This window comes from Dorea sp. ICN-14282 (genome assembly GCF_037890115.1).
GTDB lineage: Bacteria > Bacillota > Clostridia > Lachnospirales > Lachnospiraceae > Dorea_B > Dorea_B phocaeensis.
This window is the reverse complement of record NZ_JBBKBH010000001.1, coordinates 345,094-806,466: the sequence shown is the minus strand read 5'-3', so window position 1 is coordinate 806,466 and position 461,373 is coordinate 345,094. Positions and strand designations below refer to the sequence as shown.

At 43.5% G+C, this 461,373-nt stretch carries 431 protein-coding genes, 2 tRNA genes, 1 other RNA gene, 3 pseudogenes and 1 riboswitch (2 of these 438 cut by a window edge); of the genes and pseudogenes, 268 read left to right on the top strand and 169 right to left on the bottom strand.

The window, feature by feature from the left end:
- Both tsaA and WKT00_RS03830 read left to right on the top strand, forming a co-directional pair.
- Window positions 1-175: the 3' portion of a tRNA (N6-threonylcarbamoyladenosine(37)-N6)-methyltransferase TrmO gene (gene tsaA, locus WKT00_RS03835; protein ID WP_340261074.1), read on the top strand. It extends 512 nt beyond the left edge of the window; only the last 175 of its 687 coding nucleotides appear in the window; its start codon lies beyond the left edge, outside the window; it ends in the stop codon at window positions 173-175.
- Window positions 176-181: 6 nt separating this feature from the next.
- A complete protein-coding gene (locus WKT00_RS03830) occupies window positions 182-694 on the top strand; it encodes a GNAT family N-acetyltransferase (protein WP_101694073.1) in 513 nt (170 codons plus the stop codon).
- 54 nt (window positions 695-748) lie between these two features.
- Here the strand turns inward: WKT00_RS03830 and WKT00_RS03825 are convergent, their stop codons facing one another.
- Window positions 749-1,351, bottom strand: a complete 603-nt coding sequence (locus WKT00_RS03825; RefSeq protein ID WP_101694074.1) for a cytidylate kinase-like family protein — start codon at window positions 1,349-1,351, stop codon at window positions 749-751.
- A 184-nt stretch (window positions 1,352-1,535) separates the two neighbouring features.
- Between WKT00_RS03825 and WKT00_RS03820 the strand changes: the two genes are divergently transcribed.
- The 28 genes from WKT00_RS03820 (at window position 1,536) to asnB (ending at window position 30,744) form a co-directional block, all read left to right on the top strand.
- Window positions 1,536-3,446 (top strand): BMP family ABC transporter substrate-binding protein, encoded by a 1,911-nt coding sequence (locus WKT00_RS03820; protein ID WP_340261071.1) that lies wholly within the window; start codon window positions 1,536-1,538, stop codon window positions 3,444-3,446.
- Between the two features lie 9 nt (window positions 3,447-3,455).
- Window positions 3,456-4,076, top strand: a complete 621-nt coding sequence (locus WKT00_RS03815) for a metallophosphoesterase family protein (RefSeq protein WP_340261069.1) — start codon at window positions 3,456-3,458, stop codon at window positions 4,074-4,076.
- 130 nt (window positions 4,077-4,206) lie between these two features.
- Window positions 4,207-5,445 (top strand): [Fe-Fe] hydrogenase large subunit C-terminal domain-containing protein, encoded by a 1,239-nt coding sequence (locus WKT00_RS03810; RefSeq protein WP_340261067.1) that lies wholly within the window; start codon window positions 4,207-4,209, stop codon window positions 5,443-5,445.
- 50 nt (window positions 5,446-5,495) lie between these two features.
- The gene (locus WKT00_RS03805) at window positions 5,496-6,422 is read left to right on the top strand and encodes a tRNA dihydrouridine synthase (protein WP_340261065.1); all 927 of its coding nucleotides are present in this window, start codon (window positions 5,496-5,498) and stop codon (window positions 6,420-6,422) included.
- 103 nt (window positions 6,423-6,525) lie between these two features.
- Window positions 6,526-7,017: a prolyl-tRNA synthetase associated domain-containing protein gene (locus WKT00_RS03800; RefSeq protein ID WP_101694737.1), complete on the top strand. Its 492-nt coding sequence runs from the start codon at window positions 6,526-6,528 to the stop codon at window positions 7,015-7,017.
- Window positions 7,018-7,178: 161 nt separating this feature from the next.
- Window positions 7,179-7,310: a hypothetical protein gene (locus WKT00_RS03795; protein ID WP_274602422.1), complete on the top strand. Its 132-nt coding sequence runs from the start codon at window positions 7,179-7,181 to the stop codon at window positions 7,308-7,310.
- 300 nt (window positions 7,311-7,610) lie between these two features.
- Window positions 7,611-8,540, top strand: coding sequence for a CPBP family intramembrane glutamic endopeptidase (locus WKT00_RS03790; protein ID WP_101694079.1), 930 nt, complete (start codon window positions 7,611-7,613; stop codon window positions 8,538-8,540).
- A 162-nt stretch (window positions 8,541-8,702) separates the two neighbouring features.
- Complete coding sequence (locus tag WKT00_RS03785) at window positions 8,703-9,755, top strand: C40 family peptidase (protein WP_173814364.1); 1,053 nt, start codon at window positions 8,703-8,705, stop codon at window positions 9,753-9,755.
- Between the two features lie 216 nt (window positions 9,756-9,971).
- Window positions 9,972-10,721 (top strand): 30S ribosomal protein S2, encoded by a 750-nt coding sequence (rpsB, locus tag WKT00_RS03780; protein WP_101694080.1) that lies wholly within the window; start codon window positions 9,972-9,974, stop codon window positions 10,719-10,721.
- A gap of 40 nt (window positions 10,722-10,761) precedes the next feature.
- Entirely contained in the window at window positions 10,762-11,682 is a 921-nt protein-coding gene (tsf, locus tag WKT00_RS03775; RefSeq protein WP_101694081.1) for a translation elongation factor Ts, read from the top strand.
- Window positions 11,683-11,830: 148 nt separating this feature from the next.
- A complete protein-coding gene (locus WKT00_RS03770) occupies window positions 11,831-12,562 on the top strand; it encodes a lantibiotic protection ABC transporter ATP-binding protein (RefSeq protein ID WP_101694082.1) in 732 nt (243 codons plus the stop codon).
- Window positions 12,563-12,564: 2 nt separating this feature from the next.
- The gene (locus WKT00_RS03765; RefSeq protein WP_101694083.1) at window positions 12,565-13,335 is read left to right on the top strand and encodes a lantibiotic immunity ABC transporter MutE/EpiE family permease subunit; all 771 of its coding nucleotides are present in this window, start codon (window positions 12,565-12,567) and stop codon (window positions 13,333-13,335) included.
- Window positions 13,332-14,078, top strand: a complete 747-nt coding sequence (locus WKT00_RS03760) for a lantibiotic immunity ABC transporter MutG family permease subunit (protein WP_340261054.1) — start codon at window positions 13,332-13,334, stop codon at window positions 14,076-14,078. The genes WKT00_RS03765 and WKT00_RS03760 overlap by 4 nt, the downstream gene beginning before the upstream one ends.
- Window positions 14,079-14,093: 15 nt before the next feature.
- The gene (locus WKT00_RS03755; protein ID WP_340261052.1) at window positions 14,094-14,774 is read left to right on the top strand and encodes a response regulator transcription factor; all 681 of its coding nucleotides are present in this window, start codon (window positions 14,094-14,096) and stop codon (window positions 14,772-14,774) included.
- Complete coding sequence (locus tag WKT00_RS03750) at window positions 14,759-16,186, top strand: sensor histidine kinase (RefSeq protein WP_340261050.1); 1,428 nt, start codon at window positions 14,759-14,761, stop codon at window positions 16,184-16,186. The genes WKT00_RS03755 and WKT00_RS03750 overlap by 16 nt, the downstream gene beginning before the upstream one ends.
- Complete coding sequence (locus tag WKT00_RS03745; RefSeq protein WP_244094104.1) at window positions 16,183-16,503, top strand: MBL fold metallo-hydrolase; 321 nt, start codon at window positions 16,183-16,185, stop codon at window positions 16,501-16,503. Before WKT00_RS03750 ends, WKT00_RS03745 begins: the two co-directional genes overlap by 4 nt.
- Window positions 16,504-16,545: 42 nt before the next feature.
- Window positions 16,546-16,989: a hypothetical protein gene (locus WKT00_RS03740; protein WP_244094103.1), complete on the top strand. Its 444-nt coding sequence runs from the start codon at window positions 16,546-16,548 to the stop codon at window positions 16,987-16,989.
- 147 nt (window positions 16,990-17,136) lie between these two features.
- Complete coding sequence (locus WKT00_RS03735; protein ID WP_101694088.1) at window positions 17,137-18,537, top strand: Wadjet anti-phage system protein JetA family protein; 1,401 nt, start codon at window positions 17,137-17,139, stop codon at window positions 18,535-18,537.
- A gap of 1 nt (window position 18,538) precedes the next feature.
- Complete coding sequence (locus tag WKT00_RS03730; protein WP_101694089.1) at window positions 18,539-19,171, top strand: DUF4194 domain-containing protein; 633 nt, start codon at window positions 18,539-18,541, stop codon at window positions 19,169-19,171.
- Window positions 19,128-22,496, top strand: coding sequence for an SbcC/MukB-like Walker B domain-containing protein (locus tag WKT00_RS03725; RefSeq protein ID WP_340261045.1), 3,369 nt, complete (start codon window positions 19,128-19,130; stop codon window positions 22,494-22,496). The genes WKT00_RS03730 and WKT00_RS03725 overlap by 44 nt, the downstream gene beginning before the upstream one ends.
- A gap of 187 nt (window positions 22,497-22,683) precedes the next feature.
- The gene (locus WKT00_RS03720; protein ID WP_101694091.1) at window positions 22,684-24,081 is read left to right on the top strand and encodes an alanine/glycine:cation symporter family protein; all 1,398 of its coding nucleotides are present in this window, start codon (window positions 22,684-22,686) and stop codon (window positions 24,079-24,081) included.
- Window positions 24,082-24,116: 35 nt separating this feature from the next.
- Entirely contained in the window at window positions 24,117-24,962 is an 846-nt protein-coding gene (locus tag WKT00_RS03715; protein WP_340261043.1) for a D-amino acid aminotransferase, read from the top strand.
- An 11-nt stretch (window positions 24,963-24,973) separates the two neighbouring features.
- Entirely contained in the window at window positions 24,974-25,717 is a 744-nt protein-coding gene (gene pxpB / locus WKT00_RS03710) for a 5-oxoprolinase subunit PxpB (RefSeq protein ID WP_173814359.1), read from the top strand.
- Window positions 25,718-26,626 (top strand): 5-oxoprolinase subunit C family protein, encoded by a 909-nt coding sequence (locus tag WKT00_RS03705; protein WP_340261040.1) that lies wholly within the window; start codon window positions 25,718-25,720, stop codon window positions 26,624-26,626.
- Between the two features lies 1 nt (window position 26,627).
- A complete protein-coding gene (locus WKT00_RS03700; protein ID WP_101694094.1) occupies window positions 26,628-27,413 on the top strand; it encodes a putative hydro-lyase in 786 nt (261 codons plus the stop codon).
- A gap of 49 nt (window positions 27,414-27,462) precedes the next feature.
- Window positions 27,463-28,233 carry a LamB/YcsF family protein gene (locus tag WKT00_RS03695; protein ID WP_101694095.1) on the top strand — a complete coding sequence of 257 codons (771 nt, stop codon included), beginning with the start codon at window positions 27,463-27,465 and terminating at the stop codon, window positions 28,231-28,233.
- 32 nt (window positions 28,234-28,265) lie between these two features.
- The gene (locus WKT00_RS03690; protein WP_244094102.1) at window positions 28,266-29,117 is read left to right on the top strand and encodes a DUF4392 domain-containing protein; all 852 of its coding nucleotides are present in this window, start codon (window positions 28,266-28,268) and stop codon (window positions 29,115-29,117) included.
- Window positions 29,118-29,160: 43 nt separating this feature from the next.
- Entirely contained in the window at window positions 29,161-30,744 is a 1,584-nt protein-coding gene (asnB, locus tag WKT00_RS03685) for an asparagine synthase B (RefSeq protein WP_173814358.1), read from the top strand.
- Window positions 30,745-30,750: 6 nt separating this feature from the next.
- On the opposite strand, the gene purF is transcribed toward asnB, so the two are convergent.
- Together purF and WKT00_RS03675 are read right to left on the bottom strand one after the other, a co-directional pair.
- Window positions 30,751-32,151 (bottom strand): amidophosphoribosyltransferase, encoded by a 1,401-nt coding sequence (gene purF / locus WKT00_RS03680; protein WP_101694097.1) that lies wholly within the window; start codon window positions 32,149-32,151, stop codon window positions 30,751-30,753.
- 15 nt (window positions 32,152-32,166) lie between these two features.
- Window positions 32,167-34,266 carry a glutamine synthetase III family protein gene (locus WKT00_RS03675; RefSeq protein ID WP_101694098.1) on the bottom strand — a complete coding sequence of 700 codons (2,100 nt, stop codon included), beginning with the start codon at window positions 34,264-34,266 and terminating at the stop codon, window positions 32,167-32,169.
- 382 nt (window positions 34,267-34,648) lie between these two features.
- Here WKT00_RS03675 and pepV point away from each other — a divergent pair, with 382 nt between their 5' ends.
- The gene (gene pepV, locus WKT00_RS03670; protein WP_101694099.1) at window positions 34,649-36,013 is read left to right on the top strand and encodes a dipeptidase PepV; all 1,365 of its coding nucleotides are present in this window, start codon (window positions 34,649-34,651) and stop codon (window positions 36,011-36,013) included.
- 11 nt (window positions 36,014-36,024) lie between these two features.
- Window positions 36,025-36,825 (top strand): MBL fold metallo-hydrolase, encoded by an 801-nt coding sequence (locus WKT00_RS03665; RefSeq protein WP_173814356.1) that lies wholly within the window; start codon window positions 36,025-36,027, stop codon window positions 36,823-36,825.
- Between the two features lie 70 nt (window positions 36,826-36,895).
- Here the strand turns inward: WKT00_RS03665 and WKT00_RS03660 are convergent, their stop codons facing one another.
- Window positions 36,896-38,023, bottom strand: a complete 1,128-nt coding sequence (locus tag WKT00_RS03660; protein ID WP_101694101.1) for a glycerate kinase family protein — start codon at window positions 38,021-38,023, stop codon at window positions 36,896-36,898.
- An 11-nt stretch (window positions 38,024-38,034) separates the two neighbouring features.
- Window positions 38,035-39,327: an aminotransferase class V-fold PLP-dependent enzyme gene (locus WKT00_RS03655; RefSeq protein ID WP_101694102.1), complete on the bottom strand. Its 1,293-nt coding sequence runs from the start codon at window positions 39,325-39,327 to the stop codon at window positions 38,035-38,037.
- 332 nt (window positions 39,328-39,659) lie between these two features.
- Here WKT00_RS03655 and WKT00_RS03650 point away from each other — a divergent pair, with 332 nt between their 5' ends.
- Window positions 39,660-41,054: an alanine/glycine:cation symporter family protein gene (locus tag WKT00_RS03650; protein ID WP_340261030.1), complete on the top strand. Its 1,395-nt coding sequence runs from the start codon at window positions 39,660-39,662 to the stop codon at window positions 41,052-41,054.
- 76 nt (window positions 41,055-41,130) lie between these two features.
- Here the strand turns inward: WKT00_RS03650 and WKT00_RS03645 are convergent, their stop codons facing one another.
- A complete protein-coding gene (locus tag WKT00_RS03645) occupies window positions 41,131-41,994 on the bottom strand; it encodes a MurR/RpiR family transcriptional regulator (RefSeq protein WP_101694104.1) in 864 nt (287 codons plus the stop codon).
- Between the two features lie 197 nt (window positions 41,995-42,191).
- Between WKT00_RS03645 and WKT00_RS03640 the strand changes: the two genes are divergently transcribed.
- The 9 genes from WKT00_RS03640 to WKT00_RS03600 all read left to right on the top strand — a co-directional run bounded on the left by WKT00_RS03640 (window position 42,192) and on the right by WKT00_RS03600 (window position 50,968).
- The gene (locus tag WKT00_RS03640; protein ID WP_101694105.1) at window positions 42,192-43,100 is read left to right on the top strand and encodes a LysR family transcriptional regulator; all 909 of its coding nucleotides are present in this window, start codon (window positions 42,192-42,194) and stop codon (window positions 43,098-43,100) included.
- A 150-nt stretch (window positions 43,101-43,250) separates the two neighbouring features.
- Window positions 43,251-43,979, top strand: a complete 729-nt coding sequence (locus WKT00_RS03635) for a 5-oxoprolinase subunit B family protein (protein ID WP_101694106.1) — start codon at window positions 43,251-43,253, stop codon at window positions 43,977-43,979.
- Window positions 43,979-44,935 carry a 5-oxoprolinase subunit C family protein gene (locus WKT00_RS03630; protein WP_101694107.1) on the top strand — a complete coding sequence of 319 codons (957 nt, stop codon included), beginning with the start codon at window positions 43,979-43,981 and terminating at the stop codon, window positions 44,933-44,935. Before WKT00_RS03635 ends, WKT00_RS03630 begins: the two co-directional genes overlap by 1 nt.
- 14 nt (window positions 44,936-44,949) lie before the next feature.
- On the top strand, window positions 44,950-45,393 hold the full coding sequence (gene accB / locus WKT00_RS03625) for an acetyl-CoA carboxylase biotin carboxyl carrier protein (protein ID WP_101694108.1): 444 nt from the start codon (window positions 44,950-44,952) through the stop codon (window positions 45,391-45,393).
- Window positions 45,394-45,408: 15 nt separating this feature from the next.
- Window positions 45,409-46,752: an acetyl-CoA carboxylase biotin carboxylase subunit gene (accC, locus tag WKT00_RS03620; protein WP_101694109.1), complete on the top strand. Its 1,344-nt coding sequence runs from the start codon at window positions 45,409-45,411 to the stop codon at window positions 46,750-46,752.
- A gap of 32 nt (window positions 46,753-46,784) precedes the next feature.
- Window positions 46,785-47,753, top strand: a complete 969-nt coding sequence (locus WKT00_RS03615) for a D-2-hydroxyacid dehydrogenase (RefSeq protein ID WP_101694110.1) — start codon at window positions 46,785-46,787, stop codon at window positions 47,751-47,753.
- A gap of 23 nt (window positions 47,754-47,776) precedes the next feature.
- Window positions 47,777-48,532 carry a LamB/YcsF family protein gene (locus WKT00_RS03610; RefSeq protein WP_022317958.1) on the top strand — a complete coding sequence of 252 codons (756 nt, stop codon included), beginning with the start codon at window positions 47,777-47,779 and terminating at the stop codon, window positions 48,530-48,532.
- 122 nt (window positions 48,533-48,654) lie between these two features.
- Complete coding sequence (locus tag WKT00_RS03605; protein ID WP_340261017.1) at window positions 48,655-49,992, top strand: dicarboxylate/amino acid:cation symporter; 1,338 nt, start codon at window positions 48,655-48,657, stop codon at window positions 49,990-49,992.
- A 61-nt stretch (window positions 49,993-50,053) separates the two neighbouring features.
- Entirely contained in the window at window positions 50,054-50,968 is a 915-nt protein-coding gene (locus tag WKT00_RS03600; protein WP_340261015.1) for an AEC family transporter, read from the top strand.
- A 162-nt stretch (window positions 50,969-51,130) separates the two neighbouring features.
- Here WKT00_RS03600 and WKT00_RS03595 read toward each other — a convergent pair.
- Window positions 51,131-51,706: pseudogene (locus tag WKT00_RS03595) on the bottom strand (IS1634 family transposase); the annotation flags it as partial.
- A gap of 130 nt (window positions 51,707-51,836) precedes the next feature.
- Here WKT00_RS03595 and WKT00_RS03590 point away from each other — a divergent pair.
- The 7 genes from WKT00_RS03590 (at window position 51,837) to WKT00_RS03560 (ending at window position 62,395) form a co-directional block, all read left to right on the top strand.
- The gene (locus WKT00_RS03590; RefSeq protein WP_101694113.1) at window positions 51,837-52,913 is read left to right on the top strand and encodes a carbamoyl phosphate synthase small subunit; all 1,077 of its coding nucleotides are present in this window, start codon (window positions 51,837-51,839) and stop codon (window positions 52,911-52,913) included.
- On the top strand, window positions 52,906-56,106 hold the full coding sequence (gene carB / locus WKT00_RS03585) for a carbamoyl-phosphate synthase large subunit (RefSeq protein WP_340261011.1): 3,201 nt from the start codon (window positions 52,906-52,908) through the stop codon (window positions 56,104-56,106). Before WKT00_RS03590 ends, carB begins: the two co-directional genes overlap by 8 nt.
- Before the next feature lie 13 nt (window positions 56,107-56,119).
- On the top strand, window positions 56,120-57,730 hold the full coding sequence (locus WKT00_RS03580) for a CTP synthase (RefSeq protein ID WP_340261009.1): 1,611 nt from the start codon (window positions 56,120-56,122) through the stop codon (window positions 57,728-57,730).
- 49 nt (window positions 57,731-57,779) lie between these two features.
- Window positions 57,780-59,075, top strand: coding sequence for a glutamine synthetase family protein (locus WKT00_RS03575; RefSeq protein ID WP_340261007.1), 1,296 nt, complete (start codon window positions 57,780-57,782; stop codon window positions 59,073-59,075).
- Window positions 59,076-59,109: 34 nt separating this feature from the next.
- Complete coding sequence (locus tag WKT00_RS03570; protein ID WP_340261005.1) at window positions 59,110-59,658, top strand: ANTAR domain-containing response regulator; 549 nt, start codon at window positions 59,110-59,112, stop codon at window positions 59,656-59,658.
- Window positions 59,659-59,687: 29 nt separating this feature from the next.
- On the top strand, window positions 59,688-60,887 hold the full coding sequence (locus WKT00_RS03565) for an LL-diaminopimelate aminotransferase (RefSeq protein ID WP_101694117.1): 1,200 nt from the start codon (window positions 59,688-59,690) through the stop codon (window positions 60,885-60,887).
- A gap of 146 nt (window positions 60,888-61,033) precedes the next feature.
- Window positions 61,034-62,395, top strand: a complete 1,362-nt coding sequence (locus WKT00_RS03560) for an MATE family efflux transporter (RefSeq protein ID WP_340261002.1) — start codon at window positions 61,034-61,036, stop codon at window positions 62,393-62,395.
- Window positions 62,396-62,676: 281 nt separating this feature from the next.
- Here WKT00_RS03560 and WKT00_RS03555 read toward each other — a convergent pair whose 3' ends face one another.
- Window positions 62,677-63,975, bottom strand: coding sequence for an IS30 family transposase (locus WKT00_RS03555; protein ID WP_340261000.1), 1,299 nt, complete (start codon window positions 63,973-63,975; stop codon window positions 62,677-62,679).
- Between the two features lie 270 nt (window positions 63,976-64,245).
- On the opposite strand from WKT00_RS03555, the gene pyrH reads away from it, so the two are divergent.
- From pyrH to rseP, 6 genes are all read left to right on the top strand, one after another.
- Window positions 64,246-64,941: a UMP kinase gene (pyrH, locus tag WKT00_RS03550; protein ID WP_101694120.1), complete on the top strand. Its 696-nt coding sequence runs from the start codon at window positions 64,246-64,248 to the stop codon at window positions 64,939-64,941.
- A 20-nt stretch (window positions 64,942-64,961) separates the two neighbouring features.
- Window positions 64,962-65,513, top strand: a complete 552-nt coding sequence (gene frr, locus WKT00_RS03545; protein WP_101694121.1) for a ribosome recycling factor — start codon at window positions 64,962-64,964, stop codon at window positions 65,511-65,513.
- 88 nt (window positions 65,514-65,601) lie between these two features.
- On the top strand, window positions 65,602-66,318 hold the full coding sequence (locus tag WKT00_RS03540) for an isoprenyl transferase (protein ID WP_101694122.1): 717 nt from the start codon (window positions 65,602-65,604) through the stop codon (window positions 66,316-66,318).
- Window positions 66,311-67,117: a phosphatidate cytidylyltransferase gene (locus WKT00_RS03535; protein WP_101694123.1), complete on the top strand. Its 807-nt coding sequence runs from the start codon at window positions 66,311-66,313 to the stop codon at window positions 67,115-67,117. Before WKT00_RS03540 ends, WKT00_RS03535 begins: the two co-directional genes overlap by 8 nt.
- A gap of 65 nt (window positions 67,118-67,182) precedes the next feature.
- A complete protein-coding gene (locus WKT00_RS03530; RefSeq protein ID WP_101694124.1) occupies window positions 67,183-68,325 on the top strand; it encodes a 1-deoxy-D-xylulose-5-phosphate reductoisomerase in 1,143 nt (380 codons plus the stop codon).
- An 8-nt stretch (window positions 68,326-68,333) separates the two neighbouring features.
- Window positions 68,334-69,365, top strand: a complete 1,032-nt coding sequence (rseP, locus tag WKT00_RS03525) for an RIP metalloprotease RseP (protein WP_101694125.1) — start codon at window positions 68,334-68,336, stop codon at window positions 69,363-69,365.
- A gap of 67 nt (window positions 69,366-69,432) precedes the next feature.
- Here rseP and WKT00_RS03520 read toward each other — a convergent pair whose 3' ends face one another.
- Window positions 69,433-70,692 carry a peptidoglycan-binding domain-containing protein gene (locus WKT00_RS03520; protein WP_340260992.1) on the bottom strand — a complete coding sequence of 420 codons (1,260 nt, stop codon included), beginning with the start codon at window positions 70,690-70,692 and terminating at the stop codon, window positions 69,433-69,435.
- Window positions 70,693-70,849: 157 nt separating this feature from the next.
- Here WKT00_RS03520 and WKT00_RS03515 point away from each other — a divergent pair, with 157 nt between their 5' ends.
- The 7 genes from WKT00_RS03515 (at window position 70,850) to WKT00_RS03485 (ending at window position 77,161) form a co-directional block, all read left to right on the top strand.
- Window positions 70,850-71,302 (top strand): prepilin peptidase, encoded by a 453-nt coding sequence (locus tag WKT00_RS03515; protein ID WP_173814346.1) that lies wholly within the window; start codon window positions 70,850-70,852, stop codon window positions 71,300-71,302.
- A gap of 158 nt (window positions 71,303-71,460) precedes the next feature.
- The gene (locus WKT00_RS03510) at window positions 71,461-72,060 is read left to right on the top strand and encodes a cell wall hydrolase (RefSeq protein ID WP_445292927.1); all 600 of its coding nucleotides are present in this window, start codon (window positions 71,461-71,463) and stop codon (window positions 72,058-72,060) included.
- Window positions 72,061-72,173: 113 nt separating this feature from the next.
- On the top strand, window positions 72,174-72,845 hold the full coding sequence (locus WKT00_RS03505) for a response regulator transcription factor (protein WP_101694129.1): 672 nt from the start codon (window positions 72,174-72,176) through the stop codon (window positions 72,843-72,845).
- A 15-nt stretch (window positions 72,846-72,860) separates the two neighbouring features.
- The gene (locus WKT00_RS03500; RefSeq protein WP_306346026.1) at window positions 72,861-73,865 is read left to right on the top strand and encodes a sensor histidine kinase; all 1,005 of its coding nucleotides are present in this window, start codon (window positions 72,861-72,863) and stop codon (window positions 73,863-73,865) included.
- A gap of 141 nt (window positions 73,866-74,006) precedes the next feature.
- Window positions 74,007-74,774, top strand: coding sequence for an ABC transporter ATP-binding protein (locus tag WKT00_RS03495; RefSeq protein ID WP_101694131.1), 768 nt, complete (start codon window positions 74,007-74,009; stop codon window positions 74,772-74,774).
- The gene (locus tag WKT00_RS03490; RefSeq protein WP_101694132.1) at window positions 74,767-76,734 is read left to right on the top strand and encodes an ABC transporter permease; all 1,968 of its coding nucleotides are present in this window, start codon (window positions 74,767-74,769) and stop codon (window positions 76,732-76,734) included. The genes WKT00_RS03495 and WKT00_RS03490 overlap by 8 nt, the downstream gene beginning before the upstream one ends.
- 82 nt (window positions 76,735-76,816) lie before the next feature.
- Window positions 76,817-77,161: a cupin domain-containing protein gene (locus tag WKT00_RS03485; protein ID WP_101694133.1), complete on the top strand. Its 345-nt coding sequence runs from the start codon at window positions 76,817-76,819 to the stop codon at window positions 77,159-77,161.
- Between the two features lie 66 nt (window positions 77,162-77,227).
- On the opposite strand, the gene WKT00_RS03480 is transcribed toward WKT00_RS03485, so the two are convergent.
- A complete protein-coding gene (locus WKT00_RS03480) occupies window positions 77,228-78,322 on the bottom strand; it encodes a pyridoxal phosphate-dependent aminotransferase (protein ID WP_340260985.1) in 1,095 nt (364 codons plus the stop codon).
- Window positions 78,323-78,462: 140 nt separating this feature from the next.
- On the opposite strand from WKT00_RS03480, the gene WKT00_RS03475 reads away from it, so the two are divergent.
- The 21 genes from WKT00_RS03475 to WKT00_RS03375 all read left to right on the top strand — a co-directional run bounded on the left by WKT00_RS03475 (window position 78,463) and on the right by WKT00_RS03375 (window position 103,725).
- The gene (locus WKT00_RS03475) at window positions 78,463-81,756 is read left to right on the top strand and encodes a DUF5717 family protein (protein ID WP_340260983.1); all 3,294 of its coding nucleotides are present in this window, start codon (window positions 78,463-78,465) and stop codon (window positions 81,754-81,756) included.
- Window positions 81,757-81,768: 12 nt separating this feature from the next.
- Window positions 81,769-83,052: a DUF5716 family protein gene (locus WKT00_RS03470; protein ID WP_101694136.1), complete on the top strand. Its 1,284-nt coding sequence runs from the start codon at window positions 81,769-81,771 to the stop codon at window positions 83,050-83,052.
- A complete protein-coding gene (locus WKT00_RS03465; protein WP_101694137.1) occupies window positions 83,027-83,797 on the top strand; it encodes a hypothetical protein in 771 nt (256 codons plus the stop codon). The genes WKT00_RS03470 and WKT00_RS03465 overlap by 26 nt, the downstream gene beginning before the upstream one ends.
- 112 nt (window positions 83,798-83,909) lie before the next feature.
- Window positions 83,910-84,749, top strand: coding sequence for an amino acid ABC transporter substrate-binding protein (locus WKT00_RS03460; protein ID WP_340260978.1), 840 nt, complete (start codon window positions 83,910-83,912; stop codon window positions 84,747-84,749).
- Between the two features lie 61 nt (window positions 84,750-84,810).
- Entirely contained in the window at window positions 84,811-85,461 is a 651-nt protein-coding gene (locus WKT00_RS03455; RefSeq protein ID WP_101694139.1) for an amino acid ABC transporter permease, read from the top strand.
- Between the two features lie 12 nt (window positions 85,462-85,473).
- Window positions 85,474-86,160 carry an amino acid ABC transporter ATP-binding protein gene (locus tag WKT00_RS03450; RefSeq protein WP_101694140.1) on the top strand — a complete coding sequence of 229 codons (687 nt, stop codon included), beginning with the start codon at window positions 85,474-85,476 and terminating at the stop codon, window positions 86,158-86,160.
- Window positions 86,161-86,239: 79 nt separating this feature from the next.
- On the top strand, window positions 86,240-87,673 hold the full coding sequence (gene purB / locus WKT00_RS03445) for an adenylosuccinate lyase (RefSeq protein WP_101694141.1): 1,434 nt from the start codon (window positions 86,240-86,242) through the stop codon (window positions 87,671-87,673).
- Window positions 87,674-87,914: 241 nt separating this feature from the next.
- Window positions 87,915-89,279, top strand: coding sequence for an alanine/glycine:cation symporter family protein (locus WKT00_RS03440; protein WP_101694142.1), 1,365 nt, complete (start codon window positions 87,915-87,917; stop codon window positions 89,277-89,279).
- A gap of 159 nt (window positions 89,280-89,438) precedes the next feature.
- Window positions 89,439-89,551: riboswitch (glycine riboswitch) on the top strand.
- 171 nt (window positions 89,552-89,722) lie between these two features.
- Window positions 89,723-90,118 (top strand): GrdX family protein, encoded by a 396-nt coding sequence (locus WKT00_RS03435; protein WP_173814342.1) that lies wholly within the window; start codon window positions 89,723-89,725, stop codon window positions 90,116-90,118.
- A 74-nt stretch (window positions 90,119-90,192) separates the two neighbouring features.
- The gene (locus WKT00_RS03430; RefSeq protein WP_200816233.1) at window positions 90,193-91,473 is read left to right on the top strand and encodes a glycine/sarcosine/betaine reductase component B subunit; all 1,281 of its coding nucleotides are present in this window, start codon (window positions 90,193-90,195) and stop codon (window positions 91,471-91,473) included.
- Between the two features lie 17 nt (window positions 91,474-91,490).
- Window positions 91,491-92,801, top strand: coding sequence for a glycine reductase complex selenoprotein B (gene grdB / locus WKT00_RS03425; protein ID WP_101694144.1), 1,311 nt, complete (start codon window positions 91,491-91,493; stop codon window positions 92,799-92,801).
- A gap of 69 nt (window positions 92,802-92,870) precedes the next feature.
- The gene (gene trxB, locus WKT00_RS03420) at window positions 92,871-93,815 is read left to right on the top strand and encodes a thioredoxin-disulfide reductase (protein ID WP_101694145.1); all 945 of its coding nucleotides are present in this window, start codon (window positions 92,871-92,873) and stop codon (window positions 93,813-93,815) included.
- Window positions 93,816-93,853: 38 nt separating this feature from the next.
- Entirely contained in the window at window positions 93,854-94,171 is a 318-nt protein-coding gene (gene trxA, locus WKT00_RS03415) for a thioredoxin TrxA (protein WP_173814340.1), read from the top strand.
- Window positions 94,172-94,239: 68 nt separating this feature from the next.
- Window positions 94,240-94,701 (top strand): glycine/sarcosine/betaine reductase complex selenoprotein A, encoded by a 462-nt coding sequence (gene grdA / locus WKT00_RS03410; RefSeq protein ID WP_101694147.1) that lies wholly within the window; start codon window positions 94,240-94,242, stop codon window positions 94,699-94,701.
- 90 nt (window positions 94,702-94,791) lie between these two features.
- Window positions 94,792-96,330, top strand: coding sequence for a glycine/sarcosine/betaine reductase complex component C subunit beta (grdC, locus tag WKT00_RS03405; protein ID WP_340260968.1), 1,539 nt, complete (start codon window positions 94,792-94,794; stop codon window positions 96,328-96,330).
- A gap of 12 nt (window positions 96,331-96,342) precedes the next feature.
- On the top strand, window positions 96,343-97,497 hold the full coding sequence (gene grdD / locus WKT00_RS03400; protein WP_340260966.1) for a glycine/sarcosine/betaine reductase complex component C subunit alpha: 1,155 nt from the start codon (window positions 96,343-96,345) through the stop codon (window positions 97,495-97,497).
- Between the two features lie 99 nt (window positions 97,498-97,596).
- Window positions 97,597-98,538: an InlB B-repeat-containing protein gene (locus WKT00_RS03395; protein ID WP_101694150.1), complete on the top strand. Its 942-nt coding sequence runs from the start codon at window positions 97,597-97,599 to the stop codon at window positions 98,536-98,538.
- A 57-nt stretch (window positions 98,539-98,595) separates the two neighbouring features.
- On the top strand, window positions 98,596-99,822 hold the full coding sequence (locus tag WKT00_RS03390) for a GNAT family N-acetyltransferase (protein WP_340260963.1): 1,227 nt from the start codon (window positions 98,596-98,598) through the stop codon (window positions 99,820-99,822).
- Entirely contained in the window at window positions 99,819-100,319 is a 501-nt protein-coding gene (locus WKT00_RS03385; protein WP_101694152.1) for a threonine/serine exporter family protein, read from the top strand. The genes WKT00_RS03390 and WKT00_RS03385 overlap by 4 nt, the downstream gene beginning before the upstream one ends.
- 61 nt (window positions 100,320-100,380) lie before the next feature.
- Window positions 100,381-101,841, top strand: a complete 1,461-nt coding sequence (gltX, locus tag WKT00_RS03380; protein WP_101694153.1) for a glutamate--tRNA ligase — start codon at window positions 100,381-100,383, stop codon at window positions 101,839-101,841.
- A 39-nt stretch (window positions 101,842-101,880) separates the two neighbouring features.
- Complete coding sequence (locus WKT00_RS03375; RefSeq protein WP_340260960.1) at window positions 101,881-103,725, top strand: ATP-dependent helicase; 1,845 nt, start codon at window positions 101,881-101,883, stop codon at window positions 103,723-103,725.
- On the opposite strand, the gene WKT00_RS03370 is transcribed toward WKT00_RS03375, so the two are convergent.
- A complete protein-coding gene (locus tag WKT00_RS03370; protein ID WP_101694155.1) occupies window positions 103,711-103,998 on the bottom strand; it encodes a DUF1292 domain-containing protein in 288 nt (95 codons plus the stop codon). The genes WKT00_RS03375 and WKT00_RS03370 overlap by 15 nt on opposite strands.
- Before the next feature lie 164 nt (window positions 103,999-104,162).
- Here WKT00_RS03370 and WKT00_RS03365 point away from each other — a divergent pair, with 164 nt between their 5' ends.
- The 10 genes from WKT00_RS03365 (at window position 104,163) to WKT00_RS03320 (ending at window position 114,980) form a co-directional block, all read left to right on the top strand.
- On the top strand, window positions 104,163-105,182 hold the full coding sequence (locus WKT00_RS03365) for a sugar ABC transporter substrate-binding protein (RefSeq protein ID WP_340260957.1): 1,020 nt from the start codon (window positions 104,163-104,165) through the stop codon (window positions 105,180-105,182).
- A gap of 47 nt (window positions 105,183-105,229) precedes the next feature.
- A complete protein-coding gene (locus WKT00_RS03360; protein WP_340260955.1) occupies window positions 105,230-106,978 on the top strand; it encodes an alpha-amylase family glycosyl hydrolase in 1,749 nt (582 codons plus the stop codon).
- 11 nt (window positions 106,979-106,989) lie between these two features.
- Window positions 106,990-107,529 carry a DUF5662 family protein gene (locus WKT00_RS03355; protein ID WP_101694157.1) on the top strand — a complete coding sequence of 180 codons (540 nt, stop codon included), beginning with the start codon at window positions 106,990-106,992 and terminating at the stop codon, window positions 107,527-107,529.
- Between the two features lie 68 nt (window positions 107,530-107,597).
- A tRNA-Leu gene (locus WKT00_RS03350) sits at window positions 107,598-107,682 on the top strand.
- 77 nt (window positions 107,683-107,759) lie between these two features.
- Window positions 107,760-108,764 (top strand): deoxyguanosinetriphosphate triphosphohydrolase, encoded by a 1,005-nt coding sequence (locus WKT00_RS03345; protein ID WP_101694158.1) that lies wholly within the window; start codon window positions 107,760-107,762, stop codon window positions 108,762-108,764.
- A gap of 46 nt (window positions 108,765-108,810) precedes the next feature.
- Complete coding sequence (gene dnaG / locus WKT00_RS03340) at window positions 108,811-110,586, top strand: DNA primase (RefSeq protein WP_101694744.1); 1,776 nt, start codon at window positions 108,811-108,813, stop codon at window positions 110,584-110,586.
- Between the two features lie 39 nt (window positions 110,587-110,625).
- The gene (gene rpoD / locus WKT00_RS03335) at window positions 110,626-111,735 is read left to right on the top strand and encodes an RNA polymerase sigma factor RpoD (protein WP_101694159.1); all 1,110 of its coding nucleotides are present in this window, start codon (window positions 110,626-110,628) and stop codon (window positions 111,733-111,735) included.
- Between the two features lie 13 nt (window positions 111,736-111,748).
- Complete coding sequence (locus tag WKT00_RS03330; protein ID WP_340260950.1) at window positions 111,749-112,474, top strand: tRNA (adenine(22)-N(1))-methyltransferase; 726 nt, start codon at window positions 111,749-111,751, stop codon at window positions 112,472-112,474.
- Window positions 112,452-113,228: a Nif3-like dinuclear metal center hexameric protein gene (locus WKT00_RS03325; protein WP_173814335.1), complete on the top strand. Its 777-nt coding sequence runs from the start codon at window positions 112,452-112,454 to the stop codon at window positions 113,226-113,228. Before WKT00_RS03330 ends, WKT00_RS03325 begins: the two co-directional genes overlap by 23 nt.
- 63 nt (window positions 113,229-113,291) lie before the next feature.
- On the top strand, window positions 113,292-114,980 hold the full coding sequence (locus WKT00_RS03320) for a nucleoside kinase (RefSeq protein ID WP_101694162.1): 1,689 nt from the start codon (window positions 113,292-113,294) through the stop codon (window positions 114,978-114,980).
- A 134-nt stretch (window positions 114,981-115,114) separates the two neighbouring features.
- On the opposite strand, the gene aroC is transcribed toward WKT00_RS03320, so the two are convergent.
- Window positions 115,115-116,212 carry a chorismate synthase gene (gene aroC, locus WKT00_RS03315; protein WP_101694163.1) on the bottom strand — a complete coding sequence of 366 codons (1,098 nt, stop codon included), beginning with the start codon at window positions 116,210-116,212 and terminating at the stop codon, window positions 115,115-115,117.
- A gap of 205 nt (window positions 116,213-116,417) precedes the next feature.
- Here aroC and WKT00_RS03310 point away from each other — a divergent pair, with 205 nt between their 5' ends.
- The 11 genes from WKT00_RS03310 to WKT00_RS03260 all read left to right on the top strand — a co-directional run bounded on the left by WKT00_RS03310 (window position 116,418) and on the right by WKT00_RS03260 (window position 132,077).
- The gene (locus tag WKT00_RS03310) at window positions 116,418-118,064 is read left to right on the top strand and encodes a L,D-transpeptidase family protein (protein ID WP_340260944.1); all 1,647 of its coding nucleotides are present in this window, start codon (window positions 116,418-116,420) and stop codon (window positions 118,062-118,064) included.
- A gap of 20 nt (window positions 118,065-118,084) precedes the next feature.
- Window positions 118,085-119,218, top strand: a complete 1,134-nt coding sequence (gene tgt / locus WKT00_RS03305) for a tRNA guanosine(34) transglycosylase Tgt (RefSeq protein WP_173814332.1) — start codon at window positions 118,085-118,087, stop codon at window positions 119,216-119,218.
- 115 nt (window positions 119,219-119,333) lie between these two features.
- The gene (yajC, locus tag WKT00_RS03300) at window positions 119,334-119,639 is read left to right on the top strand and encodes a preprotein translocase subunit YajC (protein ID WP_340260941.1); all 306 of its coding nucleotides are present in this window, start codon (window positions 119,334-119,336) and stop codon (window positions 119,637-119,639) included.
- Between the two features lie 87 nt (window positions 119,640-119,726).
- A complete protein-coding gene (locus tag WKT00_RS03295; protein ID WP_340260939.1) occupies window positions 119,727-121,991 on the top strand; it encodes a glycogen/starch/alpha-glucan phosphorylase in 2,265 nt (754 codons plus the stop codon).
- Between the two features lie 140 nt (window positions 121,992-122,131).
- Window positions 122,132-124,384, top strand: a complete 2,253-nt coding sequence (gene pflB, locus WKT00_RS03290; protein ID WP_101694168.1) for a formate C-acetyltransferase — start codon at window positions 122,132-122,134, stop codon at window positions 124,382-124,384.
- 35 nt (window positions 124,385-124,419) lie between these two features.
- Complete coding sequence (gene pflA / locus WKT00_RS03285; RefSeq protein ID WP_101694169.1) at window positions 124,420-125,154, top strand: pyruvate formate-lyase-activating protein; 735 nt, start codon at window positions 124,420-124,422, stop codon at window positions 125,152-125,154.
- 147 nt (window positions 125,155-125,301) lie between these two features.
- On the top strand, window positions 125,302-126,387 hold the full coding sequence (gene leuB, locus WKT00_RS03280) for a 3-isopropylmalate dehydrogenase (RefSeq protein WP_340260934.1): 1,086 nt from the start codon (window positions 125,302-125,304) through the stop codon (window positions 126,385-126,387).
- An 18-nt stretch (window positions 126,388-126,405) separates the two neighbouring features.
- Complete coding sequence (gene ilvD / locus WKT00_RS03275) at window positions 126,406-128,082, top strand: dihydroxy-acid dehydratase (protein ID WP_340260932.1); 1,677 nt, start codon at window positions 126,406-126,408, stop codon at window positions 128,080-128,082.
- A 33-nt stretch (window positions 128,083-128,115) separates the two neighbouring features.
- On the top strand, window positions 128,116-129,789 hold the full coding sequence (gene ilvB / locus WKT00_RS03270; protein WP_101694172.1) for a biosynthetic-type acetolactate synthase large subunit: 1,674 nt from the start codon (window positions 128,116-128,118) through the stop codon (window positions 129,787-129,789).
- Window positions 129,790-129,829: 40 nt separating this feature from the next.
- Window positions 129,830-130,921: a 3-phosphoserine/phosphohydroxythreonine transaminase gene (gene serC / locus WKT00_RS03265; protein ID WP_173814327.1), complete on the top strand. Its 1,092-nt coding sequence runs from the start codon at window positions 129,830-129,832 to the stop codon at window positions 130,919-130,921.
- Window positions 130,914-132,077, top strand: a complete 1,164-nt coding sequence (locus WKT00_RS03260; RefSeq protein WP_173814326.1) for a phosphoglycerate dehydrogenase — start codon at window positions 130,914-130,916, stop codon at window positions 132,075-132,077. The genes serC and WKT00_RS03260 overlap by 8 nt, the downstream gene beginning before the upstream one ends.
- 313 nt (window positions 132,078-132,390) lie before the next feature.
- Here WKT00_RS03260 and WKT00_RS03255 read toward each other — a convergent pair whose 3' ends face one another.
- Window positions 132,391-133,569, bottom strand: a complete 1,179-nt coding sequence (locus tag WKT00_RS03255; RefSeq protein WP_101694175.1) for a ribose-phosphate pyrophosphokinase — start codon at window positions 133,567-133,569, stop codon at window positions 132,391-132,393.
- A 182-nt stretch (window positions 133,570-133,751) separates the two neighbouring features.
- On the opposite strand from WKT00_RS03255, the gene WKT00_RS03250 reads away from it, so the two are divergent.
- The 4 genes from WKT00_RS03250 to WKT00_RS03235 are packed head-to-tail and all read left to right on the top strand — an operon-like array spanning window position 133,752 to window position 138,172.
- Window positions 133,752-135,077 (top strand): DUF512 domain-containing protein, encoded by a 1,326-nt coding sequence (locus tag WKT00_RS03250; protein WP_101694176.1) that lies wholly within the window; start codon window positions 133,752-133,754, stop codon window positions 135,075-135,077.
- A gap of 47 nt (window positions 135,078-135,124) precedes the next feature.
- Window positions 135,125-136,453 (top strand): ribosome biogenesis GTPase Der, encoded by a 1,329-nt coding sequence (gene der / locus WKT00_RS03245; RefSeq protein WP_101694177.1) that lies wholly within the window; start codon window positions 135,125-135,127, stop codon window positions 136,451-136,453.
- 2 nt (window positions 136,454-136,455) lie between these two features.
- Window positions 136,456-137,106, top strand: a complete 651-nt coding sequence (plsY, locus tag WKT00_RS03240; RefSeq protein ID WP_173814323.1) for a glycerol-3-phosphate 1-O-acyltransferase PlsY — start codon at window positions 136,456-136,458, stop codon at window positions 137,104-137,106.
- A gap of 52 nt (window positions 137,107-137,158) precedes the next feature.
- The gene (locus WKT00_RS03235; protein ID WP_173814322.1) at window positions 137,159-138,172 is read left to right on the top strand and encodes an NAD(P)H-dependent glycerol-3-phosphate dehydrogenase; all 1,014 of its coding nucleotides are present in this window, start codon (window positions 137,159-137,161) and stop codon (window positions 138,170-138,172) included.
- Window positions 138,173-138,279: 107 nt separating this feature from the next.
- Here WKT00_RS03235 and WKT00_RS03230 read toward each other — a convergent pair whose 3' ends face one another.
- A complete protein-coding gene (locus tag WKT00_RS03230; protein WP_340260924.1) occupies window positions 138,280-139,167 on the bottom strand; it encodes a LysR family transcriptional regulator in 888 nt (295 codons plus the stop codon).
- Window positions 139,168-139,382: 215 nt separating this feature from the next.
- Between WKT00_RS03230 and WKT00_RS03225 the strand changes: the two genes are divergently transcribed.
- The 15 genes from WKT00_RS03225 (at window position 139,383) to rnpB (ending at window position 153,913) form a co-directional block, all read left to right on the top strand.
- Window positions 139,383-140,219 carry a sugar phosphate isomerase/epimerase family protein gene (locus WKT00_RS03225; RefSeq protein WP_101694181.1) on the top strand — a complete coding sequence of 279 codons (837 nt, stop codon included), beginning with the start codon at window positions 139,383-139,385 and terminating at the stop codon, window positions 140,217-140,219.
- Window positions 140,220-140,273: 54 nt separating this feature from the next.
- Complete coding sequence (locus WKT00_RS03220) at window positions 140,274-142,244, top strand: FAD-dependent oxidoreductase (protein WP_340260922.1); 1,971 nt, start codon at window positions 140,274-140,276, stop codon at window positions 142,242-142,244.
- Window positions 142,245-142,320: 76 nt separating this feature from the next.
- Window positions 142,321-143,196 carry a shikimate dehydrogenase gene (gene aroE, locus WKT00_RS03215; protein ID WP_101694183.1) on the top strand — a complete coding sequence of 292 codons (876 nt, stop codon included), beginning with the start codon at window positions 142,321-142,323 and terminating at the stop codon, window positions 143,194-143,196.
- 31 nt (window positions 143,197-143,227) lie between these two features.
- On the top strand, window positions 143,228-144,520 hold the full coding sequence (locus WKT00_RS03210; protein WP_101694184.1) for an MFS transporter: 1,293 nt from the start codon (window positions 143,228-143,230) through the stop codon (window positions 144,518-144,520).
- Between the two features lie 176 nt (window positions 144,521-144,696).
- The gene (locus tag WKT00_RS03205) at window positions 144,697-145,989 is read left to right on the top strand and encodes an MFS transporter (RefSeq protein WP_340260918.1); all 1,293 of its coding nucleotides are present in this window, start codon (window positions 144,697-144,699) and stop codon (window positions 145,987-145,989) included.
- Between the two features lie 203 nt (window positions 145,990-146,192).
- Complete coding sequence (locus tag WKT00_RS03200) at window positions 146,193-146,681, top strand: TRAP transporter small permease (RefSeq protein WP_340260916.1); 489 nt, start codon at window positions 146,193-146,195, stop codon at window positions 146,679-146,681.
- A 1-nt stretch (window position 146,682) separates the two neighbouring features.
- Window positions 146,683-147,972: a TRAP transporter large permease gene (locus WKT00_RS03195; protein ID WP_173815081.1), complete on the top strand. Its 1,290-nt coding sequence runs from the start codon at window positions 146,683-146,685 to the stop codon at window positions 147,970-147,972.
- Window positions 147,973-147,984: 12 nt separating this feature from the next.
- Window positions 147,985-149,010: a TRAP transporter substrate-binding protein gene (locus WKT00_RS03190; protein WP_340260914.1), complete on the top strand. Its 1,026-nt coding sequence runs from the start codon at window positions 147,985-147,987 to the stop codon at window positions 149,008-149,010.
- A 78-nt stretch (window positions 149,011-149,088) separates the two neighbouring features.
- Window positions 149,089-150,561 carry a stage IV sporulation protein A gene (spoIVA, locus tag WKT00_RS03185; RefSeq protein ID WP_340260912.1) on the top strand — a complete coding sequence of 491 codons (1,473 nt, stop codon included), beginning with the start codon at window positions 149,089-149,091 and terminating at the stop codon, window positions 150,559-150,561.
- A 93-nt stretch (window positions 150,562-150,654) separates the two neighbouring features.
- Complete coding sequence (locus tag WKT00_RS03180) at window positions 150,655-151,035, top strand: CidA/LrgA family protein (RefSeq protein ID WP_242962615.1); 381 nt, start codon at window positions 150,655-150,657, stop codon at window positions 151,033-151,035.
- The gene (locus WKT00_RS03175; protein ID WP_101694191.1) at window positions 151,028-151,717 is read left to right on the top strand and encodes an LrgB family protein; all 690 of its coding nucleotides are present in this window, start codon (window positions 151,028-151,030) and stop codon (window positions 151,715-151,717) included. The genes WKT00_RS03180 and WKT00_RS03175 overlap by 8 nt, the downstream gene beginning before the upstream one ends.
- A 53-nt stretch (window positions 151,718-151,770) precedes the next feature.
- A complete protein-coding gene (locus tag WKT00_RS03170) occupies window positions 151,771-152,241 on the top strand; it encodes a MogA/MoaB family molybdenum cofactor biosynthesis protein (RefSeq protein WP_340260908.1) in 471 nt (156 codons plus the stop codon).
- Window positions 152,242-152,243: 2 nt separating this feature from the next.
- Window positions 152,244-152,984 (top strand): MBL fold metallo-hydrolase, encoded by a 741-nt coding sequence (locus WKT00_RS03165; RefSeq protein ID WP_340260906.1) that lies wholly within the window; start codon window positions 152,244-152,246, stop codon window positions 152,982-152,984.
- Entirely contained in the window at window positions 152,975-153,448 is a 474-nt protein-coding gene (gene rnhA / locus WKT00_RS03160) for a ribonuclease HI (protein ID WP_101694193.1), read from the top strand. The genes WKT00_RS03165 and rnhA overlap by 10 nt, the downstream gene beginning before the upstream one ends.
- 40 nt (window positions 153,449-153,488) lie before the next feature.
- An RNA gene (gene rnpB / locus WKT00_RS03155) (RNase P RNA component class A) lies at window positions 153,489-153,913 on the top strand.
- Between the two features lie 84 nt (window positions 153,914-153,997).
- Here rnpB and WKT00_RS03150 read toward each other — a convergent pair.
- Both WKT00_RS03150 and pyrB read right to left on the bottom strand, forming a co-directional pair.
- Window positions 153,998-154,432 carry an aspartate carbamoyltransferase regulatory subunit gene (locus tag WKT00_RS03150; RefSeq protein ID WP_101694194.1) on the bottom strand — a complete coding sequence of 145 codons (435 nt, stop codon included), beginning with the start codon at window positions 154,430-154,432 and terminating at the stop codon, window positions 153,998-154,000.
- Window positions 154,433-154,446: 14 nt separating this feature from the next.
- The gene (pyrB, locus tag WKT00_RS03145; protein WP_101694195.1) at window positions 154,447-155,364 is read right to left on the bottom strand and encodes an aspartate carbamoyltransferase; all 918 of its coding nucleotides are present in this window, start codon (window positions 155,362-155,364) and stop codon (window positions 154,447-154,449) included.
- 242 nt (window positions 155,365-155,606) lie between these two features.
- Between pyrB and pheA the strand changes: the two genes are divergently transcribed.
- From pheA to WKT00_RS02950, 39 genes are all read left to right on the top strand, one after another.
- Window positions 155,607-156,737, top strand: coding sequence for a prephenate dehydratase (pheA, locus tag WKT00_RS03140; RefSeq protein WP_340260899.1), 1,131 nt, complete (start codon window positions 155,607-155,609; stop codon window positions 156,735-156,737).
- A gap of 12 nt (window positions 156,738-156,749) precedes the next feature.
- Window positions 156,750-158,051, top strand: coding sequence for an ATP-binding protein (locus tag WKT00_RS03135; protein ID WP_101694197.1), 1,302 nt, complete (start codon window positions 156,750-156,752; stop codon window positions 158,049-158,051).
- Window positions 158,048-159,373 carry an MATE family efflux transporter gene (locus WKT00_RS03130; RefSeq protein WP_340261559.1) on the top strand — a complete coding sequence of 442 codons (1,326 nt, stop codon included), beginning with the start codon at window positions 158,048-158,050 and terminating at the stop codon, window positions 159,371-159,373. The genes WKT00_RS03135 and WKT00_RS03130 overlap by 4 nt, the downstream gene beginning before the upstream one ends.
- A gap of 104 nt (window positions 159,374-159,477) precedes the next feature.
- The gene (locus WKT00_RS03125) at window positions 159,478-159,693 is read left to right on the top strand and encodes a hypothetical protein (protein WP_101694199.1); all 216 of its coding nucleotides are present in this window, start codon (window positions 159,478-159,480) and stop codon (window positions 159,691-159,693) included.
- Between the two features lie 107 nt (window positions 159,694-159,800).
- Window positions 159,801-161,684 (top strand): polysaccharide biosynthesis protein, encoded by a 1,884-nt coding sequence (locus tag WKT00_RS03120; RefSeq protein ID WP_340260894.1) that lies wholly within the window; start codon window positions 159,801-159,803, stop codon window positions 161,682-161,684.
- 24 nt (window positions 161,685-161,708) lie between these two features.
- Window positions 161,709-162,362, top strand: coding sequence for a sugar transferase (locus WKT00_RS03115; protein ID WP_340260892.1), 654 nt, complete (start codon window positions 161,709-161,711; stop codon window positions 162,360-162,362).
- 5 nt (window positions 162,363-162,367) lie between these two features.
- Complete coding sequence (locus tag WKT00_RS03110; RefSeq protein WP_340260890.1) at window positions 162,368-163,312, top strand: aldo/keto reductase; 945 nt, start codon at window positions 162,368-162,370, stop codon at window positions 163,310-163,312.
- Entirely contained in the window at window positions 163,309-164,307 is a 999-nt protein-coding gene (locus WKT00_RS03105; RefSeq protein WP_340260888.1) for an acyltransferase family protein, read from the top strand. The genes WKT00_RS03110 and WKT00_RS03105 overlap by 4 nt, the downstream gene beginning before the upstream one ends.
- 10 nt (window positions 164,308-164,317) lie before the next feature.
- Window positions 164,318-165,316: a transketolase gene (locus tag WKT00_RS03100; protein ID WP_340260886.1), complete on the top strand. Its 999-nt coding sequence runs from the start codon at window positions 164,318-164,320 to the stop codon at window positions 165,314-165,316.
- An 11-nt stretch (window positions 165,317-165,327) separates the two neighbouring features.
- Window positions 165,328-166,251: a transketolase family protein gene (locus WKT00_RS03095; RefSeq protein ID WP_340260884.1), complete on the top strand. Its 924-nt coding sequence runs from the start codon at window positions 165,328-165,330 to the stop codon at window positions 166,249-166,251.
- Window positions 166,244-167,365 (top strand): glycosyltransferase family 4 protein, encoded by a 1,122-nt coding sequence (locus WKT00_RS03090; RefSeq protein ID WP_340260882.1) that lies wholly within the window; start codon window positions 166,244-166,246, stop codon window positions 167,363-167,365. The genes WKT00_RS03095 and WKT00_RS03090 overlap by 8 nt, the downstream gene beginning before the upstream one ends.
- A 29-nt stretch (window positions 167,366-167,394) precedes the next feature.
- Complete coding sequence (locus tag WKT00_RS03085) at window positions 167,395-168,483, top strand: EpsG family protein (RefSeq protein ID WP_340260880.1); 1,089 nt, start codon at window positions 167,395-167,397, stop codon at window positions 168,481-168,483.
- Between the two features lie 14 nt (window positions 168,484-168,497).
- Entirely contained in the window at window positions 168,498-169,598 is a 1,101-nt protein-coding gene (locus tag WKT00_RS03080; RefSeq protein ID WP_340260878.1) for a glycosyltransferase family 1 protein, read from the top strand.
- Complete coding sequence (locus WKT00_RS03075; RefSeq protein WP_340260876.1) at window positions 169,588-170,649, top strand: acyltransferase family protein; 1,062 nt, start codon at window positions 169,588-169,590, stop codon at window positions 170,647-170,649. Before WKT00_RS03080 ends, WKT00_RS03075 begins: the two co-directional genes overlap by 11 nt.
- A 22-nt stretch (window positions 170,650-170,671) precedes the next feature.
- Window positions 170,672-171,550: a glycosyltransferase family 2 protein gene (locus WKT00_RS03070; protein ID WP_340260874.1), complete on the top strand. Its 879-nt coding sequence runs from the start codon at window positions 170,672-170,674 to the stop codon at window positions 171,548-171,550.
- 9 nt (window positions 171,551-171,559) lie between these two features.
- Window positions 171,560-172,102 carry a serine O-acetyltransferase gene (locus tag WKT00_RS03065; protein ID WP_340260872.1) on the top strand — a complete coding sequence of 181 codons (543 nt, stop codon included), beginning with the start codon at window positions 171,560-171,562 and terminating at the stop codon, window positions 172,100-172,102.
- Between the two features lie 25 nt (window positions 172,103-172,127).
- Window positions 172,128-172,835, top strand: a complete 708-nt coding sequence (locus WKT00_RS03060; RefSeq protein WP_340260870.1) for a glycosyltransferase family 32 protein — start codon at window positions 172,128-172,130, stop codon at window positions 172,833-172,835.
- A gap of 18 nt (window positions 172,836-172,853) precedes the next feature.
- Window positions 172,854-173,729, top strand: coding sequence for a glucosamine inositolphosphorylceramide transferase family protein (locus WKT00_RS03055; RefSeq protein WP_340260868.1), 876 nt, complete (start codon window positions 172,854-172,856; stop codon window positions 173,727-173,729).
- A 6-nt stretch (window positions 173,730-173,735) separates the two neighbouring features.
- Window positions 173,736-174,809 (top strand): glycosyltransferase, encoded by a 1,074-nt coding sequence (locus WKT00_RS03050; RefSeq protein ID WP_340260866.1) that lies wholly within the window; start codon window positions 173,736-173,738, stop codon window positions 174,807-174,809.
- A 4-nt stretch (window positions 174,810-174,813) separates the two neighbouring features.
- Window positions 174,814-175,473 carry a DUF1919 domain-containing protein gene (locus WKT00_RS03045; RefSeq protein ID WP_340260864.1) on the top strand — a complete coding sequence of 220 codons (660 nt, stop codon included), beginning with the start codon at window positions 174,814-174,816 and terminating at the stop codon, window positions 175,471-175,473.
- Between the two features lie 7 nt (window positions 175,474-175,480).
- Window positions 175,481-176,482: an acyltransferase family protein gene (locus tag WKT00_RS03040; RefSeq protein ID WP_340260862.1), complete on the top strand. Its 1,002-nt coding sequence runs from the start codon at window positions 175,481-175,483 to the stop codon at window positions 176,480-176,482.
- Window positions 176,483-176,577: 95 nt separating this feature from the next.
- Entirely contained in the window at window positions 176,578-176,907 is a 330-nt protein-coding gene (locus WKT00_RS03035; RefSeq protein WP_340260860.1) for a hypothetical protein, read from the top strand.
- A complete protein-coding gene (locus WKT00_RS03030; RefSeq protein WP_340260858.1) occupies window positions 176,908-177,855 on the top strand; it encodes a glycosyltransferase in 948 nt (315 codons plus the stop codon).
- 12 nt (window positions 177,856-177,867) lie between these two features.
- Window positions 177,868-178,080: an acyltransferase family protein gene (locus WKT00_RS03025; RefSeq protein WP_340260857.1), complete on the top strand. Its 213-nt coding sequence runs from the start codon at window positions 177,868-177,870 to the stop codon at window positions 178,078-178,080.
- A 41-nt stretch (window positions 178,081-178,121) separates the two neighbouring features.
- Window positions 178,122-178,769 carry a hypothetical protein gene (locus tag WKT00_RS03020; protein WP_340260855.1) on the top strand — a complete coding sequence of 216 codons (648 nt, stop codon included), beginning with the start codon at window positions 178,122-178,124 and terminating at the stop codon, window positions 178,767-178,769.
- A gap of 93 nt (window positions 178,770-178,862) precedes the next feature.
- Complete coding sequence (locus tag WKT00_RS03015) at window positions 178,863-179,663, top strand: LicD family protein (protein WP_340260853.1); 801 nt, start codon at window positions 178,863-178,865, stop codon at window positions 179,661-179,663.
- Between the two features lie 20 nt (window positions 179,664-179,683).
- Window positions 179,684-181,204, top strand: a complete 1,521-nt coding sequence (locus tag WKT00_RS03010; RefSeq protein ID WP_340260851.1) for a lipopolysaccharide biosynthesis protein — start codon at window positions 179,684-179,686, stop codon at window positions 181,202-181,204.
- 320 nt (window positions 181,205-181,524) lie between these two features.
- Window positions 181,525-181,743: a metallophosphoesterase gene (locus WKT00_RS03005; protein WP_340260849.1), complete on the top strand. Its 219-nt coding sequence runs from the start codon at window positions 181,525-181,527 to the stop codon at window positions 181,741-181,743.
- A gap of 199 nt (window positions 181,744-181,942) precedes the next feature.
- Window positions 181,943-183,184 (top strand): IS110 family transposase, encoded by a 1,242-nt coding sequence (locus tag WKT00_RS03000; RefSeq protein ID WP_340260847.1) that lies wholly within the window; start codon window positions 181,943-181,945, stop codon window positions 183,182-183,184.
- 481 nt (window positions 183,185-183,665) lie between these two features.
- Window positions 183,666-184,493 (top strand): Rpn family recombination-promoting nuclease/putative transposase, encoded by an 828-nt coding sequence (locus WKT00_RS02995; RefSeq protein WP_340260845.1) that lies wholly within the window; start codon window positions 183,666-183,668, stop codon window positions 184,491-184,493.
- A gap of 487 nt (window positions 184,494-184,980) precedes the next feature.
- Window positions 184,981-185,709, top strand: coding sequence for an Rpn family recombination-promoting nuclease/putative transposase (locus tag WKT00_RS02990; RefSeq protein ID WP_340260843.1), 729 nt, complete (start codon window positions 184,981-184,983; stop codon window positions 185,707-185,709).
- A gap of 214 nt (window positions 185,710-185,923) precedes the next feature.
- Window positions 185,924-186,754 (top strand): NAD-dependent epimerase/dehydratase family protein, encoded by an 831-nt coding sequence (locus WKT00_RS02985; RefSeq protein WP_173815056.1) that lies wholly within the window; start codon window positions 185,924-185,926, stop codon window positions 186,752-186,754.
- Window positions 186,755-186,901: 147 nt separating this feature from the next.
- Window positions 186,902-188,530: a PglD-related sugar-binding protein gene (locus WKT00_RS02980; RefSeq protein WP_173815055.1), complete on the top strand. Its 1,629-nt coding sequence runs from the start codon at window positions 186,902-186,904 to the stop codon at window positions 188,528-188,530.
- A gap of 4 nt (window positions 188,531-188,534) precedes the next feature.
- The gene (locus WKT00_RS02975; protein WP_101694747.1) at window positions 188,535-189,260 is read left to right on the top strand and encodes a YveK family protein; all 726 of its coding nucleotides are present in this window, start codon (window positions 188,535-188,537) and stop codon (window positions 189,258-189,260) included.
- Window positions 189,260-190,012, top strand: a complete 753-nt coding sequence (gene srtB, locus WKT00_RS02970; RefSeq protein ID WP_101694224.1) for a class B sortase — start codon at window positions 189,260-189,262, stop codon at window positions 190,010-190,012. The genes WKT00_RS02975 and srtB overlap by 1 nt, the downstream gene beginning before the upstream one ends.
- Window positions 190,002-190,976, top strand: a complete 975-nt coding sequence (locus WKT00_RS02965; protein ID WP_101694225.1) for an LCP family protein — start codon at window positions 190,002-190,004, stop codon at window positions 190,974-190,976. The genes srtB and WKT00_RS02965 overlap by 11 nt, the downstream gene beginning before the upstream one ends.
- 83 nt (window positions 190,977-191,059) lie before the next feature.
- A complete protein-coding gene (locus WKT00_RS02960) occupies window positions 191,060-191,692 on the top strand; it encodes a hypothetical protein (RefSeq protein WP_101694226.1) in 633 nt (210 codons plus the stop codon).
- Window positions 191,693-191,774: 82 nt separating this feature from the next.
- Entirely contained in the window at window positions 191,775-192,503 is a 729-nt protein-coding gene (locus tag WKT00_RS02955; protein ID WP_242962618.1) for a CpsB/CapC family capsule biosynthesis tyrosine phosphatase, read from the top strand.
- A gap of 15 nt (window positions 192,504-192,518) precedes the next feature.
- Window positions 192,519-193,289 carry a CpsD/CapB family tyrosine-protein kinase gene (locus WKT00_RS02950; RefSeq protein WP_101694227.1) on the top strand — a complete coding sequence of 257 codons (771 nt, stop codon included), beginning with the start codon at window positions 192,519-192,521 and terminating at the stop codon, window positions 193,287-193,289.
- 40 nt (window positions 193,290-193,329) lie between these two features.
- Here the strand turns inward: WKT00_RS02950 and WKT00_RS02945 are convergent, their stop codons facing one another.
- Window positions 193,330-195,069, bottom strand: a complete 1,740-nt coding sequence (locus tag WKT00_RS02945; RefSeq protein ID WP_340260831.1) for an Rqc2 family fibronectin-binding protein — start codon at window positions 195,067-195,069, stop codon at window positions 193,330-193,332.
- 283 nt (window positions 195,070-195,352) lie between these two features.
- Between WKT00_RS02945 and WKT00_RS02940 the strand changes: the two genes are divergently transcribed.
- The 12 genes from WKT00_RS02940 to WKT00_RS02885 all read left to right on the top strand — a co-directional run bounded on the left by WKT00_RS02940 (window position 195,353) and on the right by WKT00_RS02885 (window position 206,054).
- Window positions 195,353-196,234, top strand: coding sequence for a YicC/YloC family endoribonuclease (locus WKT00_RS02940; RefSeq protein WP_101694229.1), 882 nt, complete (start codon window positions 195,353-195,355; stop codon window positions 196,232-196,234).
- Between the two features lie 13 nt (window positions 196,235-196,247).
- Entirely contained in the window at window positions 196,248-196,868 is a 621-nt protein-coding gene (gmk, locus tag WKT00_RS02935) for a guanylate kinase (RefSeq protein WP_101694230.1), read from the top strand.
- Between the two features lie 4 nt (window positions 196,869-196,872).
- Window positions 196,873-197,109, top strand: a complete 237-nt coding sequence (rpoZ, locus tag WKT00_RS02930; protein ID WP_101694231.1) for a DNA-directed RNA polymerase subunit omega — start codon at window positions 196,873-196,875, stop codon at window positions 197,107-197,109.
- Between the two features lie 95 nt (window positions 197,110-197,204).
- Window positions 197,205-198,530 carry a 30S ribosomal protein S12 methylthiotransferase RimO gene (gene rimO / locus WKT00_RS02925; protein WP_340260827.1) on the top strand — a complete coding sequence of 442 codons (1,326 nt, stop codon included), beginning with the start codon at window positions 197,205-197,207 and terminating at the stop codon, window positions 198,528-198,530.
- Window positions 198,527-199,069: a CDP-diacylglycerol--glycerol-3-phosphate 3-phosphatidyltransferase gene (gene pgsA / locus WKT00_RS02920; protein WP_101694233.1), complete on the top strand. Its 543-nt coding sequence runs from the start codon at window positions 198,527-198,529 to the stop codon at window positions 199,067-199,069. The genes rimO and pgsA overlap by 4 nt, the downstream gene beginning before the upstream one ends.
- A 1-nt stretch (window position 199,070) precedes the next feature.
- The gene (locus WKT00_RS02915; protein WP_340260824.1) at window positions 199,071-200,309 is read left to right on the top strand and encodes a competence/damage-inducible protein A; all 1,239 of its coding nucleotides are present in this window, start codon (window positions 199,071-199,073) and stop codon (window positions 200,307-200,309) included.
- Window positions 200,310-200,336: 27 nt separating this feature from the next.
- Window positions 200,337-201,773, top strand: a complete 1,437-nt coding sequence (locus WKT00_RS02910; RefSeq protein WP_340260822.1) for a GNAT family N-acetyltransferase — start codon at window positions 200,337-200,339, stop codon at window positions 201,771-201,773.
- Window positions 201,774-201,785: 12 nt separating this feature from the next.
- Window positions 201,786-203,219: a GNAT family N-acetyltransferase gene (locus tag WKT00_RS02905; protein WP_340260820.1), complete on the top strand. Its 1,434-nt coding sequence runs from the start codon at window positions 201,786-201,788 to the stop codon at window positions 203,217-203,219.
- A 115-nt stretch (window positions 203,220-203,334) separates the two neighbouring features.
- The gene (locus WKT00_RS02900; RefSeq protein ID WP_101694237.1) at window positions 203,335-204,027 is read left to right on the top strand and encodes an iron-sulfur cluster assembly scaffold protein; all 693 of its coding nucleotides are present in this window, start codon (window positions 203,335-203,337) and stop codon (window positions 204,025-204,027) included.
- A 15-nt stretch (window positions 204,028-204,042) separates the two neighbouring features.
- Window positions 204,043-205,053, top strand: a complete 1,011-nt coding sequence (locus WKT00_RS02895; protein ID WP_101694238.1) for a GGGtGRT protein — start codon at window positions 204,043-204,045, stop codon at window positions 205,051-205,053.
- A gap of 527 nt (window positions 205,054-205,580) precedes the next feature.
- Window positions 205,581-205,823: a type II toxin-antitoxin system Phd/YefM family antitoxin gene (locus tag WKT00_RS02890; RefSeq protein WP_101694239.1), complete on the top strand. Its 243-nt coding sequence runs from the start codon at window positions 205,581-205,583 to the stop codon at window positions 205,821-205,823.
- A gap of 48 nt (window positions 205,824-205,871) precedes the next feature.
- Window positions 205,872-206,054 (top strand): hypothetical protein, encoded by a 183-nt coding sequence (locus WKT00_RS02885; protein ID WP_340260814.1) that lies wholly within the window; start codon window positions 205,872-205,874, stop codon window positions 206,052-206,054.
- Window positions 206,055-206,113: 59 nt separating this feature from the next.
- Here the strand turns inward: WKT00_RS02885 and WKT00_RS02880 are convergent, their stop codons facing one another.
- A complete protein-coding gene (locus WKT00_RS02880) occupies window positions 206,114-210,376 on the bottom strand; it encodes an acyl-CoA dehydratase activase-related protein (protein ID WP_340260813.1) in 4,263 nt (1,420 codons plus the stop codon).
- 228 nt (window positions 210,377-210,604) lie between these two features.
- On the opposite strand from WKT00_RS02880, the gene WKT00_RS02875 reads away from it, so the two are divergent.
- From WKT00_RS02875 to WKT00_RS02815, 13 genes are all read left to right on the top strand, one after another.
- Complete coding sequence (locus WKT00_RS02875; RefSeq protein ID WP_340260811.1) at window positions 210,605-211,462, top strand: rhomboid family intramembrane serine protease; 858 nt, start codon at window positions 210,605-210,607, stop codon at window positions 211,460-211,462.
- A gap of 75 nt (window positions 211,463-211,537) precedes the next feature.
- Window positions 211,538-212,974, top strand: coding sequence for a pyruvate kinase (gene pyk, locus WKT00_RS02870; protein ID WP_173814283.1), 1,437 nt, complete (start codon window positions 211,538-211,540; stop codon window positions 212,972-212,974).
- 165 nt (window positions 212,975-213,139) lie between these two features.
- Entirely contained in the window at window positions 213,140-213,856 is a 717-nt protein-coding gene (locus WKT00_RS02865) for a TrmB family transcriptional regulator (RefSeq protein ID WP_101694244.1), read from the top strand.
- On the top strand, window positions 213,853-215,127 hold the full coding sequence (locus WKT00_RS02860) for a diaminopimelate decarboxylase family protein (RefSeq protein ID WP_101694245.1): 1,275 nt from the start codon (window positions 213,853-213,855) through the stop codon (window positions 215,125-215,127). Before WKT00_RS02865 ends, WKT00_RS02860 begins: the two co-directional genes overlap by 4 nt.
- Window positions 215,128-215,170: 43 nt before the next feature.
- A tRNA-Leu gene (locus WKT00_RS02855) sits at window positions 215,171-215,253 on the top strand.
- 185 nt (window positions 215,254-215,438) lie between these two features.
- Window positions 215,439-218,054, top strand: coding sequence for a DNA polymerase I (gene polA, locus WKT00_RS02850; RefSeq protein WP_340260806.1), 2,616 nt, complete (start codon window positions 215,439-215,441; stop codon window positions 218,052-218,054).
- Between the two features lie 11 nt (window positions 218,055-218,065).
- A complete protein-coding gene (gene coaE, locus WKT00_RS02845) occupies window positions 218,066-218,659 on the top strand; it encodes a dephospho-CoA kinase (protein ID WP_101694246.1) in 594 nt (197 codons plus the stop codon).
- 25 nt (window positions 218,660-218,684) lie between these two features.
- Window positions 218,685-219,482: an MBL fold metallo-hydrolase gene (locus tag WKT00_RS02840; protein ID WP_340260803.1), complete on the top strand. Its 798-nt coding sequence runs from the start codon at window positions 218,685-218,687 to the stop codon at window positions 219,480-219,482.
- Between the two features lie 25 nt (window positions 219,483-219,507).
- Window positions 219,508-220,362 carry a DegV family protein gene (locus tag WKT00_RS02835; protein WP_101694248.1) on the top strand — a complete coding sequence of 285 codons (855 nt, stop codon included), beginning with the start codon at window positions 219,508-219,510 and terminating at the stop codon, window positions 220,360-220,362.
- A gap of 133 nt (window positions 220,363-220,495) precedes the next feature.
- Window positions 220,496-221,788 carry an ABC transporter substrate-binding protein gene (locus WKT00_RS02830; protein ID WP_340260801.1) on the top strand — a complete coding sequence of 431 codons (1,293 nt, stop codon included), beginning with the start codon at window positions 220,496-220,498 and terminating at the stop codon, window positions 221,786-221,788.
- Between the two features lie 51 nt (window positions 221,789-221,839).
- Window positions 221,840-222,724 carry a carbohydrate ABC transporter permease gene (locus WKT00_RS02825; protein ID WP_101694750.1) on the top strand — a complete coding sequence of 295 codons (885 nt, stop codon included), beginning with the start codon at window positions 221,840-221,842 and terminating at the stop codon, window positions 222,722-222,724.
- 11 nt (window positions 222,725-222,735) lie between these two features.
- The gene (locus WKT00_RS02820; protein WP_173814278.1) at window positions 222,736-223,539 is read left to right on the top strand and encodes a carbohydrate ABC transporter permease; all 804 of its coding nucleotides are present in this window, start codon (window positions 222,736-222,738) and stop codon (window positions 223,537-223,539) included.
- Window positions 223,540-223,545: 6 nt separating this feature from the next.
- A complete protein-coding gene (locus WKT00_RS02815; protein WP_173814277.1) occupies window positions 223,546-224,595 on the top strand; it encodes a uroporphyrinogen decarboxylase family protein in 1,050 nt (349 codons plus the stop codon).
- A gap of 4 nt (window positions 224,596-224,599) precedes the next feature.
- Here WKT00_RS02815 and WKT00_RS02810 read toward each other — a convergent pair whose 3' ends face one another.
- Entirely contained in the window at window positions 224,600-225,850 is a 1,251-nt protein-coding gene (locus WKT00_RS02810) for a nucleotidyltransferase (RefSeq protein ID WP_173814276.1), read from the bottom strand.
- Window positions 225,851-226,022: 172 nt separating this feature from the next.
- Here WKT00_RS02810 and mgtE point away from each other — a divergent pair, with 172 nt between their 5' ends.
- The 14 genes from mgtE to WKT00_RS02740 all read left to right on the top strand — a co-directional run bounded on the left by mgtE (window position 226,023) and on the right by WKT00_RS02740 (window position 242,167).
- The gene (mgtE, locus tag WKT00_RS02805; RefSeq protein ID WP_101694752.1) at window positions 226,023-227,378 is read left to right on the top strand and encodes a magnesium transporter; all 1,356 of its coding nucleotides are present in this window, start codon (window positions 226,023-226,025) and stop codon (window positions 227,376-227,378) included.
- Window positions 227,379-227,560: 182 nt separating this feature from the next.
- Entirely contained in the window at window positions 227,561-228,562 is a 1,002-nt protein-coding gene (pta, locus tag WKT00_RS02800) for a phosphate acetyltransferase (RefSeq protein ID WP_101694252.1), read from the top strand.
- 20 nt (window positions 228,563-228,582) lie between these two features.
- Window positions 228,583-229,773, top strand: a complete 1,191-nt coding sequence (locus tag WKT00_RS02795; RefSeq protein WP_101694253.1) for an acetate kinase — start codon at window positions 228,583-228,585, stop codon at window positions 229,771-229,773.
- 123 nt (window positions 229,774-229,896) lie between these two features.
- A complete protein-coding gene (locus WKT00_RS02790) occupies window positions 229,897-230,424 on the top strand; it encodes a YceD family protein (RefSeq protein WP_340260795.1) in 528 nt (175 codons plus the stop codon).
- A gap of 3 nt (window positions 230,425-230,427) precedes the next feature.
- Window positions 230,428-230,607 carry a 50S ribosomal protein L32 gene (rpmF, locus tag WKT00_RS02785; RefSeq protein ID WP_004612498.1) on the top strand — a complete coding sequence of 60 codons (180 nt, stop codon included), beginning with the start codon at window positions 230,428-230,430 and terminating at the stop codon, window positions 230,605-230,607.
- A 194-nt stretch (window positions 230,608-230,801) separates the two neighbouring features.
- Window positions 230,802-231,818, top strand: a complete 1,017-nt coding sequence (gene plsX, locus WKT00_RS02780) for a phosphate acyltransferase PlsX (protein WP_173814274.1) — start codon at window positions 230,802-230,804, stop codon at window positions 231,816-231,818.
- Window positions 231,819-231,820: 2 nt separating this feature from the next.
- Entirely contained in the window at window positions 231,821-232,054 is a 234-nt protein-coding gene (gene acpP / locus WKT00_RS02775; RefSeq protein WP_101694256.1) for an acyl carrier protein, read from the top strand.
- Between the two features lie 91 nt (window positions 232,055-232,145).
- Window positions 232,146-232,841 carry a ribonuclease III gene (gene rnc, locus WKT00_RS02770; RefSeq protein ID WP_101694257.1) on the top strand — a complete coding sequence of 232 codons (696 nt, stop codon included), beginning with the start codon at window positions 232,146-232,148 and terminating at the stop codon, window positions 232,839-232,841.
- A 7-nt stretch (window positions 232,842-232,848) separates the two neighbouring features.
- Window positions 232,849-236,409: a chromosome segregation protein SMC gene (gene smc / locus WKT00_RS02765; protein ID WP_340260787.1), complete on the top strand. Its 3,561-nt coding sequence runs from the start codon at window positions 232,849-232,851 to the stop codon at window positions 236,407-236,409.
- Window positions 236,410-236,437: 28 nt separating this feature from the next.
- Window positions 236,438-237,388 (top strand): signal recognition particle-docking protein FtsY, encoded by a 951-nt coding sequence (ftsY, locus tag WKT00_RS02760; RefSeq protein WP_207653805.1) that lies wholly within the window; start codon window positions 236,438-236,440, stop codon window positions 237,386-237,388.
- A gap of 3 nt (window positions 237,389-237,391) precedes the next feature.
- Window positions 237,392-238,606, top strand: coding sequence for a threonine ammonia-lyase (gene ilvA / locus WKT00_RS02755; protein WP_101694260.1), 1,215 nt, complete (start codon window positions 237,392-237,394; stop codon window positions 238,604-238,606).
- Between the two features lie 207 nt (window positions 238,607-238,813).
- Window positions 238,814-240,205 carry a 2-isopropylmalate synthase gene (locus tag WKT00_RS02750; protein WP_173814270.1) on the top strand — a complete coding sequence of 464 codons (1,392 nt, stop codon included), beginning with the start codon at window positions 238,814-238,816 and terminating at the stop codon, window positions 240,203-240,205.
- A gap of 72 nt (window positions 240,206-240,277) precedes the next feature.
- Window positions 240,278-240,925 carry a GntR family transcriptional regulator gene (locus WKT00_RS02745; RefSeq protein ID WP_101694261.1) on the top strand — a complete coding sequence of 216 codons (648 nt, stop codon included), beginning with the start codon at window positions 240,278-240,280 and terminating at the stop codon, window positions 240,923-240,925.
- Window positions 240,926-240,970: 45 nt separating this feature from the next.
- The gene (locus WKT00_RS02740; RefSeq protein ID WP_101694754.1) at window positions 240,971-242,167 is read left to right on the top strand and encodes an NADP-dependent isocitrate dehydrogenase; all 1,197 of its coding nucleotides are present in this window, start codon (window positions 240,971-240,973) and stop codon (window positions 242,165-242,167) included.
- Between the two features lie 82 nt (window positions 242,168-242,249).
- Here WKT00_RS02740 and WKT00_RS02735 read toward each other — a convergent pair whose 3' ends face one another.
- Entirely contained in the window at window positions 242,250-244,175 is a 1,926-nt protein-coding gene (locus tag WKT00_RS02735; RefSeq protein ID WP_340260779.1) for an ABC-F family ATP-binding cassette domain-containing protein, read from the bottom strand.
- Between the two features lie 118 nt (window positions 244,176-244,293).
- Between WKT00_RS02735 and WKT00_RS02730 the strand changes: the two genes are divergently transcribed.
- The 20 genes from WKT00_RS02730 to WKT00_RS02635 all read left to right on the top strand — a co-directional run bounded on the left by WKT00_RS02730 (window position 244,294) and on the right by WKT00_RS02635 (window position 264,638).
- Window positions 244,294-244,938: a redox-sensing transcriptional repressor Rex gene (locus WKT00_RS02730; RefSeq protein ID WP_101694263.1), complete on the top strand. Its 645-nt coding sequence runs from the start codon at window positions 244,294-244,296 to the stop codon at window positions 244,936-244,938.
- Between the two features lie 104 nt (window positions 244,939-245,042).
- Window positions 245,043-246,539, top strand: coding sequence for an NAD(P)H-hydrate dehydratase (locus WKT00_RS02725; protein WP_173814267.1), 1,497 nt, complete (start codon window positions 245,043-245,045; stop codon window positions 246,537-246,539).
- A 4-nt stretch (window positions 246,540-246,543) separates the two neighbouring features.
- Window positions 246,544-247,710 (top strand): alanine racemase, encoded by a 1,167-nt coding sequence (gene alr, locus WKT00_RS02720; protein ID WP_101694265.1) that lies wholly within the window; start codon window positions 246,544-246,546, stop codon window positions 247,708-247,710.
- Between the two features lie 88 nt (window positions 247,711-247,798).
- The gene (locus tag WKT00_RS02715) at window positions 247,799-248,146 is read left to right on the top strand and encodes a type II toxin-antitoxin system PemK/MazF family toxin (protein ID WP_101694266.1); all 348 of its coding nucleotides are present in this window, start codon (window positions 247,799-247,801) and stop codon (window positions 248,144-248,146) included.
- Between the two features lie 23 nt (window positions 248,147-248,169).
- Window positions 248,170-248,967 (top strand): hemolysin family protein, encoded by a 798-nt coding sequence (locus WKT00_RS02710; protein WP_101694267.1) that lies wholly within the window; start codon window positions 248,170-248,172, stop codon window positions 248,965-248,967.
- Between the two features lie 71 nt (window positions 248,968-249,038).
- Window positions 249,039-249,770: a YebC/PmpR family DNA-binding transcriptional regulator gene (locus WKT00_RS02705; protein WP_101694268.1), complete on the top strand. Its 732-nt coding sequence runs from the start codon at window positions 249,039-249,041 to the stop codon at window positions 249,768-249,770.
- 42 nt (window positions 249,771-249,812) lie between these two features.
- On the top strand, window positions 249,813-250,583 hold the full coding sequence (locus WKT00_RS02700) for a CFI-box-CTERM domain-containing protein (protein WP_202031213.1): 771 nt from the start codon (window positions 249,813-249,815) through the stop codon (window positions 250,581-250,583).
- Window positions 250,584-250,594: 11 nt separating this feature from the next.
- Entirely contained in the window at window positions 250,595-251,875 is a 1,281-nt protein-coding gene (locus WKT00_RS02695) for an O-acetylhomoserine aminocarboxypropyltransferase/cysteine synthase family protein (protein ID WP_101694269.1), read from the top strand.
- Window positions 251,876-251,925: 50 nt separating this feature from the next.
- Window positions 251,926-252,621: a ClpP family protease gene (locus tag WKT00_RS02690; RefSeq protein ID WP_340260766.1), complete on the top strand. Its 696-nt coding sequence runs from the start codon at window positions 251,926-251,928 to the stop codon at window positions 252,619-252,621.
- Window positions 252,622-252,688: 67 nt separating this feature from the next.
- Window positions 252,689-255,115 carry an FtsK/SpoIIIE family DNA translocase gene (locus WKT00_RS02685; protein ID WP_340260764.1) on the top strand — a complete coding sequence of 809 codons (2,427 nt, stop codon included), beginning with the start codon at window positions 252,689-252,691 and terminating at the stop codon, window positions 255,113-255,115.
- 43 nt (window positions 255,116-255,158) lie between these two features.
- On the top strand, window positions 255,159-256,829 hold the full coding sequence (locus WKT00_RS02680; RefSeq protein WP_101694272.1) for a formate--tetrahydrofolate ligase: 1,671 nt from the start codon (window positions 255,159-255,161) through the stop codon (window positions 256,827-256,829).
- A 51-nt stretch (window positions 256,830-256,880) separates the two neighbouring features.
- Window positions 256,881-257,717, top strand: a complete 837-nt coding sequence (gene folD / locus WKT00_RS02675; protein WP_173814265.1) for a bifunctional methylenetetrahydrofolate dehydrogenase/methenyltetrahydrofolate cyclohydrolase FolD — start codon at window positions 256,881-256,883, stop codon at window positions 257,715-257,717.
- Window positions 257,718-257,731: 14 nt separating this feature from the next.
- Window positions 257,732-258,973: a chitobiase/beta-hexosaminidase C-terminal domain-containing protein gene (locus tag WKT00_RS02670; RefSeq protein ID WP_340260760.1), complete on the top strand. Its 1,242-nt coding sequence runs from the start codon at window positions 257,732-257,734 to the stop codon at window positions 258,971-258,973.
- A 69-nt stretch (window positions 258,974-259,042) separates the two neighbouring features.
- Window positions 259,043-259,930: a sulfide/dihydroorotate dehydrogenase-like FAD/NAD-binding protein gene (locus WKT00_RS02665; protein WP_340260758.1), complete on the top strand. Its 888-nt coding sequence runs from the start codon at window positions 259,043-259,045 to the stop codon at window positions 259,928-259,930.
- Window positions 259,930-261,312, top strand: coding sequence for an NADPH-dependent glutamate synthase (gltA, locus tag WKT00_RS02660; RefSeq protein ID WP_340260756.1), 1,383 nt, complete (start codon window positions 259,930-259,932; stop codon window positions 261,310-261,312). The genes WKT00_RS02665 and gltA overlap by 1 nt, the downstream gene beginning before the upstream one ends.
- Before the next feature lie 154 nt (window positions 261,313-261,466).
- On the top strand, window positions 261,467-262,243 hold the full coding sequence (locus WKT00_RS02655) for a ZIP family metal transporter (RefSeq protein WP_340260754.1): 777 nt from the start codon (window positions 261,467-261,469) through the stop codon (window positions 262,241-262,243).
- 53 nt (window positions 262,244-262,296) lie between these two features.
- A complete protein-coding gene (locus WKT00_RS02650; protein WP_340260752.1) occupies window positions 262,297-263,025 on the top strand; it encodes a DNA alkylation repair protein in 729 nt (242 codons plus the stop codon).
- The gene (locus tag WKT00_RS02645) at window positions 262,995-263,504 is read left to right on the top strand and encodes a pyridoxamine 5'-phosphate oxidase family protein (protein ID WP_244094095.1); all 510 of its coding nucleotides are present in this window, start codon (window positions 262,995-262,997) and stop codon (window positions 263,502-263,504) included. The genes WKT00_RS02650 and WKT00_RS02645 overlap by 31 nt, the downstream gene beginning before the upstream one ends.
- 28 nt (window positions 263,505-263,532) lie before the next feature.
- Complete coding sequence (gene rlmH, locus WKT00_RS02640; RefSeq protein WP_101694279.1) at window positions 263,533-264,012, top strand: 23S rRNA (pseudouridine(1915)-N(3))-methyltransferase RlmH; 480 nt, start codon at window positions 263,533-263,535, stop codon at window positions 264,010-264,012.
- Between the two features lie 326 nt (window positions 264,013-264,338).
- Window positions 264,339-264,638 carry a hypothetical protein gene (locus WKT00_RS02635; RefSeq protein ID WP_101694280.1) on the top strand — a complete coding sequence of 100 codons (300 nt, stop codon included), beginning with the start codon at window positions 264,339-264,341 and terminating at the stop codon, window positions 264,636-264,638.
- Between the two features lie 13 nt (window positions 264,639-264,651).
- On the opposite strand, the gene WKT00_RS02630 is transcribed toward WKT00_RS02635, so the two are convergent.
- The 3 genes from WKT00_RS02630 to WKT00_RS02620 form a co-directional block, all read right to left on the bottom strand.
- Window positions 264,652-266,031: an aldehyde dehydrogenase gene (locus WKT00_RS02630; RefSeq protein ID WP_101694281.1), complete on the bottom strand. Its 1,380-nt coding sequence runs from the start codon at window positions 266,029-266,031 to the stop codon at window positions 264,652-264,654.
- A 186-nt stretch (window positions 266,032-266,217) separates the two neighbouring features.
- A complete protein-coding gene (locus WKT00_RS02625; protein ID WP_101694283.1) occupies window positions 266,218-266,448 on the bottom strand; it encodes a hypothetical protein in 231 nt (76 codons plus the stop codon).
- A gap of 42 nt (window positions 266,449-266,490) precedes the next feature.
- Complete coding sequence (locus tag WKT00_RS02620) at window positions 266,491-266,949, bottom strand: MarR family winged helix-turn-helix transcriptional regulator (protein WP_340260745.1); 459 nt, start codon at window positions 266,947-266,949, stop codon at window positions 266,491-266,493.
- A gap of 228 nt (window positions 266,950-267,177) precedes the next feature.
- Here WKT00_RS02620 and WKT00_RS02615 point away from each other — a divergent pair, with 228 nt between their 5' ends.
- From WKT00_RS02615 to WKT00_RS02465, 31 genes and pseudogenes are all read left to right on the top strand, one after another.
- On the top strand, window positions 267,178-267,504 hold the full coding sequence (locus WKT00_RS02615) for a hypothetical protein (RefSeq protein ID WP_340260743.1): 327 nt from the start codon (window positions 267,178-267,180) through the stop codon (window positions 267,502-267,504).
- A 34-nt stretch (window positions 267,505-267,538) separates the two neighbouring features.
- Window positions 267,539-267,856, top strand: a complete 318-nt coding sequence (locus WKT00_RS02610; RefSeq protein ID WP_101694286.1) for a YabP/YqfC family sporulation protein — start codon at window positions 267,539-267,541, stop codon at window positions 267,854-267,856.
- A gap of 40 nt (window positions 267,857-267,896) precedes the next feature.
- Window positions 267,897-269,156, top strand: a complete 1,260-nt coding sequence (locus WKT00_RS02605) for a sporulation protein YqfD (RefSeq protein ID WP_340260741.1) — start codon at window positions 267,897-267,899, stop codon at window positions 269,154-269,156.
- 59 nt (window positions 269,157-269,215) lie between these two features.
- Window positions 269,216-270,205 (top strand): PhoH family protein, encoded by a 990-nt coding sequence (locus WKT00_RS02600; RefSeq protein WP_101694288.1) that lies wholly within the window; start codon window positions 269,216-269,218, stop codon window positions 270,203-270,205.
- Between the two features lie 2 nt (window positions 270,206-270,207).
- Window positions 270,208-270,702, top strand: a complete 495-nt coding sequence (ybeY, locus tag WKT00_RS02595; protein WP_101694289.1) for an rRNA maturation RNase YbeY — start codon at window positions 270,208-270,210, stop codon at window positions 270,700-270,702.
- An 18-nt stretch (window positions 270,703-270,720) separates the two neighbouring features.
- Window positions 270,721-272,391 (top strand): putative polysaccharide biosynthesis protein, encoded by a 1,671-nt coding sequence (locus WKT00_RS02590; RefSeq protein WP_340260738.1) that lies wholly within the window; start codon window positions 270,721-270,723, stop codon window positions 272,389-272,391.
- A 56-nt stretch (window positions 272,392-272,447) separates the two neighbouring features.
- Window positions 272,448-272,867, top strand: a complete 420-nt coding sequence (locus WKT00_RS02585; RefSeq protein WP_340260736.1) for a hypothetical protein — start codon at window positions 272,448-272,450, stop codon at window positions 272,865-272,867.
- A 91-nt stretch (window positions 272,868-272,958) separates the two neighbouring features.
- Window positions 272,959-273,180 carry a DUF896 domain-containing protein gene (locus tag WKT00_RS02580; RefSeq protein WP_242962620.1) on the top strand — a complete coding sequence of 74 codons (222 nt, stop codon included), beginning with the start codon at window positions 272,959-272,961 and terminating at the stop codon, window positions 273,178-273,180.
- Window positions 273,128-273,628 (top strand): annotated as a pseudogene (locus WKT00_RS02575) (5-formyltetrahydrofolate cyclo-ligase); the annotation flags it as partial. The gene WKT00_RS02580 and the pseudogene WKT00_RS02575, both read left to right, overlap by 53 nt.
- A 75-nt stretch (window positions 273,629-273,703) precedes the next feature.
- A complete protein-coding gene (locus WKT00_RS02570) occupies window positions 273,704-273,886 on the top strand; it encodes a DUF4250 domain-containing protein (protein ID WP_334293547.1) in 183 nt (60 codons plus the stop codon).
- A complete protein-coding gene (gene miaB, locus WKT00_RS02565) occupies window positions 273,852-275,297 on the top strand; it encodes a tRNA (N6-isopentenyl adenosine(37)-C2)-methylthiotransferase MiaB (RefSeq protein ID WP_101694292.1) in 1,446 nt (481 codons plus the stop codon). Before WKT00_RS02570 ends, miaB begins: the two co-directional genes overlap by 35 nt.
- A 77-nt stretch (window positions 275,298-275,374) precedes the next feature.
- Window positions 275,375-275,800 carry a putative ABC transporter permease gene (locus WKT00_RS02560; RefSeq protein WP_101694293.1) on the top strand — a complete coding sequence of 142 codons (426 nt, stop codon included), beginning with the start codon at window positions 275,375-275,377 and terminating at the stop codon, window positions 275,798-275,800.
- Between the two features lie 59 nt (window positions 275,801-275,859).
- The gene (gene mutS / locus WKT00_RS02555) at window positions 275,860-278,508 is read left to right on the top strand and encodes a DNA mismatch repair protein MutS (protein WP_445292926.1); all 2,649 of its coding nucleotides are present in this window, start codon (window positions 275,860-275,862) and stop codon (window positions 278,506-278,508) included.
- A 1-nt stretch (window position 278,509) separates the two neighbouring features.
- On the top strand, window positions 278,510-280,528 hold the full coding sequence (gene mutL / locus WKT00_RS02550) for a DNA mismatch repair endonuclease MutL (RefSeq protein ID WP_101694294.1): 2,019 nt from the start codon (window positions 278,510-278,512) through the stop codon (window positions 280,526-280,528).
- Complete coding sequence (gene miaA / locus WKT00_RS02545; RefSeq protein WP_101694295.1) at window positions 280,529-281,476, top strand: tRNA (adenosine(37)-N6)-dimethylallyltransferase MiaA; 948 nt, start codon at window positions 280,529-280,531, stop codon at window positions 281,474-281,476. It abuts the gene before it with no gap.
- Window positions 281,476-281,772 carry a hypothetical protein gene (locus tag WKT00_RS02540; protein WP_173814259.1) on the top strand — a complete coding sequence of 99 codons (297 nt, stop codon included), beginning with the start codon at window positions 281,476-281,478 and terminating at the stop codon, window positions 281,770-281,772. Before miaA ends, WKT00_RS02540 begins: the two co-directional genes overlap by 1 nt.
- Before the next feature lie 67 nt (window positions 281,773-281,839).
- Window positions 281,840-283,126 (top strand): methionine gamma-lyase family protein, encoded by a 1,287-nt coding sequence (locus WKT00_RS02535; protein ID WP_101694297.1) that lies wholly within the window; start codon window positions 281,840-281,842, stop codon window positions 283,124-283,126.
- Window positions 283,127-283,156: 30 nt separating this feature from the next.
- Window positions 283,157-284,422, top strand: coding sequence for a BaiN/RdsA family NAD(P)/FAD-dependent oxidoreductase (locus WKT00_RS02530; protein ID WP_101694298.1), 1,266 nt, complete (start codon window positions 283,157-283,159; stop codon window positions 284,420-284,422).
- A complete protein-coding gene (locus WKT00_RS02525) occupies window positions 284,409-286,094 on the top strand; it encodes an NAD(P)/FAD-dependent oxidoreductase (RefSeq protein WP_101694299.1) in 1,686 nt (561 codons plus the stop codon). Before WKT00_RS02530 ends, WKT00_RS02525 begins: the two co-directional genes overlap by 14 nt.
- 99 nt (window positions 286,095-286,193) lie before the next feature.
- Window positions 286,194-286,454, top strand: coding sequence for a DUF4321 domain-containing protein (locus WKT00_RS02520; protein WP_101694300.1), 261 nt, complete (start codon window positions 286,194-286,196; stop codon window positions 286,452-286,454).
- 40 nt (window positions 286,455-286,494) lie between these two features.
- Window positions 286,495-287,187, top strand: a complete 693-nt coding sequence (gene radC, locus WKT00_RS02515; RefSeq protein ID WP_101694301.1) for a RadC family protein — start codon at window positions 286,495-286,497, stop codon at window positions 287,185-287,187.
- A gap of 15 nt (window positions 287,188-287,202) precedes the next feature.
- On the top strand, window positions 287,203-288,225 hold the full coding sequence (locus tag WKT00_RS02510) for a rod shape-determining protein (protein ID WP_101694302.1): 1,023 nt from the start codon (window positions 287,203-287,205) through the stop codon (window positions 288,223-288,225).
- Window position 288,226: 1 nt separating this feature from the next.
- A complete protein-coding gene (gene mreC, locus WKT00_RS02505; protein ID WP_101694303.1) occupies window positions 288,227-289,111 on the top strand; it encodes a rod shape-determining protein MreC in 885 nt (294 codons plus the stop codon).
- Between the two features lie 3 nt (window positions 289,112-289,114).
- Window positions 289,115-289,633 carry a rod shape-determining protein MreD gene (mreD, locus tag WKT00_RS02500; RefSeq protein WP_101694304.1) on the top strand — a complete coding sequence of 173 codons (519 nt, stop codon included), beginning with the start codon at window positions 289,115-289,117 and terminating at the stop codon, window positions 289,631-289,633.
- On the top strand, window positions 289,626-292,565 hold the full coding sequence (locus WKT00_RS02495) for a penicillin-binding transpeptidase domain-containing protein (protein ID WP_340260723.1): 2,940 nt from the start codon (window positions 289,626-289,628) through the stop codon (window positions 292,563-292,565). The genes mreD and WKT00_RS02495 overlap by 8 nt, the downstream gene beginning before the upstream one ends.
- Window positions 292,566-292,582: 17 nt before the next feature.
- Complete coding sequence (locus WKT00_RS02490; RefSeq protein WP_101694306.1) at window positions 292,583-293,173, top strand: septum site-determining protein MinC; 591 nt, start codon at window positions 292,583-292,585, stop codon at window positions 293,171-293,173.
- Entirely contained in the window at window positions 293,155-293,946 is a 792-nt protein-coding gene (minD, locus tag WKT00_RS02485; RefSeq protein ID WP_101694307.1) for a septum site-determining protein MinD, read from the top strand. The genes WKT00_RS02490 and minD overlap by 19 nt, the downstream gene beginning before the upstream one ends.
- Window positions 293,947-293,958: 12 nt before the next feature.
- On the top strand, window positions 293,959-294,165 hold the full coding sequence (locus WKT00_RS02480) for a cell division topological specificity factor MinE (RefSeq protein ID WP_101694308.1): 207 nt from the start codon (window positions 293,959-293,961) through the stop codon (window positions 294,163-294,165).
- Window positions 294,166-294,167: 2 nt separating this feature from the next.
- The gene (locus tag WKT00_RS02475; RefSeq protein ID WP_101694309.1) at window positions 294,168-295,292 is read left to right on the top strand and encodes an FtsW/RodA/SpoVE family cell cycle protein; all 1,125 of its coding nucleotides are present in this window, start codon (window positions 294,168-294,170) and stop codon (window positions 295,290-295,292) included.
- A 25-nt stretch (window positions 295,293-295,317) separates the two neighbouring features.
- Complete coding sequence (mgsA, locus tag WKT00_RS02470) at window positions 295,318-295,713, top strand: methylglyoxal synthase (protein WP_101694310.1); 396 nt, start codon at window positions 295,318-295,320, stop codon at window positions 295,711-295,713.
- Window positions 295,697-296,668 carry a D-alanyl-D-alanine carboxypeptidase family protein gene (locus WKT00_RS02465; RefSeq protein WP_101694311.1) on the top strand — a complete coding sequence of 324 codons (972 nt, stop codon included), beginning with the start codon at window positions 295,697-295,699 and terminating at the stop codon, window positions 296,666-296,668. The genes mgsA and WKT00_RS02465 overlap by 17 nt, the downstream gene beginning before the upstream one ends.
- 30 nt (window positions 296,669-296,698) lie before the next feature.
- Here the strand turns inward: WKT00_RS02465 and WKT00_RS02460 are convergent, their stop codons facing one another.
- Complete coding sequence (locus WKT00_RS02460; protein ID WP_101694312.1) at window positions 296,699-296,899, bottom strand: DUF378 domain-containing protein; 201 nt, start codon at window positions 296,897-296,899, stop codon at window positions 296,699-296,701.
- A gap of 76 nt (window positions 296,900-296,975) precedes the next feature.
- Between WKT00_RS02460 and WKT00_RS02455 the strand changes: the two genes are divergently transcribed.
- The 8 genes from WKT00_RS02455 to WKT00_RS02420 all read left to right on the top strand — a co-directional run bounded on the left by WKT00_RS02455 (window position 296,976) and on the right by WKT00_RS02420 (window position 303,596).
- Window positions 296,976-297,926 carry a TIGR01212 family radical SAM protein gene (locus WKT00_RS02455; protein ID WP_101694313.1) on the top strand — a complete coding sequence of 317 codons (951 nt, stop codon included), beginning with the start codon at window positions 296,976-296,978 and terminating at the stop codon, window positions 297,924-297,926.
- Between the two features lie 18 nt (window positions 297,927-297,944).
- A complete protein-coding gene (locus WKT00_RS02450) occupies window positions 297,945-299,324 on the top strand; it encodes an HlyD family efflux transporter periplasmic adaptor subunit (RefSeq protein WP_340260714.1) in 1,380 nt (459 codons plus the stop codon).
- Between the two features lie 14 nt (window positions 299,325-299,338).
- The gene (locus tag WKT00_RS02445; protein ID WP_101694315.1) at window positions 299,339-300,034 is read left to right on the top strand and encodes a YggS family pyridoxal phosphate-dependent enzyme; all 696 of its coding nucleotides are present in this window, start codon (window positions 299,339-299,341) and stop codon (window positions 300,032-300,034) included.
- A 25-nt stretch (window positions 300,035-300,059) separates the two neighbouring features.
- Window positions 300,060-300,611, top strand: coding sequence for a cell division protein SepF (locus WKT00_RS02440; protein ID WP_101694316.1), 552 nt, complete (start codon window positions 300,060-300,062; stop codon window positions 300,609-300,611).
- 3 nt (window positions 300,612-300,614) lie between these two features.
- The gene (locus WKT00_RS02435) at window positions 300,615-301,370 is read left to right on the top strand and encodes a YlmH family RNA-binding protein (RefSeq protein WP_101694317.1); all 756 of its coding nucleotides are present in this window, start codon (window positions 300,615-300,617) and stop codon (window positions 301,368-301,370) included.
- A 70-nt stretch (window positions 301,371-301,440) separates the two neighbouring features.
- On the top strand, window positions 301,441-301,962 hold the full coding sequence (gene lspA / locus WKT00_RS02430; RefSeq protein ID WP_242962623.1) for a signal peptidase II: 522 nt from the start codon (window positions 301,441-301,443) through the stop codon (window positions 301,960-301,962).
- Window positions 301,937-302,851: an RluA family pseudouridine synthase gene (locus WKT00_RS02425; protein WP_101694318.1), complete on the top strand. Its 915-nt coding sequence runs from the start codon at window positions 301,937-301,939 to the stop codon at window positions 302,849-302,851. Before lspA ends, WKT00_RS02425 begins: the two co-directional genes overlap by 26 nt.
- A gap of 100 nt (window positions 302,852-302,951) precedes the next feature.
- The gene (locus tag WKT00_RS02420) at window positions 302,952-303,596 is read left to right on the top strand and encodes a cytidylate kinase-like family protein (protein ID WP_101694319.1); all 645 of its coding nucleotides are present in this window, start codon (window positions 302,952-302,954) and stop codon (window positions 303,594-303,596) included.
- Between the two features lie 146 nt (window positions 303,597-303,742).
- Here WKT00_RS02420 and WKT00_RS02415 read toward each other — a convergent pair whose 3' ends face one another.
- Window positions 303,743-304,477, bottom strand: coding sequence for a tRNA 2-thiocytidine biosynthesis TtcA family protein (locus WKT00_RS02415; RefSeq protein ID WP_101694320.1), 735 nt, complete (start codon window positions 304,475-304,477; stop codon window positions 303,743-303,745).
- 136 nt (window positions 304,478-304,613) lie between these two features.
- On the opposite strand from WKT00_RS02415, the pseudogene WKT00_RS02410 reads away from it, so the two are divergent.
- Window positions 304,614-304,733 (top strand): annotated as a pseudogene (locus WKT00_RS02410) (phosphohydrolase); the annotation flags it as partial.
- A gap of 2 nt (window positions 304,734-304,735) precedes the next feature.
- On the opposite strand, the gene WKT00_RS02405 reads toward WKT00_RS02410, so the two are convergent.
- The 13 genes from WKT00_RS02405 to WKT00_RS02345 all read right to left on the bottom strand — a co-directional run bounded on the left by WKT00_RS02405 (window position 304,736) and on the right by WKT00_RS02345 (window position 316,210).
- Window positions 304,736-305,794, bottom strand: coding sequence for a tyrosine-type recombinase/integrase (locus tag WKT00_RS02405; protein ID WP_340260704.1), 1,059 nt, complete (start codon window positions 305,792-305,794; stop codon window positions 304,736-304,738).
- A 217-nt stretch (window positions 305,795-306,011) separates the two neighbouring features.
- Window positions 306,012-306,452, bottom strand: coding sequence for a MarR family winged helix-turn-helix transcriptional regulator (locus WKT00_RS02400; protein WP_101694759.1), 441 nt, complete (start codon window positions 306,450-306,452; stop codon window positions 306,012-306,014).
- Between the two features lie 73 nt (window positions 306,453-306,525).
- The gene (gene accD, locus WKT00_RS02395; RefSeq protein ID WP_101694322.1) at window positions 306,526-308,271 is read right to left on the bottom strand and encodes an acetyl-CoA carboxylase, carboxyltransferase subunit beta; all 1,746 of its coding nucleotides are present in this window, start codon (window positions 308,269-308,271) and stop codon (window positions 306,526-306,528) included.
- Window positions 308,268-309,611: an acetyl-CoA carboxylase biotin carboxylase subunit gene (locus WKT00_RS02390; RefSeq protein ID WP_340260701.1), complete on the bottom strand. Its 1,344-nt coding sequence runs from the start codon at window positions 309,609-309,611 to the stop codon at window positions 308,268-308,270. Before WKT00_RS02390 ends, accD begins: the two co-directional genes overlap by 4 nt.
- 10 nt (window positions 309,612-309,621) lie before the next feature.
- Complete coding sequence (gene fabZ, locus WKT00_RS02385; RefSeq protein WP_101694324.1) at window positions 309,622-310,050, bottom strand: 3-hydroxyacyl-ACP dehydratase FabZ; 429 nt, start codon at window positions 310,048-310,050, stop codon at window positions 309,622-309,624.
- A 15-nt stretch (window positions 310,051-310,065) separates the two neighbouring features.
- Window positions 310,066-310,506 (bottom strand): acetyl-CoA carboxylase biotin carboxyl carrier protein, encoded by a 441-nt coding sequence (gene accB, locus WKT00_RS02380; protein WP_101694325.1) that lies wholly within the window; start codon window positions 310,504-310,506, stop codon window positions 310,066-310,068.
- Between the two features lie 12 nt (window positions 310,507-310,518).
- Window positions 310,519-311,757 (bottom strand): beta-ketoacyl-ACP synthase II, encoded by a 1,239-nt coding sequence (fabF, locus tag WKT00_RS02375; RefSeq protein WP_340260697.1) that lies wholly within the window; start codon window positions 311,755-311,757, stop codon window positions 310,519-310,521.
- 8 nt (window positions 311,758-311,765) lie between these two features.
- Complete coding sequence (gene fabG / locus WKT00_RS02370) at window positions 311,766-312,506, bottom strand: 3-oxoacyl-[acyl-carrier-protein] reductase (protein ID WP_173814252.1); 741 nt, start codon at window positions 312,504-312,506, stop codon at window positions 311,766-311,768.
- Between the two features lie 4 nt (window positions 312,507-312,510).
- Window positions 312,511-313,437 (bottom strand): ACP S-malonyltransferase, encoded by a 927-nt coding sequence (fabD, locus tag WKT00_RS02365; RefSeq protein ID WP_101694328.1) that lies wholly within the window; start codon window positions 313,435-313,437, stop codon window positions 312,511-312,513.
- Complete coding sequence (gene fabK / locus WKT00_RS02360; RefSeq protein WP_445292925.1) at window positions 313,430-314,368, bottom strand: enoyl-[acyl-carrier-protein] reductase FabK; 939 nt, start codon at window positions 314,366-314,368, stop codon at window positions 313,430-313,432. The genes fabD and fabK overlap by 8 nt, the downstream gene beginning before the upstream one ends.
- 49 nt (window positions 314,369-314,417) lie before the next feature.
- On the bottom strand, window positions 314,418-314,636 hold the full coding sequence (gene acpP / locus WKT00_RS02355; protein WP_101694330.1) for an acyl carrier protein: 219 nt from the start codon (window positions 314,634-314,636) through the stop codon (window positions 314,418-314,420).
- A gap of 56 nt (window positions 314,637-314,692) precedes the next feature.
- Entirely contained in the window at window positions 314,693-315,616 is a 924-nt protein-coding gene (locus WKT00_RS02350; RefSeq protein WP_101694331.1) for a beta-ketoacyl-ACP synthase III, read from the bottom strand.
- A gap of 234 nt (window positions 315,617-315,850) precedes the next feature.
- Window positions 315,851-316,210 carry a LysM peptidoglycan-binding domain-containing protein gene (locus tag WKT00_RS02345; RefSeq protein ID WP_101694332.1) on the bottom strand — a complete coding sequence of 120 codons (360 nt, stop codon included), beginning with the start codon at window positions 316,208-316,210 and terminating at the stop codon, window positions 315,851-315,853.
- A 261-nt stretch (window positions 316,211-316,471) separates the two neighbouring features.
- Here WKT00_RS02345 and lexA point away from each other — a divergent pair, with 261 nt between their 5' ends.
- A complete protein-coding gene (gene lexA / locus WKT00_RS02340) occupies window positions 316,472-317,086 on the top strand; it encodes a transcriptional repressor LexA (RefSeq protein WP_101694333.1) in 615 nt (204 codons plus the stop codon).
- Between the two features lie 92 nt (window positions 317,087-317,178).
- Here lexA and rsfS read toward each other — a convergent pair whose 3' ends face one another.
- From rsfS to WKT00_RS02155, 37 genes are all read right to left on the bottom strand, one after another.
- The gene (gene rsfS / locus WKT00_RS02335) at window positions 317,179-317,520 is read right to left on the bottom strand and encodes a ribosome silencing factor (RefSeq protein WP_101694334.1); all 342 of its coding nucleotides are present in this window, start codon (window positions 317,518-317,520) and stop codon (window positions 317,179-317,181) included.
- 3 nt (window positions 317,521-317,523) lie between these two features.
- The gene (gene yqeK, locus WKT00_RS02330) at window positions 317,524-318,108 is read right to left on the bottom strand and encodes a bis(5'-nucleosyl)-tetraphosphatase (symmetrical) YqeK (RefSeq protein ID WP_101694335.1); all 585 of its coding nucleotides are present in this window, start codon (window positions 318,106-318,108) and stop codon (window positions 317,524-317,526) included.
- A complete protein-coding gene (gene nadD / locus WKT00_RS02325) occupies window positions 318,105-318,737 on the bottom strand; it encodes a nicotinate-nucleotide adenylyltransferase (RefSeq protein ID WP_340260686.1) in 633 nt (210 codons plus the stop codon). The genes yqeK and nadD overlap by 4 nt, the downstream gene beginning before the upstream one ends.
- A gap of 18 nt (window positions 318,738-318,755) precedes the next feature.
- Window positions 318,756-319,046, bottom strand: a complete 291-nt coding sequence (gene yhbY / locus WKT00_RS02320; RefSeq protein ID WP_101694337.1) for a ribosome assembly RNA-binding protein YhbY — start codon at window positions 319,044-319,046, stop codon at window positions 318,756-318,758.
- A gap of 18 nt (window positions 319,047-319,064) precedes the next feature.
- Entirely contained in the window at window positions 319,065-320,348 is a 1,284-nt protein-coding gene (gene obgE / locus WKT00_RS02315; RefSeq protein ID WP_101694338.1) for a GTPase ObgE, read from the bottom strand.
- Between the two features lie 84 nt (window positions 320,349-320,432).
- Window positions 320,433-320,714, bottom strand: coding sequence for a 50S ribosomal protein L27 (gene rpmA, locus WKT00_RS02310; protein ID WP_016219110.1), 282 nt, complete (start codon window positions 320,712-320,714; stop codon window positions 320,433-320,435).
- A gap of 5 nt (window positions 320,715-320,719) precedes the next feature.
- A complete protein-coding gene (locus WKT00_RS02305; RefSeq protein WP_101694339.1) occupies window positions 320,720-321,052 on the bottom strand; it encodes a ribosomal-processing cysteine protease Prp in 333 nt (110 codons plus the stop codon).
- A 14-nt stretch (window positions 321,053-321,066) separates the two neighbouring features.
- Window positions 321,067-321,375: a 50S ribosomal protein L21 gene (rplU, locus tag WKT00_RS02300; RefSeq protein WP_101694340.1), complete on the bottom strand. Its 309-nt coding sequence runs from the start codon at window positions 321,373-321,375 to the stop codon at window positions 321,067-321,069.
- Window positions 321,376-321,475: 100 nt separating this feature from the next.
- Window positions 321,476-322,303, bottom strand: a complete 828-nt coding sequence (locus WKT00_RS02295) for an amidohydrolase family protein (RefSeq protein WP_101694341.1) — start codon at window positions 322,301-322,303, stop codon at window positions 321,476-321,478.
- On the bottom strand, window positions 322,304-322,717 hold the full coding sequence (locus WKT00_RS02290; RefSeq protein ID WP_340260676.1) for a CBS domain-containing protein: 414 nt from the start codon (window positions 322,715-322,717) through the stop codon (window positions 322,304-322,306).
- Between the two features lie 11 nt (window positions 322,718-322,728).
- Complete coding sequence (locus WKT00_RS02285) at window positions 322,729-324,078, bottom strand: aspartate kinase (RefSeq protein ID WP_101694343.1); 1,350 nt, start codon at window positions 324,076-324,078, stop codon at window positions 322,729-322,731.
- 83 nt (window positions 324,079-324,161) lie between these two features.
- Window positions 324,162-324,668, bottom strand: a complete 507-nt coding sequence (ybaK, locus tag WKT00_RS02280; protein WP_340260673.1) for a Cys-tRNA(Pro) deacylase — start codon at window positions 324,666-324,668, stop codon at window positions 324,162-324,164.
- Between the two features lie 19 nt (window positions 324,669-324,687).
- Window positions 324,688-325,455 carry a TIGR03936 family radical SAM-associated protein gene (locus WKT00_RS02275; protein ID WP_340260671.1) on the bottom strand — a complete coding sequence of 256 codons (768 nt, stop codon included), beginning with the start codon at window positions 325,453-325,455 and terminating at the stop codon, window positions 324,688-324,690.
- On the bottom strand, window positions 325,439-327,304 hold the full coding sequence (locus WKT00_RS02270; protein WP_101694346.1) for a TIGR03960 family B12-binding radical SAM protein: 1,866 nt from the start codon (window positions 327,302-327,304) through the stop codon (window positions 325,439-325,441). Before WKT00_RS02270 ends, WKT00_RS02275 begins: the two co-directional genes overlap by 17 nt.
- 216 nt (window positions 327,305-327,520) lie before the next feature.
- A complete protein-coding gene (locus WKT00_RS02265) occupies window positions 327,521-328,216 on the bottom strand; it encodes a pilin N-terminal domain-containing protein (protein ID WP_101694347.1) in 696 nt (231 codons plus the stop codon).
- Window positions 328,213-329,094: a class C sortase gene (locus WKT00_RS02260; protein WP_200816235.1), complete on the bottom strand. Its 882-nt coding sequence runs from the start codon at window positions 329,092-329,094 to the stop codon at window positions 328,213-328,215. The genes WKT00_RS02265 and WKT00_RS02260 overlap by 4 nt, the downstream gene beginning before the upstream one ends.
- A gap of 86 nt (window positions 329,095-329,180) precedes the next feature.
- On the bottom strand, window positions 329,181-330,686 hold the full coding sequence (locus WKT00_RS02255) for a SpaH/EbpB family LPXTG-anchored major pilin (protein ID WP_340260666.1): 1,506 nt from the start codon (window positions 330,684-330,686) through the stop codon (window positions 329,181-329,183).
- A 23-nt stretch (window positions 330,687-330,709) separates the two neighbouring features.
- On the bottom strand, window positions 330,710-338,695 hold the full coding sequence (locus WKT00_RS02250; RefSeq protein WP_340260664.1) for a hypothetical protein: 7,986 nt from the start codon (window positions 338,693-338,695) through the stop codon (window positions 330,710-330,712).
- A 19-nt stretch (window positions 338,696-338,714) separates the two neighbouring features.
- Window positions 338,715-338,855, bottom strand: coding sequence for a hypothetical protein (locus WKT00_RS02245; RefSeq protein WP_242962624.1), 141 nt, complete (start codon window positions 338,853-338,855; stop codon window positions 338,715-338,717).
- Window positions 338,856-339,240: 385 nt separating this feature from the next.
- On the bottom strand, window positions 339,241-340,518 hold the full coding sequence (locus WKT00_RS02240; protein ID WP_173814241.1) for a dicarboxylate/amino acid:cation symporter: 1,278 nt from the start codon (window positions 340,516-340,518) through the stop codon (window positions 339,241-339,243).
- Window position 340,519: 1 nt separating this feature from the next.
- Window positions 340,520-341,368 (bottom strand): dTDP-4-dehydrorhamnose reductase, encoded by an 849-nt coding sequence (gene rfbD, locus WKT00_RS02235; RefSeq protein ID WP_101694352.1) that lies wholly within the window; start codon window positions 341,366-341,368, stop codon window positions 340,520-340,522.
- A gap of 103 nt (window positions 341,369-341,471) precedes the next feature.
- Window positions 341,472-341,762 (bottom strand): hypothetical protein, encoded by a 291-nt coding sequence (locus tag WKT00_RS02230; protein WP_244094094.1) that lies wholly within the window; start codon window positions 341,760-341,762, stop codon window positions 341,472-341,474.
- Window positions 341,763-341,840: 78 nt separating this feature from the next.
- Window positions 341,841-343,124, bottom strand: a complete 1,284-nt coding sequence (gene hisIE / locus WKT00_RS02225; protein WP_340260656.1) for a bifunctional phosphoribosyl-AMP cyclohydrolase/phosphoribosyl-ATP diphosphatase HisIE — start codon at window positions 343,122-343,124, stop codon at window positions 341,841-341,843.
- Window positions 343,125-343,140: 16 nt separating this feature from the next.
- On the bottom strand, window positions 343,141-343,728 hold the full coding sequence (gene hisB, locus WKT00_RS02220) for an imidazoleglycerol-phosphate dehydratase HisB (protein ID WP_101694355.1): 588 nt from the start codon (window positions 343,726-343,728) through the stop codon (window positions 343,141-343,143).
- A 16-nt stretch (window positions 343,729-343,744) separates the two neighbouring features.
- Entirely contained in the window at window positions 343,745-345,040 is a 1,296-nt protein-coding gene (hisD, locus tag WKT00_RS02215; protein WP_173814239.1) for a histidinol dehydrogenase, read from the bottom strand.
- A 48-nt stretch (window positions 345,041-345,088) separates the two neighbouring features.
- Window positions 345,089-345,730 carry an ATP phosphoribosyltransferase gene (gene hisG, locus WKT00_RS02210; RefSeq protein WP_101694357.1) on the bottom strand — a complete coding sequence of 214 codons (642 nt, stop codon included), beginning with the start codon at window positions 345,728-345,730 and terminating at the stop codon, window positions 345,089-345,091.
- A gap of 22 nt (window positions 345,731-345,752) precedes the next feature.
- Entirely contained in the window at window positions 345,753-347,015 is a 1,263-nt protein-coding gene (gene hisZ / locus WKT00_RS02205; protein ID WP_173814238.1) for an ATP phosphoribosyltransferase regulatory subunit, read from the bottom strand.
- 82 nt (window positions 347,016-347,097) lie between these two features.
- Window positions 347,098-347,661: a Holliday junction resolvase RecU gene (locus tag WKT00_RS02200; RefSeq protein ID WP_101694359.1), complete on the bottom strand. Its 564-nt coding sequence runs from the start codon at window positions 347,659-347,661 to the stop codon at window positions 347,098-347,100.
- Complete coding sequence (locus tag WKT00_RS02195; RefSeq protein ID WP_340260650.1) at window positions 347,619-348,647, bottom strand: RluA family pseudouridine synthase; 1,029 nt, start codon at window positions 348,645-348,647, stop codon at window positions 347,619-347,621. The genes WKT00_RS02200 and WKT00_RS02195 overlap by 43 nt, the downstream gene beginning before the upstream one ends.
- A 10-nt stretch (window positions 348,648-348,657) precedes the next feature.
- A complete protein-coding gene (locus WKT00_RS02190) occupies window positions 348,658-349,233 on the bottom strand; it encodes a hypothetical protein (protein WP_101694361.1) in 576 nt (191 codons plus the stop codon).
- Window positions 349,234-349,275: 42 nt separating this feature from the next.
- A complete protein-coding gene (locus tag WKT00_RS02185; RefSeq protein WP_101694362.1) occupies window positions 349,276-350,037 on the bottom strand; it encodes an SDR family NAD(P)-dependent oxidoreductase in 762 nt (253 codons plus the stop codon).
- Window positions 350,038-350,067: 30 nt separating this feature from the next.
- Window positions 350,068-352,005, bottom strand: a complete 1,938-nt coding sequence (locus tag WKT00_RS02180; protein ID WP_340260647.1) for a YgiQ family radical SAM protein — start codon at window positions 352,003-352,005, stop codon at window positions 350,068-350,070.
- A complete protein-coding gene (locus WKT00_RS02175; RefSeq protein WP_101694760.1) occupies window positions 352,006-352,674 on the bottom strand; it encodes an HAD-IA family hydrolase in 669 nt (222 codons plus the stop codon).
- Between the two features lie 16 nt (window positions 352,675-352,690).
- Complete coding sequence (locus WKT00_RS02170; protein WP_242962625.1) at window positions 352,691-353,419, bottom strand: pseudouridine synthase; 729 nt, start codon at window positions 353,417-353,419, stop codon at window positions 352,691-352,693.
- Window positions 353,419-354,801, bottom strand: coding sequence for an RsmF rRNA methyltransferase first C-terminal domain-containing protein (locus WKT00_RS02165; RefSeq protein ID WP_340260644.1), 1,383 nt, complete (start codon window positions 354,799-354,801; stop codon window positions 353,419-353,421). The genes WKT00_RS02170 and WKT00_RS02165 overlap by 1 nt, the downstream gene beginning before the upstream one ends.
- A gap of 89 nt (window positions 354,802-354,890) precedes the next feature.
- Window positions 354,891-355,604, bottom strand: coding sequence for a M23 family metallopeptidase (locus WKT00_RS02160; protein WP_101694366.1), 714 nt, complete (start codon window positions 355,602-355,604; stop codon window positions 354,891-354,893).
- Window positions 355,605-355,696: 92 nt separating this feature from the next.
- The gene (locus tag WKT00_RS02155) at window positions 355,697-357,145 is read right to left on the bottom strand and encodes an aminoacyl-histidine dipeptidase (RefSeq protein ID WP_101694367.1); all 1,449 of its coding nucleotides are present in this window, start codon (window positions 357,143-357,145) and stop codon (window positions 355,697-355,699) included.
- A 118-nt stretch (window positions 357,146-357,263) separates the two neighbouring features.
- On the opposite strand from WKT00_RS02155, the gene WKT00_RS02150 reads away from it, so the two are divergent.
- Window positions 357,264-358,208 (top strand): transporter, encoded by a 945-nt coding sequence (locus tag WKT00_RS02150; protein WP_101694368.1) that lies wholly within the window; start codon window positions 357,264-357,266, stop codon window positions 358,206-358,208.
- On the opposite strand, the gene WKT00_RS02145 is transcribed toward WKT00_RS02150, so the two are convergent.
- Genes WKT00_RS02145 through WKT00_RS02120 form a run of 6 tightly spaced genes read right to left on the bottom strand, consistent with a single transcriptional unit; the run spans window position 358,197 to window position 362,943 of the window.
- Entirely contained in the window at window positions 358,197-358,838 is a 642-nt protein-coding gene (locus WKT00_RS02145; protein WP_101694369.1) for an ATPase, read from the bottom strand. The two genes, WKT00_RS02150 and WKT00_RS02145, sit on opposite strands and share 12 nt — an antisense overlap.
- Window positions 358,835-359,332 carry a pantetheine-phosphate adenylyltransferase gene (gene coaD, locus WKT00_RS02140; protein WP_101694370.1) on the bottom strand — a complete coding sequence of 166 codons (498 nt, stop codon included), beginning with the start codon at window positions 359,330-359,332 and terminating at the stop codon, window positions 358,835-358,837. Before coaD ends, WKT00_RS02145 begins: the two co-directional genes overlap by 4 nt.
- On the bottom strand, window positions 359,326-359,895 hold the full coding sequence (gene rsmD, locus WKT00_RS02135; RefSeq protein WP_101694371.1) for a 16S rRNA (guanine(966)-N(2))-methyltransferase RsmD: 570 nt from the start codon (window positions 359,893-359,895) through the stop codon (window positions 359,326-359,328). The genes coaD and rsmD overlap by 7 nt, the downstream gene beginning before the upstream one ends.
- Complete coding sequence (locus WKT00_RS02130; RefSeq protein ID WP_340260640.1) at window positions 359,892-361,619, bottom strand: ABC-ATPase domain-containing protein; 1,728 nt, start codon at window positions 361,617-361,619, stop codon at window positions 359,892-359,894. Before WKT00_RS02130 ends, rsmD begins: the two co-directional genes overlap by 4 nt.
- Window positions 361,620-361,673: 54 nt before the next feature.
- Window positions 361,674-362,375, bottom strand: coding sequence for a pentapeptide repeat-containing protein (locus WKT00_RS02125; RefSeq protein WP_101694373.1), 702 nt, complete (start codon window positions 362,373-362,375; stop codon window positions 361,674-361,676).
- A 25-nt stretch (window positions 362,376-362,400) separates the two neighbouring features.
- Complete coding sequence (locus WKT00_RS02120) at window positions 362,401-362,943, bottom strand: prolyl-tRNA synthetase associated domain-containing protein (RefSeq protein WP_101694374.1); 543 nt, start codon at window positions 362,941-362,943, stop codon at window positions 362,401-362,403.
- A gap of 169 nt (window positions 362,944-363,112) precedes the next feature.
- Between WKT00_RS02120 and WKT00_RS02115 the strand changes: the two genes are divergently transcribed.
- Together WKT00_RS02115 and WKT00_RS02110 are read left to right on the top strand one after the other, a co-directional pair.
- Window positions 363,113-363,736, top strand: a complete 624-nt coding sequence (locus tag WKT00_RS02115) for a Maf family protein (protein ID WP_101694375.1) — start codon at window positions 363,113-363,115, stop codon at window positions 363,734-363,736.
- The gene (locus WKT00_RS02110; protein ID WP_101694376.1) at window positions 363,714-364,646 is read left to right on the top strand and encodes a cation diffusion facilitator family transporter; all 933 of its coding nucleotides are present in this window, start codon (window positions 363,714-363,716) and stop codon (window positions 364,644-364,646) included. The genes WKT00_RS02115 and WKT00_RS02110 overlap by 23 nt, the downstream gene beginning before the upstream one ends.
- Here the strand turns inward: WKT00_RS02110 and WKT00_RS02105 are convergent.
- From WKT00_RS02105 to gpr, 53 genes are all read right to left on the bottom strand, one after another.
- On the bottom strand, window positions 364,633-365,187 hold the full coding sequence (locus WKT00_RS02105) for a putative ABC transporter permease (RefSeq protein ID WP_101694377.1): 555 nt from the start codon (window positions 365,185-365,187) through the stop codon (window positions 364,633-364,635). The genes WKT00_RS02110 and WKT00_RS02105 overlap by 14 nt on opposite strands.
- 72 nt (window positions 365,188-365,259) lie before the next feature.
- Entirely contained in the window at window positions 365,260-365,436 is a 177-nt protein-coding gene (rpsU, locus tag WKT00_RS02100; RefSeq protein ID WP_004054229.1) for a 30S ribosomal protein S21, read from the bottom strand.
- Window positions 365,437-365,561: 125 nt separating this feature from the next.
- Window positions 365,562-368,204 (bottom strand): alanine--tRNA ligase, encoded by a 2,643-nt coding sequence (alaS, locus tag WKT00_RS02095; protein WP_101694378.1) that lies wholly within the window; start codon window positions 368,202-368,204, stop codon window positions 365,562-365,564.
- Window positions 368,205-368,335: 131 nt separating this feature from the next.
- On the bottom strand, window positions 368,336-369,847 hold the full coding sequence (locus tag WKT00_RS02090) for a 4Fe-4S dicluster domain-containing protein (protein WP_101694379.1): 1,512 nt from the start codon (window positions 369,845-369,847) through the stop codon (window positions 368,336-368,338).
- A gap of 118 nt (window positions 369,848-369,965) precedes the next feature.
- Entirely contained in the window at window positions 369,966-370,973 is a 1,008-nt protein-coding gene (gene asnA, locus WKT00_RS02085) for an aspartate--ammonia ligase (RefSeq protein WP_101694380.1), read from the bottom strand.
- A gap of 72 nt (window positions 370,974-371,045) precedes the next feature.
- On the bottom strand, window positions 371,046-373,430 hold the full coding sequence (locus tag WKT00_RS02080; protein ID WP_340260631.1) for a homocysteine S-methyltransferase family protein: 2,385 nt from the start codon (window positions 373,428-373,430) through the stop codon (window positions 371,046-371,048).
- 38 nt (window positions 373,431-373,468) lie between these two features.
- Window positions 373,469-374,110 (bottom strand): vitamin B12 dependent-methionine synthase activation domain-containing protein, encoded by a 642-nt coding sequence (locus tag WKT00_RS02075; protein WP_101694382.1) that lies wholly within the window; start codon window positions 374,108-374,110, stop codon window positions 373,469-373,471.
- A 13-nt stretch (window positions 374,111-374,123) separates the two neighbouring features.
- Window positions 374,124-374,993, bottom strand: a complete 870-nt coding sequence (gene metF / locus WKT00_RS02070; protein WP_101694383.1) for a methylenetetrahydrofolate reductase [NAD(P)H] — start codon at window positions 374,991-374,993, stop codon at window positions 374,124-374,126.
- 103 nt (window positions 374,994-375,096) lie between these two features.
- Window positions 375,097-376,533, bottom strand: a complete 1,437-nt coding sequence (gene glgA / locus WKT00_RS02065) for a glycogen synthase GlgA (protein ID WP_101694384.1) — start codon at window positions 376,531-376,533, stop codon at window positions 375,097-375,099.
- A 67-nt stretch (window positions 376,534-376,600) separates the two neighbouring features.
- Window positions 376,601-377,392: a sporulation transcription factor Spo0A gene (gene spo0A, locus WKT00_RS02060; RefSeq protein ID WP_101694385.1), complete on the bottom strand. Its 792-nt coding sequence runs from the start codon at window positions 377,390-377,392 to the stop codon at window positions 376,601-376,603.
- 117 nt (window positions 377,393-377,509) lie between these two features.
- Window positions 377,510-378,574: a SpoIVB peptidase gene (spoIVB, locus tag WKT00_RS02055; protein ID WP_340260627.1), complete on the bottom strand. Its 1,065-nt coding sequence runs from the start codon at window positions 378,572-378,574 to the stop codon at window positions 377,510-377,512.
- An 86-nt stretch (window positions 378,575-378,660) separates the two neighbouring features.
- Complete coding sequence (gene recN, locus WKT00_RS02050; protein WP_340260625.1) at window positions 378,661-380,334, bottom strand: DNA repair protein RecN; 1,674 nt, start codon at window positions 380,332-380,334, stop codon at window positions 378,661-378,663.
- An 8-nt stretch (window positions 380,335-380,342) separates the two neighbouring features.
- Window positions 380,343-380,792 carry an arginine repressor gene (gene argR, locus WKT00_RS02045; RefSeq protein WP_101694388.1) on the bottom strand — a complete coding sequence of 150 codons (450 nt, stop codon included), beginning with the start codon at window positions 380,790-380,792 and terminating at the stop codon, window positions 380,343-380,345.
- 3 nt (window positions 380,793-380,795) lie between these two features.
- Window positions 380,796-381,629: an NAD(+)/NADH kinase gene (locus WKT00_RS02040; RefSeq protein ID WP_101694389.1), complete on the bottom strand. Its 834-nt coding sequence runs from the start codon at window positions 381,627-381,629 to the stop codon at window positions 380,796-380,798.
- 15 nt (window positions 381,630-381,644) lie between these two features.
- Window positions 381,645-382,454, bottom strand: a complete 810-nt coding sequence (locus tag WKT00_RS02035; RefSeq protein ID WP_173814225.1) for a TlyA family RNA methyltransferase — start codon at window positions 382,452-382,454, stop codon at window positions 381,645-381,647.
- 25 nt (window positions 382,455-382,479) lie between these two features.
- A complete protein-coding gene (gene dxs / locus WKT00_RS02030) occupies window positions 382,480-384,351 on the bottom strand; it encodes a 1-deoxy-D-xylulose-5-phosphate synthase (RefSeq protein WP_101694391.1) in 1,872 nt (623 codons plus the stop codon).
- Window positions 384,352-384,376: 25 nt separating this feature from the next.
- Window positions 384,377-385,279, bottom strand: a complete 903-nt coding sequence (locus WKT00_RS02025) for a polyprenyl synthetase family protein (protein WP_340260620.1) — start codon at window positions 385,277-385,279, stop codon at window positions 384,377-384,379.
- Window positions 385,263-385,496 carry an exodeoxyribonuclease VII small subunit gene (gene xseB / locus WKT00_RS02020; RefSeq protein ID WP_101694393.1) on the bottom strand — a complete coding sequence of 78 codons (234 nt, stop codon included), beginning with the start codon at window positions 385,494-385,496 and terminating at the stop codon, window positions 385,263-385,265. The genes WKT00_RS02025 and xseB overlap by 17 nt, the downstream gene beginning before the upstream one ends.
- Complete coding sequence (gene xseA, locus WKT00_RS02015; protein WP_101694394.1) at window positions 385,489-386,700, bottom strand: exodeoxyribonuclease VII large subunit; 1,212 nt, start codon at window positions 386,698-386,700, stop codon at window positions 385,489-385,491. The genes xseB and xseA overlap by 8 nt, the downstream gene beginning before the upstream one ends.
- Before the next feature lie 16 nt (window positions 386,701-386,716).
- Complete coding sequence (nusB, locus tag WKT00_RS02010) at window positions 386,717-387,115, bottom strand: transcription antitermination factor NusB (protein WP_101694395.1); 399 nt, start codon at window positions 387,113-387,115, stop codon at window positions 386,717-386,719.
- Complete coding sequence (locus tag WKT00_RS02005; RefSeq protein WP_340260612.1) at window positions 387,116-387,499, bottom strand: Asp23/Gls24 family envelope stress response protein; 384 nt, start codon at window positions 387,497-387,499, stop codon at window positions 387,116-387,118. It lies immediately after the preceding gene.
- A 68-nt stretch (window positions 387,500-387,567) separates the two neighbouring features.
- Window positions 387,568-389,169, bottom strand: a complete 1,602-nt coding sequence (locus WKT00_RS02000; protein ID WP_101694397.1) for a peptide chain release factor 3 — start codon at window positions 389,167-389,169, stop codon at window positions 387,568-387,570.
- Between the two features lie 76 nt (window positions 389,170-389,245).
- Window positions 389,246-392,065, bottom strand: coding sequence for an FtsX-like permease family protein (locus WKT00_RS01995; protein ID WP_340260609.1), 2,820 nt, complete (start codon window positions 392,063-392,065; stop codon window positions 389,246-389,248).
- Complete coding sequence (locus tag WKT00_RS01990; protein WP_340260607.1) at window positions 392,062-392,736, bottom strand: ABC transporter ATP-binding protein; 675 nt, start codon at window positions 392,734-392,736, stop codon at window positions 392,062-392,064. Before WKT00_RS01990 ends, WKT00_RS01995 begins: the two co-directional genes overlap by 4 nt.
- A gap of 75 nt (window positions 392,737-392,811) precedes the next feature.
- Complete coding sequence (locus WKT00_RS01985) at window positions 392,812-393,447, bottom strand: SpoIIIAH-like family protein (protein WP_101694400.1); 636 nt, start codon at window positions 393,445-393,447, stop codon at window positions 392,812-392,814.
- 17 nt (window positions 393,448-393,464) lie between these two features.
- Window positions 393,465-394,076 (bottom strand): stage III sporulation protein AG, encoded by a 612-nt coding sequence (locus tag WKT00_RS01980; protein ID WP_340260604.1) that lies wholly within the window; start codon window positions 394,074-394,076, stop codon window positions 393,465-393,467.
- Window positions 394,045-394,404, bottom strand: a complete 360-nt coding sequence (locus tag WKT00_RS01975) for a stage III sporulation protein AF (RefSeq protein ID WP_340260602.1) — start codon at window positions 394,402-394,404, stop codon at window positions 394,045-394,047. The genes WKT00_RS01980 and WKT00_RS01975 overlap by 32 nt, the downstream gene beginning before the upstream one ends.
- 30 nt (window positions 394,405-394,434) lie before the next feature.
- Window positions 394,435-395,583, bottom strand: a complete 1,149-nt coding sequence (locus WKT00_RS01970; protein ID WP_101694403.1) for a stage III sporulation protein AE — start codon at window positions 395,581-395,583, stop codon at window positions 394,435-394,437.
- Entirely contained in the window at window positions 395,580-395,966 is a 387-nt protein-coding gene (locus WKT00_RS01965) for a stage III sporulation AC/AD family protein (protein ID WP_101694404.1), read from the bottom strand. The genes WKT00_RS01970 and WKT00_RS01965 overlap by 4 nt, the downstream gene beginning before the upstream one ends.
- A 39-nt stretch (window positions 395,967-396,005) precedes the next feature.
- Window positions 396,006-396,200, bottom strand: a complete 195-nt coding sequence (gene spoIIIAC / locus WKT00_RS01960; RefSeq protein WP_101694405.1) for a stage III sporulation protein AC — start codon at window positions 396,198-396,200, stop codon at window positions 396,006-396,008.
- Between the two features lie 46 nt (window positions 396,201-396,246).
- Window positions 396,247-396,768: a stage III sporulation protein AB gene (locus WKT00_RS01955; protein WP_101694406.1), complete on the bottom strand. Its 522-nt coding sequence runs from the start codon at window positions 396,766-396,768 to the stop codon at window positions 396,247-396,249.
- 2 nt (window positions 396,769-396,770) lie between these two features.
- Window positions 396,771-397,712 carry a stage III sporulation protein AA gene (gene spoIIIAA / locus WKT00_RS01950; protein ID WP_340260596.1) on the bottom strand — a complete coding sequence of 314 codons (942 nt, stop codon included), beginning with the start codon at window positions 397,710-397,712 and terminating at the stop codon, window positions 396,771-396,773.
- Between the two features lie 119 nt (window positions 397,713-397,831).
- The gene (locus WKT00_RS01945; RefSeq protein ID WP_101694408.1) at window positions 397,832-398,899 is read right to left on the bottom strand and encodes a helix-turn-helix domain-containing protein; all 1,068 of its coding nucleotides are present in this window, start codon (window positions 398,897-398,899) and stop codon (window positions 397,832-397,834) included.
- Between the two features lie 203 nt (window positions 398,900-399,102).
- A complete protein-coding gene (locus tag WKT00_RS01940; protein WP_340260593.1) occupies window positions 399,103-401,190 on the bottom strand; it encodes a polyribonucleotide nucleotidyltransferase in 2,088 nt (695 codons plus the stop codon).
- 304 nt (window positions 401,191-401,494) lie between these two features.
- The gene (rpsO, locus tag WKT00_RS01935; protein WP_101694410.1) at window positions 401,495-401,761 is read right to left on the bottom strand and encodes a 30S ribosomal protein S15; all 267 of its coding nucleotides are present in this window, start codon (window positions 401,759-401,761) and stop codon (window positions 401,495-401,497) included.
- Between the two features lie 130 nt (window positions 401,762-401,891).
- Complete coding sequence (locus WKT00_RS01930; RefSeq protein ID WP_101694411.1) at window positions 401,892-403,541, bottom strand: Na/Pi cotransporter family protein; 1,650 nt, start codon at window positions 403,539-403,541, stop codon at window positions 401,892-401,894.
- A gap of 13 nt (window positions 403,542-403,554) precedes the next feature.
- Complete coding sequence (locus WKT00_RS01925; RefSeq protein WP_101694412.1) at window positions 403,555-404,481, bottom strand: bifunctional riboflavin kinase/FAD synthetase; 927 nt, start codon at window positions 404,479-404,481, stop codon at window positions 403,555-403,557.
- Between the two features lie 11 nt (window positions 404,482-404,492).
- On the bottom strand, window positions 404,493-405,401 hold the full coding sequence (gene truB, locus WKT00_RS01920; protein ID WP_340260589.1) for a tRNA pseudouridine(55) synthase TruB: 909 nt from the start codon (window positions 405,399-405,401) through the stop codon (window positions 404,493-404,495).
- A gap of 3 nt (window positions 405,402-405,404) precedes the next feature.
- Window positions 405,405-406,403 carry a DHH family phosphoesterase gene (locus WKT00_RS01915; protein WP_445292924.1) on the bottom strand — a complete coding sequence of 333 codons (999 nt, stop codon included), beginning with the start codon at window positions 406,401-406,403 and terminating at the stop codon, window positions 405,405-405,407.
- Window positions 406,390-406,752, bottom strand: a complete 363-nt coding sequence (gene rbfA, locus WKT00_RS01910) for a 30S ribosome-binding factor RbfA (RefSeq protein ID WP_101694414.1) — start codon at window positions 406,750-406,752, stop codon at window positions 406,390-406,392. The genes WKT00_RS01915 and rbfA overlap by 14 nt, the downstream gene beginning before the upstream one ends.
- A gap of 39 nt (window positions 406,753-406,791) precedes the next feature.
- The gene (infB, locus tag WKT00_RS01905; protein ID WP_340260587.1) at window positions 406,792-409,518 is read right to left on the bottom strand and encodes a translation initiation factor IF-2; all 2,727 of its coding nucleotides are present in this window, start codon (window positions 409,516-409,518) and stop codon (window positions 406,792-406,794) included.
- Between the two features lie 13 nt (window positions 409,519-409,531).
- Window positions 409,532-409,855 carry a L7Ae/L30e/S12e/Gadd45 family ribosomal protein gene (locus WKT00_RS01900; RefSeq protein ID WP_101694416.1) on the bottom strand — a complete coding sequence of 108 codons (324 nt, stop codon included), beginning with the start codon at window positions 409,853-409,855 and terminating at the stop codon, window positions 409,532-409,534.
- Entirely contained in the window at window positions 409,842-410,102 is a 261-nt protein-coding gene (rnpM, locus tag WKT00_RS01895) for an RNase P modulator RnpM (protein ID WP_274602418.1), read from the bottom strand. Before rnpM ends, WKT00_RS01900 begins: the two co-directional genes overlap by 14 nt.
- Before the next feature lie 26 nt (window positions 410,103-410,128).
- Complete coding sequence (nusA, locus tag WKT00_RS01890; RefSeq protein ID WP_101694418.1) at window positions 410,129-411,295, bottom strand: transcription termination factor NusA; 1,167 nt, start codon at window positions 411,293-411,295, stop codon at window positions 410,129-410,131.
- 20 nt (window positions 411,296-411,315) lie between these two features.
- Window positions 411,316-411,783: a ribosome maturation factor RimP gene (rimP, locus tag WKT00_RS01885; protein ID WP_101694419.1), complete on the bottom strand. Its 468-nt coding sequence runs from the start codon at window positions 411,781-411,783 to the stop codon at window positions 411,316-411,318.
- A 160-nt stretch (window positions 411,784-411,943) separates the two neighbouring features.
- Window positions 411,944-414,586, bottom strand: coding sequence for an ABC transporter permease (locus WKT00_RS01880; RefSeq protein WP_173814217.1), 2,643 nt, complete (start codon window positions 414,584-414,586; stop codon window positions 411,944-411,946).
- Window positions 414,579-415,274, bottom strand: a complete 696-nt coding sequence (locus WKT00_RS01875) for an ABC transporter ATP-binding protein (RefSeq protein ID WP_173814216.1) — start codon at window positions 415,272-415,274, stop codon at window positions 414,579-414,581. The genes WKT00_RS01880 and WKT00_RS01875 overlap by 8 nt, the downstream gene beginning before the upstream one ends.
- A 117-nt stretch (window positions 415,275-415,391) precedes the next feature.
- Window positions 415,392-416,249 (bottom strand): sensor histidine kinase, encoded by an 858-nt coding sequence (locus WKT00_RS01870; protein ID WP_173814215.1) that lies wholly within the window; start codon window positions 416,247-416,249, stop codon window positions 415,392-415,394.
- Complete coding sequence (locus WKT00_RS01865; protein WP_173814214.1) at window positions 416,246-416,953, bottom strand: response regulator transcription factor; 708 nt, start codon at window positions 416,951-416,953, stop codon at window positions 416,246-416,248. Before WKT00_RS01865 ends, WKT00_RS01870 begins: the two co-directional genes overlap by 4 nt.
- A gap of 42 nt (window positions 416,954-416,995) precedes the next feature.
- Window positions 416,996-419,236 (bottom strand): DNA gyrase/topoisomerase IV subunit A, encoded by a 2,241-nt coding sequence (locus WKT00_RS01860; RefSeq protein ID WP_340260577.1) that lies wholly within the window; start codon window positions 419,234-419,236, stop codon window positions 416,996-416,998.
- 48 nt (window positions 419,237-419,284) lie between these two features.
- A complete protein-coding gene (locus WKT00_RS01855; RefSeq protein ID WP_340260575.1) occupies window positions 419,285-421,207 on the bottom strand; it encodes a DNA gyrase/topoisomerase IV subunit B in 1,923 nt (640 codons plus the stop codon).
- A gap of 133 nt (window positions 421,208-421,340) precedes the next feature.
- Window positions 421,341-422,555 carry a stage II sporulation protein P gene (locus WKT00_RS01850; RefSeq protein WP_340260573.1) on the bottom strand — a complete coding sequence of 405 codons (1,215 nt, stop codon included), beginning with the start codon at window positions 422,553-422,555 and terminating at the stop codon, window positions 421,341-421,343.
- A 55-nt stretch (window positions 422,556-422,610) separates the two neighbouring features.
- Complete coding sequence (gpr, locus tag WKT00_RS01845; protein WP_340261541.1) at window positions 422,611-423,600, bottom strand: GPR endopeptidase; 990 nt, start codon at window positions 423,598-423,600, stop codon at window positions 422,611-422,613.
- Between the two features lie 210 nt (window positions 423,601-423,810).
- Between gpr and rpsT the strand changes: the two genes are divergently transcribed.
- Window positions 423,811-424,074 (top strand): 30S ribosomal protein S20, encoded by a 264-nt coding sequence (gene rpsT / locus WKT00_RS01840; protein ID WP_101694424.1) that lies wholly within the window; start codon window positions 423,811-423,813, stop codon window positions 424,072-424,074.
- A 74-nt stretch (window positions 424,075-424,148) separates the two neighbouring features.
- Here rpsT and WKT00_RS01835 read toward each other — a convergent pair whose 3' ends face one another.
- The 5 genes from WKT00_RS01835 to WKT00_RS01815 form a co-directional block, all read right to left on the bottom strand.
- Complete coding sequence (locus WKT00_RS01835; RefSeq protein ID WP_101694763.1) at window positions 424,149-424,793, bottom strand: orotate phosphoribosyltransferase; 645 nt, start codon at window positions 424,791-424,793, stop codon at window positions 424,149-424,151.
- A gap of 232 nt (window positions 424,794-425,025) precedes the next feature.
- Entirely contained in the window at window positions 425,026-426,045 is a 1,020-nt protein-coding gene (gene ilvC, locus WKT00_RS01830; RefSeq protein WP_101694425.1) for a ketol-acid reductoisomerase, read from the bottom strand.
- Between the two features lie 84 nt (window positions 426,046-426,129).
- Entirely contained in the window at window positions 426,130-426,651 is a 522-nt protein-coding gene (ilvN, locus tag WKT00_RS01825) for an acetolactate synthase small subunit (protein ID WP_101694426.1), read from the bottom strand.
- 152 nt (window positions 426,652-426,803) lie between these two features.
- Window positions 426,804-427,457 carry an HAD family hydrolase gene (locus WKT00_RS01820; protein ID WP_173814213.1) on the bottom strand — a complete coding sequence of 218 codons (654 nt, stop codon included), beginning with the start codon at window positions 427,455-427,457 and terminating at the stop codon, window positions 426,804-426,806.
- A 42-nt stretch (window positions 427,458-427,499) separates the two neighbouring features.
- Window positions 427,500-428,840: an esterase/lipase family protein gene (locus WKT00_RS01815; RefSeq protein WP_101694428.1), complete on the bottom strand. Its 1,341-nt coding sequence runs from the start codon at window positions 428,838-428,840 to the stop codon at window positions 427,500-427,502.
- Between the two features lie 152 nt (window positions 428,841-428,992).
- On the opposite strand from WKT00_RS01815, the gene WKT00_RS01810 reads away from it, so the two are divergent.
- On the top strand, window positions 428,993-429,379 hold the full coding sequence (locus tag WKT00_RS01810; RefSeq protein ID WP_340260568.1) for a BlaI/MecI/CopY family transcriptional regulator: 387 nt from the start codon (window positions 428,993-428,995) through the stop codon (window positions 429,377-429,379).
- 76 nt (window positions 429,380-429,455) lie between these two features.
- On the opposite strand, the gene WKT00_RS01805 is transcribed toward WKT00_RS01810, so the two are convergent.
- From WKT00_RS01805 to WKT00_RS01730, 16 genes are all read right to left on the bottom strand, one after another.
- A complete protein-coding gene (locus WKT00_RS01805) occupies window positions 429,456-430,142 on the bottom strand; it encodes a Dph6-related ATP pyrophosphatase (protein ID WP_101694430.1) in 687 nt (228 codons plus the stop codon).
- Between the two features lie 36 nt (window positions 430,143-430,178).
- Complete coding sequence (locus tag WKT00_RS01800) at window positions 430,179-432,266, bottom strand: FtsX-like permease family protein (RefSeq protein WP_340260564.1); 2,088 nt, start codon at window positions 432,264-432,266, stop codon at window positions 430,179-430,181.
- Entirely contained in the window at window positions 432,259-433,023 is a 765-nt protein-coding gene (locus WKT00_RS01795; RefSeq protein WP_101694432.1) for an ABC transporter ATP-binding protein, read from the bottom strand. The genes WKT00_RS01800 and WKT00_RS01795 overlap by 8 nt, the downstream gene beginning before the upstream one ends.
- Before the next feature lie 117 nt (window positions 433,024-433,140).
- Window positions 433,141-434,175 carry a sensor histidine kinase gene (locus WKT00_RS01790; RefSeq protein ID WP_101694433.1) on the bottom strand — a complete coding sequence of 345 codons (1,035 nt, stop codon included), beginning with the start codon at window positions 434,173-434,175 and terminating at the stop codon, window positions 433,141-433,143.
- Window positions 434,172-434,861: a response regulator gene (locus WKT00_RS01785; protein WP_101694764.1), complete on the bottom strand. Its 690-nt coding sequence runs from the start codon at window positions 434,859-434,861 to the stop codon at window positions 434,172-434,174. The genes WKT00_RS01790 and WKT00_RS01785 overlap by 4 nt, the downstream gene beginning before the upstream one ends.
- A gap of 26 nt (window positions 434,862-434,887) precedes the next feature.
- Window positions 434,888-435,943 carry an FUSC family protein gene (locus WKT00_RS01780; RefSeq protein WP_340260561.1) on the bottom strand — a complete coding sequence of 352 codons (1,056 nt, stop codon included), beginning with the start codon at window positions 435,941-435,943 and terminating at the stop codon, window positions 434,888-434,890.
- 94 nt (window positions 435,944-436,037) lie between these two features.
- Window positions 436,038-437,576 (bottom strand): 2,3-bisphosphoglycerate-independent phosphoglycerate mutase, encoded by a 1,539-nt coding sequence (gene gpmI / locus WKT00_RS01775; RefSeq protein WP_173814206.1) that lies wholly within the window; start codon window positions 437,574-437,576, stop codon window positions 436,038-436,040.
- Between the two features lie 32 nt (window positions 437,577-437,608).
- Window positions 437,609-438,454, bottom strand: coding sequence for an alpha/beta hydrolase (locus WKT00_RS01770; protein ID WP_173814205.1), 846 nt, complete (start codon window positions 438,452-438,454; stop codon window positions 437,609-437,611).
- 75 nt (window positions 438,455-438,529) lie between these two features.
- Complete coding sequence (gene tpiA, locus WKT00_RS01765; RefSeq protein WP_101694437.1) at window positions 438,530-439,279, bottom strand: triose-phosphate isomerase; 750 nt, start codon at window positions 439,277-439,279, stop codon at window positions 438,530-438,532.
- Between the two features lie 54 nt (window positions 439,280-439,333).
- Window positions 439,334-440,527, bottom strand: coding sequence for a phosphoglycerate kinase (locus WKT00_RS01760; RefSeq protein WP_173814204.1), 1,194 nt, complete (start codon window positions 440,525-440,527; stop codon window positions 439,334-439,336).
- A gap of 102 nt (window positions 440,528-440,629) precedes the next feature.
- Entirely contained in the window at window positions 440,630-441,643 is a 1,014-nt protein-coding gene (gene gap / locus WKT00_RS01755; protein WP_101694439.1) for a type I glyceraldehyde-3-phosphate dehydrogenase, read from the bottom strand.
- Window positions 441,644-441,785: 142 nt separating this feature from the next.
- Window positions 441,786-442,586, bottom strand: coding sequence for a histidinol-phosphatase HisJ family protein (locus WKT00_RS01750; protein ID WP_340260555.1), 801 nt, complete (start codon window positions 442,584-442,586; stop codon window positions 441,786-441,788).
- Window position 442,587: 1 nt separating this feature from the next.
- Window positions 442,588-443,673 (bottom strand): tRNA 2-thiouridine(34) synthase MnmA, encoded by a 1,086-nt coding sequence (mnmA, locus tag WKT00_RS01745; protein ID WP_340260553.1) that lies wholly within the window; start codon window positions 443,671-443,673, stop codon window positions 442,588-442,590.
- 14 nt (window positions 443,674-443,687) lie between these two features.
- Window positions 443,688-444,128 (bottom strand): Fe-S cluster assembly scaffold protein NifU, encoded by a 441-nt coding sequence (gene nifU, locus WKT00_RS01740; protein ID WP_101694442.1) that lies wholly within the window; start codon window positions 444,126-444,128, stop codon window positions 443,688-443,690.
- Window positions 444,129-444,203: 75 nt separating this feature from the next.
- Window positions 444,204-445,388, bottom strand: coding sequence for a cysteine desulfurase NifS (nifS, locus tag WKT00_RS01735; protein ID WP_340260551.1), 1,185 nt, complete (start codon window positions 445,386-445,388; stop codon window positions 444,204-444,206).
- A 66-nt stretch (window positions 445,389-445,454) separates the two neighbouring features.
- Window positions 445,455-445,913 (bottom strand): RrF2 family transcriptional regulator, encoded by a 459-nt coding sequence (locus WKT00_RS01730; protein WP_101694444.1) that lies wholly within the window; start codon window positions 445,911-445,913, stop codon window positions 445,455-445,457.
- Window positions 445,914-446,055: 142 nt separating this feature from the next.
- On the opposite strand from WKT00_RS01730, the gene WKT00_RS01725 reads away from it, so the two are divergent.
- On the top strand, window positions 446,056-447,381 hold the full coding sequence (locus tag WKT00_RS01725) for a polysaccharide biosynthesis protein (RefSeq protein ID WP_173814201.1): 1,326 nt from the start codon (window positions 446,056-446,058) through the stop codon (window positions 447,379-447,381).
- A 70-nt stretch (window positions 447,382-447,451) separates the two neighbouring features.
- Here the strand turns inward: WKT00_RS01725 and WKT00_RS01720 are convergent, their stop codons facing one another.
- From WKT00_RS01720 to WKT00_RS01655, 14 genes are all read right to left on the bottom strand, one after another.
- Window positions 447,452-447,997 (bottom strand): stage II sporulation protein M, encoded by a 546-nt coding sequence (locus WKT00_RS01720; RefSeq protein WP_340261538.1) that lies wholly within the window; start codon window positions 447,995-447,997, stop codon window positions 447,452-447,454.
- A gap of 131 nt (window positions 447,998-448,128) precedes the next feature.
- Window positions 448,129-448,671: an NUDIX domain-containing protein gene (locus WKT00_RS01715; RefSeq protein ID WP_340260548.1), complete on the bottom strand. Its 543-nt coding sequence runs from the start codon at window positions 448,669-448,671 to the stop codon at window positions 448,129-448,131.
- A 136-nt stretch (window positions 448,672-448,807) separates the two neighbouring features.
- Window positions 448,808-450,361: a ribonuclease Y gene (gene rny, locus WKT00_RS01710; RefSeq protein WP_340260546.1), complete on the bottom strand. Its 1,554-nt coding sequence runs from the start codon at window positions 450,359-450,361 to the stop codon at window positions 448,808-448,810.
- Between the two features lie 124 nt (window positions 450,362-450,485).
- Window positions 450,486-451,094: a regulatory protein RecX gene (locus WKT00_RS01705; RefSeq protein WP_340260544.1), complete on the bottom strand. Its 609-nt coding sequence runs from the start codon at window positions 451,092-451,094 to the stop codon at window positions 450,486-450,488.
- A gap of 2 nt (window positions 451,095-451,096) precedes the next feature.
- On the bottom strand, window positions 451,097-452,128 hold the full coding sequence (gene recA, locus WKT00_RS01700) for a recombinase RecA (RefSeq protein ID WP_101694450.1): 1,032 nt from the start codon (window positions 452,126-452,128) through the stop codon (window positions 451,097-451,099).
- Window positions 452,129-452,435: 307 nt separating this feature from the next.
- Window positions 452,436-453,716, bottom strand: a complete 1,281-nt coding sequence (locus WKT00_RS01695; RefSeq protein ID WP_340260542.1) for an aminotransferase class I/II-fold pyridoxal phosphate-dependent enzyme — start codon at window positions 453,714-453,716, stop codon at window positions 452,436-452,438.
- A gap of 174 nt (window positions 453,717-453,890) precedes the next feature.
- The gene (locus WKT00_RS01690) at window positions 453,891-455,105 is read right to left on the bottom strand and encodes a D-alanyl-D-alanine carboxypeptidase family protein (RefSeq protein WP_340260540.1); all 1,215 of its coding nucleotides are present in this window, start codon (window positions 455,103-455,105) and stop codon (window positions 453,891-453,893) included.
- Between the two features lie 71 nt (window positions 455,106-455,176).
- On the bottom strand, window positions 455,177-455,755 hold the full coding sequence (scpB, locus tag WKT00_RS01685; RefSeq protein WP_173814199.1) for an SMC-Scp complex subunit ScpB: 579 nt from the start codon (window positions 455,753-455,755) through the stop codon (window positions 455,177-455,179).
- A 29-nt stretch (window positions 455,756-455,784) separates the two neighbouring features.
- Complete coding sequence (locus WKT00_RS01680; protein WP_101694453.1) at window positions 455,785-456,534, bottom strand: segregation and condensation protein A; 750 nt, start codon at window positions 456,532-456,534, stop codon at window positions 455,785-455,787.
- Window positions 456,535-456,576: 42 nt separating this feature from the next.
- Window positions 456,577-457,479 carry a metallophosphoesterase gene (locus WKT00_RS01675; RefSeq protein ID WP_242962627.1) on the bottom strand — a complete coding sequence of 301 codons (903 nt, stop codon included), beginning with the start codon at window positions 457,477-457,479 and terminating at the stop codon, window positions 456,577-456,579.
- A gap of 89 nt (window positions 457,480-457,568) precedes the next feature.
- Entirely contained in the window at window positions 457,569-458,801 is a 1,233-nt protein-coding gene (locus tag WKT00_RS01670) for a D-alanyl-D-alanine carboxypeptidase family protein (protein WP_340260535.1), read from the bottom strand.
- A gap of 134 nt (window positions 458,802-458,935) precedes the next feature.
- Entirely contained in the window at window positions 458,936-459,142 is a 207-nt protein-coding gene (locus tag WKT00_RS01665; protein ID WP_101694455.1) for an alpha/beta-type small acid-soluble spore protein, read from the bottom strand.
- 67 nt (window positions 459,143-459,209) lie between these two features.
- Window positions 459,210-461,240, bottom strand: coding sequence for an ATP-dependent DNA helicase RecG (gene recG / locus WKT00_RS01660; RefSeq protein WP_101694456.1), 2,031 nt, complete (start codon window positions 461,238-461,240; stop codon window positions 459,210-459,212).
- A gap of 111 nt (window positions 461,241-461,351) precedes the next feature.
- A protein-coding gene (locus WKT00_RS01655; protein WP_101694457.1) for a DAK2 domain-containing protein crosses the window boundary here: on the bottom strand, window positions 461,352-461,373 show its final stretch. The gene runs 1,652 nt beyond the window's last position; the window shows 22 of its 1,674 coding nt (coding positions 1,653-1,674); its start codon lies beyond the right edge, outside the window; the stop codon is at window positions 461,352-461,354.

Genomic DNA, 461,373 nt, shown 5'->3' with positions numbered 1-461,373 from the left:
TCCTAGAGAAAAACAGTTGGAGTTGGAACAGATTTTATCTCAGGATCCAAGGCCATCATACCAGGAAGATAAAGAAAGAGTTTATGGAATGGAATATTCCGGAATGGAAGTGAAGTTTCGGGTGGAAGAAAAAGATTTAAAGGTGTTGGAGATTAAAAAGATCGGGAGTGAATGATAGAAGATGGAATTTGTAGTGGCAAAAGAAAAAGATCTGGAGCGAATGTGTGAAATTACGAAGATGGCAAAGAATCAGCTGAAAAAGATGGGGCTTGACCAGTGGCAGAAAGGATATCCGTCCAGAGAAGTATGGATTCAGGATATTGAAGACGGGTGCGCTTATTTGGCAGTGGAAGACGGGCAGATCTTAGGTGTATTTGCATTTCAGACAACGCCGGATGTGTCCTATGGAGAAATTAATGGAAAATGGCTGACTGATGGGGCATATGCATCCATGCACCGAGTTTGTGTGGCAGATGAAAGTAAGGGACGCGGTGTGGCTGGGAAGATGTTCGCTCAGGGATTTTTGATGGCAGGAGAACTTGGGTTCCCAGCGGTTAGAATTGATACGCATCCCGGTAATATTCCGATGCAGAGGGCGCTTGAGAAAGCTGGTTTTTTGGCCTGCGGAGAGATTCATCTCAAGGGTGGATGCGAAGACGGAGATCTTCGGATTGGTTTTGAAAAAATTTTATAAGGCATAGAAAAACGGTGCAAATTCACTCTTGAATTTGCACCGTTTTTAGATCAATTACAGACGATTGTAAATGCCGGAAAGAAGATCGAGAAGCTCTTCTTGTGGGAATGCATGGGTGTCTAGGCACAAATCATAGTTTTCAATGTCTTCCCAATACTGATCTGTGTAATAATTATAATAATAGCTTCGATCTTTATCCACTTTACGAATCAGCTTTTCCGCTTTTTTCTCGTCTGTGGAGTAACGCTCCATCACTGTTTGAATTCTTACCTCATAAGGAGCATAGAGGAAGATGTGCTTGCTGGTTGGTACATCCTTTAATACGTAATCAGCACAACGCCCGACGATAATGCAGTCTTCTGTCTCAGAAAGTTTGCGGATGACTTCCGACTGTGCGCTAAATAGTTTCTCGTCAATGTGTTCATAGCGGTAACGGCGGTCCAGGGAGGTATCAAGATCCGTCTGATACGCCCAGGGCTTTTCGCGTTTTTCATCCACTCGTTTTAGCTGATCATAAGGGATATCCATCTGTTCGGCAGCCAGCTGGATGAGGTCTTTGTCATAACAGTGGATGCCAAGTTTGTCTGCCAGTGCAATTCCGATACGATGTCCATTGCTTCCGAATTGCCGTCCAATTGTGATAATTCGTTTGCTCATATCCGTTCCCCCTTCGTAAAAGGTAAGTATTATTTTGTTAATTATAGTGTAGCACTGTCTGCGGGTGGTGTAAAGAAGGAGAAGAGGCGGCAGAACAATTCTATTTGCCGTTCGTTTTAAAAATGTGTATAATTGTTGCTGTATAAAAAGTAGATTGAAGATCCAAAGAAGCAGGAGGAGACCGATGGCGTTAGCAGAGTATGTGAAAGCGTATAAATTAGGGAAAAAAGAGTACCAGGCGCGGATACTTCAAGAGCAGAATCCTACCCTTCCGGTGTTGGATGAGATTCTTCCAACCAGGGGGACATTTTCGGAGGTGCCGCTTGGACTTGTGCAGATTCCTATGGATCAGATTGTAGGAACGAAGACGGAAGGAAGAAGCAACGCATTTGCAGCAAACTTCATGCCGATTTTAAAGGAAAATACGGAGTTTGCCCATAAGTGGGCGGCTCTTTCTACCAGCCATGAAAATGAAGGAATCCGTGAGCCGATTAAAGCCTATGAATATATGAACCGTTTCTATATAGAAGAAGGCAATAAACGAGTCAGCGTTATGAAATACTATGGAGTAGTGTCAGTGCCTGGGAATGTGACAAGAATCATTCCCAAGCGCACGGAAGAAAAAGAGAACAAAATTTATTATGAATTTTTGGATTTTTATGAGCTGACGAAAATCAATGCTATCTGGTTTTCGGAAGAGGGACGCTTTGCCGAACTTCAGGCGGCAGTGGGGAAGAAGCCTGGAGAATACTGGAGCGACGATGAAAAGATGAATTTTAAATCGATCTATACGCGGTTTTCAGCGGAATTTCAGGCGCGTCATGGCGATCGACTGGCGATTACATCCGGGGATGCATTTTTAGCGTTTATCGCGATCTATGGATATGAGCCGGTCTGCGAGATGACGACGAGCGAACTGAAAAGGCTGATTGGGAAGAGCTGGGAAGAGTTTCGGCTTCTGGAGACCGAGAATGATATTGATTTGAAGATGAACCCAGGGCGGGAGAAGAAATCTATTTTGGGAAGGCTTTTTCCGTTTAGCACCACCAGGCAGAAGATTGCATTTATCTATGAAAAGACTCCGGAATCTTCCGCGTGGACGTATGCTCACGAGCTGGGAAGGCTTCATTTGGAGCAGACGTTCCCGGATGAGGTTGAAACCAGATATTATGAGAATGTTACAGTGGAAACGATTGAGAAGACGATCCGAAATGCGATAGAAGAAGGGTGCAATTTGATTTTTACTACGACGCCTGCCTTTGTCCAAGCCAGTGTCAAGGTTGCGATTGAATATCCGGAACTTCGGATCGTCAACTGTTCGCTGCACACGTCGCATCGCTATATCCGTACTTACTATGCAAGAATGCATGAGGCGAAATTTTTGATGGGTGCCATTGCCGGAGCCATGGCAGAAAATGACAGGATTGCTTACATTGCAGATTATCCGATTTACGGCTGCATTGCTAATATCAATGCGTTTGCGCTGGGAGCACAGTTCGTGAATCCGCGAGCGAAGGTGTATCTGGAATGGTCTACAAAAAAGGACTGTGATCTTATGGAAAACATCAGAAAAACGAAGGCAACTTGCATTTCGGGAAAGGACATGGTGATTCCTGCGGAAGCGTCCCGGTATTTTGGGTTGTACCAAATGGAAGACGGACAGCCCAAAAATCTGGCAATGCCGCTGTGGGACTGGGGAAAATTCTATGAGCAGATGACGCGGACGATTATGAATGGAACATGGAAATACGATGATGATCCGGCTGCAAATAAGGCGATTAATTACTGGTGGGGAATGTCGTCAGGAGTGATTGATGTGATTTGTTCTCAGAATCTTCCGGAAGGAACCAAAAGGCTGGTAGACTTTTTGAGAAAAACTATCAGCAGCGGAGAGCTGAACCCGTTTTTGGGAGTTTTGCATTCTCAGGATGGCGTTGTGCAGTCAGATCCGGGCAGGAGCTTAACGCCGGAAGAAATCATAACGATGGACTGGCTGGCACAGAATGTGATTGGTTCGATTCCGGAAGAGGAAGAACTGACCGAACAATCTTGGCCGGTGATTTCCCAGCAGGGAGTGAAGAAAAAGGAAGGATAACAAAGATTTATGAGAATACTTGCTATTGCAGATCAAGAGTCCTCTTATCTATGGGATCATTTTGAAAAAAGTAAGCTGGAAGGGATTGATCTGATCATTTCCTGTGGAGATCTAAATCCTAATTATCTATCTTTCATTGCAACGTTTACATCGGCTCCGGTATTGTACGTGCATGGGAACCATGATGAGAGGTATAACCAGACGCCGCCAGAAGGATGCATTTGCATTGAGGATAAGATTTATGTACATCAGGGAATACGAATCCTGGGGCTTGGCGGCTCCATGCGCTATAAGCCGGGGGAGTGTCAGTATACGGAACGGCAGATGAAGGCACGGGTTAATAAACTGAAGCTTCAGCTGTTGAGGCGGCGCGGATTTGACATTTTGGTCACCCATGCGCCGGCATATCAGCTGAATGACGGGATGGATCTTCCCCACCAGGGATTTCGGGCCTTTCTTACGCTTCTAGATCGATACCGGCAGAAGTTTTTCCTGCACGGCCATGTCCATATGTCTTATGGAAGACGGCATAAGCGCTATGATAAATATCAGGATACGCATGTCATCAATGTATATGAAAGATGCATATTTGATTATGAGGATGAGGAGCCGGGTAAGCATATCCGGTAAGAAATGAAAATATCAGCAGATCAGAATGAAGAGCCCGGAAGGACATTTTAGAATAAAAGTCTGAGGTTTGGCCAATGATAAATAGAGACGGCAGTTTCGCCGATAGAAATGGATGAATCGAGGACGGAATATGAAAACACTGCAAGAATTATATGAGGATATTCTTGAACAGAAAGTGAAGGCAAAAGAGCCGCTTCCGGCGCAGTATGATCCAAGACATCTTGATTGTCTCCTTAATCCAAGACAATATGCTCCGGTGGTTCCTTCTGCGGAATGCGAACAATGCAGTTACGACCGGGCGTGTAGAAGAAGCTGCCTGTTTGATGCGATTGAGGAACAAAGGGATGGAAGACTGTGGATCAATCCAGAGCGGTGCGTTGGCTGTGGGGATTGTATAGAAGCCTGTAAGGAAGGGCATCTTATGATGTCGAAAGACGGGCTTGCTGCGATGCGGGCGGTTCGCCGCTCTCCCGGAAAAGCATATCTGATGGTGGCGCCTGCTTTTGTAGGGCAGTTTGGAGAAGGGGTGACTCCCGGAAAATTGCGAAGCGCATGCAAGGCGCTTGGATTTGCCGGAATGGTAGAAGTTGCACTCTTTGCAGACATTCTGACATTGAAGGAGGCACTGGAGTTTCAAAAACATGTGCGGGAAACTGGGGATTATCAGCTTACTAGCTGCTGCTGTCCCGTATGGATTCGTATGATACGTGGGAAATATCACGAGCTGCTTCCCCATGTTCCTGGGGCAGTGTCCCCTATGGTTGCATGCGGGCGAATGCTCAAGAAGATGAAGAAAGAAGCAGTGACCGTTTTTGTGGGGCCTTGTCTTGCGAAAAAAGCGGAAGCCCGTGAGGCAGATATTGCGGATGCTGTGGATTATGTGCTGACATTTGAAGAGTGGAAAGAGTTGTTGGATGTAGCTGGAATCCGTCCAGAAGATCTGCCGGAAGATGAGAAAAATCATGCATCGTCGGCAGGGCGTTTGTACGCGCGTGCAGGCGGTGTCAGCAAGGCGGTGTCGGAGATGGTTATGCAGCTTGGCGACAGCGCGAAGGAAGAAGCATTGAATATAAAGAGTGAAAAAGCAAGCGGAACGAAAGCGTGTATGGAGCTGATACGCCGGATTCAGGCAGGAGAGACGGATGCTAATTTTTTTGAAGGAATGGGCTGTGAAGGCGGCTGCGTGGGGGGACCCAAACGGTTGGTGCCTGTGGATGACGGAAAGAAGTGGGTTGATCAGTATGCTGCTGATGCGAAGTTTCATACGCCACTTGAAAATCCGTACGTGCTGAGACTGCTGCAAGACTTAGGATTTGATACGGTGGAGCAGCTTTTGGAAGATGAGAGTTTGTTTACTCGCGTATTTTAGGGAGAAACAAACGGATAAAATACAGAAGAAAAGGAAGGACAGATAACGACATGAAGTATTATCTTGCCCCGCTTGAGGGCATTACGACGGATGTATACCGGAGAGCGTATCATGCACATTTCCGGCCGATGGATAAATATTTTACCCCCTTTTTGGTGCCGCACACCAAGAAAGGGCTAAGCGCCAAAGAAATCCGGGAAATTTCTCCGGAGAATAATAAGGGGATGTATCTTGTGCCGCAGATTATGGCGAATGATGCGCAAGGGTTCCTTGATACAGTAGAGAAGCTGAAATATTATGGTTACAAAGAAGTAAATCTGAATCTGGGATGCCCGTCCAAAATCGTAGTGTCAAAAGGGCGGGGATCTGGATTTCTGGCGAAGCCGGAGGAATTGGATCGCTTTTTGGATGCTATTTATCGGGGAACAGATGTGAAAATTTCAATCAAAACAAGAATTGGGAAAAATGAGCCGGAAGAATTTGAGCATCTGCTTGCAATTTATAACCAGTATCCACTGGAAGAATTAATCGTACATCCACGGGTACAGCAGGATTTCTATAAGAATCGTCCCCGAATGGAAATGTTTACAAAGGCAGAACAGGAAAGTCGATGTCCAGTCTGTTATAATGGGGATATTTTTTGCGCGGAGGATGGAAAAAAGTTTGCAGAACAATATCCGGCTGTGAATCGTATGATGCTGGGGAGGGGCATTCTTAAGAATCCGTCTCTGACAGAAGAAATGGAAGGGAAGCAAAGAGCTGATATGGCTAGAATCCGCGCATTCCATGACCAGATCTTTGCAGAATATCAGGAACGCAGTATGGGAGAGAAGAATGTTCTATTTAAGATGAAGGAGATCTGGAGCTATCTTGGAAGCGGTTTTCAGGAAGGAGAAAAACTTTTGAAAAAAATTCGGAAAGCGGAACATTTTGATCGATATGAGGAGGCAGTATCGCAGCTTTTAGACGGCGAATAGAAAAGAAATGGGATTGCAACGGTGAGAGGATTCCGATATAATAAGAAACGATAGAATAACGATGGAGAAATGCCGGTGGGAAAAGCCGGGAAAGGAGATAGGGATGGAAGATCAGAAGAAGCGGGTATACGATGCGTTGGATCGTTTGAAAATTAAATATGAAGTGGTGGAACATGAGCCGGTACATACGATGGAAGACATGGATCGTTTGGGCCTTCCGGAAAAAGGAACCCTTTGTAAGAATCTGTTTCTGAGAGATTCGAAAGGAAAGCGTCACTTTCTCGTGACCTGCGATGAGAAGAAGCAGGTGGATTTAAAAAGTCTGGGAAAACAGCTGGGTGGAGGTAATTTAAGCTTTGCATCCGAAGAAAGACTGGAGAAATATCTTGGACTTAAGCAGGGAAGCGTCTCACCTTTTGGATTGATGAATGACGCAGATCACGCAGTGGAATTCTTTATCGATAAGGACTTAAGCCGCTGTAAAAGCCTTGGAATTCATCCATTAGAGAATACGGCAACCGTATTTTTATCCTTTAAAGATTTGGATAAATTCCTGTGGGATTTGGATGTAGATGTAATTAAGGTGAAATTATAATGCCATAAAAGAATAATGTTTTAAGGATATTTTGACGATAGAAATTGTCAGAATGTCCTTTTTTATTACAGCAAAATAGAAACTTCTTTTGCAGGTATTTCAGAACAGGCTTTGATAAATAAGCGGCAAAAAATTGGAATTAAGGCCATTAAGCCAGAAGTATGCAGGAAACAAATACATTTTTTATTTGTGAAGAATTCGCAAACCCACACGATGAAGCCGGAGATCTGTATGGACAGATTCATTATCTACCGGAGAAGATTTTATTAAACGCAGACGCAAAGGAAGAATAGAAGAAAGCGACTCTTCTTCATGAGTTGATTCATGCTATGGATGAAATCTATAGCATTGGGCTGGAAGAAAAACAAGTTGAAAACCTTGGCAATGTATGGAAGTAATTATGGATTGGTTATAGAAAATTTTAGCAAATAAAATTTTGAAGAAAAAGGCTTCGTTTACAATTAAAATACTCGCAAATCTCGAAAAATCGTTGTGAAATTTTAATAGTTTTTTAATTGCATGTTCTGGGAATGGGAAGTAGAATAGAGAAAGTGATGTCAGAAGGACAAAACGGAAAGTGAGGCACTCAGCATATGGAACAACAGCAGAATAGTCAGGTTCCGCCGATGCAGCAGGAAAGTTACGGGAAACGCCTGTGGAATCTGTGGGGACCAGTTGTAATAAAATGGGCGGTAAGTTTTGGTGTGACGATGGTCGCAATGGGAATTATTAGTTTTATGTATATGTATTCTCATTATGATGTGGCTATGAGCGCACTGTCGGATGAAAGTGTGATGATGGCACTATATGAGAAAATCTTGAAGATTTATGCAAAGTACACCACCTGGGTTGAGGGAGCGGCAGCGCTGGCAACGATTCCTGTGATGCTTCTTTGGTTTCACAAGGATCGAGTGAGGGAGAAAATGATGGGGATTGTTCCGAATAAAAAAGCGCCGCTGTGGAAATATATTCCGCAGCTTCTGATGGCGTTGACATTTTGTGTGGCGGCGAATAATCTGATATTAATTGGAAATCTTTCTTCCGTTAGCGCGGGATATGAAGAGACGATGGATGCTCTTTATACAGCTCCGCTTGGTGTTCAGATTCTGTCTTTGGCTATCTTGATTCCGATTTGTGAAGAACTTGTTTTTCGAGGTCTCCTGTTCAAGCGGCTGCGTATGCAGGGGGGATTTATGCAGGCGGCTATGTATTCGGCAGTAGTGTTCGGATTTTTGCACATGAATCTGGTTCAGATGATTTACGGATTCCTGCTGGGACTGATGTTTGCTTATATTTATGAAAAATATGGTTCTGTGAAAGCGCCAATTCTTGCGCATGTTTCTATGAATCTATTGTCGGTGCTGGCGACGGAGTATCGACTGTACGAATGGCTTGCCGAGGATATGATGCGCCTTGGGGTTGTCACAGTAGTATGTGCAACTGTGGCTGCTGCAATGTTTACATTTGTGCAAAGGATTGAAGAAAAGCCAGAACCAGTTTTAACTGTTCCTGATCAGGAATAAAAGAAACGGGGAGTCTTTGGGGAGAACGAAAATGTTACAAAAATATTAAAAAATATTGCAATTTGCGGTGTAGTAGGCTATAATCGTTTCTAGGTATAGTTTTACTATATCGTTTTTGCGTTAGGAAAAAAGAGGAATAATTGATAAAGGATGGTTGAAAATATGAAGAAATTTGGAGGCAGACTGATTACTGCAGTGGTTGCAAGTTCATTGATCGTGACACCGGTTATTGCAGCTCCTTCTGTGGATGAGCTGGAGCAGAATAAAAAAGAAGCCCAGAGTGAAGTGAATTCTCTTCAGTCAGAATTGACGTCCGTAATGAATGAGCTAAGTCAGATTGAGAGTGATCTGATTAGCGTTGGGGAGGAAATTACGAAAAAAGAAGGGGAACTTGTCGTAGCGGAAGAAGAAGAGCAGCAGCAGTATGAAGATATGAAACTCCGTATCAAATATATGTATGAAGCCGGCGGAACCAGTGCTTTTGAAAGTCTGGTGGCATCAGAAGATTTTTCGGATTTTGTAAATAATGCCGAATATGTTCAGAATGTACACAGTTATGACAGACAGAAGTTGGCGGAGTACGTAGAGACGAAAGAGAAAATCGAAACCCTTAAGAGTGATCTGGAAAAGGATCAGAAAGAGATAGAAAGCAAACAGGCAGAGTATGAAGAAAAAGGAAATAACCTGGATGCAATGATTACATCTAAGTCCGCTGAAGTAGCAGATCTGGATGCGCAGATTCAGCAGGCGGCAGCAGAGGCTGAGGCAGAACGTCAGAGACGGGAGGCGGAAGCAGCAGCTGCGGCAGCACAGAATAATCCGCAGCGGCCGACAACTCCGAATCCTTCTAACCCGAATCCGGGAAATGGAGGTGGCGGTGGAAATACAGCGCCATCTGTTGATCCGGGATCTGTAGTAGGTCGTGCACAGAGTCAGCTTGGCAAACCATATCAGTGGGGGGCGTGCGGACCGAATAGTTTTGACTGCTCTGGTTTTGTAAGTTATTGCCTGACAGGAAGATTTGCGCGTTTGGGAACGACATTGACATTCATGGGATGGCCAAGAGTCAGCAATCCACAGCCGGGAGATGTGTGTACAACAACCACGCATTGCGGAATTTATATTGGAAATGGGCAGATGATTCATGCGCCTCAGACAGGTGATGTGGTAAAAGTTTCTCCGGTACGATCCAACATGATCTATGTTCGTTACTAATTGTCAGTGATGTCCGGTCATTCAAACTGGAGAATGAAAAAGAAAGAAGAAAGTACAGATAAAAAGCCTTGCATATGCAAGGCTTTTGTGCTATCATATTAAAGTCGCAAAAATCACGCATTTGTTTGTCCGAGATGGTGCCAAAGCTTAGAAATAAGCCGGTTTCGCGGACTTACAACATATGCGGAAGTAAAAAACCAAATGGAGGAAAGAAACATGAGCGTTATTTCAATGAAGCAACTTTTAGAAGCAGGTGTTCACTTTGGACATCAGACAAGAAGATGGAACCCTAAGATGGCTCCGTACATCTACACAGAGAGAAATGGTATCTACATCATCGACTTACAGAAATCTGTAGGAAAAGTAGATGAAGCTTATCAGGCAGTATCTGATATTGCAGCAGATGGCGGAACAATCCTGTTCGTAGGAACTAAGAAACAGGCTCAGGATGCTATCAAGACAGAAGCTGAACGTTGTGGAATGTATTTTGTAAATGAGAGATGGCTTGGAGGAATGCTTACAAACTTCAAGACAATCAAGAGCAGAATTGCACGTCTGAAAGATATCGAAAGAATGTCTGAAGATGGAACATTCGATGTACTTCCAAAGAAAGAAGTTATCCAGATCAAAAAAGAGTGGGAGAAGCTTGAGAAGAACCTTGGCGGAATCAAAGATATGAAGAATCTGCCAGATGCAATCTTTGTAGTAGATCCTAAGAAAGAGAAGATCTGTGTACAGGAAGCTCATACATTGGGAATTCCGCTTATCGGTATCGCTGATACAAACTGTGATCCAGAAGAACTGGACTACGTAATCCCAGGTAACGATGATGCAATCCGTGCAGTAAAATTAATCGTTTCCAAGATGGCAGATGCTGTTATCGAAGCAAACCAGGGAATGACTGGAGAAGAGGGATACGAAGAAGCTGCTGAGGAAGCTTACGCAGAGGAAACAGTAGAAGAGTAAGATTAGCATTTCAATTTCACGATGTATGGAGGAAAAGAAGATGGCAGTTACAGCTAGTATGGTAAAAGAGTTAAGAGAGATGACCGGAGCAGGAATGATGGACTGCAAGAAAGCTCTTAATGAGACAAATGGTGATATGGACGCAGCAATCGAGTTCTTAAGAAAGAACGGACAGGCTAAGGCTGAGAAGAAAGCTGGAAGAATTGCAGCAGAGGGTATCGTTATGGCTGGTGTGAAGGAAGATAAGACAGCAGCTATCGTAGAAGTAAACTCTGAGACAGACTTCGTAGCTAAGAATGCTGATTTCCAGGCATATGTTCAGGCAGTTGTAAATCAGGCGCTTGCAACAAATGCAGCAGATATGGATGCATTTATGGCAGAGGCATGGAATGAAGATGCTTCTAAGACTGTAAAAGATGTTCTGACAGAGAAGATCGCAGTGATCGGTGAGAACTTAAATATCAGAAGATTTGAGAAAATCGAAGCTGAGGGATGCGTTGTATCTTACATCCACGGTGGCGGACGTATCGGTGTTCTTGTTGAGGCTGATACAGATGTTGTTAACGATGAGATCAAGACATGCTTAAAGAATGTAGCTATGCAGGTAGCAGCAATGTCTCCGAAGTATGTATCTCGTGATGAAGTAGAGCAGGATTTCTTAGAGCATGAGAAAGAGATTCTTCTTGCACAGGCTAAGAAAGAGAATCCAAACAAGCCAGACAATATCATTGAGAAGATGATCATCGGACGTCTGAACAAAGAGATGAAAGAGATCTGTCTGTTAGACCAGACATACGTACAGGACAGCGACCTTACAGTTGCTAAATACGTAGAGAAAGTTGCAAAAGAGAACGGTGCTAACGTAACAGTTAAGAAATTCGTTCGTTTTGAGACTGGTGAAGGACTTGAGAAGAAGAACGAGGACTTCGCAGCAGAAGTTGCAGCTCAGATGGGTAAATAATCCCTGTTTTGAATAACTTTTAAGAGAATTTGATAGACCCTTGAAAACCTAGTGTTTTCAAGGGTTTTCTCATTTATAGTCCCATCCTTATAATTTCCTTATATTTCTCCTTTATCTTATATAACAGAGCAGGAAAGGAGAAATGACAATGAAAGAAAAAAACAGTGCCGGATATAATGAGAATCTGGTGGAAATGAATCACATAACAAAAGTATTTCACAAGCAAAGGGCGATAGATCAAGTGTCTCTTTGTATCCCAAAGAATTGTGTATACGGTCTTCTCGGACCCAATGGGGCGGGGAAATCGACGTTACTAAAATGTCTGACAGGAATGCTTAGACCTACAAAAGGGGAGATATTGTTTGACGGTTATCTGTGGACAAGGGAAGATTTAAATCATATCGGAGCGTTGGTTGAGACACCGCCTATTTACGAAAATTTAAGTGCGTGGGAGAATCTAAAAGTACGTACGCTTCTTTTGGGACTTCCGGACAGCAGGATTGAGGAAGTGTTGAAAGTGGTTCGCCTCACGAACACAGGGAAGAAAAAGGCAGGTGCATTTTCGCTTGGAATGAAACAGCGTCTTGGAATTGCTATTGCGCTTTTGAACCATCCGAAACTGCTTGTGTTGGATGAACCGGTCAATGGGCTTGATCCGGTTGGTATACAGGAGCTTCGAGAACTCATTTGTCAGTTTCCCGAAGAAGGGATTACAGTACTTGTGTCCAGCCATATATTAAGTGAGATTGAGCAAATAGCAGACAAAATCGCAATCATCGTAGATGGCAGGGTTCACTATGAGGGAAATATTTCTGATGGCGATAATCTGGAAGCCTTGTTTATGGATATCGTAAGAAAAGCAACAAGGGAGGAAATGTAAGGATGATCGGACAATATTTAAAGGCGGAAGCTTTGAAACATAAGCACACATCCATGTTAAAACTTTTGATTTTGATGCCGGTTGTCTGTGCTATGCTGGCGGCAGTTCTTACCCATGTGTTTTTCGCGGTGGATGGTTATAATTGGTGGTATATGGGGATGTATCCGGGATTGATAGCGCTGAGCTGCGGAATGCTTGTCGGGAAAGAGAAGAAGATGAAAAATCGGGCGATCTTAGCGTTACCCTGTGATATGGGAAGGATTTGGGATGCAAAAGTATTGTATGGAATCTTGGTCTCCGGAGCAGCGATGGTTCTTCTTATGATTCTTGTGATTGGAATCGCATTTTTATTGGAACATGTCCTAAATGTTACCTTTATTATTCGACCGTCTCTTTTTTCGCAATTGGAGGCAGGAGTGCTTCTTTGGCTGTCTTTTGGCTGGCAGATTCCGTGGTGCCTGCTATTGGCGCAGAGGTTTGGAAGAACCGTTATGTTGTTGCTTCATGTGATACTATGTAATGTGATGGCAATCTTTTTGTCATTATCACCAATTTATATGTTGTTCCCGGGGGCGATTGGAGCCAGAATGATGTGTCCGGTGCTAAGCATTCTTCCCAATGGACTTCCGGCACAGTCGGGTGAAATGACGTTTGCGCCGAGGCTTATGGATAGCTCCAGTATTCCCATCGGAATGGTGGCGTCTGTGATATGGTTTCTTTTGTTGTGGGGGGTTGGCAGAATCGATTATGAAAGAAGGATGAAAAGGGTATGAGACAGTTTGTAAGGTTATGTATTGGGGAGTGTTATAAGACGAAGCACACCATCATTCCAGCGCTTCATATAGGGATTCCACTGGTGGGCAGCGTGGCACTGCTGCTTTATCACCACTTTTCCAAGGTGGAGACGATGGTACAGTTATCAACCTTTTCGCAGTTGATCGGACTTGCCTTTCCTTTCATTGTCAGTCTTGTCTGCGCCTGTCAAATAGCGCTGGAAGAAGGTAATCACTTCCAGACCTTTTTAGGAGGAAGTGGAGGCTGGCTTCATTCCTTTTGGGCAAAGTGTCTGGTGCTTCAAATCGCAGGGGGAGCATCGGTGGTGATCGGTATGGGTTCCTTTGCGTTGGGAGAAAGCTATCTTCTTGGGAATGTAGATCTTCCCAGTATATTATATATGGAGATAGCGGCAGGACTATGGCTTGGAAGTCTGATACAATATCCGATTCATCTATTTTTGAATCTGCGGTTTTCGCAGTCGGTGTCTATGGGAATTGGCGTGATCCAGTCTGTATTGGCAGCCCTTCTTATCACTGGGCTTGGAGAAGGAATCTGGCAGTTTCTTCCCTGCTCTTGGAGCATTCGGTTCTCAGCGGAGATTCTAAAAAGATTTCTCGGTTTGGGAACAGACTTCGGACGGGGAATCTTTGGATTGATAAGTATCAGTGTTTGTGCCATAATTTCTCTATGGTTTCAATATAGGGGAGAACTGGCAGCAGCTTCCGCACATGCAGAATAGGAGAGAGGATGTGAGATGGTGGAAAATATAAGGATTCATATATTGGTTGTGGATGATGACAGAGGAATCTTGGAATTAGTCCGAAGGAGTCTGGAACATGAAGGATATCAGGTGGACACCATCGAAGATCCTAACGTGGTGCTTAAAATAAATCTTGAGTGGTACCAGTTGATTATTTTAGATGTGATGATGCCTAAGATGGATGGGTTTTCGCTTTGCGCAGAGCTTAGAAATCGAGTGGACTGTCCGATTTTATTTTTGACTGCGAAAAGCGAAGAAGGTGATCTCATAAAGGGACTTGGAGCTGGCGGAGACGATTATATTACGAAACCTTTTGGAATCGGTGAACTTCGGGCGCGGGTTGCGGCACATCTTCGAAGAGAAAAAAGAGAGCGCAAACATTTATTGGAAGCAGGCGGCGTACAGTTTCAAATTCAGGCAAAGAAAATGTCATATCAAGGAAGAGAGATTCCCATGACGAAAAGCGAGTATGCAATTTGTGAATATCTGGCAGTAAACTTAGGGCAGGTCTTTTCAAAAGAGCGCATTTATGAGGCGGTGTACGGGTATGATGGGGAGAGTGATGCTTCTGCTATCACAGAACATGTGAAAAATATCCGTGCAAAATGCAAACAATATGGACTGGAACCGATTGAGACAGTGTGGGGGATTGGATATCGATGGAAGGCAGAGTAAAAGAAAGAACACTGACAGGGATGTTTTTAAAATATATGGTGATCTTTTGTGTTAATACGGTGTTGATCGTCGTCGGCGCGTACATGGTCCTTGTCCTTCTGGCAGCGACAGGACAGGTGCTTCCGGCAAATTATTCTGAGCAATGGCTCAATGACCATACAGAAGATATCCGTATGGCAGAAGATGTGGGAGAGATTCCATTTCCGGCAGGCTGTGAGTATGGTGTATATACAGAAGAAGGTAAATGGTTATACGGAACGCTGGATCAAAAGAGTCGTTCCCAAGTGTGGAAATGTTATCAGAAGAAAGATATGTCCTCTCAAGAAGGATACTACCGATTTATTCTGCGCTCAGAGCAGGAAGTCTGCATTGTGAAGTATCATTTGCGGATGCGATATACAATAGAACCGCTGAATCACATGTTACCGAATATGGAACTTTTGCTTCCGCTTGTCATGCTTTTGGCCTTTGTTCTTCAGTCGGTGCTTCTGGCAAGGAGATTTGCAAGAACGATGAGGGTGCGCTTGGAGCAGTTAAATGAAGTGACTCGGAAGATTTCAGAAAATGATCTGGAATTTGAAGTTGGCGTCTCAGATGTAAAGGAAATGAATAACGTACTCTGTTCGCTTGGGCATATGAAAGAAGCACTTCAAGTGTCTTTAAAGAGACAGTGGGATCTGGAAAGTGAACACAAAAGAAAAATGCAGGCGCTGGTACACGATATTAAGACGCCGCTTACCATTATCAAAGGAAATGCAGAGCTTGCAGAAGAGGATCTGGAAGCATTAAGAGAAGAAGCGTATCATTTGGAGCATGGACAGGTGCTGCAAAGTGTGGGAGAGAGTCAAAGACAGATTGTGGAGTACACAAAAGAGGTGGAAAAGTATCTGGATAAGATGCGTCTTCTTTTGAACGATCAGGAATCTGCGGAACAGGAAATCTGTATCAGCAGTGAGAAGCTTCAAGGACAATTAAAAATACTGGCAGAGCAGATGGCATCAGCAAAACATATGCCTTTGATGGTTTGGTGTTGCAAATCAGATACCGTGATACAGGTGAATTTGGAGCAGCTAAAGAGGGCATGGAGAAATGTGCTTTCGAATGCTTTGGAATATACGGACATAGAGCAGGGAATAGATATCAAAATGACAGAGAGCATGAAAGAGGGCATTCCATATCTCTGTGCGAAAGTGCGTGATTATGGACATGGATTTACAAAAGAAGATTTGGAATTTGCTACGGAAGAATTTTATCGCGGAGATAAAAGCAGACATGACAGGAATCATCAGGGACTGGGGCTTGCGATCGTAAAGCGTTTTATAGAGGCACAGGGAGGATTTCTGGAGCTTGGCAATTCTAAGGAGGGGCAAGGCGCAGAAGTGACTTTGTGGGTGAGAGGAGAGGCAAAATGAAAATCATTACGTTAATGGAAGATACGGTAGGAAAGGAAGGGGCTTTGGCAGAGCACGGACTATGTCTCTATATAGAAACAAAGCACCATAAATTGCTTGTAGATACCGGTCAATCAGAGCTCACGTGGGAAAATGCGAAGAGGCTGGGCGTGGATCTTTCGAAAATAGATACGATTGTTATCAGTCACGGACATTATGATCATACAGGTGGCTTGATAAGTTATGCCAAGAATTTTGGACATGCAGATATTTATATGCAGAAAAAAGGGGCAGGATATTACTATCACGGAGACAGATATATCGGAATTGACCGCTAGATTTTAAATCTTCCGAAGCTTCATTTAATAGAGGGGGACTGTGTGATTGATGAAGAGCTGGAGCTATTTTCGGATATTACGGGGAGAAAATACTGGCCAAAGAGCAATCTGGAGCTTTCAGAAAAGATAGAGGGCAGAGAATTACAGGATCATTTTCAACATGAGCAATGTCTTGTCGTAAAGAATGGAAATGAGAAAATCTTAGTTTCCGGCTGTGCCCACAATGGGATCTTAAATATTCTGGAACGGTTCGAAACGATTTATCATACACATCCGGATAAGGTGGTCAGTGGATTCCATATGATGAAGAAAACAGGGTATACCGAGGAAGAGAAAGAGATCATAAGAAATACAGCCAAGCAGCTTCAAACATATCCAACAGTTTTCTATACCGGACATTGTACGGGGCGGGAGGCATTTGAGATGATGAAAGAGGTTATGGGTGATCAGCTTTTTTGGATTCATTCGGGTGATCGGATTGTATAGGGAGGTGAAGAAAAACTTCATCTCCCTTTTGCCTGCTTGATGGAATAGGAAGCGGTAGAAATATTGGGTGAGATCTTTGATGATTGATGGACGAAATCCTTGTAACGTGATAGTATATGGAAGGAAAAAGAAAGGAGCGGCAGGCAGATGGGGATGAAAGACAGGATCCCGAAAGGATTCTATAAGCTATTTGGAAGTAAATATACAGAATATTATCAGCAGTGTCTTCTTGCTGTCTATGAGGAATCTGGAAGCTCGTACTCTCTTTTAGGGCTTACGGAAGAGGAGTGCCACATGCTGATCCAGGAGACGATGACAAAGCTTTCCATGGATTTTAGCCAGGAACAGATGGACGAGGAAGGAGAGATCCTGACAAGATCGACGATACCGTCCGTGTTTTTACGCCATTTTGAAGAGTGGGGATGGCTGAAAAGAGATTATGATGAAGTGCTCAACTGTTATGTCGTGTCTTTTCCGGATTACAGCCAGCTTTTTTTAGAGCTGTTTTGCCGGCTTTACCGTGAAGAGGAGAGCAAAGAGCGAGAAAGCATTTTGACCGTCTATAGTCATTTGTTTACTTATAGTTCTGATCCGGAGAAGAATAATGAGATTCTAAAGAGTGCGCTTACATCTTCGAGGAGACTTCTGCAAATGCTGTCCAATATGCAGGATGGAATTCGGGGATATTTTGATGAGCTGTCGAAGCAGAAGACGTTTCTGGGAGTTCAGGAGGTTCTGATTCAGGAGATCAATAACAGCGACAGCAGGAAGTACGCCATTCTGACTACGACAGACAGCTTTTATCGGTATAAAGAGGCGGTGAAAGAGCTGATTGATCAAAATATCGAAGAAAATGAACTTAGAAAGCTGAAGTTTGAGGAAGAAAGACGGATGTCAGAAGAAGGAACGCCCAAGTGGATCAAATGGAACAGGGAAGCTTTGAGCTGTGAAGAAGCGATGGAGATTCTAAGGCGGATTGAACGGGAGTTTGACGCCATCGAGAGGCGTTATAATAAATTGATTGAGCAGAAGATGACCTTTGCCAAGCGGGCGGCTGCAAGAATCCGCTATATTCTGATTGAGGGAGACGAGCAGGAAGATCCGGTGAAGGCACTGGTGAAGCTTTTGAATGAAAGTGGAAGGAAAGAGGAGATCCTTGATGAGTGTGCCAAGCGAATCAGTCTGACAGAGCGATTCCAGACGGTGACAGAAAAAGGACTGTATCGTCCGAAAGGGACGGAAAAGAAAGGATTTCATCCGGTCTCTGTGACGCCGGAAGGAAAAGGCGATGAGGCGTTAGAGGAATTCGTGTTAAAACCGCTTTATACCAATGCAGAAATCGACAGCTTTTGGAGGGAAAATGAAAAAGACGGGGCATTTCGGGCAACGACAGATACGGTACGTTCGGTGGAAGATTTGGAAAAGCTGTTTTTCGTGTGGCAGGAAATGACGCAGGTGGCGGAAGAGTCTTTAGACATCCATTTGGATCAAGAGATAGAAAGCGAGGGAGGATTCCGGTATTCGGGATTGTCCATTGAAAGGAAATAGTATGAGATATTTAGAAGAACTGTCTGTAACAGAGGCAGAAAAACTGAAGAAAACAATCTTAAGCCTGCTTCGGCAGACTTGTATTTTGCGGGAAAAATATGATCCTGTGACATTGGCGCCAAGCGGGAACGAGCAGTATGAGACCTGTATCAGGCATCGGGAATTTATCTGCCAGTACCTGGATGTGATTGGCTGTGAGCTTCTTCACGATCCCCAGGAGTGCATTTTTCGTGTAGTTGGAGAAGGATTGGAGACCGAGCGGATTTCCAGAACTACAACGATCATTATGCTGTTGATCAAGATGATTTACCATGACAAGATTATGGGGAATGGTTTGGCGGCGACGGTTACAAATCTGGAAGAAATCAGAGAGTACGGGAGAAATTCAAATCTACTGAATGAAAAGTTGACTACAAGTGAGTGGAGTGAAGCACTGTGGATGATGAAAAAGCATCAGATGATCGAATATCCGGGAGCAGTCAGAGAGCTGGAAGATCATACGCCGATTTATATCTACAGTACGATTCATCTGTATTTTAGTTCGGCGATGGTGAATGAATTGCTGGAAGACTACAAAGAGGAGGAAGAAAATGGCGCAGGCGAAGAAATTATTCCGCAGGATGCTGTTGAGTAACTGGGGAGGAATTGAACATAAAATTTTGGAATTCCATGAATATGTCAATCTCTTCAGCGGCAAGAGCGGATCTGGAAAATCTACGGTGATGGATGCCATGCAGGTGATTTTGTATGGAAGTGTCAGGAACGATTTCCTAAACCGGGCGGCGGACGATACCAAAAATAAAAGAAGTGTACTAAGTTATCTTAGAGGGGAACAAAAAGACGGGACTGCCAATCGAGGAAACGTAGACTTTTGTTCCCAGATTGTGATGGAGATTGAAGATACCGGAGCGCAGGAGCATGTTTGTGTTGGCGTTGTGTTTGAAGTGGGGAAACAGGATCAGGATCTGAAGAATTACTGTTTTTTCAGCCATACCGGAAGAATTCCGGAGCATGAGTATCTGACGGAAGCGGGAGTGCCCTATTCCCGTGCGCAGATTAAGACCGTGGTGGAAGAACGGGGAAAGGAGCAGGTGCTGTTCCTGAAAGGAAATATCAATCGCATGTATCCCTCTCAGGAATCCTATCGCAACACTCTGTGTGAAGTGATTTTTGGCGGGGTAGAACCGGGAAGATTCAAAACAATGGAAAAAAGTGCCATTGCACTTCGAATGTCTGACGGTACCGGCCAGTTTATCAAAGATTATATGTTTCCCAAGAGTAAGGAGGATACGATTGCGGCTATCAGTGAACAGCTGGGAGCATACCGCGAGATCAAGGAACGAGTAGAAGATCTGGAGCAGAAGATGACCCTGTTAGATGCGATTCAGGAACATTCTCGCCGGAAAGTGAACATTCAGGCAGATCAGGTAAGGGTGGAGGCGCTGCTTCGCATACTGGAGGCGGAGACGGAAAAAGCCCATCTTGCTGCGACAAAGGAAGAATTGGAACGAATTGAGGAACAGCAGAAGAAGCAGGAAGAACAGAGTCTGCGTTTAAGAGAGAAAGAAGAGGCGCAGCGGAATACACTGGTGGAAGTACGTGCGGAAATAAGGTCCAGTGACTATGGAAAGAAACAGGAAGAATTAAAGCAGATCGAAGAAATGTGTAAATCCTATGCGCTGGATTTGGAGACCTGGAAAGATCTGGTGTGCCGGCTGCGCAAATGGGAGAATACAGAAGAGATCAGTGATTTTGTCAGCAATCCTACGCTTCAGTTGTTAGAAGAGGTCTGTGAAGGAGAAAGCTCAGAAGAACAGGTAGAGCGCTTAAAGCAAGGGCTTTCGGAAGCGTTTGAATCGATCCAGGAAGAGCATACCCAGCTTTTGGCAGATGTGGCCAAAATGAAGAAGGAAGAAAAAGAGAAGCGGGAGGTTGCAGAAGAATTAAGACAGGACAGAAAGCCTTACGATAAGCGGCTTAGAAGTGTGAGAAAGAAACTTCAGTCTGCCTTAAGTGACCGCTATCAAACACCAGTAACCGTTTCGGTTTTTGCCGATCTATTCGATATTACAGATGAGGACTGGAAGAACGCAGTGGAGGCGCGTCTGGGAAGAATTCGCTTCGGGCTGGTGACAGAGCCAAGATATGCGCTGGAAGCGGCGAAAATTCTTCGGAAGCTTCAAGGACACGAGTATGAGAATATTACCTTAATCAATACTGCGGCGATTAGTCGGGATGAGCCGACAGCGGAAAAAGGGACGTTGTACGAGTCAGTGAAGACAGAATATTCTTATGTAGATCTCTGTCTAAAGCGGTATCTGGGACACATTTACAAATGCAATTCGGTAGAAGAACTACATGAAGTGCGAGATGGAATTACGAAAGATTGTTATGCTTACAGTAACTATATGTTCCGACATTTGCGAAAAGAGGAGTATGCTTATCCTTATATTGGAACCAGAGTTTCCAAGCGACAGTTAAAAGAACTGGAAGAAGAGATTCTTGTGCTGGAAGAACAGCGCATTGCAAAAACGCAGGAGGCGCTTACTCTGAAGCAGGTATGGGAATTGGAGCGGCTTAACAATTACCAGACGAAACAGCTGATTCGTCTTGCAGGTTCCCAGGAACGGCTGGAAGAACTCTCTGGGAGAGCGGATACACTGAATCAGGAGATGAAAACGCTTCGGGACGGTACCCGGATTCAAGAACTGCAGCGTGCAGAACAACAACTCCTTCAGGAGGCGAAAGAGCTTGGTGAAGCCCTTGAACACATACAGGCGGAACAGATCCGCTCGGCGGACAGACATGGGAATTTAAAGAAGACGTTCCAGGAATTAGAGGGACATCTTAGGGAGTTGGAGATAGGATTTGTCCCAGATCCATCTTTTGTAGAAGAGGTGCAAATGGTGTTAGAGCGGCAGGAAGCTGTGAGCTTTAAGAGACAGAAGCAAAAAGAATTATTCCGGCTTAAGGAACAGGAAGAGGAAGAAACAGATCAGTTATTCCTTGCCAGAAATCAGTTTAACCGTGCCTATCCTATGTATGGATTCACATCGAATGAGAAAGAGAACCAGGTGTACGATCAGCTTCTGGCAGAATGTAGAAGAGATTTTCAGCCGGCCTATAAAGAGGCATTTGAAAATCAGTGCGCCATGGTATATCGTAGCCTTCGGGAAAACGTAATTGCATCCATTCATGGAGAAATCAAAGCGGCATTTCGGCATCGTAGAGAGATCAATCGAATGTTGGCAAAGATTAAGTTTTCAGACAGTATTTATCAGATTGATATTCTTCCGGCTGATGATGAAAATGCACAGTTCTATGAGATGCTGATGGCAGAAGAACTGGATATGAAGCTTTTAGGGGAGCAGCAGATCGAAGGCCAGATGACCTTCGGGCAGGATGCATTTTATCAGAAATATGAAAGAGAAATTCTGCGCTTGACTGAAAAATTTATGCCTCCTCGCCACGAAGATCCGAAAGGGAAAAGTGCACATCAAAAAACGATGGAGAAATACGCAGATTACCGAACCTATCTGAAATTCAGCATGTATGAAAAAGTAGTGGATGAAAACGGGAACGTGAAGAAGAACCCGGTGGATGAGATGGCAGGCCGAGATTCCGGAGGAGAAGGACAGAATCCGAAATACGTAGCTCTTCTTGCGGGGTTTGCAATGCTTTATATGCAGCAGAACAACCGGGAGTCCAAGATTCGTCTGGTACTTCTTGACGAGGCATTTTCTAAGATGGATAAGGAGCGAAGTGAAGTGTGTCTGCGCTATGCGCGGGAATTGGATTTGCAGCTGATTGTCTGTGTGCCGGATGAGCGTCTACAGTCGCTTATTCGTAATGTGGACAGTGTGTATGGATTTAGAAGATCGAAAAATCGGATCTCTATGATGCACATCGATAAGGGAAATTATCTGCAGATGGTGAAAGGAGATCATAGATCGGTTTAAAAAATACGAGAGAAGGTATGAAATAATAAAAAAGTTCTTGACAGAGCTTTATGATGAATCTATAATAAGCACATATTAAAAATGAAGTGTGGCAAAGGCGCCGCAGGAGTAATCCTGCTGGCGCCTTTTTTCGTGTTGTTTTATAGAAAATGTCTGCACGGAACAAAAGGAAAGGGAGGAATTGCTTATGATTGAAACAATCAGTAATATGATCTACAAAATTGATGGAATGGTATGGGGCTGGTGGCTCATCATTCTTCTGTTCGGAACCCATATTTATATGACCATCCGTACAGGTTTTATTCAGAGAAAGACGATATCAAAAGGAATTAAGCTGTCCGTACAGAAGGATCCGGACGCAGAAGGTGAAGTTTCAAACTTCGGAGCACTGACCACTGCACTGGCAGCCACAATCGGAACCGGTAATATCGTAGGTGTGGGAACGGCAATTGCGCTTGGAGGACCGGGCGCGGTACTGTGGTGCTGGTTATCCGGTATTTTCGGAATCGCCACCAAATATTCCGAATCACTGATCGCTGTAAAATACCGGGTAAAAACAAAAGACGGACGTATGCAGGGAGGAGCTATGTATGCGCTGTCCAGAGGATTAAAATGGAAGAAACTCGGCAAAGTTCTTGGAATGATCTTCGCAGTATTTGCAGGATTCGCATCTTTTGGAATCGGATGTGCGACACAGGTAAATGCGATTGCCAATGTAGTGGAAGAGAATACGGGAGTACAGGGTTGGATCGTAGGTCTGGTCGTAGCAATACTCACAGCAATCGTTATTTTTGGAGGAATCAAATCTATCGCTACAGTATGTGAGAAGCTTGTTCCATTTATGGCTATCTTTTATGTGATCGGCTGTCTCATTATTCTGGGAATTAATTATGACTATATCCTTCCAGCCATCCAGACAATCTGCAAGCTTGCCTTTGCACCGGGTGCAGCAGCAGGCGGACTGGTAGGCACAGGTATTCGTTTGGCCATGCAGTACGGAATCGCAAGAGGACTTTTTTCTAACGAATCCGGTATGGGTTCCGCGCCAATTGCAGCAGCTGCTGCACAGACAAGAAATCCGGTTCGCCAGGCACTGGTATCTTCAACAGGTACTTTCTGGGATACCGTAGTTGTATGTCTGATGACAGGGCTGGTGCTTGTATCTACCATTATGAAAAACCCAAATATCAATGCTGATCAGATCAGCGATGGCGGAACCCTTACTACATTGGCGTTTGGACAGATTCCTGTATTTGGCCCTATCATCTTAACACTCGGAATCATCTGCTTTGCATATTCTACGATTCTCGGATGGGCTTATTACGGAGAACGTGCGGTAGAATATTTTGCAGGCCATAAAGGACTGATTCCATACCGCATTATTTATGTAGTTGTAGCAGGAATTGCACCGATTGTAGCATTGGATGTTGTGTGGGCGCTGGCAGATATTTTAAATGCACTGATGGCAATCCCGAACTTGATCGCAGTGCTGTTACTCTCTAATGTGATTGTGAAAGAGACAAAGAAATACATCAATGATCTGGATGCATGGAGCGATGAAGAAGTACCGGTTATTGAAGATTAACAGTTTGTTTTTTATAAGAGAAGAGGTAGAGAAAAATGAAAACTTTAGGATATTACAATGGGAAATACGGAGAACTGGAGGAAATGAGCATTCCCATGAACGATCGGGTATGCTGGTTTGGAGATGGTGTTTATGATGCAGGCCCGTCCAGAAATTATAAAATATTTGCGATAGATGAACACATAGATCGATTTTTCAACAGTGCAGGGCTTCTGGATATTGAGATGCCTGTAACGAAGGAGGAGCTAAAAGAGCTCCTTCAGGAAATGGTAAATAAAATGGATACCGGCAATCTCTTTGTCTATTATCAGGTGACAAGGGGAACCGGAGTAAGAGATCATGCTTATACAAAGGGACCGGGCAATCTGTGGATCATGTTAAAACCGGCAGAAATCTCAGATGGCATTGAACCAATCAAACTGATTACGGTTGAAGATACCAGATTCCTTCACTGTAACATTAAGACGTTGAATTTGATCCCTTCTTGTGTGGCAACGGAGAAAGCGAAGAAAGCAGGATGTCAGGAAGCAGTATTTTATCGCGACGGTGGAAGGGTGACCGAATGTGCGCATAGTAATGTCCACATTATCAAAGACGGGAAACTGGTAACAGCGCCTACAGATAATTTGATCCTGCCGGGAATTGCAAGAGCTCATTTAATCCGCATGTGTAAGAAGCTTGGCGTTCCGGTAAGCGAAACACCTTATACATTAAAAGAGCTGTTCGAAGCAGAAGAAGTGTTAGTGACAAGTTCCAGTAACCTCTGCCTGCATGCCTGCGAGATTGACGGGAAACCGGTAGGTGGAAAGAATCCGGAACTGTTGGAAAAAATAAGATCAGCGTTACTTGGAGAATTTTATGAGGCAACGCCGGAAGAATAGGAAGTGAAAAGATGGGTGAGAAGGAAATGTACAGAATCATGCCGGCAGGAGACAGAGGGCTGGTTGTAGAATTCGGAAATGTGATTGACATTCAGACGAATGACCGGGTACAACAGCTGAAGAAATGCCTGAGAGAGGCACAGATACCAGGAGTTTTAGAGTTGCAGCCAACCTTCCGCTCTCTGATGATCTACTATGATCCCCGGAAGATTTCTTATGGTGATCTGGAAAAAAGAGTACGCACATTTGACAGTGCGGCAACATCCGAAGGTCATGCGCGGAAGAGAATTCTGAAGATCCCATGCTGCTATGGGGCGCGCTTTGGTCCGGATCTTGGAGAGATGGAGAAATATACAGGACTGGACAGGGATGAGATCATCGCCATACACAGTTCGGTAGACTATCGCATTTATATGATGGGTTTCCTTCCGGGCTTTGTGTATCTTGGAGGACTAGATCCACGCATTGAGATGCCAAGGCTTTCTTCTCCCCGAATCAAAATACCTGAGGGAGCTGTGGGGATCGGAGGCAATCAGACCGGTGTGTATCCGGTTGCATCTCCCGGTGGCTGGCGGCTGATCGGAGGAACCCCGGTGGAATTCTATGATGCCGGAAGAGAAAAACCAATACTTTGCCAGGCGGGTGAATATATCCGGTTCGTTTCAATTTCTCTGGATGATTATTATGATATCCGGAGAATGATTGTGAAGGGCGAATATACGATAGAAATTTTGGAAGAAGAAGGTGAACAGTAGATGGCAGTGAAAATTGTATTACCGGGCGCCGTGATGACCGTTCAGGACGGAGGCAGATATGGATATCAGGAAGCAGGAGTCCAGGTTTCCGGGGCCATGGACCAGATGTCGTTTAGGAATGCCAATTATCTGGTTGGGAATGAGGAGACAGAAGCAGTTTTAGAAGTCACTCTGTTCGGCGGGACGTTGGAATTTACAGAGGATACGATCATTGCGATTACTGGTGCAGATATGGAACCCGTAGTAGATGGAGACCCGGTGGAGATGAACTGTCCGCTTCTGATCCGGAAGGGACAGACCCTGACGCTGGGCATGACCCGGCAGGGATGCCGGACTTATCTTGCATTTGCCGGCGGTATTGATGTTCCACTCGTCATGGGAAGCAGATCCACCAATCTAAAATGTGCATTTGGCGGGTATGGAGGACGTGCACTGAAGGCGGGAGATGTTCTGGAACTCGGAAAACCGAAGCTGTCGTTTGACCGCGTGAAAAAACGGAGAACAAAGGGGATTGAGACGGAAAAAATCATCGAGGTGCGTGCAGTTCCCGGCCCACAACAAGAATATTTTACAGAAGCAGGAGAGAAGGCATTTTACAGCGGTACTTATACGATAACCGATCAGAGTGACCGGATGGGCTATCGTCTTAAGGGTCCCTTAGTGGAGAGCAAAAACGGAACAGACATTATATCCGATGCGATTCCGCTTGGGGCAGTGCAGATTCCACCCAGCGGTCAGCCGATTGTATTATTAGCAGACAGACAGACTACCGGCGGTTATGCGAAGATTGCGGTAGTGTGTTCTTTTGACATTCCCAAGCTGGTTCAGGGAAGACCGGGCGACAAAGTCCGTTTTTTAAAGACCGATGTAAAAACAGCGCAGAAACTATACAGAAAGCAGGAAAGATAATATGGATGACAGGAAACTTACACCAAAGGAAGTTCGAAAATTAATCAGAGAAGAAAAGATCACCGGTCAGACTTCCGGCTTGTGTCCGGGATATGCACAGGCAAATCTTCTGATCCTTCCCAAAGATCAGGCTTATGATTTCCTTTTATTTACACAGAGAAATCCAAGATCCTGCCCAATATTGGAAGTGACGGATATGGGAAGCCGACAGCTTCATTATCTTGCACAGGATGCAGATGTGGCGAGGGATTTCCCCAAATACCGCGTTTATCGCAAGGGAGAAATGGTCGGCGAGTATACGAGTATTGATAGGTTCTGGCAAGATAACTTTGTAAGCTTTCTGATTGGATGCAGCTTTTCATTTGAAGCCGGACTGTTAGAAGCAGATGTTCCTGTCAGACAGATCGAAGAACATAAAAATGTGCCAATGTATAAGACGAATATTCCGTGTACACCTGCGGGAATCTTTCACGGCAACATGGTAGTCAGCATGCGGCCGATGACCGGAGAACAGGCAGTGAAAGCGGCATGCATTACCGGCGAGATGCCCAAAGTACACGGCGCGCCTGTTCATATCGGTGATCCATCCCAGATTGGAATTCGGGATTTGCAAAAACCGGATTTTGGAGAAGCGGTGACAGTCAAGGAGGGAGAACTTCCGGTATTCTGGCCTTGCGGAGTCACTCCTCAGAATGTAGTCATGGAAGTAAAGCCGGAGCTTGCGATCACGCATGCACCGGGGCATATGTTTATCTCCGATATTAAGAATGCAGCATTAAAATATTAGAACCGTGGATAAAGTGTTAGAAAAGATAAGAGAACAGAGGGTGAGGAAGATGTATACCGTGGACTTAAATTGTGATCTGGGCGAGAGCTTTGGAAACTATAAATGTGGAATGGATGAAAAAATCATTCCCTATATTTCTTCCGCCAATGTGGCATGCGGCTTTCATGCGTCGGATCCGCTTGTAATGGAACATACCGTAGAGCTTGCGAAAAACTACGGGGTTCACATAGGGGCACATCCGGGATATCCGGATCTGACCGGATTTGGAAGACGAAATATGCAGGTGTCAGAAGAAGAACTAAAAGCGATGATACAATATCAGATCGGGGCGTTAAAAGCATTTTGCGATGCTTTTGGTGTGTCACTCTATCATGTGAAACCACATGGGGCCATGTATAATATGGCGGCAACTCATACAGGACTTGCAGAAGCAATCTGTCGTGGAATCCAAGAAGTCGATCAGAACCTGATCCTTCTTGCTCCGGCAGGCAGTGAAATGTTCCGGGCGGCGAAGAAATTCGGGCTGCGCGCCGCAGGAGAAGTCTTTGCTGACCGTGCCTATGAAGAGGATGGAACGCTTGTCTCCAGAAGAAAAAAGGAAGCCGTGATCACAGAGGAAGAAGTGGCAATCGAGCGTGTTGTCGGCATGGTTAAGAAAGGAACAGTTACAGCTGTTACCGGTAAAGAGATTGAGGTACAGGCGGACTCGATCTGCGTGCATGGAGACGGACCGAAAGCATTAGCATTTGTAAAGCGGATCAGAGAGACTCTTGCAGAAGAAGGCGTGAAGATCTGTCCGCTATCAGAAATCGTGCAGTAGTGCAGGGGATAGAAGAAAAAAGGAAAGAAAGGATGGCGCGGATGTTGACGGCAATCAGACAAGAGACGATCGAAGACGTGGTACTTCGCTATTCCAAACGAGGAATGAATATTTTAAAAAATCATATGAGAGAGGATTATTGCCGGGAAGCAGCCGGACAGATTTTAGAACTTGAGAAAGGAACGATTCTCTTAACGACAGGATTCTATGTGGCAGGACATGCAGAGACGGATGGACCTCTCGGAACACTTGTGATGGCAGATGCACTTCAGAAGCTTGGCTATCATCCGGTGATCGTAACAGATGAATTCTGCAGAGGTTTTTTTGAAAACGAAGGCTTGGAAGTGTATTATGCGGGAGTGAATGACGAAGCGCAGGAGTATGACAGGATGCTGGAGACTTATCGTCCGGTGGGACTCATTTCTATTGAAAGATGTGGAAGAAATGTAGAAGACGACTATGCCAATATGCGGGGAATCAGTATTAAAGAATACACTGCAAGTACAGATTGGCTCTTCATCCGGGCAAGAAAAGCAGGGATTCCGACTTTTGGAGTCGGAGACGGTGGAAATGAGATTGGAATGGGCAATCTCAAGGAAGTCATCCATGAGGAATTAGCGCTTGTTCCGTGTAAAGTAAAAGTGGATACGCTTGTCATTGCAACCGTATCGAACTGGGGCGCCTACGCGATCGTAGCATACATGCAGAAAATGACAGGCGTGACGGGACTGTTGAATTTTGAAAAGATCTATGGATATCTGGCGAGAATTGTCCGCATGGGAAGTGTGGACGGTGTGACGAAGAAGCATACGCTCAGTGTGGATGGGTTTTCATTGGAGATAGAAAAAGAGATTCTGGATGGACTGAATCAATTGGCAAGTTAATGGATAAGAAGAAAGACTGGAAGGATCAAGGAGGATATGAAATATGTGTTCGATTATGGGATATTGTGAAGAAGGAGAGGCGTTGAAAACCTTTCGGGAATGCTTTTTAAGGACATCGTCCAGAGGACCGGATGAGTGTCGGATTCTGGACACCGGAAAAGGATATCTGGGATTTCAGCGCCTGGCAATCATGGGATTGACACCGTCCGGCATGCAGCCATTTTCGCTGAACGGAAGTTATGTCGTTTGTAACGGAGAGATCTATGGATTTGAAAAACAAAGAGAAGAGCTGAAAAAGAAGGGGTATACATTTGAAAGTGATTCAGACTGTGAGATCCTGCTTCCGTTATATGAGCAATACGGGACAGAGATGTTCGGTATGCTGGATGCGGAGTTTGCGTGTATTATCTATGACGGAAAGACCGGAAGCTATATTGCGGCGAGAGATCCCATCGGAATTCGTCCACTCTATTACGGATATGACGAAAAAGGAGCTCTTGTTCTTGCTAGTGAAGCTAAAAATCTGGTTGGACTCTGTGAGAAGATCCGGCCGTTTCCACCGGGACATTATTACAAAGACGGAGCATTCATCTGCTATCATGACATTAGCAGAACAGAGGAAGTCTGTGAGGATGATGTAGAGACAATCTGTCAGAAAATTCATGACAAATTGACAGAAGGGGTATGCAAAAGACTTGTCTCGGATGCAAAAGTAGGTTTTCTGTTATCAGGAGGACTGGATTCTTCCCTTGTCTGTGCCATAGCGGCGAAGGAGAGTAAGAAGCCGATTCGCACGTTTGCAATTGGAATGGATCAGGATGCCATTGATTTGAAATACGCAAGGCAGGTGGCAGAATATATTGGAAGTGAGCATACGGAAGTGATTATCACAAGAGAAGATGTGTTAAATGCACTGGAAGACGTAATCCACCTTCTCGGCACTTATGACATTACTACAATCCGTGCCAGTATCGGAATGTATTATGTATGTAAATATATTCATGAGCACACAGACATCCGTGTTCTGCTGACCGGAGAGATCTCGGATGAGTTGTTTGGTTATAAATATACAGATTTTGCACCGTCACCGGAAGAATTTCAAAAGGAATCCCAGAAACGTATACATGAGCTTCACATGTATGACGTGCTGCGGGCAGACCGGTGTATTTCCGTAAACTCACTGGAGGCAAGAGTTCCATTTGGAGATCTTGATTTTGTAAAGTATGTAATGTCTGTCGATCCGGCAAAGAAAATGAATACCTATGGAAAAGGAAAGTATTTGCTACGCCGTGCCTTCGAGAAGGATGCGTGTCTGCCGGAAGAAATTCTCTGGCGTGAAAAAGCAGCATTTTCTGATGCGGTAGGACATTCTATGGTAGATGATCTGAAAGAATATGCGCAGACCTGTTATGAAGGGGATGAATGGAAGGAAAAATGCAGCGCCTATGAGCATGCGGCGCCATTTACGAAGGAGTCACTCCTCTACCGGGAAATCTTCGAAAAATATTATCCGGGACAGTCGGAGATGGTCGCCGGTTTCTGGATGCCGAACAAGGCGTGGGACGGATGCGATGTGGATGATCCGTCCGCACGTGTACTGGCAAACTATGGCGACAGTGGAAAATAGAAGAAGCTAAGAGTTTTGGTTTGGAATATCCATTGGATAATGGTTATCAAAACAGGCTTTACAAAGTGGGAGACCATTTACCGTATCGGGAAGGTCTTCCACTTTCATATATCCAAGAGAGTCAGCGCCTATGATGCGGCAAATATCGTCCACAGAGTGAGAAGATGCCAGAAGCTGCTGATTGGACGGAATGTCTGTTCCGAAATAGCAAGGATACAGGAAGGGAGGCGAGCTGATGCGGACATGAACTTTGAGAGCGCCGGCTTGTTTCAGATGTCGGATCAGACCTGCGATCGTGGTTCCTCTTACGATAGAGTCGTCCACCAGGACGATATTTTTTCCCTTGACGGCATGCTCCAGTACATGAAGTTTGAGCCGTACACTATTTTCCCGTTCTTTTTGAGTCGGCTTTATAAAGGTACGTCCCACATAGCTGTTTTTGTAGAAGGCTAACCCGAAGGGAATGCCGGAAGCTTCCGCATAGCCCTGCGCAGCGGCAAGACCGGAATCAGGCACACCAGTTACAAGATCAGCTTCTGTCGGATAGGCTTTGGCAAGTGCAGCCCCGCCTCTTAAGCGAGCCTCGTAGACGGATACCCCGTCAAGGGTACTGTCTAATCGTGCAAAGTAGATGTATTCAAAGATGCAGTGAGCGTGCTTCTTCTGGCAGAGCTCCAGATTGGAAGAGATCCCCTGACGCGTAATGGTGATGATCTCACCCGGGCGTATATCACGGATAAAGGTCGCTCCGATAGCGGTGAGGGCACAGCTCTCCGAGGAGAGGACATAAGCGCTGCCTCGCTTTCCAAGGCAAAGCGGTTTGAGACCGAGAGGGTCTCTAACGCCGATCAGTTTTCTCGGACTTGCAATGATTAGCCCATAGGCTCCTTTTATTTTTGAGGCGGCCCGTAGAATTGCCTCTTCGACAGAGTGGGTGTGAATCCGCTCCCTGGCAATCAGGTGAGCAATGACTTCCGAGTCTGTTGTAGTCTGGAAGATGGCACCGGTACGTGTAAGTCCAGCTCTTAATTCTTCGGTGTTGACGAGATTTCCATTGTGTGCAAGAGCAAGAGTACCCTTAACATAATTGAGAACGAGAGGCTGTGCGTTCTGCAGAGAAGTTTCTCCGGTTGTAGAATAGCGCACATGCCCAACGCCCAGATTGCCGGTAAGAGAATGAAGGATGTTGTCGTCAAAGACTTCGTGGACAAGTCCCATGCCCCGGTGAACATTAAGATTCCCCTCCGATCCGCAAGTGTCACACACAGCAATACCGCAGGACTCCTGCCCGCGGTGCTGTAAAGAAGAAAGGCCATAATAGATGGAGTTTGCCGCCTGTTCTTCAGATGATGTATAGATACCAAAGACGCCACAGGCTTCTTTGATACGTGAATGATCACAATTCATGACAAAGCTCCTTTCTTATAATGAAAATAGTAATTGGTCGTAAGATGGGTATGGAAGCAGATCTTCAGGAATCAGTGCTTCCGCTTCGCTTGCAGCGGTTCCCAAGTGCTCAAGAGAAGGAATCAGAAGATTCCGGCTCAGGAATGCAGAACGCTTCAAGTCTTCTTCTTTCTCTGTTTTGGTAAGCTGCTCCTTCAGATCCTGTACACCGTCTGCTAAGATTTCATAACAATTACTAAGCTTTCTTACAAGTGCTTCCTCCGCATCTGTTTTCAAATCAGGAAGAAGCGCTTTTTTTGAACTCGTACTGGAAGCAACAGCTCCGGTATAAGAATGGAGAGTAGGAAGAAAGTCACGCGATAGTATATCGACCATTGTGCGTGCTTCAATGGCGATGGTCTTTACATAATTTTCCAGTAAAATATCGTGTCTGGAGCGAATCTCATCTTCCGTATAAATGTGGTGTTTCGTGAAGAGTGTAATGCTTTTTGCTGTCAGAAGACGTTCTAGACAGTCTGGTGTAGATTCCAGATTGTCAAGACCACGTCGGGCGGCTTCTTTCACCCATTCATCGGAGTAGCCGTTCCCGTTAAAAATAACCTTTTTATGTTTCTGGATTGCGCGTTTCAAAAGTGCGTGAACAGCCTCATCCATATCAGCCGGCTCAGTGTCCTTTAATTCTTCATAGAATTGGTCCAGTGATTCCGCAACAGCGGTATTTAATATAATGTTCGGCGTTGCAACGGAGGCAGCAGAACCAAGCATACGGAACTCAAATTTATTTCCGGTAAATGCAAATGGAGATGTCCGGTTCCGGTCTGTATTGTCTTTGAGAAAATGCGGGAGTACCGGGGCGCCGGTGTCAAGCTGGATTTTCTCTTGTTTACCGAAATAAGTATCATTTTCAATTGATTCCAGCACGCGGGTCAGCTCATCGCCAAGGAAAACAGACACGATTGCCGGAGGAGCTTCATTTCCGCCGAGACGGTGGTCATTGCCTGCGCTGGCGGCAGAGATCCGCATCAGATCTGCATAATCATCCACTGCTTTGATGACAGCCATCAAAAAGATGAGAAACTGTGTGTTTTGAGCCGGAGTACGTCCCGGATTCAAGAGATTTACGCCGTCATCGGTTGTCAGAGACCAGTTGTTGTGCTTTCCGCTTCCGTTAATCCTGTCGAACGGTTTCTCGTGAAGGAGGCAGGTAAGACCGTGTTTTTCAGCAACCTTCTTCATCATCTCCATGGTGAGCTGGTTATGGTCAACCGCAATATTCGCTGTGTCGAAGACCGGGGCAAGCTCGTGCTGTGCAGGCGCTACTTCGTTGTGTTTGGTTTTTGCAGGAATGCCGAGCTTCCACAACTCGAGGTCGAGATCGTGCATGTAGGCAGAGACTCTTGGTTTTAAAGCGCCGAAATAGTGGTCTTCCATCTCCTGTCCTTTTGGAGCCGGGGCGCCAAAGAGAGTTCGCCCACAGAAAATCAGATCTTTGCGCTGACGGTACAGATCCTTATCTACAAGAAAATACTCCTGCTCCGGTCCGATGGTGGCAGAGACTCTTTTGACGGTATCATTGCCCAGCAGGTGAAGCATTCTTACTGCCTGTGTGTTCAGTGTATCCATAGAGCGAAGAAGCGGCGTCTTCTTATCTAGAGCTTCTCCGCTGTAAGAACAAAATGCAGTTGGAATATAGAGTGTCTGATCTTTGATAAATGCCGGAGAAGTAGGGTCCCACGCGGTGTATCCGCGAGCTTCAAAAGTAGCGCGAAGGCCGCCGGAAGGGAAGCTTGAGGCATCCGGTTCTCCTTTGACAAGTTCTCTTCCGGAGAAATCCATGATGACTTCACCTTCCCCGGATGGAGAGATAAAACTGTCGTGCTTCTCTGCGGTAAATCCGGTCATTGGCTGGAACCAGTGCGTATAGTGTGTGGCACCGTTTTCTACGGCCCACTCTTTCATGGCTACTGCGACAGAATTGGCGACATCAAGTTCCAGATGGGTGCCGTTTTCAATGGTTTTCCTTAATGCCCTGTACACATCTTTGGGAAGCTTGCTGCGCATGATCCGGTCACTGAAGATCATGCTTCCATATAGTTCGGGAATACGATTATTCATGTCATTCATCTCCTTAGATATTTTTTTTAGTATTTTTGAAATACAAAAAAGGCGCTATGAACATCTTAAGTCCAAAGCGCCTTTGCTTATGTGAAGTAGTATACTCTAAAAATTATGTTTGTCAATGCTGATTTTTAAAATCCTGCGAAAATATTAAAAAATTAAGAGGGAAGCATTAAAAAATCTTAAGTGAAAACGAGTGGTGATTCATCAGGGATGTATATACAAAGAGGACGATATAAGGTATAATATAAAGAAAGGGAAAAACTGAAAATGCAGGAAAAAAGCACTAAACCTGCAAAATTGGCGACAAGGTTATACCCAGACAGAGCGCAGGCTCTGATCGGAGAAATATTATATAAAGTGGGAGAGGGAAAAAGAAATGAGTTACGAGAAACTGAATGAAAAAATTCTTGAGATGAAGGATGAGATGTTCGATACCATCCGAGAGAATGTTGCAATCTGCAGTGTGAAGGGTGAGCCGGAAGAAGACGCTCCCTACGGAAGAGAAGTAAAAAGAGCATTGGATCATCTTCTTTCTGTTGGAGAAAAGATGGGCTTCAAGACCGGAAATGTGGACAATCGCGTAGGCTGGATCGAGTATGGAGAAGGCGAAGAGATGGTTGGAGTGCTCGGACACGTAGATGTAGTTCCTCTTGGGGAAGGATGGAATTATGATCCGCTCGGATGTGAGATCCATGATGGTAAAATGTACGGTCGTGGCGTTCAGGATGATAAAGGACCTACAATCGGAGCTGTGTATGCACTGAAAGCAATCCGTGATCTTGGACTTCCGGTTGACCGCAGAATTCGAGTGTTATTCGGATGTGATGAGGAAAATGGATCTTCCTGTGTAGAACATTATATTAAAGTGGGAGAAGAACTGCCGACTATTGGATTTACACCGGATGCACAGTTCCCTGCAATCTTCTGTGAAAAAGGTCAGACATTCTGGGATGTAACTAAGAAAGTAGAGAATCCGTCCGGCATTAAAGTGCTTTCTATCGAAGGTGGAATGGCGAAAAACGTAGTGACACCAAAATGTACATTGGTTGCAGAAGGTGAATTGAAGGTAGAAGAAAAAGATTATATTACGGTTGAGAAAAAAGACGGTAAGATCATCGTGACATGTGAAGGTATCAGCGCGCATGGAAGTACACCGGAGCAGGGCGCAAATGCTGCAATCCGCTTATTTGATGCTCTGAAGGAAAATGATTTTGGCGGAGACCTTCAGACAATGATCAACTTCCTGATGGAAAAGATCGGTTATGAGACAAATGGAGAGAAGCTTGGAATTGCAAGTACAGATGAAGAGACCGGAAGCACAACAGTTAACCTTGGAATGATCAGCTGTGATGAGGAGAAGCTGTCCTTTACTTTAGACATTCGTTATCCAAACAGTACAACAGAAGAACATGTAGTAAAGAATGTAAAAGAGAATGTAGAGGCTTATGGACTTGTGCCGGAAGTAGAGACTCACAGCCTCTTATATGTACCGACAGAGTCTGAACTTGTACAGAAACTTATGAAAGTATATCAGGAACAGACCGGTGACGTAGAAGCAGAGCCAATCGCTATCGGAGGAGGAACCTATGCGAAATCCTTCGATAATATGGTGGCTTACGGACCGATCTTCCCGGGAGAAGAAGAAGTGATCCATGCGCCGAATGAATTTGCAAATATGGACAATCTTGTACGTTCTATTCAGATTTCAGCGGCTGCGATGTACGAACTTGCACAGAAATAGGAGGCTAATAGATGAGACTTACAATATTAGGAACTGGAAATGCGGCAGTAACAGAATGCTACAATACATGTTTTGTGATTTCAGATGAAAACAGACATTTTCTTGTAGACGCAGGAGGGGGGAATCGCATATTAAAAGTGTTAAAAGATACAGGGATTGAGATTTCCGACATCCATGATATTTTTGTTACGCACGAGCACGTAGATCACATTTTAGGTATTATCTGGCTGATCAGGATTATCGGACAGCGGATGAATCAGGGGAAATATGAAGGTGATCTTACGATTTACTGTCATGAGGAGTTGGCTGAGAAGATTCAGGCAATTGCGAATATGACGATCCAGCAAAAGGTATGTAAGCATATGGGAGAACGTATCCGTTTTGATATTGTATCGACAGGAGACGAGAGAATGATTTTAGGTTGTCCGGTTACGTTTTTTGACATTTTGTCTACAAAAGCGAAGCAATTTGGATTCTCCATGTGTATGAAAGATGGAACGAAGTTTACCTGTGTTGGCGATGAACCTTATAACGAAGCGAATTATGATTTTGTAAAGGACAGTGATTGGCTGCTTCACGAAGCGTTTTGCTTATTTAGTGAGGCGGATAAATTCAAACCGTATGAGAAGCATCACAGCACAGTAAAAGAAGCCTGTCAGCTTGCAGAACAATTGAAAGTTCCTAATTTGCTTCTCTATCATACAGAGGAGACGCATCTTAAGGAGCGTAAGCAGTTGTACACGCAGGAAGGAAAAGAATATTATAGTGGTAATCTCTATGTTCCGGATGATTTGGAAAGTTTTGAGATTTAAATAGGAAAAACACGAAGAGGAAATGGGCTCTTCGTGTTTTTTTGAGGGACGATCTAATAAGGTTTATTTATTATAGCAAACGAAATACTTGTTCTACAGATGCTGTCATATTACTGCGTGCAGTGGAGGGTTCCATCGCTTCTTCCAAAGTTACAATTCTTCTCAAAATCGGGAAAAAAGCATCGATTCCGGCTTGATTACAAGCTGTAGCTTCTTTTGTGACACTGCCGGAAAACGCCAATACTTTAGCACCGTGTGCTTTGGCGAGTTTTGCTACGCCGATAGGAGCTTTTCCCATGGCGGTTTGGCGGTCTAATTGCCCTTCTCCGGTTACTGCGATGTCAGCGCCTTCAAGAGCTTCTGAAAGGTTTACGGCATCTAAGATAAGATCAACGCCAGGAGAAAGGGAGGCGTGAAGAAAGCTTAAAAATGCAAAGCCAAGACCACCGGCTGCGCCGGCGCCGGGATAATTTCGGTAATTGCAATTTAAAGTGGCTTCCGTAACATCTGCGAAGTGTGCCATGCCAAGATCCAGAGGTTTCTTCTGGGATTCGGTTACACCTTTTTGTGGGCCGTAGATATAAGTAGCGCCATTTTCTCCACAAAGGGGATTGGTTACATCACAGGCAATTCGAAAATGGCAGGAGTCAAGCAGAGGATGCAGGTTGTTCGTATCAATAGACGCAACTTTCATAAGCGCCTGTGCTCCTTCTCCGACATCGAGCCCATGCTCGTCGAGAAACGAATAGCCCAATGCTTTGAGCATTCCTATGCCAGCATCGTTTGTAGCACTTCCTCCAATACCGATAATAAAATTACGGCAGCCCTTTTCCAATGCATCAAGAATCATTTCTCCAACGCCGCGTGTGCTGGCGATAAGAGGATTTTTTTGATGAGCAGGAACAAGTGTGATTCCGGAAGCAGCAGCCATTTCAATGATTGCTGTTTTATTCTCTTCCAAATACCCATAGTAACAAGATACAGGAGTGCCCATAGGACCGGTGACGGTAAGGTCAATGCGTTGTCCGCCCAGCCCTTCAATAAGAGCGTCGGTAGTTCCTTCTCCTCCGTCTGCCAGCGGTTTTATAATGACTTCAGCGTCGGGGTGTGCGGCCAGGACACCCGATTTTACAGCCTGTCCTGCCTCCATGGAGGACAGGCTGCCTTTTAACGAATCAATTGCAACAACAACTTTCATATGAATACCTCTTAAGAAACGCTTTCTGCGATTTCTCTTGTGATTTTTAGGAACTTATCAATATCATCTGTTCCGTTGCAGTGTAATGGAGATACGCGGAGAGCGCCTTCTAGACCGAGCGCCTCAACAATTCTCTGAGAATATGGGCTGGATTTGAGACGTTCAAAGATCGTTACACCATGCTCCAAATATTTCTGAGAGCAATCAGCATAATCAATTCCCTTAATACCCATAGCAACGATTAAATCTTTCCATGTCAAGTCTTCCATATCTACATACACTTCTACATTTTTGATGTGTCTTAGTCCAGGCACTTCGTCGGTACCTTCCAGCATGCGGTAAAGAAGTGCACGCTCTTGTAAATGAATTCGATTCATTCCTTCTACATATAAAGTTCGTTTGTCTGTGCTGTCGATAAAATCAGAACCAATTTTACATACATAATCGATGACTGCCATCATTGCGGCAAAGTTGCCTGGTGTTGGTGTTCCGAGAGCCCATACGTTGGCATCCTTGTGTGTCAGTTTGTGGTGTCTCATTTTTGCAACACGGTCAGAGATATAAGCATATCCGCAGCCGCGTACGCCAAAGAATTTGTAAGGTGCGATATTCGCAGCGTCAACACCCCAGTCTTCAACATCGACAACAGCATGAGGAGCATGTTGTACAGTATCGGTAATTACGTAGATTTCCGGATTGATTTCTTTTACTCTACGCACAATTTCTTTAATATCCATAATATTTCCGGAAATATTGGAAGCTGCCATAATACTTACAAGACAGGTGTCTTTATCTACGCATTTTAAAACATCTTCCACATCAATACCGCCGGTTGTCTTATTGGCAGGTACAACTCGAAATTCACGTCCGGTTTTATCACAGTAATATTCTACAGCATCGTGAGCAGATGGATGCTCCAGTGAAGAAGTAACAGCGTTTGTTCCCCATCCACAATTTTCCATAATAGCACCCACAGCTTGATACATTGTCTGAGACGCGGACAACTCAGTGATCAATGCTCCGTGGCCCGGTTTTGCACCAAAGACAACTTCCAGAATTTCTTTTGTTCCGTCAGAAACATAGTGAGATAATTCGTATCCTCTTCCGCGGACGCGTTCCGGACAATCTGGAAATTGCTCTACCGAAGCCTTGGCTTCGACTGCTTTTTTCAGTCTTAAAGAACCGCCTGAATTTTCAAAGAAAAGACGGGAGCCATGTTCTGGATCAGCATCTGCATAACAGAATTGCTCTTTTAAATTTTTTTGATATTCGTCTGAAAATAATACACCATTTTTTTCGTTCATTTTTCTTTCCCCTTTCGCTTATAATCCTGGTGGTTACAGCTTTTTGTTAGTTTCATCATAGCACTGAACGGATGATTTGAGAAATGAATAATTTCGCTGAATAATATTAACAAAATTTATATTTAAAGAAAAAAGAATATTCGTGTAAACATTTTTTGATAAAATAGATATTAATATTTTTTATAATGAAAATAAAAAATAATATTATTTAAAAACATTGCAAAAGGGAAATGAGTATGTTATAAAATGGACAAAGATAATAATGTCCAATTCTTAAAAGAAAAAGACAAAAGTATTCCAAATTATAAAAACGTGAAAGGAAGAGAAGGAAAATGGAAGTGATTATGGAAGTGTTAGAAAAATTTCAGGCATTTATATGGGGACCGCCCACGTTACTGCTTCTCCTTGGAACCGGTATATATTTTACGGTTACACTGAAAGGGATTCAGTTATTTAAGTTTCCAAAAGCACTGAAAGCAATTTTTGAAAAGGAGGAAGGTGTAGGAGATGTGTCTGCATTTGCAACGCTTTGTACAACACTTGCGGCGGATATCGGAACAGGAAGTATTGTTGGTGTTGCAACCGCTCTTAGAATCGGAGGACCGGGAGCCATGTTCTGGATGTGGGTGTCGGCATTTTTCGGAATGACTACAAAATATGCAGAGTCAGTGCTTGCAGTAAAATATCGGACAAAAGATGAAAATGGACAGATGGCAGGAGGTCCGATGTACTACATTCAGAATGGAATGGGAAAGAAATATATCTGGTTAGCGAAGTTATTCGCGATATTTGGTGTTTTTACAGCGCTTTTAGGATGTGGAACTTTTCCACAGGTCAATGCAATTACGGAATCGGTAAATCTGGCATTTCACATTCCGATCGCGCTGGTGGGAGCTATCGTTACAGTGTTGACTGCCATTGTTATTTTAGGCGGTATCCAGTCAATATCAAAAGTAGCACAGTTCGTTGTGCCATTTATGGCAATTTTTTTCATAGGTGGATCTGTTTTGATCTTGGGAATGAATTATCAGGCACTTCCAGATGCATTCCGACAGATTTTTACTTGCGCATTTTCGGCTGAGTCCATGTTGGGCGGTGCAGCGGGAGCAACGGTTGTTTCTCTGATGACAGTAATCCGTACAGGAGTTGCGCGTGGTGTTTATACCAATGAGGCGGGACTTGGAAGCTCTCCGATCGTTGCAGCGGCAGCAAAGACAAATTCTTGCGTGAAGCAGGGGTTGATCTCTATGACGAGCGTATTCTTTACGACGCTTGTAACATGTACAATGACAGGACTTGTAATTATTTCAAGCGGATTAATGGATACAACAGATCTCAGCGGAAGTCCGCTTGTGACACAGGCTTATAATATGCATCTTTCACATAATATCGGAATGTATATTGTAGCAGTTGGGATTATCTTCTTCTCATTCACAACTATTTTGGGGTGGAGCTATTATGGAGAGAGATGTATTGTCTATTTGACAGGAAGCTTAAAGAGCGTCAAAGTATTTAAGGTGCTTTATATTATTGCAATTGCAGCAGCGCCATTTCTTACATTGGAACCGATCTGGCTTCTGGCAGATATTACCAACGCGCTGATGATTCTTCCGAATCTGGTTGCGCTGTTGAGTTTGAGAAAAGTGATTATCAATGAAACAAGAAAATATTTTGACAAACTGGAGAGAGAGACCATTAAACTGCCAAAGAATGCGGTAGTGGAATAATATAGAATCAAAAAACACATTGAAGACAAATCCGGGTCTTCAATGTGTTTTTTTGCGCATGGCTGCGTTCGGAAAATCAATATAACTCCATAGATGAAGTATAACGGTCTATGAGACGGAGTTTTTCTTCGTTTTTATTACCGACCTTTTTGCTGATGTAAGTACACAAAAGTTCTGCAATGAAAAGTGCAGGGATCTGAGAGTTGAAAAAAGTCAGAGAATCAACATTGTTGGTAAATAAGTGTGTAGCGTATTGTGCTAATGGAGCGGTCGGAGTGTCGGTCAAAACGATGACGGCAGCGCCTGCGCGGGAAGCCATTTCAGCAGCCAGCTGCGTCAATTTTGAATAGCGGGGATAGCTGATGGCGATCAGACAATCCCGTTTGCTGATATCAGACAAATAATCAAAGGTATTCAGAGAATCGGAAGGTTCCGGGAAGACCATCGGAAGCGTATCCTTCAAATTGACGGACAAAAAATTAGCGGCAACACTGCAGGCTCGGGACCCGACAATATATTTTGTGTGAGAGTGAATGATCGTATCGCTTGCTTTTTCAAATAATTCTGTTGAGTTTCGCATGACGGCAGAACGGATATTGTTAAATGTAATATCTTGAACCGTTTCGATAATACTGCTTTTCGACAGCTTTTCCAGACTCTGTGTCAGCTTCACAGTCGGAATAGCGGAAGATTGTGAATGGCTTGATATGTAAGTATTGTATTGCTCCCGGATCGTACGCTGAAATTCTGTATATCCGGAAAAACCAAGATCTTTTGTAAAGCGCATGACAGAAGAATGACTGACAGAAAGCGTATTTGCAAGTTCGGTGGATGTCATAAAACATAAGTCACGAAAATTATTGAGAACATAATCCGCAATCAGCCGTTCTTTTTTTGTTAATTTTGCATTCTTAATCATTTCTTGAAAAGCAGCAGTCATATCCAAAATCCTTTCTGAAAAACATTAATATTTATTATCTCAAATTATATCAAAGAACCGAAAAAATAACAAAGTATTTTAGAGATAGTAAAGAGTAAAGAATACTTTGTGAAATGAATAATTATGCGGTATAATATTAACAAAATTTATATTTGAATGGATTAGTGGAATAAAAAGGGTTATAAGGAGGAAAGAAAATGAATCAGGCAGAGATTGAGACTTTTTTGATGATCGTAAAAACGAAGAATATTACAAAAACCGCAGAAAATTTATTTTTGTCCCAGCCGACAGTCAGTCACAGATTGAAACTGCTGGAGGATGAGTTGAATGTAAAGCTTTTGAATCGAAAGAAAGGGTACAAGCAGATTGAACTCACCACCCAGGGAGAAGAATTCATACCGATTGCAGAACGCTGGCTTTCTCTTTGGCAGGAAATGCAGCTGTTGCAGCATGGACAGGAAAAATTATATTTAAGTATCGGGTGTACGGATACGTTGAACACAGCGATTTTTTTCAATCTGTACAGAAAAATTCTGCGGGAAGAAGACCCGGTTTTAAGTTTAAAGATTAAAACTCATTATTCGCAGGAAATCTATGAGCAGGTGGAAAATCATGAGATTGACCTTGGATTTGTATATCATCACCTTCATTTCAAAAATATAACAGCGGAGCCGGTGCTGAGAGAAAAGATGTATATTGTGCAGAGCGGCGAGACATCTCTTCGCAAAGAGATTCTGCATACAGATGAATTGGATCCGGAAGAGGAAGTGTTCTTAAGCTGGGAAGCAAACTATCAAATCTGGCATGACCAGTGGGTAGGAAAGGGGAAACGTCCAAGGATAGAGGTGGATACCTTTGAGCTATTGCTTCATTTGATTTCAGATGATAAGCGGTGGTTTATTGCCCCAATCTCCGTGGTAGAGCGGATTCAGGCACTGCGCCCGGTTTACGTAAGTGAGATTGCGAACCACATTCAGCCGCCGGAACGTGTTACATATAAAATTCAGCATAAGTACCCAAAAGAAGCAACAATGAAAGCAGTCCGCATTTTTGAAGAAAAAATGGAATCGTATTTACAGGATAAAAATTGGGGATTTGTTAAGTAAGAGAGAAATATTAAAAAAGTTAATATATTATAGACAAATAATTTATTTTTTTTAGTAAAGTTGCTGTGCTATACTGAGGGCAGATAAAGAAACGAAGTAAAAATCAACAAATGGATATGGATTTGCCATGCAGATGAAAGGAGAACGAAGATGGAAGTAAAGTTTCTGATAGCAGGTGACTGCGCTGTATCCATTCAAATGGGAAATGTGATCAGTCTGGAGGTAAACAGACAGGTTCGTATGCTGCAGGAGGAACTGGAAAAACATCCAATCCATGGAGTTACAGAGATGGTTCCGACATATGCTTCTTTAATGATTCATTACAGACCGGATAAAATTAGTTTTGAACAGTTAAAAGAAGAAGTTATGAAGAGAACCTGCGGCATGGAACAGGTAGAAGATACAAAAAAGATCATCAAAGAGATCCCGATCTGCTACGAAGGGGAATTGGGAATGGATCTGGAAGAATGTGCAGCGCTTGAAAATCTCTCGACAGAAGATGTGATAAAAATGCATTCCGGCCATGAATATTATGCATATATGCTTGGATTTGCACCGGGGCATGCTTATATGGCAAGATTTGAGGAGCCATTTCATTTTAAGAGAAGACCAACACCAAGAGTACATATATCTGCACGTTCTATCGTAGTGCAGGAGAATCTCTCAAATTTGATTCCGTTTGACCAGCCATGCGGATGGAATATTATCGGAACGACACCGCTTACAATCTGCGATTATACAAAGAAAGATCCTTTTCTGGTACATGCGGGTGAGTGGGTAAAATTTATCCCTGTAAGCAGAAGAGAATATGACAAGATAAGAGAAGCTGATTTAAGAGGCAATTATCATGTGAAAACTTATGAAAAGGCGGTGGAATAATGGGAATTGTTGTTGAGAATCCGGGACTATTGACAACGGTCCAGGATGAGGGAAGATTCGGTTATCAGCAGTTTGGAGTATCTCCGGCAGGGCCTATGGATACGAGATCTTTTTATCTGGCAAATATTCTTGTCGGCAACAAACGGGGAGAAGGATTGCTGGAAATGACATTTTCCGGAGTGACACTGTTGTTTGAAGAAGATAATATTATTGCAGTGACAGGCGGAGACCTTGCCCCGATGGTAAATGGTGAAGCGATTCCCATGTATCAGGCGGTGTTAGTACATGCGGGAGACAGACTGGCATTTGGAATGGCATCGGGAAATGGATGCAGAGCATATCTTGCATTTGCAGGCGGGCTTGACATTCCTCTGATCATGGGAAGTAAATCGACGCTCATGCGAAATCACATGGGAGGATACGAAGGAAGAAAACTGGAGAAAGGTGATCGGATCGGATTTGTTCACCCAAAGACAGAGCTTCCGAATATGGAGAAACGTAAAATCCCGCAGGAAGTATTTCTGACAAAAGAAATTACACTCCGAGTAGTTACAGGTCCTCAGGACTATGAATTTTCAGAAGAAGAACTTCGAAAGTTCTTCTGGTACGGAGCGGAGATTACAAATGAATTTGACCGTATGGGATGCAGACTGAAACGAGAGGAGCCAATACATCATCTCGGTGATGGAAATATTATCAGTGACGGTATTGCGTTTGGATCAATACAAGTTCCTACCAATGGTCAGCCGATCATTATGTTGGCAGACCGGCAAAGTACTGGTGGATATACAAAGATTGGAACGGTAATTTCTGTCGATCTTCCGAAACTGGCGCAGAGTGTGCCGGGATATCGTGTCAGATTTATTCATGTAGGAATTGAACTTGCACAGAAATTATACATTAGGCAATTGCAGAAATTACACAAACTAGAGAAAGAACTGGGGCAGAGAAGCTAAGAACGGAGGCAAATATGGAATATGAAAAAATGATAGAATTGCTCCGTGAAGTAAACGACTCAAATTTGATCGAGTTTGAGCTGGAAGACAGAGACTTCCGGTTGAAACTGAAAAAAGAAAGTAAAAGTAACGAAAATGTTGTGAAAGCAATAGAAAACACTTCTTTGGAAAATCCGGCAGATGAGCCAAAAGAGTCGAAAAAGGAGATAGAAAGATCGAAGGAGCATGTGATTACTTCTCCGATGGTAGGAATCTTTCATGCATATGAAGGAGAGACGGAAACACCTTACGTGCAGGTGGGTAATCAGGTGGAAAAGGGACAGATCATAGGAGCTGTGGAGGCAATGAAGCTGATCAATCCTTTGGAAGCCGATATTTCCGGAAAAATTACAGAGATACTTGTGGATGACGGAATGCTCGTCGAGTATGATCAGCCAATGTTTGTGATGGAAGTGTAAAGGATATGGTGAGAGATGTTTAAAAGGATCTTGATCGCAAATCGCGGGGAGATCGCAGTCAGGATTATACGTGCATGTCGGGAAATGGGCATCCGGACTGTGGCGGTATACTCGCAGGCAGATAGAAACGCCGTGCATGTGGGACTGGCAGATGAAGCGGTCTGTATCGGGAAAGCGGAAGCGTCGGACAGTTATTTAAATATGGAACGCATAATCAGTGCGGCAATAGCTGTGGGGGCGGAAGCGATCCATCCGGGATTTGGATTTTTGTCAGAAAATGCGGAGTTTGTACAAATGTGCGAACAGCATCATATTACATTTATCGGGCCATCTTCAGAATTGATCAGCAGGATGGGAAATAAATCTGAGGCTAAAAAAGCAATGAGGCAGGCAGGCGTGCCGGTTGTCCCGGGGACAGAGGAACCGGTTTACAATCTGGAAGAAGCGAAAAGAGAAGCAGAGCGTATTGGATATCCGGTAATGATCAAAGCATCTTCAGGCGGAGGCGGAAAAGGCATGCGGATTGCAAGGAGCCGGGAGGAATTTGCAGTCAGCTTTCAGGCGGCGCAGCAGGAATCAATACGTGCCTTTGCTGACGATTCCATGTATTTGGAACGCTATGTACAGAATCCCAGACACGTAGAAGTTCAGATTATGGCAGATAAATATGGACAAGTCATTCAGTTGGGAGAAAGAGATTGTTCTATTCAGAGACGACATCAGAAAATGATTGAGGAATCGCCATCTCCGGCTTTGACAGACGAGATAAGAAAGAAGATACGCTCAACCGCGGTACAGGCGGCAAAAGCAGTGAACTACGAAAGTGCCGGTACCATAGAATTTCTGTTAGATGACAGTGGAGAATTCTTTTTCATGGAAATGAACACGAGGATACAGGTAGAGCATCCGGTGAGTGAGTTGATTTCCGGCGTTGATCTTATTCGGGAACAGATTCTGGTGGCAGCAGGAGAGGCGTTAAGCGTGGCGCAGGAGGACATCCTTTTCCGAGGACATGCAATTGAGTGCAGAATTAATGCGGAAGATCCGATACGTGGATTCCTTCCGTGTCCGGGAACGATCACACATCTGCATCTTCCGGGCGGAAACGGAGTGCGTATTGATACAGCAATTTATGAAGGATATCAAATTCCGCCGAATTACGATTCTATGCTAGTGAAAGTAATCACTTATGACAGAGATCGCAAAACCGCGATCCGTAAAATGATAAGAGCGCTGGATGAGATGGAAATCGAAGGAGTCGAAACGAATCTTGAATTTCAATATGATATCCTGCACCAGAAGGATTTTCAAGAAGGTAATTTTACAACGGATTTTATATCTATACACTATGAACTATAATAAAAAATTTTAAAATATGGAGGAGAATGAAAATGAAGATAGTTGTTTTGGACGGTTACACATTAAACCCGGGAGATATTTCATGGGAAGGTTTAGAAGCATTGGGAGAGTGCGTAGTATATGATCGTACTTCTCTGACGGATGTACAGGAGACCATCGACAGAATCGGAGATGCAGAAATCGTATACACTAACAAGACGCCGCTTCCAAGAGAAGTATTTGAAAAATGTACCAACATTAAATTTGTCGGTGTGCTTGCAACCGGATATAACGTAGTTGATATTGCAACTGCAAAGGAAAAAGGAATTCCGGTAGCAAACATTCCAACTTATGGAACAGCAGCGGTAGGTCAGTTTGCAATCGCGTTGTTATTAGAAATCTGTCATCACATTGGACATCACAGCAAAGTGGTTCATGAAGGCGCATGGGAAGCAAATCCAGATTGGTGTTTCTGGGATTATCCGTTGATCGAATTAGATGGAAAGACAATGGGAATTATCGGTTACGGAAGAATCGGTCAGTCTACCGGAAAGATTGCGCAGGCACTTGGTATGAAGGTTCTTGCATATGATTCATACAGAAATCCGGCATTGGAATGTGAAACTTGTCAGTATGCTGACCTGGATGAAGTATTGAGTCAGTCTGATGTTATTGCACTTCACTGCCCTCTGTTCCCGGACACAGAGAAGATCATCAACAAAAATACAATTGCCAAAATGAAAGACGGAGTTATTATTTTAAATAATTCAAGAGGTCCATTGATCGAGGAACAGGATCTGGCAGATGCATTGAATAGCGGAAAAGTAGCTGCGGCAGGCTTAGATGTTGTTTCAACAGAGCCGATCAAGCATGATAATCCGCTGCTCACAGCCAAGAACTGTCTGATTACACCGCATATTTCATGGGCACCAAAGGAGTCTCGTCAGAGATTGATGGATATTGCGGTAGATAATTTAAAAGCTTATGTTGAGGGAAACCCACAGAACATAGTGAATAAATAACGAAAAAAGAAAGGAGGGAAATTATGTATTCGATCGACTTGAATAGTGATATTGGAGAAAGTTTCGGTGCGTATAAGCTGGGAGATGATGAAGCGATTCTTCAACAGATTACAGCAGCTAATGTAGCATGTGGATGGCATGCCGGAGATCCGATGGTAATGGATAAAGTGGTACGGATGGCAAGTGAAAGAGGCGTTGTAGTCGGAGCGCACCCCGGCTATCCGGATTTGATGGGATTTGGAAGAAGAAAGATGGTATTATCCTTTCAAGAAGTAAAGAATTATGTGAAATATCAGATTGGAGCGTTGTCTGCATTTACACAGAGTTATGGAATGAAACTGCATCATGTGGCGCCTCATGGAGCTATGGGGAATCAATGTCAGTATGACGAAGAGATTTCCAGAGCAATTTGTGAAGCGGTATATGAAGTAGATAAAGATTTGATCATCTACTATTGTGCAGGAGCTGTACTTGGCAAAATTGCAGAAGACATGGGGCTTAGAACAGCGGCAGAAATTTTTGCGGATCGCGCGTATATGGATGATTTATCACTGGTTCCAAGAAAGATGGAAGGATCTATGATCACAGATGAAGATGTAGCAATCAGCCGTTGTGTGCGGATGATTAAAGAAGGAAAGGTTACGTCAATTAATGGTAAAGATATTGACATTAAAGGTGATACTCTCTGTGTTCATGGCGATGGACCGAAGGCAATTGCATTTGCAAGAAGGATTCGGGAGACATTTGAAAAAGAAGGAATTGAGATTAAACCTATGTAAGTATAGGAAAGCGCCGGATGAATCATTAATTTGAATACAAAAAAGTAGGGAAACAGTTGGTGATTTGTTTTGGCGCTATTTTTGTACCCTAAAATAGGAGAAAAACAAGGAGTGAAGAGAAAATGGCAAAGCAAAAAGAACAAATGTCAGTAGTAAAAAAGATGATGATTGCTCTGGTTGGTGGTTTGATCGTAGGTATTGCTTTTTTGCTGATCAGAGAAAATGTAGTTTCAGAAAGTACATGGAATGTAATTAATAAAATTTTGTTTCAGGATATTACAGTAGAAGAAGGTGTTGGCGCTGTCGGAATCTTCTATATTGTAGGACAGATCTTTATGAGAGGCCTGCAACTTGCAATCGTACCTCTGGTATTAGTGTCCTTAAGTCTTGCAATGTGCAGCATTTCTAATTCAACAAAACTTGGCCGTATTGCAGGAAAGACGCTGCTTGGATTCTTGGGATTTTATGTATTTGGAGCATTTTTCGGATGTGTGATCGCTTATATTATAAAATCACTGGGATTCTTCAATGTTACACTCCCAAGTGAAGCGGTAAGTGAGGCGGCAACAATCGACGCATTTAATCCACTGGCAACAATTGTCAATGCGGTACCGAGCAACATAACGGAAGCATTCAGTACAAATAACAGCATTTTGGCAGTTGTCGTAGTTGCGATCATTATTGGTCTGTGCATGAACCAGCTTGGAGAAAAAGCAGATCCATTAAAGAAAGTATTGGAAAGCGCAAACGAAGTAATTCAGATGTATTTGACATTCCTGATCAACAAAGTAGGACCGGTTGCAATTTTCTGTTTGATTTCCAGAACCTTTGCAATCTATGGTGTAGAATATCTTGCTCCGGCAGCAGCATATGTCATCTTTGCAATGCTTACATTATTCTTGTTAGTAGTGACTTTATATCCACTTGGAATCTGGATTACAACAAGAGAGAATCCGGTGAAGTTCTTAAAGAAGATAGCGAAGGTAGGAGTGTTCGGATTTTCAACAAACTCATCTGCAGCTTGTCTTCCATTGAATACAAGAACCTGTATTGATGAACTGGGATGTAGCGAAGAAATTACAAGCTTTGTACTTCCGACAGGAATGACGATCAATATGAACGGAACAACGGTTATGCACATGTTTGCAGTGACATTCATTGCAACAGCAGCAGGAATTGATGTAACACCTGCTAACATGATCGTTATGGCATTCTTGTCAATCTGTGCGGCAGCGGGAACACCGGCAATTCCGATTGCAGGAACAACGATGATCTTCACTGTTTTATCTGGAATGGGATGGACCACAGAAGCATGCTTGATCGGTTATGCACTGGTTGTTGCAATCAATCGTCCGGTTGAGATGGCATTGCTTCCTCTGAATGTTATCGGAGACGCAGCAGTAAACGTAATCGTAAACGCAAAAGAAAAAGAATTAGATAAAGAAAAATATAATGGATAATTAATTCGGGACGGGTTTTCAAAAAGCCCGTCCCGAATTGATTTACTTTGGAGGGGGTAACGTGGATAACTTTGCGAAAATGTTTCAGTTACAGATGATGTTATTTCTGTTAATGGCTGTGGGAGTTCTATTTAGAAAAAGAAATATTATTTCAGAGTCCGGCCGGAAGACATTGTCGAACTTGACGGTGAATTTAATCCTGCCGTGTAATATTATAGAGTCTTTCCTCGGTGAATGGAATGTATCTGAAAATCTTCTCCGCCATTGTTTGATTGCGTTGGGGATTTCTTTTGGGATACAGGTGGCGGCGCTATATTTGAGTATGTTATTTTTTGCGCCTGTCTCAAGAGATAAGAAAAATATTTTCAAATACGGTTTGATTGTTTCAAATTCCAGTTTTATTGGAATTCCGGTTGTAGGGGAATTATATGGGAATCTTGGTGTGCTTTATACATCATTTTTTCAAATTCCGATCCGTATTATGATGTGGACTGCCGGGCTTTCTTTATTTACGAATGTGGATAAAAAAGAATCTTTTCAAAAGCTGATAAAACATCCGTGTATTATTGCGATAGTTATAGGAGTTTTTTTGATGATAGCATCTGTTCCGCTGCCATCGTTTCTAGGAAATACAATTGCTGGCTTGAGCAAATGTACGACACCACTGTCCATGATCACTGTGGGAGCAATGTTCGCAAATTCAAAATGGAGCGATTTTCTGGATCCGTCTATTTTGTATTACTGTTTGATTCGCCTGATTGTATTTCCGGCAATTGTCTTTGGTGCAGTCCGTCTTCTTGGTATAGATCTGGTACTGGGAAATGTTGCTGTTTTGTTAAGTGCGATGCCGATGGCAGCAACAACAGCAATTCTTGCAGATAAATATAATTATAATGGAGAAACAGCTTCACGCTCGATTTTTGTATCGACTCTTTTGTCAATCGTGACATTACCGGTAATATGTCTTATGTTATAAATTGGAAGAATTCGTATTCTTCACAGAATATAATTTGCACGATTTTCTATTCTTGTGCTAAAATCCCATCTTTGACAGTTGAAAAATGAAAATGCGGCTACAAGCCCCGTAAATATGGGCGGTGTAGCCGTTTTCTTGTTTGCAACGATATGTGCTATTTTTCTATTTGTTCTGTTTTGTTTCTTTTATAATCGTCCTCATAGTAGATTTGCGTATGAATTCATAATCCGTACGAAACCCAAAGGAATTATGTAGTTTGTCTGTTATCTTTGTACGTTTGTAAGAAGGAATGTAGCCACTGTCTTTGGATAAAAGTGTAACATTCATAGTTCTTAATGTTTCTAAAATCTGACTGCAGGTAAACTCTTCTCCAAGTTTCTTTTCTAATAATCGATAAACTAATAGGCTAATGAAGCAGGTCAGGAAATGAGCTTTGATGCGATCTCCGCGTCTGACAAATACAGGTCTCGCCTCGAATTCTGACTTCATGATTCTGAAGTTTTCTTCGATTTCCCATCGTTGTTTGTTGATATTGATAAGCTCCCTGATATCTCCCTCAAGATTTGTAACCACTGCATAAAAACCATCATACATAGACTCTTCTAGGATTTTAGCTTCATCTAATTGATAAATACTTTTTTGAGCTATTTCACCATCTTCTGTGACAGCTGTTCTTTGAATGAAACGAGCTGGATCATTTGAACCTTTTCCTTTTCTGGTTTTATCTGAAGATTGTATCGGTAAATATTAAAAAAAGATTTGACAAACACTCGGGAAAGTACCATAATAATAATGATTAAATGCTGACAAAGGGGTCAGGAACCGTAGGGTTTCTGACTCCTTTTTTTAGGTTTAGGAGGACTCATTCATGAAAGCATTTCTTATATTAGAGGATGGCACTGTATTTGAAGGAACGCAGATTGGTGCAAAAAAGGAAGCGGTAAGCGAGGTTGTGTTTAATACGTCTATGACGGGATATCTGGAGGTGCTGACAGATCCTTCCTATGCGGGGCAGATGGTGGTGCTGACGTATCCGCTGATCGGAAACTACGGGGTGACACCGGATCGGGAGTCTGCTCATATCTGGGCAGGTGGGCTGATTGTACGAGAAATGGAAGATATGCCAAGTAATTTCCGGTGTGAGGGGAAGCTTGATGATCTGCTTGCAGAAGAAGGAATTACAGGCATTACGGGAATAGATACAAGAGCGCTTACCAGACTTCTCAGAAAAAAAGGAACCATGAACGGGATGATCACTACAGATGTGGATTATTGCATGAGTGATGTGATCATGAAACTTCATACTTACAAGATGGGAAATGTTGTCAGAGAGACTTCCTGCAAAGAGAGCTATGTGTTAAAGGGAGATGGTCCAAGGATTGCACTCCTTGATCTGGGAGCGAAGGCGAATATTGCAGCTTCCCTGAATAGAAGAGGGTGTGAGGTGACGGTATATCCGGCAGATACCTCTGCGGAAACAATCTTGCGAGCCAATCCGGATGGCATCATGTTATCGAACGGTCCCGGCGATCCTTCCACCTGTATGGAGATTATTTCACAGATCCGCAAGTTATATGAGAGGGACATTCCGATTTTTGCTATTTGTCTTGGTCATCAGTTGATGGCGCTTGCCAATGGGGCGAAAACATATAAATTGACTTATGGACATCGAGGTGGAAACCATCCGGTGAAAGATCTGACAGATGGGAAAGTCTATATCTCTTCTCAAAATCACGGTTATGCTGTGGATGCCGGCAGCATGGAACCGGGAATAGCAGAAGAATTGTTTGTCAATGTCAATGATGGAACGAACGAGGGACTTCGCTATAAAAACAAAAAGATTATGACGGTACAGTTTCATCCGGAAGCAAACCCCGGGCCTCAGGATACAGCGTGGCTCTTTGATAAGTTTATAGAAATGGTGAAGGAGGATAGTTATGCCTAGAAATAAAACGATCAGAAAAGTGCTGGTAATCGGTTCCGGTCCGATCGTGATCGGTCAGGCGGCAGAGTTTGATTATGCCGGAACACAGGCATGTCGTTCCCTGAAAGAAGAAGGCGTACAAGTGGTACTTCTGAATTCGAATCCGGCGACGATTATGACAGATAAAGAGATTGCGGATCATGTGTATATTGAGCCTCTGACAGTAGAGACTGCCAAGCGGCTGATCATCAAGGAGCAGCCGGATAGTGTGCTTCCTACACTGGGCGGTCAGGCAGGACTTAATCTTGCCATGGAATTGGAGGAAAGTGGGTTTCTAAAAGAACATCATGTTCGTTTGATCGGTACGACTGCGGAGACGATTAAAAAGGCGGAGGATCGTCTGGAATTTAAGAAGACAATGGAGAAGATCGGCGAACCGTGTGCCCCGTCTCTCGTAGTCGAGTCCGTGGAAGATGGTCTGGCATTTGCAAAAGAGATCGGTTATCCGGTCGTTTTAAGACCGGCATACACGCTGGGCGGAAGTGGCGGAGGAATCGCTCAGGATGAGAAGGAATGTGAGGAAATTCTCGGAAACGGACTTCGCCTATCCAGAACGCATCAGGTGCTGGTTGAGCGCTGTATTGCCGGCTGGAAGGAAATAGAGTATGAAGTGATACGGGACGGGAATGATACCTGTATCACGGTATGCAATATGGAGAATGTAGATCCGGTCGGGGTTCATACCGGAGACAGTATTGTGACAGCGCCTTCTCAGACGTTAAGTGATAAAGAATACCAGATGTTGCGTACATCTGCGATTAAGATTATCCGGGAGCTTCAGATCACTGGAGGGTGTAATGTACAGTTTGCCTTACACCCGGAATCTTATGAATATTGTGTGATCGAGGTCAATCCGAGAGTGAGCAGATCGTCAGCGCTTGCCTCGAAGGCAACGGGATATCCAATTGCAAGAGTAGCGGCAAAAATAGCGCTGGGATATCAATTGGACGAGATTTTTAATGAAGTGACAGGAAAAACCTACGCAAGCTTTGAACCGGTCTTAGATTATTGTGTTGTAAAGATCCCGAGACTTCCATTCGATAAATTCCTTACAGCCAAGCATCGTTTGACAACTCAGATGAAAGCGACCGGAGAGGTGATGAGTATCTGTCAGAACTTTGAAGGCGCATTGATGAAGGCTCTGCGGTCGCTGGAACAGCACGTGGACAGTCTTCTCTCTTATGATTATTCGAAGATCAGCAGGGAAGAGCTGATCGAGAAGATAAAAGAAGTGGATGACAGGAGAATTTACAAGATTGCAGAAGCGTTTCGACGGGGGATAGACATGGAAACCATCCACGAGATTACAAGGATTGATAACTGGTTTTTATCTAGGATCGGGAAGCTTGTGAAGATGGAGGCAAAGCTTGCCAGAGAGCCGTTGACCAGAGAAGTACTGTTGGAAGCTAAGAAAATGGAATTTCCGGACAGTGTCATTGCAAAACTGACAAAGCTTACCGAGGAAAAAGTAAGACAGATGCGATATGCTTATGGAATCCGTCCGGCGTATCAGATTGTTGATACGTGTGCTGCGGAATTTGATGCGGATACACCATATTATTATTCCGTATACGGAAGCGAAAATGAGGCGGAGATTTCGAAAGGACGAAAAAAGGTATTGATTCTTGGCTCCGGACCAATCCGAATCGGACAGGGTATTGAATTTGATTTCTGCAGCGTCCATTCTGCGTGGGCATTTAAAAAGGAAGGATATGAGACAATCATTGTCAACAATAATCCGGAGACGGTAAGCACAGATTTTGATATTGCAGATAAACTGTATTTTGAACCTCTGACTGCCGAGGACGTGCGCGGAATTGTGGAATTGGAACATCCTGATGGCGCGGTGGTACAGTTTGGAGGTCAGACAGCGATTAAACTTGCGAAGGATTTGATGGAGATGGGAGTTCCGATCCTCGGAACTGCGCAGAAGGATGTAGATGCGGCAGAAGACAGGGAACTCTTTGATGAGATTCTAGAGGAGTGTGAAATCCCCAGACCAAAAGGGAAAACCGTATATACTTCGAAGGAAGCCAAGGAGGCAGCGCAGGAACTCGGCTATCCGGTGCTTGTGCGACCGTCCTATGTTCTAGGTGGACAGGGGATGCAGATCGCAGTGAATGATCAGGATATTGAAGAGTTCATGGGAATCATTAATCAGATCGCGCAGGAGCATCCGATTCTGGTGGACAAATATCTTCAAGGGAAAGAGGTAGAAGTGGATGCAGTCTGCGACGGGGAGGAGATTCTCATTCCCGGAATTATGGAGCACATTGAGCGGGCAGGTATTCATTCCGGAGACAGTGTGTCAGTCTATCCGGCAAAAAGCCTTACAACGGATATTCAGGCTGTGATCACCGATTATACAAGAAGACTTGCAAGGGCACTTCATGTGCGGGGACTTATCAATATTCAGTTTATTGTATGTGAAGGACGTGTCTATGTAATTGAAGTCAATCCGCGCTCCAGCAGGACGGTGCCGTATATAAGTAAAGTGACGGGAATCCCGATCATTGAACTTGCGGTAAAGGTGATGAATGGAGCAAAGTTATCAGAGCTTGGATACGGAACAGGGCTTGCACCTGCCGGGAAATATTATGCGGTAAAAATGCCGGTCTTTTCCTTTGAAAAAATCCGGGGAGCTGAAATAAGCCTTGGTCCGGAGATGAAATCGACAGGGGAGTGCCTCGGAATCGCAGGAGATTTTGTAGAGGCGCTCTATAAAGCATTTCTTGGGGCGGGGGTAAGGCTTCCGAAATATAAGAAAATGATTCTCTCTGTACGGGATCAGGACAAAGAAGAGGCGGTGGAGATTGGAAGACGATTCTCAAGGCTTGGCTACCAGATCTATGCTACCAAAGGAACATATCAGGCGCTTGAAGAGGCTGGTGTTATGTCGCAGAAAGTGGGGAAGATGGAGGAGGGATCTCCGAATATCCTTGATTTGATTCTTGACCATGAGATCGATCTGATCATTGACACACCGCAGGAAGGGGCTGAACATGCAAAGGACGGCTTTGTCATTCGAAGAAATGCGATTGAGACCGGGGTGAATGTGCTGACGGCCATTGATACTGCAAGAGCGTTAGCGGACAGTCTCCAGTACAGAGATAAAGACCGGCTCAGTCTGATCGATATCGCAAAAGATGTTTAGAGGAGGAAAAAGGATGGCAGTAAAATATGTATTTGTGACCGGAGGGGTTGTCTCCGGTCTAGGAAAAGGAATTACGGCGGCATCACTTGGCAGACTTCTGAAGGCGAGAGGATATCAGGTGACCATGCAGAAGTTTGATCCGTATATTAATGTGGACCCGGGAACGATGAATCCGGTACAGCATGGAGAAGTGTTTGTTACGGATGATGGTACAGAGACCGATCTTGATCTGGGGCATTACGAGCGTTTTATTGATGAATGCCTGGACAAAAATTCCAATGTGACCACGGGGAAGATCTATTGGTCGGTCTTGCAGAAAGAACGTCGCGGAGACTATGGCGGAGGCACCGTGCAGGTGATTCCGCACATTACGAATGAAATTAAGAGTCGTTTTTTCCATGGTGGAGAAGAAAAGAACCGGATTGTGATCATTGAAATCGGAGGTACAGTGGGAGACATTGAAAGTCAGCCATTTCTGGAGGCAATTCGTCAGTTTCAGCATGAGGCAGGACATGAAAATGCAGTGCTTATCCACGTGACACTGATTCCGTATCTTGGCGCATCAGGAGAACTGAAAAGTAAACCTACGCAGCAGAGTGTCAAGGAGCTTCAGTCAATGGGACTATGGCCGGACGTCTTAGTGTGCAGAAGTGAACATCCGTTGCCGGAAGAATTAAAGAAGAAAATTGCACTGTTCTGTAATGTGCCTGAGAATCATGTGCTTCAGAATCTGGATGTGGAATATCTGTATGAAGCTCCCCTTGCAATGGAGAAAGAACATCTGGCACAGGTAGTCTGTGAATCGCTTCATCTGGAATGCCCGGAACCGGACCTTAAGGAATGGAAAGAGATGGTATATAACCTAAAGCATCCAAAAGGGAAAGTAGAGATTGCGATTGTAGGAAAATATATTCAGCTTCACGATGCTTATTTAAGTGTAGTGGAAGCGTTAAAGCATGGCGGAATTGCAGCAAGAGCAAGTGTTAAGATCCGATGGGTGGATGCAGAAGAAGTGGAAGAAAAAGGTGCGCGCCCGCTACTTGCCGGAGTGGATGGAATCTTAGTTCCGGGCGGATTTGGAACGAGGGGAACCGAAGGAAAGATTGCGGCTATTCAATATGCAAGAGAACAGAAGATTCCGTTCCTTGGAATATGTCTTGGCATGCAGGCAGCCATTATCGAGTATACAAGACATGTGATCGGTTATGAAGACGCGAATAGTGTGGAGCTTGATCCGGATACTGCACATCCGGTTATTGCACTTATGCCGGAGCAGAATCAGGTGACAGATCTGGGAGGGACTTTAAGACTGGGCGCTTATCCTTGTGTACTGGAAGAAGGAAGTCTTGCGCGGAGTCTTTATGGAACGGATGTGATCAGTGAACGTCATCGCCATCGGTATGAAGTAAATAATGAGTACAGAGAAGAATTGACGAGTCATGGAATGAGGCTCTGCGGATGCTCGCCGGATCAGCGGATCGTGGAAATGATGGAACTTCACGGACATCCTTATTTCATAGCAACGCAGGGACATCCGGAATTAAAATCAAGACCCAACAAAGCGCATCCGTTGTTTTATGGGCTGATCAGGGCATCTCTTGACAGACAGCAGGAGCATTGCTAAAATTTAATTATTTATTACTGTAATTTGAAAAAGCAAAGGAGAAGTCTGTATGGAGAGATATAATAAAGCTGAGATTTTAAGAAGAGTAGAAGAAGAAGACGTGGAGTTCATCCGTCTACAATTCACCGATATGTTTGGAATGATTAAAAATATTGCAGTTCCGTCAAGCCGTCTTGTGAAAGTGATGGAAAATCGTTACAGCATTGATCTTGCTTCTTTAGACGAGATTGCGCGGGAAGGAGAAGAAGAACTGTATTTAAAGCCGGATCTTGATACGTTCACCATCCTTCCGTGGAGACCGCAGCATGGAAAAGTGGCAAGATTTTTGTGTGATGTATGCCGAGAAGACGGTTCTGAATATGAGGCGAGTCCAAGGCGTGTCCTGAAGCGTGCAGTGGAACATGCTGCCACAATGGGGTATACATTTCAGGTGAACCCGGAATGTGAATTTTTCTTATTTCATACGGATGAAAACGGAATGCCGACAACATTGACGCATGAAAAAGCGGGATATTTAGATACATCACCGATTGATCTTGGCGAAAATACAAGGCGTGATATTATTCTTACGTTAGAAGAGATGGGGTATGAGATCGATTCTTCCCACCATGAGATCGCTTCTGCGCAGCATGAGATTGATTTTATATTTGAAGATGCGCTTGCAGCAGCCGATAAGGTGACTACATTTAAGATGGTTGTGCGGACGATCGCGAAACGTTATGGGCTTCACGCCACATTTATGCCGAAGCCGCTTCAAGAGATGAATGGTTCGGGAATGCATTTGAATATGCAGCTGTATAAGGATGGCCGAAATGTATTTGAGGGTGAGGATGGCAATCTGAGCCGGGAGGGTGAAGCTTTCCTGGCCGGAATCTGTGAGCACATTGACGGAATCACTGCTATCTTAAATCCATTGGTCAATTCTTACAAACGTCTTGTTCCGGGATTTGCGGCACCATCGAATGTTGACTGGTCAAAGAAACATAAAAATACGCTTCTTCGTGTAGCAAAAAGAAAGTTTCAATCTATGACAATGGAACTTCGAAGTCCGGATGCGGCATCGAATCCTTATCTTGTATTTGCGCTTTGCCTGGAAGCAGGTCTTGACGGAATACAAAGAGAGTTAAAAGCTCCGGAAGAATTTTCTAAAGATATCAGAGGAATCCGAACACTTCCGAGAAATCTCGGAGAAGCGCTGGATAAAATGAAAAAAGAACCGTTGGTAGCAGAGGTATTAGGTGATGTATATGTAGATGCCTATCGAAGAGCCAAGGAAAAAGAGTGGACAAAGTACCAAAGCCAGATTACAAAGTGGGAGATTGAAAACTATCTGTATTTGATCTAAACAAGTGATGCAGGCAGAAGAAGGAGGAACGTGGATGAGTGTCATTATCATTGTATTGCCGAAATTAGATGATGCCAAAAATATCAAAAGAATCTTACTCACCCACGGATTCCAAAGTGCGGTTGCCTGTTCTTCCGGGGCATCAGCGTTACAGATGGCAGGGCAGTATGAGTGCGGGATTGTGCTGAGTGGATATCATTTAAGTGACATGTATTATGTAGAACTGATGGAGAATCTTCCGGAGAGCTATGAGCTAGTGCTGCTTGGTTCACCGGAGAAGGTTGCGGATGCCGGATCGGGGACGCTTGCGCTTACCACACCTTTGAAGGCATACGATTTGTTAAATACGGTGGAGATGGTGCTTGGGCAGATTGAGCATCGTTATCGGAAGAGGAAAGTAATAAAAAAACGAAGCGCAAAAGAGGAAAATTATATCCGCAATGCGAAATACTTGTTGATGGAGAGAAATCATCTTACGGAGCAGGAGGCTTACCGCTATTTACAGAAATCAAGCATGGACAATGGCACGAATATGGTGGAAACGGCGCAGAAGGTTTTGATGTTGATGTTTGACGAAATATAGAAATCCAAAATAGATTGTGAGGAATAAATATGCCAAAATTAAATGAAAATTATCGAAAATTAAAAGACAGCTATCTTTTTGCCGAGATTGCGCACCGCACGGCCGCGTATATGGAGAAGCACTCGGATCAGTCATTGATCCGTCTTGGAATCGGAGATGTTACAAGACCTCTTTGTCACTGTGCTGTACAGGCGCTCCATGAAGGCGCTGATGAGATGGGGAGAGCGGAAACTTTCAAAGGATATGGCCCGGAGCAGGGCTATGAAGAGACGAGAAGGGCAATCGCAGATTATTATAAGAAAAATGGTGTTGAACTAAATCTTGCAGATATTTTTATTTCAGATGGAGCCAAAAGTGATACGGGAAATATTACAGAATTGTTTGGCAAAGGAAATGTCATTCTCATTCCCGATCCGGTGTATCCGGTATATGTGGATTCAAATATCATGTGCGGAAATGAAGTGACGTATATTTCCGGAAATGCAGAAAATGATTTTCTTCCGCTTCCAAACGAGAATCAGCATGCCGATATCATTTATATCTGTTCCCCCAATAATCCGACAGGAGCATGTTACAACCGAGAACAGTTAAAGATCTGGGTGGACTATGCCAGAAGGCATGAGGCAGTTATTTTATTTGACGCGGCATACGAAGCATTTATTTCCGATCCGTCACTTCCGAGAAGTATCTATGAGATTGAGGGGGCAAAGCAGTGTGCCATTGAGTTTTGTTCATTATCTAAGACGGCGGGATTCACCGGAACAAGATGCGGATATACGATTGTGCCGGAGGAACTTGTATTTCCTGATTCGACAGGAGAAGAGATGTCTTTGAATGCCATGTGGAACCGCAGGCAGAGCACAAAATACAACGGAACGTCCTATATTGTGCAGAAGGCTGCGGCAGCAGTATTCAGTGAAGAAGGGCAAAAAGAATGTGAAGAGAATCTTTCCTACTATAAGAAGAATGCAAAAGTGATCGCAGATACCCTTCGTGATCTTCATATCCCGTTTTACGGCGGTATCCATTCCCCATATATATGGTTTGAATGCCCAAGAGGGATGGATTCATGGGAGTGCTTTGACTATCTGTTACAAGAGATTCAGGTAGTGGGAACACCGGGAGCAGGATTCGGCGAAAACGGTCGAAATTATTTTCGGCTTACTTCCTTCGGGACTTATGAAAAGACGGTGGAGGCAATGAACCGGTTCCGAAGTTTATTTGCATAGGTGCAAATATTTCGCAATTTTCTGTTATTTACTTTTGCCTGTTATTAACTTACAATAAAAACTGATGTCATCAAATGGTCAAAATAGGAGAAATTCCTAAAAGGACATCAATAGATGGTTAAAGAATAAGAGAAAAGAGGCGAGCGATGGAACGAGATATGACGAGGGGAAATCCCGGAAAGATTATTTTGAACTTTACCATTCCGATTTTTGTCGGAAATATGTTTCAGCAGATTTATAATATGGCGGATACCATTATTGTCGGAAAGTTTGTCGGAAATTCCGCATTGGCGGCGGTTGGATCCTGCGGTACTCTGATGTTTTTGATTCTTGGATTTTTAATGGGATTGACGGCAGGATTTACGGTGGTAACCGCGCAGCATTATGGTGCCGGAAATGAGAAGGCAATGCGCCAATCGGTGGCATCGGCAGCGGTTTTATCAGCAGTGATGTCGGTGATGATGACGGTCATAAGTATGGCGATGATGCGTCACATCCTTCATTGGATGAATACGCCTTCAGATATGTATGACCAGGCGTATGGATATATTATGGTAATATGCGGAGGAATTGCAGCGCAGGTACTTTATAATCTGCTTGCCAGTATTCTGCGGGCGTTAGGAGACAGTAAACGGCCGCTGTACTTTCTGATACTGGCAGCGCTTTTGAATATTGTGCTGGATCTTGTGTTTATTATTGCCTTCCAGATGGGAGCACCGGGAGCTGCTTACGCAACTGTGATTTCACAGGGAGTATCAGGGCTTTTGTGTCTGGTGTATATTGTAAGGAAGGTTCCAAAGCTTCATCTACATAAGGAAGACTGGAGGGTGAATTGGGATCTGGCCAGGTGGCAGATGAAGATTGGATTTCCTATGGCGTTTCAGTACTCCATTACAGCAATTGGAACGATTGTAGTACAGACATCTCTTAATATTCTGGGATCGGTAGCGGTAGCCGGGTTCTCTGCGGCAAATAAGATTGAGCAGTTGTTCAATCAGGCTTACGTGGCGCTGGGAACAACGATGGCAACCTATTGTGCTCAGAATATGGGAGCGGGAGAATTGGATCGTATTCGCAAGGGATTCCGAAGTGGAAATAGAATCGGAATTATCTACGCAGTGGTGACGGGAGCAGTGGTATTCTTTGCAGGGAAATATATGACTGGATTGTTTGTGTCGGAAAATGTAGGTGTAATTACAAATTATGTGGATATCTATTTGAAGTGTGTCGGAATTTCCTTTATTCCATTGGTGTTTGTTAATGTATACCGAAATGGAATCCAGGGAATGGGATATGGATTTTTACCGATGACAGCAGGAATTGCAGAGCTGATTGGAAGAAGCAGTGCGGCGCTTCTTGCATCCAGGGTCGGAAGCTATGCCGGGATTTGTATGGCAAGTCCGGTGGCCTGGGTGCTGGCAGGAGGACTTTTGATCGTGATGTATCTGTGGATTATGAAGCAGCAGGAGAAACGAAGAAAGCCAAAAGAAGTACAGGGATCAGCCTAGTTTGTAGGTGAATTGAAAAAGTAAATTCCGCTTTGCAAGATTAAAATCCACTTTGAAAAGATAAATTCTACCCAAATACAGAAAAAATGAGATTTTATATATGAAATACCCAGAATCAGAGTTAAAATACAAGTAAAAGCTGTGGTTTTGGGTATTTTATTGCATGCCGAGCGGAAGTCGAATTTACGTGTATTTTTTTGGAAGGGGTAAATTCCACCTCAGGGGATGTTCTGCGATGATGGCTGCATTAAATTCCTGCCCAGCTTTTTATTAGATTTTGTTTACTTTAATAATTCAGGACTAAGGATGATTTCATCAGCAGGAATTTTCCGCAGATGAAATGTATCTAAAATTTTTTTGCCGTATTGAAACTCGAAAACTTCATAAGGACTTTTGTTGCCGAGTTTTTTCCTGGAGTAGGAGTTAATGTGACTCATCATAAGATCAATCTGCTCCTGCAAGTATTGTCCCAGATCGGTTCCTTTTGGAAGGATTCTCCGGATCATTTCGTGGTTGTTTTCACAGCTCCCTTTCTGGTAAGAGGCGCTGGCGTTGCAGTAGAACATAGTTGTTCTACGTTTTCCCTGTGCATCCAGTTCGATTGCGGAAGGATTTGAAAATTCACTGCCATTGTCTGCAAGGAGAATCGGGAAGAGTTCAATGAAAACATCGGTTCTTAATTCAAGATAGAGACGGTTGAAAATGTCAATGACAGATTGGGAATCATTACGTTGGCGGAGAAAGGCAAGCTGCAGCCCCTGCTCAACAAAATGTATGGTGAGAAGGACAGCACCGCCTTTAGTACCTTCTACAGAGTCAAGCTGTCGGACAGCAGCATCCGGATGCTCCGCCAAGAAATTTTCAAAACACCGGAAATCACGACCAATACGACGGGACTTGTCTACTTTGAGTGTTTTGGAAACATTTTTTCTGGGGCGCATGTGTACAGTACGAGGCATATCAATAGCTCTGGCGTGAAAGAGTCCGCTGTTTATATAGGTATATAGAGTTCTTTCAGATTTCATGAGTTCATCAGCATGATGAACAGAGATATGGTGCAGGGACTGCCCATTTTTGAGGAGAGGAACCACATCGTCGAGCTGTTTTAGTTCCGTTTCGGAAAGAGCAAAGCCGGAACGGGATTCACTTCTGACCTGTTCGTATTCTTTCTGTGCATAAGATGCCTTGTAAAGACGTTTTTTCAGAGAGCACCGAGAGCGCTGCTGACAGCCATTGCAGACATAAGGAGGCTTGGAAAGTTTCGGGCAAATATATTTTTCATAAGCGATGCAGGAAGAAGTACACTTGCCACATGTCCAGCAAAGCTTGTTATTCGAGTAGGAGCAACGCAGACAAAGTTTCTGGAGAAAACACTGATGGAGGAAGGCAGCACGGCAGTCGTTGAAAGATCTGCCTAAAGCCCCTGTTTTCTCAAAATAAATATGAGCTTTAACTTCTTTTGAAATTGTAGTGCAGTCTTTGCCGAGTTCTCTGGAAATGGACTTAAAACTATGGTGTTCGTTGAGTAAAGTTTCAATGAGGATTCTTGCTTCCAGGTTTAAATGTTTTTGTTTATTCATAATGGTCTCCTTACCGCTGGGAGGAAGCACCATGTTTGTGTGAAGAATTATAAAGGAAAAATAGGAAGAATTAAATTCCATCTTTGAAGTGTAGATTTTTGCAGGATTAAATTCCACAGAGGGGTGGAATTTAACTTTGCAAGTGAGTTCCTACAAAAGAAGTACAGGGATCAGCCTAGTTTTACTTTTTTTTCATTGCTAGTTGTGTTATAATAACCACACGTATGTGAAAGCATAAAGAGAAGAGAAAATAAGGAGCACGAAGAACTTATGAAAAGAGTATTGTTAAAACTCAGCGGTGAGGCTCTCGCAGGGGATAAAAAGACAGGATTTGATGAAGCTACCTGTATGGGTGTGGCTCAGCAGGTGAAGAAGTTGGTGGACGATGGAATTCAGGTTGCGATCGTAACCGGCGGCGGTAACTTTTGGAGAGGTCGTACCAGTGAGACGATTGACCGTGTAAAGGCAGATCAGATTGGAATGCTGGCAACCGTGATGAACTGTATCTATGTATCCGATATTTTCCGGTATGCGGGAATGAAGACGGAAGTATTTACACCGTTTGTATGTGGTGCATTTACGACACTGTTTTCTAAGGATGCAGCAGTGGAAGCACTGAACGAAGGTAAGGTAATTTTCTTTGCAGGAGGAACAGGACACCCATATTTCTCTACCGATACAGGGGCTGTTTTGAAAGCGATTGAAATTGAGGCGGATGCAATGCTTCTTGCGAAGGCGATTGACGGAATCTATGACAGTGATCCGAAGGTAAATCCGCAGGCAAAGAAGTATGATGAGATTTCTATTCAGGAAATTATCGATAAGAAACTGATGGCAGTTGATCTTACGGCTTCTATTATGTGTCTGGAACATAAGATGCCGATGCTGGTATTTGGACTTAATGAAGAAAACAGCATTGTTGAGACGATGATGGGAACATTTACAGGAACGAAAGTGACTGTGTAATAAAGGGAGGAGATTAGAATATGAACGAGAGAGTACAGGTTTATGAAGAAAAAATGAAGAAAACCATGGTTAACCTGGACGGAGAACTTGGAACCATCCGTGCAGGACGTGCGAATCCACACGTACTGGATAAGATTATGGTAGATTATTACGGTACGCCAACACCGATTCAGCAGGTTGCGAACGTGTCTGTACCGGAGCCTCGTATGATCCAGATTCAGCCATGGGAAAAGAGCATGGTAAAGGTGATTGAAAAAGCAATCATGGTATCTGAGCTTGGTATTAACCCAACCAACGACGGTTCTGCAATTCGCCTGATTTTCCCGGAACTGACAGAGGAAAGAAGAAAAGAACTGGTAAAGGATGTTAAGAAAAAAGGAGAAGCAGCCAAAGTTGCAATCCGTAATATCCGTCGTGATGGAAACGATGCATTTAAGAAATTAAAGGGATCAGAGGTTTCAGAGGACGAAATCAAAGATCTGGAAGAACAGCTGCAGAAGGTGACTGACAAATACATCAAAGAAGTAGACAAAGCTGTGGATACAAAGTCAAAAGAGGTTATGACTGTATAGGAAACTTATACGGCAGAAACGATGGGGACAGACCGAAAGACAAGAGATACCTTGGGTCTGTCCCCATTCATGGAAGGAGAATTACCATATGAATATACCGCAGCATGTTGCAATTATTCTGGATGGAAACGGAAGATGGGCGAAAGCCAAAGGAATGCCGCGTAATTACGGGCATGTGCAGGGAAGTAAGAATGTGGAAAAAATCTGTGAAGAAGCGTGGCGCATGGGAATTAAATACCTGACGGTATATGCGTTTTCAACAGAAAATTGGAGCCGTCCTAAGGAAGAGGTGGATGCTCTGATGAAGCTTCTTCGCAATTATATGAAGACTTGTCTGAAAACAGCAGCCAAGAACGATATGAAAGTGCGTGTGATTGGGGATATATCCAGACTGGATGAGGATATTCGGACCCGAATTCTGGAATTGCAGGAAGCAACGAAGAATAATGGAGGGCTGAATTTCCAGATTGCAATTAATTATGGAAGCCGGGATGAGATTATCAGAGCCATTCGGGCGCTGGCAAGAGACTGCAAAGAGGGAAAGATTGCACCGGAAGAAATAGAAGAAGAGGTATTTGAGGGATATCTGGATACGCATGGGATTCCGGATCCGGATCTTCTGATTCGTACCAGCGGAGAACTTCGGCTTTCCAATTATCTGTTGTGGCAGCTGGCATATACGGAGTTCTATTTTACCGATGTTCCGTGGCCGGATTTTTCAAAGGAAGAACTGCTAAAGGCGATCGAACAGTACAATAGAAGAGACCGCCGGTACGGAAAGGTGAAGGAGGAAGAAGATGTTTAAGACAAGGTTACTAAGTGGGATTGTATTGGTGATTGTGTTAATTGCCACAGTGGGATATGGCGGAAATGTACTCTTTGCTGTGCTTGGAATCATCAGTTTGATCGGCTTGTCAGAGCTGTATAAAGTGGTGGATGTACATAATAAACTGCTTGGAATGACAGGATATCTGGCGACGGTAGTTTATTATGGAATGCTGTTTGCCGGGAAAATGGAAGCGATGACCATGTTAACGATTTTATTTTTGATTCTGGTAATGGCGGTGTATGTATTCTCATTTCCAAAATTTCGATCAGAACAGGTTATGACAGTGTTTTTTGGCTTTTTCTATGTAGCAGTGATGCTTTCTTATGTTTACCAGACCAGAGAACTGGCGGATGGGATGATCGTAGTCTGGCTGATTTTCTTAAGTTCCTGGGGCTGTGATACTTGTGCTTATTGTGTGGGAATGCTGATCGGCAAGCATAAAATGGCGCCGCGTTTAAGCCCGAAGAAGTCAGTGGAAGGCGGAATCGGAGGAATTCTTGGAGCGGCTCTTTTAGGAGCGCTGTTTGCACTTGCCATGAATCAGTGGGCAGGCGCAGAGGCTTCTGTTCTTCACTATGCATTAATCTGCGCTGTAGGAGGCATGATTTCCCAGGTGGGTGATCTGGCTGCGTCTGCAATTAAGCGTAACCATGATATCAAGGACTATGGGAAATTGATTCCGGGGCACGGAGGAATTCTGGATCGTTTTGACAGCGTTATTTTTACGGCGCCGGTGATTTATTATCTGTCGGTATTTTTAGCCGGAAATCTTTAAGAATATTCCGAGACTGATAATGAGAAAGAGGAATTGGTCATATACTATTTGAAGAGAGGAAATCTATGAAAAAAATAGCCATATTAGGATCTACAGGGTCGATAGGTACACAGACTTTGGAGGTTGTAAGAGAAAATGGAGATATTGAAGTTCTTGGACTTGCGGCGGGAAATAATATTGAACTCCTAGAGCAGCAGATTAGAGAATTTCATCCGGTTTTAGCGGCGGTTTGGTCAGAAGAGAAGGCTGCAGAGCTGAGAATAAAAATTGCGGATACAGATACGAAGGTTGTGTCCGGCATGGACGGCTTGATCTTGGTATCCGTTCTTCCGGGCACGGAAATCTTAGTGACGGCGATCGTCGGTATGATTGGGATCCGTCCGACAATAGAAGCGATCAAGGCAGGGAAAGACATTGCGCTGGCCAATAAGGAGACACTGGTAACGGCAGGACATATTATTATGCCTCTGGCGAAAGAAAAGAAGGTGTCTATTCTGCCGGTAGACAGTGAACATAGCGCCATTTTTCAGTCTTTACAGGGAAATGAGCATGGAGCGATTCACAAGATCCTGCTGACGGCTTCCGGCGGGCCATTTCGAGGGAAAAGAGAAGAAGATCTTCTGAATATTCGAGTGGAAGATGCATTGAAACATCCAAATTGGTCTATGGGACAGAAGATTACCATTGATTCCTCCACGATGGTCAACAAAGGCTTGGAAGTCATTGAGGCAAAATGGCTGTTTAATGTGGACGTGGATCAGGTGCAGGTAGTAGTGCAGCCACAGAGTATTATCCATTCTATGGTGGAATACGTGGACGGCGCGATTATGGCAGAACTTGGAACACCAGACATGAAACTGCCGATCCAGTATGCATTGTATTATCCAAAACGCCGGTATCTTCCGGGAGAACGTCTTGATTTTTGGAGTTTGGGACATTTGGATTTTGAAAAGCCGGATATGGATACGTTTTATGGTCTGGCGCTTGCCTATGAGGCAGGACGGGCAGGCGGAAGTCTTCCGACTGTTTTCAATGCAGCCAATGAATTGGCAGTCAGTCAGTTTTTAAAACGGGAGATTAAGTATCTGGAGATTATAGAGATTATAGATGATTGTATGCATGCACATAAGAATATTGCGAATCCGACACTGGAGCAGATTCTAGAGACTGAGGCAGCAACGTATGAAAGGATCAACAGCAGGAGGTAGCTTACAACTTGGGTATTATATTAGCAATTTTATTATTTAGTTTCATCGTTTTTTTCCACGAACTGGGACATTTTGCATTGGCAAAGAAGAACGGTATCGATGTGGAAGAGTTTGCAATCGGAATGGGACCCATCCTGTTTTCTAAGGAGTTTAGGGGGACGGTTTATTGTATTAAGCTGTTTCCGATCGGCGGCTCCTGTATGATGGGGGAAGATGAGGAAGCAACGGATTCTCCGAATAATTTTAATAATAAGTCGGTGTGGGCAAGGATGTCTGTGATTGTGGCTGGTCCGGTGTTTAACTTTATCCTGGCATTTTTATTTGCAGTGATTCTGATGTTGATGGTCGGATATGACAAGCCGACGATTGGAGCTGTAGAAGAAGGATTTCCGGCTGCCGAAGCAGGCATGGAAGTGGGAGATACCATTGTCCGGATGGGAGATAAGAAGATCAATGTTTTTAGAGAAGTGGTCTATTATAATCAGTTCCATCAGGGAGAGACAACAGAGATTACCTACCTGCATGACGGGGAAGAGAAAGTTGTAACCTTAGAACCGAAGATGGATGAAGAACTGGGATATAAAAAGTTCGGAATCGGAAGTTCGGGAAATACAAAGGCAAATCTTCTGACAGCTCTTCAGTATGGTGCTTATGAAGTGAAGTTCTGGATCTGTACGACGATGGAAAGTCTGAAGATGCTGGTGACAGGAGAGATAGGGATGGATCAGCTGTCTGGTCCGGTGGGAATTGTAGATGTGGTAGATGATACTTACCAGCAGAGTAAATCCTATGGCCTGTTTGCCGTGATTGCACAGATGCTGAACCTGGCAATACTGTTATCTGCCAATTTGGGTGTGATGAATTTGTTGCCGCTTCCGGCTTTGGACGGAGGAAGATTGGTATTCCTGGTGATTGAGGCAATTCGAGGAAAGAGAATTCCGCCGGAGAAGGAAGGGTATGTTCATCTCGTTGGAATTGTGCTTCTGATGTTTTTGATGGTATTTGTGCTGTACAATGATATTCGAAGAGTATTTTTTTAATAAGAGAATCAAAGAATAGAAAATCCCGGCAGTCCGCAACCGATAAGGTTTGGACTGCCGGGATTTTCTAGGTTAGTTCCGCGATTCGTGAGACGCCCACGTAGATTTCTGAAATTTTGTACCAGGTTCGGTAGTCGGTAATCCCGGTTGCAGGAAGACCAAATACGGATTGGAATTTTTTGACGGAAGCAGTGGTTGCAGGTCCATAGATCCCGTCGGCTGTGAGTTTGGGAATGGCGGGATAGGCGCCGGCGATTACATTTAACTGTTCCTGTAGCTGCCGGACTTTGTTACCGGTACTTCCGTTTACCAGGTTATAGCCGGGCCAGGAAGAAGGAATTCCGGAAATGGATTCTGCGGTATTGATGTATAAGTCGTCACCGTAATAATAGCGCAGGATCTGAATGGGGGAGTAGCCTTGATCGCCCAGCGACTTGCTGCCCCATTGTGTCATCCAGTTGGGACACTGCACTTGGCGCCCGTCACAATATTGAGTCAGGATTGGCTGGCGCACATTGGGACGGGAAAGAAAGTCGGCAAAGAGTTCGTCTACAATGACGGAGATCGTATTATAGATGTTTCGCTCCGGAATCCATTTGTGATCGAATGCGGTAGAAGAAGTGATGGTAAAGTCATATCCCTTATTCCGGTACCATTCTGTATACACTCTGTTGAGCGTAAATGACATGATGGCGAGAACGTTTGCGCGTATGGTATCTTCAGGCCAGGTAGCATAGATTTCGCTGGAAGCCACGTTTTTGATATAGTCCTTATATTTTACATAATAGTTGCGGGCGGTGGTGTCTCGTGGACTTCCGTCATGGACAACGATGTATTCCGGTACCACCACCCGGCTTAGAACGATTTCGCCCGTTTCACTTACCGGTTTGATCTCTTCTTCCGGGATTTTTGGAGGATAGACGCCGTACAGCGTGTGGGCGGGGATAACAAAGACTTCTTCAGAGGACTGTCCGGAGTCAGAGGGGCGAAGTGATAGGTTCTGAACGGCGGTGACTGTAGGCAGAAGTTCAGCGCCTGCAATGCTGACTGGTTCATAGCCGGGAGCGTCGATCTGAAGGGTGTATTCCGAGTAAGGTTGGCTTTCAATGGCTGGATTAAGGCTGTATTCCAGTGGAGGAGTTTCTAACTCTATGGTTTCTGTCTGTCCGGAGGAATCGGTGCGCAGTTCCTCCAGCTGACTGTCCGGTACTCCAGTATAGGAGATTCGAACTACCGCATCCGAAATAGGCAGTGCCGTGACCTCGGAGGTGACTTGGATTTGGAGACGTCCCTTATCCGGCATATCGGTGGTGTTGTGTTCACTCATAAATGGTTTACCTCATAAGAGTTCTATTACAACTATGATATGCAGGCAGGCTTTTATCGTTTCGTAAATTTTAGAAACAGCGTTTGTATTTTTTTAGAGAGTTTATGTATAATATAGGAAAAGTATCGGCATCGCAGTGGATGGGAGGAGATGGAAAATGCTTTGGAACATGATCTTTCTTTTTGGTCTGTTTCTAGCGGCAGTGTCAGACTGGAACAGGAAGCGGATTCCGGATCAAATGATTCTCTTAATCGTCGTAGCTGGTATCGGGCGCCTGATTACAGGAACGGGGAGAGTTACAGAATCCATATTGGGAGCGATCCTTGGCGGCGGGATTCTGGCGTTGATTCTTTTGGCACGTCCGGGAACGTTTGGCGGCGGAGATGTAAAGCTTTTGATGGCAGGAGGCTTTTTCCTTGGGTGGCGAAGCGTTCTGGTGGCATTTTGCCTGGGAGTTTTGCTGGCAGGAGGAGAATGTGTGATTCGGATTCTTAAGAGAGGGAAGAAGGCTCTTTCTGAGAAATTGGCATTTGGTCCCTGGCTTTGCCTGGGGCTTGGAATGGTATTTTTTTGCGGAGATTGGATCTGGCAATGGTTTTGGAAAAGATAAGAAAAAGGAACCGAAGGTGGTTTTGTGTTTGCGCAAACTGTCTTCGGTTCCTTTTTTTTGAAATTTGTAATACTTCTGTAACAAATGTAATAAAAATGAAATTTTTGAATATACTTTATTAAGAGAATATTCATGTGTTGCAAAATTTCAGGAGGTTGTTGTTGATGACAAAAAGGAATATGCTGGCAGCTTTGCTGGTGGCTGGTGTACTGTCAGTTATGGGAGATTCAAAACATACAAGTTATGCAAAAGAGGAAATGAAGGTAGAACTTCATGCATTGGAGACGTTGCCTAAGAATTTGACAGGTCAAATTTCTAGGGTGTGTCAGAGCCAGTATCAGGCGAAACGTGAGGAAGTACTGGAGCAGATTCGATTTCGGGAAGAAGAGGCAAAGAAGGCAGCGGAGGAAGCTGCCAGACAGGAGAGGATCTCGCTTGAGAAACTAATGGCATCAATCATCTTCTGTGAAGCTGGAAATCAGTCCCATGAAGGGCAGGTTGCGGTAGGTGCCGTGATTATGAATCGGGTCAGGGACGGTGCGTTTCCGGATACCGTGGAGGAAGTAGTTTATCAAAGCGGACAATTCGGTCCGGTGGCGACTGGATGGCTGGATAAAGTAAGAAGTACGGACGGGTATACAGAGGCAGCCATGCAGGCGGCAAGGGATGTCCTCGCCGGAGCAAATCCCATCGGCAATTGTCTCTATTTTGATCAGGGAGGTTATGGAATGCAGATCGGAGCCCATTATTTTCACTAAGAGAAAAAAGTTAGACATTTTTTTGAAAAACGGCTATAATCAATAGCAAATAATGAAATCTGGCTAAAATGGTAGAGAGTAAAAAAGCAGGCTGGATAACTGGAGTGAGAAGGATGTATAAGATACTGATTGTAGAAGATGATATGGTGATTGCAAAAGGGCTTGCGTCTCATTTACAGCAGTGGGGGTATGACGCAGTATATGTGGAAGATTTTAAAAATGTTAAGGACAAGTTTTTGGAGTGTGATCCTCAGCTTGTCCTTTTGGATGTGATACTTCCTTATTTCAATGGGTTTCATTGGTGTCAAGAGATCCGAAAGGTATCCAAAGTACCGATTATCTTCTTGTCTTCAGCCAACGATAATATGAATATTGTAATGGCGATGAATATGGGCGGCGATGAATTTATCGAGAAGCCTTTTGATCTTAATGTGGTGACTGCCAAAGTTCAGGCGATTTTAAGAAGAGCTTATTCCTTTCATGGCACTGTCGGGATTATGGAGCATAAAGGGCTGCTGTTGAATCTGAATGATGCAGTCGTTGCTTATGAGGAAGAAAGGCAGGAACTTAGCAAGAATGAGTTCAAGATCCTGCAGATACTTTTGGAAAATGCAGGAAAGATTATTTCCAGGGATCAGATCATTGCGAGGCTTTGGGAGAGTGATGAATTTATTGATGATAATACCTTGACGGTAAATGTGGGAAGGCTTCGTAAGAAGCTGGAACAGATCGGAGCAGATGGCTTCATTAAGACGAAAAAAGGAATTGGTTATATGCTGGATTAGAAGGTGGGAGACGAAATGATGAGGACAGGGATCAGATATCTAAAAGAACGCATGAAAATCATAGTGTTGTATCTGGTGTTTTCCGGAATTTTTCTGGTGGTGTTTGCACTGTATGATATCCGGCTTGATGCGGTCGGATATGCATTCTTGCTGGCTCTGGTTTTGATGTTGGGCTTTGGTGGGAGTGATTTTTGCCGTTATTATAAGAGGGCGCGTCAGCTGGAAGAAGCAAAAGAGCGGATTTTGGTAAATCCAGCATGTCTTCCAGAGGCAGATGGGCGGATTGAAGAATTGTATCAGCAGATTGTGACAAGGTTAGAAGAAGAGATGACAGAATTGGAATCTTCTATCCGTATTTCCAGACAGGAGATGAAAGACTATTACGGGATGTGGGTACATCAGATTAAAACGCCGATTTCTGCGCTTCACGTACTGTTGCAGTCAGAGCCGGAGACGGCAGAAAGCGGATTAAAGATTCGTGCGATGCGGCAGGAATTGTTTAAGATCGAGCAGTATGTGGAAATGGTATTAACCTATCTTCGGATGGAGGAGATGGGAGCAGATTTGGTGTTTAAACAATATTCGCTGGATGAGATTGTAAAGCAGGCGGTTCGGAAATATTCTCAGATGTTTATCTTAAAGAAAATCCGGCTGGATTATGAGCTGCTGAACACAGAGGTGATTACGGATGAAAAATGGCTTTTGTTTGTGATCGAACAAATCTTATCCAATGCCTTAAAGTATACGAAGAAAGGAAGTATCCATATCTATATGGAAGGAGGAAATCTCGTAATTGAAGATACGGGAATCGGAATTTGGCCGGAGGATTTGCCACGGGTATTTGAGAAAGGATTTACCGGATACAATGGAAGAACAGATAAAAAATCGACTGGAATTGGCCTTTATCTTTGTAAATCGGTACTAACCAAGATGAATCATCAGATCCGACTGGAATCAGAGGTGGATCGAGGTACAAAGGTATATCTGGGCTTGGAGCGAAAAAAGATCCGCATGGAGTAATGTGACAAAACTGTTAGGTTTCAGAGGGAAAATGTAATCCAAATCAATGGCATGACATTTTCTCTTTTTCTATAATAAGATTTGTAAAGAAGAAACCTAACGAGACAACACAAGAACCTAAACAGAAAGGCGGTTAAAAACATGGCATTGTTAGAAGTAAAGAATGTAAAGAAAATATACACCACACGGTTCGGGGGAAATCAGGTTGAGGCACTTCGGAATGTGAATTTTTCAGTAGAACCGAGAGAATATGTGGCAATTATGGGTGAATCCGGTTCTGGAAAGACGACGCTTCTTAATATTTTGGCGGCGCTTGATAAACCGACAGGAGGAAAGGTGTATCTAAAAGGGAGAGACTTAAGTACAGTCAAAGAAAAGGAGATTGCGGCGTTCAGGCGTCAGAACTTGGGATTTGTGTTCCAGGACTTCAATCTTTTGGATACATTTTCTTTGAGGGATAATATTTTCCTTCCGCTGGTATTATCCGGCAGAAAGCATGAGGAAATGGAGCGGCGGCTTGCGCCCATTGCGCAGCGTCTGGGAATTGCAGACCTTTTGAACAAGTATCCTTATGAGGTGTCAGGCGGTCAGAAACAGCGCACGGCGGTGGCAAGGGCATTGATTACCAGACCTCAGCTGATTTTGGCGGACGAACCCACGGGAGCGCTGGATTCCAAAGCCGCGGACGGATTGTTGAATCTCTTCAATGCCATTAACCAGGATGGCCAGACGATTCTGATGGTAACGCATAGCGTAAAGGCGGCAAGCACAGCGAAACGGGTACTGTTTATTAAGGATGGAGAGGTATTCCACCAGCTGTACAGAGGAAATCTGACAAATGAGCAGATGTATCAGAAGATTTCGGATACGTTGACGGTGCTTCAGGCGGGAGGTGAGGAACTTGAATAGTTCTGTTTATTCTAAGCTTGCATGGACGAACCTGAAAAACAATCGGAAAACATATATTCCCTATATTTTGACGGCGATTCTGACGGTGATGATGTTTTATATTATGGATGCTTTATTCCACAGCAAAGATATTGGAAGCGAGAATTTGAAACTGATGCTCCAGTACTCAGTAGGAGTCATTATGATTTTTGCTGTGCTTCTTCTGTTTTATACGAATAGTTTTCTGGTGAAACGAAGGAAGAAGGAAATCGGTGTTTATAACATTTTGGGAATGGGAAAACGCCATATTGCCAGAATGATGATCGTGGAAACTTTGATTACTGCAGTGGTAAGTATTGGAATCGGGCTTTTGGCGGGAATTGTATTTGGAAAGCTGATGTATCTGCTGCTTCTTAAAATTCTTCATTATGACATAGGAATGCATTTTGCAGTGTCAGGAACGGCAGTAGGTCAGACGGCGCTGTTGTTTATGGGGATTTTTCTTTTGACTTTATTCTATAATATGATGCAGATTCGACTTTCCAATCCGATCGAATTACTGCACGGCGGAAATAAAGGGGAGAAGGAACCAAGGACAAAATGGCTGTTGACGGTGATCGGTGTTCTTGCACTTGCGGCGGGATATGGTATTGCACTGACGGTAGAAAAACCGATGGAAGCAATTTTTGACTTCTTTGTGGCGGTTGTCTGTGTCATTATTGGAACCTATGCGCTTTTTATTGCGGGGAGCATTGCAGTGTTGAAGCTCCTGAAGAAAAATAAGCGATATTATTATAAAACCACTCATTTTACTGCGGTATCTGGAATGATTTACCGGATGAAGCAAAATGCAGCGGGACTTGCGAATATCTGTATTTTAAGTACCATGGTGCTGGTAATGGTATCTACTACGATGTCTCTCTACGCCGGAATGGAAGATATTTTGAAATATCGATTCCCAATGGAATTCAGCGCTAAAGTGGCGTCTGATTCCAAGGAGACAGATCAGGCGGCAGAGAGAGCGATTAGAGAAGAGCTAGAAAAAGCAGGTGTAAAGGAGAAATCGTGGATCGGATGCCATGGAGCGTGGCTGGCGGGCATCAAGGTAAAAGATGGATTTATGCTGACGGAAATAGACGATTACTCTGTATCAGATGTCTGCGCTCTGTCGATGATTAAGCTGGAAGATTACAATAAGCTGGAGGGCAAACAAGAGACCCTTGCGCCAGATGAGGCTCTTATCTATGCTCCTTACGGTACTTATGGGAAGGATAGGGTAAAACTGGGAAATCAGAATTATAAGGTGAAAAAAGAGCTTTCTTCCATGAAACTGGAGAAAAAGAATAAGTCCAGTACCGTAGATGGATACTATCTTGTCCTCCCAGATGAAGGGCACGTACAGCAGGCGCTGGAAGAATATAATGCAGGAAGCGCAGCATCTGCAAGTTATGCTTATAAGATTTCCTTTGATATGACGGGAACGGATAAAGAGAAGAAAGAAGCGGCTGAAGCGGTAGAGACAAGGCTGGCGGAGGAATTTTCCTATAGTTACTGTGAGAGCAGGGTGTTAAGTGAAGAAAATTTTTATGAACTGTATGGAAGTCTTCTTTTTATGGGAATTTATTTAGGCGCCATGTTCCTGATGGCAACCGTATTGATTATTTATTACAAGCAGATCTCGGAAGGATATGACGATCGGGAGAGGTATCAGATTATGCAGAAGGTTGGTATGAGCCGGGCGGAAGTGAAGCGTTCGATCAGAAGCCAGGTGCTGATGGTATTTTTCCTCCCTCTTGTGACGGCAGTGATCCATAATGTTGTGGCATTTCGGATAGTGAAAATGCTGCTGCAGACACTGAATCTGGTCAACGTGCCACTGTATCTGGGATGCACGGCTTTGACGATTTGTATCTTTGCCTTATTCTATGCGGTAGTATATGCTGTGACGGCAAGAGAGTACTATAAGATTGTCAATGAATAAAAGGGAATTGACACATTCTTTTTCAGGCTGTATTGTTATTGATAGGTACGTTAGAACGTAACAGGCAAGGAGGAAATGCAGGATGACAAAAGCAGGAGAAAGAGAAGTGGTAACAGTAGAGCGTGTGAACGGCGGCGCCGGATTCATTATGAAGGAAGTGCTGATTGGAGCAGAGGAGTTGGGCGAACACTGCAAGATGTTCAGCAAAGTGACGCTGCCTCCGCATTGTGAACTGGGATACCACGAGCACCACGGTGAGACGGAGACCTATTATATACTAACCGGAACGGGAATGTATGATGACAATGGGAAGGCTGTTTCGGCAGAAGCAGGAGATGTGTTCTTCTGTAAGGATGGCGATGGACATGGTCTTAAGAATACGGGAGAAGAAGATTTGTCCTTTGTAGCATTGATTTTGAAGAAATAATTTAATTGGGGACGGAGGTTTTTTCAAAAAACCTCCGTCCCCAATTAAATTTCACCCTGTCCCTTTTTATTCCAGTACTTTCCACAGGCATTCAAGAAGGCGGTCATTATCTTCTGGTTTCATAATACAGAAGCGGATAAATTCTCCGTTCAGCGACTGGAACGATGAGCAGTCTCGAATCATCAACCCTTCTTTAAGCGCAGCTTCAAATACGTCCAGAGAGCGGACATCTTCTTTTAGAATTTGAATTAAAATAAAGTTTGCATAAGGCGGATATACCTTTATGGAAGGAAGCGAAGTCAATCGTTGATACAGGCGTGTACGTTCACTGTCGATGAGATTCCATGTCTGCTGAATATAATCCTCATCTTTTAGCATCTCTTCACCGACGAATGCGCCGACGCTGTTTAGACTCCAGGGATCCTGATGCGTCAGAAGCTGTTCGCGAAGAGTCTGGTTTCCGGTAATCCCATATCCAAAGCGAAGACCGGGCGCAGCAAAGAATTTAGAGACTCCGCGGATTACCATCAGGTTCTGATACTGTTTGGTGAATGGAATTGCTGTGATCTCTGAAATAGACGGGGCAAATTCAGCATAGGTTTCATCCACCATCACGAAGATGCTATTTTGGCTGCAGTGCGCAAGGATCCGTTCCATATCCGATTTTAGGATTGCAGAAGAGGTCGGATTATTAGGGTTACAGAGAATCAAAAGATCATAGGCATCCGTCAGATGCAAAAGCAGATCGTCTGTATCTAATGCAAAATTATGTTCTTCTTTTAAATGATATTCCGTAAGAGTTCCACCGGTCAGAGAGATCTCCCTCGCATATTCAGAATAGGTAGGACCAAGGACCAGTGCGCGCTTGGCGCAGATTTGGCTGATCAAGAGAGACAGAAGCTCCGTAGAGCCATTTCCTACGATAATATGTTCCGGGGAGGTGTGGCAGTAAGCGCCAATGGTTTCCCGAAGTGTTTGATATTCCCGATCCGGGTAGCGGCTAAGGATATCCAGATGCTGAATCAGTTTATCTTTTGCCTTTTCAGACACACCCAGGGGATTTACATTTGCGCTAAAGCAGACGATTTGCTCCTGCGGAATATGATAATATGCGGCAACTTTTTCTAAGTCACTTCCATGAAATTCCATTTTTTTCTCCATATGTATGCTCCTTGTCTGTTGATTTGTCATGATTTGTAAGATTTTATATATCCGGCATTGCCATTACAGTTCAATCAATGCTATAATCTATTATAGTATGTTTTTATATAAAAATGCAACGAAAGAAGCAGGTGTGAAGCTTGAAAAATAAAATCCAGAAATTTTCTAAAGGGGACTTTCAGTCACTTCGTCCGGACGTAATCTTTGATGAGACCAATCTGGTTCTGATTATTGGAGAAGGGGAAGTATACAGGGGAAGTTTTACCTTAAAGACGAACAGTGATCAGATGATACGGGGGCTGGTGTACCCGTCTTCTTCTCGTGTTCATTTTAAAGATCAGGGATTTGAAGGAAATCCCGCGAAAGTAGAATTTACGTATGATGGGCGGGGGCTTCGTCCAGGACATGTAGAGGAAGGAACGTTCACGGTTGTCTGTAACGGCGGTGAATATGAATTATCATTTACGGCGATTATTGAAAAGCCGTATGTAATGACGAGTTATGGTAAGGTGCAGAGTACCGATGATTTCCGCAAACTGGCGATCAAAGATTACTCGGAGGCTGGAAGGCTCTTCCGGTCCCGGGAATTTTATGAGATTTTAAAGTATGAAAATGAGCGTACCTTTTACTTATATGACAATATGCGCAAATGGTCTCTCGGAGAACAGGCGATGGAAGAGTTCTTAGTGGGAATTAAGCAGAAGGAGTGTATTTTCCTGACCTTACAGGGAGAGGGAATGTTGTTTGAAGACATTACCGAGCCCACCAAAGGAACGCTGGCTATTATGAAGAATACCTGGGGGTATATGCCGATCCGGATTGAGGCAGAAGGCGCATTTATTAAGGTGTCAAGACCGGAGATCAGCACGGATGATTTTGTGGGAAATGTTTATGAGATTGAATATGTTGTGCGACCGGAATATTTGCATGCCGGACGCAATTATGGTGTACTTCGCTTTGTGACGCCATACGAAATCCTTTCTTATGAAATTGAGGTTCTGCAGAACCAGGAGTATGATGAGAATCGCCGGGTGCCGGAACTTTTGATGGCACAGATTATCAAGGAATACGTCGGCTGTATGGCGGGAAGAATTGAATTGAATCGCTGGGTGGACAGTGCCACTGAGAAAATGGCTGCGCTTCGCAAACTGAATCCGCAAAGTGAGATGTATCAGCTTCGCCAGGCGCACATTTACCTGATTGGAAACCGGATTGAAGAGGCGAAATGGATTCTTGAGAATTATAACTACAATCGGTTTGCGATTGGAAAGGATCCCATTACAAACTGTTATTATCTGTTCTTGACGGCTATGATCCGCGGAAAAGGAAGTCATGTGGATCGAGTCCTGGATGAGATTGGGAAAACTTATATGCGCCATCAGGATTCCTGGGAACTTTTGAATATGATTCTGACGCTGGACACTCGCTATAAGAGTCCGTATAAGCGGCTGGAAGTATTGGAACAGCAGTATGAGTACGGTACGCACGAAGTTCTGTTTTATCTGCAGGCGTATCTGTGCTATAAGGAAAAACCGACACTTCTTAAGAAGCTGGGAGATTTTGAACTGCAGATTTTAAATTTTGCGGCAAAATACCGTCTGATGACGAAAGAACTGGCGCTTTATGTGTCCAATTTTGCCAGCCAGCAGAAGAACTACAGTGATGCTCTGTTTCGAATTCTGGAACGGATTTATAAAATGTACAGTGAGCCGATGATTTTAAATACGATCTGCACGCTTCTGATCAAAGGCAATAAGAATCAGAAACGCTACTATCCATGGTATCAGAAGGCGGTAGATGCGGAACTTAAGATTGCGCAGCTTTACGAATATTATATGATTACCTTGGATGAGGAAGGGGCGCATGGACCGCTTCCAAAGTCTATTTTCCTGTATTTTATGCATGGGAACACATTGAATTATAAGAAGGCGGCATTTCTGTACGCGAATCTGGTTACTTATGAGGAACAGGCGGGAGATCTGTATTTGAGTTACCGGGAGCAGATGGTAGCATTTACCTGGGAACAGCTGATGAAACGGCATATTACGGAGTCTCTTCGGATTCTTTACAAACGATTCTGCACGGAAGAAGATATGACACCGGAGCGAATGGAGGCAATGCGTGATGTCTGCTTTGCTTATAAGGTGACAACGAAAGTTCCGAATATGAATTGTGTGCTGGTCATTGAGAAAGATGGTGTCATTCGACAAAGAGTTCCTTATGATGAGGATGGAGGTGCGATCATCTTCCTGTATGACAAGGAGTCGCGAATTGTGTGGGAATCGCTGGAAGGACGCCATTACACCGATTCGATTGTTTATGAGACGAAGCGATTGTTCTATGAGCCGCGGTTTGTGGAAATGTGCAGAAAGTATGCGGTAAGTTCCGGAGTCTGGGAACAAGAAGACGAGCGTGAGAAGCCGACGTTTGACAATTTGAAAGTCAATGGAATCGATGCCTATGATGAGCGGGAAGTATTCCGTCTGTGCAGCCGTCGGATTCGCGAAGATAATTATGAGGAGGATGAATTCTTAAGTTATCTGTGTTTCAAATTGTTCCAAAAAGAACAGTATGATAAGGTAACACTGATGTATCTGGCCAGCTACTACTGCGGGGCAACGCGGGACATGAAGAAGCTGTGGAAGGTACTTCAGGAGTATGAGATTCCTTCTTATAAAATTGGAGAACGGATTATTACGCAGATGCTGTTTTCAGAGAATCTGTTTCAGGAAGAATCTGTTTTCGAAGATTATTATCTGTCGGATAGCGTATATTTCCGGTTGAAACAGGCATATTTGGGATACGTGTCCAGGGAATATGTCGTAGGCGATCGAATGCTAAAGCCGGTTGTGTTCGAGATCATTGCAAGAGAGTGTGCGCAGAAGGAAGACTTGCCGGATATCTGTAAAGCAGCGCTTCTTAAATATTATGCAGGAAAGCAGTATCCGGAAGAATTGGATGAAATTCTACATTGCGTGCTGCGGGAAATGTGTGAAAAGCAGCTGGTATTTCCGTTTTATCTTGCATATCAGGAAGAGTGGTTACGGGAAGCGCAGCTTTATGATAAGACGATGATTTTCTATCATGCAAAACCAGGAAGCCGCGTGAAGCTGTATTATAAGATGCGGCAAGAGAATCGGGAAGAATTGGGATATCGGGAAGAAAGTATGATGCCAATGTATGAAAATCTGTATGTCAAACAGTTTGTGCTGTTTGCGGATGAGATAGTCAGCTACTACTTCCAGGAGAAGAGTGATACAGAGATGACAGTAACAGAGAAAGAGACTATTTCCGGGGATGGAGACACAGCAAAAGCCGGAAGATATGGCAAGTTAAACAGCATGACACAGATGCGCCCGGCGACACGCAGACAGGCAATGATGACGTATGAAGAGGAACAGCGTCTTGCAGATCAGCTGTTTCAGATGTATTAGGAGGCTAGATGAATGAAGCGAGGCAGTATACTAGGGTATGATCTAAGTGAAAAGAACTGCCAGATCAGCTATTATGATGAGACAAAAGAAGAACCAGTGACACTGGAGACGGCGGTGGAGAATTATCAGATTCCACTGATTCTTGGTTATTATAATGAGCATTGGGTATATGGAAAAGAGGCAAAGCGTCTGGCGGAAGTGCAGGAGGAAAATACGATTTCTGATCTGTACGTGCGTGCGGTCCGAAGAGAAAAGGTAGAGTTTGCCGGCAAGACGCGGGATGCGGTCTGGCTTCTGGCAAAATATATTGAACTGACGCTGGAAGGATTTCCGGAGATCGAATACATTACGTTTTCCGTTGCGGATACCAATATCGATATGTCTAAGATGTTAAAAGGAATTGGACGCCATATCGGAGTGCCGAAAGAAAGGGTATCTGTGCAGGATTACAAGGAAAGCTTCTGCCAGTATATGTTCTATCAGCCAAAAGAGCTTTGGCAGTATGAATCTGCTCTGTTTTACTGTGATGCACAGCAGATTCGGGCGTTTATGCTTCGCAAGCTGAATGTGGCGGGGAACAGAGGACCGGGAATGTTCGTAACGGTGGATGAGGTGGCCAATGCCCATATGAAAGAATTGGCGGCGATCTATCCGGTGCTGAATGTGGACAAGGCAAGAGATGCAGATGAGCAGTTCAAAGCCTTTATCCAAAATGTATTTGAGAAAAAAGTGGTATCCTCCGTCTATCTGACAGGCGAAGGGTTTGAAAATAATTGGTATCCGAATTCCCAGAAAGTATTGTGCAACGGAAGAAGAGCATTCCTTGGCAATAATCTCTATAGTAGAGGAGCCTGCTATACTTCCATGCGCCGGTGTCTGGAGTACGATGACGGTCCGGTTTATTTAGATGATACCAAGATGACGGAACAGATTTGCCTGCGAATGCGGGTAAATGGTAAAGAGGGCTGGTATCCGATTGTGGATTGGGGAATGCACTGGTACGAGGCAGACGGTCATTGGGAAGTGATTTTGGAAGATACTTCCGATATTGAAGTGCATATCGAGTCTTTGGCAGGAGACGAACTGCGGGTGGAGACCATTTCCTTAAAAGGACTTCCGTCACGAAGGGATTATTCGTTGCGGCTTCAGATCGAGACGATGTTTCTGGATGAATCGACCTGTGTGTTGACATTTAAGGATATCGGTTTTGGAGAGTTTTATCCGTCAACGGGATTTGTGGCGGAGAAGGTACTACATTTAGGAGGCATCAATGGGCAGTTTAATTCTATGTCATAGGAAAAGAGCAAAACAACCCTATGAGATTACACGGGTTCACAGAAAGATTTACACCATCGAGGAGTTGTGTTATTACATCTGCAACAATCTGTATCTGATTGATTATACGATGATCAACCATCAGATGTGCGATTGGATTGAACGAGAACTGGAGCTTTCCGATTTGGCAGGGCGTCTTAGGGAGGAGCTGAGACAGAATCGTTCTATGGAACAGTTTGTGCTGACTATTTTGCGGGAGTCCAATATCTATTCTACAGCGGATATCAATCGGATTGCCAATATTCTGGAGCATTTGAAGAATCAAAGACCGGTGGAGCGGACGAAGTATAAAGCTGACAGTCTACAGAAAAGCGGAGAGTATGAGTCGGCAATTCTAGTGTATCAGTCAATTATCAATGAAGATTGGGATGAGTCTGTGGAGCGGACTTTTTATGGCCATGTCTATGCCTGCTTAGGAGCGGCTTATGGCCATCAGTTCCTTTATAAAGAGGCGGCGAAGATGTATTACGAGGCATACAGGATCTGTGAAGAGCCGGACATGCTGAAGGCATATCTTTACTGCTGTTACCGGGGAATGCCGGAGGATAAATACATGAAAATGCTTTCAGGCAATCCAATTTTCTTAAGCATGGCATCGGTAATTCGCGAGGATATCAAGAAAGTTCAGCAGGAGATTGATATTGATATTCCGGAAGAGCAATTTGCACAGTGGAAAAAGGAATATCGTAGGATTGACAAGCGTTAGAGAATATGATATCATAACCACATAATTTAGTGTGGTAAAGTAATCAATTGCTAATATGGTAACACAAAGAAGTGATTGAGAGCTGTATAATCTGAACTGGGAGGAATTCATTATGAAAAAACGTTTGGCGATGGTGCTTGCACTTTCTATGGTATCGGTATCTCTGCTGGCTGGATGCGGCAAGCAGGAAAGTGGAGCAGATGAGAAGAAGGATGACAAGAAGACGGAAAGCAAAGCTTATGAAGAAAAGAAGGCAGGAGATACCTTTACGGTAGGCTTTGATCAGGATTTCCCACCGATGGGATTTGTGGGGGATGACGGAGAGTACACAGGTTTTGACCTGGAGCTGGCACAGGAAGTGTGTGAGAGACTGGAACTGGAATTTGTGCCAAAGCCGATTGCATGGGATTCCAAGGATGCGGAGCTTGAATCCGGCGGAATTGATTGTATCTGGAACGGTTTCACTATGAACGGACGGGAAGATAATTATACATGGTCAGATCCTTATTTGAACAACAAGCAGGTGTTTGTTGTGAGAGAGAATTCAGGAATTGATTCCGAGAAGGATCTGGAAGGCAAGGTTGTAGACGTTCAGACCGATTCTTCTGCACAGGCAGCGCTGGAAGATAACCAGGAGTTGACGGCAACGTTTGGAAATCTGCAGGTGATCCCGGATTACAATACCGGATTTATGGAACTGGAATCCGGAGCAGCCGATGCGGTGGCAATGGACATTGTCGTTGCATCTTATCAGATCGAGAAGCGTGATGCGGCATTCAAGATTCTGGATAAAGAGATTGCAGCAGAAGAATATGGAATTGGATTTGCAAAAGGAAATGAAGCTTTAAGGGATCAGGTTCAGAAGGCACTGGAAGAGATGGCAGCTGATGGAACAATGGCTAAGATCTCAGAGAAGTGGTTTGGCGAAGATATTACAACGATCGGAAAATAAAGGATCAGGATAACGGGGCTGTCAGAAACGACGTCCCGTTTTCTGCGAGAAGGAGTAAGTTATGGCAATATCAGTGATGTTGAGTAAACTGGGGGAAGGAATGGCAGTATCACTATTGATCTTTGTAGTGACACTTGTATTTTCTCTGCCTTTGGGAATGTTGGTGGCCTTTGGAAGAATGGCAAAAAATCCGCTGGTACGCGGGATTTTCAAGGTATATATATCGATTATGCGGGGAACTCCGCTGATGCTTCAGTTGATGATGATCTATTTTGGACCGTTTTACCTGTTCGGAATTCAGAATACGCCGACCTGGAAGAATACGGCGGTAGCGGTAGGTTTTGTATTGAATTATGCAGCGTATTTTGCAGAGATTTATCGTGGTGGAATTGAGTCGATTCCGAATGGGCAGTATGAAGCGGCGAAGATTTTAGGTTATAGTAAGGGGCAGACCTTTATGCGGATTATTCTTCCGCAGGTGGTGAAGGTGATTCTGCCGTCTGTGACCAATGAGACAATTACACTGGTCAAAGATACGTCCCTTGCGTTTACCATCGGCATTTTGGAGATGTTTACCGTGGCAAAAGCGTTGGCGTCAGCCCAGGCATCCATGATTCCGTTTATATTTGCAGGAGTGTTCTATTACATTTTCAACTTTGTGGTGGCATTTTTGATGGAACGCCTGGAAAAGAAACTGAACTACTACAAATAAGGAGGAAGAGTCATGAGTTTGCTGGAAATGAAGCATATCAAAAAAAGTTTTAACGGTGTAGAAGTGCTGAAAGACATCTCTCTTACAGTTGACAAAGGGGAAGTGCTTGGAATTATCGGCCCTTCCGGGTCTGGGAAATCGACTCTTCTTCGATGCGCGACGGGGCTGGAGACGCAGGATGAAGGGCTCATTACGTATGAGGGGACATTTGGACTGGTGTTTCAGAACTTTAATTTGTTCCCACATTATTCAGTATTAAAGAATATTACGGATGCACCGATAAAGGTGCAGAAGAGAAAGAAAGAAGAGGTGTACCGGGAAGCGAGAGAGCTTCTTGCGAAAATGGGATTGTCCAACAAGGAAAATGCCTATCCTTATCAGTTGTCGGGAGGACAGCAGCAGCGCGTATCCATTGCGCGGGCGCTGGCTATGAAGCCGGATATCCTGTTTTTTGATGAGCCTACTTCGGCGTTGGATCCGGAGCTTACCGGAGAGATCCTGAAGGTGATCAAGGATCTGGCGGCAGAGCATATGACGATGGTGATCGTGACCCATGAGATGAATTTTGCAAAAAATGTGTCAGATCATATTATTTTTATGGACAATGGTTATATTGCGGTAGAGGGGACACCGGAGGAAGTATTTGGCTCATCCAATGAAAGAATGCGGGAGTTCCTTGGAAAATTTGAGCAGGAGTAACATTGCTTTTCTCTTTTCTCTATATTATACTTATACGTGTTATAATTGTAATCAATATAAAGTGAGGAGTAGGACAGATATGAGTAATGACAGATATCAAAGCCCGCTTTCTGAGCGGTATGCAAGCCGGGAGATGCAGTACATTTTTTCACCGGACAAAAAGTTCCGTACCTGGAGAAGACTTTGGATAGCATTGGCAGAGACGGAGCGTGAGCTTGGACTTCCAATTACGGAAGAGCAGATTGAAGAACTGCGTGCCCATGCAGATGATATTAACTATGAGGTGGCAAGAGAAAGAGAGAAACTGGTTCGCCATGACGTTATGTCCCATGTCTATGCCTACGGTCAGCAGTGCCCGAAGGCAAAAGGAATTATTCATCTGGGTGCAACCTCCTGTTATGTAGGAGATAATACAGATATGATTCTGATGGCGGAGGCGCTGGATATTGTAAAGAAGAAGCTGGTGAATGTAATCGCAGAACTTGCGAAGTTTGCGGATACCTACAAGGATCAGCCGACCCTTGCATTTACTCATTTCCAGCCTGCGCAGCCAACTACCGTTGGAAAGCGCGCGTCTTTGTGGATGCAGGAATTTTTGATGGATCTGGAAGATTTAGAGTATGTAAAGGGAAGCTTAAAGCTTCTTGGATCGAAAGGAACGACAGGAACCCAGGCCAGCTTCCTGGAACTGTTCGATGGAGATCAGGAGACCATTGACAAGATTGACCCGATGATTGCTAAGAAGATGGGATTTGAGGCGTGCTATCCGGTATCTGGACAGACCTATTCCAGAAAAGTAGATACTCGTGTATTGAATGTATTGGCAGGAATTGCGGCGAGTGCGCATAAGTTTTCCAATGATATCCGTTTGCTTCAGCATTTAAAAGAAGTAGAAGAGCCGTTTGAAAAGACTCAGATTGGATCTTCTGCTATGGCATATAAGAGAAATCCGATGCGAAGTGAACGAATTGCATCATTATCCAGATATGTAATGATCGATGCACTGAATCCGGCTATTACATCCGCGACCCAGTGGTTTGAACGAACCTTGGATGACTCTGCAAATAAGCGCTTAAGCGTGCCGGAAGGATTCCTTGCAATTGACGGAATTCTGGATCTGTGTCTGAATGTGGTGGACGGACTGGTGGTATATCCAAAGGTAATTGAGAAGCGGCTGATGTCAGAGCTTCCGTTTATGGCGACAGAGAATATTATGATGGATGCGGTAAAAGCAGGGGGAGACAGACAGGAACTCCATGAGCGGATTCGTGAGCTTTCTATGGAGGCAGGACGCAATGTCAAGGAGAAAGGATTGGATAACAATCTTCTGGAGCTGATTGCTGCAGATCCGGCGTTTGGACTTAGTGAAGAAGAACTCAAGAAGACGATGGATCCGACCAAATATACAGGACGTGCAGCCGTGCAGGTGGAAGCATTCTTAAGAGATGTTGTGGCGCCTGTACTGGAAAGCAATAAGGATTGTCTGGGAATGACTGCGGAGATTAACGTATAAAAGCGAAGAAATGTACAGAATATACAAAAAAGCTGCTGTGAAACTGGTGAAATATGCCGGTTTCACGGTGGCTTTTTGTGCTTTGATAAAGAATTTGTAAAAAAAATAAAAAATATGTGAAAGAAATGACAAGATTTTATGAAATTTGATTGATTCAGAAGCATATACATGGTATTATAGATCCATTGAATTATATCGAAGATATTATTCAAAATATCTATAGGAAAAAGGAGGGCATGTTGTGGAAACATTAAACAACATCGTACTAACAATTCAACACTACCTTGCAGACTACATATTGATTATCGCTCTGCTTGGTGGCGGAATCTGGTTCACATTCAGGCTTGGTTTCATTCAGGTGCGCGGCTTTGGCGAAGGAATGCGAAGAACCTTCGGCGGACTGTTCCATAAGAAGGGGGAAGCCGGTGCGGACGGAATGTCTTCTTTCCAGGCGCTTGCTACAGCTATTGCAGCACAGGTAGGAACGGGTAATATTGCCGGTGCAGCAACAGCGATTGCAGTGGGAGGACCAGGAGCAATCTTTTGGATGTGGATTGCGGCCTTCTTAGGAATGGCAACCATCTATGCAGAGGCATTAATGGCACAGAAGTACAAACAGGTAGGAGCGGACGGAGAAGTGACAGGAGGACCTGTGTATTATATCCGTGCAGCATTCAAAGGTGGATTTGGAAAATTCCTTGCCGCTCTTTTTGCAGTGTTGATTATCTTTGCACTTGGCTTTATGGGAAATGCAGTTCAGTCTAACTCTATTGCAGCATCTTTCCACACTGCATTTGGAATTCCACAGCCGGTTATGGGCGTTGTTGTTGCAGTGATTGCGCTCTTCGTTTTTGTGGGTGGTATGAAACGTATCGCGAAAGTAACGGAGATCATCGTTCCAATTATGGCAGCCCTCTACATTGTGGGTGCATTGATCGTTATTTTCTATAACTGGAGAAATATCCCATATGCGTTCCACGCAATTGTTGTGGGTGCGTTTAATCCGGCGGCGATCTCCGGTGGTGCGGTTGGCGCAACCATAAAGCTGGCTCTTACAAAGGGTGTGGCAAGAGGACTGTTCTCCAATGAAGCCGGTATGGGTTCTACCCCTCATGCACATGCAGTGGCAAAGGTTAATCACCCGGTAGAACAGGGATTTGTGGCAATGACAGGTGTGTTCATTGATACTTTCGTAGTATTGAACCTGACAGCACTGGTTATTATTACAACAAAATCCATCCCGACAGGACTTACAGGAGCAGAACTTAGCCAGTATGCATTCTCTACCCTGTATGGAAAAGGAGGAGACATTTTCATTGCGATTTGTATGTTCTTCTTCGCATTCTCTACCATTGTAGGATGGTATTTCTTTGGTCAGGCAAATATCAAGTATCTGTTTGGACCAAAGGCTGTAAAGATCTATTCCGTACTGGTGTGTGTATGTGTAGTTCTTGGTTCCCTTGCACAGGTTGATCTTGTATGGAATATGGCAGACTGCTTTAATTCTATGATGGTGATTCCGAACTTTATCGGTTTGATCGTCTTAAGCAAAACGATTAAGAAAGTACATGATGATTATTTTCAGAATTATGCCAAGAAAAAATAGATTGTGAAGTTGCATAAAAATCAAAAAGTATATTTATGCAAAATCACTAAAATCATTTTAATTTGTTACGGCAGTTGAAAATAGAAAAATAATCGAGTATTATAGACATAGATGACGAGAATTATTTAGATTGTCTATAAATGAAATCAATAAGTGGAATGATATTTCTTAAGAGAGAGTCGGTGTGATCCGGCCGCCGAAGAGGCAAATCCGAGATGTGAGGTGTCGCGTGGACGGATGAAACTTTCAGGCAAAAGGACTGAGAAATGGACCACATTCTGAATCTTGTGCTGTATGATAACTTTAAGTAAGCTTATTCATTATCAGGGCAAAAGACAGGAAGGACGACTTACTCACAGAAGATGTGTTTAAATCGTCCTTTTTTTAATCTTATATGCAGGATGAAAAAAGAGAGATGACACCGGAAGGAGTAAGCAGGTCAGATGAATGGGTATATGATTATTACGAACAACCCTATGGTCAGGGACAAACTTGGGGAAACGCACAATGTGGTTTATCAGGAAATTTCATATGAAGATATTCTAAAGGACGTCAGAGACAGGATCCATGAGGGGCATACACTTTTGTCGCATCCCTTATCCGGAAGTGTAAAGCCGAATGAAACACCCTATAAATCCATCATGGTATCTGAAAAAAAGGGGGCGGTCGACGCACAAGGGCTTGCGATTATCGAGAATGCCATACAGGCGTGCGGAAAGTTTGCATTTCGGTCAGACAAATACAAACCGGAAGTATATGGCGATTTTCAGTTGATCGATCTTACCCTGATCGAAAGCGGTATTACATCTGCAGATACGCAGATGTGGAGTGAACATTAAGTAAGGTTTTAAAAGCTTGATGCTTAAAACAATAAAACAATAATATCAAAAGATATTGAAGGAGGGAATCACCAGTGAGATTAGAAATGGGACACATTTACATTAAGGATATCCAGTTTGCATCTGAGTCTAAGATCGAAGATGGTATTCTGTATGTATCCGAGGAGGCTGTAAAAGCTGTAGCTCTTGAAGACGAGAAGATTAAGAGCGTATCATTAGACATTGCAAAGCCAGGTGAATCAGTAAGAATTACACCGGTTAAGGATGTAATCGAACCACGTGTGAAAGTAGAAGGAAGAGGAGGAATCTTCCCGGGAGTTATCGCTAAGGTAGACACGGTAGGAGAAGGAAAAACTTACGCATTGAAAGGAATGGCTGTTGTTACAGCTGGTAAGATTGTAGGATTCCAGGAAGGAATTATCGATATGACGGGGCCTGGAGCAGACTACACTCCATTCTCAAAGACACTGAACCTGGTTATGGTATGCGAGCCGGTTGATGGAATTAAACAGCATGATTACGAGGCGGCAGTGAGATTTGCGGGATTCAGAGTAGCTACATACATTGGGGAACTGGCACGTGAACTTACTCCAGACGAGACAAAAGTATATGAGACATGCACAATCAAAGAAGGAATGGAAAAATATCCAGATCTTCCGAGAGTGGCTTATGTACAGATGCTGCAGAGTCAGGGACTTCTGCATGATACTTATGTATACGGTGTGGATGCAAAGAAGATCGTTCCTACTATTTTAAGCCCTACAGAGGTTATGGATGGCGCAATCGTATCCGGTAACTGTGTATCTGCTTGTGACAAGAACCCAACATACGTACACCTGAATAACCCAGTTGTACATGATCTGTTTGAACAGCATGGAAAAACTTTGAACTTTGTATGCCATATTATTACAAATGAAAACGTATATCTGGCTGATAAGATGCGTTCTTCTGACTGGACAGCAAAACTGTGTAAGATGTTGGATTTAGACGGTGTTATCGTATCTCAGGAAGGATTTGGTAACCCGGATACAGACTTGATTATGAACTGTAAGAAGATTGAAGCAGAAGGCGTAAAGACAGTTATCATTACCGATGAGTATGCAGGACGCGATGGTAAATCTCAGTCTCTGGCAGATGCGGATCCAGCTGCAGACGCAGTAGTTACCGGCGGAAATGCAAACCAGGTAATTATCCTGCCGAAACTTGATAAAGTTATTGGAACTTTGGACTATGTAACCAAGATTGCCGGAGCAAGCGAAGAGACGCTGCGCGAAGACGGATCTCTGGAAGTAGAGCTTCAGGTACTGACAGGTGCAACCAATGAGACAGGTTTCAACAAACTGAGCGCAAGATAGGAAGGGAGGATAATAAGATGGCTAAATTAAGAGTTGTTCATTACATCAATCAGTTTTTTGCACAGATTGGTGGAGAAGAAAAAGCAGATTATCCGGCTGAGATTCGTGTGGGCGAAGTCGTTGGACCGGGTATGGCACTGACACAGAATTTTGGAGAGGAAGCAGAGATTGTTGCAACAATCGTTTGTGGTGACTCTTACTTCAATGAGAACCTGGAAAAAGCAAAAGCTGACATTTTGGCAATGGTAAAAGAGCAGAATCCTGATGTATTCGTAGCAGGACCTGCATTTAATGCAGGACGTTACGGAGTTGCCTGCGGAACGATTGCAGCAGCAGTTCAGGAGGAACTTGGAATTCCAGCTGTAACAGGAATGTATGTAGAGAACCCTGGAGCAGATATGTTCAAGTCTCAGGTTTACATTGTATCAACAAAGAACAGCGCAGCAGGTATGAGAGACGCAGTGAAGAAGCTGGCTCCACTTGCTGTTAAAATCGGAAAAGGCGAGCCAATCGGCGCGTCTGCAGAAGAAGGATACATTCCGAACGGTGTTCGTGTGAATTTCTTTGAGAAGGAAAGAGGATCTCAGAGAGCGGTTAAGATGCTCCTTAAGAAACTGGCTGATAAGCCATACGAGACAGAGTATCCAATGCCTGACTTTGATAAGGTTGATCCGAATCCGGCAGTGAAAGATCTAGCTCATGCTAAGATTGCGCTGGTTACATCTGGCGGTATTGTTCCAAAGGGAAATCCGGATCATATCGAAAGTTCAAGTGCATCTCACTATGGAGAGTATGATATTACAGGCGTGATGGATTTGACAGAAGAGACCTATGAAACCGCACATGGCGGATACGATCCAGTATACGCAAACGAAGACTCTGACCGTGTTCTTCCGGTTGATGTGCTTCGTGATATGGAAAAAGAAGGAATTATCGGAGAACTTCATCACCTGTTCTACACAACAACAGGTAACGGTACAGCCGTTGCATCTTCAAAGGCATTTGCAGCTGAGTTTTCTCAGAAGCTGAAAGCTGACGGAGTAGATGCTGTTATCCTTACCTCTACCTGAGGTACCTGTACTCGTTGCGGTGCAACGATGGTTAAAGAGGTAGAAAGAGCAGGAATCCCTGTTGTACATATTTGTACAGTAACACCTATCTCCATGACAGTTGGAGCGAACAGAATTGTTCCGGCTATTGCAATTCCTCATCCACTTGGAAATCCAGCTCTGGATAAGGCTGAGGAGAAAGAACTGCGTCGTCATATTGTTGAAAAAGCTCTGAAAGCTCTTACAACAGAAGTTGACGGACAGACAATTTTTGATTAATACACAAGGCGAAGAATTTCCAGGCCTTGGTAGTGAAGACTACTTAAGTGTTAAAGGAGACATAACAAAATGAGTAAAATTTATGATGTTATTGTCCTGGGTGCTGGTCCTGCTGGTTTAGCAGCAGGACTATACGCAGGAAGAAGCCGTCTTTCCGTTCTGATCATCGAAAAAGGTCAGGATGGCGGACAGATTGCGATTACAGATGAAATTGAAAACTATCCAGGTCAGATTGTAGAAGGTGAATCAGGACCATCTCTGATCGCAAGAATGACTGCACAGGCTGAAAAGTTTGGAGCAGAGCGTGTGGCTGATACCATTACAGAAGTATCTCTTGAGGGAGAGGTAAAGGTCTTAAAGAGTGCAAAGGCTGAGTATCAGGGACGTAATGTGATCATTGCGACAGGTGCACATGCAAGACCAATCGGATGTAAAGGTGAAGCAGAATACATGGGCAAAGGTGTATCCTACTGTGCAACATGTGACGCAAACTTTTTTGAAGACTTTGAGGTATACGTTGTTGGAGGCGGAGACTCTGCTGTTGAAGAAGCAATGTACCTTACCAAGTTCGCAAGAAAAGTTACGATTATCCACAGACGTAATGAACTTCGTGCTGCAAAATCTATTCAGGAGAAAGCATTTAAGAATGAGAAGATCGAATTTATGTGGGATTCTGTAGTAGAGGAAGTAGGCGGAGACGATATTCTTCAGTGGATGAAGGTGAAAAATGTTAAGACGGGTGAAGTTACAACTGTTGAAGCAGATGAAGAAGACGGAATGTTTGGCGTATTCGGATTTATCGGAACGATCCCGAACAGCAAGCCATTTGAAGGTATCATCGACATGGATGAAAGAGGATATATTAAGACGGACGAAGATATGCATACCAATATCCCTGGCGTATACGCAGCAGGTGATGTCCGTGTTAAGAGCTTAAGACAGGTTGTTACTGCAGCTGCTGACGGTGCAATCGCAGCAGTTCAGGTAGAAAGAAGTATGTCTGATTACTTCTAAGAACAGCAAGGATATACAACAAAAAGGAGGAGATACCAATGTTAGATCTTGATAAGACAAATTTTGAAGAGGAAGTATTGAAAGCAGAAGGCTATGTATTTGTAGACTTCTATGGAGATGGATGTGTTCCATGTCAGGCTCTTATGCCAACCGTTCATGGATTCGCTGACAAATATGGCGATAAAATGAAATTTACTTCTCTCAATACAACAAAGGCACGCCGTCTTGCAATTGCACAGAAGGTGCTTGGCCTTCCGGTTATGGCTATTTACAAAGATGGAGAAAAAGTAGAAGAAGTCATAAAAGATGACGCTACACCGGAGAATATTGAAGCGATGATTCAGAAATACATCTAAATTACAGAGTGTTTCTTGATCATATATAAACATGTTTTTTACCACATAAGAAAGGAGAAAGCATAATTATGGCTATTTTAGAAGGGAAAAAAGCAATAATTATCGGAGACCGTGATGGAATCCCGGGACCAGCAATTGCTGAGTGCGTAAAAACTGCTGGCGCTGAGATTGTATTTTCATCAACGGAGTGTTTCGTCTGAACGAGCGCAGGCGCAATGGATCTGGAAAACCAGAAGAGAGTAAAAGAATTCGCTGACGAGTATGGTGCAGAGAACTTAGTAGTAGTTCTTGGAGCAGCAGAAGGTGAAGCTGCAGGTCTTGCAGCAGAAACCGTTACGTTAGGTGATCCTACTTTCGCAGGTCCATTGACAGGGGTCCAGCTTGGACTCACGGTATATCATGTATGTGAACCTGAGATCAAAGAAGAGTTTGACGAAGCAGTTTATGATGAACAGGTTGGTATGATGGAAATGGTTCTTGACGTAGACGATATCGTATCAGAGATGGAAGCTATCAGAGAGCAGGTATAGAAATCATGCTATGAAGACGGGGCAGACCCATGTGTTCCCACATCGGGGACTGCCCCTCTTTTTCAGAACGATGAAAGGTGGAAAACTGCAATGAATAGTGTAATTAAAGGAGCAAGCTATGTGCTTGCGCATACACCACAGATGGTGGTATATAACGGAACAACTCAGACAACAGAAAGAATCGTAAATCCGAAATCTGAGTATTTGAAAGAGTTAGAGAGTCATCTTCGTTCTTACGAGGATTGTGTGAGCTATTGGCCGAATCAGGTATATATTGGTAATGCAACTCCGGATGATCTTGCAGAAGTGGAATTTCCATATTATGACAAGAAAAAAGACGGAGCAGAGAGATATGGAAAATACGGTGAGATCATGCCAGAAGAAGAGTTTATTCTTCTTGTTCAGGCATGCGATCAGTTTGAAGTGGTAATGCTTGATAAAGAGTTTGTAGCAGCGTATAAAGAGGCGTTTGCTGCAGATCCAATTATTACAGAGGATATTGTGGCAAGACTCCATGAGGGTATGGAACTTGCTGAGATTGAAAAAGTTGTTAATGAAGAACATGCAGAAGGTCTTTATGTTGCAGGAAAACTGGTTGGATGTGTTAAGAGAGCGCATGATATCGATGTGAATCTGTCTGCTCATGTTATGCATGAGAACTTAATGAGTAAGGCATCCAGCGTGCTTGCATTATTGTATGGCGTAAAGAATGCAGGAATCAGCAAAGATGACGTAGAGTACGTGATCGACTGTGCAGAGGAAGCATGTGGAGATATGAATCAGAGAGGTGGAGGAAACTTTGCCAAAGCGGCAGCAGAAATTGCAATGCTGAATAATGCAACAGGTTCAGATGCCCGCGGATTCTGTGCCGGACCATCTCACGCATTGATTGAAGCAGCAGCTCTTGTTAAATCCGGAGCTTACAAATGTGTGGCAGTTACAGCAGGCGGATGTACAGCAAAGCTTGGTATGAACGGAAAAGACCATGTAAAGAAAGGTCTTCCGATCTTAGAGGATTGTTTGGCAGGATTCTGTGTAATTGTTGCAGAAAATGACGGTGAAAATCCAGAGATCAATCTTGATATTCTCGGACGGCATACGGTAGGAACAGGAAGTGCTCCGCAGAACGTAATTGGAAGCCTTGTTGCAGATCCTCTTGAAAGAGCAGGACTTAAGATTACGGATATTGACAAGTACTCTCCAGAGATGCAGAATCCGGATATCACAAAGCCGGCAGGAGCAGGAGATGTTCCGATGGCAAACTATAAGATGATCGCAGCTCTTGCAGTAAAACGCGGAGAACTGGATCGGAAAGAACTGGCAAGCTTTACGAAAGAACATGGTTTGACCGGATGGGCTCCAACACAGGGACATATTCCATCAGGTGTTCCATATATTGGATTTGCAAGAGAGGATATCCTTGCAGGAAAGATGAAGAGAGCAATGATCGTTGGAAAAGGAAGTCTGTTCCTTGGACGTATGACCAACTTATTCGACGGTGTATCTTTTGTGATTCAGGCAAATACGAAAGCAGAAGCAGAAGCGGCTGCAGGTGTATCTGAAGAAGAGGTAAAAGGACTGATCGCAAAGGCTATGAAAGATTTTGCTGCTACCCTGATGGCAGAGTAAGGGGTGGTTACGATGGCAAAGAATATTGAAAAAATGATTGCAGACACTTTTATGGAGATGGCACAGGGTCTGGAGACTGGAAGCTTTGGAAAACGACCAAAGATTGCGCTTACCGGTATGGGAAGTGAGCACGGAGAAGAGAATTCTATGGCAGCTGCAGAAGCGGCTGCAAAGGATGGAATTGATGTGTTCTATATCGGAACTCTGGAAGCAGATGGTGTGACGACCATTAAAGTGGCAAATGATGAAGAAGGCCATGACAAGATGGAAGAGCTGCTGGCAAGCAAAGAAGTAGATGCAGCAGTGACGATGCATTTCCCATTTCCAATCGGCGTATCTACCGTTGGACGTTGTGTAACACCGGCGCAGGGAAAAGAAATGTACATCGCGAATACAACGGGAACTTCCAGTACAGACCGCGTGGAAGGCATGATTAAAAATGCAGTATACGGAATCATTGCTGCAAAGGCTTGTGGAAATGCCAATCCAACCGTTGGAATTCTGAATGTAGACGGTGCCCGTCAGACGGAAAAAGCACTGAAACAGTTGAAAGACCAGGGATATGAAATCACATTTGCGGAGTCAGGAAGAGCAGATGGCGGATGCGTTATGAGAGGAAACGATGTCCTTCAGGCATCTCCGGATATTATGGTAACAGACTCTTTAACCGGAAATATCCTGGTGAAAATGCTTTCTTCTGCAAATACAGGCGGAAGCTTTGAAGCAACTGGTTATGGCTACGGCCCGGGAATTGGGGAAGGGTACGAACAGCTGGTAATGATCGTATCAAGAGCCAGTGGTGCACCGGTGATTGCAAATGCAATTCGCTATGCAGCACAGCTGGTAAAAGGAAAAGTATTTGAGGTTGCAAAAGAGGAATTTGCAGCAGTTAAGAAAGCTGGCTTTGATGAGATTTTAGGATCTGTGAAGGCGGCATCTAAACCGGCAGCTGCAGAAGAAGAGGTAAAAGAGCCTCCGAAGGAGATCGTAACAGCACAGATTCCGGGAATTGAAGTTATGGATCTGGAAGATGCAGTTAAAGTGCTGTGGAAGATTGGAGTTTATGCAGAAAGTGGTATGGGATGTACGGGACCGATCATCCGTGTATCAGATGCAAACCTTGCAAAGGCTGAGGAAGAATTAAAGAAAGCCGGATACATTAATTAAAAAGTATGAGTGATCATCTTGGGGAAAGTGGCGCTTGCTGTGGCAAGATGCCACTTTTCTGTTGATCAGAATCAAAAATATGAGGTGAGATGGTAAGAGATGGAAGCGATACTCAGACTGAATGAAGTAGAATATGAGAAAAAGGGTTTGATTCACAGGATATGGATCAGTATCTGTGTTGTGGCAGGACTGGTATTTCTGTACACTTGCGCGGTGACGGGAATGATGGATCGAGAATATAAGCTGGAGGCATCTGCTTCGCTTCACATGCGAAGCAGCGCAGGTACAGATGAACGGATAGATGAGAATATAGAGCTATTAAACATGGCTGAACTTCCCGGGATAGCAGTGACAGAAGGTGCGGAACGGATAACGATATTAAGGGAGGTTGAACAAGCGAATGCGCCAGAAGTCACCAGGAATGTGGCGATAGAGAAGTCTTTTGCAAATCCCGGTAGTGTGGCAGAAGGAAATCAGATGGGCGGACATGGGGATGCTCTTCCTGCGCCCTCAGTCTGTACCGTTCGCCTTCATGGGAATGGAGGTGCGCCGGAATTATCCGTACATCAGGAACAGATATCGGATGTGGGTGCTTCATGGACGAAGCCAAGAAGACTTGGGAAAGAGTTCTCCGGTTGGTATCTGGATGCTGCCTGTACCATTCCTTATGAAGGGGTAGAAGAAGGAATCAGTGAACTAGATTTGTATGCCGGTTGGAAAGATTTTGCCGGCTTCATCTCCGATGCGAGGGGATACTTAATTGGATGTACGTCCGAATTGTTGGTGGCAGACGGAATCTTCTTACTTCCGGTAAGCCCGGATTGTGTCGGAATTGCTTCCGGTGCATTTGACGGCGTGAATGAATCTGTGTTGGAGCTTTATATTACGGCAAATATTACAGAGATTGAAGAAGGTGCACTGGATTCATTAAAACCGCTTTGGTATATTGAGGCAGATCCGGCCAATCCATCTTATTATAGTGAAGATGGCGTGCTGTACCATAGGAATGGAGCAGTAGTAAAAGATCCATTCACGGATTGAATTCTGAAGAAGCAGGTGCTATAATAGGTTGGATTAAATCGGAGGCAGGAAAAGAAGATGGAGATTCAACAGATTACCAAAGATAAGCGGGATTATATGTATCTGCTTCTTGTGGCAGATCCTCAGGAAGACATGGTGGACCGGTATCTGGATGAAGGCGATATGTTTATCCTGAAGGATCAGGGAGAAGTGAAAACCGTCTGCGTGGTAACCCTTCTTAAGAATCATAAATGTGAGTTGAAGAATATTGCGACGCTCACGGAAGATCAGGGAAAGGGCTATGGCAGATATATGATAAATTTTGTGTGTGAATATTACAGCGGCCAGTGCGATACCATGTATGTGGGAACGGGAAACAGCAGAAAGACAATTGGATTTTATGAGAAATGTGGATTTGTAAACTCTCATATCATTGCCAATTTTTTTGTAGACCATTACAAAGAACCCATCTACGAGGAAGGAGTTCGCCTGGTAGATATGATATATTTGAAAAAATCACTAGAGTCAAAGCTGGATGTAAAAAAAGTCGTAGATATGGCGATTGAAGCAGGACGAATCCTGTTGAAAAACGGGGCGGAGATCTTTCGTGTGGAGGAGACCATTACCCGGATCTGTAAACGGTTTCACGTCAATCATGTAGATATCTTTACACTGAGCCATGCGATTTTTGTCAGCGCAGAAAATGGGGAGGAAGAGGCGTATACAAGAGTAAAACACGTTCCGTTATCTGCACCGCATCTTGGAGTTGTGGCGGAAGTTAATGATCTTTCCAGAGAGATTTCAGCAGGTCATGTGACCATTAATGAGGCGGTAGAACGACTGAAAGAGATCGATGAGATACCGCCAAAGAAGGCATATGTACAGATTCTTGCCGGTGGTATCGGAAGCGGATTTTTTGGAGTGATGCTTGGTTCTACACCGTTAGAAAGTGCGGTGGCCTTTGTCATCGGCTGTTTGGTAAATGTCTGGGTATTGATCGGAAAGCGCAACCATATGTCGAAAATTATTGTCAATATCATCGGCGGAGTTTTGATTACCGCATTTACGCTGCTTTTCCAGTATTTGATTTTCTGGAATGCGATGCGGATTGACGGCATTATTATCGGGGCGATTATGCCACTGGTGCCGGGACTTGCATTTGTCAATGCAATCCGTGATATTGCGGATAGTGATTTTCTGTCGGGAACGGTCCGTATGATAGACGCGCTCTTGGTGTTCGTATATATCGCGATCGGAGTGGGATGCGTATTAAGTCTTTATTATAGATTGGGAGGGATGATATGATAGAAGGAATCCTTGTCAATGGCGTGTGTGCATTTATGGGAACCGTTGGATTTGCCATGATGTTTAATGTTCCGAAGCGATATTATTTAAGTTGTGGAATGACCGGTGCGGTCGGATGGCTGGTATACAAAGGCGTACACTTGTATGCATCTTCTGCGGTAGCGTCCTTTCTGGCAGCGCTTATGGTAGTTCTGATTTCACGAATGCTGACCGTGCGGATGAAGTGTCCGATTACCATTTTTCTGGTATCCGGGATTATCCCGCTGGTACCGGGGGCCGGAGTGTATTATACGGCGTACTATTTGGTTATGAATCAGTTGTCTATGGCGGCGCAGAAAGGAATGGAATCCATTAAGATTGCATTTGGCATTGTGTTGGGTATCGCCTTTATTATTTCCATTCCGCGTGAAGCATTCCAGATGGGATATTGGCGTCAAAAGATCAGACTTAGGAAGATCCGGTTTAGGAGAAATCGTAAAAATCGGCTGCAAGGTTGAAGGAACAATGCCGCCTGTGTTACAATAAAAAACAGTAATAAAAGTTAGGAGATTAGAGGACATGAGTAAAGTAAGAACAAGATTTGCACCAAGTCCTACGGGAAGAATGCATGTAGGGAATTTAAGAACAGCGTTGTATGCGTATCTGATTGCAAAGCATGAGGATGGCGACTTTATGTTGAGAATCGAAGATACCGATCAGGAGCGTTTTGTAGAGGGAGCGCTGGAGATCATCTATCATACACTGGAAGAGACAGGGTTGGTGCATGATGAAGGTCCGGACAAGGACGGAGGTGTAGGACCTTATGTGCAGAGTGAGAGAAATGCATCTGGTCTTTATCTGGAGTATGCAAAGAAGCTGATTGAGCAGGGAGATGCTTATTACTGCTTCTGTGACAAAGAGAGACTGGAATCCTTAAGGAGCAGCGTATCTGAGGGCAGTGATACAGAGATTGTTGTGTATGATAAGCACTGTCTTGGATTGAGTAAGGAAGAAGTGGAAGCAAATCTGGCAGCAGGAAAGCCGTACGTGATTCGCTTTAATATGCCGACAGAAGGAACGACTACATTCCACGATGACATTTACGGAGAGATTACCGTTCCGAATAAGGAGATGGAAGATTTGATTCTGATCAAATCCGATGGTTATCCGACGTATAATTTTGCAAATGTAATCGATGATCATCTGATGGGAATCACCCATGTTGTGCGTGGAAATGAATACCTTTCATCTGCGCCGAAGTATAATAAGATTTATGAAGCGTTTGGATGGGACATTCCGGTATATGTACACTGCCCATTGATTACAGATGAAAATCATAAGAAGCTTAGCAAGAGATGTGGACATTCTTCTTATGAAGATTTAATTGATCAGGGATTTGTGACAGAGGCAGTTGTCAATTATGTGGCGCTGCTTGGATGGTGTCCGTCTGACAATCAGGAGATCTTCTCTTTGGAAGAGCTCATTAAGGCTTTTGATTATCGCCATATGAGTAAATCACCTGCCGTATTCGATGTGGTAAAATTAAAATGGATGAACGGTGAATACTTAAAAGCGATGGACTTTGATAAGTTCTACCAGATGGCAGAACCATATATGAAAGAGGTTGTGACAAAGGATTGTGACTTGAAGAAGATTGCGGCTTTAGTAAAGACGAGAATTGAAGTGCTTCCGGATTTGAAAGAGCAGATTGATTTCTTTGAAGAATTGCCGCAGTATGATACAGCAATGTACTGTCATAAGAAAATGAAGACGAATGAAGAAAATTCTTTGGAAGTATTGCAGGAGGTACTGCCGCTTCTTGAGCAGCAGGAAGATTTCAGCAATGATGCGCTGTTTGAGGTGCTGAAAGGTTATGTAGACGAGAAAGGTGTAAAGACTGGATTTGTGATGTGGCCAGTTAGAACGGCGGTATCAGGAAAACAGAACACACCGGGCGGTGCAACAGAGATTATGGAGATTTTGGGAAAAGAAGAATCTCTAAGAAGAATCCGTGCAGGAATCGAATTACTGCAGAAATAGCAGGAAAAAGATAAGTAGAAAACAAGTAAGGGGAGTCTCATGAGTTTAAATCACGCTCAGAAGAGGGCAGTCGCCCATCGGGAAGGACCTTGTATGGTCCTTGCCGGCCCCGGTTCCGGGAAGACACTTACCATTGCAAAAAGAATCGAATATCTGATTACAAAGTATAGGGTAAGACCAGAAGAAATTCTGGTCATTACCTTTACAAAGTATGCCGCAAAAGAGATGAAGGAACGGTTTTGTTCCCTGTATGGCTGCGGAAATACTGCCGTGACTTTTGGTACCTTCCATGGAATTTATTATGGAATTCTGAAATGGGCATATGGTTTAAATCAGAGCAATCTTTTAAGTGATGAAGAAAAATACATATTAATTCGAGAAGCGGCAACGAAGCTTTCTTGGGAAGAATTAAAAGGAGCCGGAGAAGAAAAAGAATATTTGCAGGAATTAGCGGCAGAAATCGGCAACATTAAGAATAACTGCAGGGATATCCGCACGTATGAATCCCAAAAGTATGGAACAGAGAGATTTCGGGAACTGTATCGGAATTATGAACGGATGAAGCAGGAGCTTCGCAAGATTGATTTTGAAGATATGCTGATCAAATGCAGGGCGCTTTTTCTTCACCGGCCGGATATTTTGAAGAAATGGCAGGAGAAGTTTCAGTATATTTTGGTGGATGAATTTCAGGATATTAATCAGGCTCAGTATGATGTGGTGCGGATGCTGGCAGCGCCGCAGAACAATCTGTTCGTGGTAGGGGATGATGATCAATCGGTTTATGGATTCCGCGGGGCGAAGCCGGGGATTATGATGCAGTTTCAAAAGGATTATCCACAGGCCGATCGGATTCTTTTAGATATCAATTACCGATCTTCCGGGCATATTGTAAACGGGGCGCTTCGAGTAATCGGGAACAATAAGATGCGCTTTGATAAAGCGATTTGCTCCAGTCGGGAAGCGGGAGATAGTGTTCATATTCAGGAAGTTCAGGATCCGGCAGAAGAAGCAGAGTATGTGGCAGATCAAATTAAGATTGCAGCACAGAAGGGAATTCCTTACAGCGAGATGGCAGTGTTGTACCGGACCGTTGCGGATGCAAGAGCTGTATCGGAAGCATTGTCCAAGCAGCAGATTCCCTTTACGATGAAGGAGCGTATTCAGAACCTTTATGATCACTTTATTGCGGCGGATCTTCTTAGTTATCTTCATCTAGCTCAGAAAGACTGGAAACGGGCATATTTTTTACAGGTGGCAAATAAGCCCAATCGTTATCTTAGCAGGGACAGCATGGAAGGGGAGCCGGTGACCTATGAGTCTATGAGGAATTTTTATTGTGATAAGGACTGGATGATGGATCGAATTGATCAGTGGGAATGGGATATGAAGATGATTCGTGACAAAACGCCGTATGCGGCAGTTCAGTATATCCGCAAAAATATAGGATATGAAGAATATCTGAAGGAATATGCGGCTTCCAGACAACTTTCTTTCGAAGAGCTTAAGTTGGTTTTAGAGGAAATCCACAGTCAGGCAAAAGCTTATCGAACAGCCCAGGAGTGGTTTGCGCATATCGAAGAATATAGGGAAACTTTGAGAAGACTTCAGATGAGGGAGAATCAAAGAAAACCGGACGGTGTAGCAATGATGACGATGCACGGCGCCAAAGGTCTGGAATTTGAACAGGTATTTCTGATCCATGCAAATGAAGGGTGCACGCCTTATAAGAAGGCAAAGACGGCAGAAGAGATTGAGGAAGAACGCAGACTCTTCTATGTAGCTATGACACGGGCAAAACAGAAGCTGATCATTAGTTATGCAAAAGAAAAAAACGGGAAAGACCTAAGCCCATCCCGTTTTGCAGAAGAATTACTCTTCGTCTAATTCTTCAAATTCCTGCGTATCCATCCACTCGTCAAAAGCATCTGCGGCGATTTCGTATTCGTCATCGTCCTCGATGTTTTGAAGTTCCGGCTCGCCGTCGGCATTCTCAATATAGCGGTACAGATATACATCGCCTTCTTCGGTCTCGCCTTCTTCATTTAATGGAAGCAGTGCAATGTACTGATTCTCTCCGGCTTCAAATAAAGTCAGAATGGCACATTCTACTACCTCATCATTATCAAGAGTCAGTTCCACTGTCATAAATTCATCCATGATTTGCTCTCCTTTGTTTTATAGATATCTTTATTCGATATCTTTACTCTACCAAAGGAATCTCTAAAAAGCAAGGAAAAATGAAAAGAGTAGCCAAAACGGTAAAAATGTTGTAAAATAAGGCTGTCCGTGTGGGAAAAACACAGATTAAGGAGGATGTCATTATGCAGAAGAAAAGAATGTTAAGCGTGTTGGCAGTGATGCTCGTGTGCATTTTCGCATTATCCGGATGCAAAAAGAATGTTGGAACACCGGAAGACAATGCGGTGAAAGAAGAAACGGAAGAAGGAACAGAAGGAGAAGAGGACTCTGGTGAAGGAGAAGGGTATCATTTCGGCTTTTCCGGAATCGATATGGAAAATCCTTATTTTATTACACTGGAGGCATCAATCCGGGAGGAATTGGAAAAAGAAGGCTATACGCTGACGATGAAAGATCCGGCATCAGATCCGAAGCTTCAGGCAAGTCAGTTAAGCGAGATGATAGAAGAAGGCGTAGATGCAGTATTTTTAAGTCCGGTAGACTGGGAAGAGATTACTCCGTCACTGGAGGAATTAAAAGAAGCAGGGGTAAAGATTATCAATGTGGACAGCCAGGTGAAAGAGATGGACTATGTGGATGCCTATGTGGGATCGGATAATCGGGAGGCAGGATATATCTGTGGACAGGATCTGATTGAAAAATGTCCATCAGGCGGAAAGGTAGCAATTTTAGAGAGTCCGGCACAAAATTCCGTTAACGACCGAATTACCGGATTTGAGGAGGCAATTACCAAGGCGGAAAATGGATTTGAAGTGGTAGCCAGAGAGGATACGGGCGGTCAGTTTGAGAAAGCGCTTGAGGTGGCAACAGCAATGATAGAAGAACACCCGGATGTGACAGCGATTATGTGTGGAAATGATCAGCTGGCGGTTGCAGTGATAACTGCGGTTAATTTGGCAGGGCTGGATGAAGTGCTGATTTATGGAGTGGACGGTTCACCGGATATTAAAAAAGAGTTGAAAAAGTTAGACAGCCAGATCGCGGCGACAGCAGCTCAGTCTCCGATTAATATCGGGAAGACGGCAGCGCAGATTGCAGTAAAAGTGCTGGATGGAGAAGAATATGAGAAGGAGACTTTTGAAGAAGTTTTTCTGATTAACAAAGATAATGTGGAAATGTACGGCGTGGATGGCTGGCAATAGACAGAAAGGGTGGACAGGATATGGAAGAGGCATGCAGGAAAAAGAAAATGGAGATAGAGACGGACTGTAGGGAATCGGGATGTGATTGTGTGGAGATTACTGCAGTGACAGGAGATCCCCTTCCGCTTGGCGTCAAGGCAGCAGATGGAAAAGTGAATTTCGCAGTTTCTGTTCCTGCCGGAAGTTCTGCCTGTCTGATTCTTTACCGGAAGGGGGAGACGAAACCCAGGAAGGTTTTCCCGATGAAGAGAGCATCCGGAAGAGTTTGGAGTGTGGCGCTTGAGGGCTTGGATACGTCCTGTTATGAATACAATTATCAAATCGGAGATCAGATTGTGGTCGATCCTTATGCGAAGGCTCTGGAAGGAAAGAGCGTATGGGGAAAGCCGTGTGATGTACAGCAGCATGAAGTGCGCGGAAGCTTGAGTCAAAAAGCGTTCGACTGGGAAGGGGATGCTCCCCTTGAGATTCCGTATCATCAGGTTGTTGCTTACAGTCTTCATGTAAGAGGTTTTACGAAGCATTTCTCTTCTGGCGTGAAAGGGAAAGGAACGTTTCAGGGGTTGATTGAAAAGCTCCCCTATCTTGTAGACCTGGGCGTAAATCAGATTCAATGTATGCCGGTATATGAATTTGAAGAGTGTAAACGTTATACCAATTATTGGGGGTATGGAGAAGCATTCTGTTTTGCGCCTAAAAGCGCCTATGCGGCATCAAAAGATCCGGTGACGGAATGCAAAGAGATGGTGAAGGCATGTCACAGAGCGGGGATAGAAGTTGTATTTGAAATGCCGTTTACCGACAAGATGCCAAAGCAGATGATGGAAGAATGTCTGCGGTATTATGTGCTGGAATATCATGTGGATGGCTTTATCCTGAATCCTTTGGTTGCTCCTATGGAAGGGATTTTGGCAGATCCGATTCTGGGAACATCGAAGATTATGACTCACCAGACGGGATTTCAGACGGTAATGCGTCGGTTCCTGAAGGGGGATGAAGGAATGGTTGGCGATGTGATTTACTGGCTTCGACACAGCAGTGAAGGAGAAGGCATCTTTAATAATATAGCAGGCCATACGGGATTTACGATGTACGATATGGTTTCTTATGATGGGAAGCATAATGAGGCAAATGGCGAGCAGAACCAGGACGGCCCGGATTATAATTACAGCTGGAATTGTGGAGCGGAGGGACCGACAAAGAAAAAAACGGTACTGGAACTTAGAAAGAAGCAGCTCTATAATGCGTGGTTTCTGCTTTTAACGGCACAAGGGACACCCTGTATTTTAGCAGGAGACGAGTTCGCAAATACGCAGAAAGGGAATAACAATGTCTATTGTCAGGATAATAGCACTGCGTGGCTGGACTGGAGAAAATTGGAAAAAGAAGCGGAGCTTCATGCCTTTGTGAAGGCGCTGATCCGAATTCGGAAACAGTATCCGGTATTTGCCCCGGCTAAGGAGATGCAAGGGTTGGATAAAACCAGGTGCGGGGTACCGGATGTATCTTATCACGGTGAGAGCGCATGGAGAACTCCATCAGAAGTATACAGCCGGCAGCTTGGCGTGTATTACAGCGTTGATGACGGAGACGGAGAAAAGAAAGCAGCGTGTTTTGTGGCATATAATATGCATTGGCTGGAGCATGAATTTGCACTGCCTGCTCTTGGGAAGAATCAAAAATGGTATCGGATTGCGTCAACCAGAGAAGGCGTGCTGGAGAAACCGATAAAGCTGGAAAATCAGAAAATGGTGCCGGTAGAGGATCGAACAGTGATGCTTCTGGCAGGGATGTAGGAGAGAAGAATATGAAAGCGTTACAACATCTGCGGACAATTAATCATCATAAATGGCTGGTGATGAAGGGCTGCTTCAAAGTAGGGCTGTATCGGCAGGGGCTGATGCATGACCTGTCGAAATATTCTCCGACGGAATTTTTGGTGGGCTGTAGATATTATCAGGGGACCAGAAGTCCCAATAATGCGGAGCGGGAGAGTACCGGGTACTCGAAGGCGTGGCTTCACCACAAAGGAAGAAACAGACACCACTATGAGTATTGGATTGACTATAGCGTAAACCCGGGAGAAGGGATTGTAGGTCAGAAGATGCCGACTCGCTATGTGATCGAGATGTTCATAGACCGGATTGCAGCGTCCAAGACTTATCAGGGGGAGAATTATAAGGATACGCACCCTTTGGCATATTATGAACAGGGAGCGGCGAAGCTTGGCAGAATGATTCATCCAGACACGGCAAAGCAGCTTCATTTTCTGCTGACGATGTTGGCAGAAAAAGGGGAAGAAGAAACCTTCGCTTATATCCGTCATAAAATTCTTCAAAAAAATTAAAAAATAGTGTTGACATTTCCTTATTCATATAGTAATATAATCTTCGGACGGTCGATAGAGCGTCACTTGCGGAAGTGTCGGAACTGGCAGACGAGCAAGACTAAGGATCTTGTGATCAATGCGATCGTGTGGGTTCAAGTCCCATCTTCCGCAGTTCGTTAAATGGATGAGAAATCTTTGTGGTAAAGGTTTCTCATTTTTTGTATTTGCAAAATGATAGGAGAATGCATATGACGATCAGAGAACAGATGGAACAGTGGGAACTTCAGTATTTAAGTCCTTATGCCTCAAGAAGCAGTCAGTCAAGAGGAAGGCGGCAGCCGGAAGAGGAGTGCGATATTCGTCCGGTTTACCAGAGGGATCGAGATCGGATTCTCCACAGCAAGGCGTTTCGGCGACTTCGCCAGAAGACTCAGGTATTTTTGCTGGCGAAAGGGGATCATTACCGGACGAGGCTTACCCATACGTTAGAGGTATCTCAAAATGCAAGGACGATCGCGAAGGCGCTGCGCTTAAATGAAGATTTAGTGGAGGCGATTGCGCTTGGGCATGATCTTGGACATACCCCTTTTGGACATGCAGGCGAGAGAGCCTTGAATCAGGTGTGTTCGCTGGGATTTCGACATAATGAGCAGAGCGTACGCGTGGTGGAGCGTCTGGAGAAGCAGGGCAGAGGGTTAAATCTGACCTGGGAGGTCAGAGACGGAATTCTAAATCATAAGACAGGGACAACTCCTGCAACGCTGGAAGGACAGATTGTAAGGCTTTCTGACAAAATTGCGTACATTTACCATGACATGGATGATGCAATTCGAGGTGGAATTCTCTCGGAAGAAGAAATCCCAAAAGAATATCGGGAAATTCTGGGTGAAACGCCTCGGATCCGTCTGAATTCCATGATCCATGATGTGATTACCAACAGTATGGATCAGCCGGTTATCCGAATGTCAGAGGAAGTGGAAGGAGCCATGAAAGGACTTCGCTCCTTCTTATTTACACATGTCTATATGAATCCGATAGCAAAAGGGGAAGAGTACAAAGCGGTGAATATGGTGGGGGAACTATATCATTATTATCGAGCCCATTTGGATTTATTGCCTCAATTCTATCAGGATATGCTGGAAGAAGGAGAAAAGGAAGAGCAGGTGGTCTGCGATTATATCGCAGGAATGACCGATAATTATGCGGTGCAGACCTTTGAAAAATATTTTGTTCCGGAATCTTGGAAAAATTAAAGGAAATCCGATTCTTTTGTCGAATATTATATATGAGGGCTTAAAAATGTATTATTCTGATGAAATCGTAGAAGAAGTAAGAGCAAAAAATGATATTGTGGATGTAATATCCGGTTATGTAAAACTGCAGAAAAAGGGAAGTTCCTATTTTGGCCTATGTCCGTTTCACAATGAGAAATCACCGTCTTTTTCCGTAAGCAGGCAGAAACAGATGTACTATTGTTTTGGCTGCGGCGCAGGCGGCAACGTATTTACCTTCCTTATGGAATATGAGAATTATTCCTTTGTGGAAGCGTTAAAATACCTGGCGGATCGGGCAGGCGTAAGTTTGCCGGAGCAGGAATATTCCAAGGAGGCAAAGGCGCGGGCGGATCTAAAAGGAGTGCTTTTAGAGATCAATAAGGCCGCTGCCCAGTATTTTTATGTACAGTTAAAGTCAGAGCATGGCGCTCAGGCATTAGATTACCTGAAAAGGCGTGAACTTGACGATGAGACAATCAAAGGGTTTGGATTGGGATACTCTAATAAATACAGCGATGATCTCTATCGGTATCTGAAATCAAAGGGCTATGCAGACGAGATGATTGCCAAAGCGGGACTGATTACGGTAGATGAGAAAAAGGGTGTTTATGACAAATTCTGGAACCGGGTGATGTTCCCGATTATGGATGCAAATAACCGTGTGATTGGCTTTGGCGGCCGTGTAATGGGAGATGCAAAACCCAAGTATTTGAATTCACCGGAGACGGTGATCTTTGATAAAAGCCGGAATTTGTACGGACTGAACAGAGCAAGAAGCTCCAGACGTCCTTATTTCCTGCTGTGTGAGGGGTACATGGATGTGATTTCCCTTCATCAGGCTGGATTTACCAATGCGGTGGCATCCCTTGGGACGGCTTTGACACCTGGACATGCTTCGCTGATCAAGCGGTATGTGCAGGAGGTATACCTGACTTATGACAGCGACGAGGCGGGAACTAAGGCGGCGCTTCGGGCAGTTCCGATTCTGAAAAATGTGGGAATCAGTGCAAGAGTGATCCGTATGGATCCTTATAAAGATCCGGATGAATTCATTAAGAATCTGGGAGCAGAAGCTTTTGAAGAGAGGATCCAAAAGGCGAGAAATGGTTTCATGTTCAGTTTGGAGATTCTGGAGCGTAGTTATGATATGCATTCCCCGGAAGGCAAGACGGGATTTATGCGGGAGGCAGCGAGACGCCTGACGGAGTTTGAGGAAGAGATCGAACGTAATAATTACATAGAAGCCGTAGCATCGTCCTACCACGTAGGGTATGAGGATCTTCGCAAACTGGTGACCAAGATGGCAATTCAGCAGGGGCTTGCCAAGCCAGTGGAGAGGCCGAAAACTACACAGAACAGAGAAAAGGGAAAGGAAGATGGGATTTTAAAATCTCAAAAAATCTTACTGACCTGGCTGATCGAGGACGAAGCGATTTTCCGACAGATTGAAAGGTACATTACTCCGGAAGATTTCTCGGAAGGGTTGTACCGCAAAGTGGCGGAGCTGGTATATGAGCAGTACCGGGAACATACTGTGAACCCGGCGCAGATTATGAATCATTTTACAGATGAGGAAGAACATAGAGAAGTTGCGGGATTGTTCCATACAAAAATCAAAGAGCTGACGACGGTAAAGGAACAGGAGAAAGCGTTGATGGAGACCGTAGTCCGGGTAAAAAGCCACAGTATTGAGGAAGCTACCAGGCATTTGGATGCGACAGATATCAGCGGACTGCAGCGGCTGATGGATGCGAAGCGTAAGCTGCAGGACCTGCAGAAACTGCATATTTCTATTAATTAAGGATAAAATATAAACAAGCAATGAGAGGATGGGCGCTACATGGAAGAAAACATGGCAAAATTTTTGGAGAAGCTAAGAGAACTGGTTGCACTGGGAAAGAAGAAAAAGAGCGTACTGGAACTGCAGGAAATCAATGATTTCTTTGCAGACATGGAACTGGATTCCGATCAGATGGAGAAGGTATTTGAGTATCTGGAATCCAACAATATCGATGTTCTTCGGATAAGTGATGACGATGATATTGACGATGTAGATATTATGATCTCCGAAGAAGATGATGTGGATATGGAGAAGATCGATCTGTCTGTTCCGGATGGAATCAGTATCGAGGATCCGGTGCGTATGTATCTGAAGGAGATCGGAAAAGTGCCGCTTCTGTCAGCGGAGGAAGAAGTAGAACTTGCAAAGCGCATGGCAGATGGAGACGAGGATGCTAAGAAACGCTTGGCAGAAGCCAACTTACGTCTGGTTGTCAGCATTGCAAAGCGTTATGTGGGACGAGGCATGCTGTTTTTAGACCTGATTCAGGAAGGAAACTTAGGTTTGATTAAGGCAGTGGAGAAATTCGACTACCAGAAGGGCTTTAAGTTTAGTACGTATGCGACCTGGTGGATCCGTCAGGCGATTACAAGAGCGATTGCGGATCAGGCGAGAACGATCCGTATTCCGGTTCATATGGTGGAAACCATCAACAAGCTGATCCGTGTGTCCAGGCAGCTCTTGCAGGAACTGGGAAGAGAACCGGCTCCGGAAGAAATCGCAGAAGAGTTGGACATGCCGGTAGAAAGAGTAAGAGAAATCCTGAAGATTTCACAGGAACCAGTATCTTTGGAGACTCCAATCGGAGAGGAAGAAGACAGCCATCTGGGAGATTTTATTCAGGATGACAATGTACCGGTTCCGGCAGAAGCAGCAGCCCAGACTCTGCTGAAAGAACAGCTGGATGAGGTGTTGGATACACTGACAGAACGGGAGCAGAAGGTATTGAGACTCCGCTTTGGTATGAATGACGGACGGGCGCGCACATTGGAGGAAGTTGGAAAAGAATTCGATGTTACCCGTGAGCGTATCCGCCAGATTGAAGCGAAAGCACTGCGCAAGCTTCGTCACCCAAGCCGTAGCAGAAAATTAAGAGATTATCTGGATTAAGAAAGAGGCGCCTATGGAACTATCAAAGAGACTTTACGCGGTTGCGGGTCTTGTGACAGAGGGCGCCTCTGTTGCAGATATCGGAACCGATCATGGTTATATTCCCATCTATCTGATGGAAAAGAAGATTGCATCCAAGGTGATTGCATTGGACATCAATAAGGGACCGCTGGAGAGGGCGCGGATGCATATCTTAGGACATGGATGGAAAGGGAAGATTGAGACCCGTCTGTCGGATGGGCTTTCGGCGGTAAAGCCGAAGGAAGTAGACACTATGATTGCAGCTGGAATGGGCGGCGGTCTGGTGATCAAGATTCTAAAAGAAGGAAAACAGGTGGCAGATACCATTGAGCATTTTATCCTTCAGCCACAGTCGGAAATATTTAAAGTACGTCAGTTTCTGGCAGAACATCATTTTCGGATTGAAGTAGAAGATATGACGGAAGAGGATGGGAAATTCTACCCGGTTATGCGGGTGGTACATGGGGAATCAGAAAGCTACAGCGCATGTGAATATCAGTACGGAAAGTGTCTTTTGAACGATCGGCATCCGGTATTGTATCGGTATCTGAAGCGGGAGATGGCAATCAAAGAAAGCGTCTTTCGCCAGCTCTTTGGCCATCGGGACAGTGAAAGCGCAAAAGTACGGATGGAAGAAGTGCGCAGGGAGATTCTGCTGGTGCAGGAAGCGCTGACCTATTTTGAGGAGGACGTATATGGAACTGAAACAGATTGTTAAGACCATTGAGAGGCAGTATCCCAAAGAAGAAGCAATGGAATGGGATAATGTAGGGCTTCTGGCAGGAAGAATGCAAAAAGAGGTGAAGCATATCTATGTGGCAGTGGATGCCACCGATGAGGTGATAGAGGACGCCCGGTGCGCAGAGGCGGATTTACTGGTAACACATCATCCGTTGATTTTTGGAGGAATGAAGCGTATCACTGACGAAGATTTTATCGGGCGGCGGCTTGTGAAGCTTTTAAGAGAGGACATTGCCTGCTATGCTATGCATACGAACTACGATGTACTTCGGATGGCACGACTTTGTGCAGATCTTTTCGGGCTGGAGGAACAGAGGGCGTTGGAAGTAACAAGAGAGATTCCGGAAGCAGGGATTGGCAGCATCGGGTTTTTGAAGGAAGCTATGCTTTTAAAAGATTGCTGTGAACGGGTAAAAGAAAGATTTGAACTGGAGTCTGTCAGAGTGTTTGGAGATCTTGATCGGTCGGTAAAGAAGATTGCTATTTGTCCGGGCTCTGGGAAAAGTGTGATTGATGTGGCAATTTCAAAAGGCGCAGATGTGCTTCTGACTGGCGATATCGGTCACCATGAAGGAATTGACGCCGTGGCGAGAGGTCTGGCGGTGATCGATGCCGGGCACTATGGTCTGGAAAGCGCTTTTATAAAAGATATGTCGGCGTGGCTGTCCGAACAGCTACCGGAAGTAACCGTTACAGGGGCAAAGCGTCAATCTCCGTTTTCGGTGATCTGATTTATCCACGAAGGGCATAAGAATAGAAGCAGAAAACAAATTGCAGAAAAGAGGCTTGAGAATATGGAAAAGGCGGAAAAAGCAGACAAAATGCAGTTGTACCAGGTGAAAATTGGAGAAGAGACCAGACCGTATCAGGAAGGGACTTCTTATGGTCAGATCGCAGAAGAATTCCAAAAAGATTATAAAGATGATATTGTACTGGTATTTGTGGATGGGAAGCTTCAGGAATTAACGAAAACAGTGGAAAAAGACTGTACGCTTAAGTTTGAGACGACAGCCTCTGAGGCAGGGCATGATACCTACCGAAGAAGCATGAGCCTGATGCTGGTAAAGTCTATTTATGATGTCATTCCTCATGAGCAGATTGAAAAAGTGCGGATTCACTACTCCATCGGCAATGGATATTACTGCACGGTGGAAGGAAGCGCCAAAGTGACGCAGGAGTTTTTGGACCGTGTTGAGGAACGGATGAAAAGTCTGGTAGAAATGGATATGCCGATTTGGAAACGCTCTGTTAATACCGATGAGGCAATTACATTATTCCATCAGCATGGGATGCTGGATAAAGAGCGTCTGTTCCGGTACCGACGGGTTTCCAAGGTAAATATCTATAGTATGAATGAATTTGAAGATTATTACTATGGATATATGGTGCCAAGCGCAGGCTATTTGAAGTATTTTAAGCTAAAGCTTTATGATGATGGTTTTCTGCTTTTGATGCCGTCTAAGAAAGAGACGCGGCGGGTGGAAACGTTTGTTCCTCAGACAAAGCTCTTCCAGGTGCTGAAAGAATCTACCCAGTGGGGAGATATGCAGGAAATTGAGACGGTAGGCGCATTGAATGATAAGATTACCAAGAGTGATGCCCATGAAGTGGTACTGGTTCAGGAGGCGCTGCAGGAGAAGAAGATTGCAGAGATTGCAGCACAGATTGCCGCCAGGCCGGAGCTGAAATTTATTTTGATTGCGGGACCTTCCTCTTCGGGGAAAACGACGTTTTCACATCGACTGTCCATTCAGCTGCGGGCAAATGGTCTGGTTCCTCATCCCATTGCGGTGGATAACTATTTTGTAGAACGGGAAGACAATCCAAAAGATGAGAATGGAGACTATGATTTTGAATGTCTGGAAGCGGTCGATGTAAAACTCTTTAATCAGCAGCTTAAGGAGCTGCTGGATGGCAGGGAAGTGGTGATTCCAACCTTCAACTTTGTTACCGGTCACAAGGAATATGGATCAAAGACGAAGAAACTGGGTCCTAATGATGTGCTGGTGATTGAAGGAATCCATTGCCTGAATCCAAAGTTGACCTTAAATCTTCCGGATGCCAATAAGTATAAGATCTATATCAGTGCGCTGACGCAGCTTAACATTGATGAGCATAATCGGATCCCGACCACGGATGGCCGACTTCTTCGACGGATTGTCCGGGATGCGAGGACGAGAGGATCTTCTGCACAGAGAACCATCAATATGTGGAATTCTGTGCGGCGTGGAGAGGAACGCAATATTTTCCCGTATCAGGAAGAAGCGGATGTAATGTTTAACTCAGCTTTGATTTATGAGCTGGCGGTACTAAAGCCTTATGTGGAACCGCTGCTTTTCGGAATTGACAGAAGTGCGCCGGAGTATTTGGAGGCGAAGAGACTGTTGAAGTTTTTAGATTATTTTGTTCCAATTGGAAGCGAGAATGTACCGTCTAATTCTCTGCTTCGAGAATTTATCGGCGGAGGATGTTTCCACGTGTAAATCCTGGCGATATATGAAGCAAATTCAAATAATGCAGATAAAAAGAAAGAACCATAGACCTTGCGGGGTGGCAAAGAGCTTCCCGGCAGGGTCTGCGGTTCTTTTCTTTTTCTAAATCGGATTTGGCGAAAGCATTACTTATAAAATTTTTTCAGGTGCTCCATCTGGGATGTCATGTTCGTCATCAAGAGATCGGCGATGGTAATGGCCGCCATAGATTCTACAACGACAACGGCTCGCGGGACGATAACGGGGTCATGTCGCCCAGTGACGATAAGGGTTGTATTCTGGCCGTCGTTTGTGACGGTCTGTTGAGGCTGGGAGATGGAAGGGGTAGGTTTGACAGCTGCCCGAAGCACGAGAGGGCTTCCATCACTTAGTCCTCCTAAGACTCCGCCGGAGTGGTTGGTTCGTTTGCAGACCTCATTTCCTTCTATATAAAAGGCATCATTATTGGAACTGCCAAGAGAAGCAGAAGCGGCAAAACCGTCTCCGATTTCGATGCCTTTGACAGCCCCGATAGACAGAATCGCCTGAGCGAGGCGAGCGTCCAGCTTCTCAAAGACAGGTTCGCCGATTCCCACCGGAAGTCCGGTGATAACGCATTCGATTACGCCGCCGGCAGAATCCTGCTGTTCCATACAGGTTTTCAGATAATCCTCGGCTGCCTGTGCATATTCCAGATTCGGCATGTATAGACTATTTTTATGGATACAGAAATAGTCGTAAGTAGAGGCAGGTACTTGTACCGGACCGATAGAACGGGTGTAAGTGGTCAGGTGAATCCCAAGCTCTTCAAGAAGAAGGGATGCAACAGCGCCTGCGGCGACGCGTCCAATGGTTTCTCTTCCAGATGTCCGACCGCCGCCCCGGTAATCGCGAAAGCCATATTTGGTGTCAAAGGTGTAGTCTGCGTGTCCCGGACGATAGCAATTCTTGATACGGCTGTAATCATGGGATCGCTGATCGGTATTGGGAACTAGGAGGGACAGAGGGGTTCCGGTTGTTTTCCCATTGAAGACGCCGGAGAGGATCCGTACCTGATCCGCTTCCTTTCTAGCTGTGGAGAAACGGCTCTGTCCGGGTTTTCTCCGGTCCAGGAAAACCTGAATTTGCTCGGCGGACAGAGGAATTCCCGCCGGACATCCGTCGATTACGACGCCGATTGCGGGTCCATGAGATTCGCCCCAGGTAGTGACTGTAAATAAGGTTCCATAAGAAGATCCTGCCATGATGAAATGCTCCTTTACTGATAAATATTGTCAGGTCTTATTATAAACAATCAGGGGAAAAGCTGCAATTAAAAATCTTTTCCCCTAATTCTTCATGAAATCTTCATGAAAAAAATTGTCGTTTTTTCTGTACTTTTATAAAGGTGCATATTATAATGTTAGAGTGTATAATTGAAGATGGATTTATTATAGAGGTGTATAAGTAATGTGGAAGCGAAGCAAAAAAGCAAAGGAGACAGCCGGAGAAAGATTTGAGGACGAGCTGTTTTTGGATGATAGAGTCAAAGAGGACACATTCTTTGATGACGAGGACGATGAGGAATTCGGAAGACTTCTTGACGAAGATGTGGAGGAATTCGATGCTCTTTTTGATGAAGAAGAGCCGAAAAAAAGCAAAAAAAACAAGAAAGGCAAGAAGACAAAGAGCGCAAAAGGCAAAAGAAACGAAGGCTCAAAGAAGGGCAAAAAGACAGCAGCCATTGTACTGGGAAGTATTTTGGGAGTTTTTCTGTTAGTGTATGTTGGATTTGCACTGTTCTTTCATAGCCATTTTATGTTCTTTACAAAAATCAACGGAACGGATGTTTCGCTGAAAAGCGTAAGCGCCGTGGAAGCTTATATGGAGAAGCAGGTAGATGATTATGTGCTGACTATGAAGGAATCTGACGGCGGTCAGGAGATGATTGTGGGAACCGACATTTCTTTGGAATATGTTCCGGGAGAAGAATTGAAAAAGCTGGTAAAGAAGCAGGACAACTTTTTATGGATCAAGTCCTTGTGGGAGCATCCGAAGATTCAGGCAAAGGTCGGCGTGAAGTATGATGAGAAAGCGCTGGAGAAGAAGATCGGTAATCTAAACTGTATGAAGGAAGAAAATCAGGTGACATCTGTGGATGCGTATCCGCAGTTCCAGACCGATCAGTTCCAGGTGGTTCCGGAAGTGGTTGGAACCCAGCTTGACAATGAAAAGTTTCATAAGAAGGTGGCAGAGGCAATCAACGGATTTCAGAAAGAGATCGATCTGTTAAAGGCAGATTGTTATATTTTGCCAAAATTTACCAAGGAATCTCCTGAAGTGGCGGCAGCATGTGAAACGATGAACGGGTATTTGGGAGCCAGTGTAACCTATGATTTCAATCCTTATACAGAACTGGTGGATGCATCCGTGATTTCCCAGTGGGTGAAGGTGGATGCAGAGATGAACGTCACCTTTGATGAGGCGGCGGTCAGAGCCTATGTTCAGACACTTGCAGAGAAATACAATACCAAAGGGAAGACGAGAACTTTTACGACGGCAACGGGAAATACAGTGAATGTTGAAGGTGGAAGCTATGGCTGGCAGATTGATCAGGAAGCGGAATACCATACACTGATTGGAAATATTCAGAATGCAGAAGTAATAACGCGTGAGCCTGCCTATGCAAGCCGCGGGGCAAGCCACGAAGGAAATGACGTGGGAGGAACCTATGCAGAAGTAGACCTTACAGCACAGCATATGTACTTTGTACAGAATGGACAAGTTGTAATGGATACTCCGATTGTGACGGGAAATCCAAACAAAAAAGGCTGTGCAACGCCGCAGGGCGTGTACTCTCTGGCTTATAAAGCCTTAGATCAGGTACTTAGAGGCGATAAGAAACCAGATGGCTCTTATGAATATGAGACTCCGGTAAAATACTGGATGCCATTCAATGGAGGAATCGGATTCCATGACGCTAATTGGCAGCCGACCTTTGGTGGATCCCGGTACTTAACTAATGGTTCCCATGGGTGTGTCAATATGCCTCCGGCCAAAGCGGGAGAACTGTATAATCTGATTTCAGCAGGCACTCCGATCGTCTGCCACTATTAATCGGAAAGAGGAAAATAAGAATGTATGAACTGATAAAAAAAGACGGCCTTGCCAAGCGGGGAAGGCTGCACACGGTACATGGGGTCATTGAGACCCCTGTATTTATGAATGTAGGAACAGCTGCTGCGATCAAAGGAGCTGTATCGACAGAGGATCTTCAGGGGATTAAGACACAGGTGGAGTTGTCTAATACCTATCATCTTCATGTTCGTCCGGGAGATGAAGTGATTAAGAAACTGGGCGGACTTCATAAATTTATGGTGTGGGATAAGCCAATCCTGACAGATTCCGGCGGTTTCCAGGTGTTTTCTCTTGCGGGACTTAGGAAGATTAAGGAAGAAGGCGTTTATTTCAACTCTCATATTGACGGCAAGAAAATCTTTATGGGGCCGGAAGAGAGTATGCAGATTCAGTCAAATCTGGGTTCTACGATTGCGATGGCATTTGATGAATGCCCATCCAGCGTGGCAGATCGGGAGTATATGGAAAATTCTGTTGCCCGTACAACTAGATGGCTGGAACGGTGTAAGAAAGAGATGAATCGGCTGAACTCGCTGGAAGATACCATTAACCAGCATCAGTTGTTGTTTGGAATCAACCAGGGAGGTGTCTATGAAGACATCCGAGTCCAGCATGCAAAGGATATCGCGAAGCTTGATTTGGACGGCTATGCAATCGGAGGTCTTGCAGTTGGAGAAACCCATGAAGAGATGTATCGAATTTTAGATGCAGTGGTGCCGCATCTTCCGGAAAATAAGCCGACTTACCTGATGGGTGTTGGAACCCCGGCGAATATTTTGGAGGCGGTTGATCGTGGCGTAGACTTTTTCGACTGTGTTTATCCAAGTCGAAATGGACGCCATGGACATGTATATACCAATCAGGGGAAATTGAATCTTTTTAATGCCAAATATGAACTGGACATGAGTCCGATTGAGGAAGGATGTCAATGTCCGGCGTGTCGGCATTACTCCAGAGCGTACATACGCCACCTGTTAAAGGCAAAAGAGATGCTGGGAATGCGTTTGTGCGTACTTCATAATCTTTATTTTTACAACACGATGATGGAAGAGATTCGTGCGGCGATTGAAGCAGGAAATTATAAGGAATACAAAGAAGCAAAGCTTGCTGGAATGAATGCCGGGAAAAAGTAATCATAAAATAGAGATCATAAATATTTTATTAAATAGAAGGAAAGCACTTGATGAATAGTATAGAATTGTGTATGATAGCAATAGTGCTTATAGAGAATTAGGAGGAATTAAGATTATGTACACACTTGCAGCACAGGCAGGCGGTGCCAACTGGGCATTACTGATCGTAGTATACGTATTGATTTTCGGAGGTTTCTGGTTTATCTTTATCAGACCACAGAAAAAAGAGCAGAAGAGAGTTCAGACAATGATCGCCTCTATGGAAGTTGGCGACAGCGTATTGACAACGAGCGGATTCTACGGGGTTGTTATCGATATTAACGATTCTGATGTAATTGTAGAATTCGGAAGCAATAGAAACTGTCGTATTCCAATGCAGAAAGCAGCAATTGCACAGGTAGAAAAGGCATCTGCTGAATAAAAATGAAGATGGAATGCATTTTATGCAGACAAAAAAGAGAATCCAGATTGAAGGGTTCTCTTTTTGAGATTTAAGAGGAGGGTAAGTATGTTAGAAGAGAGAATCGCAGAATTGGTGAAAAACAGGTATCAGAAACGTGTAGAAGAAGCGTCTGACAAAGAATTGTATGAGGTGCTGCTTTGCTACACCAAGGAAGAACTTTCCAGACTTCCACGGATCGAAGGAGAGAAAAAGCTGTATTATATTTCGGCAGAGTTTTTGATTGGAAAGCTCTTATCAAATAATTTGATTAATCTGGGGATTTATGAGGAAGCAGAAGCGTTTTTAAAATCCTGCGGGCGTTCTCTTTGCGCGATTGAGGAAGCAGAACCGGAACCGTCGCTTGGAAATGGAGGACTTGGAAGACTGGCGGCTTGTTTTCTAGATTCCATCGCAACATTGGGGCTTTGCGGAGATGGAATCGGACTCAATTATCACATGGGTCTTTTTAAGCAGGTGTTTGAAGACCATAAGCAGCAAGAGTATCCGAATCCGTGGATGGAAGAAGAAAGCTGGCTGTTAGATACAGGCGTTTCCTTCCAGGTGCCGTTTCGAGACTTCACTCTGACTTCTAGAATGTATGATTTGGATGTATCCGGCTATAACAATGGAAGAAACCGCCTGCACCTCTTTGATGTGGAGAGCGTGGACGAAAGTATCATCGAAGACGGAATTACTTTTGATAAGACGCAGGTGGCAAAGAATCTGACCTTATTCCTCTATCCTGACGACAGTGATAAGGCGGGAAATCTCCTTCGGATTTATCAACAGTATTTTATGGTAAGCAGCGCAGCACAGTTGATCTTAAAGGAATGTAAAGACCGGGGAGTAAGCCTTAGAAAGCTGCATGAGCATGTGGCAATCCAGATCAATGACACCCATCCATCCATGGTGATTCCGGAATTGATTCGACTTTTGGTTCAGGAACAGATTGATTTTAATGAGGCGGTAGAAATTGTGCAGAAGACCTGCGCTTATACGAACCATACGATTTTGGCAGAAGCATTAGAAAAATGGCCTCTTTCCTATCTGGAACAGGTGGCGCCGCAGATTGTACCAATTATCAAAGAGCTGGATCTTCGCATGAAAGGAAGATATCAGGATCCGAAGGTGGCAATTATTGATGATCAAAATCGGGTTCATATGGCACATATGGATATTCATTACGGTTACAGTGTCAATGGGGTGGCAGCTCTTCATACAGACATTCTGAAACATTCGGAATTAAAGCCATTCTATGATATTTATCCGGAGAAATTCAATAACAAGACCAACGGAATTACATTCCGCAGATGGCTTCTGCACTGTAATCGGGAATTGACGGCATGGATTGAGAAACGAATTGGAAGCGGTTTTAAAGAGAACGCAGAAGAACTGGAAGGATTGATGGCGTTCGCGGGGGATGAAGCGGCGCTTCAAAGTCTGTTGGAGGTGAAACAACAAAAGAAGCAGGAATTGGCAGATTACCTTGAAAAGACACAAGACCTGATCCTGGATCCGAAGTCCATTTACGACATCCAGATTAAACGTCTCCACGAGTACAAACGCCAGCAGATGAATGCACTGTACGTCATTTATAAATACCTAAAGATCAAAGGAGGCGAGAAACCAAAGACTCCGATCACCATGATTTTTGGCGCGAAGGCAGCTCCGGCATATTTGATCGCCAAAGATATTATCCATTTGATCCTGTGTCTGCAGGAATTGATCTCTAATGATCCGGAGGTGTCTCCATATCTGAAAGTCGTAATGGTGGAAAATTATAATGTGACGATGGCAGAGCATCTGATTCCGGCCTGCGATATATCTGAGCAGATTTCCCTGGCGTCCAAGGAGGCGTCCGGCACCGGAAACATGAAGTTTATGCTGAATGGAGCAGTTACCCTGGGAACAGAGGACGGAGCAAATGTAGAAATTCACGAACTGGTAGGCGATGATAACATCTATATTTTCGGCGCTTCCAGTGAACGAGTAATGGCGCATTATGAAAACCACGATTACCGCGCGGCAGATTACTATATTGAAGACGAAGAGATACGGACTCTTTTGAATTTTATCATCAGTCCGGAAATGATGAAGATCGGAGATCCTTATCATCTGCTTCGGATTCACGCAGAGCTGATTCAGAAAGACTGGTTTATGACACTTTTAGATGTAAAAGAATATATTCAGGTGAAAGAGAAGGCTTACGAAGACTATGAAGAGCGCTTGCGTTGGAGTAAAAAGATGCTGGTGAACATTGCGAAAGCAGGATATTTCTCTTCGGACAGAACGATAGCACAGTACAATCAGGATATCTGGAAACTTCGATAAAAAATTATCAAGATTGTACAAAATTGCATACATGGCATAAAATGATAACTATTATCATAATTAGGCTTGCAAATATCAATATCTAATGGTATACTGACCACGTAAACACAAGATAGAGTGAAAGTGAAAGGGGAAAGATCATGGCACAGTTTGAACAGTGGAATGGTTTTAAAGGAAAAGACTGGAAGAATTCTGTAGATGTCAGAAGCTTTATTCAGGACAACTACACCGTATATGAAGGCGATGAGGCGTTTTTGGCAGAGCCTACAGAGGCAACTCATAAATTATGGGGCAAGCTTCAGGAATTACAGAAAGAAGAAAGAGCTAAAGGCGGCGTCCTTGACATGGAGACAGAAGTTGTTTCCGGACTGACTGCATATGGCCCAGGATATATTAGCGAAGAGCTGAAAGACATGGAGAAAGTAGTCGGACTTCAGACCGATAAGCCATTAAAGAGAGCATTTATGCCATATGGTGGTATTAACATGGCAGAGCAGGCTTGTACTACTTACGGATATCAGCCAAGTGAAAAATTGCATGAAATTTTTACAAAATATCATAAGACACACAACCAGGGAGTGTTCGACATCTACACACCAGAGATGAAGAAAGCCCGCCACAATAAGATTATTACAGGACTTCCGGATACTTACGGAAGAGGACGTATTGTCGGCGATTACCGTCGTGTGGCTCTGTACGGAATTGACTTCCTGATTGAGAAGAAGCAGTATGACTTTGAGCGTTACGCAAGACACGGTATGAAGGGAACAGACTTCCGTCTTCGTGAAGAGATTGCAGATCAGATCAGAGCGTTAAAAGAGATGAAGGAGATGGCAGCTGTTTACGGATTCGATATTTCCGAGCCGGCTAAGGATGCCCGCGAAGCAGTACAGTGGCTGTACTTCGGATATCTGGCAGCGATCAAGACACAGAATGGTGCAGCTATGAGTGTGGGACGTATCTCTACATTCCTTGATGTTTATATCGAGAGAGATCTTGAGAACGGAACACTTACAGAGGCTGAGGCACAGGAATTAATCGACCATCTGGTAATGAAGTTCCGTATGGTGAAGTTCGCACGAGTTCCTTCTTACAATGAACTGTTCTCCGGAGACCCGGTATGGGCAACACTGGAAGTGGCAGGTCTTGGACAGGATGGACGTTCTATGGTAACAAAGAACGACTACCGTTTCCTGCATACATTGGAGAACATGGGACCATCACCGGAACCAAACCTTACAGTACTGTATTCTTCCAGACTGCCGGAGAACTTTAAGAAGTACGCAGCATACATTTCCGTACAGACCAGTTCTATTCAGTACGAAAATGATGATGTTATGCGTCCGGTATGGGGAGATGACTATTCTATCTGCTGCTGCGTATCTGCAACACAGACAGGAAAAGAGATCCAGTTCTTCGGAGCACGTGCAAACCTTGCAAAATGTCTGTTGTACGCAATCAACGGCGGTGTGGATGAGAAGAGCAAAGCGCAGGTAGGACCTGCTTACAGACCAATTACTTCTGAATATCTTGATTTTGATGAAGTAATGGAACGTTACGATGATATGATGGAATGGCTGTCTAAGCTTTATGTAGATACCCTGAACATGATTCATTATATGCATGACAAATATTACTATGAAGCTGCTGAGATGGCGCTTATTGATACCGATGTAAGACGTACCTTTGCAACAGGTATTGCAGGATTCTCTCATGTAATTGACTCCTTAAGCGCAATCAAGTATGCAAAAGTAAAACCAATCCGTGATGAAAACGGACTGGCAGTTGACTTCGAGATCGAGGGAGACTTCCCAAGATACGGAAACGACGATGATCGTGCAGACGACATTGCAATCTGGCTGTTAAAGACATTTATGCACAAGTTAAACAAGTGCCACACATACAGAAATTCCGAGCCAACTACTTCTATTCTTACGATTACATCCAACGTTGTATATGGTAAGGCAACAGGATCTCTGCCGGATGGAAGAAAAGCAGGCGAACCGCTGGCACCAGGTGCAAACCCATCTTACGGAGCAGAGAAGAATGGACTGTTAGCTTCCTTAAACTCTGTAGCGAAGCTTCCATACGAACTGGCTCTTGATGGAATCTCTAATACACAGACCATCAGCCCAGACACCATCGGACACGATGATGAAGAGCGTAAGAATAACCTGGTACAGGTAATGGATGGATACTTTGATCAGGGGGCTCACCACCTGAACGTAAACGTATTCGGAACAGATAAGCTGATCGATGCAATGGAGCATCCGGAAAAACCGGAATATGCAAACTTTACGATCCGTGTATCCGGATACGCAGTGAAGTTTATCGACTTAACACGTGAGCAGCAGCTTGACGTAATCGCAAGAACCTGCCACGACAGAATGTAATTATAGATTTTTCATACACCTGGAAAGGAGCTGCTATGGTACAGGGATACGTACATTCCCTGGAAAGTTTCGGCTCAGTAGATGGACCGGGCGTTCGGTATGTGATTTTCCTGGCAGGGTGCGCAATGCGCTGTCAGTTCTGTCACAATCCGGACACCTGGAATATGCAGACAGGAACCCCGTATACAGCGGATGAGCTTCTTGAGAAAGCAATGCGGTATCGCTCTTACTGGGGAGAGAACGGCGGAATTACCGTCAGTGGCGGAGAGCCGCTTCTGCAGATTGATTTCCTGATTGAGTTGTTTCGCAAGGCAAAAGAACAGGGAATCCATACGACGCTGGATACCAGCGGGAATCCATTTACAAGGGAAGAACCTTTCTTTGGAAAATTTCAGGAATTAATGCAGTATACCGATCTGTTCCTTTTGGATATCAAGCAGATTGATGACGAGCAGCACAAGATTCTGACGGGCTGCACTAACCAGAATATTCTGGATTTGGCCGGATATCTGTCGGATGAGAAGAAGCCGGTATGGATTCGTCATGTGCTGGTTCCACAGAGAAGTGATAATGATGAATATCTGGACAGACTTCGGGCGTTTTTAGATACACTTCAGAACGTAGAGCGGGTAGAAGTACTTCCGTATCATACATTGGGCGTGTATAAGTGGAAAGAACTAGGACTTTCCTATCCGTTGGAAGGGATTGACCCACCGACGAAAGAACGGATTGAAAATGCGAAAGAAAAATTAAGGACACGGACGGTTTAGTTCCGTGTCCTTAATTTTTTATCAATTCTGTGTGCAATTCGAAAAGAATTTTAGGAGATTCACAAATTAACTTATTAAAGTATTGAAATATTCGGGAAAATACGCTATGATTAATGCTATAGATTTTTGTCAGGAAGGAAGATGAGTATGAATCTTAAAATAGGAATTATCCGAGGGGATGGAATCGGTCCTGAAGTTGTGACAGAAGCGGTAAAAGTCCTGGATAAAGCTGCAGAAATATACGGTCATACCTGTGATTATACAGAACTTTTGATGGGGGGTGCATCCATTGATGTACATGGAGTGCCGCTGACGGATGAGACAATTGCACAGGCAAAGGAATGCGATGCGGTGCTGATGGGTTCCATCGGTGGAGACGCCAAGACATCCCCGTGGTATCAGTTGGAGCCGTCTAAGCGGCCGGAAGCAGGACTTCTTAAGATTCGCAAAGAGCTGAATCTGTTTGCAAATTTAAGACCGGCGATCCTTTACGATGAATTAAAGGGAGCCTGTCCGTTGAAAGAGGAGATTACAGAAGGCGGATTTGATCTGCTGATTATGCGGGAGCTGACCGGAGGACTCTACTTTGGCGAGAGAAAGACTGTAGAAGAAGACGGTGTGATGACGGCGTATGATTCGTTGACCTATAATGAAAATGAGATCAGGCGGATTGCAAAGCGTGCGTTTGATGTGGCGATGAAGAGAAGAAAACAAGTGATCAGTGTTGATAAGGCAAATGTGCTGGATTCTTCGAGACTTTGGCGAAAAGTGGTAGAAGAAGTGGCAAAAGACTATCCGGAAGTGACATTGACCCATATGTTAGTAGATAACTGTGCGATGCAGCTTGTAAAGGATCCGAAGCAGTTCGATGTCGTACTTACGGAGAATATGTTCGGAGACATCTTATCCGATGAGGCGAGCATGGTAACAGGATCCATAGGAATGCTGGCAAGCGCCAGCTTAAATGAGACAAAGCTTGGTCTTTATGAGCCTAGCGGAGGCTCGGCACCGGATATTGCAGGAAAAGGCATTGCAAACCCGATTGCAACCATTCTTTCTGCGGCTATGATGCTTCGATACAGCTTCGATCTGGATCAGGAGGCGGATGCAATTGAACGGGCAGTGGAGCAGGTATTAAAAGAAGGTTACCGCACCATTGATATTATGTCAGAAGGAAAGACGCAGATCGGAACGAAAGAAATGGGAGATCGGATTGCAGATCTGATTCGATAGATACAAGGAGGAAGAAAGATGCGAAGTGATACAGTAACAAAGGGAAAACAGCAGGCACCACATCGATCCTTAATGAACGCACTGGGGATGACAAAGGAAGAGATGGAGCGTCCGTTGGTTGGAATCGTAAGTTCTTATAACGAGATTGTTCCAGGGCATATGAACTTGGATAAAATAGTAAATGCGGTAAAACAGGGAGTCGCCATGGCAGGAGGAACTCCGATCGTATTTCCGGCAATTGCCGTGTGCGATGGAATCGCTATGGGACATATCGGCATGAAGTATTCACTGGTTACCAGAGATTTGATCGCTGATTCTACAGAAGCGATGGCGCTGGCACATCAGTTTGATGCGTTGGTTATGGTTCCTAATTGTGACAAGAATGTGCCGGGGCTTTTGATGGCGGCAGCTAGAATCAACATTCCTACTATCTTCGTCAGCGGCGGACCGATGCTTGCAGGCCGTGTGGGAGGAGCGAAAAGAAGCTTATCCAGTATTTTTGAAGCTGTGGGTGCCAATGCAGCAGGAACCTTATCCGATGAAGGACTTTTGGAATTTGAAAATAAAGTCTGCCCGACCTGTGGCTCCTGTTCCGGCATGTATACAGCAAACAGTATGAACTGCCTGACAGAGGTTCTGGGAATGGGACTTCGTGGAAATGGAACGATTCCGGCTGTTTATTCCGAGCGTATCCGCCTTGCAAAACATGCGGGTATGAAGGTAATGGAGCTGTGGGAGAAGAATATCTGTCCGCGGGATATTATGACAGAAAAAGCAGTTTTAAATGCCTTGACCGTTGATATGGCATTGGGATGCTCTACAAACAGTATGCTGCATCTTCCGGCTATTGCGCACGAGATCGGAATGGATTTTGAGATTGATTTTGCAAATGGAATCAGCGAGCGTACACCGAATCTTTGCCACCTTGCACCGGCAGGACCGACACATATGGAAGATTTAAACGAGGCTGGCGGCGTCTATGCGGTAATGAATGAGTTAAATAAACTTGGACTTCTGCATACAGATTGTATGACGGTGACTGGAAAAACAGTAGGCGAAAACATCAAAGATGCAGTCAACCTGAATCCGGAAGTGATCAGACCTGTGGAAAATCCATACTCCAAGACAGGAGGACTTGCCGTATTAAAAGGAAATCTGGCACCGGATGGAAGCGTGGTAAAACGTTCAGCAGTCGTTCCGGAAATGCAGGTTCACGAAGGACCGGCACGAGTCTTTGACTGTGAAGAAGATGCAATTGAAGCAATCAAGGGTGGCAAAATTGTAGCAGGAGACGTGGTGGTTATCCGATACGAAGGGCCAAAAGGAGGTCCTGGAATGCGTGAAATGCTGAATCCGACCTCGGCGATTGCAGGAATGGGACTGGGATCCAGTGTGGCGTTGATTACAGACGGACGTTTCAGCGGAGCCTCCAGAGGAGCTTCTATCGGTCATGTATCGCCGGAAGCAGCGGTTGGCGGTCCGATTGCATTAGTAGAAGAAGGAGACATTATCCGGATTAATATCCCGGAATACCGTTTGGAACTGGATGTGTCCGAGAAAGAATTGGCGAGAAGAAAAGAACAGTGGAAGCCGAGAAGTCCAAAGGTAAAAACGGGATATCTTGCACGATATGCAGCTTTGGTAACCTCAGGAAACAGAGGGGCAATTCTTGAAGTACCAGGAACGGGGAAATAAATAGATACATACGATGAGAAAGGAGAGAGAGGGATGCAGTTGACAGGAGCAGAGATTGTAATTGAATGCCTGAAAGAACAGGGCGTTGATACGGTATTTGGTTATCCGGGCGGAGCGATATTGAATGTGTACGATGAGTTGTATAAGCACAGTGATGAGATTACACATATTCTGACATCCCATGAACAGGGAGCAGCCCATGCGGCTGATGGATATGCAAGGGCTACCGGAAAGGTTGGCGTATGTTTTGCTACCAGCGGACCGGGAGCTACGAACCTGGTAACAGGAATTGCCACTGCGTGTATGGATTCCATTCCGATTGTGGCGATTACCTGTAATGTGGGAGTATCACTGCTTGGAAGAGACAGTTTTCAGGAAATAGATATTGCTGGTATTACAATGCCGATCACCAAGCATAATTTTATCGTAAAGGATGTAAAAGATCTGGCAGATACCATCAGAAAGGCATTCGTAATTGCGAGAAAAGGAAGACCGGGACCGGTGCTGATCGATATTCCGAAAGACGTAACCGCCAATAAAACGGAGTATCAGAAAGTACAGATCCAGGAATGGGAACCATCTTTAGAGATCTGTGAGTCAGATATTGACGCAGCTTTGAAGATGATTGCAGAAGCGAAACGTCCATATATTTTCGTGGGCGGCGGCGCAGTGCTTTCAGGCGCCAGCAGTGAGCTTTATGAATTTGTAAAGAAGGTGGATGCGCCGGTTACAGATTCCCTTATGGGAAAAGGTGCATTCCCTGGAACCGATCCACTTTACACAGGAATGCTGGGAATGCATGGAACCAAGACTTCCAACTATGGAGTCAGTGAATGTGATCTTCTGGTGGTAGTTGGCGCAAGATTCAGCGACCGTGTTACAGGAAATGCGAAGAAATTTGCGAAGAATGCAAAGATTCTTCAGATTGATATCGATGCGGCGGAGATGAATAAAAATGTGCTGATTACAGAAGGCGTAGTCGGCGATATAAGAGTGGTACTTCGTGCATTGAATGAACGCCTGGAACAGCAGGATCACCATGAGTGGATTGAAAAGATCATGGAGTATAAAAATCGTTATCCACTGACTTATCACCCAGAGATTCTGACAGGACCTTATATTGTGGAAGAGATTTATCGTCAGACCAAGGGAGATGCCCTGATTGTGACGGAAGTAGGACAGCATCAGATGTGGGCGGCACAATATTATCAGTATACGAAGCCGAGAACATTCTTAACGTCCGGAGGCCTTGGAACTATGGGATACGGTCTTGGAGCTTCTTTGGGGGCAAAGGTTGGATGTCCGCAGAAGACGGTAATTAATATTGCAGGAGACGGATGCTTCCGTATGAATATGAACGAAATTGCAACAGCAGTTCGTCATCAGATTCCGATCATTCAGGTAGTGGTGAACAATCATGTGCTCGGAATGGTGCGCCAGTGGCAGAACCTCTTCTATGAGAAGCGGTATTCGGCAACGGTACTCAATGATGCAGTGGACTTTGTAAAACTTGCAGAAGCCATGGGAGCGGTAGGAATCCGTGTAACAACGAAAGAAGAGTTTGCAGAGCGGTTTGCAGAGGCATTAACCCTTGGAAAGCCTGTTGTACTGGACTGTCAGATTGACTGTGACGATAAAGTGTGGCCGATGGTGGCTCCGGGAGCAGCGATTAGTGAAGCCTTTGACGAAGGCGATATGCAAAAATAGCAGACTAGAATATAGAACATAAAAAAATGGAGGAATGACAATGAACAGAGTGTATAATTTTTCAGCGGGTCCGGCAGTATTGCCGGAAGAGGTATTAAGAGAAGCGGCAGCAGAGATGCTTGATTATGAAGGAACCGGAATGTCCGTTATGGAAATGAGTCACCGATCATCGGCATTCCAGAAGATTATAGATACAGCCGAGCAGGATCTTCGAGATCTGATGGCAATTCCGGACAATTACAAGGTGTTGTTTCTGCAGGGCGGAGCTTCTCAGCAGTTTGCGGCTATTCCAATGAATCTGATGAAAAATAAAGTGGCAGATTATATTGTGACCGGACAATGGGCGAAGAAGGCAAGCCAGGAGGCAATGAAATACGGTAAGGTGAATATTGTGGCATCTTCTGCAGATCAGACGTTTTCCTATATTCCGGATTGTTCGGATCTTCCGATTTCCGAGGATGCAGACTATGTCTATATCTGTGAAAATAATACAATTTATGGAACCAAATTCCATGAACTTCCGAATACCAAAGGCAAGACATTGGTAGCAGATGTTTCATCCTGTTTTTTGTCTGAGCCTGTGGATGTGACAAAGTACGGACTGATTTATGGCGGCGTACAGAAGAATATTGGTCCAGCTGGTGTTGTGATCGTGATTATCAGGGAAGATCTGATTACGGATGATGTACTTGACGGAACACCGACCATGCTGAAGTATAAAACCCACGCAGATGCGGGATCGCTTTATAATACGCCTCCTGCATACGGAATTTATATCTGCGGCAAGGTATTTCAGTGGCTGAAAAAGCAGGGCGGTCTTGCAGCAATGAAAGAACACAATGAGAAGAAGGCGAAGATCCTTTATGATTATCTGGATCAGAGCCGTCTCTTCAAGGGAACGGTAGAGAAGAAAGATCGTTCTTTGATGAATGTTCCATTTGTAACGGGAGATGCTGATTTGGATGCGAAATTTGTCAAGGAGGCAAAGGCAGCAGGACTTGAGAATCTGAAAGGTCACAGAAGTGTGGGTGGAATGCGCGCAAGCATCTACAATGCAATGCCAATAGAAGGGGTAGAAGCATTGGTAGCATTTATGAAGAAGTTTGAAGAGGAGAATGAATTACATGTATAGATATCACTGTTTAAATCCGATCTCAGACATCGGAATGAATGAATTGACGGAAGAATATGTAGCGGCTGGAAAGCCGGAGGAAGCGGATGCCATCTTGGTTCGGAGTGCATCCATGCATGAGATGGAATTTTCAAAAGAATTAAAAGCGATTGCAAGAGCAGGAGCGGGAGTCAATAATATTCCGTTAGAACGCTGCGCCGAAGAAGGAATCGTAGTGTTCAATACGCCAGGCGCCAATGCCAACGGTGTGAAAGAACTGGTAATCGCCGGACTTCTTTTGGCATCCCGTGATATTATCGGCGGAATTAACTGGGTACAGGAAAACGAAGAGGATGGAAATATTGCAAAGGATGCAGAGAAGGCAAAGAAAGCTTTTGCCGGTTGTGAGATTGAAGGAAAGAAGCTTGGGGTAATTGGACTTGGCGCCATCGGTGTGCTGGTAGCGAATGCAGCAGCCAACCTGGGAATGGATGTATATGGATACGATCCCTATGTCTCTGTAGATTCTGCATGGAGATTGTCCCGCAGTATTCATCATGCGAAGACGGTAGATGAACTTTATCAGGAATGTGATTACATTACCATCCATGTTCCGGCTCTTGAAAGCACTAAGGGAATGATCGATTGTGATGCTTTAGGGTTGATGAAGAAGGGTGTTGTGGTACTTAACTTTGCACGGGATGTACTGGTAGATGAAGAGGCAATGATTGATGCGCTGGTATCCGGACAGGTGAAGCACTATGTGACGGATTTCCCGACACCGGTGATTGCAGGAGTAAAGGGCACCATTGTAATTCCTCATTTGGGAGCGTCCACGGCAGAGTCAGAGGATAATTGTGCGAAGATGGCGGCAAAGGAGCTTCGGAATTATCTGGAGAATGGAAATATTAAGAATTCCGTTAATTATCCAGACTCCGATATGGGACTTCGAGGAGATCATACCAGAATTTTGCTTCTTCATCACAATATTCCAAATATGCTGGGGCAGTTTACCAAAATTCTTGCGAAAGATAATATCAATATCGCAGATCTTTCCAATAAGAGCAAAGGCGGTTATGCATATACAATGATCGATATTGATACGCCAATGCCGGACAGCGTAGTGGATGAGTTGAAGGCTGTAGGAGACGTGCTGAGGGTGCGTGTGTTAAGATAAAAAAACGTTAAAAAATACACAAAAAACAGGGGTAAAAACTCCTGTTTTTTTGTTAAAAAAATATCTTTACAGAACAAGAAATAAGTGTTAATTTTATAACGGAATTAAGAGATCGTTATAAAGGAAGTGAAACAAAATGAAGAAGCTTATTTCTGGAATCATGAACTACTTTGCAGAAGAGACAGCTTTGACATATTACATGAATAGATAACTAGTTGACGGTCAGGGAAGTAAAGTAAAGTGAGAGAGAAAAGGAAAGCCGTTCCGGGATGGAACGGCTTTCCTTTTCTCTCTTTTATAAGCAGTCAATATTTTATAACAAGCCGGCTTTGTGCTTTTCCAGCAGACGATGAATCTTCTCTGTTGGATCCAGTACCCGCCCAATCGTAATATCATGGTTAAAGGAATCGATAATCAGTGCCAGGAACTTGCTCATATCCGCAGCGGTAAAATAGGATCTTTCATAGAATTCCGGTGGAAGATAAGTCAGGTTCGTAGTGATGACGCGATCGATATATCCCTTCTCGTAATATTCATCAAAGATTTCAAATCCTTCTGTGAACAGACCAAAGGAAGTGCAGACGAATACCCGGTTTGCACCGCGGTCTTTGATCTGTCTTGCAACATCCAGCATACTTTCACCGGAAGAAATCATATCGTCAACGATGATGATGTCTTTTCCTTTCACATCGTCTCCGAGGAATTCATGAGCCACAATCGGATTCTTTCCGTTTACAACGGTAGAGTAGTCGCGGCGCTTATAGAACATTCCCATGTTAACGCCAAGGACGTTAGAGAAGTATACGGCACGATGCATGGCTCCCTCATCAGGACTTACGATCATCAGGTGATCTTTGTCAACTTTAAGATCCGGTTCCGTGCGAAGCAGCGCTTTCATAAACTGATAAGGCGGATTAAAGTTGTCAAATCCATGGAGCGGAATAGAGTTCTGTACTCTTGGGTCGTGGGCGTCAAAGGTCATAATATTGCTGACTCCCATATCCACCAGCTCCTGGAGCGCCAGTGCACAGTCCAAAGATTCTCTCTTGGTACGCTTGTGCTGGCGGCTTTCATACAAGAATGGCATAATAACATTCACGCGATGTGCTTTTCCGTTTGCAGCGGAAATAATTCGTTTCAGATCCTGGTAGTGGTCATCAGGAGACATGCGGTTTAGATGCCCGTTTACAGTGTAGGTCAGGCTGTAGTTGCAGACGTCTACCATCACGAACAGATCTTTTCCACGGATGGATTCTCCAAGAAGACCTTTGGCTTCCCCGGAGCCAAAGCGTGGACACTGGCATTCAATGAGATAATTATCCTGCTTGTAACTTGCAAATAATGGAGAATCCAGAGATTCTTTCAGGGTATCCTGTCTGAATTTAACAATATACTTGTTAACTTTTTCTCCGAGCTCACGGCAGGAGTCGTGGGCTGCGATTTTCAGCGGCGCTGTTGGAAGCGCGGTTTCCATTAATTTTATGTTTGGCATAGTCCTCTCCTGTGTCTTTGTATTTTTTTATATTGTACTATATCATTTATATCACTTTTCCTATCGGAAGGTCAACCAAAGATTAGATGAATCAGCAAAGATCAGGGATAATATTGGACGAATCGGCAAAGGTAGGTTATAATAATAAAATCGAATAAAATTTTAATTGGAGTAAAAAGAACATGAAACATGAGCATAGGATAAAAGAGGTTCTTCCGGGAAGTATTGCAGAAGAACTGGGAGTGGAGGCAGGAGACCTTCTGCTTGCCATTAACGATGAGGAAATTGAAGATGTCTTTGACTATCATTATTATGTCAATGATGAGGAGTTGACGGTGCTGATTCAGAAACCAGACGGTGAGGAATGGGAGCTGGAGATTGAAAAAGATTACGAAGAAGATCTGGGAATTGAATTTGAGCAGGGACTGATGGATGAATACCGATCCTGCAGGAATAAATGTATGTTCTGCTTTATTGATCAGATGCCGGAAGGAATGCGGGAAACACTGTATTTTAAGGATGACGATTCCAGACTGTCCTTTCTTCAGGGCAACTACATCACGTTAACCAATATGAGTGATCACGATATCGAACGGATCGTACGGTATCATCTAGAGCCGATCAATATCTCGTTTCACACCACGAATCCGGAACTTCGGTGCAAGATGCTCCATAATCGGTTTGCAGGAGATGCGCTGAAAAAAGTAGATACGCTCTACGAGGGTGGGATTCAGATGAATGGACAGATTGTACTTTGTAAAGGAGTAAATGACGGGGAAGAGCTGGAGCGAAGCATCCGGGAACTATCCCGGTATCTGCCATATCTGCAGAGTGTCTCTGTCGTTCCAGTGGGACTTACCAAATATAGGGATGGTCTGTATCCGCTGGAGCCGTTTACCAAAGAGGATGCTAAGGAAGTGCTGCGCGTCATTCACAGCTGGCAGGAGAAACTGTATCAGGAATATGGTCTTCATTTTATTCATGCGGGAGATGAATGGTACATTCTGGCGGAAGAAGAGATGCCGGAAGAGGAGCGCTATGACGGATATCTTCAACTGGAAAATGGCGTTGGCATGCTGCGCCTTCTCCACAATGAATTTGAGGAAGCTTATGAGGATGCGGCTGGGGATGATATAGAAAGAAGTGTGTCGCTGGCTACCGGGTATCTTGCATATCCGTACTTGAAGAAAATGGCGGATCGTTTGAGTCAGAAATATACCAGAACCAAGATTTTGATCTATCCGATTCGGAATGATTTCTTCGGTGAACGGATTACGGTGGCGGGATTGATTACCGGTCAGGATCTGATCCGGCAGCTTACCGGACAGGAACTTGGGACACGCCTTCTGCTTCCATGCAGTATGTTTAGAAGTGAAGAAGAGGTATTTTTGGACGATATTACCCGTTCTGAGTTGGAAGAAGCTTTACAAGTACCGGTAGATATTGTAAAATCAAGCGGACAAGACCTGATTGATGCGATTATTGGCACAGAAACAGGAAGGTACTAATTTTAGAAGACAGACATTTAAGAAAGCAGATATAGGAGAACAGATATATGAGTAAACCAGTAGTAGCAATTGTAGGAAGGCCGAATGTCGGGAAATCCACACTCTTTAACGTACTGGCCGGAGAGATGATATCCATTGTCAAGGATACTCCCGGAGTTACCAGAGACCGGATTTATGCCGATGTCAGCTGGCTGGATAAGGAATTTACATTGATTGATACGGGAGGAATTGAGCCGGAGAGCAGCGATGTGATCCTCTCTCAGATGCGGGAGCAGGCACAGATTGCCATCGATACAGCAGATGTCATTGTATTTATTACAGATGTCCGTCAGGGATTGGTGGATGCCGATTCCAAAGTTGCGGATATGCTTAGAAGATCCCAGAAACCAATCGTTCTGGTGGTAAATAAAGTAGATAATTTTGAGAAATTTATGCCGGATGTCTATGAATTTTATAATCTGGGAATTGGGGATCCGGTTCCGGTTTCTGCGGCATCCAGACTGGGGATTGGCGATATGCTGGATGAAGTGACCAGACATTTCCCGGAACATGCAGGAGAAGAGGAAGAAGACGATCGTCCGAGAGTTGCGATTGTCGGAAAGCCAAACGTTGGGAAATCTTCGATTATCAATAAACTTTTGGGCGAGCAGCGCGTGATCGTCTCCGATGTGGCGGGAACCACGAGAGATGCGATCGATACCGATATTATACACAATGGAAAAGAATATGTATTTATTGATACCGCGGGGCTTCGGAGAAAAAATAAGATCAAAGAAGAGTTGGAGCGTTACAGCATCATTCGTACTGTTACGGCAGTAGAGCGTGCGGATGTGGTTCTGATGGTAATTGACGCATCAGAGGGTATCACCGAGCAGGATGCTAAGATTGCCGGAATTGCGCATGAGCGCGGCAAGGGAATTATTATCGTTGTCAATAAGTGGGATGCCATTGAGAAGAACGATAAGACCATGAAGGAATATGAGAACGAGATTCGCCGGGTGCTGGCATTTATGCCATATGCTGAGATTATGTATGTCTCTGCTAAGACCGGGCAGAGGCTTCCAAAGCTTTATGATATGATTGATATGGTAATTGAGAACCAGACAATGCGTGTGGCGACAGGAGTGCTGAATGAGATTATGACGGAAGCGGTAGCTATGCAGCAGCCGCCGTCAGACAAGGGAAAGCGGTTGAAGCTTTACTATATTACCCAGGTTTCTGTGAAGCCGCCGACTTTTGTAATCTTTGTCAATGACAAGGAATTGATGCATTTTTCTTATACCAGATATTTAGAAAATAAGATCAGAGAAGCATTTGGTTTCCGGGGAACTTCGCTGAAGTTCTTTATCCGGGAAAGAAAGGAAAAGGATCGTTAATCATGGAACGTATCATATGTGTATTGATTGGATATGCATTTGGACTATTGCAGACGGGATATATTTACGGAAAGCTTCATCATATTGATATCCGCAAACTGGGAAGCGGGAATGCGGGTACGACTAATGCACTGCGAACCCTGGGGTGGAAGGCTGGACTTGTAACCTTCCTGGGAGATTGTTTTAAGTGCGTGGCAGCAGTAGTAGTGGCTACCTTACTTTACCGGGAGTCCCATACAGAAATGCTGCCGCTTCTTGCCATGTATGCCGGGGCCGGAGCTGTGCTTGGACACAACTATCCGTTCTACCTTGGATTTAAGGGAGGGAAAGGCATTGCGGCGACAGCAGGTTTGATTATCAGTACCGTCAATATTTGGATGGTGCTGATCTGCCTCCTTGTGTTCATTGGAGTGGTAGCCGTGACTAGATACGTGTCAGTGGGATCCCTTTTAGTGGTGGCTATCTACCTTGCAGAAGTTGTGATTTACGGGCAGATGGGAGGATTTGCGGTGGCACCGGAGTATTTGTGGGAGATGTACGCGATAGCGGCATTTCTGATGGTGTCGGCCTTCATAAAGCACCGGCAGAATATCAAGCGGCTGTTAAATGGCACAGAGAACAAGCTAAGTGTTGGAAAAAGAAATCATAAATAATAGCGAATCGTGATGGTGATTGCGAGGCGCCAGAGAAAGGAACGTGAAAACTATGGCAAATGTAGGTGTGATGGGAGCGGGAAGCTGGGGAACAGCCCTTGCCCTTCTGCTTCACAAGAACGGACATCAGGTGACCGTTTGGTCGATTAATCAGGAAGAGGTTGATATGCTTTCTTCCAAACGGGAACACACCAGTAAGCTTCCGGGGGTTAAGCTTCCGGAGGAAATGATTTTCACCAGCAATATGGAAGAGGCGATTGTGGGCAAGGATTTCCTTGTGTTGGCAGTACCTTCTCCGTTTACCAGAAGCACGGCGCGCAATATGAAGCCGTATGTGAAGGAAGGACAGATCATTGTAGATGTGGCAAAGGGAATTGAGGAAGCTACCCTGATGACACTTTCTCAGCAGATTGAGGAGGAACTTCCTCAGGCAGATGTCGCAGTTTTGTCCGGTCCAAGTCATGCGGAGGAAGTCGGAAGAGGACTTCCGACCATCGTTGTGATTGGTGCGAGAAGAAAGAAGACGGCAGAATATCTTCAGAGCATGTTTATGAACGAGGTGTTCCGTGTTTATACAAGCCCGGATATGCTGGGGATGGAGCTTGGCGGTTCCTTAAAAAATGTCATTGCTTTGGCTGCCGGAATTGCAGACGGCATGGGATATGGAGACAATACGAAGGCGGCTCTGATTACCAGAGGAATTGCAGAGATCGCAAGATTGGGTGTGAAGATGGGAGGAGCCATCGAAAGCTTTACCGGTTTGACGGGAATCGGAGATCTGATTGTAACTTGTGCCAGCGTTCATAGCCGAAATCGTAAGGCAGGATACCTGATGGGTCAGGGAAAATCCATGCAGGAAGCTATGGATGAAGTTCAGATGGTGGTAGAAGGTGTTTATTCCACAAAGGCAGCTGTAAAGCTGGGCGAGAAGTATGGAGTATCCCTTCCGATCATCAATAAAGTAAACGAAGTGCTGTTTGAAGGAAAAGATCCAAAAGAGGCGGTCAACGAACTGATGCTTAGAGACAGTAAGGCAGAGCATACTGCACTTCCATGGAAAGAATAGAATAGTATGGAATATTATAATAATCCCCTATCTGAGAATGTATCAAGGGAGGCATGAAACCTCCTCGTTCTCAGATAGGGGATTGTTGTTTGTGTAAAAAGTACGTTTTATAAATCTGCATGTTCGGCAACATAAGTCTTAAACGCCTGAATGACCGGAGCCTGGTAGACATTCTTTAGAGTTGCCATATAGAAATTTCGTTCCCAGCTTGGCTTGGCAATTTGGATTGGCTTGACGGGCATATAGTCAAGAATCGGCATTCGCGGCACGACTGCAACACCGAATCCGGCGCCAACCAGTCCGGCAACGGCCTCATCTTCTTCCACACTACAGACCACCTCGGGATGCCCACCGCATTTTTCAAAGAGTTTTTTGATAACGCGATGAAGTCCGCTTCGGGTGGAGAATCCAACTTGTGGATATTGCAGGGTTTCTTTCAAATCAATAGAATCTCTGCTCTCTAGAGGATGCCCTTCCGGTACGATAAGAACCAGTTCCTGTTTGGCAATCGGAATGAACTCGATTGTCGGTTCCTGTTCAACGTAGGAACAAAAGGCGACATCGTAGCGGCGGTCTTTTAATCCCTGAATCATATCCATGGTAAGTCCGGTGGAGTTATGAAACCGGAAATCAATATGCTTGTCTGAATGCTCATCAAGAAATCCCCGCACTAGTTTTGGAACAATCAGGCTGCTGACAGCACGAAGCTGCGCAATGTCAATTCGACCTTCGCCAGTTCCTGTCATTTGAAGTTTGTTGATGCTGGAGTCTAAAATATCCAGTGATTTTGTGACATCTTCCAAAAAGGCTTGTCCGCATTTCGTCAGGACAACATTTCTTCCTTCTTTTTCGAAAAGTTTTACTCCCAATTCTTTCTCCAAAGAGGAAATCGCATGGCTTAAGCTTGGCTGCGTGATTGCAAGAAGTTCGGCAGCTTTCGTATAGTGTTCTAGTTTTGCCAGCGTGACAAAATACCTTAGATGATAGAGGTTCATAACCTTTCTCCTTTTCCTGTGTATTTTTTTTCTATCTATTTTTGTGACCATATTTTAACATGAACTATAAATAAAATCTATAGATTGTGTCATAATTAACAATTTGTTTTTAATTTAACGATATATTATAATCGAAGCATAGAAAAAATCACAAGGTTGAACCTGGAAAATACAAAAAACATGTTCAATTTAAACAATGGAAGGAGAAAAGTATTATGTCAACAAAGAATCCAATCACAGTAAGTTCCTGGACACTTGGAGATCAGTGCAAATTCGAAGATCGTGTTATTGCGGCAAAAGAGGCTGGATATGAAGGAATCGGTCTTCGTGCAGAGACTTATGTAGACGCATTGAACGAAGGACTTCATGATGAAGATATTCTTACAATCCTTGACAAGCACGGAATGAAAGTAACAGAGGTAGAATACATCGTACAGTGGTGTGAAGAGCATCGTTCTTACGAGCAGAAGTACAAAGAGCAGATGTGCTTTCATATGTGTGAACTCTTCGGAGTTGGCCATATCAACTGTGGTTTGATGGAGAACTACTCTGTAGAGTATACAGCACAGAAGTTAAAAGAACTGTGCCAGAGAGCCGGAAAATACATTATTGGTGTTGAGCCAATGCCATACAGCGGTATTCCGGATCTGAAAAAGGGATGGGAGGTTGTAAAGGCTTCTGGATGTGAAAATGCAATGTTAATTCTTGATACATGGCATTGGGTAAGAGCGGATCAGCCGTTTGATATCTTAACAGAAGAAATTGCGAAGAAGGTTATCTCCATCCAGATCAACGATGCATACGACAGACCATATGCAAAAACTATTTTAAGAGATGAGTCTATGCATGATCGTCTGGCACCTGGAACAGGAGCGAAAGACACAGCAGGATTTGTAAAGATGATCAAAGATGCCGGTATCGATCCAAAGGTAATCGGTGTAGAAGTTATCTCTGATGAGATCCTTGGAAGAGGAATCAAAGAAGCAGCAGCTTATACATATGAGAATACAGAGAAAGTTCTCAAAGAAGCATGGCCTGAGATGGTAGACTAATCGGAAGTATAAGGAATAGAAGAATCTGATAGAGAGATAAGAGAGGAAGAGAATATGAAATTTAATGCAATGTTTTCACCAATCCAAATCGGACCTATGACTGTAAAGAACCGTTTTGTGGTTCCTCCGATGGGAAACAACTTTGCAAATACAGATGGAACATGGAGTGAACAGTCTGCGGCTTACTATGGAGAACGTGCAAAAGGACAGTTTGGTCTGATTACAATCGAAGCTTCTGTTGTACATCAGGGAGCTAAGGGAGGACCGAGAAAGCCTTGTCTTTATAATGATGACAGTATTGAAAGCTTGAAGAGAATTACAGATGCCTGTCACAAAGAAGGAGCGAAGGTGTCCGTTCAGCTTCAGAATGCAGGACCGGAAGGAAATGCTAAGAATGCGGGAGCACCGATTGAAGCGGCAACTGCAATTCAGAGTTCAGATGGAAGAGATATTCCGGTAGAAGTTCCAACTGAAAAAGTATATGAACTGGTAAAAGGATATGGAGAAGCAGCAGTACGTGCAATGAAGGGCGGCGTTGATGCGGTAGAAATCCATATGGCGCATGGATATTTAGTAAACTCTTTCCTGTCACCAAGAACAAATAAACGTGTGGATGAGTTCGGCGGAAGTTTTGAGAACCGTATGAGATTTTCCCGCCTGATCATCGAAGAAGTAAAAGCTAGAACAGAAGGAAAAATCGCGGTTCTTGCACGTATCAACAGTACTGAAGATATGTTTGGAGGACTGGATAATCACGATATGTGTGCGATTGCTGAATATCTGGAAGAGTGTGGAGTGGACGGATTACATGTATCCCGTGCCGTACATCTGAAAGACGAGTATATGTGGGCACCGACAGGTATCCATGGCGGATTCTCGGCAGAGCTTGTAGAGAATATTAAGAAATGTGTGTCCATTCCGGTTATTACCGTAGGACGTTACACAGAACCACAGTTTGCGGAGATTATGGTAAAGAAAGGAAGAGCTGATTTGGTTGCATTTGGACGTCAGTCTCTGGCAGATCCACATATGCCTTTGAAAGCAATGGAGGAAAGACTGGAAGATATGACACCTTGTATCGCATGTCTTCAGGGATGTGTGGCTAATATGTATGCTGGACAGCCGATCTGTTGTTTGACTAACCCGGTTCTTGGCCGTGAGTCAGAAGGTCTTCCACTGGCAGAAAAGAAGAAAAAAGTATACGTAATCGGTGGTGGTGTTGCGGGTATGTGCGCAGCATTTACGGCAAAGAGACGTGGACATGATGTTACCTTGTTTGAAGCAACCGATCGTCTTGGTGGAAATATGAGATTGGCTGCGTATCCACCAGGAAAAGGTGATATTACCAACATGATCAGAAGCTACATTGTAAAATGCGAAAAAGCCGGTGTAGATATCAAGATGAACACAAAGGTTACAGCTGAAATGCTGAAATCTGATACTCCAGATGCAGTCATCCTTGCAACAGGATCTGAAACCCTCATTCTTCCATTCATCAAAGGAATTCAGAATCCAGATATTGTGCATGGAGTAGATTGCCTGGATGGATCTCGTTCGGTAGGACATAAAGTGCTTGTTGTCGGCGGTGGTATGGTCGGAGCAGAGACTGCAGAATTCCTGGCTGAGCAGGGGCATGACGTATCTGTAATTGAGATGAGACACGAGATTGGACCAGATGTGATCCATGAACATAGAATCTTCCTGATGGAAGGATTGGAGAAATACGGTGTACAGAAGATTACAGACGCAGCAGTTTCTGAGATCTTCTCTGACGGTGTAAGCTACAAGAACGCAGCAGACAAATCCGATGAAACACTTTACGAAGTAAGAGGATTTGATACCGTTGTTCTGTCCATGGGATTCAGCTCACGCTATACACATAGAGAAGGACAGGAAGTTGTATACGATTTTGCAGATGAATTAAGAGCAATTGTACCGGAAGTACACGTAGTAGGAGATGCAGTTAGAGCACGTCGTGCGCTGGATGCAACCAAAGAAGCTTACGATGTAGCATTAAAATTGTAAGAAATATAAGAATAAAAGCTCTGTCTTGAACGAGGACAGAGCTTGGAATAAAATATAACATCAGGAGGAAACCAAGATGGAAAAAAGAATTTCAGGACATACTGGTTTGATGGGATTATTCGGAACACCAGTTGGACATTCCGGATCCCCAGCAATGTATAATTTCAGCTTCCAGCATGATGGACTGGACTATGCCTATCTGGCATTTGACGTAACAGAAGAGCAGATGCCAAAAACTTTTGAAGCAATTAAGTTATTCAATATGCGTGGGGGTAACTTTACCATGCCATGCAAGAACATTGCAGCAAAACTGGTTGATAAACTGTCTCCGGCAGCAGAGATCATCGGAGCATGTAACGTATTCGTTAACGATGACGGAGTGATTACAGGACATATTACAGACGGTATCGGATTTGTGAAAAATCTTGAGATCAATGGAGCGCCGGTAAAAGATAAAAAGACAGTTGTGTTAGGAGCTGGTGGAGCAGCAACTGCAATTCAGGTACAGCTTGCCCTTGACGGAGCAAAAGAAGTGAAGATCTTCAATATTGATGATAAGTTCTATGAGAGAGCTGAGAGCACCAAAGCAAAACTGACAGAGAAATGCCCGGACTGTGTAGTGACGGTAGATCATCTGGAAGATGCAGAAAAGCTTGCACAGGCTGTAAAGGAATGTGATATTCTGATCAATGCGACAACAATGGGAATGAAACCTTATGAAGATGTAACATTGGTTGACAAATCTTTATTCCATAAAGATTTGGTTGTAGCTGACACTGTTTATAATCCAGAAAAAACAAAGATGATTGTAGAAGCAGAAGAAGCAGGATGCAAAGCAATCGGTGGAGTAGGAATGCTTCAGCAGCAGGGAGCTGTAAACTACGAGCTTTTTGTTGGAAAAGAGATGCCTCTTGCTGAATATCAGGAATTCCAGAAACAGCAGGCAAAATAAATTACTACAAAGGTTAAAAGGAGAAGAGAGAATGAAGGCTAAGAAGTATCTATGGTCAATCATCTGTGTGTATATGTGTTATCTGACACACGGAATTCAGGCGCTTATTCTTGGACAGAATAACGTCAACTTTGCAATTCAGTGGGGATTTGATATGTCCAACCCTGAATCAGCAGCTTATGCAGCAGGACTTGCAGCAGTAAGTACTGCAATTGCGTGGACAGGATTTGGTAAATTCATCAGCGTATGGATCGGAGGAGAGATCTCTGACCGTGTAGGACGTAAGAAAATGATGGTTGGTGGAGCTGTACTTTACATCATCTGTTTCTTGGGATTCTTATTTACACAGAATGCATTAATCGCATCTGTATGTGGATTCTTAACAGGTGTTGCAACATCTGGATTCTGGGATGCAGCAGGATACCCGGCGGTACAGGAAGCATGCCCGGCAGCACCAGGATCTGCATTAATTGGAATTAAGTTCTTCGTATCTTTATCCGGTATGGTATATCCATTGATGGTAGTACAGAATGCAAGCAATGGGAACTGGAAGATGAACGTAATTATTCCACTTGTAATGTCCTTCGTATGTCTGGCACTTGCACTGATCGCACCATTTGTATACGATGATCAGAAGAAGGCAGCAAAAGGAGAGGCAAATAAAGATCACAATGCAATTCAGGATGAAATTAACGCAGCGAAAGCAGCGATGCTTCAGAAGCCAAACAAATTAGTTGTATTCTTGATCATGTTCTATGCATTCTTATGTATGGCAATCATGTATGGTGCACAGCAGTACACCAAAGCATTCGGATTATCTGTATGTGGACTTTCCGAGATGCAGGCGGCAGGTATGACATCTATCTACACAGTAGGTTCACTTTGCGCAGTACTGTTCTGGGCATTTATGATGGGAAAATTAAAATGGAACCCATTAAAAGTTATTTTGATTGACTCTATTTGTACAGCAGCAGCACTTGCAGCCGTATTATTCATCCATCAGGTAGCAGTAATCTACATTGCAATTACAATGCTTGGATTTTTTGCAGCAGGTGGAGCGCTTCAGACAGGACTTGCAGTAGTACAGTTATTCAATCCAGGACCAAAAGGAAGAAACACAGGTATCTACTATACCTTCATGGGAGCAGCAAGTTACCTGATTCCGGTTGTAGCAGCACAGCTTACAAAGGCATCTGGAGAGGCAAACGCAGTTTACACATTAATGATTATGTTATTAGTATTTGCAGGACTTGCAATTTTAAGTTCTCTGTATCTGGTAGCTCAGCACAAGAAGATCTTTGGAAAGAGCGCACTTAGCAAATAAAAATCTTTTCCTAATATAATAAGGAGAAAAGGCTTTGCCTTTAGTCTAAAAAGGCAGAGCTTTTTCTTGGCAATGGATTGTTAAAAAAAAGACGATCTATAGAAAGTACCAGAGGATTTTTAATAAAAAGCACAAAAACCATAAAAAAACATCTATGGATAGAAGGAGAAGAAGGAATGAAAGCAAAAAAGTATTTATGGTCAATCATCTGTGTGTATATGTGTTATCTGACACACGGAATTCAGGCGCTTATTCTTGGACAGAATAACGTTAACTTTGCAATTCAGTGGGGATTTGATATGTCCAACCCTGAATCAGCAGCTTATGCAGCAGGACTTGCAGCAGTAAGTACTGCAATTGCGTGGACAGGATTTGGTAAATTCGTCAGCGTATGGATCGGAGGAGAGATCTCTGACCGTGTAGGACGTAAGAAAATGATGGTTGGTGGAGCTGTACTTTACATCATCTGTTTCTTGGGATTCTTATTTACACAGAATGCATTAATCGCATCTGTATGTGGATTCTTAACAGGTGTTGCAACATCTGGATTCTGGGATGCAGCAGGATACCCGGCGGTACAGGAAGCATGCCCGGCAGCACCAGGATCTGCATTAATTGGAATTAAGTTCTTCGTATCTTTATCCGGTATGGTATATCCATTGATGGTAGTACAGAATGCAAGCAATGGGAACTGGAAGATGAACGTAATTATTCCACTTGTAATGTCCTTCGTATGTCTGGCACTTGCACTGATCGCACCATTTGTATACGATGATCAGAAGAAGGCAGCAAAAGGAGAGGCAAATAAAGATCACAATGCAATTCAGGATGAAATTAACGCAGCGAAAGCAGCGATGCTTCAGAAGCCAAACAAATTAGTTGTATTCTTGATCATGTTCTATGCATTCTTATGTATGGCAATCATGTATGGTGCACAGCAGTACACCAAAGCATTCGGATTATCTGTATGTGGACTTTCCGAGATGCAGGCGGCAGGTATGACATCTATCTACACAGTAGGTTCACTTTGCGCAGTACTGTTCTGGGCATTTATGATGGGAAAATTAAAATGGAACCCATTAAAAGTTATTTTGATTGACTCTATTTGTACAGCAGCAGCACTTGCAGCCGTATTATTCATCCATCAGGTAGCAGTAATCTACATTGCAATTACAATGCTTGGATTTTTTGCAGCAGGTGGAGCGCTTCAGACAGGACTTGCAGTAGTACAGTTATTCAATCCAGGACCAAAAGGAAGAAACACAGGTATCTACTATACCTTCATGGGAGCAGCAAGCTACCTGATTCCGGTTGTAGCAGCACAGCTTACAAAGGCATCTGGAGAGGCAAACGCAGTTTATACATTAATGATTATGTTATTAGTATTTGCAGGACTTGCAATTTTAAGTTCTCTGTATCTGGTAGCTCAGCATAAGAAGATTTTTGGAAAGAGCGCACTTAGCAAATAAGACGGTTTACAGATTGGTTGATACAAAGAGAGATTCTGGTTCAGTGGGCAGGATCTCTCTTTCAGCGCGGAGAGTTAGTAATTGATGGATTTTGTGTATGGATCTGTGAAGAAGTATTCATTAGACAGAGTCTCTTTTGCATGTTAAATTATAAACAAACAGTTGTTTGTTAAAAGACAAACAATGTGGAATGGAGGATCATCATGAAAGTACTAAAGTGGTTGGATGACTATCTGGAAGAAGCTTTATTGCTTGTACTGTTGTGTGCGATGACTTGTATTATGGGAGTTCAGATTACAGCAAGATATGTATTTTCTTCTTCGTTATCCTGGTCAGAGGAGATTACAAGATTTATGTTTATCATCTCTGGTTTTTTTAGTGCAAGCTTCTGTATCAAGAAGAGTGCATCTGTGAAGATTGATCAGTTAGTGGGTATGCTTCCTGGGAAGGGTGTTCACTATTTCCGCCTGATCAGCTATACCATACAACTTATATTTTTTGCATACTTAATTCCGTTTGCATGGAATTATATGATAGCACAGGTGGAGAGCGGACAGTTGAGTCCTGCGTGTGGAATTCCGATGTGGATTATCCAATCCTCTGCTGTGATCAGTTTTGCATTATGTGTATTTCGATTGATTCAAAAATGGGTTCAAAGAGTAGAAATGATTCTAGGAAAGGAGGAAGTGTAAGATGTCAGCCGGATTAGTACTGTTTTTGTTTTTTGTATGTTTATTGATTGCAATACCGATTTCGACTTCTCTTGGAATCGTGTCCGTATTACCAGGAGCATTTGATGCTTCCTTTACTGCAAGCGCAACTTATGTCGTGCGTTCGATGTTTGGAGGGCTTGATAGCTTCCCTTTGCTTGCCGTTCCAATGTTTATTCTTTCTGGTATTATTATGGCAAGAGGAGGAATTTCAAAGAGACTGTTTGATCTCTTCTCTTATTTTATAGGAAAGAAGACGGCTGGACTTCCATGTGCGGTTGTAGTTACTTGTCTGTTTTACGGAGCGATCTCAGGCTCAGGTATTGCGACAGTTGCAGCTGTTGGAAGTATGACAATCCCACTTTTGGTAAACTTAGGATATGATAAGAAATTCTGTACGGCGTTAGTTGCTGTTGCAGGAAGTTTAGGTGTTATCATTCCGCCTAGTATTCCATTCATTATGTTCGGTATGGCATCCGGAGTATCTGTAAGTGATATCTTCCTGGCAGGTATCGTACCGGGACTTTTAATTGGCGGAATGTTAATGGTGTATGCTGTTGTATATTGTAAGAAGAATGGTGAAGATAAAAAGAAGATTAATCATGAGATTGATCAGTTAAGAGAGCAGGGATTATGGAAAGTATTCAAGAGTAGTTTCTTTGCAGTACTTTCTCCAATCATTATTCTTGGTTGCATTTATTCAGGAATCGCATCTCCGACAGAAGCGGCAGTTATTTCTGTATTTTATTCTTTGATTGTCAGCTTATTTATTTATAAGTCCTTGAAGTTCAAAGATCTTTATCCGGTATTTGCAGAAGCAGTAAAGACCTATGCTCCGATTCTCTTTATTCTGGCAGCGTCTATTGCATTCTCACGTGTACTTACGTTGATGCAGATTCCACAGACGATCAGCGGCTGGATTCTAGAGAATTTCTCTAGTAAGGTAGTGATCTTAATTGTTGTAAATATCTTCTTATTACTGGTTGGAATGATCATGGATACGACACCTGCGATCTTGATTCTTACGCCGATTTTGATGCCAATTATGACAGGAATCGGTGTGAACCCAATTCACTTTGGTGTTATGATGGTTGTTAACCTGGCAATTGGATTTGTAACTCCTCCGATTGGAGTGAACCTGTTTGTGGCAAGCTCTTTGACAGATATTCCGGTCGTGGATATTGCAAAGCGTGCACTTCCACTGATTGGATATTTCTTAATTGCATTGTTACTGATTACGTTTATTCCACAGATCAGTCTGATCTTGTTATAAGGAGGAGAGAAAATGAAAAGAATATATCGCGCAATTATTGTTGTTGCTCTTCTTGGAATTACCGTAGGCGTCATCGCTTTTGGCGCTACCGGGTCCTCCCGAAAACAGTCGGAAGAAGAGGAGCAGCGGTATGCATGGCCTTTGGCTACCTGTAGTACGGAAGAGACGATTACTCACGTGTTTGCTTCTACATTTGCAGAGGAAGTTGGAAAATTAAGTGATGGAAAGATGAAGATTCAGGTATATCCGCAGAGTACACTAGGTGGAGACCGTGAGCTTCTGGAAAGTTGCAAAGACCAGGATATCCCATTCGTTGTGCAGTCGCCGGCCCCACAGGTAAGCTTTATGCCGGAACTCTGTGTATTTGATATTCCATGTGCATTTGATGATATTGATGATGCTAGAAAGGCAGTTGATGGAGAAGAATTCCAGAAGATTATTCAGGGGATTTATAAGAATGCCGGATATCAGCTGTTAGGAATGGCAGATCAGTGCTACCGTGTCATGACTTCAGCAAAGCCGTTTGATGGATTTGAAAGCTTTAAGGGACAGAAGATTCGTACGATGGAGAACCCATACCACCTTCAGTTTTGGAAGGCTCTAGGGGCGAATCCCACACCAATGACCTTCAGTGAAGTGTATATTGGTCTTCAGCAGGGAACCATCGATGCACAGGAGAATGCTTATGAATTATTGGTAAGCGCAAAGCTTTATGAACAGCAGGAGTATGTCATTGAGACAAATGCAGTACCTGACTATGTAACCTTGATTGTTAGTGATAAGTTCTTGGAAGGTCTTAGTAAAAAGCAGCAAACAATCATTCGCGAGGCAGCTGCAAACGCACAGGAAGCAGCCAGAGAGCAGGCAGATGAGCGCCGTGAGGAAAGAAAAAAGACTCTGGAAAAAGAAGGAATGACAATCATCGAACCAGATGATGAGACATGGAAAGAGATGCAGGATGCCTGCGCACCGGTATATGAAAATATCCGAAAACAGGCAGGAGATAAACTGGTAGATCTCTACATGGGAACAAAATAAAAAGAATATAAGAAGAAATGTTCTAGAAAAGATACCCTCTTGCATATGCTGTTATCAGCAGAACAAGGGGGTATTTGTATGAATCCATTTCAGCTATACAAAGATATACAAGCCAGAACGCACGGAGAGATTTATATTGGAGTGGTAGGACCGGTAAGAACAGGGAAATCTACGTTTATCAAACGGTTTATGGATGTGCTGGTGCTGCCCAATATGGAAGATTACAACGACAGAGAACGGACGAAGGATGAACTGCCGCAGTCCGCGTCAGGACGGACGATTATGACGACGGAACCTAAATTTATTCCCAAAGAGGCGGCCGTGATAAGACTGTCGGATGACGTACAGGTGAAGCTTCGGCTGATCGATTGTGTGGGGTATATGGTAGACGGAGCTTCCGGTCATGTGGAAGGAAGTGCAGAGCGCCAGGTGCGTACACCCTGGTTTGACCATGAGATTCCTTTTACCAAGGCGGCGGCTATTGGAACCCGCAAAGTGATTCACGATCACTCCACGATTGGAATTGTGATTACAACAGATGGAAGTATTACCGATCTTCCAAGGGAGAGTTACAGAGAAGCCGAAGAAAAAGTTATTCAGGAATTAAAAAGTATCGGGAAGCCGTTCGTAGTGCTGGTGAACTCGAAAAAACCGTACTCTGAAGAGGCGAAGGCGACAGCGGAAGAACTGCAAAAGAAGTATCAGATTCCGGCGATGCCGGTCAACTGTGAGCAGTTGAAGGAAGAGGATATCTGTCACATCATGGAGACGGTGCTCTATGCGTTCCCGGTTTGCGAGGTTCGTTTCTTTGTTCCCAAATGGGTGGAGATGCTTCCAAGAGATCATCGGATCAAACAGGATCTGCTAATACATATCAGAGGGATTTTGGATGGATTCGGTGAGATTCGGGATGCGGCATCAGGGATTGCGCCGGTAGAGAGTGACTATCTTGAGGAAATGAAGGTGGATCACATTGCTATGGACAGCGGGTGTGTGGATGTACGTATCCAGGTGGCGGAAAAGTATTATTATGAAATGTTAAGCGAGATGACTGGCACCCCTATCGCAGGCCAGTATGAGCTGATTGCCGCCATGAAAGAGCTTTCTGAGTTGAAGACAGAGTATGAGGGAGTACGGGATGCATTTGCCTCCGTGCGGATGAAAGGTTACGGTGTCGTCAGTCCGGCGAAAGAAGAGATTGCGCTGGATGCGCCGGTTCTGATCAAGCAGGGCAATAAATACGGAGTGAAGATTCGTTCCGAGGCGCCGTCCATTCATCTGATTCGCGCCAATGTAGAGACGGAGATCGCCCCCATCGTCGGAAATGAGCAGCAGGCCCAGGATCTGGTTCGATATATCAAAGAGGCTGGAGAGGAAGAAGGCGGAATCTGGAAGACAAATATCTTCGGAAAGACAGTGGAAGAACTTGTGATGGACGGTATGCAGCAGAAAATTGCGATGATTGGTGATGAGAGTCAGGAGAAGCTGCAGGATACCATGCAGAAAATTGTAAATGACAGTAATGGTGGGATGGTGTGCATTATTATTTAATCCCGGCATAGTCAAATACACTTTTTTTTGCTATAATAATAAAACGTGAAAGTAAAATAAGAGATAGAAAGACGGGGACGAAAGAGAATGAATATGAAGATACTAAAACAGCTCACGCTGATTCTTGCAATCTGTCTGGCTGCGGAGGCTTTGGTAGCATTTCTGCCTTTTGCATTTCCCAGCAGTGTGGCGGCAATTCTGATTCTTGCGATTCTGCTTGGTGCTAAGCTTTTAAAAGAGCAGCAGATTCAGGAGACTGCCGATTTTATGTTGAAGAACATGGCGCTGGTGTTCGTGCCGCTGGCCGTGGGAATGGTGGAAGACCTGGAGCTGTTGAAAGGGCAGGCGGCAGGATTCCTGATTGTGGTAGGAATCTCCTTGATTTTAACATTCCTGGGAACATACGGAACGGTAAGGCTGGTTCAGAAGTGTATGAGTAGGCTTATGAAGAAGGGAGGAAAGAAGCATGAGTAAGGTGTTTTATGACTTGTGTGCCAATCCCTTTTTCGGGCTGTTTCTGACGGTGGGAAGCTTCTATATCGGGGATTTGGTAGCGAAGAAGGTGAAATCTCCGCTGGCGAATTCGCTGTTGATTGCGATGATCATTTGTGTGGCAGTATTGAAGCTGTTTCACATTCCGTATGAGGATTATATGAAAGGGGCGCAGTATGTGACCTTCTTTCTGGTACCGGTAACGGCAATGCTTGGACTTTCCATTTATCGGCAGAGAAAGGTGCTGAAGGAAGAATTTTTCCCAATTGTGATCGGGTGTCTGGGCGGAAGTCTTCTGTCCATGGGAAGTACGGTGATCCTTTGCCGGATGCTGGCGCTGCACAGTGAGATGTTATATTCCCTTTTTCCGAAGTCAGTGACGACAGCTATAGCCATTGACGTGTCTACCCAGTTGGGAGGACTCAAATCAGTGACGATGATGGCGGTGGTGATCTGTGGTACGGCCGGGGCGATTCTGCACCCGATTATTATCCGTATGCTTAGGCTGAAGGATCCGGTGGCAATCGGTGTGGCGTTCGGTACGGCGAGTCATGCCGTTGGTACAGCCAAAGCATTGGAGATAGGAGAAGTGGAAGGCGCCGTCAGCGGTGTGGCAGTGGGAGTTGCAGGAATCTGTACGGTAATGATTGCATTATTTATATAAAAAGGGTAGTATAAAGATACATATTTATAAACGAAAGATCTTGGAGGTACAATATGAGAGTTGCGATTATCACAGCAAACACAGAAATATACAGAGAGACAGAGGCAGATGAGTCTGGCGCTGTTATCAGAGAGATGATGAAAGAGGCAGGATGGGACATCGTGTTCCAAAAGGCGTTGCCGTTAGATAGAAAAGTGCTGGGAACTGTGATGCAGAGAATGGCAGACGGTCATTTGACAGATCTGATCTTAACGACAGGGGGCGCCGGATGTAAGCCTCAGGACTGCACGCCGGAGGCAACGAAGGATATTATTGACCGGGAAGTTCCGGGAATTCCGGAGGCAATGCGGGCACACACGATGAATCTGACGATGCGTTCTATGTTAAATAGGGGTACGGCGGGGATCCGTGGAGATGTGCTGATTATCAATCTTCCTGGAAAGGCAAAGGCTGTGAAGGCAGATCTTCGTTATCTTCTTCCAGAGTTGAACCACGCAGTAGAAGTGGTTAAGGGAGAGGTCTAAACATGCAGGAACCGATGTCGAGACTGACGCAGAAGGTACAGGTGACTTACCTGGCGCACAGCGGATTTGCAGTAGAGATCGGAGAGAAGGTATTGATTTTTGATTACTATGAAGGCGATCTTTCCTTTATCTCTACGAAGAAACAAGTATACTTTTTTGCAAGTCATGCGCATTATGATCATTTTAAGAGAAGAATTTTTCAGTGGGCGGACAAGTGTGAACATGTCCGCTACATTTTGTCAGACGATATTCAGGCAAAAGGACCGAAGGGGCAGACTCTTAAGGTCCAGGCAAGGCAGAAATTAAAGCTTGATGATCTGAAGATTCAAACGCTTCGCTCTACAGATCAGGGAGTGGCATTTCTGGTGGAGACGGAAGGGATACGCCTCTATCATGCGGGAGACTTGAACTGGTGGCACTGGGAAGAAGAGGGGGAAGTTTACAATGAGAGAATGCGCCGTAATTATCAGCATGAGATTCGAAAAGTGCTGGAAGGACGGCGGATTGATATTGCGTTTCTTCCTTTGGATCCTAGGCAGCAGGAGCAGTACAGTCTGGGGCTGGATTACTACATGAGACATACCCAGACCCGTTATGTATTTCCAATGCATATGTGGGAAAAATACGAAACCTGCGAAAGGTTTCTTAAGGATCCGGTATCAGAGGATTATCGAGAAAAAGTGCAGCGGGTGATAGGTCCGCAGCAGAAGTTTGAACTGAAAGGAGAGACTGCATGCAGGTAAAGATCTATACAGACGGAGCAGCCAGAGGCAATCCGGACGGACCGGGAGGTTATGGTACGGTTTTGGAATATGTAGATTCCAAAGGAACACTTCACACCAGAGAACTTTCGCAAGGGTACCGGAAGACCACCAACAACCGTATGGAACTGATGGCGGTAATCGCGGGACTGGAGGCGCTGAACCGCCCATGCGAGGTAGAACTTTATTCCGATTCCAAGTACGTAGTGGATGCATTTAACCAGCACTGGATTGATGGATGGCTTAAGAAAGGCTGGAAGCGCGGCAAGAACGAGCCAGTGAAAAATGTAGATCTGTGGAAACGGCTTTTGGCGGCAAAGGCGCAGCATCAGGTTCGCTTTATCTGGGTGAAAGGACATGATGGACATCCGCAGAATGAACGGTGCGATACACTGGCAACGACGGCAGCAGATGGGATGGATCTGATTGTGGATGAAGGAATTTAGGAATTGTATTTTTGACAGAACTATGATATAGTAACCAAAGCAAGTAAGACAGGTAATCGCAGCTGCGTATGCCGAAAGGCTGCAGGTGAGGAAAGTCCGGGCTTCACAGGGCAGGATGCCGGATAACGTCCGGTGGAGGCGACTCCAAGGCCAGTGCAACAGAGATATACCGCGTTTGCAATGAGCCATGCGCCATACCCATTTGGCGGCGTGTAAAGTTATTTACATACGATGCCAAATGGCGTGTGGCTCATTGCAAACGTAAGGGTGGAAAGGCAGTGTAAGAGACTACCGCCCTGTTGGTAACAACAGGGGCACATGTAAACCCCATCCGAAGCAAGACCGGAAAAAGACAATGTGGCGGCCCGTCACGTCTTAGGTAGGTTGCTGGAACCTGCCGGTAACGGCAGGTCTAGATAGATGATTACCCAACGACATAACCCGGCTTATCGTCTTGCTTGTTTTTTATTACCAAATGAATTTGATATGCAAAAAATCCCTGGCAGGATATATATCCCGCCAGGGATTTTTATAGTTGATGGTTCTATTTTAGCGATATTTTTCTTCGCAGTACTGACAGCGGTAGATCTCGTTCTCTGGATCAGTCAGTACGAATACATGATCTAATTCCTGTTCAATAGAGGTGATACATCTAGGGTTCTTGCAGCGGATCACATTGGTGATCTTCTTTGGAAGATGCAGACACTTCTTATCTACAATCTGAGAATCCTGAATGATATTGACTGTGATGTTGTGGTCAATAAATCCGAGAATATCAAGATCCATGAAGTCGATCGGACATTCAATCTTCATAATGTCTTTCTTTCCCATTTTGCTGCTCTTTGCATTCTTGATGATTGCCACACAGCAGTCCAGCTTGTCAAGATGCAGATATTTGTAGATATCCATACTTTTTCCGGCCTGGATGTGATCCAGCACGAATCCTTCTTCGATTCTTCCGACGTTCAATGTATTCTTTACCATTTGTCTTCCTCCCTCTATACTTCGATTTCCAGCAGTGTCAGAATCAGAGCCATACGGATGTAGACACCGTACTGCATCTGTTTGAAGTAAGCAGCTCTTGGATCGTCATCTACTTCCACGGAGATTTCATTCACTCGTGGGAGTGGATGAAGAACGTACATATCTTCCGGAGCGAGCGCCATTTTCTTGGCGTCCAGAATATAGAAGTCTTTCATACGTACATAGTCCTCTTCATTGAAGAAACGCTCCTTCTGTACACGTGTCATATAGAGGAGATCCAGATTCGGGAGCGCATCTTCCAGACGAACGACTTCCTCATAAGGAACGCCTTTTTGATCCAGCACATCCTCTCGGATATAGCTTGGAAGACGAAGCTCTTCCGGGGAAATGAGAACGAAGCGGATCCCTTCATATCTGACCAACGCATGGATCAGTGAGTGGACGGTACGCCCGAACTTTAAGTCTCCGCACAGACCGATGGTCATGTGATCCAAACGTCCCTTTAAAGAGCGAATGGTCAGAAGATCCGTCAAGGTCTGGGTAGGATGCTGATGTCCGCCATCTCCGGCATTAATTACAGGGATGGAAGAGTGACGGCACGCAACCATAGGAGCGCCCTCTTTTGGATGGCGCATCGCGCAGATATCGGCGTAACAGGAGATGGTGCGGATGGTGTCAGATACACTTTCTCCCTTGGAAGCAGAACTGGAGTCAGCAGAAGAAAATCCCATAATACTTCCGCCCAGATTCAGCATGGCCGCCTCGTGGCTTAATCTCGTTCTGGTACTTGGCTCGTAGAATAAAGTTGCAAGCTTCTTGCCGTCACAGGCATGGGCATACTTGTCCGGATGGGCCTCAATGTCTCCCGCAAGGTCCATCAGTCTGTCCAGCTCTTCTACAGAAAAATCCAGTGGACTCATCAAATGTCTCATAAAAAACCTCCTCTTTCGTTCACAATACGATTCGTTTACTTTACAGGAATTTTCGATCAGGTAAAAAATCCTCGTATCATCATATACCATATAGAAGAGATTTTCAATGTCTGGAAAGAATTTTTTCAAATATCAGACCGGCGAAAAATATCGAGGAGCGTAGATTTTATGCAGAAAATGTATTATAATACAATCTAGTATGCAAAAATGCAGTTGTAAGAAAAAGGAGATAGACAAAACAGATGAGTACACTAGAGGAATTGCGGGAACAGATGGACGAAGTTGATGATCAGATTGTGAAGCTGTATCGGGAACGGATGCACCTATGCGACGAGATCGGCGCCTATAAAGTAAGAAGCGGTGTCAAGGTATTAGATCGCCAGCGGGAACGGGAAAAACTGCAGCATGTGACAGGACAGATGGAAGATGAATTCTGTAAAAAGGGAGTCAGAGAACTCTTTGAGCAGTTAATGAGTATGGGAAGAAAATTGCAGTATCAGCGCCTGGTGGAGGCTGGAGCGCTGGGAAGACTGCCCTTTATCGGAGTAGACAGCCTGGATGCAGAAGGCGCAAGAGTGGTATTTCCGGGAACGGAAGGCGCTTACAGTCAGGCGGCGACGGAACACTACTTTGGAAAAAACTGCAACAGCTTCTACGTGAAGACCTTCCGCGAAGCGATGGAGGCGATTGAAGAGGGATCGGCAGATTTTGCAGTGCTGCCCATTGAGAACTCCACGGCAGGAGCGGTGGATGAGATGTATGACCTTCTGGTTGAATTTGAAAACTATATTGTGGGGGAGACAGTGATACCGATTCAGAATACCCTGTCTGCGCTTCCGGGAACGAAGTTCGATGAGATTGAACGGGTATATTCCAAGGGAGTGGCGCTTATGCAGGCGTCCAAATTCTTAGAGGAGCATGGAGACTGGCAGCAGATCAGTGTGGCTAATACGGCGATTGCGGCCAAGAAGGTAAGAGATGAACAGGACAAAAGCCAAGCGGCAGTGTGCAGCGCTTATGCGGCAGAAGTACACGGTCTGGAAGTGCTGGCAGACAACATCAATGACGAAAGCGGCAATTGTACCCGGTTCATCGTGGTGACCAACCAGAAGATTTTCTTAAAAGATGCATCCAAGATCAGCCTGTGTGTGGAACATTCTCACGAAAGCGGATCTTTGTACCATATGCTGTCTCATTTTATTTATAATGATCTGAATATGACGAAGATCGAGTCCCGCCCCATTGAAGGAAGGAACTGGGAATATCGTTTCTTCATTGATATTGAGGGAAATCTGGCAGACGCAGCAGTGAAAAATGCGATACGCGGACTTCGGGAAGAAGCGAGAAGCTTACGCATTCTTGGAAATTATTAGGAGGTTCCGGCGATGAAGATGAATGAATGTATATTATATCGGTTAAGAGAAGAAGATCAGATTCTGAAAGACATGGATTTCCTGATCGAGAATTATGAGAATTCCTATTATAATAGAGAAGATATGAAAGGGCTTTTCTATACCTGTGTGGGAAAGCTTTTGGATCTTTCGGTCAGTCACGGTTTTACCGGGAATCTCTGGCAGGACTATCTTACTTATTATCTGGTCAGCCATGAGAATGGTTATAGTACGTCCTGTGAGATTGTGGGAGAAGTGGAAGGCAGTATCAATGAGGCTGCACTGCATGATTTTTGTATTTTAAAAAGCCTTTATGACTATGATTTCACAGAGATGGAGACGGCTCTTGGAGTGGAGGGGCTGTCTATGATTCGCGCATATACCGCGCCGGATGGCCATGGAAAGGTCTTCAACCGAAGAATCCGGGATCGGATCGATGAGCTTGCAGTCAGCCTTTCCAAAGCAGATACGGCAGAAGTGTTCAAAGATCGGATGACACAGTTCTATCGTGAATTTGGCGTTGGAAAGCTAGGGCTTCACAAAGCGTTTCGAGTGGCGCATACAGAAGGCGGTGTACAGATCTTACCGATTACCAAGATTGCCCACGTACACCTTGACGATCTGGTGGGATATGAGACGGCGAAGAAGAAGCTGATCGACAACACGGAGGCCTTTGTAGCAGGAAGAAAAGCCAATAACTGTCTGCTCTTTGGAGATGCGGGAACGGGAAAATCTTCGTCTATTAAGGCGATTCTGAATCAATATTATGACCGGGGACTTCGAATGATCGAGGTTTATAAGCATCAGTTCCAGGATTTAAACGAGGTGATTTCACAGATCAAAAACAGAAATTATAAATTCATTATTTATATGGATGATCTGTCATTCGAGGAATTTGAGATTGAATATAAATATTTAAAAGCAGTGATTGAAGGTGGATTGGAGAAAAAGCCGGACAATGTGCTGATCTATGCGACTTCCAACAGGCGCCATCTGATCCGGGAGACCTTCCGGGACAAAGAGGACCGGGATGAGGAACTGCACACCAATGATACGGTACAGGAGAAGCTTTCACTGGTGGCGCGGTTTGGAGTGACCATCTACTTTGGAAAACCGGAAAAGAAAGAATTCCAGGAGATTGTGCGTCGGCTTGCGAAGCGTGCAGGATTAGAGATGCCTGAGGAAGAACTTTTGCTGGAAGCAAATAAATGGGAATTGAGTCACGGAGGATTATCCGGGCGTACGGCGCAGCAGTTTATCGACTATCTGTCCGGAACCGGGGAGAAACTGGCATGAAGAAGGATCTGACAGGCGGCAGCGTACAGAAAACGATGCTTTTGTTCGCGGCGCCCATGATTCTAGGGAATCTTTTGCAGCAGTGCTATAACATTGCAGATACCTTTATTGTAGGACGGTTCCTGGGAGCAGAGGCGTTAGCGGCAGTGGGATCAGCTTATACGTTGATGACGTTCTTGACCTCCATTCTGATTGGGCTTTGCATGGGAAGCGGATCTGTCTATTCCTTCTACTTCGGAAAAAGGGACGAAGAGAAAATGAAAGAATCCATGCTGACGGCATTCTTCCTGATTGGAGGCGTGACGGTTCTAATGAATCTCATTGTGTTTGCAGGGATTGATTTTATTCTGAAAGTTCTGCGGGTGCCGGAAGACTTGTATCTTCTGATGCGAGAGTATGTGTGGGTAATCTTCCTGGGAATCTTTTTTGTATTCCTCTACAATTATTTTTCATTTTTGCTTCGTGCGGTAGGCAATTCCGTGACGCCGCTTTGGTTCCTTGGGATCTCGGCGGCGGTGAATATCGTACTGGATCTGGTATTTGTGGTAGGATTTGACTGGGGTGTCGGCGGAGCGGCAGCGGCGACCGTGATCTCTCAGGTTATTTCCGGTGGCGGTATCGGAATCTATACCTGGAGGAAGGAACCAAGCCTTCGGCCAAGTCTTTCGATGTTTCGAAAGATGCGGGAAAATGTGGAGGAGATTACCCGGTTTTCTCTGGCTGCCAGCATCCAGCAGTCGGTGATGAACTTTGGAATCCTGATGATTCAGGGTCTGGTTAACAGCTTTGGAACAGCGGTTATGGCAGCATTTGCGGCAGCAGTGAAGATTGATTCCTTCGCATATATGCCTGCACAGGAATTTGGAAATGCGTTCTCGATCTTCACTTCTCAGAATTACGGGGCTGGGAAGGAAGAGCGCGTTCGAGAGGGGACCCGGGCGTCGGTGAGGACGACCCTTTTGTTCTGTGCATTCATTTCCGTACTGGTATTTTTACTGGCACCCTATCTGATGATGATTTTTGTGGATCCGGCGAAGGCGCAGATTATTGAGATCGGCGTCCAGTATCTGCGTATTGAGGGAGCATGCTACTGTGGAATCGGACTGCTCTTTCTGTTGTATGGATATTACCGCGGTGTGGGAAGACCGGAGATGTCGGTAGTGTTAACCGTCATTTCTCTGGGAACAAGGGTACTCCTTGCTTACATATTAGCGCCGAAATACGGCGTGACGATGATTTGGTGGGCGATTCCAATCGGATGGGTACTTGCCGATGTGACAGGATTCTGGTATATGAAAAGGTGTAAGACGAAGAAGGCGTAGAAAAGGTGTGAAAAACCAAATAATACTTGAAATAAATGCTCCGGGAGGGTATAATATTTACGAAAATTGTAAAGTTATGTTGAATCACAATGAGGAGTGAAAGTATGAAGTGGTATTGGAAATGCATGTTCGGGGGTGCGTGCATACTGGGAGTATGGAGTGATTCTGTTAAGTGTACTTTCGCGCAGGTGGCGGTCGAAGGTGCGGTCGATAGTAGTACTTTTTCCGCAGTTGATCCAGTGAATGCAGTAATTGCCACAGGAGTTATGCTGGTGATTGGTATTTTTGCATATATGAAACGACATAAGAAAGACAGATAAGGGGAACTGACAATGCGGGCGATATGGGTATTGTCAGTTTTTTCGCGTGCAGAGATAGAAGGAAAATTTTGGAATTGATGGAATGAGATAAAAGGGAGAAATACGATATGGAAGATTTACTAAAACAGAAAAAGAAAGGATTACAGTGGATACATAAAGCGATGCTGTTGGCATTTGCGGATATTATGATAGTAGCGGGATCCTATTATCTGGCACTTTTGTTGCGGTTTGATTTCGTGTACTCCAGTATTCCTGTTGAATACATCCAGGGATATCTGTGGTCGATGCCGTATTGGATCGTATCTACGGTAGTAGTCTTCTATGTCTGCCGATTGTATCACAGTATCTGGAGACTTGCCAGTGTGGCGGAGCTTCGGATGATACTGACCGCGTATGTGGTACTGATTCCGGTGCAGGTGATTGGCGGAATCTTCATGCATCTTAGAATGCCAAGAAGCTATTACTTCATGGGATACGTCTTAAGCTTCTGCCTGACAACGGGAATTCGGTTCTCCTATCGGATTATTCGATTCTATGCCAGCAGAATAGCGGTGGCAGATGAGAAGGATGACCGGATTATGATCATCGGCGCAGGTTCGGCAGGACAGATCTTAATTAAGGAGTTAATCAATTCACAGAAGCTTCATACCAGGGTTTGCTGTGTCATTGATGATAATCCAAATAAAAAAGGCCGTATGCTGGAGGGTGTCCCGATTGTGGGAAATCGCTATGACATTCCGGAAATGGTGCGTAAGTATGAGGTGAATCACATTATCTATGCGATTCCGGCTACCACCGGAAAGAACATGAAGGCGATCTTAAATATCTGTAAGGATACAGGGTGCCGGATGCAGACGGTTCCGGGAGTCTATCAGTTAGTAAATGGAGAGGTAAGTGTCAGTAAGCTTCGAAACGTAGAGATCTCTGACCTCTTGGGACGAGCTCAGGTGAAGGTGAACTTAGAAGAGATCTTAGGATATGTGCAGGGAAAGGTTGTTATGGTTACCGGCGGAGGCGGTTCTATCGGAAGTGAGATCTGCCGTCAGCTGGCAGCTCACGGGGTGAAGCAGCTGATTATCTTCGATATCTATGAGAATAATGCTTATGAGATTCAGCAGGAATTAAAACGCAAATACCCGGAACTTGATCTGGTGACGCTCATTGGTTCTGTCAGAAACACACACAGAATCAACAGCATTATGGAAGAATACCGTCCGGAGGTGGTCTACCATGCGGCAGCGCATAAGCATGTGCCACTTATGGAAGACAGTCCGAATGAGGCGATTAAGAATAATGTGCTTGGTACTTATAAGACCGCTTCGGCAGCAGGAAAGTATCATGTAAAGAAGTTCGTGCTGATCTCTACCGATAAAGCGGTGAATCCGACGAATATTATGGGAGCGTCTAAGAGAATGTGCGAAATGATCGTGCAGACATTGGATCATTATTATCCGACGGAGTTCGTAGCTGTACGATTCGGCAACGTACTTGGAAGTAACGGAAGTGTGATTCCGCTCTTTAAGAAGCAGATTGCAGAAGGCGGTCCGGTAACGGTTACCCACCCTGACATTATTCGGTATTTTATGACGATACCGGAGGCGGTATCTCTGGTACTGCAGGCGGGCGCGTATGCAAAAGGCGGAGAGATCTTTATCTTAGATATGGGAGATCCGGTGAAGATTGCAGATCTTGCGAAGAACCTGATCCGTCTGTCCGGCTTAAGAGTGGGAGAAGATATTGAGATTAAATATACAGGACTTCGTCCGGGAGAGAAGTTGTATGAGGAACTTCTGATGGACGAAGAAGGAATGCAGGATACGGATAATCAGCTGATCCATATCGGAAAACCGATTGAGATGGATGAGCAGAAGTTTATGCAGCAGTTGGAAAGACTTAAGGAAGCGGCCAATGAGGACAGTGATAAGGTGCGGCAGATGGTGAAAGAGATCGTGCCGACGTATCAACCGAAGGAAGTAGATATAGTATATTAAGAAGAAAAAAGAGGGCTTAAAAAGGTGAGAGGATATAATGGATTTTATAATAGATATATTAAACGACTTATAGATATTGTAATCACAGGAACTGCATTATTGATTTTGTGGCCTTTTTATTTGATTTTATCATTAGCAGTAATTATAGAGGATGGATTTCCAGTGTTTTATAGAGCAGATCGGGGTGGATATCAAAATAAGCCATTCAAAATATGTAAATTCCGATCTATGGTGAAAAATGCAGATAAAATCGGAGGAGGAACGACAGCGTTCAATGATCCTAGAATTACAAAAATTGGAAATATTCTTAGAAAGACAAAATTAGATGAAATTCCACAGTTGGGACAGGTATTTCTTGGGAAAATGAGTCTGATTGGTCCGAGACCGGAATTACTTCGTTATACAAATCAATACGAAGGGGAAGAAAAAGATATATTAAAAGTACGTCCGGGTATTACGGACTTTAGTTCTGTGGAATTTATCAATTTAGATGAAATTGTTGGTGGAGAAAATGCCGACGAAATGTATGAAAAGCATGTATTAAAAAAGAAAAATGCATTGCGTGTAAAATATGCACATGAAGTATCATTTAGAACGGATGTTTATATTTTATTTAAAACATTAGGAGCAGTTTTTCATAAAGCATTCGGGTTTTTATTTAAAAACGAGCATAGATAGGAGATATGTTTATGGAATATGTAACACTTAAAAATTCAGACATAAAAGTGTCTAGAATCTGTATGGGCGGATGTCCGATGGGAGGATATGGCTGGGGAGATACTCAAGAAAATGAATTGATCGATGCAGTTCATTCTGCATTGGATTCGGGGGTTAATTTTTTTGATACAGCGGATACTTATGGATTAGGGCAGTCAGAAATGACCCTAGGGAAAGCACTTGGAAATCATCGGAAAGACGTGATTATTGCTTCAAAATTTGGAGTACGTATTGAAAATGGAAAAACATTTTATGATAATAGTTCAAAATGGATAGAGATGGCATTGGAAGGAAGTTTGAAAAGAATTGGGACTGACTATCTCGATGTATATCAGATACATTATAGAGATGGAAAGACACCATTGTCAGAAGTTGTAGAGACATTGGATAGGCTAAAACAAAAAGGATACATACGTAGTTATGGATTGTCAAATATTCATAAGGAAGATGTGGGTGAAATTAATCCACTTGTAGGAAAATTTGTCAGCTTTCAAGATGAATATAGTTTGGCTTGTCGAAAGAATGAAGAGGATATGTTTGACATCGCTGAAAAACTTGAAATGACACCTCTTACATGGGGAAGCTTAGGACAGGGAATTTTGACTGGAAAATATACGAAAGAAAATGTGGATTTCGGAACGAATGATAGAAGAAGCAGAGATATCTATGTGAATTTCCACGGGGAAAAGTTATTGAAAAATCTTGAAATTGTAGAAGTGATGAAAGAAATCGCAATGAAATATGACAAATCAGTTGCGGCAGTAGCAATTCGATATATTTTAGATTTTATTCCTGACTCCGTTGTTCTATGCGGTGCAAAAAGACCAAGTCAAATACTCGATAATGTATCAAGTGTTGGATGGAAATTGGAAAAGGAAGATGTTGAGAAATTGGATGAGGTATCAAGATGAAAACTGTGAAAAGGTATCCCTGGATAGATGTTTTATATACCATAGGAATTACTCTTGTGATTTTTGGACATTCTCATCCAAGTGATTGGTCAGTTTTTAGCGGAACGATTTTTGAAAAACTAATTATTTTTATTTATACTTTTCATATGCCGCTCTTTTTCTTTATTGCAGGATTTTTATTTATGAATTCAAATGCAATAAAAAAGAATGAGGGAGGGTATGTAAAATGGATAGAAAATAAGTGTATTCGTTTATTAATACCGTACATTATTTTGTCATTGATTGCTTTGATTCCTAAATATTATTTGGAACATCATGATTTTATTACAGTAAAAGCATTTGCTGAAGCGATATGTATTCCTAGAATAGGAGTTTGGGGGCACTTTTGGTTCATTCCGGTATTATTATTGTGTTATGTTATATTTGGAATGTGGAGAACTAAAGTGACGGAAAAGAATCTTGGCGTTATGTTAAGTATTATTACCATAGTTTCATTTATCGCATATTGTATTCCTTTTTCTACACAATGGTTTGGTCTTAGTGACTTAAAAAGTGTTTGTATTTATTTTTGTATAGGTATGTGGCTGAAGTTTTTTGAGCAATATAAAATACAAATTTCAAATGTTTTAAGATGGTGTTTTATCATTGGTGGAATTACAGCATCGTGTGTGTTTAATCATTGCATAAAAAATAGTATTTCTACTTTCGGAGTCTCAATATTGATGATAGTTGTGTGTTATGAGTTGGCTAGAATTATTAATGACTCAAAAGTAGCCACATGGATTAGTAGAAACAATTTTACAATTTATATTTATTCATGGCTGTTTCAAGCAGTTATTATGGCTATTTGTGGAAGGTTAAGAGTGGAATGGTATTTTACAAGTGTACTTATGTTTCTTGTCGGTTTTGCAGGACCAATGAGTGTTATCTTTATTTACAAAAAATTAAAATTCATTCATAATAGATTTTTTGAGATTGTATTAGGAATGAAATAAGGAGAAAATAATGAATAGTAAACAGTTAGCATGGAAGATCAGACGTCATGGAATTGAAATGACGCATTTATCTGGTGGGAGTCATATAGGAGCAATTTTGTCTGTGGCAGATATTATTGCAGTTTTATACAGCGGAGTCATGGATATTGATCCAAGAAATCCGAAGAAAGATGATCGAGATCGTTTTATATTGAGCAAAGGGCATGCAGGAGCATCTATATATGCAGCTTTAGCTGAAAATGGTTTTTTTGAAGTTGAAGAGTTGAAAACACATTATCAGAATGGAAGTCGCTTATCAGGACATGTTTCACATCATTTGCCGGGAGTTGATTTTTCTACAGGTTCTCTTGGACATGGTCTTTCAGCAGGAACAGGAATGGCATATGCGGCAAAAAAAGATGGCAAAAATCATAAAGTTTATGTCGTACTAGGTGATGGAGAATGTGATGAGGGGTCCGTATGGGAAGCAGCCTTATTTGCGAATCATTTCCGATTGAACAACTTAGTAGCTATCGTAGACCACAATCATATGCAGAGTTTGGATTTTCAAGAAAATACATTAGAAATTGAAGATTTTGGAGCAAAATGGAAAGCATTTGGCTGGAATGTAATTGAAATCAATGGTAACAATCATGAAGAGTTACATGAAGCTTTTGAAAAAGCTGAAGAGTTTAGTAAGGAAGAGAGTCATAAACCAACGGTAATTATAGCGAATACGATTAAAGGGTGCGGAGTATCTTTCATGCAGAATGATATTTTGTGGCACTATCGTTTCCCACATGGTGGCTGGGAGTATGAACAGGCAGTGACAGAATTGCATGCACAAAAACCGGAAGGTGTAGAAGATCCATATACTCCAAATGGAATTGAAAATCCAGCGCAACCTACAGAACAGGATGATATAGGAAATGATCATACGCTTTCTTATACATGGAATACATCATACCCTGAAAAAATGCGACGTGTAGAAGCGAAACCAGGAAGTGATGAAAGAGAGCATAGAGTGTAAGGAGAAATATAATGAGAGATACATTTGTCAGAACTTTGGTCGAATTGGCAAAAGAAGATAAAAATATTGAATTAATTACAGGAGATCTTGGGTTTGGAGTGTTGAAGCCGTTTTGGGAAACAGTTCCGGATCAGTTTACGAATGCAGGAATTTCAGAACAGAACATGACAACAGTTGCTGCAGGAATGGCATTGGAAGGAAAGACGGTATTTACATATTCTATTGGTAACTTTCCAACATTAAGATGTTTGGAACAGATTCGTAATGACTGTGCATATCATAATGCAAATGTAAAAGTAGTTTGTATTGGAGGGGGATTTGTATATGGATCTCTTGGAATGAGTCATCAAGCCACAGAAGATTTAGCAATTCTTAGAGCACTGCCAGATGTAGTGGTCATGGCGCCAGCGGATTTAGTGGAAGCGGAAGAGTGTACGAAAGCATTAGCTGCATATCCGGGAACTGCATATTTGCGTTTGGGGCGTGGAGGAGAAAAAAGAATTCATGATCATATCGAGAACTTCCAAATAGGAAAAGCAATTAAAGTAAGAGATGGTAGAAGAATTGCAATTTTCTCTACGGGGGCGATTTTTGAAGAAGTTAATGCTGCTTATCAGGTTCTTATTGGAAAAGGATATGACCCGGCAGTTTATACATTTCCAACAGTAAAACCAATCGATAAAGATGTGATTGAAGAATGTGCAAGAGAGTTTGAAGTTATTGTTACATGTGAGGAACACAATATTATTGGTGGTTTTGGTAGTGCTGTAGCAGAAATTATGGCTGAGATGAAAGAAAAGAAGGCATATTTGTTACGAATCGGTTTGAATGATGAGTATTCCATTAAAGTGGGTAATCAGAATTATTTGCGACAACAGTATGGAATGGACAGTAAATCAATAGTTGAGAAAATTGAGGATACAATTCATGGGTAAAAGAATTCTTGTTACATCTACAGATTTGATGATGGTACAATTTTTATTACCACATATTAGAAATCTAGCTGAAAATGGATATATAGTAGAAATCGCCTGTTCAGAGGTAGGTGGGCGTATGAAAGAAATCCACGATAAGATTGGTGATTGTGTAAAAAAAGTTCATACAGTAAATCTCCATAGAAGCCCAGTTAACCCGGGAAACTTTAAAGGGTTCAGAGAAATGAAACATATCATTGAGCAAGGGCGTTATGATATTGTCTGGACGAATGAGCCGGTTATGGGAGTAGTTACAAGACTGGCAGCAAAGAAAGTTAGAAAATGTGGAACGAAAGTATTGTATATGGTTCACGGATTTCATTTCTATGATGGAGCACCTAAATTGAATTGGATGATCTACTATCCAATTGAAAAAATGATGGCGTCAAAAGCAGATGTAATCTGTACTGTGAATCGTGAAGATTATAAAAGAGCAAAAGGTTTTCATATAAAAGAGGTAAAATATATTCACGGTATTGGAATCAATACGGAACGATTAACAGTCGGAGAAAATCGAAAAGGTATACGAGAGGAGTTAGGGGTGACTGAGGATGATTTCCTCGTACTTTCTATAGGAGAATTAAATGAGAATAAAAATCAGAAGGTTATTATACAAGCAATTTCTTTGTTAAAAGATAAGAATATTCATTATATTCTCTGTGGTAAGGGTGATCAGTTGGATAATCTGAAAAAGCTTGTTGAAGAAAAGAAGCTGAAACAAAATGTTCATTTTCTAGGCTATCGGACCGATGTGGTAGACATTTGCAGCCAGGCAGACGTATATGTAATGCCTTCTAAGAGAGAAGGATTGCCAGTTGCATCTTTGGAAGCAATGTATTGTGGGCTTCCGCTTGTAACATCAAATATTCGAGGATTAACAGATGTAATGGAAAATGGAGTTTCTGGTTATATGTGTAGCCCGGAAGATGTGCGAGGTTTTGCAAAGGGAATTAAGAACTTGAAAAATAATCCGGAAATGCGAAAGAAGATGGGAGAACATAATCGAGAAAATGTAAAGCTATATTGTATTGAGGAAACAAAGAAGGAAGTAATGCTACTTATAAATGAGTTATAGAAAGTAGACAAATAGAAGAGGATATTGACATGTTTATATACATTTCTATGCTAGTTATAGTTTTTGTAGGGTATTGTTTGCAAAGAACAGTTGTTGATGTGCGGAGACATGACACGAGAGCAGCAAAATTTTTGGTGTTTTTAACATTTGGATATATTATTTTTTGGACAGGTATTAGAAATAGATTTGTTGATACGGCTGCATATATAAAAATGTTTAATGGAGCTCAATGGGGAAATTTACAATTTTTAGATATTTCTTTTGATAGTGGTTGGGGATTTGACCTTTTAATGATTCTGTTCAAAACATTCGTTTCAGATAATTATCATGCATGGCTCATGTTTTTAGCAATCATCAGTGGTACTTGTTTGGCGGTTGTATTTTGGAAATATTCTTCTAACTATTATTATACATTATTCCTATTCTTATCTATGATTGGTTTTACATGGTTGATGAATGGAATTCGACAATTTTTGGCAGTTGCGATTCTTTTTGCATGTACACCATTGTTGGAGAAAAAACGATGGTTCCCATACTTTGTAGTAGTTCTATTATGTACAACAATACATGCAACGTGCATTATTATGATTCCGGCATATTTTGTTGTTCACGGGAAACCATGGACGAAAAAAACTATGATGTTATTAGTTGGTATAATATTAATTTTATTTTTTACTTCAAAATTCACTAATATAATGGATGCGGTATTAATAGATACGAAATGGGCTGATATAACCACAAATCCTGAATTTGCAAATGATGATGGTGTTAATCCGTTACGAGTGTTAGTTTTTTCGGTACCCACATTTCTGGCGTTTGTAGGAAGAAAACGATTGAATAATGAAAATGTTATTATTCAAATCATGGTGAATATGTCTATTTTAACAACGTGTATATATACGGTTGGAATGGTGACAACGGGACTTTTATTCGGAAGGCTTCCTATTTATGTGGAACTATATAGTTATATGCTATTGCCTTATGTAATTGAGAAATGTTTTACGAAAAATAGTAGAGTATTTTTATATTTAATTAGTATACCGTGTTATTTATTTTATTTTTATTTAATGACACGTGGATTGTATTATTCGAGTGAACTGACAGGAATTATTTTTTAGGAGCAATGTAAATTATGATTAGAGTATTACATGTTGTAACAGATATGCGCCGCGGTGGATTAGAAACTATGCTGATGAATTATTATCGTGCAATAGATCGAAAAAGAGTACAGTTTGATTTTTTGGAGCATAGACCAGAAGAGAGTGATTATGATCAGGAAATTAAAGAACTAGGTGGAAGAATCTATAGAATTCCACGGTTAAATCCGTTTAGTGTTCGTTATAAATCTATTCTTCGAAAATTTTTTAAAAAACATCCGGAGTATCAGATTGTACATGTTCATCAGGACTGTTTAAGTGCGATTGCTTTAAAAGAGGCAAAAAGATGTGGAGTGAAAACTAGAATTGCACATAGTCACAGCAGTAATCAAGATAAAAATTTAAAATTGTTGATAAAATTATACTATAAAAGAAAAATTTCAGATTATGCTACAGATTTATTGGCATGTTCACAAGAGGCTGGGAAATGGATGTTCTGTGGAAGTGACTTTAAGGTATTGAATAATGCAATTGATACAAAAAAGTATGTCTATTCTAGAGAGAATCGAGATGACATAAGAAAACAGTTTCAAATTCCCGAAAAAACATTAGTAATTGGACATGTTGGAAGATTTTGTTATCCTAAAAATCATACGTATTTGTTGGATATATTTAAGAAAATATCTGACCAGGCGGATGCAGTTTTATTACTGATAGGGGATGGAGAGTTACGAAAAGAGATAGAAAATAAAATATTGCAATTGAAGTTAAAAGATAGGGTAATATTAACAGGTATTCGAAGTGATGTATCAGATTTGCTTCAGGCAATGGATGTTTTTGTATTTCCATCGTTGTATGAAGGACTTCCAGTAACGCTTGTCGAAGCGCAGGCTGCAGGACTGCCGTGTTTGATTTCAGACAAAGTTCCAATAGAATGTAAAAAAACAGATTTAGTTCATCAAATACCATTAGAAAAAAATACAATGTATTGGGCAAATGAAGCAATCAAAGTATCAAAAATGGAAAGAGAAAATATGTCAAAAGAAATTCAGATGAGTGGATTTGATATAGGAGAAAACGCTAAAAAATTGGCAGATTATTACATGAATAAAGTGAAGGAGAACTATGGAGAATAAAAGTTCAAAAGTTTATACAGGGATAGATGTTTTTAAATTAATTGCGGCAGTGATGATAGTTTTGTTGCATACCATAGAAACAACAAACTATTATGCATGCCTAATAAAAGAGGTTTTTACAAGATTTGCCGTTCCATTTTTCTTTATTGCATCTGGATTCTTTTTATATAATGGATTAGAGTGTGCATCCAATAAGGGAGAATATTTTCGAAAGTATGAAAAGAATATTTTGATAATTTTTGGTGTATGGGCCATTATCATTTACTCTCCGTTTGTTATATATGAGTATATAACAAATAACTCAGGGGAATCTGTTATAAAAATAATTGCAATTTTAATACGGAGAATTTTAGTGATAGGACCAGGACCATACTGGTATTTGGTTGCTTTGTTTTGGGCGGCAGTTTTTATATATTTTTGTTATACAAGAAATAAAGAAAATATACTATGGGGAGGCATAGTAATTGGATTTTGCATGCAAATAGCTTATGTATGCTTTAGAGGAGTACTCTCAGAAGTAACATTTTTTAATTATTTTTTCAAGGGAATTTATGGGATTTTTTCATGGGAATATAATGTTTTTATGTATGGGATTCCATTCATGGGGATTGGATATCTTTTAAACAAAAAAAGGGCTCAGGTTAAATCTAAAATAGCGTTAATGATTTTGATAATTTGTACCATACTAAGTGCGGTTGAGTATAGTTTGCCAAAGATATTTCCAAGTGTATTCTGGGAGGAAAATAAGATTTTTGTTGCATTTATTGGGCAGGCGATTGCTTATTTTTTGTTGGCACAAAATAAGAATTTTGATATTAGTAAAAAAGAGTCATTAACTATCAGGCAGCTAAGTTCATTTATATATTTTTCGCATGTCATTTTACTTTATAATATTTTAAATCCTATATTGGGCAAATATACGAATTTATCTATATTTGAACCTCGGATGATTTTCCCTAAATTGATTATAGTCATAGTTGCCTGTATAAGTTTGTTTTGGCCTATCAAAAAAATCAATAATAAGTATTTGAATATTTTAATAAATGGATAAAAATGAGCGTAAGGGAATGAAAATGGAAAAGATTACAGTATTTACTCCTGCATATAATCGTGCTCATACGTTAAAGCGTACATATGAGTCTCTATTGAAGCAGGAATGCAAAGATTTTAAGTGGCTTATTATAGATGATGGTTCGTCTGATAATACAAGAGAACTTGTTAAAGAGTGGCAAGGAAAAGAAAATGGATTTGAAATTCAGTATATTTACAAAGAAAATGGGGGTATGCATACAGCACATAATGTTGCGTATGAAAATATCGACACTGAATTGAATGTATGCATTGATTCTGATGATATGCTTGGGGAAAATGCAATAGGTAAAATTTTAGAAAAGTGGGAACAGGTGAAGGATAAAGGATATGCAGGTATCATAGGTCTTGATGCTGATTTTTCAGGACAAATCATTGGAAAAGGTTTTACTTCTGAGTTGGAGGAGACAACATTGGTAGGATATTATGCCAATGGGGGAAGTGGAGATAAAAAATTAGTATATAGAACGGATATTATAAAAAAATACCCACCATATCCGGTATTTGAGGGAGAAAAATACGTTGCTTTAGGATATAAGTACCGTTTGATCGATCAGGAATATAAATTAGCGGTGTTAAATGAAGTGCTGTGCAATGTGGAATATCAGGCAGATGGCTCGTCTAATAGTATGCTGAAACAATATGTTTGTAATCCGAAAGGTTTTGCATTTTGGAGAAAAGTTTGTATGCAATATCCGGAATCTGAAAAAAGAGTATTTAAAGATTGCATACATTATGTATCCAGTAGTTTTCTGAGCAAAAATAGCCATTTTATCAAAGAATCTCCAAGGAAGGTAAAAACAATTTTAGCTATTCCTGGAGGAATTATTCTTACAATATATATTAAGTTGAAGACACGTTAGGTGGGGAAAATGAATACAAGTTTTAAAGAAGATTATTACAGAATGACGGGAACAGTCTATAAAGCTGGAGTAAGAAGTTTGACGCAATGGTTTATTTCTCATCAGATTAGATATGTATATTGGTGGCGTAAGGCAAATAAATCCCCTAACATTCTAAATAGAATGATATTAAAAAGATATTCTAAAAAATATGGTTTAGAGATTTCTATTAGTGCAAAAATTGGAAGAGGATTATATCTTGGACATCCCTATAATATTACAATAGGTGGAGGGGTACAATTAGGAAATAATGTTAATCTCCATAAAGGGTGCACAATTGGAAGAGAAAATAGAGGTAAACGAGAAGGGGTTCCGACAATTGGAGATAACGTTGCAATTGGAATCAATGCGACTGTAATAGGGAACATTTCTATTGGAAGTGATGTTATGATTGCACCCAATAGTTTTGTAAACTTTGATGTTCCGGATCATTCAATCGTAATTGGAAATCCAGGAGTTATACATCGTAAAGAAAATGCGACTGAAGGATATATAGCCTTTTGTGTCAAATAATTATTGAGGATAAGAGGAAAATTAGATGATACCAAAGAAAATACATTATTGTTGGTTTGGTCGTGGTGATAAACCAAAGCTTGCTGAAAAGTGTATTGCAAGTTGGAAACGATATTGTCCCGACTATGAAATTGTTGAATGGAATGAAGATAATTTTGATTTAAATAAAAACGAATATGTAAAATATTGCTATGCAAACAAAAAATGGGCATATTTAAGTGATTATGTTCGTTTGGCTGTGGTTGCTGAATATGGTGGTATTTATTTCGATACAGACGTAGAAGTGGTCAGATCATTTGATGAATTATTGAAATATGAGGCTTTTTACGGTTTTGAAAATGAAGAATATGTAGCATCTGGATTAGGTTTCGGGGCAATAGCGCATCACAAAACTGTCGAATCCATGCTTGAGCAATATCATAATTTGGAATTTAATGAGAATGGGATGTTGGAATTTATTGGTTGTCCAATCTTGAATACAAAAGCATTATTGAAATTAGGACTTAAGCAAAATGGGGAAAGACAAAATGTGTATGGAGCAGAAATATTGCCTATACGCATGTTAAATCCTTATGAAAACTCTACTGGGAAATTAATAACAGAAGAGAATACATATTCTATACATTGGTATGCGAAAAGTGCTTTAGACTGGAAAGCAAAATTGAGATCTAAAATAACGCGTCCATTCCATAGAATTTTTGGAGAAGACTGTTTTAAAAGATTTCGTAAGTAGCAGATGGGAGAAATGTAGATGTTAAAAGAAACTAGTCTCTATGCAGAAAGTTGGAATGTTGCATGGAGAAAAAAAGGTGTAGGAAGTATTTTAGAAGATAAAAAAACAGAATTTAATGTTATTGATAATTCTTTTAGATACTGGGCAGCAGATCCTTTTATTTTTGAATATGCTAGAAAAACATATATATTTGCAGAACTTTATGATTATGTAAAATGTAGAGGATGCTTAGGATATTATGAGTTGAGTAGTTCGTCTCCTAAATGGAAAAAGATTATAGAAGAAGAGTATCATTTGTCATATCCTTACATATTTGAAACAAAAGAAGGAATTTTTATTATGCCAGAATCAGGGGCGAATAAAGATTTAACAGTATATAGAGCAGTGTCATTTCCTGATAAATGGGAAAAAATCTCTGTATTACGAAGTGGGATTCAATATGGAGATACTACACCGTTTGAATGGAATAATCACAAATATGCACTGGCATATGATGTTGAAACAGCAGAATATAAGTTGATTTTACTGGATTTAGAATCTGGAGAAAAATCAGACAGAGAGATTTTGTGTTCCGATATAAATTGTCGAAGACCTGCAGGAGCAGTTTTTCTTTCGGAAGATAAATGGATGAGACCGGCACAGAACTGTGCAGGTGGATATGGAAAAGGATTATGTTTTTATTCATTTAATATGAATGATCGGGGAGAATATTTCGAAAAACTTCAGGAGATGATTTCACCAGAAAAGCTGAATTATTCTAAAAAAATCTATCTGGATGGAATGCATACGTATAATGCATCGAAAGAGTATGAGGTAATAGATATAAAAACAAGGAGATTTAATCTTCTGAACTTTATATTCCGATTAATAGGGAAAATACGAAAGAAAGGGTAGTCCGTTATGAAAAGAATCTTTATGGTAGGATATAGCACTGATAAAGGTGGAGTAGAAGCATATATTATGAATCTCTGCAGTCAGTTACCCAAAGAAGAATATGAAGTGATTTATGATTGGCCGACAATGGAAATAGAGGGTAAAACATGGATTCGCCCTCGAAATCGTCATAATTATATTGCTTATAAGAAGTTTTGGAATAAATTTTTCAGAGAAAATCATTTTGATGTTATGTACTACAATACTTGTGATATTGTTAGCATTGATATGCTGAAATTTGCGAAAAAAGCCAAGATTCCAGTTCGGATTATCCATTCTCACAATACGGGAAACCAAGAGGGAATTAATAAGAAAATGAATAGTGTCCATAAGCTGATGGAAAAATCTAATCGTAAGAATATTCATAAATTTGCGACGCATCTCTTGGCATGTTCTAAATCTGCAGGTGATTGGATGTTTGATAAGTACAGTTATCAAGTTATTCATAATGGAATTGATCTTCCAAAGTATAAGTTTGATGTGAAAAAAAGAAATGATGTTCTCAGTCGGTATGGAATTAGTGGGGGAAAACTAGTTGGATGTGTTGGAAGATTAGATCCTCAAAAAAATCCAGTATTTGCTGAAAAAATAGCTGAAGAAGTTATAAAATTAGATCCAGACACAATGTTTGCATTTGTAGGTGATGGCGAATTGGCAGATCAAGTCAAAAGTGTTGTAAAAGAAAACAACCTAGAAGACAAGATTATTTTTGCAGGGGCGGTTGATAATGTCAGTGAGTGGATGTCAGCATTAGATTGTCTTGTGATGCCATCTTTATTCGAAGGATTACCATTTGTTTTGGTGGAAGCACAGGCTGCGGGATTACCGTGTGTTGTTTCATCTACTGTGTCAAAAGAAGCTGATTTTACGGGACTACTTCAATTTATAGATTTAGATTCCTCGGAAAAGGTTTGGGCAGAAACAATTCTTAAAGCATGTGGAAATGAGAGAAAAGACTATTTGGAAAAATTGGTTGCAGCAGGATATTCGATTAAGAATACAGCGAAAGAAGTATGTGAGATTATAGAAAGCGTGGAATAGTAAATTGGTAAATAGATTAATTAGAAAAGCCAGACTTTTTATATGGAAAAAGAATCGTGCAAAGATTGATGAAAGAGATAGAAAAAGGCTTACAGAAAAAATAAAAACTACGTCAATAATTTCTATGAATTGTACGGGGGGGATAATTTCACATAATTTAGGACTTCAGTTTTTATCTCCAACAGTAAATTTATATATGAACGCTGAAGATTTTATTAAATTTTGTGAGAACCTTTCGTTCTATATAGGAATCGATAAATTTGAAATTTGTACAGATGAAAATGTAATTGGAGATAGAATGTATCCCATTGCATATTTAGGAGATTTGACTTTATATTTGGTTCATTATTCATCGGTAGAAGAAGCGGAAAAGAAGTGGAATGAAAGAAAACAAAGAATCAACTGGGATAATATAGCGATTTTTAATACAGACAGGGAAGGTATGACAGAAGAATTAAGGAATCGATTTGAGAAGTTGCCATACAGAAAAGTCATGTTTGTAAATAAACCGGATGAAAAACATGCAAGTTGTTATTATCTTCAAGGATTCGAAAGTGAGGACTGTGTAGGAATTATTACTGATCCGGTAGGGTGGAAAGGTATGAGACCAATAGATCAGTTTGATTATGTGAATCTTTTAGATGGAAAGGATTGTATTAGGTAGGAAAGGGATGGAAAATATTGAGAGCAGAATAGAGTGGATTGATATTGCAAAAGGATTGGGGATTCTTTTTGTGATGCTGGGACATTGTTATTTGGATACAAAATATACTTTTTGGTTTATTTCATTTCATATGGCATTGTTTTTCTTTTTATCAGGTTATACATTTAGAATAAAGGAAAAATATTTTAGTTTTTTGAATAAAAAGATAAAGTCGCTGTTAGTTCCGTATTTATTTTTTGTTATTGTTACGATGCTTTGCAATGGACTTTTAGCAGTAACTCATGGAAATAATTATGATGTAATTGGAACCGCAAAGTTATACTTAATTCAGAATAGGTACACATTATTATGGTTTCTTATTTGTTTGTTCATAACTGAGCAGTTTATGTTTCTTCTAGAAAGACTATATCTAAGATTAGGAAGCAAAAAAGAATATTGGATAATTGCAAGTAGTGTTGAATTTATCTTGTTTTATTTTTATCGGACTAGAATTGGAATTGATTTACCATGGAATGCCGACTTAGTATTAATTGGATTAGCGTTTATGAATTTTGGAAAATATATTCGTGAAATAGAGTTGATGAAAAAGATACAAAAAAAGACTTTACTACTAGGAAGTATTTTACTTTTTTTATGTATTTGTTTTTCTGGATATAATTATTTTCATTTTGGTAAAGTTGATTGGTATTCTAATCAATATGGTAATGTTTGGCTGTACTTGGTATCAGCATTTTCAGGGGTTTTTGCGACAATCTTTTTGGCGAGCAGAATCAAGTGTAGAAAATTAGCTTTGTTAGGAAGGAATTCATTGGTTTTCTATGGATTGCATAGACTGATTATTGATAATTTAGTATTTGTAGTGTATCCAAGGTTAGGAATTGAAATAAATGCGGAGAGTGCTTTTTCAGTAATCTTTGCAGTTGTAAGCGTCCTAATAGCGGTTAGCATATTAGCATTATTTAATTATTATGTTGTTAAATATATTCCATGGTGTTTAGGAAGAAAATGAGAGGGAAAGGTTGACTAAAGTGTATAATAGGGCAAATAATTTAACAGATAGAGTAGAGAAAAAATTTAGAAATATTAAGGATTAGGGGTATATTATTGATTGTTACAGGACATTCAATAACACATCGAAGTTTTTCCGGAATACCTTTAACTTTTTCCGGAATGACAGCTATTGCTTTTACACAGGAAGCTAGAATAGGAGTTGATATTACTTATGCTTCTTTCAGGTTATTTTTCTGTGATAATCCCAAAATAAGAACTTTTTTGTGGGAAAAGCTACTTAGAAATAAAGAATATATTATAGAAATATCATTTCCGATATACATATTAGTAAGTATTATTTTAGTATTTATAGTTGGAATTATTATTGAATGGATTAGGCAATATATTGAAAAAAATATTAGTTTTTTACTAGGGAGAAAATAGATGATTAGTATTATTGTACCTATTTATAAGGTGGAAAAATTTTTGCCAAAGTGTATTGAGAGTATTTTAAACCAAACATATTCTGACTTTGAATTGATTCTCGTAGATGACGGGTCACCGGACAAGTGTTCGGAAATTTGCGATGAGTATGCAGCAAAAGATCAACATATTGTTGTTATTCATCAAAAGAATAGTGGTGTATCTGCAGCGAGGAATGCTGGATTAAAAAAAGCGCAAGGTCAATACATAGGATTTGTTGATCCAGATGATTTCATTGCACCCAATATGTATGAAAAAATGGTACAGGCTATGGAAACATCAGAAGCAGAATTGGTGGTTTGTGGATATGATTACTATGATGAAGAGTATCATGTTGATGAAAAAAGAAAATACAGAATAGATTCTGATGAAGTGATTGATCAAAAGGAATTGATGAAACGTATGTCGGATATGCCTCCAACCATAAGGCATGGAGTAGTCAATAAAATGTTTAAAGCTAGTTTGTTGTCAGAAATTCAATTTATAGAAGGGTTACATTCTTCAGAAGATGTAATGTTTCTAACGGAGTATATCAAACTAGTAAGTAGTACGGTAATTGTTCATCAGCCTCTTTACAAGAATTTGGTACGCAAAGGCAGTGCCACACATGGCGGACTTAATATTGAAAGCTTAGCAGATTCCTTCACTGCACATGATAAAATGTATCAAGATATTGTATCATGTTATCCAGAGCTAAAGAATCATAGCCAGGCATTTTTGTTAGATGTATGTACTTTGAAATATAATGAAGCAAAACAAAAAATGAGTTTTGCTCCGGAAGAAAAAAAAGAGGAAATTAGAAATCGTTTAAGAGAAATGAGGAAGTTTATTAAACAAAATGCAAGGAAGGCAATTTTTAATAAAAAAATATATTGGAAGACGAGATTATATTATCTTTTAATGAATTAGGAGTTTAGATTTATGGTGGATAAGGAAAGGATTATATGGCTGGACTATACGAAAGGTTTGTTAATTATTTTTGTCGTCTTAGGGCATGTTATGCCAGAAGATGATATTGTGCATAGTTGGTTATATTCATGGCATATGCCTGCATTTTTTATTTTGAATGGAATACTACTTTCCTATACCCAATATGCAAAGAAACCTGTAGGGGGGCAGTACTTCAAGGAATAAAGAAACTAATTATTCCATACTATAGTTACGGATGCCTGTTAATGATTGCAAGATGGTGGAGTAGTGGATTTGATATTGCAAATTTAAAATGGCAGATAGCTGATTTGGGATATTTTTGGGGAATTGGTGCTACTTGGTTTTTACCATGTTTATTTTTTGCACAACTTATTTACTGGGGAATAAAGAAACTTTCTTTTTTAATAACGTTTCAAAATCATAAGATAAATCATTTTTTTATGTTTTTAATTACGTTAGGAATGATGTTGATTCCTTTTAAAATAGAGACGGATAATGTAATTATGTTGGTTATATTCCGTTCGATAATAGGTGCAGCCTTTATAGGATTAGGAGATTTGATATTCCCGATTATTGAGAAGATAAATGGCATTAAAAATTCATTTTTACTTGTTACTAGTGTAGGGGTATTACTATTAAGTTGTGTGATATTTCTTTTGACAGGTAAAGTCTCAGTATCACTTAATGTTTTGAATTTGTCATCGGTTACTGTTTATATTTCAAATGCTTTGATAGGAACAATGTGGATTTTTTTAGTAGCGCTAGTGTTCGAAAAAAACTGTTCAATTATTGCTAAAGTTTTAGAGTTTTATGGAAAATCGTCTTTGATTGTTATGGGAACACACCAAGTAATCATGTTATTATTAGCTATACCAATCAAAAAGGATTATTAGTTAAATTTCGTATATTGTATAATAGTTTTAATGGTTGAAATACCGATAATTCTGATTGTAAATAAGGTGAAATCTCGTAGGAAAGGGAAATAAATGGAGAAAGAAATTCGTGAAATACAATTAAAATGTCTAGAAATATTAAATGTCGTAGATACAATATGTCGAGAAAATCATATTCAATATTCATTATGTGGTGGAAGTGTAGTAGGAGCACATTTATATAAGGGGTGCCTACCTTGGGATGATGATATAGATTTAATGATGACTAGAAGAAATTACAATCGTTTTATAAAAATAATTTCAAAATCTTTGCCAAAGGGATATTCTGTGCATAATTATCAATTGACAAATGATTTTGAATCTACATTTACTAAAATTATGGATGACAGTACAACGGTCGTTCAACAAGATGGAACAATATCTGGAGTTTTTCTAGATATTACAGTCTATGATAAAATTCCGAAGGATTATCACTTCAAGTGGGATGAGTTCCTTTGGAAAATATCACAAGTGGTTATGATTGGCAAGTTAAGTGATAAATCCATTAAAACAAAGATACGAAATTTTGTTTTATCGACAGTTTTAAAAGATAAAAGAAAGTATTTAAGATTTTTTCAGAAACAAGTAGAAAAAATGGGAGATAAAGCAAACGAATATTCATATGCAGAATTGTTTGGAGCTTTTTGTAATACAAAACCATATAGTCCTGAAATTTTTGAAAACTATACGGAAATAGAGTTTGAAGGGAAAAACTACATGGTTGTTCGAGATTATGTTCAATATTTACAAACGCGTTATGAACGAACAGATTTTCGTGAACCCAAAGAAAAGCAGGTTGCGCCTCATTATCAGTATGTGGATTTGAAACTACCATATAAACAATATATAAAGTAGAATATGATAGAAGGAAAGGTTTGTGGATAGTGAATAAAAAGAAAAAAAGCTTAAATATATTTATTACAGGTTTGATTTCGCAAGTAGTTATCCTTTTATTAGGAATTGTTATTCCTAAATTATTAATTGTTAGTTATGGTTCAGAAGTAAATGGATTACTTTCTTCCATCAAACAGATTTTTATATATGTAGCATTATTAGAGGCGGGAATTGGAACAGCAGCTCTCCAGGCAATGTATGAACCGATTGCGAAATCAGATAAAGAAAAAGCATCACAGATTATGGTGGCAACAGATCGATACTTTAAAAAAACTGGATTTTTTTACGGAATCGCCGTTGTTTTGTTGGCATTTCTGTATCCTGTTATTATTAAGGTTGATTTAGAGTATTGGATGGTTGCAGTGATTATCCTTTTACAAGGATCAGCGGGGGTTATTAAATATTTCTTTCAAGGAAAACTGACCATTTTATTACGAGTAGATGGAAGAAGTTATGTTACGACAAACATTGCAACAATTGTAAATGTTCTTACCCATTTAATCCAGATTATATTGATTTTGTCTGGTTTTGATATTATCGCTGTTCAGATTGCATATTTTATTATTAATTTAGCACAGATGCTTTATTTGACATGGTATGTAAGAAAAAATTATAAATGGTTAAATTGGCATGCTGATCCGGATTACAAAGCACTTAGTCAAAGTAAATTTGTAATTATACATCAGATTTCGGGATTGATATTCAATAACACAGATGTGTTGATTTTAACATATTTTTGTGGATTAAAAGTAGTAAGTGTATACTCGCTTTATAGTTTGATATTTAATTGTGTATCAAATGTGATAGATACTTTGTGTAGTAGCGTAGAGTTTATATTAGGACAAGCATTTAATTCTGATAGAAATTATTTTATGAAATTACAGGAAACATATGAAACCTACTATTTAGGGATTTCGTTTGGATTCTTTACGATTACTTTAATTATGTTTCCATCTTTTATTCGATTGTATTCATCTGGAATTACGGATATAAATTACGTAGATCCAATATTACCATATTTATTTGTAGCACTAAATATTTTAATGTATGCAAGGCGAACATCCAGTCAGATTATTAATTTTGCGGGGCATTTTAAACAAACGCAATGGAGGTCTGTGCTGGAAAGTTTCATTAACTTAACTGTTTCACTGATCATGGTATATTATTTGGGAATATATGGCGTTTTGATTGGAACAATAGCGGCACTGTTTTATAGAACTAATGATGTGATTATTTATGCAAACTGGAATATTTTAGGAAGAAAACCATGGAAAACATATCGGAGATGGGCAGTGAATTTAATTACGATGGTTTTGTTAACGGTTGGAATTAATACTATACTTGGTCCGATCACTAATTATTTTCAGTGGGTATTGAATGCTGTCTGGGTTGGTATTGTTTGTATGGGGGGGATTGTTGTCGTAGATTCTATCTTTGATTGGAAGAGTTTTCAAATGATAAAAGGAATGGCAGTTGATACAATAAAAAGAAAAGCACGATAGGAAAATAAAATTAAAGGGGTTACCCCATTAAAATTTTATAAAATTCTGAGTGATAGTAGTTAGATTTTATTTAAAAACTATGAATCCGGCAGATGGGAAATCATCTGCCGGTGCATTGGAAACATGCGCATAAGTATTAATTTGAAATGCCTTACGGTGTGAAGACATTTGAAATTAGTATTTGTGAGTGTATGTGTTTAGTATGAAGAGGAATTAATAGGGTCAGATTCCGTTAAAAAATTTATATTTAAGCAATAGAAAAGCAGTGTGATTAAAAGAAAGCCAAGTCTATTTTAACGAAAGAAGGAATAAAAAAAGAAATGAATGATTTTACAATATTGCATTTATCAGATTTTCATATTAACAAATCCGGAGAAAAACTACCTCTTTTGTTGGACAATCTGTTATTGGATATAGAACAGGAAATGAGGGTGGTAAATAATATTATTATTGTTACAGGAGATTTAGTGCACAAAGGTAATTATCAGAGCAAAGAGAGTGTATTAACATTTTTTAAAAAGCGGAATGAAAAAATATGAGAAAAGGTCAGGGATATTTATATTGTTCCGGGTAACCACGATAAAACCAGGAATAAATTAGATGAAAAAATTTTGAAAACATATAAATTTTCGGAAAGTACAACTGTCATTGCTGACCGGCCAGTTAGCAAATGAACAGAATAAGGAAGGTATCTACAAATGAATTCTACACAAGAGTGAGCAAGTAAAAGAAACAACAATGATTGTCGGCATTGATGTTGGCAGTGAACAGCATTATTTCAGAGCTTTTAACTGGAGAGGTATCGAGCTTACCAGAAAGCCTGTAGCGTTTTCAAACTCTATGGAGGGATTCAACAGTTTTTACAATACGATTATGGAACTGATGCAGAAAAGTGAACTTGAAGAGGCACTGGTAGGAATAGAGCCAACCGGTCATTACTGGTTTGATCTTGGGCAGTTCATGGGCGAAAAGAACATAAAGTTTGTGATGGTAAATCCGCATCATGTGCATAAGACCAAAGAGTTGGATGACAACAGCCCATCTAAAAATGACAGGAAAGATTCCCGTATTATTGCAGGGCTTGTAAGGGATGGAAGGTATTTTTATTCATATATGCCGACAGGTGTATATGCAGAACTGCTGAATGCGTCAAACCGCCGGTTTGTGCTTGTAGAAGAACAGACAAGGGCGAAGAACCGTCTGCAGAAATGGATTGCGGTGTATTTTCCGGAATATAAGGGGATATATACCAAAATAGATGCCAAGGGAGGGCTGCTGGTGTTAAAACAGGCACCGACTCCTGAGGAGATAACAAAGCTTGGAGAAGAAGGTATCATAAAGATATGGAGAGATGCAAAACTCCGAGGGAGCGGGCATAAGAAGGCAATGAAGATCCTGAATGCGGCAATGAGAAGCATAGGGTTAAAAGCAGGTCTTACAGAAGCCCGGATGGAGATACAGGATCTGATAGAGGATTATGAACTCCAGACAAGACGCCTTGAACGGGTCAATGACTTGATCAAAGAACTGTGCCAGCAGGTCAGGTATGCGGATAAGCTGCTTGAAATAAAAGGCATAGGAATAACAACAGTAGCTGGTTTTATAGCAGAAGTCGGTGATATCACGCGCTTCGATAGCACGAAAGAACTTCAGAAACTGGCAGGATTGGAACTGGTGGCAGATAGTTCCGGTAAGCACAATGGAAGGACAAAGATAAGCAAAAGAGGGCGCAAGCGTCTCCGTTATCTTCTTTTCGAGGCTGCGATATCGGTAGTGGGAAAGAATGAAGAATTCAAAGAAATCCACAGGTATTATACCACCAGAGAAAAGAATCCCTTAAAAAAGATGCAGTCACTGATAGCTGTAACGTGTAAGCTGATAAGAGTATTCCATATGATTCTTACCAAGGGAGTCAGCTATGATGCATCAAAGATGTTGAAAGATATCCAGCATCCTGGAGAGCAGTTAAAGGCTGCGTAATAGAGAAATAAAGAACAACCATAATGATTACAGGAAGCGTCCACCGAAAGGTGATGTAATTGGAGTGTTTGTATCAGTAATGAAAGTACAAAGAATGAGCTGGTAGCCGGCAGGGATTTTCTCCAGAGGGCATGACCCTGATGAGTAGCTAAGCTGGCACCCTGGTTATGGACAGGCAGAACGAAGGAAGTGAGGACCCACCGTAAGGAGGATGATCCTGTTGGACATGAGAGGTGAGCTGCCATATAGGGATGGGTACACATCGAGGCCAGTTAGAACGGATAGTGATGACGTTTTATTTGGTGCATCCATTATTACTATATATCTGCCCTGTATGAGGTAAAGATCACTCCATAACCTTAGTTCTATTCAATGACAGGTATCAAAAAGTATTGAATTTTAATATATATTATTGAAAAAAACACTTGATTATATGAAGAGGAATAAACGATTACAAGACTTAACCATTAAGGATAACTTTATGTTCTGTGCAGTGATGAGTGAGGAAGAGAACTGTATCAGATTTCTGGAAATGGTGTTGGGATTTCCAATTTCCAGGATTGATGTGAGTTATGAGAGGAACATGGTATACCACTCGGAGTATAAGGGAATTCGGCTGGATGTGTATGCCAAAGATCAGAATAACAAGCGTTATAACGTGGAGATGCAGGTGAAGAGGGATGTGGCGCTGGTAAAGCGCTCAAGATATTATCACAGTCAGATGGACATGGAGCTTCTTGCGTCGGGAACAAGCTATGAAGAGCTTACGGATACTTTTGTTCTCTTTTTGTGTGATTATGATCCTTTTGGCAGAGGATTGTATTGTTATACATGTGGTACGAAGTGTAAAGAAGATTCTTCTGTGGAATGTGATGACGGCTGTCAGACCATATATCTAAGTACCAAGGGAAAGAATGCAGAAAAGCTTCCGAAAAGTCTTGTGAGATTCTTGAAATTTGTAGCGGCGGATATTGAACAGAGTGAATCAGATTTTGAAGATGAGTTTGTAGGACAATTACAAAAATCTATTCATAATGTGAAGGAAAGCCGTGAGATGGGAGAACGCTATATGATTTTCGAAGAAATGATGAGGGACGAACGAAAGGCTGGACGCGAAGAAGGTGCCTTGCTGGCTAAGAGAGCTTTTATTTTTGAACTTTTAAAAGATGTGGGAAGGATTTCAGAAGAGCTGGAAGTACGGATTCATGAGCTGAGTGATGAAGAGCAACTGAAAGTACTTCATAAGCTGGCGGCTAAGGCGGAGTCCATTGAAGATTTTGAAGAAGAAGCAAAGAAAGTGTTAGCGTAGTGTTCGGCAGCTGTCAGCTGCCGGTGGCAAATCAATCGTCAGATACCGCGGTATTGCGGTATCTGATTCTACAATATCTTTTCAAAAGGTATTTCAATACCGAATCGGTAATTTATCAATTGTGTTTTGAACAGGGGAATTCTATATCAAAATAAAGGGAGATTCTGTTTTGGAAGGAGAGTGTTTGGCAAAATTGTAGTAAAATTGAAGAGCGGGGGTATCCAGTGGCTGAGATTAGTCTAGCCCTTTCAGGAGAAATATGTTATCATAAAGTGGTAGAATTCCTCTGTAGAAATGGAGGAAGCATGTATAACCATAAGACGCTAAAAGACTTAACCATGAAAGACAACTTTATGTTTGGTGCAGTCATGAGCATTGAAGAAAACTGTATTGGTTTCTTGGAAATGGTGCTGGGTTTTAAAATTGAACGTGTCGTCATCAGCCGAGAGAAAAGCTTGGTTTACCATCCGGATATCGGGGGGTGCGGTTGGATATCTATGCAAAGGACGAACACCATACCCACTACAATGTCGAGATGCAGGTGAAGAAGCGGGAGAATCTTGGGAAACGAAGCCGCTACTACCATAGTCAGATTGATATGGAGTGCCTGACTCAGGGAGCTGCTTACGACGAACTTCCCAATACATTTGTGATCTTCGTGTGTGATTTTGATCCGTTTGACCGAGAACTTTACTGTTATACTTTTCGGAGCGAATGCCAGGAAGATCCATCCGTAGAACTACAGGATGGTTGCAGCACAATTTTCTTAAGCACAGCAGGAAAGAATTTTAAAGATGTTCCAACAGAACTGGTTAAGTTCTTGAGGTTTATAGCGTCTGATCTTGAAGGAAGCAAAGCAAATTTTGAAGATCCCTATGTGGAGCAGCTTCAAAACAGCGTGAACAAGATCAAGTCAGATCGCGAGATGGGGGAGCGCTATATGATTTTTGAGGAAATGCTAAGAGAGGAAAGACAGGAAGGACTTGAAGCCGGGCGCAGAGAAGGGCTGGAAGCCGGGCGCAAAGAAGGACAATTGAAAGCCAAACGAGAAGCTGTGATAGAGGTTCTGGGTGAACTGGGAATGATTCCAGAGCGTTTGGTTTTGCAAATGGAATCAGTAGAGGATTTTGAGATCCTGAGGGCATTATTAAAGCTGGCAGCGAAAGCGGATTCTATCGATGCATTTGAAGAAAGTGCGGCAGAGTTTTTCCTGTGAAATAAAGATAACAAAGAAAATTAAGTTTATAAGAATGCAAAAATATCTGAAAATAATCTGAGAAAGATGCTTATAGTATAGAAGCATCTGGTTCTAGAAGTATATTCAAAAGATCCTTAGAGGGATCTTCTTACTAATTCAGTAGTTTATCAATTTGTTACAGCTAACAGAGGAATTCTATTTTTGTAAATAGTTAGGAAAGGAAAATGAGGATATGAATATATTGGTAACAGGCTCCGACGGATTCATTGGAAAGAATCTGGTAGAAGCTTTGAAAAGAGTGCGTGAAAATGGGGATCCTACTAGACCGAATTTGAAAATTGATGAGATTTTTGAGTATGATCGAAAGAATGAAATCGGGGATCTGAACAATTATTGTGCGGATGCGGATTTTGTATTTAACCTTGTTGGAAATAATCGTCCGGTATCGACAGAGGAGTACATGATTGACAACTATGGATTTTCAAGAACGCTTTTGCTGATGCTGGAGAATTATCATAATGAATGCCCGGTTATGCTGGCATCGTCCTATTATGCTATACAGGCTGGAATTTATGCGGATAATACTTATGGAAAAGCAAAAAGGGCAGCGGAATCTCTTTATTTTGGCACGGCGAGAAAAAGAGGAACGAAGGCATTGGTTTACCGCTTCCCGGAAGTGTTCGGAAGGGGAAGTCGTCCGAATGGCGCATCTAGTGTGGCAACATTTTGCTTTAATTATGCCAATGGCCTTCCGGCGCAGACCGGCGTGCCACAGAAAAAACTGGATCTGGTGTATATCGATGATTTAATAGAAGAGCTGCTAGGCGCTCTGGTGGGAGAAGAACATTACTGTCGGTTTATCCGTTGTGAGCTGGAGCCAAATAAAAAAGGACGATACTGTTATGTGCCGACCGAGTATCAGACGACGCTTGGCGAAGTCGTGGAGATACTTTCGGAATTTCTGAAGTATGAAGGGACGCCTAAGCTTAAGCAGATGCTGGAGGATCCATTTATGAATAAATTGTATGCGACCTATCAATCCTATTTGCCGAAGGAAAGATAAAAGAAGGATAGAAAAATGTACAATTTGGCAATAGATTACCATTGACCAAACTTTGGATCTCTAGTAAAATACAAGATGGTTTTATGACGGAAAAATTGAGACTTCAGCTATATAAAATACAAAAAGAGGAAGCGAGACGAAAGGTAAATGAATAATTTATTGATTTTAGGCGCTGGCGGCATGGGGCATATGATTCAGGAAACGGCTCTGCAGATCGGGTATGAGAGTGTTGCATTTTTAGATGACGCCAAAAAAGGAAAAGATATCATTGGAAAATGCTGTGACTATGAGAATTTTCTGCAGTCTTATGATACCGCGGTAGCGGCCTTTGGGGACAACAATATGAGGCTTTGCTGGACGGAACGTCTGATGGAAGCAGGATATCAGGTGCCGGCGATTGTTCATCCATCTGCAGTGGTCAGTCCGAGCGCGGTGATCGGAAGAGGAAGTTTTGTGATGCATCGGGCTGTAGTGAATACCAACACGGTGATTGAGCATGGTGTTCTGGTGAGCAGCGGGGCGGTCATTGATCATGATTCGTATATTGCAAGTGGTGTCAATATTGGTCTTGGGAGTATCGTAAAGGCAAATTGCACCATTGCTACCGGTGTGCGAGTAGAAGCCGGAGATGTGATTTTTTCTACCAGAAGAAAGATCGATGGAGTAGATAATCGGAATCTGGAAGATGCCATCTATGCATTTGGTTTTGGTCCGAAGTGCAGCTATGTGAAACCTTTTGGTGCAGGGCATATTAATGAGACGTACGCGGTCTATATGCCGGGAGAAGAAGGCGATGAGCTTGCCTATGTGCTGCAGCGGGTGAACAGCAATGTGTTTAAGGATCCTGCGGGAGTGATGGAGAATATTTTCGGAGTTACCGAGTATCTGCGTGGTGTGATCCGGGCAGAAGGCGGAGATCCGGATCGGGAGACACTCTCTTATATTAAGACGAAGGATGGATGTAATTATTTTGAGGATGCAGAAGGAGAACCGTGGAGATGTTATAATTTCATCGCGGATTCCATGTGTTATCAGTTAGTAGAAGATCCTGAGCAGTTCTATCAATCTGGAAACAGCTTTGGACATTTCCTCAAGCAGCTTGGAAATTATCCTGCCTCTCGATTGATTGAGACGATTCCGGATTTTCATAATACGGTCAAGAGATATCATGCATTTGAGGTGGCAAGAAAACGGGATCTGAAGAATCGGGCGGCATTCTGTAAGGAAGAGATTGCTTTTGTACAGAAGAGAGAGAAAGACTGTGCGGTTTTAGTCAGACAGCAGGAGGATGGTACGCTGCCGCTTCGCGTGACGCACAATGATACGAAGCTGAACAACATTTTGTTCGATTCTGAGACGAAGAAGGGGCTGTGTATTATTGATCTGGATACAATTATGCCGGGACTTGCGGCAAATGATTTTGGCGATTCGATTCGTTTTGGAGCGGCGACAGCTGAGGAGGATGAGAAAGATCTCAGCAAGATGCATTTCGATATCGGCCTGTATGAATTATTTGCCAGGGGCTATTTGGAAGAGACCAAGGATGTGCTGACAGAAGCGGAGATTCAAAGTCTTCCGTGGGGAGCAAGAGTGATTACTCTGGAATGTGGAATCCGTTTCTTAACGGACTATCTGCAGGGGGATACTTACTTTAAGACGGATTATCCGGAACATAATCTAGTGCGTGCGAGAACGCAGTTTAAGCTGGTAGAAGAGATGGAGCAGCAGTTTGAGAAGATGCAGGAAATCGTGATTCAGTATGGAGGTTGTAAGTAGACGGATGAATGAAAGAATAGAAGCGGCAAAAATGGAAAGAGAAGAGATGGAGATTGACCTTCTGGAGATCGCTCGTCTGTTATGGCATAAGGCGTGGGTGATCTTGCTGTGCCTGATTATAGGAGCGGGTGCGTTCGGCGCATATACAAAGTTCCTGGTGACACCGAAGTATACGGCGTCTTCTATGATCTATATCTTAGGTGAGACAACAAGTATTACGTCTGTAGCAGATATCCAATTGGGAACCCAGTTGACGGGAGACTTTACCACACTGGCCAAGAGTCGTCCGGTTCTAGAAGAGGTTATTGAGAAGGAGAATTTGGACATGTCTTACGGCGAACTTTCAGCAGCTGTAACGATTGAAAATCTTCCGGATACACATATTTTGAAGATTAGTGCGACGGATACGGACGCTGAGCAAGCGAAAAAGATCTCAAATGCGATGGCTGAGGCTACCGCAGAGACGATTGCAAATGTTATGGCAACCGAGCGGCCAAGTATTGCAGAAAAAGCGCTGAAGCCGTCTGCGCCTTCCAGTCCGAATTTTATGAAGAATCTGTTAATGGGAGGTTTGATTGGAGCTGCTTTTGCCATGGCGGTTATTATCATCAGGCATTTGCTGGATGATACGATTAAGACAGAAGAAGATGTAAGAAAATATCTGAAGCTGAATACGCTGGCATCTATTCCAATGGAGAAAAAGTTAAAGCATAAAGGGAAGGCGGCATAATGAAGAAGAACCCTAGAAGAATCCTGGGCGTGATTCTGCTTGTTTTGGCAGTGGCGTGTCTGGGAGGGTTGATCTATTATAAAGTATCGCAGTCGTCAAAAGAAGATGTCTATCAGAAGGTTCAAAAGACGGTGGTGGATAAAGAAAAGAAGCAAGAGGAAGGACCGGAATATGTAAGTCCAATTGACTTTGAAGAACTTCAGAAGCTGAATGCAGATATCTATGCCTGGATTGAAATTCCGGGAACTGCGATCAATTATCCGGTTGTTCAAAGTCCGGATGACGATGGGTATTATCTGAATCATACTATTGAGGGACAGGAAGGATATCCGGGGGCAATCTACACAGAACGCCAGAATGCAAAAGATTTCAGTGATTATAATACGGTGATTTATGGGCACAATATGAAGGACGGAAGTATGTTTATGGGACTTCATGCCTATGAGGATCCACAATATTTGAAAGAATATAATGAGGTGATTATTTATACGCCGAATCATCAGTATACATATCGGATTTTTGCAGCGGTGATTTATAATAACCGTCACATCCTGAATAGTTATGACTTTGGAAATGAGGAGCAAAGGCAACTATATCTGGATTCTATCTATGCGAGCCGAACGATGCAAAGCAGTATTGATGATTCTGCGGAAGTAGATACCCAGAGTAAGTTATTGACACTTAGTACCTGTATCGGCGGGCAGCCGAATCAGAGATTCCTGGTGGAGGCAGTGTTGACGAATGAAAAGTAGTAAGAAAAGAACGTGGATCACGATTCTGCTGATCCTGGCAGTCTGTATAGTGGGTGTAGGGATCTATCTGGCAGAAAGCAGGGGAAAAAGCGAAGAAGCCGTCTCTGATGCGGAGGAGATTGAGACAGATACCGTTGTTTACCAAGGGAAAAAGTATCGCTATAATTCCGATCTGGAGCTGATTCTTTTTATGGGAGTAGATAAGTCGGAATCCATATCTTTACAGAATCATGCGGGAGCGGGAGGGCAGACAGATACCCTCTTGTTAGCGGTATTGGATCGGGAGCAGGAGAAGGTGCAGATGGTGTCGGTCTCCAGAGATACCATGACGGATGTTAAGATCTATGATGAGTCAGGGGAATATCTGGCGACGGAACATGCACAGATCGCGCTGCAGTATGCATATGGAACCAGTGCGAAGCGAAGTATCCAGATGACGAAGGAAGCGGTTTCAAATCTTTTATATGAGGTTCCAATTCGTTCCTATGTGTCTTTGAATGTAGAGGGAATTGCACCGATCGTAGACGCAATGGGAGGGGTTACCCTTACGATTCCAGAAGATTACACTATGATCGATCCAGCGTTTACGCAAGGGAACGTGCTTACATTAAACGGCGCACAGGCAGAAGCGTATGTCCGCTATCGGGATCAGGCGGTGACCGGAAGCAACACGCAGAGAATGGAGCGGCAGAATGAATTCCTGCTGGCATTGTTCCAACAGCTGAATCATGCCGGGTTAAAGAGCCAGGACGGGTTTCAGTGGATTTTTGACAGCGTGGGAGACTATCTGGAGACAGATTTGACGGCGAAGGAGATGCAGCGCTTATCAGAATATGAATTTCAAACGGAGATCATAACGCTTCCGGGTGAAATGCAGGCAGGAACGGAACATGATGAATATGTGATTGATGATGAAAGATTGTACGATTTGGTGTTAAAATTATTTTACAAACCAATCGATTGATGTTATACTATACAAGAATGAATCATAGTAGGATATTCAAAAATGTTTTTGGACAAAGATAAAAGATATATGGAGGAATGAGCATGAAAAAACATGTAAAAAAACTGGTGGCAGCCATTTTGGCAATGACAATGGTATGCGCAATGGGAATGACGGCATTTGCTGCGAAGAGCCCGGCTTCTAGTGGAATTGTGAATAAGGTTGTATCAGCCGTTGATAAGAATGGAAATGCAGTAAATGTAGAGATTCAGGAGATGCCGCAGGAGTATCAGGAAGTGGCAGCTCAGATCAGAGATATCAATACAATAAAGGCGCTTTTGGGAGACCGTTTCGTAGAAGGAATGGAAGTGATTGATGTACGCAACGTAGTCGTTGTTGGAGATGAAAGCCAGGTTAATTGGCCGATCGACATTACATTTGAAGTTCCGAGCGTGCTGACGACAACTAAGGTTGCTGTGCTTCACTATTCTGACGAGAAGCAGGCATGGGAAGTGGTACCAAGTAAGGCAGGAAAGGGTACAATTACAGCAACATTTGACAGTCTTTCGCCGGTTGCATTTATCGTAGATAAGAATACATCTGCAAGTGCAGTTGGAAATGGTAGTACAACATCTCCAAAGACAGGAGAGGGTATGGTAGTTCCATTCCTTGGAACAGCGGCAATTGTATTGGCTTTAGGAGCTGTCATCTGTCTTCGTAAAAGAGAAGTAAAATAGATCATATCTGAAAATTCTCTTTCTGGGATGTTTCTCTCAGAAAGAGTTTTTTGGTCTATAGCCTTTTTTATAGAGGAGGAGTATGGCGAAGATGATTTTGACAGATATCCATTGTCATATGCTGCCGGGAGTAGATGACGGTGCAGCGGATGTAAAAGAGTCGATGGCGATGTTGAAAAAAGCATATCGTGATGGGGTGAGACGGATCATTGTAACACCGCATTATCGCCGGGGAATGTTTGAACCTGACCCCAGGAAGGTGCTTCACCGGTATGAAAAAGTTAAGGAGAAAGCGGCGCAGATCGGGGCGAATGGAATTGAACTGTATTTAGGATGTGAATGTCACAGATACAGTGGAATGGCGCAGGATCTAAGAAAAGGAATTCTTCCAACATTAGCAGAAAGCCGTTATGTATTAGTAGAATTTTCCGGTATTGATCCGTATTCACGAATACGGGCCGTAATCTATGAACTGACAAGTGCGGGATTTGTTCCGATTATTGCACATGTAGAAAGATGTCGGTGTATGGCAGAACATTTGGATAATGTGCAGGATGCGATAGATCTTGGAGCTAAAATCCAGGTGAATGCAGCTTCTATGTTAGGAAAGCATGGTAGGCAGTTGAAACGATACTGTAAGAAATTGATGAAACACAAGATGATTGACTATATCGCATCAGACGCCCATGATTTAAAGGTGCGTCCTCTGCTTTTAAGGGAATGTGCGGATTATGTAGAGAAAAAGTGGGGAAGAGACACGGCGAAAAGAATTTTTGTAGAGAATCCTTCTGAAATCATCGGTAAAAAATAGGAGATTATAAGAGATATGAAGAAGACAACGATCGAATTAGAATCTTTAAATTATGCGGCAAAAGAAGAATTGAAGACGCTTAGAACTAATATTTTGTTTTGCGGAAGTGATAAGCAGGTTATTATGGTAACGAGTGCTGTGATGGGGGAAGGAAAATCACAGATTTCCACACGGCTGGCAGTTTCTCTTGCAGAACTTAAGAAAAAAGTTCTATTAATTGATATGGATCTGCGTAAGTCTGTTATGGTTTCCAGATTGAAGGCACAGGGGATTGATAAGGGATTGACGCATTTTCTGTCTGGGCAGGGCACGATGGCGGACGTCGTTTATTCCACGAATGTTCCGAAGCTTCATATGATTTTTTCGGGTCCATATGCACCGAATCCTACGGAACTTCTCTCAGGAGAACGGTTTCAAAAGATGTTGAATTCTCTGAAAGCGTTGTATGATTATATTATTATTGATGCGCCGCCGCTTGGGATGGTTGTAGACGGTGCGATTATTGCAAAGAGCTGTGATGGCGCTGTGATGGTATTAGAGTCAGGTGCAGTAAAATATCGTTTGGCACAGAGAGTGAAAGCGAAGCTGGAGGATGCCGGATGCCCGATTCTTGGAGTAGTTCTTAATAAGATAGACCGAAGGAAGACCGGAGGTTACTATGGAAAGTATTATGGCAAGCATTACGGCAAGTATTATGGGGCTTCGGATGCAAATGCAGAGAAGCTTCACGAAGATGCAAAACGCCATAATTTGGAGGATGATATTCGTAGGGATCTGCAGAAATAAGATTTTAATGAAAATTAGAGAAAGTAAAAGCGTACGGGAATTAATCCTGTACGCTTTTTATATTGCTGATATCAGAATCGATCATCAGAGAGTAGTTGGTGTAATAAACGACGAATCCGGGTTTTGATCCGTTTGGCTTTTTCACATGTTTTTTTTCAATGTAATCAATTTCAACCTTATCACTGCCACGATTCTTGGAGTAGTAGGCGGCGAGTCTTCCGGCCTCTTCAAATGTGCTGTCGGGCAGTTCGTCTCCGTTTGTTTTTACGATGACATGAGATCCGGGGATCCCTTTCGCGTGAAACCACCAGTCATTTCCGTTGGCGAAAGAGAAAGTGAGTTCTTCATTCTGCAGGTTGTTTTTTCCGACATACATATGATAACCGTTGCTGGAAATATAATGAAGTGGTTTGCTGATGAGTTTTTCTTTCTTCTTCGTAAATTTTCTGCGGACATAACCGGTCTGAATCAATTCCTCTTTGATCTGGGCAAGATCGGCTTCTGTTATTGCAATATCCAATGCATTACTGATGGACTCTAGATAATGGATGTCATCTGAAGTTTCCTGAATGAGTTCCGAAAGAGCCTCGAAGGTTCGTTTCTGCTTGTTGTATTTATGAAAATACTTCTGAGCATTTTCAGCGGGCGTCATAGTCGGATCTAAAGGAATGGTAATTTCTTCATTCGTATAGTAATTAAGCGCTGTCAGTTCCTTGGATCCGGGAGCGAGGTTGTAACCGTAAGTGTGAATCAGTTCTCCGTAGACTTTATAGCGGTCTCGGCCTTTAGTGTCGTTTAATTGACGCGTCTGAAGATCGTATTTTTTCCGGTTTCGTTCCAGTGAAGTCTGCACTACGTGGCGAAGATCTGCGCTCTTTTGCCGGATTCGGGTCTGTGTGCTGCGTGTTTGGTAGTATTCAAACAGCAGTTGAGAAATGGAAGAAAATTCCCGTGCCGTATCAGAAGGATACTGGGGCAGAGGGAGTGCAGAGAATTCTTTCGGTGTATTTCCATTATAATAGATGACCGGTTGGAAGCGTCCGTCGTGGACTTGTTCCATATAGTAATCGAATTGACGGTACAGATGAAGCAGCTGATCGTCGGAAAGGTCACCAGCTGTCCGTTCGGATTCGATACCTGCAAGTGCGCAGATTCCTTCGGCTGCGACCGGACTGATTCCGGTAAAGCTGGTGTAGAGAGCCTTGCCAAGAGAGGATGGTTTCTCTCTTAGAGCAGAAGCGAAGGTTTCTTCATCTGTTTTCAGAGGGTTGTGCTTGGTCATTGTATCTGGGATGAAGTAGGTTCGGCCCGGAAGTACCTCGCGTACGGAGCTCATTTGGGCAGATACGTGTTTGATGCTGTCTAGAATCATTCCTTCTCCATTACAGAAAATAATGTTGCTGTGTTTTCCCATGATTTCCACGATTAGTTGTTTCCTACACAGGTCGCCCAGCTCGTTTAAGTGTTCAATCGTAAACTGAATGATCCGTTCCAGACCGGGCTGGCTGATTCCAACGATTCGGCCATTACCGATATGTTTGCGAAGTAGCATGCAAAAACCCGGTGCGGTCATCGGGCTTGGTTTGTTTTCTTCTGTTAGATAAATCAAAGGGAGGGAAGCGCTGGCTGATATGCAAAGGCGTCTTGCTCCCTGAGGGGTCTTGATTGTAAGCAGCAGTTCATCGGCTTCCGGCTGTGCAATCTTAGCGATTCTGCCGCCTGTAAGCTGGTCGGAAAGCTCGTGAGTGAGCGCTGCAACTGTAATTCCGTCAAATGCCATATTGTTTCCTTTCCAAAGGGTATTCGCCCTATCATCTGCGTAAAAAAGTGTTCGCAGTGCACTAGCTCGCGAGCAAAGCTCTCTCGCTAGAGGACATGCGCCCTATCATCTGCGTAAAACAGACTCTAGTCTGCAAGCAGCCTATTTCTGTTTTTCACAGATGGCACTGCTTAATGTTTATACTATATCACAGTTGACGGAATATGCCAAATGACTTATAATTATTTATGGCAATTGAGGCTGTGATTCATAGATCCATTAATGATAAGAAGAGGTTTCTAGTATGATAAAGAGTATGACTGGCTTTGGACGCTGCGAGATATCTGCAGGAGAACGTAAATTCACCGTTGAGATGAAGAGTGTGAATCATCGTTATCTGGATGCGAATATTCGTATGCCGAAGAAGCTCAATTTTTTTGAAACGGCAATTCGTAATCTGTTGAAGCAGCGGGTGCAGAGAGGTAAGGTGGATATTTTTATCTCTTATGAAGATTTTTCGGAAGGCCAGGTGGCACTGAAATATAACTCTGCGCTTGCAGCGGAATATTTGTCTTATATGAAGCAGATGGAAGACGAATTCGGGCTGGAGAATGATATTCGGGTATCTGCACTTTCTCGCTATCCGGAAGTGCTTACGATGGAAGAGCAGGTGGTTGATGAAGACGAGCTCTGGAATGGGCTGAAGCAGGCTCTGGAAGGAGCAATTGTACAATTTGTGGAGACCAGAAGCCAGGAAGGGGAACGTTTAGAGCAGGATATTACCGAGAAGCTGGACGGACTTTTGGAACTGGTGGGACAGATTGAGGAGCGTTCACCGAGGATTATTGAGGAATATCGTGGTAAGCTGGAAGGTAAAGTGCGGGAACTTTTGGAGGATACGCAGATTGAGGAAAGCAGGATTGCGGCAGAAGTCGTACTTTTTGCAGATAAAATCTGTACAGATGAGGAAGTGGTGCGGCTGAAAAGTCATATCGTGCATATGAAGGAAACACTGAAATCCAATGAAAATGGAATTGGACGCAAGCTTGATTTCATTGCACAGGAAATGAACCGGGAAGCGAATACCATCCTTTCTAAGGCAAATGATTTGGAAGTGTCCAACATCGGTATCAGCTTAAAGACAGAGATCGAGAAGGTCAGAGAGCAGATTCAGAATATTGAGTAAAAGGAGTTAATCCATGGAGAACAAAGGAATTCTGATTGTAGTATCGGGTTTTTCCGGATCCGGAAAAGGTACGATTATGAAGAGACTGTTGGAGAAGTATGATAACTATGCGTTGTCTATTTCTGCCACAACTAGAAGTCCCAGACCGGGAGAGGAAGACGGGCGGGAATATTTTTTCCGAACGGTGGAAGAATTTGAAAAAATGATTGCGAAAGACGAACTGATAGAGTATGCTAAATACGTGGATAATTACTACGGAACACCGCGTGCATACGTAGAAGAGCAGCTTCAGTCAGGCAAAGATGTGATTTTGGAGATTGAAATTCAGGGGGCTTTGAAAGTCAAAGAAAAGTTTCCGGAGACGCTGCTTTTGTTTGTGACACCTCCTTCGGCAAAGGAATTAAAGAACCGGCTGGTAGGCCGGGGAACGGAGTCGATGGACGTGATTGAGTTCCGTATGAACCGTGCAAAAGAGGAAGCAGAAGGGATGGACTGCTATGACTACCTGATCGTCAATGATGAGTTGGAGGTCTGCGTAGAGGAGGTTCACCGTATCATCCAGGGAGAACACCGGAGAAGTTTCCGTAATGCGGCATTTATAGAATATATGAAAGAGGAATTGAAAGGAGAGTAATGTTATGTTACACCCATCTTACACAGATTTGATGAAAGTAGTGAATAAGGACGTTGAGGAAGGCGAGACAAAGGTTGTCAACAGCCGTTACTCTATCGTGATGGCTACGGCGAAGAGAGCGAGAGAGATTATTGATGGCTCAGTACCGCTGGTTCCGGTAAAAGACGGTGAAAAACCGCTGTCTGTAGCAATTGATGAGCTGAACCAGGGTAAGATCAAAGTCGTAGGAGAGGAAGACTAATCCTTCAGATATGTAGTTAAAGCGGGGCAGATGCCGGGAGGTATCTGCCTTTCTTCAAAGTAGTAAATAAGAAGAAAAAGAAAAGGAGACGATGTATGAACATTCTATTTATATCCCTGGGATGTGATAAGAACCTGGTAGACTCGGAAGTGATGCTGGGACTTTTGGATTCCAAAGGGTATCAGATCGTAGATGATGAGACGCTGGCAGACATCATTGTCGTGAATACCTGCTGCTTTATCCACGATGCCAAGGAAGAGAGCATTCAGACGATTCTTGACATGGCGCAGTATAAGACGGAAGGACGTTTAAAAGCGCTGGTAGTGACAGGATGCTTAGCACAGCGTTATCAGCAGGAGATTTTAGAAGAGATCCCAGAAGTAGATGCCGTGCTTGGAACTACGTCTTATGACAAAATTGTGGATGCTGTAGAAGAGGCGCTGGAAGGACAGGGACATGTTAAGATGCAGGATCTGGATGCGCTGCCATTGGTAGAAACTAAGAGACTGGTAACCACGGGAGGACATTTTGCCTACTTAAAGATTGCAGAAGGATGCGATAAACATTGTACATACTGCATTATTCCGAAGATCCGTGGCAATTATCGCAGCGTTCCGATGGAAAGGCTGATCAAAGAGGCGCAGGAACTGGCAGATCAGGGTGTGAAAGAGTTGATTCTGGTTGCCCAGGAGACTACGGTGTATGGAATGGATCTTTACGGAAGAAAGTCTTTGTCGAAGCTTCTTAGAGAACTCTGTAAGATCAGCGGTATTCGGTGGATTCGGATTCTTTACTGTTATCCGGAAGAGATTGACGAGGAATTAATCCAGACGATCAAAGAAGAACCGAAGATCTGCCATTATTTGGATTTACCGATCCAGCATGCAAGCGATGGTGTGTTGAAACGAATGGGAAGAAGAACTTCAAAGGCACAACTGGTGGAGATTATTGGAAGACTGCGTCAGGAGATTCCGGATATTACACTTCGCACCACATTGATTACCGGATTTCCGGGAGAGACGAAGGAGCAGCACGAGGAACTGATGGGATTCGTAGATGAGATGGAATTTGAACGTCTGGGAGTGTTTACGTATTCTCAGGAAGAAGATACACCGGCTGCTGGATTTGAGGATCAGGTGGAAGAAGAGGTGAAAGAAGATCGTCAGGCAGAAATTATGGAGCTTCAGCAAGAGATTGTATTTGAACAGGCCGAATCCATGATTGGAAGAGAGGTGCTGGTGATGATCGAAGGAAAAGTAGCCGATGAAAATGCCTATGTAGGACGGACTTACAGAGATGCACCAAATGTAGATGGATTGATCTTTGTGAATACAGAAGAAGAACTGATGTCCGGGGATTTTGCAAGAGTTAGGGTAACCGGAGCAGCAGAATATGATTTGATAGGAGAGTTGATATCATGAATTTACCAAATAAGTTAACCGTACTTCGAGTGATTATGGTCCCGTTTTTTGTGTTTTTTATGTTGACAGATGTGGGAGGAGCGGCAAATAAGTGGATTGCCTTGGCGCTGTTTTGTATTGCAAGTCTGACGGATCTTTTGGATGGCAAGATTGCAAGAGCGAGAAATCTGGTAACCAATTTTGGAAAATTTATGGATCCGCTGGCGGATAAGCTGTTGGTATGTTCTGCTATGATCTGTATGATTCCATCTGGAAAGCTGGCAGCATGGTTTGTTATTGTGATTATTGCCAGAGAATTTATTATCAGTGGTTTCCGTTTGGTTGCGTCTGATAATGGAATTGTAATAGCGGCAAGCTACTGGGGAAAATTCAAGACCGTTTCTCAGATGGCTATGATTATCGTTTTGATTCTGGATCTTGGTGGCGTATTTGATGTGATTGGAACAGTGTTGATTTGGGTTTCCCTGATTCTGACGGTGGTATCTCTGATTGATTACGTGGCAAAGAATATCCAGGTACTGACACAGGGAGGAATGTAACGTGACGGTAGAACTCATTTCGGTAGGCACAGAGATTTTGCTTGGAAATATTGTGAACACCAACGCAGCTTATCTTGCGGAGCAGTGCGCGGCTTTGGGGCTGTCTTGTTATTATCAGACTGTCGTTGGAGATAACGAGGAACGGATGGAGGCGACAATCCGTCAGGCGGTGTCCCGATCAGATGTAGTGATTCTAACAGGAGGTCTGGGACCGACGAAGGATGATCTGACGAAGGAAGTTACAGCCAAAGTGTTCGGAAGAGAGTTATATGAAGATCCTCATTCCCGTGCCCGGATTGAAGAGTATTTTCGCCGGGGACATGCCGGGAAAGTGACGGATAATAACTGGAAGCAGGCGATGGTGCCGGAGGGAGCGAAAGTAATTGATAATGATAACGGGACGGCTCCTGGGCTGATTCTGGAAGGAGAAGCAATTGCAATTTTGATTCCGGGACCACCCAATGAGATGAAGCCGATGTTTGATAAAAAAATCGCTCCGTATCTCAATGCATTGCAGCCGGAAGGAATTTACTCCAGAATGGTAAAGATTTGCTCTGTCGGGGAGAGTCGGGCGGAGACGATGATTGCGGATCTTATGGATCAGCAGACGAATCCCACGATTGCACCGTATGCGAAGACGGGTGAAGTACACCTTCGGGTTACTGCAAAGGCAAAAAGTGAGGCGGATGCAGAGGCGTTAATGGAGCCGATGCTCCAGGAACTGAAAAGTAGGTTTGGCGATCGGATCTATACGATGGAGGAAGATGTAACGCTGGAAGAGGCGGTTGTTCGCCTGCTGGAAGAGAAGCATTTCAGCGTTACGACAGCAGAATCTTGTACCGGAGGGCTTCTTGCAGGAAGACTGATGAACGTACCGGGAGCTTCTAGTGTCTATAAAGAAGGCTTTATCACCTATTCAAACGAGGCGAAAGAGCGGCTTTTGAATGTGAATCGGGAGACCTTGGTTCAGTATGGAGCAGTCAGTCCACAGACGGCTATTGAGATGGCACAAGGAGTGGCAAAGGTGGCAGGTGCAGATGCGGCTATCAGTGTTACCGGTATTGCAGGACCGGGCGGCGGGACGAAGGAGAAGCCGGTAGGACTTGTTTATATTGGCTGTTATGTCAATGGCCGGGTACATGTAGAAGAATGTTTCTTCCATGGAAACCGGGAGAAAAACAGAGAATCGGCAGTGGCAAGGGCGCTGACCGTCCTTCGTAATGAATTGCTGCATGAATAGAAGAGAAATACAACAGGAGGACGCCAGATGGAGACGAGGTTGCTGGGGGCGGAAGAGGCAGGCGCCGTACTTCCATTAGTGAAAGATAAGATTGAAGATACTTTGTATCAGCAGATTGTTGAAGATTACAGGCAGCAAATACTGGTTATCTTCGGAATCTTTGATGAGCAGAGAGTCTGTGGCGTCTCGGCGCTAAAGAAGGACGGACAGGTGCTTTTGGTTTACGTGATGGAAAATTGCCGTCGCCGGGGTGTTGGAAGTATGCTTCTTTGGAGCATGTACCGATATTGCGCAGCTGTGTTTCGGGTTCCTGTTATAAGTGTATTGTCGCCATCCGAAATGACAGTCTTCTTCCGTAAGCTTGGTATGCAGACGGAAGGTATGCATATGTCGGAATCAGGCCAGGAAGGCAGGGAAGGCAGGGAAGGAGACGTGAAGATCAGGCTGGTGATGCAGGTACAGCCGGAGACTCCAGCCTCTCCTTTAAATTCCAAGACGCCAGTGATTATTGCAGTAGTGGTTGGCGTGATTGCAGTCTGCCTGGTCATCTTTGGCGTGGCCGCAGCAACAAAGCGGATATTTTTGGAGTTACAGGAAAGTGCTTTGGAGCAGCTTCCTTATGGACTGGAAGAAGAGGGCGGATTCTACGGAGAAGGAGAAGATCCGGGCTTGGAAGGATTTCCGGATGCCGGAGGGGATTATGAAAGCGTTGAAGATAGCACAACAGGGATGGCAGCGGTTCCTTCTTATATCGATGAAGATCTCTCTTATGAGATTACAGATCAGTCCTATGACTATACAGATAATGAGAAGGAGACAACTGTTATTACCTTCCAGGTAGGATATCCGGAAGTGACTGGACTTTCCAGCAAGAAGGTGGAAAAGAAGGTGAATGATGCGATTCGTTCCTGCGCAATGGAGACGGTGGATAAGATTTATATAAATCCTTCGGAAGAAATCAAAGAGAGGGTTCTGTCATCTCAGACTCCTATGCTTGCCAATTTGGTAGAGAGTAAAGTGACTTATGCTACGGAAGGTCTGATTTGCGTGATGTTTTCTGATGCAAGTTATCAGGGAGGCCCGGAATATTTTGATGAGACGATGCGGGCATGCACCATTAACCTGGAAAGTGGAGAAGTATACGAACTTTCCGATATTATGGAACTTTCCGATTCTTTTGTGGAAGCATGGATTACGGGAATGCAGAAAGAGACGGGAAAGAATGCATTTTTGACGGAATTAAGTCTAAAGGAACTGCAGAAGCTTCTGAGTGGAAAAGAAGAAAGCGGAATCTACGATGTGGAATTTTTCCTTGATCGGGATGGAATTGAAATTGGTTTGAATTTTAATTATCCACCGGAAGATCCCCATGATCTTGGCTATTCCTGGGTGACGGCCCCATTTTCTTATAAAGAGATTAAACAGTATATTTCCGATAAAGAGTTTTGGAATCTTCTGGGATAAAGGAGGATGTGTATGCAGATAAGAGATTTGACTGGCGAAGAGATAGAGCGTGTATATCAAGAGACTGCCGGCAGTATCTTGGAGGGCTTTCCCTTCGTAAATGATTTCTCTAAGATAAGGGAAAAGGTACAGCGTGGGGAAATCATCTTTGCTGGGGCGTACCAGGAGGGCGATGGCAGTCAGGAATTATTTGGATTGGGAGCGATAACCAGTTCCGGAGAGATCTTCGGGATTTACGTGCGAAAGATGCATCGTCATCATGGCGTAGGAACGGCTTTGTTGGATGCGCTGTGCAGAATGTGTCAGGGGCGTTTTTCCGTAATGCGTATGAACGTAGAAGCGCCGTCTCACCTAATCCCTCTTTTCCAGAGAAGTGGATTTGTCTGCTGTGGTTCGCTGCAAGAGAGAGAAGGAAGATTCTGGGCTTCTATGGAGCGAATTATGCCACTGGTGGCAGAAGAGCCTTCGGCAAAGAAGACGAGCAAAGGAACCATTGGTGTGATCATAGGAATATGCGTGGTGGTCTTGATCCTTTTGATAATCATCGTTCTTTTGGGCGGAAGACTTCTAGGTGAGCTTGGCAAGAATCAAAGGGAACAGGTGCATCAGAATCCTGGTTATCATAAGCAGGAGAAATATGATTGGGAAGAAAAGCATACGCCGTCACTGGATGAGGCAGGGGATTCCAAGCAAACGGATCGGTCGTCTGAAGATGAACTTGCGGACATTGAAGTGTATGAAGCGCCGGTATCTTATGCTGTTCGTACCGAGAAATATGAGAAAAAGTCAGAAGAGACGAAATTGTCGGTTGACTTTGACATTGAGTATCCGCAGGTGGAAGGGCTTCCAAGTGGTAAGGATCAAGAAGTAAACCAGATTTTAAGAGATGCAGCGATGAGCAGTGCAGATCTTTTCTATCTGCAGCCCGCTGAAGAAGTGCAGGAATTCTTCAGCAGTCAGGAGAATCTTTATCTGGCAAGTGAGGTGGACTATAAAGTTACTTATATGGATGAAAATCTGTTGAGTGTGGTGTTCACGGATCATTATTTTTTAGGCTCTATGTATCTGGAGTATTCAGATTTGCGGGCAAGGATTATCAATTTGGAAACGGCAGAGCAGTATGAGATAGAAGATCTGATCGTCTCCTCACCGGAATTGATACGTCGTTGGAGAATGGGAATTCTTGACCAGAATCCGGACAGTTATCCGGGCAAGGAGCTGGAGGACAATGTATATGAGCGAATGCTGACAGGAGAAATCGTGGATGGTCGGTATTTCGCAAATCTATTTTTAGATAAGAATGGCGTATGGATCGGATTTACCTATGCGTTCCAAAGTGACGATGGGCAGCGGATCGAAAGAGGATGGACAACAGTGCCGTTTGCGTGGAAAGAGTTTGCCCCGTACGAATCCGATCATAAAATGTGGGATATTCTGAAAAAATGATGCAAAGTGACAATTGACGAATCTTGTAATATATGAGAAAATAAATACAGTATGGTGTTAAAGTAATAACGACCCTTACGAGAGAAAATCATACATAGTTGAAAGGAGTTTTAAAATGATTTATTCACATGAAGTAGAAATGATGTGTCCGGTAGCTCAGGGTGCAAATCACGGACCAGCTCCGATTCCGGAAGAAGCAAAATGGGTGCAGGCAAAAGAGATTAAAGATATCTCCGGTCTTACTCACGGTGTAGGCTGGTGTGCCCCACAGCAGGGAACATGTAAGCTGACTCTGAACGTAAAAGACGGTATCATCCAGGAGGCTCTGGTTGAGACAATCGGATGTTCAGGAATGACACATTCTGCTGCTATGGCATCTGAGATCCTTCCAGGAAAGACTATTTTAGAGGCATTAAATACAGACCTTGTCTGTGATGCAATCAATACAGCAATGAGAGAGTTATTTTTACAGATCGTATACGGAAGAACACAGAGTGCATTCTCTGAGGATGGACTTCCGATCGGTGCTGGACTTGAGGACCTTGGAAAAGGACTTCGTTCTCAGGTTGGTACCATGTACGGAACATTAGCAAAAGGACCTCGTTACCTGGAGATGGCAGAAGGTTATGTAACAGGTATTGCTCTTGACGATCACGATGAGATTATCGGATACCAGTTCGTAAGTCTTGGAAAATTCACAGACTTTATCAAAGCAGGTGATACACCAAACGATGCTTGGGAGAAAGCAAAAGGACAGTACGGACGTGTTGCAGACGCAGCAAAAATCATTGACCCACGTAAGGAGTAAGGAGGACAAGCGAAAATGGCTTTATTTGAATCATATGAAAGAAGAATTGATAAAATCAATGAAGTATTAGGAAGCTATGGCATTGCTTCTATCGAAGAAGCTGAGAAGATCACAAAGGATGCCGGACTTGATGTATACAATCAGGTAAAAGGAATTCAGCCAATCTGCTTCGAGAATGCATGCTGGGCTTACATTGTAGGTGCAGCAATCGCAATTAAGAAAGGTTGCAAGAGCGCAGCAGACGCAGCAGCAGCAATCGGAGAAGGCCTTCAGGCATTCTGTATTCCAGGTTCTGTAGCTGATCAGCGTAAAGTAGGTCTTGGACATGGTAACTTAGGAAAAATGCTTCTGGAAGAAGATACAGACTGTTTCGCATTCCTTGCAGGACATGAGTCTTTCGCAGCAGCTGAGGGTGCAATCGGTATCGCAGAGAAAGCAAACAAGGTTCGTAAGAAACCTCTTCGTGTTATCTTGAACGGTCTTGGAAAAGATGCAGCTAAGATTATTTCCAGAATCAATGGATTTACTTATGTTCAGACTGAGTATGACTACTACACAGGCGAGTTAAAAGAAGTTCAGAGAATTGCTTACTCTGATGGACTTCGTTCTAAAGTAAACTGCTACGGTGCAAACGATGTACGTGAAGGTGTTGCAATCATGCACAAAGAGGGAGTAGACGTATCTATTACAGGTAACTCTACAAACCCAACACGTTTCCAGCATCCAGTTGCAGGTACATACAAGAAAGAATGTATCGAGCAGGGCAAGAAATACTTCTCAGTAGCATCTGGTGGTGGTACAGGACGTACACTTCACCCAGACAACATGGCTGCAGGTCCAGCTTCTTACGGTATGACAGATACTCTTGGACGTATGCACTCTGATGCACAGTTCGCAGGTTCTTCATCTGTACCGGCTCACGTAGAGATGATGGGGCTGATTGGTGCAGGTAATAACCCGATGGTTGGTATGACTGTTGCAGTTGCAGTTTCGATTGAAGAAGCAGCGAAAGAGGGTAAATTCTAAGAAACCCCGTAAAATCAAGGCTTTTGGAGGAGGGTAAGAGCGGTAAAAAGTAGTGTAAAGTGGTTTGTTCCTACACTATTCCTACACCGTTCATACACCTCAGTTCCTACACCATATTTTCTAAATCAGAGCGTAACCATTCGATATCCCTATCGGTATATACTGACTCAGTTATATCCGATCATCCTTTTGGGATCGTATGGTTTATGCTCTGATTTTAGATTTAATGATTCTCTTTTTTATTTGTTTAGATATTAAGTCTTTGGCTTGCATGTCGTAAACAGAAGTACAGTAAGTCCAAGCCGACTCAACCGTACACTGATATGCTACAGACGATCCTTTAAAGTATTTCTTAGTCCATTTCTTGTATAATTTTCGTGTTGTTATGCCACTATTTAAACTAGATACGCTGTGGTAAATCAGAATAATGTAAAAACCTCTCACAAAAAAGATATTTCATAAAAAATAGGTTGAATTATAGCTAGACAATACATATACTATAAGTGAAAGAGAGGATGGTGTTATTTATGACAGTAGATACTAATACGATGATTTCAATTACAGAAGCTAATCAAAATTTTTCAAAGGTCACAAAGTTAGTAGACAAACATGGAACTGCAGTAATATTAAAAAATAATACACCGAGATATTTAGTGATTGACTTTAGCAAGGCTGATAAAGAGAAAGTTGCATCTATGGATGATTTACTTTCAGTGTCAGAGCAGTTGCTAAAGCAAAATATGGAAGCATATGAGGTGCTTGCTAAATGATTAGATTTTGTTTTTTATGGAATTAAGATAGGAATAAAAGAGAGGTCGATGTACCTAGTTGTTATCTGGCTGTTTTTCGCAGCGGTGCCGGCAATGATAAAAAGATTCATGTTAGCGATTAGCAGAATCGGAGGGCGCAATAGGTATGATGAGGAACTGTTTGGAAGAGGTCCTAGAGGAAGAATGGCAAATTATTTATGGGAATATATTGAAAAAAATGCAAATAGATAGAAACGAAGGCTATCGCGATTCCTAGTGTGTATCGCGATAGCCTTCTGTTCAATTTTTATTTACATTTCCTGCATCTTGGCGAGGTTCTTATTGGCGGTAGAAAGCATGAGTTTCAGTCGGTTTAACTGATTCACTTCGCTGGCGCCCGGATCAAAGTCGATAGCGACGATATTAGACTCTGGATGGAGCCTTCGCAGTTCTTTGATGACACCTTTTCCTACCACATGGTTTGGAAGACAGGCGAACGGCTGAGTACATACAATGTTTGGTGCGCCGTTTTGAATGAGTTCCAACATTTCTCCGGTCAGGAACCAGCCTTCACCGGTCTGATTGCCAAGAGATACGATCTCAGACGCCATTTTTCCTAAATCCTGGATACGCGTCGGCGGATCAAAGTTCTTACTTGCGGCAAACGCATTGGTTGCTGGTTTTCTAAGCCACTCCAGGAATTTGATTCCAAGATTCCCTATCCGGGCTTTGGATTTTTCAAATCCCAGCTTTTCTACTTTGAAGTTCTGGTTGTAGAAAGAGTAGAGAAGGAAATCCAAAAGATCAGGAACAACAGCTTCTGCTCCTTCTGATTCCAGCAGTTCCACAAGGTGGTTGTTAGCGGCCGGCAGGAATTTTACAAGGATTTCGCCTACAACGCCGACTCTTGGCTTTTTCACATCCAATAACTTAATGTTATTGTCAAAGTCTTCAATAATTTCTTTGCACAGACGGTTAAAACGGCGTCTGGACGGATAGCCGTGCGAAACAAAGTCCTGACAAATCTTTTTCCATTTCTCATGCATGGCATTTACAGAACCGGAAACTGCTTCATAAGGCCGGAGACGATATACGCATTTCATGAAAATATCTCCAAATACAACTGCATACATAGCGCGAACTACAAGTGGTGGGCTCAGTTTAAATCCAGGATGTTTCTCTAAGCCACTTAAGTTCAGTGAAATAACTGGAATGTGAGGGTATCCGGCTTTCTTAAGTGCCCGGCGAATGAATCCGATATAGTTGGAAGCACGGCATCCGCCTCCGGTCTGGGTGATGATAACGGCGAGTTTGTCAGTATCGTATCTTCCGGATAAAATGGCATCCATAATCTGTCCTACTACCATCAGAGACGGATAGCAGGCGTCATTATTTACATATTTTAAGCCCACATCTACAGACTGCTTGTTGTCATTTGACAGAATCTCAAGGTTATATCCGCAGGAACGGATCGCGGGCTGCAAGATGTCAAAATGAATGGGTGACATCTGTGGGCAGAGAATGGTGTAATCCTTGCGCATCTCCCGTGTAAACAGTGCTTTTTCAATAGAAGACGGACGGATTTGGCGTTCTTCCTTTTTCTGTTCTCTTACGCGGATCGCCGCAAGAAGAGAGCGAATACGGATTCTTGCCGCTCCTAAGTTATTTACCTCATCAATTTTAAGAGAGGTGTAAATCTTATCAGAGTTATTCAGGATTTCTGCCACCTGATCAGTGGTTACGGCATCTAGTCCGCAGCCAAAAGAGTTCAGCTGGATCAAATCCAGGTTATCGGTAGTCTTTACGTAGTTTGCAGACGCATACAGTCTGGAGTGGTACATCCACTGATCCATCACATTCAGAGGACGTTCTACCTTATGCAGATGAGAGATGGAGTCCTCTGTCAGAACGGCAATCCCATAGGAGTTAATCAGTTCAGGAATTCCGTGATTGACTTCTGGGTCAATGTGGTAGGGACGTCCGGCAAGCACGATTCCCCGGTTCCCGGTTTCTTTTAAGAAAGCAATGGTTTCTTCTCCTTTTTTGCGGATATCCGCGCGGCAGGCCGAAAGCTCCATCCATGCGCTATGTACAGCTTCTCGAATTTCTTTTTCCGGAATGGCAAACTTTTCCGAAAGCTCTTCAACCATGCGGTAAGCGATGGTTTCTTCGCTCTTAAGAGAGAGGAAAGGATGGAGAAAATCGACATCTCCCTGAATAATTGCATCAATATTATTCTTAATATTTTCCGGATAAGATGTTACAATCGGACAGTTATAGTGGTTGTTGGCATCTGCAAATTCGTTCCGCTCATAAGGAACGCTTGGGTAGAAGATCCGCGAGATCCCTTGATTGATCAGCCACTGGATGTGTCCGTGAGCCAGTTTGGCCGGGTAACATTCGGATTCGCTCGGAATGGATTCAATGCCAAGCTCATAGATTTTCCGGGTGGAAGCCGGTGAAAGCACGACACGAAATCCCAGGTGGTGGAAGAATGTGAACCAGAACGGATAGTTCTCATACATATTCAGTACGCGCGGAATACCGATCGTACCGCGGGGGGCATCTTCTTCACAGAGCGGCTCATAGTTAAAGTAACGCTGGAACTTATAGGCAAAAAGGTTCGGAAGTTGATTTTTGGACTTCTCTTTTCCAAGACCTTTTTCACAGCGGTTTCCGGTGATGAATTTGCGCCCGCCGCTGAAATGATTGATAGTCAGGCGGCAATTGTTGGTACAGCCCCGACATTTGGTCATAGTGGTGGAGTATTCCAGCGACTCAATCTCCTCGATTGAAAGCATAGTGGTGGCTTTGCAGTCGCATTCGCTGTAGCGTTCTCTTGCAATTAAGGCGGCTCCGAAGGCACCCATAATTCCGGCGATATCCGGGCGGATAGCTTCGCAGTTTGCAATCTTTTCAAAGCTTCTAAGTACGGCGTTGTTGTAGAAGGTACCACCCTGTACAACGATATGGCTGCCAAGCTCAGAGGCGTCAGATACCTTGATTACTTTAAATAGTGCATTCTTGATTACGGAATAGGCCAGCCCGGCAGAGATATCTGCAACGGAAGCTCCTTCTTTTTGTGCCTGTTTCACCTTGGAGTTCATAAATACAGTACAGCGGGTTCCCAGATCAATGGGATCGTTGGCGAACAAAGCCTCGTGTGCAAAATCTTCCACAGAATAGTTCAGAGATTTTGCAAAGGTTTCAATAAAAGATCCGCAGCCAGAAGAACAGGCTTCATTTAACTGAACACTGTCGACGGTTTGATTTTTGATCTTAATACATTTCATATCCTGTCCGCCGATGTCTAGAATGCAGTCTACATCTGGTTCAAAGAAGGAGGCTGCATAATAGTGAGAGACGGTTTCTACTTCGCCTTCATCCAACAGAAGAGCTGCTTTAATGAGCGCCTCCCCATATCCGGTGGAACAGGAGTAGGCAATCTCTACGCCCTCCGGTAATTTGCTATAAATATCCCGGATGGCGCCAATGGATGTGCCCAGAGGATCCCCCTCGTTGTTGTGGTAGAAGGAGTACAGAAGAGTGCCGTCTTCGCCTACGAGAGCGACTTTGGTGGTGGTGGAACCGGCATCAATTCCGAGGAACGCTTTTCCGCGGTAGGAAGCCAGATCACGAATCGGTACCTGGTGCTTTTCGTGGCGATTTATAAATGCCTGATAGTCTGCTTCCGATGCAAATAGTGGTTCCATACGATCTACTTCAAAATCCATTTTAATCTTGTTTGCAAGACGAATCTGCATATCCTGAAGGGACAGATTCAGATCTTTTTTGGAATTCATGGCAGAACCAATGGCAGCAAACAGATGGGAGTGGGACGGCGCGATGGTATGTTCCTTATCTAAATTCAGCGTCCGCACAAATGCAGCTTTTAATTCGGATAAGAAATGAAGCGGTCCTCCTAAGAAGGCAACGTGTCCGCGAATTGGTTTTCCGCAGGCAAGCCCACTGATGGTCTGATTTACTACGGCCTGGAAAATCGAAGCGGCTAGGTCTTCTTTGGATGCACCTTCGTTGATCAGTGGCTGAATATCTGACTTTGCAAATACACCGCAGCGGGCAGCGATGGAGTAGAGAGCCTGGTAATTTTTCGCATACTCATTAAGACCGGATGCGTCCGTCTGCAGAAGAGAGGCCATCTGGTCGATGAAAGAACCGGTACCGCCGGCACAGACGCCGTTCATACGCTGTTCGACGTTGCCTCCTTCAAAGTAAATGATTTTGGCATCCTCGCCTCCAAGTTCGATCGCAACGTCTGTCTGCGGCGCATAATCCTGGAGTGCAGTGGATACAGCGATCACTTCTTGTACGAAGGGAACGCCCAGATGCTTGGCAAGAGTCAGCCCTCCGGAACCGGTAATGACCGGGGAGGCATGGATGGCGCCCAGCTTATAGACAGCTCTTCCCAGAAGATCGGAGAGCGTCTCCTGTATATTGGCATAGTGGCGTTCGTAGTCAGAAAATGCAACGTCGCCTGCTTCGTCAAGAATGGCGATTTTCACCGTTGTGGAACCGATATCGATTCCTAAAGTATATTGTTCTTCTTCACACATTGTTCAATAACTCCTTCATATATGCATAGAATGAATCAATGGATTGTTTCTTATTTATATATCTTTTAAAACCCGTAACATTATACGACAAAATACGACGCATGACAATTCACAAATGTGATAGATTTATAAAAAACGTGTTAAACTTACATGGTAGAATTGACAAACATCAGGCGAAAAGGTAGAATGTCTACTAGTATATGACTTAGGAAAGTAGGGAGCAAATAAATGAATAGCTGGCTTGGGAAAATGGAACGAAAGTTCGGAAGGTACGCCATTCCGAACATTATGAAGTATCTGATCGTATTGTATGCAGGAGGATATTTCTTGTACATGATCAATCCAATGTTTTATCTGAATTATCTGGTGCTTGACTGGGGAGCGGTTCTTCACGGACAGATTTGGAGGCTTTTGACCTTCTTGATGCAGCCGCCGTCTGCGAGCATTTTCATGGTGGCGCTTCTTCTGTATATCTATTATATGATTGGTATGCAGCTGGAAAATGCTCTGGGGACTTTTCGTTTTAACTTTTATTTGCTGACGGGAATTGTGCTCCATATTGTTGCGTCACTGATCGTATATCTGACAACGGGAATGGTGATTTCTCCAAGTGTAGAATACCTGAATCTGTCGTTTTTCTTTGTGTTTGCAATGCTGTTTCCGGATGCACAGTTTCTGCTGTTTTTTGCAATTCCGATTAAAGGAAAATGGATTGCACTGATTGATGGGTTCTATTTCCTGTGGGCAATCATCAGTCCGTTCTTGCCGGCCTACAAAGGAACCGGATACGGCGCTATGATGGCAGCACTTGCATCGATTCTGAATGTATTGACCTTTTATCTTTTATCTCGGAATATGCATGCATATTCTCCGAAGGAGGTAAAGAGACGAAGAGACTATCAGCGGAAGGTTCAGCAGGCGCAAAAGCCGGAACATGTCTATGAAAATGGGGCGAGACATAAATGTGCAGTGTGTGGCAGGACAGAGCTTGATGATCCGAATCTGGAGTTTCGGTATTGTTCTAAGTGCAATGGAAATTATGAGTATTGTCAGGATCATCTGTTTACACATACACATGTGAAATAAGATTTGGATGCTGCAATTGTTAGAGTGTTACAATCGTAAGAAATGAGAAAAAGGAAAAGAGGTAGGAAGACGAAAATGAAGAAGACGAAAATTATCTGTACAATGGGACCAAATACGAATAAGGAAGAGATGATGCGTGCGCTTGTTCAAAATGGCATGGATATCGCGAGATTTAACTTCTCCCATGGAGACTATGAAGAACAGAAGATGCGTATGGATTTATTAAAAAAGGTGCGGGAAGAGGAGAAGAAGCCAATTGCAATACTTCTGGATACCAAGGGACCGGAGATTCGTACGGGAGCGCTTAAAGATGGAAAGAAGGTTATGTTGGAGTCTGGAAGTCTCTTTACATTGACGACAGAGACAGTGATTGGAGACGAACAGAAGGTTTCTATTACCTATGAGGGACTGGTAGAGGACGTTCAGATTGGAAGCACGATTTTGATTGATGATGGTCTGATCGGACTGGAAGTAAAAGAAAAACGGGAGTCGGAAATTGTATGTACTGTAATTAATGGCGGAGAATTGGGAGAGAAGAAGGGGGTCAATGTTCCGAATGTTCCGGTAAGACTTCCGGCAATTACACAGAAAGACCGCGAGGATATCCGATTTGGTGCAGAGCAGCAGGTGGATTTTATTGCAGCTTCCTTTGTTAGAAATGCGGAGTGTATTCTGGAGATCAAATCTTTCCTGAAAGAGTGCGGAGCACCGTGTATTCCGGTTATTGCTAAGATTGAAAATGCAGAAGGAATCAAAAATATCGATGAGATTATTCGCTGCGCAGACGGAATTATGGTAGCGCGAGGCGACTTGGGTGTGGAGATTCCGGCGGAAGAGGTTCCATACCTGCAGAAGTTGATTATTCAGAAATGTAACGATAACTATAAGCCGGTTATTACGGCGACGCAGATGCTGGATTCTATGATCCGTAATCCTCGCCCGACCAGAGCGGAAGTTACAGACGTAGCCAATGCGGTTTATGATGGAACGGATGCGGTGATGCTTTCCGGTGAGACGGCCCAGGGTAAATATCCGGTAGAAGCGTTGCAGATGATGGTACATATTGTAGAGAATACAGAAGAACACTTAGATTATGATCTGTTGCTTCGTAAGGCAGAAGACCATCGTATGAAGAACACATCCAGCGCTCTTGGACATGCAACAGTGGCAACAGCGAATAATCTGGATGCAAACTGCATTATTACACCGTCTGTTTCAGGCGCAACAGCACGGGTTGTATCGAAGTTTAAGCCGAAGATGGGAATTATCGGAGTGACGCCAAATGAAGCGACGCTTCGGAGAATGCAGATATATTGGGGCGTAAGACCGCTGAAATCCATTGAGTTTAACACGACGGAAGATATCTGCAACGGCGCGATTGACCTGGTGGTTGCAAAGCAGATGGCTGAGTCCGGAGACATTGTTGTACTGACGGCTGGAATTCCTTCTCCAAATACCAGAAGTCATAGAGAAGGCGTCAGCAACATTATGAGAATTGCAGTAATTGAATAAAAGAGAGCGGAAATAGAAGAAACAAAGAGTCTGGACAGCGAAAGTCTAGACTCTTTTGCTGTGAATGGCAGGAGACTGAGATGCAAAACAATCAAGGCTTGACAGGAAGCTAAAATTCTCGTATAGTGTTCCCTGTGAGAACTACTATGAAATGGAGGGGGAGCAATGGAACAAACATCTTTTGTAGAACGACTGATGGAATTTGGGTTGACGCGACAGGAAGCCAGTATCTATCAGTATATGTTGAGAGAAGGAAAAGTAACAGGATATGAAGTGGCTAAAGCGACAGGAATTTCCCGTTCCAATGCCTACAATTCCCTTGCTAATATGACGGAAAAAGGGGCGGCCTATCTGGTGGAAGAGGGAAGTACCAGAAAATATGTCCCTGTTTCGTTGCGGGAGTTCTGCAGGAACTGTATCCGTAAGCTGGAGGAATCTCAGAAATGGCTGCGGGCTCATGTACCTTCCGAAAGGACTTACGCGGAAGGGTATATTACCATAGAGGGTGCGGAGCACATTTTAAATAAAGTGCGCAATCTTTTGGCGCAGGTAGAAGAACGGGTGTATCTAAGCTGTACCAGAAATTATCTTCTTCTATTGGTGGGAGAACTGGAGACACTGATGAGCCAGGGGAAAAAGGTTGTAATCATTACAGATCAGCCGGTAACCTTTGATAACGCAAAGGTCTATGTGGCAGAAGCAAGAGGAATGCAGATCGGAGTGATTGCTGATTCCAAATATGTGCTGACGGGCGAATATGGAGAGGGAAGCAGAAACACCTGCCTGTATTCCGGTCAGGAGAATTTTGTAGAGCTGTATAAGACAGCGCTTGCGAATGAGATTAAACTTGTATCGATACGAGAGGAGAGACAGAAATCATGAAAAAAGAGACGTTTGTAACGAAAGCACAATTAGAGGAGATTGTAAAAGAGTACCCGACACCGTTTCATCTCTATGATGAGAAAGGGATTCGTGAGAATATGAAAGCGCTGCGGGATGCATTTTCCTGGAATAAGGGGTACAAGGAATATTTTGCGGTAAAGGCAACGCCGAATCCGTTTTTGATCGATATTTTGCGTGAGTATGGCTGCGGCTGTGACTGCTCTTCTTATACAGAACTGATGTTATCTGAGGCGATGGGAATTACCGGAGAGAATATTATGTTCTCGTCTAATGATACACCGCCGGAAGAATTTATCTATGCAGATCAGCTGGGAGCAATTATCAATCTGGATGATTTTACCCATATTGATTTCCTGGAGCGTACGATTGGACATATCCCGGAGACCATCAGCTGTCGTTACAATCCGGGCGGACTTTTCAAGATCAGCAATGATATTATGGATAATCCGGGGGATTCCAAGTACGGAATGACGACAGAACAGTTATTCGAGGCGTTTAAGATTCTGAAAGAAAAGGGGGCAAAGGAATTTGGAATTCACGCGTTCTTAGCGAGCAATACAGTGACCAATGAGTATTATCCGATGCTGGCGAAGGTGTTGTTTGAACTGGCGGTGAAGCTTCAGAAGGAGACTGGTGTCCATATTAAGTTTATTAACTTATCTGGAGGAATCGGAATTCCGTATACACCGGATCAGGAACCGAATGATATTCGGGCTATTGGAGATGGTGTGCGCAGAGTCTATGAGGAAGTGCTGGTTCCGGCAGGAATGGGAGACGTGGCGCTTTATACAGAGCTTGGACGGTATATGATGGGACCTTACGGATGTCTGGTGACGAAAGCAATCCATCAGAAACACACCCACAAGGAATACATTGGCGTGGATGCCTGTGCAGTGAATCTGATGCGCCCGGCTATGTACGGAGCTTATCATCATGTGACGGTTATGGGAAAAGAAAAGGCTGCCTGCGACCACAAGTATGATGTGGTTGGATCTCTTTGTGAGAACAATGATAAGTTTGCAATTGACCGGATGCTTCCAAAGATTGATACGGGAGATTTGCTGGTGATTCACGATACGGGTGCACACGGATTTTCTATGGGTTACAATTACAATGGAAAGTTAAAATCGGCAGAACTTCTTTTGAAAGAAGACGGAAGTGTGCAGCTGATTCGAAGAGCCGAGACACCGGCAGATTATTTTGCAACATTTGATTGTTTTGATATTGGTAAAAAACTGTTGACAAAATAGGAAACAGCCGTTATAATTTAACATGTTGTCGGAAAGACAACATGCGGATGTGGCGGAATGGCAGACGCACAAGACTCAAAATCTTGCGGGGGCGACCTCGTGTGGGTTCAAGTCCCACCATCCGCAGTATAGAGAGAAGATGATATTTTAGATATTGTCTTCTCTTTTTTTTATTATTCTTTTTTTATAATACGTAAATCAAAATAAAACTTGTCGATGGAAAAATATTGTAGGAATAACAGCTTTAAAAAAAGGTTTAGATGGTGTATAGTAAGATAGATGTAAATTTTTTTGCAGATGGAGAACCAGAAATGAGAAATAAGATTGTATTAATAGATGGACATAGTATCTTAAACCGGGCATTTTATGGGCTGCCGGATCTGACCAATGCAGATGGTCTTCACACGAACGCTGTTTACGGATTTTTGACGATCCTCTTTAAGATTCTGGAAGAGGAACAGCCGCAATATCTGACGGTGGCATTTGATGTCCATGCCCCGACATTTCGGCATGAAATGTATGCGGAATATAAGGGAACCAGAAAACCGATGGCAGAGGAACTGCGTCAGCAGGTTCCGGTAATCAAAGAAGTCCTGCAGGCGATGGGAATTAAGACTGTTGAGTGTGCGGGATTAGAAGCAGATGATTTGATCGGTACGCTGTCGAAGCGGTGTGAGGAGTCCGGGATGGATGTGTCAGTTATTTCCGGAGACCGGGATCTCCTTCAACTAGCGACAGAACATGTGAAGGTTCGGATTCCCAAGACGAAGCAGGGACGAACGGAAGTGGAAGATTATTACGCGGATGATGTGAAAGCGAGATATCAGGTGACACCGACAGAATTTATTGATCTGAAGGCTCTGATGGGCGATACCGCAGATAATATTCCGGGAGTTCCGAGCATCGGAGAGAAGACAGCTACCAAGATTATTACGGAATACCATTCCATTGAAGCGGCATATGAGCATGTGGAAGAACTGAAACCGCCAAGAGCGTCCAAAGCGTTGCTAGAGCACTGGGATCTTGCCGTGATGAGTAAAGAGCTTGCGACCATTCATGTGAATGCAGAATTTCCATTTGAGATAGAGGAGGCGCTTCTTGGAAATATTTATACGGAAGAGGCCTATGCTTACTTTCAGAAACTGCAGTTTAAGAATCTGCTGGCAAGATTTGATGTGACGGCACCAGCCAACAAGGTAGAGGATTACTTCCGGGTGGTGACGGAGAAAGAAGAGGCAGAGCGAATTTTTGCTGAAGGGGAACATGCGTCCTGTATCGGCGCTTGTATTTTTCAGGATACCAAAGATGTCCTTCCTCTTTTTGCAAAGGATGCCGGAATTGGCGGAATTGGACTTTGCTTTGGAGACGAAGAGATTTATGCTATTTTCGCAGGTGGAGACATAGAGGCAAAATGGCTGTTGAAGCAGCTGGGGCTGCTGGCAGAGCGGACAGAACGCTTTGCAATGTTCGATCTTAAGCGTGTGTTGAAAGATTTAGAACTGATCTATCAAGATCATTGCTTTGACCTGACGGTAGCTGCGTATCTTTTAAATCCGCTGAAAAATGATTACAGCTACGAGGACGTAGCGAGAGAACAGCTAAACTTAATGATTGAGGACAAGCTGGAAGAAGAAAGTAAGATTTGTTATGAAGCCTATACCGCGTACAAGGGATCAGAGGTTCTGTGGGAGAAGCTAAAAGAAAGCGGTATGGCAGAATTATTTACAGAGATTGAGATGCCGCTGGTCTTTACGTTGTATGACATGGAACAAAACGGAGTCCGAGTTGAGGCAGATGCGTTGAAAGCCTATGGCGAGAGGCTTGGAGTTCAGATTGCAGCCTTAGAGCAGGAGATCTACAAGGAAGCAGGAGAAGTATTTAATATAAATTCCCCGAAACAGCTGGGGGTGGTGCTTTTTGAGAATTTGAAGCTTCCGGGTGGAAAAAAGACCAAGACGGGATATTCTACAGCGGCGGATGTGCTGGAGAAACTGGCGCCTGACTATCCTGTGGTGGCAAAGGTACTGGAGTACCGTCAGTATGCTAAGTTGAAATCTACTTATGCAGACGGGTTGGCAGGATACATTCAGGAAGATGGACGGATTCACGGGAAGTTTAACCAGACCATTACAGCAACGGGACGGATCAGCAGTACGGAACCGAATCTTCAGAATATTCCGGTTCGAATGGAACTAGGGCGAATGATTCGGAAGGTATTTATTCCGGAAGATGGGTATGAATTCGTGGATGCAGATTATTCCCAGATTGAACTTCGTGTGCTGGCGCACTGTTCCGGTGACAGCCATCTGATTGCGGCATATAAAGAAGAAAGTGATATTCATAGAATAACAGCGTCACAGGTATTCCATGTACCGTTTGACGAGGTGACGGATCAGCAGCGGCGTAATGCCAAAGCGGTCAATTTTGGAATTGTATATGGAATCAGTTCTTTTGGTCTGAGTCAGGATCTTAGCATTACGAGAAAGGAAGCGGCTCAGTATATTGAAGACTACTTTAAAACCTATCCGGGGATTAAGGTGTTCTTAGATGATGCGGTGCGGCATGCAAAAGAGAAAGGCTATGTGACTACTTTGTTTGGCAGACGCAGACCCGTTCCGGAACTTGCATCCAGCAACTTTATGCAGAGATCTTTCGGAGAACGTGTGGCGATGAATGCGCCGATTCAGGGAACGGCGGCAGATATTATGAAGATTGCCATGCTTGGTGTGAACCGCAGGCTCAAAGAACAGAGGATGAAGTCAAGACTGGTGCTGCAGGTTCACGATGAGTTGCTGATTGAAGCTTATCGGCCAGAGATAGAGGAAGTAAAGAAGATTCTGAAGGAAGAGATGGAACAGGCGGCAGATCTTAAGGTGCCGTTGGAGATAGATATGCATACAGGAGCAAACTGGTACGAGGCAAAGTAGAGGTGAAGAGGATGAAAGTAATAGGAATTACAGGAGGCGTTGGAGCCGGGAAGACACAGATTTTAGAGTATCTGAATAATAAGTACGGAGCAACCATCTGTCAGGCAGATGCAGTAGGAAAGAAACTTCAGAAAAAAGGAACCGAGTGTTATGATGCAATTGTAGAGCATTTTGGCACCGAGATTCTGGATGAAAAAGAAGAGCTTGACCGGGAGAAGCTGGCGGCTATTGTATTCCCAAATCCGGAGGAACTGGCGGTTTTGAACCGAATTGTACATCCGGCAGTCAAAGAGGAAATTCGTCATATGATCAAGAAAGAGGAGAGGAAGAATACGAATCTTATGATCGTAGAATCCGCCCTTCTGATCGAAGATCATTACGAAGAGATCTGCGATGAGATGTGGTATGTCTATGTGGAAGATGAAATTCGCAAGAAACGTTTGATATATGCCCGCGGCTATGATGCCAAGAAGGTGGATGATATTATAGCGGCGCAGCTTCCAAAGGATATGTTTATGAAGCATTGCGACCGGGTGATCGACAACAGTGATGCGTTTGAAGAGACGCAGATGCAGCTGGATCAGATTATCGGAGATTTGGATTAGAAAAGAAGAAAGGCAGAAAGAGAATATGAGATTGTGCAGCATTGCCAGCGGAAGCAGCGGAAACTGTATCTATGTGGGGGATGACACCACCCATCTGCTGGTAGACACAGGAATCAGTAAGAAACGAATTGAGGAAGGGCTTGATAGCCTTGGAATTAAAGGGTCTGAATTGAATGGGATTTTGATTACGCATGAACATGTGGATCACATCCAGGGGCTCGGAGTGTTCAGTCGCAAGTATGAAATCCCGATCTATGCGACACAGGGAACCATCGAAGGCATCAATTGCTGCAAGAGTCTGGGCAAGATGCCGGAAGGCTTGCTTCGCGAAGTGGAAATTGATAAGAGTTTTACACTTGGAGATATCAAGGTACGGCCATTTGAGATTTCGCATGATGCAAGACAGCCGTCAGGATATCGGTTTGAAAATGGTCAGAAGTCAGTAGCAATTGCGACAGACCTAGGGAAGTACGATGAATATACAATTGAACAGCTTCAGAACCTTAATGCAGTGGTATTAGAAGCCAACCATGATGTTCATATGCTGGAGGTGGGACCCTACCCATATCCGTTGAAAAAGCGGGTGCTGGGAGATAAAGGACATCTGTCCAATGAACTGTCGGGACGGCTTTTAAGCGATATTCTGCATGACGATCTGCAGTATGTAATTTTGGGACATTTGAGCAAGGAGAATAACTACGAAGAGCTTGCTTATGAGACGGTAAAACTGGAAATCAGCATTGGTGATAACCCATACCGGGGAGATGAGATTCCAATGATGGTAGCGAAGAGAGATTCTGTGTCGGAAGTGATTACACTATAGGGTGCAGATAACAGGAGGAAATAGAATGAACAAGGTAGCGATTGTAACAGACAGCAACAGCGGAATTACACAGAAGATGGCAGAAGAGCTTGGAATTCGTGTATTGCCGATGCCTTTCTATATAGATGGAGAGCTTTACTATGAAGATATTACGTTGACTCAGGAAGAATTCTATCAGAAGCTGGAGGAAGATTCTGAGATTACGACATCTCAGCCCTCTCCCGGAGATGTAATGGAACTGTGGGAAGAACTGTTGGAGGAATATGAAGAGGTCGTGCATATTCCGATGTCCAGCGGACTGAGCAGTTCCTGTGAGACAGCGATCATGCTGTCCCGGGAATTCGATGGCAGGGTGCATGTAATTGATAATCAGAGAATTTCTGTGACTCAGAGACAGTCTGTGCTGGATGCGATTGAAATGGCAGACAAAGGAATGAGCGCTTCGGAAATCGAAGCAGTGCTTTTGAAAGAGAAGTTGGAAGCCAGTATCTATATTACGGTAGATACTTTGAAATATCTGAAGAAAGGTGGTCGGATAACTCCGGCGGCAGCTGCTCTTGGAACCGTTTTGAATTTGAAGCCGGTACTTCAAATTCAAGGTGCGAAGTTAGATTCTTTTGCTAAGGCAAGAGGATGGAAATCCGCAAAGAAAACGATGCTTGATGCGATGGAAAAGGATCTAAATGGACGGTTTGCCGGGAAACAGGTACATCTTCAGGCAGCGTATACTTGTACGGATGAAGAAGCAGATACCTGGAAAAAGGAATTGGAAGAACGATTCCCGGGATATGAAATTGTGATGGATCGTCTGTCTTTAAGTGTCAGCTGCCATATCGGTCCGGGCGCGATGGCAGTCGCCTGCAGTAAGGTGATTGAATAAATTACTTATAGAAAAAATCAATAAGAGTAAAGATATATATAAAATAGTAATTACACAAAAAAATTGCAGAATGTTATAATAATACCGATGTATGAAAAGACATCGGTATTATTGTTTACAAAGGAGAGATGTTATGAAAAGGAAGAGTATCAGCGTCATTTTGTGTGTCGCTATGGTTGCTGGTCTGGCAGCAGGATGCGGAAGTTCCAAGGATGAGAAGAAAGACGGAAAAGAAATCTTGTCTGTATGGATTCCGCCATTGGATGATGAGACGGAGAAAAATTATGTGCCATTACTGGACAAATTTGAGAAGGAAAATAACTGTGAGCTAGATGTTCAGATCATTCCGTGGGATACTTATGAAGAGAAGTATATGACTGCAATCAATGCAGGAGAAGGTCCGGATGTGGGATATATGTACGTGGAGATGTTCCCGACCTACATTGATTCTGGAGCTGTAGTGGATATGGAAGAATATCTGACAGAAGAAGATTATGAAGAATATCTTTATCTGGACAGAGGGAAAATGATGGGAGGAACTTACGGATTCCCATTTAATACAGGAAATCCATTCATTATGTACTACAATGAGGATATTTTGGAGAGCATCGGAGAGACTGCTCCTGAGACTTGGGAAGACTTTGAGAGAATCTGTAAAAAGGCAACCAAGGACACAGATGGAGACGGTAAAATTGATCAGTATGGATATGCGGCTGGATTCAACAATGGAGATATGAGTCCTTTGTATTTGCTTAATTCCTATTACTACAGTCTTCTGTGGCAGAACGGAAGTGACATTTACAACGATGATCTGAAATCTGTTCGTTTCAATGATGAGGCTGGTGTAGAAGCAGTAGAATATTTGAAGAGTCTGACACCATACATGCCGGAAGATTATATGTCTCTTGCTGCTACCGATGCATTTTCAAATGTGTTTGGCGGAGGTCATGCAGCATTTGCATGTGCAAGAGCTATGCAGGCACAGTCAGAATCGTTCCAGGAGACGTATCCAGATCTTCACTGGAATTATGTGACATCTTTGAAGAATGAGCAGTACGGAACGTTCGGAGCCGCTGACTGTTTGACGCTGATGTCTGCTTGTGAGAACAAAGAGCTTGGAATGAAACTGATTAAATATATGACGGGAACGGAAGTAATGTCTGAGTATCATAAAGAGCATCATGGTGCTCCGATGACGAAAGATGAAGAATATCAGGGAGATGAGAAGCTTGAAAGAACTCTGACAGAGGACAGAGATAAATGGCGTCCGCTTCAAGCAGGTCCATGTGGTTCCGATATCCTTCTGAATCTTGTTTCTCAGATTCAGGCAGTGATGAGTGGTGATGCTTCTGCCCAGGAAGCGCTGGATGAGGCGGCAGAGTATTCCGATGATTTACTGGATGAATACTGGGCGGATAAAGAATAGTGAGAGGATGCCTGCTGTATGCAGGCATCTTTTTTGAGGATAGAGGTGCTTATGAATAAGAAAAAAAGAAATTGCCAGCTTTCAGCTTATGGATATATTACGCCGATTCTGCTGATTATGATCGTATTTCTTGGGGTATCTGTTCTGATGTCAGTGGTGCTTAGCTTTACTAAATACAATATTTTGACACCGCCACAGTTTAATGAACTGGATAACTATACCCGGATGCTGACAGATAAGAAGTTCGTAAAAGCCTTGATGAACACGTTGAAGGTAATGGTTTATATTGTCCCCCTTCAGACTGTGATTTCCCTTCTGGTGTCTGTGGTCATTGCTTCGAAGCGCAATACCTGGCTTGGAAAATTGGCGAATATTGTGATCTTTATTCCGGTGTTGTCTTCAAATGCGGTGGTGGGTACTGTCTGGAAAGCAATTTTAAATGGACATATTGAAGTGGTGGAAAAGTTTTTTGCTTTTTTTGGCATTAATTGTTCGATGCTTTTGGGAGATGCAGATTCTGCGCTTCTGACGGTTGCTATGGTGTCCATTTGGAAAAATGTAGGATATTACGCGGTGCTGTACATTTCAGCTTTGATTAATATTTCCGATCATTATTATGAAGCTGCGAAGGTGGACGGAGCTGGAAGAATTTCAAGATTTTTCTATGTCACCCTCCCGATGTTGAAACCAACGACTATTCTAGTGGTTTTCCTGGGAGTGACTACGTCGCTGCAGTGTTTTGACATTATTTACAATCTGACCGGAGGCGGTCCGGCCATGGGAACAACGACGCTTGTATTCTATGTCTATGATTTGTGCTTTAAATCAGGAAGAGCCGGATATGCTATGGCGGTATCGAATATGTTGTTCCTGTTGATTTTAATTACCGTTGTCGCGCAAAGAAAAATGATGCGGAAAGATGCTTCAGAAATCTAGGAGGAGTCAGAGTGAAATTTATAGAAAAACAAATCGCAAATTTGGTTTTGCTGGTAGTGATAGCGGTCAGTGTGTTCCCGTTTATTTACATGTTGATTATGTCCTTGAAAAATACGTTGAGTACGTATGATTTTAACTTGAATGGATTAACACTGGAAAATTATGTGAAAATCTTTCGAACTGCAGAATTTGAACGTTATTTTTTCAATAGTGTTTTCGTGGCGCTGGCAGGGGTGCTTTTGGCAGTTGCCGTAAGCTGTCTTGCCGGATATGCATTTGCAAAATTAAAATTTCCCGGAAATGATAAGATCTTTTTTGCTTTAATTATGACACTGATTATTCCATCGGAAGTCATTATTGTGCCGCTGTATTTAACAATCAAAAATCTGGGATGGCTGAATACCTACCAGGCATTGATTCTACCGCTTCCTACAGCTCTTGGAACCTTTATTATGAGGCAGGCTATTTTAGGGGTTCCGGATGAGGTGATTGATGCGGCGAAGATAGAAGGGTGTTCCAATTTGAAAATCTTGTGGAAGGTTATTCTTCCGCTTGTGAAATCTTCCATTCTTACGTTGGCGATCTTTACGTTTGTGGGAGCGTGGAACAATTTCCTATGGCCATTGATTGTCAGTACGAAGAATGAAATGAAGACACTTCCATTGATTCTTAGTGCAACTAAGACGCAGTTTGAACCTAATATTGGACTTACCATGGCATGTGCAGCAGTCAATTTCCTGCCGCCGTTTATTTTCTATATTCTGCTGCAGAGGAAGTTTAAAGAAGGGGTCGTATTAAGCGGTATGAAAGGGTAGAGGAAAATGAAGATTTGCATAAATCCGGCAGAAAAAATGACGCCGGTGGAAAGAAAACAAGCAATAGAAGACGGAAAAGCATATGACCGGATCCGGTGTATTCCAGCTATGGGGGAACTAAAAAGCCAGGTAGGTGGGCAAACCATATGGGATATGTGGCATGATCCTAGGAAAATAGCAGAGATTGAGGTCAGTGCATTTAACCGATTCGGACACGACCAGATGATGATCGGTCCCAATTCTTATGGAATCGCAGATGCGCTTGGCGCGGACGTGATCTATGCAGAAGATAAGCTTCCCTATATTGGGAAGAATTGCCTGAAGGATTATCAGGAACTTTCCGGTTATGAACCACTAGATGCCAAGAAAGATGACAGAATTAAGACCTTTCTTAATGCGGCAGAAATTCTTGCTGATTGTGCGGCACCCTATGTGCCGATAACGGCCAGTGTGGGAGGTCCTATGACGATTGCATCTTATCTAAGAGGTGTGGAATATTTGCTTCGTGACTGTAAACGGGAACCGGAGCAGGTTCATCGCCTCCTTCGTTTGGTAACCGACAGCGAAAAAAGCTGTATGAAGGCTATGGGCAAATACGGATTTTCGATTGCCATGGCGGATCCGGTGGCGAATCCGGAGTTGATCGGTCCGAAATATTATAAAGAATTTGCCTATCCGTATATGAAAGAACTGACGGATTATGCATACGAGGTAACCGGGAAAAAAGCGAATCTTCATATGTGCGGAAGAACGTATTCTATTTGGAAATATTTTTCTCAGTTAAATGTTCAGTTTTTGAGTCTGGATAATGCGATTGATTTAAACCGGGCAAAAGAAGAATTATCACCTTATCTTGCAATTGCAGGAAACGTGCCGCCGGTAGAGGTTGTAATGAATGGGACGAAGGAAGAGATTTTCCAGTCAGTGCAGGAGTGTGCGCGTATCGGGAAGCAGATGGAACAAGGATATGTGCTTTCGACGGGATGTGAGATTCCTTATGGAACGGCGCTAAGTCAGATTGATTGGTTTATGGAAGCTGCCAGACAATACGGGTAATCGGTTATACCCGTATAATCTGTTGGCAGTATTCACTGATAAATGGAGTTTTAAATTTTTCGGTCAGGACGCTTTCATATAGATCAGAAGCAAAGAGATCCTGACGAAGCATGGAAAGGCCGACAGAACTAAGCTGGTCGGTTTTGGTGAGTTTGGAAAGAAGCGGAATAGAAGTATGCCGCTGAATTTCGGTTAATATCTCGCGGGAGTCTTTACGAAAGCCGATAAGACGTGCGTACTGACAGCCGCCTTGTTTGGAGAATGTCCTTAGGTCATTCTTTGTGATTCCAAGAAGGATATGAAGGAGCGCGCGGCTGATTCGAGTATAGGTAAGTTCGCGGGTTTTTAATAGCTCACAGAACTGATCAAAGGAGATAAACTGATTACGTCTGTTATAAATTCGGTTAGCCAGATCTTCTGATACGTCCAGAAAGTGAGACAAGGATTCTCTGGACACGCAAAGAAGTCGGTATTTTAGCAGTAAAGAAAAATCGTTTGCAAAGACCGGGTACCGGTTCTGAAAAGTTTCACAAAAAAGTTGAAACGAAGCATCGGGAACCTGGCCTTTTAATTGCAGCAGCGACTCAACGGACGCGGATTCCGTCAGAGAGGACGACAGACAGTTCCGAATCGCGGATGCAGAACTAAAGCGCTCTGTCAATTCTTGATCATGGTAGCCGGAGAGGATACGTTTAATGGTGTAAGGCTTTATAGAACTGTCGCTTTGATAGAGTGCCTTCAGGTACTCGATTCCCAAAATGTTGTTGGGGTGTTCCAGCAAAGTGTCCAGAAATCCATCTTGAAAATAGTGCTTCAGCGCTTGCTGACGGGCGACAGGGAATGCTTTCCCTTGCTGCAATTCTTGCTTCAGCATAAGGCGGTATTCTTCAGGCTCATCAGCTGTCACATGGGCAATTCGATCAAGGGCAGAAAGATCCCCGCATTCGCTTCCAAAGCAGACAGAGTCGATGCATCCCAAATGGTTGAGAAGATTGATGCTTCCGGCGGCAAAGGATTCTGCGCTTCCCGTTGCAAAGCAGACCGGAAGTTCTAAAATGACATCGGCACCGGATTCCAGGGCGGCTTTTGCCCGTAGATGCTTTGGCATGATCGCCGGAGCGCCCCGCTGTACAAAGTTTCCGCTCATGATTACAAGCACGGCATCAGCGCCGGTGATTCGTTTTGCTTCCTTTATATGATGTAGATGACCATTGTGAAATGGATTGTATTCTGTAATCAGCCCAACAATATTCATAAAAATCTCCTTGTATATCGCATTTAAATTGATTATACTATAGAAAGGTTATGTAAGCAATATTTGGGGAAGGAGGGTATTCATGGGGCAGGATAAAATGAGCCAGATGACATCGGAAGAGTGGGGTGATGCGGTAGCTCAAGGCGAATTTGATCATGATATCAGTGAAGGCATTGAAGAACGAGAAGAACTTACAGAGGAGCGTATTCTGGAGATGCTTGACAATCGCCAGTTCAAAGAATTAAAAGAAGAACTGGAAAATAACATGTACCCGGTAGACCTTGCCGAGATTTTAGAAGAATTTGAACAGAAACAGCTTGTGATGGTGTTCCGTTTGCTGGCAAAAGAGGAGGCTGCGGAGACATTTACCTATATGAATAGTGATATGAGGGAAATCCTCATCAATGCGCTTACCGATTCAGAGCTGGAAGAAGTGATGGAAGAGATGTATCTTGACGATACCGTAGACGTATTGGAAGAGATGCCTGCCAACGTTGTGGATCGTCTTCTTATGGCAACCGATGAAGAAAAGCGAGCTCAGATCAATCAATTGCTTCAATATCCGGAAGACAGCGCCGGAAGTGTCATGAACGTAGATTATATCGCACTTAGTCAGGAGATGACGGTGGAAGATGCGATTATGAAGATTCGACAAGTAGGTTTGAACAGAGAGACTATCTACACCTGCTATGTGACAGAGAAGAGGCGTTTGATCGGAGTTGTGGATATTAAAGATCTTCTTACGACAGGAGAATCGAGAACCATTGATGAGATCATGGACACGAATATGTTGTATGCACAGACGACGGATGATCAGGAGGAAGTTGCCCGAATGATTACAAAATACGGTCTTATTGCACTTCCGATTGTGGACCATGAGCATTGTATGGTCGGTATCGTTACGGTTGATGATGCGATGCTTGTCTTGCAGGAAGAGGAAACGGAAGATATCAGCATCATGGCTGGTGTTGCGCCAAATGAAGAATCTTATTTTGGGACAACCGTTTATGAGCATGTGAAGAGTCGTCTTCCATGGCTGTTATTCTTAATGCTTTCAGCCACGGTGACTCAGATGATTATGAATAGCTATGAAGCAGCACTTGCGGTTATGCCGCAATTGGCAGGTTTCATCCCAATGCTTACAGGAACGGGAGGCAACTGTGGTTCCCAGAGTTCCACTCTTGTGATCCGTGGACTTGCGATCGGTGAAATAGAATTTCGAGATCTCTTTAAAGTGATCTGGAAGGAAGTCCGAATTGCTGTCTGCATTAGTATTATCCTTGCGGTGGTGAATGGAACGCGTATTTTGATTATGGGACAGGGAGATGCAATGATGGCATTTACGATTGGTGTCACAATGGCATGTACCGTTATTATTGCCAAAGTTGTAGGATGTACCCTTCCGTTGGTTGCCAAGAAAGTAGGCCTGGATCCGGCGATCATGGCGACACCTTTAATTTCTACATTGGTGGATATCAGTACTATCAGTGTATATTTTGCTATTGTAAGTTTTGTATTTCGGTTATAGAGAGAAAAGAGGACGCATTCGTAAGTGCGTCCTCTTTTGATGGTTAATTCTCTTTTTTATAGATTGCGTTGTAGGATGGTTTCGGTAAAATGTACGGAAAAAGAGACACAAGAGTGGCTTGTATACTATATTCATTTGTATTATAATGATTAATAGTAGAAAAAGAAAGGAGTCTATTAATCATGGGATTCATAGATGAAATTAAAGCAAAAGCAAAAACTTGTAAAAAAACAATTGTTCTTCCGGAGACAGAGGATATCAGAACTTATGAGGCGGCAGAAGCTGTGTTAAAAGAAGGAACAGCAAATCTTGTGCTGATCGGAAGCGAAGAGGAGATCGCTAAGAATAAAGGTTCTTTTGATATCAGCGGAGCTACAATTGTTGATCCGGCAACCTATGAAAAGACAGAAGAGTATATTGCAAAGCTCGTAGAATTAAGACAGAAAAAAGGCATGACAGAGGAACAGGCAAGAGAGCTTCTTCTTACAAATTACCTGTATTATGGAGTTATGATGGTTAAAATGAAAGACGCTGACGGTATGGTAAGCGGAGCATGCCACTCCACAGCAGATACATTAAGACCATGTCTTCAGATTTTAAAGACAAAACCAGGAACAAAATTAGTTTCTGCGTTCTTTGTAATGGTAGTTCCAGATTGCGATATGGGTGCTGACGGAACATTTATTTTCGCAGATTCTGGACTTGAACAGAATCCAGATCCAGAGAAACTGGCTGCAATCGCACTTTCTTCTGCAGAATCTTTCAAGACTCTTACTGGAAAAGAGCCAGTGGTAGCTATGCTTTCTCACTCTACAAAGGGAAGTGCAAAGCACGCCGATGTAGACAAAGTAGTAGAAGCTACACGTATTGCGAAAGAAAACGCTCCGGAAGGACTTATGCTTGATGGAGAGTTCCAGTTGGATGCAGCGATCGTTCCGGAAATCGGACAGTCCAAAGCGCCGGGAAGCCCGGTGGCAGGTAAAGCGAATGTGTTAGTATTCCCGGATCTTGACGCTGGTAATATCGGATACAAGCTTGTTCAGAGACTTGCAAAAGCAGAAGCATACGGACCGCTTACACAGGGAATCGCAGCTCCGGTTAATGATTTGTCTCGTGGATGTAGCGCGAAAGATATCGAGGGTGTAGTAGCAATTACAGCAGTACAGTGTATGGCTGCTGAATAAAAATAAGAGAGGTAAATGAAATGAATGTATTAGTTATCAACTGCGGAAGTTCATCTCTGAAATTCCAGTTAATTAACTCGGAGTCAGAGGAAGTTCTCGCAAAAGGTCTCTGTGAACGTATCGGTATTGACGGACGCCTTACTTATCAGCCGGCTGGTGGGGACAAGGCTGTTTCTGAGAAGGCAATGCCAACACACACAGAAGCAATTCAGTTTGTAATTGACGCTTTAACAGACGCTGAGACGGGTGTTGTTAAGAGCCTGGATGAGATCGGAGCAGTGGGACACCGCGTGGTACATGGCGGAGAGAAATTTGCATCTTCTGTTGTGATTACAGAAGACGTATTAAAGGCGATTGAAGAGTGTAACGATCTTGCACCGCTTCACAATCCGGCAAACTTGATCGGTATCAATGCTTGTCAGAAATTAATGCCAAATACTCCGATGGTTGCAGTATTCGATACAGCATTCCATCAGACCATGCCTGAGAAAGCTTATCTCTATGGACTTCCATATGAGTATTATGAGAAATATGGCGTAAGACGTTACGGTTTCCATGGTACAAGCCACAGCTTTGTATCCAAACATGCAGCAGAATTCTTAGGATTAGATCTTGATAACTCTAAGATCATTGTTGCACATCTCGGAAACGGAGCATCTATCAGTGCTGTATTAAACGGAAAATGTGTTGACACATCTATGGGACTTACTCCACTGGAAGGTCTTGTAATGGGAACACGTTCTGGTGATATGGATCCTGCAATCATGGAATACCTTGCAAAGAAAGAAGATCTGGATATGGCAGGTGTTATGAATGTATTAAATAAGAAATCCGGTGTGTTTGGATTATCCAAGGGGTTATCCAGCGATTTCCGTGACTTGACAGCTGCTATGAATGATGGAAATCCATATGCAAATGCGGCAATTGAAGTATTCTGTTATCGTGTGGCAAAATACATTGGTTCTTATTCCGCAGCAATGAACGGTGTAGACGCGATTGCATTTACAGCAGGAATCGGAGAAAATGTAGCAATTGTTCGTCAGAAAGTATGTGAATGTCTGGAATATTTGGGAGTATCTCTTGACCAGGAAGCAAATAAATTGTTCGGCGACGATCGTCTGATCTCTACTGCAGATTCAAAAGTGAAGGTTGCAGTAATTCCGACCAATGAAGAACTTGCTATCGCACGCGAGACGGTTGCACTGGTATAATTCTAAGCAGAAGAGGATTCAAAAAAGAACCAGATTGCAGAATTAGCAGAAAAAAAAGAAATTTGGTTGACAAAATCATTTTACATGATATAATAGTCTAGGTGTGAATAGGAGTAATGAATTATGATATTAAACCTATCCGACGTCTTGTCAGAACAACATAAACCGATCGATGCATCGGTGCCTGTGGAGATGGATTGCTTCCGCTCAGAACTTGGATGTTTTGAGATTGTGGATAAGAGTCCGGTGGTTCTTCATATCGAGTATATGAAAGAAAAAGAGCTGGAGATTACGGGAAATTGTGAAGTCACAGTGGTGATTCCGTGTGACAGATGTCTTACAGATGTAACAATAAAGATTCCGTTAGAGATTCACAAGCGGGTCAGCGTAGCTTCAGAGGAAGTGGAAGAGACAGACGAGTTAGACGAAACAAATTATATTGACGGATATAACTTTGACGTAGAGCAGTTAATCTACAATGAGTTATTGATAGGGTGGCCGACGAAAATTCTGTGTAGCGAAGACTGTAAAGGCATTTGCAACGTATGTGGTCAGAACCTGAATGAAGGCACCTGTAACTGTGAAGATACGGGGCTTGACCCTAGAATGTCAGTTATCCGCGATGTGTTTAAGAATTTTAAGGAGGTGTAACCTATGTCAATTTGTCCAAAGAATAAATCTTCTAAAGCAAGAAGAGACAAAAGAAGAGCGAATTGGAAGATGAGCGCTCCGAACCTGGTAAAATGCAGCAAGTGTGGCGAGTTAATGATGCCTCACAGAGTTTGCAAGGCTTGCGGAAGCTACAACAAAAAAGAAATTGTTTCTGTTGACTAATTATAATTGAGTTAAAAGAAATGTGAAAAATGGGGACTTTGAAAAAAGTTCCCATTTTTTCTTGTCTTGATTTACAAAATAGAGACACTTAGAAAAAGAAAATTTCTTTCGTTCACTAAGAAAATAAGGAATTGTATTGATTTTCCAGAAAAGGTTTAGTAGAATTAATCCTAGCAATGCTAGGAGGAAGATACATGTCAGAGATTACGAACATAGCGCTTGATGCTATGGGAGGGGATTATGCCCCGGTAGAAATGGTAAAAGGTGCAGTGGACGCCATACAGAAGGAATCTGCAATGAAAGTATTTCTGGTGGGTCAGGAAGATAAGATAAACGAGGAACTGGAAAAATATCAGTACAACAAAGAGCAGATCGAAGTCGTTCCTGCATCGGAAGTGATCGAGACGGCAGAGCCGCCTGTGAGTGCAATTCGTAAGAAGAAGGATTCGTCGATCGTGGTCGGGATGAAGATGGTGAAGGAAGGAAAAGCTGATGCGTTTGTATCTGCTGGAAGTTCTGGAGCAATTCTTGTCGGAGGCCAGGTGATTGTCGGTAGAATCAAAGGGGTGGACAGAGCGCCGCTTGCGCCGTTGGTTCCAACGGAGAAAGGGGTATCCCTTTTGATTGACTGCGGAGCGAATGTAGATGCAAGACCAGCCCATCTGGTGCAGTTTGCCAAGATCGGTTCCATCTATATGGAACATGTGATGGGTGTGAAGAATCCGAAGGTAGGAATCGTCAATATCGGTGCAGAAGAAGAAAAGGGAAATGCATTGGTGAAAGAGACGTTTCCACTTTTAAAAGAAGAAAAGAGCATTAATTTTACCGGTAGTGTGGAAGCAAGAGAGATTCCGCATGGTCAGGTAGATGTTGTGGTCTGCGAAGCGTTTGCAGGAAACATTATCCTGAAGCTGTATGAAGGTGTTGGAGCAGTCCTGATTAAGAAGGTCAAAGAAGGAATGATGACTAGCTTGAGAAGCAAAATAGGTGCATTGTTGATTAAACCGGCTTTGAAAGCAACCTTGAAATCCTTCGATGCAAGTGAGTATGGGGGCGCACCATTGCTGGGCTTAAATGGCTTGGTTGTAAAGACACATGGAAGTTCAAAGGCTAAGGAAGTAAGTAATACGCTGGCACAGTGTGTAACTTTCAAAAAGCAGAAGATCAATGAAAAGATCAAAGCAAGTATTCAAAAAGAGGAGACGAATTAACGATGGAATTTGAGAAATTAAAAGAAATTATTGCGGATGTATTAAACATGGATCCAGATGATATCCGTGAGGATATGACATTTGTAGATGATCTTGGAGCAGATTCTCTTGATATTTTCCAGATTATCATGGGGATTGAAGAACTTTACGATATCGAGATAGATAATGAAGAAGCAGAAAAGATCGTGACGGTAGGAGATGCTGTAGAACAGATTAAAAACGCAACCAATAACTAGGCGGCTATCAGATGGAGCTGTTGCGCTGCAACAGCTCCATCTTCTTATTCTTAATTGGCAGTTCTTAAGCTGAGGACAGGAAGGAAAATATATGAGTCAAAAATTAAAAGAATTGGAAAAGAAGATAGGATATACATTTCAGGATCTAGAAATCTTAAAGCAGGCAATGATGCACAGCTCTTATATTAATGAAAAGCATCTTCCAAAATACAAATGTAATGAGCGCTTAGAATTCTTAGGGGATGCAGTGTTGGAATTGGTATCCAGTGAATTCTTGTTTTATGAAGATAAAACAAGACCGGAAGGAGAACTGACGAAGGCAAGAGCGAGTATGGTGTGTGAGCCGGCGCTTGCGTTTTGTGCCAGAGAGATTGATTTAGGACAGTATCTGCTGCTTGGAAAAGGAGAAGATGCGACCGGCGGAAGAAAGAGGGAGTCTGTCACATCGGATGCGATGGAAGCTCTAATTGGAGCGATTTATATAGATGGTGGTTTTGCTAATGCAAAAGAGTTCATTAAAAGGTTTATTTTGAATGATTTAGAAAATAAAAAACTCTTTTTTGATAGCAAGACTATCCTGCAGGAGATTGTTCAGGCGCATTTTAAAGAAGAAATCTCTTATCGTATGATCGGAGAAGAAGGACCGGATCACGACAAGAGCTTTCATGCAGCGGTTTTGATCGGAGAGAAGGAATATGGAACCGGAACCGGACGAACGAAGAAAGCGGCAGAACAGGAGGCTGCTTATCAAAGCATTTTGAGGCTGCACAAAGAGAATATAAAGTAGGTGAAGCATGTATTTAAAGAGCATTGAGGTGCAGGGATTCAAATCCTTTGCACATAAGATCAAATTTGAATTTCATAATGGCATTACCGGTATCGTAGGTCCAAATGGAAGCGGCAAGAGCAATGTAGCTGATGCAGTACGCTGGGTACTGGGAGAACAGCGGGCTAAGCAGCTTCGAGGAGGCAATATGCAGGATGTCATTTTCTCGGGAACGGAGAACAGAAAGCCATTAAGCTATGCATCTGTAGCCATTACCCTTGACAATTCAGATCATAAGCTGCCCATTGATTATGAAGAGGTGACGGTAGCAAGAAAGCTGTACCGTTCAGGAGAGAGTGAGTATCTGATCAATGGAAGCGCCTGCCGTTTAAAAGATGTCAATGAGCTGTTCTATGATACAGGAATCGGAAAAGAAGGATATTCGATTATCGGACAGGGGCAGATTGATAAGATCTTAAGCGGAAAGCCGGAAGAACGAAGAGAATTGTTTGATGAAGCTGCCGGAATCGTTAAATTTAAACGAAGAAAGAATATTTCCCTAAAAAAACTGGAAGAAGAGCGGCAGAATCTTCTACGTGTCAATGATATTCTTGCAGAACTGGAAAAGCAGGTAGGACCACTGGAGCGTCAGGCGGAGACTGCAAAAGAATATTTGAAGAAGAAAGAATCCTTAAAGACATATGACATTAATATGTTTTTACTGGAAATGGATCGAATAAAGGCTCAGGTTCAGGAGATTGACGGTAAGATTGGAATTACAAAAGAAGAGCTTGACGAGGCATCGGTTCGGTATGACGGTATGAAGGCGGAATATGAAGCCGTAGAAGAGCAGGTGGATGAGATTGATGCGTCCATTGAAAATGCAAAAAGTCAGTTAAGCGAGACGACCATGTTAAAGCAGCAGCTGGAGAATCAGATCGAGCTTCTGAAAGAACAGATTCACAGCGCCCGAATGAATGATGCGCATTATGATCAGCGTGCCAGAACGATTGGTGAAGAGATAAAAAGCAGAGAAACTCAGTTGACAGAATTAGAGACGTCGCATGCACAGATTGAAAGCAAGATCAAGGAGCAGAAGAAGGAAGAAGATCAGGCGCGTCAGGAACTGATTGAGATGCAGAGCCGTTTGGCATCGCTTTCAGAAGCGGTGGAAGCCAATAAGAACGAAATTATGCAGATTCTGAACAATCGGGCGTCTACAAAAGCCAAAAGTCAGCGTTATGACACGATGCTGGAACAGATCGATGTCAGAAAGGCTCGTTTAAATCAGCAGATTATTGAAGCGGAAAGCGAGGTCAGTGAACAGAAGGAGCTGTATGACAAATATCAGAAGGAATTAAAAGAGGCTTCGGAAGAAATTCTTGCACTGACAGATGAAAATACGTCCTATGAGGCGAAGATTCAAGAATTGCAGAATATCCTTGCAAAGCAGACGGAGCAGTTTCAGATTGGTCAGAAAGCTTATCATAGAGAACAGTCCAGACTGGAATCGTTAAAGAATATTACGGAGCGGTATGATGGATATGGCAATAGTATTCGGCGCGTGATGGATCAGAAAGATCGGGAATCAGCCCTTCTTGGAGTTGTTGCAGATCTAATTAAAGTGGATAAGGAATATGAGATTGCGATAGAAACAGCTCTCGGAGGGAATATTCAGAATATTGTAACCGAAGATGAGGGAACTGCAAAGCGGATGATTCAGTATTTGAAGAAAAATCGATTTGGACGGGCAACCTTCCTTCCGCTTACGAATATTCGTGGAAATTCAGGAATTGGAAGACCGGAGGCTTTGAAGGAACCTGGCGTTATTGGCACGGCTAATACGCTGGTGCAGGTGGAAGAGCGTTATCGAAAACTGGCAGATCATCTGCTTGGAAGAACACTGGTGGTAGATCATATTGATCATGGAACGGCCATTGCCAGAAAATACAACCAGTCTCTTCGGATTGTGACATTAGAAGGAGAATTGATTAATCCAGGTGGATCCATGACAGGTGGAGCCTTTAAGAATTCCAGCAATCTTTTGAGTCGGCGGCGTGAAATAGAAGAGTTTGAAAAGACGGTCCAAAAGCTGAAACAGGAGATGGACGAGAGGGAAGCGTCATCAAAGAAGCTGCGTGCAGAGCGTGCAGGTTACTATGAAAAGACGGATGAAATCAGCGGGAAACTTCAGAAGGCTTATGTGATCCAGAATACGGCAAAGTTGAATGCTGATCAGGCGCTTGCCAAGATTCAGAGCGCAAGAGAGATGTCCAAGCAGGTACAAAAAGAAGCAGAAGAACTGGATCGACAGATTACGGATATTATGGATAATCAGGAGTCGATCAGTGTCGAACTTGATACTTCAAAGAATCTGGAAAAAGAATTGACAGAGAAGATTGAGCAGGATCAAAAACTTCTGGATGCAGGAAAAGAAGAAGAAGCAGTAAAACTTAAGAAGGTGGAAGCGATTCACTTGGCATATGCAGGGCTGGAGCAGAAATTTGCATTTGTAATGGAAAACCAGTCCCGTATTCAGGAAGAAGTAGAGAAATTCCGGGAAGAGCTTGCAGAACTGGAAGTCAATAAAGGTGGAATGTCAGAAGAAATTCAGGCAAAGGAAGGCCAGATTTCAGATCTTCGGCAGACGATTGAGAATTCAAAAGATCTGTTCGCTGAGATTGAATCTGAGATTGAACGATTCAAAAAAGAGAGAGAAGAGCTCAACCAGAAGCATAAGACGTTCCTGGAGAAGAGGGAAGAGCTGTCGAAGCATATGTCGCTTTTGGATAAAGAAATCTTCCGTCTGGAAAGCCAGAAAGAGGGATACGAAGAAGCTTCCGAAAAGCAGATCAATTATATGTGGGAAGAGTATGAACTGACTCTGAACCGTGCCAGAGAACTGCGGGACGCTAACCTTACGGATCTCATAAAAATGAAGAAGAAGATTCAGGAATTAAAGGCAGAAATCCGGAGTCTTGGAAATGTAAATGTGAATGCGATTGAAGAATATAAGAGTGTTTCGGAGCGTTATGAGTTCCTGAAAGGGCAGCATGATGATCTGGTGGAAGCAGAAGCTACATTGGAGCAAATTGTAGAAGAACTGGACGCGGCTATGCGCAAGCAGTTTAAAGAGCAGTTTGCCAGAATTGCGTCTGAGTTCGATATGGTGTTCAAGGAATTGTTCGGCGGCGGAAAAGGAACGCTGGAATTGATGGAGGATGAAGATATTCTGGAGGCGGGTATTAAGATCATTGCGCAGCCGCCGGGTAAGAAACTTCAGAATATGATGCAGCTTTCCGGTGGAGAGAAAGCGCTGACAGCAATTGCACTGCTGTTTGCAATTCAGAATTTAAAACCATCGCCGTTCTGTCTTCTAGATGAGATTGAAGCGGCCTTGGATGATAATAACGTAGATCGTTTTGCGCAGTATCTACACAAGCTGACAGAGAATACCCAGTTCATCGTGATTACGCACAGAAGAGGAACGATGACGGCAGCAGACCGTCTCTATGGAATTACCATGCAGGAGAAGGGGGTTTCGACGCTGGTATCGGTCAGCCTTTTAGAAGAAGAACTGGATCAGTAGAGAAAGAAGAAAGATGAGGGATGAGCATATGGCAGAAGAGCAGAAAGAGAAAAAAGGATTTTTCAGCCGTCTGGTGTCCGGGCTTAGTAAGACGCGAGCGAATATCGTATCTGGCATGGACAGCATTTTCAATGGCTTTAGTCACATCAATGAAGATTTTTATGAGGAACTGGAAGAAGTTTTAATCATGGGAGATTTGGGTGTGCAGGCAACCTATGACATTTTAGACGATCTTCGGGCAAAAGTGAAAGAACGTCATATTAAGGAACCGGCTGACTGCCGACAGATTCTGATTGACAGCATCAAAGAGCAGATGAATGTAGGCGAGACCGCCTACGAATTCGAGGAGAAGCAGTCCGTCGTGATGGTAATTGGTGTGAACGGTGTCGGCAAGACGACGACCATCGGAAAGCTGGCTGGCAAACTTCGCTCAGATGGGAAAAAAGTTATCCTCGCGGCGGCCGATACGTTCCGTGCAGCGGCCGGAGAGCAGCTTAAGGAATGGGCAGACCGTGCACAAGCGGAACTCATAGGCGGACAGGAAGGGTCAGATCCTGCAGCTGTTGTATATGATGCGGTTGCGGCAGCAAAGGCGCGACATGCAGATGTGTTACTCTGTGATACGGCGGGACGTCTTCACAATAAGAAAAATTTAATGGAAGAATTACGTAAGATGAATCGGATTATTGACCGTGAGTACCCAGAAGCCTTCCGGGAGACGCTGGCAGTGTTAGATGCTACCACGGGTCAGAATGCGCTGCAGCAGGCCAAAGAATTCAACGAGGTGGCCGATATTACGGGAATTATTCTCACTAAAATGGATGGAACTGCCAAAGGCGGAATTGCAGTGGCTATTCAGGCGGAGCTTGGAATCCCGGTGAAATATATTGGAGTAGGAGAGACTATAGACGATTTGCAGAAATTTGATGCAGATGCGTTTGTACGGGCTTTGTTTGATCAACCAAAAGAGGAGGAATAAGAGATGTTGACATTGGAAAAATTTGAACAGGCAAGTGAATTGGTCAAGAAGGTTACCCTTCCAACCAAACTGGTATACAGTGAGTATCTGAGCAAACAGACAGAAGGGAAGATCTATCTGAAGCCGGAAAATATGCAGTATACAGGAGCGTATAAAGTACGTGGAGCATATTATAAGATCAGTACCATGAGCGAAGAAGAAAGATCCCGCGGACTGATCACTGCATCGGCAGGAAATCATGCACAGGGCGTTGCTTATGCGGCTCAGAAGTTCGGATGTAAGGCTACGATCGTTATGCCTACGGTGACCCCGTTGATCAAAGTAAACCGTACGAAAAGCTATGGAGCAGAAGTCGTGCTTCATGGAGACGTCTATGACGATGCATGTGCTTACGCACTGAAGCTGGCAGAAGAGCATGGCTATACGTTTGTTCATCCATTTGACGACCTGGATGTAGCAACCGGACAGGGTAGCATTGCAATGGAGATTGTACAGGAATTGCCTACGGTAGACTATATTCTTTGTCCGATCGGCGGAGGCGGACTGATTACGGGTGTGTCTACCCTTGCTAAAATGCTGAATCCGAAGATTAAGGTAATCGGTGTGGAGCCTGCGGCGGCAGCCAGCATGACGGCGGCTATTCAGGCAGGAGAACCAGTGACGTTAGAAAGCGCCAATACCATTGCCGATGGTACAGCGGTTAAGAGAGTAGGAGAAAATATTTTCCCATATGCGCAGGAGAATATTGATCGGATTATCACAGTGGAAGATGATGAATTAATTGGCGCATTCCTTGATATGGTTGAGAATCATAAGATGGTCGTAGAGAATTCAGGACTTCTTACGGTAGCGGCATTAAAGCAGCTTGACCTGAAAGGGAAAAAGGCAGTGTCTGTGTTAAGCGGTGGTAATATGGATGTGATTACCATGTCTTCGATCGTACAGCATGGATTGATTCAGAGAGATCGAATCTTCTCTGTATCCGTTCTTCTTCCAGATAAGGCAGGAGAGCTGGTACGTGTGGCATCTACCATTGCCAATGCCAACGGAAATGTTATTAAACTGGAGCACAATCAGTTCGTCAGCACCAACCGTAATGCGGCAGTAGAACTTCGGATTACGATGGAAGCGTTTGGAACGGAGCATAAGCACGAGATTATGAAAGCTTTAGAAGACGAGGGGCTGCGTCCAAGAGAGATTGGAGCAAAATTATATTAATACAGAAAAAGAAGCGAGGGCGTCGGTTGTACCGGCGCCCTCGTAGTTGTAGCTCCTTTGGTTCTGTTATAAGGGGCAGAAAAGGAACGGACAATAGAAAGTCGGGAAAATCATTGACAATTCTATATCACTTTATCTTGACATAGCGCTGAAGAAGTGTATAATTGTATACAATGATACAACATGAAAGAAAGAGAGAGAACGAAGATGGAGAATCGAAAAGTATATCTGGATAAACATACGAATCTGCTACAGTTAGAAGAGCACATGTATCCGCTGGTGGATGTGGATACTCCGAACGTATTCCGTAATCTCTTTCACTATGATGAGATTCCGAAGATTGCGTTTAATGACAGAATCGTACCACACAGTATGCCGGATGAAATCTGGATTACAGATACCACGTTCCGGGATGGACAGCAGTCACGGGCGCCTTACAGTACGGAGCAGATTGTGAAAATTTATGATTATTTTCATCAGCTTGGAGGACCAAAAGGAAAGATCCGTCAGAGTGAATTTTTCCTGTACAGCAAAAAAGACAGGGACGCTGTCTATAAATGTATGGAGAAAGGATATCAGTTCCCGGAGATTACCAGTTGGATCCGCGCCAATAAGAAAGATTTTGAATTGGTAAAAGAGATTGGAATGAAAGAAACGGGAATTTTAGTCAGCTGTTCGGATTATCATATTTTCTACAAGATGAAAATGACCAGGCGGGAATGTATGGATCACTATTTATCTGTAGTAAGAGAATGCCTGGAGACAGGAATAAGTCCGAGATGTCATTTGGAAGATATTACCCGTTCGGACATTTATGGATTTGTGATTCCGTTCTGCTTGGAACTTATGAATCTGATGAAGGAATATCAGATTCCGGTGAAAATCCGTGTCTGTGACACGATGGGATATGGAGTTAATTATCCGGGAGCGGTGATCCCAAGATCGATTCCTGGAATTATCTATGGACTTCGTGTACATGCAGGGGTTCCAAGTGAACTGATTGAGTTCCATGGGCACAATGATTTCTATAAAGCAGTCAGCAATTCTACGACTGCATGGCTTTACGGAGCAAGCGGCGTGAACTGCTCTTTGTTTGGAATCGGGGAGCGCACCGGGAATACGCCTCTGGAGGCTATGGTATTTGAGTACGCACAGCTTCGAGGTACGTTAGATGGTATGGATACCAAAGTTATTACGGAACTGGCAGAGTATTATGAGAAAGAAATCGGATACTGTATACCATCCAGAACGCCCTTTGTTGGAAAGAACTTCAATGTAACAAGAGCAGGAATTCATGCAGACGGCCTGTTGAAAAATGAAGAGATTTATAATATTTTTGATACGGAAAAGTTCCTTGGAAAGCCACCGCTTGTAGCAGTATCCAACACATCCGGTCTGGCGGGAATTGCTCATTGGATCAATACCTGGTTTTGTCTTTCAAAAGAAAAGCAGGTGGATAAAAATTCCGAATTGGTTCGGATGGTGAAAGCCTGGGTGGACAAAGAATATGAAAGCGGTCGTGTGACGGTGCTTACGGATGAGGAATTGCTGCAGGTGATTGACGATGCGTGCAAGACGCTTGGCATAGAACTTGTCTAAGTAATCATAGGAGTATTTTATGATCTTTCAGGAGGCTGAAAGAGAAGGTTTGAAAGAAAAAGAGGAAAAGAGATGGAAGAATATCAGGATCAGTCCCTTCGGGGAAAGGTATTTCAAAGACTGAGAGAAGATATTTTATCTGGTGTTTATCAGGAAAATGATGAATTAAGAGAGGTGTCTATCGGAGAGGAATTAGGAGTCAGCAGAACGCCGGTCAGAGAAGCTCTGCGTCAGTTGGAGCTGGAAGGTCTGGTGACGATCGTTCCAAACAAGGGCGCTTATGTAAAAGGAATCACCAAAAAAGATGTCCATGATATCTATAAGATTCGCTCTCTTCTGGAAGGCTTATGTGCCAAGTGGGCGACAGTGCATATTACCGATCAGCAGATCGAGGAACTGGAAGAAATCGTTCTGTTATCCGAATTTCATTTGAAGAAACAAGGACAGAGAAAAGCAAAACAAGTATCAGATCTTGACGGAAAGTTTCATAAGGTCTTGTATGAGGCGTCTAATAGTCGTATACTGGAACATGTATTATCCGATTTTCATAAGTATGTCAAGATGGCGAGAACCATGTCGGTAGGAGAAAAAGAGCGGGCGGAGAAGTCCATTGATGAGCATCGGGCAATTCTGGAGGCGATTCGGAAAAAGGATGCTAATCTGGCGGAACGGCTTGCTAACCAGCATATTATGAATGTGATGGAGAATCTGCATCTGTAAAAGATGCATCAGATTGAAACGAAGAGAAAAGGAGAAGGAAAGCAGATGGCGAAGATTAAGATGACGACTCCGATTGTGGAGATGGATGGAGATGAAATGACCCGGATTCTTTGGAAGATGATTAAAGAGAATCTTCTGGAGCCATTTATTGAACTGAATACAGAATACTATGATTTGGGATTGGAGCACAGAAATGAGACCAATGACCAGGTGACGATCGACTCCGCAAATGCGACAAAGAAGTATAAAGTGGCGGTGAAATGTGCGACAATTACGCCAAATGCTGCCCGTATGGAAGAATACGATCTGAAAGAGATGTGGAAAAGTCCAAACGGTACCATTCGTGCGATTTTAGACGGAACGGTATTCCGTGCGCCGATCGTTGTGAAGGGAATTGAGCCTTGCGTGAAGAACTGGAAGAAGCCGATCACCATTGCAAGACATGCATATGGAGATGTTTACAAGGGATCCGAGATGAAGATTCCGGGAGCAGGAAAGGTAGAGCTTGTCTATACGGCAGAAGATGGGTCTGAGACGAGAGAACTGGTACATAACTTCGCAGGAGCCGGAATTGTGCAGGGAATGCACAACTTAAATGGTTCTATTGAGAGTTTCGCAAGAAGCTGCTTTAGTTATGCGCTGGATACCAAGCAGGATCTGTGGTTTGCAACCAAGGATACCATCTCTAAGAAATATGACCATACTTTTAAGGATATTTTCCAGGAGATTTATGACGCAGAATACAAAGAAAAATTTAAGACAGCTGGAATTGAATATTTCTATACATTGATTGATGATGCGGTAGCTCGTGTAATGAAGTCAGAAGGCGGATATATCTGGGCATGTAAGAACTATGACGGTGATGTTATGAGCGATATGGTTTCTTCTGCATTTGGCTCTTTGGCTATGATGACGTCCGTATTAGTGTCTCCAGAAGGGTATTATGAGTATGAGGCAGCTCATGGAACCGTGCAGCGTCATTATTATAAGCACCTGAAAGGGGAAGAGACCTCTACGAACTCTGTGGCAACCATCTTTGCCTGGACAGGAGCATTGAGAAAGCGCGGAGAAATGGATGGGAATACAGAATTAATGGCATTTGCAGACAAGCTTGAAAAGGCAACGATCGATACCATTGAAGAAGGAAAGATGACCAAGGATCTGGCATTGATTACGACAATTCCAAATCCAACTGTATTAAACAGTGAAGCATTTATCAAAGCGATTGCAGAAAAACTGTAATACCTGCAAAAATTGTAAAGGGTTGTAAACATAATTTGGGACGGAGTAAAATGAAACTTTACTCCGTCCCAAATTGAATTCTCTACTCTGCCAATTCTTCCCATCTTAGGTACAGTTCTTCTAATTCTTCAGCGATCGCGGCCTTTTCGTGAGCCAGTTCCTGGCATTTCACAGAATTAGTGAAAATTTCTTCCTCCATCATCAGCTGGTCGATTTCGCCGTCCCGTTCTTCTAACTGTGTAATTCGTTCTTCTGTTTTGCGAAGATCATTTTGGCGTTTTCGCTCCTTTGCCTGAGCTTCTTTTTGTTCTTGCCAGCTTAGTTTGCCTTCGGATACCGAAGTGGTGTTGGTGGAAGGAAGAGAAGAGGTGTTTGCTGGAGTGGAAGCGTAAGCTTTTGTCAGTTCTTCTTTCTTTTCCAAGTAGTAGTCATAGTTTCCAATATAGTTTATGAAAGTCTGATTGACCAGATCCAGAATCCGGGTTGCTGTCTGATTGATAAAGTAACGGTCATGGGATACATACAGGATCGTTCCTGTGTAGTCATTTAATGCTTTTTCCAGAATTTCCTTGGAAGTAATGTCCAAATGGTTAGTAGGCTCGTCGAGAATCAGGAAATTTGCTTCGGACAGCATTAGTTTTGCCAGAGATACGCGTCCGCGTTCTCCGCCGCTTAGATCCTTGATCCGTTTGAATACGTCATCGCCGGTAAAAAGAAAGGCGGCGAGCATATTTCGGATTCGAGTACCGGTAAGTGATGGATAGGAATCAGAAATTTCATCAAAAATCGTTTTTTCCATATTCAGCACATGGTGTTCCTGATCGTAATAGCCGATGTGGACATTCGTGCCAAGGATAAAGGTTCCGCCATCTGCCGGAAGTACCTCGTTTAAAATTTTAAGAAGCGTTGTCTTTCCGGTTCCGTTGTCTCCGATTATGGCAACGTGTTCTCCGCGTTTTATTTCAAAGCTGATGTCTTGGAACAGCGTTTGATTTGGAAAAGATTTGCTTAAATGTTCCACTTTAAGTACATCGTTTCCGCTGATACAGGAAGGCTCCAGTGTCAGTTGAATCTGTGTATTTACTTCTATTGGTTTTTCTACAGGAGTCATCTTTTCTAACATCTTTTCCCGGCTTTCGGCTCGGCGAATGGATTTTTCCCGGTTGAAAGAGCGAAGCTTTTCAATGACGGCTTCCTGATGCTTGATTTCCTGCTGCTGTTTTAGATATTCTTTGAGCCTTGCTTCTCGAACCTGCTGTTTTTTCTCAGCGTATGTTGCATAGTTTCCAAGATAGGTGGACAGTTGTCCCAGTTCGATTTCCAACACCTTGGTGACAACACGATTTAAGAAATAGCGGTCATGGGAGACGATAAGAACCGCTCCCTGATAGTTGAGAAGATACGTTTCCAGCCAAGCGATGGAAGTAAGATCCAGGTGGTTGGTAGGCTCGTCAAGAAGTAGAATGTCCGGTTTGGTCAGCAGAAGTTTTCCTAAGGATACCCGGGTTTTCTGACCACCGGAAAGCGTAGATACAGGTTTGGAAAAATCGTCTTCCGTAAAGCCAAGTCCTTTGAGGACTCCGGTGATTTCGCTTTCGTAGGCGTAACCGTTCTGTCGTTCGAATTCTGCCATCAGCCGGTTGTAAGTCTCCAGCCTTGCAGATAACGTTTCTCCTTCGAGAGAAGGCAGCTCCTGTTCGATGGAGCGGATCTGACATTCCATTTCGATCAGATCTGCCTTGGCAAGGCGGACTTCCTCGTAGATGGTCGCGCTGCCGGACATGTCCTGATGCTGGGCAAGATATCCAAGAGTTTTTCCCTTGGTAAGGATCACGTCTCCGTGATCAGGTGAAAGTTCACCTACAATCATTTTCAAAAGGGTGGATTTTCCGGCGCCGTTAGGGCCGACTAAAGCCACCTTTTCATGGTCTTCTATATGAAAAGAACCATCGGTGACAATCGTATTTTCACCGAAAGCTTTTGTAATTCCGTGACATGCTAGTACCATAATTTCCTCCTTTGTTTTTCCGTTTCTATTATATCGAAAATAGGAGAAAAAACAACTTAAAGTTTGACTTTGAAAGGAAAATTCTATATAATGTTTTCTAGAATGGAAGGTGAGATGATTGGAAGATAGAGGGATTTCTCAGGCAGTGATTCGCAGGCTGCCAAGATACTACAGATATTTGGGAGAACTGCTAGAAGGCGGAGTAGAACGAATTTCCTCAAATGATTTGAGTAAACGAATGAACGTAACTGCGTCTCAGATCCGTCAGGATCTGAACAACTTTGGAGGGTTTGGACAACAGGGATATGGATATAATGTAAAGTATCTGTACACAGAGATAGGCAAGATTCTGGGACTGGAAGAAGACCATAATATCATTATTATCGGAGCGGGTAATCTTGGACAGGCGCTGGCTAATTACGCAGCCTTTGAAAAGAGAGGCTTTATCTTAAAGGGAATCTTTGATGTGAACCCAAGACTTGCGGGAGTGACGATCCGCGGGGTTCCGATTCGGATGATGGATGAGCTTAGATCCTTCGTTGCGAACAATGAGGTAGACATTGCAGCTCTTACGATTCCGAAAGATAAAGCAGAGGAAGTAGCTGATATGCTGGTAGAGAACGGTGTCCGTGCAATCTGGAATTTTGCACATATTGACCTGAATCTGCCGGACAATGTGATTGTAGAGAATGTTCATCTCTCGGAGAGTCTTATGCAGTTGTCATATAATATCAGCCGATATAACGAAGAACATCAAAAATAAGCAAGAACAACACAGGGACGTGTAAGGACAGGCATGTGCAGACAGGCTTGTCTCTATGCGTCTTTTTTCATTGAAATAAAAAATATGACAGGGGGGGTAGCAGGATGGAGTATTTGGTAAACAGTCGTCAGATGAAGATGGCGGATCAGTATACCATACAGGAGAAAGGGGTTTTGTCGCTTACATTGATGGAGCGAGCGGCCGAAAGTTGTGTGAGGGTTATGGATGAACTCGGCATGGATTTATCCAGACCTTGTGTGGTATGCGGGTCGGGCAATAATGGAGGCGATGGCTTTGCGATTGCAAGGCTTTTGGCAGAAAGAGGGAAGGAGGTTACGGTATTTCTAGTCGGCAATAGCTCCAGCTGTACGGAAGAGACGAAGCATCAGATGCGTCTTCTTAAAGAGACGGGAACGCAGATTCTGGAAGGATATGAGCCGGGGGATTACAGTCTCATCGTAGATGCCATTTTTGGCGTGGGATTAGGCCGGGAAATTATTGGCAGATACGTACAGGTGATTCAACAGATGAATGAAGCTGATGCACAGAAATTTTCAGTAGATCTGCCATCTGGAATTTCAGCAGATCATGGAGCTGTGATGGGAATCGCATTTCAGGCGGATGTGACGGTGACGTTTCAGACAACCAAGCTGGGACTTGCACTGTATCCGGGGAAACGTTATGCCGGGAAGGTATTTGTAGAAGATATTGGAATTGACCTGACAAAGGCAGAGAAAGATTCCAATCTTACCTATGCTTACGAGCGGGAAGATTATCGAAAGCTTCTTCCGATAAGAAGAGCAGATTCTAACAAGGGAACCTACGGCAAGGTTCTTGTGATTGCCGGAAGCAAAGGCATGGCAGGAGCGGCGTATTTGAATGCTTATGCAGCTTATATGGCAGGCGCAGGTCTGGTACAGATCTATACAGCTGAGGAGAACCGTGTGGTTCTGCAGCAGCTGCTGCCGGAGGCAATCGTCACAACCTATGATCTCTATGATCAGGGAGAGCTTTTAAGGCTTTTGAAATGGGCCGATGTAGTCTGTGTTGGATCGGGGATCGGGACGACGGAGAAGGCACGAAAGATTCTGCGTGCTACATTGGAAAATGTGCGTGTTCCATGTCTGGTAGATGCAGATGGATTGAATCTGATCGCCGCTCACAAAAAATATCTGGATGCATTGTCTGTGGATGATCTGGTATTTACTCCGCATATGATGGAAATGTCAAGGCTTACAGACTTAACGATTGAGGAGATTCGCTCTTCCAGAATGGACGTGATAAAAAGCTTTGCCGATCAGCATCGTTTAACCTGTGTGTTAAAAGATGCCCGCACGGTTATTGCGTCGAAGGGAAGAAAAGCAAGTGTCAATCTGTCGGGGAATGCATCGATGGCGAAAGCCGGTTCCGGCGATGTGCTGTCCGGCATAATCGCAGGTCTTATGGCACAGGGAATGGAAGGCTATCAGGCCGCGGTTCTGGGGACATATCTGCACGGAAGAGCCGGAGATCTGGCGCGTGAGAGAAAAGGAACTTACAGTGTGATGGCAAGAGATTTGATCGAATTTCTTGCGGGAGCGTGGAACGAGTTGGAGGAATAAGGGTATGAAAAACTATACAAGAGTATGTGCAAGGATCAATTTGGATGCAGTGGAATATAATATAGAGATGATGAAAAAGAATTTAAGCGGCAGTGCGAAAATGATCGTTGTCATCAAAACAGATGGGTACGGCCATGGCGCGGTTCCCATTGCGAAAATGCTGGAAGAGAAGGAATATGTATGGGGCTTTGCTGTGGCAACCCTCGACGAGGCCGTGATCTTAAGAACAGCTGGCATTACGAGACCTGTTCTGGTATTGGGCTGCATTTTCCCGGATCAGCGAAGAGAGATGATTGCCCAGGAGATTCGCATGACGGTTTATACAGAAGAAATGGCAAAGGAAGTATCCGATCTTGCTTGTGAAATGGGGAAGAAAGCCTATATCCATGTGAAACTGGACACAGGAATGTCAAGAATCGGATTTCCGATAGAAGAGGCAAGTGCTCGTGCAATCGCAGAAATCAGCAAACTTCCGGGATTGATACCAGAAGGTATGTTTACGCATTTTGCCAAGGCTGACGAGACAGAGAAGAGTTTTACAAATCAGCAGTTTGAAAAATATATGTGGATGAAGGAACGGCTGGAAAAATCCGGGGTTACTTTTGAAAACTATCACTGCTGCAATAGTGCTGGAATCATTGATCTGCCGGAAGCTGAGCTCGACTTGGTAAGAGCAGGGATTGCGACTTATGGGCTGTATCCGTCGGAAGAAGTGAAAAAGGAGAGGGTTCCTCTTCGTCCTGCGCTTACTCTGGTCAGTCATATTGCCCATGTGAAATGGATTGAAGAAGGTGTTCCGGTCAGCTACGGAGGAACCTTTGTATCGAAACGCCGAACGAAGGTAGCTACCATTCCGGTGGGGTATGGAGACGGTTATCCAAGAAGCCTGTCCAATAAAGGATATGCGTTGATTCGCGGGCAGAAAGCTCCAATTATTGGCAGGGTATGCATGGATCAGTTTATGGTAGACGTTACGGAAATTGAAGGAGCAGCGTTTGGAGACCTGGTTACTTTGGTGGGCTGTGATGGAGCAGAAACGCTTCCGGTAGAAGTGTTAAGCGAATTATCTGGAAGATTTAACTATGAATTTGTCTGTGATCTTGGAAAACGGATTCCAAGAGAATACATACGCTGCGGCGAGGTTGTGGAACAGAAAGACTATTTTTCCTAATTCTTATGATTTTTTGCCGCGTCAGAATACATCCGGGAAAAGATGGAAATACTGATTTTATCTTGAAGAATCGGAGTGTGAATCAGACGTGCAGGTAAGAAGAGGAGATATTTATTATGCAGATTTAAGCCCAGTAGTGGGCTCGGAGCAGGGAGGGATCAGGCCGGTGCTGGTGATCCAGAATAATGTGGGGAACCGCCACAGTCCGACGGTCATATGCGCCGCCATCACTTCCCGTATGAATAAGGCAAAGCTTCCGACGCATGTAGAAATTGATGCGAGACGCTACCAGATTGTAAAAAATTCTGTTATACTAATGGAACAGATCCGCACGATTGACAAACAGAGACTCAAAGATCTCGTGTGTCATCTGGATAAAGAGATTATGAACAAAGTAGATGAAGCTTTAAAGGTCAGCTTTGAGCTTCATACATAGAAAAGGAGTTTGAGGCAGACGTTATGGAAGATGGAAGTTTATTCCAAAGAATGAAACATTTATTTCAGGTAGAAGATGAGATGGACGAAGGCATGCAGAAAGAAGCAGCGGGACTGATTCGGAATGTGTTCCGCTATATGGATAAAGATGCCAGAGATATTATGACGCATCGGAAAAATATTATCGGAATCGACGGGGATATGGCGCTGGAGGAAGCGCTGATTTTTATGCTGGATGAAAAGTTTTCCAGATTCCCAATTTACCATGAGGACATTGATGAGATTATAGGAATTATCCACCTCAGAGAAGCGATGACAGGCTATTTGAATCCTGAGCTTCGCAAGGTGCCGATCGGAAAATTAAGTGACTACATACGTCCGGTTACGTTTATTCCGGAGACCAAGAGTATCGATACACTGTTTAAGGAGATGCAGGCTGAGAAGAATCATATCGTCATTGTATTGGATGAATACGGACAGACCTCAGGGCTGGTTGCCATGGAAGATATTTTGGAAGAGATTGTCGGAAATATTTTAGATGAGCACGATGAAGAGGAAGAGATGATTCTGCGCCAGAAGGACGGAAGTCTGATCGTGAATGGGTTGACGGAGCTGGAAGATTTAGAAGATCTGTTATCGATTACGTTTGAGACGGAAGAGTACGAGACCCTTAATGGTTTTCTGATTGCGAAGCTTGATCGAATCCCGTCCGAAGATGAAGCTGGCGTGGTGGAAGAGCAGGGATATCGGTTTACGGTTCTGACGGCGGATAACAATATAATTCAGTCAGTTAAGATTGAAAAACAGCAGGAAGAGTGCTAGAATAAAAAACGTGTGACACGAAAAACACAAAATAAGAACAGATAAAGAATGAATAAAGCGAGGGAAAAACGATGTCAGGACATTCAAAATTTGCCAATATTAAGCATAAAAAGGAGAAAAATGATGCGGCAAAGGGTAAGATTTTTACGAAAATCGGAAAAGAGCTTGCCGTTGCTGTAAAAGAAGGCGGAAGTGCAGACCCGACGAATAACAGCCGGCTGCGCGATGTCATTGCAAAAGCGAAAGCGAACAATATGCCAAACGATACCATTGAAAGAAACATTAAGCGTGCAGACAGTGACGCAGATGTGGCAAACTACGCACACATTACATATGAAGGATATGGACCGAATGGAACAGCCATCATCGTAGAAGCGTTGACCGATAATAAAAACCGTACGGCATCCAACGTAAAAAATGCATTTACCAAAGGAAGCGGTAACGTGGGAACGCCGGGATGTGTATCCTTTATGTTTGATAAAAAGGGGCAGATCGTGATTGATAAAGAAGAGTATGACGGCGATGCAGACGAGCTGATGATGCAGGCTTTGGATGCAGGAGCAGAGGATTTCGCAGAGGAAGAAGACAGTTTCGAGATCTTTACGACGCCGGAAGACTTCAGCGCTGTGCGTCAGACACTGGAAGAGGCAGGAATCCCAATGGCAGCAGCAGAAGTAACCATGATTCCACAGACCTATGTGGAATTAACGGATGAGAAAGATATTGCCAATATTCAGAAGACATTGGATATGTTGGACGATGACGATGATGTACAGGATGTTTATCACAACTGGGCTGAGTAAGAATTAGAAATATTTCGAACAGCTTAAAGCGGAGGATGACAGATGACGATAGAAGAAAAGAGCCGAAAGCTGGAACAGCTTTTTGAGGAACTTTACAACCGGGTAAGGGAATTTAAGAAGAAGACTTACGATCAGCTTTTTTTACAGCTGTATCATACATATCAGGATCTTTTGCAAGAACTGTCAGCGGATATTGATAAAATGGAAGAGGCAGATCGAATGGCAGGAATTGAAGAAATTGCAGCAGTGATTCCGGCTTATGCCAAGCAAAAGATAGGAACCCTTCCAAAACGAAGCAGAGAGGTTGCAGAGGTGGATTTTAATATGACGATGGCCGTTTTCGTGATTCCACTTCTGACTTATGAGAAAGATCCTTACTGCGGGAAGATTGCAGACCGAATGGTAGAACTTTGGAATGAAGCGAAGGTGACTACTCTGGTACTGAAGAAGTCCTCCTATGACGCGATTACCGACGGGTTTAAGCAGAGACTTTGCTATATTACGACTGCTGTCTGTGGAAGCAGTGGTAAAGCAGATGACTGCTATGAACTGGAGACACTTCGGGCTTACCGAGATGAGTACCTGATGAAAAGTGAGTCTGGGCGAGAATTGGTAGAGGAATATTATGAAGTTGCACCGATGATCGTGATGGCTATCGACATGCATAAGGATGCATCTTCTATCTACAGGCAGATTTATCAGGATTATCTGATGCCATGTGTTCATCTGGCGGAAACAGGAGAAAACGAAGCATGCAAAAAGCGCTATACCGATATGGTATATCACTTACAGCATAGATATTTACATTCATAGGAGGACCCGATATGAGCAATTATAAGAATGAAACCAAGTGTATCCAGTCTGGTTACCAGCCGGAAAACGGAGAGGCGAGAATTGTACCGATCTATCAGAGTACGACTTTTAAGTACAACTCCAGCGAACAGATGGGACGTCTGTTTGATCTGGAAGAATCTGGATACTTCTATACCCGTCTGCAGAATCCTACTAACGACGCTGTTGCGGCGAAGATCTGTGACCTGGAAGGCGGTGTGGCTGCGATGTTGACTTCCTCTGGACAGGCTGCAAATTTCTATGCGATTATGAATATCGTTCAGGCAGGAGATCATATTGTGTGTGCATCCGCTCTCTATGGCGGAACATACAATCTGTATGCCCATACAATCCGAAAAATGGGCGTGGAAGCTACATTTGTGGATCCGGATTGTACGAAAGAAGAACTGGAAGCTGCTTTTCAGGAGAACACGAAGGCAGTGTTTGGCGAGACGATTGCAAACCCGGCTTTGGTGGTGCTTGATTTTGAAAAATTTGCGGAAGCGGCACATGCACATGGAGTTCCATTTATTGTGGACAATACTTTTGCAACTCCAATCAACTGTCGGCCGTTTGAATGGGGCGCAGATATTGTAACGCATTCTACGACCAAGTATATGGATGGTCATGCATCCTGTGTCGGCGGCGCTATTGTTGACAGTGGTAATTTCGACTGGGATGCCCATGCAGATAAGTTTCCAGGACTGACGACACCTGATGAGACTTATCATGGAATTGTGTATACAGAGCGATTTGGGAAAGGCGCTTATATTACCAAAGCAACTGCACAGCTGATGCGGGACCTGGGATCTATTCAGGCGCCGCAGAATGCATTCCTTCTGAATTTGGGCTTGGAAACGCTTCATCTTCGGGTAGAAAGACATTGTGCGAATGCAGTAGCTGCTGCAAAATATCTGCAAAACCATGAAAAGGTAGCATGGGTGAATTGTCCGTCTCTTCCGGGAGATAAATACTATGACCTGGCACAGAAATATATGCCGGATGGAAGCTGCGGTGTCATCACCTTTGGATTAAAGGGAGGCCGCGATGCGGCTGTGAGAATGATGGACAGCTTGAAAATGATTGCGATTGTGACGCATGTGGCAGATGCCAGAAGCTGTGTGCTTCATCCGGCAAGCCATACCCATCGTCAGATGAACGATCAGGAATTGAAAGAGGCTGGTGTACAGCCGGATCTGATTCGCTTCAGTGTGGGAATCGAACATATTGATGATATTATTGCAGATCTGGCACAGGCTCTGGAAGAGGTATAAAATATCAGAAACACCTTCATACTAAGAAAAAAGTATGGAGGTGTTTTTTTATGGAAGAAATCGAGAAGAAGGAACAGCGTCAGAGCGAAATGAAAGAGACAGGAAGTGCAGATCTGGATGGGAATAAAAATCATCACAAGATTAAATTGTTAACGATCATCGGAGAAATCGAGGGACATGAGTCGGTGTCCGGTAGCGCCAAATCCACCAAATACGAGCATTTGCTGCCAATGCTGGCGGAAGTAGAAGACAGTGACGAGATTGAAGGGCTTCTGATTCTTCTTCATACACTGGGCGGGGATGTGGAAGCAGGATTGTCCATTGCAGAAATGATCGCATCCTTAAGCAAACCGACGGTATCTCTTGTGTTGGGAGGAAGCCATTCTATCGGAGGACCGTTGGCAGTTTCAGCAAAGTATTCTTTTATTGTGCCAAGCGGAACGATGATTATCCATCCGGTGCGTTCCAGCGGGATGTTCATCGGTGTGGAACAAAGTCTTAGAAATATGATTCGGACGCAAGACCGCATCACCAGTTTTCTTGCAAAGCATTCTAAAATTTCCAAGGAACGATTAGAAGAGTTGATGTTAAATCAGACGGAGCTTGTCAAAGACGTAGGAACATTACTGGAGGGGAGAGAAGCAGTTCAGGAGGGGCTCATCGACGAAGTCGGAGGAATGAGCGATGCGTTGAGAAAATTGCACGAAATGATAGAGGGCAGAGCAGGGATTTCCAACGAATTTTAGTAATGACAGACTTCCTTGAAAATGATATACTATTAATAGTATTGTCAATCATAAGGGGGAAGTGTTAATGGCTGCAAAGTCGAAAAAGCGTACAGGCAGACGGCAGACAAAGAAAAAAAAGACGGAGCAGAGTTTCTTATTCAATGAAATTGTCATTTGGGTAAGTTTGGCAATCAGCATTCTGATGTTGATCAGTAATTTTGGATTCGGCGGATTTATAGGGGAGAAAATTGCTGAATTCTTATTCTGGATCTTTGGTTGGGTGGCATTTATCAGTCCGTTTCTTCTCTTTGGAACGGTTGCATTTTTAGTGTCCAACCGCGGCAATGGAGCTGCGTATTTAAAGACTGTTCTCGGTGTAGTTCTTACCGTTCTTGTCTGCACGCTGCTGGAGTTGATTCATAGGGTAGGAGGCCTGATTGGAAAGGCGTTGACGACAATTCTGACACCGGCTATCGGTGTCGCAGGTACATACGTTGTGGTTCTTACTTTGATGATTATCTGTACGGTAATCATTACTGGAAAATCAGCGCTTAAAGGTGTGAAAAAACAAGGCGATAAAGCTTATGATAAAGCGAAGCAGGATGCTGCCCGAAGAAGAGAGCTTGCGAAGGAACGGCGGGAAGCACGGGAGAAAGAGAAAAAGCAAGAAGAAAAGAAGGAAAACAAAGCGTCCCGTTCAAATTCAAAAAAGCGGAGTGATCGTCATGTGGAAGGGGTTTCCTTTGACACCACTCTTTCTAATGAAAACAGCGCTGGAAAAATGCGAGAGTTAAAGGCAGATCCACTTGAGCTTGCAGACGAAGGAGTCATTGAGGAACAGATTTTCAAGGAGCCAAGTCCTCAATTTGAGATTCACAGAGCGGAAGAGCCGAGTGATTTTGGAGGATCAGAGGCTTTCGAGGAAGCTGCCACTGTAGATCAGAGCGCATTGACAAAAAGTCGTGCAAAAGAGAAAATGGAAGTCCGCAAGGAGATGGCAGATGTGGCGGCCACTATAGAAGCAGGGGAAGCGAAACCCAAGAAGGAATACCGTTTCCCGCCGCTTTCACTGTTAAAGAAGGGCAAGAGAGGAAGCGGGGAATCGGATGCTCATTTGAGGGAGACTGCCATGAAACTTCAGACTACATTGCAGAACTTTGGAGTCAATGTAACGGTGACCAATGTAAGCTGTGGCCCGTCGGTGACTCGCTATGAACTGCAGCCGGAGATGGGCGTTAAGGTCAGCAAGATTGTTGGACTTGCAGATGATATCAAGCTAAATTTGGCGGCGGCAGATATCCGAATTGAGGCGCCGATTCCGGGGAAAGCAGCTGTTGGAATCGAAGTTCCTAATAAAGAGAATTCCGCTGTCATGCTTAGAGATCTTTTGGAGTCTCAGGAATTCAAGAACAGTACTTCCCGTATTTCTTTTGCAGTTGGAAAGGATATTGGAGGAAAGACGGTAGTTTCGGATATTGGTAAGATGCCGCATGTGCTGATTGCAGGAGCAACCGGGTCTGGTAAGTCGGTCTGTATCAATACCTTGATTATGAGTATCTTATATAAAGCCTCACCGGAAGAGGTCAAGTTGATTATGATTGACCCGAAGGTGGTGGAACTTAGTGTTTATAACGGAATTCCACATCTGATGATCCCGGTAGTCACAGATCCGAAAAAAGCTGCGGGCGCATTAAACTGGGCAGTAGCTGAGATGACCAGAAGATATCAGGCCTTTGCGGAGCATAACGTAAGGGATATGAAGGGATATAACGAGAAAATCGCTTCTATGCCTTCAGTGGACGGCGAAGCCTTAAAGCCGATGCCGCAGATCGTCATTATCGTAGACGAGTTGGCGGATCTTATGATGGTGGCGCCGGGGGATGTTGAAGAGGCGATCTGTCGTCTGGCACAGCTGGCAAGAGCTGCGGGCATTCATCTGGTACTGGCAACGCAGCGTCCATCCGTCAATGTTATTACGGGACTGATTAAAGCTAATATGCCGTCCAGGATTGCATTTTCCGTATCATCGGGAGTGGATTCCCGTACGATTATTGATATGAACGGTGCGGAAAAACTGCTGGGAAAAGGCGATATGCTGTTCTATCCGGCGGGATATCAGAAGCCGGCTAGAGTTCAAGGGTCTTTTGTGACAGACCAGGAAGTTCAAAGTGTGGTAGAATATTTGAAAAAACAGAGTGGGGAAGCTGTTTACGATGAAGAAGTCGTACAACATGTGAATACCAGCCAGCTAGGAAGCGCCAGTGTGGCAGGAATGGCAGAAGGGGATGAACGCGACGTGCATTTTACAGAAGCAGGCCGCCTCATTATAGAGAAAGACAAGGCGTCCATAGGGATGCTTCAGCGTAGCTTTAAGATAGGATTCAACCGCGCAGCAAGGATTATGGATCAGCTGTGCGAGGCGGGCGTTGTCGGTCCGGAGGAAGGAACGAAACCACGGAAAGTGCTGATGACGGCCGAAGAATTTGAGCGGTACGCCGAAGAGTATGTCTAAAGAAACAAGGGAATAAATCACAGAGAGAAAGGATTGGAAACCGATGAAAACAGATATCCAGATTGCACAGGAAGCACAGATGGCCCATATCAGAGATGTGGCAAAAACAGCAGGAATTGAAGAAGAGGAACTGGAGTTTTACGGGAAGTATAAAGCGAAGCTTTCCGAAGAACTTTGGAACCGGGTAAAAGAAGAACCGGATGGAAAGCTGGTGCTGGTAACTGCCATTAACCCAACTCCGGCAGGAGAAGGAAAGACTACGATTACAGTGGGACTTGGACAGGCGATGACGAAGCTTGGAAAGAAGGCGATGATCGCACTTCGAGAGCCTTCTCTTGGTCCGTGTTTTGGAATCAAAGGAGGAGCAGCCGGCGGCGGCTATTCACAGGTTGTTCCTATGGAGGATTTAAACCTTCATTTTACGGGAGATTTTCATGCAATTACGTCTGCTAATAACCTTTTGGCAGCACTTCTTGACAACCACATCCAGCAGGGAAATGCGCTTCAGATCGATTCTCGTCAGGTGGTGTGGAAACGTTGTCTGGATATGAATGATCGGAATTTAAGAAATATTGTAGTTGGCTTGGGAAGCAAGATGGATGGAATGGTCAGAGAAGATCATTTCGTAATTACGGTTGCGTCTGAAATTATGGCGATTCTCTGTTTGGCAGAGGATCTGAATGACTTAAGAACACGCCTTGGAAAGATTATTGTAGCATACAATTTTGCAGGAGAACCTGTAACGGCAGATGATCTTAAGGCAACAGGCGCTATGACGGCTCTTTTAAAGGATGCGATTATGCCGAACTTGATTCAGACGCTGGAACATACGCCGGCGCTGGTACATGGTGGTCCATTCGCAAATATTGCACACGGCTGCAATAGTGTAAGAGCGACAAGAATGGCATTGAAGTTAAGTGATATTACCATTACAGAGGCTGGTTTTGGCGCAGACCTGGGAGCTGAAAAATTCTTCGATATCAAGTGCAGAAAAGCAGGTCTTCATCCGGATGCAGTCGTTCTTGTGGCAACCGTACGTGCGTTGAAGTACAACGGAGGCGTTGCAAAGGCAGATTTGGGCGAAGAAAATCTGGAGGCATTGAAAAAGGGGATTGTCAATTTAGAGAAACATATTGAAAATATCCAGAAATATGGAGTTCCGGTAGTTGTAACACTGAATTCCTTTGTGACAGATACCGAAGCAGAGAATGAATATATCCGAAGATTCTGTGAAGAAAAAGGATGTGAATTTGCACTGGCAAGAGTTTGGGAAAAAGGCGGAGAAGGCGGAGAAGAACTGGCTTTAAAAGTGCTGGATACACTGGAAAAGAAGGAAAGCAACTTCCATACGCTTTATGAAGATGATCTGTCTTTGGAAGAGAAGATTGAGACCATTTCAAAAGAGATCTATGGCGCGCGTGGCGTTATCTATGAACCGGCTGCAAAGAAACAGCTTGCTAAGATCGCGGAACTTGGATTTTCCAATCTTCCGGTCTGTATGGCAAAGAATCAATACTCTCTGTCTGATGATGCTAAGAAATTAGGACGTCCAACAGATTTTGACATTCACATTCGTGAAGTATATGTCAGTGCGGGAGCTGGGTTTGTGGTTGTATTGACAGGAGCCGTAATGACCATGCCTGGACTTCCAAAGGTTCCGGCAGCAAATGGAATTGACGTGGCAGAAGACGGAACTATTACCGGATTATTCTAATAGGTTCTTGATTTGGGGAGTAAAAAAGAAGATAAGGGAAGAAGGAAAACTATGGCAATATTAATTGATGGAAAAGCAATCGCAGCGCAGATAAAAGAAGAATTAAAAGAACAGGTGGCAGCAATGAAGGCAGATGGTAAAAACGTCTGCCTGGCTGTCGTTCAGGTAGGAGAAGATCCGGCGTCTTCTGTCTATGTAAGAAATAAGAAGAGGGCATGTGAGTATATAGGGATTGAGTCCAGATCTTATGAATTAAAAGAGGAGACCACGCAGGAAGAATTGATACGCCTGGTAGATACATTGAATCAGGATCCACAGGTGGACGGAATTCTGGTGCAGCTTCCGCTGCCGGGACAGATTGATGAAGATGCTGTGATCCGTGCCATCAGTCCTAAGAAGGACGTGGATGGATTTCATCCCATGAATGTAGGGAAAATGTTTGTTGGTGAAGAAGGTTTTGTTCCTTGTACACCGGCAGGAGTGATTGAGCTTTTGAAACGTTCAGGTATTTCGATTGAGGGGAAGGAATGTGTAGTTGTTGGAAGAAGTAATAATGTCGGGAAGCCGATGGGAATTTTGCTTCTTCAGGAAAATGGTACGGTTACCGTAACTCATTCTCGAACCCAGAACTTAAAAGATGTGACTTGCCGTGCAGATATTCTTGTGGTTGCGGCAGGAAAAGCCAAAATGATAACGGCAGATCATGTTAAGGACGGCGCAGTTGTCATTGATGTGGGTATGCATAGAAACGAAGATAACAAACTCTGCGGAGACGTGGATTTTGATCAGGTTGTAGATAAAGTGTCAGCCATTACACCTGTTCCGGGCGGAGTTGGCCCGATGACGGTTGCCATGCTGATGTGTAATTGTGTAGAAGCTGCAAAATAGGAGGAACATGTAGAATGAGATGTAAGTATTGCGGACATAGCATACCGGAAGGAATGCTATACTGTGAGAATTGCGGAAAAGAAGTCTGCATAGTCCCGGAATATAATCCGTTGGATGATCTGTTAAGTGAACAGATCAAAGGTGCTATCAATGGTGATGAACCGGATAATGAAGAGTTTTATCATTACCGTACCAGCGCTGCGACCGGAAGACGAAGAACAGATACCGTGTCGCAGCGGGAGCGCGCCCGCGCAGGCAGGGACAGAATCCAGCCCGAAAGAGAGCGAAAGCTTTCTGAGCGAGAGCGCAAGCGGAGGCAGGCAGAACGCCGTCGGGAGATAAAAAGGAAAAAAAGACGGAAACGGATGTTAATTTTGCTGATCATTCTGATCGGTATCGTCGGGGGATGTTTTGCCCTTTATCAGGTCTCTTACAGAGGGATCGTGCGGAAAGGATACCGAGAACTAAAAAAAGAGTCCTATCAGGAGGCAAAACGTGCATTTGAGAAAGCACTTTCTAGAGATTCCAAAAAGGCCGATGCTTATATTGGGCTTTCTAAGGTCTATTTGGAAGAGGAAATTCCCGAAGAGGGAGAAAATTTATTCCTTGACGCGCTGGAAAAGCAGCCTAAGAACGTAGAACTATATGAAGCCTGTGTACAATTTTATCTGGATAGTCATCAGTCGGAGGAAATCCCGCATCTTTTGGAAGATGCAGAAGAGGTGGTGACAGAAGCGCTGGCGGAATATATCATTTCAGAACCAGAATTCAGTCTGGATGATGAAGAGGTTTTTGAAGATGTAAGAGAACTGGAATTGACAGCGTCCAAGGGACAGAGCATTTATTATACGACGGATGGAAGCAAGCCTACAAAAAGCAGCACAAAATATACGGAACCGATCCAATTGGATGAGGGGGATACAGAAATTCAAGCCATCGCTGTAGATAAGAAAGGTATTCCAAGCCTTGTCGCATCAAAAACTTACACCGTGGAACTCCCAATTGAAGATGCTCCGGCAGTCTCACCATCTACCGGACAGTATGATACAGCAGTGCCAATTGAAATCAAAGTTCCGGAAGGATATGAAGCATATTATACGCTGGATGGGACAGAACCGACAACGGCGTCAAAGAAATATGACGGACCAATTACAATGCCGCAGGGAGAGACTCTGTTTAAGGCGATTCTTGTGAATGGGAAAGGACGGGAAAGCGGAGTAACAACCAGAAATTATATGTTGGAGACATCCGAGTAATCTGTCACTTGATATTTTGACTCATATCCAGTATGATGAAAGAAGCATTAGTATTTAGGAGGAGATAAGATGTACAAGATAGTAAAAGCCGAAAAACTGGCTGATATGATTTATCTTATGGACGTAGAAGCGCCTCGAGTAGCGAGACACTGTGAGCCCGGACAGTTTGTCATTGTAAAGCTGGATGAAAAAGGAGAGAGGATTCCGCTTACGATTTGTGATTATGACAGAGAAGCAGGTACCATTACCATTGTATTCCAGACGGTTGGTGCTTCTACCATGAAGATGGCAGAGTTAAAAGCAGGGGATTCTTTCCGTGACTTTACAGGACCGTTAGGATGCCCGTCTGAATTTGTCCATGAGGACATCGAAAGTCTGAAAAAGAAGAGGATTCTGTTTGTAGCGGGAGGTGTTGGTGCAGCTCCGGTTTACCCACAGGTAAAATGGCTGAAAGAACGCGGCGTAGACGTGGATGTAATCGTCGGATCTAAGACGAAAGATATGTTGATCTTAGAGGATGAGATGCGCGAAGTTGCCGGAAACTATTATCCATGTACCGATGATGGTTCCTACGGACATTCCGGTATGGTTACAACGAAGATTGAGAAGTTGGTAGAGGAAGGTCACCAATATGATTTGTGCGTTGCGATCGGACCGATGATTATGATGAAATTCACTTGTCTTTTGACAAAGAAATTGAATATTCCGACTATCGTCAGCATGAATCCGATTATGGTAGATGGAACGGGAATGTGCGGCGCTTGTCGTCTGCACGTAGGCGATGAGATTAAATTTGCCTGTGTAGATGGACCAGAGTTCGACGGACATCTAGTAAACTTTGATGAAGCAATGAAGAGACAGCAGATGTATAAGACAGCAGAAGGCCGTGCGATTCTGAAATTAGAAGAAGGAGATACCCATCACGGTGGATGCGGACATTGCGGAGGTGACGAGTAATGGCGGATATGTTGAAAAGAGTTCCTGTAAGAGAGCAGGAAGCGAAGGTACGTGCAACCAATTTTGAAGAAGTATGTTATGGATACAATATGGAAGAGGCACAGGAAGAAGCAAGTCGCTGTCTGAATTGTAAGAATGCCAAATGTATTGAAGGATGTCCGGTATCCATTAATATTCCGGGATTTATATCAAAAATCAAAGAAGGCGATATCGAAGGCGCTTATCAGGTGATTGGAGAATCTTCCGCACTTCCGGCTATCTGTGGACGTGTATGCCCACAGGAGTCTCAGTGTGAGTGCAAATGTATTCGCGGAATCAAAGGCGAGCCGGTATCCATCGGTAAATTGGAACGGTTTGTTGCAGATTATGCGTTGGAGCATGATATCAAACCAAAGAAAACCGAGAAGAGTAATGGACATAAAGTAGCGGTTATTGGTTCTGGTCCGTCAGGCCTTACCTGTGCAGGCGATCTGGCAAAGCTTGGCTATGAAGTAACCGTATTTGAGGCACTTCATGAATTAGGAGGCGTGCTGGTATATGGAATTCCAGAGTTCCGTCTGCCAAAAGAAAAGGTTGTCAAAAAAGAGATCGAAAAAGTCAAAGAGCTGGGCGTTAAATTCGAGACGAATGTTGTAATTGGAAAGTCTACTACGATAGATCAGCTGATCGAAGAAGAGAAATTTGAGGCTGTTTTCATTGGTTCCGGTGCAGGACTTCCAATGTTCATGGGAATTCCGGGAGAGACAGCGAACGGTGTATTCTCTGCGAATGAGTATTTAACCAGAAGCAATCTGATGAAGGCTTTTGACGATTCCTATGATACGCCAATTGCAGCTGGACACAAGGTGGCTGTTGTTGGCGGTGGTAATGTAGCTATGGATGCTGCAAGAACGGCGCTTCGATTGGGAGCGGAAGTACATATTGTATATCGCCGAAGTGAAGCGGAGCTTCCAGCCAGAGTAGAAGAAGTACATCATGCAAAAGAAGAAGGTGTTATCTTTGATCTTCTGACCAATCCAAAGGAAATTCTCGTAGATGAGAATGGCTGGGTAAAAGGTATGAAGGTTGTTAAGATGGAATTGGGTGAACCTGATGCATCTGGAAGAAGACGTCCGGTAGAAATTCCGGGATCTGAATATGAAATTGAGCTGGATACGGTTATTATGTCTCTGGGAACTTCTCCAAATCCGCTGATTGCATCTACAACAGAAGGATTGAAGACCAATAAGAGAAAATGTATCGTAGCCGAAGAAGAAAATGGTCAGACCTCGAAAGCCTGTGTATTTGCCGGCGGAGATGCAGTGACTGGAGCTGCGACAGTAATCCTTGCTATGGGCGCTGGAAAAGCTGGAGCAAAAGGAATTCATGAATTATTAAAATAATTCTTATAATTAAAATAGTAAAGAAGGGGCGTGGTAAGATAAAAGTACTACGTCCCATTTTTGCTTTTACTTGCTTTTTAATTAGTTTTATTTGCATTCTTCCGGTTTTCCGAATATATTAGAAATAGACTTTGAAGAAATGAGGTATGTGTATATGATGATTTTTTGGGGACTTATGATTCCGTTCATCGGTACGGCGCTGGGAGCCGGGTGTGTGTTATTTGTAAAGAAGGAATTAAATCCAGGTCTTCAAAAGGCACTGCTTGGATTTGCAGCAGGAGTGATGGTGGCAGCTTCTGTATGGTCGCTTCTGATTCCGGCAATGGATATGTCGGAGAGGTTAGGAAAATGGGCATTTGCACCGGCAGCCATCGGTTTTACGATCGGAATTCTTTTTCTGCTTTTTCTGGATCATATCATTCCACATCTGCATATCGGATCTGACAAATCGGAAGGACCTATAACTTCGCTTGGGAAATCAGCTATGCTGGTTTTGGCGGTCACGATTCATAACATCCCAGAGGGAATTTCAAGTGGGGCCGTGTTTGCCGGGATTTTAATGGGGAATGCAGAGGTAACCATGATGGGAGCATTTGCATTATCCATTGGGATTGCTATTCAGAATTTTCCGGAAGGATTCATTGTGTCTCTGCCGATTAAAAACGAAGGAGGCAGCCGGAAAAAGGCGTTCTATTATGGAGCTATGTCTGGAATTGTAGAGCCTATATCCGGCGGAATTACCGTGCTTCTAGCGTCCTATGTCACTCCAGCCCTTCCGTATCTTCTTGCATTTGCGGCAGGAGCCATGATCTACGTAGTCGTGGAAGAACTGGTGCCGGAATCAGCAGAAGGAGAGCACAGTAATATTGGGACCCTTGGATTTGCAGCTGGATTTGTTTTAATGATGATTCTGGATGTAGCGCTAGGATAAGCAAAATCGGAACGAAGATAGGATGGGAATGGAAGAAAAATAGGAGGTACCAAATGGAACTACTACTGCAAGAAACGAGAAAAAAGCTGGAAAATGAAATAGATTTGGGATACCAGGAGTTCAACCGTTCCCTGATACCGGGGGAAACTTCGAGAATATTGGGAGTAAGGATTCCGGTTCTTCGTAAGATTGCAAAAGAGCTGGTAAAGACATCTGGGAGATCTTATGCCGATGCCGTCGTTTTGCTGGAGCACTCAAAGGAAGCCTATTATGAGGAACGAATGATTCATGGAATACTGATAGGGTATCTTAAGTGTGAGGAGGAAGAAAGACGGCAGCTTTTAGATTCGTTCGTGCCAGCCATTGATAACTGGTCTGTTTGTGACAGCAGCTGCACGACGTATAAATTTATGAAACAAGACATGGAATACTGGTTTTCTTATTTGGAACAGTATTTAAACAGCAGTCGGGAATATGAAATTCGTTTTGCTGTTGTGTGTATGTTGGATCATTTTGTGACCGACTATTATATTGGAAAGATTCTGCGGGATATAGATGCAGTTCACCATGAGGGGTATTATGTAAAAATGGCGGTCGCCTGGGCGATTTCCGTATGTTATGTTAAATTTCCTAAAGAGACTTTCCAGTATCTTAAAACGGATCATTTAGATGATTTTACCCACAATAAAGCAATTCAGAAAATCTGTGAATCTTATCGTGTATCAAAGGAAGAAAAAGAAAAATTGAAAGAATGGAAGAGAAAAGAGGAAAAGAAGAGATGAGAAAGATGCGTCTTCAAAAAAGAGAGATTACCGACGGTAAAGAACTGCGAGAGATTCTAGGTGAATGCGAAGTGGTCCGAATTGGTACTACTGATTCTGATGGGATGTTTGTCGTACCGGTAAATTTTGGATATGAATTTCAGGAAGACGAGATGCGTCTTACTCTGTATATTCACGGCTCAAAAGAGGGAAGAAAAGCGGAAGCATTTGCGTCCTGTCCGCAAGTCGCTGTTGAGATGGACTGTGGCCACCGCTTGATTCATGGCGCAGATGGCTGCAGTTATTCTTATGCTTATTCCAGTATTATGGGAAACGGAACGATTTGTCAGGTGACAGATGAAAAAGAAAAGCTCCATGGGCTTTCCTGTCTGATGGATCATCTTGGGGGAGGAAAAGCTCCGATTCGTCCAGAATCGCTTGGTAATGTAGCCGTATATCGAATTGACGTTCATACCTTCACGGGAAAACATAATATATGATAGATAAAAGAAGGATTGGTAATAGGGGATGAAAATTAGTGTAATTACAGTTGGGAAAATAAAGGAAAAGTATTTAAAAGATGCGATTGCCGAGTACAGTAAAAGATTATCCAAATACTGCAAATTGGAGATTGTGGAAGTCGCAGATGAAAAGACACCGGATAACGCCAGTGAAACGGTAGAAACTATGATCCGCGCAAAAGAAGGGGAGCGGATCTTAAAGCATGTAAAGGACGATGCGTATGTTGTCACCCTGGAAATTCAAGGAAAGCAAGTGACTTCCGAAGAACTTGCAAAGAAGATCGATAAGCTCGGGATTCAAGGAGTAAGCCATATTACGTTTATTATCGGCGGTTCTATCGGACTTGGCGAGGAGGTTCTCGAAAGATCTAATTATGCGCTTAGTTTTTCTAAAATGACATTTCCTCACCAGCTGATGCGGGTGATCTTGTTGGAACAAATTTATCGAAGTTATCGGATTATTCACGGAGAACCGTATCACAAATAAAGACGAAATAATGTATTGATAACATGGCGGTTAAAGATATATTTTCAATATTGTTATAGAAAAAGTAGCAGACGAGTGTCCTTTTTGTAGGACATAAGTACTGCTAAAGAAGATTGTGGCGTTGATTTTTCTATTAAGTATATAAGCGCTGCAGATTTTATTGAGTGTTTGGAAAAAACTTCGGAGGAACGAGAATATTTGAATCGTTATCAATTAAAGTAATAGAATCAAAGTTTTTTGGCTGTGCACTAAAATAGGTACATACCCTATATTACTCTGTTTGTGAAGAAAAGTAGATTTATGATTCATAAATAGGAGTGAAGGATATGGATAGAGAACAATGGCTGGAAGAAAAATATCAAAAACACAAGGGGGAATGGTTAAATCAAAAAGTGGCCGAAGAATATCGAAGCCGGGCAAAAAAGATAAGAAACGAAACAAGGGAAAATATCGGAGAAATAAGAAAACTGGAACAAGAACTGATGGAAAAATATGACATTTTAGAGATTGAAGCGACAAATATTATCTGGGGATATCATATTTCGGATTATGTATATAAATATGAAAATATTAGGAAATATGGAGAAAACCTCGAAAGAAAACGGGCTGAAGAAGAGGGGGAATAGCCCCCTCTTAAAATTATTTCAAAAAAGCCCGCAGCAATTTTTCGTTGAGCTTCCGGTAGGGTTGATACCTCATAGGAAGATCTAACCATGTCTTTTTATCTACGATACTCTTATAATGTGAGAAGGTATCGAAGCCGCATTTTCCGTGGTACTGTCCAATACCACTCTCTCCGAAGCCGCCAAATCCCATCTCACTGGTTGCCAAATGAATTACAACATCATTGATGCATCCACCGCCAAATCCGCATCTTGCAGTCACCTTTTTGGCAACTGTCTGGTCTGAAGTGAACAGATACAGTGCAAGAGGATGTGCAAGAGAATTGATCTTGTGAATGGCTTGATCCAGTGAATCATAGGTCAATATCGGGAGTACCGGTCCGAAGATTTCTTCCTGCATAACCGGATCCTGAAAGTCTATATGATCCATGATTGTTGGTTCAATCTGCAGTGTTTTACGCGTGCTTCGTCCTCCGCAGACAGTTTTGTCAGGATCAATCAGTGCCACAATACGGTCGAAATGTTTTTCGTTGATGATTTTACCATAGTTTGGATTCTTCAGTGGTGACTTTCCAAATTGCTTGCGAATTTGCGTCGTAAGCTCTGATACGAGTTCATCTTTAATCGCCTGATCACAGTAAATATAATCGGGAGCTACACAGGTCTGCCCGCAATTTAGATATTTCCCAAATACAATCCGTTTTGCTGCCAGTTTTAGATTGGCAGTTTTTTCTATGATGCACGGGCTTTTGCCTCCCAGTTCCAATGTGACAGGAGTGAGGTGATCAGCCGCATTTCGCATCACTTCTTTTCCCACATTCTGACTTCCGGTAAAGAAAATATAATCAAAATGTTCCTTTAAAAGGCAGGTATTCTCAGCGCGTCCTCCCGTCACAACCGCCACGTATCGAGGGTCAAAACATTCTTCTATCAGTTCCTTGATTACCTGACTGGTATGAGGGGAATAAGCGCTAGGTTTAATGACAGCAGTATTGCCTGCAGCAATTGCATCCACCAGCGGATCGATCGTCAGGAGAAAAGGATAGTTCCATGGACTCATAATCAGACAGACTCCATAAGGAGAGGGCTTTCGGAAGCTGCGGGAGTGGAATTGAGCAAGCGGTGTGTGTACACGCTGTTCTTTTGTAAAAGAAGGCGTGTGCTTCAACATATAACTAATCTCACTTAATACCAGTCCTGTTTCGCACATATAACTTTCAAAGGTGCTTTTTCCAAGGTCTTTTTTTAATGCAAGTTCAATTTCCTTTTCGCGCTTTAAAATGCAGGCTTTCAGACGGCGAAGCATTTCCATCCGGTAGCGGATAGGAAGTGTCTCTCCCGTGAAGAAGAAACGGCGCTGCGCATGAATGAGTTGCCTAATTTCCTGTTCTGTCATTACATGATTCCTCCATTACGATTTCATAAAATTGTTCCAGTTCTTTGGCGTCTAGAAGAAGAGGCACCGGATAAAGCGGATTGACTTCTTTGTCTGCATAGCGAGAGAGCTTTCGGATGTCTGCTTTCTGAATCTGCGGAAATGTCTTCGGTAGTTCAAAGACGTCTTCCGATCTTTGTAGTTCATTCAAGAAGATGCGGGAAGCGAAAGCGCGTGTTCGAGGCGGCTTAGAAGTCCAAGCTTACGCCCCCCCTCATCCGTAACGATGAAGGCGCATTTACAGTGGTTCTTTTCCATAATACCGGGGATTGCTTTGACACTTCCTTGTATTTTAGGCTTTCTGTAGGGAAGAAATGGAAGCGCAATTTTAAGTCCCAGCTGAAAGGTGCGGCAGTATAGTTTCCGAAGTGGATGCATGGTTAGTTCTCCTTCCTTTGATGGTATATTCAGTGTTGATCACTAGGGTTCTGATTCCAGTTCCTGGCACACGTGATCCAGGTTTTCGGAAATGATGGACAGAACGCGATAGAAGATTTTTCGTTCTTCCTCCGAAATTCCCTGACTGGATCGTTCCGTAATTTTCAGAATGACTTTGCTTATTCTGCGGGCATATGCCTCGCCTTCCAAAGTCAGCTTCACCTTGGCGCGGTACTTTTTACCGAGGCTGGATTCTTCGTAATAAATAAAATGATTCTTTTCCAGTTCCGACAGAATTCGAGAGATAGCTGCCTTATCTTCTACACATTTCCGGCTTAAATCTGCGGCTGTCAGTCCTTCCGGATTCTGGTGCAGATAGTAGATACACATAACATGTGCACCTTTTAGTCCAAAAGAATTCATTTTCAGACGTTTGATTTTTTGTATTTTTTTCTGAATTTGAGCGATACCTGTGGTCAGCATTTCAAAACGATTGATCATATAGAATCTCCAATTTCAAATAAGTTGATTTATCAACAAGCTCCGATGATAATATACTTGCATAAAGTTGATTTGTCAACATCAATATATGATCTGGGAGAAATTAAGGGGAATCAAATGTAGAAACTTGCGGTTGGTTTTGGTATCTTTTGGCATAAATATCATGTATACTGTATGAAAAGATTAATAGTTTAAAATTCGATCATCAGGGGAGGAGAAGAGATAGGGATGCGGGAACAGAAAATTTGTAGTTGGATTCACCATATTGCAACTTTTATTGGGGTTTTCATAGGAATGAAACGGCTGCTTGAAAAAAGAGGCGGAATCATCCGAAAAGGGATTCTGGGACTTTTCCTGGGATCTCAGTTGTTTGCGGTCTGCAAGATTTTGGCAGATATGATTTTGGGAAGAAATGGAATTGAAGAGGCTTGTGAAAAAATGGAAGCTGTTTGCAGCTCTCTGAATCAAAGAAGGAGCATGCTTGCAGGAATGACGGCGTTATCCGTGCTTTTTAAAATAGGAACTCCATACATAATTATGCGGCCTCATTCATAGACTGGTAGAAAACCCTGGAAGGGATGTTGTTTTTATGAAGTCAAAAAAGCAGACGACAAAAACAGCATTTGGAGATCATCCAATTCGGGAAAAGGTGGCGGAAATATCAGAACTTCCACGGGATGCAGTGCTTGGAATGCCACTGCTTACCGTACTTGGACAATCGGAATTTACGCTGGAAAACTATACGGGAATTATTGAATATACGGACGCGCTGCTTCGGATTCAGGTGAAGGGCGGACAGATCAAAGTAACGGGGAAACGATTTCAGGTTGTGTATTATGCAAATGATGAGATGAAGGTAAAGGGCTGTATACATTCGATCGAATATCTTTCATCAGAGGCCCGTTAAATAGAATTATTTCAAATCTTTCTGTCAGGGGGAAGGTGTATTGGCAGCAAATTTCTTCCGAACGGTTCAGGGATATCTTCGAATCCGGGTAACGGGATATGCCGTTGAACGGTTTTTAAATGCATGTGGGTATCGAGGCATTTTACTATGGGGCATTACTCCGCTTGAAGATGCCTGTGAGATGAATATTCGAATTGCAGATTTCCGAAAGCTAAAGCCGGTAATAAAAAAGACCGGGACGAGGGTGGTGATTCTAAATCGGATAGGGTTACCGTTCTTTTTTTATCGATATCGTCACAGAAAATCGTTTTTCTTTGGGGCGGCCGCCTGTGCCGTGCTGATTTTTCTTTTGTCGGGTCTTATTTGGGATATTGATATCCGCGGAAATCTTACGTACACAGATGAGACAATTCTAGAATTTCTTGCATCCAAAGATATTCAAAATGGAATGTTAAAGACGCAGATAGACTGTGAACGAATAGCCAAAGATATTCGGAAAGAATATGCGGATGTAATCTGGGTGTCGGCGTCTGTTCAGGGGGCAAAGTTAAAAATTCAGGTGAAGGAAAATACGGATGCTTCTGGCATGGAGACGGATTTGGAAGTAAAAAAAGAAGAGAAGGTTCCGATGGATCTTGTGGCCGACAGAGATTGTGTGATTACAGAAATTGTGCCAAGGACCGGAATGATACAAGTACGTCCCGGGGATACCGTGAAAAAAGGAGAAGTTCTGATATCCGGTCTGATTCCGGTTCGGGACGATGCAAAGGAAATCATCGGTTACCAGTATCAGAAGGCGGACGCAGACATAAGAGGGAAAGCGATTCTTCCTTACGAGGATGTTCTGGAAAATACATATTCCCGGAAAGAATATTTCTACGAAGAGCGTCCTCATCAAATGAGAAGGCGTCAGGCATACTATCTTAGGGTCGGGAGATTTCAGCTGGCTTTTGGGAATCTTCAGAAAAAGGAAGAAAATCAGGAACTCCATACAAGTGAATATCAGATCTGCCTGGGGAAGCGTCTGAAGCTTCCGATTTATCTGGGAACACGGACGGTAATTCCCTATACTGCCCATCCGGAAACCTATGAGAAGAAGGAAATCCAGGAGAGGTTAAGCGCTGATTTTAAGAGATATCTCAGAGAATTGGAGAAAAAAGGGGTAGAAATTATAGAGAATAATGTTAAAATATACACAGGTTCTAAAACCTCTGCTGCCAGAGGGGAATTAACCGTTCTGCTGCCGGTAGGAACTTTGAAGGCTTCACAGATTCCAGAGATTTCAGAGCTTCCAAAGTAAGAAGCATAAGGAACGGAAAAATAAGAGAAACAAAAATAACAAAAGCAGGAGAATTACAGATGGGCTTAACAGAAATGATAATAGAAATACCTGCCGAACACGAAAGCAATGTGTTTGGTCAGTTTGATATTTATGCGAAAAAGATTGAGCGTACGCTTCATGTTACACTGATTGCAAGAGGCGAACACGTCAAAATTATGGGAGAGGCACATATGGCAGAGCGCGCCAGAAAGGTACTGGAACAGCTGACGGAACTTTCCCGGCGCGGTAACACGATTCAGGAGCAAAATGTGGATTACACACTGTCACTGGTAATGGAAGACAAGGAAGAGCAGGTGTTGGAGATTGACAAGGATGTGATCTGCCATACGCTGCAGGGGAAACCGATCAAACCTAAGACACTGGGGCAGAAGAAGTACGTTGATGCTATTCGCAAGAATATGATAGTATTTGGTCTTGGACCTGCCGGAACCGGAAAAACCTATCTTGCCATGGCTATGGCCATTACGGCATTTAAGAATAACGAAGTAGGAAGAATTATTTTGACCAGACCGGCCATTGAAGCAGGAGAGAAGCTTGGATTTCTGCCGGGAGATCTGCAGAGCAAGATTGATCCTTATCTTCGCCCGTTATACGATGCGCTGTATCAGATTATGGGAGCAGAAAGCTTCTTGAAGAATTCTGAAAAAGGACTGATTGAAGTGGCGCCTCTTGCGTATATGAGGGGACGTACGTTAGACAATGCATTTATTATCCTGGATGAGGCACAGAATACAACGCCGGCTCAGATGAAGATGTTCCTGACAAGAATCGGATTTGGATCCAAGGTGGTGATTACAGGAGACGCCACCCAGAAAGACCTTCCGGCGGGGCAGACATCTGGTCTTGATGTTGCTGTTTCGGTTGTTAAGAATCTGGAAGACATCCGTATCTGTAATCTGACGAGCCGGGATGTGGTTCGTCATCCTCTGGTACAAAAGATTGTAAAAGCATATGAAGAATATGAATCAAGAAACAAAGGAAAGAACCGGGATAAAAGGAGAAAGTAGACATGACACTGTATTACGAAGAAGAAGGAGCATTAAAGCTTCCGCTTAACGGTGAAAAAGAAGCAAGAAGAGTGATTGAAGGAGCGTTGGAATATGCAGAATGTCCCTATGAAGCGGAAGTGAATCTTCTGTTGACTATGAATGAACAGATCCATGAGATGAATCTGGAATTTCGAGGGATCGATCGGCCTACGGATGTGCTGTCATTTCCGATGAATGAGTATGAGGTTCCCGGAGTATTTGACGGACTGGAAGCGCAGGAGGACGCATTTCATCCGGAGACCGGAGAGCTGATGCTGGGTGATATTGTAATTTCCAAGGAAAAGGTTCTTGCCCAGGCAGAGGAGTACGGGCACTCTGTAGAGCGAGAATATGCTTTTTTAATCGCGCATTCTGTGTTACACTTAATAGGATATGATCATATAGAAGAAGAGGAACGAATGGTCATGGAAACAAAACAGAGAGAGATTATGAAAAGACTGGATATATTACGTTAAGTATGGAGAAAATCAATCATGGCAGAACATAAGAAAAAGAAAGAGAAAAACTTCCTGGTTCAGGGTTCGATTTTGGCAATTGCAGGGGTAATTACCAAGCTGATCGGCGCGGTGTACCGTATTCCGCTGATGAATATTGTCGGAGATGAGGGAATGGGCTATTACAACGTGGCCTTTTCTATTTATACGGTAGCTTTGACATTGACTTCCTACAGCCTTCCGCTGGCGGTATCGAAGCTGGTATCGGCAAGAGTGGCGACCGGACAGTATAAAAATGCCTACAAAGTATTCAAAGGAGCCATGACATTTGCATTGATCGGCGGCGGTTTTGTGGCGCTTTTGATTTTTTTTGGCGCCGGATTTATCGCGTCAAATATTATGCACATGGATATGAGTGTGTATGCATTAAGGATTCTGGCACCTTGTATTTTGGTCGTAGCATTCTTAGGAGTGTTCCGTGGATTTTTCCAGGGAATCGGAAGTATGGTGCCGACGGCCTTTTCTCAGGTGATTGAGCAGATTGTCAATGCGGTAGCATCCATTGCCGGTGCATACTTTTTATTGCAGATGGGAAAAGGAATTGCCAAAGCTAAAAGTAACGGCTCTTACGGACCGGCCTATGCAGCTGCGGGCGGAACCGTTGGAACCATTGCCGGCGCATTCTGTGCTATGGTGTTCGTAGCGCTGATTTTTATGGCATATAAAAAGATTCTGAAGCGGCAGATGCGAAGAGACCGCGGGCATAAAAAGGAAAGTTACAAGCGCATTTATAAGATCCTGTTCCTGACGATTGCCCCTGTAATTTTAAGTGCAACGGTCTACAATATCAGCGATTTTATTGATAATGCTATGTTCAGTAATATTATGGCCGCTCAGGGCTTTAAAAAGTCAGAGTATGCAAGCCTTCTTGGAATGTTCGGCGGTCAGTACAGCACGTTGATTAACGTACCGTTATCTGTATCAACTGCATTGGCAGCGTCTCTGATTCCAAGCCTGGTCGCAACGATTCAGACAGGAAACAGAAGACAGGTACACAACAAAATTAATATGGTAACTCGGTTCAATATGATTCTTGCGATTCCGTGTGCGGCAGGTTTTATCGTTCTTGGGAAACCGATTCTGGATCTGCTATTCTTTACACAGGATAATACAAAGGCAGCATTGATGCTTCAGATGGGCGCGATCTCCGTCGTGTTCTTCTGTCTTTCTACAGTGACAAACTCTGTGTTGCAGGGACTGGACGATATGATGACGCCGGTAAAGAACGCGGCAATCTCCCTTGCAATCCATATCGCAGCGTTGTTTTTGATGCTGGTGGTCTTCAAGTGGAATATTTACGCAGTAGTTTTAAGTAAAATTGTCTTTTCGGGAGCGATTTGTATTCTCAATGCACATGCGCTTAGAGAACGGATCGGATATGTGCAGGAACAGAAGAAGACGTTCCTGATTCCAACATTGGCAGCTTTGATTATGTCGGTGGTTACGATTGTGATACATCTGTTGGTAGAACTGTTCATCGGAGAAATTGCGGCAACGATTATTGCATTGCTTGTAGCAGTTCTTTCTTACGGGGCGGCGCTGGTACTTTTGGGTGGCGTTACCGAAGAAGAGATTCTTGGACTTCCAAAAGGTGCGACGCTGGTCACTCTGCTTCGAAAAGTACATCTGATTCGAGGTGAATACCGCTAAATCAGTATAATTATTACGACAATAGCCAATACTGTACTAAAAAAGGAGTGGTCCTTATGAAAAACAAGTACAGTATTGGCTTTTTTGTTGCAGCCATGGCAGCAGTGGTGGCCCTTTCGGGAGCTTATCGGTTTAGTTATGAAAAAGCGAAAGCGAAGGCTGCAGAAGAACTGAAAATAGAAATACAAGCAGAAAATGAGAAGAAAAAAGAATTGCAGACAGAAGAAACGACTGGGAAGCGGACGCAGCACGGCAGTATATCAGCGGATGGACAGGCTCTAAAAGAAGACTGCTATTATCTGATGGAGGTCAATGGATATGTGGTGGTCTATCTAAGTGACCGGAAGACGCCTTACGAATATACGGACATTCTGTATGATGAGCTTCCTGCCATACTGCGCCAGGAAATCAGGAACGGAAAATACCTGGAAGGCTCGGAAGAACTGTTCGGATTTCTGGAGAATTATTCGAGTTAATGTGTAGACTTCCAGGCAGACTTGGTGTAAGATAGAGAACGTAATTTGTGGAATTACCACAGAATGGAAAACAAAGGAAGGAACAAAAGAGATGAATGATCAGAAGATCGCAAGAATTAATGAATTATATCATAAATCAAAAGAAGAAGGACTGACTCCGGAAGAAGCAAAAGAGCAGCAGATTTTAAGAAGAGAGTATATTGATGCATTTAAACGCAACTTAAGAGGTCAGCTTAATAATATCGATATCAAAGAAAAAGATGGTTCGATTACGAATCTGGGTGAAAAATTTGGAAACAAAGCAGGTCATTAGAACGTGTATTTATGAAATCCGGGAACACTTGACACCATCGCAGTGGGAGATGATGACAAGCCGGATTGGAAGAAACGTTTTTTTTCATCCGGCGTATCGGCAGGCAGAAGATATTCTCTGCTATCTGGACATCCGCAGGGAGGTTGGAACAAGAGGAATCATTGAGAAGGCATGGAAAGACGGCAAACGAACATGGATTCCGAAGGTGATGGGAAAAGAGATGGAATTTTTTCGGCTTACCGCCTGGGAAGACTTAAGCCCCGGTGCTTTTGGAATCCCGGAGCCAAAAGATGGGGAAAGATTTCAGGAAAAGCAAGGGCTCGTCGTCTTACCGGGAACAGCCTACGACGCTTCTGGTTACCGGATTGGTTATGGCGGCGGATATTACGACCGCTATCTTGCCAAGCATCCGGAACTTACGAAGATGGGAATCGGATTTTCATTTCAGCTATTTCCGACGCTTCCCAAAGAGCCCTGCGATATTCCTGTGGATATTGTAATTACAGAAGAAGGAGTGAATCAAATGGAAATAAAGCTTCCTAAAGATCCCATGTTGCTGCTTAGCGTCGTAAATACGAAGATCAGGGATTACTATCATACACTGGACGCCCTCTGCGAGGACATGTGCGTAGAAAAAGAAGCTATTATCAGTCAATTGAAAGGAATCGATTATGAATATGATGAATCCAGACATCAGTTTGTCTAATGAGACGGTGCCGGTATCTGAACCGGAACGCCAGTATTATTACATAGAAAAAGCAAAGACATATGTAGAGGCGCTTCGTGAGCGTCTTGGAAGACCGGTGACATTCTGTGTTACCACCTTTGGCTGTCAGATGAATGCCAGAGACTCTGAAAAACTGCGGGGAATCTTAGAACAGATCGGCTATATAGAAGCAGAAGAAGAGGAAGCGGATTTCATTATTTATAACACCTGTACCGTCCGTGAAAACGCGAATACCAGAGTGTACGGACGACTGGGACAGTTAAAGCCCCGCAAACAGAAGAATCCGCATATGATGATCGGTCTTTGCGGCTGCATGATGCAGGAGCCGGAAGTCGTAGAAAAACTGAAGAAAAGCTATCGTTTCGTCGATATTATCTTTGGAACACATAATATCTTTAAATTCGCGGAATTGATTGTCAATCGTTTTGAATCAGACCGGATGGTCATTGATATTTGGAAGGATACGGATCAGATAATAGAAGACCTGCCGAATGACCGGAAGTATGCGTTCAAATCCGGAGTGAATATTATGTTTGGCTGCAACAATTTCTGCAGCTACTGTATCGTACCATACGTTAGAGGACGGGAACGAAGCCGGGATCCGAAAGCCATTGTCCGCGAGATTCAGAAAATGGTGGCAGACGGCGTTGTGGAAGTCATGCTGCTTGGACAAAATGTGAACTCTTATGGAAAGACCCTGGAGCAGCCAATGACCTTCGCACAGCTGTTGAAAGAAATTGAGCAGATCGAGGGATTGGAGCGGATTCGGTTTATGACCAGTCACCCGAAGGACCTTTCCGATGAATTGATTCAGGTAATGGGTGAGTCTAAGAAGATCTGCAAACATTTACATCTGCCGGTGCAGTCGGGAAGCAGCAGAATCCTGAAGAAGATGAATCGCAGATATACCAAAGAACAGTATTTGGATCTGGTAGAACGGATTCGCGCGGCGGTGCCGGATATTTCTCTGACTACGGATATTATCGTAGGATTTCCTGGAGAGACAGAAGAAGATTTTCAGGAGACGTTAGATGTGGTAAGAAAGGTTCGTTATGACAGTGCGTTTACGTTCATCTATTCCAAGCGAACCGGAACACCTGCGGCAGCCATGGAAGATCAGGTGCCGGAAGATGTGGTAAAGGATCGTTTTGATCGCCTGTTAAAAGAAGTTCAGACCATTGCGGCTGAAGTCTGCTCTGTTCACGAAGGGACTACTCAGACGGTATTGGCTGAGTCCGTCAGCGACCATGACAGCACGATGATTACAGGCAGAATGAGTAACAATCTGCTGGTACATTTTAAGGGAGAAGAAACACTGATTGGAAAGCTTGTAAACGTGCATCTCACAGAATGCAAAGGCTTCTACTACCTTGGTGAATTGGTGGAATAGTATAAATATACCACCCATAATATTGATGGGAAACGCCCAAACTATCTAGTAAGAACTAATAGTGGGGGCGTTTTTTTATGGGACAATTCAGAAAGCGGTTAAGTGAATATCTGTTTATCTGGGCGTTGGGCGGCAGTCTTTATTATACTTTTGAGCTGGTGTTTCGAGGGTTCTCTCATTGGTCGATGTTTGTGCTTGGTGGAATCTGCATGGTCTTTTTTACTGTGCAGGGCCAGATGCTCCATTGGCAGGATCCGCTGTGGCGGCAGATTTTTAGAGGCACCATCTTCATTACGGCGATGGAGTTCATCACCGGAATCATCGTCAACAAATGGATGCATCTTCAGGTCTGGGATTATACGGATCAGCCTTTTCAGTTGTTTGGGCAGATTTGTCTGCCGTTTGCATTGATCTTTTCGGGATTATGTGCCCTGGGAATTCTGCTGTCAGGGTATCTTCTGTACTGGCTGTACGGCGAGGAAAAGCCAAACTTTACTCTTTAAAAAGGGGCAGATCGGTGCTATAATGAAATATAAAATGTTAACAAAAGAGGAGAAATAACGTGGCAGAATTAACACCAATGATGCAGCAGTACATGCAGACCAAAAAGGAATATCCAGACTGCATCTTGTTCTATAGATTAGGAGATTTTTATGAAATGTTTTTTGATGATGCGCTGATTGCATCCAAAGAACTAGAGATTACATTAACAGGGAAAAACTGCGGATTGGAAGAGCGGGCGCCTATGTGCGGCGTTCCTTACCATTCTGTAGATGGGTATCTGAACCGTCTGGTCTCTAAGGGGTACAAAGTGGCCATTTGCGAACAGACGGAAGATCCGTCAACAGCCAGAGGATTGGTAAAAAGGGAAGTGGTGCGGATCGTAACGCCAGGGACTAATCTGGATACGCAGTCTTTGGATGAGACCCGGAATAATTATATTATGAGTGTGGTCTATATTGCAGACCGATTCGGAATGTCCATTGCGGATATTACAACCGGGGACTATTTTGTGACAGAAATCGGGGATAGCGAGAAGCTGTTCGATGAGATTTTCAAATTTATGCCATCTGAACTGATCTGTAATGAGGCCTTTTATATGAGCGGTATGGATTTGGATCTATTAAAAGAAAAGCTGGGAATTAGCATTTATGCGTTGGATTCCTGGTATTTTGACGATGCTATCTGTACCCAGACGCTGAAAGATCATTTTCATGTCAGTGCGATGGAAGGGTTGGGGCTTTCCGATTTCGACAGTGGGATCATTGCGGCCGGAGCTTTGTTAAAATACTTGTTAGAAACGCAGAAACGAGATCTGTCTCATATGACGAGACTTTCCGTTTATACGACTGGAAAGTATATGTTGCTTGACAGCTCTACCAGGCGGAATCTGGAGCTTTGTGAAACGTTAAGGGAAAAGCAAAAGAGAGGCTCTCTTCTGTGGGTATTGGATAAAACAAAGACAGCGATGGGCGCCAGAGCGCTTCGCAAATTTATTGAACAGCCCCTCATTGACCGGACAGAGATCAACAGACGTCTTGATGCGGTAGACGAATTCAAGAACGAAGCTATTTCAAGAGAAGAGCTGCGGGAATATCTGTCTCCGGTTTATGACCTGGAACGCCTGGTATGTAAGATTACTTATCAGTCGGCTAATCCGAGGGATCTGATTGCATTTGAGACATCTCTTGCTATGATGCCTCATGTTAAATGTATTTTGCAGGATATGAAATCACCGCTTTTAAAAGAACTATACGAAAACTTAGATCCATTAGAGGATCTTTGTACATTGGTGAAAAAGGCGATTAAAGAAGATCCTCCGATTGCCATGAAGGAGGGCGGTATCATAAGAGACGGCTACAACGAAGAAGTAGATCGCTTGAGAAGCGCCAAATCCGATGGAAAGGAATGGCTTGCAAAGTTAGAGTCAGACGAACGTGAAAAGACGGGAATTAAGAATTTAAGAGTCCGCTATAATAAAGTATTTGGCTATTATTTGGAAGTAACCAATTCTTATAAAGATCTAGTGCCGGATTATTATACCAGAAAGCAGACCCTTGCCAATGCAGAGCGTTACATTATTCCGGAGCTGAAGGAACTGGAAGATACGATCCTGGGGGCGGAAGACCGTCTGTATGCACTGGAATATCAGATTTTCAGTGATATTCGGGATCAGATTGCCAAAGAAGTTCTAAGAATTCAGACAGCAGCGCGGATTATCGCGAAGCTGGATGCGTTTGCATCGCTTGCACTGGTTGCGGAAAGAAATCACTATGTGCGTCCTGATATCAATGAAAAGGGAGTGATTGATATCAAAGACGGCAGACATCCGGTGGTAGAGAAAATGATTCCCAATGATATGTTTATCTGTAATGATACCTATCTCAATGATAAGAAAAACAGAATTTCTATTATTACAGGTCCGAATATGGCTGGAAAGTCTACTTATATGCGTCAGACGGCACTGATTGTTCTGATGGCACAGATTGGTTCCTTTGTGCCGGCGGCTTCGGCAAACATCGGAATTGTGGATCGGATCTTTACCCGTGTAGGAGCGTCAGATGACTTGGCCAGCGGCCAAAGTACCTTCATGGTGGAAATGACAGAAGTTGCGAACATTCTTCGCAATGCTACCAGCAAAAGTCTTCTGATCCTGGACGAAATTGGAAGAGGAACCAGTACCTTCGATGGGTTAAGTATTGCGTGGGCAGTGATTGAACATATCAGCAACAGTAAGCTTTTAGGAGCTAAGACACTGTTTGCGACCCATTACCATGAGCTGACGGAATTGGAAGGAAAGATTGACAATGTGAACAACTACTGTATCGCTGTAAAAGAAAAGGGCGATGATATTTTATTCCTTCGCAAGATTGTAAAAGGCGGTGCAGATAAGAGTTACGGAATTCAGGTTGCCCATCTTGCAGGGGTTCCGGAAAGTGTTACCAACCGTGCAAAAGAGATTGTAGAAGAGCTGGTTCATGCTGATATTACGACAAGGATTAAGGATATTTCCGTCCAAGGGCAAAGTCAAACAAAGGTGAAGACCAAGCATTACGATGAGGTGGATCTGGCACAGATGTCACTGTTTGATACGGTTCAAGATAATGATGTACTGGAGGAATTAAAGAACCTAGATGTCAGCAACCTAACGCCGATTGATGCACTCAATACGCTCTATCAGCTGCAGAACAAGTTAAAGAACAGGTGGTAACATGGGAAAGATACAAGTTTTAGATCCTGTGACAGTCGATCAGATTGCAGCAGGAGAGGTTATAGAACGGCCAGCTTCTGTGGTGAAGGAGTTGGTAGAAAACGCAATTGATGCCGGGGCGTCAGCCGTGGTTGTCGAGATAAAAGAAGGCGGGATCTCTTATATGCGAATTGCCGATAACGGATGTGGAATCAGCAGAGAAGATGTGCCGGCTGCATTCTTACGCCATTCTACCAGCAAGATCCGAACAGTCGATGATCTTGTACATATTGGGTCTTTGGGATTCCGTGGGGAGGCTCTTTCCAGTATCGCGGCTGTCTCGCAGGTAGAACTGGTTACCAAGACGGCGGATCAGACGTTTGGCACCAGATACCGAATTGCCGGCGGCAAAGAAGAGGGAATCGAAGATGCCGGAGCTAAAGATGGCACCACCTTTATTATTCGCCAGCTTTTCTATAATACGCCGGCCAGACGTAAGTTTTTAAAGACGCCGATGACAGAGGCAAGCCATGTAGGAGATCTGATGACCCGGATGGCATTATCTCATCCGGAAGTATCGTTTCAGTTTATCAACAATGGACAGACGAAACTTCACACAGCAGGAAACGGGAAGTTAAGAGACGTCATTTATCATGTTTATGGAAGAGAGATTGCATCAAATCTTCTGCGTGCAGAATATGAAACTTCAGGACTTAAGATTACAGGCTTCCTTGGGAAACCGTTGATCTCACGCGGAAACCGTAATTTTGAGAATTATTATATCAACGGCAGATATGTGAAAAGCAGTATCATCGCCAAGGCAATAGAAGACGGGTATAAAGATTTTACCATGCAGCATAAGTATCCGTTTGTAGTTCTTCATATGGAGATTAACACAGAAAACATTGATGTGAATGTACATCCGACTAAGATGGAACTTCGTTTCAACCGGCAGCAGGAAGTCTATAATGCAGTTTATGCTGCGGTAGATGAAGGACTTCACAGAGAGGAACTGATTCCACAGGTAGAGGTGAACGTTCCGAAAGCGCAGGAGCTGCCACCAGTTACGATTTCAAAGAAAGAGGAAGTTCCACCAGTTACAGTTTTAAAGAAGGAAGAGCTTCCGCCAGTTACGATTCCGAAGAAGTCGGAGCTTCCGCCAGTTACGATTCCGAAGAAATCGGAGCTTCCGCCGAAGGAAGAACGGGATTTGAATTACTTTATGGAAAAGATGAAAGAGCGTGTGACGGCTTATCATAATCAAAATTCCTCCGCAGAAGTAAAAGACAAAGAGAAAATCTTCAAGCCACAGATACAGGCTGATCGGATCCGGGAAGCGGTACAGTATGCAAAAAAGACAGAACTTCCAAAGTCGGAACCTCCAAAGCCAGAACCGTCAAAATCAGAACCTCCAAAACAGATGAATCTGTTTGAGGAGAGGCTTTTAAGTGAACAAGCGCGTGCAAGGCATAAGATTATCGGACAAGTATTTGATACTTACTGGCTGGTAGAGTTCCAGGATCAACTATATATCATTGATCAGCATGCGGCTCACGAGCGCGTGCTTTATGAACGGACCCTGAAGGGAATGAAGACCAGAGAATTTACATCGCAGATGATCAGTCCGCCGATTCTCTTAAATCTTGGGATGCAGGAGGCGCAGCTTCTGAATGAATACATGGATCAATTTACCCGAATTGGATTTGAAATCGAAGAGTTTGGACAGGATACCTATGCGGTGCGGGCGGTACCGGATAATTTATTTTCTCTTGCAAAGAAAGATCTTCTGATTGAAATGCTGGATAGTTTATCCGATGAACTGAACAGGACGATGACAGCGGAACTAATTGATGAAAAGGTAGCCTCTATGTCCTGTAAAGCTGCGGTAAAAGGAAATATGAAACTTTCCGCTGCCGAAGCGGATGCTTTAATCGGAGAACTCCTGACACTGGATAATCCCTATCACTGTCCACATGGAAGACCGACGATTATTTCCATGACAAAACGGGATTTGGAAAAGAAATTTAAGAGGATTGTATAAATGAAAAAGAAACCTTTAATTGTATTGACAGGACCGACAGCCGTTGGGAAAACAAAGGCCTCTATCGGTCTTGCGAAAGCCATCGGCGGAGAAATTATCTCGGCCGACTCTATGCAGGTTTACCGGCATATGGACATTGGATCTGCCAAGATCACCAAAGAGGAAATGCAAGGGGTTCCTCATCATCTGGTAGATGTGTTGGAGCCCTGGGAGGAATTTCATGTTGTTAAGTTTCAGCAAATGGCTAAAAAGGCGATGGAAGCCATCTATGCTAACGGACATGTCCCGATTTTGGTAGGAGGAACAGGATTCTATATTCAGGCACTTCTTTATGATATTGATTTTACAGAAGACAATAAGGAAAGTGGTTTTCGAAAAGAGCTGGAAGACTTTGCAAAAGAGTATGGAGCAGAGGCGCTTCATAGCAGATTAGAATCGGTAGACGAAAAAGCCGCGCAGGAGATTCATGCCAATAACGTGAAACGGGTGATACGAGCATTGGAATTCTATCATCAGACCGGACAGAAGATTTCCGAACACAACAAAGCGGAACGGCAGAAAGAATCGCCTTATGACTTCTGCTATTTTGTGCTGACAGACGATCGCAAAAAGCTTTACGAGAAAATTAACTGCCGGGTTGATCAGATGGTGGAAGAAGGGCTGATAGAAGAAGTACAAAAGTTAAGGGAAATGGGATGTACCCGGGAAATGGTTTCTATGCAGGGGCTTGGATACAAAGAAATTCTGGCTTATTTAGAGGGTGAACTGACATTGGAAGAAGCCGTTTACCGGATCAAACGAGACACCAGACATTTCGCAAAGCGACAGATCACCTGGTTTAAGAGGGAGAGACAGGTGATTTGGATCGAGAAACAGGCATATGACTATGACGAAGAAAAAATATTGGAACAGATGATACAGAAGATTAGACAAATGGAGGGAGTATAATGTTTCGCAGGTTATTTGGAGGATCCAAATTTCTAAAGAAAATGAATACCTTAATGGAAGTTTATTCTTGCAGCCATAACGCAGCGGCTACCTATAAAGAACTGGTGCAGCTGGCGCCGTTGCTTAAGACAGAAGGAGAACGGGCGCTCTATGAATTGAACCGGGCATCCCTTCTCTATGATATGAAGGATTATCGGAAAGCGGCGGATATTGTTCTGGAGATCCCATCTCTAAATCCGCAGTTCGACGCCAAATGCGCGCAGTTAAAGACGAAGATTATGGATACTCTGATTTAAATTGACAGGAAGCAAAACAGCGGGCAGAGAAATCCAACAGAAACCATAATGGAAGGATGAAAAAAAGATGTTTGAAATGGAAACAATGTATCGGGAAATCGGAATCCGCAAATCGGTTCTTGATTTTGGAAAAAAGATAGAAGAGCGTCTCAGTGAACGTTTTCAGGAGATTGATAAAATTGCAGAATATAACCAGCTGAAGGTCATCCATGCGATGCAGGAAAAGCGGGTGAGCGCAGACTGCTTTCATTATGCAAGCGGTTATGGATACGATGACCACGGAAGAGATACCTTAGAAGAGGTTTATGCGGCAATTTTCCATACCGAGAGCGCATTGGTACGTCCACAGATCGCCTGTGGAACGCATGCCCTGGCTTTGGCGCTTAGCGCTAATTTAAGGCCTGGAGATGAACTGTTATCTCCGGCCGGAAAACCCTACGATACATTAGAGGAAGTGATTGGAATTCGGCCGTCCAAGGGATCTTTGGCAGAATACGGCGTAAGCTATTCTCAGGTGGATCTTTTGGAGGATGGAACATTTGATTATGATAATATCGCAAAAGCATTAAACGAAAGAACGAAACTGGTCACAATTCAGCGTTCAAAAGGCTATCAGACCAGACCGAGTTTTTCCGTGAAGCAGATCGGGGAACTGATTGCTTTTGTGAAAAAGATCAAGCCAGATGTCATCTGTATGGTAGATAACTGTTACGGAGAATTTGTAGAGACCATTGAACCAAGCGATGTGGGAGCTGATATGGTAGTCGGATCTCTGATTAAGAATCCAGGCGGTGGTCTTGCACCGATTGGCGGCTATATTGCCGGACGTGAAGACCTGGTAGAGGCCTGTGCATATCGGTTGACTTCTCCGGGACTCGGGAAAGAGGTAGGCGCATCCTTAGGCGTAATGCAATCTTTTTATCAGGGACTTTTCCTGGCACCTACAGTTGTTGCCGGAGCGTTAAAAGGCGCTATTTTTGCTGCAAATATATATGAGGAACTGGGATATCACGTTATTCCAAACAGCACAGAAAGCCGCCATGATATTATTCAGGCGGTAGAGTTTGGCGTGCCGGAAGGTGTCATTGCATTCTGCAAAGGAATTCAGGCGGCAGCTCCAGTAGATTCTTATGTCACTCCGGTTCCATGGGCGATGCCGGGTTACGACAGTGATGTCATTATGGCTGCCGGAGCATTCGTACAGGGATCTTCCATTGAGCTTAGTGCAGACGGACCGATTAAGCCGCCGTATGCGGTATATTTTCAGGGGGGATTGACCTGGCCTCATGCCAAGCTTGGAATTCTAATGTCGCTGGAATACCTGATTCGGGATGAGGTTGTCACCTTAAAATAATACAAACACAGGAGAAGGGAGAGCCAAAATATGAGACGAATTGGCATTATCGGGGGAGGCGCATCTGGGATCGTAGCTGCAATTGCAGCTGCCCGTACCAATGTGCAGGCAGAAATTACGATTCTGGAACATAAAGATTCCATTGGCAAAAAAATACTGGCAACCGGTAATGGAAGATGCAATCTGACAAACCGGACACTGGACGTATCCTGTTATCGAAGCGAAGATTCTGATTTTATATCGAATCTACTTCAAAAGTTTGATACCGAAGATGCCATTCGTTTTTTCTCTTCTTTGGGGTTGGTAATGAAATGGCGCGGAACGTATGGGTATCCCCGCTCGGATCAGGCGGCATCGGTTGTAGAACTTCTTGAGCTGGAATTAAAGAGACTTGGAATCAAAATTCGTACCGGAATCCATGTGGATGCCATAGAAAAGAAAAAGGCTGGCTATCTGGTGTCAGCAGGAAAGGAACGACTGGTGTTTGACCGTGTGATTCTTTCCTGCGGCGGAAGAGCTGCACAGAAGCTTGGTTCCGACGGCAGTGGTTACAGCCTTGCAAAGTCATTGGGGCATACGATGGTGCCGGTAGTTCCGGCGTTGGTACAGTTAAAAATCAAGGAGCATCCGTTTGCCAAGGCATCGGGGGTACGAACAGACGCATCGGTTTCCGTGTGTATTGGTGGAGAGCGCAAAGCGAAAGATACCGGCGAGCTTCAAATTACCGCTTATGGGGTCTCCGGAATTCCTATATTCCAGATCAGCCGTTACGCCGCGTACGGCTGCTATGAGAAGAAAAAGGTATCGGTGGAGGTCGATTTTCTCCCGGAACTTGGGGAAAAAGAAACAGAGCATTTGTTTTTACAGAGAAGGAAAGACTGTGCAGATCGAAAGGCCGGTGACTTCCTGACGGGAATCTTTCCAAAAAAATTGATTCCCTGTCTCTTAAGTCTTGCCAAAATTAAGATCCATACACCCGTAGAAAAGCTTAGCGATGCCAACTTACATACACTGGCAAAGGTCTGCAAGCATACGGATCTGTTCGTTTCTGAAACGAATGGTTTTGAAAATGCGCAGGTCTGTGCAGGAGGAATCAGAACGACCGAAGTTTGTCCTGATACGATGGAATCAAGGAACCTGAAAGGGCTTTATCTAACCGGAGAATTATTGGATGTAGACGGTATCTGCGGCGGATATAACTTGCAGTTTGCCTGGGCAACAGGATATTTGGCAGGATGTGCTGCAGCCGGAGACAGGAAGGATATAAAGAGGGACATAAAAGATGATTCGAATTAATCAGTTAAAATTAGATATTTCTCATACAGAAGCGGATCTGTCGGCGAAGATATGTAAAACTCTTCGCATCAGGGAAGATGCGCTTCTTTCTTATACCATAAAAAAGGAATCCCTGGATGCAAGGAAGAAGCCAAAGCTCTATCGGATTTATACGGTAGATGTATTGGTAAAGAATGAGCAGGGACTAAAAAAGAAGCTTCGGAATGCTTCTTCGGTACAATTTGATCGAAAAGAAATTGTTTATCGTCCAGCAGTCACAGGGACAAAAGAATTATCCCATCGTCCAGTTATTGTCGGAACTGGACCTGCCGGGTTGTTCTGTGGCTATCAGCTGGCAAGCATGGGATATCGTCCCATTCTCCTGGAACGTGGAAAGAAGGTAGAAGACCGGGTGAAGGATGTGGCTGATTTTTGGCAGACCGGTATCTTAAATCCTCAGTCAAATGTCCAGTTTGGAGAAGGAGGCGCCGGAACTTTTTCTGACGGGAAGTTAAACACTCTGGTTCATGACAAGTTCGGTCGTCATACACGTGTACTGGAACTGTTCGTAAAATATGGCGCGCCAAAAGAGATTCTCTATCAGAATAAGCCGCATATTGGAACGGATATTCTGATTGAAGTGGTGAGAGGCATTCGGAATGCCATTTTGGAAATGGGTGGAGAGATCCGCTTTTCCTCCCAAATGACAGATCTTATTATTCAAAGTGAAACGTCAAAAATAAGCGGGATTAAGGTGTTTAATCATACCACACAAGAACAAGAACTGATTCCGACAGATCTTCTAGTTTTGGCCATTGGTCACAGCGCCAGAGATACTTTTGCAACATTACAGCAGAAAGGGCTTCCTATGGAGGCGAAATCCTTTGCTGTAGGAGTAAGAGTAGAACATCCGCAGGAAATGATTAACCGTGATCAATATGGGGAAGACTATGAACAGCTTTATCATGGACAGCTTCCGGCAGCGGCTTATAAGCTCACCTGTAATCTGGAAAGCGAAAGAGGCGTATATACCTTCTGCATGTGTCCTGGCGGTTATGTGGTCAATGCATCTTCAGAGTCCAATCGCCTGGCGGTTAATGGCATGAGCTACCATGACCGAGCTGGAAAGAATGCAAATTCTGCAGTCATTGTAACGGTGACCCCAAATGACTTTGCGGAAAATGCAAAAAACAAAGAAAATGAAGAGGTTGCAGAAAAGAGCGAAGGAAATGTATTAGCGGGAATGGATTTCCAGCGGCGGCTCGAAGAGGCTGCTTACCAAGAAGGACAAGGAAAAATACCGGTACAGCTCTTTGAAGACTTCTGTCAGAACCGTCCGTCAAAAGGTCCGGGATCCTTTGAACCTCAAATGAAGGGTGCATATCACTGGGGAAATGTCAGAAATATTTTCCCGGATTTCCTTTCGGAGGCACTGGAAGAGGGAATCAAAGCCTTTGCCATGAAGCTTCCGGGGTATGCCGGAGGGGATACCGTTTTATCTGGTGTCGAAAGCAGAACCTCTTCTCCGATTCGCATCATAAGGGATGAGTCTTTGCAGAGTACAATCGGCGGAATCTATCCCTGCGGCGAGGGAGCGGGGTATGCGGGAGGGATCACTTCCGCGGCGATGGATGGCTTAAAAGTAGCTGAAGAAATCGCCAAAAACTACCGTTTTTTCGACATTTCCAAATGAGAAATAAGAAAAAATTAATGGGTTAAGTCTATACACCTTTTCGGAAATGTGATAGAATGTAGTGAGTTTTTAGATGGATAAAAACGAGGAGGAGTACATATGAAAGGAACAGGGAGCAAAAACTCCTGGGCTTTATTTTTGCTGATTTTGGCAGGAATTGTGCTGGGTGGTTTTATTGGCATGCTTGCAGAAGGGGTTCCGGCGCTTAACTGGCTGTCCTACGGTCAGACTTTCGGGCTGGATGAGCCGATTGTCCTCAATCTTGGACTTTTGGTGATTACCTTTGGGCTTTCCATTAAGATTACCATCGCAAGTATTATTGGCGTGATTCTTTCCATTATCATATATCGTTTCTTATAAATGATTCTGTTACCAGCCATCGTGCGATTCAAAAGAAAAAATGAATCAGTCAAATACTATGCGTGAAATTCCCCTGACGGAACGTCCTTATGAAAAATGTGAACGGAAAGGAGCCGCCTCGTTAAGCGATGTGGAACTGCTTGCTGTTTTACTGCGAACGGGCACCCGCGGGGAGAATGCACTGGAACTTGCGGGAAGAATTCTCTATCATGCCGGGGAAGCAGGCATTTTAGGTCTGCATCAGTTCAGCATGGAGCGATTAAAAAAAATCAAGGGAATCGGGAAGGTAAAAGCGATTCAGCTATCCTGCATTTCGGAACTTGCCAAGCGGCTGGCGAAGGCATCCTATCCGGATGCGATCTGTTTTCTGGATCCTTCCACCGTGGCGAACTATTATATGGAAGATATGAGGCATGAGAAGCAGGAGATTCTAAAGCTTCTTATGCTGAATTCAAAGTCCAAATTAATTGGAGAAACAGATATATCCAAAGGGACAGTCAACGCGTCTCTGATTACACCAAGAGAACTATTTATTGAGGCGTTGCAGAAGAACGCGGTATCAATCGTAATCTTACACAATCATCCCAGTGGAGATCCGACGCCCAGCCGAAACGATATGTTGACTACCAAGCGGATTATGGATGCAGGAAAACTGATCGGAATTGAACTATTAGATCACGTTATTATTGGAAATAATTGTTATGTAAGCTTCCGGGAATCGGGAATTTTATAGAAAGGGTTCTGTCAGATGGCAAGAAATATATACGGACTAGATCTTGGCTCTTATGAAATCAAGGTCTATGATAAAAGAAAAGATACAATCTGGAAAGAAAAGAATGCGATCGCACTCGTAAAAGAGCGTGAGATCTTTGCAGTCGGAGATGAAGCATATGAAATGTATGGAAAGGCGCCGTCCAATATTGAAGTGGCATTTCCCATGAAGGAAGGCGTTATTTCCCGATTTAATGATATGCAGTTTCTGTTGCAGAGTCTTTTGAAAAAAGACCGGCAGTTTTCCAGAGGGGCAGAATATGTGATTGCAGTGCCCACGGACGTTACGGAGGTAGAGAAAAAAGCCTTTTTTGATTTGGTGATCCACTCCAATGCCCGTGCGAAGGAAGTCAATATCGTAGAGCGTGCAATTGCAGATGCGATTGGTCTGAATCTGGATGTGGAGCATACCAATGGCCTTGTCATTGCCAATTTCGGAGGCGAGACAACCGAATTGTCCATTCTCGCCGGAGGCGGAATGGTAATGAATCGTCTTTTGAAGGTCGGCGGAATGGCATTCGATGAAGGTCTGGTAAATCTGATCCGTCATCGGCACGACTTCCTGATTGGCAGACGGACAGCGGAATATCTCCGCAAGAATTTTGGGGTATTCACCAGTGATGCAGAATCCATGCTTCCTGTTGCAGGACGGGATTTGATTACAGGTGTTCCAATGCAGAAGACCATCTCCATTACGCTTGCCAGGGCAGCGATGAAGGAGCCGCTTTTAGATTGTGTCCGTGCCATTCAGTCTCTGATTGACCGAACCCCGCCGGAAGTCAGACGGGCGATTCAGAAGAACGGAATCTTCCTGACCGGAGGCGTTGCCAGCATGCCGGGACTGGAAAGTTATATCGAAGAAATGGTTGGAATTCCAACGCGGACGGCTCTTGAGCCAGACATTTGTTCTGTGATCGGAATCAAGAAGATCATTCAGTCGAAAGAGCTGCGCAAACTTGCATATTCAATGTTAGATGAAAATTATAGGTGGATGAGATAATATGAAAGCAAAAAAGCAATCGTCACTTCCGGGAAAATACTGGCTTTTAATACTGGCTGTGATCTGCGTTATTTTAATGGGAATTGAACAGATAACCGACGGACGAGGTCCGCTGAAATGGATTGCCAACTATACGGTGATTCCTATGCAGAAGGGAATCAGCTATGTGGGACGATATATGAGCGATCTGTCCGATAATTTTGCCACCCTGGAAGATATGAAGAAGGAAAACAAGGAACTGCAGTCCAAAGTAGATGAACTTACCATTGACAATACAAGACTTCGGCAGGAGCAATACGAACTGGAGCGGCTGCGGGAATTGTACAAGCTGGATGAAAATTATTCGGATTACGATAAGATCGGGGCCCATGTAATTGCCAATAACGGAAGCAACTGGTTCTCCGACTTTACCATTGACAAAGGAAGTCATGACGGTGTGAAAGTAGATTCCAATGTGTTGGCCGGAAGTGGTCTGGTAGGAATCGTTACGGAGGTAGGACCCGATTACGCAAGAGTTCGCTCTATTATCGATGATTCCAGCAATGTCAGCGGAATGATTCTGTCTACGTCAGACACCTGTGTGGTGCGCGGAGATCTGGAGCTGGCAGCCGATGGGCGTCTACGTTTTGAGAAACTTGCCAATAATGACAATAAAATCGAGGTGGGAGAGCAGGTCGTAACTTCCCATGTCAGCAATCGGTTCCTGCAGGGACTTTTTATCGGATATATCAGTGAGATTGAAGTGGATTCCAACAATCTAACACGATCAGGATATATTACACCTGCGGTTGATTTCAGCAAACTTCAGGAGGTTCTGGTTATTACCACAACCAAACCAGAACTAACCAAGGCGAAAGAAGCAGAAGAAACAGGACAAGGAGAATAGTCTATGAAAAGAAAACTGATCACATTTGTGATGATCATCGTATGTTTTCTGCTGGAGAGTACCGTATTTGACAAACTGGCATTTGCATCCATAAAGCCAAATCTTTTGATTATTGTCGTATCTTCCTGCGGATTTATGCGGGGAAAGAAAGAAGGAATGTTTGTTGGATTTTTGTCCGGAATTTTAATTGATTTCTTCTGGGGGACCGCGCTGGGATTCAATATGCTTTTGTATGCTGTGATTGGATATCTAAACGGCTCTTTCCGGCGTCTGTTTTATGACGATGATATCAAATTGCCGATTGCTCTGATTGGAGCCAGTGAAGTGATATACGGACTGGTCACTTATATTTGCAATTATATGTTGAAAGGCGATTTCTCATTCGGCGATTATTTGGGACATATTATTCTGCCAGAACTAGTGTATACCATTTTGATTACATTGGTTCTGTATCAGATTATCCTTCATATTAACAAGAAACTGGAAGCAGAAGAGCAAAGGAGTGCAAGCAAATTTGTATAGTGTATGGGAACGAGTCAAATCAGGCGTAAGCAGATTTGTACAGTCACGAGGCTTCGTTGCAATTATTGTGTTTTGTGTGCTGTCGGCCATTCTGCTGCAGCGGGTATTCTATTTGCAGATTGTAAAAGGTCAGGAGTATTTAGACGACTATAAACTGCAGATTCAGAAAACGAAAGAAGTACAGGGAACCCGCGGAAATATCTACGATCGAAACGGAAAACTTCTGGCTTACAATGAGCTGGCCTATTCGGTGACAATCGAAGATAACGGTGATTATGATTCATTAAAACAGAAAAACAAGGAATTGAATAAAGTTGTATCTTCTGTGATTCAGATGGTGGAAGCAAATGGGGATACTGTGATCAATAACTTTGGTATTATTTTGGATAATAACAACAATTATATCTATGTTGCTGAGAATGATACCCAACGTCTCCGTTTTATTGCGGACGTTTTTGGAAAGCAGTCAATCGACCAGCTTTCTAAAAAACAAAAGCATATTTCAGCGGAAGGACTGGTTCGTTATCTATGCACAGATGAAGTCTATGGATACGGAATCAATCAGAAAAAACTGAGCAAAGAAGAAGTTCTTAAGCTGGTAAACGTTCGATATGCTATTTCGCTGAACAGTTATCAGAAGTATATTTCCACTACCATTGCAGAGGATGTCAGCGATGAGACAGTGGCAGATATCATGGAAAATCTGGATACTTTGCAGGGAGTCAATGTGGAAGAGAAATCTCTTCGGCGCTACAACGACAGTTACTGTTTCGCAAATATGATCGGCTATACCGGGCAGATTTCACAGGAAGAATATGACGCTCTTAGTAAAGAGGATCAGAAAAAATATGATAAAAATGATACCGTAGGAAAATCTGGTCTGGAAAAAGTGATGGACCATGATCTGCAAGGTGAAAAGGGCGAATTAAAACTGTACGTCAATAATGTCGGAAAAGTGATCGAAACTGTGAAGGGTAAAGATCCAGAAGCTGGAAATGATCTTCATCTTACGATTGATGCAGATCTTCAAAAAGCAGCTTATCATATTTTGGAACAAGAATTAGCTGGAATTCTTCTTGCGAAGATTCAGAACACTTTAAACTATGACCGCACGCAGGTGGAGGACGGAAGTGATGTAATCATCCCGATTGGAGATGTATATCACACTTTTATCGGCAATGATATTCTGGATATGAACCATTTCGCAGAAGAAGGTGCAGGAGCAACCGAACAGGAAGTATCTGGAATTTTTACCGCAAGAAAAGAAGCGGTGAAAACAGAGCTGACTCAGATTTTCCAGGATCCGAATGCAGCTGCATATAGAGATCTTTCCAAGGAGATGCAGGCATATCTGACGTATCTTGTAACGGATATACTTACCACCGGCAGCAAAGTAATTCTTTCTGACAACATTGATACCAATGATGCTACGTATAAGTCCTGGAAAGAAGAGGAAAGCATTAATGTTTATACGTACTTAAGTTATGCCATTTCCAAAAACTGGATTGATACTTCTCTATTGAAATCCTATGTATCTTCTAATGGAGATTATTCCGATTCCAATGAACTTTATCAGGGAATCGTAAGCTTTTTGATGGATTACATTGATTCGGACAGTGGTTTTGATAAGCTGGTATACAAGTATCTGATTAAAGCCGGAGCCGTTACGGGAAGGCAGATCTGTATGATGCTTTATGAACAGAACATTTTGGAATATGATGAAGCTCAGTATGAGGGATTAAATAGAGGAACGATTGTCCCATATGATTTCATTCGCGGAAAAATCGAGACCTTAGAAATCACTCCCGGACAGCTTGCACTGGAGCCGTGCACCGGTTCTATGGTTGCCACAGATCCCAATACCGGAGAAGTGCTAGTCTGCGTATCTTATCCGGGATACGACAACAATCGGTTGGCTAACACGATGGATTCTATTTATTACAACAAATTGGTGACGGATAAAGCAAGACCTTTCTACAACAATGCAACCCAGGAAAAGACGGCTCCGGGATCTACGTATAAGCCATTGGTTGCCGCAGCTGCACTGACAGAAGGTGTTGTGAATACCGGTACTTATCTGCCGTGTCACGGCATTTATAAAAAAGTAGATCCGAATCCAAAGTGCTGGATTTATCCGCTGGCTCACGGAAGTCTGAATATTGAAGGAGCCATTGAGAATTCCTGTAACTGCTTCTTTTATGAAACAGGGTATCGGATGAGCTTGAAAGATGACGGATTAACGTCTATTACTTCTGACAATGAGGAAGGAAAGGAAACAAGGACGTATTATTCCAGTGAACAGGGACTGGATACATTGAAGAAATATGCGACTATGTTCGGGCTGGGAGAGACGTCCGGACTTGAGATTCCGGAATCCGAACCGCAGATCTCCGATGATTCTTCTGTGCCATCTGCGATTGGACAGGGTACCAACAACTACACCACCAGTCAGCTTGCAAGATACATTACAACCGTTGCAAATAAGGGGAATCTGTTCAAGCTAAGTCTGATTGATAAAGTAACAACCATTGACGGAGAAATGGTGAAAGATTACACACCGGAACAGGAAAATACACTGACGGATATCAGCAGTTCTACCTGGACTGCCGTCCATAATGGAATGAAAAAAGTAATTTCGTCAGCCCATCCGGATATGTTTGCAAAGCTTATGGCCAGCGATGTTTCTCTGGCGGGAAAGACGGGTACCGCGCAGCAGAGTACAACCCATCCGGACCACGGATTGTTCGTTGGCTTTGCACCGAGCGAAAGCCCGGAGATTGCATTTGCCATCCGTATTGCCAATGGATATAGCTCTAATTACGCTGCTGAGGTAGGACGTTATGTTATGGAATATTATTACGGAGTCACTCCAACAGAAGAGATCCTGACAGGACATGCGGCCAAGATTACTACCAGCGGAGGCGGAGATTAAAGAAAGGATGATCTTATGTGAAAGAAGCGCTGCTCATTAAGAGTAACCGATACGGCATTACTATCCATTTTGATCCAGAACGCCCATACGAGGAACTCCTGACAGAGACTGTAGAGCGTTTTGAGTCCTGCACCCGATTCTTTGACGGTGCACAGATGGCGGTGGAGTTCACCGGCCGTACTTTCACAGAAGAGGAAGCATGCCGTATGGCAGAAGCCATACAGACGGCAGCAAAAATACAGATACTATGTATCGTTGAGAAAAATACGTACACAGAAACTATACACAAGCGTATGCTGGATGAAAGTCTGGAAGCCATCCATGAGCGAGACGGCCAGTTCTATAAAGGTACATTAAAAGGAAGACAGATTCTGGAATCAGAGACCAGTATCGTAATTGTCGGAGATATTGAAGAGGGTGCAACCGTTATTTCCCGTGGAAATGTGACCGTAACAGGAAGCATCTATGGAAGTGTGATTGCCGGTGCTTACGGGAATAAAGATGCATTTATTGCCGCCGGCTATATGAACCCCAAGAAGCTCCGAATCAGGGACAGCGAAGTAAAACCAATTATAGGAGGAAGTTATTCATGGGCGAAGTTATCGTAATTACATCAGGAAAAGGTGGTGTCGGCAAGACCACGACCACCGCAAATATCGGAGCCGGTCTGACCAGATTTGACAAAAAGGTGGCTGTCATTGACACAGACCTTGGGCTTCGGAATCTGGACGTGGTCATGGGACTGGAAAATTTAATTGTCTACAATTTGGTAGACGTAATCGAAGGCAACTGCAGATTGAAGCAGGCGCTTATTAAAGACAAGCGTTATGAGAATCTTTACCTTCTTCCGTCTGCCCAGACTAAGGATAAGACAGCAATTTCTCCGGGACAGATGAAGAAGTTGACAGCGGAGATGAAAGAGGAATTTGATTACATACTTTTGGATTGTCCGGCAGGAATTGAACAAGGATTTCAAAATGCTGTTGCAGGAGCTGATCGAGCCATTGTGGTCACAACACCGGAGGTATCGGCAATCCGTGATGCAGACCGAATCATCGGTCTTCTGGAACAAAGCGGAATGAAACAACTGGATCTTGTAATTAACCGAATTCGTATGGACATGGTGAAGCGGGGGGATATGATGTCGGTGGACGACGTCACGGAGATTCTTTCTATTCCGTTAATTGGGGCCATTCCTGATGACGAACATGTGGTGATCGGAACCAATCAGGGTGAGCCGGTTATTGGACTTGATTCCAAGGCAGGACAGGCTTATCTGAATATCTGTAAACGGATTATGGGAGTGGAAGTACCATTTATGGACCTGGAAAGCAGCTCTGGTCTCTTGTCTAAGCTTACCCACCTCTTTAAAAAAGATTAAGGGAGGGAGTCCATGAGGAAAAGATCTTCGGTATTCATTGCAAAAAACCGCTTAAAGACGCTGGTTCTGTCGGACCGCGTCCACTGTATTCCATCTGCATACGATAAAATACAGCGAGAGCTGTACGAAGCACTTTCCAAATACATGGAACTTACAGAAGATGATTTTCATATGGAGATTAGCCGCACACAGGTTGTCATTACATTTGCAGGAGATTAACTATGAAATTACCAAAATTTACGAAACCGTACCGTTTGAAAGATTACAATTTCACACTGGTCATCTTGGTTTTTGCATTATCCATTCTTGGCATACTGGTCATAGGAAGTGCAAAGGAATCCTATCAGGGAAAGCAGATCATTGGTCTGATTCTGGGAATCATTATAATGGTTATCGTGTCTTTGATTGACTATGTCTGGATTCTGAACTTTTATGTATTTCTTTATGCATTTGCGATCTTGTCTTTGGGTGCCGTACTGGTGATCGGTGAGGAAGTAAACGGTGCAACCAGATGGATTGACCTTGGATTTACGACGTTCCAGCCATCGGAGCTGGCAAAAATTTTGTTGATCCTCTTTTTCGCAAAGTTCCTGATGGATCACGAAGAAGACGTTAGTGATAAGATGACGATTATCAAATATGCAATTCTGTCTGCCATACCGCTGGCGCTGATTGTTGTGGAACCAAACCTGTCAACGACAATTTGTACGGCACTGGTTATTTGCTTGATGATTTATATAGCAGGATTAAGCTATAAATTTATTGGAACGGTGCTGCTCATTTTAATTCCGATAACTGTCATTTTTCTTGGAATTGTTGTGCAACCAGATCAGAAGCTTTTAAAAGATTATCAGCAGAAACGAATTCTGGCATTTTTAGAACCGGAGAAATATGCAAGTGACGAAGCCTATCAGACGAAGAATTCCATCATGGCAATCGGTTCCGGACAGCTGACTGGAAAAGGACTGGATAATAATACCACGACATCTGTGAAAAACGGAAACTTTATTTTGGAGCCACAGACGGATTTCATTTTTGCAATCGTAGGCGAAGAATTAGGGTTTATCGGAAGCAGTATAGTCATTGCGTTATTGCTGCTGATTGTGATACAATGTATTTTAATAGGATTGCGATCGCAGGATCTCGCAGGGAGGATTATCGGCTGCGGGGTAGGCGGGCTGATCGGATTTCAAAGCTTTATTAATATTGGCGTTACAACCGGAATCATTCCGAATACGGGAGTTCCATTGCCATTTGTAAGTTATGGATTAACATCTTTGGTCAGCCTCTATATTGGAATTGGTTTTGTACTGAATGTAGGATTACAACCGAAAAAATATCAATAAGATATCAACAAGGAGTGAAAGAACAATGAACATAGGCCTGATTGCACACGACTCCAAAAAGTCTCTGATGCAGAATTTCTGTATTGCCTATCGTGGAATCTTGAGCAAACATGAATTGTATGCTACCGGAACCACTGGAAGAATGATTGAAGAAGTGACGAATTTGAATATTCATAAATATCTGGCAGGCCCGCTTGGGGGAAAACAGCAACTTGGAGCACAGATTGCACAAAATGATATTGATGCATTAATTTTCCTTCGTGAACCTTCCAATCCAAAACCACATGAGCCGGATGTAAACGATGTGATTCGATTATGTGACCTTTATAATATTCCTATGGCAACCAATCTGGCCACAGCGGAACTCATTATTTTAGCAATTGACAGAGGAGATTTAGACTGGCGTGAAATGTATCGGTAAATTAACAATCACTTGCCTGGCTCTTACAACAGCATCTGCCATCCTCTTTTCCGGCTGCGGCAAAAAAGAAGTAGTAGTGGCTGCTTATGAGGCAGAAAATTATAATAAAGAACTTTATATAGGAAAGCTGTTTGCAGAAGATTTATGTATAGCAAATGGGAACATCTCCATGGATGGGGCGCCGGATCCGGCTGGAACCCATGCAATTGGTCTTTTTGATTTGGAAGGAAAGAAGACGGATTTTGCATACAACGTACAGGAGCGACTCTATCCTGCCAGTACGACTAAGATTATGACAGCGCTTCTCGCTATCGAGAATGCAGATCTGGAGGATAAAGTAACCATATCTGCAAATGCAGATGCCAGAACCTTTGCTGCGGATGAATCTACCTGCGGAATCAAAGAAGGGGATGAGATGACTTTAGAGGATTTGTTAAATGGTCTTCTTCTTCATTCCGGCAACGATAACGCGGTAGCAATTGCGGAACATGTAAGCGGCAGTATAGAGGAATTTGCCAAGCTTATGAATGAACGAGCTGAAAGTCTGATGGCAACGGGGACTCATTTTACAAATCCAAGCGGACTGCATGATGAAAATCACTATACAACAGCATATGATTTGTATTTGATTTTTAATGAATGCATCAAACATCCGGAGTTTGTAGGTATCATTCAGAGTTCTTCCTATACGGCGAATATCAAAGGAGCTGATGGAACTCTGCGTCAGGAGACCTGGGAACCATCTCATTTCTATGCACAAGGGGAAGCAGTTCCACCAGAAAATGCATCCATTATCGGTGGCAAGACAGGAACTACCAAGCTTGCTGGCAACTGCCTGATTCTATTAGAAGAAGATCAGAATGGAAAACCGTTTATTTCGATTGTAATGGGAGCGGATACAAAAGATCTGCTGTATCAGGATATGACTGCATTGATAGAAGGGATTCCAAATTAAGAAAAGGGACTGCATTTTGCAGTCCCTTGTTTATGGGCGAGTGTCGATTCTTCCATACAAACTGATCAGGTAAAGACCGCATAATCCCACCAGCGTATAAATAATACGTGACAGCCAGGAGAGATTACCGAATAAAAATGCTACCAGGTCAAAGCGGAAGATGCCGACTAAAAGCCAGTTGATTGCACCGATAATAACTAAAGTCAGCGCAGTATTATCAAACCATTTCATGTGATGTCCTCCTTTTTTATGCTATCACTAGCATACCCAAAAAGAGGAAAAATATACAGAAAAAAGGAAAAATAAAATGGGAGAGAAACAACCTTATTACGCTTATTCCGATTATTTAAAAGAAAAATACCATGAAAAAGTCTATAAACTACCCGTCAATCTGCCGGTAAACTGTCCCAACCGGATTCATGGCAGCGGATGTGATTTTTGTGCAGAGCAAGGCACAGGATTTGAGGCAATGAAAAGTAGTGTTCCTGTTAAGGAACAACTAGAAAAGACGAGGGAATATATTGAAAAAAGATATCATGCCCACAAGTTTATCGCTTATTTCCAGAATTACACGAATACTTATTTACCACTTACAGATTTTCAAAATTATATGGAAGAAGCGGCGTCTGTCTCGGACATTGTAGAAATTGCAGTGTCCACCAGGCCAGACTGTATCCGGCGTTCTTATCTTGATGTTTTGAAAAAATTTCAGGAAACGACAGGAATTGAGATTACCATAGAACTGGGGCTGCAAACGGCTAATTATCATACGCTTCTTTGCATTCATCGGGGACATACGCTGGCAGAATTTTTAGACGCGGTACTTTTAATCCGAGAGTATGGATTTGAGATCTGTACACATGTGATCTTAAATCTTCCACAGGACGATCTTTACGATGTCATAGAAACCGCAAAAATTCTTTCTGCGCTTCATATCTCCACGGTAAAGGTGCATTCCCTTTATATTGCAAAAAACACAAGGTTGTGTGAGGACTACGAAAATGGTACAATATCGATATGTTCCAAAGAGGAATATTTCCAAAGAGTATCGGAATTTTTACAATATTTGGATCCTGGTATTGCTGTAGAGAGGCTGTTTAGCCGGATTCCTCAGGAAGATGGAATATTTTGTAACTGGGGGACAAGTTGGTGGAAGCTTCGGGACGAACTGCTTGCATATTTGGAAACGCAGGACAGTTATCAGGGAAAGCAGTACCATTATCTTTATGGAGCAGCTCTGCCTGCTTCATATGACTAGTTAGGAGGCAAAGAATTCGTGTCAGGAAATCAACCGACGAACATACAGGTTTATCGAAAAAAATGGAATTTTAATATTGGAATTATTTTGTTCGGAGCCATCTTTATTTACCTTGCAGCAACCATATTGATGTATCTGACTTCTAATCAAGTGGCAGCTTATGAAGTAAGAGAAGGTTCTATCTTGAAAGATAATGCTTATCGCGCAATGGTTTTGAGAGATGAGATGATCGTTACCGCAGATGCCGATGGATATGTCAACTACTTTGCACTGGAAGGCAGCAAGGTAGGAGTAAAGACAAGGGTCTATTCGCTGTCAGATGAAAAGCTGGATTTTAAAGATACTCAAGCAGATGACACTCCAGAATTATCGGCAGAAGAACAGGCATCTCTGCTTCAGAAAACACAGAGTTTTTCCGATCGCTTTGAGGAAGAACAGTATCAGGACGTCTATACTTTAAAAAACACCATTCAAACTATGCTGGAAAATAAATCCAATCAAAGTAAACAGGCACAGCTGGATGCTATGGCTGCTGAACAGCCCCAGGGACTTGCTGTTTATTCGGCGGCCTCGGATGGAATTATTGTCTATGCTACCGATGGATTTGAAGGTATAACGAAAGCGGATGTCACCGAAAAATTGTTTGATAAAAAAGACTATCAGAAAAAAGAACTTTCTAATAATATGAAAGTCCATGCCGGTGATCCCGTCTATAAGCTGGTCAGAGATGATAAGTGGACGGCAGTTATCCTGTTAAGCAATGAGATGGCAAAGCAGATGAAGGATCGAACCAGTGTAAAGGTTCGATTTTCAAAAGACCATGAGACGGCAGTAGCATCTTTTGAAATGACTCAGAACAAAGACGGAACATTCGGTTTTTTGACCTTTGAAAATGCCATGGTTCGGTATGCGCAAGACCGTTTTCTTGACATAGAACTTATTTTGGAAGACGAATCCGGATTGAAGATACCAAAATCTTCCGTTACCAAAAAGGCATTTTATCTTGTTCCTGAAGATTATCTCACACAAGGCGGTAACAATAAAGAAATCGGAATTCTAATTGATACCGGAAAGGATCATGCTGACTTTCAGAATGTCGACGTCTATTACAGAGATCAGGAAACAGGAATGATTTATCTGGATGAAACTGCTTTTGATTCAGGAACAATACTTTGTAAGCCAGATTCCTCGGATCAATTTACGATGAAAGAGACAAAGACGCTAAAGGGTGTATACAATATCAATAAGGGGTATGCCGAATTTAAACAAGTGCAGATTCTCTGCGAAAGTGAGGAATACTATATTGTAAAGTCTGGCAATGATTATGGACTGACCAATTATGATCGCATTGCACTAAACGGAAAAGAAGTGCACGAAAACGATGTTGTATTTCAATAGAAGGAGTGAAATTTATGCTAGAGGAAAACCTCAAAGACGTAGAAGAGAAGATTCAACAGGCATGTGCGCGGGCTGGAAGAGACAGAAGCGAGGTAACACTGATTGCCGTAAGTAAAACAAAACCGGAAGAAGTTCTAAAAGAAGCCTATGATCTGGGAATCCGGGTTTTTGGAGAGAATAAAGTCCAGGAACTGACCGACAAATATGAAGCGCTTCCAAAGGATATTCATTGGCATATGATCGGGCATTTGCAGCGAAATAAAGTGAAATATATCATTGATAAGGCAGAACTGATTCATTCGGTAGACTCCATGAGACTGGCGGAAGCGATCGAAAAAGAAGCAGCAAAAAGAGAACTCATTGTCGATGTGCTTTTGGAGGTAAATGTAGCAAAAGAGGAGAGTAAGTTTGGTCTCATGCCGGAAGAGGTGGAAGAATTCGTTGAAAAAGCTGCCAAATTCCCACATATCCGGGTTAAAGGTCTTATGACAATTGCGCCTTTTGTAGATAATCCAGAGACAAATCGTCCGGTTTTTGCTCGTTTAAGAAAATTATCTGTTGACATTGACGCAAAAAAAGTTAATAATATTACTATGAGTATTCTGTCAATGGGTATGACAAATGACTATCAGGTTGCGATTGAAGAGGGCGCTACCATGGTGCGTGTGGGAACCGGAATTTTCGGAGCACGCAATTATACTCAAGTATAAACATAAGATAGGAGATATAGATAAGATGGGAGTATTAGATAAGTTCCTTGACATTATGAAACTCAGCGATGACGATGAGTATGATGATGACGACTTCTTTGATGATGAGTATGATGAGGAATATGAGGAGAAGCCGAAGAAGAGTTTCTTCCAGAAAAAAGAAAAGCATTATGAAGAGGATGAGGATGAAGAAGAGTATGCTGCTCCAGCACGATCTTCCCGTTCTTCTTATTCAAACAATAATAAAGTAACACCGATGCGCCAGCCTGCAAGACGCAGCAATGTCAGCATGGAAGTATGTGTCATCAAGCCTACTTCTGTAGATGATGCGCGTGAGATTACAGAGACTTTATTAAGCGGAAGAACCGTAATTCTGAACTTGGAAGGTTTGGACCTGGAAGTGGCACAGCGTATTATTGACTTTACATCTGGTGCGACTTTTGCAATCAACGGTAATCTGCAGAAGATTTCTAACTACATATTCCTGGTAACGCCGACAAATGTAGATATTTCCGGTGATCTTCAGGATCTTTTAAATACTTCTTTTGATGCATCTTCCATGCGTTCACGGTTTTAAAAGATGACGAAAGAAGAAATGATGCTTCAGAAAAGACTGGTGGAATTGTCACGGATCGCGTATCAGCGCGGAATCGTGACTTTTTCCGATTTTCTGAATTTAAACGAACTGAATATTTTACATACTACCCCAAAAGATCAATTTTTGTGTCGATACGAAACCTTTGGAGGGTATAACCTTGCAGAGCGTCAGATAGCAGCTTTTCTTCCTGATGCTCTTTATTATGAGTACGAATATCCATTTCAACAGATTGAGATCACGCCGATGAATCGGAAGTTCGCAGAGGAATTGACACATCGAGATTACTTAGGCGCTATTATGAACCTGGGAATTGAACGTTGTAAATTAGGAGATATTCTGACGACAAAAGAACGGGCGATTCTCTTTGTAAAAGATGAGCTTTCCGATTATATCCTAGAACATTTAGCCCGGATTCGTCATACGTCTGTTCATACTTCTTTCATTCCTTCATTTGAGCAGAACTATGAACCGGAATATGAAGAGATAAAAGGAAGCGTGGCTTCTATTCGGCTTGATACGATTCTGTCCCTGGCATACCCCCTTTCCAGAAGTAAACTGACTGCTTATATTGAAGCTGGTCGGGTATTTGTAAACGGGAAATTAATCACCAGTAATGGTTATCGCCTAAAAGAAGGAGATATGATCTCCGTCCGGAAAATGGGACGTATTTCTTATAGTGGAATTCTTTCAGAAACCAAAAAAGGGCGCTATATGGTAACCATCCGCAAATACATTTAAGAACTGAGAAGGACAGTATGTTACCTTTTATTAAGTTATTAAGCTTTAAAAACAGCAGGAGAAAAGAAATATGACGGAAAAATCAATGAAAGTTCAGCGATATTACCATTATCTGGCAGCTCTGATAGGCGCTGTTATACTGGTGATTTTCGATCAATTTACCAAACATCTGGCTATATTGCATCTAAAGGATCAAGAGCCTTATATTTTAATAGAAAACGTATTTCAACTAGAATATTTAGAAAACAGAGGAGCAGCTTTTGGGCTTTTCCAGAATCAGCGAATGTTCTTTTATATTAGTACGGCTGTCATTACAGTTGCTGTGATCTGGTTTTATCTTAAAGTTCCGATGGAGCGTAAATTTCTTCCGCTTCGTCTGTGTGCCATAGCAGTCATTGCCGGTGCATATGGAAACTGTATTGACCGGGTACGATTGAATTACGTTGTCGATTTCTTTTACTTTAAATTGATTGATTTTCCAATCTTTAATGTAGCGGATATCTATGTGACTGTATCTGCTGCGGTTCTCGCTGTTTTGATATTACTTTATTATAAGGAGGAAGACCTTGAACGAATATTTCATCGGTCCTGATAGAGAAGGAGAACGGCTGGACCGTTTTCTTGCTGAGCAGATGGCAGAAAAATCCAGATCCTATCTGCAAAGGCTGATTAAAGAACAAGAAATAACCGTCAACGGAAAGCCTGTAAAAGCTGGTTACAGGCTTTTTTCTGATGACCGGATAACGGTAAATCTTCCAGATGCAAAAGAGCCTGACATCGTACCGGAAGATATTCCGCTGGATATCCTGTATGAAGATGAGGATTTAATTATTATCAATAAGCCAAAGCAGATGGTTGTGCATCCTGCTCCTGGGCATTACAGTGGTACGCTTGTCAACGCATTAATGTATCACTGCGGTTCCGAATTGTCTGGCATCAATGGAACGATGCGGCCTGGAATCGTCCACCGGATTGACATGGACACAACAGGATCGTTGGTAGTATGCAAAAATGACAAATCCCATCAGTTTCTGTCCGAACAATTAAAAGAGCATTCTATTCGGCGAATCTACGTGGCAATTGTACACGGCAATTTAAAAGAGGATACAGGATGTGTCCGAGCTCCAATCGGCAGACATCCAACAGATCGAAAAAGAATGAGTATTCATGCCAAAAACGGAAGGGATGCTGCTACTCATTACAAGGTTTTGGAGCGCTTTGGCGACTATACTTATATCCAATGTGAGTTGGAGACAGGAAGAACCCATCAAATCCGTGTTCACATGTCAAGTATTGGTCATCCGCTTCTTGGAGATGAAGTGTACGGTCCGAAAAAATGTCCGTTTTCCGGGCTTCAGGGACAGACACTTCATGCCATGACACTTGGAATTATTCATCCGTCAACCGGCAAATATTTGGAGGTCAGCGCACCGCTTCCAGAATATTTTTCAAAGCTATTAGACAGATTAAGAAAAAAATAGAACAAAATTGCCTGTAAATTCTATACTTTTGTTTGTAGTTGTAATATAATACTTACTATAAATAAATCCACTACAAATTAGAATGAGGAGCGTGATATGTATGGCTAAAACAAATACTATCATTACGATTGGAAGGCAGTTCGGAAGCGCCGGCCGAGAAATCGGATATAAAGTTGCAAAGGATTTAGGAATTAAATTGTACGATAAGGAGATGCTGGACCGGGCAGCAAAGGAAAGCGGAATCTGCCAGGAACTGTTCGAGACGCATGACGAGAAACCAACCAACAGCTTCTTGTACTCTCTGGTAATGGATACCTATTCTCTGGGATATTCCTCTGGAAGCTATGCGGATATGCCGATCAACCATAAGGTATTTTTGGCACAGTTTGACGCTATCAAGAAAATCGCCGATGAAGGTCCTTGTATTTTGGTAGGACGCTGCGCTGATTATGCACTGGAAGAATACGACAATGTACTAAGCGTATTTATTCACGCAGATCTGGATGCCAGAATCCGCAGAATCGCTAGAATCTACGATTTGACGGATGCTAAGGCAAAAGAAATGATTATTAAGACCGACAAAAAACGTGCAAGTTACTATAATTACTATAGCAACAAAAAATGGAGTTCTGCTGAGAGCTATGATATCTGTCTGGACAGTTCCATTCTTGGTATTGAAGGAACTGCAGAAGCCATTGAAAAACTGGTAGAAATCAAAGAACGAGACGATAATAAAAAATTGTAGATTGTAAAAATATTTATGATGGAAGTATTATTGAATGTATAAAACCGTCGGCCTTCAAATGCTTTGAAGCAGTTGCTTATCACTCATTTGAGGGCTGACGGTTTTTTATATTATTTTATTCATCTTATTGATCGAAATAAATCTGTCTAGCGCACGTGTGGAACTCTTTCAGGCCAGCCTTTGATATTTCCGTTTAGAATAGCGGTAAACATCCGTTGCTTTGCTCCCGGATGCTCATAGTTCAACTTTTTAACAAGCTCTTTGGCATATTGACGCTTGGTATAACCGTCGATTGGACAGCGGCTGGTTACAACCGGAAGCTGATACTTATTCTTAAACCCAATCACGTCTGCCTCTTCTACAAACATCATAGGACGAATAACCGTCAGATCCATACGATCTAGATAAGTCTTTGGTGAAAAAGAGTAAAAACGCCCCTCAAACAAAAGAGAGAGAAGCATGGTTTCAATAATATCATCCTTGTGATGTGCATAGGCTACCTTATTGCATCCCATTTCCTTTACCGCCTGATTGAGGGATCCCTTCCTCATTTTGGCACAGAGAGAACAAGGATTTGATTCTTTTCGTTCTTCAAAAAGGATATATGCAATATCCGTCGGTACGATCCGATACGGGACTTCTAATTCTTCACACAATTTTATCACCGGTGTAAAATCACATTCACTGTATCCCAGATCTACGGTAATGGCGCTTAATTCAAATTTCTTCGGATAGAAGCGTTTTAATCCATGCAGTGCATAGAGAAGCGTCAGGCTGTCTTTTCCCCCAGATATACCCACTGCAATGTGATCCCCTTCTTCGATCATCTGATATTCATCAACGGCTTTCCTTGTTTGGCTTAATAATTGTTGTAATTTCATACTTTAATCCTATCTTTCTTAAACTTTAGGAATACCTTAACATAGAACCCATGTAATGTAAATAAAAAATCACCGTGAATATGACTAACACATTCTTTACAATAATTAACACAATCAAGATAGTTTTCGTTTTTATATCTGTACTGTAATGGATTACTTTGAGATATTTTTAGACAGAATGATCATGTGCAAAAGAGCAGCCGAGATCCTTGGTTGCAAATTCAAGCTAGTTGCTAATGGAAGTAAACTTTGTTAATGTTAACTTTCTCTTAACTTTACCGCGGACGCCGCTTTCCGGCGTCTGTTCTCATCTATCGCAGCATAATGTTTCTTAGTGGTATTAACATCCTTATGCCCAAGAACATCCGCAACAAGATAGATGTCTCCCGTTTCCTTATAAAGAGATGTACCATAGGTACTGCGAAGCTTATGAGGCGTAATTTTCTTATTAGGCGTTACCTGACGGGCATATTTCTTCACCATATTTTCTACCGCCTGAATCCCCATTCGTTTTCTCTGAGTAGAGAGAAATAATGCATTTTCATGGCCGGAGAGGGGAGTAACAGCTTTTCTGTCACCATCCATATAATTGTGTAAGGCATCTGCCACTTCCGAGCCAAAGTATACAACCATCTGGTTTCCGCCTTTTCTTGTAACAGTAATTCCATTATTCTTGAAATCCACATCATTGATATCCAGACCAACACATTCTGACACACGGATTCCGGTACCTAAAAGCAGTGTTAAAATTGCCAGATCTCGATCCTTCGTTTTTAAGTAATAATTCAGCGCCTGTCCTGTTAATTGGCTCCCTGCAGACTCTACAAAATCCAACAGCAGAGCAACTTCATCCGCATCTAATCTAATGATTGCTTTTTCATGGAGTTTTGGCATATCCACAAGTAGTGTTGGATTTTGGGTAATAATTTGATGCTTGAAATAATAATTATAAAAACTTCGAAGCGCCGACATTTTCCTTGACAATCCCTTTTCGCCGTTCGTAATTAATTCTTCGTCACGCTTATATACCTTCAGATATTCCATATATTCTTCAATATCTACAGGCTCTAGGCGTTCTAAATCCGCTGGAGTAAATTGTTCTATTGTATAGTTTTTATAGATTGGATTATTTTCCATTAAAAAATGAAAAAACACTCGGATATCGTAGGCATAATTAATTCTGGTACGTGCAGATGAGCGTGGTTCAATTGCTCTGAAATAATCTTTTGCAAATGGCGGCAATGTTTTTAATACCTCACGTAAACGCAAAGTATTGTCAATCTGTGTTTGTTCGTGATAAGTTTTAGTATCAGACATTGTTATAAAATCCCCTTTAACCCCTGTAATTACCAATATTATATCATCTTCTCTGTTTTACGTCTATATCTTTTGGAAAAATCGGTATTTGTCGTATAGATCTAATTCTCCAACATACAGTTTGGTTTTCTCTCTTTTGTACACAAAGGCCAATAGCTGCATTATCTGCATATATAAGAAAAGAGACGGTCAACACCGTCTCAAAAAATCTATATTTCTAATCATTATAATTTCGGAAAAACTTAGCTAATCCATTTAATGTTTTCAAAAGCACAGGGAGCTCTTCTGACTCTAGACTTTGGATCACTGCATCTGTCATCTGCTCATGGAATTTAGCATGATGTCTATATGCACGTTCTCCCTTTTCTGTAAGGGTAATCATTACAACTCGCCGATCTTCAGTACTTCTTTGGCGAATGGCATAATTCTGACGAACAAGTCGATTCATAGAAGTCGTTAATGTTCCTGCAGTAACATTTAATTTTTTAGCAATTGATGACATTGTATCTCCAGCTCCTAAACCAATAGCTTCTATGATATGCATATCGTTATTGGTAATATCCTTAAATTCCTCCGAGATAATTGCTTTTTCTTCCAATTCCCATATTTCATTAAATAAATGAACCAATATATCGTTAATCGTTTCGTACGTATTCACTGTTCTCTCCTTCATTTACCTTCAAAACTCTTACAATATTATACCATTGATTCTGGAAAAAGAAAGATAGATCTTACATTACTCGGAATCTTTGATAACGTTTCTCTACCAATTCTTTTATGGTCAATTTAGATTTCTCCTCTAAAAATTGACAAAGTGCATAGTCAATCTGTTTGCAAACATTTGCCATAGTGTCTGGAGTATAATTTTCTGGCTCCTTAAATACTCGTTCTACGATATTGGATTCTTTTAGATCTATCGATGTTAACTTCATTACTTTCGCAGCTTCCTCAGCCCGTTTGCTGTCCTTCCACAAAATGGAAGCAAAACCCTCCGGAGATAAAATGGAATAGATCGAGTTTTCTAACATCCACACCTCGTCTGACGTAGCAAGAGCCAACGCTCCACCACTCCCTCCTTCTCCTATAATCAAAGAAACAATCGGGGTTTTCAATCCAGACATTTCATAAAGATTCCTAGCAATTGCTTCCCCCTGTCCGCGTTCTTCTGCCTCAATACCACAAAAAGCTCCTGGCGTATCGATAAGACAAACAATAGGCCGGTGGAATTTCTCAGCCTGTTTCATCACACGAAGCGCCTTACGATATCCATCCGGAGAAGTCATTCCAAAATTGCATGCTACGTTTTCCTTTGTCGTCGTCCCTTTTTCCTGTGAAATCACAGTGACTGGATTTCCATGAAAAAATGCCAGACCACACATTATTGCCGGATCATCTTTATAACAACGATCGCCGTGTATTTCATAAAATTCTGTAAACAAATTTTTAATATAATTTGAACTAACCGGGCGACCTTTTTTACGTGATTTCTGTACACGATCCCAGGCTGAAATAGATTTCTGATCTTCTATTTCATTCAAATTACTCTGATATTCCTCATCTTCTTTCTGTCTCAAAGAAAGATCAAATTTTACTCTGTCTCTATCAATATTATGAAGCTTTAGTAAGCGAATGAGCGTTTCTTTCATCTCGGGTCGCTCAACGATTGCATCAATAAATCCATGTTCCAGCAAAAATTCAGCAGTTTGAAATCCTTGAGGTAATTTTTGCCCAATCGTTTGCTCAATTACCCGTGGTCCAGCAAATCCAATCAACGCTCCCGGTTCTGCCAAAATAATATCACCTAACATTGCAAAACTTGCCGTCACACCCCCGGTGGTTGGATTGGTTAAAATTGGAATATAAAGAAGACCTGCATCGCTATGGCGTTTCAATGCAGCAGATGTTTTTGCCATTTGCATCAGAGATGTAATTCCCTCCTGCATACGTGCTCCACCAGAACAAACAAATATAATTACAGGTAAGCGTTCTGAGGTTGCGCGTTCTACCATCCTAGTAATTTTCTCACCAACAACTTCTCCCATGCTCGCCATAATGAATCGACTATCACAAACTCCTATTGCAACTGGATATCTGCCTATCAATGCTTTTCCTGTTATAACAGCCTCATCTAAATTGGTCTTTTCTTTCACAACAGCCAATTTTTCTTCATATCCTTTATAATCCAATGGATTCGGACTTTGAAGTCCGGTATCCCATTGTTCAAATGTCCCTTCATCCACAACCATCTCCAGCCGTCGAAATGCATGCATTCGAAAATAGTAGTTGCATTTAGGACAAATATAATAATTATCTTTTACTTCTTCCGTAATCACTGCGGATTTACAGGAATTACACTTCTTTAAAAGTCCTTTGGGTACTTCCGGCTCTTTCCCAAACATCCTAATTTCTTTTTTCATAGAATCTGTTCTTGCCCGAGAGATAGAACCCGCTTTTTTAAATGTATTTTTTAAATTCATTTTTCACTCATCTTTTCTATAAATTCAATATCCACATTTCCAGTACAATAATCAGGATGCTCTAGAATCTGATATAGATAATCTACATTTGTATCAATGCCATCAATGACCACTTCACCTAAAACACTTCGCATTTTTACAATCGCTTCTTCTCTTGTATCAGCGTATACAATAATTTTTGCCAACATGGAATCATAGTAGGCCGGAACGGTGTATCCTTCGTAAATTGCAGAATCTATACGCACCCCTTTTCCTCCGGGAAGAAACATTCCTGTGATTGTTCCGGGTGAGGGTAAAAAATTCTTCTCTGGATTCTCGGCATTGACACGACATTCAATGGCGTAACCCTGGATTTTTATATCCTTTTGTTTATAGGAAAGTGGTAACCCTGATGCTATCTTAATCTGCTCTTTGATTAAATCAACTCCTGTAACCCATTCTGTCACGGGATGTTCTACCTGTATACGAGTATTCATTTCCATGAAATAAAAACGCTCATCGTTTTCCAAAAGAAATTCAACTGTACCAGCATTGGTATACCCGCATGCTTTTGCGGCTCTTACTGCTGTTTCACCCATTACTTTGCGCAACTTAGGTGTGATAGCTGAACTAGGCGCTTCTTCTAGCATTTTCTGGTGATTTCTTTGAATAGAACAATCGCGTTCTCCCAAATGGATTATATTTCCCTTGGAATCTGCCAATATCTGAAATTCAATATGTCTGGGATGTCTTATAAAATGCTCGATATACATAGTATCATCACCAAATGCATTTTTTGCTTCTTTTTGAGCGGTCAAAAAACTGGATTCAAACTCTTCCGGAGTATTTGCAACACGCATTCCTTTTCCCCCACCGCCAAGGGCTGCTTTTATAATAACTGGATACCCTACTTCTCTTGCCGCTACAGCTGCACTTCGTACATCATAAATTGGATCTTTACTGCCTGGAATAACAGGTACCCCAGCTTCAATCATTGTATTTCTAGCCTGTGATTTATTTCCCATTTTCCGAATCACTTCAGCACTGGGTCCGATAAATGTGATATGACATTGTTCACAAAGGAAAGCAAATTTACTATTTTCTGATAAGAATCCAAATCCCGGATGAATCGCATCTGCACCTGATGTAATCGTAGCGCTAATAATTCGTTCCATACTTAAATAGCTTTCTGCAGAAGGTGCCGGTCCAATACAGATCGCCTCATCAGCTAATTGTGTATGAACCGCTTCTTTATCTGCCTCAGAATAAACTGCAACAGTCTGAATTCCCATTTCCCTGCATGCGCGAATAATACGAACTGCAATTTCACCTCTATTTGCAATCAAAACCTTTTTAATCATAATCAAATCCCTATCCAATCATAAATGTCAATTCAGCGCGAACAACAACTTTCCCCTCAACAGAAGCTGTAGCCTCTCCGATCCCAAATGGACCTTTCTGTTTGATCATCTTCGTCTCCAAACGTATTTTATCTCCTGGAACTACCTTACCTTTAAACTTACAATTTTGTATTCCAGCAAAATACGCCGTCTTTCCGCGATTCTCCTCCTTGGAAAGAATCGCAATCGCACCAGTTTGTGCCAATGCTTCGATTGTCAATACCCCCGGCATTACTGGCTCTTTCGGGAAATGTCCTTTAAAGAACTCTTCTCTGTACGTCACGCATTTATAAGCCACAGCATACTGTCCGGCTTCATAATCTTCCACATAATCAATCAACAAAAACGGATGGCGATGCGGTAAGATTTCTTTGATCTGATTTATATCTAAATGATTCATTTGTCTATTTCTCCTTTATCCAATCAAAAACAACGGCTGCCCGTATTCTACAGTCTGTCCATTTTTTACAAAGATTTCTTTTACAGTTCCGTCAAATTCACATTCGATATCATTCATCAGCTTCATAGCTTCAACAATTGCGATTGTCTGACCTTTTCTTACAACTTCTCCCACCTGTACAAATGGCATTGCGTCTTCAGCTGGTGCAGAATAGAAAGTTCCTACAAGCGGAGATACCACAACATTTCCTTCTAAATTATCCTCTCCAACATCCGCAGGTACATCTGATCTGTCTTCCTTTTTAGGACCACCCTTATTTTCTAAAATAGGTTCTGCTATCTGAGTTGTGCCTTCTTTTTTTATGATAAGTTTCATATTCTCTTCTTCATACTGAAACTCTGTAAGATTCGATGCAGATATAATTTTAATTAACTGCGTTAACTGTTCTGCTTCCATAATGTTTATCTCCTATTCCAGACATTCTTTGATACAAAGTGTAGCATTATGTCCACCAAATCCAAGCGAATTGGTAAGTACACAATGAACCGGTTTCTCAATCGGAGCTCCGATCGTATAATTTAGATCACATTCATTATCCGGGGTTTGAAGTCCCATCGTTTGATGGATAAATCCTTCTTCAATAGACTTAACACAGACAATAAACTCAACTCCGCCTGCGGCTCCCAATAAATGTCCTGTCATTGATTTCGTAGAATTTACCACCACATCCTTGGCAGCATCTTTCAATACTGATTTTATCGCTCTGGTTTCAACCAAATCATTATGATGTGTACTTGTTCCATGTGCATTGATATAGTCAATATCTTCTGGATGTACATTTGCATCTGTCAATGCAAGTTCCATTGCTTTTGCTGCCCCAGATCCGTCTTCAGCTGGTGCTGTAATATGATAAGCGTCACAAGTTGCACCATATCCGACCAGTTCCGCATAGATTTTAGCGCCTCTTTTTTTAGCGTGTTCCAATTCTTCTAACACGACTATGCCGGCACCTTCTCCAATAACAAAACCACTTCTATCTTTATCAAATGGAATGGATGCACGTTTGGGATCGGTCGCTGTTGTTAAAGCAGTCAAACTACTAAAACCAGCAACGGAAAGTGGACAAATTGCGCTCTCTGTCCCACCTGCTAACATAATATCTGCATCACCATATTGAATAGCACGAAGTGCATCGCCAATGGAATGTGTTCCCGTTGCACAGGCAGTAGTTACACTTGTACATTTTCCTTTTAATCCAAGCTGGATCGCAACATTACCTGCAGCCATATTTGAAATCATCATTGGGACCATCAATGGATTCACACGAGCAGAGCCCTTTGTCAGAATTTTCTCATACTCTCGTTCTGCTACTTGAAGACTCCCGATCCCAGATCCGATGATAACACCAATCCTGAAAGGATCTTCTCGCTGCATGTCAATTTCTGCCTGTTCAAATGCCTCTTTTGCCGCAGCAACAGCATATTGGGAAAATGGCTCCATGCGCTTCGCTGATTTAAAATCCATACATTCCTTTGCTACAAATCCTTTTACCTCTCCAGCCAATTTCACCTTATAATCAGTGGTATCAAATTTGGTTATTTCCTGAATTCCAACCGTTCCGGCTTTCACATTGTTCCAAAATTCCTCTACTGTATTTCCAATTGGTGTTACAGCACCCATCCCTGTGACTACAACTCTTCTTTTCATAGTTCCTCCTACATTACCATCCCGCCATCTACGTGCAGTACCTGACCCGTGATATATCCTGCCTCATCAGATACCAAAAATGCTACTGCATTTGCCACATCCTTAGGATCACCAAATGTCCCAAATGGGATCTGCGATGCAATCTGCTCTTTCATTTTTTCAGGAAGTACCTCTGTCATATCTGTTTGGATAAATCCAGGTGCCACCGCATTTACTGTAATATGCCTTGATGCCAGTTCTTTTGCAGTTGCCTTCGTAAGACCAATGACTCCCGCTTTTGAAGCAGCATAATTAGCCTGTCCAACATTTCCTGCAACTCCTACGACAGAAGAAAGCGTGACAATTCTTCCAGAACGCTGCTTCATCATCTGCCGAGATGCAAAGCGGATACAGTTAAATGCACCTTTCAAGTTTATACGGATTACATCGTCAAAGTCCTGCTCACTCATGCGCATAAGAAGACCGTCCTTGGTAATTCCTGCATTATTAACTAAAATATCTAATCTTCCATATTCTTTGATTACATGATCCAAAAATGTTTTGCACGCTTCAAAATCTGAGACATCGCATTGATATACTTCCGCTTTTCCACCGCAAGATTCAATCTCACTTTTTACTTCTTTTGCCTTTTCAACAGAACCATTGTAATTGATGATCACCGTTGCACCTAGTGAAGCTAACTTTACAGCAATCGCCCTTCCTATTCCTCTGGAAGCACCTGTCACCACCGCTACTTTATCGTTTAACATCCCTCTACTCCTCTGTTAAAATCTCCATTGTTGTTTCCAATTCTTCCCATGTACTTATATTGTAAGATTTTACACCTCGATTGATTTTCCGCAGAAATCCGGTCAACGTTTTCCCTGGACCAATTTCTACAAAGGTATCCACGCCATCTTCTATCATTCTTTCCACACTTTGCTGCCAACGAACGGATGACGTAATCTGTGAGACGAGAAGTGGTTGGATTTTCATAATATCTGTGATATATTCTGCTGTCACATTGTTCACATAAGGAATTTGCAATGGATGCATCTGAATTTTCTCAAGCACCTCATTCAACTTCGTTTCCGCATTTTTTAATAAAGGAGAATGAAAAGGTCCGCTTACATTAAGCAAAACAATTCGTTTGGCTCCTTGTTCCTTCAACACTTTCTCTGCCTGCTGGATTCTTTCTGCCGCCCCAGTAATCACAATTTGTCCTGGGCAGTTATAATTTGCAATTGAAACATTTTCAATTGCTGATATTCCTTGTTCTACCTGATCCCCTGTCATTCCAAGTACCGCCGCCATAGCTCCTTCGCCTGCTGGAACAGCCTCCTGCATAAAGATCCCACGCTGTCGAACCGCAGAAATAGCGTCTCTATCATTCATCCCCCCTGCGAACGCAATAGCACTGTACTCACCAAGACTTAATCCCGCTGTAACATCTGCTTTTAATCCAGCCGCTTCTGCTGTTCTTGCCATTGCAAGAGATGTTGTTACTAAAGCAGCCTGTGTATATTCTGTAAGGTTCAAACACTCATTTGGATAAAAGCACAGTTCTTTCATATCAATTCCAAGCCTATTTGAGGCCGTATCATAAATTTCTCTGGCAATGGCGCTGTTTTCATAAAAATCTTTTCCCATTCCTGCGATCTGACTGCCCTGACCAGGGAACACTACTGCAATCTTATTCATGATTTTGATCTCCTTTTAAGAGCGCTTCCGCTTGAGATACAATGCTCTCAATCGCCTCTTTACATGGTTTAATATCTGCAATGAGACCTGCAATCTGCCCTGCCATTACACTTCCCTCTTTTACATCACCATCAACTACAGCTTTGCGCAAACTTCCAAGTGTTAGATGTTCCAGTTCTTCGAAAGAAGCGCCTTCCTTTTCAAGACGGATATACTCTGTCGTCATTTTATTACGAAGCGCACGTACCGGATGCCCGGTTGCTCTGCCCGTGACTCTAGAATCAATATCTTTTGCTCTTATAATGCACTGTTTATAATTTTCATGGACTTCTGCTTCATTAGTTGCAACAAAGCGGGTTCCCATCTGAACACCCTCTGCACCTAGCATAAGTGCAGCAGCCACCCCTCTTCCATCTGCAATTCCTCCAGCTGCTATTACCGGAATCTGTACAGAGTCTACAATCTGTGGAACAAGTACCATGGTCGTGTTTTCGCCTATATGTCCTCCAGCCTCTGTACCCTCTGCTACAATAGCATCTGCTCCGCAACGTTCCATACGCTTCGCCATTGCAACAGAAGCAACAACAGGAATTACCTTGATACCAGCTTCTTTCCACATGGTCATATATTTTTCAGGTGTTCCTGCGCCTGTCGTTACGACCGGAACATTCTCTTCAACTACAATCTTAGCTACGTCATCTGCATTTGGACTGATCATCATAATATTCACACCAAATGGACAATTGGTATGTTTTCGCACTTCTCGAATCTGTTCACGAACCCATTCTGCTGGCGCACTTGCCGCTGCAATCAACCCCAAACCGCCTGCTTTGGATACCGCAGACGCAAGATGTGATTCAGCAACCCATGCCATCCCACCCTGAATTACAGGGTATTTCAAACCTAGAATTTCTGTCAGTCTTGTTTTCATTTCCATTTTCCTTTTAATATATTCTCAATTATCTTATTAATCTGTTTTCTTATGCTTCCAAGTAAGCAACAACCGCTCCAATTGTTGTGATTTTTTCAAGATCTTCCGCTGGGATTTCTTTTCCAAACTCTTCTTCAAAGGTCATAATCATTTCAAAAAGATCCAAAGAATCTGCGTTCAAATCTTCCTTAAAATTTGTGTTCTCTGTTAAAGTATCTTTCTCTACGCCCAATGCCTCTGCTACAATTTCTTTTACCTGTTCTAACATAATTTTTGTTCTCCTTTTTCATCATTTTAATTATTTATGTAATCCTATTACGGAAATTACCATTCGATAAGGCTGGCACCCCAGGATAATCCGGCACCAAATCCGGCAAGCACAATCTTCATTCCTCTTTTCAATTGCCCCTGGCGATTCAGCTCATCTAACAAAATCGGAATACTTGCCGAAGAAGTATTCCCATACTTCTGTAAATTCATCGGGAATTTCTCAATCGTAACTCCAAGCCTTTTTGCAACTGATTCTACAATCCGTTTATTCGCTTGATGCAAAATAAAATAATCAATTTCTTTTAGGGAAATATTCTGCTCTTGCAAAAGCTCTTGAATGCATAGAGGTACTTGTTTCACCGCAAATCGAAATATCAGCTGGCCATTCATCTGAATAGTACCTCCTGGTAAGCAAGTCAGCGCCTGCCCTTTTCCTCCATCAGACCGAGTATACGGACAAAAGATTCCCTTTTCTTCTGCCTTTAAAATCACGGCTCCGGCACCATCTCCAAACAAAATGCATGTATTGCGATCTTTCCAGTCCACAATACTTGACAATGCCTCAGAACCGATGATCAATACTGTTTTATAAATTTCTGCAGTAATATACGCTTGCGCAGTATTGTATGCATACAGAAATCCTGTGCATGCTGCATTTAAATCAAAACATGTAGCATGTACTGCGCCAACTTCTTTTTGCACCTCACACGCTACACATGGAAGAATGGTGTTTGGCGATATGGTAGATACTAAAATCAAATCAATCTCTTCCGGCTGAATCCCTGCCATCTCAATTGCTCTTTTCGCAGATTCTGTTGCCATTGATACTGTTGACTCTCGTTCAGCAATATGCCTTGTTCCAATTCCTGTTCGCTCTCTGATCCATTCGTCATTGGTCTCAACAACCTTCGCAAGATCATGATTCGTAACAACTTTTGAAGGGATATAAGAACCTGTCCCATAAATTTTACCTATCATTTGTTTCATCCTTTATGCTTTGGTTTGCAAATATTTTGATATTCAAAGTATACAGTAATAAAAATATTTGTCAACAGCTTTTTGTATTTTTTACTCATATAGGTGTGATTTTTTTATAAAAAAGAAGTTATTAGCAAAGATAACTAGCTAAAATAATCAGAAAAATCAGAAGAAAATTCTTAGATTATGAAAAAGGACACCTCGTAGCGAGGTGCCCTTTTCTCTCAAAATAGATTATTTAAATTCTCTATCATAATAAACAACTGTCAAGTAGTGACCTTCCTGGATGTCATCTGATGTAAGGCCATTAACGTCTTTTAATTCCTCGATATAATCATAAACAGAAGCATAATCATTGCTCATATATTCTTTTGCAATATCCCAAAGTGTGTCACCACCTTGAATCTCAATACTTTTATAGTACTTGTATGACATAGGGGCTTCTTTCTGGTCGCCATGAGCATCTACTAGACCGCCTTTAAAACAAACACTAAAGCTAAGCAGCATAACGCACAATACAATACCTAACATCATCTTTTTTACAAATACCTGCCTTCTTCTCTTGCTTGCCGCATATAATCTTTTTGAACTCATAACTACTTCCTCCCCTTATTCTTTCCCAGAAATCTTCTTAAAGTTAAGTTTCAAGTTTTCTTTTCTTAAGTCAAAGTATAAAACATTTGTTCCGAACAGTTGTTCCTTTATGTTTTAAATTATATGATGCGAACGAATGTTTGTCAATAGTTTTAGATGAAATTTTCGAACATATTTTCTAAACATTTGTTTGCTTTTCCTTTTCACATATGGTAAAATACAGTTATATGAAATAAGTGTATCGAATGAGGAGGAGCGATTATGGCACAAGGCAAGATCAGTTCAAAGCAAAAGGAAATACTGGAATATATTAAATCACAAATTTTAGAACGTGGTTTTCCTCCGGCTGTTCGTGATATCTGTGAAGCGGTACATTTAAAATCTACTTCTTCTGTCCACTCTCACCTTGAGACACTGGAGAAAAACGGTTATATCAGAAGAGACCCTACGAAGCCCAGGGCTATTGAGATTCTGGATGATTCTTTTAATTTTATGCGCCGTGAAATGGTAAATGTTCCGATCGTAGGTCGTGTTGCCGCAGGAGAACCAATTCTTGCAGAGCAGAATATTGAAGAGTACTTTCCGATTCCAACAGAATTCATGCCTAACAAGCAGACTTTTATGTTGAAAGTCAGAGGCGAAAGCATGATCAATGCCGGTATTTTAGATGGTGATCTCGTTTTGGTTGAGGAACAAAAGACAGCACGGAACGGAGAAATGATTGTCGCCTTAATCGAAGATGGAGCTACTGTGAAGACCTTCTACAAAGAAGAAGGCGTAATTCGTCTGCAGCCAGAGAACGACACTATGGATCCAATCATCGTTCCAGACTGCCAGATTTTAGGAAAAGTAATCGGCGTATTCCGATTTATGTAAGGCAATTAATTCGCTTATAAAACAAATGAGAAAGGCTCTGGTGTGAACTATGCACAACTTAGAGTCTTTCTCATTTATTTTTCTTAATTCTTCTATAATTCTATCTGTTTTCCATCGCTCCAGATTCTTTCCAAATTGTAAAAACTTCTGCTTTCTGTATCAAATACATGAACAATTATATCACCATAATCGAGCAATACCCATGTTCCAGAATTTTGACCTTCGCGCTGTTTCTGGATATATCCGGCTTTATGCATCTTCTCTTCCACATTATCTACCAACGCAGTTACCTGGCTATTGCTGCTTCCGCTGGCAATTACAAAATAATCTGCCAAAACTGAAATCTCTGAAATATCAATAACACGGATATCTTCTCCTTTTTTATCTTCCAGTGCACGGCAGGCTACACTTGCCATTTCTCTTGCCTGTTCCATCGATTACTCCTCCTTTTTTTGTTCTTCTTTATAATACAAATACGTCTGTTCCGTCATCGGATCTATGGGGATTCCTCTGGAATTCAAATATACCAGTGAATCTTCCAAAATTTTATAAAGGCATTTATCAATATCTTCAAACGCCATTTGGCGGACATCTTTCATATTCGGGAGTTCTTTTCGTCCAGGCTCAATATAGTCTGCAATGTAGACAATTTTTTCTAGCAAGGACATTCCTGGACGTCCGGTCGTATGACTTTTAATAGCGTCTAATACTTCTGTATCTGAAACGCCGTATTGTTTCCTGGCAAAAAAAGCGCCAAGTTTAGCGTGAAGAAGGCTTGGATTAGCTTTCTCTACTTCTGAAACCGCCAACCTCTCTTCTCTGCAAATCTGAATCTTTTCCGAATTGGGAATACACTTTGCACAGTCATGCAGAAGTCCTGCTAAAAGAGCCTGCTCAAGATTTGCCTGATACCGCATTGCAAGTGCTGCCGAAGTATACATTACACCCAGGGTATGTTCATATCGTTCTTCATCCAGATGTTTCTTTAATTCCTTTTGTATTTTTCTGATCTGCTGATTCATTTAATCTTCGCTACCCCTTCTGTGTTCTGATATAAGCAATGCTCCTCAATATAATCTGCGACATCTGACGGAACATAAGAACGGATAGAATCTTGCTCTTGAATTCTTTGTCGAAGCTCGTGAGAGGAAACATCCATCAACGGAGTTGCCAGAATTTCAATCCGAGCATGATACTTCTTTTTGAGATAAGCAATCTGCGTCTGCATCTCTTCTGCAGTATCAATCTCATCCCGATAAGCCGCTAAAAACGTACAAGTCGGAAAAATCCGCTCTGGTTTTACCCAGGTTTCAATCGCAAATAAAGAGTCTGCACCAACAATAAAGTAGAGTTCATCTTCTGGATATTGAGTCTGAAAATGCTCCAACGTCTGATAGGAGCAGGACACTTTGGATGGATCCGACTCATAAAGTTCTAGCACAAATTCCGGATGCGGAGCAATCGCAAGCTCCACCATCCGGATGCGTGTCTCGATATCAGATCCAATAGAAGCCTGCTTTTTGTGTGGTGGATTACCGTTCGGCATAAACCAGATCTGATCAAGACCAAATTTTTCATAAGCAGCCTTTCCCAACATCAGATGTCCATTGTGAATGGGATCGAAGGTACCGCCCATAATTCCTATTTTCATTGTAATCTCCGTTTCCCTTTATGGGAGCTGAATTTTTTTGTTCTTATCTTTACCTTCCCGGTATAATACAATCTTCTTGCCAATCACCTGTACGACCTGAGAATGAGTCCGCTCTGCAACCATCTCAGCAAGAGCCCGTGGATCATCCATACAATTTTTCAGTACACTGATTTTAATCAGCTCTCGTGCTGCCAGCGCTTCATCCACTGCATTGGTAAGTTCCGGCGTCATACTGTTTTTTCCAATCTGAAAGATTGGATCCATAGTCATTGCAAGACTTTTTAAATATGCACGTTGTTTTGTGGTCATTTTTCTTCCCTTTCCTACTTATTTGTAATAATCAAACTGCAAACCATACATTCTAACAGTATCGCCCTCTTCGATTCCTGCGGCTTCCAGTTCGTCTAAAATTCCAGTATCTTTCAAGAATTTCTGGAAGAAGGCAAAACCTTTTTCGGAATCCAGATTGGTATATCCCAACATTTTTTCGATTTTCGGACCTTCTACAACGTATACTTCGTCTTCTTTTTCAACGGTATACGGAAGATCCTCGTAGATCAATTCTTCTTCTGGGAAATACTCCTGTTCAAATACAACCGGTTTCTGATCCAGGTCTTTTAGCTGGTCTGAAACATAGTAGAGAAGTTCCTTCATTCCCTCTCCAGTAACACCCGAAATCGGGAATACTTTTACTCCCTGTGGCTCAAATTCTTCTTTTAAACGGACAAGGGGATCTTCTCCATCTGCATAAATCACATCAATTTTATTGGCTGCAATTACCTGTGGACGTTTGGCAATCTCTGGATTATAAGCATTTAACTCTGCATTAATTTTATAAATATCCTCAACTGGATCACGACCTTCTGTGCCCGCGGCGTCTACAACGTGAATCATCAGTTTGGTACGCTCAATATGGCGCAGAAACTCATGCCCCAGTCCTACACCTTCTGAAGCGCCTTCGATAAGCCCTGGGATATCTGCAATTACAAATCCCCTTCCGTCTGGAAGATCTACTACACCAAGATTTGGATTCAATGTTGTAAAATGATAGTTAGCAATCTTTGGCTGAGCATTTGTTACACGAGAAAGGAGTGTCGATTTTCCAACATTTGGAAATCCAATCAGTCCTACATCTGCAATTACTTTCAGTTCCAGATTGACCCACAGCTCCTGAGAAGGCTGTCCTGGCTGCGCATATTTAGGAATCTGCATCGTAGATGTTGCAAAATGCTGATTTCCAAGACCACCTTTTCCACCTTTTAAAATGACCTGTCTGCGGTTCTCGCCAGACATATCCGCAATCACCTTTCCAGACTCTGCTTCCTTAATGACCGTTCCTTCCGGAACTCTTAAAATAATATCTTCCGCATCTTTTCCGTGGCAGCGGCGTTTTCCGCCCTGTTCCCCGTCTTTAGCCGCATATTTCTGTCTGTGTCGATAGTCTTGAAGTGTATTTAACCCTTCATCTACTTCAAAGATAACATCTCCGCCGCGTCCGCCGTCTCCGCCGTCCGGTCCGCCGTTCGGCACATACAGTTCCCGACGGAAGCTGACATGACCATCTCCACCTTTTCCTGATCTGATAAATATCTTTGCTCTGTCTGCGAACATATTTTTCCTCTTTCTTCTTTGAAAAAAGAGTGCTGCCTCATAACTTATCAGTTACCGTGCAACACTCTCTTAACTCATCATTACTTAAGCTACTGGATAGATAGAAACCTGTTTCTTATCTCTTCCTTTTCTTTCAAATCTTACCACACCGTCAACAAGTGCGAATAATGTATCATCTCCGCCACGTCCTACGTTGACACCTGGGTGAATCTTTGTTCCGCGCTGTCTGTAAAGGATGTTACCAGCTTTTACAAACTGTCCGTCTGCTCTCTTGGCACCAAGTCTCTTAGACTCAGAATCTCTACCGTTCTTAGTAGAACCAACTCCCTTTTTATGAGCGAAAAACTGAAGGTTTAATTTCATCATGGTAGTTACACCTCCTCGAATGTTAAATCAATATATTCTGCATAGTTCTCATCATCCGCCATCTGTTTTAAACCAAGAACCAATGTCTTCATAAGAAGCTGCGCTTCCTTTGAAGGCCTGTCTTTGATCTCATATTCAATGATTCCTGAGATATCATCTGAAACCATAGACGTCTCATCTTTTGTATAGAGTTCAATGGCATTAATCGTATTGATTACCAGCATAGATGCTGCTGCACACACAATATCCTGCCCTTCTTCTCCATACCCGGCATGTCCGTTCGTACGAAATCCGATGTATTCTCTTTTCTCATTTCTATAAATGGTTACATGAATCATGGATGCTCTCCAAATTAAGCGTTGATTTTTTCAATCTTTACTGCAGTGTACTGCTGTCTGTGACCGTTTTTCTTGTGGTATCCAGTTTTTCTCTTGTACTTGTAAACGATAACTTTTCTTGCTTTACCGTTCTCAACTACAGAAGCTTCAACTGTTGCACCCTCAACTGTTGGATTACCAATCTTTAATCCGTTGTCACTTACTGCAAGCACCTGGTCAAATGTAAAAGTCTCGCCAGCTTCTACACCAAGCTTTTCTACTTTAATGATATCGCCTTCGGATACTTTGTACTGTTTACCACCTGTTGCTATAATTGCGTACATATGGCACCTCCTATTATCATTACTCGCCAATTACGGTGTCTGCAATGCAGACTTACAACCTCATTGTGCGGCATACTATTGCATGATAGCATACTCTTTTCTAAAAATCAATACTTCTGCTAACTTTTTTAAGTTTTTTATCTAATCCCAAAAGCCGACTTGCATTTTTAGAAAAAATCTGCTCTTTTTCTTCTTCCGTCAAAGCGGATTTTCGGATCTTTTCTACGAATTCTGTTTGTCCAGCCCAGGGAGAATCCGTTGCAAAAAGAATACGATCCATTCCATGATTGCGAGCCAGTCTTATAAAATCTTCTTCTTTCAGATAATCAAGAACCACCGCGGTATCCAGGTAAACAGGCTGACCGACAAGCTGTTCTTCTACTTCGCTGGTCATATGATTGCCGCCCAAATGGGCAAGCACCAGTTTCGCAGGCGCCACCTCATCGATTACCTCGCGCGCCATCTTTGGTGTACAGTGAATATCCTGCGGACATTTGGGATCCACCCCTGCATGAACTACAATAATAAGATCTAGTTCTGATGCAAAGTCGATCATCCGTTTATAACGAATATCATTGAAGTAAACATTTTGGTAATCCGGATGGAGTTTAATTCCTTTAAAACCGGCCTGCTTAATTGCAAGAAGCGCTTTTCTATAATCTTCACAGTCTGGATGAATTCCCGCAAAAGAAAGAATCGGCCCATCTTGAAATCCGGCAGCAAATCGGTTGATGGAATCCATCTGGCTGACTTTTGTTGCAACCGGAAGCGCCACGGAAAGGGTAATATCTGCCCTATGCATAGAAGCCAAAAGACTTTCCTTTGTCGCTTTGGTATATGGTTTTGTGTTACATATTTCCGCTAGATAATCTACTGTAGAAGCGGCAATCTTTTCCGGGAAAATATGGGTATGAAAATCGATAATCATTTACTTATCACATTCCTTCATCTTGTCATAGCAGTATCCGATAATATCACGACGAGTAATGATGCCGATAAAGTGTTCTCTGTCGTCTACTACCGGTACAAAGTTCTGCTCCATTGCCCGTCCGATCAAATCCTCCATATTGGATTCAGCAGAGACGCATTGATAGTCCAGACGTCTGTCAATCTTCATAATACTGATATCTTCTGCATCTTTTATATTCAAAATGTTCAGTTTCTTTAATGCCCACAAAAGATCACCTTCCGTAATAGAACCGACATATTTTCCTTCTTTGTTCAATATCGGAACCGATGAGTATTTGTGATACTCCATAATCTCTAAAGCCTGTCGAAGTGTATGATAGTCATAAATATAGGCAAGTTCATTTTTAGGCTTCAGAAAAAACAAGATATTCATCTTACGCCTCCCTAAATCATTGTATTTACAAATATATCATAGATTGCTTTGATTGCCGGCTGGAAATCATGGTTTCTCACACCGATAATAATATTCAACTCGCTGGATCCCTGATCAATCATTTTTACATTTACATTTGCATGTGCAAGAGCGGAAAATAACCGTCCTGACGTCCCTCTGGTCGCGCGCATTCCACGCCCTACAACTGCAATTAATGCAAGGTCTGATTCCAGTTCCAGAAAGTCCGGTTCCACAGCCCGGTGAATTCCTGCAATCACCTTCTGTTCCTTTTCTTCAAATTCATCCTGGTGTACGAAAATCGTCATCGTATCGATTCCTGACGGCATGTGTTCAATGGAAATACCATTGTCTTCAAATACTTCCAGTACCTTTTTACAGAATCCAATCTGACCGTTCATCATTGCTTTTTCTACCGTAATAGATGCAAAATCCTTCTTTCCGGCAATTCCAGTGATAATAAATCTTGGTTTCCGGCAGGTATCTTCCACGATCAGAGTTCCCTTATCTTCCGGAGAATTGGTGTTCCGAATATTGATCGGAATTCCTTCTTTTCTCACCGGGAAAATAGCATCTTCATGGAGTACCGTCGCTCCCATATAAGAAAGCTCCCGAAGTTCCCGGTATGTAATAACATCGATAGCCTTTGGATTCGGAATAATCCGAGGATCCGCAATTAAAAATCCAGATACATCTGTCCAGTTCTCATACATATCCGCATGCACTGCCTTTGCCACAATAGAACCTGTGATATCAGAACCACCTCTGGAGAAGGTGCGAATCTTTCCGTCCGGTCCGCTTCCGTAAAATCCTGGGATTACTGCTCTTTCCAGATTTTCAAGTCGTTTTGCCACTGCTTCGTCAGTCTTCTTATCATCAAAGTTGCCTTCTTCATCAAAAAAGATGATTTCTGCAGCATCAATAAACTCAATTCCCAGATATGCCGCCATAATTTTCCCGTTCAAATATTCTCCACGGGAAGCCGCATAATCTCTTCCAATCTTTTTACTGAAATTTTCTTTGATCACTTTAAAATCTTCATCCAGGGAAAGTTCAAGGGAAAGCCCCTCGATAATCTCCTGATAACGTTCTTTAATCTTCTCAATCAAATCTTCAAAAGATCTCTGGTATTCCTCACAGTCATCATCGTCATTCGCTAAAATAGCCTGACCATAACAGTGATATAACATATCTGTAACTTTCGTGTCTTTTGGCGTACGCTTTCCCGGTGCAGATGGAATGACATAGCGTCTCGTCTCATCTTTACGGATAATGTCTCCAACCTTCTTAAACTGCTCTGCACTTGCCAGAGAACTTCCACCAAATTTTACAACTTTAATCATCTTTTGTTGCCTCCAAACTGCTGTCTTTTCTATATTTTACTATCTTACCCTATTTTTCTAACATCTGCAATGGAATCCCAGATTTATATTTTAACGGCTTCGCCTGTTACGCCTTGAATGACATCTGCAAATTGTGCATTCGCCGCTTTCTGTAAATCCAGCGGACTTAACGTAATCTGCATTCCACGCTTTCCTCCACTGACATGCATACTCTTAAGTTCCTTAGCCTCTTCTTGAATCACCGTCACAAACTGTTTCTTCATGCCTATGGCGGTACAACCGCCACGCACATACCCTGTCACCTTCGTAAGGTCTTTTAACGGAAGCATTTCCACGGACTTTTCACCAACGGCTTTCGCCGCCTTCTTAAAGTCAATTTCTTCTTCAATCGGGATAACGAACACATAATGCTCTCCGCTTTTCCCGGTTGTCACCATCGTCTTGTATACATATTTATGTTCAAAACCAAGCTGATCCGCCACATGAATTCCGTCCATAAATTCTTCACACTCGTAAGTCTCGTATGTAAAAGGAATTTTCTGGCGTTCCAAGATACGCATAGCATTGGTTTTCAGTTCCTTTTTTCCCATCTGCTTCACCTGATTTCTTCTAATTAAATTCAGGAATTAGATTTCCCAAACTTTCCAAAGATACAAATTGCGTCATATCCGTGTCTTTTCCATCGTTTGGATTCTTGGCGTACACTTCTAATCTATGGTAATGCACAGGCGTCTCTTCTTTTGTTGTTCCCAGGAATTTAAAAAATGCCTCCATAACAAGATCCGGCTTTAAATTTTCTTCACTTCCGGCAGCTAAGAACAAATGCAGCTGCTCCCCTTCCACTTCCATCCGGTAAATAAGCGGTTTAATATCAATTTCCCGCTCTTGTTTTTTGGACTTTTTCAGCACCATAATCTGATCCAGCTTCAGGAAATTATGAACCAGCTTTTCTGCGTCTCCTTTTTCTGAAAGCGCATCTCGAACAGAAATCGTTTCATAAGCCGACTTGGCAGATTTAAGAAAGCTTACTTTATATTCTGCCGCCGCCACAATCGTCATACCACTCGCCTTTTTATCTTCTGGAATCTGAACGAAGCTCACAATATCGATTCCTTCTACCATGACTGCATTCAACTGTTTTACTGCCTTTTCAGAAGAAATACTTTCTTTTAACTCAATATCCAGATACTCGCCGTCACTGGTCACTCCAACCCCAAGGGGCTGTGCAAAAGACATAATCATATGAGGACTGTAACCGCTGGTAAATGCGATTGGAATATCCGCCCTTCTCATTGCTTTCTGAAAATAGCGCATGACATCTAAGTGCCCGATAAAACGCATGACCCCATACTTTCGGAATTTAATTCTTGCCTTCAATACAGACACCTCCTCCAAATACACCTACACCACAGCCGGAACATTTTTGCCGGCAGTTTGGTGTAACTTCTGCTTTCATTGCCCGATCCCACTCTCTTCTTAAAAATGCTTTTGTTACGCCGATATCAATAAAATCCCACGGGAACAGTTCTTCTTGTCCTCGTTCTCTTTCATTGTAGAATGCAATATCAAGCCCGGTTTCTTCAAAAGCCTTCAGCCATGTCTCATAAGAAAAGTTTTCACTCCATGCATCATAAATACAGCCCATGGAGTAGGCTTTTTCAATTGCTTTTCCTACTTTTCTGTCACCTCTTGCAAAGACTCCTTCTAATACGGTAACCTCTGCATCATGCCAGTTATAGCGCAGGCTCTTGCGATTTAGCTGGTCATTAAACGCATGCTTTACAGTAGCCGCACGTGCGATATATTCTTCATTCGTATACATTTTAGCCCATTGAAATGGCGTAAATGGTTTTGGAATAAAGAAGGATGTACTCGTCGTGATCTGGCATTTTCCGTTTCTTTGATCCTTTGGAATCTCATAATACCGTCTGGCAACCTTGTCGGCCAATTCCGGAATTGCCCGCATATCTTCCTCTGTTTCTGTCGGAAGTCCCAGCATAAAGTAAAGCTTCACCTTATTCCATCCGCCCTCAAAAGCCTGTCCTGCGCCGGATAAAATATCTTCCTCCGTCAGCCCTTTGTTAATAACGTTACGCATCCGCTGGGATCCAGCTTCCGGCGCAAACGTCAGACTGCTTTTTCGGATATCCTGTACCTTCTCCATCACATCCAGCGAAAATGCATCGATCCGAAGAGAAGGAAGAGAAATGTTAATTCCCTTTCCCTGAAATTCTTCAATCAAAAACAGTACCAGCTCTTTTAGCTGTGTATAATCACTGGAGCTAAGAGAACTCAAAGAGATCTCTTCGTGCCCTGTATTCTTCAACATTTGATAAGCATAGTATTTCAGCCTCTCTACATCCCGCTCTCTGGTAGGTCGATAAAGCATTCCAGCCTGACAGAAACGACACCCACGAATACAGCCCCGCATAATCTCCAGCACACAACGATCCTGAGTCACTTTGATAAACGGAACTACCGGCGCCTCCGGGTAACAGGTATCCGTTACATCTAATACCATCTGCTTTTTAATTTTCTTGGGTGCACATTCCTTAACAGGATGAAAGGAAGCAAGCGTTCCATCCTCGTGATAAGAAGCTTCATAGAAAGATGGAACATAAATTCCTTCAATCTGCGCAGCTTTTTCTAAGTAGTCCTGTCTGGAACCACCATTTTTCTTATTTTCTTTGTATGCGTCCAGGAGCTGGTCATAAACCGTCTCCCCTTCACCAATATAGAATAAATCAAAAAATTCTGCTAAAGGCTCAGGATTATAGGTACAAGGTCCTCCACCAATAACAATCGGATGCTCCTCGGTACGCTCCGATGCTTTCAACGGAATCTGACTCAAATCCAGTACCTGTAAAATATTGGTGTAACACATCTCATACTGAATTGTAATTCCAAGAAAGTCAAAATCCTTAATTGGATCCTGTGATTCTAAAGCAAATAATGGAATCTCTTCCTCTCGCATAATCTTATCCAGGTCAAGCCATGGAGAATAGACCCTTTCACACCACACGTCTTCCCTTCTGTTGAACATATCATAGAGAATCTGAATTCCAAGATGAGACATTCCGATCTCATACACGTCCGGAAAACACATAGCGAAGCGAATATCCACTTCTTCTTTAGCTTTCATTACGGAATTGACCTCCCCGCCGATATACCGAGCAGGTTTCTCAATATTTAGTAATATTTCATCATTTAATGCAAGTTTTCTCATATATTTCCTTTCTGCTTTTTGCATATATTTCACAAATATCTGCTATGTGATTAAACTTCATCCAATCTACACTATTATATACATTTTAGGGAAGAACTTCAAGCAAATATCTTTCGGCAAACTATGTATTTTCAGATAAAAAACACGAAAGCAAAAATCTACTCAGATTCTTACTCTCGTGTTTTAATACCTGTTGAAACAGCTTTATACTAATCCCTAGCGCCCCTTCTTTCCAGCAAACATTACGATTCCTGCACATCCGAACAGTATCCATACATAGAACCAGATATTGTTTTCATCTCCAGTCTTCGCGCCATTCTCTTTCTTGTTTTCCGGCTCCTCCTGCGGTGGAACCGGTTCTTGCGGCTTCGTTTCATTTTCAACCCATTCGTTTTTCGGTTCTACTGTCACATCATAACGAACATTTCCGTTCTCATCTACTTCTGGAATAAATACCAGAAAAGGAGCTGAATGAAACAATCCATTATCATGGGACACTTCCCCCCTTGGAACACACAAATACATGCCTTCCGTTAAGTTCCGAAAGAGCACCCGTCCATTGCTTCCGGTGGTTCTACTCTCTCCCACCAGGTTTTCTTTCACCGTAAAGTTATATAACTGCTCTGCCACCTTTCTCTGTCCAGAAGAACTCATATCCGTCAGGTCTACTCCTGATACTTCAAAAGCGCCCTGCAGTTTCCATTCGTTTTCTATTTTCTTTCCTGCTTCGTACAAAGAAAATTCAGCTCCGGATAATACCGCCTGATTCCCTTGCGGCGTAATTCCATGATAATATATCGTTAATGAACCTGTTCTTTCAGAAGCAAACGCATCTTGAGGAATTACCAAACAAGTCAATGCAAACATACATGCGGTCAAAAAAGCGCCAATCTTTCTTACTTTTTTCTTCATCTTCTCTTTCTCCTCATCTCTTCTCGGATCTCCTTCTTTCTCCATAACTTATAAATCACAAACACTAAGAGTAAAATACCAATTGCCAGCAATAAAATCTTCACTTGGAACGGAAGCTTCGGTGCAACCTTTTTATCCGGTACCTGCCGAATGGCTTCTTCATAAGGAATTCTCGTACCTCTGACCAGGAGTCTGTGGGTATTGACTGCATATGGCGTACACGTCACCAAAGTAGCATAGTCCTCTCCCGGCATGATCGTAAGCGCCTTTGTATTTTCCGGCTCCACTGTAAGAATCTGATCCACCTGGTACGCAAGCGTCTCTCCAAGAACCTTAATGTAAAAGATATCTCCCTCTTTTAGCTTATCTAGATCCGTGAACAAAAGCTTAGACGGAAGTCCCCGATGCCCTGTCAGGACAGTATGTGTACTTTCTCCGCCTACCGGCAAAGACGTTCCTTCAAAATGACCTATCCCCGACTGCAGCACCTTCTCTTCTGTGCCGTGATAAATGGGCAGCTCCACTTCCAGCTTTGGAATTCTGATATACCCCATCATTCCTGCCGCATTTGTATTCAGCAGACTTTGGTATCTTTCATCTACTTCCTTTTTAATCGGTGAAAAGGGATCCAGCAATTCAATATTGCCCAGTAGTTCCTGATTATACTGTCTTGCCGCCTCCAGCATCGCTTGCTTCTCTCTTTCTCTTAACCGCACCGCATTTTCATCATAGGATGAAATCACTCTGGCGCTGTTTTTTTCATATAAATAATTACTGACTGTCGGATATAACAGTACAGAGAATGCAATAATAAGTCCAATTACACGGAAAATATCTCCAATATAAAATTTTTTCTTCTGTGTCTTTTTTTTACGCATGCTTATTCCATTCTCCCTGCTGTTATAAAGAATGGGAAGACTGCCCGAAGACAGTCCCCTCATCCATTCGTCAAAATAATTACTAATTAAGCACGTTTTCTTCTGCTGATTACAAAGCTTGCTGCAATGATAAGTACAAGTGCAATACCTACAACGGTAAACAGAATAGTACCCATACCACCTGTTCCCGGAAGGATGGTACCTGTGGTGTTTTCAACATCGATGATTTTATCATCTTCTGGAACGTTATCTTTAGATACAGTCCACTTCAATTCGTTCTCTCCATCCTGTGTAATGGTTATCTTGATTGGAGCTGTCAGCTTATTGTAACCTGCCGGAGCCTCTTTCTCCACTAACCAGTAAGTTCCAGCCTTAAGACCATTCAGATGTAAGTTATATCCGGCAGATACTTCCGTTTTCTTCGTAACCATATCCATGTTTGATTCTGTATTCTGATTTTCAGCTACTGTATAGCTTCCGTTAGAACCGGTTACCTTGATCGCATTATCGTTGGCTGCTTTTGCATCCCCTTCGTTTTTATATAAGCGGAACTTTGCACCTTCCAGCAGCGTACCTTTCGTATCGGTTTTCTCAATATCTAACGGATAAGTCGGTGTTGTAACTACCACTGGATTTCCTTTAGTCGTATCATTCGAATTGTTACCATACTCTAATTCAGCTTTATTGTTTGTCTGTACTACCGCATTTTGATTTACTTTTGCATAATAGGTTACTGTAAATCCCGTTCCTTTGTGTACCTGATTGTCTCTGATCCACTGGGATAAATTCAACTCCATTGTGCGGTTACCCTCTCCGCTTAATGTAGCATTCTGTGTAGTAGCGTTCTGTGTATCAATCTGTACAGATACCGGATATGCAGCAGGAGCATCTACTGCTGTACCGTCTGCATCTTTCACGAAATCAAGACCTTTTGTTAATGTATCGTGGATTTTGTATGTATAGTCCGCATATCCTGTTGTATCAGGGATTGTACCTGTAATTGTATAAGTTACAACCTGTCCGATTTCAACCGTTGCTGTATTTGCTGTTTTCGCAATGCTCGGAGCCTCGCCTTTTAAATTAACTGTTGCTTCCGGTTTATCTACAGATACAAGAGATGACTGGATTTCTTTTGTTCCTGTTTGATATACAAGGTAGTAACCGTAGTCTAAACCTTCAAACTTATGACTCTCAACCTTGCCTAATTTTCCAGAAGTTGCAGTTTCTGCTGTTCCTTCTGTCAATGCAGCTGCTGTAAAGTCATCTGCAAACTTCTGGATGTCAGTAGAGTTTGCTGTATATGTAGTAAGTTTCTCGTATAATGCTTTACTTGTTGACTCAGCTGGTAATCCTAATGCAGCTGCAATTGAAGTTTTATAAGTTTCATTCACTGTGTAAGCGTACTTATCCCCGCTTACAGTCAGATCAAAGAGTTTATAGACTTTGATTGTCTGTCCTTCTAATGTGTTGTTGGCGTTGACTTTTACTGTCAAGTTTCCCGTTTGTGTTCCTGCCGCAAAGGCTGTTGTTGTCATTGCCAAAGTCATAATGACTGTCAGTAAGACTGCCAGCATGTGTTTCATTTTTTTCATTTGTTCTCTCTCCTTTTTATTGATTATTTATAGCCACCCTGTCTTCTTTTGCTCTTTTTGTATCCCGTTGTTGTCACAAAGCAAAGAAGCAGAACACCTAACGTATAAAGCAAGGCTGTTCCCAAGCCTCCTGTCTCAGGAAGAAGACTATCGAACCAGTTTTTCTTATTGGTTACGGTAATGTCGTACTGATGATCTCCCTGATAGGTTACGGTTGTCTCGTAACCGTCAACCTTAGTTTCACTGATATGGTATGTATAGTGATATTTCTTCCCGTCCACACCTTCATGGTACGCAGTAAATTTCTCTCCGGAAAGAACCTTTTCCCATGTATCTGAGGTCTGTGCATCCTCTTTTGTCAAAATCACTTCCTCTTTGAAGGTCTCGTCTTTAAAGGTCTCTCCATTCACTACATAACTTCTTGTGACATGGAAGATAACCTCATTCGGGCGGTCTTTCTCATCGTCCCCTTTCCAAACCTTCTTAATACGAAGCTCAATCAAATCCTTACAAGGATCCTGTACATCCGGTTCCGCTTCGCTTCCACCTGGTTCTGTCGGACTGCTTGCTGTGTTGTTCATCAGAACAGCCATTGCACCGTCCTCCTGATACACATTAACCGGTTCTTTCGCCGTGCCATTTCCCATCAGTGAATCTTTTAAGTCTTTAAACTTAACGACCTTATTTTCGGTCATATGACGAATGGTATAGATGTTTTTCCATGAATCCCATTGATCATGCCTTTCCTCAAGGTGCGCTCCTGAACTTCCCAACAGATCATTATAAACCATATCCCCTTGTCGATATATCTGATAATAGTTTTCATCACCTTCAATTCCGACAATGTCGTTAAAATCCCAATTCGATTTTAAACTTGCCTTTCCGGTAAATGGTCCTGTCAGATCTTTTGCTCCTCGGACAACATCGGCCAAAAACATTTTATTATTTCTAAATAATCCTTCATTGTTCCAACCAATAAATCCACCGGCAATGCCGTAGTCGCCTGTGCCGTTGGCATTGTTTCCGGCGCCGCCTCCATAAACGTCATAGCCCTCTTTCACACCCGTCACGGTACAGGAATCAATTCGTGTCCGATTCGCCTTAATCAGCGAAATATTGATTTCATTTTTCAGGCTTTCTTCATCGATCGTGCCGCCCTCAGAGCAGTTGATTTCTATCTTGCTGTCTCCGATATAGATGGTAGCAAGGCTTTTATCCTTTGCCAGACCGACTTTGATATCCAGTCCGAGAAGATTCAGAGCTACCAGTTCTCCGTCATACAGGGCGTTGATTTTTATAATGCCCAGATCAATCTTAATGACATCACCTTTTTGTAAATTATCCAGCTGAAGAGCCTTTAATATCTGATTCACAGCCTGCACTAAATATTTGACCAAATCCGAATTCACTTTAATGTCTACAAGATATGCAAAATTCGTTTTTCCTGCATAGCCTCCGGCAATCTGGTTACTTGTTACCTGTTTTAATCCAGTAACCTCATTACCAGTCATTCTTCCCAAATCTGCATATCCGGTGAAGCCTCCGGCAATCTCTGATTTATCTTGCTTATCTATCGTATTATCGCTGTGTACTGTAAATCCTTCTGTCACGCCTGAAACACTGCACCGATCCACATGTGAGCCAAAAATATCCATCACGCCGGCGCCGGCGCTCAATAATTTCCCTAATGCGCCTAAATTATCCAGATCAACCGTACCGCTCTTTCCGAGATGTCCGATAAAACCTCCGGTATAATTCATTCCGTTGACCTTGCGAAGATTTGTCACCTTGGAATCTTTGACAGAGCCGTTAAGCAATGCGCCGCCAAACCCACCGGCTGACCCTGAGTAAACAGGGTCATTGACATATTCTGTCTTTTTACTGTCTCTTGCCCGTACCTCAAGTCCCGCCTCAGCTGCACCTGACACATCCGATGCATAGACAAAAGTTCGAAAGGCATCCAGTACACTTGTGCCGCCAAGCTTTAAAAGCTCTGCCAATATGCTTGTATTACCACCATCACTGACCTGCGCTACTGCAGATACGTCTGCCAGTCCAAAAAAGCCACCGACGTATTCTCCGCCTGTCACACTTCTGATATTCGACACATGAACACCGCTGTCTGGCGTGTTCATTTCTCCGATAACCGCGCCATTGATCTCTCCGGCAAAGCCGCCTGCCGCCTTTGCATAAGCGGTATTTCCTGAACCACTCGCATAAGCGCCGTTAACGATAATTCCCCACTTATCCCAGGCGTCAACATCTGCGCCGCGCACCGTTGAAATAGTTGTATTGAGTAAGGACAATAAATCACCCGGCGTCTTGATCAGGCTTTGAAGAAGTCCGCCAAGCAATCCGCTGCTTCCTGCTGTATCCAAAGCCGCCGCACTTGCCGGGTCAATCTGACCGGCAAAGCCTCCGATTGCTTTCGTACCTTCTACTTTTCTTAAGTTGGCCACGAAGCATCGCTTATTGTTCGGATCCTGTACAGCATCTGTTGCACCGTATGTACTTGCCTCAGACCAGTTGCCCCAAATCTGTCCGCCAAGCATATGACCGACATAGCCTCCGGCGTAACCGACTTTTTCTATTTTTAAGGTAGAATCCTTCACCGGGATGCCTGTCGCTTTTACTGTCATCCCTGACTGGAAACCGGTAATATCCGAATTTCTTATGACCGGAACGAAAGTCTGCACAGCACTGATCGAGCCTGTAATATCCAATCCGATTAAGGAAACCTTTCCGACTTCTGCAACGCCGCCGGTTTTCATTTCTCCGGCAAAGCCTCCGGCACTCGTGTAAGCACTGACAAACTTCGCATCCCACGCATGGGCATTGGTAACAACGCCTGCTTTCATGCGTCCTACATAGCCTCCGGCAACGCCCGCCTCCATATCCTGAGTTCCGACGTTCGTTCTTCCGGCTTTGACATTGTAGCCGTAAGCATATTGCTGAATCAATGACTGTAGCTCTTCTTCTGTAGTAACCGGTGTGCTCGGGAACTGATCTCCGTAAACACCATTGCTGCCCACTGCTTCTGCCCACTTGTTCCATGTATCCATATCCACTTTTCTAAGCGGTCCGTAAACGGCTGTATTCGTTTCCGTCGGATAGACAGCCCCAAGAAGGCTTAACACATTGCTCGTCTTCAACAGACCAAACAGAAGTTCTAAGTTTCCGGTTCCTGCTAAATCTGCAGTTTCCATCAATCCGGTAAAACCTCCGGCAAACTCGCCGCCGTATACAGAACGGATACGGGCAGCAGCACATTCTTTGCCGCCTTCGGTGGCATTTCCTAAGATTCTTCCGCCATGATTGTAGCCCACATAACCTCCGGCAAGCCCTCTCACACATTGGGTGTCAGTAAGTCCATCCGCACGAACCGCACCGCCGCAAGGCACACTGCTTGCCTGACTGTCTTCAATAATCGGAATGAAAGACTGTACCAAATTCGCAAGACTGTCTGTTACATTTAATAGTCCCTCTAAAATGCTGGCATCTTCTAATACGGATGCAACATTTCCCGGTTCCATAATACCCACATAGCCTCCGGCCGCCTCACGTCCAATGACATAGGCAAATAAATTCGCATCACTGTTTTTAATGATGGTGCCGGACATTTCTCCGATAAAGCCTCCGGCCTTTCCTAAACTATTATTCTTATCATCACTTCCGTTTGCCAGTACGGAATAACCGCCCACACAGCCATTGACGTCAGAATTTTCAATGGTAGACGCCACTACGTTCAGCGCCTCTAAAAGATTCGTCAACTGGATATTGCCAAGAAGCTTTAATCCGCCGCCAACTGCCGCTGCTGAATCGATATCTACGCATCCTGCATAGCCTCCGGCGTATTTTCCACCTTTGACTGCATATTGTGACTTCTCTCCAAAATAGTTTTCGCCAATTGTAGATTCCAGACTGTCTTCCGGCGGAGTCACCTTCGTATGCTTCAAGGAAGTGACGTCAGAATCTTTAATCTGCACACCGCCGCCATAGCCAAGATATCCTCCGGCACAGCTGTCTGTATCTGTAGCTTCCACAGAGAACCCTTTTTCTGCCGATTTTACACCTGCTGATTGAATGATCGGAATATAAACTTGCAGTACATTGAGCAACTGACCAATATCAAGGTTTAAAATTCCACCCAGCAGATTCAATCCATCGGAGGAAGCTGTCGCCCCTGCGTCAACTTTTCCCGCAAATCCTCCAGCGTAAGATTCACCCTTGACTTTTTCCAGTCCGAAGACTGCAAAAGCCTCTGTGCTTGTACGGTTATCAACCTTACCGCTTTGCATTGCCCCGGCAAAGCCTCCAGCAAGTGTTCCTTCTACCTGTGGTTTCTCACCATTAGATATAAACGTTACCGTTGTATCCGTATATTCTGGAAGCAGATACGGAACTAAGCTTAATAAAGAATCCACTTCCAAAATACCCGGAAGCTTCAGATTGCCATCTTCATCTTTCTGTGCCAATCCTGCCAGACCCCCAGTATGGGAACGGCCGATAAAGCCGCCCGCATAGCTAGCCTTTGTTTTATCATGTTTTGCAGAGACAGATTTTAATTGTCTAACATGGGAAGATTTAACAATCGAAGCAACCGATTCGCCGATAAATCCTCCGGCTGTAAAATCTTCGCCGTCTGTCAACACAGCCGTTCCATCGGAAAGAACTGTCAATCCAGTGTTCACGCCGACAGTCTCGCAATTCTTGATTGTAACCTGAATACCATTCGCCAACGATAACACGCTATTAAGCTTTACAAGTCCAAGTACGTCCAGTCCTCCGGCGGATACAAGGCTTGACGCCCCGGTTCTTCCGGCGAACCCTCCAGCATAGTTACCCGCCTGAATACTTTGAATGCCGTTTACCTTTACGCTGTCAGCCGTTCCTCCAAGCATCAGTCCACAAGCTCCAGCAGCATATTTTTCTGTTGCTTGCACCGCCCAATCGGTTCCCTCTGCAAAAATCTGCGACAGTTCAAATGGAATAAACTGCCCTACTCCAAGTGTTTTATTCACCACACCGATGGCATCCGCCGTCACAACGCTTCCGGCAATACCTCCGGCATATTTCTTTGCTTTTACCTGCTTTAGGCCTGTTATTGATGCTCCAAATGTAGTGCCTTGTGCATTGATTTTCACACCGTCACCCTGGCCAATAATGCCTCCGGCATAGGTTTCAGCACTTTCAATCACAAGTTTTTCTCCCTGTACGCTACAACCGCGTATTTCAGATGGTACTACACCTACCAGTGTCAAAAGTGTATTCCTTGCATCTGTATTTTCGGAAGACAGAACATTACCTAGCAATCCAGAAACAGACTCCAGTAAGTTTTCCTGTGTTTCTTTTCCTCCAAGCGTAGTACCAAATCCTATGGTTGCTCTTCCCGCAAAACCGCCTGCATACTTTTCTGAAACCACATTCTTAAGGTTAGACACGCTGGAATTGAGACTGACACTATTTGCCATAGCTCCGTTAAAGCCTCCAGCATATGAGTTGGCCTTAATTCCAATATTAGATCCCGTTACAGAGCAGCTTTCCTGTAGGGACTTTACATCCGGACAGAACAGATCCACTCCAAGATTTTGCAGCGCTCCTTTGATAATGGCGTCTCTTTCCAGTCCTGCAAATCCACCAGCGCCTGCTTTCGCCTGTACCGCTCCAAGATCTGAAACAACAGAATTCTTAATCTCGGTTCCTGTCTGAATTCCTACAAAACCACCGTTATAGTCTTCAGCAACATTTCCGATTGTTCCGTTATTCAATGCCACGCTGCAATTGGTAATTATCGGCTTGTGATACCCAGTCGGAATCAAATTCCCCAATGGGACGTCATTTTGCAATAACACGGTAATCAAATCACCCAAGCCAACACCAGGTACAATATTTAAAAGAGTGGATAATATTTTTACAACATTTCCTAATATCCCCGATAAACCGTCGTAGGTTTCCATACCTTCCGTAAATCCGACGAATCCGCCGGAGATTCCTTTTGCGCTGCTAACTGATGCCTGATCCACCGTACAGTTTTCAATACGGACATGACCTACGATTCTTCCAGCGAAACTTCCCGTAGCAAACAAATCTGGGCTATCCTTCTTCAATGTCAGAAGATCATGGATTACCTTATCTAGCCTTAAATCGCCAGGAAGTAGTATCTGGTCTAAGATGTCAAGAATTCCTCCTAATATCCCATCTAATAGTTTTAATACTCCATCTACCAGGGACTTTATGTCAGCGTCGACTTCCGTAGACTTATTTGTCACACTGACCTGTTCTAGATGAATGTTTTTCACGACTGCCATTCCCGCTGATCCCAACGTATTCTCATCCAATTTATTGGAGATTGTTCCGAAGAATCCGATACCGCTTGTGGTTTCCATATTCAGCTTGCCGGTCTGCTCCACATGAATATTTTTAATCGTCGGCGACACATCTGCCTGCATATTCAAGCAACCTTCCATCTTTCCCGAAAAATGGATTGGCGTCCAGTTATCGTCTTTTCCGTTGGAATATTCGCCCTGCAACAAGTCAATATCGCGAAAAATAATATAGTTGGCATCGGAGGAATATTTCAAATCCTCATATTCTCGTCTCAAATCATCAAACCGGGTATACTCTGGATTAGTTCCGAGGATCCCGTCTTTGCCACCAATGGAAGTCTTGTTATCCCCGCTCACTTTAATACCGACCAATTCCTGAGAACCACCTGCCAGTTCTAGAATGTCCTTGAGAAGTTCTCCCACAAGATCAATAACTCCTGCTAGAAGATTATCTGCTCTCCATTCGATTCCCATCAATTCATCCTTTTCATTACCCGCCTGTTTTTTGTATTGAAACTCTTCTGCACCCTTTTCAATCTCAGAATGATCAATCCCGGTTCCGGCAATACTTGTCATATTAAAATCCGCATCCCCAGGATAGTAAGGAATGATACTGTGATAAATAGGAATCAATCCCAGTATCTTGATTTTTGTCCGCAAAAACAGCATTGGCGTCACGCTCTTATCACTTCCAATTGCCCGAAGCTGCTGTTCATTTCCTATCAGGATATATTTTTCATTGTTGATGGTCTTATATTGCTGACCAATATAATCTCTTCCGCCCTTCTGTCCTTCCTTCTCATTTTCCAGCTTATACTGCTCAGATAAAAGCTCCGGCATCTGTTCCGTAAAGGACGGGCTTAACACATAATTATGCTCCTTACTGTATGTAAGATATTCCTGTGCTTCATCCAGACTCTCGCCTGCCGGTGTTCCATCTTTATACAGAAGCTGACCCATACCTACTTTTTCAGGAATCATATCGCTTGACATCATCGGTTCTTCTGCAGAATTCTCGGAAGCGATCAGGCGAAGCTGATAATTATTATAGACATAGACGGTATCGCTTTCCTTCGCATATAAGACCGCATCCTCCGCAGGTGTTCCGGCAAAGCTTCCGGTAAAGCCTTCCGGCAGCGTCCATATGTTTTCTGACGGTAATGCAATTTCGTTCATCAGCATATAATCTGCACCGGAAGAATAAGTGATCGTCTGCCCTTCTGCAAGAACTTCTTCCCCAGTGCCAAACTGCTCTTCATGCATGTCATAAGCTCGAACTGCCAGCCCCGTACCAATGGACTGAAGCTGTCGGAGATTATAGATTTTAATCACACCGTTTTCATAAATCTCTGTAATATTTTTCGGCGCTCCCTGCGTCTGCTCCTGTGAAGCCGGATCCTGTGGAGCAATGGTTGACGAATCTGCTTCTGGAAATGCCTGTTCTGAGGGCGTTTGTTCCTCTTCGGATACGGTTGGATTCGTCTCAGCTGCATCTGAAGATGGCTGCGTCTCCGATGGATCTGCTCCTTCTGTAACAACCGCTTCCGTTTGTTCCGAATATCCTTCCGACGATCCAATTACAGTCTCGTGGGCAGATACTGCCATGGTCTGAAATAAAATAGAAAAAGCCAAAACCCAGGCAGTTCCTCTTTTCCAGATTTTACACGGAAATAATCGTTTCATGTTCTTATCCTTCACTACTTTACTTTCCCTTTCCCTCTCGTTCCAAAATTTCCTTTAATGAAATACTGAAAAGATGTTGTTCCAATTTTTCTTGAATCTCTGCATAATATCTACGCACCGCACAAAAGTCTGCTGCATTTCTGCTGCATTTCGGCTGCATAGCGCATCCTCCTCCAAACATCGGTTTATTTTCGTGGTATTCTCCATAATGCGTATCACATCTCCCAGCGTAATCTCTTTTAACGTCTTGTTGAATTCAAATACCCACCTGAGAGGTATTGTATTTCTTCACACAACAAATGCCCGCATACAAAGATGCAGGTATTAAAAAATACTAACTACGGCGAATTTCTCTTTTTTCTATTTAATTATTATACCCCTCACATTTTTTTGTCAACCTTTTTGACATATTTTCTCCTTTTTTACAGATTTTTACAAGAATATCAAAATTTCTTTCTATTAAAAAATCACCATACAGATAAACTGCATGGTGATTTCCGCTATCCCATTTAGGAACTTATAGAGCCCGCTTTTATTTTATTCCATTACGCTTTCTGGAACACTTCTTTATCAAGCGCTTTATTCTGATGTGCCACAATTGTGGTACATACCGCATCTCCCGTAATATTTACTGCCGTACGGCTCATGTCTAAGATTCGGTCGATACCCATAATCAATCCAATTGCTTCCACCGGAAGTCCAACAGAATTAAATACCATGGTCAATGTTACCAGACCAACGCTTGGCACTCCTGCCGTACCGATGGAGGCCAGCGTTGCCGTACCAATTACCGTCAGATAATCTACCATTGTCAGATCAATTCCAAATGCCTGAGCAGCAAACACAACCGCTACACCCTGCATAATTGCAGTTCCATCCATATTGATGGTTGCTCCAAGAGGAATGGTGAAAGAAGAAATCTTCTTAGATACGCCCATCTTCTTAGCAAGGGTATCAATAGACAATGGAATCGTTGCATTGGAAGTCGCTGTAGAGAATGCAAATGCCATTACCGGGAAGAAGTTTTTTATAAATTTCAACGGATTTAATCCGGTGAAAATCTTCAAAAGTCCCAGATACACTACGAAGCACTGGATTGCAAGTGCAATCAGCACGCCAACCATATATTTTGCAAGTGGTACAAATGCACTGAATCCGATATTGGCAAAGGTTCTGGAAATCAGACAGAACACTCCAATTGGAGCCAGACTCATTACCATCATGGTCATTTCCATCATAATATCATTAAACTGGCTAAAGAAATTGCCAACCGTCTCTGTACGCTCTCCCAACTTTGCAAGAATCACTCCTACAATCAGGGCAAACACTATGATTTGAAGCATATTTCCGCTGGAAAGAGAATTCAACGGATTGTCAGGAATAATTCCAAGAAGCGTCTCTGATAGAGAAGTTGCTTCCATCGTTTCCACCTTAGCCGCATTGGACTGGATGGCGCTCATATCAAGTCCGGTTCCTGGATTGATCAGATTTCCAATACTAAGCGCCACTGTGATGGCAAGCGCTGTCGTAACCAGGTAGAACAAAAGCGTCCGGACACCAACCGTCCCCAGCTTCTTCGTATCTCCAATCGCCATGCTTCCGCATACCAGAGAACAGAATACCAACGGAACTACCAGCATCTTCATCAAACGGATAAATCCCTGCCCCATAACATAGAGCACGCCCTCTACAATAATATCATCTTTGATATGGCCAGACGGAACCAGATAACACAACACGACGCCGAAGATGGCTCCTACGATCAGTGAAATGAAAATCTTTGTGGTTAGTCCCAGTTTTTTCTTTTTTTCCTTCTTGTCCATATTAGCCTTCCTCTCTTTCGTTCATATATTCCTGAAGCGACTCTTTCCATTCCGGCATCTGATAGAGATCAATGATCCTCAGGATAAAGTTGTCCAGCACTGCGTATGCCGGTCTTGCATAAGAAAGGTCTGATTCTTTCGTCGGGACCGCCTTCATCTCCACTTCCTTGCCGGCCGCCTTTAAAATTTCCTGCGCAAATTCATATCTACTGCACATACCCTGGCAAGTTGCATGATACGTTCCATATTCATTTGTCTTGATCAGATGAAGGATCAGTCTTGCAAGGTCTTTGGCGCTGGTCGGACTTCCGAACTGGTCAGAAGCAAGTGCAAGCGGAGTCTGGTTCTTTGCCGCCTCTAAAACCTTGTTTACAAAGTTATTTCCCCTGCCGTAAACCCAGTTGCTGCGCACAACAAAATGCTTATGTGTAAATTCTTTTACATAGTTTTCACCCGCTCTTTTAGAACGTCCGTAAACAGTCTTAGGGTTGGTATCGTCAAATTCACTGTAAGGCGTCTTACTTAAGCCGTCAAACACATCGTCCGTAGAAAGTTGTACCATTTTCGATCCTACTTTTCTAGCCACAAGACTTAGATTTCTTGCACCCAGGGCATTTACGCGATAAGCAAGCTCCGGTTCCTTCTCACACAAGTTTAAGTCTACAATGCCTGCACAGTTAATAATAACGTCCGGACGGTTCATCTCCCCAAAATTCAGAACCTCTTCCGTATCCGTAATGTCCAGTTCTTCCTTGTCCGTATTGAATATTTCTGCCTCCAACGGATCGAGCACCTCATTAATCGCCGTACCAATCTGCCCATTTGCACCTGTTATCCAGATTTTTATCATCCTTTGTTCCCTCCTTAACACAGGAAAAGACTGTTGTAAAACAAGCCATTCCTCAACCTTTATTTCACAACAGCCTCTTCAGCTCTCTTATTAAAAAATTATATCAATTGCGAAAATTCATGTCAAGTGGAAGATCTATGTCCGCCCCGATCTCCGCCGCAATCTGATCACTGCTTACCGGGAGCTTCTCATTCCCTCGCTGATCCATCGCCACAAATGCAGTGAAGAGAAGGAAGCATATGAATGCACGAAAAGCAAACGTCCCCCGCATTTTCTCTTCTTTCGGATATAGTTCCTGATATACTGCATGGTATCTTGGATGTACCGCAGGAATGGTCTGCTGATCGGAGTATATTGCTCTCGCCTCTTCTAATAACTGTCTTCTTCTCTCCATGGAATCCTTCATTCGCCGTCACCTCTGTGTAACCTTATGCAGTAACAGCCTGACTCATTCCAATCATTTGAACCCCAGTTAACGATCCGCCAGCTCTTTTACGATATCCTCCCAGTCGATTCCTTTTTCCACCATCAGCACCATGGCATGATAAAGAAAATCTGCCAACTCATATTTCACTTCTTCTGGATTCGGATTCTTAGCAGCGATCACCACTTCTGTGGCTTCTTCGCCCACCTTCTTTAAGATCTTATCAATCCCCTTGTCAAACAGGTAATTGGTATAAGAACCCTCTTTGGGATGGATTCGACGGTCTTCAATTGTGCGGTAAACCGACTCAAATACACGCAGCGGATTGTTCTCATCATACTCCCTTCCTGCCAAAGGCTGGAAAAAACAGGTTGGATTTCCCGTATGGCAGGCAGCCCCTACCTGATCTACTTTTGCAAGAAGTGTGTCATAATCACAGTCTATCGTCAGGGATTTTACATACTGAAAATGCCCGCTGGTCTCACCTTTTACCCAAAGTGATTTACGGCTTCGACTATAGTATGTCATCTTTCCGGTTTTGATCGTTGCGTCAAAGGATTCCTGGTTCATATAAGCCAGCATCAGCACTTCCTGGGTACGGTAATGCTGTACCACAACAGGAATCAGCCCCTGCTCATTCGTTTTAAACTGAGAGAACTCCATGATGCTCTCAAAAGATGTCATTTTAATATCTTCATCGGTGCATTTTTCTTTAAATTTAAGAAAATCCATATCGGTCTGACTGATATATCGGCCGGACAATCCTTTGACACCCTGGCATTTTAGAATCTTAAACAGTTCACCTTCCTCCATGGTATCCGTCACGATTACACAAGGAATATCCGTAACATTCATCACAGAATTCAAATCCAGTCGATGCATGAAAATAATCTCTGAACAATACTTCTGCAACAGATGCTGATGTTTAAAAAGCGCATCAAAATCGTTTAATGATACGGCCATCTTTTCTTTTCCAAACCGCTTAGCAGCCTCTTCCAGCTGTTTCGCAGCATCCTGCTTGGAAAAGTTAATAATGGCACGCTTGGATCCTGCGTAAAGAATCTTCTTAATATCTTCCTGCCGTTTGATATTTCCACCTGCAACCATCGGGATCCGAATCACACGGTGAATCCGTTTCATCAGATCAATCGCTTCATCATGTTCTTCATCGGTATTAGAAAGATCAAATACCAGAAGTTCATCCGCCCCGTGACTGCTGTAATATTTTGCAAGCCCAATGACATCTTCCGAGATAACGGTCGGATCATCGAACCATCTTACAGCTTTTCCCCCTGCAATAAAAACACAGGGAATCAATCTTTTATAACTCATATATTCTATGCCTCCTCTACAGGCTTCCTTTCGTTGTCCATATCTCCTGAATCCGCGGCTCATCCTGCGTTGCCGCGTCCAGCGCTTTTCCAAATGCTTTAAATAACGTCTCTGCCATATGATGGTTGTTCTCCCCATCTAAAATCTTCAAATGAATATTCATCATCGCCCCATAAGAAAGAGCATAGAAAAATTCTTTTACCATCTCTGTGTCCATATCTCCGAGTTTTTCGGAAGTAAATGGCGCGTGATACCTAAGATACGGTCTTCCGCTAAGATCCACTGCACAAAGAGCCAGCGTCTCATCCATCGGAAGAATCATATGTCCATAACGACGGATTCCAGCCTTATCCCCCAGCGCTTCCTGAATTGCTCTCCCCAGAACAATTCCGGTATCTTCGATGGTATGATGACAGTCCACATCAAGATCTCCGGCAACGGACACCGATAAATCAAACAGTCCGTGGCGGGCCATCCCATCCAGCATATGATCAAAAAAACCGATTCCTGTATGAATATTGGTCTTTCCGGTTCCGTCAAGATTTAAAGTAATGGAAATCGTTGTTTCCTTCGTCTTTCTTTCACAAGTTGCAATTCGATTCATCGCCAACTCCTTTCTCTTACTCTTCTTCAAACCGCACTTTCACAGAATTGGCATGTGCAGTCAACTGCTCTGCCGCCGCAAATGCCTCAATATCTTCATGGACTTTATAAAGCGCATCTTTAGAGTAAGAAATGATACTTGATTTCTTAATAAAATCATCTACCGACAGCGGAGAGAAGAACTTCGCCGTCCCATTGGTAGGCAACACATGATTCGGTCCTGCGAAATAATCTCCCAATGGTTCGCTGGAATATTCGCCAATAAATATCGCCCCTGCATTGCGAATCTTCGTCATGACTTCATAAGGATTCCTTGTCTGAATCTCCAAATGTTCTGAAGCAATCTCATTTGCTGTATCAATGGCCTCCTCCATGGTTTCAGCCACCAAAATGTACCCGTAACGATCAAGAGATTTCTGAATAATTTCTCCTCTTGACAGTTCCTGCACAAATGTCTCCACTTGATCAGACACCTCTTTTGCCAGTGTTTCACTGGTCGTGACCAAAATGGCAGAAGCCAGTTCATCATGCTCTGCCTGAGACAAAAGATCTGCCGCCACATATCTTGGATTTGCCGAATCATCTGCTATAACCAGAATTTCGCTTGGTCCGGCGATTGCATCAATACTGACGTGTCCATAAACTGCCTTCTTTGCAAGAGCCACATAGATATTTCCCGGCCCTACAATCTTATCTACCTTTGGAATACTCTCCGTTCCATACGCAAGCGCGCCGACTGCCTGTGCGCCTCCCACCTTATAAATCACGTCCGCTCCGGCTTCCCGTGCGGCAACCAGTGTATTCGGCGCCACCTTTCCATTCGGTCCCGGCGGTGTCACCATTACAATTTCTTCAACACCTGCTACCTTCGCCGGCACAATATTCATCAGTACAGAAGACGGATAGACTGCCTTTCCACCCGGCACATAGACACCGACTCTCTTAAGCGGTGTCACCTTCTGTCCCAGAATCGTCCCATCCGGCCGACTGTCAAACCAGCTGTACTGCCGCTGTTTTTCATGGTAGGCGCGGATGTTTTCAAGCGCTTTTCTTATAATCCGAACCAGATCCGGATCCACCAATCGATACGCCTCTTCGATTTCTTCTTCTGTTACACGAAGTGTTTCTGCATCAATCTTGGCATGATCAAACTTCTCCGTATAATCGAACAGAGCCTTGTCTTTTTCCTTGCGTACCGCATCCAAAATTTCCAAAACACCTTGTTCATATTCCCCATATTGATTCGGGCTTCTCTTTAACAGATCCTCCAGAAGATTCTGTCTGGTGGTCTGATCTAAATGCTGTATTCTCATCCGAATTCATCCTTTCCTTAATGGATTATCTGTATCAATGGATTTGTGTTAACGAATCACCTGTGCCCGAAGGCGCATCAAAAGTTCTTTAATCCGTTCGCTTTCCAGCCGCATACTGACAGGATTAACGATCATCCTCGCTGACAGCGGGCAAATCTCTTCCAAAACCTCTAGGCCATTTTCCTTTAATGTGGAGCCCGTCTCCACGATGTCTACAATCACCTCAGACAACCCAACAATGGGCGCCAGTTCAATGGAACCATTCAGCTTGATCAGTTCTACCGTCTGATGCTTCGTGTTATAGAAATAATCCTTGGCAATATTGGGATACTTCGTCGCAACACGGATCAATTCCCGATGTTTCAAAAGCTCTGCTGCATCTTTATGCCCGCAGACACACATCCTGCAATTTCCATATCCAAGATCCAGCACTTCATGGACCTTCCTTCCCGCTTCCAGTATTACATCTTTTCCGACCACTCCGATATCTGCGGCGCCATACTCTACATAAACCGGCACATCCGGCCCTTTTGCGAGAAAAAAGCGGAGTTTCAGCTCTTCGTTTGTAAAAATCAATCTGCGTGAATTAGGGTCTTTCATTTCTTCGCAGGTAATTCCGATTTTTTCAAACAGCTCCAGAGTCTGGTACGCCAACCGCCCTTTTCCCAGTGCAAATGTCAAATATCTCATGTTGTCTAACTCCTATTCGTGCTTAATTCTCTGCATTTTTGTCTTTACTTCCCAGAATCTTATGATCTCCTGTTACAAGATTGATCATGGTAATTTCTCCATTTTTCTTCATGTAAATCAGATTTCCGGCATAATATTCTCTTCCGTATTCGACGTACTCTTCCAAAAGCTTTTCTTTTGACTTCTTGATCATCTCGGTATTCTTAGCTTTTCGCCTTAGATCCTTCGCCAACGCGATCGCCTCTCTTTGTCTTCCTTCATCGTACAGAATAATCGTATTCTTTCTCGTGTATACAATGCGAATTTTCTGGCGGATCAGCGCATTCATCAATTCATCAACGACAATGACGAATCCGATCGACGGAGACTGCTTTCCGAATTTCTCCAGCAGATGATCATAACGTCCGCCTTTGACAATTGCATCTCCCGTTCCGAACGTATATCCCTGGAAAATGATCCCTGTATAATACCCATATGTTCCTGTCATGCTCAAATCAAAAGTAATAAACTTCTCCACACCATAAAGCTTCAGCGTATCATAGATTTTTTCCAGACGTTTCAACGCCATGATTCCCTTGGAATTCGGGGCAATATCTCTTGCATGGGCAAGGACTTCAACGCCTCCTACCAGTTCTCCCAAAGAAGCAAATGCTTCTTTCGAGCTTCGTTTCACCTGAATACTGTCCAGAAATTCTTCAACTCCATAATAATTATGATTGCTGATCAGCTCACAGACCCGATCCTTAGCCTCTTCGTCCAAGCAGGCATCTTCAATAAGACTCTGGAAGAAATCCACATCTCCTAAGCTTAACTGAAACTCCTTAAGTCCAATCGTCAACATGGATTCAATCACGAGAGCCAGCATCTCCGCATCGGCTTCCACAGAATCATCGCCAATAAGCTCTGCACCCATCTGCGTCGTCTCCTTGGGACGCCCCTGATAGCTGGAATGATTGATAAAGGTATTGCCTGTATAGCACAGGCGAATCGGAAGCTCTTCCTCTTCAAAAAGTGTTGCCGATGCCCTGGCGATGGACGGTGTAATATCCGGTCGAAGCACCAGTGTATTTCCTTCCTTGTCAAAGAATTTATACAATTCTCTGGAAGGTGTTGTACCGATTTCCTCCCGGAACACATCAAAATATTCAAATGTAGGCGTCTGGATATCATGGTACCCATAAAGATGAAATACTTTTTTCAGCCGTGATTCCAACGCCAGCTTCTTTCCACATTCTACATTATATATATCCCGGACTCCCTCCGGTGTATGCAGTCTTTTTTTCATAGTTCCTCCCGGTAATAATTGATGTCTTCACTTTAGTATGCTACCATATTAAACTGCGTTTTATGGGAAAATTATACGCATTTTATTCCTTTTTGTCAATGTCTTTGTCCGGATTATCCCGCAATTCTAGATCTTGGTTGACGGCATCCAAATAGGGAATATAGTATCCCCGATAAAAATCCATAAAAAATTCTTCGTCTAGTTCTTCAAAACGAATACTCTTTCTGCCGCCGTTTTGAGCGCGATCCCAAAACTTCAAAAGTTCCTGAAACCGCATGTAGTAAAGCTTATTTTTCGCCGTATAATAAATGAGCAGAAAGGCAATTCCATCCTGGCGCTCGAACTGCCTCATAAACTCCACCTGATGCTCATGGATATTCTGCAGTGGAAACGTCTCAGCCACACATTCCTTCGCGTCAAAACAAACGGGAATTCCCTGCACTGCGCCGATATAGTCAATGGTACTTCTTTTATCAAAGTATGCCAATGTAATCTGACGATGTTCTTTATCCATCTTCACAGGTGTAATCGGGGTCGGTATCTTCTGAATCAGTGCAAGACCACGCTCCAGATACCAGTCATTGGTCCGGTTAACCATTTCTTCTAATGTTGAACCTCTAAGGCCTCTTGAGTTCCATGTTCCCATGCTGTCTCCTTTATCAGTCTCCAAAACTTCTGTGGTACCGCTGCTCTGTGAACACTTTCTGACCACGCTTCAAATCGTTCTTCCATTGCCGGGAACTTCAGTTCATAGGCATGCAGAAGCTGGGATTCTACTTTGTACTGCTTTTTATATTTCTGATTCCACCCGGCATCCCCATACTTATAATCTCCCAAAAGGGGATGTCCGCAGGCTGCCAGATGGGCACGGATCTGATGCGTCTTTCCGGTAATCAGATGCACCTTCAAAAGAGTCATCTGATCCTGCCATGCAATCGGCATGTATTCAGTCTCAATTGCCTGCGCTTCCCCATCCCCTCTTTTGGATATTGTTACCTGGTTGGTTCTGGAATCTTTTTTTAAATAGCCTTTTAGATGTTCCGGCTGCGTAATTTTCCCTTTTACAATACACAAATAGTATTTCTCCAGTGTCCGATTCTGAAGCAGTTCCCCCATTCTCTGCAATCCGGCCAGGCTCTTTCCTGCTGCAATCAGACCACTGGTATTACGGTCTAACCGGTTACAGATAGACGGAGTAAATGTCTCAAGCTGAGCAGAAGTCAAGCTCCCGGTCTGCACCAGATATTGCACAACCTGATCTGCCACAGAGATATCGCCCTTCTTCGCCTTCTGAGACAGAAGACCTTCCGGCTTGTTAAGAAGCAGCAGATCCTGATCTTCATACACGACAGAAAAAGAAATATCTGCCGCCTTCTGTTCATCAAAACACTGCCCCTTCGTACTTTGCAGGCTTCCTGTAAACTTCCCAATCGTCTCATCCGCCAAAAAGAGTTTGACACTGTCGCCCTCTGCTAGTTTCTCGCTGCCCGTTGCCTTCTTCCCGTTTAATACGATGTTCTTCTTGCGAAGCATCTTGTACAGGAAGCTTCCAGGCGCTTCTTTTAAGTATTTTTTCAAAAGCTTATCCAGCCTTTGTCCTGCCTCATTTGGTCCAATCTGTATTTCTTTCATAATCTGCCTTCTACATTGATAAACTCTTTATAATATCTCGAATTGCCCGCTCTTTCTTTCGATGCTGCGGCCGTTCCACGGAAGCGATATTATTCATACCCTCTGCCCGTGCAAGAAACGCCTTATAATCATGGAAAATCTTTACTGTAATCTTCTCATAATGCTGGTTTTTAAGAGCCTGCTTGATATCTCTTGCCAGTCGGTTCTCATCCGTTTTCGCACTGCTGGTATATCCGCACACCACATGATCTGCAATTACAATTGCATCCACCGGCATCACCTTTTCGCTACTGGTAATAATCAGATCATAAATCCGAATCAACAATGGTGCTTTTTCTTCAATCTCTTTGCAAATTGCCGTATCTATGCTCTTATAAGGAGCCATTGTAATAAACTCCACCAGCATCTTGGCTGCCGGAAGACATCCAATAATGGCAAGTACCGTAAAAAGATTCAATCTGCTCTTGGTCTGAACATATCCTAAAATGAATACAGCCGCCACCATGGCGAACTCAACGACTGCATAAAGCAGATACCGCATCTTTCTTGCTTTAATATATCCCGGCTGTCCTTTTTCTATTTTCATCGTCTCTTGTACACTCCTCGTCTATCTTCTTTTTCATCTTTTCTAAACCTGATTGAGCTTCTTCATCGCCCATGCAAGAATACCGTCCGGTAGAATCTTTGCTCCAATCCGGCAAAGCTTCATGGTACTTCCATAGACGGATACCGGTTTTCTCCAAACAGCATCAAGAAGCGCCAGACGCACAACACTTGCTTCCTCTGCAAGAAGACCTTCTTTTCCTTTACCCGGAAGACTTCCTGCGCGATCAAAAAACTCTGTATCTACCGGTCCCGGACACACAGCCGTCACCGAAATTCCATGCTTCTTTAATTCCATGCGAAGAGCTCTGGAAAAACTATAGACATAAGATTTACTGGCTGCATAAACGGCAAATCCAGGCTGCGGCGCAAAGGCTGCAGCTGATGCAACCTGAACCACCCTCGCTCCCCGCTCCATATAAGGAAGACAAAGATGTGTCATCTTCGTAAGAGCTATGCAGTTAAGCTGAATCATTCCGCACAGATCCAAAGAATCCAGCTTTTCCGTAAGCCCCATCTTTCCATATCCGGCAGCATTTACCAAAAGCCGGATCTTTGCCTGTTTTTGATCCAGGGATTTTTCAATTCGCTCATAGATATAATCCCGTCCCAGATCTCCGTCAAAAATCCGCACCGGAACCGTAAGCTTTTTCTTTAATTCCTCTAACCTTTCCGTACGTCTGGCAACCACCCAGATCTCATCTAGATTTCGATAAAGCTTAGAGACTTGAACAGCAAACTCTCTTCCCATTCCGGAAGAGGCGCCTGTAATCACTGCGATCTTCATCCTGGCCCTCCTCTTTTCTTTTTCGCTGTCCTATTTCTTCGTCTTCTTTTTATGGACATTCCGAATCGTCCGTTTTTTCCGTTGTTCTTTTCCGACGAACGTTTTCCTATCAGAAGATCTGGTTTTGCCTCCTGGATTTTTACCCGAAAATGCCTGGGTGCGACCGTCCTTTTGTCTTGGACGAATTAGACAATGTTTGTCATACCCCACCAGATCCATACGCCCTGCTTTTTTTAACGCCTCCAGCACCAAATCATAATTTTTTGGATTCCGATACTGAATCAACGCACGCTGCATCGCCTTCTCATGGGGATTGCGCGGCACATAGACCGGTTTCATATCCCTGGGATCCACACCAGTATAATACATACACGTAGAAAGAGTAGACGGCGTCGGATAGAAATCCTGTACCTGTTCCGGCATATAGCCAAGATCCCGCAGATATTCTGCAAGCTCTACGGCTTCTTTCATCGTAGAACCCGGATGGGAGGACATCAGATAAGGAACCAGGTATTGTTCCTTATGAATCTCCTGATTGATTTTCTTATATTTCTTCGTAAATGCCTGATATACGCTGTTTTCCGGTTTGCCCATGCGTGTCAGAACTGCGTCGGAGACGTGTTCCGGCGCCACTTTCAGTTGTCCGCTGACATGATATTTACAAAGCTCCCTGAAAAAGGTATCATCCTGATCTGCCATCACATAATCGAACCGGATTCCTGACCGGATAAATACCTTCTTTACATTCGGCAGTTCCCGCAATTTTCGAAGCAACACAATATAGTCCTTATGATCCACATTTAGATTCTTGCAAGGTCTTGGGAACAGACACTGCTTCGTCTTACAGGCGCCATGCTCTAACTGCTTTTCACAGGATGGATGTCTGAAGTTAGCCGTCGGCCCTCCTACGTCGTGAATATAACCCTTGAAGTCCTTGTCCCAGATAAACTGTCCTGCCTCTGCAAGAAGCGACTCATGGCTTCTGGTTTGAATAATTCTTCCCTGATGGAAGGTCAGCGCACAGAAGCTGCATCCGCCAAAGCACCCCCGGTTGCTGATCAGACTGAATTTCACTTCAGAAATCGCCGGAACGCCGCCCTTCTCTTCGTAAGACGGATGATAAGTTCTCATATATGGATAACTATAGACACGATCCATTTCCGACTGACTTAACGGCTTTGCCGGAGGATTCTGCACTACATAAAGATGTTCTCCATATGGCTCAACCAGCCTCTTCCCACTGAAAGGATCGGTGTTGCAGTACTGGGTATAAAAACTGCGAGCGTATATAAGCTTGTCCGCCTTCAGTTCGTCATATCCCGGAAGGGTCAGCGCATCGTAGACGCTGTCCATACTCTTGGTCTTGTAAACAGTCCCCGGAACAAACGTTAGATCCTTCACATCAATTCCACTGTCCAGTGCTTCTGCAATCTCCACAATGGAACGCTCTCCCATTCCATAGGATAAAAGATCGGCCCCTGAATCCAAAAGAATGGAACGCTTCAGCTTATCCGACCAGTAATCATAATGCGCCAGACGTCTAAGACTCGCTTCAATTCCTCCCAGAATAATCGGCGTATGCTTATATACCTGGCGAATCAGGTTACTATATACAACCACCGCATAATCCGGCCGCTTTCCCATCACTCCTCCCGGTGTGTAGGCGTCTGTTTTTCGACGTTTCTTTGACACAGAATAATGATTTACCATGGAGTCCATGTTTCCGCTGGACACCAGAAATCCAAGCCTTGGCTCTCCAAATTCCATAATACTCGTTTTGTCTTTCCAGTCCGGCTGCGCAATGATGCCCACTGTATAGCCATGTGCTTCCAATGTACGCATAATAATCGCATGACCAAAAGACGGATGATCCACGTATGCATCTCCGGACACATAGACAAAGTCCAGCTGCTTGATCCCCATCTCTTCCATATCCCGTCTACATATCGGCAAAAATCCTTTTTCCATTTATAATACCTCGTATGTTCTCTTTTCAATCTCGGTGTAATCCTGAATGTAGTAGTCTGCCAGCTCTCGTTTCTTTTGAACCTGAGGACTGGAAAATGCATCTTCCACAGCGCAGACTCTCATTCCCGCATTCTTTCCCGCCAAAATCCCCATCGGGACATCTTCAAAAACCAGACACCTGGATGGATCTACTCCCAGATCTTCCGCCACCAACAGGTAAACTGCCGGAGACGGCTTTCCCGCTTCCACCTCGCAGGCGCTGTGTACGGAATCGAACAGATGACGGATTCCCAATGACTCCAGCGTGTCAAGAACCAATTCTCTGGCATTGCTGGTTGCAATTCCAATGGTCTTTCCCTGGTCTCGCATTCTCTCAATAAACTCTCTTGCTCCGGTTTTTAATTCTACTTGCGTCATGTATTTGTCATAGACCATTTCCATCCACTCTTCCATAACTTCCTGCGGGGTAAATGGAAGATCTGGAAACACTTCAAGAAAATAGTGAGCTGCTTCTGTGTAGCTCATTCCTTCCATATTCTCATGGAAACGCTCTGGTTTCGTCAAATGATATTTCTCCAGATAGTCATCATCGATAGATGGCCAGATCCACATAGAATCCAAAAGCGTTCCATCCACGTCAAAAATAATACTATCTATCTCCTCAAGCATCTGATTTTCCGATTGATTACAATCCAACTTCTTTTCCAAGTTCTTTTTGCTCCTTTTCTGTTAACGCACGGTATGATCCCGGCGTAAGTAAGGGATCCAGCGTAAGGGTTCCCATAGATTCCCGTTTCAGATAAAGTACTTCCTTTCCAACTGCCTGGAACATTCGCTTTACCTGATGATATTTTCCTTCCCGGATGGTAAGACGAATCGTGGAAACCTCTTCTCCTACCTCCAGGATCTGCAGCTCCCCGGGTCTGGTCCATTCTTCCTTCTCTTTCGTTCCGATATTTACTCCCTGCAGAAATGCCGCCTTATCTTCTTCCGACACAATTCCTGATACTTTGGCATAGTAGACCTTATCTACATGTTTCTTCGGAGATAACAGCCGATGAGCCAACTCCCCGTCATTGGTGATTAAAAGAAGCCCTTCCGTATCTTTGTCAAGTCTTCCAACCGGGAATAAATCCTTTCTCTTTCGATCCGCAATCAAATCAATCACCGTCCGACAGGAAGCATCTTCCGTTGCAGAAACCACGCCGGAAGGTTTATTTAACATATAATATTCATGCGTAACATAAGATACCTGTATTCCATCACAGAACACCTGGTCAGAATCGGAAATCTTTCTCTCCGGAGCCCGCACGATTTCATCATTTACGCGTACCTGTCCCTGACGGATCCTTTTTTTCACTTCCTGTCTGGTTCCCACGCCCATATCTGCAAGATATTTATCCAGCCGCATCATCAGCAAAGCCTCCATCCCGGCAGGTATTTATTCTTTAATACGCCTCCGGCCAGCTTTCCAAATCCAAGAGGATATCCGTCTACACAGACCAGATACCAGCCTTTCTCCTTACTTCCTGCCAAATCTTCCACATCCAGTGTCTCCCCTTTCAGATAACGGGTCACTCGTTCATCCTCTGCTTTCAAATCAATACAAAAGTCATAGTCTTCCTTTTTTAGCGCCATCGCCAATGCCTGACTTGGTTCAAAGCGGTTCTTTTTGAGTTCCCCTAAGAGAAGTCCTGTCCTAAGGAATCGGATTCCTTTTACCGCAGGCAGATTCTCCGGCATATAGTAAATTCTCTCTCCATGAATATCAAGTCTGGAAGGGTCCAATTTCCAAGATACATGGGCAAAAAATGTTTCCAGTTCCTCCGGAAGTTTCCGTGTTTTTTTCTTTGGCTTTCCGGTTTCTTCTGCCACTTCTTTTTTCTCACCTTTTTGCAGCAAGGCCAAATAGTGTCCTTCCCCTTTCATCTTATGTGGGAAGATTCTAACAGTCTTTTCGATGTCTTTCATCCCAGACTTCGTAAGTCCCGGCCGCCCCGGGCAGAATCCTTCATAAGGCTTTATAGGAAGAATCCGAAATTCCGGACAATGTTCTAAAAGATGCTCGATAATCTGTTCATTTTCCCGGCTGTCAAAGGTACAGGTAGAATACAGCATCATACCGCCTTTCCGCAGCATATGTGCCGCCTGAAGCACGATGCTCTTCTGGATATTACTGAAAAATTCTGGGCCATGTTCTTCCCATGCCCGGACCATTTTCTTATCCTTTCGAAACATCCCCTCTCCAGAACAGGGTGCATCGATTAAAATCTTATCAAAGTATTCCGGAAAATAGTCCATCAGTTTCCCTGGCTCTTCGCTAAGCACCAGCACGTTTCCGATTCCGAACACCTCGATATTCTTCAGCAAACCTTTCGCTCTGGAATTACTGATATCGTTGGCGGCCAGCATTCCGTGTCCCGCAAGCTTCGCCCCCAGCTCCGTCGCCTTTCCACCCGGAGCCGCACACACGTCCAGCACTCGGTCTCCCAGCTCGATCGGCAGACGGTCTGCCGGCGTCATAGCGCTTGGCTCCTGCAGATAATAAAGCCCCGCAAAATAGTACGGATGTCTGGACGGAGACACTTTGTCACCATCATAATAAAAACCATTGGAAATCCATGGAATCGGATGGATTTCAAAAGGACAGATCTTCTGGAATTCCTCCACGGAAATCTTCTGTGTGTTGACACGAAGCCCATAATATCTCGGTTCTTCGTAACAAGCAATATATTCGTCAAACTCTTCTCCTAAGAGTTCTTTCATTTTCTCTTCAAATGCACCTGGCAGGTTCATCGCTCTTCCTCCATATGTGTATCGTCGTAATTTCTCTATCACATGATCAAACATGATCAAATAAGTATAACATATTCCCGTGTATAACTCTAGGAATATGCGTATTTTAATTTCTTATTTTCTAAAAAACGTAGTACATAATAAGGATTTACGCTATTTTCTTTGCCATTTTCATAAGAATAAATCCCAAGATGCAGATGCACCGCAAACTGGCCTGTCGTTCCTTCCGGCCCATATCCGGAATCCCCCATATAGCCAAGAAGCTGACCCGCCCGTATCGAATCCCCCTTTTTTAAATTGGCATAAGATTCCAAATGCGCATAGTAGTAATACGTGCCGCTATCCGATGTAATTCCCACCCGATATCCGCCTTTCTCAAGCCATCCGATATTCGTCACCGTTCCATTCGTGATACTAATAACCGGATAAATTCCACTCTCCTGTCTTGCCGCCATAAGATCCGTTCCCTCATGCGCATGTGTATCTTTATATTTCCGCTCTGCCATCCATCCGTTTTCATAAGAAACCGTAAGAGATGGATCCACCGAGGACTCCGGAACCGGATAATAGGTGATCTCTTTTTCCACCTGCTCTAAGAAATGTTTGCACGATGGCGAAAGAACTTCCCGCTGCGCCCGCATTTGCTCTGAAAAGAATTCCTGTCGAAACCAAGGGTCCTCCGTCGTTTTTTTCTGCTGCGTAAACTTACGCGCCTGATCCTTCGCCTGCTGTGCTCCAAGAACAGAAAACAGTGCAAGGAGAAAGATCAGTACCATCATTTTCCCTGAGGACTGATAACGCATCTCTGTTCCTTCCTCTTATTTTTTCTTTATCAATATATGAAAACAGCCGGTTTCCTATGTCTCTACAGGAAACCGGCTGTACGCCTTATTCTTTATTTACAGTTTTTCAAAATCGTCTTTAAATATTCCCAAGTTCTCTGAGCGGACGCAATATCCATCCGCTCATTAAAGGAATGAATATCCGGAAGATCCGGTCCAATGGATACACAATCCAGATCCGGACGTTTTCCAAGGAAAATTCCACACTCCAGTCCAGCATGAACTACGGAAACTTCCGGTTCTCTTCCGTAAACTTCCCGGAAGCTTTCTACCATAATTTTTCTCAGTTCAGAATCCGGATCAAACTGCCATGCAGGATACTGACTGATGATTCTTCCCGTTCCGCCTGCAAGTTCTGCACAAAGATCCAGCTGTTCTTTCAGCTGCACTTTCCGGCTCTCCACAGAGCTTCGGATCAAATGACCCATCTTAATGCAATCTGCCTGTGTATCAACTACACCGATATTCAGAGAAGTCTCTACAATTCCTTTTAATTTACGGCTGTATTCCTGCAGACCATTTGGACATCCTGCAAGGAATCCGATTACACGTCCGGTAGAATCTTTATCACAGGCATCTTCTGACGCGCCTGCCTTCATGTCAACATCTACTTTTAATCCTTCTTCCTCTCCCATAAATTCATGGTCCCAGATTTCCTTCATTTCCTGGGCTTTTGCAGCAATTTTCTCTGCGTCTTCCTCAGAAGCCATAAGAGACGCTTCACATTCCATGGCGATAACGTTATGCTTCGCTCCTCCGAAAATATCAACCAGTGTAAACGGCACCTCTTTGCTTAAGCGATACAAGAAGCGTCCCATCATCTTGTGCGCATTTCCACGCTGCTGATGAATCTCAGAACCGGAATGACCTCCGTTTAATCCATGAATGCGAACGGTAACCTTCGTTCCGTCCTTCTTTTCTCTATGTACTGGAATCGCTGCCTCATACTCAATTCCACCAGCACATCCACAGGTTAACACGCCTTCTACCTCAGAATCAAGATTTACAACCTTTCTTCCTTTGAAGATACTCATATCAATTCCATTTGCACCGCCCATACCGGTTTCTTCGTCTACTGTAAAGAGCGCTTCAATTGGAGGATGCGGAATGTCATCGCTATCCAAAATCGCCATCGCCATGGCAACGGCAATTCCGTCATCTCCGCCAAGAGTTGTGTCCTTCGCCTTAATGAATCCGTCCTCTACATACAGTTTCAATCCGTCCTTCTTAAAATCATGGTCGGAGCCTGGTCGTTTCTCACCCACCATATCCATATGTCCCTGCAAAATCACTGGCTCGCAGTCTTCATATCCAGGTGTTCCCGGCTTCCGAATGATAACATTGAGACAGTCGTCCTGAATCACTTCCAGCCCACGTTCTTTCGCAAACGCTACGCAGTGATCACTGATACGCTGCATATCGAATGTCTCACGAGGTACAGCGGACAGCTCCTCAAAAAAATGAAATACTTTTTTAGGTTCTAGATTTTCTAATACTGCCATAATATTCCCTCTCTTTTCTGACATATTTAATTCTATACTCACATTATGGTACTATTTTCATAAAAATGCAACCTTAGTAATAAAATTAAATGAAAGAAATGGAAGGATTTTCTCCAAAATGAAATCTTATCTTTTCCCTTTTTCTGTCTTACTGCTCTTTCTGACCATGCTTTTATTCCCCGCCCCTGTCCTAAAAGGCGCAAGTGACGGTCTCTTATTGTGGTTTCATACGGTGCTGCCCACTCTTCTGCCATTCATACTGGTCTGCGACCTAATGCTTCACACCCGCGCTATCCACTGGATCGCACGAATCGGAAACAGGCTGTTCTCCCGGCTGTTCCGAACTTCGTCCTACGGATCTTTCGCCATCCTGTCCGGCTTTCTCTGCGGATATCCAATGGGTGCCAAAGTCACAACAGATCTGTTGCTTTCCGGTCTTATCTCCCGCTCTGAAGCCTGCTATCTTCTATCCTTTTGCAATAATACAAGCCCCATGTTTGTCATAAGCTTTCTGGTTCTGCAAAATTTAAAAAATCCATCCCTTATGATTCCCGCACTTGTCATTGTAATCCTGTCTCCCATCCTGTGCAGTTTCCTGTTCCGTCTGCGTTATCGGTCTGGTTCTTCTGCACAGACTTCAAGCTTTCAAACTCACGGCTCCAAAAGCATTGACTCACCATTCCATCAAGATGAGGATCTTCTCGACACCTGCATTATGCGGGGAATCGAAACCATTACAAAAGTCGGAGGCTACATTATGCTTTTTTCCGTCCTTACAACCTTAGCCGAAACATTTCACATTGCTTCTGTTCCTGTCCTGTCGGCGCTGGTACCCTCGCTTGAGATTACATGCGGAATTCAGCAAATCTGTTCCCTTCCTCTTTCCTCAGAACAGATTTTCATCAGAAGCCTCACTTTGACTTCTTTTGGTGGATTCTGCGCTGCATTCCAAACTCGATCTATAATCAAGAAGGGCGGGCTCCCTTTTCGCCCTTATATAACAGAAAAGCTGATTACTGCATCCGTAACCAGCTTTCTCGCCTTTTGTTATCTATTCTTCTAATTCATCCTCATCGTCCAGATCGTACTCGATGTCTTCGACTTCTTCCTCATCGGAAATGCCGTACTCTGCTTCCAGCCCCCGCTGAGACTGTTCTGGAATATCTAATTCAGAACGGTTGTTGCGTACCATATCATAACACTCCTGCAAGGAGTTTACCAGTCCGTCATATTTGGTGGTATAGCTGTCCAATGTATGACCAATGATGCTCTCTGCGTTTGACAGCAGATCATCTGTATACTGCATCGCTCCAATCCGGATATCGTTCGCATCATTTGTAGCATTGTCCAGGATCTGCTGTGCCTGTTCTGTGGCAGCAGTCACAATCTCGTTCGCCTGTGCATATGCCTGCTGCATAATCTCATGCTCACTGACAAGTTCACTGGTGTGAATCTGTGCTTCTTCGATCATGCTGTCTGCTTTTGCCTGTGCATCTGCTAAAATCGCGTCTTTATTCGCTATAATCTTCTGATATCTCTTAATTTCATCCGGAGTCTTCATTCTAAGTTCGCGCAACAGCTCGTCCATCTGATCTTTATTCACGATAATCTTTGATGTGGACAGCGGCTGGAACTTACAACTGTCGATATACTCCTCAATCTCTTCAATAATCTGTTCAATACGGCTGCTCATGATTTACACTCTCCTTTTTGCTTCATCTTCTCCTTGATCCGGTCGGCAACGTACTCGGGTACAAACTGGGAGATATCCCCTCCAAAAGCCGCTACTTCCTTCACTGTGGTAGAACTCAAATATGAATACTCAAGACTTGTCGTCAAAAATACGGTCTCTACGTCCGGCCTAAGTTTATGATTCGTCTGCGCCATCTGCAGTTCATATTCAAAATCTGTAATTGCCCGCAGTCCACGGATCACCATTCTGGCTCCCGTCTCATGGGCAAAATCCACTAATAACCCCTCAAATGGAATACATTTCACATTTGGCATATCTTTTAATACTTTCTCTAACATTCTAACACGTTCTTCTACGGAAAACAACGGGATTTTTGCATTATTATTCAGTACTCCGACAATCAGTTCATCTACCATAGATGCGGACCTGCGGATAATATCAATATGCCCAAACGTAACCGGATCAAAGCTTCCTGGGTAAATGGCTCTTAACATATCTCTTTCCTCCCTGACGGTTCCAAAAACACATGTTTATTTGTTTTATAAGCCTTTGTTTTTAAAACAGAAAAGCCAAGCTCCTCTGCATAAGAAAAGTCTGTATCCTTTGATGCTTCCACCACAATCACACCCTCTTCTGCAAGAAGCTCCGACTCCGCCAGATACTCCAGCACCTTTCTCTCCAGCCCCATATCATATGGCGGATCCATGAAAATATAATCAAACTGCTTCTCACCTTCCAGCTTATAGAGCGCTGTCATCACATCCGTCGTCATGGTCATCGCCTTGTGTTCCATGCGAACCGCTTTTAGATTTTCTTTGATACACCGCATCGCTTTGGAGTTCTTTTCTACAAATACAGCTTCCATAGCCCCACGGCTTAACGCCTCAATTCCAATCCCTCCGCTTCCGGAAAAAAGATCCAGGAAAATACAGTCATAGAGATAAGGAGACAGCATATTAAACAGCGTCTCTTTGATCCGGTCTGTGGTCGGTCTGGTATCCAACCCTTCCAGTGTCTTTAATTGAATCCTTTTTGCGCTTCCTCCGATTACTCTCATTGCCGTCTCTCCTTCTGTTCCAATGTTCCAAGCTTTCGATATCGATTCAGACATGCATAAATCTCCTGCCTGCGAGGAAATGCAAGATTTCCCGGCAGTACATTTCCTTCACAAACCACCGAAGCACCTTTGGTTTCTAACTGTTCCGCCACCTGTTCCACAGCCTGCTTAAGCGTCTTTCTTCCATCAAATACTTCTTCTTCCAGGTACCTTGTAATCTGTCCCAGCATCGTCAACTGTTCAGCATCTGCCAGCTGTTCTACATACCGAAGATCAATGGTCTCATGATTCAGCATCACACCATCACGTCCCATGGTCTTTAATTTTACTCGTCCTTTTTGTCGAAGTCCGGCGCTTGGCTTTACCTTTCGATCAAAATCGGGAAGCACCGGAGTATCTTCCGGAAGCTGAAGCCGTGGATATCCTTTTGCTTCTTCCTTTGCCAATTCCGTAATCTCTCTTGGTACATAACAATCCATCTGGATAATGGTATCTGCCACCTCAAAATAAGCGCCCGAACTTCCCGCTACCAGTACCGTTGAAATTTTGTACTTCTCATAAAGCATGCGCACCCGTTCGATAAATGGCGTAATCGGCTCCATTTCGCGGTGGATCACCCGCTGCATCAGCTCATCTCTCACCATAAAGTTGGTCGCACTGGTATCTTCGTCCATCAAAAGCGTTTTGCTTCCCGCTTCGATACTCTCCATTACATTTGCTGCCTGAGATGTGCTTCCGCTGGCATCCTCTGTATAGAAAGATTTCGTATCTTTTCCGTTTGGCAGCTGTCCAATAAACATAGAAATATCTACATTGCGAATACTTCTTCCATCCTCCGCACGCACTTTCACCGCCGTTTCATCCGTAACCACATATTCACGTCCATCCCCGGCAATATGCGGATAAACACCGCTTTCCAACGCTTTTAACAGTGTAGATTTCCCGTGGTATCCACCGCCTACAATCAGTGTAATTCCTTTTTTGATTCCCATGCCGACAATCTTTCCCCGGTAAGGAAGATCCATCGTAACCTCCAGTTCTTTCGGAGAAACAAATGGCACGGAATCCTTCAGTGGTTTCCCGGATACACCGGATTCCCGCGGCAGGATACTTCCATTGGACACGAACGCCACCAGTCCATTTCCTTCCAGCTGCGCTCTGATACTGGCCTGATCCTCTGCCAGTTCCATCACCTTACGAACCTGCACAGCATCCTGGCTCTGGTAGTAAATTCCACCTTTGACGCACTCTGGCAGATAATTGTAAAGAATCTTGATTAGCTCTTTTGCATTAATCGTACGCCCATTAGCCGGAAATCCAACCTCAAACCGCACCGTAACATCTCCTGTATGTGCATCAATGGTACATGCCGTTCTTTTTAAAATCTCCTGCCCGCACCGAGTCACCTGAATCACACCGCTCTTTCCGGACCCTTTGGCCTGGAACGAAAATTTCCCTGCTCTCTTCGCAAAACTCCGAATCAGATAATCCTCCAAAGCCGTCTTCTTTCCAGGATTATTATAAAGCTCTTCCGGGTACCCTGCCGTACGCCCCGGAACCCGGATACTGAGTTTGGACGGCGCCGCAAAAGGATCTCCTTGAACATGATCAATAAAAAGCACATATCCCGGGAATCGATAACTTCCCCTGGTATCCTTATATGCCGGATAGCTTCTGCGGTCAATCCTGTTCAATAAATCTCGTAATTCTTCTGCTGTCTTCATACTTTTTACTCTCCTTATTTTCCGGGATGACTGCATCGCCCCGACTTTCATCTTCTAATATCCTATCGCATCGTCCCGGCTCATCCAAAAATGGATCCCTGTCGTAGAATCAAACCACCGATCTTCGTTAAAATCTTTCACTTCGACCCATTCCCCTTTCCTGTAGACAAAGTTCTCATCTACCAGGGACCAGGCTTCCTCATATTCTTCCGTCGAATCAAAATTTTTGATCGTCAGCACTTTCGCCTTATTACATCGGCAGGACGGCAGCGTTGCACTGGTCCTCTTTGCATCAGCCGGAATCAAAAGCTGTACCAGTCGGTCATTTACGCATTTCTTATACCCTAGAATCGGTCCTGTCTCCGGACAATGCATCCGAAACCACCTAGTCTGTTCATCAAAACGCACTCCGTTAAGGTCTGCGCGTTCCAGCACAGCGCCAAAGAGATTTGCCCCCTCAATATCGCTGTCTGCCAGATCGCATCCCCGAAAAGACGCCGTCCTCATATTGGCATTCTTAAAATTCACTCCATGAAGAGAACAGCCGTCAAACAGAGAATTCTCCACACTGCTCCCCTCAAAATTCACTCCGTCAAGAACCGTATTCTGAAAAGAACTCAGCACAAAATCCATTCCACTAAGATCCATCCCAGTAAGGTCCATATTCCAAAGCTCCTTCTCTTTAAACGAGAGGCGTTCTCCCGGCCTCCTTGCGTTTATCACCGCGACCAGCTCTTCTTTTTCTATCCGTTTCATATTTCTTCACCTTCATGCTTACTTTTTACAGATCTACAATCCTTGGACGATGGTGCGTATATGGCAGAAACTTCTTCAGAAGATCCTGTGTTTTAAACTTCAAATGTGTCGTATTAATTCCGGTATTACATACAAAATACTCTGCCTCAGCCACTTCTTTATCAATAATCAGCTGAACATAGTCGTCCTCATCATTCAAAAGGCCAACGACGCTTGCGGATCCCGGTTTGGTTCCTAAATGCTCCCACATATGCTCCGGTGACGCAAAAGACATATGAGACACTCCAAGCTTCTTACTGAAAGACGCTGTGTCAAATGCCTTCTCTTCCGGCATTACCAGTAGGAAAAATGTTGTTTTCTTCTGATTACACAAAAAGACATCCTTGCGGACAGGCGCTTGAAACACCTTACCGATATCGGAGCACTCTTCCATAGAAGATGCCGGGTCATTGTCTACCCGCTCAAATGGAATGCCAAGCTTTTTAAATACTTTATATACTTCCTGTTCAAGCGGAACTCTCTCGCTGATATTCTCCGGTGGTGTTGTTACGATTTCGCTGATATACATGATCGTTCCCTCCTGTAAATTCACATATTTTTTCTTTATCTTTTTATTATATAAAATCCCTTTGGTCTTTGCAAACCTTCTTTCTTTATAATTTGCTCAATATTTACACTTTCCCTAAAATTTGTTAATATAAAAAGATATAAATAAACGAAACGGAGGAATTTTACCCATGAAATATATTTTAGCTTCCGCCTCTCCTAGGCGGAAAGAACTCTTAAGTCGGGCAGGCTTTCCCTTTGAAGTCATCCCTTCTGAAGTAGAAGAAATTTTAACCGGAAACTCTCCCGAAGAAATCGTCACACATCTGGCAGCTCAGAAGGCAAAAGACGTCTTTGACCGCCTTCCATCTGAAGATCTTCTGGTCATCGGCGCCGACACCATTGTCGTATATCGGGATGAAATTCTCGGAAAGCCCGCCGGAAGCTCGGAAGCCTTTGATATGCTCTCGATGCTGTCTGATCGAACCCATCAGGTCTATACCGGCGTCGCTCTTTTCTGGCGCAGAGAAGGTGCGCTTTCCCACAAATCCTTTGCGGAATGCACAGACGTCACCTTCTATCCTGTCAGCAAAGAGGATCTAAACGATTATGTGGCATCCGGCGATCCTCTTGACAAAGCCGGTGCTTACGGTATTCAGGGGACATTTGCCAAGCATGTAAAGGAAATCCGTGGCGACTATAACAATGTCGTCGGACTGCCCCTTGGCAGACTCTATCAGGAACTAATTCAGGAAGGACTTGTCTCTTCTTTCCCGAGAAAGGAGTCTACTTATGCATTCCAGCAGGAAAAATGAAAAATTTGAAAAATCGGCACTTCGGATCTCCCTGACCGGCAACCTGATCTTCGTTATCCTGGAGCTTGCAGTAGCCATTTATACCAGTTCCCAGGCGGTTCTTTTAGACTCTGTATACGACGGCGTGGAACTTCTGATGATTTTCGTATCTATTATACTGGTTCCGCTTCTTTACAAGCCATCCAACGAAAATCATCCCTTCGGATATCTGCAGGTAGAGACGCTGTTTGTCGTCGTAAAAGGAATTATTATGACTGCAGTGACGGCAGGTTTGATTATCAACAATATTCAGATCATCATCCATGGCGGAAGGCACGTAAGCTTCTCCGTAATTGCCTGGTTTGAATTGGCTGCCGCCATCCTAAGCGTCATATTTATCGCAATTCTCTCCTACATGAACCGGCATCTTTCTTCGCCGGTTGTTACCATGGAGATTCAAGAATGGAAGATCGATACAGCGGCTTCCCTGGGAATGACCGTCGCCTTCTTTCTTCCGATGTTCCTTCATGCAGACTGGTTCCGTCCCATTGTTCCATATCTGGATCAGTGCATTGCCATTATTCTGTCCATCTGCATGCTGCCTACCCCGATTCACGCCGTTGTCACCGGCCTTCGGGATCTCTTCCTTCTTCCTCCCGAAGAAGAAACCGTACAGAACATCAAGGACATTATTACGCCGATTCTGGATGCCTACGGCTATGACAAACTGTATTTCGACATTGTCCGTACCGGCCGAAAGCTCTGGATCAGTGTTTATATTACCTTCGACCGTGATGAAATCTCTATTTCCCGGTTTAAGATCGTCCAGAACTTTATTATTCAGGCACTGTCAAAAGAATATCAGGATTTCTATTTTGAACTCCTTCCCGATATCGAATATAACGGAAATACCGAGGTTACTCCTTCATAGGAGCACCTCGGTATTTCTTTTCTTGATACATGGCATGTAAAAAATCAAACAAATAAATTACCAGGATCATGGTTCCGCCAACCTTTCCCACTAGAACAGGAAGTGCATCCACCAGACTGGACACCATGTTCTGAAGGAAGAAGAACAGCCCAAGCGTATAGAATCCCCAGGCAATGGAACTTTCCAAACAGATAATCCCTTTGTAATTCAACGGCTTTTCGCGATAATCCCACCAGATTTCTCCAAAGATCCGATTCATAATCACCGCCGTGATAAATTCAATCGCCGTTGCCAGAATCATTCCCAACAAAAACAACTGAAATGGCTGATCGCTGTAAGGCCGCAGCAAAAAAAAGACTGTCAGCGCGCCCACACCGTAAATCGGACAAAACGGTCCCTTCGCAAACCCACGATTGGTCAGCTTCCGATTGCAGATCGACATATAGACAGATTCTACAATCCATCCCATCAAACTATAAACCAAAAACCATAACACCACATGGTAGCCGCTCAGACCAAATATTCTTCTATTCCACCACATTGTCTGTTTCCCTTTCTTTTTGGCAAACAAAATGGAGTGTTGTTCAATGCAACACTCCATTTACTGCACATATTAGTTATACTTACGCTTTCTAGCAGCTTCAGACTTCTTTTTACGTCTTACACTTGGCTTCTCATAATGCTCTCTTTTACGAATTTCCTGCTGAATACCAGCTTTAGCACAGTTTCTTTTAAATCTGCGTAAAGCGCTATCTAACGTTTCGTTTTCTTTAACGATTACATTTGACATAGTCTCACACCTAACCTCCCCTCCAGTCTTGTATTGTGCATCATACGACTGTTCGGGTATTTTTATTGCACTACATAAGATTATATCATATTTTTTTCTTACGTCAACAACTTTTTCCAATTATTTTATGATTCGATCTGACTATCCAGTACTTCTGCCGCTTTTGCCAGTGCATCTTCTATTCCAGCAGGGTTCTTTCCTCCCGCCTGAGCCATGTTCGGGCGTCCGCCTCCGCCTCCGCCAACACAGGCTGCACAAGCTTTAATCAGATTTCCGGCATGAGCGCCTTTCGCCATTGCCGCGTCCGTTGCCATAGCCATCAGGCTAACCTTTTCTCCTGTCGCAGATGCAAGAAGAATCACGCCGTCGCCCAGCTTTTCTTTCAGCTGATCTCCAAGGTCACGAAGACCATTCATATCAACGTCAGCAAGTTTTACCGCCAGAAGCTTCACACCTTTGATCTCCTGTACCTGATCCATCACATCGCCCATAGCGTCCTTGGCAAGCTTGCTCTTTAAGCTTTCTACCTCGCTTCCAAGAGTCTTGTTTTCCGCCATCAGGTGGGAAATCTTATCCGCTAACTGATCCGGTTTTGCTTTCAAGAGCTTTGCCGCATGAAGAAGCTGATCTTCCACATGCTGATAGTAGTTCATAAGTCCCTTAGAAGTCAATGCTTCGATACGTCTGACACCGGCAGCTACACCCGTCTCAGAAATAATCTTAAAGGCCATAATGGAGCTAGTATTGGATACATGGGTTCCGCCGCAGAACTCTTTGGAAAATTCTCCCATACTTACTACACGTACCACATCGCCGTATTTCTCACCGAACAACGCTGCTGCGCCTGTCTTTTTCGCCTCTTCAATCGGCATATTTTCTGCCACAACCGGAAGAGCCGCACGGATCTGTTCATTTACCAGCGCTTCTACTTTCTGAATTTCTTCTTCTGTCAATGCTGAGAAATGTGTAAAGTCAAACCGGAGACGCTCCTCATTTACAGAAGATCCAGCCTGTTCCACATGGCTTCCCAGTACTGTACGAAGAGCTTTCTGCAACAAATGTGTCGCGCTGTGGTTATTTGCAGACAGTCTTCTCTTTTCTTCGTCTACCTTTAAGGTTACGGTATCGCCAACCTTTACCATACCGGTTACAACATGTCCTTTATGTCCGATCTTGCCGCCTGCAAGCTTCACTGTATCTTCTACCGCAAAGGCAAATCCTTCCGCTTCAATGACACCGGTATCTGCCTCCTGTCCACCGCTGGTTGCATAGAACGGAGTTTCCTCTGTAATCAGCGTTCCCTTCTGTCCATCTGTCAAGCTTTCTACAATCCGGGTCTCTGTGGTCAGAACGCTGACCTTAGACGTACAGGAAAGCTGCTCATATCCCACGAATCTGCTGGTAATTTCCGGCGCAATTTCATCATACACATTGGCTTCTCTTCCACTGTAGTTGTGTTCGCCAAAGGTTCCCTTTGCTTTTTCTTTCTGCTCTTTCGCAGCCTTTTCAAATCCCTCTTCATCCATAGAGAAGCCTTTTTCTTCCAGAATTTCCATCGTCAGATCAACCGGGAATCCGTAAGTGTCGTAGAGACGGAATGCTTCTTCTCCTGACATTACCGTCACACCCTTCTTCTCCATTTCCGCAATGGAATCTGCAAGAAGAGAAAGCCCCTGGTCAATTGTCTTATTAAACTGTTCTTCTTCTTTGACAATTACCTGGAAGATAAAATCTTTCTTCTCTTCCAGTTCCGGATATCCATCTTTGGATCCCTCGATCACAGTCTTCGCAAGCTCTACCAGGAACTGTCTGTCAATTCCCAAAAGACGTCCATGGCGGCTTGCCCGGCGCAGAAGGCGACGAAGCACATAGCCTCTTCCACTGTTGGATGGAAGGATTCCATCTGAAATCATAAAGGTCACAGAACGAATATGATCCGTAATAACACGTAATGATATGTCTGTTTCCGGACTTTCTCCATATGCTACACCCGCCAGACGGCACACATGGTCTCGCAGTGCCTTCATGGTGTCAATATCAAACATGGAATCTACATCCTGCACGATACATGCCAGACGCTCCAGTCCCATTCCCGTATCAATATTCTTCTGTTCCAGCTCTGTATAATGATTCTGTCCATCATTATCGAACTGTGTAAATACATTGTTCCAAATTTCCATATAGCGGTCACATTCACAGCCTACGGTACAATCCGGGCTTCCGCAGCCATATTTTTCTCCGCGGTCATAGTAAACCTCTGAACACGGCCCACATGGTCCTGCACCGTGCTCCCAGAAGTTATCGGCTTTGCCAAAACGGAAGATACGCTCCGGCGCAATTCCGATCTCTTTATTCCAAATCTCCCACGCCTCATCATCCTCTTCATAAACGGACGGATACAAACGATCCGGATCTAATCCTACCACTTCTGTTAAAAATTCCCAGGTCCAGTGAATTGCTTCTGTCTTAAAGTAATCTCCAAATGAGAAATTTCCAAGCATTTCAAAAAAAGTACCGTGTCTTGCCGTCTTTCCTACGTTTTCGATATCTCCCGTACGAATACACTTCTGACAGGTGGTAACTCTCTGTCTCGGCGGTTTCTCCTGCCCGGTGAAGTATGGCTTTAACGGGGCCATTCCAGAGTTAATCAAAAGAAGACTTTTATCATTACGAGGCACCAGCGAAAAGCTTTTCATTGCCAGATGTCCTTTACTTTCAAAAAATTCCAAAAACATCTTTCTTAATTCGTTTACTCCATATTTCTGCATAATATCCTCCTGCACTTTTCTCTCTTATCAGTTGGTATGTGATTCCATATATCACGCTAAGGTTTAATTATAAAGAGAAGCGAAGGGTTTGTCAACGTCCCCTCCGCTTCTTGTCTTTCCCTAATTTATACTTAATTCAGCTCAATCTCTTTTAATTCCTTCGGCGGCAGTTTTTTAGAAGAAGCTTTTACAAATTCCTGTACCTTCTTCTGTGCTTTCGCCACCTGAAGATTCGTTCCGGCTCCTGCAGCACATCCGCCCGGACAGCCCATTCCTTCAATCAGGCATCCATCCATACGTCCTGCTTTTGCCATTGCCAGCACCTTCTTACATTCTGCCAGACCTTCTGCATGCTCAATTTTAACATCCACATCCGGATAGTATTCATTCACGCATTCTTCAATCGCTTTTGCAACGCCTCCGGCTACTGCATAGCCACGTCCTGCAGCCGTCGCATTGTGGAAAGACGATTCCGCCTCGTATTCCGTCAAATCAATATCTCTGGCATCAAACATTGCCTGCAGCTCCTCAAAGGTGATAACGAAATCCACATCACTTCTCACGGTACGGCGCATTGCTTCCAGTTTCTTTGCAGCACATGGTCCGATAAATACCACTTTGGCATCCGGATTTTCCTTCTTAATAGTACGTGCTGTTGCTACCATAGGTGTCAATTCCTGTGAAACCTCTCCAATCAGATCCGGGAAATACTTCTTTGCCAGCATTGCCCAGGATGGACAGCAGGAAGTCAGAAGAAATGGCAGTTCTCCTGTTGCTACCTTCTCTACATAGTGGTGTGCTTCTGCAATCGCACCGATATCCGCTCCAAGCGCCACTTCATATACTTCTGAGAATCCCAGTTCCTGAAGTGCAGCCTTTAAGTTTCTCGGCGTAATATTGTCTCCGAACTGACCTGCAAATGCCGGTGCAATCTCAGCAATAATCGGTGTCTTTTCCGTCAACGCTCTGGCCAGCTGGAATACCTGAGACTTATCGGAAATCGCGCCAAACGGACAGCTTACCATACACATTCCGCAGGAAACACATTTATCTGTATTAATGTATGCACGTCCACATTTGTCTGATTCAATCGCATTCACACCACAGGCTTTCGCGCATGGACGCTCCAGTTTAGAAATCGCATCGTACGGACAGACAGATTTACATTTTCCGCAGCTGATACATTTTTCCGGATCAATATAGGAACGTCCGTTAACCATGGAAATTGCCCCCTTTGGACAGACCTCCATACATGGATGCGCCAGACACCCCTTACACATATCACTGACTTTATATCCTTTGGAAGCACACCTCTCACACGCTGATGGAATCACCTGCATAAGCGGTGGCTCATAATATTTATCAGAAATATTGCTGGCTTCCATCCCCGCTGTCAAATGAACCGGTTTATTTTCCGGACGAAGGGACAGGCCCATTGCCAGTCTTAAACGCTCCCGGATGATTGCACGGGAACGATATACACTTTCTCTGTATCTGTTCGATTCATCGCTTACAATCTTATATGGAATTGCTTCCACATCATCATTTAAAGTCTCTTCATTTACTGTGAATCCCAGCATTGCGACTTCTTTGAATACTCTTCTTCTGATCTTTCTGACCGTTGTGTCCAACCCTCTCATCATAAGTGGCACTTCCTCCTGTTTTCTTTCCAAATCTCTACAAACTACGGGCGCCAGTGTGCACTGACGCCTCTTTACTACTATAATAAAATGTTAAAGAATTGTCAATATCCTGTTATCTCTAAAGCAGGAAAATCTTGTGTTCTTTACACACACGTCTCATTTCCTCCGGCCAGATACTTGCCTGCACTTCTCCCACATGAACACGATCCAGAAGAAGCATACAAAGTCTGGACTGGCCGATTCCTCCACCAATGGTATACGGCAGCTCTCCGTTTAAAAGCATCCGGTGATACGGTAGGGATTTTCGATCCTCGCATCCCGCCTTTTTCAGCTGCTCTTCCAGCGCTTTCTCGTCCACACGGATTCCCATACTGGAAATCTCAAGGGCACAGTCAAGCTGATCAAACCAAAACAGAATATCACCATTCAACTCCCAGTCATCGTAATCCGGCGCACGTCCGTCATGCGGCTTTCCGCCCTTTAATTCTCCACCGATCTTCATCAGGAACACGCAGCCGTATTCCTTCGTAATCAGGTTTTCCCTTTCCTTCGGCGTTTTTCCCGGATATCGGTCTTCCAGCTCCTGTGATGTAATAAAGGTTACCTGATCCGGCAAGATCTTCACTGCCTGCGGATACTTATACCACACTTCATGTTCCATATGCTTAATGACTTTAAAAATCGTACGAACGGTATCTTTTAAAGTCTCTTCATTTCTCTCTTCCTTTGTGATCACACGCTCCCAGTCCCATTGATCGACATAGCAGGAATGCAGATTATCAAGTTCCTCATCCCGACGAATTGCATTCATATTCGTGTAAAGTCCTTCTCCCGGCTGAAACCCGTATTCCTTCAGTGCCATTCGTTTCCATTTGGCCAGAGACTGTACAACTTCTACAGTCTCGTCCTTAATTCCCGCAATATCAAACTGAACCGGACGCTCCACGCCGTTTAAGTTATCATTCAATCCACTGCTTTTTTCTACAAACAGCGGTGCGGAAATTCTTTCCAGATTCATTTCTTTTCCAAATTCTTTCTGAAAGGTATCCCGGATATATTTGATTGCACTCTGCGTTTCCCGCACGCTGAGGCGCGGGTCATAACCTTCTGGTAATATCAGTCCCATATTCTTCTCCTTTTCCTGTATATCTGTGTATTCATCTGTTGCAGCCGGTTTCTTTCCCGACGAACGAAGCTCTTATTCTCCAAACAGTTGCTGTGCATAATAGACTGACTGCATAGCATCTTTTCCATAATAATCAGCTCCAATCATATCAGCGTATTCTTGGTTAAGTACAGCGCCGCCTACCATCACTTTACACTCCGGACAGGATTTTCGCAACTGTAAAATGGTTTCTTCCATACTGACAACTGTGGTTGTCATCAGAGCACTTAGCCCTACCAGCTGCACCTGTTCACGGACTGCCACTTCAACAATCACCTCCGGAGCTACATCTTTTCCAAGATCAATGACATCGAATCCATAATTTTCCAGCAGGACTTTCACAATATTCTTGCCAATGTCGTGAATGTCTCCCTTCACCGTCGCAAGAATAATCTTCTCCTTCTTTTCTTCTGTCTCTCCCAATTCCGACAACGCCTCCTTAAGTACTGTAAATGCTATCTTTGCAGCATCCGCACTCATCAAAAGCTGCGGAAGGAACAAGGTCCCTTTTTCAAAGTCTTTGCCCACCGCGTCAAGCGCCGGGATCATCTGTGTATTGATAATTTCCAGAGGGCTTTGTCCTTTCAGACATTCTCTGGCTGCATTCCTGACTTCTTCTTTCAACCCCTTCTCAACAGCTTCCCGAAGTGTAATTTCTGTCTGGCTCTTTACCGTCACATCCACCTGCCTGTTTCCATATTGTCTAATATATGCCTCACAATTCTGGTCATAGTTCATCAACGCACAGTAAGAATAGTAGGAACGCATCATATCTTCAGAAGAAGGATTGATGATTCCGGCGCTTAGACCATTGTACATAGCAAGCGTATAGAAGTTGGAATTGACTGCCGGACGATAAGGAAGCCCAAAGGAAATATTGGATACTCCAAGAACGGTACGGACCCCATACTGCTTTCGCACCTGTTTTAATGCATCCAGCGTAATCTTGGCCCCCTCCGGTTCTGAACTGATGGTCATAGCAAGGACGTCGATCACAATGTCTTTCTTATCAATCCCATACTTTTCTGCTTCCCGGATAATCTTTCCTGCTATTTCCACCCGTCCTTTGGCCGTAGCAGGAATACCATTCTCGTCAATCGTCAATCCTACCACGGTTCCTCCGTAGCGTTGAATCAACGGAAATACAGCATCCATAGATTCCTGTTTGCCGTTAACTGAATTAATCATTGGCTTTCCATTATAGATCCGCATAGCCGCTTCCATGGCCTTTGGATCTACCGTATCAATCTGAAGCGGAAGATTAATAATACTTTGAAGTTCCTGCACTACCTCACACATCATCGCCGATTCATCAATATCCGGAAGCCCTACATTGACGTCCAGAATATGTGCTCCATTATCCTGCTGAATGATACCTTCTCTTAAAATATAATCAAGATCGTGTTCTTTTAATGCCTGCTTGAACTTTTTCTTTCCTGTCGGGTTAATTCGCTCTCCGATAATGATCGGTTTCTCTCCTAAGACAACCGCTTTTCCATAAGAAGACACCACGGTTAGATCCTTTTTAACTGGCGGCCTTAACTGATTTCGCTGAATCTGTGCCGTCATTGCTTTAATATGCTCCGGTGTTGTTCCGCAGCACCCTCCAATCACACAGGCTCCTTCTTTTGCAATCTCTTCCATAAAACCAGCGAACTGTGCCGGATCCACATCATACCAGACCTCTCCGTCTTTCTGTTTTGGAAGCCCCGCATTCGGTTTTACAATCACAGGAATCGACGTATATGTCAGAATTTCTTTCAAAATCGGAAGCATCTGCTCTGGTCCCATGCCGCAATTGATTCCTAACGCATCGACCCGAAGCCCTTCCAAAAGCGCTACCACCGCCGGCACATCTCCTCCCGTTAAGAGTTTGCCTTTCTCATCGAAAATCATGGTTGCAAAAACTGGCAGACTTGTCTGCTCTTTTGCTGCAAGTACTGCCGCCTTCACTTCATACGTATCGCTCATAGTCTCAATATGAATGAAATCTACGCCCGCCTCTTCTCCATAACGCATCACCTCTGCAAACGCTTCATAAGCCTCTTCAAAATCAAGATCGCCCATAGGTTTTAAAAGCTTCCCTGTCGGCCCTACATCCAGACCAATATAGACCTCTCTTTTGTCTGTCACTCCTGACTCTGATGCTTTTCTTGCATGATGAACCGCCGCTTCCACTACATCCTTCAATGCATAATCTGTTCCTTGAAACTTCAATGCATTAGCGCCGAACGTATTCGTAAGTACAATATCACTGCCAGCTTCATAATACTGTCGGTGAATGTCTACGATATCATCTGGGTGAGTCAGGTTCCATGTCTCCGGCAGCTCTCCTGGTTTCAATCCTTTTGCTTGCAAAAGGGTTCCCATACCGCCATCAAAATATAATAATTCTTTTCCAAGTCGTTCTCTTATCATCCGTATTCTCCTTTGCAGTATCTCTCTGTTTACAATACTTATCTTCGATACTGGCAATCAGCCTTTTCACAGGCCTCACACCCTTGTCTGTGGCATGCAGCGTCTGTTCTGCTTCTCCCTATCAGCGCTGTCACCGATTTGGTTGGCGTCAGCATCCCCGCATCTGTCAAAGTAAGGCCAATGGACTTAGACGCATCCAGCATGCGAAGAATCTCTGACTGATGGCAGATTGAGAAATCTCCATATCCAGGGCTGAATCTCGGCCGAAGATACCATCCTTCTTCTTTCCATTCTTCTTTTCTTGCCTCCTGCCAGATATCCAATTCCTCTTCCAACATCGCCGCCGCACAGGCCTGCAGTACGACCACCTTTGCCATATCGGTAAGTGTATATCTGCGAAGCAAAAGATCTGTTCCTGTACCCAAAGTCCCCCCCAGAAGCACGATTTGCTCGCAGCCTTTTAAGTTTCGATTTAAGCTTTTGCTTGTCACTTTCATCGTTCCGATTTCTAAAGATTCGTTTTCCTTACGGTTTAAATCAAAAATGCGATAGATGATTCTGAAGTCCGCTGCCTGATCCAGTTCCTGAAAGGAACTTCTGATCAGCCGCAGCGTCTCATCATCTACCGCATGTCTACCATACCCCAAGTAACGAATCGCTTCCTTCGTTCTTGTATCCATGCATTCTGCCTTTCTATGGTTTTACAATCTCTGACAGATTCCGGATAATTGCTGCTGCAATCTCCGGCTTGTTCATAGAATAAATATGAATATGATTGATTCCATTCGCAATCAAATCAATAATCTGATCTGTCGCATATGCAATTCCCGCCTGCTGCATTGCTTTTGGATCATCTCCGAACCGGTCTACCACAGCCCGGAAACGCTCCGGCAGAACAGTTCCGGACAATGCACAAATCCGCTTCATCTGCTTTCCATTCGTTACCGGCATAATTCCAGGCAGCACCGGAACTGTAATTCCCTTCTCCCGGATTCGATACAGGAAATTATACAGGATATTATTATCGAAAAACATCTGTGTCGTAAGAAAGTCTACCCCACAGTCAACTTTATGTTTCAAATTTTGGATATCGTCTTTTTTATGCTCTGTCTCCGTATGTCCTTCCGGATAGCAGGCAGCGCCAATGCAGAAATCTCCCTGGCGTTTTATATCTTCAATCAGTTCACTGGCGTAGCGATAATGATTCGGAAGAGGGAACTCCCCGTCTGCCGGGACATCACCTCTAAGAGCCAGGATATTCTCTATCTTCTGCTCTTTTAACTCCTCAATCACCCGATGTACTTCTTCCTTTGTAGACGATACACAGGTAAGATGCGCCAGACTGGTGACCCCCAGATCATTGGAAAGATGAGAAGCAATCTTCACTGTGTTCTTGCTGGTTCCTCCTCCGGCTCCGTAAGTCACACTTACAAAGGAAGGCTTCAAAGCTGCAATCTCTTCCGTCGCTTTCATCACACTCTCGTATGCGGCATCCGTCTTTGGCGGAAATACCTCAAAAGAAATGTGCGGGTTACTGTCTTTTAATAAGTCTCTGATCTTCATGTCCTTCACCTCTTACTTCTTTAGTCCGATCTGCTGCTTTTTGCCATGTTTCCCGTCGCATCAGATACATGTTATCTATCTTACAAGGATCTGGCGAATTTGTCTACATTTCATCATAAAGTTTTTCATACTGTTTTGCGGAAGTTTTCCATGAGAAATCTGCATTCATGCCGCGCTCCACAATTTTATTCCACTCCCGCTTCTTGTCATAATAAATCCGTTCCGCATAACGAATCGTTCCCAGCATCTCATGGGCATTATAATTGGCAAAGCTGAATCCGGTTCCCTTTTTCTCAAATTCATTATATGGCTCGACCGTATCTTTTAAGCCGCCTGTCTCACGGACAATCGGAACTGTTCCGTAGCGCAGGCTCATTAACTGACTCAGCCCGCATGGTTCAAACAGAGACGGCATCAGGAATGCATCACAGGCTGCATACACCTTATGAGACATTGCCTCAGAATAATAAATATTGGCAGATACCTTGTCTGCATACTTCCAGTCAAAATGACGGAACATATTCTCATAACGTTCTTCACCGGTTCCAAGCGCCACAATCTGGACTGCATCCTGACACAGTTCATCCATAATATAAGCTACCAGATCAAATCCTTTCTGATCCGTCAGTCTGGAGACAATTCCGATCATCATCGTCTTAGGATCCTTAGCAAGTCCAAGCTCTTCCTGCAGCGCCGTTTTATTCTTAATCTTCTCTTTCCTGAAATTCTCTACAGAATAATTTTTCACAATATGCGGATCCGTCGCCGGATTGTATTCATCGTAATCAATACCGTTCACAATACCTGATAAGCAATTAGCACGGGCATTCATAAGTCCATCCAGACGTTCTCCATAGAACGGTGTACGAATCTCCTGTGCATAAGAATTGCTGACCGTCGTAATCCGATCCGCATACACGATTCCACCCTTCAAATAGTTCGCATCCTTGTAAGCCTCCAGTTTATCCGGTGCAAAATAATATTCCGGAAGTCCCGTAATATCTCTAACCCGCTTCGGATCCCAGGTACCCTGGAACTTTAAGTTATGTATGGTAATCACCGTCTTGATTCCCCGATAGTATTCATTCCCATAACGGAAATTATCCAAAAACACAGGAATCAGACCTGTCTGCCAATCATGACAGTGAATAATATCCGGTCTAAAATCAATCACTGGAAGTGAACTTAAGACCGCCTTGGAAAAGTAAGCGAACTTTTCAATATCTGTATAAGTGTCTCCATAAGGCGCAAATCCGTTAAAATAATATTCGTTATCTATAAAATAGAATGTAATTCCTTCGTATTCTAATTCCAATACACCCACATATTCGGTTCTCCAGTTAAGATCCATATAGAAGTGGGTTTTATAAACCAGTTTTTCTTTCCACTCTTCCTTCATACACATGTATTTAGGAAGCATCACACGTACGTCATATTTTTCTTTGTCAAAATTTTTCGGTAAGGATCCTGCTACATCCGCAAGTCCTCCAGTCTTTATAAATGGTACCGCCTCTGAAGTCGCAAAAAGTATTTTTTTCATAGCTTCTTTCCCTCCCATTCCCACTATATACCACTATTATAGCGTATTTTTTTTCAGAAGAAAAGGGTTATCTATTTTTATATTCCAGACGAATCGTGTCTGCAATCAATGCGATAAATTCAGAATTAGTCGGTTTTCCTTTTCCATTACTCACCGTGTATCCAAACAATTCATCCAGAGTATCCAGCTTCCCTCTGCTCCATGCCACTTCAATGGCATGACGAATCGCACGTTCCACACGGCTTGAAGTTGTCTGATGCATCTTTGCCACCGTCGGATACAACACCTTGGTAATGGCATTTAACACATCCATATCCTCAACCGCCATCATAATAGCATCCCTAAGGTAATGATACCCCTTAATATGAGCCGGAATTCCGATCTCATGGATCATATCCGTTACTCGTGTCTCCAAATTCATTTCCGGCACAGGAGCCGCCTGACAGGCAGAATGCCCTAAATAGCGCATTTCATGGCGAATCATCTGATTTGCGCTCTTAATTCTGTTCACCACCACATCATTGTGAAATGGCTTCATAATGTAATAACTAGCCCCTTTCTTGAATGCATCTTCCGTGATCCGCTCCTGTCCGACTGCTGTCACCACAATGAAATCCGGCTGTTTCTTTAACTCCTTATCATTATTCACCATATCAATGACACTTAGACCATCCATCTTCGGCATAATCAGATCCAAAAGCACCACATCTGGCTCCTTCTCCCTAATCAACCGGTACATATCCTCCCCATTATTTGTCTTCCCGACCAGATTTAGTTCCTTGTCACTGCTCACAATTTCGCCAAGCAGATCCAGAATCCTCTCATTGTCGTCAGCTATTGCCACATTAATCGCGTCCATTTTATTTATTTCCTCCTCTCTCTAATAAAAACCGTCGAGAATGATTATATAATCCCGCCCTGGCGAGTTCAAGAAATTGCTGTCGTAAAAACCTGACCGTTATCGACATAATTATTCTTATTTGACATAATCCAACATGTTTTCAATAAAAATTCCATACCCTTTTGTAGAGTCCTGTACAAATACATGGGTTACTGCTCCCACAATTTTTCCATTCTGAAGAATTGGGCTTCCGCTCATCCCCTGTACAATTCCGCCCGTTACTTCCAGTAATTTGGGGTCTGTCACTTCCAGCACCAGACCTTTATTGACTTCTTTCGTGCTTCTGTCGATTTTTGTGATACGAATCTCATATTCTTTAACCTTTCCTTCCACTGCACAGCGGATAGAAGCCGGACCTTCCTGAATCTCCTGCGTCTTTGCCGCCTCCATCAGCGTCTGGTCGGTAAATAACGCATCAATCCGATCAATTTTCCCGAAGATTCCACAATCTGTATTCTGTTCAATACTTCCCAGCATATTGTAGTTATTATAGACAATAATCCCCTCCATACCACCAGGAGTCCCGCTCTTTCCCTTCTGGATATCTTTGATGCTGGTCTCATAGACACGACCGCTTTGAATTGCTAATAAACCGCTGGTATCTACATCATGGATCCCATGTCCAAGTGCTCCGAATCTACTGTCCGCATTAAGAAATGTAATTGTTCCAAGTCCCTGCGCATTATCTCTTACCCAAACACCCAGTTTATATTCTTTGCTGTCACATCGGACAGGCTTTAATTTTACATTCATCATTCGATCCTGACGGCGTACTTTCAGTACGACTTCTTCTTTATCAATCTCTTTCACCGCATCCACAAGTTCTGCCTTATTGCGAATCTTTTGTTCGTCAAGCGCTAAAATATAATCTCCAGACTTAAGAAGGTGTTCTGCCGGCTCGCACTTCATACCATTAACATCCGTCACAGCCTCTGTTCCCAGCACCATAGCTCCCTCCATCTCCAGATAAATACCGATCGGCATTCCTCCCGGAATTAACATTTGCCCTTCTGACATACCTGCGCTTACTTCCTTTTGCAGCTTCTTCTGCTGAAATTGAATCAGATAATAACTTCCGCCCACCGAAACAGTGAAAGCTGTAATCATAATTAATATTCTGCGATACCAGTACTTTCTCATCTTGGTTCACCTCACTAAAAAAGATAGATATCCATCTTTCGGATATCTATCTTATTATGTGAACAATTCCTGATATTTACACTGGTTTATTTTGTATGTTTTGCGAGTTCTTTCATTTCTTTTGCGTTTTCAATTACCGTCTCCGTAATCTTTGCTCCTCCAAGGATTCTCGCAAGTTCCATCATCGACTCTTCTTCCCCAAGCTGTCGAATCGTCGTTTTGGTATCGGAAAAACCAGCTGTTTTTTCAATCAAATAATGACAATCTGCCATCGCCGCAATCTGCGCCAGATGGGTAATGCAGATCACCTGATGTTTCCGTCCAATGACCGCCATCTTCTCAGACACCTTCTGTGCCGTTCTTCCGCTGATTCCCACATCAATTTCATCAAAAATCAGCGTTTCTACTTCATCTCGGTCTGCCATCACCGCCTTAATTGCCAGCATAATCCGAGAAAGCTCTCCACCGGAAGCCACATTCGCAAGCGGACGCAAAGGCTGACCTGGATTCATAGAAATTAAAAATTCCACATCATCCATTCCGTCTGCCGTATATCCGGCGGTCTCCTGAAAGGAAATCTGAAAACGGACATCCGCAAAATTCAGATCTTTTAATCCTTCTGTAATTGCCTGTTCCAGGATCTTAGCCTGTTCTTTCCGAATTAAGGATAACGCTTTTGAAGAAGTCAAAAGTTTCTCTTCGGCCTGCCTGCATCGCTCCTTCAAGCCCAGAACATACTGGTCATAATCCTCCAAAATTCGGATCCGCTCCTCCTGTTTTCTACAGTATGTAGCAATCTCTTCCAACGTACTTCCATATTTGGTTTTCAAATGATTGATCTCATTGAGCCGCTTCTCCGTCTCGTAAAATTCTTCCTCTGAATATTCCAGACTCTTACTGTAATCCGAAAGTTCCCGATTAAAATCATTCAGCAGGCTATCCACCTCTACCAGCTGTCCATAGAGTTCTTCTGCCCGTTCATCGTACTGTGCCGCATCCGCCATCATACGGATCGCCCGGCTTAATCCGTCGCTTGCACTTCCTTCCCCTTCACTGGTATAACGGTAAGCTTCCGCCGTCTGATCGGCAATTTTCTTCCCATTGGACATTCTGCGGTACAGCGTCTCCAGTTCTTCATCTTCTCCTGGTTTTAAGTCTGCATCCAGAATCTCTGCCACTTCAAATTGAAGAAAAGAAAGTTCCTTCGCTCTCTCTCCTTCTTCTGATACACTTTCCTTCAGTTCTTTTTCACAGGCCTTATACTGATGATAAGCGTCTGCTGTATCCTTTTTTACTTCCGCGATATAATCACCAGCGAAAGCATCCGTAATCCCCAGATGATTCTTTTTGTACAGAAGAGACTGATGCTCATGCTGCCCATGAATATCAATCAGAATCTCTGCCACTTCCTTAAGAAGACTGATCGGAACGGTCTCTCCGTTAATTCGGCTGACACTTCGTCCCCGCATCAGGCGCCTGGAAAGCGTAATCATACCATCCTCCGGATAGACTTCCAGCCTGTGAAGTTTCTGAATCTGCTCATCTTTCTCTATGGAAAATGTCAATTCCACAAAGCCATACTCTGCTCCCTCGCGGATCATATCCTTTTGATACTTTCCTCCAAGAGCAAGGTTCACAGATCCCAGGATAATTGATTTCCCGGCCCCTGTCTCTCCTGTCAGAATATTGAGCCCCTCCTGAAATTCCACCTCGATTTCATCGATCAAAGCCAGGTTCTTTACGTGTAAATTCTGTAACATTTATCCTCCTATAAGACAATCTTTCTGATCTTGTCCATCACCGCTACTGTATCCTCCACGCTTCGGATCGCACACATAATGGTATCGTCTCCCGCGATACTTCCCACTACCTCATTCCATTTCATACCGTCAATCGCCACACAAACCGCCATTGCCATGCCGGATACCGTCTTGATAACCAAAATATTCTGCGCCATATCCATGGATACAAATCCATCTCTGAGTACTCGAATATATTTCTCACTCATTCCATTTTCTGCCGCCTGATGTACGGCATAACGCTGCTTTCCGTTTTCAGAAGGGACTTTTGTAAGCTTCAGATCTCTGATATCTCTGGATACCGTTGCCTGTGTCACATGAAAGCCTTCCTGATTCAGATAATCCGCAAGCTCCTCCTGTGTCTCAACATGATATTTGTTAATTAATTCAATAATTTTTGCATGTCTGTTCACTTTCATGGTTTAATTTCCTTTCATCTTTCTGCGCAGCGTTTCTAAAAAGCTGACCTTACTTAACTTCATAATTTTCGTATAAGCTTCCGCTCGGCGAACCCGCACTCGGTCGCCTGTTTTTAGTACCACCGTATCCGCACCGTCAAACGTAACAAACACCTCTTCTTGAGAACCTTCTCTTCCCGCCCCGATTTCAATTTCAATCTCATCTTCAGAAGACAGCACAATACTGCTGGTATTAAGCGCATGGGAACAGATTGGCGTAATCACAAACATAGATGCGGTAGGTTCCACGATAGGACCGCCTGCGGATAAATTGTAAGCGGTCGATCCTGTCGGCGTAGAGATAATCACGCCGTCGGCTTCATAAGAATTCAGAAGTTCTCCATTAACATATAACCGGAAATGAATAATCCGAAGCTGTCCCTTTCTGGATACCACAATATCATTCAGCGCAATGTCTTTCTTGCCATCTTCAAAGATCCCTTCTACCATCATCCGTTCTTCAAACATGCAGTGTTCTTTTATGATCTGATCCAGCGCATCGTCCAGATGAGACAGTTCAATCTCCGTCAGATAGCCAAGTGTCCCCATATTAATTCCGATAATCGGCACGTCCCGGCTCCATAATAACCTTGCCACCTCGATCAGACTTCCATCGCCACCAATTACAATGGCGCAGTCCAGTTCTTCCGGCACCGTATCTTTCCTGATATTTTTCTGTGCATCTTTTTGGCACAGCGTACAGATTTTCCCTGCCTTTTCCAGCGTCTCTTTCACCTTGCTGGTAACCGCATGATCCACATCTTTTCCGTCATTCGTTACAATTAGAAATCTTTCCATCTCGCCTGATCCTTTTTAACTTTTTGCCAGTGTCGCAAATGCCTCGTCTACCGTCTTCTTAATATCCACTGTCTCTGCTATTCTATCATATTCTCCGCACTTTTCCAAATGCACAAGATATTCAATATTGCCTTCCGGACCTTTGATCGGAGAGAACTCCAGATTCAACACGGCAAATCCAATAGACATTGCATACTGAATCACCATATCAATCACTTCCAAATGCGTGCTCTTTTCCCGAACAACACCCTTTTTGCCGACTTTCTCCCGTCCGGCTTCAAACTGTGGTTTAATCAGCGCTACAATCTGACCGTGTTCGGTCAGGTATTCGTGAATCGGAAGCAGAACTTTTGTAAGTGAAATGAAAGAAACATCAATAGAAGAAAAATCAATCGGTTCGCCTAAATCTTCCGGCGTCACATATCGAATATTCGTCTTTTCCATACATACGACACGTTCATCCTGCCGAAGCTTCCAATCCAGCTGCCCCCGTCCCACATCGATAGCAAACACCTTTTTCGCTCCATTTTGCAGCATACAGTCTGTAAAGCCTCCGGTTGAAGATCCTACATCCGTACAAACCTTACCGTCTACGCTGACGTCAAAATTATGGATTGCTTTTTCCAGCTTCAATCCTCCACGGCTGACGTAAGGCAGCGTATGTCCACGCACTTCAATCTGAACCTCTTCCGGGAATGTTGTTCCGGCCTTATCTTCTCTTTGCCCATCCACGAACACATTTCCTGACATAATAATTGCTTTTGCCTTTTCTCTGGAAGCAGCCAGATTCCGCTTTACCAGTAATACATCCAATCGTTCTTTCATACCGTTCTTTCTCGTTCTCCTTGCTTCATTTCTCTTCTATCTTCTGGAATACTTCTAAAATCCGTTCTGTCATCGTCTCATTATCAAGTCCGGTCTCTCTTCTTAACATACCGATACTTCCATGCTCCACATAATCATCCGGAAGAGCCAGCGTTAACACCCGCACCGGAAGACCTTTTCTGGAGACATATTCCACCACATGTTCGCCAAAGCCACCGGTCTGAACATTTTCCTCAATCGTCACCAAAAGACGATGATTTGCAGAAAGAGCCTCAATCATATCCGTATCAAGCGGCTTTACAAATCGTGCATTCACAAGCGTACATGACTGTCCTTTCTGTTTCAAAGCCTCGCGTACACGAACCGCTTCTTCATACATATGACCTACGCTTAAAAGGGCAATTCCCCTTTCTTCTTCGATCATTTCGCTCTTTCCATATACCACCGGCGCCCGATATTCCTCTCCACCATCATATGCCGTTCCGCGTGGATAGCGAAGCGCAATCGGACCCTCATACCTAAGGGCGAACCGCAGCATATCCGCCAGTTCCCACTTATGCTTCGGCGCTATCACTACCATATTGGGGATACTGCTCAAATAGGAAAGGTCAAAGATACCTTGATGCGTCTCCCCATCACTTCCTACCAAACCTGCCCGGTCTACAGCAAAAACCACCGGAAGGTTCTGAAGCGCCACGTCATGAATCAGCTGGTCATACGCCCGCTGTAAAAAGGACGAATAGACCGCAAATACCGGCTTCATTCCTCCTGCCGCAAGACCTGCAGCAAAAGTAACCGCATGCTCTTCTGCAATTCCCACGTCAAAAAACCGCTTCGGATACTTCTGACGAAACAGACCAAGTCCGGTCCCATCGGCCATAGCTGCCGTAATCGCCACAAGGGAAGGGATTCGTTTTGCTTCATCACAGAGCACCTTGCCAAAGACGTCTGTATACGTATCCTTCTCTTTATCTGCCAGTACTTTTCCCGTCTGTACATTAAAGGGACCTACCCCATGGAATTTAGAAGGCTGCTTTTCTGCCGGCTCATATCCTTTTCCCTTCTCGGTAATCACATGAAGGAGCACCGGCCCGTCAATCTTCCTGGCCTCCTGAAATGCCTCATAAAGAGTCCTAAGCTGATGTCCGGGAATCGGTCCCAAATAGGTAATTCCCATATCTTCAAAGAACATTCCCGGCACCACCAGCTGCTTAATGCTGCTCTTCGTCCGCCGGAGCTGTTCAATCATAGAATCTCCTACTACCGGCACTTTATGAAGCGCCGTCGTAATTCCTTTTTTCAATTCTGTATAAATGTCTGCTGTCCTAAGTCTTGCCAGATAAGCAGACATTCCTCCTACATTTTCGGAAATGGACATATGATTATCATTTAATACAATAATAAAATTCGTATGAAGGGATGCTGCGTTGTTGAGCGCCTCATAAGCCATGCCTCCGGTCAGAGAACCATCTCCGATCACGGAAATCACACGGTAGTCCTCGCCCTTAAGATCTCTTGCATGAACGTATCCCAGACCTGCTGAGATAGACGTAGAACTATGTCCGGTATCAAACGCATCACAGTCACTTTCTTTTCTCTTAGGAAACCCGCTCATACCGCCATATTTGCGAAGATCATCAAATCCATCCTTTCGCCCCGTTAAAAGCTTATGGGTATAAGCCTGATGTCCGACATCCCAGATAATCTTGTCCGAAGGAAGATCAAAAGCAAGATGCATCGCCATAGTCAGTTCCACCACACCCAGGTTTGAAGCCAGATGCCCGCCTGTCTTACTGATCTTTTCAATCAGAAATGTGCGAATTTCTTTTGCCAGTTCTTCCAGTTCCTCTGCACTTAGTTTTTTTATATCATTCTCTTTTTGTATCCGTTCTAACATTATCAGATAACCTCTCGATTCTCTTCTATCTGTCTCTGTGAATCAACTGAATCAACAACTGTTCCAGGTATTCGTTCTCTCCTGTCAGCTGATGAAGAAGGTCGATTGCCTGATCCGACAGTTCCTTTACTTTGCCCGCCGCTTCATCTACTCCCATCAGTGTCACATACGTTGTCTTCTCATTCTTTTCATCGCTGTGAATCGGCTTGCCAAGCACTTCTTTTGTACTGGTGACATCCAGAATATCATCCTGAATCTGAAATGCGATCCCTACGTATTTCGCAATCTGCTCCGTGATCCTTACTTCTTCTTCCGTTGCTCCGCCTATGATCGCACCGATCATCATGGCCGCCTCAATAAGTGCTGCCGTCTTAAGCTCATAAATCGTATCCAGAATCTCTTTTGAAACTGCATGACCGGTCTCCTTCACATCAATCACCTGTCCACCGATCATTCCGTAGATTCCTGCTTTCTTTCCCAACACGCGAAGAGCCCTTCCGATCATCAGGCTTTCCTCAGGATCCGTCACAAATGCCTGGAACGCTGTCTCGAACGCATAGTTTAACAGTGCGTCTCCTGCCAGAATTCCCATATCTTCACCGTAGACGACATGGGTCGTCTTCCTGCCTCTGCGGTATTCGTCATTATCCATCGCCGGAAGATCATCATGCACCAGGGAATAGGTGTGAATCATCTCAAGCGCCGCCATAAACGGTCGGATTGCCCTTGATGTACCTCCAAACAGACGATAGGTCTCCCACATCAGCATCGGTCTTAAACGCTTCCCTCCTGCCAGAAGACTGTAGCCCATAGCCTCCATAATGACGCTTTGGTCCCCCTTCTGTCTGGGAAGATACTCCTGAAGAACCGCCTCGATCTCTTCTACTTTCTTTTTCATCTGTATCTGAAAATCATCGTTCAAACTCATGGGTTTCTCCTTCTTCATCCAGTACCAATATCTGTTTTTCTACACTCTCAATCTTCTTGCTGCATCGGCGCAGCATCTCCATTCCGTCATGGTAGAGTGCGAAAGAATCTTCCAAAGAGAGATCTTCTCTCTCCATCGTTCCTACAGTCTCCTCCAAACGCTGAAACATCGCCTCCAGGGAAAGCTCTTCTCCCTGCTGTTTCATCACTTTATCCATGTTCTTCCTCCCTGATTTCTCTGACGGATGCCCGAATGACTCCGTCCGTCACATAGATCGACAGTTCTTCCTTTGGTCTGATCTGCGTGATACTTTTGACAGCCTTTCCATCTTCTCCTGCTACGTAAGAATATCCCTGACTCAACTTTTCCAACGGAGACAGTCCTTTCATACGTTCCGCATAAAGCGCCATCTTATGTCTTGCCATCTGCATTCTTCGTTCCATCAAAAGCCGCAGACGATCTTCTAAATCCACCAGGCGCTGCTGGCGTTCCTGCAGACGATACCTTGGATGCAAAAAGCCAAGCTTTGTCTGGAATTCCTGAAGCTTAAGCTTTTTGATCCGAATCTGCTGTTCCAGCATCCGACTCATTTTTCTCTCATACTCTCTGAGAAGTTCCTTCGTCTGCCGATAATCGCTGACCGCCAATTCTGCAGCGGCAGAAGGTGTCGGAGCACGAAGATCCGCCACATAATCTGCAATTGTCGTATCCGTCTCATGCCCGACCGCTGAAATCACCGGAATCCGGCAATTAAAAATCGCTCTTGCCACTTCTTCTTCATTAAACGCCCACAGATCCTCTATGGAGCCGCCTCCTCTTCCGACGATCATCACATCCACGCCATACGCTTCCAGTACCCGAATTCCCCGGACAATGCTTTCCTTGGCTCCGGTTCCCTGTACCTGAGCCGGATAGAGGATCAGCTGTACATACGGATTTCTTCTTGCCGCAATATTCATAATGTCCCGAATCGCAGCTCCGGTAGGTGCAGTAACAATACCTACAGTCTTGGCATATGCAGGAATCGGCTTCTTATATTCCCCGGCAAACATGCCCATCTCTTCCAGTTCGCGCTTTAGCATCTGGAATCTTTCGTACAGCACGCCGTCTCCATCCAAACGGATCTCCTTTGCATAAAGCTGGTAGGATCCGCTCCTTTCATACACACTGACCGAGCCCAGCACCACTACCTGCTGACCTTCGCTCATATGAAAAGAGAGCCCGCCTCGCTGCCCGGCAAACATAACGCAGGCAATCGTTCCGGACTCATCCTTTAATGAAAAATATATATGTCCTGATGTATGATACTTACAGTTCGACACCTCACCTTTGACATAGATGCGATTCAGCATAAAATCCTGTGTGAACATATTCTTAATGTAAGCGTTCACTTGCTTTACGGTATATACATTCCCGGCCATTTCGTCTCGCTCCCAACTATTCTGCAAGTTTCGCCAGCACACCGTTTACGAATGCCGGTCCTTCCTCTCCGCTGTACTTCTTCGCAAGTTCCACCGCTTCATTAATCGCAACGCCTACCGGTACATCCTCATCCCACTTCATCTCGTACACGGCAAGACGAAGAATCGTAAGATCCACCTTATTCATACGGCTGGTCTTCCATCCTGTCGTATGTTCATTCAGAAGTTTGTCTATTTCTTCCGTCTTATCTGCTATCTTCTGCGCCTTCGCCTGAATATATGCAAAGGCAGTATCATCTGCCTGTTCCAGCTGGGAAAAGTAAAGTTCCATCTGCTCCGGCAGCTCAGCCTCTGTATTAAATTCAATTCCAAACAGTACGCGGAAGATATGTTCTCTTAATTCTGACCTTTTCACTTATACTTCCTCCGGTATCTCAACGCCTGCAACGCGGATATTCACATCTGCAACTTCCAGTCCTGTCATGTTCTCAATGGATGCTTTTACCTTCTCCTGTACCTTAGCTGTAATCGTCTTAATGCTGTAGCCATACTTCAGATTCAGCGCCAGTGATGCGGTTACAATGCCTTCCAGGACATCTACTTTCACCCCTTTTGACAGAGACCGCATTCCCAGCTTACTAATCAATTCTCTGGTTGCATTGCCTGCCATAGAAGCAACACCATCCACTTCCATCGCTGCAAGTCCTGCAATAATGGAAACCACTTCATCTGCAATCTTGATCTCTCCCATATGGGCATCATCTTTTATTGTATACGTATTTCTCTCTTCTCTACTCATATCTAAACCTCCTGTATGGTTCTGCGCTTCTAATTATTATAACAAATTCCCAAAGATTTGGAAAGTCCTTATCTTCCAAATTCAGCCAGTTCCAGCCCTTCATTCCTTTCCTGAGTCATGCGAATGCTCCATTCATTCACAAACAGAAGAAGCGGACGCCCTTTCAGATCCTTCACTTTCTTCATATCAGAAGTACCAGAAAGCTTGTCAAGATCGATTTCCGGATTCTCAATCCAGCGAATATATTCATATGGAAGACTATCCATGCGGATCTCTACGTTGTATTCGTTCTCCAGACGATATTTCAGCACATCGAACTGAAGCACACCAACTACGCCAACGATAATTTCTTCCATACCCGTATTATATTCCTGGAAAATCTGAATCGCACCTTCCTGTGCAATCTGGTTGATGCCCTTGATAAACTGCTTTCTCTTCATAGTATCCACCTGGCGCACACGTGCAAAATGCTCCGGTGCGAAAGTCGGAATTCCTTCGTAGACAAATTTATCCGGCGAAGTGGTCAACGTATCTCCAATGGAGAAAATTCCCGGATCAAAGACGCCGATGATGTCACCGCCATAAGCCTTCTCAATCATCTTTCTCTCACTTGCCATCATCTGCTGCGGCTGGGAAAGGCGTACCTTCTTACCGCCCTGAATATGGAACACATCCATCCCTGCCTCAAATTCTCCGGAACAGATTCTCATAAATGCAATTCGATCCCGGTGTGCTTTATTCATATTTGCCTGAATCTTGAATACAAATGCGGAGAAGTCTCCTTCCTCCATAGGGCTGATTTCTCCCTGATCCGATTTTCTTGGAAGCGGAGAAGATGTCATCTTCAGGAAATGCTGAAGAAACGTCTCCACACCAAAATTGGTAAGCGCTGATCCGAAAAATACCGGGGATAATTCACCTTTGCTTACCAGTTCCTGATCAAACTCTGCACCTGCCCCATCCTGCAGTTCAATTTCTTCTTCTAACTGCAGCTTCTGGGAATCACTAATAAGCCATGAAATCTCAGGATCATTGATATCCACCTTTTTTACTTCGCCCTGGGTCGTTCCCTTCTTCGTATCCGAGAACAGCTCCACCTTCTTCGTTTCCCGGTCATAGACTCCTCTAAAGTCCTTTCCTGATCCAATCGGCCAGTTGATCGGACATGTCGCAATCCCCAATTCATTTTCAATATCATCCAACAGTTCAAAGGTATCCATCGCTTCCCGGTCCATCTTATTTATAAATGTAAAGATCGGGATATGCCGCATCGTACATACCTTAAAAAGCTTTCTGGTCTGCGCCTCCACACCCTTGGATGCATCGATCACCATTACAGCAGAATCCGCCGCCATCAACGTACGGTAGGTATCTTCCGAGAAGTCCTGATGCCCCGGAGTATCCAGAATATTAATACAGTAACCGTCATAGTTAAACTGCAGCACGGAAGATGTAACAGAGATTCCTCTCTCCTTCTCAATCTCCATCCAGTCGGATACCGCATGCTTTGCTGTTGCCTTTCCCTTGACGCTTCCCGCCTGATTAATCGCCCCTCCATACAGAAGGAACTTCTCTGTCAGCGTCGTCTTACCGGCATCCGGATGGGAAATAATGGCAAAAGTCCGTCTCTTTTTTATCTGATCTTTCACTTCATTCTTTATCTGTGACATCTGTTATACACTCCTAATATCTAATTATACCCGTTTTCAAAACCATTAGTCAGTATACCATACCCTGCAGCATTCCTCAATGCAAATCTTCTTTTGCAATCTGCTTCTTTCTCCCAAACAGGAAAAACAGAATCCCTTCGCTAAGAAGCAGCATTCCCGCACCCAGGAAAATCAGCCACCGATATGGATATTCAGCTGTAAAATACGATAACTTTCCTTCCATGTACCTGCAGATCAAAGCAAGCACCACATTTCCAACTGACAAAACCAGACCGATTACGATCAAAACATAGAAGCCGCCTTCCAGCATCAGCATTTTCCACATCTGCCTTTTTGTTATCCCCAGACTTCGCATCGTCTTTAGCTCTTTTCTTCTTTCCAGGATTCCTGTCATACAAACATTACAATAATTCGTAAATCCTGCTGCCAAAAGAAGAAGGCTGATACAGCCTAACACGAGTCTGTTTCCCTCAATATACGAAGAAGCCTTTGCCAGAAGCTCTGATTTACAGATACAGAATACACCTGCTTCCTTTGTTTCTGTTCCATCCATTCCCAGAACCACCTTCTGCTCCTTCCTTTGATTCTCTTCTTCTAAAAGCTCTTGAACCTGCGCCTCTAATTCTTCTTCCTGACCTTCCTTTGCGTTCAATTCCATATAAAGCGTTTTCTTCTTCGTCGGAAGTTTCTCTGCTCCTTTTTCGCTCATCAGATAATAAATACTTCCTTCCGATCCATGCCAGGTCTGCTTAAGGGGTGGAACCCCCTCAGCCCGATTGTCCAAATACCCCGCCAAATTCAAAGGTTCTGATGCCATTCCTCTTCGCCTGCTTTCTTCCGCCTCTCCTTCCTGTTCCCGTTCTTCCTGCGTCTTCGCCAGCCATTTCTCCCGTTCTTCCTTTGACCACATGGCAGTAAAATACAAGGGTTCTCCTACACTTTCCTTCGCCAGTTCTTCTTGTTCTTTAGACAGTCTGTGGTCATGGAGAATGATGGCGCCTTTTCCCTCTTCCAATGCTCTTAGATCAATCGGAAGATTCTGTTTTTCTACATAGGATTTCAAACTCTTTAATTCCTCTTGTGTTAAAATCTGTATCACATCCGCAGTGACACTTTCTACCATAGCAGAATCAAAATCATACCCGGTTCCTTCTTTTTCTTTCTGATTTTTCGAGTAATGATCATCCATCGGAGACACACCTTTTCTGGAGGTTGTTGACAGTAGATACGCTCCTTCCATTACATAGGACTTCTCTTTATCGACTTCCGGAAGGTTCAAAAGTTCTTCTTTTAGCTTTGACGAAATGGGTGAAAATTCATCATAATCATTGGAATATAATAATTCAAAATGATCCCCTTTGGTTTCCATTGGATCTTCCCCGGCATCTCTTGAGCGATATTCGATTCCGTAACCCAGTTTTTGTCCTCCTTCGCTGAATTCTCCGGCAATCAGGACATCCGGGCGATTCTCTATTACATGAATATAGTCGGCTCCATTGATAATCACAATGGCACAAAGGAAGGTCTGCATCCCCAGGAAAAGAGAAAGCACCGTCATCCAAAAACGACTTTGGTATCTGGTAATATTCCTCCATGCCATATAAACAAGTTCTCCTGCCACACCGCGCTTTTTCCATTTTCTTTTTCTCTTTTCTCCCAACCTTACCTTTTTAGAATGTGTATACACAAGGCTGTCCACACAAGACATTCTCACCACTTTATGAATGACTATTCCCGATGCTATAAGCGTTACTGCCGCTGCCAGCAGAACTGCGAAAAGTAAAAGGAAGGGAGAAAAGAGGTCTATTCTGTCCACTTCCCCATAATGCGCCAGATAGGATTTTTCCAAAAATCTTGGAATACAAACCTTTAATAAGAATATAGAAAGCGCCGTACCTGCCAGGACTCCTGGAATCAGAGCCTTGAAAATCTGCTGGAAGTAGACACTTCTAATCTGTCTTTTTGTCATTCCTAATGTATGCAAAAGTCCCATCTGCCGAATATCCCCTGCCATAGAAATTTGCATAACATTATAAATCAAGAAGAAAAGCCCTGTCACAATAACCAAGGCTCCGAGAACCTCCAGTTCGTATCCTCCGATCAATTCATTAACAGCGCTGTACGCATATGGGTTCTGTGCCTTAATTTCCAGCATCACTCCAGGCTCTGTCTGATTGACGGGAAGATCTTGATATAGCCGTTCCTCTGTCTTTCTCCATCCCATATACTTAGATGTCTTCAGCCAGAGTTCTGCTTTTTCCTCCAAATCGTATCCCCACTCCCGATACTTTACTTCTGATATGTAGCCTACAGATCTGTTTCCCACATCTTTGGCCGCGCTCGTATACCATCCACTTAAGTGAAAGGTATCCTGCTCTGATCGAAATAAGGATACATCCACGGTAAGGGAGATCTCCATCCCCTGCTTCGGCTGTGTAATCCCCATGCGTTCCAACGCTTCTACCGGCATCATAATCTCCTGTTTCCCTCTTGGATATTTCCCGAAAACTTCCAGACAAGCCGGAGCAATCATCTCCTCCCATGCCGTCTGATCCAGCACGCGAATTCCGCAGACCGGTGTCTCGTTCCAGTCCGCACCTCCAATACCAGCGCTTCTTCCTGCCGCCTTTACATACGAAAGAGACTCAGCTACATGATACTGAGTCTGATCCGCGTCTTGAATACATACGGTAGCTTCGGTTCCTGCATCCCGCATTGCTTTTTCATATTCTGCCTTTATCTTCCCATCTACAATTCCAAAGATCAGAGTAAAGGCAACCACAAAAATAACTGCTGCCAGGAACAATAAATAGTTCCTTCCTTTATTCTCCTTTGCATACGCCTTTGCAAGCATTCGGATCTCAGAAAGGCTGCGGCTTTGTTTCTCTCTTCTCATACCACGCTCTCCTTCGCCTTTCCATCTGTAATCCGAATAACACGATCTGCCATTTTCGCAAGCTCTTCCTGATGCGTAACCAACAGCACCGTCTGATGAAAACGCTTTGCGCAGGTCTGTAACAACCGGATTACCTCCCTGCTGTTCCCGGAATCCAGGCTGCCAGTCGGCTCATCACACAGAAGAATCGCCGGTTTGCTAATCAGCGCTCTTGCAATTGCCGCTCTTTGCTGCTGGCCACCGGACAACGTCTGCGGAAGCCGTTCCAGCAATTCCTGAATCTGAAGCTGTTCTGTCACCTCTTTCAACAACTCTTCATCTAAATCCGCTCCATCCAGCCGAAGCGGCAGAACCAAATTCTCATAAATATTAATGACCGGAATCAGATTATACTGCTGAAATACAAACCCAATATTTCTTCGCCGGAAAATGGTCCGCTCCTCTTCCTCCATATCTCTTAAGCTCTCTCCTCTGATCCAGACGCCGCCTTCTGTCGGCACATCCAATCCACCAAGCAGATTCAAAAGCGTACTTTTACCACTTCCTGATGTCCCTATAATGGCCAGAAATTCTCCTTCCTCTACAGAAAGATCAATTCCATCAAGCGCATGTACCTCATAAGAATCCGTATGATAATACTTCTTTAATCCTGCTGCCCTTAAAATTTCCATACATTTGTACCCTCTATCCATCTTCTGTAGTTACACTTATAAAAAATTTAACAAAAATTCGCTATTCTGTCAAATTTACCGTCCTTCTGCATGCACCGGTGTAATCACGATGTTCTGCGCTGCAATTCCAGTTTTTCTCGTAATAATGTCCTCAATCTGCGCACGGTTAGCATCACTTAACTCCGCCGCATTCACAACTACATCTGCACCGTCCTGCGTCAGGCTCACCACTGCCTCGCTAAATCCCTTGGATGCCAGCATCGTCTCTGCCGCCACCTCTTTTTCTGCCAAATCTGTCATCGCAACCATTTGATTTACGGCGTCTTGCTTCTGTTCTTCACTCAAGTTCTCACTGTCAATGATTTGCTGAAGCGTCTCCTTATTCTTCGCCCGTACCTGTTCCCTGGTCACCTTCGCTTCTGCAACTACTGCATTTGCCGTTCCGCTGGTTAAAACCGCTTCCCCCGGCGTTCCTTCTACGCTTCCATCTTCTCCTGTCTTATCCTGACTTTCAATATCCGTTGAGGCATTTGCTTCCAGATCTTCTTCCGAGATATCTAATAACTCCTGATTGGCAAGTTCCGCCCCTGTCTCCTGTGCTTTCTTCTCCTTTGGGAAGATCTTTCCCGAATAATTCAGGTAACCTGCCGCTGCAATCATTACCGCCAACGCTGCAATCATCATCTGATTCTTTTTCAATATCCGTTTCACTGTTTGCCCTCCTGCTTTTACATCGTTTCATTCTTCTTCATGATTCTAATCTTATGCGTGTCTATGCCAAATAATGCCTGGATTGCTTCTGTTATATTCCTTTTGACCAAAGCATTTTCTCCTCCTTCTGCCAGAACTACCACTCCTTCTACCCGCGGCGTAAGTTCTTTGCTTACATAAGGTTCCTGACTTTTCTCTCCCATTCCTTCATACACGGTAGTCTCCTGATGACTGGTATTTTCTGAAGTTCTTCTGCCTCCCTGACTGTCTTCTTCCGTTATCGCATCCCTTTCTCCCTGCGTATCTTTCTCAACAATCTTCTGTGCCGAAGACTGAAGTGTTACCATAACCCGAACATTCCCCGCTCCATCTAACTGGGAAAGGGTCTCTTCCAGCCTCCGTTCCAGATAACGGGCATAGTCCTGTTCTTCCGCCTGGGTTCCTACCGCTTCTTCCCCATCAATCTCACTATGCCTAGAATCTTTCTCCTTTTCTTTCGTCCCCGAAGGAAGTGCAATCACCAGAAGCAGCACTCCCACAAGAAAAAAAATCAAAAGCTGATCTTTCCGCACATGACGCAATTTCTCTAAGTCTATCTTACTCCAATGCCTCTGTCCCTTCCTCTCCAATCTTAATTTCCTCCACTTCTATGATATCTTCTGAATCTTCCGAAATTTCCTGGATTGAAATATGCCGCTGTTCTCCTGCTTTTCCCTGCCCCGGCTTCCAGCTTTCCCAATCTTTCATTCCCTGTTCATAGCGCTCCATTATCTGCAACGGATCCTGCTCCTGAAATAATTGAAGAATGGGAGACAGCAAGAGTACAACCATGACAAGTCCCGTAAAAAAACGAATATATTTCCCCCATACCTCTCCCGGAATCATATGAAAAAGCGCCGTTACCAGAATTACATAATAAGCCAGATCCTTCAGCCATTCATAAATACCTTCAAACACCTTTCTCCCCCTATCTCCAGATATCTTCTTCTATCCCATACTGGTCACTGCCGTTACGATTGCGATGGTCAGCAAAAACAGAAGTGCCGTTGTCGATATCACCTTCAGCATCAGACGGCACCCCTCACTGACAGACTCGATACATCCGGCAATCCTCGGATCACATACCGGCTGGATTACCGCTGCCGCCAGCTGATATAAGAATGCAAGCAAAGCGGTCTGAATAATCGGAACCAGGCAAATCAGAATACAAAATACAGCTCCTGCCATTCCCATTCCATTTTTGATCAGTACAGCCGTTCCAAGAGCCACCTCTGCCATTCCGCCAAGTGCATCTCCCACTCCCGGAATCGCTTCGGCTCCTCTGGTAATTACACTTTGCTTGACCGAATCGATGGCCGGGCTTATCATCCCTTGAATCACATTGATTCCCACCACACATGCAAGAAGTGTCTTAAGCGCCCAGGAAACCACCGTCTCAATCAGCTTTGAAAACCGGCTTAAATACGCCTCATTTGATAAATGATTCAGAATGTTCATCATCATATAGACATGAATCAACGGCAGCAGAACCTTTGCGATCAACACTTCTACCAGAAAAATCAAGAACAGTACGATCTGATAAAAGGCCGCAGATGTCACGCTTCCCTTCGCAATGGTAACCGCCAGAAAATAAAGCGGACAAAACACTCCCATGAACCCGGTCAGATCTTCCAGACTTTCCGCTGCCCATTCCACCACAACACCAAAGGAATTCAAAGACAGGGCAACCAAAAGCAAATACAATACATAAAAGCCAATTTCTGCAATCTGCGTGCTTTTTAAAGCACCTGCCAGCTGATGAAACACTGCTGCCACCAGGGCAATGACCAGAATGTGGATGAGATTATCCCGGCAGGAACGATAAGCATACCCCACCTGATCTTTGATCAGACGGTTCACAAGGCTGCCGCTTAGCTCCTGTTCTCCCGACAGCACAAGATCCAGTACATCCTGAAACCGAAGCTTTTCTTCCGGAAACAGTTCCGAAAGTGATTGATCCATCTTGCTAAAATCAAATTGAGTTAACATCTCTTCCATCTCCGGACTTCTTTCCTCCTCATAAGCTTCCACTTTCAAGGACGCTCCTGCAAAAAAGAGCAGCAGAAGAAGAACGGTACAGTATTTTCGCCCGCTCATGCCAGGAACTCCTCAATCGTCGTAAGAAGCGCCGCCAACACCGGGATTCCAAGCGCCAAAATTGCCAGTTTCCCAAACAACTCAATCTGAGATGCGATACTTTGATGTCCCGCCTCCTTACAGAGGCCTGATGCGAATTCAGATACATAGGTGATTCCAAGCATCTTCATCAGAGTCCCCATATAAATCGTATCTGCCCGCATATAAGAACGAATCAGTCCAAGTGCATCAAGGAGGACATCCAGCCTGTCAAGCACTGCAAATAACAACAGAATACCAATTGCCAGACTGATATAGATTCCGTACTCTGGCTTTTCATTCTTAAATTGAACTGCCAGAAGGGTTCCTGCCACTCCCAGAACCGCAACCTGTACCATCTCCATTCTCCCGCCCCCTTTTATTTCACTTTCGCGCATATTCCACTACAGAGAAAACAGATTCCGAATGGATTCAAAGAGATCATAGATCAGCGGCACAATCCAGAATAACACCAAAAGAAGCCCCGCAAGACTGGTCAAAAATGCCTGCTCTTCCCGCCCGCTGTGTTTTAAGACCTGACTTAATACTGAAACCAGTATCCCCACTGCTGCAATCTTAAATATCAGATTTACACTCATGTTTCCCTCCTGTTTTCCCCTGTCTCTTTTCTCCCATATCTTTCTTCTACATCAGCAGAATCATAACAAAGACTCCGCCCATAATCCCCAGACATCGATACAGCCGAACCTTCGTCTTCATCGTCTCTCTGAGTTCTTCTGCCGTCAGACGAAGGTCTTCTAAATAAAGATCCAGGGTCTGTACCTGTAGTTCTACATCTGCCGTTCCCAGCTGATGTCCCAAATCCTTTAATTTCTGAAGGGTCGTCCTCTCCAGGCCTTTTCCAAGAAGGCAGGTATGTACTGAAGTCTCCCAAAGTTTCTTAAAGCTTCCGTCTCTTCGCTCTTCCATCTGACTTGCCAGAAAAGAAAGCCATTCTTTATACGGCTCTTTGGCCGTACCTGCAATATGAAGAAACGCTTCCTCCAGATAGGATCTGGAATACCGGATCTCACTCTTTAGCTGACAACAGATTCTCTGCAGCTCCTGAAGGTTCTGATACTTCTCTTTGATGTGATCTGCCGCTGTAATGCCAGCCATAGACGCTGCCCCTACCACCAGCACAGCTCCCAATACCTTTGCCACCATGCTTATGCATACTCCTTTTCCCGATACAAAAGCGTTCCACGTCCATCAAAAATGCCTTCAACCTGTCCTACACGGCGACTGTTGCCCAACAGGATATACCGATCAAACCGCCCTTCCTTCACCATCTGTGCGAACAAGGGTCGTCTTCTTAATTCTTCCATGGATCCGGCATGGGCAGTGGCCAGCATCCGGCAGCCGCAGTGCATCGCATACTCAACTGCATGTACATCCTCTGCAAGCCCGATTTCATCTACTGCTAACACCTGCGGCCCCATGGAACGGATCATCATAATCATTCCCTCCGCCTTAGAGCAGCCATCCAGCACATCCGTCCTCATCCCCAGATCATTCTGCTGCAATCCCCGGTAACATCCGCCGATCTCTGAGCGCTCATCTACCACACCCGTTGCCATTCCCTTCACCCAGCGGTTTCCATCGGAAATCTGGCGGATCATATCTCTTAAAAGGGTTGTCTTTCCACATCCGGGCGGTGACACAATCAGCGTATGATACAGTTCCCGGTTCCCCGTAATATAGGGGAATACCTGATCTGCGCACCCGATCACTTCATGCGACAGCCTTACATGAATCGAAGAAATATATTTCAAATTCTTTACCCTTCCATTTTCCATAATCGCCTGTCCTGCCATTCCGATTCTATGTCCTCCTTCTACCGTAATAAATCCCTGTTTCATCTCCTGCTCGTACGCATACAGCGAGTAATGGCTGATATAATCCACCATTTCACGCACATCCTCTTCTGTCACCTGATAGGGGTTGCCATGATCGTTTCTTACCGTCCGCTCTTCGCCGCGATAGATAAAAAGCAGCGGACGACCTGTACGGAACCGGATTTCCTGCAGATATTCATATTCCAAATGTTCCTTTTCCAGCATCCTTAGGATTCGTCCCGGCAAAACCCTTGCAATCTGATTCTTATGCATCTTTGTCCACCTCTTTAACTCAATATATGCGACGACTATTGATTTATGCACACAAAAAACTCCCCACAATTTCAAAAAGCACAGATCCTTGTAAAATCTGTGCAAAATCTCATTGTATTTTATTTTCCCACTCGTTCCAGCATCTCCAGAAACCTCGGATCATCTTTTAAAAACGCCGTCTCCTGGTCGGAATAGATTCCATTTAAAATCATATCCCTCAGCATCGGACCCATTTCCTTCCCTTCTTCTTTCTTCGAAGATCTATCAACATCCGTATAGTGAAAAACAACTGAGCCACTCAGACTCCACTCTTTCTTAAGCGACAAAAGCATAAGCTCCAGCGTCTCTAAAAATTTATCCCAATCTTCCAGTGAGCTGTATAGCTGAATATCTCCCACATACCATCCATACTCCCACATTTCAAACTGCATGGCCGTCTTCTTATAGATTTCTCCAATCTTTTTGGCATCTTCGATACGCCCCTCTTTCATGGCAAGCTCCATCAGCGTCAAAAGCGTTCCATAGACATCCCCTATTATTTTAGTCATTTGCTGTTCCGCAAGCCGCCCTGCATCTTCGTATTTTTTCTGTGCAATCCATGTACTGATCTGCACTTGTGTTTTATCAACAAAGCTCGCATCCGGGAGCGTATCGATCAGCTCCTGCGCCTTCTCATACTCTTTTCTTTCCCGATATGCAGAAATCAGCATCACCTTTGCCTGGTTTGCAATCCCTTCTTCCGGACTGGCAAGTGCCCTTTGATACAAGTTCTCGATCTCTTTGCGTTCACGAGCGTACTTTGATTTTACATCTTCCTCCATAAGAAGCACACCTTCTAAGATCACTCCAACATTTAAGAGCAGGGAATAGGAATTGGGGAACTCTGTTACCTTTTCCATTCCATAAGCATAAGCTTCCTCAAAACTCATTTGCTCCGATCGTCTTCTAATCTCTCCTACTATCTCTTCTACTTCTTCACGGGTTAAATCTTCCCGAAAAGAAAGCAGGGTATTCAAATCCGTTCCCAACAATCTTGCCAATACAGGAAGCAGTGTAATCTCCGGGTAAGAGACGCCCTTCTCCCACTTATTTACCGCCGGAGCCGTCACTCCCAGACGCTCCGCAAGCTGCTCCTGAGTAAGACCTTTCTCCAATCGTTTCTGTCTGATAATCTCTTGAATTTTCATCGCAATCTGCTCTCCTAATCAAATTTCAAAATGCATTTTGTAAGTTTACTATAGCATTTACCGGGAAGATACACAATTGACGGGTTATTAATTTCTATTCAAGAAAATTAACCGTAAGTTATGGATCAAAAAAGAACATTTATATATCAAGAGGCGCAGGATTTCTCCTGCGCCTCTTAAATATGCTCATATGATTCTGAATTTTATTCTGCCACATCTTTCATGCTGAATGAGATTCTGCCCATCTTATCTTTTCCAAGACAAACAACCTTGACAACATCTCCCAGCGTCAGAACGTCTTCTACATGGTTGATTCTCTCCTTGGAAATCTTAGAAATATGAACCATTCCTTCTTTGCCAGGAGCAAATTCTAAGAACGCGCCAAACTCTTTGATGCTGACAACCTTTCCTTCCAGTACCTGTCCAGCTTCAAAATCTGTCACAATAATCGTGATCAGCTTGCGTGCTTCTTCCATTGCAGAAGCTTCTGTTCCACAGATGGATACGTTTCCATCGTCCGTGATATCAATCTTCACACCCGTCTGCTCGATGATCGCATTGATCGTCTTACCACGCTGTCCTACTACGTCTCCGATCTTCTGAGGATCGATCTGCATCTGAATAATCTTTGGTGCAAATTCGCCCACTTCCGGTCTTGGCTCGCCAATTGTCTTGTTCATTACCTCGTCCAGGATATAGGTTCTTGCTTTCTTGGTTGCTGCAATTGCCTCTTCGATAATTGGTCTTGTCAAACCATGAATCTTAATATCCATCTGGATCGCTGTAATACCCTTGTGGGTACCAGCAACCTTAAAGTCCATATCTCCGAAGAAGTCTTCCAGTCCCTGAATATCTGTAAGTACCAGATAATCATCATCCGTATCACCTGTCACCAGACCAGCGGAAATACCTGCAACTGCTGCTTTAATCGGCACACCGGCAGCCATCAGTGACATAGAAGATGCACAGATACTTGCCTGTGATGTAGAACCATTGGACTCGAAAGTCTCAGATACCGTACGAATCGCATATGGGAACTCGCTCTCGCTTGGGAGCACTGGTACCAGCGCACGTTCTGCAAGCGCTCCGTGACCAATCTCACGACGTCCCGGTCCTCTGGAAGGCCTTGTCTCTCCCACAGAGTAAGACGGGAAGTTGTAGTGGTGCATATATCTCTTGGATGTCTCGGACTCGTCCAGTCCATCCAGTCTCTGCGCTTCTGCAAGCGGAGCCAGTGTTGTGATTGTACAAATCTGTGTCTGTCCACGGGTAAACATTGCAGATCCGTGAACTCTTGGAATCAGATCCGTCTCCGCTGCCAGCGGTCTGATCTGGTCAATCGCTCTTCCATCCGGACGCTTGTGATCTTTTAAGATCATCTTGCGAACCGTCTTCTTCTGATACTGATATACGGCTTCACCAAGAACTGCAAGCCACTCTTCTTTTTCTGCAAAAGCTTCTTCCAGTTTCTCCGTAATCTGGCGGATATTTTCTTCTCTTACCTGCTTCTCATCCGTAAATACTGCTTCTTCCATTGCTGCCGGCGGAACGATCTCTTTGATCGCCTCGAATAATTCTTCCGGCACTGCACAGCTTTCGTAAGCATGTTTTTCTTTTCCGCATTCTGCAACGATCGTATCGATAAATGCAATCACCTGCTGGTTCAGTTCGTGAGCCGCAAAAATCGCATCAATCATCTGCCGCTCCGGAACTTCGTTAGCTCCTGCTTCGATCATAATTACTTTTTCTTTGGTTGACGCAACCGTCAGAGCCATATCAGAAGCTTCCTTCTGCGCAGCCGTCGGGTTGAATACAAATTCTCCGTCAACCAGACCAACCTGTGTAGTAGAAATCGGTCCATCAAACGGAATATCTGAAATACTGGTTGCAATTGCAGCTCCCAGCATCGCTGTCAGCTCTGGGGAACAATCCTGATCTACGGATAATACCAGGTTCTCCAGGGTTACATCATTACGATAATCCTTCGGGAACAGCGGACGCATCGGGCGGTCGATTACACGACAGGTCAGAATTGCATTCTCGGACGCTTTTCCCTCTCTCTTGTTAAATCCTCCAGGAATCTTACCTACAGAATATAATCTCTCATTGTATTCTACACTTAATGGGAAGAAATCAATGCCCTCTCTTGGCTTCTCGGAAGCCGTCGCTGTACATAATACAGTTGTATCACCATAGTGCATCAGAACAGCGCCGTTCGCCTGCTTTGCCACTCTGTCTACATCAATACGCAGTGTTCTTCCGGCCAGTTCCATCTCAAATTTCTTGTACATATTTGCTCTCCTTTTTTTCATATTACCAGTGAATCAGTCCATACCGAAACTACTGAAAAACACACTTGCCTTTCTTAAATCTTATACAAATATTCTTTTCAGTGGTCTCGGAATAAAACGACTGCCCACAATCTTTTATATTATAGCATACAACCAACAGATGTTCCACTACTAAATTCCAGTTTTTAATCAATCTAATTGTCAAAAATTTCTCAATTATCTTGCCTAAAAAAAGTTCCCAAACTGCAAAACAGTCGGGAACCTTATTGTTGTGTTGTGTGTCTGTAGATTTTACCTGTGTTGATTACTTACGTAATCCAAGTCTTTCGATCAGTGTACGATATCTCTCGATATCTGTCTCCTTCAGGTATGCAAGAAGTCCTCTTCTCTGTCCTACCATTTTCAGAAGTCCTCTTCTGGAGTGGTGATCCTTTGGATTTGCCTTGAAGTGATCTGTCAGATCATTGATTCTTGCTGTCAGAATTGCAATCTGAACCTCCGGTGAACCTGTGTCTCCGGCTGTTCTGCCGTAATCTTTTACGATCTGTTCTTTCATTTCTTTCGTGATCATTTTGTTTTCCTCCTATATTCTTTGTTAAACGCCAAATATTAAGTAACGGTTGGAGAATCCTGTTACCGAACATCGGCTATTCATACCGGACTAGTATAGCATAATGTTTACGGATTGTAAAGGAATATTTCTATACTTCTTCATCCTCTTCCATTCCTTCATCCGGCTCCAAAATGGCGAACGCAATATTCGTCGCATGATCCGCCACACGCTCCAGCCCTGATACGGTATCAGAAAAAATCATTCCCGCTTCCGGCGTACATTTATTCTTTGTAAGCCGCTTTACGTGAACGCGCTGAAGATGCTTTTCCATATCATCGATCTCATCTTCCAGCTTCAGAATCTCCTGCATGTGTTCGTGACTGCGGTTGCTGAACATTTCTAAGGAATACTCCAGAATTTTCACTACTTTGTCCATCATTTTCTGAAGCTGCCCTTTTGCCTTGTCACTCAAAGGAATCTGTCCTTCCATACGCTCTTTGGCAGAATCCGCCAAATTTTCTGCATGATCTCCGATTCGTTCAATATCATTAACTACATGGAACAATCCTCCGAGAAGTCTTCCATCCGCGAGAGGAAGCTCCAACTCATTCACCCGCACCAGATAATCCGTAATCTTGTGGTTCATAAAGTTAATGTATTTTTCCGTTCCATAGACCTCATGTATCTTTTCCTCATTCAGGTCACAGAGAGCATCCATGGCGTTTTTCAGATTTTCAATGGCAACCTTTCCCATATGCACAATCTCATGGATACTGTCAAATACTGCTGTTGTCGGTGCAATAATCGCCCCGTCTCCAATGTATTTCAATTCAAACGCATCTTCTGTAGTGCGGTCACTTCCCGGAACCACTTTATACGTAGCCTTTACAATCCAGCCCATGAATGGGAACAGAATCAGAACTTCAAATACTTTCATCATGGTATGAATATTGGCAACTGCCCGCGCCGGATTATCTCCTGACATATGCATCACGGTATCCGTAATCGGATTCAATGCAACTAACAGGATTGCAAACGTAATTGCCGATCCAATGACATTGAACAGAAAATGAATCATGGCTGCACGTTTGGCGTCCTTTTTTCCGCCTAAGCTGGCAAGAAGAGCGGATACACAGGAACCAATGTTACAACCCAGTACCAAAAACGGACAGATGGTAAATGCAAGAAGTCCCTGGGATGCCATCAAAATAATAATTCCAACCGTTGCGGAAGAACTCTGCAGAACAGCCGTAATCAAAAATCCCACAAAAATAGCTGCAAATGGGTTTTTCATTGCCTTTAAGAGTTCCACAATATGCGGCGATTCCTTGATCGTCGTCATCGCGTCTCCCATAATGCTAAGTCCCATGAACAAAATTCCAAATCCCAGCACCACTTCTCCGATCTTCTTCACATTCAGCTTCTTACAGAACATAACCATCACCACACCACTGATGACAAACAGCGGTGCAATATCCGATAGATTAAACGCAATCAGCTGACCGGTTACTGTGGTACCAATATTCGCGCCCAGGATAACCCCTGATGCCTGCAGCAGGTTCATCAGCCCTGAATTTACAAAGCTGACTACCATTACCGTCGTAGCGCTAGAAGACTGAACTACTGCTGTAAATAAAATTCCCACCAACATTCCAACAAAGCGGTTTTTCGTAAAAAACTCCAAAATCCCCCTCATCTTTGCGCCAGCGGCTTTTTCCAGCCCTTCACTCATCAGCTTCATGCCGTACAAGAATAGTCCCAGCCCGCCAAGCAGCAAAAAAAACGTAGTGACACTCATCTTCTTTTCTCCTTTACTTCTCCATTCCGAAGAAATGTTTTCCGTATAAAATGTCTTCCTCTATGCATGCTTTCATCTCTTCTATGCTGTCAAACTTCTGCTCAGGTCTCCGATAGTGCAAAAGTCTGACCGTAACCTCTTTTCCATATGCATCTTCACTGTATCCAAACAGAAATGTCTCGATCAGCAAATGATTTTCCTCAGTGACTGTCGGTTTTACTCCCACATTGGAAATCCCTCCATACGTTCTGCCGTCTACGCTCACCTCACTTAGATAAACACCGTAGGGAGGAGCCATCTTATCTTCTGGCCAAACCACATTAAAGGTTGGAAATCCAAGCCGTCTTCCCAGCTTCTTCCCGTGCTCCACCACTCCCGTCAGTTCATACGGATAGCCCAAAAGATCAGACACCACTTCCATCTTTCCTTCTTTTAACATTTCTTTTGCGTAGGTACTACTGATCTCCCGATTGTGGTAACGTTCTTTCTCAATCACAATCAATTCATATCCGAAGGTCTCTGCATAAGACGCAAGCATCTTAATATCACCCTTTTTCCCGAATCCAAATCGGAAATCTGTTCCTACCACCACATAAGACGCATGGAACAAATCGCAAATAATATCCCGGATAAATTCTTCCGCGCCAAGTCCGCTGAATTTCTCGGTAAAGGGGCACTCCACCAGATAGTCTACAAGCCCATCCAGGTGTTTATAGCGCTCCTGTCCCGTCATCAGCATCTGCGGATGAATTCCTTTTCTTAAATACAGTGGACGCATATCAAAAGAACACACCACACTGTTGATTTTATTTGCATTTCCCAATTCCCGTACTTTCTCCACCAGCATTTGATGCCCTCGGTGAAGACCGTCAAATTTTCCGAAGGTCACTGCTGATCTTCTGTCGTCCTTGTAGTGGGACAGCCAATTGATGTATTGCATATCTTCCCCTTCTATGAATTAAAAAACATCTTCTTAATCTGATATTCTCTTCGCTTTTCTTCCCATTTGTAAAGCGCAATAAATTGCCCCTCTTCATCGTATAGACGGATCTTCTCCTGATCGGCAAGAGGCTCGTCTTTCACCGTCACCGCCTGATACGGAAGGACATTTCCATTTTTGGCAAGCGCCATCCAGCGGTTCTTTACCACTGCCGCCTTGTAAGACGTGAACATCTGATCCACCGGTATGACCGCTTCCAAAATTTGATCTTCCTTCTTCAGTCGTTCAATCTCTTCCAGCCGAAGGCTGTCTTTTATCAGAAATCTTTCCACTCTGGTGCGAACCAGCGATTCCATACACCCTCCGCACCCAAGCTTTTCGCCAATATCATGGCACAAAGTCCGGATATAAGTTCCCTTAGAACATTCCACTTCCATACGGACTCTTGGAAGATCTACTTCTAAAATCTGAATTCCTTTGATCTCTACCGGGCGCGCTTTACGCTCCACCGTCTTTCCTTCTCTGGCAAGCTCATACAGCTTTTTCCCATTGACCTTCAAGGCAGAATACATGGGTGGTATCTGCAGATACGGACCCACGAAACTTTCCACCGCCTTGCACACTTCACTATTTGTCAGATGCTGTGTACTTCCGGTGTTCAGCACTTCTCCGCTGACATCCTGGGTGTCAGTTGTCTGCCCAAGAAGAAGCACCGTTTCATAGACCTTATCCTTGTCTGTCAGAAGCTCACAAAGCCTGGTCCCTTTTCCCAGGCAGACCGGCAGAACACCTTCTGCATCTGGATCCAAAGTTCCGGTGTGTCCAATCTTCTTCTGTCCTAATATTCCACGAAGCTTTGCAACCACATCATGGGAAGTATATCCCTTTTCTTTATACACATTGATGATTCCGTGTATCATTGACTATTGTTCTCCTGTCTCTTTCGTATCATCCCTGCACAGATCCAATTGAATTTCCAGCTGCTTCGCCAGATTGTTCAGCACATCATGCGGGGTTCCTTTCATGGTAACTCCAGCCGCTTTCTTATGACCGCCGCCTCCAAAATACTGCGCCACTTTTCTGACGTCCGTCTCGTTCTTAGACCGAAGGCTTACTTTATACACATGAGATTCCAGCTCATACAGAAAAACTGCCACCTCTATCCCTTTGGTCACTCGAAGCTGACTGACAATTCCATCAAGATCCTTAGGTGTCACACCATAGAATTCCATTTCCTCTTGGGTAACATAAGACGCAATGCAGCGTCCATCCATAAAAAGAATACTCTCTAAAAGCGCCCGACCCAAAATCTGGTTCTGCGCATAGCTTTTCTCATAAAACGTATCCTGAATAATCCGCGGCCCGTCTACCCCCTTCTCCAAAAGGGATGCTGCCATCCGAAGGGTCTTAGGGGATGTACAGCTGTACTGGAACACACCCGTATCATGGACAATTCCCATATACAACGCTTCTGCTGTCAGAAGAGACACGTTCTCTTCCTCCAGAAGCTGATACACCAACTCTGACGTAGAACTTGCATCTGCCACCACATAATTCACATCTGCAAAGGCGGTATTGCTGATATGATGATCAATACATACCGTCTGCTTTGCTTGTTCAAACAAAGGTGCAGAAAAGCCCAGTCGATCCAGACTTCCACAATCCAGGCAGAAGAAAAGGTCGTACACAGTCTCTTCTGTTATCTCATGCCGGATCCTCTGTGTTGCCGAAAGGAAACCGAAACTCTCCGGAATCTCTTCCAGATATACGTCCACTTCTTTCTCCGGATACTGTTCTAACAGATACTGGAACAATCCCATAGTGGAACCTACACAGTCCCCGTCCGGTCTTACGTGTCCGCCAATTGCAATCTTCTTCCCTTCGGCAACCAGGCCTTTTAGCATTTCCTTATTCAGAGTCATTGCCCGTTACCTCTTCAATCTTCTTTGACATCTGAACACCATATTCAATCGACTGATCCAGTACAAAGGTCAGTTCCGGCGTATTGCGCATATTTAAGTTATGCGCCAATTCTCGGCGGATATATCCTTCCGCACTTTTCAATCCTTTCACGGTCTCAGACTGTGCATGTTCGTCCCCAAGCACACTGATATAGACCTTACATGTCTTCAGATCCGGCGCAACTTCCGCTGCTACCACTGAGGTCCAGGGAGCCACGCGGGGATCCTTGATCCCACCGCGAATGATATTGCTTAACTCCCGCTGTACCTCCATATTTACTCTAGTATTCTTAATACTTCGTTTTCTCATCGCTTCTATCCCTCCAGCCTGCAGGAGGTTTCAGATCCCTTATCTTGGGATCTCAACCATCTTGAATGCTTCTACCAGGTCGCCTTCTTTGACATCGTTAAAGTTGGCAAATACAAATCCACACTCATATCCTGCTCTTACTTCTTTTACATCATCTTTAAATCGTTTCAGAGACGCAAGAGGTCCTTCAAAGATCACGATGCCATCACGGGTAATCCGCACGGAACAATCTCTCTCAAAAGTACCATCCTGTACATAAGAACCGGCAATCGTTCCTACTCCGGATGCCTTGAAGGTCTGACGCACTTCTGCGTGTCCCAGCACTTTTTCTTCAAATACCGGATCTAACATTCCCTTCATGGCTGCCTCAACATCCTCAATTGCGCTGTAAATTACGCGGTACAGACGAATATCTACACCTTCCCGGTCTGCCGTCTCTTTTGCTGTTGCATCCGGACGGACATTGAATCCAATAATGATCGCATTGGATGCAGATGCCAGACTGACGTCAGATTCATTGATGGCGCCGACACCTCCGTGGATAATCTTCACTACCACCTCTTCGTTGGACAGTTTCAGAAGACTTTGTTTCATCGCTTCTACAGATCCCTGTACGTCTGCTTTTACTACAATACCAAGTTCTTTTAAGTTTCCTTCCTGAATCTGAGTAAACAGATCATCCAGAGACAACTTGGATTTCGTCTCTTCTAACAGCTTCACTTTACCCTGAGAAATAAATGTCTCTGCAAAGTTTCTTGCTTCTTTATCATTCGCGCATCCGACGAATACTTCACCAGCATTTGGAACATCATTTAATCCCAGAATCTCTACCGGCATGGATGGACCTGCTTCTTTCACACGTCTTCCCTTATCATCCATCATGGCACGTACTTTTCCGTGAGCGGAACCTGCCGCAATAGCGTCTCCTACGCGGAGCGTTCCCTTCTGTACCAGCACCGTTGCCACAGAACCACGTCCTTTATCAAGCTGCGCTTCCAAAACCAATCCTCTTGCACGTCTGTTTGGATTTGCCTTTAACTCCAGTACTTCTGCTGTCAGAAGGATCATTTCCATCAAATCTTCGATTCCTTCTCCTGTCTTTGCTGACACTGGTACGAAGATCGTACTTCCACCCCAGTCTTCTGAAATCAGTTCGTACTCGGTAAGCTCCTGCTTTACACGTTCAACATTGGCACTTGGCTTATCAATCTTATTCACTGCGACAATAATTTCAACCCCTGCCGCCTTCGCATGGTTGATCGCCTCTACCGTCTGCGGCATCACACCATCGTCTGCCGCTACCACAAGGATCGCAATATCAGTAGACTGCGCACCTCTAAGTCTCATAGCTGTAAACGCTTCATGTCCCGGTGTATCAAGGAAGGTAATCTTCTCACCATTGGCCTCTACTACAGATGCTCCGATATGCTGCGTAATTCCTCCTGCCTCGCCAACAATTACATTGGTATGACGGATTGCATCAAGAAGAGAGGTCTTTCCATGGTCAACGTGTCCCATAACACATACAACCGGAGGACGCTTCTTCATCTTTTTCTCATCCTCTTCTTCCTCTTTGAGCAGCTCTTCAATGACGTCTACAACCTCTTCCTTCTCACACAGAACATCAAATTCCAGTGCGATCTCTTCTGCAGTCTCATAATCAATTTCCTGATTTACCGTTACAATTTTACCCTGCATAAAGAGTTTCTTTACAATCACAGACGGAACAATCTTCATCTTGTCTGCCAGTTCTTTGATCGTCAGAACTTCCGGAACAATAATGGACTTAATTTCCTCTTCCTGCTTCTGCTCTTTTGGCTGTGGCTTCTGCATCTGCGGCTTCTGATCATTTTTCTTCTTGCCGCCTTTGATCATTGTTCCTTCTTCTTCCTCGCGTCGGTAATCTTTCTTCTTATACTCGTCTTTTCCCTTACCTTTGCTTCTCTGTGGCTTCTGACCTTCCAAAGCAGGTGCTGGAATCTTATTGTCTCTTCTGTCGCTGCCGCGTCTGTTATCCGGTCTGTCACCATTTCTTCTGTTATCGCGGTTATCACGACCATCTCTTCTGTCGCTGCCTCTGCGACCTTCGTTTCTTCCTTCTCCTCTTGCTCCCTGCGGTCTGTCAGAGCGTCTGTCACCGCCGCGTCCCTGGCGTCTGTCATCACCTTTATTCTCCTGTGGACGCTCGGAACGTCTCTCTCCACTGCGGTTCTGACGTCTGTCGTCCTCACGCGCCGGTCTTCTGTCTTCCCGCTCCGGGCGTTTCTCCGCTGCTGGTCTCTGAGCTTCTGCGCGCTTTGGTGCGGCTGCTTTTTCAATCGGCTTTTCAACTGGTTTTTCTGCCGGCTTTTCTACTACCGGTTTCTCTGCCGGTTTTTCTGTAATTGGACGTTTCACCACTTCTTTCTCCTCTTTTGCCAGCGCTGCCGCTTTAGACGGGCGTCCGTTATTAACCTGCATTGGGCGGCCCTGCTGCGCACTTTGTCTGTTCCCGCCTGTTCTTCTTCCCGGCTTATTTCCATTCTGTGTATTCTGCGGACGGAACACGTGCACAATATTTTTCTTCTTCGGTGCCTCTTTTGCTTCTTTCTCATCGTCACCTTTGGAAGCGCCTCCCATTGCTGCTCGTACTTTCTTGGCATCTGCTTCTTCCAGTGTACTCATATGACTTTTCACCTCTATATTGTTGCTGCCAAGGAACTCCAGGACGTCTTTACTTGGCACATCCAGTTCCTTTGCCAGCTCATATACTTTTATTTTTGACATATTACTACCTCCTCTATGCAATTGTATGACCTTCTGCGTCTAGTTGTCTGCAGATTCCATCTGCGAATCCCTGATCCAATATCGCCAGTGATGCCCGAAACTGTTTCCCCATCGCATGACCCAGGGTATCCTTATCCTCCAAAAACCGGATTGGAACCTGGTAGAACTCACACATATTTCTAAATTTTTTCTTTGTATTATCCGATGCATCTCCTGCCACAATGACCAGTGCTGCCCGCCCGGATTTCACCTCTTTTTCCGTGCAGAACTCTCCGCTGACTGTCTTGCCTGCTTTTGTGGCCAGGCTCACCAGGGAAAGGATTCTATTCTGTTTCAAGTGCTTCCATCTCCTTTTCCAATGCGTCGTAGACTTCCTTCGGAATCGCCTGTTTAAAAGAACGCTCCAGTCCTCTGCTTTTTACCGCCTTCTGAAAACACTCACGAGACGGACACAGATAGGCCCCTCTTCCGTTTTTCTTTCCGGTAGCATCCAAAAGGAATTCTCCTTCCGCTGTCCGAATCACCCGGATCAACTCTTTTTTATTCTTCATCTCCTGGCATCCGACACATTTGCGCTGCGGCATTTTCCTAGTATTACTCAAATAATCACCTATTCCTCTACTTCTTCAAACTCTTCAAATTCTATGATTTCTTCATCCGCGGACTCATCGTAAGGCTCTTCGTACTCTTCCTCAAATACGCCTTCCGTCATATCCATATAGTTCTCCGGCAGTTCTCCAGACTCTATCGCCTGTGTCTCGCTCTTGATATCAATCTTATACCCAGTCAGTCTTGCCGCCAGTCTTGCATTCTGTCCTTCTTTTCCAATTGCAAGAGACAGCTGGTAATCTGGTACAATCACACTTGCCGTCTTGTCATCCGGATCTGCCATAACAGAGATGACTTTCGCCGGGCTGAGTGCATTCTCAATCAGAATTGCCGGATTATCGCTCCAGTTGATAATATCGATCTTCTCCCCGCGAAGTTCGTTTACGATAGCATTGACTCTGGCGCCGTTCATACCGACACATGCTCCTACCGGATCTACATCCGGATCGTTGGACCATACAGCAATCTTCGTTCTGCTTCCAGCCTCTCTTGCGATACTCTTAATTTCAACAATTCCATCTTTTACTTCCGTCACTTCAGACTCAAATAGACGCTTTACCAGCTCCGGATGCGTACGGGATACCAGGATCTTTGGTCCCTTCGTGGTATTCTTCACCTCTACTACATACAGCTTAATACGCTCGGTCGGTGTAAAGACTTCTCCCTTCACCTGCTCATTCTCTGTCAACATCGCATCTGCCTTTCCAAGATTAATGCTGACATTCTTTCCAACATAACGCTGTACGATACCTGTCACAATATCCTTTTCTTTTTCAAAATACTGATCGTATACAACCTTTCTTTCTTCCTCGCGAATCTTCTGTAAAATCAGATTCTTCGCATTCTGAGTTGCGATACGTCCAAAAGATTTGGATTCAATCGGAATCTGCACAATATCGCCAAGTTCATAAGAGCTGTCAATCTCTCTTGCATCTTCCAGACTGATTTCTTCCAATTTATCTTCCACTTCTTCTACAACTGTTTTCTCTGCGAACAGACGATAATCGCAGGATTCTCTATCCATAATCAGCTTGATATTATCCGCTTTCCCAAAATGGCTCTTGCAGGCATTTAAAAGAGAATTCTCAATGGCATCCATCAGTGTCTCTTTACTAATATCCTTCTCCTTCTCCAGTATATTAAGCGCCTCTAATAATTCTGTGTTCATTTTCTTATATCCTCCTAATCTTAAAAATCAAACGCCAGGCGAATCAGCGCGATATCACTTCTGTCAAACGTCTTCTCAGTCTCATCTTCCATCGCAATGGTAACGGTATCTGCATCGTATCCGGTAAGCACTCCGGTAAATTCTTTCTGTTTGTCAATCATGCGGTAAGTCCGAATTTCTACTTCTTCTCCCATACTTCTCTTGAAATCCTTTTCCTTCTTGAGCGGTCTTCCCAGTCCCGGAGAGCTGACTTCCAGAATATATGCATCCTCAATATAATCTTTTTCATCCAAAAGATCACTCAGTCTTCTGCTGACCTTTTCACAGTCGTTAATGTCAATGCCGCCCGGTTTGTCAATGTAGGCACGAAGATACCAAGTACTTCCTTCTTTTACATACTCTACATCTACCAGCTCAAATCCATATTCTTCCGTAATCGGAAGTAGGATCTCTTCGGTTTTCTGTTCGTAATTTTCTTTCTTTGACAATCTAAAATTCCTCCTTACCATCTGCAGAATTCAAATACCGGCAGTCCTTCTTTGTATACACTGCAACAAAGAAGAGTGAACTTTCGTCCACTCTTCTGCCGATTCCTTTATGTTACTGTTATCAAGTATAACACTCCATCTCGCAAAATGCAAGGGGTGTTTATTCATTCCTTCGGATCTCCTCCACAAGACTATTCTTTCTCTGCGGAGCATAAGCAAGATATGGCACTGCCACACCAAGAATCAAAAGCAGTGGACACGCTGCCAACATCGGCCAAATCACAAAGTGGTACCGCATAAACCACAACCCGTCAGACAGCGCTCTTATTGCAGTGGCCGAAAACAAGGTGCCAAAGATCAGAACTACCCCGATGGTAATCACCGCATAATAGATTCCCTCTAAAATCAACATTTGAAGGAGCTGCTTCTTCGTCATGCCAATTGATTCCATCATAGCAAACTCTTTGCGTCTGGTCACAATATTGGTCAATACAGAGTTGATAAAGTTTAACACCCCGATCACGCCGATTACCACACTTAAAGTTCCGCCTACCAATACGAACAGATTCTTAAGCCCAGAAAATTCATCCAGCCATTTCTGTTTGGATTCGTAACCCATTAGCGGCTCTTTCGTAATCGTGTAGTCTTCTACAAACTGGCCATAGGCCGTTTCCTTTTCATCCTCTACATTCAGAAGATAACTCATCAGGAAATCTTCGGACTCCATTTCTTTAAATACATCTGCCACTGTGTAGTAACAAAATTCAATTCCATATCGGTTCGTCAAGCCATAGTAATTCTCTTTGATCACCGTCAGAATCTCAAACTCCCTACGGCTTCCGTCCGGAAGCGCCAGCGTCACCTTATCTCCGGAATGATGCATCATTTCTTTTGGCTCTACCTTGCCGTTGTCATCTGTAGAGGTACTATAAATCAAATACTTTCCGGTCTTTAGCTTCTCTTTGATCACCGAAAGATCCTCTTCACCTTCATATACATCGATCTGCTCAAGTGGAAAATCTTCCAGTCCATAAAGAACGGTGCTGGTAGAATAAGCCCCGTTTTCATCTTTTCGTAGATAGTCTTTCTCCGCTCCATACGTCCGATAATATCCTTTGCTGTCATGCGGGATATAGTCAGGAGCTTCCCAGGAGTCTGCCATAAGTCCGAATCTTGTAGAAGAATAAATCCGTCCCCCTTCTTCAAATCCATCCTGCGCCTCACAGGCCTCGATGAAGGACTCTGACAGATTTTCTGTCTTTACCTCTTCACTGTCTCCGCCATAATACTGATCGATACCAAAGTATCTGGCATTGGCAATCTGTAAATCCGTCGTCACAAATTTCTTTAAAAACACATCCATATCAAAAGAACTGGTAACGGTAAATACACTATTTAATAAAACAATCGCCAGTGACAGCGATAACACCGTAACCGTTGTTCGTCCCTTGCTTCTTGACAGGTTAGACCAAGCCATCCGCCAGATCTTTCCGCCATCGGTAGACTTCTTTTGACGCTCTGCCTGACTCTTTTTCTTTCCGCGCTTTCCTGTCGTCCCAAGTTCTGCGCCTTCTGTGTAGCGCACCGCTTCCACCGGAGACACCTTCGCCGCAATCTTCGCCGGCTTTCTGGTGGAAATCAGTACCGTCAGGAAACTAAAGAGCGCCGCTCCAATAAAAATCAGCGGATTCGCGGACACTGCCACTTCTGCCGCCTGATAAGCGCTTCGCTCAATGATCTTTGGCACCAGCGCTTTCCCCACAAAGAATCCACACAAAAGCCCTGCCGGAATTCCCACAAGCGCCATCCAAAACGCCTGTCTGCGCAAGATTCGTCTCACCTGCCGTCCAGTAGTTCCCACCGTCTTTAACAACCCGTAATATCGGATGTCCCGAATCACAGAAATGCGGAAAATATTATAAATGATAAGGTACCCAGTCAATAAGATCAATAAAAGGCCCGCTCCTGCTGCCGCAAATGTCATAGGATCTTTCTCGGTTCCATCCGAGATATAGGCCCAGTTTGCATTGGAAGAAATATAGTTTTTCGCTCCCTCTTTTACCGAATATCCACTTTCTTTGATCATTTTATTGAGCTTTTCCTGGATCCCTCTACTATTCGCAAAATTCACATCCATATAAATAGACCCTGTAGAAGAACCGGTCTCCTTCACCTGATAGGAAAGTTCTTTTTCATGGACTTTTAAATACTCTTTCGATACCGTGACAAATCCCACATTAAGAGCCGGATCCGCCTTTGTCACACCCGTCACCGTAAACGTGCGGTCGATGATTTCTTCTTCATTCTGCCGGATCTGCATCTTTAATGTTACCTGCTGCCCTGCTTCTTTTTTCAATCCCAGAAGCTCCATGGACACTTCATCCATTAGAATTTCGTCTGCTTTCTTTGGCGCTTTTCCATCAATGATTTTTGTAAAACAATGTGGATAGTGATATTCCGGATAGTAAAATGCTTCTACATGCCGTTTCAAAAACTCTGGATTGTTGATTCGATCCGCTACCAGGATTCTTGGCGCCTCCTCTTTGATAGATGGATGAGTTCTTAATTTCTCATATTGCTTCTTCGTCAGGTTCTTCAGTACCCCGTGGCTATCTCCTCCGGCCTGGCGCATGGTCTGCTGCTGAAGCGTCTCCGCCGTTCCAAGTCCCATCGTAAAAATAATGGTAAACAGCATAGTGGTAAGCGCAATAGCCAGCGTAGCAATCCGGTTCCTCATCCCATTGGCTTTGAAGCTTTTTTTCGCCAGCTTCTGAATCACTTTTTGATTCTTCACCTTACGCATCTTTCTCACCACCTTTGACCCGTCTGGTTTTAATTCTTCCGTCTTCAATTCGTATCATACGATCTGCAAGCTGTGCGATCTCTTCATTGTGCGTAATCATCACCACCGTCTGGCCAAATCGGTCGCTGGTTACTTTCAGCAGACTTAATACATCCTGGCTGGTCACAGAATCCAGATTCCCCGTAGGTTCATCTGCCAGCAAAATGGCCGGTTTACTGGCGATTGCTCTTGCAATGGCTACTCTTTGCTGCTGTCCGCCGGAGAGCTGGCTTGGCAGATTGTACTTCTTCTTTTCCAATCCCAACACCTCGATAATATCTTCTACATAGTCCGTATCGATCTCGTTGCCGTCTAATTCCACCGGAAGCACGATGTTCTCATAGACGTTCAGCACCGGAACCAGATTATAGCTTTGAAAGACAAAGCCAATCTTCCGACGCCGGAAAATCGTTAGTTCTTCATCCTTTAATCTGGAAATGTCTCTGCCATCCACTTTCACAATCCCTGACGTCGGACGATCCAGCCCCCCTAACATATGCAAAAGAGTGGATTTCCCGCTGCCGGAAGTTCCAACAATGGACACAAACTCTCCTGGTTCTACACTTAAATCTACTCCGTCAAGAGCCTTCACCAGCGTGTCTCCGGATCCATAATATTTTTTCAATTGACTGGCCTCTAATATCTTCATTCAAAACTCCTCCTTCATTGTCTGATTCTCTGCCTAGTAAAACAGCCTTACAGAAATGTACATTCCATTTCCATAAGGCTACTATATCACTACAATCTTTCTACATTCTTTCTGAAATCAAACAGTTTTGTAAGATTTGGGAAGATACATGCTAAAACAACTGCCCTTTCCTTCCTTAGACGTTACTTTCATGTACCCATTCTCTTTTTGCAGAATCTCTCTTGCAAGATAGAGACCAATTCCAATTCCGTCCTGCTGTTGTACCCGGTCACTTCTGTAAAACCGTCCGAAGATCTGAGCTTTCTCTTCCTCTTTGATTCCAATGCCCTGATCTTTGACATTGATACTCACATACAACTCATAAGCTTTCACCTCTATGGCAACGGTGCTCCCCTCTGGAGAATACTTCACTGCATTGTCAAGGAGGTTACCAAGCGCTTCCACTGTCCATTTTCGGTCATAGGCTGCAAAAATCTCTTCTGAAGCTTCCACTGTAATTTGGATTCCCTTCTTTCTGGCTTTTTCTTCCAGTTCACACACCGCATCTTCCACAAGCGGAAATACCGGCTGAAAAAGCGGCGATACTTCCAACACGTCAGATTCCAGTCTTGACATCTTCACCAGTGACTGAATCAAGAACTCCAGCTTCTCCGTCTGTGTTAGGATCTGATCGACAAGCGTACGTTCTTTCTGATCCGCCGAACACTCCTGCAAAAGCTGCGAATACAACAGGATATTGGAAAGCGGCGTTCTTGTCTGATGGGAAATATCCGACACCAGTGATTTCAGATTTTCCCGCTCCTTCTTCACCTGCTCCATGGACTGTTTAGATGCAGTAAAATACTGTTTCCATCTTGATTCCAATCTGGAAAGCTCTGTCTCGTCGTAACGACTTTCCTCAAAGGTCCCATTCATGGCATCCGTCAGCATCTGATCCAGTCTCTCCAAGGTCTTTTTTGCTCCGATCTGTATCATACTTTCTTCTCCCACACATATCCCAGTCCGTAAACCGTTTGGATTGGACACTTTCCTTCCTTTACTTCCAGTTTCTTACGCAGACGATTCACTGCCACAGAAAGTGCATTCTCATCCACATACCGAAGATCTCCGGTCCAAAGGACATCTACTAGATGTTCTCTGGTAAGGGTCTGTCCCGAATGTTCCACAAAGCTTCGAAGAAGCTTTTGCTCCGTCTTGCTAAGCGTTACTTCTTCGCCATCTGCAAAATACTTCATTTCATCAAAATAAAAGGCATAAGGTCCTTTCACATACCTCGTTTTCCTGTCACCGAACCGCTCCCTGCCCTCTTCCATCCGCATGCGCATCCGTTCCACTCTTGCCCGAAGCACCATCAGACTAAAAGGTTTGGTAATATAATCGTCCGCTCCCAGACTGAACCCCGTCACTTCATCAATTTCCAGATCATTCGCAGTCAACATCAGCACTGGAATCTGAGAAGTCCGGCGAATCTCTTTTAACAACTCATAACCGCTTCCATCGGGAAGGTTCTCATCTAGAAGCACCATATCCGCCGACTGTGCCTTCCAGAGCGTTCGTGCCTGATCAAGGGTAAGCGCAGACGAAAATTCCACGCCTTTTTCCGCAAGCGCCAGTGCTATTCCCTGATTGAGACCAGCGTCATCTTCTACAATCAATATCTTATAAGTATTCTCTGTCATCGGCTTCTCTTCATCTCTTTTCCTGTCTTCGCGTCTTGTCAGTTATCCTCTTGTCTTCGTACCGGTTCCGTCCCGTTTTGCCACTTTCAGACGATTTAATGTTACCTCTTTTTCTTTGTACTTCACCTTAACTTCCGTTCCCTCTTCAAAGAGATAAGCGTGCTCCACCTCATCGTTTTTCCGAAGCTTGATACCGCGGACTCCGACAGCGCCCTTTTTCTTCTCGGAGACTTCTTCGGCCGGAAACCGCAGGAAAAATCCATCTTTTGACTGCAGTACAATTTGCTGATTATCCGTAATGACCTGTACACTTACCAGACGATCTTCCGCCTGCAGCTTGGTCGCGGCAATGGTTCGCTTAGACACCTGGAACTCACTGCCTTCTACCTTCTTTATCATACCCTGGCTGGTAACGAACAGAAGTTTTGCGAAGCGCATCTGCTCAGAGTCACAAATATATACAATCTCTTCTTTGGTACTGTCATAATTACTTACATTATCGATTGGAAGGCTCTTGTCCCGGAATTTTCCATACGGAAGATCCAGCACCTTGACCTGGTGCATCTTGCCGGTATCGGTAAACAGGCAGATCTTCCCGGTATTCATACATGGCAGGATATATTTATTCTCTGCGTCTGCCGCTTCCTTATTCCGCTCATAGGTTGCCGGATCCACCGTCTTGGCATATCCAAATCGATCCATCAGGAATACCACTTCCTGTTCCTCGATCTTATTTTCTTCATAGACCGCTTCCTCGGCATTTTCTATAGCAGTGCGGCGTTTTCTTAAGTATTCCTTCTTAATGGCATCCAAATCTTCGATAATCACGTCTGCCATCGACTCATAATGATCTAGAATATCCTCGTATCTGGCAATTTTCTGAAGCGTTTCTTCATGTTCCTTCTGAAGTGCTTCAATCTCTAAACCAATCAGCTTGTACAGGCGCATTTCCAAAATCGCCGTTGCCTGCCGCTCGGTAAAGCGAAGCATTGCCGCCATTTTTTTTGAAATTCCGGATTTGAATCGAATGTTTTCCGTCTCACCTCTGGTCAGACATGCCTTGGCATCCTTCACCGACTGGCTGCCTCGCAGAATCTCGATAATCAGATCAATCACATCACATGCTTTGATCAGACCTTCTTGGATTTCTTTCTTATCCTGTTCTTTGCCAAGCAGCGTCTGATACTTCCTGGTCGCCATCTCAAACTGAAAATCTACATGGTGCTCGATGATTTTCTTAAGTCCCATGGTCTCCGGTCTTCCGTTTGCCACCGCCAGCATATTGACGCCGAAGGTATCTTCCAAACGTGTCTTCTTATAGAGCATGTTTGTCAGATTCTCAACATCCGCTCCCTTTTTCAGATCGATCACAATCCGGATTCCTTCTTTGGAGGACTGGTTGGAAATATCCACAATATCCGTCGTCTTCTTAGACTCTACCAATGCACAGACATCATTTAAGAACTTCCCGATTCCGGCTCCAATCATCGTGTAAGGAATCTCTGTAATCACCAGGCGCTTCTTTCCGCCTTTCATCTCTTCTACTTCTACTTTACCACGAAGCTTAATCTTCCCGGTTCCCGTCTCGTAGATTGCCGCCAGATCGTCCTTGTTGACTACAATTCCTCCCGTTGGGAAATCCGGCCCTTTGATGAATTTCATTAGTCCTTTGGTACTAATGTCGCTATTCTTCATATACGCTTTGACTGCGTCCACCACTTCCCCCAGATTATGAGGCGGAATGCTGGTCGCCATACCAACCGCAATTCCTTCTGCCCCGTTAACCAAAAGATTGGGAATCCGAACCGGAAGTACCACTGGCTCTTTCTCTGCTTCATCAAAGTTTGGTCCGAAATCCACAATATTCTTGTCCAAATCCGCAAGATAGACTTCCTGTGTCAACTTAGCAAGTCGGGCTTCTGTGTAACGCATCGCCGCTGCTCCATCACCTTCGATAGATCCAAAGTTACCGTGTCCATCAACCAGTGTCATGCCCTTCTTAAACTCCTGTGCCATAACCACCAGCGCCTCATAGATAGAACTGTCTCCATGTGGATGGTATTTACCCATGGTATCCCCTACGATACGGGCACATTTCCGATAAGGCTTGTCATAACGTATTCCCAGTTCATACATATCATAGAGCGTACGTCTTTGTACCGGCTTCAAGCCATCCCGCACATCTGGCAGCGCTCTTGCAACAATGACGCTCATTGCATAATCAATGTATGATTTTCTCATAACATCCGAATATTCCGTTCTAATGATTTGTGAATCCTGCATCTTTTCCTCCAACTGTTTCCATCGATCTCTTCCATTCACACGCTTTTACTATATATCCAGTTCCGCTTCGGTCGCATTCTCGTAGATAAATGCCCGGCGCGGCGGAACTTCTGTTCCCATCAACATCTCTGTTACATCTGATGCCATCCTTGCATCTTCAATCTCTACCCGCTTCAAGATTCTGGTCTCTGGATTGAGGGTTGTCTCCCACAGCTGCTCGGCGTCCATCTCTCCTAAACCTTTATACCGCTGCAGAGTAAACGGTCCCTCATGACTCTTACGGTACCGATCCAGCGCCCGGTCATCGTAGAGATACTCTTCTTCCCCCTTCTTTGGCATCACTTTATAAAGTGGAGGCATGGCAATATAGACATGTCCCTCATCAATCAATTCCTTCATAAAGCGATAGAACAAGGTCAACAGAAGTGTCGAAATGTGCGCGCCGTCCACGTCCGCATCGGCCATGATGATAATCTTGTCGTATCGAAGCTTCGTAATGTCAAAATCATTGCCGTATCCTTCTGAAAATCCACATCCAAATGCATTGATCATGGTCTTGATCTCTGCATTTGCCAGCACCTTATCGATACTCGCCTTCTCCACATTCAGAATCTTTCCGCGAATCGGCAGAATTGCCTGGTACATCCGGTCTCTTGCCGTCTTGGCAGAGCCGCCGGCAGAATCTCCCTCTACAATAAAAATCTCGCACTTTGAAGCATCCCGGCTTTCACAGTTCGCAAGCTTTCCATTGCTGTCGAAGGAATATTTCTGCTTCGTCAGAAGATTGGTTTTGGCACGCTCCTCCGTTTTCCGGATCTTCGCCGCCTTCTCCGCACATCCGATCACCTTCTTTAAATTCTCTAAATTTCTGTCAAAATAGCGTACGATCTCATCACCGGTTACCTTGCTGCACGCCTTGGCTGCATCCGGATTATCAAGCTTCGTCTTCGTCTGTCCTTCAAACCTCGGATCGGGATGCTTGATCGAGATAATCGCCGTCATTCCATTTCGGATATCGGCTCCGGTAAAATTGGCATCCTTCTCTTTCAAGATTCCAAGCTCTCTTGCATACTGGTTCATCACCGTCGTAAAGGTAGTCTTAAATCCCGTCAGATGGGTTCCTCCTTCTGCATTATAGATGTTGTTGCAGAATCCCATAACATTTTCGTGGAACTCATTTACATACTGAAATGCCGCTTCCACCTCGATGCCTTCTGCCTCTCCTTTAAAATAAACTGGTTCGTGCACCGTCTCCTTCTTAGAATTCAGATCTTTGATAAATCCCAGTATTCCGTCTGGCTCGTGATACACGACATGCTCTTTTTCCGCCCCTCTTTTATCCTCGAAGATAATCGTAAGAGAAGGATTTAAGTATGCCGTCTCATGCATCCGGCTCTTGACCTCTTCCGCCCGAAACCGGGTCTTCTCAAAGATCGTGTCGTCCGGCAGAAAATTCACCTTCGTTCCGGTCTTTCTCGTCTTCGCAATCTTCGGCAGCAGTCCGTCTTCTAATTCTACCACTGGTTTTCCACGCTCAAACCGATCGTGGTGAACGTATCCGTCACGGCTGATCTCCACATCCATATAAACAGAAAGGGCATTGACAACGGAAGAACCCACACCGTGCAGTCCTCCACTGGTCTTGTACGCTGAATCGTCAAATTTCCCACCTGCATGAAGGGTGGTATAAACGACCCGGGCCGCCGGAAGTCCGGTTGCATGAAGATCCACCGGCACACCACGCCCATTATCTTCCACTGTCGCAGAACCATCCGCCTCCAATGTCACTTTAATTTCCGTACAAAAGCCTGCAAGATGCTCATCCACTGAGTTATCTACCATCTCATAGATCAGATGGTTCAATCCCTTGGTTGATACACTTCCGATATACATTCCCGGACGCTTCCGAACCGCCTCCAGTCCTTCCAATATGGAAATGCTTTCCGCATCATAGGTATTCTTCTTCGCCATGGCTTCCTATATCCTTTCTATCCTTTTTGTGCAAACGCCCATATATGAGCGCATACGACTCCATACTGCCAATATCTTAGCACAAAGTCCTGTATGGGGCAAATAGAATTTATTTTGTCAGAGCATGGGCAATTTACTTTATCAGCACATGAGCAAGGGTATCTGCCAGAACTTCCATCGCATTTCGCATTTCTTCTACTGTATTGGTCTGAGCTCCTGCTTCAATTAGAAGTGTCCGCGGCTTAAAGTGCATATTATAGCGATATCCGCGCAGGAAAATACGTCTGGTAAATCCGGGGTATTTTTCATTGGCTGCCAGTTGAAGCTGAAGTGAAAATGCCAGATTATCTTCTATGTACGGGTTTGGCAAGTAACTGATATTTCCATTTGCTTTTGTACGGCTTAGTCCATTAAAGAACATAATCTGTGCCGTCGGCTTTCCACCAACTTCTGTCACCAGATGGGTTCCTTCCGCCACGCCGTCCCTGTGCAGATCGATCACCACCTCTATGCTGGGGTGCTCTGCCAGAATTTTCTGAATCTCTGGTTCAGCCAGCTGATAAGCCTGGCTTCGATCCAGCTTCCCATCTACCAAATCATAAACCCCTTCATGGTGAAGCGTTGGAATCTTGTACGTCTCACTCAAAAGCTGAGTTAAATAAGCACCCATTCCTACAATAGAAGTCGCCGGATCTCCAGGCGCCGAGTCGGCAAATGCCTCCTGCGAATGGGTATGATAGATCAATACCTTCGGCTCCTCCTGATCGGGAATCTCAATATGAAGATCTTTTTCCAACAGGGCCTTGGCATTTAAAAGCTGTGGATCTGCCATGGTGTTTCCATCTACCGCATAAAAATTTCCCAACAGATATTCGTAATTCATTAACTTTTCCATACTGGCATCAATGGGCGTGCCCGATGTCTGAACAGCCGTGTCTAAAGGCTTCTCTTCTCCGATCAGTTTTCCCTCTTCATCCACGGCATTTTCATCACTTTCCTGTCTCGCAAGAATCATGGCGTAGGTCTCCCTGTCTTCCACTTCCGTATCCAGAAACTCTTTGTCCTCTACATAGGTTCCAATGGGAAGTAGTTCCATAGCCCGATCAGCCACCCATTCCCAGGGCGTCTTCTCTTCCCCTGCTTCTACGCAGGCAAGCCCTGGAAGCCACCATTTCTTGGCATGTTCCACCGCTGCGTCGGAAAAGACCACCCCTATTTTCATCCATAGTTCTTCGGGAACCTTCTTTCCCAGGCGGATTCCCGCCAAAAGAAAAAGGATCCCTGCCGAAACTACCATCAGCACCCGGCTGATTCTTATTTTTACTTTCACATTTTTCACTCCGCTCATTCCCGGTCTCCCCTGCTTGAGAACCGGACTTTCGTCTTCCTACAGTGTCTTAACACTATATGAGTCCGGCAGATGGATTATGTGCCTGTCCTCCTGAAAACAGAAGATTGAGCGCTTCTGAAATAGTGAAACTGATTCTTCTTATGGTATCATCAATGTCTTTTGGCGTTACAAACAGCCCATTTAAGTGTGGTGAAATCAATTCTTTCACCAGTTCATACTTCTCCGCCGCATTATACCCGGAAAGCACCACGCCTACTCCTTTTAAGGTCTCAGAGCTTTCCAGCGCCCGAATAAAATTTTCCATCGTATCGTTTACGATGGTGGCTGCATCCACAACGGTTGGAACTCCGATTGAAATAACCGGTACTCCAACGGTCTCTTTCGTAATCGCATTTCTATGATTTCCAACCCCGGAACCAGGATGAATCCCCGTATCACTGATCTGAATTGTCCGGTTCAGCCGTCTGGTGCTTCTTGCCGCCAGTGCGTCTACCACAATCAACAGGTCTGGTTTCGTTTGCTTGATCACCCCTCGAATCACTTCCACCGTCTCCATCCCTGTCTGTCCCATCACCCCCGGAATCACCGCACTGACCATGCATACCTGATCTTTCCCCATAGCATAACGTCCATACTCCTTCACGATATGCCTGGTAATGTTCAGATGATCTGCCACATAAGCCCCCAGTGCATCCGGCGTTACGTATCGATTTCCAAGCCCTGCCACTAACACGGAATACTCCGGCTTATCCATCGGAACAAAAGGCTTTAAAAACTTCGCCAGTTCTGCCGAAATCTCCTCATGGTAGCCCTCGTCCGGCACAGCCAAATCCGGCGCCTCCATCGTAATATAAGTTCCTACCGGCTTTCCCATAATTTTCGCCCCATTTTCCGTCTCAATCTTCACCGTCGTAACTCGGATCTCTCTTTCTTCATCATATGTTTCATCCAAAATCACACCCGGAACTTCCACATTATCTGCCGCAAACCGTTCCTTCTGCTCCAGTGCAAGATCCGTCCGGATCCTATACTTCTCGATCATGGTTCCATCCTCCTGCCTACTGCTTCTTTTCATAATTACTATATTTCCTGTTTTTTGGGAAAATATGTAGGTTTTTTTGGAAAATATCTATTGACAGAAAGCATTCCTTGGCATAAAATAAGTTCGTATGTTTCGTTAGAACGTCCGTGTCCGGCTCTAACGAACTGGAATCGATCGAAATCGAAATATAGGATATTGGAGGTGGACAAGTTGGCTAATATCAAATCTGCAAAGAAAAGAATCTTAGTAAACGAAACAAAAGCTGCAAGAAACAAAGCAATTAAGTCTAAAGTAAAAACTTGCGTAAAGAAAGTTGAAACAGCTATCGCTAACAAGGATGCCGAAGCGGCTGCGGCAGCATTAAAGGTAGCAATCGTTGAGATCAATAAAGCAGGAAGCAAGGGTGTTTATCACAAGAACACTTGCTCCAGAAAGATTTCTCGTTTAACAAAAGCTGTAAACAGAATTGCTTAATTATAAATTTGGGACGGGGTTTTTTTAAAAAAACTCCGTCCCAAATTGCATTTTACCCTGTCCCAATTGTACTTCTACTCCAATCTGGAATATCCAAAGCTATTCACAATAGCTTCTATCTTTTCTCCATTCTGACACATCGGACATTTCCCCGGTTCATACGCTCGATAATCAGGAACGTCTTTGCTTGTGAAAATCGTTTTAATCTCCATCCCCGCCACTTTTGAGACGGCGCTGAAAACTGCGCAGACACCGCAAATAGTTCCACCATAATACAGCACCGATTCAATCGCTTTGCTGATCGTTCTTCCAGTAGTCACGGATCCTGCCAGCAGCAATACCTGTTGATCTCTAATCATTCGCTGCTTATTATCTCGGAATAAAATCTGCCCCTGTGTATAATATTCTGGTGTAATCACAGAGATATTATTCCCCGCACTCAGAGACATTCCGGAAGAATCTGCCAGCTGCTCTGCCAAAAAGGTTCCGATCACTTCCGTCTCATCCAGGCACACAATGGTGTTGACATGGGTGTTTGTCTTGTACTCTTCCGCTAAAACCTTCGCCGTTTCTCTGGCGTTATTGTGTCTGCATTTCACCGTCGACATATCGATATACGTGTTCAAATGTGAATTGCTTGTCACAAAATGACCTCTTAACACCTTGATTCTTGCCTTCGGATTCCTTGCAGAGCGCAAATCTTCCATTTTTTCAATCATATTATTCATTTTCTCCCTCCTTTTCAGTGCTTATTTTCTGTTTTCTGATTTCATTCTATCATAATTCACAGAAAAATCTATTCATTTCACATAAAAAGAATGAGGTCTTCCAAAATATTATAATTCAAATGTTATAATTCAAAAAAAGACACGGGATCTCGCAGCGTTCCTGCTGCTTTCCCGTGCCTTTTCTTCTCTATACAAATCTATACAAGCCAAAAACCCGCTGCTTTTAGTTGTTGATCAGTTTATCTGCATCACTCCAGCTATACAGTTTTCTTACTTCTTCACCTGTCTTCTCTGCCGGATGTTCTGCTGCAAGCTTTCTCATTGCTCTGAAGTGTGCCTGACCGCCTGCTTCAGACATGTCTAATAAAAATTCTTTCGCGAAGGAACCATCCTGAATGTCAGAAAGGATCTTCTTCATAGCTTTCTTTGTCTCATCTGTAATAATCTTTGGTCCTGTTATGTAATCGCCATACTCTGCTGTGTTGGAGATGGAGTATCTCATTCCTGCGAATCCTGACTCGTAAATCAAGTCAACGATCAGTTTCATCTCATGTACACATTCAAAATATGCATTTCTTGGATCGTATCCAGCTTCCGTAAGGGTCTCGAAACCTGCCTGCATCAGTGCGCAAACACCACCGCAAAGAACTGCCTGCTCACCGAAGAGGTCTGTCTCTGTCTCTGTTCTGAATGTTGTCTCCAGAACTCCTGCTCTTGCTCCACCGATACCAGCTGCATATGCCAGCGCTTTATCAAGAGCTTTTCCTGTAGCATCCTGCTCTACTGCAACAAGACATGGAACTCCTTTTCCTGCAACATACTCACTTCTTACGGTATGTCCTGGTCCCTTTGGCGCGATCATGGTAACGTCTACATTTGCAGGCGGTATAATCTGTCCGAAATGAATGTTGAAACCATGAGCAAACATAAGCATATTTCCTTCTTCAAGGTTTGGCTCAATATCGTTTTTGTAAAGTGCAGCCTGTTTCTCATCATTGATCAGAATCATAATGATATCCGCTTTCTTAGCTGCCTCTGCTGCCGTATATACTTTAAGTCCCTGCGCTTCTGCTTTTGCCCAGGATTTACTTCCTTCGTAAAGACCGATGATAACATCACATCCAGAATCCTTTAAGTTAAGTGCATGCGCATGTCCCTGACTTCCATAACCGATAATCGCGATTGTCTTACCCTCTAACATAGATAAATTACAATCTTCCTGATAAAAAATTCTTGCTGCCATTTTACATTCCTCCTAAAATAATAAATTCTCATTTTATTTATTAAACAAGGCTGGCCGAAAACCGGTCTCATTTAAAATCGTTTGCTATTCTCCACTAATCTTTCCGCTCTCATCAATGAAGGTAACGTCTTTAATTCCTCTTGCCAGACCTGTGATTCCGGTTCTTGCAAGCTCTAAAATCTCATGTCCGTCCAAAAGATTCAAGAACGCTTCCAACTTTGACTGGTTTCCAGTAAGCTCTACCATCAAAGATTCCTTCTCCACATCTACAATCTTCGCCCGGAAAATATCTGCGATAGAGATAATCTCTGCCCGCTGCGCCGCATTGGCACGAACCTTCACCATAATCAGTTCCCGGTAAACGGAGTCTGCCGGATCAAGTACCTTGATCTCTATGATGTCTTCCAACTTACGAACCTGCTTTTCAATCTGTGAAAGAATCAATTCATCACCACTCGCAACGATCGTAATCCGCGTAAATCTAGAGTCTGCCGTTACTCCCGCCGTAATGCTGTCAATACTGTATCCCCGTCTGCTGAACAATCCTGATATCCGGCTCAACACACCTGGATTATTGTCTACAATCAATGAATATACTCTCTGCATACTGCACCTCTTTTCTTATTTTTCCAAAAACAGAGTGCGTTCTGTTTTTAAATAATATCAATTAATCACACTTTTGTCAAGTAAATCGTGAAACTTTTTTGTAAACTTTTGTAGAAACTTTTTTGTAAACTTTTTTTTGCAAAATTCTCTTTCTACCGTACCATGCGCAGAATGTCTTCTGGATGTTCTGCAATCCCATCTGCCCCGGCCATTTCTAATTCCTCAAGGCTTCCAAATCCGTACAACACACCCAAACAGTCAATCCCAACCTGGTGCGCGCCTTCCACATCGTGCCTGCGATCTCCAACCATCAATACCTTTGTCTTGTCTTTTATTTTACAAACGTCAAGGGCATACTCAATAACCTCAGCCTTACTTCCGCGCCCGCCGTCCAGCTCCATTCCTGCAATATAATCAAAATACGGAGTCAACTCAAAATAATCCATAATTCTTCTGGCATAAACTTCCGGTTTAGAAGTCGCCACGATCAATCGTTTTCCTGCCTTCTTCAGGCCCTTTAGCGTCTCTTCAAGACCTTCATAAACCCGATTCTCATAGAGCCCTTTATCCGCGTAATATTCCCGGTAACAGAAAATTGCCTCCAATGCCTTTTCTTCTGAAAACTGATAATACTTCTGGAAAGAATCACTAAGAGGCGGTCCAATAAACTGACAAAGTTTCTCACGATCCGTCTCTACAATTCCGAATTTTTCAAGTGCATACATGACCGAATTGGTAATTCCTTCGGAAGAATCCGTAATCGTTCCATCCAAATCAAATAATAATGTATGATATTCTGTTCTCATTCTTTCTCACCCTTCTATCTTTCTCCTCTTTTTGAGGTTTTCTTAAAAGCCCTGATTTTTCAACCGGTGAACCAATTCCACGTAAAATTCCCTAACATCAAATCCAGGAATATTCTCCCGGTTCAAATCAATCATGTCCCCATGGGAGATTCCACGCTTCCCATCCACCATCAAATATTGATAAGAAGCACCCCAGGGGAAGGAGGCTTCCGACACGAGTCCATCATTATCTCCATCAAAATATTTCACCAATTGATAAGAAAAATTAAGTGGAAATCTTCCGCCCGATGCCACATTCAATTTAGAACCAACGCTCTGATAAAAAACCTCCGGCTGATCCGGTACTTCTGCATTGAATTTCCGGCATGCCGACGCCGTCAAATCCTGCACGGCCGCAAGGAAATCCGGGTTATCATCGCCCATTTTCCGAAGCGCCGCCTGATACCCATCCGCCACCTTCTGCTGTGCGGATTTCGGAATCTTATCTAAAAGATAATCAGCAAATTCACATCCTCGATGGGGCGTATTAATCGTAGTCAGAGACGCCACAAAGGGAGCCATTCCCAATTTACTGATGGCATAGCGGCTGTCAAGTCCTCCTTTGGAATGTGCAATAATATTGACCTTCCCAGCCCCGGTCTCTTCTAAAATTCCCAAAATTCTCCGTCTTAACTCTTCCCCACTATCTTTGACTGCTGCCGCCGACTGATGATTTCCATAATAGATTCTGGCGCCATTCTTCTTTAATTCCCCAGGTATTCTCCCCCAGTAATTGAAATACCGAAAATCACGAAAAAACACACCGTGCACCATCAGGATCGGATATCTGGTATCGCAGATCTTGTCTTTGACCCGCTCTTGATTCGATCGCATTTTCTGATTCTCAAATACCGCTTCTTCTGACGCCAGATGAATCAAATGATTCAACACCACCAGATTCACAATCGGAAGCCACCCACATAGCAGCCCAATAATCCGCCATTTAATTCCAATCTGAGCCGAACTTAAATACACTCGAATCATTCCATTCCAAAATACCACTGCCTCTGCCAGAAACACCGTCAAAAGATTCCAAAGCCACAGCCAGTGATGATTCCGTAAAACGGTAAAGGCAGATCCGCTCACCAGAATCAATGATCCTGCCAATGAAATTTGAAAAATTCTCAGAAGTTCACAGCCATCCCGACAGATACGAAGTCTGCGCTTTTCGATTTTCTCCCCTGCTGGCGACGGCTTGATATTGAAAAAAAGGAAGCCTGCCAGGAGGCTTAAAACTCCCCAAACAGAAGCTCTTTCACCAAGTACCAGCGGAATATTTCCCGTCAATACAACAATCACTGAAATCAGCAGCCACATCACCCATGTTCCAAAAGAATGTTTCATATATCTCCCCCTTCCTGACGGCATTCAACCGGAAAATCAGGTTGAATTTCCTGTAATGCAATCATTATACCACATTCGCTTCCATTTGACATTCCTTCAAATTCCTTCTATAATATTTGTATTACAAACGTAATATTTAAAGGAGACCGACTATGAATAAACTTCCACAAATTTCCGAAGCTGAATTTGAGGTCATGAAGGTGATCTGGAAATATGCACCTATTAGTACAAATGAAATCACAGAAAAGCTATTGCAGACGACAAACTGGAGCCCTAAGACAATTCAGACTTTAATCAAACGCCTTGTAACCAAAGGCGCTCTCACGTACGAAAAACAAAGCCGCATGTTTATTTATACTCCTGTAGTAAAAGAAAGCGAATATATTGGACAGGAAAGTTCTTCCTTTCTGAACCGTTATTATGATGGAGATATTACAACCATGGTATCTGCTTATATAGAAAGTGATAAACTATCGGAATCAGAACTGGACACACTCCGCATGCTTCTTTCGCAGAAACAGGAAAAAGGAGGAAAATAATATGGCTGTATAATCTATGGTTACCCGACTTCATGATTCTTTCTTCTATAGTACACCTGCAAACATTCTTTACGAATCAACCTAACTCTAGATAACAATATCTGTGTGGTCTATTTGTGTCCACATCTTTGTAATCCACATGGTACTTGCGTACTATTTGAAAATCTACTGGCTTTTTAAATAATGGTCCATCAAACACAAACGAATGGTATTCTCCATTTTCCCCACATATATCAGCACCTTGAGGATAGGTTTCAATAAATTCTCTATCAATTACTTTCCCAAGGAAACTTTCCGGTAATACCGAATGATCAATACATGTTATGATAGCTTTAAAACCAGTTTCAACAAATCGTTTCAAAATTTCCTGAGACGAAATATTCCAAAGCGGGAACTCCGCTTTTATTCCTGATTTTGCACAATTTGATATACGCCTGCTTCGAATTTCTTCTAAATATATGTCGCCAAAAAGTGCCGTTGTAATTCCCTGAGATTTAAATTTTTCAATATACCGTTCCATTGCCATTCCATATTCTTCATCCGACCAGCTTTCATTGAAACGAAATACTGTTAATGGTATTCCGATTTGAGTTGCCTGTTTCATAAGTAGTTCCATTCCGATTTCGTGCATCGCTATTTTGTCTTTTCCTGATGCAATTACTGAAAACAATGAATCCACCTTAAACTGCTTTCCTTGCATCACATAATATAGTGCAAGAGCGGAATCTTTTCCGCTGCTCCAATTAAAATATGCCTTTTCCATACTGTATAAATCTCCAAATTATATTCTCTCTTCTTTTCACCGTCTCTCTTCTACACTGCGCTTAAATCCTATATAAGTAACCGCAAAATAGATTGCATAGACTCCAAAGAACAACAAAAACGCAATGCCGAAATACTGAAGTACCGATGTCTTCACTCCCGTATAGAAGATAAATTTCCGACTGATATAGACTGTAATCACCCCGCTGATTCCTGCGGCAAACAGTGCCGGGCAGAGATAATATACCCCCAGCTGCTTGAAAATAAGGCGGGAAATCTCCTTCATTCCAAGTCCAAGCTTTCCAAGCACCTCATAACGGAATCGATATTTGGACGCATCAGAAAGCTGCTGCACGGTCAGCACAGTAAGTGCTACACAGACAAATACCAGCCCGATGTAAAATGCCGGGAAAATCACGGTAGATAAAATGTAACGAATCTCAGGGATTGCATTATCCCTCACAACATAGTATGCCGCATAGGTAACCACCGTATCGGAACCAAAGCACCAGTTTCTCCATTCACTCTCACCCGAAGCTTCCCCTTTATAGTCAACAGACTCTGCATCATCTTCTATGTTTTCCAGTCTACGCTGAAGATCAGCCGGAGCTTTCCCTTTGATGTCCACTGCCAGCTCAGCATAAAACGGCGTCATCTTCTGAATCACCCGATCCGGCACTACAATCACATAATCCCCACCATTATGTCCATCCTGGGAAAACGGCTCGGTCTGATATCCAGCTAACCGAAGCGGCGTTCCATCATTTGCATTTTCTGCAATCTTCATCCCTTTCGTGAATTCTCCTACTTCCTGATAAATACGTTCCTTTACATGTACAAGATATGCATCATCCTCTAAGTGAACCGGGTCATAGCCAAGCATTTTCCGCAAATGATTGTAATCACTCAAGCCCATAAACGTATCAAAACTACAATAAGACTGTTCCTGTTCTTTCTTAAGCTTCTCTCTATCTGCCGTCCCGTCTGCCTTTAAATATTTGTCACCAAAATACTGCAAATGCGTATAAAGCCAATGATTCACCTGGGCAGTTTTGTCCGTATAAATCGAATAGACATAACTTTCCTTCACGGTTGTATGATTTTCTATTACTTCCAGCTCCTCTGCGAAATCATCTGCCGCATCACTGCTGTAAGCATGCACATCAAAGGGAAATTTATCCTGTAAAATTTGATCCTGATAATCACTGAACATCATTGCCGCCGAACAGCCAAGAAATGCAATGGTAAAAAGGGATGTCAGCGTTCCCATTGTAAAGCGCATTGATTTAAGCTTGGAAGAAAACTGACGCATTAAAAAAAGATTCTGCCCCCGGTATATCGCCTTTCCTTTCTTTCTAACATAGCAGATCAGCCATGCAGAAAGACCTGTATAGAAAAGATAAATCACCAATACCAGACCTACCAGAAATACTAGGATACTTCCTACATTTAAGAGCCACCCCTGAAGAAGAAGCACCCCAAATACCACTAGAAAAAGAAGTGATAGGGGAAGAAGCCACCGCTTTGCTCCTTCATGCTTTTCCACGATTTCTTCATTCTTTCGCTGCGCTTCCATCAGATCATGGATATTCATTTTCCGAAATTTCCGTCTGCAGCGAAAAAGCGCCAACAGATAGCAACCTCCATAGCATGACATCGTCATCAAAATACAATATCGATTCATCTCCAGATGAAGATGATAATTGACCTGTATCATTCCATACAAAACAGACATCAGAATCTGCTGAATCAGAATCCCAAGTCCCATACCGGGAAGGAATGCTCCTATTCCAAGAAGAAGATTCTCCCGCATATAAAGTCCGGCGATCTCCTTCTTTTTCATACCTATCAAAAGATAGATCCCAAATTCCCGGCTTCTCTTTTCCATGATAAACCGAACCATATAATGAATCAGCCACGCAACAATCAACACAACGAAAAATGTAGCAAGCCCCACCATCGCCGCCATTGCCCCTGCAACTTCAAACATATTCTGTACATCTTTGGAAAACAGAATACTGTTAAATGCGAACATAAGCGCCGTCACAAAAGTCATCGTCAAAAAATAGACCAGATAATCTTTTGCCAACCCCATTACATTGCGAACTGCAAGCTTTCTATTCATCTTCCAGTTCACCTCCTGTTAAAGAAAGCACGTCTAAGATTTCATTGAGGAAATCTCTTCGGCTCTTCGCTCCCTTCACTAGCTCATGGAAGATCTTCCCATCTTTTAGAAACAGGATCCTTCCGCAGTAGCTGGCAGAAAAAGCGTCATGGGTTACCATGAAAATCGTAGTCCGAAGGTTCTCATTCAACTGGCAAAATGTCTTAAGAAGTGTCTGCGCAGAACGGGAATCCAGCGCTCCTGTAGGCTCATCTGCCAGCAGAAGACATGGATCATTGACCAGCGCTCTTGCACAGGCACAGCGCTGCTTCTGCCCTCCGGATACCTGATATGGAAACTGATCCCGGATTCCGTCAATTCCAAGCAATCTCATAATCTGATCACATTTCTTCTGAATCTGACGCCGGCTGCCCTTATGAAGTGTCATCGCAAGGATAATATTTTCCTCCAGCGTCAGCGTATCCAAAAGATTATATTCCTGAAATACGAAACCTAGATTATCCTTCCGAAACCTGGATAATTCATCTTCTGTAAGTTCCGTAATATCCGTATCCCCATAATAAATGTGTCCCGCCGTCACCTGATCAATGGTAGATAAAAGATTCAGAAGTGTACTCTTTCCAGAGCCGGACGCTCCCATCACTCCTACAAACTCTCCTTGTTCCACCTGGAAACTAACCCGGTCTACCGCCTTTGTCACCTGATTTCCATTTCCATAATATTTTTCTACATCGCATACGCGGATGTTCTGCTTCATCTGCCTTCACTCCTTCTTGTCTTTCTTTTCAGCCTTTTCTTTTCCCAGGATCTTTGCTGTTATCTTTATCTTATCAGGCTTCTGAAGATCGTTGTATCGAATTTCCTTTCGCAAGTCTTACAATTCTGTAAGATAACTGCTGACCGGGAACGTCAGGATAACCTTTGTCCCCTCTCCTTCTTTGGATTCTGCCAAAATACCAATTCCAAGCTTTCTGCAAAGTTTTTTGCACAGATAAAGTCCCATCCCCGTGGAACGCTCTGTATTTCGCCCATTACTTCCGGTAAAACCTTTCTCAAAAATACGGTCTTTTTCTTCCGTTTTCATTCCAATTCCATTATCCTGCACCATAAGCTTCGTACCATTTTCATCCCTCTGTGTGAAAATATAGATATAAGGAGACTCTCCTTTCCGGTACTTGGAACTATTTAAAATCAACTGATTCAAAATAAATCCAATCCATTTCTCGTCTGTATACGCAGAGTCTTTGCAGTCTATCTCCACCCGCATTTTGCTTTGAATCAGATACTGTTTATTCTTCTGTACCGCTTCTGCTGCAACTTTTCCAAGATCCGTCTTCTTGATCATGTAATCTTTGTAAACCTCATCCGACCGTGCGTAGTAGAGAGCCATATCCACGTAATTTTCAATCTTACGATTCTCCAGTCGAATCCTTCTTGTCAACTCATTTTTCTCATTCTCACACATCAATTCGATTCCGGTAATCGGCGCCTTGATCTCATGCACCCAGCCTTCAATATATTCCCGATATTCCGTCTTTTCTTCCTCAATCGCGTGGATTCTTTCAATCACTGCTTTATTCGACTTACGAATCAGTTCCCGGTAAATCCCATCCTCCATCCGACAGGAATCCGGCATCAGCTCTCCTAAAAGATATCTCTGATCCACCTGCTCCATCGTATCTATCATCTTTTCAAAATATCTTTTTCTAGAGACATATCGAACCAAAAGCCACACTGTTAATACTAGAGTCCACACTACCGCAATCAGCACAATCCCGCTGTTTGAATATCCTGTCACATGAAGGAAAGCACACAAAAGCGCCACACATACAATGTGAAGAAGGATCAGCAGCATCTGATCCTTCATGTATGTTCCGATCTGAAATTGAAATCCTTGTCTTTGTTTCATATATAATACCCCATCCCTCTCTTGGTTCCGATCAGGTCGTGAACCCCGATCTCTTTTAACTTTCCCCGGATACGGGTGATATTGACACTTAGCGTATTGTCATCGATAAACACCTGCTGATCCCACAGATATTCAATCAGATCTATCCGAGAGACGATCTGCCCCGGATGCAAGAACAGATAGTGCAGAATTTTCAGTTCATTTTTGGTAAGTTCCACACACTCTGCCTTCTGCCCGGTTTCTGATTCTCCCCTTTTTCTTGCAATCTCTCCGCGGGCAAGATCCAGGATCACATCACTATAGCTAATCGTAGGCGATTCCTGTTCTTTTTGTCCTTTCGCAGACCGCTTCAGCACTGCAGCAATCCGTGCCAGCAGAATCGGCGGCTGAAATGGCTTGGTAATATAATCATCTGCCCCTTTTAACATTCCCGTCAGCTCATCCATGGAATCTGTACGGCTGGTAAGAAAAATCACTGGAACCTCTGATTGCTGCCGGATTCTGGAACAGATATCATAGCCCGATATTCCCGGAAGATTCAAATCCAAAAGCACCAGATCCGGGCTTTTTTCCGCCACTTCTTTTGCCGCATTTGAAAATGTCTCCACTTCCTGTACTTGATACAGTGCATTTCTAAGAAGCTGGCAGATCTCCTGGCGAATTGCCGGCTCATCCTCTACCACCATAATCGTAAACGCCACCCTGGCACCTCCTATTCCACTGTCGGACACGGACAAAAACGATCTATCGTACGGTTAAAGAACCGATAAAAAATCCGTCCATATAAGCTGCCGAAGATATTGTGTGCAATCCGAAGAAAAATCGCTGCCGGAAGACCAAATAATCCCGCTGCAACTGCAATTGCCCCGAAGGTATTAAATACCGACTGCCACCGATAGCTTGCCGACAAGCCTACGCCGATTCCTCCAATGATTCCCGCATATGCAAGAAAGGACGGAGAAAGCCAAAGATACAAAAGAAGAAACAGAATTCCTCCGATAATATTCCCCGGAATTCTTGCGTCCGAACGCTTTTTGGAGTCATTCTCAAAGGGAAGCATCACCGACATCGCTGCAATTCCAGCCCACATAGATCTAGGAAGATGAAGTATCTCTGCAGCCGCCATTACAGACGCAATTCCCAGTGTCAGCGCAATCTGCCATCTGGTTCTGGAAGACTTCAGATCAATCTCACGGAAAAGATCCCGAATCGTTCTTTTATACACCCTGTTTTTGTGTCCTTTGTAAAACACGATCATCGTCAGTGCTGCTCCAACGGCTAATGCTCCTATCCGTACCGTGAATGCAGTTCCCGACACATCATACCCATAAAGCAAAAGATATCCTAACACTACCGTAGAATGATTCGACATCAACAGATTATGACAGCTTAAGAATACCAGCACGAAAATAGCCGCCGTATTGATCAGCATTCCTACTATAGGTCCCGTCAGATTGGCAAGTTTGGGCCCTATCAACAGAATTCCAAATACCAACGCAAGTACCAGCTGGGAGTCTTTCCTATCTATTCCAAAATCTGCATTTTTAAACACCATCAAAAACAGAAGAATCACAACGCCGACAATGCTGTTCTCCTGACCAAAAATCTGACCATAGGCCATCACAAAACACATACAAAACATCATGGTAATTGCAATTTTACACATATAGATCGCTGTATGATGAAGTTTTTCCCTTCTTCCTGATACACTCCGAATGAGCGCCTTAGATCCTTCCTGGTTTAATTGCAATTCCTGATAAAATGTCATAAAATCTTCCTTTCTTAGTTCTCATTTTTCGTTTTCTTCAAACAGACGGGGACGTAGTGTTTTTCGTCTCCTACTACGTCCCCTGCTTTTCATTTTATTTGATCAACAAGCTTGTTCCTGTCATCTCTTTTGGCTGTTCCATTCCCATCAGTTCAATCAAGGTTGGTGCAATATCTGCAAGGCATCCGCCTTCTCTTAAGCTGTATGCCGGATCTGCGTTAACCAGAATAAACGGTACCGGATTAGTGGTATGTGCAGTGAATGGCTCACCCGTCTCTCCATCAATCAGCTGCTCTGCATTTCCGTGGTCCGCACAGATAAACATCTGTCCATCCACTTCTTTGATTGCTTCTACCGTTCTTCCGACACATTCATCTACCGCTTCAATTGCTTTGATGGCTGCATCTTCCACTCCGGTGTGTCCAACCATATCCGGATTTGCAAAATTGATAATAATAACATCATATTTATCGGATTTGATCGCATCTACCAGCTTATCGCATACCTCATAGGCACTCATTTCCGGCTTCAAATCATAAGTCGCAACCTTTGGAGATTTTACAAGAATACGATCCTCGCCAGCATTTGGCTCTTCTACTCCTCCATTGAAGAAGAAAGTCACATGTGCGTACTTTTCTGTCTCTGCAATACGAGCCTGTTTCTTACCGTTCTTTGCAAGGAATTCTCCAAATGTATTCGTAATCTCTTCTTTCACAAATGCAACCTGCTTATTTGCAATCGTTACATCATATTCTGTAAAGCATACGAAAGTTGTATGGAGTCTGTCTCCACGCTCAAATCCGTCAAAATTATCATCACAGAAGGTTCTCGTAATCTCTCTTGCACGGTCCGGACGGAAGTTAAAGAAAATCACAGAATCATTCTCTTTAATTGTCGCAACAGCTGCGCCATCCTTTTCTACTACCGTCGGAAGTACGAATTCATCCGTCACATCCTGATCATAAGAAGCCTGAATTCCAGCTGGTGCGCTTGCTGCTTTCTCACCCTCGCCAAATACAAGTGCACGGTAAGCCTTCTCCACACGATCCCAGCGGTTATCACGATCCATTGCATAGTAACGTCCCATCACAGAAGCAACTTCTCCGATTCCGATCTCTTTCATCTTCGCTTCCAATGCCTCTACATACTCTTTTCCAGATGCCGGAGGGGTGTCACGTCCGTCTAAGAAACAGTGTACATAAACCTTCTGAAGTCCCTGTTTCTTTGCCAGTTCCAGAAGTCCATAGATATGGCTGTTGTGGCTGTGTACGCCGCCATCGGACACCAGTCCGAATAAGTGCAGTGCACTGTCATTCTTCTTTGCATTTTCACAAGCTGCAAGAAGCGCTGCATTTTCAAAGAAGTCTCCGTCCTGAATCGATTTGGTGATTTTGGTCAGATCCTGATATACAATCCGTCCTGCTCCCATATTCAGATGTCCAACCTCAGAGTTTCCCATCTGTCCGTCTGGAAGACCAACTGCCATTCCACTTGCATTTCCTTTTACAAATGGATACTCTGCCATCAGCTGATCCATAACCGGAGTCTTACCTTCTGCCACAGCGTTTCCTGTGGTGTTTTCATTCAATCCATATCCATCTAAAATCATCAATACTGTTGGTTTCTTACTCATATTGCTATTCTCCTTCTCTTTTATACACGGTGTCAAAATACTTCTGCTTCCTCCTGCCCACACTGACTGTCAAGCCAGGCATCCGCAAGATGAATCCACTGTGCACATTCTTTCTGTATTCCACTTCCATCCATCCGTTCTACCAGCGGACTGGCAAGGCTTAATCCATGCTCTCCCTCTGGGAAAATATGAAGCTCCACCGGAACCTTTACCCGTCGAAGCGCCATTGCCATCAAAAGGGAATTTTCTACCGGCACCGTCCCATCCTTTGCCGTGTGCCAAATAAAACAAGGCGGCATCGCATGTGTCACTTGACGTTCCAAAGACATGGCATCCTCACAGATCGAACGCTTTTCTCCTAAAAGGTTCTCAAAGCTTCCAAGGTGCTGATATCTTGGATCTGCAGTAATTACCGGATAACTCAGCAAAAGCCCGCGAACCTTTAACTGATCGGAATCCGTCTTAAGCTTAGAAGCCATAAACTCCTGATTCCAAAAGATTCCATAGCTTGCTGCCAGATGACCTCCTGCGGAAGAGCCCTGAACGAAGATTCTCTCCTCATCAACATTCCATTCCCTCGCATGTTCTCGGATCTGTTTCACTGCTGCTCCCACTTCCAGCACCTGTACCGGGAACCGGCAGGGCGCCACGGAATACCGAAGGACGCAGGAATGATAGCCCCGGCTCAAAAAATGCATTGCCAGCGGTTCTCCTTCCCGGAAGCTGGTCTTCTCATATCCGCCGCCCGGACAGATCAGCACCATAGGCCGCTTCTGAATCTTTAGATTCTTGTCGCGAGGCGTATCCAAAAGATACATCTGCATCTTGGTATCCTTTGCAGATCCTTCTACACTGACCGCAATCTCTTCATATCTCATATCCAATCACCTTTATGCGCTGCAACCCAAAAATCGTAGGGAGCATATGCTGCCCCCTACGACTGAGCATAATTCTTACTTATAGTTTACGATCTTACCGAAGTCAGCCTTTAAGGAAGCTCCTCCTACCAGTCCGCCGTCGATATCAGCCTGTGCAAATAATTCTGCTGCATTTCCTGCATTTACAGATCCGCCGTACTGAATACGGATTGCCTCTGCTGTCGCCTCATCGTAGATCTCAGCGATGCATGCACGAATGCCGGCACATACTTCTTCTGCCTGCTCTGTAGTTGCTGTCTTACCTGTTCCGATTGCCCAGATTGGCTCGTAAGCGATAACAGCTTCTTTTGCCTGATCTGCAGTTACGTTCAGGAAGCCGATTTTTACCTGCTGACGGATGAAGTCCATAGTAACACCCTGCTCTCTCTGCTCTAATGTCTCACCACAGCACATGATTGGTGTAATTCCATGCTCAAAAGCTTTGAGCATCTTCTTATTTACTGTCTCATCTGTCTCTGCGAAATATTCTCTTCTCTCAGAGTGTCCCAGTACTACGTATTTTACGCCAGCGTCTGTCAGCATTGCCGGAGAAATCTCTCCTGTATATGCTCCGCTCTCTTCAAAATACATATTCTCTGCTCCAACCTGAATGTTGGTGCCTTTGCAGGCTTCAACAACCGGAATAATGTCGATTGCCGGTACGCAGAATACAACATCTACGTCTTCACTTGCTACCAATGGTTTTAATTCTTCAACCAGTGCAACTGCCTCACTTGGAGTTTTGTTCATCTTCCAGTTGCCTGCTACAATTTTTCTTCTTGCCATTTTCCTATATCTCCTCAATATTGGTATGTTCCCTTTCCCGGGTTCACAAATACCTTATTTATTATTTGCTGCCGCAACACCTGGCAGTTCTTTTCCCTCTAAGAATTCCAGAGAAGCGCCGCCACCTGTAGAAATGTGCGTCATCTTATCTCCATATCCCAGCTGGTTTACTGCTGCTGCAGAGTCTCCACCACCAATGATGGTTGTTGCATCTGTCTGTGCAAGTGCTTTTGCAACTGCTTCTGTTCCATGAGCGAATTTTGGCATCTCGAAGCATCCCATTGGTCCGTTCCATACAACAGTCTTTGCATCTGCTACAGCATCACAGAAGATCTTCTCTGTGTCTGGTCCGATATCCATACCTTCCCAGCCTTCCGGAATCTCTCCACTCTTAACAACCTGTGTATTTGCATCATTAGAGAAGTCATCTCCGATAATATTATCAACTGGCAGTAATAATTTCACGCCCTTTTCTTCAGCCTTTTTCAGCATATCAAGAGCATACTGAAGATAATCATCTTCGCAAAGAGAAGTTCCGATCTTTCCGCCAAGTGCTTTACAGAATGTGTAAGACATTCCACCACCGATAATCAGTGTATCTACTTTATCGATCAAGTTCTCGATAACAGAAATCTTGCTGGAAACCTTTGCTCCTCCAAGAATAGCAACGAATGGTCTCTCCGGATTGTTTACTGCATTTCCAAGGAAATCAATCTCTTTCTGCATTAAGTAACCAACAACTGCAGTATCTACAAACTCAGTTACTCCTACGTTAGAACAGTGTGCACGATGTGCTGTACCGAACGCATCGTTTACAAATACGTCACACAGGGAAGCAAGTTCTTTGCTGAATGCCTCACCATTCTTAGTCTCTTCTGCTCTGTAACGGGTATTTTCAAGAAGGATCACTTCTCCATCTTTCATTGCCTCTACTGCAGCTTTTGCATTTGCTCCTACAACTTCTGGATCAGCAGCAAATTTTACTTCCTGTCCAAGAAGTTCGGATAAACGTACTGCTACTGGTGCCAGAGATAATTCCGGCTTTGGCTCTCCCTTCGGTTTTCCAAGGTGGGAACACAGAATCACCTTTCCGCCATCAGCGATCAGCTTTTTGATCGTTGGCAGTGCAGCAACAAGACGGTTCTCATCTGTGATCTTTCCGTCGATAAGAGGAACGTTAAAGTCACATCTTACCAGGACTTTTTTCCCTTTTACATTAATGTCATCTACTGATTTTTTGTTAAGCATATCCTTGCCTCCTCAGATTTTTCTAATAAACAAAAGGGTCCGGTCCATAAAGACCGGACCCTTGTTGAGTCTTAATAATACTAATAATGTAGTTCTTTCAAATTAAGCTAACTCAGAGAAGTATTTGATTGTTCTTACCATCTGGCTTGTGTAAGAGTTCTCATTGTCATACCAAGAAACAACCTGAACCTCTGTAGTTCCGTTGTCTAATGGCAGAACCATTGTCTGAGTTGCATCGAACAGAGAACCATACTTCATACCAACGATGTCGCTGGATACGATCTCATCTGTGTTGTATCCGAAAGATTCTGTAGCTGCTGCCTTCATAGCTGCATTTACTTCATCAACGGTAACGTTTCCTTCAACAACTGCTGTTAAGATTGTTGTAGATCCTGTTGGGGTTGGAACACGCTGAGCTGCTCCGATTAATTTTCCGTTCAGTTCTGGGATAACAAGACCGATAGCCTTAGCTGCTCCTGTACTGTTTGGAACGATGTTTACTGCTGCTGCACGAGATCTTCTTAAATCCCCCTTTCTCTGTGGTCCGTCAAGAGTCATCTGATCTCCTGTGTAAGCGTGAATTGTACACATAATACCGGATTTGATCTTAGCAAGATCATTCAGAGCCTTAGCCATAGGTGCTAAACAGTTTGTTGTACAAGAAGCTGCAGAAATTACAGTATCTTCTGGCTTCAGTTCTGTATGGTTAACATTGTATACGATTGTAGGAAGGTCGTTTCCTGCTGGTGCAGAGATAACAACTTTTCTAGCTCCTGCTTTTACGTGAGCAGATGCTTTCTCTTTGGATGTATAGAATCCTGTACACTCAAGTACTACGTCAACACCGATTTCTCCCCATGGAAGTTCCTCAGCATTAGCCTTTGCATAAATTTTGATTTCTTTTCCGTCTACAATGATAGAATCCTCTGTAGCTTCTACCTTGTCAGCCAGAGCATATCTTCCCTGAGAAGAATCATATTTTAACAGGTGAGCAAGCATCTTTGGAGATGTCAGGTCGTTGATTGCAACTACCTCATATCCTTCTGCTCCGAACATCTGTCTGAATGCAAGACGTCCAATACGTCCAAATCCATTAATCGCTACTTTTACTGCCATGATTAATTCCTCCTAAAGTTTTATATTGACTGCTTTTCACAGTCTTTATTATCATGAATCCTTAATCTTGTTAAAGAATCATCAACCGTTTTTTATTGTACTAAATTTGATACAAAAATTCAAGTGCTTTTACACTTTTTCATCAAAGTGCCCGAAATACCGGCTTACGACCCTGAAATTCTGTATAGTACCGAAAACCACAGTCTCTCAAAATCTCTATTCCCCGGTCAAAATCATAGGCAATATGTTCTGGTTTGTGACCATCTGCCCCCACGGTAAGAATCTCTCCACCTAATTCCCGGTAGCGTCTCAGTACATCCTGATGAGGATGTGCGTAGGGAAGGCCATACTTCAATCCCGCGGTATTTAATTCCAGACCTTTTCCTTTGGAAATCAGCGTTTTTAAAATTTCATCTATCAGATCCTGATACCGCCGATACGAATATTCCTGCTCTCTTGCGCTTCCATAGCGTGTCATATAATCTAAATGACCAAGCACATCAAAGGATTCATGCAGGCGGACATCTTCCAGCGTCTCCTCTAATGTCGCCCGGTAAACTTCTTCGTCCGTTCGTCCCTCGAACACACTGCCCGCAGCAATGTCCCGCCTCCAGATGCTGTGCACGGATCCGATTACAAAATCAAACGGATATTTCTCCACAAATTCCTGGTAAAATGGTGCAAGATAGGGCTGCATTCCTATTTCTACACCGATATTTACCCGGATCTTTCCCTGGTACTTTTCCTGAAGCGGCCGAAGAACCTGAAAATATGCTTCCGGATCAAAAATATCTTCGGCTCCCCATTCCATATTATCCTTATCGAAATGATCGGTAATGCAGATCATCTCTAGTCCCTTTTGAATGGCACCCTGAATCATCTCTTCTGGCAGCGCCTCCGAATCGTGGGAAAAATTTGTATGCATATGCACGTCTGCTCTCATTCTACTCATCTCCTATAATTGTTCCGCCGCCAAGCACATACTCTCCTTCATAGAGAACAACTGCCTGGCCTGGAGTAATGGCGCGCTGAGGCTCTTCAAAGGTGCATAGGATTTCATCCTCTCCAGTCTTTTCCACAATACACCACGCCCCTTTATGGTTGTAGCGAATCTTTGCCCAAACCCGTCTCTTCTCCGGCAGATCTTCCACTGACATAAAATTCACCTGATTTGCTCTCACATAATGAGACATGGACTCCTCATTGCTTCCTACTACAACTTCATTCGTCTCCGGACGAATCTCCAATACAAAAACCGGATGTCCCAGAGACAGTCCCAAGCCTTTTCGCTGACCGACCGTATAATGTATGATTCCCTTATGTTGTCCTACCACTGTTCCATCACTCAACACGAAATTTCCCGGTTCGATTTTCTTCACGCTGTTTGCTTCTATATAGGAGGCGTAATCTCCATCCGGCACAAAACAAATATCCTGACTGTCCGGCTTATCTGCAATCCTAAGCCCAATTTTTTCTGCCATTTTACGAATCTCTTCTTTGGTATAATCGCCTACCGGCATCTTGGTTCTGGAAAGTTGTTCCTGTGTCAGATTGTACAACGCATACGTCTGATCTTTTGCCGCTGTCTGAGAAGTACGCACCGCGTATCTTCCATTTTCCAGCTGATCGATTCTAGCATAATGACCGGTCGCAATATAGTCTGCCCCGATATCCAGACTTCTCTTTAGCAAAGCCTCCCACTTCACATAGCGGTTACAGGCAATGCAAGGATTCGGCGTACGCCCCTGCTGATATTCTCCGATAAAATAATCGATCACCCGTTCCTTAAAGTCCTGCCTGAAATTCATAACATAGTAAGGAACTTCAAGGGATGCCGCCACTCTTCTGGCATCTTCAACTGCGCTTAACCCGCAGCAGCCTCCATTCTCTTCCTGATCGTCTTTTTCTTCCTCCTGCCAGATCTGCATGGTTACTCCAATTACATCATATCCCTGTTCTTTCAGAAGCCATGCTGCCACAGAAGAATCCACACCGCCTGACATTCCGACTACAACCTTCTTTTTCTCCATTTTACGCCTCCGGCCTAGTATTCTTCTTCCTCTTCTTCATCTTCGTGAATATCTGATTTTGGTTTTTCCAGACCTTCAATCTTAATATCGTGCTTTTCTGCATAATCCCAAAGGGCTGCATGAATTGCCTCTTCTGCCAGCAAAGAGCAGTGAACTTTCACCGGCGGAAGTCCATCGAGGGCTTCCATAACCGCTTTATTTGTCACTTCCATCGCTTCCTGAATGTTCTTACCCTTAACCAGCTCCGTTGCCATACTACTGGTTGCAACTGCAGCTCCGCACCCGAAAGTTTTAAACTTTACATCCTGGATAATCTGATTCTCATCAATATCCAGATAAATTCTCATAATATCTCCGCACTTTGCGTTTCCTACCGTACCTACACCGCTTGCGTTTTCAATTTCTCCCATATTTCTAGGATTCTGAAAATGATCCATTACTTTTTCTGTATACATACACTTTTCTCCTTATTGATTCTCTGTTTCTATCGTTTTATTATTTGCTTTTTCCACACTTTGAACTATTCCAAATTAATTCCCCTGCTTTTTTATGAAATCTTCATAAAGCGGAGACATACTTCTTAGACGGGTCACAATCTCTTTCAGGCTCTCTACCACATAATCAATCTCTTCTTTTGTAATCTCTTCATTCAGAGTCAGGCGCAAAGAACCATGTGCAATCTCATGCGGAAGCCCGATTGCCAGAAGGACATGGGATGGGTCTAACGATCCTGATGTGCAGGCAGATCCGCTTGATCCACAAATTCCTTTCATGTCCAGCATAATCAGAAGAGACTCTCCTTCAATAAATCGGAAACTAAAGTTCGCATTATTCGGAAGCCGATCGGTACGATGTCCATTCAGCTTACAGTAAGGAATCTCCGCCAGCACGCGCTCAATCAGATAATCCCGAAGCTGCGTCTCTTTCTTTGCTCTGTCTTCCATCGTATCTGCCGCCCGTTTTACCGCTGTTCCAAGACCGATGATTCCCGGCACATTTTCCGTTCCCGCACGTCTTTTTCTTTCCTGTGATCCGCCATGCACAAAGGAACGAATCTTCACACCTTTGCGAATATACAAAAATCCGATTCCTTTTGGACCATTCAATTTGTGTCCGCTTGCACTTAACATATCAATATGACATTCATCCACATTGATCGGTACCTGTCCAAATGCCTGAACCGCATCGGTATGGAAGAGAATCCCATGCTCATGTGCAATCTCGCCGATTTCTTTAATCGGCTCAATGGTTCCTATTTCATTATTAGCATACATAACAGAAATCAAAATGGTAGTTGGACGAATCGCTGCTTTTAAGTCCTCTAGCTTCACCTTTCCATCTTCATCCACATCCAAATAAGTAACTTCAAACCCTCTTTTTTCCAGATATTCTCCCGTATGAAGAATCGCATGATGTTCAATTTTGGTTGTAATAATGTGGTTTCCTTTATCCTGATAAGCTTCTGCTGTTGCTTTCAGCGCCCAGTTGTCAGATTCCGAGCCGCCCGCCGTAAAATAAATCTCATTGGCATTTGCGCCCAGTACTTCTGCAATCCGCTCACGCTGACAGGTAATGTCCTCTTTATTAGATGCTGCAAAACTATATACACTGGATGGATTTCCAAATTTTTCTGTAAAGTATGGAAGCATTGCCTCCACCACTTCCGGCGCCGTCTTTGTGGTTGCCGCATTATCTAAATAAATCAGTCTGTCCATATTCTTTCCTCCTGTTTTTTCTCAAATCTTTTGATCTTTTCTTCTCTATTTCCATACATCGCCATTTTAACTGTTGCAGCGGTGCTCTCCCTCTTCTCCTGACGGATTTACTTCTAGACTCTTCTGAACCAGTTCATCCAGCATAATCTCATTTACCGTCTGGTTAATGCTGTCATTAATCTTCTGCCACACATATTTGGTAACGCAGCTTCCCGCTGACCCACACCCTTCTTCCGAATAGAAAGCTGCACATTTTACCGGTTCCAGGCTTCCTTCCAGCGCCCGCAGTACATCTCCAACAGAGATCTCCGCTCTTGGCTTTGCCAGCACATAGCCCCCGGATGCACCCCGGATACTTTTGACTAATCCCGCCTTCTTAAGAAGGGCTACCAACTGTTCCAGATATCTTTCTGATATATCCTGACGCAACGCAATACTTCCAATGGAAACCGGTTCTTTATCTGCATATCTGGCAAGATCAATCATTGCCCGAAGTCCGTATCTTCCCTTTGTCGAAAGCTTCAAATTCTCACCTTCTTTTTAATCCCTAGTATTTTACTTGGATATCTTTCTTCTGTAGAATACCATCGCATTTTGGTTCTGTCAAGCGCTTCCCCGGAATATCTTATAACAATATCACTATTTCTGCGTTTTTAAGGAGTCTTTCATGTCAAGAAAGCATTTGCTCTTAAAAGGGACCTTTATTTTAACTGCAACCGGATTCATCACACGGTTTATGGGCTTTTTCTATCGCATCTTTTTAAGCCACACATTCGGGGAGGAAGGAGTCGGTCTGTACCAGCTGATTTTCCCGGTCTATGCCCTGGGCTATTCTCTAACCTGTGCCGGCATCGAACTAGCATTATCCCGCCTCGTTGCCAGAGAACTGACGAAAGGGAATGAAAAAAACGCCAGACAGCTTTTGATTACCAGCCTATTTCTGACGGTATCTTTTTCCCTTATCATCACCTTTTTCCTGCAGCAGTCTTCATCCTTTCTTGCTAAAAACGTTCTTTGTGACCTTCGCTGCACCCGATTTCTACTTATTTTGTCCTATGTCTTTCCTTTTGCCGCCGTTCACAGCTGTATCTGCGGTTACTACTTTGGAAGAAAACAGACAAAAATTCCCGCTCTGTCTCAACTTCTAGAACAGGGCATCCGAATTCTGTCCGTATTTCTTCTGTATCAGTATTTGACAAAACATAGTATCTCCTTCGATATCTCGATTGCAGTAACCGGACTAATTGCCGGAGAGGCATTTTCATCCTTATTCTGCCTATATGCCGTCAGAAACCACCACCTATTTGGTCCATTTGCACCGCCTGCACCTTCCACATTTTTCAATCATACCAAGGAACTGCTTTGTCTGTCTGCACCTTTAACTGCCAGCCGCATCCTATTGAATATCCTGCAGAGCATCGAGGCAGTCTCCATTCCGGTTCGTCTGCAAATTTATGGCATGACGGTAAAGGAATCCCTAAGCATTTACGGTGTATTAACCGGAATGGCACTCCCTTGCATCTTGTTTCCTTCTGCCATCACTAACTCCGTCTCCACTATGCTGCTCCCAACGGTTGCAGAGATCCAAGCATCCAAACACCGGATGGGGCTGAAAAATCTGGTAAAGAAAGTGACTTACTCCTGCATTTTTCTTGGCAGTATCTGCTGCGTTTTCTTTATTACTTTTGGCAGATGGTTCGGAAAAACTTTATTTCACAGTCCGCTGGCCGGAAATTTTATCTTTCTGCTGTCATTCATGTGCCCCTTTCTTTATCCCAACAATACACTCCTTAGTGTAATCAATGGAATCGGAAAAACTACGCTTTCTTTTTTCATCAATACCTTAAGCCTGGGAATCCGAATCTTTAGTGTATGGATCCTGATCCCACATTTTGGCATACTGGGATATCTGTATGGGCTGTTGGCAAGCCAGATTTGCATCTTTCTACTCTGCATTTTCTTTTTGTCAAATTTTTTAAAAAGTCAAAATTGATGTTGAAAAAGTCTTATCCCAAAAAGAGCCGGAGTGTCCAAATTATTCTCCCAACACTCCGGCTCTTTCTTTACAATGTTTTTAAAAATCCCTGCATCAGGATCGGATTCACATAAGCTTCCAGCACTAATCCAATAGCTAGAAATAATATGGTACTAACCGTTTTTTGTGCGTTCCAGCGCATAACCGGGTAGGTATAAAAGTACCAGATGAGAATCAGATATCCCGCAATATAGAAAATCATATGCGGCGTCATCCCAATCAAACACAAGATCAACCCTTGAATTCCCATCTGCAGTACCGATGCTGTCATGATCATTCCACAGGAAAAACCTGTCCATAGTAAGAACGCAGAAACAACTACTCTTCGGAACCTGGTATACCCAAGCATAGCTAGCAAAACAACCGGCAGAATCCGAATTCTCCCCAAATACCAAAGATAATCCGGCATATCAATCTCTACCATTCCATATTGCTGCAGGAAAAAATCATTGAAAATCCCAATATTTCCAATATAGTCTCGCGTCATAAGATTCGCATAAACAATGCCCACTGCAAATCCAAGCATGCCAAACGCTGCCAGCATCCTTTGATTCCTTTGTATCTTCACATCCATCCCTCCTGTCTCTTTTCGTTCGCTAAAACTCCATTTCAAAATGTCATGCAAAAGATACTTCATTATATGCCATTCCTGGTTTTTATTATGCTTTTATAACGCTTCCTCTTTTATTTTCTCTTCAAACTCTATTACTTCCGCAGATATTTAGACTCATATGCCAAAAGCGCTGCAACCGTTTTAGAATCCTGGATAGTTCCATCAAAAATCTTTTCTTTCAATTCTTCCAATGTGTAGGCTTTCACATCCACATACTCATCTTCATCCAAATTTTGTCTGGACGGAATCAAATCCTTGGCAACATAGACTTCAATCCGCTCATCACAAAAAGCAACGGTTGTGCGAAGTGTAAGGATCCACTCCAGATTTTCACTGCGGTAGCCCGTCTCCTCCTCCAGCTCCCGTGATGCACATACCAGACCGGATTCATTCGGATCATCCAGCTTTCCGGCCGGAATTTCCAATGTATCTCTTTCCAATGCATTCCGGTACTGCGTTACCATCAGAATTCTTCCATCTTCCATAATCGGCACTACTGCCGCTGCACCATCGTGATGGATAAAATCCCATTCTGCAGTATTCCCATTCTCAAATTGCATATGATCTTTGTAAACCTTTAAGATCGTTCCTTCATACATTAATTCTCTTTTCACTCTTTTGATCTCTTCACTCATACTTCTCTCTCCTTTTTTCTCCCACACTTTCGTATCCAGGTAAATAAATATACTGACTTCTAAAACAGTCAAATTTATAGTCAAAAATTGAAAAACAGGACCGGCTTTGGAACCGGTCCTGTTATACATTTATCTTCTACTTGGCATAATCTGTAACCCTTGATTCGCGGATTACATTAACTTTAATCTGTCCAGGATATTCTAGCTCATACTCAATCTGCTTCGCAATATCTCTAGCCATCAATACCATGTCTGCATCAGATACTTGTTCTGGAACTACCATAACTCGAATCTCTCTACCTGCTTGAATTGCAAAAGATTTATCAACTCCCTTAAACTGGTTGGTGATATCTTCTAATTGTTTTAACCTGTTTGTGTATGTTTCTAATGTCTCTCTTCTCGCTCCCGGTCTTGCCGCGGAAATAGTATCAGCCGCCTGCACAACACATGCAATCAGAGTTTCTGGTTCTACATCTCCATGATGTGACTCTACCGCATTGATAACTGTTGCAGATTCTTTGTACTTTCTGCAAAGATCTACACCAATCTGAATGTGTGAGCCTTCCACATCATGATCGATTGATTTACCAATATCATGCAGAAGTCCTGCGCGCTTTGCCACTCTGACGTCCAGTCCAATTTCTCCAGCCAGTAATCCAGACAACTGGGCCACTTCCATAGAATGCTTTAATGCATTCTGTCCATAACTGGTTCTGAACTTCATACGTCCAAGAAGTTTGATCAATTCCGGATGAATACCGTGTACACCGACTTCCAGTGCCACAGTCTCTCCTTCTTCCCGGATCATTGTCTCTACTTCTTTCTGCGCCTTCTCAACCATCTCCTCAATACGAGCCGGATGGATTCGACCATCCACAATCAATTTTTCCAGCGCAATTCGTGCAACTTCACGTCTTATCGGATCAAAACCTGACAGCACAACTGCTTCCGGTGTATCATCAATAATCAATTCCACACCCGTCAGTGTCTCAAGAGTTCTGATATTTCTTCCCTCTCGTCCGATAATTCTTCCTTTCATTTCATCACTTGGGAGCTGTACAACAGAAATTGTAGTCTCCGCAACATGATCTGCAGCACATCTCTGGATTGCAGTAACGACATATTCTTTTGCCTTTTTATCTGCCTCTTCCTTTGCCTGCGCTTCCATCTCTTTGATCATCTTCGCAGTATCATGTTTCACATCATCTTCAACAGTTTTTAACAAATATTCTTTTGCTTGTTCGGAGGTAAGTCCTGAGATTCTTTCTAGTTCCTGTACACGCTGCTTACTCAGCTCTTCCACTTTCGCTTCCCGCTGTCTAAGCTGTTCTTCTTTTGCCGTAAATCCTGCTTCCCGCTTCTCGATAGCATCTGCTTTCTTATCCAAAGCCTCTTCCTTGGAAAGGACACGCTTCTCATAGCGCTGTAATTCCGCTCTGCGTTCCTTGGTTTCTTTCTCAAGCTCATTCTTGTTCTTGATCGATTCTTCCTTAATTTCCAAGAGAGACTCCTTCTTCTTTGCCTCTGCCGTCTTCACTGCATCATCAATAATTTCTCTTGCCTTTGTCTCTGCATTTCCAATCTTAGAATCTGCATTCTTCTTCAGATTTGAAACAGTGACAAAATGGCTGATGACTGCCGCTACAACGATCAACACAATTGCTACAGCAATTATAATTCCATTCGGCACAGGAGCACCTCCTTATTTAATTTTCATTGTACAAATACAACACTTAAATTTTATACTGTTTTCACAATTCTGTCAAGCATTCACCTCAGAAACTTGTATCAGTTGACCTACTCAGACGATACAACTACCATTCGTCCAACCGCATTGCGCTTCGGACCTCCTCATAAGAGAATCCTTTCCGCACCAGATATGCCATGACCTTATGCTTCTCTTCATAATCTGCTTTTTCCGCATCATAACCTTTTTTCCGAAGGAGAGTGCGAATCGCCTCTTTGGAATCCTCGTATTGATATTCTTCTTCCATCGCTTTTTCAATCCATTCTCGTGAAATTCCTTTCTGGCACAATGAAGCATAAATCTCTTTTCGGCTTTTTCTCTCTTTGCGGCTATTAATAAAACTCCTTGCATACTCCAGATCGTTGATATATCCAAAAGATTTCACATAAGCAACCGCTTCGCTTACAATCTCTTCCGAATAGCCATCTCTTAAGAGCTTTGTCCGAAGCTGCGCTTCTGTTCTCCCCATATCAGTCAAAAGATGCATGGCACGAAGCTTCACTCTCTTTAATACAATCTCGCACCGAATGATCTGATATGTCTCCTCCTCCAGTTCCATCTCCGGTTTCAGCTGATAACGCGAAATTTCTCCTTTATAGAGTGGAAATACCGGCTCCCCATCAAGATACACCTGACATTTTGTCTTATTTATCGGTTCGATCCCGGTAATAACCATTCTTACTCTTCTCCGATCTCTCCGTCTTCCTGTGCCTCTGTGCCAATATGATAGTGAGCACGGATTTTCTCTTCCAATTCCTCCATCACTTCCGGATGTTCTGAAAGATACTTTTTGGCATTCTCTCTTCCCTGTCCGATCTTCTCGCCATTATATGCAAACCAGGATCCACTTTTACTTACCAGATTAAGTCCTACTGCCAGATCCAGAATATCTCCTTCTTTAGAAATTCCTTTTCCAAACATAATATCAAATTCCGCTTCCTTAAACGGAGGCGCGATCTTATTCTTTACCACCTTCACACGGGTTCTGTTACCCACCATCTCACCGCTCTGCTTTAATGTCTCAATTCTCCTTACGTCCATACGAACAGATGCATAGAACTTAAGGGCACGTCCTCCCGTGGTCGTCTCCGGATTTCCAAACATCACGCCTACCTTCTCTCTAAGCTGATTGATGAAAATCACCACACAATTAGACTTGCTGATCACAGGTGTCAATTTCCTGAGCGCCTGAGACATCAATCTTGCCTGCAATCCCACATGGCTGTCTCCCATATCTCCTTCAATCTCCTGCTTTGGAACCAGTGCTGCTACAGAGTCTACAACAATAATATCAAGTGCCCCTGAACGTACCATCGTTTCTGTAATCTCAAGCGCCTGGTCTCCGCTGTCCGGCTGAGAGATATAAAGTTCATCAATATCGACTCCTATATTCTTCGCATAAGTTGGATCAAGCGCATGTTCCGCATCAATAAACCCCGCGATTCCGCCTCTCTTCTGAACTTCTGCTATCATATGCAACGCAACCGTCGTCTTACCACTGGATTCAGGTCCATAAACCTCAACAATACGTCCTCTTGGCACACCTCCAAGCCCAAGCGCCAGATCAAGACTTAAAGATCCGGTCGGAATCGTCTCCACCGCTACCTGAGCTCCCGGATCTCCAAGCTTCATAACCGTTCCTTTCCCAAAATCCTTCTCCAGCTTTGCAATCGCCGCATCCAATGCTTTTTTCTTATCTTCATTTGCCATAATAAATTCTCCTTTTATCCAACGAACAAGTGTTCGTTTTGTAGTTAATATAGTAGTATACTTATTCCAAATTGTCAATATGTATTTCCCAAAATAAGGAACAAACTTTACGATCTGTAAACTTACGATAGAAACAGAAATATAAGAGCTCTCTTAGATATTTATTACGTTAGCACAGAACCCATTTTACGTCAATGCTATTTTCCGAGAAAAAAATCACCCACCCCTCAAGGCAACAACCTCTTGGGAGTTGGGTGATCTCATTTTTATGCCGCAGTTCTTCTGCAACACAGACATATTTTCCAATCTAGCCAAGTAATTTGTCGATGCTCACCAATTTTACGCTCAGCACAAAAATTTTTACGGCCTCTTTTAATTCTTCCAACGTCGGATAAGACGGTGCAATACGAATATTGCTGTCTTTTGGATCCTTTCCATATGGGAAGGTCGCACCTGCCCCTGTCATAACAAGACCAGCTTCCTTCGCCTTCTCTACAATCGCTTTCGCACAGCCTTCCATTGCATCAAAAGAGATAAAGTACCCGCCGCGCGGTGCAATCCAGGAACCGATCTCCAGTCCTTCCAATTCTTCTTCCAACGTCTCCAGCACAGCATCAAACTTTGGACGCATAATATCGGCATGTTTTTTCATGTGTTCTACCATACCATGTATATCTTTGAAAAATCTTGCATGGCGCAGCTGATTTACTTTATCATGGCCAATTGTCTGCACCTGCATCTGCTTCCGGATCTCTGCCAAGTTCGCATCGGACGCCGCGATTGCCGCGATTCCAGAACCCGGAAAACTGATTTTCGATGTAGATGCGAATTTGTAAACCATATCCGGATTACCGGCTTTCTTACATTCCATCAGAATCTCAATCAGATAATCCTGCTTCTCTTCATAGAGATGATGGATTCCATATGCATTGTCCCAATAGATACGAAAATCTTCTGCTGCCGGCTTCAGACATGCAAAACGATGCACTGTCTCATCAGAGTAAGTGATTCCCTGCGGATTAGAATATTTCGGAACACACCAGATTCCTTTGATCGCATCGTCCTCCGCAACCAATTTCTCTACAAGATCCATATCCGGACCTTCTGAAGTCATCGGAACATTGATCATCTCAATTCCAAAATGCTCTGTGATTGCAAAATGTCTGTCGTATCCCGGTACCGGGCAAAGAAATTTCACCTTGTCAAGCTTTGCCCACGGCGTGCTTCCCATAATTCCGTGTGTCATCGCTCTTGATATTGTGTCATACATTACATTCAGGCTGGAATTTCCAAAAATAATAATATTATCCTTTGGCACTTCCATCATATCTGCAAGAAGCTGTTTTGCTTCACGAATTCCATCTAAAACGCCATAATTCCTGCAATCCACACCTTCTTCACAAATCAGGTCTGAATCGCTTCTTAATACATCCATCATTCCCATGGAAAGGTTCAGCTGCTCTGCCGACGGCTTCCCTCTGGACATATCCAGTTTTAATTTTTTTGATTTTACTTTTTTAAATTCCTGCTCCAGCTCCTGCTTTAATGCAGACAGCTCTTCTCTGCTCATGTCTTTATATGCTGCCATGCCGATTTCCCTCCACTTTTTATTCACGATTGCTATTTTATATGATTTTTGACATTTCGTCAATTAAATCTTGCATTTTTCCCAAAAAAACTTGCATTAAAATCCTCACAAACCTTTCTTTTTGAAGTATACACTTTCCAAAGATTCATTTGTTCATATTTTGACAATCTAGTTTCAAAGGCACATCCATTCCATCACACATTTCAAACACCAGAAAAAACTGCGCTTTTTAACACTTTCACAGGCTTCTATCTGATAGGATGCAATTTTTTCACCATTCAGGAAATATTCCATCTCCCCCACCGCCTGCCCCTGTGTTACAGGCGCCTTCACGTTTTCTTCAATCCTTTTCTTAACAGTGACTTGCTCCCCTTCCTTTAGAAGCATCTGAAAACCAGAATCCTCCCGCACTGCCGCTTTCACCTTCTTAGTCCGTTTCCAGGGGCTTTCTTCATTTACGGCATTTTCTGCCAAAAGGTTCATTTTCCCCGGATCTTTCCATATGTAATAAGGCGCATAGACTAAAAGTCCATACTCCATCAATTTTCTTGTATCACTCCATTTATAACTCTTATGATTTGGCCACCCACATGCGAGAAGCGTTACAATAAGGGTTCTATTTTTTTCTCGAAGCGCCCCTACATAGCAATATCCTGCATCATTTGTAAAACCAGTTTTCCCAGACAGTGCCCCATCCATCATATTCAAAAATGTATTATGATTTCTACAGAAAAATTTTCGTTTTCCCTCCACATCCCCAAAAGTGTACTCTCTAGTCTGCGTAATCTCAAGAAATCGTTCTTTTTCCGGCGACTGGGTAATACAGTAACGCATGATAGCTGCTAAGTCAGCCGCCGTTGTCCCATGTATTCCATCCTTATCCGAAGCATCCAACCCGTTCGGAGTAATAAAATGGGTATTCTCACAGCCAATTTCCCTTGCTTTTTGATTCATTCGGTCTGCAAATTTTTCTACCGTTCCTTCCACAGCTTCCGCGATGGCAACCGCACTGTCGTTATGTGATTCTAACATCAGCGAGTAAAGAAGATCTCTAAGATAAAACTTCTCCCCTTCTTTCATCCCCAACCGTACTTTCGGCTGACTGGCCGCATTGCGGGAAACGCATATCACACGCTCGCCTGCCTCTGACTCCAGTGCAAGAATACAGGTCAGAATCTTAGTTGTACTCGCATTTGGACGAATCACCTCTGCCTCTTTTCCAAATAAAATACGCCCATTGTCCGCGTCCATCAGGACTGCAGACTGGGCGTATAACTGTTTCGGCTCGTCCTCACTCTCTGCTGTTTTCGCCCAGACATTTCCCATACCCAGACCCAACAACATTTGCACCAAAACAAGAGCTCCTGCTATGTATCGCTTTTTCTTCATAACCCCGGCACCACACCATCTGATATCACATCAATATATGAAAGTCCCAGCCTTATTATTCCAAAAGATGATCAGATATCCAGTTTCAGCTGCACCTCTTCCTCTGCTTCCTCTTTGAAACTTTCTACTTGTTCCGGATTCGGACTTGGCAGCTCCTCTACCGACTGAATACTGAATCTTCTTAAAAATTCTTCCGTCGTTCCAAACAAAATCGGCTTTCCCGGTGCATCCAAGCGTCCTCTTTCACAGACCAGATTATACTCCACCAGCTTATTAACCGCATGATCCGACTTCACTCCTCGGATTTTTTCTATCTCCAGTTTAGTCACCGGCTGCTTGTAGGCAATGATCGACAGCGTTTCCAACTGTACATCCGTAAGTGCATAACGCTTTGGCTGTTTTGCCACGCGGATCAGATATTCATACATTTCCTTCTTCGTGCACATTTGAAACGCATTTTCCAGCTCAATAATTCGAAGTCCACGGTCTTCTGCATCGTACTTGTCCATCATTCGATGCAGGATTTTGCGCGTTGTATTCTCATCATGCTCAATGGCTGCTGCAATCTTGCCAAGCTCTACAGAATCTCCCATGGTAAACAAAATTGCCTCTATAATTCCTTCTAATCTATTGATTTCCACTCTATCCATACTACCTTTCCCATTCAATCTTTCTCCCGCTATTCTTCAATCCGGGACAGGATCAAAATATCATCAAATGCATGCTCCTGACGGATCAGAATAACCCCTTCCTTCATCAGCTGCAGCACTGCAAGAAACGTCACCACAATCTGTGTTCTGGAAGTTTGCTGTTCTAAAAGCGACCGAAAACTGAATCGACTATGGGTTCTGGCATATTCACTGACAAAATCAAGTCGATCCGGAAGGGTGACTTCTTCTTTTTCGATCTTTCCAAACTTACTTCTGACTGGATCAATCTTATCCACCTGCTTTTTCATCACTTCTTTGAAAATACGGTTCAGCTTAGCCAAAGTCAGATCTCCAAGCAATTCATCTAAGTCTACCGGTTCTACATATTCCAGCACTTCATTCGGAATTGACGGGTCTTTATACAACACCTGTTCTCCGTCCATCTGACGATCCCGCAGCTCGTAAGACATGTATTTGTACATCTTATATTCCAGCAGCTGCTCTACCAGTTCCTGCCTAGGATCCTCTTCCTCGCCCTCTTCATTCACTTCTTTCGGAAGCAGCATCTTGCATTTAATATCCAAAAGTGTAGCCGCCATCACCAGAAATTCGCTCATTATATTCAGGTCCTCTTTCTCCATCGCCTGAATATACTCCATATATTGATTTGTGATCTCCACAATCGGAATATCGTATATATCAATTTTATTTTTATCAATCAGGTGCAGCAACAAATCCAGCGGTCCTTCAAACACCTGCAGTTTTACCGGAATTCCCATAGATATCCCTCACACATTCATCCTTTTATCACAATTTATATATTATACAGGATTTTTTTTATTTCCACAAGTTTGAAATTCCAGTACAACCAGTTCTGCCGGGTTCCACAAACGAATGGGAATAGAGTGCGCGCCAAGTCCTCGACTCACCACAATATCCGTATCTTTCTTCCGGTAATGTCCTCCGGAATACTTCGGAAACAAGGTGAAATTCGGCGCAATGACACCGCCAACCCACGGAAGCCTTACAATTCCCCCGTGAAGATGACCAGACAGAACCAAATCAGCTCCCCATTCCAGATACTGATCCATATAATCCGGATTATGAGCAAGCAGAATCTGATAACTCTCATCTGCCTGCCCGATCCTTCGCTTCAATTCACTTACAGGAATCTGTTTCTTCCCAAATCTACTATATCCATAGAGGGGAATTTCAAGTCCTGTCAATTTCACATTTGTTTCATCCCACAAAAGCTCTGCACAGTCATTTTCCAACATTATAATCCCTGCGTTTGTCAGAAGCTTTCGATACTCCTGATAGGATTGGCGATACTTCTTTGGCCATTCTTTCAATTTCTGCTCATGGTTTCCGTTCGCACAGTAAACATCACAGATTCCAGGCAGTTTCCCCAAAAATTCCGCCGTTTTTTCAAAGGAGCATCCATCCTTTCGGACCAACATATCTCCCCCGATGAAAATCACATCCGGCTTTGCGTCTACAATAGCCTGGTAAAGTCTCGCATTATTCTCCCCGTAACAATAATTATGAAGATCCGTCAGGAATACTGCCCTTCTGGCACGCTTCATTCCCATAAGTTTTGGTGACTCAATACAATAATGTACTACACGAAAGGTATGCATCTCCCGAATAATTTCTATCATCAGGAATACTCCCAGGACGACTGCCGCCCCTAGAATCCCTGCCGTTTTCATTTCTATCTTCAATGATCCTTCTCCTTTTTATATCTTGGATCATTATATAATTATTTTCCCGGATTTGCAAATACCTTTCCCGCTCGCTTTTACTCTTTGCTCTACAACAAAAAGCTTCTGGCAGCTTCTTTTGCAGCCGTCTTATATGTAATCTCTCCGACCGCCTCTGCCGCCACAATTTCAACATTTCCGACTTTCTCCCCATTCAGATAATAAACAGACATACCAAGAACCTGCCCTTTTCTTATCGGCGCCTGAATCTTCTTATTCCAAACAACTTTTCGTTTCATTCCCGTCAAATCAAGTCCCTTTGTATCTACATAAGCAAACGGTTCTTTCTGCTTTGCTTTCGCCGTCTTTTTCACTCCCCTTATAACCTTTGCCTCTCCCACCGGCCGTACCTTTTCCTCTTGATATCGCCTGCATATTCCGAATCCATAATTAAGAAGAGTCGTTGCATCCCGAAACCTCTGCTTTGGATCCGGGGCTGCCATGATCACCGCAATCAGTTCTACACCGTCCTTTTCTGCGGTAGCCGAAATACAAAATTTTGCCTGACCCGTAGATCCGGTCTTCAAGCCTGTGGTGTACTCGTACTGGCGTACCAGCTTGTTGGTATTTGCAAGCCCAAATTCTGTCTCGCCTTTCTCTGTAACGTGGGTAATATTCTCCATCCAGATCATGGAATATTCGTGAATCTTTGGATATTTGATGATCAGTTCCCGCGACATCAATGCGATGTCCTTCGCCGTCGTCTTATGCCCGTCTGCATCTAGACCATTACAATTCAAAAAACTGGTATTCTTCATTCCCAGTTCCTTAGCCCGCTGATTCATCTGGCTGACAAATGCCTCCTCGCTTCCGCAGAGATGCTCAGCCATTGCCACACATGCGTCGTTCGCACTGGCTACTGCAATACATTTAATCATGGTATCCACCGTCTGCGTTTCTCCCGGCTCCAAAAACACCTGAGAACCGCCCATCGATGCCGCATACTCTGACACCGTCACCGAATCCTCTAAACGAATCTTACCTTCCTCCAAAGCATCGAAAATCAAGAGAAGCGTCATCACTTTCGTCACACTGGCCGGCGCAAGCTTTTGATCTGCACTCTTTTCATAGATAACCTGACCCTTGGATGCTTCCATAAGGATTGCAGACGGCGCGGCCACTTCCACTGACTTACTCATTTCTTCTGGTTCTGCTTCCTGTTCCTGCTGATTTTCCTGCGAGCCAGGCAGCTCTTCTGCACAGACACATTTTTCTCCCGGAAATATCCATATGCTTTGGATTCCCACTAAAATTCCCACAATAACTGCAATGATTTTTTTCATACTTTCTTCCTCTAGCAATCGATTACTACTATATATAATAGAAAAAAGTCAAAATTATACAAAAGGGACAGGGTAAAATATAATTCGGGACGGAGTAAAGTTTCATTTTACTCCGTCCCGAATTAAAATAGAAGTTATTTTCCAGCCATCTGTTTTTCCTGCTGTTCAATCATCTTCTTCACCATATATCCACCTACAGAACCATTCTGTCTGGATGTCAGGTCTCCGTTGTACCCATCTGTTAACGGTACGCCCAATTCATTTGCAACCTCATATTTGAATTTGTCTAATGCACCCTTTGCTTCAGGTACGGCTGCTTTGTTAGATGAACGATTTGCCATTACTCTTCTCCTCCTTTTGGTAACTTTGTAACTTTGTTGTTTGTTACAATGCTAGTATATGGAGGATTTAGATAATTACACTGGAATTTCTATCATAATCTGGAAGATTTTTCAACCAGTCAGGATCGGCTTTAATAATCTCCGATGCCGCTTCATTTGCCATTTTAAGAATTTTTGCATCCTGGTAGACATCTCCCAAACGGAAATTCATAAGACCGCTCTGACGGATTCCAAAAAGGTCTCCCGGCCCCCGAAGTCTCAAATCTTCGCTTGCGATCCGAAATCCGTCATTAGAGTGATTCAGAATATCCAACCGTTCCTTTGTCTCCTTGGATTTGGATGCTGTCATAAAAATGCAATATGACTGATACTTTCCTCTTCCCACACGCCCTCGAAGCTGATGCAGCTGTGCCAAACCGAATCTTTCCGCATTTTCAATCATTATAACCGTCGCATTCGGCACATCGATTCCAACTTCAATTACGGTAGTCGATACCAAAATCTGAATCTCATTTCTTCCAAATCGTTCCATAATATCGTCTTTTTCCGCCTGACGCATCTTTCCATGCAGGTAGGCTATCACAATATCTCCCCCCAGCTCCTGCTTAAGAGCTTCGGTGTAATCCAGCACATTTTCTGCTTCCATATGTTCACTGGATTCCACCATAGGACAGATAATATAACACTGCCTTCCTTCTCCAATCTGCTGCTTCATAAATCGGTATGCGCTCTCTCGATATCCGGTTCCTACTACACAATTCTTAATCGGAAGACGATTCGATGGCAGTTCATCAATCACCGAGATATCCAAATCCCCATACAGAATAATAGCCAATGTCCGCGGAATCGGTGTTGCACTCATTACAAGAACGTGAGGACAGCCCCCTTTATTCGCAAATATTTCCCGCTGCTTCACACCAAACCGATGTTGTTCATCTGTCACTACCAGCCCTAAGCAATCATAACTAACCGCCCCTTGTATCAACGCATGTGTTCCGATAATAATCTTTGCATACCCGCACGCTATCCGGTCATAAGAACGCCGCTTTTCCTTCGTGGTCATAGACCCTGTCAACAGTTCCACCTTCACTGCTATGCCGTAGGTCTCAAACAATTTTGTAATCGACTCATAATGCTGTCTTGCCAGCACCTCCGTTGGCGCCATCATAGCTCCTTGATAACCGTTTAGCGCCGTATAAAGAAGCGCTAACACCGCCACAATCGTTTTTCCCGATCCCACATCTCCCTGCACCAACCGGGACATAGCCGCATCTGAGGAAAGGTCTTCCTGAATTTCTGCCCAGACTTTTTGCTGTGCTTTCGTCAAAGTATAAGGAAGTGCTTCAATCAGGTCATCCACTTCTTTTTTCGGCTCCATTCGATATTCGTTTGGAAGGCGTTCGTTTTGATCCTTCATCCTGCGAATAGACAAAATAAATTCCAGGAATTCCTCAAATACCAGCCGCTCTCTGGCATGATAGTAAACCTCTTTATCCTCCGGAAAATGAATCCCGCGAATAGCATAATTGTATTCCGCCAATCCATATCGCTGTCGAAGCGCTTCCGGCAGATGTTCCTTCGTCAAATCCAGCCCGTCAAGCGCCTGTCGGATCGCTTTTGCCACTGCATTGTTACTAAGCCCTGTTGTCAGTCCATAGACGGGCTGAAGGGTATCTTGCTTTTCCTGATATTTTTCACTGGGATAAAAGATTTCCGGATGTTCCATAACCAGATCCTTCTTCTTTCGGACAACTCGTCCTCGTAATGTAATCTTCCCACCATCTGAAAGTGTATTTTTAAGAAATGGCATCCGAAACCAAACACACCGAAGCACTCCCGTTAAATCCTTAAGACACAACGTGGTTACTTGCAGATTCCGGTTCCCGCTCACCTGTACCCGACCATAGATCATGCCGGTCACTGTCTGCACCCGTCCTTCCTCCAATTCTCCAATCGGAACCGCTGCCTCATAGACATCATAGCCGCGCGGATAATAACGAATCAGATCACCTACCGTCTCAATTCCTAATTTCCCAAAAAGTTTCTCCGTTTTTTCTCCAATGCCTTTTAATTCTTTGATTCTGGTACGTTCTATCATCTTTTCCTTCCTACTAATTAACATTGCTGTAACTTGATGCGGAAAAAGAGCCAGATCCGTTTTGAGCAGCTCTCACACCGGTATCTGACCCTTTTTCTATCGTTCATTCTTTTATTCTACTGCAAGTACGTAG

What these genes read in the sequence shown, in the direction of transcription:
- obgE (WP_101694338.1), bottom strand. Translation starts at nt 320,348, where the DNA reads ATGTTCGCAGACAGAGCAAAGATATTTATCAGATCAGGAAAAGGTGGA.
- WKT00_RS02105 (WP_101694377.1), bottom strand. Translation starts at nt 365,187, where the DNA reads ATGTGGTGGAATAGAAGAATATTTGGTCTGAGCGGCTACCATGTGGTG.
- WKT00_RS02625 (WP_101694283.1), bottom strand. Translation starts at nt 266,448, where the DNA reads ATGCATCCACTTCGGAAACTATACTGCCGCACCTTTCAGCTGGGACTT.
- WKT00_RS02745 (WP_101694261.1), top strand. Translation starts at nt 240,278, where the DNA reads ATGGAAGAATATCAGGATCAGTCCCTTCGGGGAAAGGTATTTCAAAGA.
- WKT00_RS02590 (WP_340260738.1), top strand. Translation starts at nt 270,721, where the DNA reads ATGGCAGAACATAAGAAAAAGAAAGAGAAAAACTTCCTGGTTCAGGGT.
- WKT00_RS02650 (WP_340260752.1), top strand. Translation starts at nt 262,297, where the DNA reads ATGGAACTACTACTGCAAGAAACGAGAAAAAAGCTGGAAAATGAAATA.
- WKT00_RS03375 (WP_340260960.1), top strand. Translation starts at nt 101,881, where the DNA reads ATGAGTTTAAATCACGCTCAGAAGAGGGCAGTCGCCCATCGGGAAGGA.
- WKT00_RS02025 (WP_340260620.1), bottom strand. Translation starts at nt 385,279, where the DNA reads ATGAGTTTGAACGATGATTTTCAGATACAGATGAAAAAGAAAGTAGAA.
- accB (WP_101694108.1), top strand. Translation starts at nt 44,950, where the DNA reads ATGGAATATGAAAAAATGATAGAATTGCTCCGTGAAGTAAACGACTCA.
- tpiA (WP_101694437.1), bottom strand. Translation starts at nt 439,279, where the DNA reads ATGGCAAGAAGAAAAATTGTAGCAGGCAACTGGAAGATGAACAAAACT.
- WKT00_RS02110 (WP_101694376.1), top strand. Translation starts at nt 363,714, where the DNA reads ATGCATTCCAGCAGGAAAAATGAAAAATTTGAAAAATCGGCACTTCGG.
- WKT00_RS03705 (WP_340261040.1), top strand. Translation starts at nt 25,718, where the DNA reads ATGGCAGTGAAAATTGTATTACCGGGCGCCGTGATGACCGTTCAGGAC.
- mreC (WP_101694303.1), top strand. Translation starts at nt 288,227, where the DNA reads ATGAAAGCAAAAAAGCAATCGTCACTTCCGGGAAAATACTGGCTTTTA.
- WKT00_RS02655 (WP_340260754.1), top strand. Translation starts at nt 261,467, where the DNA reads ATGATGATTTTTTGGGGACTTATGATTCCGTTCATCGGTACGGCGCTG.
- WKT00_RS02825 (WP_101694750.1), top strand. Translation starts at nt 221,840, where the DNA reads ATGAATAAGAAAAAAAGAAATTGCCAGCTTTCAGCTTATGGATATATT.
- WKT00_RS03800 (WP_101694737.1), top strand. Translation starts at nt 6,526, where the DNA reads ATGGAAGATCAGAAGAAGCGGGTATACGATGCGTTGGATCGTTTGAAA.
- gltX (WP_101694153.1), top strand. Translation starts at nt 100,381, where the DNA reads ATGAGTAAAGTAAGAACAAGATTTGCACCAAGTCCTACGGGAAGAATG.
- WKT00_RS02290 (WP_340260676.1), bottom strand. Translation starts at nt 322,717, where the DNA reads ATGAATATCTTGTTTTTTCTGAAGCCTAAAAATGAACTTGCCTATATT.
- rlmH (WP_101694279.1), top strand. Translation starts at nt 263,533, where the DNA reads ATGAAAATTAGTGTAATTACAGTTGGGAAAATAAAGGAAAAGTATTTA.
- WKT00_RS03435 (WP_173814342.1), top strand. Translation starts at nt 89,723, where the DNA reads ATGAATGGGTATATGATTATTACGAACAACCCTATGGTCAGGGACAAA.
- WKT00_RS02905 (WP_340260820.1), top strand. Translation starts at nt 201,786, where the DNA reads ATGCAGATAAGAGATTTGACTGGCGAAGAGATAGAGCGTGTATATCAA.
- WKT00_RS03015 (WP_340260853.1), top strand. Translation starts at nt 178,863, where the DNA reads ATGGAGAAAGAAATTCGTGAAATACAATTAAAATGTCTAGAAATATTA.
- mreD (WP_101694304.1), top strand. Translation starts at nt 289,115, where the DNA reads ATGAAAAGAAAACTGATCACATTTGTGATGATCATCGTATGTTTTCTG.
- nifS (WP_340260551.1), bottom strand. Translation starts at nt 445,388, where the DNA reads ATGGACAGACTGATTTATTTAGATAATGCGGCAACCACAAAGACGGCG.
- hisIE (WP_340260656.1), bottom strand. Translation starts at nt 343,124, where the DNA reads ATGAGTTATAAAAGATTGATTCCCTGTGTTTTTATTGCAGGGGGAAAA.
- WKT00_RS02975 (WP_101694747.1), top strand. Translation starts at nt 188,535, where the DNA reads ATGAATGAAAGAATAGAAGCGGCAAAAATGGAAAGAGAAGAGATGGAG.
- WKT00_RS02645 (WP_244094095.1), top strand. Translation starts at nt 262,995, where the DNA reads ATGGAAGAGAAAAGAGGAAAAGAAGAGATGAGAAAGATGCGTCTTCAA.
- WKT00_RS03295 (WP_340260939.1), top strand. Translation starts at nt 119,727, where the DNA reads ATGTTAGAAGAGAGAATCGCAGAATTGGTGAAAAACAGGTATCAGAAA.
- WKT00_RS01725 (WP_173814201.1), top strand. Translation starts at nt 446,056, where the DNA reads ATGTCAAGAAAGCATTTGCTCTTAAAAGGGACCTTTATTTTAACTGCA.
- WKT00_RS02710 (WP_101694267.1), top strand. Translation starts at nt 248,170, where the DNA reads ATGGAAGATGGAAGTTTATTCCAAAGAATGAAACATTTATTTCAGGTA.
- WKT00_RS03175 (WP_101694191.1), top strand. Translation starts at nt 151,028, where the DNA reads ATGAGTAAGGTGTTTTATGACTTGTGTGCCAATCCCTTTTTCGGGCTG.
- WKT00_RS03165 (WP_340260906.1), top strand. Translation starts at nt 152,244, where the DNA reads ATGCAGGAACCGATGTCGAGACTGACGCAGAAGGTACAGGTGACTTAC.
- WKT00_RS03770 (WP_101694082.1), top strand. Translation starts at nt 11,831, where the DNA reads ATGAAAGAAAAAAACAGTGCCGGATATAATGAGAATCTGGTGGAAATG.
- WKT00_RS02250 (WP_340260664.1), bottom strand. Translation starts at nt 338,695, where the DNA reads ATGAAACGATTATTTCCGTGTAAAATCTGGAAAAGAGGAACTGCCTGG.
- WKT00_RS02535 (WP_101694297.1), top strand. Translation starts at nt 281,840, where the DNA reads ATGTTTGAAATGGAAACAATGTATCGGGAAATCGGAATCCGCAAATCG.
- pepV (WP_101694099.1), top strand. Translation starts at nt 34,649, where the DNA reads ATGAGTTACGAGAAACTGAATGAAAAAATTCTTGAGATGAAGGATGAG.
- WKT00_RS03065 (WP_340260872.1), top strand. Translation starts at nt 171,560, where the DNA reads ATGAATACAAGTTTTAAAGAAGATTATTACAGAATGACGGGAACAGTC.
- WKT00_RS02390 (WP_340260701.1), bottom strand. Translation starts at nt 309,611, where the DNA reads ATGATTAAAAAGGTTTTGATTGCAAATAGAGGTGAAATTGCAGTTCGT.
- hisD (WP_173814239.1), bottom strand. Translation starts at nt 345,040, where the DNA reads ATGAGAATACAGCATTTAGATCAGACCACCAGACAGAATCTTCTGGAG.
- WKT00_RS01880 (WP_173814217.1), bottom strand. Translation starts at nt 414,586, where the DNA reads ATGCGTAAGGTGAAGAATCAAAAAGTGATTCAGAAGCTGGCGAAAAAA.
- WKT00_RS03220 (WP_340260922.1), top strand. Translation starts at nt 140,274, where the DNA reads ATGAAATTTAATGCAATGTTTTCACCAATCCAAATCGGACCTATGACT.
- gpmI (WP_173814206.1), bottom strand. Translation starts at nt 437,576, where the DNA reads ATGAGTAAGAAACCAACAGTATTGATGATTTTAGATGGATATGGATTG.
- WKT00_RS03485 (WP_101694133.1), top strand. Translation starts at nt 76,817, where the DNA reads ATGACAAAAGCAGGAGAAAGAGAAGTGGTAACAGTAGAGCGTGTGAAC.
- minD (WP_101694307.1), top strand. Translation starts at nt 293,155, where the DNA reads ATGGGCGAAGTTATCGTAATTACATCAGGAAAAGGTGGTGTCGGCAAG.
- pflA (WP_101694169.1), top strand. Translation starts at nt 124,420, where the DNA reads ATGGTACAGGGATACGTACATTCCCTGGAAAGTTTCGGCTCAGTAGAT.
- WKT00_RS03190 (WP_340260914.1), top strand. Translation starts at nt 147,985, where the DNA reads ATGAAAAGAATATATCGCGCAATTATTGTTGTTGCTCTTCTTGGAATT.
- WKT00_RS02830 (WP_340260801.1), top strand. Translation starts at nt 220,496, where the DNA reads ATGAAAAGGAAGAGTATCAGCGTCATTTTGTGTGTCGCTATGGTTGCT.
- rpmA (WP_016219110.1), bottom strand. Translation starts at nt 320,714, where the DNA reads ATGATGAAATTAAACCTTCAGTTTTTCGCTCATAAAAAGGGAGTTGGT.
- miaA (WP_101694295.1), top strand. Translation starts at nt 280,529, where the DNA reads ATGAAAAAGAAACCTTTAATTGTATTGACAGGACCGACAGCCGTTGGG.
- WKT00_RS03795 (WP_274602422.1), top strand. Translation starts at nt 7,179, where the DNA reads ATGCAGGAAACAAATACATTTTTTATTTGTGAAGAATTCGCAAACCCA.
- WKT00_RS02635 (WP_101694280.1), top strand. Translation starts at nt 264,339, where the DNA reads ATGGATAGAGAACAATGGCTGGAAGAAAAATATCAAAAACACAAGGGG.
- WKT00_RS01670 (WP_340260535.1), bottom strand. Translation starts at nt 458,801, where the DNA reads ATGAAAAAAATCATTGCAGTTATTGTGGGAATTTTAGTGGGAATCCAA.
- pta (WP_101694252.1), top strand. Translation starts at nt 227,561, where the DNA reads ATGGGATTCATAGATGAAATTAAAGCAAAAGCAAAAACTTGTAAAAAA.
- WKT00_RS02985 (WP_173815056.1), top strand. Translation starts at nt 185,924, where the DNA reads ATGAATATATTGGTAACAGGCTCCGACGGATTCATTGGAAAGAATCTG.
- WKT00_RS03520 (WP_340260992.1), bottom strand. Translation starts at nt 70,692, where the DNA reads ATGAGTGAACACAACACCACCGATATGCCGGATAAGGGACGTCTCCAA.
- asnB (WP_173814358.1), top strand. Translation starts at nt 29,161, where the DNA reads ATGTGTTCGATTATGGGATATTGTGAAGAAGGAGAGGCGTTGAAAACC.
- WKT00_RS03460 (WP_340260978.1), top strand. Translation starts at nt 83,910, where the DNA reads ATGAAAAAACGTTTGGCGATGGTGCTTGCACTTTCTATGGTATCGGTA.
- leuB (WP_340260934.1), top strand. Translation starts at nt 125,302, where the DNA reads ATGAATCTTAAAATAGGAATTATCCGAGGGGATGGAATCGGTCCTGAA.
- WKT00_RS02615 (WP_340260743.1), top strand. Translation starts at nt 267,178, where the DNA reads ATGCGGGAACAGAAAATTTGTAGTTGGATTCACCATATTGCAACTTTT.
- WKT00_RS02420 (WP_101694319.1), top strand. Translation starts at nt 302,952, where the DNA reads ATGGCTAAAACAAATACTATCATTACGATTGGAAGGCAGTTCGGAAGC.
- WKT00_RS03530 (WP_101694124.1), top strand. Translation starts at nt 67,183, where the DNA reads ATGAAAAAAATAGCCATATTAGGATCTACAGGGTCGATAGGTACACAG.
- nusA (WP_101694418.1), bottom strand. Translation starts at nt 411,295, where the DNA reads ATGAACACAGAATTATTAGAGGCGCTTAATATACTGGAGAAGGAGAAG.
- WKT00_RS01945 (WP_101694408.1), bottom strand. Translation starts at nt 398,899, where the DNA reads ATGAAAATTCAAGAGATTATCAGACAGAAACGATTGGAGAAAGGTCTT.
- WKT00_RS03575 (WP_340261007.1), top strand. Translation starts at nt 57,780, where the DNA reads ATGGAGAGATATAATAAAGCTGAGATTTTAAGAAGAGTAGAAGAAGAA.
- WKT00_RS03540 (WP_101694122.1), top strand. Translation starts at nt 65,602, where the DNA reads ATGAATATACCGCAGCATGTTGCAATTATTCTGGATGGAAACGGAAGA.
- WKT00_RS03050 (WP_340260866.1), top strand. Translation starts at nt 173,736, where the DNA reads ATGAAAAGAATCTTTATGGTAGGATATAGCACTGATAAAGGTGGAGTA.
- WKT00_RS03570 (WP_340261005.1), top strand. Translation starts at nt 59,110, where the DNA reads ATGAGTGTCATTATCATTGTATTGCCGAAATTAGATGATGCCAAAAAT.
- ybeY (WP_101694289.1), top strand. Translation starts at nt 270,208, where the DNA reads ATGACACTGTATTACGAAGAAGAAGGAGCATTAAAGCTTCCGCTTAAC.
- WKT00_RS03580 (WP_340261009.1), top strand. Translation starts at nt 56,120, where the DNA reads ATGGCAGTAAAATATGTATTTGTGACCGGAGGGGTTGTCTCCGGTCTA.
- WKT00_RS03370 (WP_101694155.1), bottom strand. Translation starts at nt 103,998, where the DNA reads ATGGATGAATTTATGACAGTGGAACTGACTCTTGATAATGATGAGGTA.
- WKT00_RS03470 (WP_101694136.1), top strand. Translation starts at nt 81,769, where the DNA reads ATGAAGCGAGGCAGTATACTAGGGTATGATCTAAGTGAAAAGAACTGC.
- WKT00_RS02890 (WP_101694239.1), top strand. Translation starts at nt 205,581, where the DNA reads ATGACAGTAGATACTAATACGATGATTTCAATTACAGAAGCTAATCAA.
- WKT00_RS02835 (WP_101694248.1), top strand. Translation starts at nt 219,508, where the DNA reads ATGAACAAGGTAGCGATTGTAACAGACAGCAACAGCGGAATTACACAG.
- rpoD (WP_101694159.1), top strand. Translation starts at nt 110,626, where the DNA reads ATGGAAGAAAACATGGCAAAATTTTTGGAGAAGCTAAGAGAACTGGTT.
- WKT00_RS02270 (WP_101694346.1), bottom strand. Translation starts at nt 327,304, where the DNA reads ATGAGAAAACTTGCATTAAATGATGAAATATTACTAAATATTGAGAAA.
- WKT00_RS01925 (WP_101694412.1), bottom strand. Translation starts at nt 404,481, where the DNA reads ATGCAATACATCAATTGGCTGTCCCACTACAAGGACGACAGAAGATCA.
- WKT00_RS02815 (WP_173814277.1), top strand. Translation starts at nt 223,546, where the DNA reads ATGAAGATTTGCATAAATCCGGCAGAAAAAATGACGCCGGTGGAAAGA.
- mnmA (WP_340260553.1), bottom strand. Translation starts at nt 443,673, where the DNA reads ATGGAGAAAAAGAAGGTTGTAGTCGGAATGTCAGGCGGTGTGGATTCT.
- WKT00_RS02725 (WP_173814267.1), top strand. Translation starts at nt 245,043, where the DNA reads ATGGAGTATTTGGTAAACAGTCGTCAGATGAAGATGGCGGATCAGTAT.
- WKT00_RS03095 (WP_340260884.1), top strand. Translation starts at nt 165,328, where the DNA reads ATGAGAGATACATTTGTCAGAACTTTGGTCGAATTGGCAAAAGAAGAT.
- dxs (WP_101694391.1), bottom strand. Translation starts at nt 384,351, where the DNA reads ATGTTAGAACGGATACAAAAAGAGAATGATATAAAAAAACTAAGTGCA.
- WKT00_RS03730 (WP_101694089.1), top strand. Translation starts at nt 18,539, where the DNA reads ATGAGATATTTAGAAGAACTGTCTGTAACAGAGGCAGAAAAACTGAAG.
- WKT00_RS03205 (WP_340260918.1), top strand. Translation starts at nt 144,697, where the DNA reads ATGAAAGCAAAAAAGTATTTATGGTCAATCATCTGTGTGTATATGTGT.
- ilvC (WP_101694425.1), bottom strand. Translation starts at nt 426,045, where the DNA reads ATGGCAGCAAGAATTTTTTATCAGGAAGATTGTAATTTATCTATGTTA.
- WKT00_RS02665 (WP_340260758.1), top strand. Translation starts at nt 259,043, where the DNA reads ATGTACAAGATAGTAAAAGCCGAAAAACTGGCTGATATGATTTATCTT.
- WKT00_RS03660 (WP_101694101.1), bottom strand. Translation starts at nt 38,023, where the DNA reads ATGAAAGTTGTTGTTGCAATTGATTCGTTAAAAGGCAGCCTGTCCTCC.
- aroE (WP_101694183.1), top strand. Translation starts at nt 142,321, where the DNA reads ATGGAAAAAAGAATTTCAGGACATACTGGTTTGATGGGATTATTCGGA.
- trxB (WP_101694145.1), top strand. Translation starts at nt 92,871, where the DNA reads ATGAGTAAAATTTATGATGTTATTGTCCTGGGTGCTGGTCCTGCTGGT.
- WKT00_RS03605 (WP_340261017.1), top strand. Translation starts at nt 48,655, where the DNA reads ATGGCAAAGCAAAAAGAACAAATGTCAGTAGTAAAAAAGATGATGATT.
- tgt (WP_173814332.1), top strand. Translation starts at nt 118,085, where the DNA reads ATGTATGAACTGATAAAAAAAGACGGCCTTGCCAAGCGGGGAAGGCTG.
- WKT00_RS02455 (WP_101694313.1), top strand. Translation starts at nt 296,976, where the DNA reads ATGGGAGAGAAACAACCTTATTACGCTTATTCCGATTATTTAAAAGAA.
- accC (WP_101694109.1), top strand. Translation starts at nt 45,409, where the DNA reads ATGTTTAAAAGGATCTTGATCGCAAATCGCGGGGAGATCGCAGTCAGG.
- WKT00_RS02945 (WP_340260831.1), bottom strand. Translation starts at nt 195,069, where the DNA reads ATGGCATTTGACGGAATTACAGTTGCAGCGCTCACTCACGAGCTTTCC.
- rnc (WP_101694257.1), top strand. Translation starts at nt 232,146, where the DNA reads ATGAGTCAAAAATTAAAAGAATTGGAAAAGAAGATAGGATATACATTT.
- rplU (WP_101694340.1), bottom strand. Translation starts at nt 321,375, where the DNA reads ATGTACGCAATTATAGCAACAGGTGGTAAACAGTACAAAGTATCCGAA.
- WKT00_RS02955 (WP_242962618.1), top strand. Translation starts at nt 191,775, where the DNA reads ATGGCGAAGATGATTTTGACAGATATCCATTGTCATATGCTGCCGGGA.
- der (WP_101694177.1), top strand. Translation starts at nt 135,125, where the DNA reads ATGAGTAAACCAGTAGTAGCAATTGTAGGAAGGCCGAATGTCGGGAAA.
- ybaK (WP_340260673.1), bottom strand. Translation starts at nt 324,668, where the DNA reads ATGGGAAAAAAGGAACTGAAAACCAATGCTATGCGTATCTTGGAACGC.
- WKT00_RS02240 (WP_173814241.1), bottom strand. Translation starts at nt 340,518, where the DNA reads ATGGACAAGAAGGAAAAAAAGAAAAAACTGGGACTAACCACAAAGATT.
- WKT00_RS03110 (WP_340260890.1), top strand. Translation starts at nt 162,368, where the DNA reads ATGTTTATGGAATATGTAACACTTAAAAATTCAGACATAAAAGTGTCT.
- WKT00_RS02445 (WP_101694315.1), top strand. Translation starts at nt 299,339, where the DNA reads ATGCTAGAGGAAAACCTCAAAGACGTAGAAGAGAAGATTCAACAGGCA.
- rpsB (WP_101694080.1), top strand. Translation starts at nt 9,972, where the DNA reads ATGAGCGTTATTTCAATGAAGCAACTTTTAGAAGCAGGTGTTCACTTT.
- WKT00_RS01750 (WP_340260555.1), bottom strand. Translation starts at nt 442,586, where the DNA reads ATGAGAGCAGACGTGCATATGCATACAAATTTTTCCCACGATTCGGAG.
- WKT00_RS02705 (WP_101694268.1), top strand. Translation starts at nt 249,039, where the DNA reads ATGTCAGGACATTCAAAATTTGCCAATATTAAGCATAAAAAGGAGAAA.
- xseA (WP_101694394.1), bottom strand. Translation starts at nt 386,700, where the DNA reads ATGGCCGGGAATGTATATACCGTAAAGCAAGTGAACGCTTACATTAAG.
- WKT00_RS03640 (WP_101694105.1), top strand. Translation starts at nt 42,192, where the DNA reads ATGAATCAGGCAGAGATTGAGACTTTTTTGATGATCGTAAAAACGAAG.
- WKT00_RS02180 (WP_340260647.1), bottom strand. Translation starts at nt 352,005, where the DNA reads ATGGAAAAAGGATTTTTGCCGATATGTAGACGGGATATGGAAGAGATG.
- rnpM (WP_274602418.1), bottom strand. Translation starts at nt 410,102, where the DNA reads ATGCCGCAGCGCAAATGTGTCGGATGCCAGGAGATGAAGAATAAAAAA.
- WKT00_RS02685 (WP_340260764.1), top strand. Translation starts at nt 252,689, where the DNA reads ATGGCTGCAAAGTCGAAAAAGCGTACAGGCAGACGGCAGACAAAGAAA.
- WKT00_RS03130 (WP_340261559.1), top strand. Translation starts at nt 158,048, where the DNA reads ATGAAGAAGGATCTGACAGGCGGCAGCGTACAGAAAACGATGCTTTTG.
- WKT00_RS02900 (WP_101694237.1), top strand. Translation starts at nt 203,335, where the DNA reads ATGATTTATTCACATGAAGTAGAAATGATGTGTCCGGTAGCTCAGGGT.
- spoIIIAA (WP_340260596.1), bottom strand. Translation starts at nt 397,712, where the DNA reads ATGCATAAGAATCAGATTGCAAGGGTTTTGCCGGGACGAATCCTAAGG.
- WKT00_RS02230 (WP_244094094.1), bottom strand. Translation starts at nt 341,762, where the DNA reads ATGGAGAGAAGAAGACAGTTATTAGAAGAGGCGAGAGCAATATACTCC.
- WKT00_RS01770 (WP_173814205.1), bottom strand. Translation starts at nt 438,454, where the DNA reads ATGAGATATGAAGAGATTGCGGTCAGTGTAGAAGGATCTGCAAAGGAT.
- mgsA (WP_101694310.1), top strand. Translation starts at nt 295,318, where the DNA reads ATGAACATAGGCCTGATTGCACACGACTCCAAAAAGTCTCTGATGCAG.
- glgA (WP_101694384.1), bottom strand. Translation starts at nt 376,533, where the DNA reads ATGAAAAAAATACTTTTTGCGACTTCAGAGGCGGTACCATTTATAAAG.
- ilvA (WP_101694260.1), top strand. Translation starts at nt 237,392, where the DNA reads ATGTTGACATTGGAAAAATTTGAACAGGCAAGTGAATTGGTCAAGAAG.
- WKT00_RS02740 (WP_101694754.1), top strand. Translation starts at nt 240,971, where the DNA reads ATGGCGAAGATTAAGATGACGACTCCGATTGTGGAGATGGATGGAGAT.
- WKT00_RS02285 (WP_101694343.1), bottom strand. Translation starts at nt 324,078, where the DNA reads ATGATTAAAGTTGTAAAATTTGGTGGAAGTTCTCTGGCAAGTGCAGAG.
- WKT00_RS03720 (WP_101694091.1), top strand. Translation starts at nt 22,684, where the DNA reads ATGATTGAAACAATCAGTAATATGATCTACAAAATTGATGGAATGGTA.
- WKT00_RS01915 (WP_445292924.1), bottom strand. Translation starts at nt 406,403, where the DNA reads ATGACTCTGAATAAGGAAATGCTAAAAGGCCTGGTTGCCGAAGGGAAG.
- pyrB (WP_101694195.1), bottom strand. Translation starts at nt 155,364, where the DNA reads ATGAGACATTTGATGAGTCCACTGGATTTTTCTGTAGAAGAGCTGGAC.
- WKT00_RS02910 (WP_340260822.1), top strand. Translation starts at nt 200,337, where the DNA reads ATGGAGACGAGGTTGCTGGGGGCGGAAGAGGCAGGCGCCGTACTTCCA.
- WKT00_RS02245 (WP_242962624.1), bottom strand. Translation starts at nt 338,855, where the DNA reads ATGCAGCCGAAATGCAGCAGAAATGCAGCAGACTTTTGTGCGGTGCGT.
- WKT00_RS02940 (WP_101694229.1), top strand. Translation starts at nt 195,353, where the DNA reads ATGATAAAGAGTATGACTGGCTTTGGACGCTGCGAGATATCTGCAGGA.
- WKT00_RS03055 (WP_340260868.1), top strand. Translation starts at nt 172,854, where the DNA reads ATGTTAAAAGAAACTAGTCTCTATGCAGAAAGTTGGAATGTTGCATGG.
- WKT00_RS02115 (WP_101694375.1), top strand. Translation starts at nt 363,113, where the DNA reads ATGAAATATATTTTAGCTTCCGCCTCTCCTAGGCGGAAAGAACTCTTA.
- WKT00_RS03610 (WP_022317958.1), top strand. Translation starts at nt 47,777, where the DNA reads ATGTATTCGATCGACTTGAATAGTGATATTGGAGAAAGTTTCGGTGCG.
- WKT00_RS02885 (WP_340260814.1), top strand. Translation starts at nt 205,872, where the DNA reads ATGTACCTAGTTGTTATCTGGCTGTTTTTCGCAGCGGTGCCGGCAATG.
- WKT00_RS02190 (WP_101694361.1), bottom strand. Translation starts at nt 349,233, where the DNA reads ATGAAAATAGAAAAAGGACAGCCGGGATATATTAAAGCAAGAAAGATG.
- hisZ (WP_173814238.1), bottom strand. Translation starts at nt 347,015, where the DNA reads ATGAAAAAAAGACTGCATACACCGGAGGGAGTCCGGGATATATATAAT.
- WKT00_RS02260 (WP_200816235.1), bottom strand. Translation starts at nt 329,094, where the DNA reads ATGCGTAAAAAAAAGACACAGAAGAAAAAATTTTATATTGGAGATATT.
- WKT00_RS03480 (WP_340260985.1), bottom strand. Translation starts at nt 78,322, where the DNA reads ATGGAGAAAAAAATGGAATTTCATGGAAGTGACTTAGAAAAAGTTGCC.
- WKT00_RS02080 (WP_340260631.1), bottom strand. Translation starts at nt 373,430, where the DNA reads ATGATAAGAGAACGACTTGGAAAAGAATTATTATATTTTGATGGCGGT.
- pgsA (WP_101694233.1), top strand. Translation starts at nt 198,527, where the DNA reads ATGAATTTACCAAATAAGTTAACCGTACTTCGAGTGATTATGGTCCCG.
- WKT00_RS02125 (WP_101694373.1), bottom strand. Translation starts at nt 362,375, where the DNA reads ATGAAACGGATAGAAAAAGAAGAGCTGGTCGCGGTGATAAACGCAAGG.
- WKT00_RS01760 (WP_173814204.1), bottom strand. Translation starts at nt 440,527, where the DNA reads ATGCTTAACAAAAAATCAGTAGATGACATTAATGTAAAAGGGAAAAAA.
- WKT00_RS02305 (WP_101694339.1), bottom strand. Translation starts at nt 321,052, where the DNA reads ATGATTCATGTAACCATTTATAGAAATGAGAAAAGAGAATACATCGGA.
- WKT00_RS02880 (WP_340260813.1), bottom strand. Translation starts at nt 210,376, where the DNA reads ATGTGTGAAGAAGAACAATATACTTTAGGAATCGATATCGGTTCCACA.
- WKT00_RS02090 (WP_101694379.1), bottom strand. Translation starts at nt 369,847, where the DNA reads ATGATGAGAGGGTTGGACACAACGGTCAGAAAGATCAGAAGAAGAGTA.
- WKT00_RS01965 (WP_101694404.1), bottom strand. Translation starts at nt 395,966, where the DNA reads ATGGAGATGGTACAGGTTGCGGTTCTGGGAGTGGCAGGAACCCTTCTG.
- WKT00_RS03320 (WP_101694162.1), top strand. Translation starts at nt 113,292, where the DNA reads ATGGAAAAGGCGGAAAAAGCAGACAAAATGCAGTTGTACCAGGTGAAA.
- trxA (WP_173814340.1), top strand. Translation starts at nt 93,854, where the DNA reads ATGTTAGATCTTGATAAGACAAATTTTGAAGAGGAAGTATTGAAAGCA.
- WKT00_RS03665 (WP_173814356.1), top strand. Translation starts at nt 36,025, where the DNA reads ATGAGACTTACAATATTAGGAACTGGAAATGCGGCAGTAACAGAATGC.
- WKT00_RS02695 (WP_101694269.1), top strand. Translation starts at nt 250,595, where the DNA reads ATGAGCAATTATAAGAATGAAACCAAGTGTATCCAGTCTGGTTACCAG.
- pflB (WP_101694168.1), top strand. Translation starts at nt 122,132, where the DNA reads ATGGCACAGTTTGAACAGTGGAATGGTTTTAAAGGAAAAGACTGGAAG.
- WKT00_RS03735 (WP_101694088.1), top strand. Translation starts at nt 17,137, where the DNA reads ATGGGGATGAAAGACAGGATCCCGAAAGGATTCTATAAGCTATTTGGA.
- WKT00_RS03615 (WP_101694110.1), top strand. Translation starts at nt 46,785, where the DNA reads ATGAAGATAGTTGTTTTGGACGGTTACACATTAAACCCGGGAGATATT.
- pxpB (WP_173814359.1), top strand. Translation starts at nt 24,974, where the DNA reads ATGGGTGAGAAGGAAATGTACAGAATCATGCCGGCAGGAGACAGAGGG.
- WKT00_RS03060 (WP_340260870.1), top strand. Translation starts at nt 172,128, where the DNA reads ATGATACCAAAGAAAATACATTATTGTTGGTTTGGTCGTGGTGATAAA.
- ilvN (WP_101694426.1), bottom strand. Translation starts at nt 426,651, where the DNA reads ATGCAGAGAGTATATTCATTGATTGTAGACAATAATCCAGGTGTGTTG.
- acpP (WP_101694330.1), bottom strand. Translation starts at nt 314,636, where the DNA reads ATGTTAGAACAGGTAAAAGAAATTGTAGCAGAGGCATTGGGCGTAGAG.
- WKT00_RS03725 (WP_340261045.1), top strand. Translation starts at nt 19,128, where the DNA reads ATGGCGCAGGCGAAGAAATTATTCCGCAGGATGCTGTTGAGTAACTGG.
- WKT00_RS03085 (WP_340260880.1), top strand. Translation starts at nt 167,395, where the DNA reads ATGTTTATATACATTTCTATGCTAGTTATAGTTTTTGTAGGGTATTGT.
- WKT00_RS01805 (WP_101694430.1), bottom strand. Translation starts at nt 430,142, where the DNA reads ATGGAAAAGGCATATTTTAATTGGAGCAGCGGAAAAGATTCCGCTCTT.
- WKT00_RS02145 (WP_101694369.1), bottom strand. Translation starts at nt 358,838, where the DNA reads ATGAGCAGCCGTATTGAACAGATTATTGAAGAGATTGAGGAGTATATC.
- mutL (WP_101694294.1), top strand. Translation starts at nt 278,510, where the DNA reads ATGGGAAAGATACAAGTTTTAGATCCTGTGACAGTCGATCAGATTGCA.
- WKT00_RS01780 (WP_340260561.1), bottom strand. Translation starts at nt 435,943, where the DNA reads ATGACATTTTATCAGGAATTGCAATTAAACCAGGAAGGATCTAAGGCG.
- WKT00_RS01715 (WP_340260548.1), bottom strand. Translation starts at nt 448,671, where the DNA reads ATGAGTGAAGAGATCAAAAGAGTGAAAAGAGAATTAATGTATGAAGGA.
- fabG (WP_173814252.1), bottom strand. Translation starts at nt 312,506, where the DNA reads ATGTTAAACGATAAAGTAGCGGTGGTGACAGGTGCTTCCAGAGGAATA.
- WKT00_RS02750 (WP_173814270.1), top strand. Translation starts at nt 238,814, where the DNA reads ATGGAGAATCGAAAAGTATATCTGGATAAACATACGAATCTGCTACAG.
- WKT00_RS02790 (WP_340260795.1), top strand. Translation starts at nt 229,897, where the DNA reads ATGATATTAAACCTATCCGACGTCTTGTCAGAACAACATAAACCGATC.
- WKT00_RS02350 (WP_101694331.1), bottom strand. Translation starts at nt 315,616, where the DNA reads ATGATAGGTAAAATTTATGGGACAGGTTCTTATATCCCTTCAAAAGTT.
- WKT00_RS01860 (WP_340260577.1), bottom strand. Translation starts at nt 419,236, where the DNA reads ATGCAGGATTCACAAATCATTAGAACGGAATATTCGGATGTTATGAGA.
- WKT00_RS03500 (WP_306346026.1), top strand. Translation starts at nt 72,861, where the DNA reads ATGATGAGGACAGGGATCAGATATCTAAAAGAACGCATGAAAATCATA.
- WKT00_RS02520 (WP_101694300.1), top strand. Translation starts at nt 286,194, where the DNA reads ATGAAAGGAACAGGGAGCAAAAACTCCTGGGCTTTATTTTTGCTGATT.
- WKT00_RS02460 (WP_101694312.1), bottom strand. Translation starts at nt 296,899, where the DNA reads ATGAAATGGTTTGATAATACTGCGCTGACTTTAGTTATTATCGGTGCA.
- WKT00_RS01720 (WP_340261538.1), bottom strand. Translation starts at nt 447,997, where the DNA reads ATGGATGTGAAGATACAAAGGAATCAAAGGATGCTGGCAGCGTTTGGC.
- WKT00_RS03105 (WP_340260888.1), top strand. Translation starts at nt 163,309, where the DNA reads ATGAAAACTGTGAAAAGGTATCCCTGGATAGATGTTTTATATACCATA.
- WKT00_RS02875 (WP_340260811.1), top strand. Translation starts at nt 210,605, where the DNA reads ATGAATAGCTGGCTTGGGAAAATGGAACGAAAGTTCGGAAGGTACGCC.
- recA (WP_101694450.1), bottom strand. Translation starts at nt 452,128, where the DNA reads ATGGCAAATGAAGATAAGAAAAAAGCATTGGATGCGGCGATTGCAAAG.
- WKT00_RS03535 (WP_101694123.1), top strand. Translation starts at nt 66,311, where the DNA reads ATGTTTAAGACAAGGTTACTAAGTGGGATTGTATTGGTGATTGTGTTA.
- serC (WP_173814327.1), top strand. Translation starts at nt 129,830, where the DNA reads ATGAACAGAGTGTATAATTTTTCAGCGGGTCCGGCAGTATTGCCGGAA.
- purB (WP_101694141.1), top strand. Translation starts at nt 86,240, where the DNA reads ATGAGTAATGACAGATATCAAAGCCCGCTTTCTGAGCGGTATGCAAGC.
- WKT00_RS03125 (WP_101694199.1), top strand. Translation starts at nt 159,478, where the DNA reads ATGAAGTGGTATTGGAAATGCATGTTCGGGGGTGCGTGCATACTGGGA.
- WKT00_RS03790 (WP_101694079.1), top strand. Translation starts at nt 7,611, where the DNA reads ATGGAACAACAGCAGAATAGTCAGGTTCCGCCGATGCAGCAGGAAAGT.
- WKT00_RS03100 (WP_340260886.1), top strand. Translation starts at nt 164,318, where the DNA reads ATGAATAGTAAACAGTTAGCATGGAAGATCAGACGTCATGGAATTGAA.
- WKT00_RS01865 (WP_173814214.1), bottom strand. Translation starts at nt 416,953, where the DNA reads ATGACAGAGAATACTTATAAGATATTGATTGTAGAAGATGACGCTGGT.
- WKT00_RS03650 (WP_340261030.1), top strand. Translation starts at nt 39,660, where the DNA reads ATGGAAGTGATTATGGAAGTGTTAGAAAAATTTCAGGCATTTATATGG.
- WKT00_RS03255 (WP_101694175.1), bottom strand. Translation starts at nt 133,569, where the DNA reads ATGCCAAACATAAAATTAATGGAAACCGCGCTTCCAACAGCGCCGCTG.
- WKT00_RS02610 (WP_101694286.1), top strand. Translation starts at nt 267,539, where the DNA reads ATGAAGTCAAAAAAGCAGACGACAAAAACAGCATTTGGAGATCATCCA.
- WKT00_RS02795 (WP_101694253.1), top strand. Translation starts at nt 228,583, where the DNA reads ATGAATGTATTAGTTATCAACTGCGGAAGTTCATCTCTGAAATTCCAG.
- WKT00_RS03760 (WP_340261054.1), top strand. Translation starts at nt 13,332, where the DNA reads ATGAGACAGTTTGTAAGGTTATGTATTGGGGAGTGTTATAAGACGAAG.
- asnA (WP_101694380.1), bottom strand. Translation starts at nt 370,973, where the DNA reads ATGGGACTGATATTACCAGAAGGTTATGACCCGCGCCTCAGCGTGCGG.
- fabD (WP_101694328.1), bottom strand. Translation starts at nt 313,437, where the DNA reads ATGAATAAGATTGCAGTAGTGTTCCCTGGTCAGGGCAGTCAGATCGCA.
- infB (WP_340260587.1), bottom strand. Translation starts at nt 409,518, where the DNA reads ATGTCAAAAATAAAAGTATATGAGCTGGCAAAGGAACTGGATGTGCCA.
- WKT00_RS02950 (WP_101694227.1), top strand. Translation starts at nt 192,519, where the DNA reads ATGAAGAAGACAACGATCGAATTAGAATCTTTAAATTATGCGGCAAAA.
- WKT00_RS02150 (WP_101694368.1), top strand. Translation starts at nt 357,264, where the DNA reads ATGAAATCTTATCTTTTCCCTTTTTCTGTCTTACTGCTCTTTCTGACC.
- WKT00_RS01785 (WP_101694764.1), bottom strand. Translation starts at nt 434,861, where the DNA reads ATGGTGGTAGAGGATGAGCCGGCAATTCGCCAGGAGATCTGCCAGCTT.
- grdD (WP_340260966.1), top strand. Translation starts at nt 96,343, where the DNA reads ATGGCAAAGAATATTGAAAAAATGATTGCAGACACTTTTATGGAGATG.
- WKT00_RS01810 (WP_340260568.1), top strand. Translation starts at nt 428,993, where the DNA reads ATGAATAAACTTCCACAAATTTCCGAAGCTGAATTTGAGGTCATGAAG.
- WKT00_RS02570 (WP_334293547.1), top strand. Translation starts at nt 273,704, where the DNA reads ATGGAAATAAAGCTTCCTAAAGATCCCATGTTGCTGCTTAGCGTCGTA.
- WKT00_RS03560 (WP_340261002.1), top strand. Translation starts at nt 61,034, where the DNA reads ATGGAACGAGATATGACGAGGGGAAATCCCGGAAAGATTATTTTGAAC.
- WKT00_RS02865 (WP_101694244.1), top strand. Translation starts at nt 213,140, where the DNA reads ATGGAACAAACATCTTTTGTAGAACGACTGATGGAATTTGGGTTGACG.
- WKT00_RS03200 (WP_340260916.1), top strand. Translation starts at nt 146,193, where the DNA reads ATGAAAGTACTAAAGTGGTTGGATGACTATCTGGAAGAAGCTTTATTG.
- WKT00_RS03090 (WP_340260882.1), top strand. Translation starts at nt 166,244, where the DNA reads ATGGGTAAAAGAATTCTTGTTACATCTACAGATTTGATGATGGTACAA.
- pyk (WP_173814283.1), top strand. Translation starts at nt 211,538, where the DNA reads ATGAAGAAGACGAAAATTATCTGTACAATGGGACCAAATACGAATAAG.
- WKT00_RS03495 (WP_101694131.1), top strand. Translation starts at nt 74,007, where the DNA reads ATGGCATTGTTAGAAGTAAAGAATGTAAAGAAAATATACACCACACGG.
- plsY (WP_173814323.1), top strand. Translation starts at nt 136,456, where the DNA reads ATGGAACGTATCATATGTGTATTGATTGGATATGCATTTGGACTATTG.
- WKT00_RS02170 (WP_242962625.1), bottom strand. Translation starts at nt 353,419, where the DNA reads ATGATGCGGCTGGATAAATATCTTGCAGATATGGGCGTGGGAACCAGA.
- WKT00_RS03590 (WP_101694113.1), top strand. Translation starts at nt 51,837, where the DNA reads ATGAAAGCATTTCTTATATTAGAGGATGGCACTGTATTTGAAGGAACG.
- WKT00_RS03080 (WP_340260878.1), top strand. Translation starts at nt 168,498, where the DNA reads ATGATTAGAGTATTACATGTTGTAACAGATATGCGCCGCGGTGGATTA.
- accB (WP_101694325.1), bottom strand. Translation starts at nt 310,506, where the DNA reads ATGGAAGCAGAACAGTTAACGCAGTTAATTAAAATTATATCTGCATCG.
- WKT00_RS02200 (WP_101694359.1), bottom strand. Translation starts at nt 347,661, where the DNA reads ATGGGAACATGGAACTCAAGAGGCCTTAGAGGTTCAACATTAGAAGAA.
- WKT00_RS03070 (WP_340260874.1), top strand. Translation starts at nt 170,672, where the DNA reads ATGGAAAAGATTACAGTATTTACTCCTGCATATAATCGTGCTCATACG.
- WKT00_RS03630 (WP_101694107.1), top strand. Translation starts at nt 43,979, where the DNA reads ATGGGAATTGTTGTTGAGAATCCGGGACTATTGACAACGGTCCAGGAT.
- tsf (WP_101694081.1), top strand. Translation starts at nt 10,762, where the DNA reads ATGGCAGTTACAGCTAGTATGGTAAAAGAGTTAAGAGAGATGACCGGA.
- WKT00_RS03195 (WP_173815081.1), top strand. Translation starts at nt 146,683, where the DNA reads ATGTCAGCCGGATTAGTACTGTTTTTGTTTTTTGTATGTTTATTGATT.
- rfbD (WP_101694352.1), bottom strand. Translation starts at nt 341,368, where the DNA reads ATGATAAAAATCTGGATAACAGGTGCAAATGGGCAGATTGGTACGGCG.
- WKT00_RS02620 (WP_340260745.1), bottom strand. Translation starts at nt 266,949, where the DNA reads ATGATCAATCGTTTTGAAATGCTGACCACAGGTATCGCTCAAATTCAG.
- WKT00_RS03715 (WP_340261043.1), top strand. Translation starts at nt 24,117, where the DNA reads ATGAAAACTTTAGGATATTACAATGGGAAATACGGAGAACTGGAGGAA.
- WKT00_RS01940 (WP_340260593.1), bottom strand. Translation starts at nt 401,190, where the DNA reads ATGTACAAGAAATTTGAGATGGAACTGGCCGGAAGAACACTGCGTATT.
- WKT00_RS03690 (WP_244094102.1), top strand. Translation starts at nt 28,266, where the DNA reads ATGGCGCGGATGTTGACGGCAATCAGACAAGAGACGATCGAAGACGTG.
- spoIVA (WP_340260912.1), top strand. Translation starts at nt 149,089, where the DNA reads ATGAATCCATTTCAGCTATACAAAGATATACAAGCCAGAACGCACGGA.
- WKT00_RS02185 (WP_101694362.1), bottom strand. Translation starts at nt 350,037, where the DNA reads ATGAAGATCGCAGTGATTACAGGCGCCTCTTCCGGAATGGGAAGAGAG.
- xseB (WP_101694393.1), bottom strand. Translation starts at nt 385,496, where the DNA reads ATGGATAAAGTGATGAAACAGCAGGGAGAAGAGCTTTCCCTGGAGGCG.
- WKT00_RS02480 (WP_101694308.1), top strand. Translation starts at nt 293,959, where the DNA reads ATGAGGAAAAGATCTTCGGTATTCATTGCAAAAAACCGCTTAAAGACG.
- WKT00_RS03385 (WP_101694152.1), top strand. Translation starts at nt 99,819, where the DNA reads ATGATAGAAGGAATCCTTGTCAATGGCGTGTGTGCATTTATGGGAACC.
- WKT00_RS01970 (WP_101694403.1), bottom strand. Translation starts at nt 395,583, where the DNA reads ATGAGCGGGCGAAAATACTGTACCGTTCTTCTTCTGCTGCTCTTTTTT.
- WKT00_RS03250 (WP_101694176.1), top strand. Translation starts at nt 133,752, where the DNA reads ATGAAACATGAGCATAGGATAAAAGAGGTTCTTCCGGGAAGTATTGCA.
- spoIVB (WP_340260627.1), bottom strand. Translation starts at nt 378,574, where the DNA reads ATGAGAAAGTACTGGTATCGCAGAATATTAATTATGATTACAGCTTTC.
- WKT00_RS01835 (WP_101694763.1), bottom strand. Translation starts at nt 424,793, where the DNA reads ATGATTGAAAAAATGGAAGATTTGCGCTCTGCAAGGAATCCGAAGGCA.
- WKT00_RS03365 (WP_340260957.1), top strand. Translation starts at nt 104,163, where the DNA reads ATGCAGAAGAAAAGAATGTTAAGCGTGTTGGCAGTGATGCTCGTGTGC.
- recG (WP_101694456.1), bottom strand. Translation starts at nt 461,240, where the DNA reads ATGATAGAACGTACCAGAATCAAAGAATTAAAAGGCATTGGAGAAAAA.
- WKT00_RS02175 (WP_101694760.1), bottom strand. Translation starts at nt 352,674, where the DNA reads ATGCTTGAGGAGATAGATAGTATTATTTTTGACGTGGATGGAACGCTT.
- ilvB (WP_101694172.1), top strand. Translation starts at nt 128,116, where the DNA reads ATGCAGTTGACAGGAGCAGAGATTGTAATTGAATGCCTGAAAGAACAG.
- WKT00_RS02155 (WP_101694367.1), bottom strand. Translation starts at nt 357,145, where the DNA reads ATGGCAGTATTAGAAAATCTAGAACCTAAAAAAGTATTTCATTTTTTT.
- WKT00_RS02980 (WP_173815055.1), top strand. Translation starts at nt 186,902, where the DNA reads ATGAATAATTTATTGATTTTAGGCGCTGGCGGCATGGGGCATATGATT.
- WKT00_RS02600 (WP_101694288.1), top strand. Translation starts at nt 269,216, where the DNA reads ATGGGCTTAACAGAAATGATAATAGAAATACCTGCCGAACACGAAAGC.
- WKT00_RS03135 (WP_101694197.1), top strand. Translation starts at nt 156,750, where the DNA reads ATGAAGATGAATGAATGTATATTATATCGGTTAAGAGAAGAAGATCAG.
- WKT00_RS03020 (WP_340260855.1), top strand. Translation starts at nt 178,122, where the DNA reads ATGATTGCAAGATGGTGGAGTAGTGGATTTGATATTGCAAATTTAAAA.
- spo0A (WP_101694385.1), bottom strand. Translation starts at nt 377,392, where the DNA reads ATGGACGCGATTAATGTGGCAATAGCTGACGACAATGAGAGGATTCTG.
- WKT00_RS01690 (WP_340260540.1), bottom strand. Translation starts at nt 455,105, where the DNA reads ATGAAGAAAAAGCGATACATAGCAGGAGCTCTTGTTTTGGTGCAAATG.
- WKT00_RS03820 (WP_340261071.1), top strand. Translation starts at nt 1,536, where the DNA reads ATGGCGTTAGCAGAGTATGTGAAAGCGTATAAATTAGGGAAAAAAGAG.
- WKT00_RS03805 (WP_340261065.1), top strand. Translation starts at nt 5,496, where the DNA reads ATGAAGTATTATCTTGCCCCGCTTGAGGGCATTACGACGGATGTATAC.
- gmk (WP_101694230.1), top strand. Translation starts at nt 196,248, where the DNA reads ATGGAGAACAAAGGAATTCTGATTGTAGTATCGGGTTTTTCCGGATCC.
- WKT00_RS03150 (WP_101694194.1), bottom strand. Translation starts at nt 154,432, where the DNA reads ATGGTAAAGAATACATTGAACGTCGGAAGAATCGAAGAAGGATTCGTG.
- rpoZ (WP_101694231.1), top strand. Translation starts at nt 196,873, where the DNA reads ATGTTACACCCATCTTACACAGATTTGATGAAAGTAGTGAATAAGGAC.
- WKT00_RS02995 (WP_340260845.1), top strand. Translation starts at nt 183,666, where the DNA reads ATGTTCTGTGCAGTGATGAGTGAGGAAGAGAACTGTATCAGATTTCTG.
- WKT00_RS03465 (WP_101694137.1), top strand. Translation starts at nt 83,027, where the DNA reads ATGGGCAGTTTAATTCTATGTCATAGGAAAAGAGCAAAACAACCCTAT.
- WKT00_RS02160 (WP_101694366.1), bottom strand. Translation starts at nt 355,604, where the DNA reads ATGCGTTATCAGTCCTCAGGGAAAATGATGGTACTGATCTTTCTCCTT.
- WKT00_RS03170 (WP_340260908.1), top strand. Translation starts at nt 151,771, where the DNA reads ATGAGAGTTGCGATTATCACAGCAAACACAGAAATATACAGAGAGACA.
- WKT00_RS02960 (WP_101694226.1), top strand. Translation starts at nt 191,060, where the DNA reads ATGAAAAAACATGTAAAAAAACTGGTGGCAGCCATTTTGGCAATGACA.
- WKT00_RS02345 (WP_101694332.1), bottom strand. Translation starts at nt 316,210, where the DNA reads ATGAGTTCAAAAAGATTATATGCGGCAAGCAAGAGAAGAAGGCAGGTA.
- gltA (WP_340260756.1), top strand. Translation starts at nt 259,930, where the DNA reads ATGGCGGATATGTTGAAAAGAGTTCCTGTAAGAGAGCAGGAAGCGAAG.
- WKT00_RS02035 (WP_173814225.1), bottom strand. Translation starts at nt 382,454, where the DNA reads ATGAAAGAACGATTGGATGTATTACTGGTAAAGCGGAATCTGGCTGCT.
- WKT00_RS03645 (WP_101694104.1), bottom strand. Translation starts at nt 41,994, where the DNA reads ATGACTGCTGCTTTTCAAGAAATGATTAAGAATGCAAAATTAACAAAA.
- WKT00_RS03030 (WP_340260858.1), top strand. Translation starts at nt 176,908, where the DNA reads ATGATTAGTATTATTGTACCTATTTATAAGGTGGAAAAATTTTTGCCA.
- WKT00_RS02540 (WP_173814259.1), top strand. Translation starts at nt 281,476, where the DNA reads ATGTTTCGCAGGTTATTTGGAGGATCCAAATTTCTAAAGAAAATGAAT.
- WKT00_RS01875 (WP_173814216.1), bottom strand. Translation starts at nt 415,274, where the DNA reads ATGAAGATATTAGAGGCCAGTCAATTGAAAAAATATTATGGATCCGGA.
- WKT00_RS02560 (WP_101694293.1), top strand. Translation starts at nt 275,375, where the DNA reads ATGGGACAATTCAGAAAGCGGTTAAGTGAATATCTGTTTATCTGGGCG.
- WKT00_RS02440 (WP_101694316.1), top strand. Translation starts at nt 300,060, where the DNA reads ATGGGAGTATTAGATAAGTTCCTTGACATTATGAAACTCAGCGATGAC.
- WKT00_RS03310 (WP_340260944.1), top strand. Translation starts at nt 116,418, where the DNA reads ATGTGGAAGCGAAGCAAAAAAGCAAAGGAGACAGCCGGAGAAAGATTT.
- WKT00_RS03455 (WP_101694139.1), top strand. Translation starts at nt 84,811, where the DNA reads ATGGCAATATCAGTGATGTTGAGTAAACTGGGGGAAGGAATGGCAGTA.
- spoIIIAC (WP_101694405.1), bottom strand. Translation starts at nt 396,200, where the DNA reads ATGAGTGTAAATCTGATATTTAAGATTGCAGCAGTGGGGATACTGGTT.
- WKT00_RS03745 (WP_244094104.1), top strand. Translation starts at nt 16,183, where the DNA reads ATGAAAATCATTACGTTAATGGAAGATACGGTAGGAAAGGAAGGGGCT.
- plsX (WP_173814274.1), top strand. Translation starts at nt 230,802, where the DNA reads ATGTCAGAGATTACGAACATAGCGCTTGATGCTATGGGAGGGGATTAT.
- WKT00_RS03260 (WP_173814326.1), top strand. Translation starts at nt 130,914, where the DNA reads ATGTATAGATATCACTGTTTAAATCCGATCTCAGACATCGGAATGAAT.
- recN (WP_340260625.1), bottom strand. Translation starts at nt 380,334, where the DNA reads ATGTTACAGAATTTACACGTAAAGAACCTGGCTTTGATCGATGAAATC.
- metF (WP_101694383.1), bottom strand. Translation starts at nt 374,993, where the DNA reads ATGAAGATCAGAGACTTATTAAAAGACAGTAACCCGCACATTTCTTTT.
- WKT00_RS02405 (WP_340260704.1), bottom strand. Translation starts at nt 305,794, where the DNA reads ATGTCTGATACTAAAACTTATCACGAACAAACACAGATTGACAATACT.
- yhbY (WP_101694337.1), bottom strand. Translation starts at nt 319,046, where the DNA reads ATGACCACAAAACAACGTGCATATTTAAAAAGTCTTGCAATGACTATG.
- WKT00_RS01850 (WP_340260573.1), bottom strand. Translation starts at nt 422,555, where the DNA reads ATGAGCGGAGTGAAAAATGTGAAAGTAAAAATAAGAATCAGCCGGGTG.
- argR (WP_101694388.1), bottom strand. Translation starts at nt 380,792, where the DNA reads ATGAAAGTGAACAGACATGCAAAAATTATTGAATTAATTAACAAATAT.
- fabK (WP_445292925.1), bottom strand. Translation starts at nt 314,368, where the DNA reads ATGAAAACAAGACTGACAGAAATTCTAGGTTTGAAATACCCTGTAATT.
- WKT00_RS03565 (WP_101694117.1), top strand. Translation starts at nt 59,688, where the DNA reads ATGCCAAAATTAAATGAAAATTATCGAAAATTAAAAGACAGCTATCTT.
- gap (WP_101694439.1), bottom strand. Translation starts at nt 441,643, where the DNA reads ATGGCAGTAAAAGTAGCGATTAATGGATTTGGACGTATTGGACGTCTT.
- WKT00_RS03395 (WP_101694150.1), top strand. Translation starts at nt 97,597, where the DNA reads ATGGAAGCGATACTCAGACTGAATGAAGTAGAATATGAGAAAAAGGGT.
- WKT00_RS02255 (WP_340260666.1), bottom strand. Translation starts at nt 330,686, where the DNA reads ATGAAAAAAATGAAACACATGCTGGCAGTCTTACTGACAGTCATTATG.
- WKT00_RS02525 (WP_101694299.1), top strand. Translation starts at nt 284,409, where the DNA reads ATGATTCGAATTAATCAGTTAAAATTAGATATTTCTCATACAGAAGCG.
- WKT00_RS02895 (WP_101694238.1), top strand. Translation starts at nt 204,043, where the DNA reads ATGGCTTTATTTGAATCATATGAAAGAAGAATTGATAAAATCAATGAA.
- rbfA (WP_101694414.1), bottom strand. Translation starts at nt 406,752, where the DNA reads ATGAGAAAACGAAGTATTAAGAATACTAGAGTAAATATGGAGGTACAG.
- WKT00_RS03655 (WP_101694102.1), bottom strand. Translation starts at nt 39,327, where the DNA reads ATGAACGAAAAAAATGGTGTATTATTTTCAGACGAATATCAAAAAAAT.
- nadD (WP_340260686.1), bottom strand. Translation starts at nt 318,737, where the DNA reads ATGAAAATAGGAATTATGGGCGGTACCTTCGATCCCATTCACAATGGA.
- WKT00_RS01665 (WP_101694455.1), bottom strand. Translation starts at nt 459,142, where the DNA reads ATGGCAAATCGTTCATCTAACAAAGCAGCCGTACCTGAAGCAAAGGGT.
- WKT00_RS03210 (WP_101694184.1), top strand. Translation starts at nt 143,228, where the DNA reads ATGAAGGCTAAGAAGTATCTATGGTCAATCATCTGTGTGTATATGTGT.
- WKT00_RS03040 (WP_340260862.1), top strand. Translation starts at nt 175,481, where the DNA reads ATGGAAAATATTGAGAGCAGAATAGAGTGGATTGATATTGCAAAAGGA.
- WKT00_RS03700 (WP_101694094.1), top strand. Translation starts at nt 26,628, where the DNA reads ATGGATGACAGGAAACTTACACCAAAGGAAGTTCGAAAATTAATCAGA.
- WKT00_RS03000 (WP_340260847.1), top strand. Translation starts at nt 181,943, where the DNA reads ATGATTGTCGGCATTGATGTTGGCAGTGAACAGCATTATTTCAGAGCT.
- ilvD (WP_340260932.1), top strand. Translation starts at nt 126,406, where the DNA reads ATGCGAAGTGATACAGTAACAAAGGGAAAACAGCAGGCACCACATCGA.
- WKT00_RS02860 (WP_101694245.1), top strand. Translation starts at nt 213,853, where the DNA reads ATGAAAAAAGAGACGTTTGTAACGAAAGCACAATTAGAGGAGATTGTA.
- WKT00_RS03515 (WP_173814346.1), top strand. Translation starts at nt 70,850, where the DNA reads ATGCTTTGGAACATGATCTTTCTTTTTGGTCTGTTTCTAGCGGCAGTG.
- WKT00_RS03750 (WP_340261050.1), top strand. Translation starts at nt 14,759, where the DNA reads ATGGAAGGCAGAGTAAAAGAAAGAACACTGACAGGGATGTTTTTAAAA.
- WKT00_RS02965 (WP_101694225.1), top strand. Translation starts at nt 190,002, where the DNA reads ATGAAAAGTAGTAAGAAAAGAACGTGGATCACGATTCTGCTGATCCTG.
- WKT00_RS01795 (WP_101694432.1), bottom strand. Translation starts at nt 433,023, where the DNA reads ATGAAGCAGAACATCCGCGTATGCGATGTAGAAAAATATTATGGAAAT.
- WKT00_RS02735 (WP_340260779.1), bottom strand. Translation starts at nt 244,175, where the DNA reads ATGGTACTAGCATGTCACGGAATTACAAAAGCTTTCGGTGAAAATACG.
- WKT00_RS02670 (WP_340260760.1), top strand. Translation starts at nt 257,732, where the DNA reads ATGAGATGTAAGTATTGCGGACATAGCATACCGGAAGGAATGCTATAC.
- WKT00_RS03325 (WP_173814335.1), top strand. Translation starts at nt 112,452, where the DNA reads ATGGAACTGAAACAGATTGTTAAGACCATTGAGAGGCAGTATCCCAAA.
- WKT00_RS03785 (WP_173814364.1), top strand. Translation starts at nt 8,703, where the DNA reads ATGAAGAAATTTGGAGGCAGACTGATTACTGCAGTGGTTGCAAGTTCA.
- WKT00_RS02130 (WP_340260640.1), bottom strand. Translation starts at nt 361,619, where the DNA reads ATGAAGACAGCAGAAGAATTACGAGATTTATTGAACAGGATTGACCGC.
- WKT00_RS03555 (WP_340261000.1), bottom strand. Translation starts at nt 63,975, where the DNA reads ATGAATAAACAAAAACATTTAAACCTGGAAGCAAGAATCCTCATTGAA.
- folD (WP_173814265.1), top strand. Translation starts at nt 256,881, where the DNA reads ATGGCAATATTAATTGATGGAAAAGCAATCGCAGCGCAGATAAAAGAA.
- WKT00_RS02415 (WP_101694320.1), bottom strand. Translation starts at nt 304,477, where the DNA reads ATGAAATTACAACAATTATTAAGCCAAACAAGGAAAGCCGTTGATGAA.
- WKT00_RS02195 (WP_340260650.1), bottom strand. Translation starts at nt 348,647, where the DNA reads ATGAAAGAAATACAGATTGGACCAAATGAGGCAGGACAAAGGCTGGAT.
- rnhA (WP_101694193.1), top strand. Translation starts at nt 152,975, where the DNA reads ATGCAGGTAAAGATCTATACAGACGGAGCAGCCAGAGGCAATCCGGAC.
- carB (WP_340261011.1), top strand. Translation starts at nt 52,906, where the DNA reads ATGCCTAGAAATAAAACGATCAGAAAAGTGCTGGTAATCGGTTCCGGT.
- WKT00_RS01800 (WP_340260564.1), bottom strand. Translation starts at nt 432,266, where the DNA reads ATGAATAGAAAGCTTGCAGTTCGCAATGTAATGGGGTTGGCAAAAGAT.
- pheA (WP_340260899.1), top strand. Translation starts at nt 155,607, where the DNA reads ATGAGTACACTAGAGGAATTGCGGGAACAGATGGACGAAGTTGATGAT.
- WKT00_RS01995 (WP_340260609.1), bottom strand. Translation starts at nt 392,065, where the DNA reads ATGAGAAGAGAGAAACAAAGCCGCAGCCTTTCTGAGATCCGAATGCTT.
- WKT00_RS01820 (WP_173814213.1), bottom strand. Translation starts at nt 427,457, where the DNA reads ATGAGAACAGAATATCATACATTATTATTTGATTTGGATGGAACGATT.
- acpP (WP_101694256.1), top strand. Translation starts at nt 231,821, where the DNA reads ATGGAATTTGAGAAATTAAAAGAAATTATTGCGGATGTATTAAACATG.
- WKT00_RS02165 (WP_340260644.1), bottom strand. Translation starts at nt 354,801, where the DNA reads ATGAACCTGCCAGGTGCATTTGAAGAGAAAATGAAAGAACTCTTAGGA.
- WKT00_RS01955 (WP_101694406.1), bottom strand. Translation starts at nt 396,768, where the DNA reads ATGGTGGCAAAGGTATTGGGAGCTGTGCTGGTGGTAGGGGCAGCGTCT.
- WKT00_RS01855 (WP_340260575.1), bottom strand. Translation starts at nt 421,207, where the DNA reads ATGGCGAAGAAGAATACCTATGATGCGGAAAGCATTTCCATATTGGAA.
- rimO (WP_340260827.1), top strand. Translation starts at nt 197,205, where the DNA reads ATGAACATTCTATTTATATCCCTGGGATGTGATAAGAACCTGGTAGAC.
- alr (WP_101694265.1), top strand. Translation starts at nt 246,544, where the DNA reads ATGAAAAACTATACAAGAGTATGTGCAAGGATCAATTTGGATGCAGTG.
- WKT00_RS02530 (WP_101694298.1), top strand. Translation starts at nt 283,157, where the DNA reads ATGAGACGAATTGGCATTATCGGGGGAGGCGCATCTGGGATCGTAGCT.
- WKT00_RS01815 (WP_101694428.1), bottom strand. Translation starts at nt 428,840, where the DNA reads ATGAAACATTCTTTTGGAACATGGGTGATGTGGCTGCTGATTTCAGTG.
- lspA (WP_242962623.1), top strand. Translation starts at nt 301,441, where the DNA reads ATGACGGAAAAATCAATGAAAGTTCAGCGATATTACCATTATCTGGCA.
- WKT00_RS02810 (WP_173814276.1), bottom strand. Translation starts at nt 225,850, where the DNA reads ATGAATATTGTTGGGCTGATTACAGAATACAATCCATTTCACAATGGT.
- aroC (WP_101694163.1), bottom strand. Translation starts at nt 116,212, where the DNA reads ATGGCAGGATCTTCTTATGGAACCTTATTTACAGTCACTACCTGGGGC.
- rsmD (WP_101694371.1), bottom strand. Translation starts at nt 359,895, where the DNA reads ATGAGAGTAATCGGAGGAAGCGCAAAAAGGATTCAATTAAAGACACTG.
- WKT00_RS02580 (WP_242962620.1), top strand. Translation starts at nt 272,959, where the DNA reads ATGAATGATCAGAAGATCGCAAGAATTAATGAATTATATCATAAATCA.
- WKT00_RS03815 (WP_340261069.1), top strand. Translation starts at nt 3,456, where the DNA reads ATGAGAATACTTGCTATTGCAGATCAAGAGTCCTCTTATCTATGGGAT.
- yqeK (WP_101694335.1), bottom strand. Translation starts at nt 318,108, where the DNA reads ATGAATCAGCAGATCAGAAAAATACAAAAGGAATTAAAGAAACATCTG.
- WKT00_RS03355 (WP_101694157.1), top strand. Translation starts at nt 106,990, where the DNA reads ATGAAAGCGTTACAACATCTGCGGACAATTAATCATCATAAATGGCTG.
- WKT00_RS01990 (WP_340260607.1), bottom strand. Translation starts at nt 392,736, where the DNA reads ATGGAAATTTTAAGGGCAGCAGGATTAAAGAAGTATTATCATACGGAT.
- WKT00_RS01705 (WP_340260544.1), bottom strand. Translation starts at nt 451,094, where the DNA reads ATGGTTATTACCGGGATCGAACCGATAAATAAGACAAAATGTCAGGTG.
- WKT00_RS03390 (WP_340260963.1), top strand. Translation starts at nt 98,596, where the DNA reads ATGGAGATTCAACAGATTACCAAAGATAAGCGGGATTATATGTATCTG.
- WKT00_RS02510 (WP_101694302.1), top strand. Translation starts at nt 287,203, where the DNA reads ATGGCAAGAAATATATACGGACTAGATCTTGGCTCTTATGAAATCAAG.
- WKT00_RS02690 (WP_340260766.1), top strand. Translation starts at nt 251,926, where the DNA reads ATGGAAGAAATCGAGAAGAAGGAACAGCGTCAGAGCGAAATGAAAGAG.
- WKT00_RS03230 (WP_340260924.1), bottom strand. Translation starts at nt 139,167, where the DNA reads ATGAACCTCTATCATCTAAGGTATTTTGTCACGCTGGCAAAACTAGAA.
- grdC (WP_340260968.1), top strand. Translation starts at nt 94,792, where the DNA reads ATGAATAGTGTAATTAAAGGAGCAAGCTATGTGCTTGCGCATACACCA.
- WKT00_RS02475 (WP_101694309.1), top strand. Translation starts at nt 294,168, where the DNA reads ATGAAATTACCAAAATTTACGAAACCGTACCGTTTGAAAGATTACAAT.
- WKT00_RS03450 (WP_101694140.1), top strand. Translation starts at nt 85,474, where the DNA reads ATGAGTTTGCTGGAAATGAAGCATATCAAAAAAAGTTTTAACGGTGTA.
- yajC (WP_340260941.1), top strand. Translation starts at nt 119,334, where the DNA reads ATGTACACACTTGCAGCACAGGCAGGCGGTGCCAACTGGGCATTACTG.
- WKT00_RS03075 (WP_340260876.1), top strand. Translation starts at nt 169,588, where the DNA reads ATGGAGAATAAAAGTTCAAAAGTTTATACAGGGATAGATGTTTTTAAA.
- WKT00_RS02000 (WP_101694397.1), bottom strand. Translation starts at nt 389,169, where the DNA reads ATGTCACAGATAAAGAATGAAGTGAAAGATCAGATAAAAAAGAGACGG.
- gpr (WP_340261541.1), bottom strand. Translation starts at nt 423,600, where the DNA reads ATGATCGAGAAGTATAGGATCCGGACGGATCTTGCACTGGAGCAGAAG.
- WKT00_RS02075 (WP_101694382.1), bottom strand. Translation starts at nt 374,110, where the DNA reads ATGGATACAAGAACGAAGGAAGCGATTCGTTACTTGGGGTATGGTAGA.
- WKT00_RS03225 (WP_101694181.1), top strand. Translation starts at nt 139,383, where the DNA reads ATGTCAACAAAGAATCCAATCACAGTAAGTTCCTGGACACTTGGAGAT.
- WKT00_RS01695 (WP_340260542.1), bottom strand. Translation starts at nt 453,716, where the DNA reads ATGGCAGCATATAAAGACATGAGCAGAGAAGAGCTGTCTGCATTAAAG.
- WKT00_RS02265 (WP_101694347.1), bottom strand. Translation starts at nt 328,216, where the DNA reads ATGAAGAAAAAAGTAAGAAAGATTGGCGCTTTTTTGACCGCATGTATG.
- WKT00_RS03180 (WP_242962615.1), top strand. Translation starts at nt 150,655, where the DNA reads ATGAAGATACTAAAACAGCTCACGCTGATTCTTGCAATCTGTCTGGCT.
- hisG (WP_101694357.1), bottom strand. Translation starts at nt 345,730, where the DNA reads ATGAGATATTTGACATTTGCACTGGGAAAAGGGCGGTTGGCGTACCAG.
- WKT00_RS02630 (WP_101694281.1), bottom strand. Translation starts at nt 266,031, where the DNA reads ATGACAGAACAGGAAATTAGGCAACTCATTCATGCGCAGCGCCGTTTC.
- coaD (WP_101694370.1), bottom strand. Translation starts at nt 359,332, where the DNA reads ATGTTAAGAGCCATTTACCCAGGAAGCTTTGATCCGGTTACGTTTGGG.
- WKT00_RS03120 (WP_340260894.1), top strand. Translation starts at nt 159,801, where the DNA reads ATGGAAGATTTACTAAAACAGAAAAAGAAAGGATTACAGTGGATACAT.
- rpsU (WP_004054229.1), bottom strand. Translation starts at nt 365,436, where the DNA reads ATGTCAAATGTAATCGTTAAAGAAAACGAAACGTTAGATAGCGCTTTA.
- nifU (WP_101694442.1), bottom strand. Translation starts at nt 444,128, where the DNA reads ATGTATACAGAAAAAGTAATGGATCATTTTCAGAATCCTAGAAATATG.
- WKT00_RS03825 (WP_101694074.1), bottom strand. Translation starts at nt 1,351, where the DNA reads ATGAGCAAACGAATTATCACAATTGGACGGCAATTCGGAAGCAATGGA.
- WKT00_RS02700 (WP_202031213.1), top strand. Translation starts at nt 249,813, where the DNA reads ATGACGATAGAAGAAAAGAGCCGAAAGCTGGAACAGCTTTTTGAGGAA.
- rsfS (WP_101694334.1), bottom strand. Translation starts at nt 317,520, where the DNA reads ATGGAACAGGCAAGAGAAATGGCAAGTGTAGCCTGCCGTGCACTGGAA.
- WKT00_RS02435 (WP_101694317.1), top strand. Translation starts at nt 300,615, where the DNA reads ATGACGAAAGAAGAAATGATGCTTCAGAAAAGACTGGTGGAATTGTCA.
- WKT00_RS02120 (WP_101694374.1), bottom strand. Translation starts at nt 362,943, where the DNA reads ATGTATATCAGCGAAATCGTAACAACACCACCGGAGAATATCAGCGAG.
- WKT00_RS03830 (WP_101694073.1), top strand. Translation starts at nt 182, where the DNA reads ATGGAATTTGTAGTGGCAAAAGAAAAAGATCTGGAGCGAATGTGTGAA.
- WKT00_RS01930 (WP_101694411.1), bottom strand. Translation starts at nt 403,541, where the DNA reads ATGAGTGTCACTACGTTTTTTTTGCTGCTTGGCGGGCTGGGACTATTC.
- WKT00_RS03005 (WP_340260849.1), top strand. Translation starts at nt 181,525, where the DNA reads ATGAATGATTTTACAATATTGCATTTATCAGATTTTCATATTAACAAA.
- scpB (WP_173814199.1), bottom strand. Translation starts at nt 455,755, where the DNA reads ATGGATAGAGTGGAAATCAATAGATTAGAAGGAATTATAGAGGCAATT.
- accD (WP_101694322.1), bottom strand. Translation starts at nt 308,271, where the DNA reads ATGAATTTAAAAAATACATTTAAAAAAGCGGGTTCTATCTCTCGGGCA.
- WKT00_RS03765 (WP_101694083.1), top strand. Translation starts at nt 12,565, where the DNA reads ATGATCGGACAATATTTAAAGGCGGAAGCTTTGAAACATAAGCACACA.
- fabZ (WP_101694324.1), bottom strand. Translation starts at nt 310,050, where the DNA reads ATGAATCATTTAGATATAAATCAGATCAAAGAAATCTTACCGCATCGC.
- WKT00_RS02040 (WP_101694389.1), bottom strand. Translation starts at nt 381,629, where the DNA reads ATGGAAAGATTTCTAATTGTAACGAATGACGGAAAAGATGTGGATCAT.
- coaE (WP_101694246.1), top strand. Translation starts at nt 218,066, where the DNA reads ATGAAAGTAATAGGAATTACAGGAGGCGTTGGAGCCGGGAAGACACAG.
- WKT00_RS03675 (WP_101694098.1), bottom strand. Translation starts at nt 34,266, where the DNA reads ATGAATAATCGTATTCCCGAACTATATGGAAGCATGATCTTCAGTGAC.
- WKT00_RS02295 (WP_101694341.1), bottom strand. Translation starts at nt 322,303, where the DNA reads ATGATTATCGATTTTCATACCCATATTTTCCCGGAAAAGATTGCCGCT.
- WKT00_RS03695 (WP_101694095.1), top strand. Translation starts at nt 27,463, where the DNA reads ATGTATACCGTGGACTTAAATTGTGATCTGGGCGAGAGCTTTGGAAAC.
- ftsY (WP_207653805.1), top strand. Translation starts at nt 236,438, where the DNA reads ATGGCAGAAGAGCAGAAAGAGAAAAAAGGATTTTTCAGCCGTCTGGTG.
- fabF (WP_340260697.1), bottom strand. Translation starts at nt 311,757, where the DNA reads ATGAAAAGAAGAGTTGTAGTCACAGGGATGGGTGCTGTAACACCAATT.
- WKT00_RS02680 (WP_101694272.1), top strand. Translation starts at nt 255,159, where the DNA reads ATGAAAACAGATATCCAGATTGCACAGGAAGCACAGATGGCCCATATC.
- pyrH (WP_101694120.1), top strand. Translation starts at nt 64,246, where the DNA reads ATGAAAAGAGTATTGTTAAAACTCAGCGGTGAGGCTCTCGCAGGGGAT.
- WKT00_RS03235 (WP_173814322.1), top strand. Translation starts at nt 137,159, where the DNA reads ATGGCAAATGTAGGTGTGATGGGAGCGGGAAGCTGGGGAACAGCCCTT.
- alaS (WP_101694378.1), bottom strand. Translation starts at nt 368,204, where the DNA reads ATGCAGAAATATGGAGTAAACGAATTAAGAAAGATGTTTTTGGAATTT.
- hisB (WP_101694355.1), bottom strand. Translation starts at nt 343,728, where the DNA reads ATGAATCGAATTGCAACTTGTGAAAGAAAGACGAAGGAAACAACGATT.
- purF (WP_101694097.1), bottom strand. Translation starts at nt 32,151, where the DNA reads ATGAATTGTGATCATTCACGTATCAAAGAAGCCTGTGGCGTCTTTGGT.
- WKT00_RS01680 (WP_101694453.1), bottom strand. Translation starts at nt 456,534, where the DNA reads ATGGGAATTCCGGTAAAACTGCAGGTGTTTGAAGGACCGCTGGATTTG.
- polA (WP_340260806.1), top strand. Translation starts at nt 215,439, where the DNA reads ATGAGAAATAAGATTGTATTAATAGATGGACATAGTATCTTAAACCGG.
- frr (WP_101694121.1), top strand. Translation starts at nt 64,962, where the DNA reads ATGAACGAGAGAGTACAGGTTTATGAAGAAAAAATGAAGAAAACCATG.
- WKT00_RS03635 (WP_101694106.1), top strand. Translation starts at nt 43,251, where the DNA reads ATGGAAGTAAAGTTTCTGATAGCAGGTGACTGCGCTGTATCCATTCAA.
- smc (WP_340260787.1), top strand. Translation starts at nt 232,849, where the DNA reads ATGTATTTAAAGAGCATTGAGGTGCAGGGATTCAAATCCTTTGCACAT.
- WKT00_RS03505 (WP_101694129.1), top strand. Translation starts at nt 72,174, where the DNA reads ATGTATAAGATACTGATTGTAGAAGATGATATGGTGATTGCAAAAGGG.
- truB (WP_340260589.1), bottom strand. Translation starts at nt 405,401, where the DNA reads ATGATACACGGAATCATCAATGTGTATAAAGAAAAGGGATATACTTCC.
- rpmF (WP_004612498.1), top strand. Translation starts at nt 230,428, where the DNA reads ATGTCAATTTGTCCAAAGAATAAATCTTCTAAAGCAAGAAGAGACAAA.
- WKT00_RS02005 (WP_340260612.1), bottom strand. Translation starts at nt 387,499, where the DNA reads ATGAGTAGAGAAGAGAGAAATACGTATACAATAAAAGATGATGCCCAT.
- miaB (WP_101694292.1), top strand. Translation starts at nt 273,852, where the DNA reads ATGAATATGATGAATCCAGACATCAGTTTGTCTAATGAGACGGTGCCG.
- WKT00_RS01790 (WP_101694433.1), bottom strand. Translation starts at nt 434,175, where the DNA reads ATGAAACAAAGACAAGGATTTCAATTTCAGATCGGAACATACATGAAG.
- srtB (WP_101694224.1), top strand. Translation starts at nt 189,260, where the DNA reads ATGAAGAAGAACCCTAGAAGAATCCTGGGCGTGATTCTGCTTGTTTTG.
- lexA (WP_101694333.1), top strand. Translation starts at nt 316,472, where the DNA reads ATGGCACAAGGCAAGATCAGTTCAAAGCAAAAGGAAATACTGGAATAT.
- WKT00_RS03330 (WP_340260950.1), top strand. Translation starts at nt 111,749, where the DNA reads ATGGAACTATCAAAGAGACTTTACGCGGTTGCGGGTCTTGTGACAGAG.
- WKT00_RS03810 (WP_340261067.1), top strand. Translation starts at nt 4,207, where the DNA reads ATGAAAACACTGCAAGAATTATATGAGGATATTCTTGAACAGAAAGTG.
- WKT00_RS03755 (WP_340261052.1), top strand. Translation starts at nt 14,094, where the DNA reads ATGGTGGAAAATATAAGGATTCATATATTGGTTGTGGATGATGACAGA.
- dnaG (WP_101694744.1), top strand. Translation starts at nt 108,811, where the DNA reads ATGTATTATTCTGATGAAATCGTAGAAGAAGTAAGAGCAAAAAATGAT.
- radC (WP_101694301.1), top strand. Translation starts at nt 286,495, where the DNA reads ATGAATCAGTCAAATACTATGCGTGAAATTCCCCTGACGGAACGTCCT.
- WKT00_RS02840 (WP_340260803.1), top strand. Translation starts at nt 218,685, where the DNA reads ATGAGATTGTGCAGCATTGCCAGCGGAAGCAGCGGAAACTGTATCTAT.
- WKT00_RS03025 (WP_340260857.1), top strand. Translation starts at nt 177,868, where the DNA reads ATGGTGGATAAGGAAAGGATTATATGGCTGGACTATACGAAAGGTTTG.
- WKT00_RS01870 (WP_173814215.1), bottom strand. Translation starts at nt 416,249, where the DNA reads ATGATACAGATCGGAGCAAAAAAGACCTTGGAGAGACTGGATCAGATG.
- WKT00_RS02585 (WP_340260736.1), top strand. Translation starts at nt 272,448, where the DNA reads ATGAAAAACAAGTACAGTATTGGCTTTTTTGTTGCAGCCATGGCAGCA.
- WKT00_RS03345 (WP_101694158.1), top strand. Translation starts at nt 107,760, where the DNA reads ATGACGATCAGAGAACAGATGGAACAGTGGGAACTTCAGTATTTAAGT.
- rpsO (WP_101694410.1), bottom strand. Translation starts at nt 401,761, where the DNA reads ATGATCACGAAAGAAATGAAAGAACAGATCGTAAAAGATTACGGCAGA.
- WKT00_RS03360 (WP_340260955.1), top strand. Translation starts at nt 105,230, where the DNA reads ATGGAGATAGAGACGGACTGTAGGGAATCGGGATGTGATTGTGTGGAG.